This is a genomic window from Paraglaciecola arctica, from assembly GCF_018861065.1.
Taxonomy (GTDB): Bacteria; Pseudomonadota; Gammaproteobacteria; order Enterobacterales; family Alteromonadaceae; genus Paraglaciecola; species Paraglaciecola arctica_B.
In genome coordinates this window covers 203,207-664,579 of the sequence record NZ_JAHKQO010000036.1, presented here as the reverse complement: position 1 = coordinate 664,579, position 461,373 = coordinate 203,207, and the positions used below count along the sequence as shown (strand labels likewise).

The window sequence follows — 461,373 nt, the reverse complement described above, 5'->3', positions numbered from 1 at the left end:
TCCACCTACTTCTACTAGGTAGTCATGAATATTATGTTTCTCTAATATGTCAGCCATCTGATCGACACCATATCCCTTGGCTATAGTAGATAAATCGACATATAAATTAGGGTGAGTTTTTCTTGCCGAATTTTCGCGTATTTCTAGGCGTTGCAAACCAACTCGTTGTCTGGCGGCCATAATTTCGGCTGCAGAAGGAATTTTATCAGGACGAGCTTTGGGGCCAAATCCCCATAGGTTAACCAATGGCCCGACTGTGACATCAAGTATGCCATCACTTAAGTCGCCTAGGCGTTTCGCTTCTCTCATAACGTAAATAGTTTGTGCTGATAAAGGAAATGGTTCCGTGCTATTCCATTGGTTGAAGCGACTTAACTCAGAGTCTTGAATATAGGTAGACATGAGCTGGTTAATGTTGATCAATTCTTGGTTTATCTCTGCCTGTAACTCGGACGGAGTTATGAGCTCGGTCGGTGCGTATTTTAGATTATAGGTGGTACCCATAGTCGGGCCAGAAAGGTGAACTTCTGCCGGTGGTTCGCCGCACGACACCAAAAACAATACGCTAAAAGTGATTAACAATAGAGGTTTTTCATAAACGTCTTTTAAATTCACAACATTTTTCCATAAGAAAAGGGGCATTAAGCCCCTTTTAAAGTTATATAAACGAACTTAGAGTTTAACCGCCGAAGTCATCCAACATAATGTTTTCGTCTTCTACACCAAGCTCTTTCAGCATATTAATGACTGCCGCATTCATCATAGGAGGACCACACATGTAGAACTCACAATCTTCAGGTGCTGGGTGATCTTTCAGGTAATTCTCTAACAATACGTTATGAATAAAGCCTGTATCACCTTCCCAGTTATCTTCAGGCTGGGGATCAGAAAGAGCAACATGCCAAGTAAAGTTGTCGTTCTCTTTTTGTAGCATATCGAAATCTTCTACATAGAACATCTCACGGAGTGAACGAGCACCATACCAGAAAGTCATCTTACGTTTTGATTTTAAGCGACGTAATTGGTCGAAGATGTGCGAACGCATTGGCGCCATACCTGCACCACCACCAACAAATACCATTTCTGCGTCAGTATCTTTAGCAAAGAACTCACCGAAAGGTCCAGATATGGTGGCTTTGTCACCTTCTTTAAGGCTCCAAATATATGAAGACATTTTACCTGCTGGCAAAGATAAGTTGTTCGGCGGCGGTGAAGCAACACGCACGTTCAACATAATAATGCCTTCTTCTTCTGGGTAGTTAGCCATTGAATAAGCACGGATAGTTTCTTCATCTACTTTTGACTCGATGTTGAAGAAACCAAAACGTTCCCAATCTCCACGATATTCTTCGGGGATATCAAAGTCTGAATATTTAACATGATGAGGTGGAGCTTCGATTTGAATATAACCACCGGCACGGAAAGGCACACTTTCACCATTAGGGATCTTAAGTTTAAGCTCTTTAATGAAGGTCGCTTTGTTATCGTTAGAGATAACTTCACAATCCCATTTTTTAATACCGAAAATTTCTTCTTCTAGTTCGATTTCCATATCTTGTTTGATAGACACCTGACAAGATAAACGACAACCGTGCTTCGCTTCTTTCTTGCTAATATGATCAAGTTCAGTAGGCAAAATCTCACCACCACCTGATTTAATATCAACACGACACTGGCCACAAGAACCACCGCCACCACAAGCAGAAGACACAAAGATACCAGCATTAGCAAGAGCGCCTAATAATTTGTCACCAGGCTGTGCAGTGATTGACTCTTCTGCTCCGCCGTTGATAGTAATAGTGACTTCGCCTTCTGGTACTAATTTAGATTTTGCAAACATGATAATAAACACTAACGCTAAAACAATAGCGATAAACATGCCTACACCAAGATAAATTTCATTTGGATTCATTAAAATACTCCCAGACCGCTTAAAGCGACACGCCAGTAAATGATTGGAAACCCAGAGCCATCAAGCCGGCGATCATAAATACTGATCCCAAGCCTCTGATGCCTTCTGGCATGTCAGCATATTTCAGCTTTTCACGCACTGCCGCTAGTAAGGTAATGGCAATTGCCCAACCTAAACCACTGCCAATACCGTAAACGATGCTTTCGCTAAAGTTGTATTCACGTTGTACCGCAAATGCTACCCCACCAAATATTGCACAGTTAACCGTAATCAAAGGTAAGAAAATACCTAGGGCGTTATACAAAGCAGGGAAAAACTTATCCAAGCTCATTTCTAAAATTTGCACTAACGCAGCGATGACACCAATAAAAGTTAAGAAACTTAAAAAGCTTAAATCGGCGTCAGGAAAACCAGCCCAGCCTAAAGCGCCTGGCGCTAAGATATTCACAAATATGACCTGATTTACAGGGACTGAGATACCTAACACCACAATCACTGCTACGCCCAAACCCATTGCTGTTTTTACTTTTTTAGATACGGCTAAAAAAGTACACATCCCTAGGAATAATGAAAGTGCCATGTTTTCAATGAAAACTGACTTTATAAATATACTTAAATAATGTTCCATGAATTACTCCTTCGGCTCTACTTGTTCAGGACGAATAGTACGAATTACCCAAATCAAGCCACCAATCAAAAAGAATGAGCTGAAAGGTAAAATCAATAGGCCATTACCTTGATACCAACCACCATTTTGAACGAGTTCAAATATAGGGAAACCTAAAATTGTACCGAAACCAAATAGCTCTTTTATAGTACCGATAATAATCAATACCATAGAGTAACCAAGACCATTACCAATGCCATCTAAGAAAGACATAAAAGGTGGGCTCTTCATTGCATATGCTTCGGCTCGACCCATTACGATACAGTTAGTAATAATTAAGCCGACAAACACCGATAGTTGTTTCGAAATTTCGTAAGAATATGCTTTCAATATCTGGTCAACTACTATTACCAAAGAAGCAATAATTGTCATTTGAATAATAATTCGAACGCTAGAAGGTATCTGAGTACGAATTAGCGAGATAAATAAACTAGCAAATGCTGTTACAGCAGTTAATGCCAAAGACATCACCAAAGCCGTTTCTAGTTTAGTTGTAATTGCAAGCGCTGAGCAAACGCCCAAAATTTGCAATGCAATAGGGTTATTGTCGAGAACGGGTCCGAACAATACCTTTTTCATTTCTTTAACGTCAGCCATTGTGTGAACCCCTTACGATTTCCAAGTCTGATTTTTAAGATACGGTCCAAAACCGTTCTTACCTAACCAATATGACAGTGTATTCTGCACACCATTGCTAGTTAACGTTGCACCAGAAAGTGCATCAACTGCATACGGGTCAGATGGGTTAGCGTTTTTCTTGATCTTAATAGCAACATCACCTTGATCAAATAATTGCTTGCCGTCCCACTTAGCCTTCCAGCTTGGGTTCTGAACTTCGCCACCTAATCCAGGGGTTTCTTTTTGCTGATAATAAACCAGCTCACGCACTGTGTTGCCGTCTGAGTCTATTGCTAAGAAACCATACATTAAGTCCCAAAGACCACTACCATGAACTGGTAAAATAATACGCGTCACTTTACCCGCATCATCTTTCACTTCATAAATACTGGCGATGCTTGCACGCTGTTGAAAACCAACATTACTGCCTTCAACTTTAACTGAGTATTCAGGCATTTTAGCGGCTTTATACATGTCGTAGTTGTCACTTGGCTTCTCAACATATTGACCTGTTGCTAAATCAATATACTTTTCATCTACGTACTTTTCGAACGTACCGGCGATATCGCCAGCGGCTTTATCAGCTAAACCAGCGGCTTCGATGATATTAGATTGTTTGTCTAATGCTGCGTTTGTTTCTTGCATAGAGCGCAGGCCAACAGCCGCACTGGATACAATGATCGAACAAACTAAACATACAGCAACAACAACACCTACTGTTTTTCCTAGCGTTTCTTTTTTAGCCGACACGAGCGATCCTCCGTTTAATATTGCTTTGGGCAACAAAATAATCGAATAAAGGCGCCCATAAGTTAGCGAATAAAATAGCTAACATCATACCCTCTGGGAAAGCTGGATTGATAACACGTACCATCACACACATTACACCAATTAAAATACCGTAGGCCCATTTACCTTGGTTGGTAAACGATGCTGAAACAGGGTCGGTAGCCATAAAGAACATACCAAAGGCAAATCCACCTGTGACTAAGTGCCAGTACCAAGGCATAGCAAACATGGCGTTAGTGTCACTGCCAACTAGGTTAAGTAGAGTACTTAGCGCAGCACCACCTAACAACACACCAAGCACGATGCGCCATGATGCGATTCGCATATAAATTAAGAATAAACCACCTAAAGCAATGGCTAAGGTTGACACTTCACCAACAGAACCTTGTAAGTTACCGAAGAAAGCGTTCCACCACTCAGCACTCATACTCCAATCTGAGATATTACCAGCAGCAGCTTGACTTAAAGCTGTAGCGCCAGAATAACCATCCGCAGCCACCCAAATTGAATCACCAGAGATTTGTGCAGGATAAGCAAAATAAAGGAAAGCACGACCAGATAAAGCTGGGTTTAAGAAGTTACGACCTGTACCACCAAATATTTCCTTCGCGATAACTACGCCAAAGGTAATACCTAACGCAGCTTGCCAAAGAGGGATAGTTGCCGGTAGTGTCAGTGCAAATAAAACCGAAGTAACAAAGAAGCCTTCGTTGATTTCGTGTTTACGTACAGAGGCAAACAATACTTCCCAAAATCCACCCACTATAAATACAGTGGCATAAATGGGTAAGAAGAAACATGCGCCGTATAACATCATACCAAGCCAAGTACTCTCAGCATTCAGCTGACCACCGAACATTTCGAACAAGCCTGCTTGCCAAAACGCTGTTGCGGTATCGGCCCAAACTGCACCACCTAAAATGGCTTCGTGAGCTTGTGCACCCACGTTATACATGCCGTAAAACATTGCTGGGAATGTTGCCATCCACACCATGATCATTATACGTTTTAAATCGATACTATCTTTAACATGAGTGGTCGATTTATTGACTGTACCTGGGGTATAAAAAATAGTTGCCGCAGCTTCATACAGGGCATACCACTTTTCGTACTTTCCACCGGCTTCAAAATCCGGCTCAATTTTTTCTAAAAATGCTTTTAAGCCCATGATTAACCCTCTTTCTCAATCTGCTCTAAACATTCACGTAAGACTGGACCATAGTTATATTTGCCTGGGCAAACATAAGTACATAAAGCCAAATCTTCTTCGTCTAGTTCCAAGCAACCTAAACTTTGCGCACCATCGGTATCACCAGAAAGTAAATCTCGAAGTAACAAAGTAGGTAAAATATCTAACGGCATAATGCGCTCATAGTTACCAATTGGTACCATTGAACGATCTGAACCATTAGTTGTAGTGGTCATATTAAACAACTTCTTAGGACTTAAATGCCCAAGGTAAGCTCGAGTGATAGAATGTTGGTTTACACCAGGCTTTATCCAACCAAAAAGTTCTTTTTCACGGCCTTCACGTAAAATAGTAATTTGGTTGTGGAAGCGACCTAAATAACCATGTACGCCATGTGCATTGGTACCCTGCAAAACAGAGCCCGAAATCACACGCATTTCACCGTCATTGTTTTCATTGGTCGTCAACTCAGTTAGATCGGCACCCAATAAAGTACGTACTAAACGAGGATTTTTCACTCCAGGACCTGCTAATGAAACCACTTTACGGTTGTCTAATTCACCAGTGGTGAACAAGCTACCAATAGCTAAAACATCTTGATATCCAACATGCCAAACTTTCTTATTGGCACCAGCTGAATCTAGAAAGTGAATATGGGTACCTACTAATCCAGCAGGATGTGAGCCAGCAAATTCATTCACTTCAACCTTTACGTTACCTACAGCAACGTCAGCGCTCGGCGCTTTGCTGACAAATACTTTACCTTCAGTTAAGCGGCTAAGAACTTGCAAACCATTGATGAAATCTTCGCTTCGCTCCGCGATCACAATTTGTGGATCCGCAGCCAGTGGATTGGTATCCATCACAGATACAAAAATTGAATTTGGTTTAGAGCCTAACTCAGGAGACTTGCTGAACGGTCGAGTTCTAATGGCCGTCCATAATCCTGAATTAACTAGGTTCTCTTCTACTTTAGCAGCGTCTAGAGATGCGAGTTCGGCACTGCTATATTTAGCAAACACTTCACTTTCATCACCTTCAAGTTGAATGACAACCGATTGCAAAACACGTTTTGCACCACGGTTAACTTCAACTACATTACCCGCAGCTGGAGCGGTGAATTTAACGCCAGGATTCTTTTTATCTTCAAAAAGAATTTGGCCCTTCTTCACTTTGTCTCCTTCTTGGACATGCATGGTAGGACGCATTCCTACATATTCTTCACCCAAAATAGCGACTCTGGTAACAGAGTTTCCATCTTGAATAGTCTGTTGTGGCGCTCCCTGAATAGGAAGATCTAACCCTTTCGTGATTTTTATCATACGCAATAGCACTACTCTAATTAATACACAGCACCATTAGGCTCTTAAATACAGCCTTCCATCTACTGTATGCAAGTCATCAAAAACCTAGTGGTGGTGAGTATCGTCAATCAAGACTGTTTAATAAGCTACAAGCTAATTTTGCAGCGTCCGATCTTCTTCAAAAATTACTGCTTTGAGTAAACCTTAACTATAAATCTACAAGACACCCAAGCTTAGCCTCGGAATTTTAGCATTAACCAGTGTATTTCTTCCATGCAAATTGTTGTTTAAACACATTTATTTTGTGGTTTTTATGGATTTTTCTGAATAAACCTATTAGAAAGGTAGACCAAATTTCTAAAATGAATAAACCGTCATTTTCAGCGGCTTTTTTTTAATCAAAATTTTAACAATGCAATTTATTGGGAAAAGTTGAGTTGGACTGTTGATATTTATGCGTGAAAGCAGGTTTCTTTGCCTTCTAAAATAACATTTCATCACTAAGGTTTGCCCCGACGAAAACGGTAATGAATGTTGGTTTCATTTTTTATCCGTTTTCCATAAATATTGGTTGGGACAATAAGTTTTTATTGTAGGAATTCAATACTTGGCATTTTTACACTGCTTAAAGGCGATCAACCTTCATGCTTTGAAGTTGTCTTAAATGGTAATAGACAAGCAGTGAAATCAGAAACACAAGGTCGTTGCAAATTTACAACAAAAAACCGCCAAATTTTCAGGCGGTTTCTTCGTTAAGCAATGTACTTTACCATTCAACTAAAGGGTTAACGTCAGCATCGTAGTCGACACCCGCGACATCAAAACCAAACAGTTTTAAAAACTCATGGTGATAACCTGCATAATCGCTCAGATCGTGGAAATTATCTTGAGTGACTTGATCCCATAATTGTTTGATTTTAGCTTGAGTTGCATCATTGGTTTCTTTAGTGTTCATATATAAACGACCCATTTCATCCACTTCAGGTTTGGATTGGGTTAATTTATCCGTAAACAAATCGTAAATTTGTTCAATACAACCTTGATGTGTGCCTTCTTGTTTCATCACTTTATAAATGAGTGAAATATATAAGGGCATAACCGGAATGGCAGAACTAGCCTGAGTCACTAATGCCTTTAAAGAAGAGACATAGGCCTGTACTTTTTTATCTGATTTAGTTTTGACAATAGAGGCGGCTGCTCTATCTAAATCTTCTTTAGCTTTGCCTATTGTTGCTTGCCCATAAATTGGCCAGGTTAATTCTTTGCCTACATAGGTATAGGCTGTGGTTTTGCAATTGTCTGCCAACAAGTCGGCTTCATCTAATGCATCTAACCACAATTCCCAGTCTTCACCACCCATTACTTTAATAGTTTGTTGAATTTCGTCTTGATTAGCTGGCTCAAGTTCAATCTCATGAACTTGGTCTTTGTCAGTATCGTATGTTTTAGTTTTGTATGCTTGTCCGACAGGCTTGAGAGTTGACTTATACACTTCGCCAGTTTCAGGATCGGTTCGTCTAGGCGAGGCTAGGCTATAGATAACCAAGTCCACTTTCCCCATATCGGCTTTTAACGTATCGATGACTTGTTGTTTGAGTTCTTTTGAGAAAGCGTCACCGTTTAAGGTCTTAGCATAGAGTCCAGCAGCAGAGGCTTCAGTATGAAATCCAGCAGTGTTGTACCAACCAGCGGTGCCAGTTTTCCTGTCTGTCGGAGGCTTCTCAAAACAAACCCCTAAGGTATTAGCACCGCCTGCAAATGCAGCTGTGATCCTAGAAGCCAATCCATAACCCGTAGAGCTGCCGATAACTAATACGTTTTTAGGAGCATTTTTTAATGCTCCTTGTGCTTTAACATACTCAATTTGTTGGCGAACACTAGCCGCACATCCAACTGGATGAGCGTTAGTACAGATAAAGCCGCGAATTTTGGGCTTAACAATCATAGTGACTTCCTATTTTTAAATTTCAGCGCATTGTAATGCTAGTCTTGGCATAAACACATCTGAACAGCTGATAAAAAATTAAAGGTTTAAGTGTGTTTAGTGCTATTTACTTATCAAACCCCACGTATTGCGCGAACAAACGCTCACTAAACGTTACAGTAAATTTTCATATTCTGCCGTTATTGCGGTTCAGTAGCGCGATTTTTATAGTATTCGAATTCTGATATTTGGTGATATTTCATGACATTGTTTTGAAAGTCAGAATAGGATTGATACACTTTTTTAAATAGAGGATCTGCTTCTGACTGTTGTTGCATAACTTCAGCTGAAGCATTTTTTAAGGCTAACATGACATCTGCGGGCAGAGGTCGCATATCTACGCCATGGGTCTCAACTAAAGCCTGCATGGAGGCGTTATTTGCGGCCGTATATTCATCCCACATATCTTGATTGACTGCTCGAGTCGCCACTTCAATGATAGCTTGTAGGTCTTTTGGTAAGGCTTCGAATGCTTGTTTGTTAACCATGAATTCTAAAGTCGCGCTAGGTTCATGCCACCCAGAATAATAGTAATACTTGGCTGCTTTGTGTAAACCAAAGGCTAAATCGTTATAAGGACCTACCCACTCGGTGGCGTCTATTGCGCCAGACTGAAGCGAAGTAAATAACTCGCCACCTGTAAGCGCTACCGGAATACCCCCTAACTTTTTAAGTACTTCACCACCTAATCCGGGTATTCGCATTTTTAAACCTTTAAGGTCTGCAACGCTGTTAATTTCGCGTTTAAACCAACCGGCCATTTGCACGCCTGAATTTCCTCCGGCAAAAGGGATTAGGTTAAAGGGGGCATAGACTTCTCGCCATAATTCCATGCCGCCACCGTAATGTAACCATGCATTCATTTCTGTTGCGTTCATGCCAAAAGGAATGGCAGTGAAAATTTGTGATGCAGGAGCTTTGCCTTTCCAATAATAAGAACCTGAGTGCCCCATTTGTGCGGCACCACTTGACACTGTATCAAATACTTCAAAGCCCGGCACCATTTGACCGGCGCCAAACACTTTTACTTTTAACCTACCATTGGACATACGTTCTACATACTTAGCAAAGGTTTCTGGTCCTTTACCCAATCCAGGAAAGTTCTTTGGCCAAGACGTCACCAGTTTCCATTCATAATTTTGTTGTTCAATTTTGGGGGCTGAGGTATCAGAAGGTTGCCCACCGCAGGACAAAAGAAATACACTAAACACCAGTAACAGCTGAGGTAATTTCATATAGAGACTCTCTAAAGCAAGGAAGGTAACCAAGTTACCAGATTTGGCCAAATCGCTAAACACGCTAATAAGACCAATTGAATGATAATAAAAGGGGTCACCCCACGGTAAATGTCAGATGTTTTAACTTCTGGTGGCGCGACGCCGCGTAAATAAAACAACGCAAAACCAAATGGTGGGGTTAAGAATGAAGTCTGTAAATTAACAGCTATCATAATTCCAAGCCATATAGGATCAACCCCCATTGCCAACAAAACTGGCGCTACTAAAGGTACCACTACAAAAGTGATTTCGATAAAATCCAAAATAAAACCGAGTAAAAATATCACGACCATCACTAATAAAACTGCAGAAAAAACACCCCCAGGTAAGTCAGCAAACAACTCCTCTATTAACTCTTCGCCACCAAAACCACGAAATACCAAAGAAAAAATTGAAGCGCCAATCAAAATCAGAAATACCATAGAGGTGACTCTTGTGGTAGACATCATGACGTCTCTTAATTTTTGCCAATCTAACTTTTTGTTAATAACCGCCAGAATTAATGAACCCACTGCACCGACCCCTGCAGCTTCTGTTGGAGTCGCAAATCCGGCCAATATTGAGCCAAGTACGGTGATGATAAGTACTAACGGAGGAAACAGCGCTGCAATTAATCCAATCTTAGAAATTGGCGTGTTATCAATTCGAGTATTGCGGGATAAATCGATTTGTTTGCTGGCAAAAATTAACACGTACAGCACATACATGAGGACCAACAACAACCCTGGCACTAATGCGCCTACAAATAAGTCGCCTACAGAGACTGACTTAGGTGAAAATATACCCATACTTAATTGAGCTTGTTGGAAAGAACTTGATAACACATCACCCAATAAAATTAACGCAATTGAAGGAGGGATAATTTGCCCTAAAGTGCCGGTTGCACATATTGCACCACTAGCAAAAGATGGTGAGTAACCTTGCTTTAGCATGGTTGGAAGAGAGAGTAGCGCCATAGTCACTACCGTCGCCCCTACTATTCCGGTGCTTGCCGCTAGCAACATACCCACCAAGACTACAGATATTGCTAACCCCGATTTTAATCTACCAAATACTTGCCCCATGGCAATCAGTAAATTTTCTGCCACTTGAGATTTTTCTAGCATTACGCCCATAAATACAAATAAAGGCACTGCAATAAGCGTTTGGTTTGAAACTATCCCAAATAGACGACTTGGCACGGCTTGCAGGTAGGATGTGTCGAATACGCCAAAAAGTGCACCAACAGCCGCAAAAATTAAAGCCGTACCCGCTAAAGAATAGGCTACGGGATAGCCAAATAGCAAAACCAAACACACCGCTAAAAACATCACAAGAGCGAGATATTCCATTATTGCACCTTCTCTTTGTCTATGTGTTTTTGCTGATTTATTCGCAGCAGGCTACTAATAATCTCTGCGATGCCTTGCAATACCATGGTAAATGAAAAGGCTAGCAGTAAACTTTTTAACAGAAATACCGCGGGGATCCCTCCTGCCGCTTGGGAATCTTCCAATATTTTCCAAGCTGAAACCACGTATTCGAAACTAATGAAAAAAATAAACAGGTTGACCGGCATTAACAACACTAATCCACCAACAATATCGACTTTTGCTTGTTTGGTAGGTGAGAAGCTTCGATAAAAAATATCGACTCGAACGTGCTCGTTGACCCGCAATGTGTGAGCGGCCCCTAATAAAAACACCATGCCATGAAGATACATGACCGATTCTTGCATCGCGACCCAGCCCATATTAAAGCCGTATCTGAGCACCACAATTAGAAAGGTCAGCAATACCATACATAGGGTAAACCAACTGACCAATTGACATAATAAAAGGTGAAATGAATCGATTTTTTTCTGCCATTTAGCAGCATGGTTTAACAGCATGAATATTTCTTATTGTTATTAGAGCTGATTAATTAAGGTTACCAGCATAAAGCCTATCAAAGTTATTGCTTCGAACCACCTAAACAATTGGGAGACTGCGGATATTCTCCAAATAAGTTTTTCCATTCTTCTTGAGTATAGGTATGTAGTGCAAGAGCATGAATATCGTTTGCAAGCTCATCTTCTAAAACCGAATTTACCGCTCTATGTCTTTTTATCAAGCGCTCACCACTGAAAGCTGGTGTGACAATTACCACTTTAAAGTGGCTCTCAGAGCCTGCAGGTACATTGTGTTGTGAACTTTCGTTGATCACCTGCAGATGTTCTGGTTTAAAGTGATTCATTAGCTTTTTTTCTATATTGCTTTGAATATTCATTTAGTTGTCCAAGTTCAATGCTTTAGCTTGTTTTATACTCTTAATTTTAGCTACTAAAACCAATAAATGACACAAAAAATTTACAAATTCCGAATCCAATTCCACTTCGTCATAGGTGACGAATACCTATTACTTGCAATGGAGTATCCCTATGGCTATTTGATTGTGGTTGCGATTATTCTTAATTTGAGCTGGAGTTACATTATTACGTTAGGTAAGGTTCTTTGTTTGCTTCAGACATATCGAGCCAAATGCCGTGTTATCATATTTCCATTCAAGCAATGATCGCTGTACGGCCCATTAAATTTGGACAAAAATGAACACGAGTTTAACCCTTCTTAATAGAAACTTGCAGTTGGTTAGATATCCACAACAGCTGCAACATCCTAGTTGGCAAGCGTGGGACGCGGCCGACGAATACTTAATTGAATATGTAGAGCAGAATATTACGAATCTCGAAACGCTATCGATTAGTATATACAACGATGATTTTGGCACCTTAGCTTGCTGGTTTGCCGCTTTACGTCCCCAATGGGTGACGGATTCATATGTTGCTAAACAATCTTGTTTGATTAATCTACAACAAAACAACATGCCAGCAGAGTCAGTAGAATTTTACGATTCAGTGACAGCAATTCCGGGGAAAACCGACCTAGTTTTGCTTAAAGTACCCAAAACTACCGCTTTGCTAGAGCAACAACTAATTGATTTGCAAAGCAGAGTATCAGCAACCACGACTGTTATCGCAGCAGGTAAAGCTTCGCTGATCCATAAGTCTACGTTGGCCTTATTCGAAAAGTTTTTAGGCACTACCTCCACCTCATTAGCCAAGAAAAAGGCACGTTTGATATTCTGTGAACCCACTGCTGATAAGTCTGCTTTGAGTCCCTATCCAACTATTTGGTTTACTGAAAAGCCAAAATTTGAAATCAGCAATCTAGCCAATGTTTTTGCGCGTCAGCAGCTGGATATTGGCGCAAGGTTTATGCTTGAGCATTTATCTAAATTACCCGAGCTGGATAATAAAACTGTGGTTGATTTAGGTTGCGGAAACGGCATTTTAGGACTTCATATCCTTAACCAGACGCGGCAGACCAAAGTGGTTTTTGTTGATGAATCTTATATGGCTATCGCTTCTGCTAAACAAAATATACAGACTAACTTGCCTCAGCAACTCAGTCAGTCTGAGTTTATGGTGAATAATTGTTTGGATGACTTTGCTAAAAAGTCTAGCGCTACCGAAATAGACCTGGTGATATGTAACCCGCCATTTCATCAACAAAATACTATTACTGACCACATAGCCTGGCAGATGTTTAAAGATACCAAAGCTGTACTCAAAAAAGGAGGGCAATTGATTGTGGTAGGTAATCGACATTTAGATTACCCGAGTAAATTAAAAAGGCTGTTTGGTAAGGCAACAACGGTTGCAACTAATCAAAAATTTAGTATTTTGTCAGCAACTAAACTCTAGGAATCTATCAATGTTAAAAACACTTTTAGTTAGCTGTCTCGTTATTGCCTCCACTTTAGTTTTAGCTAAGGTCAAAGACGATGGTTCACATATTCAACCCGATAATTATTACCCTAGAGTAAAAATGGTTACGAGTATGGGTGATATCATCGTTGAATTAGATCGCACAAGGGCGCCCATTACCGTTAATAACTTCTTACGCTACGTTGACAAACGTAGTTATGAGGATACGATTTTTCATCGCATTGTGCCCGATTTCGTAGTGCAAGGTGGTGGTTATGATACTAACTTTGTAGAAAAACCCTCATTTGGAAAAATAATTAACGAATCCGGGAATGGTTTAAAAAATAGTATGTACAACATTACTATGGCAAGACAGGATGATCCGCATTCTGCGACTCGGCAGTTCTTCTTCAATATGAATAACAATGATAGTTTGGATCCCGGACGGAACTGGGGTTACACAGTATTTGGCTCGGTAGTTGAAGGTTATGAAGTGTTAGATAAAATGGCCGAAGTGAAAACAGATTTTGATCCCAAGTACGGATGGTCAGATGTCCCAGTAGAGCAAGTGATATTGCGCAAAGTGATAGTATTGCCGCCTGTTTAACCATTAGCGCTTTCCCGCCACTTTAATATGTCGCAGTAGGGTAGTTTGTCATTTTCTATTGCGGTGTTATCTTGATTCTCATAAGTATGATTCAATACTTAGTGACAAAGTGGTAAATAAGCATGATTGTTTAGTCATTGCTTATCTAAACATAACCAATCTTGAATTGAATAAAAACTCTGCACCTTGCATGGTTTATCCTAGTATCTTGTCTGAGTGACAGTCTTTACCCAATCCTAATAAAAAAGTTTATACACACAGAAAATACATAAAAATAACGGAGCAAAAATGAGCAATACATTTACTAATTCGGTCTTTAAGCCGTCCTTTCGATTGGCTTTACTTGCTAGCGCAGTTTCAGTTGCGTTCAGCGGGTCACTTTATGCTCAAGAAGAATCTTCTGAAGTTGATGGTAATGAAAGAATTGAATCTATCACTGTTACCGCCACTAAACGTGCGCAGGTTATTTATGAGGTGCCAATTGCAATAAGTGCTTTTAGTGGGGAAGCCCTTGCTTCCCAAGGTATTAGTGACTTAACCGATGTAGGTAAATTTGTTCCAAATCTAAACGTGACGGGTTTTTCGGCTGGACACACTTCTTCAGCGAACCCTTTTATTCGCGGAATTGGTTTACAGGACCATCTTATCACCACAGATCCTGGGGTCAGTGTTTATGTAGACGGCGTCTATTTGGGACGCCAAGTGGGTCAGAATTGGAACCTAAATAATATTGAGCGTATCGAAGTGCTGCGTGGCCCACAAGGGACACTTTATGGAAGAAATTCTATAGGCGGTGCGATTAATATCATCACTAAACAACCTGACAATGAAGCCGTAACTAAAGTGGGAGTAGAAGCTGGGACCCGCGGCCGTATTAAAGGTGATGTGTTTGTAAACAGAGCGCTGAGTGATTCACTCTCATTTAACTTCAACGCTGGTTATAACGCTCGCGATGGATTAGGCGAATTTATCAACGTGCCGGACGCTGAATATGATGTAGGTGAAACCAAAGATTTATATACACGTCTGTCAGTCAAATATGCCCCAAACACTGATTTCAGTTTGGTGCTCACTGCAGACGCTAATGATGGTGAAGGCGGCTTACGTCCGTATACTACTTTAATAGATGAAGTGCCAACTGGCGCTTACTATACTGGTATGCGTTTTGGTGCGCCCACACCATCGGGTCCGCTACGCAATTCTGATTTGGCACCTGATATATACGACAACGCCACAGGCACTAAAGAAGTGACGACTGTAAGTAACGAAGCGAGTGGATTATCAATTACTGCGGATTGGAGTTTAACCGATACGCTAACCACTAAAACTGTCGTTAGTCATCGTACGTCAGAGTACAAAGCTGGATTAGATGACGATGCAACTATTTACGCTTTAGATCATTATCCTGAAAGAGGAGACGCTGATCAGACATCAATAGAGCTGCAGTTAAACGGCTATTACGATGAATTTGATTTTGTTTCAGGTATCTATTGGTTTAATGAAGAAGGTAGCAACCGTCAGGGTGAGGACTCTAGCTTTAATGGTGGAGGCAATTTATTAGAGTTAGATCAAGAAACTACCAGTCGCGCTGTGTTCGTTAACATGGGATATGGTGTCACAGACGACCTGCGTATTTCTGGTGGTTTGCGATACACTAAAGATGAAAAACATGCGACAGCAAACGTGGGAATTGGTCCATTTACTTCAGAAGATGACTGGAGCGAACTTAGTTATGAGTTGTCGGCCAGTTATACCTTAGAAAACGGTTTGAATGTTTACGGTACTGTGCAAAGTGGTTACCAATCAGGGCAGTTTCCCGCGCGTCCTTATTGTTTATTTGGCGATCCAGAATGTTTTGTCGCTTCAGAAAACATTACCGCTGTTAACTATGAAGTTGGCTTAAAAGGTCAAGTGACAGATAACTTTAGTATGAGTGTGGCGCTATTCAATACTGAGTTCGAAGACTTACCATACCAAGTCAGTACTACGTCTGAAGGTGGGTTTGATACCAGTAACCTAGTCGTTGAACAAACCTCTAGAGGCATCGAGTGGGAAAGCACCCTCTATTTTACTGATAATTTTAAGCTACACACTAGCTTAGGATATATGGATGTTGATGTATCTGAACAAGATGGAGTGAAACCTGTTGCGCCTTTGACGCCCGATTTGACTGCATCAATCAGCCCTTCATATGAGTTCGAATTATCTGGTGGTGCGACAATTAGTACTAGAGTGGATTATTCGTTCCGCAGTGAAATGTATGGGGAACCTAGTTCTGATCCCGGGCGATTGACTGAAATAGACAGCCGAGAGCTGGTTAATTTTAATATTGCTTACGCACCAGCTAAAGGTGATTGGACAGTATCCTTATACGGAACCAATATTTTTGACGAGCGGTATGACAATGCACGACTAAATACCGGAGATTATATCTTGCGTGTTTTAAGTAATGACGCCAGTGAATTTGGTGTGAGATTTAAAACCGAATTTTAGTTGATTAGCGACAAACACTAGATAAAAAAAAGTGACCAGCAAGTGGTCACTTTTTTTATCTATTGCTAGAGGAGGAGCCACACACAAAATGTGTGTGGCCTTACATGACGATTATATGATGCCTTGTTTAAACAACTTAACTGCGTGGTTAGCCGCCCTAGCTGATAAGGCCATATAGGTTAATGATGGATTTTGGCATCCACCGGATGGCATGCAGGCTCCGTCGGTGATAAACAGGTTTGGCACGTCATGGGCCTGACACCACTTGTTGAGTACCGACGTTTTAGGATCGCGCCCCATTCTTGCTGTTCCCATTTCGTGAATACGGTTACCTGGGAGAGACAAGTCCAATTCTGCATCTGGACCACGGCTAATATCCGTTGCTCCAGCTTCTTTAAGCATAGAATAGGCGTCTTTCTGCGCTTCTCGCATCATGATTTTTTCGTTCTCGCCCATTTCACAATCTATATAGGCTTGAGGTAATCCCCATTTATCGGATTTATCTTTCGACAAGGTCACGCGATTTTCGGGGTTGGGTAAAATTTCTCCAAAACTATAGATACTTATCCGCCAATTACCTGGCTTACGATTGGATTCTTTGAAGTCAGCACCTATACCAGCTTTGTTACCTGTCCAGCTTTCTCGCCAGCTTCCACCTTGAAAGCCAAAACCACGTAAATAAGGTTTGTTATCTTCTGTGATATTGGCATATCTAGGAATATAAATCCCACCGGGTCTGCGTCCGTAATAGTATTTGTCATCAAACCCAGAAATCACACCATTGGCACTAGCTGCACTGACATGGTCCATTAAATTGCGACCCACTTGATCCGATTTATTGGCTAAACCATTGGGGTAGGTTGGAGACTTTGATTGCAACAAAATCATTGCGCTAGCGATAGCAGAAGCGTTTAAAAATACAATACGAGAAGTATAAGTAGTCACTTCTTTACTCTTAGCATCGATAACTTTTACACCGGTGACACGTTTGGTCGTTGCATCATAGTCAAGTGAATGCACTATGGCGTTGTTAACTATCGTACAGTTTCCGGTGCGCATGGCAGCCGGAAGAGTCGCTGAATTGGCAGAAAAATAGGCGCCAAAACTACAGCCTTTATTACAATGATTTCGCGCTTGGCAAGGACCTCGACCCAGAGCCATCTGCTCTGCAGTCGGAGCAGTTAGGTGTGCTACCCGAGCTGGTATGACTTTTCTGCTCGCAAAAGCACTTTCCAAGTTTTTTTTAAACACTTTCTCAGCACAAGTTAATTCAAAAGCAGGTTGGAAAACGCCATCAGGCAATTGTGGCAATCCCTCGTGGCTGCCCGAAATACCCGCAAATTTTTCTACATAATCGTACCACGGGGCTAAATCATCATATCTTATAGGCCAGTCAGTGCCATGACCGTCTAGTTTATTTGCCTCGAAATCTTGGGGACCCAGTCGGTAGGATTGTCGCCCCCAAGTTAAAGACCGTCCACCAGTGTGATGACCTCTAAGCCAATCATAGGGTTTGTCTTTTGGGGTGTCGTAGGGATGTTCGCTGTCTTTTACCCAAAAATGTTTAGTACTTTCTTTTACCGCGTATCCCACGCCACGATGCTGAATGGCATAGTGCTGTTTGATTTCATCTTCAGCGATTTTATCAAAGTTGGGAGTGTCCCAAGGATTTAAAAAATCGGCATAGTCTTTTGCAGGTTCAATTTTTTGACCCCTTTCCAGCACTAATACCTTTAGACCTTTTTCAGCTAATTCTTTAGCGTTCCAGCCTCCACTCATTCCAGAGCCAATCACAATAGCGTCATAATGGGTCATTTTAAGGGTCTCCCGCTTCTAATTATTTTCTAGTTTGAATTAAGCAGCCCAAGAACGGCCAACTTTTTCAAAGGGAATGCAGGCCTCCCAGCGACCTGGTACTAATTCATAGCGCAATTCCTGACTTGCCCCTACTTCGGATAAATAATAAAAGCGCGCAATTAATTCTTTTATGGAGCGGTATGCACTTAAACGTTGATAATCACTAGAAAAAGCTAAGTTATCTAGTGTGCTTAAAGTGGCTAATTGAGCTTCAGAATTTTGCTTTAAAAAAGGAACACCAGAAATTGTGTCAAGCTCATCATTAACTAACTTTAGAGCATCACGATGGGCTGTTTGAGTTTGTATCGACGCCCAGTCTGTATGCAATTGGTCCATTAACCTAGGTACACCTACTGCCAATGCCCCTAGAGTTTGCGTGTCGGGAATTATCAGGTCTGACAACCGACTGACTAGTAGGAATTCCTTAGAAGTGTAAAACTCATAGTTAGAATTGTGTTGAGCGTTACTTTTTTCTAAGTCCACAATTGTAGTGTTGAGGCTGCGGGCACATCCAGCAGTACTTGCTGCGCCGACCGAAGCTAATATGCCCAGTAAAACATTTCGCCGTGATATCTCCTGATTATTGGGTATATTTGAGTCTTGTTGATCCGAATTGTTTTTCATTTTTTCTCCAAACCGCCTACAAATCGTATACAGCTAAGACATAGGTTTACGAGGTAAGCAAAAGGCATAACGTTCTAGAATAAATAAATCGCTTTCAAATGAAAAGTAGAAATTGTCTTTTGTTAAATATCATAAAAAGCGACGTTATTTTTTCATACTAAGCTCAAACAACCGAGTTTCATCAATACTACCGTCTAAGCGAATTATTGATTTAAAGCTGAACCCCAGTTTTTCCAGTAAATTGATTGATTTATGATTGTCTAGTGAAGTCAACGCAAGGATCTTTGAGTGAAGTTGCTGTTGATTAATATCGTGCAAAACCAATTTAGCAGCTTCAAAAGCCAATCCCTGTTTTCGGTACTGTGGCATAAATGCGAAGCCAAGGTCTGGATGAGTCAATCCAGTTCGCTTTAGTAAACCGCATAAGCCAAGGGGAACTTTGGGTGACAGAGATTCTACCAATAGTAATCCCATGCCGTGTTGTTGGTACATGGTTTGTGGGCCTTCTTTGATATAGGTAATAGCATCCTGTTTATTTCTAACACCTCTGTCACCAATATATCTAAGCCAATCTGGGTCGTTCATCAACTCAACAATAAAATCCGCATCTTCGATAGTTAACTGTCTCAATGTTAATCTGTTAGATTCAAGCGTTTTCATCAAACCTCTTCTCGACGATATTTCAATAATTGCATTTGTTTCAAGAGTTGGTCAATTTTCAATTGTTGTTGTTTTGTGACTTTTGCCGCTCTGGGGTAACCGGAACGACACCGGTCGTTTACCCAGCCATTCTGCCAAAAATAAGTATGGCGAATGAAGTCAGTTGCAAAATTATCTATGCCCATATCAAAACAACCCACAAGGCAAGTGTCTAAGTAGGTTTGATAAATAGGGTAGTCGGTACTGGCCTGCTTTTTGTGAATATTGGCACATATCCATATCTTGCACTTGTCTGGATTAGCGCGAATTTTAGATAGCTCATTCTCAAGTGCGGCAGATTTTTTGGCAGGCACTATAGTGGCAGGGTCAATTTCAATAAATTCATAGTCTTGTTCGCGACTGCGTAACTCAGGTGTTATTTGTTCAATGGGTAACAACACGCCATTCAAATGAGCTGACTCAACTCGGCTTACTCCCAAACAGGTTTGTAAGTCTTCCATACCTCTTGCCAACCATTCTCGTTGCCATCCTTGGGCTCGGATAGGCATATTATCGCAGAATATATTTGAATAGCGTGAACGACTATCGTGGCTGAGTAAACTGCCATATCCCACCAAGTAGTGTTGTTGACTAGTCAACATGTTACGCCACAACTATAAAGATAATTAAAACCACGTAAGGATAAGCAACGGTCGGCTTGAGTGATTGTTTGATATATTCGCTAAGCAAACCTAATACATTGGCTCTAGATTGACTCCAAACAAGATTAAATTGCATGCCTAACCGCGATGTTTGACCTTGATTAATCTCATCATGAATAGCTTGTTCGACAACTACAAGTCGCTGCGAAATACGATTTTGAAAGGTTTTCCAAATGCCGTCTTGTAGCCACAATATAGCAATTATCAACGAGCCTCCAATCCCAGCATTTACACTAAACACCAAAAAGCAGCAGACTAGAACACTCGTAAGTTTAATTGCTAGCGAACATTTCTCATAACTGTCAAATTGGTTTTGTAGAGTGATCCATTCACTTTGTAGGGCGTTTGCGTTTGTATGTACATTAGGATTAGGCAACTTTTGATCCTTTAGATTATTAAAAATACAAGGTTATAGGGTTCGCGGCCTTTGGCATCTATGCTCGGCTATTTTCAAAAGCGATAACTTGCTCAATTTTATTACATTTCAATGCTAGCATTAGTAGTCGATCAATTCCCAATGCAACACCTGCACACTCAGGTAAACCTGACTCTATCGCTGCTATAAAATTTTGATCGATAGGCATCCTATCTAAGCCCCGTTTTTGGCGTTGCTTATTATCGCGTTCGAAACGACTAAGTTGCTCGACACTGTCAGTTAGTTCATGGAATCCATTAGCCAATTCGATACCCTGAAAATACAATTCAAAGCGTTCCGCTACCAAAGGGTTAGTGGCACTTATTTGGGCTAACGCGGCTTGGCTAGCGGGAAAATCTGCCACAAAACACGGGCGGTCTTGGCCAATGTGGGGTTCTACTTGCTGGCTAAATAACAGCATTAGTAAAGTATCTCTATTGTTTTCTTCTGCAGCGAGTTCCCCATATCCGTGATGCTTGGCTAGTGTTTTTAGTTCATCTAATGTTGCAGTTAAGGGATCGCAATTTAGGTGTTGTTTGAATAGCGCTTGATAAGTTTTTTTTTCAGCCGGTTCACACTCCAAAACCATTTGAATTAGATCATCAATCTCCGACATCAGTTGTACGTGATTAAAACCCGGCCTATACCATTCGAGCATGGTAAATTCAGGATTATGAAAACGTCCTGTTTCTTCGTTTCTAAAAGATTTACATATTTGATAAATAGCTCCGCTTCCTGCACTTAATAGTCTTTTCATCGCAAATTCAGGAGAGGTTTGTAAATATAAAGTTTGCGATTGAGGTGCGAAGGGGTGCTGGAATTGGGTCGAAAACGAATGTAAATGTTCGTCAGTGACAGTGGCGTGACTTAAAGCAGGTGTGTCTACTTCAAGCACGTCACGTTCTGCAAAGAAGTGTCTAATTTTCCGCAAAACCAAGGCGCGTTGTTTTAACGCCGCAATTGATGCGCTAGGCCTCCAGTTGTTCGATTGCATTGAAATCCTATTTTAAACAATAAAAAAGCCCACCAAAGTGGGCTTTCTACTTTTTGACTACGTGAATTATTTTTGTGCTCTAGATACATACTCGCCGCTGCGGGTATCCACTTTAATGACTTCACCGGTTTGAACAAATAGTGGTACCCTGACTACTGCGCCAGAAGATAATGTGGCGGGTTTGCCACCCGTACCAGCTGTATCACCTTTAAGGCCAGGGTCTGTTTCAGTAATTTCTAGTTCAACAAAATTAGCTGGCTGGACAGCAATTGGTGCACCGTTCCATAGTGTGATGGTGCAAGTGTCATTCTCAACTAGCCACTTAACGTTTTCACCAACGGCAGCTTCATCTGCGGCTATCTGTTCAAACGTGTCGTTATTCATAAAGTGCCAGAATTCACCATCTGAATATAAATAAGCTAATTCGGTATCCAATACATCCGCACCTTCTACCGTATCACCTGATTTAAAGGTTTTTTCTATTACTTTTCCGGAAATAAGTTTGCGAATTTTAACCCGACTAAAGGCTTGGCCTTTACCTGGTTTAACAAATTCATTTTCAAGAATGTTGCAAGGTTCGCCATCGAGCATTATCTTAAGGCCCGATTTAAACTCATTTGTGCTGAAATTTGCCATGTGTCCCCATAATATAACTAAGCTGAGTCTGTAATTGACGCAAATAATACCTAAAAAATTGATGGCTGTAGAGAGTAACTGGCAAAAAGAACTGGCAATGTGCTTTTCTGACCCTGTTTCATTGCTTAATTACTTAGAATTGCCTGTAGAATGCTACAAAGAAGATGTCAAAGCGCGGCAACTGTTTCCGATGCGGGTGCCACGCCCGTTTGCAGCTAAAATGAAAAAGGGGGACCCACTCGACCCTTTATTTTTACAAGTGTTTACTAGCCAAAGAGAATTCCAATCTACTCCAGGTTTTTCTACCGATCCATTACAAGAGCAAAATAATCAACAGCCTGGTATTTTACATAAGTACCAAAATCGTTTGTTATTACTGGTAAGAGGCGGGTGCGCAGTAAACTGTCGTTATTGTTTTAGAAGGCACTTTCCATACAGCGACAATCACTTAAACAAACAAGAGTGGCAACAAGCACTAGAATATATTGCCTGTAACCCGCAGATTGATGAGGTGATATATTCAGGTGGTGATCCTCTAATGGCTAAGGATGATTTTTTGGCATGGCTCACCACTGAAATAGAGAATATGAGTCATGTTAAGCGCTTACGCATTCACACTCGCTTACCGGTAGTGATTCCTTCTAGAATTACACCCGAACTTATCTCTTGGTTTACACAGTCTCGTCTTAAACCTGTGATGGTGTTACATATCAATCACGCCAACGAAATAGATGAGACTTTGGCAGCGTCGCTGCGCAAATTAAAACAAGCGGGGGTAACATTACTCAATCAGGCGGTGTTGCTCAAAGGTATAAATGATAGCGCGGATAAACAAGTTGCTCTAAATGAAGCGCTATTCGAAATAGGTGTGATGCCCTATTACTTGCATGTTTTGGATAAGGTTCAAGGTGCAGAACACTTTGACCTACCGGAAGTCAACGCAATAAATTTGATAAAAGAATTGATAAAACGTCAGCCAGGTTATCTGGTGCCTAAACTCGTAAGAGAAATAGGCGGCCAGCCCGGCAAGACGCCACTTGATTTACAGCTTCATCCATAGCAAGTTCCAAAATGGCTATGCTTTTAGAATCAAGCAAAGGTGTCGATATTAGACCCAATTGCTGAATTAGCAGACGAAACTTTAGGTGCGGCAGCCGCCTCGATTAGATCTAGAGTCGCTTGACCTTCTACTTTTTGCTGTGATTTAGCAAGTTGTAGAGATTTGATTTCAAGCGTCGAACTAACCGACGAGTTACTTGCTCCTGAAATATCCATACAGTGCTCCTTATTACTTGTAGCAGCATACAAAAACGGGCAAAATCGCCCGCATCAAATCTGTATCGACAACCTTAAGTAAAACTTTAGTTATGCAAACAATTATTCAAAGCCTTAGCGAAAACGTACAAATTATATACCGAAAATCCATCGATGCCGATCACATCATCAGCCGTTTACAACAAGATGGAAAAGGTAAGTTCAGTGCGATTTTCGCAAAAGATGCGGGCTTCAAAACTAGTAGCCGATTATTCAAACCTTATGTTGAAGAACTAGCCAATGAAGTGCTGGCTTTAGATCAACAAGATCAAGAAACGCTAAAACAACAACTACCGCAAATAGTAAAAAAAATCGAGTTGATATTAAAAACCCTGAACCAATTCCAAAAGACTGCTCGTTAACTCAAAAAGTCGACCGTATTCAAGGTCCTTGATGAATCGCTAGATTGGCGATTCGCTGGTTAATACTTTGCACCATTTTTAGGTATTCAGGGCTGTCAACTGCGGTAAACTCTCGGTTGAATTCGGTTTTACTCAAACCTTCCGGTAAATCGTGAATATTGGGGAAAAACAAAAGTTCGTCGGCAGTTCCCGCTAACGTATTCTGCAATAAAATCGCCGTTGTGGGATGAGTGGCGGTTATTGCAAACTCTACTCCGGCAAAATCAGCCGCTAAGTCTACAAAGCTGAAACCACTTCCATCGTCACTTCTATCCATTAATTCTTTGAATTCGCCTATGGCAATACTTAGGCCTTGTTCTGATAATATTTTAATAGCGGCGGAAAAAATAAAATGCTGATTCAAATCTGTTCTACTAGCCAAAGTTGGTTTGGCGTTAGGCATTGCTACCTTGCCTTTTAGAGGTTGCACGTCACCCACTAAGTTAGCAAATCTATGGTGACCAGCATATATTGCCAGTGCCATAATGGCTGCCTCGTTTTCTTTAGGCGCGGTTTCATAGTTGGAGCGTGCTTTTGCGAAACTAAACATTGCTCCGATATACTCAGATAACGACTGTGGTGATAATCTTTTACCTACATTTAAAAGGGACAGTTGTTGCAAATAAAAGGCTGTTCTGAGACGCATAGCTTCGTCACTGGTACCTCCTACACCTTGTTTGACATCATTCAGTTCTCTGAGAAACTGTGCTAGAGGAAGCACTGTCAGTTGAATTTGACGTTTAGACATAGAGACAAATTCTACTTGCTTGACAAATTGACTGGCAATATCGCTACTGGTGTACCAATTTGCAAAGTGAATCAAGGTTTGTAAGGCCAAGTTGCCAGGTATTTTTACCGAACCAAACTTAATATATTCGACTCTAATCCCAGAGCCAGGCAATAATAAAACATCAATATTTAGGTATTGCCCAAAAGGATTATTAGGTAATTGATAGCTTGCTAAAATGCGGGTGGAGTCAGCCGCGATATGCACTTGGCCATTAATTTTTTCATGGGCTCGCTGAGCAAACCCCACTAAGCTGTTCAACTGATCTTGGCTAATATCGATAGTCTGCTTATGAGTTCTATTTTTTACGCTATCTCTAAGTTGAGTCATCAGCTCTTTGACTGATTCTGCTTGGTTGACTTGTTCACCGCTGTGCGTGACAACAGTGGGAGCGGATTCTATGGCGGTTACAAAGAGTCCGAAAACAACAAAAGCTAACAACAGCAATAAAAAACTTATATATTTAAATAGCTTAACCAATATAGGTACCCTTTAAGCCTAGTGACACAATCTGTACTAATTGAGAAAATATTACTACACGATTGCCATATTCCCTTTTGATTCAAGCCACTCTTTGCGATCCGGCGCACGCTTTTTGGCGAGTAACATATCCATGGTTTCTAACATTTGTTCTGCGTCTTCAACCATTAATTGTACTAACCTGCGAGTATTTGGATCCATGGTGGTTTCGCGTAATTGTAGCGGGTTCATTTCACCTAATCCTTTGAACCGTTGTACGTTGACTTTACCCCGTTTTTTCTCAGCAACTATACGGTCCAAAATACCATCTTTTTCACCTTCGTCTAAGGCATAATAAACTTCTTTGCCTATATCTATTCTAAACAACGGAGGCATAGCGACGTATACATGTCCGGTGTTGACTAGGGTTCTAAAATGTTTAACAAATAATGCGCACAATAAAGTCGCAATGTGAAGACCATCTGAATCGGCATCGGCTAAAATGCAAATTTTGTCATAACGTAGACCACTTAAATCCTCTGAGTCTGGATCAATACCTAAGGCTACTGAGATATCATGAATTTCTTGGGAAGCTAATACTTGAGAAGAATCAACTTCCCAACTGTTTAGGATTTTACCACGAAGCGGCATAATCGCTTGAAATTCGCGGTCTCTGGCTTGTTTTGCTGAGCCCCCAGCAGAATCACCCTCAACCAAAAATAATTCTGAACGGCTTGAATCTTGAGTTGAACAATCAGTTAATTTACCGGGTAAAGCTGGACCTTGAGTGATTTTTTTGCGCGCTACCTTTTTACTTTGACGTAGCCGGGATTGCGCATTGTTGATACACATTTCAGCTAATAACTCTGCCACATCGGTATGTTGATTAAGCCACAAGCTAAAGGCATCTTTTACCACCCCTGATACAAAAGCAGCGGCCTGACGAGATGACAAACGTTCTTTTATTTGCCCAGCAAATTGAGGATCTTGCATTTTGGTTGATAACACATAACTACAACGATCCCAGATATCCTCTGGGGTAAGCTTCACCCCTCGAGGTAACAAGTTTCGAAATTCACAAAATTCTCGCATCGACTCTAATAAGCCTTGGCGTAAACCATTGACGTGTGTACCACCTTGAGCGGTGGGAATAAGGTTTACGTAACTTTCGGTGACCATTTCACCGCCTTCTGGCAACCACATTACAGCCCAATCTGCAGCCTCTGTGTTTCCTGAAATAGCGCCTACAAAGGGGGCATCTTCAGGCAAGGTGACGAATTCTTTTACTGACTGATACAAATAGTCCCTGAGACCATCTTCGAAATACCATTCAGTGGTTTCACCGCTATTCTTATCATCAAAACGAATTCGCAACCCCGGACATAATACCGCCTTAGCTCGCAAAACATGTAACAGTTTAGATACCGAAAACTTAGCAGAATCGAAATATTTGGGATCTGGCCAAAAATGTACCTTAGTGCCAGTGTTACGTTTGCCACAAGTATCAACTATTTGTAATTCTTGGACTTTGTCACCATTTTCAAAGGCAATCTGGTGTACATTGCCATCACGACGGATTGTCACTTCTACTCGTTTAGATAAGGCATTGACCACAGATATGCCGACACCGTGTAAACCACCAGAAAACTGATAGTTTTTATTTGAGAACTTGCCGCCAGCGTGCAGTTTAGTCATGATCAGTTCTACGCCTGAGATACCTTCTTCAGGATGAATATCTACGGGCATTCCACGACCGTCATCCGTGACTTCAATAGATTGGTCAGGGTGTAATATCACTCGAATTGAGCTGGCGAAACCTCCAAGTGCTTCATCGACGCTATTATCAATAACTTCTTGACTTAAATGGTTGGGGCGCGTGGTATCAGTATACATACCTGGGCGGCGTTGCACTGGCTCAAGGCCGTTTAGTACTTCAATGGCGTCTGCGTTGTATTGATTTGACATAGTGGTTAATCAGCGCTCTTATTATTCGATTAGTGGATGTATGGGATTACCCATAACAAGTTATACCAAGCTTCAATTAGTCTTGCAGTAGAAACCTAAAAATATCTGGTAAGAATCGCTGAAAATCCTGAAAACTGTGATCTCCACCTTGCTCGATACTCAATTTGTAGTTGTGATATTTAGTTTCTGCTTGGCGATAGTCTAAAGTCTCGTCAGCTGTTTGTAATAGTACCCAATAGTCAGATGTTGGTTTTAATCGAGTTGTATCTAGTCGACGAAGTTCATCAATATGTTTATTCTGTAGTGTGAAATGTTGTTGGGTATAAGGATTTACGTGCTCTCCCAAAAAATCTTTCAGGAGGTCAAAGGGGCGTACTGCAGGATTAATTAACACGGCCTTTCCAGAATATTTTTCGACCATAAATGTGGATAAAAAACCACCTAAAGAACTCCCAATAAAACGCAGTTTTTTACCTTTGTGTTTAGCGATACAAACTTCTATATCTCGGAGTGCATCATTTGGATAATTAGAAAGCTGCGGTATTTCCATGGTTAAATCAGGATAGTTAGCCCTTACAAACTCACGTGTTTGAGTTGCTTTTTGAGACTCAGGAGAACTAAGGAATCCATGTAGATAAATAACAACATATTGCACGTTAGTGGTTACTCTTCAATGCGATGAATAGATGTTGTTATTTGACCATTTTCTAGAAGATTTATCACTCTAAATCCTGGCTTTAAATGACTAATAGCGAAAGATTTTTGGTTAGCAAATTGCCAACAAGTTGAAGGGCAGGCCATATATAAACAATGCTTTACTTGTTCTTCAAGCGCCGTATGAATATGCCCATATATCACTCCTTTGATAGACGGATTGTTGGCAACAACGGCATTAAATTGCTGTCTATTTGTCCATTCATGTTTATCCATCCATCCACCGCATGGAATAGGGTGGTGGTGGGCAGCTAATAAATGATAGTCGTTTGAATACCGATTGATATATTCAGATAAACCATTGAGGTCACCAATAGATAGTTTTCCAACAGATTGACTTGTTTGGGTGTTTAGTAAATGTATATGCCACTGCTTAGCTAAAACCAATTGTGAATGCTGCAACCATAAATATTCAGGATTTATATTGGCGCTTAATTGTTGTTGATTATCGTGATTGCCAGGAATGACGGCTATCCGACTGTTTATTTCCGCTTGTTGCAGTAAGTTAGAAAAGTGCTGATAACTTTGTGCAGTGCCGTCCCCGCTAATATCCCCTGTAACTAATACCACTTCTGGTTGATGTATTTTAACATTCGCCAACAGTTTTTTTAGGCTGTGAAAAGGGTTGATATTGTTGTACCCGACCTTAGTGATCTCCGCAAATAAATGGCAATCTGAAATTTGTATGATTTTCATCTAATACAATAAATTAGGCTTCGGAGGAATATAGCTGATTGCTTTGAGTCAAACAAAATTGCAACCATTCAGCTAAAAATATATTCACCATTTCTTTTTCGTTTTTTTGGTACATTTTCATATTTGGATATTGGTAGCTAGGTTGCAATGAGCCAATATTTTGCGCACTGATGACCTCAGCCATTTTTGCATCATGATACAATCTTACTTGCACCACTGGACGCAAAAAGTCGTACCCCATGTGGCTTTTTTGTGACATTTCTAAGGTACTTGTATAACGACTACATTCAATTATTTTGATGGTATAGAGTAAACTAGCATTGACTTCGAATTGATATTGTAAATCTTGTGTATCGCAATCAGGAAGCAGTCTCAATAAACGCCCGTAGTTAACCTCACACACCTTGTGCATGTTGGCGACCTTAGGCACATATTTACGACCTATCTCTCTAGTCATGTGACCAACTCTCCAAAACGAGTTGTTTATTCATAGCAAACCATTGTAGTGCAATCAGGGTGGCAGCGTTATCAATTTTGCCTTGGTTAATCCAATCGAGGGCAATAGAGCAAGGCACTCGGTGAACTAAAATATCCTCACTTTCATAATCCAAACCGTGCACCCCTTTGGCATCGCTGGCATCTATCAAACCGACATAAATATGTAGACGTTCCGTTGTACCTCCTGGGCTAGATAGATAACTTAGGGCTTTGTGTAACTTTTGAATATCCAAACCTGCTTCTTCTTTAGCCTCTCGGCGACAAACCGCTTCAGGTGTTTCACCTTCATCTATAATTCCAGCCACTACCTCAATTAACCAAGGTGAAGAGGATGTTGGTAGCGCACCAATTCGAACTTGCTCAATCATTACAAATTCGTCCAACACTGGATCGTAGGGTAATACCGCAATAGCATGACCTCGTTCAAAAATTTCACGTTGAACTACATCACTCCAGCCGCCAGCAAACAATTTATGTTTAAATGCGTACTTAACCATTTTAAAAAAACCTTGATATAAGGTTTCCTTACTTAAAATTTGTACATCGCTACCTGAAAACTGTTGGATAGTGTGTTGACCTCGTTTCAATTTTTCACCGCTGCTCAATATTTAATTTGTGTCAGTATTATAAGAGGTAAGATTAACATAACGAAGTTTCATATGTTGGTATGCCTAGGCTCAATTAATGTATAATATTCTGTTACACTTGAGACCTTGGTGTTACCACAAAGCATTGTTACTTAACGCTTGTTTTGCTTAGACTTTACCATCATACAAAAAGTATTCGACTAGACGTAGCCTAGTGGCATACAAAATTAGAACCAGATTAGGAACCACATAGGACTACCAATGAAAAAAACATTTTTGTCGTTATTGATCAGCATGGGGATTTCAACATCTGTATTAGCAGATGATCTCTACCAAGTTTATCAAATGGCTGTTGAGAAAGACCCAACCATCAACCGTGCTAAAGCTGACAGAGATGCTGCGTTTGAAGGGATATCAATTAGCAGAGCGAACTTATTACCTTCAGTGTCGGGCTCCCTTAGTTATTCCGATAGTACCTCAGAATCATTTAACTTTGACACCGATGCCAATGGACAGCCATTTGTAGGCATCATTGAGAGCGATTCAAAAAACCTAGGGTTAGATTTGAGTCTGAGTTTGTCAATTTACGACAGACAAAACTGGGTGGCTTTATCCCGTGCCGAGAAAGTGGCGCATCAAAGCGATACTAGTTACGCATTATCTAAACAGGACTTGATCGTAAGAACCACTGACGCTTACCTCGCTATACTGCGCGCTAAAGACAGTTTGATTTTTGTACAAGCAGAGAAACGCGCCATCGAGCGTCAACTAGAACAAACCAAACAACGTTTCAACGTTGGCTTAACTGCTATTACTGACGTGCATGAAGCACAAGCCAACTTCGATAATACTGTTGCTCAAGAAATCATAGCAGAAAATGTTGTAGAGTTACGTTTAGAAGAGTTGCGTGAAATTACTGGAAAATATCATGATAAATTAGCTGTTTTAAATACAGAGAATTTTAGTGCATCGCGCCCTTCGCCAGAAGGTGTCGAGAATTGGTTGAAAATAGCTGAAGAAAAAAACCTTGATTTAATGGTCAGAAATTTTTCTAAAGAAATCGCCAAAGACGACATATCATCCGCAAAAGCAGGGCACTATCCGACTCTATCTTTGAGTGGCAGCTATGGCAGAGACGATACCGAGATAAACGGCAACGGTGATTTTCCTGCTAGAGACAGTAACTCAATCAGTTTAACTTTAAGTGTTCCAATTTATTCTGGTGGCTCAGTTTCTGCTCAGACGGCACAAGCTAGATATCGTTTTGTTGCTGCAAGCGAAGATTTAGAGTTAACGCATCGTTCAACAGTGCGTTCAGTGCGTTCTGCATATAATGACGTTATTGCGGCGACATCAACTATACGAGCTTTACAACAAGCTGTTGTGTCTGCAGATAGCGCCTTAAAAGCTACAGAAGCTGGCTTTGATGTAGGTACCAGAACTATAGTCGACGTACTTAATAGCACTAGAAACCTATTTGATGCTAGACGTAATTTAGCCAGTGCTCGTTACGATTTTATTAGCGCAATTTTGGATCTTAAACGTGCATCGGGTAATTTATCAGAGCAAGATTTGATCGACATCAATCGTGGTCTAGTCGTTTCAAAAGCGGACTAAAAATCTAATAGAGGGTGGTGTTTGCCGTCCTCTTTTAGCTCTACAATGACAAGTCTATTACTTAATCAAATTTCATTATGGTTTTGAATAATTGATTGACAGCCAAACCTAATTGAATACCCTATCGCCGATTTTTTATTTTTCTGAGATCTACTTTCTAGCATGCAAGCTTCGACACTAAAAGCCAAATTCATTCAAATTCGCTCCAATAAATTATTCGAAATGTTTGTTGTCACAGTCATTATTTTTTCAGCGCTATTGGTAGGCGCAAAAACCTATGACATGTCAGAAAACGTGTACACAATAGCGAAATTTATGGACTGGTTTATCAGTGCTTTTTTTCTTACTGAAATTAGCATTCGATTTATTGCTGAACATCGCAAACGAGACTTCTTTAAAAGTTTCTGGAATTTATTCGACACCTTGATAGTTATTATTAGTTTGATCCCGGCTGATGATACAGAGTTAGCGCTGGTGGCAAGGTTAGTCCGTGTCTTTAGAGTACTCAGGATGATCTCAATTATCCCTGAGCTTAGAATTTTATTAGTTTCATTAATTAAAGCGTTACCACAACTCGGTTATGTAATGTTGCTGATGTTCATCATTTTTTACATATACGCAGCAGTTGGGAGTACATTATTCGAAGCTATCAATCCGGTTTTATGGGGAGATATCACAATATCACTGTTAACTTTGTTTAGAGTCATGACGTTTGAAGATTGGACAGATGTTATGTACGAAACAATGGAAGTTTATCCATCGAGTTGGCTGTTTTATTTAACCTTTATTTTCTTTACTGCTTTTGCATTTTTAAATATGGTGATTGGGATCGTGGTAAACGTCATGGAGCAAGAAAATGCCAATGCACGAGCTGAAGCTGTCGAACAAACTGGCGAACCAAGCCTTAAAGATATTTCTGAACAAATATCAAAATTACAGGGGCAGATTATCGCGATGCAGGATCGTAAAGGTTCCTAGGGGCAATTTATTTTTTAGCTTTTTGAGCAGCAAGCAATTCACAAAATTCGTCATAGGGAAGTGGTCGGCTAAACAAGTAACCTTGGGCAATATTACAGTTATGTTGTTTCAGAAAATCTCTTTGTAATTCGGTTTCAACACCTTCGGCAATGACTTCTAATTTCAAATTGTGGGCCATGGCGATCACCGCTAGTATAATAGCGCCATCACTATCTTGGCTATTTTCATTGATTTCATTAACAAATGATCTGTCTATTTTTAATTGGTCTATGGGTAACTTTTGTAAATATGCGAGTGAACTATAACCCGTACCAAAGTCATCAATTGAAATACTGATCCCTAACTTGCGCACTTCAGCGAGTAAAAAATGTACTCTATCGTAGTTGTCTATTAACACACCTTCAGTCAGCTCTATTTCTAACTGTTGTGGATTGACTTGAGATTCTATTAGGGTATCACTAATAAATTCGAACAATTGACGATCGCCAACTTGGCGAGGCGACAAGTTAATAGAAAGTTTAATTGGTTCACCTTGAGAGGTTAACCGTTTCAGTATTGCGCACGCCTCTTTTATCACCCATTTACCGATAGGAATGATTAATCCTGTTTGTTCGGACAATGGGATAAACTCGTCTGGTGATACCATATGACCATCAGGATGATGCCATCTAATCAAGGCTTCTGCTTTAATTATTTGACCATTAGATAGGTTCAATATTGGTTGTAAATATAATTCAAACTCTTGGTTTTGCAACGCATTACGTAGAGCATCTTCCATTTCAATACGCTTGCGAGACGCATCGACTAACTCTTTGGAATAAAATGAGATGCTACTGATACTTTTCTTTTTAGCGGCATAAACCGCTAAATCAGCATATTTCATCAGATCTTCAGCGCTACTGGAGTCTTTAGGAAAGGCTGCTACGCCAACATTTAACCCTACTTCACATTTAAGCCCTGAACTGAGGTAAAAAGGTAAACAACTTGTGCCAATCAACTTTTCTGCAAATGTGACCGCATAATCCTGATCCATCGAAGAAATTTGAGCATGGGAGTGTTTGAGTTCTAGAATCACTGCGAACTCAGTGCCACCTATTTTGGCTATCATGTCATCGGCATTTACCAAGTTATTGAGCCGAATCGACAGTTCTCTTATCACTTCGTCACCAATTAAATGACCATGTATTTCGTTGATGCGTTTGAATTGTTTAATATCAAGATATAGCAAATAGAACGGACGATTTTGCTGGATCTTTTTTTCAAGGTTTTGCCAAAAATACTGACGATTTGGAAGATTCGTCAGCGCATCGAAGTGGGTTAGCTTTTCGTTTCGTTTGAGCAAGTATTTGACTTGTGTTACATCACTTGCACTGAACAACCAATTCTGTACTTCTTGAGCGTCGTTCTTAATAGGTTGAATTGATAATTTCAGCCATTTGCCTTGTAATGGAGGGTTTAACCAAAAAATCTCGCCGATCCAAGAACTTGCGGTAGAGAAAATGCGTTCACATTCGGGGTACTGATTTCTAAATAGCTCCAACAACAATTTATCTGCAGGAAGATTCGTTTTAATATTCGTATCATCAAATATAGAGCGTAACGCTGGATTACTATTTAATAGAAGTAAATCGGTATCAAAAATTGCCACTCCTAAATCCGTTTGTGCTAACGCTTGTGTCACAGGCTGGTTTGCGGGAAAGGCTCGCTCAGTTTCGCTAAGCAACTCTTCTAATCTAGAGTGAAGGTAATCATGTTGAGCAGAAATTTTGTCAGCCGTTAGTAGCGATTCTCTGGCAATTTGAAGGGTTTCTTGTTTTTGTTTATATTTAGCGTTTAACTTGTTAACGATTAAATAATTCTTTTTGTCAGCGACTACGGCCGACGCTTCCAGACGAATTACTTGGTTAGACAATTGCTCGGACCACATTCCAGAGTCAATTCGTCCATTTTTATTTACCAGCCACAGGTTTTCAGCGTCAATTAAAAAGTCTTCGAGATAAGCTGAGTTATGCTCAAAACTAAATATTTTGCTGCCAACAGTTTCTGGTAGTAATTCATCTAGCCAATTTCCCGCTTTATACAATACTTCAAACTCATTGGGCGATAACCGCTGAAAAACAATGCAGTCTAGAAAACCTAAGGCTGCAAGTAGAGAAGCATCCACGAGAATTAGTTACGCTGTTAATACTTTGGCAATATGCGTGAACATGGGTTCGACACCATCCCCAGTTTTTGCACTAGTATTAAAAAATTGAACAAAGCCCTGTTTGATTTCTGCAAGTTCAGTTTCGCTCCAATGCCAGCTAGCAGGCAAATCCACTTTGTTTACAGCTAAAACTCCGGGAATGTCAGCCACTTCCTTCACCATTTTGAGTATATCTAATCCTTCCACCAATGATTGTGAGCGTGTGTGATCAGTGACAATAATAAAGGCCGATGCGCCACGTAAATATTTAGCTTGAAAACCACAGTAGCGATCAATACCTTCAATATCCCATATCATCAGTTGTACTGTTTGATTTTCCGTCTCTACTTGTTTTTTATCAATTTTCACACCGATAGAGGTCAGATATTTCTCAGAGAAAATACCTTCAACGTATTGTTTAACCAAACTAGTTTTACCTACGCCAGTGGCACCAAGTAGGCATATCTTCTTTTGGATCATGTTTGTCCTATTTGACCTAATTTTTATTATTATTTTCCTACGTATTTTTGACGCAGCCCCTAACCGCCTTCAAAATATACTACATTAAACATTACTTTCCGCGCTGCATCTTTGGCCGTTTCTAATTCGATAACGCCCAACCCAATTGCATTTAAGCGGCTATCAGCTATCCCTAGTTCTTGCAGTTTTAACTTTACATTATCTGCGCGCTTCTGACTCAATATTTTATTGAAAGATACCGTGCCAACTGTGTCGCTTGCGCCCATGATAATTAGGCCTAAGGATAACTCTTGCTGCTCTGCGACTTCAATTAAATTATTAAATTGCTGCTTAACCGAAATTAATTTTTCTATTGCCTGTTCAGATAAATCACTTTGCCCCGCTTCAAATGCGATAGAAACTCGGTCTATTTTGGCAATGTTTAAATCTAAAATTGCCCTCACTAATTCAGGGTCGTCGCTAGCGGTACTTTCTGTTCCCTCAATAATTAAGTCATCTAACCAGTTAGTTTGGAAATTTAATCCAATCAACTTTGTTAACTCACCTTGCAAAAGTAGTTTATCTAAATTGGTTACGTTACCACTAAATTTTGGAAAATCACCAACCCAGTCGACCTTGACATTCGGGTAGTCAGCAATAATTTTTTCAGTTTTATGTTTTATTAGGAGGGGATCCAGTGATAAGTAGGCTCTTTCTTTAAATATGACTAGGTTACTATCTATGCCATTTAGCTCAAGCCATTCTTGGATTGATACAGATGCAGGGTCACGTAACACTTCGAGCTGTATTTGTTCGAGCCCTGAAGTCTCTATGCTGGTGAGCAAAATACCAGGAGCGTTATCAATTAACCTCACTTGATTCATTAATTCATGAGAGTTCCAGCGTTTTACAAGCAAAAAGCCGCAACCTAATAGAATCAGTAAAACCACTGTCCATGCCATCCATGGTTTTTTACTGCTGTCATGTTCAGGTTTTAAGACTGTCATCAAACAGTCTCTTAATTGATGCTCACTATTATTAAAAGGTATCGAATCACCATCAAACTTATCTAACTCTTTGTCATAAAGCTTGTGAATTTCTTCTAACGTTGTTTGTAGTTGATTAGCTACGCCTTGAGGCATATTGCCTGTTATTGCCGCCACTACTGACGCTTTAGGGCCCTTTTTCAATAATAAGGTAAAATCGTCAGTTCGCACTACATCGAGATTTTGCTCTACTTTACCCGTATTAGTATTGAAAGAATCAGAAACGAAATCGTTTATAGCCGTTAACATGGAAGAGACCATGTCAGCATCTGCTTCCAGTTCCAAGCCTAAGGAAACTGAGTTCAATAATAATCCGGTTTCTCGATGGATTAAAAACACCTGCTCAACTCTAAAAGCAAAAGTTTGGCTCGCGGCATATTGGGAAAAGGTGACCCCAGATTGCCATGCTTTAAATCGCCACGTCAGGCCTTTAATTGTTAGGCTGTTTTCGATTAGGGTGTTGGTTTTTTCTAAAAGTTCAGTAATAAAAGCGGTAACTGATTTTCTAACTAGGCTACCTATCAGAGGGTATAAATAACTAACAAATCGGTCACTATTTGTGGCTATCGATTTTTCAACTGATTTCTCTACTATGGGCAATAGCACTTTGTTGACTGAACCATCTTGTGTTTCGCGGTCGTGCAAAGCTTCAGTAAATACTTCGCCTACCAATTCACGGGCATTGTCTTTTAGCGTTTGTCTGACATGCAGCCCGTCTTCTCCCAATACCAATTGACGTATTTGGCGCATTTGCGCAGTATCAGAATTGCTGCTGGATTGCTCGTTTAAATCTGCCATTTTTCAGGCTACTCACCTTCATCTGTTTCAAGGTTACTTGCTACTGTCGCCAGTAATTTGGCTAAGGTTTTGCGATCTGTCTTAGTTGAATTGAGGTCGCTAGACATTTGTGTGAGTTTTTCTAATGCTTGATTAAGTTGATTGGTAAATTTTACAGTTAATGCACTGATTTCTTTATCCAATCGATTGTGTAATTCGTCATTTTCTTGTTTGCTATTGGCTTCAGCCATCTCAAGTTCGGAAGATATTTTGTCGGCGTAACTATGTAATTCAGTGGCTTTTGCTTCTTGCCCTTGATCGGCAATTGCGAGTTTATCTTCTAATTGATTGAAACCATCACGCATCGCATTTTGCAAAGTTTGGGTATTTTGTTCCATGCTTTGCTGCATTTGGTTGAAGCTATCCTTAGTCTGCTGTTCTAATGCATCAATACGCTGTTCTATGTCTTTTTGAGCTGCACCAAAAACGATATGTCTTAAGCTTTCAAGTTCAGTTAACTCCTCTGAATCTGCGGATGAAGTGGATTGGTCATTGGTATTACCGGCACTTTTTTTATTAGCCATGTTGCAAATCCTCTGCTCGAATAATGCTTTTAATAAATGTGTACTAACCTTCAAACTCAATCATCATGCACAGATTTGCAGAATATTTAAACTGTTTTTCAGTGATCTAGGTGAAAACGTTACCAGAAGTGTTCATTCAACCACTAAAATATTGATTTTTGGTAGTACTAGTCCAAAATGGCGGTTGTAGCGTACATCACTGGTACTAAGTAGAAACCCATATCGAACTAACATCACCAAGAGTGTTTCATGAAATATCAAGGTAGTCCCGTATTTACCCATAAGCAAGAAGACAAGGTGGGAGTTTTAGTTACCAATTTGGGAACACCAGAAGCGCCTAAAAAGTCCGAGTTAAAGCGCTATTTAAAAGAATTTTTGTCTGACCCTAGGGTGGTAGAAATACCTAGACTACTATGGTGGATGATTTTAAATCTGGTTATATTGAATATTCGACCAAAGCGCTCGGCTAAAGCTTACGCCACAGTTTGGACTGAGCGTGGCTCACCGTTAATGTTTCATACTCAAGATCAAACCAATGCATTACGTGATGAATTACGGCAGCAATATGGTGAAAATATAGAGGTAGAGTTTGCGATGCGTTATGGTTCGCCCTCGATAGACTCTGTGATAGATAAAATGTTGCAGCAAGGCGTCCGTAAATTGGTCGTTTTACCTTTGTATCCTCAATACTGCGCTTCTACAACGGGCTCTACATTTGATGCGGTTGCCCAAAGTTTCAGTAAAAGACGCTGGATCCCCGAATTGCGTTTTATTACTCACTATCATGATAATCCTGACTACATAAAAGCGTTAGCCGATAAAATTCGTGCCCATTGGGAGCAACATGGTCAGGCTGATAAGTTAGTTTTTAGTTATCACGGTATACCCCACAGGTATTTGCTAAATGGTGACCCTTATCATTGTGAATGTCATAAAACTTCTCGGCTACTAGCTGCCGAGTTAGGCCTAGAGGAACACCAGCATTTTACGAGCTTTCAATCACGTTTTGGGCGAGAAGAATGGTTGAAACCCTATACTGATCATTCCCTTAAGGGATTTCCAGAACAAGGTGTTAAATCTGTACAAATAGTTTGTCCAGGTTTTTCTGCTGACTGTTTGGAAACAATCGAAGAAATTGCCGAGGAAAATAGGGAATATTTTATGGAAGCAGGCGGTGAACGATATGAATATATTGCAGCATTAAATGCTGAGCCTGACCATATTCAGGCCCTTACAAAGCTAATAGAAAGCCAGTTGCGAGGTTGGTCTATGACTTCAGAAAATACAGAGTTACGTAGTGAATTAGCAAAAGCCAGAGGTGCAGAGAACTAGAAAAATAAGGTATATTAGAGGGAGTGACAAATAAGATTGATAAGTCAGTTTGTGTTAACATAAATCTAACATTGCAATGTGGCTCCCCTTACTGACAATACAAAATTTAGTAGAGTACATAGTAAATAATAATCAAAAAAGCCGCTCAAACCCTTTTAAGGGTGGATAAGTCGGATGCAGAACAGGAACTTCCATGTCTACAGAAAATCTAGCAGACCAAGCCTTGGTCCATACTCCATTTTTTACCAACGACGCCTCTGTGATGGGGATTTTGGCTATTTTGTTGGGGTTGGTGTTTTACACCGCCAACAGCAAAACCCCGTTTTGGGGCAAATTTTACATGTTTGTTCCTTCTGTATTACTTTGTTATTTCTTGCCCTCGTTGCTGAATACTTTTGGTCTAATTGATGGAGAGAACTCGCAACTTTATTTTGTGGCTTCTCGTTATTTATTGCCTGCTTGTCTAGTTCTGTTAACTATCAGCGTTGATTTAAAGGCGATTGTTAAGCTAGGTAATAAAGCTATTATTTTATTTTTTACGGGTACTGTGGGTATTGTGATTGGAGGGCCAATTGCTCTGCTGATCGTCTCTATGGTTAATCCCGAGTTAATAGGTGTCGATGGCCCCAACGCGGTTTGGCGAGGTATGACAACTGTCGCGGGAAGTTGGATTGGTGGTAGTGCTAACCAAGCTGCAATGAAAGAAATTTACGGAGCGGGTGACCAAATGTTTTCTGCAATGGTCACTGTGGATATTATTGTCGCCAACTTATGGATGGCGGTGTTGTTAATCATGGCGGCAAATGCAAAAACAATTGATGCCAAAACTGGTGCCGATACGTCTGCCATTGATGAACTCAAGGACAAAGTTAAGAGTTTCGAGGCTAAACATTCTCGGATCCCAGATCTGACCGACATTATGTTGATTGTTGCGGTAGGACTGGGGGTAACCGGATTTGCACATATGTTTGCTGACACTATCACCCCATATTTTGTTGAAAATTTCCCAGGGCTTGCCAAGTTTAGTTTTCATAGCAAATTTTTCTGGATGATTATTTTTGCGAGTACAGTAGGCATTGCCTTGTCATTTACCAAGGTTCGCCAATTAGAAGGAGCAGGGGCCTCAAAGATTGGTTCGGCTTTTTTGTATATTTTAATTGCAACAATTGGCATGAAAATGGATATCACTATGATCGCCGATCAGCCTCTATTTTTTGTGATTGGCGCGATTTGGATGTTGATTCATGCCTTACTTATGTTGATTGTAGCTAAACTGATCAAAGCGCCCTTGTTCTATATGGCCGTTGGCAGCCAAGCGAATGTAGGGGGAGCTGCATCGGCGCCTGTAGTCGCCTCAGCTTTCCACCCATCATTAGCACCTGTGGCGGTAATGTTAGCTGTATTGGGTTATACAGTGGGAACATACATGGCTTGGTTTTGTGGGCAAATATTGCAAAGTATTAACTGAGAAATCAATCTATGAGTGAGAATTACCAGGCTCCGGCTGCCTTGCTCAGAGCGCAGCAACTAGCTAATTTGACCGATACCAAGTTACGAATCCCAGTAATTGGAATACGAGTAGGCTTGGATTTTTTAGTGGGGCTTATTCCTGTGGTTGGGGATCTTATTATGGTGGGGGTATCTTTGAGTATTGTTGCAATGGCAAAAAGTATTCATGTGCCTCGTGCTCTTAGAATAGCGATGTTGCGGAACATTGGAATTGATTTTTTGCTTGGTCTAATTCCATTTGTAGGTGATGTAGTAGATCTTTTTTATAAATCTAATCAAAAGAATGTACGCATTATGGAAAAATGGTGGGTAAGCCAAAATCAACATAAGATTCAAGCGAATAGCCAGCAAGCACTTGAAGATTGGCAAAAGTCCCAAGGTCAGCAGTAATGGATTTTGAAAGCTTTTGTCGTTTAACTCTAAGTCTTTTAATTTACTGATATTGAAAATATGGCTAGCTTGAAGTTCGATATAGATTTGCGAGAGGACAGTAGTGGCTCAATTATTTAGGATTACTTTACGATCAAGTACGCTATATTATTGATTATGAAGGTAACAACATCTTTGATTTCAGCATTAATCTTATGTTTAGCGACAGTATTGCTAAACATTTCCACTATTCATGCTAAACCGGTACAGCTATCGGTTGCGGTATTAGCCATAAATAAACAACAAATTTCCCTTTTTGCCGAGCAGTTTTACCGTTTCAATAATTTACAATCTGAAGTGGTGATCGATGTTGATTTTTACAGTGATCAAGGGCTTAAAAGTAAGCTGTTAGGTTGGCTCGAAACGGGTAAATACGACCTAATTCACTGGCAAGCGGGGAGACGCCTTGACGATTTAGTTGTTCAAGAGTTGTTGTTACCAATTGATAGGTTGATAGATAAAAAAACACTGAATAAAAATGTCAGTTCGCAGTTGTTGGATTCTGTTGAATACAGCGGTTCCTATCTGGCTTTGCCTTTTGCTTATTATCCGTGGGGATTTTATTACAGTAAAACAGTCTTCGCCAAACATGGGATTTTACCGCCAAAGTCGTGGGCAGAGTTCTTGGCCATATGTGATAAATTAAAGAAACTAGGCATTGCCCCACTTGTCCAAGCCAATCAAGAGGGGTGGCCCCTGCTTGGCTGGATAGATTTTTTGGCATTAGATAATGGTGGCATTGAAACCCGCCAAGAAATGACAGAATTTGCCAGTGTTGGTCGTGACAGTATTGCTAGGGTAGTAGAGCAGTTTTCAATATTATTAGATTATGGCTATTTTTTCGCGCCAGACCACAGTTGGCGATGGGAGCAAGCCATTACCTTATTGTTACGCCAACAAGCAGCCATGAGCTTAATAGGACAATTTGCTGAAAGTGAAATTCAACCAGAACATAACTCGCAGATTGGTTACTTTCCTTTCCCTCATTCTCAATCTAACCTAGTGTATCCAGAAGTCGCACCTATCGATTTGTTTATGGTGCCATTAGCTTCAAATAACCATGAACATTTGCCGATTCTCTTAAATTTTTTAGCGCAACCAGAGACTAACAAAGCATTGGCCAGTGGTATTGGTTTTTTACCTGTATACCCAGAGTATGATGGTGAAGGATTAAGTGAGCGAGCCCTAATTGGATTGCGAAGTCTACAGAAAAGTACTGAATTAGTGCCGTTTTTTGATAGAGATTCCGAGGAAAAATACGCCACTAATTTGGCCAATAGCATCGCTCACTCAATTTTAAATGGCGAGGCCTCAGCCTTTGAAGGTGCATTATCAGGCCACGATTTCGTCAACTCAACTAACCAAACTTTAGATTATGTATTACCTGAAAAACTACTTAATTTTACCTCGTTCACTGGCTCTAGAGGGACCTTCTTTGTGTCAAACGTGCTCAGTGAAGTATACAAAAAATTGGGTTATAACCTATCAGTGACGCGTTATAGAAATTTGCCAGACTCTTTAAATTCTTATAAATACGGAGCGGACGGTGAACTAGTCAGGGCGGCGGTGTTTAACGGTCTTTCAGAGGACCTGATTCAAGTGCCAGAACCTTTGGCTGAATCATCCATCTATTTGCTATGCCACACAAAAGTTGCCTGCACTGGAGAATTGAGTCCCCAAGTAGAAGTAGGAACCAGTATTGAAATACTCAGCATTGAAGACTGGTGGAAAACTGAAAAAGCGATTAAACAGGATTATACAACGACGTCGTTGATGTTACAGGCGTTTATGACAGGTCAGTTAAACTATATGATTCTAACCGCGGCAGACATGGCGGCCTATAGCGAACAACTGAGTAACAGTAGTTTCAGAACTATTTTGACAATCCCTTTCTATCATTTTATTCATGAAAAACATCGAACTATGTTGCGTGATGTTAATCAGGGTATAAAAGATTTTAAGCAGACATCCGCGTACCAAGATTTTAAGAAACGTTACTGGCTAAATTAAATGATTAACGCATTGGATTTGACCTAGTAGTAGGATAAAACAACTCAGAAGAAAATCTATGAAAATATACGATACTAAAACTGCCCCTTCACCTAGAAGAGTAAGAATTTTTCTGGCCGAGAAAAATATTCCTATGGAATATGTGCAAGTGGATTTGCAAAAGGGCGAAAATATATCTCCAAAAATGCGGGCTAAAAACCCGGTGGGGAAAATTCCTGTTCTTGAACTAGACGACGGCACTTGTATCAGTGAAGGTGCATCCATTTGTTTATATTTTGAAGAGTTGTATCCAGAAATTAATCTATTGGGTAAAGATCCATTGGAGAAAGCTACCATTGATATGTGGCATAGACAGGTTGAACTGTATTTTTTTGGTCAAGTAGGTATGTGTTTTCAACATACCACTGGGTATTTTAAAGATCGAATGACACCCGTAAAAGAGTACGGAGAAGTCGCTGGCAAAAACGCCGCTGGTTTTTTAAATGTATTAGAAAAACGCTTAGGTGAGTCTGAATATATTGCCGCTAACCGATTCACAATAGCCGATATAACCGCTATGTGTACCGTTGATTTTGCAAGAGTAGTTGATATTAAAATTACTGATAAATATCCTAATTTGCAACGTTGGTATGCCGCAGTGAGCAGTCGCGCTAGTGCCAAAGCTTAAAAATGTGATTGTAATCGTGCAGTCAATCACCTTAAATTGATATAAATTCGCCATTTTCTAGTGGCGTTTATTCAAGCTCAATCCCGCCATCTCTTGGTGATGTCATCATAAGCATCGATTCTGCGATCTCTAAAATATGGCCATATCCGTTTAATTTGTTCACTGCGATCAAGATCTATTTCGACGACTAAGTTTTCTTCTTTGTCACTGCTAGCTTGCGCTAGAATTTCACCTTGTGGACCAGCAATAAAACTTTGCCCCCAAAATTGAATACCCGGATCGCCAGCCACTGGTGACGTTTCAAATCCTGTGCGGTTGGCTACTACTACTGGCAATGAATTGGCGACTGCATGAGAACGTTGTATTGTTTGCCAAGCATCGTGCTGGCGACTTTGTTCTGCTGCGGAGTCGTTCTTATCCCAACCTATGGCAGTGGGATAAAATAAGATTTCTGCACCAGCCATAGCCATAAGTCTCGCCGCTTCTGGATACCATTGATCCCAACAAACCAACACTCCCAGTTTCCCCACGCTTGTTTGAATGGGTTCAAAGCCCATATCACCAGGTGTGAAATAGAATTTTTCATAAAACCCAGGATCATCTGGGATATGCATTTTACGATATTTACCGACCAAACCCTGTTGGCGATCAAAGACTACCGCAGTATTGTGGTACAAGCCGGAACCGCGTTTTTCAAATAATGAGGTGATAAGCACTATGTTTAATTTTGCTGCCAAGTCTGCAAAATAATCGGTGGCAGCTCCGGGTATAGGTTCCGCTAAATCAAAATAATCGGTGTTTTCTTGCTGACAAAAATACAAGGTACTGTGCAACTCTTGTAACATTACGAGTTCGCACCCTTCGGCGGCAAGTACCGACAATTGTTCTGCGCTACGCGCCCAGTTTTCTTCTTTGTTGTTACTGGCAACGGCTTGTTGAACCAAGCCCACCTTTAGATTACGTGTTTGCATAAACATGGACTCCGTTGACGAAAGACTGCAGTATTGCTGGTTTAAGTATGCCACAAGGTATTTGCATACTTATACAGTGCAAACTCCCAAATTGTTGTATTAAGGGCAGGCAGTTAATCGGCACAATGGTAAATTCAGGAAAAGCTTTTTGCATAATCTGCATGGCTAATTCATCTTCTGCTTGTTGATAAATCGGACATAAAATGTGTTGGTTGGAAATCAAAAAATTGGCGTAAGAAGCAGGGAGCCTGTCTCCTTGTGAATTCACTACATAAGGTAACGGCAATTCAAAAATTTGATGTGTAGGTAAAGCTTGTTGGCATTCTGTGACTAGGGCCGCTAACCCCGAGTAATGTTTATCGGCAGGGCGATTAGAAGCCGACTGGATCACTAACCCATTGTTTGGCGTAAAACGCACTAATGTGTCTATGTGCCCATCGGTATCATCACCCTCTAAGTGTCCATTTTGTAATATCAGGCTGTGTTTAGCGCCGAGAAAATCCTTAAAATCTTGTTGGTAGGCCGCCAGGGATTTATTGCCATTACGTTTAGGATTCGTAAGACATAATTCAGTAGATAACAGGTTACCATGTTGGTCAATCTCTAATGCTCCACCTTCAAGGACTAAATCGACAGATTTGATCCCTTTGTCACACAGTTGGCTTAGAACAAGCCGATTTATTTGGTTGTCTTTGGATGCATCGAATTTATGCCCCCAACCATTAAACTCAAATTCGATAGGCTGCAATCCTGACTCATTTGCGCAACTTAAAAAACCGTAATCTCTTATCCATGTATCATTGTAATCAGCTTTGACTATCAATACTTGTGCCGCTTTATGCAACTTTGCTAGACAATTTCTAACCTCGTTATCACGCACTAACAATACTACTTGGGTATTTGCCTGGTTAAGGGACTTTATGATGTTTAGATAAACGTTTTGTACTTCTTCTAGCCATGGTTGCCAATCGGTATTGTGATCAGGCCAAACTAGCAATACGGCTTCTTGTTGAGCCCACTCGGGTATTAGTTGGTAAGTTTCAGTCATGGCATGATTTGTCGAAAAATTTTGAGGATTATAATACCTACATACCTTGCCGTCTTGTTTTGTGGGATGTTGATAGCAAAAAATTTATTCAGAGCGCTAATAAGCAATGAGTTGTAAGAGGGAAAAACTAGCGTTGAGCAATTTTGTTGGTTTGAATACTGTTAACGAGCCTTAACAAACAAAGAATAGCAAGGTAATTTGGTGCTCCAACCACACCATTTTTATATTAATTGTTATTAAAATAATGCTTTTAATTCCGTAATGGAATAATTAATTTTGAAATTGCCATCGTTTTCAAGTAGTTATAGATGCAACATAAAATTAACTCTATGTTTTACATCAGTTTTACTAGTTCAATACAATAAAAAAACAGAAATTTATTTCTCGATCAGTCATAAATACACTGCGGTTTGTGGCCGTTTTTTGAACTAATTGGAGAATACAAATGAAAAAACTAATCGCGCTATCAATGGTGTTATGTACACTGAATGCAACTGCAAAATTGGGTTCAACCGACAAGGTGAAGTATGCAGGGGACTTGGCATACGCAAATTTTTGCGAAGCTGTAGTGAAAGATGACGTCAATATGCTTAAGAAAAGTGTTAGGAGTAAAATCGGTGTGGTGGCGAGAAGTAACCAGTCTGTTTTGAAAAAACTAACGGCAGAAAATGGTATGTCTTGTAACGGAGTTGATCTTCTATCCTTTTCAGAACAACGTAATGCGTCAAAGGTATTTGATTACCTGACTAGCACCAAGTGATTACTGTTAAAAAAGAACAATTACCAGCCCATAACTCAAACAACTGGGTCATGGGCTGATTTAAAGCAGTTTCGTTATTTATTTTTTTGGCAGGCGGCTGAGACTATTTGATTAAAAGTCGCGGCGTACTGGTATAGTTTTTTGCGTAAATCTAATTCACTTGGTGATCTCAGTGCGTCACTACTATTGGCTAATAACCGATAACCACACTGCTGTTGCAGGCTAGATGATGCGTCGTCGAGCCCCGGAAAAGTGGTGACTCTTCCAGCAAACGCCAACAAAGTAAAATCCTGTTTATCTATGGCTAAATTCGCATCCGCTTTAGGATCCGCATACCGCAGCCAACTAAGGTCGTTCGACTGATTAGTCGCGTTTTTTGTACTTTGATTAACTATGGTTGCCTCCGTTTCTTGTGATTGTGAAGAGGTAGTGGTTTGACTGCAACCTAAGGACAAACAAGCTACGGAAGCGACAATTGTTAAACAAAATTTTTGATTATTCATAACGTCCCTTATTAAATGTTTGATAAAACTTCATAACAAACCCTAGAACAAGCAGTAGGTTCAAAAGTGCTATAGTTCCCCCTCCTGAGTCTCCGGAGTTGTTAGAAATCACTGGCGCAGAATTAACTTGAATAGTTAGGTTCGCTTCATCTGTTAACACTCCGTCTGATACAACATAGACTATTGATTCGCTACCTGTAAATCCCGATGCTGGGGTATAGGTGAGTTGTTGATCCACTATGGCCACTTCAGCCGCACCAGAATAGGTAAATGATGTGATGCTGAGTGTATCTTGGTCGACATCTAGATCGTTGCTTAGTAGGTCAACACTTGTAGTTTCGCTGTTTTGTTGAATCGAAATAGTATCGTCATTTGCAACAGGCGCGTCATTTACCGCCACTACTTCAATTTGAAAGGTCAATACGTTGCTGTCTAATTCGCCATCGTTAACCAGTAATTGTGCGGTTAAGATGCCATTAAAGTCGGCATCGGGTGTGAGGATTTGTTGGTCACTACTATAATTATCACCTGCTTGAATTATCAAGGTGAAGTCATCTGGATAGTTTGAATCAGGATCGATAATGGCTAGATCATTAAAATCGAATAACCATGGGGAGTCTTCGTCAATGCTAATATCATCCAAATTATTGGAGCTTGCGATGGGAGCGTCGTTCACCGCCACTACTTGTATTTGAAATATCAGGGTGTTGCTGTCTGATTCACCATCATTAACCAATACCGGTACAGCTAATAGGCCGCTAAAGTCTGGATCGGGAGTTATCGTGTCTTGAACAACAGTGTAATTATCGCCACCTTCGATAGTTAAAGTGAAATCATCTGGAAAGATAGAGTCCGGATCAACCACGGTTAAATCGCTCAAATTAATTTGCAACTCTGTGTCTTCATCGATGCTAATGGAGCTCTGATTTTCAGAGGTGGCAACGGGAACGTCATTGATTGCTAAGACTTGTACTTGCACTGTGTATTGATTGCTATCTAATCCGCCATCATTTATTACTACAGGGACCAGTAAGGTACCCTGAAAGTCGGCGTCAGGGATCACAGTTTGTTGGTTAATACTGTAGTTTTCTCCTTCTTGAAGCGTAACAGAGAAATCATCTGGGTACTGTGAATCAGGATCGGTTACGTTTAAATCCGCAAAGTCGATTTGACGCTGCGAGTCTTCATTGATGGTGATGCTATTTTGACTATCAATTGAGGGGGCAACCGGATCTAAGCCTATAATCGCGAATTCGCTATTGCTGACTGAATAAAATACGTTGTCGCTGCATTTCAATACTAATCTTGCCGCTGTGCTAGTAATATCAGGGGCCCGTACTATTTGCTGTCCATCATTTGGGGTCGCTAATTGTACTGTCGTTTCAACAGGGTTATTGGTATTGGCGATGAGTAAAATATCAACATTCGTACAATTGATGGGGGCTGTTGAAGTATCACCTATATTCCAAGTTACGTTTTGTTCGAACTGGGCTTGCCATTCATCTGGGGTATCAATGCTGAAAGCTTGACTACTACTATCCACTGTAATAACCACATCCTGTTGGTTTACACCGCCTTTATTATCTCGAGTTGTTAACCGAAAACGCATGTCTCTATCGGTGGTTGCATAGGTCTCGCCGAGCGTGGTTTGATTTGCAAGCACATCACCTAATTCAGGAAAGTAGCGGTATGAATAAGCCACTGGGCTATAAGATCGAAACAGTGGATTATTACCATTGTCGCTATTTAATTCATTTAAACTTGCTGTGGCGCCTGAGCTGCCACCATTATCAAATTGCTCCCAGCTGTAGGTGAGTACATCATTGTTTTCGTCAGTGGCCGTACCATCTAAAACAAAAGGAGTACTAGGGGGAATGGTAAATGCATTTTGTTGTAATTGAATTTGTGGAATGGCGTTATCAATAGAGGTCTCAACACCACACCGTCTGCCCGAAAAACTGTCAACATAGCTACGAATCTCTTGAATGGATATGGAATGAAAATAAGGGTCACTGTTATTTTGTAAGTTTTGTGAATTACAAATACCCGCATAAGACATAATGGTAGAACCACTGCCGGGTTCGTACGCCGAACCAGCAGAGCGCGAACTTTGGTCACAGCTGGCGGAGTTAGTTGCGTTAAAAGAATGTCCAGCGCCTAGTTGATGTCCCAATTCATGGGCAACTAAATCAATATAAAAACGTTCTCCTTGAGGATTATTTAAGCCAGTATAACCTTGGGCTTTATATTCACTATTACATACCACTCCTACGTAAGCTAAGCCTCCACCATTGGTTCCAAGAACATGGCCTATGTCATAGTTTTGTTCACCGATCGCTTGATCTATAACTTCTTGATTGGCTTCAATATCCGTTGCTGCATCGGAATTCGTAAAGGGATCACTTGCGGCATCAAAAAAGATAATATTTTGGTTATCAACCAATTCAAATTGTAATGCTAAATCAACCAATAAAACCTGATTGATGCGGTTAACCAAAGTCATCAGTTCCGCTACGACATTTTGAGTAGTTCCTCCCAATGTTTGGGTATATTCTGCTGTGGTACTAATTGCCAGTGAATAAGTCCGCACTGTATCTCCCGTGGTGACTGCCTTTTGGGATATGACTGGCTCTTGTAAATACTGTTCGCTTAGCAAAAAATCAGCAGTACGTGTCGCTTCATCGGGATTCGAGGGGGCATCTTTGTACCAATAACTGGCATAGTCTAACGTTTCACCTTGATATTTAGGTGATAACAACATCCATTTATCGTTGTACCTAAAAAATCCAAACAAGCCCAGATGAGAAATACTAAATCGCCCAACGTTTTGGGGCTGATCAAGTTGTTGAGCTTGGTATGTCATAAACTCTGGAAATTGTTTGGCTAAATCGTCACTCAAAATAGGTGATGGGCTTAGTTTAACAACTATGTTTAAACCGTTTGGAAGAGGAACGTTTAGTTCAGTTTCTAAGTCAACATCTGCAAAGGTCGTTGCCAACAGCGACTTATTTATTTGTAATAATCTAGATTGCGCGGCTACTACTCGTAAAGGGGTGACGTTTTTTGCACTAGTTTGCGGAGACTTATCGATCCATAAGGTATCAGCTTGAGTGAAAAAAGTAATAAAACTGAGAATTAATAATAGAAACTGTCGAATATTTATATCCATGATTGAATCACTGAACTTTGCATACATACCTCTATGACTAATTAAAACTTATAAAGTGCCAAGTTATATTGGCCACTACATCTATAAAGCTAGCGTACTTCGGATGCCAGTAAATGTTCAATTTGTCGAGCGGCAACTTCAACCAGTGCTACTTGCTGTGACTCAGACAGCGCAAAGTTTAACCCTAAAATACTCTTGATGTGAAACTCACTTTTAAGCAGGTTAAAGAAAATAACCGCATTTTTATGAGCTAATTCCTCGGTCATTGAGTGTTCACCATAATTCAGAAAACACTTTGCCAAATATTCTACTGTGTGTTTTGGACCTGCTTGGTAGAACAATTCTGCCACTCTAGGGTTACTGTTGACTTCACCTATTATGACTCTATAAATGGCGATCACCTTGTGATCATGCAGCAACTTAACTATCTGCAAACCTCTTTCGCGCAATACTTGCGACAAATCATGGTTCCCGTTGTCTAGGAGTTTCACATCGAGCTGGTATTCAGCACATTTGTCCTCAATCACAGCTAAAAACAATGCTTCTTTATTATCAAAGTGTGAATAAACGGTTTGTTTAGATACACCCGATTGTTTTGCCACCATTTCCATCGAGCAGCCGCTAAAACCAAATTCCAAAAATAGGTCGCTGGCAGCCTCAAGAATTTGCTTACGCTTTTGCACACTTTTTGGCCTTCCTGATGGCCTTCCCGATTTATTTATTTGGTTATTTAACAATGTGAAACCTCTACAGACATTAAAAAACAATTGGCAACTGAAATATTAAATACTATTATATATCAAACTAGACAGTCTAGTATTTAAATCTTCAATAGCATTCTAACCTAATCCAGCAGGAAATTCATGACAAGCTCTAATCAGTTGCCTCAACAGCCAAGTTTTAAAAAATACTGGATCTGGTTAATCCCATTCACTGCCTTGCTCGCACTAATATTGCTAATGAAGGCTTCTGGTAGCGGCCAGACACAACTAGCTCCGACAGATATAAAGAAGCCGTTAGTAAATGTTATGCCAGTACAGTGGCATGAGCAATATGTTCAAAAACATTTGATTGTTGGTCGAGTTGAAGCTCCACAGACCGCAGCAGTGGGATTTGATTTAACGGGTTCAGTGGTGAATATAGTTGTTGATGAAGGCCAAAGTGTAAAACAAGGGCAAATCTTAGCTGAGCTGGATACATTAAGGTTAGATGCTCAAATGACTGAATTAACCGCCATTTTGAATCGAGCGAAATCAGATGCTAACCTCGCAAAGTTATCGCTTAAACGAGTGATTGAACTGGTTGATAAGAAGCTTGAATCGGCTCAACGCCTAGATGAAGCGACAGAGTCAGTGAACGCCGCCAATGCTTTTATCGACGAAGTGTTAGCACGCATTCAAAGTCTACAAGTAGAGATAAGTAAAACTAAATTGCGGGCGCCTTTTGATGGCAGTGTAGTTAGTCGTTTAGTCGACAAGGGAGCAGTGGTTGCGACGGGGCAAACCCTATTTACCTTGCAGCAAAACACTCAATTAGAGGCGAGATTTGCGCTCTCTGCAGCCTATGCAAATAAACTGGTAGTAGACCAAGTTGTCGAAGTATTTTCTCCGTCCAGTCGGTTGTTAGGTAAAATTAAGTCAATCGCTCAACAGCGCAGAGTAGATACTCGCACCGTCGATGTGATTATCAGTTTGACACAACAAAATCTCACTATTTTACCCGGAGATTTATTAAATTTTGTAATGAATACCGCAATCAATGGGGAAGGGTTTTGGGTGCCACGAAAAGCGCTAGTAAGCGGTGTTAGGGGGCTATGGAGTGTATTCGTTATTGAATCCATAGACAGCGAGTTGCATTTGCAGGCTAAACTTGTGGAAATGTTACACGTGGATGAGGAGCAGGCGTTTGTTCGAGGCCCTTTAAAAGAGAACGACTTGTTAGTGTCGGGTGGTGTACACCGTTTAGTTCCGGGTCAAAAAGTATTGCTGGCTGACGGGAACACCGCTAACTCTGTTTCTGGATCGCTATAATGTTACAACCTATGCAACCAAATAGTTTGCACCTCCCTTGGTATAGCTTGTTTTTCCGCAATGGGCACTTGTTAGTGTTAAGTATTTTAGTACTAGTGGTAGCCGGTGTGTCGGCTATAAACAATATTCCGCGTTTAGAAGATCCTAGAATCGATAACCGCAACGTGTTGGTTATTACACCTTATCCTGGTGCTTCATCAGAACGAGTTGAAGCTCTTGTCACAGATGTAATTGAAGATGAACTTCGACAACTACATGAAATTAAAGAAATTAAATCAACTTCCCGCTCAGGAACCTCCATCGTTTCTCTTGAGTTACAAGCATGGGTAGACAACAACACTAACGAACAAATTTTCTCTAAAATTCGTGATGGAATAAGTAACGCCAAGCTTAAATTTCCTCAGGGCGCAGGTGATCCTTTGCTTGATGAACGTAGAGGAGCAACAGCGTTTACTCTTTTGATTGGTCTGCAACCAGCAAAAGGTTACCGGACCTCTATGTCCATTGTTAGCCGAATGGCAGATCAATTATCCGACCAACTGCGCAATGTGCCAGGTACTGAGTTGGTTCGAGTCTATGGTGAAATAGATGAAGAAATTCGAGTCACTATAGATCCTCAACAGCTAACAAGCACAGGAATAAGCATCAGCCAAGCAAGTGATTTGGTTGCAAGTGCAGACCCTAAAGTTCCTGCTGGAACGATGTATTCAAAACAACAAAATATGCGTATGCAAGTGGCACATGAGCTGGACAGTGTTTCTGTCATTAGAGACTTGCCACTTCAAGCAAATGAGCAAGGTGGCTATTTACGTTTGGGAGACATAGCAAAAGTAGAAAAAGGGGCTCGTTCGCCGGTTGCAGATTTGGGCTTGGTAGATGGAAGTCAGGTTGTTTTTGTCGCATCTCGAATGCAAACCACATTAAGGGTTGATACATGGACAGACAATGCTAAAGAGGTTGTCAAAAACTTTAATGAACAATTTGGTGGGACGGTAACGGCCAATATTGTGTTTGAACAGAATACTTACACGCAAACGCGTTTGAGCGATTTAACCAAGAATTTGCTTCTTGGTAGTTTAGTTGTAATGGCTGTAGTGCTTGTTTTCATGGGCATGAGGGCGTCTTTGATAGTCGGTTTGGCATTGCCACTTTGTGCTGCGTTTGCGATTTTTTCATTGAGCTTTTTTGATGAACAAATTCATCAAATGTCAATTTTTGGCATCATTATCGCTATCGGTCTGTTGATTGATAATGCGATTGTTATAACAGATGAAATTAGAAGTAAGTTAGTGGACTCTGATATTAGTCGTGTCGAGGCTTTAACCCAAAGTATCAGTCACTTATTTGTACCGCTGCTAGCTTCGACATTGACGACTATTTTAGGCTTTATGCCAATCTTTTTATTACCTGGGAATATTGGTGATTTTATTGGTTCTATTGCTATTAGTGTGGTGATGGCGTTGATTGGTTCGCTATTTATTTCCCTTACTATCATAGCAGCACTAGCGGCGCGTTTTTTGTCCAGAAAATCAAAAGCGTCATCTGCTTGGTATTCTATTGGAATTAAGGCTCCCGCTATTAGTTTAGGCTACAGAACCGCATTGGAAACATCGCTAAAGCGCCCCGCATTCGGCATCTTGGCCTGTATTGCCATTTCTATTTCTGGGTTTCTGTTAGCTGGACAACTCGGCAACGTGTTTTTCCCAAGCGCTGACAGGGATCAGTTTGAAATTTACTTGTGGATGCCAGAGGGTACTGCAATCGAAGAGACTCAAAACACGGTAGTAAAAGTGGATAAGCTAATCCGTAGTAAACCACAAGTGGCGCAACTAAGTTGGTTAGTAGGGGGCTCGTATCCTTCAGTGTATTACAACCAAGTCATGAATAAGGATAACTCTTCACATTACGCCAATGCGGTGGTCACAGTAAATAGTGTCTCAGCTGCCAAAGCCCTTATAGGTGGATTGCAAGCTGAATTAGATCAAGTTTTTCCCGCTACCAAAATTGTGGTGCGAGCATTTGGTCAAGGTCCACCTGTATCGGCACCAGTTGGGCTAAATATATTTGGTCCAGATATTAATATTTTAAATGATTTAGGTGAGCAGGTGAGATTAGCGATGTCACAAACACCAGGTATATCTCATTCTATAGCGTCTGTTACTTTTGGAGAGCCTGAGTGGGTACTTGAAGCGACACAAGAGGCTAGTCAAATCGCTGGTATGTCCTTAGTCGAAATCTCGCAGCAGCTTCAATATGCATTGGAAGGAAAAGTAGGTGGCTCTATATTGGAAGGAACCGAAGAAATTCCTATCAGAATTCGAGTGGGTAGTGATATAGGGGGAGAGCTAGCGCAGATACAGAGCTTGCCTTTATTGAGTGAAAAACTGGCGAGGCAAGGGATATGGATGCCCGTATCTGCTTTAGGTGATTTTGTATTAAAACCAACGGTTGCAGGCATTACTAGACAAAATGGCGAACGAGTGAATAACGTCGAAGCTTTTCTGCTGCCAGGAGCTACCGCCATAGATGTAAGTGAACAGGTGCTAAAAACCTTAGACGATATGAACTTTACTATGCCTAAAGGGTATCGTTTTAAATTGGCTGGCGATGCGGATAAACAGCAAGAAGCTTTGGGGCAATTAGCGACGTATGCGCCGGTTTTATTAGTGTTGATGATTACCACGCTGATTTTATCTTTTCGTAGTTTGCGATTGGCTTTAGTCATTGGCTCGGTGGCAATATTGTCGGTAGGATTGGGCATGTTTAGTCTTTGGCTTTCAGGTATTCCTATTGGCTTTAATCCTCTACTGGGTTGTGCTGGGCTGATTGGTGTGGCTATTAATGGATCGATTGTTGTTATTGCAGCGATAAACGCGAATCCACACGCAAAGGCAGGAAATATCAAACATATCGTTGAAGAAACTATGGGTTGTAGTAGGCATATTTTGTCAACAACCTTCACAACTGTGGGTGGGTTTATTCCTATGTTGTTATTTAGCGAAGGAACGTTTTGGCCTCCACTTGCCGTTGTGTTGGCGGGAGGAGTGGGTTTTTCTGTTATTTTATCGTTAGTGTTTACTCCTTTGGTTGTGTCTAAGTTAAACAGAGTCGCACTTAAAGGTTAGATAGAGCTTAGAAAGAATTTCGATTGTGCTGTAAATCTAAATAACCATTTCTATTGCTTGATATCTTCATTGCGAGGTAGGATAAAATCCTTGTTGTGTTTAAACCATTAACTTTATGCAATGAATAATAGACTGAATGAAATCTGCTAAAAACAGCCTACTAAGTTGGTGGCGCACTGATTGTGTGAGGTGTAAGCGGATCAGAGCCTTAGTCATTTGGGCAGTAATTTGCTGTTTCCTGTATCTTTGGTTTTTGGGATGAACAACAATACATTGCAACAGGTAAGTGCTGGCGACTATGCAAGATCTTATTGAAATCAGAAGCCAAGCTAAACGCAATATACTTGTGAGCGCATTGCTGGGAGTGGTAGGTCTGTGTTTGGGCAGCATTAGTTTTTCAATCCTTCCTAAATCACTATTCTTAGTTGGGATCTTCATAACATGTGGATCACTTGTCACCTTGCTGATTGCTTGGGTTAAATATCGGGAGCCCGCATTTAGTTTTCTTATTTCCAGAACATCTATTCTTTACCAGCATCGACACGGTAAATGGCAGCTAGATTGGCATAATATCCAACGAATTGATGTACCAACAGTGACCCAAGGATTAGAGCGTGCTCCGCTCGATATGGTAGGTATTAGAATTAAAGACTATTCAGTCTTTTTAAAAAATGTCTCACCTAGATTGATGACCAATATATTAATGGAGCAGCGTTCCTTATTATTTCACGAATTACCTAAGTCCAAGGATTGTTCTAGTGGTAACTGTTATAGCGATGACATGTTAGAGGGAGACTATTTCAAGGATGATAAAGGTATAGAGTACAAGGGGATCCAAGCAATGTTTGCCAATCGCATGCTTAAATTAAGGCAACGCTTAGGCTACGATCTTTTTGTAGCTGGTTCTGAGCTAGATCGCCCCGAACAGGAGTTTGTTGATTTGTTGCGGCAATGTCAGTATCGAGTATTTAGGACTGCCACTAAGTAAGGCCTAAATACTCTCTAAATTTAGGTTAAACAATATTTGCGTTTTTTACGGCAATCAAAAGATCAATTGACTCACGTTTTAGTTTGCCCATCCTTAATTTTGCGAGTTCAAATTGTTTTCTTTTTAATGCGCCTTCCATATCAGCACAGATCGTTAACATAGCCGGCACTCCTGTATAACAGCAAACGCCGTGTAATTGATGCACTTTGGCTTGCATTTTGTCATAGTTTTCGAGCTGGCTGGCTTGTTCAATTGACTCCACTAAACCCGAAAGTTGTTGCACAAATTGCTGCAAAATATCCTTTGCAGCTTCCTCGTTTTGATTGGCACGTTTAAGTGCTAGGGACCAGTCAAAACTAAGTTGCTCTTCGTTTATCGGATCAGCTATCTGACACCAGCGTTTGATTAAGTCAATTAAATCAGACAAGTTGATAGGTTTAGGTAAGTAATCATCCATACCTGAAGCGAGCAGTCGATCTTGCTCTTCTTTAAAAGCATGAGCAGTGACCGCAATAATTGGTGTGCCTAAGTTTAAATCTGTTTGTCTTATAAGTTTGGTCGCTTCGAGTCCGTCCATGTTTGGCATTTGTACGTCCATTAAAATCACGTCAAATTCGTGTTCCTTACATTGTGCGACAGCATCTGCGCCACTGTAAGCCAAGGTAAGTTGCAAGTTGGTGTTTTTTAACCAAGTTGTGAGTAAGCGTAAGTTAATTTCCATATCGTCGACTGCCAAGACATTGGCTGCCGGTAATGCAGCCAAACGCTGCTGTAGCTTATCGGTGGGACTTTCTGATGGTTCATGTAATAGGCTATTGAGTTTACCTAAGGTTAAAGGAAGACGTATTTTATGTGCAAAGTATTGTGAAAGATCATTACGATTTGATAACGAGTCTATGCCTGAATATAGCAATACTGAATCATCTGTATCTATGTGCCGCGTGGCTTCTAAAATTCCGGGTAAATTATTCTCTTTGTTTTTTGGCACACATATGAGCGCTAAATCATAATGTTGTTTTAGTTCTTTTAGGTAGGCTAGTGATTCAACTCCAGTTACACTTGCGCCTAAATAGGTGAGTATTTTTACACCACAATGACGGGATTGAGGAAAAGGATCAAAATACACGATTTTCTTGTTTTGCCATTCACTATCCGGGCTTAAGCTAAGGTTGGTATTAAGCAAGTTACATCTGATTGTTACTGTGAAAGTACTACCAGAGTTTGGGACACTTTGAAGGCTCAGTTCACCGCGCATCAGTTTCACTAATTCTTGGCAGATTACCAATCCTAAACCTGTGCCTTGATATGAACGACTCAATGCGTCATCTACTTGAGAAAATGCCGTAAAAAGTTTTCTTTGGTCTTCGCGACTTATACCGATCCCAGAATCTTCAATTTTAAGAACAAGTTCGTATATGCCGTGATTACGTACTCTTCCGTTGGCAGAAAGACTAACAAAACCTTGGTCCGTAAACTTAAGCGCATTCCCTAAAAGATTGTTCAACACTTGTTTTATGCGGTAACTGTCTCCTATTAGCTTTTCTGGAAGCGGCTCTAAATTGTAAATAAACTCAAGATTTTTTAAGTGAGCCGACTTGGCCATAACGCTGACCATGTCTTCCAGCATGTCGTTAGGCGAAAACGGATGATTGTTGATTTTTAACTTACCCGCTTCAATTTTCGAAAAATCCAACACATCATTAACAATGCTTAATAAATTATCTGCAGCTGCATTAATAATACTGACTTGCTCTTGTTTTTCGGGTGGCAACGAATTGGAATTTAACTCTTTACTAAAGCCTAATATAGCGTTCAAAGGAGTGCGTATTTCATGACTCATGTTCGCCAGAAACTGTGATTTGACATTACTTGCCGCAATTGCGTCTTTACGTGCAATATCTAAGCGCACATTTTGTTCTTCTACTAATTCAATATTGTTTCTTAAGTCTTCGGTGGTTTGTTCTACTTCTTTTTCTAGTTGGTGACGGCTTTTCTCTACCAACGCAAGCGAAAATAATACAGCTTCAATAAAAATACCAAATTGAAAACAATAAGTTGTGAAAAAATTAGAAGGTAATATTCCTGCTTGCCCCAACATCCCTATAAGTGTAAACGCGGAAAAAATACTCCATCCAAAAATAAAATATCGAGCGACATAAAATTGGTTACTAAAACTTTCAAAACCTGAATAAGTGAAACAGGTAATAGCTAAAAAAGTGGTTAAATAAACTAAACCACTTTGCCAAACGGGCGGCAGAATATTGAAAATCGATAAAACCCCTAAGGCTATTAACGCGCCGATTAGTATTTTTATGTATCCCAAAGAAGCTGGATGGTTTTTAATCATTTCTAAAAAAGAAACAGTAAACAGTCCCGAAAAAATACCAATGAGCACATAAATTAAATCAGTGTGGGAACTAACCCAAACTGTGATTGAACTGGGCATCAATAAATGTAAATGCCCCCCCCAAACAAACTGCCAAATCAGCACAGATAAAACGTAACCGATGTATGTTGGTAAACTATCTTGGCGTAATCCTAAATACAAAATAAGATTGTATAGGGCCAGCATAACAAGCCCACCGTAGAATAAACCCCATATCAGATTGTCATAGAACTTAATTTGTTGATGACGAAGTTGCGTTTGGATATCAATCGGTGCAATTAGTGCCGAGCGCTGGCTCTCTATACGCACAAACAAATCAATTGTTTGTGCGTAGGGCATATCAATTTTTAACGTTGGAAAACGATATTCTGGGTGGGGGCGGATATTACCCTGACTAACATGACTCAACACTTCGTCATCTAGTAATACAAATATGTCTACTTTTTCTAATTGCGTATAGGCTACATCAATGACCCATTCAGTATTGTCAGTTACATTACTAATAGTGGTATGTAACCAAACCCCCTTGTCTGAAAATCCATAGTTAGGATTGTCGCCAGGTTGCCAAACAAATTCATCAAGTTTCTGTTTGACCTCGAAAACGCCTATTGGATTATCTGTTTCTCGATATACCTTTAATTGCGATGAAAGCCGCAGTGCGTCAAAGGTAGATATAAGTTGCACATTGCCTTGTGCTGATACCAGCATAGGTAGCGACAACAAAATCAAAAGTGAAAATCTGCACAGGTAAAGCAATATTTAATTCAGTCAGTATGGTAGCTATGGATAACATTAAACCATCCGAATTATGCTTCTGGCAATCTTTAGGATGTGTTAATCATGGATAGTAGGTTGTATATCGAGATGATTTTTCACAAATTATATTTGATTGAGAATAATTTAGAGGCCTTCTACCCTCAATTTTGAATACAGGGTATTGGTTAAACCATCGAGATTGGAGGTATATATCTAAGACTTTGTGTTGTACATCTGTTCTCGTAAAATTATGGTCTGCTTGGGAGCGACATTGTAGTTTGCACTTTAAGAAGGCTTATGTGAGTAGCGACAACAACACCAATTGCTCTTCATGTCGTTTTAGCAGATAAAGATAAACTTAGTTGATGTAATCAGCGCCATTTATGAGGTAATCTATTCATCAGAATAGTGAGATCTTAGGTATTATTCGCTTGTAACCAACAATTTAAAACAAGAAGAAGTGGTAAAAAGTCAAACATGAGTCAAGAAACCATTATCAATAAAGACGGCATCGAACAGTTAACGATGCGAAGGTTCACTGAAGAATCTTACTTAAATTATTCCATGTACGTCATTATGGACAGGGCATTGCCGCATATTGGTGATGGATTGAAACCGGTACAAAGACGAATAGTCTATGCAATGTCTGAACTGGGTTTGAATAACGCTGCTAAGTACAAAAAGTCAGCAAGAACAGTGGGTGACGTACTGGGTAAGTTTCATCCTCATGGTGACTCTGCATGTTATGAAGCTATGGTGCTAATGGCACAGCCGTTTTCTTATCGATACCCGTTAGTTGATGGACAAGGTAACTGGGGCGCGCCAGATGATCCTAAGTCATTTGCTGCGATGCGTTATACAGAATCACGTTTGTCAAAGTTTAGTGAAGTGTTGTTAACTGAATTAGGCCAAGGCACTGTAGATTGGCAGCCCAATTTTGACGGTACCTTAGACGAGCCCAAAGTGTTACCCGCTCGCCTACCGCATATTTTGCTAAATGGTATTACAGGTATTGCCGTGGGCATGGCGACTGATATTCCGCCTCATAACGTCCGTGAAGTTGCCAATGCGTGTGCCCATTTATTAGATAATAGCAAAGCTGAGCTAACTGAATTATTAGAATTTGTTCAAGGGCCCGATTACCCGACAGATGCAGAAATAATTACACCAAAGGCTGATATCGCTAAAATATACGCGACCGGTCGCGGTTCAATCAAAATGCGTGCGGTCTATACCGAAGATAACGGTGACATTATTATCTCTGCTTTGCCTCATCAAGCATCTGGCGGAAAAATTCTAGAACAAATTGCTGCACAAATGCAGGCCAAAAAATTACCTATGGTCAGTGACTTACGTGATGAGTCAGATCATGAAAGTCCAACCCGTTTGCTGATAACCCCGCGCTCTAATCGAGTTGATGTAGAACAATTGATGCAGCATTTGTTTGCCACTACCGATTTAGAAAAAAGTTATCGAGTCAATATCAATATGATTGGCTTAGACGGACGACCTCAGGTTAAAGATTTACGAAAGATCCTAACAGAGTGGCTAAGTTTCAGAAAAGACACAGTAATACGTAGACTGCAGTTTCGATTAGACAAAGTACTTGCCAGACTACATATTCTTGAAGCATTAATGATAGCTTTTTTGAATATTGATGAAGTTATTCGCATTATCCGCTACGAAGAAAAACCTAAACAACAACTGATGGAACAGTTCAAATTAACGGATATTCAAGCCGAAGCTATTCTTGATTTGAAATTACGTCATCTTGCTAAACTCGAAGAAGTGAAAATCATCGGTGAGCAAGAAGAACTCGCTAAAGAAAGAGACGCGCTGCAATTATTATTAGGCTCTGACAAACGTTTAAAAACCCTACTTAAGAAAGAAATATTACAAGCTGCTGAGTTGTATGGCGATGATAGACGCTCGCCTATCGTTGCTCGGGGTGAATCTAAAGCTTTGTCTGAGAAAGAGTTAATCCCATCAGAAGCGGTGACGGTAGTGTTGTCTGAAAAAGGCTGGGCTCGGTGTGCAAAAGGCCATGATGTCGATGTAGAAGGGTTAAGTTATAAAGCCGGAGACAGTTATCAAGCTAGCGCTAAGGGGCGCAGCAACCAACAAGTTGTTTTTCTTGACTCGTCAGGCAGGGCGTTTTCTTGTGATGCCCACGGGTTGCCATCAGCGCGCAGTCAAGGAGAACCATTAACAGGCCGCTTTAATATAGTCAGTGGTGAAAAAGTTGAACACCTAGTAATGGGCAGTGATGAACAACAATATCTAATGGCGTCTGATGCGGGTTATGGGTTTGTTGGTAAATTTAGCGATATGGTGAGTAAAAACAAAGCAGGTAAGGCTTATTTATCACTGTCAACAGCGTCTAAGATGATTAGCCCTCAGCCTGTTTTTGACCTTAAAACAGACTGGTGTTTAGCTATTTCGAACGAAGGGCGAATGTTAATGTTTCCGTTGCGTGACTTACCAAGTCTAGGCAAAGGAAAGGGAAATAAATTATTAAGTATTCCGTCAGCAAAAGTGCAGTCTAGAGAAGAGTATGTCAGCGTTTTAGCAGTCGTACCACAAGGTGCCAATGTTAAAATTTTAGCTGGCAAGAGAGGCATGACGTTAACAGCGGCAGATCTTGCTCATTATCAGGGCGAACGGGGAAGGCGAGGGAATAAATTACCTAGAGGATTACAGCGGGTTGATGGAGTTGAAGTTGAAAAAACTGATATGCCACAAAGCGTAACTGGTGAATCAGACTCGTCCGATGGAAATGCTACAGATTTACCGCTGCAATAAAACTGTTATTTGGTCTGCGGATGGAATGATTTCATCCGCTTCTATGGACGTATTAAAGGGTTTAATATAAATGTCGAACGTCTGCTATAGATGTTTATTAGTGTTTTTTTTATTTATATCAGTCGATTCAGCATTCAGTTCCGAAGACTCAACAGTGATTATGATTGGAGTGGATGGAATGAGGGCTGATACATTAGAACGTATGCCCGCACCCAACTTGCAGTTGTTAGCAGACTCTGGAGTTGTCGCCAATATGACCCCTGCGATGCCCACAAAAACATTTGTGAATTTTTATTCTTTAGCTACTGGCTTACATCCCAAAAACCATGGAATGGTATCTAATTACCCTTATGATCGAAAACTGGGGCGCAAATTTAATCGTGAATCTGATGTTGCAGATCCAAAGTGGTGGAGTGGTGAACCGATTTGGATTACAGCCGAAAAACAAGGAGTCATATCTGCTACATATTTCTGGGTTGGTTCAGAAGTTGAAATTGATCACATTCGCCCGTCTTTTTGGAAACCTTATAACAAGCATAAGGACTACTCAGAGCGTATCGATGAAATATTGCAGTGGCTTACGCTTCCTAAGGGCCAACGGCCACGCTTAGTCTTGTTATATTTTTCAGCAGTTGACAGCGCAGCACATGAATTTGGAGTGGGGTCAAAGGAGGAACAAAAAGCGGTTGCTAGGGTTGATAAACATATTGGCGATTTGTTATTGGGTTTGAATAAATTAGGACTTAGAAGTCAGTCAAATATTGTGGTTGTTGCCGATCATGGCATGGTTAATCTATCAGATGAAAGAGTGATTAATCTTGATCCACACATAGATTTGTCAAAGTTTATTGTTGCAGACTGGGCAGACAACAGTAATTCAGTATTTGCGCCCTTCTTAAATTTATATATTGAGCCACATTTGGTGGATGCAGCCTACAACAAATTACATGAAATACATCCTAACATGCGAGTGCTGAAGCGTGGTGCTTTCCCAGTAAATTATTATTTCGACCACCCGCAAAGAGAGCCAGATCTTATGTTATTAGCCGATACAGGTTGGAGCCTGTATGCGAGTCGAAATAACAGTCATCCCCAATCAATGCAAAAATCGGGACGCTCAATAGCAACCCATGGTTATGATAATCAAGATCCTTTGATGCAAGCTATATTTATCGCCAACGGACCCGCATTTAAGAAAAAACTTAAGGCTGAGGCTTTTGATAACATAGAAATATACGGCTTATTGGCGTGCGCTTTAGGCATTAGTCCGGCCAGCACAGATGGAAATATTAGTTCTCTTCAGTATTTAATGGCAAAAGAATGTTTGCCGTAGATTACTTATCCCGAGCTCAGGTTACTTAGGCTCAATTTCTCGTACATGTCGTCTGACTGACAATAGCGATCCCGTCAAACCGAGAAATATTGACAGCCCCAACATCCACAAAAAGGTGCTTAGGTCAGCGCCGGTTAAATTGAAACTCTTTTGATATAGTTCGCTTACTAGGCTGATACTGCTGCTCATCCACCACAACAGTAAAATAACCGCAAACCAAGCCAGTAAACCACCTAAAAAGCCATACCAAAATCCCGTATACATAAAAGGCCTTTGGATAAAGGCATCCGTAGCCCCTACCAACTTCATCACTAAAATTTCATCTTTCTTACTAAGAATATTTAGTCTTATCGTATTGCCAATAATGAGTACCACGGCTAAAAACAACAATAAAGCAATAACAGTGACTAAATCTTTGACAACATTAAGCAAGGCGTGGAGGCGTTCAAGCCATTCGACATCGAGTTTACCAATATCTACTTCTCGTTCATTACGTAACTTGTCTAACAATAGACGCGCCGCTACGGGGCTGGCATGACGAGTTGTTGGGGTGACTAATATTACATTGGGTAACGGGTTTTTATCTAGATACGCAATCGCATCACCAAATCCCGATAATTGTTTAAATTCATCTAGCGCTTGGTCTGCAGAAATATAATTTATCGAATCGATTTCTGGCCAAAGTTGAATACGCTTTAGCAATTGATCGACATCACCTTGACTGGAATTTTCTTTTAGAAATAATGAAATTTGTGAAGCCTGTTCCCAACCAGAACTAATATTCTCGGCATTTTTAACCATTACATAAAGTGTACTAGGCAAGGTAATACTTAGCCCTAACACACCAATTGTCATAAAAGATGCAGCCTTGGAGCGCCATAATTCACCTAAACTACCTAATGCTTGGCGAAAATGACTGACAAAAAACATGATAAAGCGTTGGTAACTTGAAATTTGCGAGATTTGCGCACCTTGCACTCTACCTTGAAACAAAATACTCATACATTTAACCTCACTAATGAATATGTTAAATATAATATAATCAATAGCTTAAACATAAAGTTCATCATTTTGGTAGTCGTCGGTTAAACCATCGGTAATCATCTGTCCTTTTTTGAGTGTCAGAGTCCGATATTTCATTCGCGCAATTAAACCAAGGTCATGTGTTGCGATAAAAACAGATACGCCAGCCTGATTAAAATCTTCAAATAAGCGAATAATTTCCATCGACAATTTAGGATCTAAATTTCCAGTTGGCTCATCTGCTAGTAATAAAGGGGGTTTATTGACGACAGCACGCGCTATCCCCACTCTTTGCTGTTCACCACCTGATAACATAATGGGTAAATTTTTGACTTTGTCACTTAAGTTAACCATTTCTAAAGCCGCATGTACGCGTTTTGCCGTTTCTTTATGGGAATAACCTTCAATAATCAACGGCAAAGCGACATTGTCGAAGACACTTTTATCCATCAACAATTGATGGCTTTGAAAAATCATACCTATGTCACGGCGTATATAGGCAATTTGTTTTCGTTGGATACTACTTAGGTCATGGCCATTGATAAAGACTTTACCTACAGTAGGTCGTTCCATAATGGATATCAGTTTGAGTAAGGTGCTTTTTCCGGCGCCAGAGTGACCGGTTAAAAATGCCATCTCCCCGGGCTCAATATGGAAATCGACCTTACGCAACGCTTGTTGCCCGCCTGGGTAGGTTTTACTGACTTGTTCAAACTTAATCATAAAGTTTCTTAGTTAGTTAAATGCTCTGTTCTGGCTGATTGTCAGACTCTGTAAACAATGCATTTACAAAATCCTGGCTATTAAATGGTCTTAGATCATCAATGCCTTCGCCAATACCAACATAGCGAATAGGAATATCAAATTGATCGGCAATCGCAAAAATCACTCCGCCTTTTGCAGTACCATCGAGTTTAGTTAAGCTTATTCCTGTTAAACCAACTGCCTTATTGAATAATTGAGCCTGGCTAACTGCATTTTGGCCTGTGCCGGCATCTAAGGTAAGCATAATTTCGTGAGGCGCCTCTGGGGCTATCTTCTTCATTACTCTGACTACTTTTTTAAGCTCTTCCATTAGATGATCTTTGTTTTGCAAACGACCCGCTGTATCGGCAATTAAAACATCAATATTTTTTGCTTTGGCTGATTGAAATGCGTCGAAAATTACTGAAGCACTGTCTGAACCGGTTTGTTGAGCAACCACTGGAATATTATTTCGCTCACCCCAAACCTGAAGTTGTTCAACAGCAGCAGCTCTAAATGTGTCTCCAGCAGCTAACATGACTTTTTTGCCTTGTTGCTGGAATTGTTTAGCCATTTTTCCAATAGTAGTCGTTTTACCTACGCCATTTACACCTACCATCAAAATAACGAATGGGCCAGATTCTGCATTCAAGGTCAAGGGGGACTCGACTTTTTTGAGAATGTCTGACATTTGATCTTTCAGCAATTGATATAAAGCGTCGCCATCTTTTAGTTGTTTGCGGTCTGAGCTTTCCGTTAAATGGTTTATGATTTTGACTGTGGTAACCATACCCACATCGGCTACTAATAACTGAGTTTCTAATTCTTCAAATAAATCCTCATCAATGGACTTACCGCGAAATAAACTAACAAATCCGCTACCGATACTTTCTTTGGTGCGCGACAAACCTCGCTTTAACTTACTGAAAAAACCAAGTTGCTGCGACTCTTGTTGTTCACTAGGTAATTCAGTAGTTGATTCGTTATTAGCAATGGGTAAAGAAATATCGGGGTCTTCAAGCGTTTCAGTCGCTTTGTTTTCCGATGTAGCAACAACAGGGGCAAGTTGTGGTTCAGGGTTAATATCAGAATTTTGGGATGGGGAATTCGAATCACTTTCATTATAAGAATGAATGTTTTCTAATTCACTAGAATCTTGCTCTATAGCGGTTTGCTGCTCGCTATCAGTTTCAGAAGTGTGTTGTACTTTAACTTCTTCTTGGGTTGCAAGATCAGCAGTTGCTGAAGTTACAATCGTATTTTCAGAACTATCATTCTTTAATGATTCTGGTTGTAAAGCTGTCTCGTGGTCTTCTTTTGGCTGAGAGGTATCAACAGAGGGATCAAGAGGGGGATCAATAACAACAGGAGAGGCTTCTGGTTGTTTATCTTTTTTAAGCCATTTGAAAAACTTTGACATTCCGGTGAGAAATCCTAGGTAATTGGGTAAACTATTCGCATGATTTCATAATAATAGCATTTCTATACCAAATGAAGCGAGGCGAAAAACGATCCTTAAAAGGTCATAAGTTAAATGGCAGCAAACCAAGTGGTTCCGTGAGAATAATTAGTGGACGTTTTCGAGGTCGAAAGTTGCCTGTTGTTGATGTGCAAGGTTTACGACCAACTACAGATAAAAATCGTGAAATGTTGTTTAGCTGGTTAATGGCATATACCACTGATGCTGTTTGTTTAGATGCATATGCGGGCAGCGGTGGTTTGGGGTTTGAAGCTTTATCTCGCTATGCCGAAAAATGCACTTTTATCGAGTTAGATAGAATGGCAGCAAAAAAACTGGCGGATAATATTCAGTTGTTAGGTTTGTCTTCTCAACAGGCTGAAGTCGTTCAAGGTAATACCTTACAGGTATTAAATACGCTAAATCAGCCCTACGATTTAATTTTTCTAGATCCGCCCTTCAATCAAAATCTGCTTCCGGCAACTATTGAACGAATTAATGAACAATCCTTGCTCGCCATTAATGGTGTTATCTACATCGAATGTGAAGGCAGTCAGTACGTTGTACCTGAAAGCTGGCGATTAATTAAGGAAAAGCGCACCGCCCAAGTTTTGGCTAGAGTTTATCAACGCACTAGTTAATTTTTATATTTCTAAGCCTATGTTAGTCATACCTTCTGAGGTTGCTAATTGCTTTAATTGTTTACAACTAGCCGCGCTTTTCGGACATTTTGATAAGAAGATTAATAGTTCTTGCTGAGTTTCAATTTCCCATTGCATCAGTGGGTGTTGTTTAATTTGCATATCGCTAATATTTTCGTCTTCGCTTGCTTCAATAAATGCTTCTACTCCGCCTTGTGATAATTTACTGACCACAACCGCACCTTGCGGATCTTCACCTTGTATTAATAACATACAAGCAGACATAGACATGGCGACATCTATGGCTGGATAAACGCCGTAGTTGTCAAAATCGCTTGCGTCGGGCACCAACTCTTCAATTTTTTCTAATTGGACTGTAAAATTTATCTTTGCTTTGGGGACAGCTAACCACTCCCAAATTGCGTTTAGACTGTTGCGATATTGAGCTGGGTCGGCAAATTCAGTGGCGTCACAAAAAAGTACATAGTTTGGCAACATTCGTTCTAATAATGTGGCAGAAAAAGCGACGGCGTGCCAGCCTTCTAAATCTCTAACTTGCTGAAATATATTTAACTTTTTATTCAAAATTATTCTCGTTGTAATAGTGCTAACTTAAAAACAAGTGATTAAAGTCTAGTTATTCATGCTTGGTTATCCAAGTGAATAATACTTGCCAATACCGTCTAATAACATTTGGATAGAAATCATTATTAAGATCATACCCATTAACCTTTCAATAGCGGTTAATCCTCTTTCACCTAATAGTTTATGTAGATTGCTAGAGAGCATTAAAATGGTTGCTGAAGCTAACCATGCTGCTCCCAGCGCCATGGACCAATCAAACATACGGCTATGGTCTTGATTGGCTAATAATATAAGTGCCGCAAGTACCGAAGGTCCGGCTACCATAGGTATGGCCAAAGGCACAATAAAAGGCTCTTCGCCTGGGGTTAATCCTGTTACGCCACCTGGTTGTGGGAAAATCATTTTAATACCGATTAAGAACAGAATAATCCCTCCAGCAATACTGACGCTTTCCTGACGAACGTTTAAAAAGTCTAATACAACTTGGCCGCTAAATAAAAAAGTGAACATGATTATTAATGAGAATACTAGTTCTCTTGCCAGTACCAACCTTCTTCGCTTAGGTTCAATGGTCTTTAGAACAGACATAAATACAGGCAAATTACCGAGAGGATCCATTATCAAAAATAAGGTGATAGCCGCTGACCAAGTGTCCATAGGATTTCTCTAAAATTTTGTGGTTTTTCGGTAGTTTATAACATCTTACACTTTTGGCCTAAAAATAGTTTTAATTTCAATAACTTGATGATTTAATAGCCGAGTGTGAAAAGTGTTCAAACAACTTGTACACATTTTAATAGATGGCGACTTTAACTAGCAATATTTAAGCTTTGCGCTTTACTAATAGTCATCAAAATGAAAATAAAAGATAAGAGGTATATCCGATGAGCCTGATGACTGTAGAGCAAGTAGCCGAGTTTCTAGGTGTTCAGAATGTGCGTATAGAAAGACTAGAAAGAGAAAGTTTACTACCTGCTGCAGAAAAAGATGCTGATGGAAACCCATTGTTTGAAAAAGAGGCGGTAGAAAAATATAAGGTACTTGCTGAGCGATTAGGAGGCTTGTAAGTTACTTTAAAATCGAAAAGGCGACTTTGACAACAGATTTCGCCTTTTCGATACTATGTTTTACCTTAAGGTTACTCTTCTAACAATGCTCGAGCTATGGTTCTAATTCCTTGAGCTGTCGCACCTACTGGCATTTGTGCTGTTCCACTAGCATTGTATGCCGCTGCTAAATCAATATGTACCCAACCGCTGCCTTGTTCATTTACAAACCTAGATAAGAAACCTGCCGCATTGGATGCGCCGCCTCCGCCGCCTCCTTTTTGAGCTTTACTATTTGCAGTATCTGCAAATGCAGATGGGCATTTATATTGATGCCATTTTTCTAATGGTAAACACCAAGAAGGTTCGAATTCTTGCTCTGAATAGTCCAATACTCTTTGTTGTAGTGCTTTATCTAGTGCGAACAAGGCGTTGTAATCTTCTCCTAATGCAACACAAGCTGCACCCGTAAGAGTCGCGGCGTCGATAATAAGCTTAGCACCTGTCTCGGTTGCGGCCATTAAGCCATCGGCTAATACTAATCGTCCTTCAGCATCGGTATTCACTACCTCAACTGTTGTGCCGTTTTTGTAGGTGATTACATCACCCAATTTATATGCATGCCCACTAATCAGATTTTCAGCGCAACACAAAAATAACTTCACTCGTTTATTAAGTCCGCGCATCATGGCAAGGCCAAGAGCACCAGTGACGGTGGCCGCTCCACCCATATCACACTTCATACTTAACATGCCTTCACTACTTTTAATACTATAGCCACCACTATCAAAGGTAATACCTTTTCCTACAAGGCAGGCTGAAACAGGGGCGCTGTCATCACCAGTGGGGTTATAGTCAATTTCAATTAATACTGGCGGACGAGTGCTTCCACGACCTACATGATAAATGCCCATCCAATTTTGGTTTTTGAGTTCTTCACCAACCCATCTTTTGCTGCTGATATGTTTGTCGTCAATTGAAGTGAGCCATTCTTCACAAGTATCTGCAAGTAATACTGGTGATAAATCTTCAGGAGTGGCATTGGTAACATTGCGAGTAAAAATCATGGCCTGATAGCGATGTGATAACTCGACTGCGTTATCATCGTTACACCATTGAATATGGTACTGTTTGGTCGTTGTGGTAAAGCTTTGAGCGAACGCCCATTGCTGCTCAATTTGCCATTCTCCTACTAATTCAACGCTCACTACACCTAAGCCTTCTAAACTACGGGCTGCTTTTTGGATGCTACTTAAATTGTTTTCAGGTGAGACTAGGTGAATTTGTGCAGTTTGGCCATTAACAGACAATAAAGTACCAGCTGAATAATAATCCGCCGGCGCTTGTGTGGTAATAGAAACAGATAAACGAGACATAACTACTCCATCTAAAGAAAGGTGGTTAGAATAGCATGACGTCTTTAACCGAACATCTTTTTAAGTGGTAACTATGCAGTTCTCTTCGACTTTAATTCAAGGCACTTTGGTCAAGCGATATAAACGATTTCTAGCAGATGTGCAATTACCAGACGGTTCAATCGTAATAGCACATTGTCCAAATACAGGTGCAATGACGGGGTGTGCTGAATCCGGTTGGAAAGTCTGGCTGTCGCCCAGCAATAACCCAAAACGTAAATTATTATATACTTGGGAGGTAGTATTAACAGACCGAGATCATTGGATCGGAATTAACACCCTTAAGGCCAATTCTGTAGTAAAAGAAGCGTTATTAGAGAGCAAAATTTCTGAATTGAGTGAATATAAATCCTTACAAGCTGAAGTGAAGTTTGGTGAGGAAAACAGTCGTATTGATTTTTTGCTTACGGATCCTGAAAAAGAAGAGTGTTTTGTTGAAGTTAAATCTGTCACTTTGTTAGAAAACGATAGGGGCTACTTTCCTGATGCAAAAACTCAGCGTGGTCAAAAACACTTGCGTGAACTTAGTCTGATTGCCAAGGAAGGTAAACGAGCGGTACTACTTTTCTGTGTGCAACATACTGGTATTCAGTCAGTACAAGTAGCAAGTCACATTGACCCTGACTACGCTAAGGAGTTAAAGCAAGCAATGCTTAGTGGAGTGCAAATTTTATGTTACGGTTGTGAGATTAGTCCAGAAAAAATCTATATAAATCAACCTTTGCCGTTTATTTCATGAAATAGATATTGATTTTTTCTTGAAGACCTCCATATTGCCTAGCTACAAAATTGTTTTTCACTGTAACGGAGAATGTTAAGAGCAAGTAATTGCCAGTGTTACGGCTTTCTGATATACATAGCCGCCGGCACAAACAGCTCATGCCGTAGTTTAGGAGAATTGGCAAATGCCAACAGCAAAAACGAATAAAACACTTGGATTATTAGCACTAGCGGGTTTGACTCCTTATGAGGAGAAAAAATCTGAAGAGTACATGAACGAAAATCAACTGGAGCATTTTCGTTTGTTATTGAAAGCTTGGCGTGATCAGCTTCGTGAAGAAGTAGACCGTACTGTGCATCATATGCAAGATGAAGCGGCTAATTTTCCGGATCCCGTCGATCGTGCGGCTCAAGAAGAAGAATTTAGTCTTGAGTTACGTACTCGCGATAGAGAACGTAAATTAATCAAAAAGATCGAAAAAACTCTGAAACGTATTGATGAAGACGATTTTGGTTTTTGTGACGCATGTGGCATTGAAATTGGTGTGCGCCGCTTAGAAGCTAGACCTACAGCTGACATGTGTATTGATTGTAAGACCATGGCAGAAATTAAGGAAAAACAGCTTCAGGGCTAAGTTTACCAGCTATCCCAAGTGGCGCTTTTTAATTAGCTACTTGGGATGATACCTTTGGTTTTCTGACCATTGTACTCGTATATCCTCATATGAAGATTACTTCAGCAAACACTGGCTATATTGGCCGATTCGCACCTTCGCCATCTGGCCCTTTGCATTTTGGTTCTTTGGTTACGGCGCTAGGTAGCTTTTTACAAGCAAAAAGCAATAAGGGGCAGTGGCTACTTAGAATTGAAGATATTGATCCACCTCGTGAAATGGTCGGTGCCAGTGATTCAATTATGCGTTGTCTTGAAAGCCACAATTTGTTTTGGGACGGAGAAGTAGTTTTCCAAAGTGAAAGGAGCGACTTATACGACCACAAAATCCAATATTTAGCAGAGCAAGGTTTTACATTTCGTTGTCATTGCACGCGCGCTCAGTTAGCTGGCCTAAAACTTGGTCAAATATGTGCTTGCGCCCAACAGAATCTCAGCTCAGAAGATGCCGCAATACGTTTTAATCATCACAGAGTTCATCAACACTTTTATGATGAGTTATTGGGAAATGTTGAATTTCCAATGCAAAATATAGCGTCACAATTCACCATAAAACGTAAAGATGCACTATTTGCCTATCAATTAGCTGTGGTGGTTGATGACATCCATCAAGGGATTACCGAAGTGGCAAGAGGGGCGGATTTACTCGAAGCGACGTTCATGCAACTTGCCTTATATGATGCATTTGCTAGCCTAGCTCCGAAGTTTTTACATTTTCCGGTTGTGGTTACAGAGCCTGGTAAAAAACTCAGCAAACAAAATCATGCGGCTGAAGTAGATAACAACAAAGTTGGAGTCAACTTAACTCATGCTCTAGGGTTTCTTGGCTTACCTGTTACTAATGAGCTGCAACGGGAATCTGCCAACAATATCTTGAATTGGGCAATTGATGAATGGAATTTGGACAAAATACCCGCTAAAACAGAGTGTATTGACAATAGAATTGGGCAAGCAGACAGTATATGATTAGCGCCGAATTTTTCTGCCTAAATAGGCGATGTATAAAAGTATCTCAAGTCCAAACAAGGAGCACAGCATATTATTTCTCGCGTAATTGACAAAGTCAGGAGCGCTCTGCGCACTAAATCCTCAGACAAGCCCGCTACACTTGTTGCGACTGTCATTCCCCGTGCGGAGCATTCTGTCTCTCGAAATTCAATGAGTGAAAACGCGCTCAAGGTTCTTTATCGGCTGCACAATAGTGGATATCAAGCCTATTTAGTAGGTGGCTGTGTACGCGATGCACTGTTGGGCAAAGAGCCTAAAGACTTTGATGTGACTACTGACGCGACTCCAGAACAAATTAAGGGGCTATTTCGTAACTGCCGTTTGATTGGTCGCAGATTTAGGTTAGCGCATATTGTGTTTGGACGAGAAATTATTGAAGTCGCCACCTTTCGTGGCCATCACGACAGCAGTGATGAAGGTGAGTCAAAAATTAGTAAACAAAGTGACCATGGACAATTATTGCGCGATAACGTTTTCGGAACAATCGAAGAAGATGCGCAGCGCCGAGATTTTACGATCAACGCTATGTATTACAATATTGCTGACCATTCAATCAGTGATTTCGCTGGTGGTATGCAAGCGATTAAAGATAAAAGTATTACCTTAATCGGCGATCCTGAAACCCGTTATCGAGAAGATCCTGTCAGAATGCTAAGAGCCGTAAGGTTTGCGGCCAAACTTAATATGCACATCAGTGACGAAAGTGCTGAGCCTATCAAACGTTTAGCGCCATTAATGGCAAATATTCCTCCGGCGAGATTGTTTGAAGAAATACTGAAGTTGTTATTGTCTGGACAAGGCTTAGCGACTTATAAGTTGCTACAAGAATTTCATCTATTTGAACAGTTGTTCCCACAATTAGCTCCTCTGCTATTACAATCCGGCAACCGTGAAAATCAATTTGTAGAGCAAGTACTTACAAACACGGATAATCGTATTAATACTGGGCAACGAGTCACTCCAGCTTTTATTTTTGCTGCTTTCATGTGGTATCCGTTAGAGGAACGTTGCCAACAATTAATGGTTGAGGGTGGTCTGAACCATTTTGACGCCTTTAACCTTGCTTTAAATGATGTGATGCATCGCCAAATTCAACGCATCATGATCCCCAAACGTTTTAGCGGTCCTATTCGAGAAATTTGGCAACTACAAAATCGCTTACCAAAACGTTATGGCCGCAGAGCCTATCAAATGCTTGAGCATCCAAAATTTAGAGCCGCATATGATTTCTTGTTATTGCGTGGTGAAATTGAGGGCGGAGATTTATTAGAGTTAGCACAGTGGTGGACAACTTTCCAAGAGGCAAGTGAAGGGCAACGTAAAAAAATGTTAGAAGCCCTGCGAGAAAAGGAAGGTGCGCCTGCTCGACGCCCTAGACGTCATCGTAAGAAACCAAAACCCAAAGCATGATCCCCGTTTATATCGGCTTAGGGAGTAACCTAGGCCAGTCACAAAAACAAATTCAAGCTGCCTGTAAGGACTTGACTGAGCTATCAGAAACTAAGTTAATTAAATGCTCTAGTTTGTTTCAAAGCCTACCAATGGGGCCCCAAAATCAACCCAATTACGTGAATGCAGTGGTGTTAATTGAAACCAAACTGTCTGCGGATCGCCTATTGCTACAAACTCAAAAAATAGAGACTCAACACGGGCGTATTCGAAAGTCTGATAGATGGGGACCGAGAACCTTAGATTTGGATATTCTATTGTATGGGCAACAACAGCTTAATGAAGTCAACCTCACCATTCCTCACATAGGTATGAAGCAAAGAGAATTTGTGCTTTACCCACTTTTCGAGATTGCACCAGAATTAATTTTACCCTGTGGTGAAAAATTATCCGATTTGGTCCGTGCATGCCCCAAAAATGGGTTACAAATAATGTCAGAACCAGTACTAATCTAGAAATTAAGAAAAATTCCAGTATAGTGCGCCTACCATGGGCATGGCGCCTAAGCAGTAAATAGTATTTTTGTTGGCAACAAAAATTTGGAGCATATCTAATGAAAAAAGTAACGACTTCAACCTTGCTAAAAATGAAGCAAGAGAATACTAAAATCACTGCTTTAACTGCATACGATGCGAGTTTTGCAAAATTGTTTGACGAACAAGGTATCGAGGTATTGTTGATTGGTGATTCACTTGGAATGGTTTTAAAAGGAGATGACGACACATTGAGTGTTACCCTTGAAGAAGTTTCCTATCACACCCGATCTGTTAAAAAGGGGGTCGAACGAGCCTTTGTTGTAGCAGATATGCCTTTTATGTCTTATTCAACTCCTGAAGAGGCCTATTTGAACGCTGCGCAGCTTATGCGAGCAGGTGCGAGTATGGTTAAGCTTGAGGGAGGCAGTTGGTTATTGGATACCATCAAAGGATTAACCGAACGCAGTGTCCCAGTGTGTGGTCATTTAGGCCTCACCCCACAATCAGTGCATGTTTTTGGTGGATTTAAGGTGCAAGGGCGCGATGATCTGCAAGCTGAGAATATTCTAGAGCAAGCAAAGCAACTTGAACAAGCCGGCATACAATTATTGGTGCTAGAGTGTATTCCCTCTGACTTGGCCGATAAGATATCTCAAAGTCTTAGTATCCCAGTAATAGGTATCGGTGCTGGAGCACAAACTGACGGTCAAATTCTAGTCATGCATGATATGTTTGGAATAAGTGCTAACTATATGCCCAAGTTTTCCAAAAATTATCTGCAGCATAGCAATGACATGCGCGAAGCCGTGAGTCAGTATATTCAGGAAGTGCAAGACGGGAGATTCCCTTCTGATGAGCACAGTTTCAACTAGCGCGTCACTTTGGATTATCGCTAGCAATTAAATATCAAAGTAAACAAATAACTATGCAATTAATTAAAGAAATTACACAGCTACGTGAAATAAGAAGAACTTGGCAAAATAGTTCTAAGGTGATTGCTTTTGTCCCTACTATGGGAAATTTGCATAAAGGGCATTTAAATCTTGTACGCGAAGCCAAAAAGAAAGCGGATATAGTTGTGGTATCTATTTTCGTGAATCCTTTGCAATTTGGTCCAGATGAAGATTTAGATGCTTATCCTAGAACCTTAGAAAACGATAAATACTTATTGGAAGACTTAGGGGTAGACGCACTTTTTATGCCCACTACTGATGACATTTATGCGAGAGGATTAGAGCAACAGACTTTTGTTGAAGTGCCAGGTTTGTCTTATATGATTTGTGGTGCAAGTCGACCAGGTCATTTTCGCGGCGTAGCAACTATAGTCTGTAAACTATTTAATATGGTACAGCCCAACTTGGCGTTTTTTGGTGAAAAGGACTTTCAGCAATTACAAGTGATCAAAGCCATGGTTACGGATTTATCTATGAACCTTAAGGTGTTTGGCGTGACTACCACCCGTGAGGATGATGGTTTAGCCATGAGTTCTCGGAATCACTATTTGACTGATAAAGAACGTAAGTTAGCGCCCACTCTCTTTGCTAAAATGAATGAGCTTGCCGATGAAATTCAAGCTGGCCGTCGAGATTTTTCTAAGTTAACTTATGATTATAAAATACAATTGGCGGATGCTGGGTTTAACCCCGACTACTTAGAAATTCGCAATACTGAAAACTTGCTACAACCTGGCCATGAAGATCAGCATTTAGTGTTGTTGGCCGCGGCGTTTTTAGGTAAAACTCGGTTAATTGATAACTTACAAATTAAGTTATGACACCCGTTCAATGAGTTAATTTATTGAACTGCTACAAGCCAACCTAGTTGGCTTTTTTGTGTGTTGAACAAAGTGTTTTCCAAGTGTCCGTGTTATTGGCGATGGTTATTTGCTCGTCTAAGATCTTTTGTAAGTCGGTTTCTGTGGTGAGAGGATTTGCCAATACTACCCTAAATACTGTTATCGCTTGTTCAGGATATTTTTCAGTCTGTAATCGCGTTCTCGAAACAAAAGATTTACCTGCTTCCCTTTGTTGTTTTTGCACAGCCACAGTTAAATTGTCCAGCTGAATATTGATGGCGTGGGTAAGTTGTGGCTGTGATTTCATTTTTGTCTGAACTTCTTGAGGGTTTAACCTGTAAGTCAGCAAAGCTAAGGTAGGAGAGGTAACAAGTTCAAAATCAGGGTGGGATTGGATCATACGCGCATAAATTTTAGCTTTTTCTATACTTTGATTGATAAGCAGTTCGTAACCTTGACGACCGAATATATGCAACGAAGCATATACCATCATCGCCATACCATTTCTTGAGCCTTCTAAGGTAGTCGCGCCTAAATCTTTTGAACCCGCGCGCAATATGTATTGAGCGTGGTGACGCACTGCGTTGCTGTCATTGGGATCTTTGAACAATACCATGCCTGCTCCCATTGGCACGTACATCTGTTTATGGGCATCTAAGGTAACAGAATCGGCCTTTTCTATGCCTTTAAGTAAGCGGTGATATTCACGAGAAAATAACGTTGCGCCACCCCATGCGGCATCTACATGAAAGTGGCAACCGAGTTCTGTTGCTACATCGGCTAATTCATCTAGAGGGTCTATGTGCCCAGTTTCTGTTGTTCCGGCTATACCTACAATGGCTAACACTTTGTTGTTATCCTGCTGATATTGTTTTCCCATTGCTAAGGCTTTTTCAGGTGACAAACGTTGCGATGGGCAGTCGATTGTCAGCATGTTTTGCCGGCCTAAACCTATTAAATCAACTGCTTTTGACAAGGAATAGTGGCCACGCTTAGAAGAAATAATCGCCATATTTTTGTAGCCATAGTGCATCATTCCCGCCACTAAGCCTTCTTGGGCTACGCCTTTAAATTCAGCGCTAGCAGGTAGCGCCTTGTTTCTCGCTACCCACAACGCCGTGATATTCGCTATTGTCCCACCAGAGCAAAACGCTCCCAAAGCGTGGTTTGCATTGTGCAAATAGGTCCGATAAAAATCTGGGGATTCTTTATAGACCAATTCATGCATCATTCCTAAGACCTGACGTTCCAATGGTGTAAAGGCTTTAGATGTCTCGATTTTTACTAAATTCTGGTTTAGCCCTACTAGTAGTTTTGCTAGTGGCAGATGGAAATAAGGGAGCGCCGAGGTCATATGACCAATAAAGCTAGGAGAATAGGTGTTGACCGAGTTAGCAACCAACTTATCTAGAAGGTCTTCTGCATGTTTAGAGACAAACTCTGGCGATTCAGGAACCGAATACTCTGCGAAACTTTTTTCAATTTGCTCTAAAGAATTTACCTTTGCCACCACATGCTGTGACAGAAAATCTGATAGGTTGTCAGACAGGTGTTGTTCAATCTGCGCGAGTTTAGAATCTTTGCCTTCAGGCATAGTAAATACCCGATACAAATGCTCTAAACTGACTTCGGCTCCACTCACTATTGTAACCTTAACTGAAAACTTCGAAGTCGCGCACTTTACCTTAATTAATGCTTTAGACCAATAGCCTAACCCTGCATTTTAGTGCGCTAAATGGGTATTATCTGGCAATTGTTAATTTGTTGTTATATTGTCAGTAGTAATAGACATAAAGGTGTGCTTTTGTATGCAAGTTACTGAAGTAACAGATAGTTTTAACCTCGACAATGTAGTGCCGTTTTTTCAGCCAATTATGGATTTAAACAATAATGTGGTCTGGAGTTATGAATGTTTGGCTCGTTTGTTAACTATTGACCACAATCCGTATTTGCCCACCGAGTTTTTATTTTTGGTTGAAAGGCAGCAATCAGTCGCCCAACTCACGCAAACAGTGTTTAGTCGCAGTGCCAGTTATTTTAGAGATATCAACATGGCATGGAACATCAATCTAAGTTTGTCAGATATGACCGACACAAATACCTTGAGTTTTCTTCAGTCCCAATTAACAGACTACCCAAACCCAAAACGTATTTCGATAGAAATAACCGCGCAAAATGCGTTATTAGAAAACGCGAAGTTTAGTCGTTTTTGTGAAATTTGCGACGCCTTGGGTGTTAACATTGTTATTGATAACTTTGAGCAACAAGAGTGTGACTTACAGGCAATTTTAACTTTGCCTATCTCCGCCATAAAAGTATCGGCCGAACTATTTGATAAAACTGGTAGTGATATAGTGATAGCAGATTTTGTTAAAAGCTTAATCAGTGCTGCAACCGCTAATAATATAGCCGTGATTGCGGAGCGAGTTGAACAGAAAACAACACTCGAAATCGTCAAAAATTTGGGGGTTAAATATGCGCAAGGGTTTTATTTTAGTCAACCTAAAGCAAACACTAATTAGACACTCTAGGTTCTTAGACTTATAAATCGGCTAGTAATCGCCAACTTTTTTGACCACTTTGCCAATATTTACGCTCAAATGGTGTCATGGCGCTGTCGCTTTCATATTGTTCAAGGAGGCTGTTGATTTTGGCAATATTCAAAGCTTCAGAAAACTCTTGGATATAAAGTTGCCAGTTACTTCTTACTTCAAGTCTTCCTCCTAAACTCACTATATCTTTTAAGGCTGAAGTGGCGTACCAACGACGTTGCAAATGTGCTGATTTAGGGTAAGGATTGGGATATAGCAAATAATGTTTACTAAGCTTTTTTTTATGGGTTACTAACAATCTTAAAAAGTCATTAAGATCTGCTCGTAAAATAAGATAGTTTTTTAAATCACTCGCGTAGGCCTGATGTTTGTCGGTACGCAACGCTGATTTATCAATGCCGATCACTTTAGAATTTGGATGTGTTTTAGCAATATTTACAGTGCTTTCACCCACACCACAACAAGAGTCTAAAATCAGATCTCCGTGCCAATCCCCAAGCCAATCAATGGCGAGTTGAAAAGCCTGTTGAGTATGCTCAGATAAAGGTTTTTGACTGACACTAGTTAGTTGCCGAGACACAACTTTATGCAAGTTCTGATGAAGACCTAACTGGTTAGTACTAATAGTACGAGATTTCTGCTGCATAGTGTTAACTGCGAATACCTACACCACGGTTAATCAACGAATAAGCCCATGCGAGCAACACCGCGTTAAAACCTACCAATATACTTAGAGATAAGTAAAAACTAATATCTGATACTCCAAGAAACCCATACCTAAAACCACTGACCATATAAATAATGGGATTAATTTTACTTACCCATTGCCAAAACTCTGGTAATAGACTTAGCGAATAGAACACACCACCCAAGTAGGTTAAAGGCGTTAAAATAAAAGTAGGTACAATACTCACATCGTCAAAAGAATTAGCGAGAATCCCATTAATAAGGCCAGCGGTAGAGAATAAAATCGCGGTTAACAGTAGGGTGATTAGAATGATCAGCACATTGTGGATATGTATATCAACAAAAAACAATGAAACTATGGTTACGATAATGCCAACCAACATGCCTCTAGCAACGCCTCCACCTACGTAACCGGCAATAATGATCCAGTTAGACACGGGAGCTACCAACACTTCTTCTATGTTTCGTTGATATTTAGCACTGTAGAAGGAAGAAGATACATTGGCATACGCATTGGTGATCACCGCCATCATTATTAAGCCAGGGACTATAAACTCCATATAACTGAAGCCGCCCATATTGCCTATTCTACTGCCAATTAAATTACCAAAAATGACAAAATACAATGACATAGTAATAGCTGGAGGAAGCAGTGTTTGGATCCAAATTCTTATAAATCGTAGGCATTCTTTGCGCCACATAGTGGTAAGAGCCACCATAGCGAGGTTATTCATGAGTGTCTCCTGTCACTTTGTCAGTGGTTGTATTATCACTGGTTGAAGCTCTTCCAGATTCGACCATTCTCACGAATAGCTCTTCCAATCGATTAGATTTATTGCGCATACTCAACACTTGTATCTCTTTTTTCGTTAATTGCTCAAATACCGAATTGAGCCCTGCCTCTTTGGGCACATCAACCTCTAGGGTATGCTCATCGATTAAACGACTTTCAAAACCATCTAAGCTAATGGCACTGACGTTTCTAGATAAATCCAATACAAAGGTTTCAATATTTAATGTGGCCAGCAGTGCTTTCATGCTGGTATTTCTGACAATGACCCCTTTATCAATTATCGCAATATTACGACACAACATTTCAGCCTCTTCAAGATAATGAGTGGTCAAAATAATGGTTACGCCTTGCTGGTTTATTTCTTGTAAAAACGACCACATAGAGCGGCGAATTTCTATGTCTACCCCTGCAGTTGGCTCGTCGAGGATAAGCATTCGAGGTTCATGCATAAGCGCTCTTGCTATCATCAGCCTTCTTTTCATACCTCCAGAAAGTTGTCTAGCAGGTGTGTCGCGCTTGTCCCAAAGATCAAGTTGCTTGAGGTATTTTTCGGCTCTGGGCTTTGCCACTTTTTTAGGGACCCCGTAATAGCCTGCTTGATTCAGCATAATCTGGATGAGAGGTTCGAATTGATTAAAATTAAACTCTTGTGGTACTAGCCCAATACAGGATTTTGCCTCAACTGGCTGGGTGGCTAAGGAGTATTCAAATATATTAACATCGCCATGGGTCTTATTTACCAGTGAACTGACAATCCCAATAGTCGTTGATTTACCCGCACCATTTGGACCAAGTAAAGCAAAAAAATCTCCTTGTTTTACTTCTAAATCAATACCTCTCAGGGCTTGAGTGCCCCCTTGATAGGTTTTAGTTAATCCTTTGATACTCAGTGCGTTCATATTGGCTGCCAGCTTATGTTTGAATCGAAATGCGATATATCTATGCATGTTAAAAATCGAGTGTATTCATACCGAATACTGGGGACTAACGTTCGCAAACGTTGGTTTATGTAAACCAGAAAAGAGTCACCAGGGAGCCCATGATATTGTGTCTACTGCTGTTAATTCAAGGTTATGTGTGAATTGTTTTGATGTAGTTCGTTGAATAGAGCGACTGCAGAAGCCCAGTGATATGCATTGCAGCTAGTGGTATTTACGAAATGGGGGGCAATATATGGGGATTGAAAATACAAAAGGGCAAAATGCCCTTTTGTAGCAAATTACAGACTATCCTACTCACATTCGTCAGGATCTTGATCTAACTTCTTCTTACTGGCTCGACATGCTTCTTCCAATTTTTTAGCTGCATCAGTTTTCAATTCAGCGGCTTTCTCCTTAGAAGTATCCATAGCATCAGAGGCTTTTTCTGCTGCTGCATCGTAAGCATCACCTGCTTTTTCTTTGGCTTCATCATAAGCCTCGATTGTGCTCTCTTTGGCGTCTTCAGCCATATCTGCTGCGCTATCAGCGAGTTCAGACGCTTCCTTTTTCGTTTTTTCGTATAACTCAGCGGATTTTTCTTTTGCTTGAGTAACCATTTCTTTGGCTTCTGATTCAGCTTCGTCAACTGATTCTTTTTGCGTATCTGTACATGCTATTAGTCCCAAGCTCATTAACGCAAATGCCATTGTTTGGGTAGTTTTTAATATTGTCATCTTGATTCCTTGTTTTATTTGTAATAAATAGTTTTTGTTTAATGCACGCCTAGCGAATTTCGTTCCACATTTTTAATTCGTTGATAATTAGGGCGTTTCTACAGGTTACTCTATTTGACGTAAAAAGAGTCGCTAAATATGTCTTTTATTAACGACAGTTTGCCACTAAATTGCTGTAGCTTTAACAATATACCTGTGAGTGGGGTTAGGTAACAAGCTATCAAATGGGTAACAAGTGATCAGCGTTAAGCTCGGTTGTTCATCATCAAATGTGTCGTTGCTAATGTTGCTGTGCAAATATTCCAACTGTGTTTGCAAGGCAACTCGCAACATAGTGACTTGGTATCTTTGACTTGAGTGTTTATTTTTCACCTCGATCACATCCCCTTTCTGTAGCATTTTTAGACTACTAAATTGGGTATCGCGATGACCCACGATTACACTGTTTCCTTTTTCTCCTGGTTCAGGGGTCGAACTAACGTGGGCGGGAGCAAAAGCTAAATTCCTACCACTCGCTCCGGCTAAGACATACCATTTTTGATCCTTAATGGTGAGTTCGGCGACAGGGGAAGTATCTGCCCATGGCCAAGGTTTGTGCTCCTGCGATGAGAGAAGATTTTTGTGCCACGCGTTAGCGATCAAATATTGTGCTAACTCTGCCTTGGCAAAAATATATAACCCTCCAGAGAATTGATATATGCCTAGTAACAAAAACACAGTTATCCATTTATGTGTTGAAACTAGGAAAAATAACCTAGTAATAAGGCTTTTCTTTTTGTAAGTAAGTGCATACATATTGTTAATCCTATTAAAAATAACCCTATTAGTATTTTAAGTTGCGCTGGAGTCGCCGTTTGTGGAAGGTGTCCAAGTACCTGAACATGCTGATTGGACGTGCCTTTTGGGATAGAGTTAGCCATTCTAAGACTGGTCGACTTTGTGTCAGAGGGGCGCGTGGGCGTGATATCCACCGCTATTAAACTTGTGTATTGACTGACTAAATGGTGAGTGAGCGCAGTGCGAGTAATTTCATTTTTGTATTCCAGCTGTTCAGCCTCAGAGTCATTTATTCCCATGCTAGCGCGGCGTTTCTCTCTGGTTAGTTGGCGTATTTTCTCTCTAGCCCACAAAACGTTGAGTCCGGATTGTCTGGTTTGTGCATTGAGTTCTAAATTATTAACCCAAGATTTTTGTTGATATTGAGCAGATAAGTTAATTTTTGATAAGGAGTTGTTATGGTCAGCGGTGTGCTTGGTTGCATCGCTTAGGCGGTAACTTATGATTAAAGGTTCATCTCGGTATAAGTCACTTATAACGTTGGGGTAAAACTCTAGCTGTTGATTGGTGTTTAAAGTTTTATCAGCAAAATGTAACTCGATGTCAGTAATAGCAGGATGTTGTAACTTAGTTAACAGGCTAAGCATTTTTTGCTGTACCTGATTTACAGAACCTATATAGGTAAAGGTACCCCTTCCCATTTTAGCGGCTTCGGTCATAAAGTAACTGTTAGGCGCACTGCCAATTCCAACTGTAAATAGCCTAAAGTCTGCGAGTTCGTTTTCAATTAACTGCATTAGCGACTCTTCGTTTCCTACACTGCCGTCTGTGATAAAAATAACCTGTCGCAAAGTGGTCGATTCGTTAACCTTGGGTTGAGATAGCGCGAGTTTTAAAGCACTTCGCATTTCAGTACCACCATTGGCTGATAGACTATTTACAAAGCGTTTAGCCTCTAATTTGTTATTTAAAGCGGCGGGTTTTGGAATTTTCCACAAGTTTTCGGCATAACTATTAAATTCGATAATATTAAAAGTATCAGTTTCCTTGAGCTGATCTATGGCAATTAACAATGCGGATTTGGCTTGCTTAATGGAGTCTCCTTCCATCGAACCAGACGTATCAAGTACGAATATTACTTCGCGCGATTGGACCGGCTCTGCTGATCCCGTCTTAATTGGAGCTAACAACATCACTAAGCCGTATTCATCACCGTTAACCAGTTGCGTAAAATGTGCAGACTGGGGCATTGCTCCTAGTTCAGGTCGCCAGTTCAACACAAAGTCTTGGTTAGCATCGCTATCTTTATTGAGCTGGATATTATGACTACCGTCAGAGAGGCGCTTAACAGTGATGGGATGAAACTCGCTATTGATATCTTGCACCTCAAAGCCAGGCCGTAAGTTGACCCTTAAATCAATAGTGTTGTTAGGAGAATTTTGCGTGAAATTGGGTGGTATTAAAGGGGCTTGTGTTGGGCTGTTTGGTACATACCTTGGGGTAATGGTCATCGGAAAACGTAAACTATATTGTTGTTGCTCAAAATGTAACTTTTGTTGGTACTCAATCGTCACCTCAATCGTTTCTCCTGGACCGATATTGGCGATAGAATTCGAAAACATATTCGGACGTTGTTGCGCTATTAAACTCGCTTTTTTCCCCTGTGCTTGCGCTTGTAAATAAATCCTTTTGGCTTCGAGTTTTTGTTTGATGACTCCCTCTATTTTGCGTTCACCCACTGACATTAACAGGTGGTCTACAGCTGCATTTTCGGGCAAAGGAAATACGTACAGAGCGTCGACCCAGTCTTTACCGGCATTTTTAAATGTTTGGGTTAGTTTCGTTCGCGCGATTATACCCGTTACTTTGATATCAACTTTAGTGCCTAGTACTGGGCTTATTGAGTGTTGATAGCTTGTTTCATCTTGTGTGTTAAGTTCTTTTGTTAAATACAAAGTGCCGCTAAGTGGATTTTGAATGTCACTTATAGGTTGATTGACTAGAGGGCTATTTTTTGGTTGGTTTGGTGTTTTTATAGTATTTGAATTAACAGTAAGGTTTTGTTTACTGGTAAAAGCAGGCACTGCAAATTGCAGTGCCCCTATGGCGATAACTACCAAACTAACAACGGCAAACTTAGGTAGTGAAAACATGTTTGATTTCCTTGTTAGTAAGCAAGTGTGAGCAAGCTGTGAAAATTATTGATTTGCGGCGGTCATTTCTGTTGGGTCATCAGATAGCCTCAACATTACTCGGCGGTCAAAAAAGTCATCTTCAAAATGCTCTCCGGCACTTACGAGTGACGATTCACCAAATGAGTTAGTAATTACTTGCTCTTTTTCTATGCCCTTATTTATAAGATAGTGTTTTACACTTAAGGCACGCTGTTCTGAGAGAGCTTGATTAAATGTACTGTCTCCTCGTTTATCAGCGAAACCAGATAAGGTCACTCTCAATTTCGGATTGTTTTGCAGGGTTTGGGCAATCAAGTCTAGTTGTGATTTATAATGATTCTCTAAAACATATGAAGCAGTCTTAAACTGGATATTGCTTTCAATTTTTGGAACGCTCTGTTCCAAGGCACTATCCATTGAAGCAATTTGCATCATTGTGCGTTCTTTTGCTTGTTCAAAATTTTGCTGCATTACGAATAATTCTTGATCTTTTTGTTGCAGTAAATCATTCGCTGCTTCGAGTTTTTTATCTGAGTTAATGTCTTCTGCGATTAGTACTCCAAAAATTCCCGCTACCACTCCACCTAGTGGTCCTGCTAGCGCGCTGCCAATTAAAACTCCAGAACTTAGGCCTATTACTTCGTTGGCTTTTTCTTGGGTATTAGATTGTTCGGCTGCAGCGTTACAAGACATTAAGCAGATGAGAGTGATACTTGTGGCAATTTTGATTGTTTTGAGTTTCATGGTTTTCTCCAAGAGTTGGGTTGTTTGATTCCTCTCTAGTAAACAAAGTCTGTGTGGCGAGGTTAGGGAGAAAAAATGGCAATCTTGAGGTCAATTGTGGCGGAAAAATGGAAATTGCTGCTTTGCGCTATTTATGGAATAAATCCTGCGAACTTTTACGATATAGTTCACGCTTCCAGTATGAGGCACCTGTTATGTCAAAACGAATCGCTTTGGTTGAAGATGACCAAGCACTTAGAGAAAACTATATTGCGGCGCTTACTAAGCAAGGCTACGAAGTTCAACCCTATGCTAATCGCGGTAGTGCTGAACTTGCTTTTTCAAAAAGGCTGCCAGACTTGGCAATTATTGATATTGGTTTAGAGGATGAAATTGACGGCGGCTTTGCTGTTTGTCAGCAGCTAAGAAGTTTATCTAAGACCCTGCCAATTATTTTTTTTACTGCTCGAGATAATGATTACGACACTATTTGTGGCTTGCGCATGGGGGCAGATGACTACCTCACTAAAGATATCAGCTTACAACATTTATTAGCAAGAATAGCTGCATTGTTTAGGCGAACTGAACTATTAAACCGACCACAAATTCAAACTGATCTCATACAAACTGGTGATTTGTTAATGGATAGCAAAAGGATGACTGTTAGTTGGAAGGGGCAAAACATTGACCTAACTGTCACTGAATTTTGGATGTTGCACGCCATTGCTAAATTCTCTGGGCATGTCAAAAGTCGTCAACAATTAATGGATGAATCAAAAATGGTGGTGGATGACACGACCATTACATCCCATATAAAACGGATCCGAAAGAAATTTATGCTAGTAGATAAAGAATTTGACTGTGTCGAAACTGTTTACGGTATGGGTTATCGATGGAAAAGTAACTAAACATGTTTGTATCGACAGTCGTTAAAAATGGGGATCAAGTTGATGAGTAAACTGCGTTTTGGACTGCGTCTTAAGTTACTTTTTTTCTCATCATTTTTATTGGCTATTCCGTGGCTGGGTTATCAATATGTGTGGGAAATGGAGACGTATCTGCGAATCGGCCAAGAACAAACCATGGTAGGTACTGCCCGTGCGGTAGCGACAGCCTTACATGAACGACCTGCCTTATTTGATAGTCAATCAGCCTACTTAACCGACGTCAAACCGGGTACTGACTTGTACGCACATAAAATTGCCAATCCGATCCAGCTAGATGGAAAATTGGAAGATTGGCAAGAATACCAACATTTAAGTATTGCCTACGGACAACAAAACTTGATTGATCCTATTCAAGACTATGACCTCGATAGTCTGCACTTTAAACATATGGTTGGGCAGTACAATCAATTCTTATATGCGATGTTTGATGTAACGGATGATAACGTCCTACTTAGGCCCAAAAATAGTTTAAGAGTCGATAAAAATGATCATTTGCAAATAGCGATGACAGATCAAACCGGGTTGTTTCAACGTTATATTATCGCACCATCGCAACCAGGGTGGGTAAACGCTTACTTACTCGAAGATGATTTGGACTCCTTACAACCTGCAAGATTAGAAACTAAAATCCAAGGGCAGTGGAGGAATACATCTAAGGGTTACCAACTGGAGTTACGTTTTCCATTGGCCATGATGTCGAGCAAAATTGCTTTTGCCATTGTTGATGTTGACGACCCACGCACTAGAGCGGTAGAACATATAATGGGAACGGCCAATCCATCACAAGTGGATTCTCTGGGGACAGTGTTAGTGCCTTCTCCCGAAATAGAAAAAATACTCAAAGGGCTCAAGTATTCCAATGCTAGAGTGTGGGTGGTAGATAAACATAGGCGTGTGCTGGCGCGCTCTGGCAATATTCAACGAGCAACGGGTGTGCAGAGTGAATCGAAGCTTGGGATAGGCAACAATGCACAGACGCAAAGCGCAAATAACTGGTGGAAATATATAGAACAAAACTGGTTGTTACCGCTGTATTATCAAATACTGACTAAACCTCCCGCAGATTTTGTAGATGATTTGCGAGATGCTTTTGCCCTACAAGGTCAAGACATAAGCCAAGCCTTAAGTGGTACTCCTAGTTCATTGTGGCGTCTAAGTTCGGACAATAAAGCGGTGATAATGTCGGCCGCTCATCCAATCTACATTGATGAAACGGTTATGGGAGCAGTAGTCGTTGAACAAACTACCAATGGTATTCGCACCCTCAGAAACAAAGCCCTTGAACGTCAATTCCACTATATTTTGTTGGTTATCTTGATTAGCACTTTGGCGTTGTTTTTAATTGCGTCACGCATTTCTTGGCGCATTCGCAAACTTAGAAACGAAACTGAAGATGCCATAGACCAACAGGGGAAAATTATTGGTAACATTTTACCCTCCAATACGCGAGACGAAATAGGTGACTTATCTCGTACTTTTACTCATGTATTGAGCAGACTCAGTCAATACAACACTTATCTTGAGAATATGGCGTCTCGCTTGTCCCATGAGTTGCGTACACCTGTCGCCATAGTGAATTCCTCATTAGACAATTTGTTATTAGAAGAACAAAGTTCAGAGAGTAAACAATACGTAGATCGAGCCAAACATGGCATCACTCGGCTAAGTAAAATTCTCTCAAATATGAGTGAAGCAACACGATTAGAACAAGCAATTCAAAGTAACGATCGTGAAACCTTTGATTTAGAGGAATTATTGAGAGGTTGTGTGGCGGGTTACCGTATCGCATACGCAAACAGGCAATTTGATGTGCAAATTGCGGTATCTAGTTCGACTTTCCATGGCTCACCTGAATTGTTTGCGCAAATGTTAGATAAAATTATTGCCAATGCTGTCGAGTTTAGTGACCAAAGCGGTGCAATTGAGCTTCAGATGGTCAACAGTGACAGTGGATATGTAGTGACCATAGCTAATCAAGGACCCCCTTTACCCGAAAATATGCAGCATCAGTTATTTGATTCTATGGTTTCGGTGCGAAAACAACAAAACACTGTGCAACCCCATCTAGGTTTAGGCTTGTATATAGCTAAAATTATTGCACAGTATCACCAAGGAACAATCAGAATTGATAACCTTAAAGATAAAGCAGGAGTAGTAGTGAAGTTAGAGTTTAAGGTCAAAACGTAACAAAAAACTAGTTTCTCTTATGTTTACGGGCCATTCCCCAACCTATCATTCCGGCGCCAATAATTGCGCCAATCCAAGCGTAGGGTAGTACTTGAGGTGCTAACTCTTTGGCAAATATGATAGTGAGCATTGAAAAAATGCATAATCCCCAACCAATAATTTCAACTTTATTTAAATATTTAAACAGAAAAGAGCGTGATTCTTTTTCAGGGTTTTGCATGTTTACTCACTAAGGTCTTTGGAATCAAAATTGTTATAAGATGAAAAAAGTCTAAATCTAGGCGCAGATTAACAACTCAACAAAAAAGAAGCGAGGGTTTATCGACTATATAACTCAGGGTGAACAAAAGGAGCTAAAGCAAGTAAAGTGGCTTGTTGGTATACACTTTCTCTTGTGGCTAAGCCTTTAGTTAATAAGCCAATTGCCCCTCCTTTTTGTTTTATATTGTCGGTATTAAATAACCTGTCCATTACTATGCCTAGTTCTTCGCCTTGCTCCAAAGCACGGTAAATAACTGGTGGTAAGGGCAAGTGACAACTACGACCGATAGACATTTTGGATTGGTTAGCGATAGCCACAAAAGCAAAGGTGGCAGGTCCGTATTCGAATCGGTCGACACCGCCCTCAAATGCAATGTAGTAATCTGCTTCGGTGTGTTGTTGGCAATATTTGACCCTATTGATGGCTCCAAGTCGTGTTTCTTCGGAGTTCATGGGTTGCTCCGGTACACCAGATGGTGCGTTGATAGCAACACAATCCAAATCGGTCAAGGCAAACATTTCAGTTATGGCGGTTTTTGCTGCACTGACTTTTACGGGGTTTTTCGAGCCGACTACAATTTTTATCATTTTGTACCTTGTTTATTCATGGCTGGTTAATGGCTGATGTTTCGGTAAATTATCTAAACCAAAGGCGCGAAAATGCTCATATTAAGGCACTAATTGACGTAAACACTACTCGATTACCTTGATTTAGCACGATATAATGCCGCTCGATTTTCATCAATAAGAAAAAGAGACATACAAGCTATTATGCAAAATATTCCCCCAGAATCTTTGATCCGCACTTGGGTGTGGATGATGTCTGAAAACAACGATCCAGAGCTAATGAACAAAGGAAGAAAAAACTTGATCAATGCTTTTGGTAGTTTGCAGAATGCAATCAAATATATAGAGGAACAAGTAGAAGTCGGCGAAAAAAACTAGTCGTAATTTCTCTCTAATGAAAATTCACAGGTTCCAAGGGTATATCCAATCAATTTATTTGGTGGAGTATCCCGATAGACTATTATTATTGGACGGATGCTGCCGCGCCGATATCAGTCTTATTCAAAATATCATTACCGTTCAACTTAATCGGCCATTGACTGACTTAAAGTTAATCGTGGTCACACATATGCATCCCGATCATGCGGGTGCTGCTCACAAGTTACGAGTCTTAACCGGTTGCAAAATTGCTTCCGCTAAAATGCCGAACCAGTGGTATCGTGGCATCAGAGGAAGATGTCTGCATTTAATTGATATCAGTTTAGCGGCATGGGTGGCGCATCGAATGAAACGGCCCAAGAAAAACTTATGGTATTCACCTTATTTAAAGGTTGATTATCATTTAGTGGATCAAGATAAGTTGCCAGGATTTGATGATTGGAGCGTAATTTCCACAACAGGACATACAGATCGGGATTTATCCGTGTGGCATCAAGCATCAAAACGCATTTATGTAGCGGATTTAATGGTGAAAGTGAAAAATCGTTTTATCCCCCCGATTCCGGTTAATTATCCAATTGAATATCGCGCCTCTTTAGATAAATTGCATAAGTTGCAACCTAATTCGATAATGTTGGCGCACGGAGCAGAAGTAGAGTTGACTGCCAAAGATTATGAGCATTTGCTTACCGTCGCACCTACTAAGCCAATTACTATGTGGACGCCTGCAAAAAATAAATTCAAGCGACTATTACTTAGAAAGTCGGGTTAATTTCATAGGGAAATTTGGCTACTAGGAAAGTGAAATCCTAGTAGCCAAGGACAAACTTATATTCTTCTCGCTTTCATCTCACTCACGCAATAATCCACTGCTCTGGCCGTTAACGCCATAAAAGTAAGAGAGGGGTTTTGTACTGCAGTAGAACAAAAACTTGAGCCATCGGTCACAAACAAGTTGGCGACATCGTGACATTGATTAAAGCCATTTAATACAGACTCTTTAGGATCATGCCCCATTCTTGCGGTACCTACTTCGTGGATCGCCAGACCTGGGTTGTTCTTTTCTATAGAGTTATAACTCTGAATATCTTTAAGTCCTGCTTTAGTTAACATGTCAAAAGCAGTTTGTTCGGCATCTGCCATCATTAATTTTTCATTTTCTGACCAAGTGCAATCAATGTGGATCAGTGGGATCCCCCACTTATCAGTTTTGGTCGGGTGCAGAGCCATATAGTTATCGAAACGAGGTAACATTTCTCCTTGGGCATGTAGACCTAATTTCCATTTACCAGGTTTAGTTAAATGGGTTTTAAAATCTGCGCCAATGCCGTTTTGATAGCCTAAACCCTGCCAACTATCTCGATGGCTGCCCCCAGCTAATCCATATCCACGAACATAACCTTTTTTATAGAGAGAAGGTTTGTATTGAAAATTAGGGACCAGTATGCCCGAAGGTCTTCTACCTGAGTAATAAACATCGTCAAAACCTTCAACAGTACCAGTGGCACCTGCATTGTAGTTGTGATCCATTAAATAGTGACCAAGCACACCTGAACTGTTCGCAATGCCATTGGGGAAAGTTTTGGTTTTAGTGTTAAGCATAATTTGTGCTGAGCCTAAGGTGGATGCACACAAGAAAACCACTTTAGCGAAGTATTCGCGAGTCGATAGGTTGTCGTTATCAACTACTCTGACACCTTTCACTCTTTGAGTTTTTTCATCATAAATAAGACTATGCACAACACTATTCGGCGCGATAGACAAATTGCCTGTTTTTGCGGCTGCTGGCAATGTCGAGCTTTGAGTCGAAAAATAAGCTCCAAAAGAGCAACCTTTTTGGCATTCGTTCCTAGCTTGGCAGGTCACACGCCCTTGTTCTATATGTAACTGTGTTGGCTCAGTTAAGTGAGCTGTGCGGCCCATAATTAATTGTCGGCCTGGAAAATGTTCGGCAATTTTGTCTTTCACATGTAATTCAGGAGCCGTCATTTCAAAGGGCGGTAGAAATTCACTATTGGGCAATTGCTCAAGGTTTTCCTGGCTTCCACTGATACCTGCAAATTTCTCAACATGGCTGTACCATGATTCGATATCTTTGTAACGAATAGGCCAGTCGTTTCCGTGTCCATCCGCTTTGTTAGCAGAAAAGTCAAAATCGCTTAATCGATAGGATTGGCGGTGCCAAAGTAACGACTTGCCTCCTAATTGATTCGCTCTGATCCAGTCAAATCCAGTGCCTTCTTTTGTCGTGTAAGGTAGGTCTTTATCATTACCAAAGAAATGCTTAGTCATATCACTAAAGGCGTAGCATTTTTTTTGTACTGAGTGTTTTTCTTCTACGAGTAAATTGTCAACCTTAGTCCTGTTGGCAAACTCCCAAGGGCCCTTACCCTCGGTGACATAGTCTTTTCTATGCTCAACTACTCGGCCACGTTCAATCATTAAGGTTTGCATGCCTCGTTCACAAAATTCTTTGGCAGCCCAACCTCCAGAGATCCCTGAGCCCACGACTATGGCGTCGTAGACTTGATCACTTTTATGAATATATAAATCTGTTGTCATTTGTTTACTCGTCATTCTAATTAGTTTTGTAGGTTTTCCGTTTTGCTGGCTTTAATAATAAGCCTGCGAACCCCAAGATTTAGTGTTTGCGTCTGCTGGTATAGAACCAACAAAACCACCGGGAACAGCTTGGAAATTCAAGGCTTGAGTGGCACCTGCTTCAGACGTGAAATAACCAAAAACTATGAGTGCTTTTAGAAATTTAAAGTGTTCTTTATGAGTCTTAATCGCGCTTTGGTTGTTCTCAATTTCTAGCAGAATTTGCTGTTGCTGCTGCGGCTGTAACAGAGGGAAGGTCATAGAAAAGGTTTCTTTTGCCACTCTATCAACTGAATTAATAATCTGAATACAGTCATTCTGTTGTTGCTGCGAATGACAGTGTTGCAACTGATTCGGGACAAATTCATGGCAACCCACTTCAACCGCACTCGGGGTATCGGTCTTAGGTAATATAGTTTCGCAGATGCTATATAAAACCGTCATTTGATGCTCTGACAATAACTTACCGTTTTTCGGTGCTGTATCAGTTTGTGTTGCAAGCTGATTGGTTGCAGAAACACTGCACCCCGACAACACCGCCGACGCGGTAGTAGCACCAAATAAAGCGACCATCTTTTTCATAAACACACGGCGATTTTCTTCGTCCAATGTATGGTTGGCTAATTCGCTCTTATTTGAATTAGTTGGCATATTAAGCTCCTCAATACTCGCTCTATATCAATACTGCTATTTGTTTACATCACACTGCTAATCTGGCTTGGATGCTGCATTTTTATTACGCATTACCCAATAAAACCCACCAAAGGTGATGATTAAAACCAGGGGGAAAACTATAAGGTTATTTAACGCAGCATGTCCTGACTCCAACAATAACTCGTTGCCAGTTAGACCCGCAGCCTCGGCTTTTGTTGTGGCAGAGTCTATCCAACCACCAATAATAGGGTTCCATATACCCATAGCAAACATGCCTGCACCGCCCATTAAAGACATACCTAAGGCACCGGTTTTAGGCGTATATTCACTGGTACAGCCAATCATGGTTGGCCAAAAGTAAGTGATACCCAAAGCATAAATTACCGCAGCAAAATAAACGGCACTACCTTGTAATTGAGTCATTAGGAATAACCCTAAACTAGCCAGAATCGCCGAGAAAAATAACACGCCTGGAGGGCTTAACTTATGTACCAGCGGGCCAGCGTAGAAACGTCCAAGGGCCATAATTCCGGTGATCAGCGCTAAAATCAGCATTGGGTGTGCGCCTGACGCGCTCAATATTTGGTTAATCCATTGACCTGGTCCAAATTCACTGACGGCTGTCATTGTCATACATACAATCAGAAACAAATAGATAGGATTAAACAGTGCTTTGATATTGGTGCTAGTGGAGTTCACCTCTTGGTCAAATTTCGGAAATTCGAAACCTAACATCATAACGCCATAAATAGCGGTGGGTATTAACATAGTGGCCACTTGCGCTTCCCAGCCTAAGCCGATTTGATTCATACCAGCAGAAACCAGAGAGCCAATTACAATACCGCCTGGAAACCAAACGTGAAATTTGTTCAACATAGTGGTTTTGTTGTCAGGGAACAATTGCGCAATAATCGGGTTACAACCTGCTTCTACTAATCCGTTTGCAAAGCCTACTAGGAAGGTTGAAATCATTAACCCCCAAAAACCATCCGCAATAATGGTTAAAATAAGACCTAAAGCATGGCCAATAAAAGCCAACCAAACAATTAATTTAGCGCCAATTGCGTTGTACAGTATGCCGCCAAACATCATTGCAAGAGGGAAACCTAAAAACGCCATACTGGCTATCCAACCGAGCTCTTTCCCGCTCAATCCATATTGCTGACCTAAGTCTCCTAATATCCCTGCTCGAATAGCAAAGGTCATAGCCGTTACTATAAGGGCTATACAACTGATACGAAAAATTCGTATGGCGTCTTTATCTGAGATGCTGGATGTCGCATTCATATTTTTTACCTTATTTAATTCCCAAAATTTTATTATTCATTTCGACGTCTTTCTCTACACCAGCAAAGTCATCAAAGGCTTTTTCGGTTGGTCTAATTAAATGTTCGCTAATAAATTTAGCGCCTTCTGCTGCACCATCTAGCGGGTGTTTAATGCAACATTCCCATTCCATCACTGCCCAACCGTCAAAATCGTGTTGAGTCATTTTGCTGAAGATGGCTTTAAAGTCGATTTGCCCATCTCCTAGTGAACGGAAGCGTCCTGGTCGGTCAATCCACGCCTGGTAGCCGCCATACACACCACAGCGACCATTAGGTGTGAATTCCGCATCCTTAACGTGAAACGCTTTTATCCGCTCGTGGTATATGTCGATGAAGGCTAGATAGTCGAGCTGCTGCAATACAAAATGGCTCGGATCATAAAGGATATTGGCTCGCGGATGATTATCCACCGCTTCTAAGAACCGTTCAAAAGTAACGCCGTCATGCAAATCTTCACCAGGGTGAAGCTCATAACAAACGTCTACCCCAGACTCATCAAAGGCATTCAAAATGGGCAGCCAACGTTTAGCCAGTTCGGCAAACCCTTGCTCGACTAAACCGGCTGGACGCTGTGGCCACGGATACATGGTTTGCCACAGTAGCGCGCCTGAAAAACTAGCGTGGCCAGTTAATCCCAGTCGTTGACTTGCCTTAGCTGCATACATCATTTGTTGAATTGCCCAATCGGTACGCGCTTTAGGATTATTATGAACTTGGCTTGGCGCGAATCCATCAAACATTTGATCATACGCGGGATTCACTGCTACCAGTTGACCTTGTAAATGAGTAGACAACTCAGTGATTTCTAGTCCTGCTTGACCGGCAATTCCTTTAATTTCATCGCAATAAGTCTGGCTAGTGGCCGCCAGTTCCAAATTAAATAAGCGGCCATCCCATGAAGGAATTTGAATGCCTTTGAATCCTAAGCTTGCAGCCCAATTGCAAATTTCAGGAAAAGAATTAAATGGGCTGGCATCGTCGGCAAATTGCGCTAAAAATATGCCTGGACCTTTGATTTGTTTCATTGAGTGACTCCTGAATTCGATACAAGGGGTAAGTCGAAGTTAAGTTGTTTTAGTTTTGACTGGCTACAAATCATTGTGGTTTTGTTAGGCCCTAAAACATAGAGTGGTTTGGATAATATTCGATAGCTCAAATATTTATGATTACGCATAAAGCCCAAAAACGCCTGCAGCTTGGTAAGGATGAAATACTCAGTACCCAAAAGCGTGTTTTGGCAGTCAATAAACGTTCCTATTGTTATTCCATTAGATTGTTGCACGGTATTACCAACGATTGATTTTTAGATTGCCACATCAATCTAAAGGTTAACAATATGTTAATTATGTTAGCGCATTTATAGCAGAAAAAGCTAAGATAAATTCGGCAAATAAATGCAATAAATTCGGCGTATTAAGATTTCTTGGTTTGTAAAAATCGCAGACATTTAGAAATTACTTGTTTCAATCCAGATAGCGCGGACTGCGCTTATATTGACTAATAAGCAATTTAAGAATACAACTTTTGTGACTTCTATTAACACTTTCACAGCCTCGTCTTAAACAGACTTGTATTCTCAAACAATTAGAAAGCAAATTACATTTAACAGATTGCGATTTATAGAGCGTGCTATAGGTTTGATTCAATTTAGGTGTACTTATAATTAGAAAAGTTATTTAAAAAGTAAGTGTTTACATTTATTTTTGATTTGTAAAATTGGGCGGCTTTACCGGCAGGTGTTGATTAAGTTATAGCACTTATTTTTGCCCTATTATTTGCTACTGACTTAGGTTGTGTATTTGTGGCTCTCTCGTTAACACTATTTGTATGTGCCAAGCGGCGATCGTTTGGCCAGGTGTTGCGATGCTGGTAAAGGTCAATACAGTGTATTTTAAGGATGCAGATCTGCATGATGACTCACTTTGTAATTCGTTTTGTAATTTTTGTTCTATTGTTAAAGAGTCTCAGAGAGCCACTAACAATTTGGAGTCATTATGTTTAAAGTTGCGACCTTTAATCTTGAAAACTTGGATACCTCTAGTAGTGAGTACTCACCTTCTCTAATTGAAAGAATCCCCGTGTTGCGGGGTAATTTGACTAGGCTAAATGCTGATATTTTATGTTTGCAAGAAGTGCATGCTCAAGAGTTGCCGGAACATTCACCCAATAATCCAATGCGTGAATTGTCAGCATTGGGTATGTTAATTTCTGACACTCAGTATGCCAACTATTACTTAGTGCATACTGTTACTTCAGATGCGCAAGCCTACGACAAGCGGAACTTGGTGATACTATCACGGTGGCCAATCAACTTTTTTAAGCAATATAAACACCATCACTTAGACAAATTGCAATATCGTAAGGCTACAGCATTACCAGCTGAAACCGCTAAAGATGTCAGTTGGGAAAGACCTATTTTATATGCCCAGATTAATGTGCCCAGCTTTGGGCTAGTGCATGTTGTGAATTTACACTTGAAGTCGCGGATTGCTTCGAATGTAAAAGGGCAGAAGGTAAACAATTACACTTGGAAAAGTGCCGCGGGATGGGCAGAGGGGTATTTTTTGTCATCGATAAAGCGCGTGGGGCAAGCGCTTGAAACCAGATTGCTGGTGGATGAAATATTTAACAACGAGCCAAACGCGAAGGTTATCGTATGCGGCGACTTTAATGCCGAGCCGGGGGAAGTACCGGTAGAGGCAATATGCGGTAGAGTGGAGAACACTGGAAATCCAGATTTGCGTTCAAGTGTTTTGCTTCCGTGTAGCTCTGCCATTGCTGAATCAATTAAATTTAGCCATTTACACCATGGCAAAGGAAACCTGCTAGATCACATGTTGATTTCCCAGGCTATGTATCATTTATTTGATAAAGCCGACATCTTTAACGAAAACTTGCATGACGAAAGTTTACCTTTTGCCAGTGACATTAAATATCCGGAGTCTGACCACGCCCCGTTTTTAGCAACTTTTGGGCTTCAAAATTGATTTATCACTGCAACTGCGATGGAGAATAACTAATCAGCTGAGTAAAATTCGACGCGACCGCGCCCCTGTTCTTTTACTTTGTACATAGTATTATCTGCATTAACCAATAATTCATGGAGAACCTTGCCGTGTTGTGGAGCAATCACTAAACCAATACTGGCTCCTACGGTACAGCGCAAATCAGGTTGTATTTGGATTGGTTGTTGTATTCGTTCTAATAACTTCTCTGCCTTGTCTTTGATGGCATCCTTGTTGTCGGCATTGTCATTAAAGGCGATAACAAATTCATCGCCGCCCCAGCGAATACAAACATCGGAATCGGCGCTAAACATGGTAATAATACGTTCGGACAATTCTTTTAAGACCTTATCTCCTGCTTCATGGCCATAGGTATCGTTAATGGGTTTGAATTTATCCAAATCAATCATCATTAATACAAAGGGTTGCTGATTTTTGATACTAAAAAACAGCATTTTGTTGAGTTTCTTCTCGCCAGAACGTCTATTCAATAAGTGTGTTAACAGGTCGTGGTCAGCCTCGAAACGAGTTTGTAACTCTCTTTCGGCTCTTTCGGTTACATCATATAGAATGACTTCAACAATGGGGCTATGTGAATCACGCTGCTGAGCCCGTTGGTCAGTGACTTTTGCAAATAAACAATGCATCCATTTTTGTTTCTGGCCAACATTACACTCTATGTCCAAGGCAACCTGAGCAACCTGAGGCTTGTTGCGAATTTCGCGTAGCAGTTGTTGTAGCTTATCTGGGTTTGTTAGCAACGTTGGGAAATGTAACGTAGTTAATTCGTCGTTACCTTGTTCTGTAAAATAAGATTCAAATGCGGGATTAAAAGTGGTGATTGTATCTTTATCATCAATTAAACAAATCCCAGCACTGGCTTGTTCAAATATCAGCCTGAATTTACGTTCAAGAATTTGGGTCTGAACTCGCAAATCTTTCTCGACACTAAACGAGTTATGCAATTCATGCATCAAAGCATTAATGCCAGTGACTAACTTGGCAATTTCATCTTTACGTTTGTAGGGCAGCATTCGCATGGTATTTGGGCTATGAGGATCAATCAGACCAAAGCTATCAATTAGTTTTTGCATTGGTTTAGTGAGTCTTCGGTGGACCAAAACGGACACAAAAAATGCCAGTATTAGTGAAACGGCCAATAAAATAAAAATCTCTTTTAGGGTGCTGTTTTGGGTTTGCTGCTGAATAAATTCGTCGTCTAAGTAAATTTGCAACATACCTATTTGTTCATTCATTATAAAGGGATGGTTTAATGGCAAAGAGATTTCTTCTGAATTGCTGGATAACTCGCCCGAAATAGCTTCTAACCCTTCGTTATTACTAAGTTTTACGCTTTTTATAGAAGGGTTGATGGCCAGCCCATTCACAATTTCTTGGGCCAGTTCGGTGTCACTAACATAGGCTGCAATTACGGCAATTTGTTCTACCGTTTTTGATAGTTGTTCGGCGAGTAAATAACTAGATTTTTGTCGCGATTCCAGACCAAAATAATAAGACAATGCTGAAGCAAAAGTCGATACCACTATTGCCACCATCGCAATGGCAAGAGCAACTCTAACATACAACTTTTGACTAATTCGAATCAAATCTAGGTACCACTTCTGGGGAAACTAAAACATATATTGGTGAATATAGGCCAATTTTGCCTTAGATTCTGTTAATTGTTTTGTAATCATACATAAATTTTTTGAGGGGTAGTCTGCACTACATTTTGCTGTACTTTTGATTACACTTTTTACTGTACTGGTTAGTTTGTAATAAAACGAGTCACAATAAAACTTGTTGATGAAATAATTTGCGTCAGATCAACGTATTGCCAAATAGAGTTTGTGAACAAAGTAAAGTTTGCTAAAAACGCCAAAGGTTACCTTTTACTTAATTCTATAGCTGTTTTCACAAGCTCTCAACGTCACAGTAATATTTTTTAGCATTAGTGTTTTTTAAGCGAATAATCTCAACGCTGAAATGTTTGCAGAACCGTCCGAATAATTCATATTTATCATAGTATCGCGCTATTATACTGAGCAACATCATATTAACAATTAGGTGAGTAAATGAGTGAATTTAACAATAAAGTACGCATGGGAATGGTCGGCGGTGGCCAAGGCGCATTCATTGGAGCAGTCCATAGAGCGGCAGCTTCGATTGATGGAGAAATAGAATTAGTATGCGGCGCTTTCAGTTCATCTCATGAGAACTGCTTAGCAACAGGCAAGGCTCTGCATTTAAATCCCAATCGCTGTTATGCCAATTTTAATGAAATGTTTGAAAAAGAAGCGGCGCTACCCAAAAATGAACGAATGCAATTTGTGGCTATTGTTACTCCCAACCATTTACATTTTCCTGTTGCAAAAGCGGCAATTGAATCAGGTTTTCACGTTATGTCTGATAAGCCTGCTACTTTTACGTTAGACGAAGCTATAGCACTAAAAGCTGTGTTGGATAATCATAATGTGTTGTATGGACTTACGCATACCTACACGGGTTATCCTCTCGTAAGAGAAGCTCGGCAACGAATTGCAGCGGGTGAACTAGGTGAAATTACCAAGGTCGTTGTCGAATATTCACAAGGGTGGTTATCTGACGCCCCTGGCCCAGACAATAAACAGGCTAGCTGGAGACTCGATCCACAGCGTGCAGGAGTCAGTTGTTGCATGGGAGATATAGGCGTTCATGCAGCTAATCTCGCTGAGTTTATTAGTGGGCTGGCCATTACCAAGCTTTGTGCTGATTTGGCACCTGTAGTACCTGGCCGAGAGCTAGATGATGACGGTAATGTATTGTTGCGTTTTGACAATGGCGCTAAAGGCGTATTGATAGCTAGCCAAATTAGTGTAGGGGAAGAAAACAACCTCAATATTCGTGTTTACGGCACTCAAGCAAGCATTGAATGGCATCAAATGGAGCCAAACTCCCTAATCCTAAAATACAATGACAAACCTTCGCAACTCGTGCGCACTGGAGTAGGAAGTTTTCATCCTGCTGCCACTAATTCAATGCGCACCCCCGCTGGACACCCCGAAGGGTATTTGGAGGCTTTTGCGAACTTATATTTGGATTTTGCGAAGCAAATTCGAGTTTTTAATGATGTCGAGGCAACGGCAAAATTAGATAGTCAAGCGCCTGGCATTGATGAAGCTATTAGAGGTATGGCTTTTATCGAAAATTGTGTTGCGGCAACACGTTCAGAACAAAAGTGGGTAGACTTTAAACTAGAGAATGTACTGTGAGAATTAGGTGTGAGGGTGACAAGTGTTGGAAAATTGAAGTGAATTTGACCTAAACAGCCATTCCAATTCGTCAACTAGTCACCTTAATTTACTACCTAAAAGCCGAAGATAGAATGATTCGGCTTTTTTATTGATACTCTGATCTGCTATGGCAATGCGGCTAGATTTTCACAGAAAAACAAGATGAAAACTAAGAAGTCGGATAATGTGGCTCGTTATCAAAATTTTTATCTAAAATTGCCATCACTAAGGCTAGACTCAAAGGATTTTTTCCTCACTTGTGAGGGTAACTCGCCAAAAAAAGCCTTAAATTGTTTACTAAAATAGCTGTGTTCAGAAAAACCGCATTGGTAAGCAATTTCCATAATGGGTTGTTGCGTTTCAACTAATAATCGACGGGCATTTTCAAGGCGGATTTCGTTTAAAAAGCGTTTTGGTGTTTTTGAAAGATATTTTTTAAAACGCCGTTCAAGGGCGCTAATCGACAAAAATGCGAGCTTAGCTAGTTCCTCAATACTAATATCTTGGTGATAGTTTTTGCGAATATACTCGACTGGTGCTTTGATGGCACTGATAGAAGAAATCTCAGTGGGCGACCTTTCAAGATGACTGGTGAAACCATAAGAGCCAACTATTTGGTTACGACTATTAATAAGTGGCCTTTTGGTGGTTGAAAACCACGAAAACTCTCCGTTAGGCCGCAAATTGAGTTCAACTCTGTTGGTCACTAACTCACCCGACATCACTTTTTTGTCGTCCATCATAAATTGTTTTGCAATATGCGGAGGCGACAATGAATCATCATCTTTACCCACTAGTTTTGCTAAGTCGCTAAAACCGTAAGTATCTAAAAATGCCTGATTGGCATATATAATTTGACTGTTGCGGTTTTTTATCCAAAACAAAGTATTAGGCAATAGATCAAACATATGCACAATTTGTTGTATTCCAATTTCTTCCAAAAACTCAGTATCTATTAATTCTTGCATGCTATCTGGGTACCTTTTGGGAGTCGTCACTTAATATGCAAACATGATAGCGCCGAATATGTTGCATGCATAATTGAATTTTTAAGTTAGCTAAGCGGTGCCTTGTAACGGTCAAAACACATTCTTAGGAATATGGGTCAGGTTTGCTTTTTTTCATTCTAGACATTTCCGGTTTATAAGGATTGGCAAGACAGCTATTTAAAAAGGGTTGGGTATCTAAACTAGCTGATACTGTGTTATTTTAGATTTGTGCCGACTAGTAGCTAGAATTTTTGCTGTATTCGATATGACACTGGTGCGGTTACCTTTAGTAAGATAACGATCAGTACTTGGTACCCTACTGAAAAATACTATATTTGCGCATCAACATAAAAAGGAAGTATTAGATGATATCTCTGGAATTTCTACTCACTTCGCTGGTGGTTGTTTTAATTCCTGGAACAGGGGTTATTTACACTGTGGCCACTGGGTTGTTTGTTGGCAAACGCGCTAGCCTTTTTGCTGCATTGGGTTGTACTTTAGGTATTATTCCCGCGTTACTCGCTAGTGCATTTGGACTTGCTGCTATTTTTCACACCAGCGCTATGGCTTTTCAAGTCGTAAAATACCTTGGTGCCGCTTATTTGCTTTATTTGGCTTGGCAAATGTGGCGTGCTGCTTCTCCGTTGTCTGTTTCTGAGCAGCAATCAAATAGCAAATATTCGAGTCTTATTACTAAGGGATTTCTGCTCAATATTCTCAATCCTAAACTGTCTATTTTCTTTTTGGCATTTTTACCTCAGTTTATTCCGAATGCATCACAAAACGTGTTAGCTAATATGTTATTGCTTGGTGTGGTATTTATGCTGATGACATTTGCAGTGTTTATAGTTTACGGCTTTTTATCAGGCACATTTAGTGCAGTTATTGTGAAGTCTCAGAAGGCAAGCATTATGATTCAGAAAATCTTTGCGACCAGTTTTGCGGGCCTTGGGTTAAAGCTGGCTTTTACTGAACAAGGGTAACAATTCCCACAGCTCATTCTGATTTCCGAAAGGGCAAAACATCATCTAGATCGAATACCTATGAGTGGTGGTTTTGCCCTGCTAGTTTTAGGGCGATTTAAGGTGTTGTTATTTACTCAATGCTTTCTGCCAAAAAACAGCACCACCTGCATTCGGGTCTAATTCGTAATGACTAAACCCAAATTTTTCATAGGCAGACTTCGCTACATTATTATTACTCAATACTTCTAAGGTGATTTTGCAACAGCCCAAATTGTTCGCGATCGACTCAACTTTTTCGAGAAGTTTTTGGCTTAGTCCCATTCCTCGGTACTTTTTAAGCACACATAGATCGTGAATATTAATACGTACATGTTAAATCCTATTAATTCTAAAATGAAGGTCTTGGTGCCAAAGGCCAAACATCCTATACCTCTATAGTCCGGCTTCAGCGCCAAAATGTGTATTTACGGCCTGATACCAATCTTGCTTTTTGCCCCAATCAAGTTGTGACCGCAAGGCGGGGTAATCTGAGATATCGATACCAACCGTATCGACGGGATCTAATGCGGAAATAAGAGAAATATCTGCAATAGTCAGGTTACTGCCATTTAGAAAATTAGAGTTGGCCAATTGACTGTTTAATACTGGCAGGCTTCGCTCGAGACGAGACATAGCCACTTTAACAAGCCCCTTATTAACAGGGTTTCCCAACTGTTGAGCGATCCAACGATAGACTTCGATATCAAGAACCGGTGTGCGTACTTCGTGAACTGCAAGATTTAGCCATCGATTTACAACAGCTTGATCAGGCAAGTTTCGTGGGTACAGGTCGGTCTACGATTTGCGTGCCATATATATTTGAATGGCGACACTTTCTGTCAACAAAAGATCGTCGTCTACCATGGTCGGAACCTTACCCATAAGGTCCAGCGCCAAATAATCGGGATCTCGTTGTTCGCCTTTACGTAAATCTATGTACTGCTTTTTATATGGCGCGCCAATGGCTTCAGCGACCATCAGTGTTGCAAGGGCTGGCGTTGAAAAAGCAAAATAGTAAAGCTTTATTCTGGTGGCTCCATTAAATTTTTATTCCGCATTTTGCCAACTACAATTAAATTGGCCCAACGAAAAACGACTTAGCCCATTAGGGCACCGTTTTGACTAGTGAGTTACTTATATTGGCAGTGAGGGGCTGCTTTCACAATTGTCTGAATGGACACGTGATGTGCGAATAAGGTCACAATAAGGAATGTATGAATATTTTACGCTGCGGGTGTCAAAACACCCGCTTTGCATAAACCCGCAACGCTCGGCGAATGCCTTGTATCGATAGTCGCTAAGACTTAGAAAAGAGTGGCAATGATTCGAGCATCTGGAAATATTTTATTTAGTATTTCTGCACCAAAATAATAGTCAGGATCTGCTTGGCTAATAAAGATAGAGGTCAATTTTTTACCTGGATTTAGCACATTAGCCGCTATTTTTAACGCATCTTTCTATTAGAATTAATACCAAACAGTAAAAGCCAATAACGGATTATTGGCTTTTAAAACATCGTGAATAACCGACCTAAATAGCATCATTGGTCAAAATAACTTAAACGCGGTTTAGAATATTTAAAGCGTCTTAGTCATCATTGCATTAACTACTGGCACGCTATCGACAAATTGCTCAAAACTGATGATTTTATGGTTTTTTAGTGTCCATAAATGCGCGACTCTTGCGCTAAATACTTTCCCTGTTTTGTTAAAAACACCATGGTAAGTGCCATAAGCAAATACATGGTCACCATCAGCGACATAGCCATCAACAATAAAACGGTAATCAGTCCATTGCGTCGCTAATTGGCTAAAGACTTTCTGCTCTATTTCTTTAAAGCCAATATAAGTGCCTGATAACGGAAAACCGTCGGCTTCTTTCCATTTAATATCGTCAGCGATATGCTTTTGTAAGTTACGTCCATTTTCTTCAGAGCTAGAGCCTTCGTACGTACTTTTTATAATCTCAAGATTAGTCATCCGGTTATTCCCTTGGTTAATCATTTTATTTGAAGAGGTTTCTGATTGGATTGGCTGTGTTGAGCACGCCACCAAAAATCCACTTAATAAGATTATAAGACTAGGTATTAGTAAAGTTTTCATTGTTAATAAACGCCTGCCAGCTGGCAGGGTCTCCGTAATAGTGTGAATGAGGTAATACACTAATCTCTCCTTTATTTTCGACAACAAATGTAGGAAAACCATTCACGCCCCATTGCGCCATTAACAGCCTGTTTTTTTCGATTTCACTACAACTATTTTCTGCTTCGCTTGCCATTTTCTGTTGCCATGCGCTACCATCAATACCTAATTTCTTGGCCAATTCAGTCAGTATTATTAGGTTACTTACATCAATCGCATCGACATAATGCGCCTGCTGAATCACTTTTAGCATGGCGAGACCTTTGCCAAATGCTTGTTCAGCAACTAAAACCGCTTGGCCGGTAATATATGAATCAAGCGTAATAGTTTCATCACTGCCTAACTTGTTATGATATTTTTGTGAAAATTTTTGTCCGGTCAAAGCCTCAATCTTTTTGTCATGGTGCTGGGCCATGGCTCTAAAGTCGCTGTTCATTTCTCGTCTTTGGATCATACCGCCAGGGTGTAAAGCTATTTTGATATTATCTGACGATAGCGCCGTATTTTTAACTATTTCTGTCAGTGACGTTGCGCCAAAGCACCAGCCACACATTGGATCAAAAAAGTAATGCACGGTTACCATTTCATTTCACCTTTATGTACTTTTGCACCAATATTTAAAGCTACAGATAATTGCGCTTGAGGATATGCTGTAGTCATCGTTTCAATTAGTTCAGCCGCATTTTTGCTGTCAGCTTTAGCTTCTTCAAATGTACTAATATACGTTGCCGTGTAAGCAATATTGCTTGCATCGAGTACTGTGCCTACTTTCATGTGCCCTGGTACGACTATTTCAGGTGAGAGGTTTTTCATTTCAGTCAATTGTGTTTGCCATGCCGATAATTGTTCTGGTGTTTTTGTATCTGCGGTCCAGACATGTACTCCACCAAATACGCCAATATTACCCACTAACGCTTTTTTTGATGGGATCCATACATAAGGTCTGTGTGCAAGTAAGCCTGAAGTTCCTTTTATTTCAACTTTATAACCGTCAATCGTGAATGATGATTGCTTAAACTCGGCTGGCAATATCGGCTTTGTTGGCGCGTTAGTCCCCATTTTGGGACCCCAAAATGCGACTTTACCTGCCATTTTTTTCTCGATAACTTGACGTACTGCTGGAGTGGTGATTATTCGTGCATCAGGAAATATTTTCTTTAGTGTTTCTGCACCAAAATAATAGTCAGGATCTGCTTGGCTAATAAAAATGGTGGTCAGTTTTTTTCCTGAATCTAGCACATTAGCCGCTATTTTTAAGGCATCGGCTTTAGTAAAACCGGTATCGATAACCGCAGCTTCAGTGTCGCCATATAACAAAGTAGAATTTACATGGAAACTGCTATCACCAGCGTTATAAACTTTTAAGGTTAATGGTGATTTTTCTGCCGCATAAGTAGCGGTAGCTGTAAATAATAACGATGTGAGTAGTAGATTTAATTTTTTCATTGGTGTTCCTAATGTCTGTTTATTGTTTCGATGCGTAATAATAGATAATTGATTTGAATGGATATATAGCCAATAATGAGCATCATTATTTCTTATTTCGAACAGATAAAGTGAGCTGACCAATGGATAGGGTAACCGCTGCACAAGTTTTTATTGATATCGCCCATTCAGGCAGCTTTACCGCAACAGCAGAAAGATTAGCGATGTCTCGCCCTATGGTGACGCGCTACTTAGAAGCGATGGAAAGCTGGGTTGGTGTGCGTTTATTGCATCGAACTACACGAAAAATTTCATTAACCAGCCATGGCGAGCAATGCTTAAAAGACATGGAGCTTTGGCTCGATACCGCACAGCAGTTAGTTTCAAATATTCAATCTGTAGATGGTTTGTCAGGATCAATAAAAATTGCCACCAGTATGTCGTTTGGTCACGCGCAATTAATGCCCGCTTTAAAAGAGTTTATGCTGTTACATCCCAACTTAAGCATCAACGTAGATTTACAAGACAGCACCACAGATTTAATAAAAAGTAGAATTGATCTCGCGATTAGAATTGCGTCGAATCCTGACGAGTCGCTTATTGGCAAACCCATTGCCCTGTGTCGCTCTGTTATTGTGGCCGATAAAAACTATTTAGCAGACACACCAGCTATTAACAGCCCTGAAGATCTTAAGCTGCATCAGTGTTTAAGTTATACCAATTTTGAACGACAAGTGTGGCATTTGTCACGTGGTGTAGAACATCAATCAATTCAGGTGAGTAGTAGGCTAAGCGCTAATGAAGCCACCTCATTACTACAAGCTACTTTGTCTGGCGCGGGGTTGTCAATGCAACCCACTTATATGGCAAATAAACTGATAAAAAGTGGTGAGCTAACCGCGGTATTACCCGATTGGCAACCGATCGACATGAACATTTATGCGCTGTATTCATCACGTAAATTTCAACCGCCGGCGGTAAGGGCATTAATTGATTTTCTTGAAGCTTATTTTAAACGGAACGCTTGGGATTAAAATTTTAGCTAATAAAAAAGAGACATTAATAATCACTTAATGACTCGCCCTTGGGAGCTCATTAACAAGCTGATATCTGCGCCAAATTAATGAAACATAGAGTGACTCTGTTTAAATAATTTGGCTTATCCTTAGCTCGCTAATGCAACTCTGAGTTGGGAATAAATTTAATGGAATTGGTATTACTGACTATGTTGGATATTGAGAACACTATTATCACATTATTTATTGAGTCTCATCATTCGACCGTCACTGATTTAGCCAAATTACGTGGTTGGTCGACATCGGTACCTTTTATGACAGCAACGTAATAGGAAAGCAGTTGAAGTGGCAAGGTATAAACTATCGGTGCAGTGGCTGCGTCGCAGTGAGGCACATTGATGACGCGCATAGTCTCGTCACTTTTGAAGTTGGCTTGTTTATCGGCAAATACATACATAATACCGCCTCGGGCGCGGACTTCTTCTACGTTGGATTTAAGTTTTTCTAACAACTCATTATTAGGCGCTACCACTATGACCGGCATTTCGTCGTCGATTAAGGCGAGTGGGCCGTGTTTCAGCTCTCCAGACGCATAGGCTTCAGCGTGAATATAGGAAATTTCTTTGAGTTTTAAGGCTCCTTCCATGGCAATAGGGTATTGGTCACCCCTACCTAAAAATAAGCTGTGATGTTTATCGGCAAATTCTTTAGCGAGCTCTTTGATTCCAGCTGTGAGGGTTAGGGTTTCTTCTAACTTTGCGGGTAAGTTTTGTAGTGCATTGACTATCTCAGCATGGTCAGTCTGTGCCATGTTGTTATGTTGTCCAAGTGCTAGGGTCAACATTAACAAACCTGTTAGCTGTGTGGTGAATGCTTTAGTAGAGGCTACACCAATTTCGGCACCAGCTAAGGTCATAAAGGCAAGGTCAGATTCTCTAACCAAAGACGAGCCGGGCACGTTACAAATAGTTAAACTTGCAGAGTAACCTTGCTCTTTGGCAAGCCTAAGAGCGGCTAAAGTGTCAGCTGTTTCCCCTGACTGTGAGATAGTGACAATTAAACTATTGGGGTGTACAAAAGACTTTCGGTAACGAAATTCAGAGGCAATTTCTACATTACAAGAAACATTGGCGTATTGTTCTAACCAATATCTAGCTGTCATACCTGAATGATAACTGGTGCCGCAGGCGATAATCTGCACATGTTTAATACCAGCTAATATCTTGTCGGCATCTTGCCCAAATATATTCGGACTAATGCCAGTGTTACTTAAACGCCCTTGCAATGTACTGCGGATCACATTGGGTTGTTCGTGAATTTCTTTAAGCATGTAGTGGCGATAACCACCTTTGTCACCGGCATCGTGCTCTATGTCTGATTCTACAATCTCTCTTTGTACTGGTTCACCCGCGCTGTTATACACTTTAATGCTGGTACGGGTGATTTCGGCTACGTCGCCTTCTTCTAAAAACATAAAGCGCCGTGTAACAGGCAATAAAGCCATTTGGTCCGAGGCGATGAAGTTTTCTCCTATGCCTAAACCAATCACTAATGGGCTACCAGAGCGGGCAACAATAATACGCTGGGGATCTTGTTTATCCATGATCACTGTACCGTAAGCACCATGGAATTTAGTGACAGAATTTTGTACCGCTGTCAGTAAGTCACCACCTTTATCCAATTCTAGGTGCACTTGGTGTGCGATTGTTTCGGTGTCTGTGTCTGAGCTAAAACCGTACCCTGCTTGGGTGAGTTCTTCACGTAAAGTTTGGTAGTTCTCGATGATACCGTTGTGTACCACTGCAATACGTTCAGACGAAAAGTGTGGATGGGCATTGGCTTCAGTGACGCCACCGTGAGTCGCCCAGCGGGTATGTGCAATACCTGTAGAGCCCTTAACTGGTTCTACGTGTAACGCATCTGCGAGTTCTTTGACCTTACCAATACGTCTGGTGCGGGTGAGGTTACCTTGGGTATCTAGTAGTGCAACACCGGCCGAGTCGTATCCTCGATATTCTAAGCGTCGTAAACCTTCTAATAATATTTCAACTACGTTTCGTTCGGCAATTGCCCCTACAATCCCACACATATTAAGCTCCAATCTTTGTTGTGTTAGCGCAAATAACCTCTACGCCATATTGTTCAATTTGTTGTTTTACGTTTTCTGGTATTTGGTCGTCGGTCACTAGCACCGAAATAACTTCCCAGGGTAACTCTACATTAGGTATCTTACGTTGTAATTTTTCAGATTCAGCCATCACTACTACTTGATTTGATACCCTTGCCATGGCTTGGCTTAACTGGGTTAGCTCGTTAAAAGTAGTGGTACCCTTTTTAGGATCTAAACCCGCTGCACCTATAAAAGCTTGGTCAAAGTTATATTCTTGCAATACTAACTCTGCCATTTTTCCTTGGAATGAAAAGGATTGCGTATCCCAAGTACCACCGGTCATCAGCACCTTAGGTTCGTTTTCTTGCTCTAATAAATAATTAGCCACCTGCAGTGAGTTAGTCATAACCAATAAACCGGTGTGGTGTTTTAGTTCAGGTAACAAAGCCGCTGTGGTGCTGCCGCTGTCTATGATTATACGGTTATGGTCTTTGATTAAAGACGCAGCGGTGGCGGCTATGGCTTTTTTTCGAGGGGAAACTTTTTCGTCACTTAATTCAGAAGAACTTGTGGGTAGCAAAATCGCGCCACCAAATTTTCTGAGTAACAAGCCGTTGCTTTCGAGTTCGATTAAATCTTTTCGAATGGTTACTTCAGACGTACTAAAAAGTTTAGCCAGTTCATCAACTGCTACCTCGCCAGCGAGGTTAAGCTGTTCAACTATTGCACGTCTTCTTTGTTGGGTATTTCGCTTTTGCATAGATTACAATAAGTTTCGATTTGAAACTTATTGTAATAAAAAACTTTTGAAATGCAAGTTTGTTGAAGGGTGTGTATTAAAAACTTGCCAATCCTAAAATGTTTAGTGTTCATAACCTCTATGTGAATTGACTAAGCGGTAGAAGGTCGCCTGAGCATAATCTTCGGCAACACCGGTACTATTCTGATTATATACACCGGCCTTAAAATACATGTATTGGTCTCGTTTGTGATAACCACTATTTTGCATATCTACTGTATGAGTAATGTCATCTTTGCCTTGTCTACTTAAGGTGACAGTTAAAGTATCGCCCTGTACGTCAATGATATAACTGAATTTTTCATCGAGTGCTATCCCATCCTCGGGATCTTTTGCATTGCTGGAACGGGAGCCTACAAACTCATAATATTGATCATCTCCACCACGTGGTTCATGAGCTAAGTAGAGTGAACCTTTAGTATTATTTGGTAATTTTCGGTAATAGATTCTTGCTGGTTCGTCGTCTTTGGCATGTATTTGCCCAACAATTACTCTACCTAATTGTTTAGGATCACCAGTTACTGTGACATTGTTGACTGCCAAGGTGGCTTCTAAGCGTCCATCTACGCCGCCCGCTTTGCGTTGTGTCTTGCCCCTAACACTACTAAATACCCAGTTGTTTTCAGTAACCCCTTGGGTTTTGATGCGTGTGTTACCACGGCGCAACATTTCTCGCAATTCTGAACGAGTATATTTGGTATTTTTTGATGTTTTCGGACCTTTTACAAAAGCAGTGAATACGATGCCACCATCTGCAGCAGTATAGAAATACGGTTTTAGCTGAAATCCTTTTTCTAAGAATGTTTCGGGAATGGTATCCACTTTTTTGTCGTTGTTGGTATCCAAAGGTAGGCTCAAATTCCAGTCCAACAAGTCGAAGTTCAAACCTGGAGGGACTTTAGGGTTAAGTGTCGGCACGTCTTCTGCAATCACCAATGGACAACAGAGTACGGCAACGAATAGCAATGAAATTTTTTGGTAATACGAATGCATAATTGAGGGGCCCTATTTTTGGATGAGTGAGACAACAGTTAAATCACAATTAATTTGTAAATATACCTGCATTTATTTGTGATTAAAAGTAGTGGTAATACTTCTGATAATGCATCTATTTGCAATTGGTAATAATCAAAAATTAAATTGGTAATAACTCCGAATCTGGCTTCTTTAAAGGCTTTTGTGGGTGTCTGGCGTTGTGTTAGGTTGTTTGGTAGATTTGTTTTTGTAAAATATTTGTAATTTTACGTTAAAATTGGCTAGAAAGATCCATCTCTTTGTGGTCTCATGTCATACTAAGGAAACAGTGTTTTTTGTTTTGGTTATAATATTTTGCTTGTATTTGGTTATGTCGTTATTTGATATTGGTAATACCTTATTTAGTCAAAAGTGCCAAACATAACAAACTTCAATTCAAAGAGAGATGAACAATGAAGAAGTTGAAAGTATTTACTCTATGTGCGTTAAGTGCTGCTTTAATGACCGCATGTGGCGATGATAACTCTACATTAAATGGGGCAAATAATAGCCAAGGTAGCGTGTCAATTTCTGCTGATTCGGCCAATTTGGTTGATGGCGTCACCATGACTGCAACTATGAGTGATTCAGATGGAATTAATGACTCAAGTACTTTATATCAGTGGAATGCCAACGGTTTTCCTATTTCAGGTGCCACCAATGCCTCTTACGTTATTTCTGACGATTACGCGGGGTCGACGCTCTCTGTCTCTGCTGTTTACACCGATGGCGCGGGTTTTATAGAAACTGTCGTTTCGGCCTCTTCTGAGGTAATAATAGCGAATGAAGTAGGGCAGTTAACTATTGTTGGTGATGCTGCGGATAAAGATTCGATTCTAAATGCATCTCTTGTAGATGGTAACGGCGTACCTGGTGAGTTGTCTTATGTTTGGTCAGCAGATGGAGTCGCTATCGAAGGCGAGACTGGAGCCTCGTTACAACTCACTCCTGCTGTTGATGGTCAAGTTATTACAGTCGCGGTAAGTTATACCGATGATGATGGTTTTACTGAAAGTTTGACGTCCGCGGCAACGGGTCCTGTCGGCGTGGCAAATACCCCCGCAACCTTTGATGGACTGGCAATAACAGTAACCAATGCTATTAGTACTCAAGCAGGCTCAATAACCGTAATCGATGTAGATGCGGGCGATGATGCTTTGGTCAGTCAAACTGACACTACAACGAGTTATGGTACTTTTTCAATAGATGAAGAGGGTGAGTGGTCGTACTCCCTTAATACCTCTGATGCCACCATAGCAGCGTTAGCGGATTCGAGTGACTCAGTTGACGATACCATTGTTATTGAATCAGTTGACGGGACTGTCGCAAGTTTAGTTATTTCGATTACAGGTGTAGATATCAACGAAAAAATCGCCGCTATTCGTGATACTGATTCTGGTGATACAGGCGAGCTGCGATATAAATTTGATGCACCTTTGCTGTCAGGAAAATTAGTGGCGTCATTCAATAAACCCGCTGATGCCGTTGAAATTAACGACGAATTTGCGGCTAAAGATGCCTACATAACCTTTTATAACGAAGCCGCTAGCACTAGTGGCGGTCGAGCCATCGCTGATTTACGGATCCAGACTGACAAATTCGTGCTAAGAGACCAAGACGATATTGTTGTTAATAATCCATTTACTCCAGGTGAATGGCAAGATGTAGAGGTGACTTGGGAAGCCGCTAATGATGTGACACCACCTATGGTGACTGTGACTATCGACGGTGTGAGTGTTACCACTGAAGCATTTTCGTCGCCAGACGCTGCTGTGGGAGGTGTGGCTGCTATTGCATTTAGAATTGCAGACAATACAGCGATTCTTCCAGATGACAAGAGCTTCAAAGTAGATGATATCTCGATTTATTCTGACGCTGCAGGCGCTACGTTAGTACATGAAGATGACTTTGAAAGTTATAGCGATGGATACGATCTTGATCCTGATAACAATGGCTCTTCAGTGTATAACTCAAGTACTTTTCAAGCGATAGTTGAGCCAATAAACGGTGTGGTTGATACGCCAACTGACGCAGATAATCAGTTTGCGGCCATTACCGATACCGACTCTGGCGATTCTGGTGAACTTAGGTATCGATTTGAATCACCTATGCTTGCAGGTAAGTTGGTCGCGTCTTTTAATAAACCCGCCGATGCCATAGAAATCAATGATGAGTTAGCAGCCAAAGATGCCTATATCACTTTATTTAACAGTGCACATAGTACTTCTAGCGGCAGAGCTATCGCAGATTTACGTATTCAAACCGATCAATTTGTGTTGCGAGATCAAGACGATATCGTGGTTAGTAATGCCTTTACGCCAGGTGAATGGCAAGATGTTGAGATCACTTGGGAAGCCGGTAACGATGTTACACCGCCTATGGTAACTGTTACAATTGATGGTGTGAGTGTGACTACAGAAGCCTTTTCCTCTCCAGATGCCGCAGTAGGTGGGGTGTCTGCAGTAGCATTTAGATTTGCAGATAACACAGCAATACTTCCTGATGATATTAGTTTTAAAGTCGACGATATAGCGATTTACTCAGACGTTGCAGGTACAACCTTAGTGCACCAAGACGACTTTGAAAGTTATAGCAATGGCACAGACCTCGACCCTGATAACAATGGCAATTCTGTATACAACTCTAGTTCATTCCAAGCTGTGGTTACGTCTAACTCCGGTAGCACGGATGGCGGTGCAGATGGTGGTACGGACGGAAGTTCTGATGGCGGCTCTGACGGTGGCAGCGATGGAGGCGCAGGTAGCTTTGATGGTAACTTGATTGCAGCCATTACCGACACTGACTCTGGTGACTCAGGAGAACTTAGATATCGATTTGAATCGCCTATGTTAGCGGGTAAGTTAGTGGCATCTTTTAATAAGCCATCAAACGCTATTGAAACCAATGACGAGCTTGCAGCCAAAGACGCCTATATTACTTTGTTTAACAGTTCTCACAGTACATCTAGTGGTCGCGCAATTGCAGACTTACGCATTCAAACCGATCAATTTGTATTGCGAGATCAAGATGACATAGTAGTGAATAATCCCTTTACTCCAGACGAATGGCAGAATGTTGAAATCACCTGGGAAGCGGGCAATGACGTAACACCGCCTATGGTAACAGTGACTATCGATGGTATTAGTGTTACCGCCGAAGCATTTTCATCGCCAGATGCCGCAGTAGGTGGGGTGTCAGCCATTGCGTTTAGATTTGCTGATAATACAGCGATACTGCCAGATGACATCAGTTTTAAAGTGGATGACGTGTCTATTTACTCAGACGTTGCTGGCACAACCTTAGTCTTTGAAGATGATTTCCAAGAGTACAGTGACGGAACCGATTTAGATCCTGACAATAACGGAAATTCGGTTTACAACTCTAGTACGTTCCAAGCAGTGGTCAAAGCTGAACAGTAAAATTGAATCTATTTGCTGTTAGCGTGACACCGCAATAGTTAACAGCCTTTAGCTACTCTTAAACACAAAGCCCCGCTAGTCTAGCGGGGCTTTTTATTAACTATTAATTACTGGGTTTTATTTCCAATTCTATCTCTAGTTCGTTTTTCAATAACAAAAATATACTATTTTTTAACCGGGCGTTGCCATGACTCTAAGTTACGCTGCTTACCTCGGGCAATAGATAATTCATTGTCTCGCACTTCTTTTGTAATAGTAGAGCCTGCACCAACAGTGGCATTCACTCCAATTACAGTCGGAGCAACAAGAGAACTGTTAGAGCCAATAAAAGCGCCGTCTTTAATGATGGTTTTGAACTTATTGACCCCGTCGTAATTACAGGTAATGGTGCCCGCACCAATGTTGGCGCCTACTCCAACTTCGGTGTCACCAAGGTAGCTAAGATGATTGGCTTTTGAGCCTTTTCCTAAGGTGGTTTTTTTCATCTCCACAAAATTACCGACCTTAGATTGTTCCATCATTACCGAGCCTGGTCGTAATCGAGCATAAGGGCCCACACTGCAATATTCCCCTACCACAGCTTGTTCAATAATGGAGTTAGCATGAATTACAGCGTTTGCGGCAATTTCGCAATCGCTCAGTATACAATTTGCGCCAATGGAGGCATTTGAGCCAATTTTAACCTTGCCTGTAATGATCACATTTACGTCTATATTAATATCTTGTCCAACCTCTAGTTCACCTCTTAAGTCAAAACGTGATGGGTCGAACAACGAGACACCTTGCATCATTAAAGCGTTCGCTTGTTCTAACTGGTAGGCTCGTTCAATGGCCGCTAATTGAACTCTATTATTGATGCCTTCTACTTCAATAGCAGAAGAGGGTTGCGATGCTTGAATTGATTTGCCTTCTTTGGCCGCCATTTCTATGATGTCGGTTAAATAAAACTCACCTTGTGCATTGTTATTGTTCAGGTTAGACAACCAACGCTTTAAGTCTTTCCCTCCCATAATCATCATGCCTGTGTTGGTTTCTTTAATCTGGCGTTGTTGCGGTGAGGCGTCTTTATGTTCAACTATGGCTGTAACCTGATCCCCTTTCCTGATGATTCTGCCCATTCCAGTTGGGTCGTCCAACTCTACGGTAAGCAATGCGAGGTCGGCATTTTTTTTAACGGCTATTAACTGCTCTAAGGTGGTTTCTTTTATCAGTGGCGCGTCACCAACTAAAATCAGCACGTCCTCGTCATCTTTAATGTGTGGAACAGCTTGTTGCACTGCGTGTCCGGTACCTAATTGTTTATCTTGTAAACACCAAGACAACTCATTGTGGCTTAGACTATCTTGCAGTTGCTCTCGTCCGTGGCCATATACCAGATGAATATTGTTGGCGTTCAACTTGTTCACTGTATCTATAATATGTTGAACCATTGGTTTGCCGCCAATAGAATGTAACACCTTAGGGAGGGTAGATTTCATTCTAGTACCTTTGCCAGCAGCTAAAACTACAACAGAAAAAGCCATTTAGTTTCCTTTATATTTGAAGTGTAGTCGCCAAAATGCGCTTCACTTTGAGACATATTTATTCATTCTACTTTTTTGCTAATCTACTGTCAGTAGCTCAATACTAGTTTTAAACCAACCAAAACATGTGTTTCACAATAGTTTGGAATGCTGAAAAATATCAGAATAGCCATTCTATAGGATGATTGTGATCGTTTTTCTATTAAGAATAGTAAAAATAATCGCTATCCTGATGACTCTGAGGACAATTCTCCGCTATGATGGTGTAGTTGCCTAAAAGGCATTGGGCGTGACTAATCAGTTTAGGTGAAATTAAGAGCAAGGTTGCCAGTGAATATTTTCCGTACATTACATCGAAGTATTTTAATATTGTTTGCTGTGGTTGTAATTTCTATTGTCACCTTAATCCATATAAGTGTGTCTAAGATTGTTGCCGAACAAAGCAGAGCGCAGCAGCAGTCACATTCTCCCGCTTTACAATTGATTGTTGAGCAACTTATGCAACCTTTGCATATTTCTCAGACATTGGCTAAAGCAAAAGAGCTTAAAGAATTAATGTTGAATCCGGCAGTTAATGAGGAGCAAATTTTCGCTACCTTACGCCGCTTGAATCAGGAATTTTCCTTAAATTTTTTTATTGCAAGCGAACTCAATCGTACTCAATATGATTCTGAGGGAAAAAAAATTGAATTAACAGAAGGTAAAGTTGATTGGTATTTCAGTTATAAAGCACAACCCGAAAATGCCATGGCTGATATTGGCCAGTGGCAAAACCCTCAATTTTACATTGACTTAAAGATTTATGATGACGAAAACAATTTTCTAGGTGTATTTGGTGTAGGTAAAAGTCTTCATGAATTTACGCAAATATTCAACGAATACAAAAAAACCTACGGATATGATTTTATCTTCGTTGACCAGAACAAAGATATTACACTGACATCCGATCCTGAGTTGCTGATTAAAGGTGTTACCTTCAAAAATCTTGCTGACTTACCTTGGTTTCAAAGTTTAAAACCAGAGCAAAAACAGAAGTCATTGAATAATTTATTGCTGCAAATCAACGGCCAAGAGGCGCTAATTGCAGAACTCAATATTCAACCATTTGACTGGACTTTGTACATTATAACCCCTCTCCAATCTCGACAAACTGAAATAAGCCGCGCTTTTATTCTGAGTGTAGTGACCTTACTAGCAGTGATATTTGGGTTGTTTTTATTGATTTACAATTTGTTGTATTACTTCAAAAAGGATATCCAAAAAATTAAGCAAATTGATATCCTTACTGAATTAGCCAACCGAAATAACATTAGTTTGAAGTTTGAGGAGCTGATGTATGAGAAACAATCGGTTAGTTTAGTTTTAATTGATTTGGATAATTTTAAGCCCATCAACGACACTCACGGAAGGAAAGCAGGAGACATAGTATTGCGTCAAGTTGCGCAAATGTTGCAAAGCAACATACGCGAAACTGATATTTTAGGCCGCTGGGGTGGCGAGGAATTTATCTTATTGATGCCCGACACTGGACCTCACGAGGCTGCGGAAATATGTCAGGAGTTATGTAAAAAGTTAGGTGCAATGACAATCACCACCGGTACTACTTCTATTCAACTAACGGCTAGTTTTGGGGTGTCGTTTACCGCTACCCCGCGGACCATGTCAGAAGTTATTTCTGCGGCCGATGATGCGCTTTTTGCAGCGAAACGAGATGGTAGAAACATGGTTAAAATGCAGTTAATTGATTCTGACTAGTCATTCCCTGCGGGTCTAGCTATACAGTTTTTTGTTCAAGTGCTAACAGTCCGGCTTTGATTGCTGTACCCCAAGCATAACCGGTTAACTTCCCATTGCTGCCAATGACTCTGTGACAAGGCACTACAATAGTCAATGGATTACGTCCATTGGCAGCACCTACTGCTCTAACAGCTTTTGGGTTATTGATTCCTTTTGCAATGTCGGCATAACTGCAGGTTTGCCCGTATTCTATGGTACGCAACTGCTGCCAAACCTGATGTTGAAATTCAGTGCCCTTAGGGTTCAATGGCAAATCAAACAGGGATCGCGTGCCGGCTAAATATTCTTGTAATTGTGTTACTGCTTGTTTGGTAACTTCACCGCTTTTGGTTGTTTTGGGTTTTTCTTTCACAAAACCTATAGAGGTAATACCTTTTTGGTCAGCACATATTTGCAAAGTGCCAAATTCCGAATCTAGATATTCAATAAATTGACTAATTGTTGTCATGACATGCTCCAAAGTTGTAACGTTAAGTAGCTTCGCCAAGGGCGGGCCAAATCGGGCTCTATATTCATTTCCGCTAGTTGTTTTTTTATGATCAGATCGGTATTAAGCCAGATGTCGGGGTTGGATTGACCGCGCATTTGTCCATAGGCTACTGTCCATGGCCCTATGCCTTTTATTTCTAACCAGTGATCAACAGATGCATCTGGGTTATCCAGTCTATATTGCGCAAACGACTGTAAGGTTTGTCTGCGGCTGCTAGGTATTTTTAAGAAGGCGAGGTCACTTGTCGCTATAGCTGCGGCAGTTGGGAAATAGTAAAACTCTTGCTCTTTTTCACCTAGTTCATGGGTCAATTGTGATAACAGGGTAATGGCTGCTTTGACTGATATTTGTTGTCCTAGTATTGCTCTGCAACCTGCTTCAAACGTATCCCACACGCCGGGTATTCTTAAGCCTGTTAATAAGCTGGTTTCTGGTACTCCACAATTTAGTAATTGTTTTTGGATTGTTTCAGTATCAGCATTGAGATCAAACATTCTTTCAATATTGCTCAAAACACTGTTCAGTTTTTCAACTTTGGAAAGCCTGATTTGTATCATTAAACAATGTTTTACCTCATCAACTGACACTCTAAACCAACCTTTGTCTGCTCCTATCATAAAGGTTCTAGAATACTCATTTTCAGTGACTCTTTCGATTCCTTGAATTGCTCTAATTCTCAGAAACGTTAACATGTGTGCACTATTAAATGGCGGCCTAAATGCCAATTTAAGATTAATGAGTTGGTCTTGTTGATGTTTACCTTGTTTTATTTGTTGCGGGGTGAAACCTGTCACGTTTTTGAAGTTCTGTTGTAATCGTCTGGCGCTGGAAAAACCACTGGCATGGGCAACATGCTCAATTGATAAACAGTTTTGGTGAAGCAGTTGTTTCGCAAATAACACCTTATCAAATAATTGGTATTGTTTTGGACTTAAGCCTAAATGTTGCTGAAAAAGCTGACGAAAGTAACGGGTAGTTATGCCTAACTTTTCCGCTACTTCTTGAACGTTCAATTCTCTGTTTTGTCTGAGTAAACGCATTGCCCTGTTAACTGTAGTATTCACTCCACCCCAAGCGAAAGAATGCGGTGCACTGTCAGGTCGACAGCGCAGGCATGGACGATACCCAGCATGCATGGCTTGCTGTGCCAACTTAAAGTACTCGACATTTTTTTCAAGTGGCGTATTGGCAGGACATATTGGACGGCAAAAAATATTAGTGGTTTTTACAGCAATAAAAAATGTGCCGTCAAATCGTGGATCTCTAGTCAGTCGCGCTTGTTGATAATCTGGATTCATTATTTTTTGCTTCGATACTTTTGTTATTGTTATTCTAACGACTTCTACTAATTTAGTGCGACAAAAGCGGCAGTCAATCTAAGTTGATAGGTTGATGCCGAAGACACTGAAGACATAGCAGTTGTTCCAAGCACCAACACATAGGATAATAACCACAGTTAAGTTAAATACTGTTTGGTTCATTCAAACTAAATTAGGAATGATGTGACTTATTTGTTTTATATAGTTATGGCTCTAGTGGACATGTTAGTCCATGTATCAGTATTTCGAGTTGGGTATGTTTAAGTTTCTCATAGGGACGCTACTGCTAGTATTTGTCTGCAGTAGCAGGAGTATTGCTGCAGATCAATGGCTCACTAAATTTGCAGAAGATATTCAGAAAAAAGCTCAAAAAAAGAATTTACCAGGGTATACCTTCGCTTATATTGAAAAAGGTAAACCCGCCTCGGTAGTGGTGTACGGTAAAGAAAGTAAATCAGGGCAACCCATAGCCTTAGATACAGTATTTCGCTTGGCGTCAGTTTCTAAAACTTTTACTTCAATGCTGATGGCTAAATATGTAGCTCAAAACCAGTTAGATTGGCAAATTCCAGTTTCGCAGTTAATACCTGAGTTTTCTACTGCAAAAAGTAAAAGTGGTGAATTGGTATTGCAACATATTATTGGACAATCTAGCGGCTACACCCCCAATGCGTATGATAATTTAATTGAAGCCAATTATGCCGTAGACCGCGTATTAACAATGCTTTCTGAGCTGGAACCGCTTTGCCAGCCAGGGCAATGTTACACCTATCAAAATGCACTATTTGCTGTAGTAGACAGTTATTTTCAACAGCATCATTCATCTTATTCACAAGCGCTTACACAAACGTTGATCCAACCGTTAAAGATGCCTCATGCAAGCATAGGCAAAAGCGCGTTGCAGGCCTCATCTAAGTGGGCTAAGCCCCATGTGGCAATTTCGAAAAGTCGCTGGCGTTTATCAACTGTTAGAGATGATTATTATCGATATTCTCCCGCCGCAGGAGTCAATGCGAGTATGCATGATATGGTAATTTGGATGCGCGCATTGCTTGGCGAGTCACCACAGGTAGTGTCACCGGAGTTGATAAGTCAAGTGACTACTCCATTGACCAAAAGTAAAAAGGAAACCTACAGACGTCAATGGCGAGAATTTTTATCGGACGCTCATTATGGATTGGGATGGCGTATTTATGATTTTGCTGGCCACAAACTGAATTATCATGGTGGCTGGGTGCAAGGATATCGCGCCGATATCGCGTTTTCACCAGAATATGGTGTGGGCTATGTGATGCTAATGAATGCAGAATCTAATTTGATCAACGAATTTACCCCTGATTTTTGGGCGAGATGTTTTCAACACTTAGAACAAGCCAACATGGTTGCTGGCTCGTTAAAAGTGACGCCTTAGGTTTTTAGATAGGTATATCCTTTTAGGCAATCCTCATAGAAGTCGGTCCATTTTACGCCTTCTCTAGGTTTCATTTGCCCCAATGCTACATGTCCATCGATCATTTTTTTGACACTTTTGGCCATGGAGCTTGGGTGATATTGCATGATCGAAAGCACATCTTCAACTGACGAACCGTTGACCACTTCTTCAATATAAAAATCTTGCGGATCATCGTCGTGACTGAAAATATGTACTTCGTTTAAGCGTCCAAACAAGTTATGCATATCGCCCATTACATCTTGGTAGGCGCCAGTTAAAAACAAACCCAAATAATAATCTTCATCCGCTTTTAGCGTATGCATGGGAACAATGTCTGAAATGCCTTGTTCACTTATAAACTGATCTAATTTACCGTCACTGTCACAAGTAATATCGACTAAAGAACAGTTAATGTTGGGTTTTTCGTTCATTCTAGTTAAGGGGACAACGGGCAGCACCTGATCGATGGCCCAAGTATCTGCCGCCGATTGGAAAACCGAAAAGTTACATAGGTATTGCGAAGACAGAGCAAAATCTAACTCTTGCATTTCTTCTGGCACAAACTCAGCGTCTTTGATGCGCAGTTGCACTTCCCCCATAATTTTCCAATATAAGGTTTCGATTTTGGCAAGCTCTTCAAGGGATATTACCCGTAATTTAAAGGCATTTAATGCCTGTTCTTTAAATTGTGAAGCGTCGTTAAATATTTCCTGCAAATTGTTTTGTTGACCAATAATTTCTGATAGTTCTCGTATATCACTTACTAATACATGTTCATCATCTACAGGATCCGTTTCGATACCGGCACCGTGAGCTTTTATTTCACCCACAACTTGAGTAACCACACAGCTATGGTGTGCAGTAATGGCGCGTCCGCTTTCGCTTACAAGAGTAGGGTGGGGAACATTTTCTAAGTCACAGACTTGTTTCATGCCATAAACAATATCGGCAACGTACTCTTTCATACTGTAGTTTCGTGACGAGTCATTCGTTGACTGACTGCCGTCATAGTCGATTCCTAAGCCGCCACCTACATCAACGTATTCAAGTTTAAAGCCCATGCGGTGCAATTCTGAGTAAATCATAGCACCCTCTGCTATGGATTCCTTTACTGCGCGGATGTCGGTTAATTGACTGCCAATATGGAAATGCAATAGTTTTAAGCTATCAGCCATACCGTGTTTTTCAAGGTAACGGGCCGCATTGATCATTTCACTTATGGTTAAACCAAATTTTGCTCTGTCGCCACCTGAGCTTGCCCATTTTCCTCGACCTTTAACGGTCATCTTAGAGCGTATGCCGACTATTGGCTCAATTCCTAGCTCTTTGGCAATTTTAACTAAAAGAATTAACTCAGAAAACTTTTCAATGACTACTATCGTTTTACGACCCAACTTACGACTTAACAATGCTAAGCGCATAAATTCTTCGTCTTTATAGCCATTTAATACAGTCAGTGAGTCTGTGTTTGTATTAAGGGCCATAACAGTTAGTAGTTCTGCTTTAGAACCTGCCTCTAAGCCATAATTAAAAGGTGCGCCTGCGTCGACTATTTCTTCCACTACCTCGCGCATCTGGTTGACTTTTACTGGGTATACGCCCATATAGCCACCGTCATATTGGGCTTCTTTGAGGATGTCTTGAAAGGTTTGATTCAGCAACGCCACCTGAGAACGCAGGATATCGTGGAACCTAACTACCAGAGGAAATTGAATGCCTTCTTGTTTGATTTCATCTATAACCGCTTTGAAATCGATTCGCATACTGGTATTTGAGGGATCTGGGGTAATCTGCAAATTGCCATTTTGACCGATTTCAAAATAGCCATCTCCCCAACGTTTTACACGGTAGATATTTTCCGAGTCGTCAATGGTCCACTTTTTAGTTCTTGGCATAGTCGTTTCTGTCTAACAAAAGGATGTGGATTATAAAGAACAACAATTGCAGTGGCTAGCAAGTTTAATCACTATTAGACCAACAACAATGAGGCTGCTCCTAAAAACACAAAAAAGCCGATAACATCAGTGACCGTTGTTAAAATCACCGAGCCAGCAAGCGCAGGATCAATACCCATCTTATCAAGTAAGACAGGTATCACTATCCCAGAAATCGCGGCAATCAGCATATTAATCACTAGTGCTACCGCAATAATGGCTGACAGCCAAGGGTTATCAAACCACAACGAGGTAATAGCCGACACCACCAAAGCCCAAAGCAGGCCGTTAAAAAAGGCTACCAACACCTCTTTGTTACCCAGCGCCCTTAGGTTTGAGGTCGCTAACTGTCCTGTTGCTAACCCCCTGATTGTCAGTGTCAAAGTTTGGCTACCTGTTATGCCACCCATGCTGGCTACTATAGGCATGAGTACGGCTAAGGCCACGACTTGGGCCACGACTTCATCAAAAATTCCAATAACAATTGACGCAGCAAAAGCGGTTAAAAGGTTGATCCCTAACCATACTGCGCGGCGCCTTGCGCTGGTAAATACTGGCGCAAATAAATCTTCGTCACTTACACGGCCCATATGTGACAATTGGGCTTCATAATACTCTTGGTAGACGTCAATCGCGTCTTTTACGGAGAATCGACCCAAGAGTCGGCCCTCCTTAGTAATGACAGGTAACATTGAACGGCCACTGCTTTTTACTGCTTCAGAGGCATCGAATAAGTCGAGATCTGCGGCCAACACTCGGTCAGAAAATTCGGCAACCTGGATCAGTTGTGCGTCAGCATCACTATTGAATAACTGATTGATGTCTAACTGACCTAAATAGTGATCAGTATCATCTACCACTAAAATACTATCGGTATAGGGAGGAAGGGTTTCTATCTTTAAAGCGTCCAACAACTCACCTACAGTAACACTTTTGTTCACAGTGTAGACGTCATGATTAACATAACGACCTAGTTGTTCATCGGAGTAGTTTAATGCTTCTTCTATTAAACCTGATTCTTGGGCGTTTAATTTCTTAATTAACCCTTTGGCGACGCGATTAGGCAGTGCATCAAGAATTTCGACCAAGTGTTCTGTGGTACTAGCAAGTGCAAGGTCTTCAATGTTTTGATTCGACAACAAAGACATAAGCTGCTCGCGAGAGTCATCTCGCATCGCTGCTAATATAGGAGATTTTTTATCTTCGGTGAGTGTTTGCCACAATTCAAAACGTAGGTCTTTAGGCAGCCCTTCAAATACAAACGCCCAGTCTTCCGCAGTAAAATCCCTGGCGATAAGTGGTACCGCGACTTGATCTTCTTTAAGTCGGTCAAGTAGCCATAAAAAGGCACTCTCTCGTTGTTCTTGGCTGACCATTTTAACCCCCTTACATACTCGCCCCTATGGTATCGATAAAAGATAAGTAGCCCATAGTCATTTATTTAGATTTTTTTGTGTATCTTATAATCTGCAATTCATGCTAAAACAAATATCCATTCCTTGTAGTCCTAATTCCACTCAAGAAAATGTTTTGAACAATTAACAAGAGATTTTGATATGCAAGACAGAGAAACCAATCCACCGCCAAGCACAGACGACCCTACGCATATTTTAGAGTTGCGATATCTTACGCTTGATGATTATGCCGATGTGAAAGAGTTAATGGACGTTGTCTATGTTCAAGTCGGCGGCGCATGGCCATTAAAAAACTATCAGGCACAGCTTAATACATTTCCCGAAGGGCAAATTTGTATTGAAGATAAAGGAAAAGTTATCGCGGCCGCAATATCTGTCATAGTCGATTACGAAAAGTTTGGAGACAAACATACCTATGACGAAATTACAGGCGATGCCTATTTAGGTACACATGATCCAAAAGGAGATGTGTTATATGGCGTCGATGTGTTTGTATCACCCGATTATCGAGGACTCAGATTAGGACGTCGTTTGTATGAAGCAAGAAAGGAATTATGTAAGAACCTCAATCTCAAATCGATAATGGCTGGAGGACGGATCCCTAATTATGCGAAACACGCAGATACCATGACTCCTTATGAATACATCGAAGCTGTTAAATCAAAGGATTTATTCGACCCTATTTTAACCTTCCAAATTTCAAATGGGTTTGAGGTTAAACAAATACTCAAGGCATACCTTCCAGAAGATGAAGCTTCAAAGGGATATGCTACCTTGTTGCAGTGGCACAACATCTATTACAACGCAGAATCCCCTAAACTTTTTGGTGGCCATAGAAATACCGCTCGAATTGGTTGTGTGCAATGGCAGATGCGCTATTTTCATGACGTAGCAGAATTACTACAACAAGCTGAATATTTTATAGACGCGCTTTCGGACTACAAATGTGATGTGGCATTGTTCCCGGAATTTTTTAATGCGCCGCTTATGGGAATTAAACCTGCTGATACATCTATAGATGCGATTTGGAACTTAGCGACTTACAGTGACGAAATATTGACTGAAATGTCGCGTTTAGCTGTGTCATATAATATTAATGTAATAGTGGGGTCGATGCCGGTTGTTCAAGACGATGAGTTATTTAACGTGAGTTATCTATGTCATCGAGATGGGCAAATTGATAGTCAATATAAATTGCATCCAACACCTCATGAAAAGAAAGATTGGATCATGCAAGGTGGCGACAAACTTCAGGCCTTCGATACTGACTTTGGTAAGATTGGTATTTTGATTTGTTACGATGTTGAGTTCCCCGAGCTGGGTAGAATACTGGCGGAACAAGAAATTCAGATACTCTTTATTCCGTTTTGGACTGACACCAAAAATGGCTACCTAAGAGTGCGAATATGTGCTCAAGCAAGGGCGATTGAAAACGAATGTTATGTGGCGATCGCCGGTAGTGTAGGTAATCTACCTAAGGTTGATAACGTAGATATTCAGTATGGACAGTCTGCTGTTTTCTCGCCTTCAGACTTCGCTTTTCCACATGACGCAATAGTATCAGAAACGACTCCAAATACAGAAATGACACTCATAGTTGACTTGGACTTAGATCGATTAACTCAGCTTAGAAATGAAGGTTCCGTGAGAAACTATCTTGATAGAAGGCGAGATCTCTACAAGGTTGATTGGACTGGAAGCTAAGTAAGTATTCACTTATTTATATTGAAACAAAAAAATGCCGTATTTTATACGGCATTTTTTTAGTCAAACAATGATATTGTTGCGCTGCAATTGAGCACACACAAAAGTGCATTTTTGTGTGTGTTTAGGACGATTCATATTGGAACACCTCATCGATAGATTGCCCAAATACCTCTGCAATTTTAAAGGCAACTTCGAGAGTTGGTGAGTATTTACTTTTTTCAATTGCCATGATTGTTTGTCGTGTCACACCAACCAATTCTGCGAGCTCTTGTTGGGTCATTTCTTCGGCAAAAAAGCGTAACTCGCGGATCTTATTTTTGATAGGAAGTGCGCTCATGTTAGTGACCACTTCTGTAGTAATATAGTTGTGCTGAAAATCTAACAACTTCCGAAAATATAAAACTGAATAATAAAATGTGTGCAGTCAAAAGAGGAATGTTAAATGTATTTGATTGCTCAAAAAACTCTGGGTTTAGTTCGAGAAAAACAACTCGTCCTAATGTAACAAATACCCCGATCACCAAGATGACATAACCCAAACTATTAGCTTTATATTCGAATAACTTGTCCCTTTCATCAGCGCCCAGATCAGCTTCCTTACGATTACTTATGGCCAACATTCCTTGAAATACAATTTCAACAATGATGATAAGTACCAAAGCTCGCAAAAATAATCCGAGTGTGGCAGATTGTGACACCTCTGCCGAAACACCGCCTAAAGAAAGTATATTTAAAAAATAGCCACCAAAAATAAGTAACGTACTTATTAACGAAATCCAAATACTCTTCTCTCTAAAAGACATATCCATAAATTCCCCTCATTTTCTAAGAGTAATAAAGTAATCTATAATATGCTTCATGTAAAATATATTTAACTTTAAGTTGAATTTATTTTTCTTTTGGTTCGGTTTGTTTGTCTTTTATTCGCCTATATCTTCATTCCAAAGTTGAGGTTTTGAGTCGATAAAACCCTGCATTAAATCGATGCATTGTTGGTTTTGTAATACTTTTACTGAAATGCCTTTGGATTGAAGTAAGGCTTCTTCTCCCATAAATGTGTGATTTTCTCCAATTACAACCTTGGGTATACCATATAAAATTATCGCCCCTGTACACATAGCACAGGGAGACAAGGTAGTGTACATAATCGATTCTTTATAGGTTTGCGCAGATTGACGTCCAGCATCTTCAAATGCATCCATCTCACCGTGCAATATAGGGCTGCCATTTTGAACTCGCCTGTTATGCCCGCGACCTATAATTTTGTTGTTATGCACGATAACTGAACCGATAGGGATCCCACCTTCGGCCAATCCTTGCTGAGCCTCTTTAATTGCTTCTTGCATGAATTTATCCATTTGATCACCTTTAATGTTGGTTTAGTTATGTTTATTCGACTCGTCACTTAGTATTCTAAGCCTTACTTCTTCTAAGGATTTTTGAGTATATTCGATGTTTAGATTGACCATAAATGCGTCGATGAGAGGCATGATTTGATCACCGTAAATCTTTTTGCTATCACGGTCAAAAAACTGGGTTATACCCTCAGCCCCAACAATAGTTTCATAGGCTTCTTGTGCAAGACTTGAATTGTTTTGTTGAGCACCTCTATGAGGCGACATTATGCCTAGATTATTGTTGAATTGTTCTTGGTTATTACTGAGTGCCGCAAACTTAATGAAGGATTGGGTTAATTCTTTTTTGTTATTTGTTACGGGCATAACTAACACATCAAGTGGTACTTCTTCGTAATAAGTAGATTGTCCTTCAAAAACGGGGAATTTGAAAAAGCCAATGTCATTTTTAACCGTTTCGGGAAATCCCTGCACTGCGTAATTACCGAGCATTGACATACCAATCAGGTTCCTAAATAGTAATGGGAGACCTTGCTTCCATTCTAAGTCTTGATGATTTTCAATAAAGTAGCCGGCCGTAGTAATTTCTTGGATTTTTTTGAGGACGTTTGTAATTCTCACATCTAAATAAGAGATATGCCCGCGCATTAATTCTTTGTGAAATGTTATGCCGTTAAGACGTAAATTCAAATAGTCAAACCAAGCTGTGGCAGGCCAATTGCTTTTACTACCTATATAGATAGGAGGAACATTATTTTTCTTAAGAATTTCACAAACCTCAAGAAATTGCTGCCAACTTTGTGGTTCGGACAACTTTAACCTTGAGAACAAAGGTTTAGGATAATAAAAGCCAATTTGATAGTAGGATATTGGCAACGCGTAGCTTTTTTCTTTAAACGAAACAGCATCAATAACGGCTTGATCATATAACTGCTCCATTTCAGTAGTCGTTATTATATGGTCTATTGCAGCAATTTTGTTTTGTTCAATATACTCAAATAAACGTTCGCCAGCATGCCAATACAAAATGTCATATTGGTTTGATACCAACATTTGTGGGAATTTAGTTTTATATATCTCGCTCGTGTAGGAGGTTATATTGATTTGTATATTTGGATTGGCGTCTTCGTATGCTCGGGCTAAATTATAATAGGCGGCGCGTTGCGAACTGTTTGAAATAGACGCGGCTATTTTGAGCTCTTGTTTAGCGAACCCTGGAAAGGTTACAACCGCGATAAGTGCAACTACTAAAATGCGAATATTATGCTCCTTTTCTCCCAAGTGTAATTTAATACGTTAATCGTACCAGTTCAACAAATTGCAATGATGTAGCGGTAAATTAACGAGTGATATTCAAATTCGTTACACTTTGTTGGGGAAGGTCTGAGAAATTCACATATTAAATATGACATAAGCACCCAAAACAGCCGCATTTAAAAAGAATATTTATCTAAAATATCTTGATAATGCTCAGTTTTTTTAACTTTTTGAAGTTGCTCATTAAAAGTGTCTCGCTGTTCTAGCGAGACACTTTTTTGACTAAACATCACATAAGCGTCGCCTGTATGGATGGTGAGGCCATGAGCAACAATGTAGTCTTGTAATGCTTTGCGTCGTAATAAAGTCGCACCCACAAAACTATCTTCTAGGAATCCATCAATATCACCATCCAATAACCTAGCGACATTGAGTTCACCCATAATGGCGTTCACAAAATATTTGGACGTATCTGCACCATCTAATAAAATTGATACCTCTGGTCCATATACATAGTCACCGACTATGCCTATTTTACTGTCATTGCTAATGAAGTCGGTTAATGTCTTATACTCAGCTTTGTCAGTATCTTCCTTACGAATATATAAAGAAAACTCTTCCATTCGGTATGGGTCGCTAAAAAACGCAAATTGTTCTCTACTTTCGGTCTTTGATGCGCCAAGAAGAATGTCAACTTCACCTTCCTTTAAGGCCATCAATAAATCAACCCAAGTACCTTGTTGATAGGTTAATTCGCATCCCATTTGTTCAGCGACTGCTGCAACTAATTCAATATCCAAACCCGCAACCCTGCCTCCTACATCAACATATTGATAGGGTTCCCACGCGTCAAACCCTAGTACGAATTGACAATTCACAGTCGTAGCGTTTTCATCGTGAAGGGATGGGACTGCGTTTGCTATTACTGGGGAGACTTTGACTTGTTCGTTAGTGGGTTCTGGTTTACAAGCGTTAATAGTAAAACATAAAAGTATCATTAAAAGGATGTGGCCAATTTTCATAATATTATGCCTCTTAAAATTTCTACTAAGTGTAATTTAGTATTGATATTTTGCGAGGTTATTAACAACTTATTAACAATGGTTTGTTCTAAATCAACTCACCCAATTCTTCTGCCTAATTAAGATTATGGGAAATCACTAAGAAATATATTTACGTCTAAGGTCCAATCGTTACTTGACCTTAGATGCTACTCTAAGGATTATCATAGAGTTATTGATTGTGGAGGCGGCATGAAAATAGGCGATTTAGCGGCGCGTTCAGGAATTAGCGCCCATACCTTGAGATATTACGACAAAACAGGACTATTCAGTGCATCTAGGCGCAGCGACAAAAACTATCGTATCTATTCACAGGACGATTTGATTACGGCTAAGTTTATCAAACGTAGTAAAGAGTGTGGTTTTAGTTTAGCTGAAACCTCTGCATTGTTAGCAATAAAACATAACAAAGATCAGCATGTCTGTGCAGAAGCCAAGCAGATTACAGTAACTAAAATTACGGAAATAGAGCAACAAATTGCGAAACTCAAACAAATGCAAAATACTTTACAACAACTCGAGTATTTTTGTTGTGGCGGCCAAGAAAGCGCCGAATTTTGTTCGATCATTTCAGCCTTAGAACAGGAATAACTTTATGGAATTTATTTCAAATTTTGTGCTGCTTTTTACTGAATCAGCTCCTTTTTTACTTTTGGGAATGTTAATTGCTGGAATAATTAACCAGTGGGTACCTCGTTCTTTGGTAGAAAAAACCTTAGGACGCAAAAGTTCTGTTGTATCCGCTGCTCTAATTGGCGCGCCATTACCGCTATGCTCATGTTCGGTCATTCCAGTAGCTATGGGGATCAGACGCAGCGGGGCGAATAAGGCTAGCACTGCAAGCTTCTTAGTCGCCACACCAGAAACCGGAGTTGACTCAATCGGAATTACCTACGCACTAATGGGTCCAATTATGGCAATCGCTCGACCGATAGCTGCAATAATGTCTGCTATTTTTACCGGTCTATTGGTCTTATGGTTTGGAAAGCCAGACAATATCACCGAGCAACCCGCGGCTAAAGTAAACAGTTGTTGTCACGCTGCTAAAGCTGCATCTTCTTCCAAGAACGCGTCAATAAGTGAAAAAATTCAGGCGGTATTTGTATTCGGTTTTGGTCAACTGCTTCGGGATTTCATGCTGTGGTTTTTGATTGGAATATTTTTTGCCGCTTTGGTCACGACTTTAGTGCCAGAAGGTTTCTTAAGTCAGTATTCAAACTCCATAGTCGCCATGTTGCTAGTAGTGTTGATCTCTATCCCTATGTACGTATGTGCTACAGCTTCAACTCCTATTGCTGTAGGTTTATTGTTGTCGGGGATAACGCCAGGTGCGGCATTAGTATTTATGCTAACCGGACCTGCGACTAATATTGCTACTTTAATGGTAATTAAGAACGAGCTAGGTAAACGCGAACTGGTGTTATATCTGATGGCAATAACAAGCAGCGCATTAACTGCTGGTTTAATTTTGAATTTCCTTTTTGAACGCTTCAACTGGCAAATGCAGTTATCCCATGGTGGACACTCAGAAATGATGGGAATGCTTTACCAAAGTAGCGCGATAGCGCTAGCGGCGATGATCTTGTATCAACTACAAAAGATACTCATTCCTAAGTTAGTTCGTGCCAACTCTATCTAAATTGTTGTGTTATGCAGTTGTGTATAGAATTGCAACCGCACAACAGCAGTTCAACTAAATAACAATTTCTTACAAAGTGACTTTGACCTAGGTTTACATTTGGTGTGTTGGTGATGTATAACACTACTATGTAGCGATCTAGGAGTAACAAATGACAATTCATTGGGATGGGGATGCTCCCATCTACATTCAGCTTTATGAGCAAATCATCAAGCGTATTCTAGACGGCAATATTAAAGAAGGTGAAGCACTTCCTTCAGTAAGAAAAGTGGCGGCAGAATATCAGCTCAATCCCATTACTATTTCTAAGGCTTATCAAATGTTGCAAGACGAAGACTATGTTGAAAAACAACGTGGTAAAGGTTTGTTCGTTAAAACAGGTGCAGCCCACATTATATTGGATAAGGAACGTGAATATTTTCTAAGCACTGAGTGGCCACAAATTTTGCAGAAAATTTCACGACTTAAGCTTTCCGTTTCGGAACTTTCACAACCATCTAAGGAGAGTCAATAATGTCAGCGATGATCTCGATTTCAGGATTGCATAAGTCTTATAAAAATAAGCAGGTACTAAAGGATGTTCATCTAAATCTAGAGGCAGGGCAAATCTTAGGTTTAGTAGGGCCAAATGGAGCTGGCAAAACAACCTGTTTGCAGGCATTACTAGGGTTAATTCGCTACGATGGGGAGATTGACGTTTTAGGTTATAACCCAAGTAAGAATCGCGAAAAAATGCTTAATGATGTGGCTTATATTGCTGATGTAGCCGTATTGCCAAAGTGGATAAAAGTGAATCAAGTTTTAACTTATATGCAGGGGGTGCACCCTAATTTTGATCGACAAAAAGCTGAAATGTTTTTGGCTAAAACCAATATTGCCGCTACTGCAAAAGTAAAAACCTTATCTAAGGGCATGGTTACCCAGTTACATCTAGCATTAATTTTGGCAGTTAACGCAAAAATACTTATTTTAGATGAGCCTACTCTAGGATTAGATATCCTGACCCGAAGGCAGTTTTACACACATCTCTTAGAAGATTTTTACGATGAAAATAAATGTATCTTAGTCACGACTCATCAAATAGAAGAAATTGAACATATCCTTACCGATGTCGCGTTTATTCGTGATGGCCAAATTGTTTTGGCTCAAAGTGTCGATGACATTCGAAATAGGTTTAAATTGTTGGCCGTCGACAACGAACACCTCGAACAAGCAAAGCTTCACCAGCCACTTTTTACTAATAGCATGATGGGCATAACTAGCATGTTATTCGACAATGTTGATCCCGTGACATTGGCTTCTCTAGGTAAGATTAGCTCCCCTACTTTGGCGGATATTTTTGTGGGAGTAATGACACAGGAGAACAACTCATGATTGTTTCACAACTTGTCACCAGTTTTAGAAAAGAAATATGGGAGTTCAAAAAAACACTATTTTGGGCCCCCTTCATTATTGCTGTTTTTATGATACTCGCGCCTATATTGCAGTTGCTTATTATACAAGATTATCAATTATCGAGACTGTTCGAAAACCTAACGGATGGTAACAATTTGGTAAACGTAAAAGGATTTGCTCGCTTTTTTCTGGGCACAGTTATGAGCGTGTTTTTCCCTTTTATTATTGCGTCGCTGGTCATTCAGTTGAATTACTTCACTAGCTGTTTGTTTGACGAGAGACGAGATTTATCAGTTTATTTTTGGCGTTCATTACCGGTATCGGATGCGTTAACAGTTGGGGTTAAGTTGATTACGGGTGCTCTTGTTGTTCCCGCTGTCTTTATGTTGGCGGCGACATCTGTTGTGATTGTTTTTTTACTAGTCGCCTTTATTTTCTGTTGCGTTTTATCCTTAGGCTATGACATATCGTTGTGGGAATTATGGAGCAGTGCAGAAATACTTGGAAACCTTATAGCTATTTGGTTGCACTTATTCCCATATGCGTTGTGGATGTTTCCGGTTTTTGCTTGGTTAATGCTGGCGTCAATGTTTGCCAATAAAGCACCTTTTTTATGGGCAGTATTACCCGTAGCAGCGTTACTTTTGGTCGAATCATTTGTTGCTAAGTATTGGCAGTTGGATGCACGTTTCTTCCTAGATACCTTGCGAGAGTATTTTACTTTTGGGCAAACTATATTGCCTAGTCACATGTCAGCAGGTGAATCTCCCAAGTTTCTATTATTTTCGGTCTTATCGACTAAATTTAGCCTTGTTGCGACTCTATTAGGAATCGGGTTGTTGTATCTCACCTATTGGTTAAGGGTAAATAAAAGTGACATCTAGCCGCATAAATACACATACTGTTGAGGGCAATAGAGCCATTGCTCTCGCTCTATGTGTTAATTATTTGTTGCCATTGAAACTTAATTGCATAAAAGATGTAAACACTTGCTCTTAATCCACATATTTCAGCGAGTTGTACTACTATAATTTTCATAATCCGATACTATGCGCGTCGAAATTTTTTGACAGGGTAGAGAACCTTCTACCCAATGTATATGAGTGAGATATTGACTATGAAATTAACCCCGTCTATTTTGACTGTTTGTATTGGTGTATTGCCATTAAATGTTTTTGCCGCAGCTTTTCAGCTTGCTGAGCATAGCGCAACAGGTTTAGGTCGGGCCTTCGCTGGAGAAGCTGCGATTGCAGATAGTGCAGCTGTTGTGGCCCGTAACCCCGCACTAATGTCACTTTTTAAGAACGCTGAGTTATCTATTTCTGGTACATACATTTCACCTGATGTGAGTGTGGTTGGTGAAAGCGCTCCTGCTTATTCTAGTGCCGCTGCACTAGACCAAGATAGTATTGCCCCTGAAGCCTTCATTCCTGCAATCTATTACGTCACACCTATTAACGAAAAAGTGGCACTAGGATTTGGAGTATTCTCTAACTTTGGTTTAGCGACAGAGTTTTCAGACGATTATGCGGCAGGGCAACTTGCTGGTACGTCTGAGATCACCACTGTTAATTTTAATGCGAGTGTGTCGTATCAACTAAACGCAAACTGGTCGGCTGGTTTAGGGTTGAATTACATTTATGCAGACGCGAATTTGGTTCGTCATTTTGGTGATAACCCGCTAGGTTTGCCAGCGCAAACAGAAGCAGTGAATTTAGAAGGGGACGACAGCGGTTATGGCTGGAACGTTGGGGTTGCTTACGAAATAGCTAAAGGTTCACGCCTAGGGTTGCAATATCGTAGCAAAACAACAATAAACTTCGACGGTGACTACAGCAACCAGCTACCAGCAGCGTTAGGTGGTCTAGAAGGTACAGTTTTACCAGGTACCTTGGAGCTTGAATTACCTGCTACTGCGGAGTTTTCAGGCGTTCACCTTATTGATGAACAATGGACATTCAACTATAGCGTAGTTTGGACCCAGTGGAGTAGTTTTGAGTCGTTGGAAGCTTATGTTTCATCAAGTGAAACCCCAGCGTTTACAAAACAAGAAAATTTCTCAAATAGCTTTCGTTACGCCATTGGTGGTAGCTACCAGTTAGACAAAAACACTATTTTACGTGCTGGAGTTGCTTATGATACTACGCCTACAGACGACGGCCATTTATCTATCTCTATCCCAGACTCTAACCGTAAATGGCTAAGTGTTGGTGCCAGCTATATCCTTGATGAAACTTCTTCAGTTGATATGGGTTTCAGTGTAATTAAAGGTTCTGAACAAACTTTTAGTGAAGCAGACAACCTTGGTAGTCAATGGGGCTTCAGAACGAGTGGTGATGCAACGATATTTTCTGCGCAGTACAATCATAAATTCTAAATTTTTAATTTAAAAAGATTGGTTATCAACCTCCTCTTTATTATTGCAATTAAAAGGAGGTTGACTTGAGTCAATTGAGTTGCATTATATCGACTCAATGTGCCAAAGTTGAAATGTGTGGTACGAGTCATTTAGCAAGGTTAAAACGCTAATGGATGGGATTTTGAAGAGTGATTATGCAACAACAATTACAAATTGAAGATTTGATTCAAGGTACGGGCAAAACCGCGCAACGTGGTGCATTGATTACCGCTCATTATGTGGGTTGGTTAGAAGACGGTACAGAGTTCGACTCATCTTACAAAAAGGGAGAACCTTTTCAAACCGTGCTTAGCAATAAGCGAGTCATTCAAGGTTGGATTTTAGGTTTGAAAGATATGCAAGTAGGAGGCAAACGTCGATTAAGAGTTCCTGCAGATTTGGCCTATGGAGAACGTCAAATTGGTACTATGATACCGGCCAACTCTAATCTCATATTCGAGATTGAATTGTTAGAAGTGCTTACTAGAGACTAAATTTTAAATCGCAATTGTAGTCTTTAGGAAACTTGTTTTTTCATTACACCAGCAAACTCCAAACCACCCTCTAACTCACGAAAATCAACGTTTACGAGCTCCCATCCTTGAGCTCCAAGTGAGCTTAAATAGTCTTCAACATCTTCACGTTTTCTACCTTTGAATAGTCCAGCAGATTCGACGTCTCGGGTATCGATAATTTTGTAAATAAACTTGTTCATAGAGGTTCCGTTCTAAGTCGATTATTGTTTTTATTGACTGACATACATTAGCGCATTTGTGCTGTTTCCATCAGAAATAATAAAGTCACTTTTTCCGTCTTGGTTAAAGTCTTCCATCATCACTGCCCAAGGGTTAGGAATATTCAAATGTTCAAAGCTGATGGTTTCAAGTTTAGTCTTGCTGCCTAGAATGATAAGCAATTTACCAGACCAACTGCTAACCAGGCTATCTTTAATACCGTCGCCATTAATATCACCTATCGCTATTTGTTTAGCGCCCGATGAAGTTTTGATTGAGGTTTTTTGTTTTTCTAGGAAATTGCCTGTACCGTCACCTGGAATGATAGTGATGTTATCGCCGTTAGATGCCACTATTAGGTCGTTGTGACCATCTCCATTTAAATCAGCCAACTCCACTGAAAATGGACGAGTGGATTCGACTGACTCATGTAAGGTGAACGAGAGTTTTTCAGAACTACTCGCATTGAGAATTGTGGCAACTTCCTGCTGATTTGGTGTCACAATATCCAAGCGCCCATCGGTGTTAAGATCCGCAATAGCAAAGCCACGATAGGGATCTCCTGCAACGTTAATTAGTTCCCCAGGAGTCTGAAAGCTACCATCATCTAACCCCCTTAGAACCAGTAATCCCTGATTGGCTCTATTATCTACTATCAGATCTACTTTATTGTCGTTATCAAGGTCATGTAATTGAACTTCATGTAAGTGAGGTTTAACCTCGATGCCGAAAGGTGAATAAGCAGCAGGGATGAAGTTTCCTTTTCCATCTCCAAGCAGCACTGTCATATAGGAAGTTTCGTGATTGGCTATAGCGATATCAAAGGCACCATCACCATTGATATCAGCGGTTGCAATATCAGTAGGGTTGATGCCTGCAGATGTTCGTTTTATTTCGGTTAAGTTACCTTTACCGTTACCCCTGTAAATGACTATATTGTTATCGGCGTAATTCGAGACGACTAGATCTTTATGACCGTCGGAATTGAAATCAAAAACAGCAAGTGAAGACTCGCCTTTTCCAAGCTCCATAAGAGTAGGCGTAAAGATAGTACCACCTAAGTTGAGTGTATTAGCATGGCAAATACCACAACACGAAGTAATGAACAAAAATAGGAAATGTTGGATTCCTTTATACTTTTCCATTTTGACTCCCGTATATGATTGGCGGCGTAGCCATTAAACATCAGTAAAGCACAATTTAAGCATGCACAAAAACTAGCATAGTTTCTATTGGTTTAGATACTCTCGTCGAGTTTACTGAAGTTGCGCATTAAGGAGAACCTAGGTTAGCGAATAGTGTCAAAGCAATTACTTAACAGGTGATCGAGCAACAGGTGCTCGTGCAAATGTAGGTTGCAACTCAGGCTCTAGATTAGAGCTAAAAACAATAGAATAAAAAATAGGCTTAGGTCATCACCCCATTTACTATTGGTTCAAACGCGGTAAGGCTGTCAATTAGCAGCGCATTTCCAAGGCCATTTTCTGGGAAAATATTAGCAAAGTTACCTTGTTCCCCATGCAAGGCCATATAATTCAAAATCACGGTTTCGACTAATAAATTTACATTGTTGGCAGCTGGCGTGGCTGCGGTTTCCACCGATGCATCACTGCGCATGTAACCAATTTGTTGATGTTGGGCTTGTAAATCCGGTGTCGCACCTATTAGTTGTGGTGTACCGCCAGGGTTATAGACTAAAAAGAATGAGGCGGCTGTTGAGGAATTATCACCTGTCCACACACCTTTTCCTCGACCATTTATAGAATCGTCAATCATGCCATTGCTGGCCACTGAGCCGTCACTGCAAACATACATCATAAGAGGTACACCCACTCTTGCCGCGTATTCTAAACAGGCTCCCATACACCGACCGGCGCGTAAATCTCGAATTTCACCGGTTGATCTGTCTCCGGTATGGTAATCAAATCCACCCATAGTAATAGTGCCAGCTCCCGCAAATCCATTGATTACAAGTTTCATTGTTGAAGCCGTTTTTCTAAATTCTCCATCGCTATCGAATTCCTCTTGAGTGAAAATGCCATTATCGCCTACTATATTTGCGTCAAGTTCAGGGTTTAAAGAAGAGGGATCACCAAACCTATCGGTGATGTCGGCACTTTTCACATAGCCACAATTGACCAAGTCTTTTAACACCTCATCAGTGGTAATTTGGGTATCCACTTTGCCTAATTTCATAGCACTAATACGTTGAATTGATTCCATTACTGCCACTGAGTCTTGCTGGCTTAACAACCCCACTAAATCCCCAGTATCGACTAAACCTGTTACATCAGATGGCCTATCAATTTTTGTGGGGCGTTTTGAGGTATCAATCATAGCGGCAGGCGCCATGGAGTTTCCTCCCGAGTCTGAATTGCGGGAGCCTATGAGTGTCAGTAACGAACCATCAGAGCCCACTTTATTGACGCCATACATAGGATTATGGGGATTATTGCCAGTGTCGTTTTCAGAGCGAGCAGGGATAACAGCTCCGTTTACATTAGCGCGATTGGTGACACTGAGTTTATCTTGTATGCCCCGCAAAAAAGCGCTGTCTGAATGAAAAGCTAATCCTAATTCGGTGTTAATAAAGTCACTTAGACCGGTATCGGGATTTGCGATAGAAGGTACGCTGTCTCCTGGTAATCCCAGTTTGCTATAGCCGGCTGTACTGAGGAAATCTAACTGTCCACCGCGACCACCTACTAACACGTTCGATCCTGAAATATTGGCACCGCCTGCCAAATCAAACACTATAAACGGGATCTTGCCGGCTCCTTGAGTGGCAATACCGCAGCTACTTTTCAGGGTTTCCAAATCAGCAGATAAGGTACCCTGCGCTTTACCCGGATTGGCAAATAAACTCAATACTGAGCCACTGAGCACTGTGCCCAAACCAGCCATAAACCCTTGAGAAATAAACTCACGTCGAGTCACGGGTCTAGCGTGGCAGGCATGATAAAGAGGAGTATTTAAGCCAATAGATTTGTTGTTTTTCATCTTTATCTACCTTTTATTGCAACGTAATGACGGCACTGCCAAGCGCCGCGGCGCATACCGCTTTTACGACAGTTTTGGTGTATGTAGCGTCACATACTTTGTCGCCGCTGCAATCTGTTAATCGGGTAATGAGATTATCTAGTTCATTGATTACATCAGCATTATTAGGCTGATCGCTAAGACCAGAATTCAATATGTTACTTGTTAATGGCAGCAAAACTGCGCTCCTGCCCTGAACGGTAAACGCGGTTACGGCACTTTGGTCAAAATTAAAATCACTAAAATAGCCGTCTCTCAGACTAGTTGTTTCAACTAATTGGTCGCAGTATTTTATTGCCAATTGGGTGACGGCCATTTGATTGGAAGCCAAAAAACTGTCCATATTGGTGACCGATGGCAGTTGTTGTTTTAACTGCTCAAATGAGTCTTTTACAGACGAGTTATCCATAGGAACACTAGTTACAGCCGACATACTGGCATTTATTTCAGCAAAATTGCGAATGCCGATTTCGGCTTGGGTGGCTAAATCTATAGCGACTGCAGGGGCGGGAGGATCCGCTTCTACCACCACATTGGTTTGCTCTGCCAATACTTCAAAAGTGAGGAAGAACTCGTCTGTAGAAGCGCCTTTTTCAATAGGTATAATAGTACCTAAGGAGGATAGTAGTTGCCCTTTTGCTGGAACGTAATCACTTTGAGTTAGCAAAGTGTCTATGTTTTGGAATACTTGGCCTACATTGGCCTCGCGTCCATTAACACCGATTCGTATTCCTTGTAGTGGAATGTCTGGAATACTAACGCTGTCATCTAAGGTGTAAAAAAATGGTTCACTAAATAAATAGCTATAGCTATCAAATTGACTGACTTCTATTACAATGTAGCTTTGAGGTGTTTGAGTGATTTCGCTGACTTCGAATAGTAAGAAAAACTTCTGGCCAATACCGACATCAAAATTTTGCGCCACTTGTTCAGCGCTTAGAGTACGATTGTGGATTGCTACCATTCTAATGGAGCCCGCCCATGGAATATCCCCCGACACTTCATTTCCTAACACAAAGGCATAAGTATCATTCCAGTCTGCAAAATTACCCACTTCTGTAGCGTCTGTATCTCCTGTAAAACGACCGTTTACAAATATTTGTCGTCCATTTACAGAGTCATAATTTACCACCACATGTTGTAAGCTAGCTTGCAACACTTCTGCAGCATCGGCGGTAGATAACGCAGGTTGACCGTTTACATTGGTTTTATCGGTACGAAGTAGAAAGTCGTAGTTATATAGGGTTTGGCCTAAGGTAAAATTGCGGGTATTAGCACCACCAGAATAACTGATTATCCTAGCTGGACCTTCTTGACTCACATTCGCAGGCACCACCCAAGCTTCGATGGAAAATTCACCGGTGGCGGTAATTAGATTGTGTAACTTTTTACTGTTAGTGGTTGAGCCTTGAGCTTTTCCGTTTGTTAACTGAATTCCCCAGCCACCAATCCAGCTAGCATCTCCATTTAAGGTAAGGTCTATAGCGGGTTCAACACCACTGGTATCAAATGCGGTTGTGCCTGAACCGGTTTTAAATTCCCATTTTGCGATAACGTTGTTTTCAAAACGCCCGCCGCCAGATGCCAGAGTGCCATCAAACAGGGTTAACGCTTTACTGTTAATCAGCTGCTCATCTAGTTCTGTTAATTCAATGGCATCAGCCATGTCTTGAATCCCATTGATTAGGTCATTGGCATTGCTCGCACAATCACTCCAACAATTGTGAAATTCGTCGCGGATCCTTGCTACAAATCGCGAATTTTCTGGGGTGTCGAGTGAAATTCTGGCTTTTGATGCTGCATATGCTTCGTCAATATCACTCGATGCAAAATAAGGTGAAATAGGAATGGTTGCGGAACCAGTATGACAATTGGCACAGTAGGTCTGTAACAAAGGATAAACGTTATCTTCAAAAAGTAGTGAGCTATCTGGAAAGTTCTTATTCGCTCCAGGATCTTTTGCAATGGGGGCCTCTAGTTGTATGTCGTTAACTGTATTTTCTATGGCTCCCCAGTTTCCAATCCAGGTCGCTAAAATTTCACCGCAGGCAGCGTCACTTGATAACCAACAATTATGTCCAGTGGCTACTTTAGTTACTAGGGTTGAATCCTCGGGTGTACCGAAGTTCACCAATTGACTGGCTGCGTTGTAGGCTAAGTTTATGTCATCATTACGAGCAAACTCGGGTGACTGATTGTCTTGTACGTGGCACGCACCACAACGCTGCGGTGAACTTATATTGTCCCACAATTCAAGCTTAAATTGGGTGACGTCAGAAGTGGCGGCTACAGGCCCTGAATAGGTAACAGGTGTGTCTTCTTGAGGCGCAGGTGCAGGCGTTTTAACGACTTCGACCGAACTACCCCCACACCCAGTAAAAAACAAAATAACACCAAAGATCCCGGAACCAGTGACTAGGCGTTGTAGTTTTGAAAAGCATAAAGAGGTGATATAAACCATTGTTATTATTCCCCTTTACAGTAATCAGCGGAGTCAGCAAACACTTGTTTGATGTTGTAACCTGTGCTGGTAAATGTGTTAGTGATATTGGTAATTTTCGCTCTGTCTGCAGCGTCTTGAGGTGAGCGTAAGCAAACGTTTTTAAATACTTTGGTCACTTGGCAGTTGGCAAATCGCTGACTATTGGCGAGTTCTTGTCCCATAGATTTAGCCCCACTACCACTGCCAGGTAACGATGTATCCCAACCTAGGTTTTTATTCAGGCCTTGTCTCCAATAGTTGCTCCAGTCGTCGTTATTGGTAAAAAAGCCATAAGGAAAGTTGTTGCCGTTGATATGATATTTAGCCTGTACTTGAGAGCCTGTATCTGGGTCGACTTGGCCTACATGATTGTATTGCAAAGTGCCTTGTTCACCTTGTGGATCGCTCTCAACGTTATATTCGTAGTTGTAATAAGCAAATGCCTGAGCCAATGGGTCCATACCAGCGTGACAACCCACACATGAATTATTAAATATACGACTGTCACCACCGGGACTGCGACTCACGTCCTGTCGAATACGATCTGGACTTCGACTGGTATCCTTTAAGCCTTCAAGGTCAGTACACAGGTGGTTAATCAAAGTAAAACGAAACATGGCGCGATTGGTGCCGTCTTTAAAAAAGGATTTAGCCGCTGCTCTTGTGGTCATTACACCAGCCGTGGCTTGTTCAGGTAATCCCGTCTCTTCTGATTGAGTGGTGCGTTGTAAGATGTCTTGTAAATCGGCGCTTTGTTCCTCTAACGCTTGGTAATGGGCGTTGCTTGTCATTGAGTAAGCGGGTATGCCTGAGTTGCTGTTAGCAACGTATAAAATATCGCCGCTTAGAATTTGCCTAAAATCAATATCATCACGAACCATGCCGATGATAGTTGCGGTGTAGTCGTTTAAAGGGGCAAATACATCGGCCTCTTCGTTGGTCCAAGGAGTGATCCAGTTTTTTAGGGTGATTGAATAAAACGCTGGGTTTTGCATTGCGATAGCGGCGGCTTCTTGTATTTTACCTTCACTAATTAGACTTTCCATTTCATCTAATACTTGAATACTGGGTGGTATGCCTGTTAAGCGATCATGTATACGTTTGGCCTGCTCTCTTGGACCTGCGTAGGTGAGGGGGAGGGTACTAATAGCCAAGATAAGTAAGGTCCAATTCAATGGGATTTTATATCTGCCAATTTGCCTAACTAAATGTTTCAAATTGGAACTCCTCTTTGGGTCTGTAACAACGCGCCGGTAACGACTCGTTTGGTTTATGTTGTAGTCAAGAAACCCAATTCTGACAATACCGCTGATGCAAGTTAGGTTTGCTATTTCATACCTAAATAGTTGATTGGTTGGCTTAATTATCGAAGCACTGTATGAGTGACTAGAAAGCGGAAAAGATAAGCGGCTATTAACAGCACACTACCCCAACATCATTGCAATACCGTTGGGTTACACAAATTGTGCCATCAAGGTCAATGCTTTGAATTTCATGAGGTTTATAGAAAATATTTTGAATAAATCATCATCTTATTGATTCGAAGTGTCACTAATAACCGTCTTTTTTTCCAAACAAAAACAGGGGCCTCTAATAAAAATAGGGTTCAAAAATAGGTTAAATTTATAGTTATCAAAGAGTTAGGTTGTCACGTCGATGTCATCATTGGTGTCGTTAATTTCATACACCTATACTTAACTCAATTACACCTAAAATTATTTTGGATAGCGACTAGACTAAAAAGGCATTGATTACGCGAGTTTAGGGGGAAGGTATTGAAAACCATTCCTAATAATAGAAACACAAATTGTTGCCCAATGCCGTTAGTGCAAGTATCTAAGGCATATTTACAGGCAAAAGGTTGCTGCCTGTAGACAGTTTTTGGGTAAAACAGAAGCTGATATTCTATTGGCCTAATATTAACCATAGCGAAAATACCTTGAAGCATCTGCGACGATCACCATTTAAGCATTTAAAGCGGACGCTATTCGTTATGTATTTGTTATGCATGACACTAATTGGATGCGGGGGCGATCAAATATTAACCTCAGAGCAAGAGCCCGACCCGGTAGTGGTAGATGTCCCGATTGCCTATATTAAAAGGCCTGCACCGTTTAATGAAGATATGCTTTTAGCCTCTGAAGATCTGCGCTCGCCGAATGATTTTTTGCCTGGGGCGCAGTTGTTTATTAAACCAAGAGCCTCGGTTAATGCCCTCGAAACAAACCTTAGTGACAGAGCTTTTTATTCTGAACAGGAAATTTTAGACGCCACAGAAACATCCCCTTTATCTGGGTACGATATCAAAGATTTGTTTGTGTCTTATGATGGCACACGTTTACTGTTTGCTATGCGTGCGCCAGAAATTGAAGACGCCGATGATGACGAACAGCCAACTTGGAATATTTGGGAATATGAGATCACCACAGACTCTTTGAATCGTGTCATTACATCTGACCTAGAAGCAGAGTTTGGCCAAGACACTGCTCCTACTTATTTGCCAGATGGTCGGATTGTGTTTAGTTCTACTAGGCAACAGGCCAATCAGGCGCTGTTGTTGGATGAAGGAAAACCACAGTATCAAGCATTAGATGAAAACCTCAACAACATCGCCTCGGTGTTACATGTAATGGACGGTAACGGTAGTAATATCCAACAGATTTCTTTCAATCAAAGTCACGATCTCGATCCTATGGTGCTCAGCTCCGGCAAAATTTTATTTAGTCGCTGGGACAATGTGGCAAACAATAACAGTATTAGTATTTATCAAATAAACCCTGATGGCAGTCAATTAGAACTGGTATATGGTCATCATAGTCATAACACTGAACTCAGTGATGAAGCGTTGCAATTTACGCAGCTGTCTGATCAACCTAGTGGTCAACTATTAGTGGCTCTAAGACCTATAGTTAGCGATAGCTGGGGAGGGGAATATGTCAATATTGATATCCTCAACTATATCGATAACCTTATGCCAGTTGCTTCACAGAGCGGACTAACTGGGCCCGCACAACAGCCGGCTATATTTGATAATATCGTGATAGACGGTAGTCTTTCACCTGGAGGTATTTTCTCTGCTGTTTATCCACTTTGGGACGGTAGTCAAAGAATGTTGTTTAGTTGGAGTCAATGCCGAGTATACGACCCGCAGCAAGATTTGAATGAGGGTGATCCCCGGACTGTTTTACCTTGTGATCCTGAATTGATAGCTGATCCACAGGTGCAAGCTGCACCTAAGTTATTTGGATTGTGGATGTATGATCCCCTAGAAAATACGCAGCTAGTGATTAATGTGCCAGAAGAAGACCAGTTTTATACCGAAGTAGTGGCCATGCAAGCTCGCGCCTTTCCAACCGACCCACAACAAGCAGCCGTTTTTAATCAAGACCTAGCTAACAGCAACTTAGGGCGCGTACATATCAAAAGTGTCTATGATTTTGCTGGTGAAGATGTCACAGAACAAGGTATCGCTATATTGGCGGATCCAACACAAACACCAGTAGCAGATAGGCCCGTGCGATTTCTGCGGGTAGTCAAGGCCGTATCTATTCCGACTAGAGCAGTGCGAAACTTTGATAATTCTGCATTTGGACGTAGCCGCAATCAATTAATGCGGGAAATCATTGGTTACGTGCCAGTAGAGCCCGATGGCTCAGTGTTATTTGACGTACCTGCAAATGTTCCATTAGCCTTTAGCTTACTTGATGCAAACGGCAAACGAGTAAGTGACAGGCATCAAAACTGGTTGCAGTTTGCCCCTGGTGAAGTGCGTACTTGCAATGGCTGTCATAGCGACGATAGTCTGGCACCCCATGGTCGGTCTGACGCGGAAGCAGATAGCATTAATCTTGGCGCTATCAGTACAGGTAGCCCTTTTGTCAATACTAATCCAGCATTGTTTGCCGATTTAGGCGATACCATGGCGCAAACATCAGGCAGAATTAACGGTATCCACTATCCTTCAGCTGATATCAACTTTGAAGATATTTGGACAGATTCTGCGATGCAATCCCCTGCAAACAGCTTTTATTATCGCTATGCTGATTTACAAACCCCTTTGCCGATTACCGCTTCTTGCGCCCTTAACTGGACAAGTTTGTGCCGAATTCAGATTCATTTTCCAGAGCATATTCAACCAATATTATCACTAGATAGAAAAGTGTTGGCTGAAGACGGTGTCACCATACTCGAAGACCACAGTTGTTTGAATTGTCACACGCCTCAAGGTGACGATGGTATAGCACAAATACCCGCTGCTCAGTTAGATCTGAGGGCGACTGCATCAACTGATAACCCAGATTTCTTAACTAGTTTTCGAGAGTTAATGTTCTCAGATAATGAACAAGAGTTACGTGCAGGGGTGCTACAAGACCGGTTAGTGATAGTTACTGATGACGAAGGTAATACAGTGTTTGAACTTGATGAAGAAGGTGAACTAATACTAGATGCTGAAGGAAATGGGATCCCTGTAACAGAAACGGTAAACGTAAGAAATGTTATGTCAGTTAATGGTGCCCGTTCTAGCCAACTATTTTTTACCCCTTTTAATTCTGGTGGTAGCCATGAAGGGTGGCTATCTGCGGCTGAGTTAAGATTGTTAGCTGAATGGTTAGATATTGGCGCGCAATATTACAATAATCCTTTTGTGGCCCCCCTTAACTGATGTTACTTAGTGGCAAGCAAGGGCTTTTCGAAGTTAACAGTCTAGGAGCCCTAGTCGTTGGTTTTTTAGTTTTCATCAGCTTTCAGGTTTTAGCTGAAGGTGAAGCGCAAGTGCAAGTTATTGAGCCTTTTATCGAAATGCATTCGGGCCCAGCTGGTGGCTTTCCTGTTATTCATGTGGCGGCAAAAAACGAATGGATAACCGTATTAAAGCGCAGAACTAATTGGTTCAAAGTCGAAACTAATAAGGGTGTACAAGGCTGGATAAAACAAGATACGTTGCATAAAACCGTAAGCATTAGTGGTGATCCTGTTAGTTTAGCTGATGGGTCATTCGACTCATTTTCGCAGCGAAATTTCGAATTTGGCGCCTTGGGTGGGTCCTTTGAAGGTGTGCCATCAATGACAGTATTTGCTGATTGGGTGGCAACTGAAAACCTCATGGCAGGAATCACCTTAACTCAAGCTTTAGGCGATTTATCTGAAAACCAATTATTCTTAGTTCGGGTTCAGCATACGACTTTTCCAGATTGGTTGTTATCACCTTATGTGACACTAGGTGCCGGGAAAATTCGAACTAAACCTAGAGCCAACCTAGTGCAAAGCGGCGATGAAACTCGCACTAGTGACTTATTGGCTGCAGGATTAGGACTTCGTTATTACGTGGCCCAAAATTTTATACTTAAGCTTGAATATCAACACCTTCAGGCGCTAACCAATAGAGATGAAAACGAGGAATTAGAACAATGGACATTGGGATTCGCAGTTTTTTTCTAGCGTTATCGATCACTATAATGAGTTTTTCGTTGTTTGCAGAACAACAGACACAACGAGGATCGGGACAAGAAGCGCCAAATAAAACGCAACAAAGTGTTATCGAGCCAACCGTTGAACGCAGGGATATCAACGAAGCTAACATAGATTCTGAAAATTTTGAGTTTGGTGTCCTAGTAGGCGTGCTAAGTGTAGAAGATTTTTCGTCTAGCATGGTGTTAGGGGTTCGCGCCGCTTATCACGTTAATGAAAATTTTTTTGTGGAAGCGACCTATGGACAAGCTGATGCAGGTGAAACCAGTTTTGAAGTATTGAGCGGCGGGGCTCCGTTTTTAACCGATGATGAACGCAATTATCGTTATTACAACCTGTCTTTAGGTTACAACCTCAATGGCGAAACCTTTTTTACGGACCGATTGGTGTTTAATTCCGCCACATATTTCACAGTTGGCGCCGGCAGCACTGAATTTGGAGGCGATGAAAGGTTTACTCTAAGCTTAGGTGCAGGTTACCGATTATTGTTGACTGATTATTTCGCGTTACACGTAAATTTGAAAGACCACTTGTTTAACTCAGAGTTAATTGGTGAAGAAAAAACCACTCATAATATTGAATATGGCCTAGGCGCCACATTCTTTTTTTAGACCGCTATTTACGTATTAAGAGGTTAATTTATGCAGTCATCAGTTAAAGAAATTCATGCATCCAGCCATGTGAAAGTGCGTGGTTATTTGGGGCAGGTATTGCTGTATTTCAGTTTGTTGTTCACCAATTTTAATCTTTTTGCAGCAGATGCAAAAGTCGCAGCAGCAGACTTTACTTTGGCAAGTAAACACCACGGTAACCTGCGTTTGCAAGAACAGCTTGGAAACGTAGTCTTAATTAATTTTTGGGCATCTTGGTGTGCTCCGTGTCGTGAAGAACTGCCATACCTAGAAGAGTTACAGCAACAATATGCGGATTTGGGTTTTACTATATTCGCTGTCAATGTAGACGAAGACCCTTCCAAAGCAGAGAATTTGCTAAAAGATATTAGGGTTTCTTTTCCGGTGTTATTTGATGTAAATGACCAAGTTAGCAAATTATATGATGTCCAAGCTATGCCAACTACAGTGATCGTCGACCGCGACGGCAATCAACGTTTATTGCATAAAGGTTACAAAAGTGGCGACGAAGTCAAATATCAACAAGCTGTTAAAGCATTACTTCGGGAGTAACTAATGACAGTCAGTAAATTACAGCGATATAACTGGATACTTGTTGTTTTAGGCTTAACAAGTGGTTGCAGTAGCACTTTCGAGCCCTGGGTAAAACCCTATGAGCGCGATAACCTCGCAGATCCCATTATGAGTATGAATCGTAATCCTGTTTCCTCGTCTTATACCAATCATGTTTATCAAGCACGAGAAGGAGCTAGAGGCGCCGAGGGTGGAGCTGGGGGCGGATGTGGCTGTAATTAGACAAAAAATGAAAAGCCCTCAAGGTACGGTGCGAAGATTAATTATTCGATTAGTTTTCGCTTGTATCATATTGGGACTATTCGTTTGGCAAGCTAGTGCCGCAGTGTTGCCACAAGACCGTTCTGACGCTATGTATCATTCCTATGAAGGAGGAGGAATTTCAATCGATGGACCTTCAATATTGTTGCGCAAAAAAATTGGAAACAAGGTTTCTGTTTCTGCCAACTATTATGTTGATACGATTTCTGGAGCCTCCATTGACGTGTTAGCAACGGCTAGCCCCTATTCAGAAGAACGCACCGAAAATAGTGTAGGTGTTGATTTTCTTCATAATAAAACTCTGATGAGTGTGAACTACACATCTAGTTCAGAAAATGATTTTGAAGCCGAATCGTTTCATCTTGGTGTTAGCCAAGACTTTTTTGGCGACCTCACCACTTTAACCTTAGGATATTCCAAAGGAAATGATGAAGTGGGTAAAACTGGAGACGATAGTTTTCTAGAATTAGCTGAGCGACACAATTATCAAATCGGGATCACTCAGGTTATTACCAAAAATATGATACTAGGGCTAAGTGTCGAAAATATATCTGACCAAGGATTTTTGAATAATCCTTATCGTTCAGTGCGATTTTTGGATCCAAATACCGAGCGTGGATATAGTTTTGAATCAGAACTCTATCCTAATACTCGCAAAAGCAATGCGGCAGCAATTACAGCTAATTACTACTTGCCCTATAGAGCCTCTGTATATGGCGAAGCCAAAATCTTTTCAGACTCGTGGGGTATTCAAGCCAATACCTATAAATTGGGTTACATTCATACCTTTGGTGATGACTGGATTGTGGAGTTAAGAGCACGCCATTACCAACAAGACAAAGCAGACTTTTATCAAGACTTATATACGCGCAGCGCTGAATTTAACTTTCGTGCTCGGGACAAAGAAATGAGCACTTTCAACAATTTATCCCTTGGTTTGAGTGTGAGTTATGAATTTCAATTTTCAACTGACAGTTTATTGAAAAAAAGCACCCTGAATCTAGATTTTGAGCACGTGAATTTTGATTATGATGATTTTAGAAACGTATTAAGCAACGCATCAACCGAAGTTGTCCCGGTTGGAACTGAGCCGCTTTATCAGTTTTCTGCCAATATTACCCGTTTGTACCTGTCCATATTTTACTAATGAACCTTGATTATGCGCAGGTTATAGGAAACCCAATACTATGAAACTTAATTATCCACAGTTAGCAAAATCTACACTTTTTGATAGCTTGTCTTTGCTACTCGTTATCTTGCTTTTGGTTTTCAGTTTGCAGCTCAATGCGCAACAGAATAAGGCGGCAGATCAAAGCGTCATAGCACAACAACTGCAGCAATTAAAAAAGGAAGTGGTTGCCTTAAATCGAGATTTATTCGTTTTAGAAGAGGATTTATTGTTCCCATCAAGTACTCAAGTGGTTGTGTATCTTTCGATGGACGTGGGCACTTATTTCAACTTAGATGCAGTTGAATTGCGAATTGACGACAAAGTGGTGAGTTATCATCTATATACCGAAAAACAAATTCAAGCTTTGTTTAAAGGTGGTGTGCAAAAATTACATATCGATAATTTGGCTCAAGGCGAACATCAACTTAGTGCTTTTTTTATCGGCAAAGGGCCACAAGATAGAGAATATAAACGTGCTACTAGTCTCACTTTCTCTAAGACTGCTGAAGCCAAATCTTTGGAAATAAGCATTATTGATTCGAGCGTAAAACAGCAACCTATTTTTGAGGCGGTTGAATTATAATATGCTGAACTGGATTGGCGTCTTAATTTGTTGTGTTGCTTTGCTAGTCAGTAATCAAGCTAGTGGGCAACTAAACGGCGCTGTTAATCCTCCTAGCCCTATACAGTTACAAAAAGCCTACCAACAGGTTTTGTATGAATATTATCAGGGGAATTTTGGCCTCGCCTTAACTCAAATGGCGATTTTAGAACAAAAATTTCCCAACGGTTTGACCCAGCTCCCATCGTTTTTGAGTGCTAATCAAGTAGAGCCAGAGCTTCTCAAAGGGGGAATGAGTTTAGCTTACGGGTTAGATAACCAAGCAGCCGACATTTTTCAACGTTTATTACAAAACAATACCGCCCCCAAAATCACCGCTTTTGCTTGGTTATTGTTAGGTAAAACCTATTATCAAAAAAATCAATTTGCAGCAGCAGCTCAAGCTTTACAAAACATACCTCAACAAGATGCAGTCACACATTTTGAGGTATCTGTGCGTGATAATTGGCTCTACATGCAATCGCAACTCCACGATTTCTTGTTAGATCAAGAAACAACCAGTACTAATACACAGTGGTTAGAGCAGTTATCTTCAGATTCAATATATCGACACTACGTGCAATACAACCAAGCCTTAGGACTATTGCAAGCGGGTAAAACACAACAGGCCATAAGTCGATTAACTGCCCTAGTGAATAACAACAACAGTTTTGTGCGTCGCTGGATGGGGTGGGCGGATCCAATATTTAATCATGATAGCGATCCCAATTTGACTGCTGAGCGCGATGCTATTGGCGACCGAGCAAACTTAACACTAGGTTATACTCTGTTGCAAAACGACGAACCCCATGAAGCCTTTAGGGTGTTCCAAAAAATTCGCACCCAAGGCTTAGACACTCAGGCTGCGTTACTTGGATACGGCTGGGCTGCTGCTAAAAAGGATGAATTACAATCGGCTTTAGCTGTGTGGCAACGACTGATTTTGTTGCCACAAAATAATGAATACACCTTGGAGGCCTTTTTAGCTAGTGCCTATGCTTATGAAAAAGCCTTTGCTCCTCAGCAATCACTGCAAGTATTACGATTAGGAATCAATCGCTTCGAACAGGCTTTAACCGACCTTAATCATGCGGAGCAACAGGTACAACAACAGTTATTTATCTTGGGTTTATTACCCGATGCTAAAAGTCGTTCTGAACAGACTGATGTTGTAAGCCAATCCCTCATAGACAAAGGCCGACAATTTAACACCGTAGAACTGTTTAACTCTGTTGCGGTTAGTCGCGAGTTTAGGGCTGGGCTATCGGCACTTGAAGATAACAAAGGCATACAAAAACAATTGTACGATTGGCAACAACGTATGCAGCAATATCACTTGATGCTTAACGAAAGGCAAGCAGAGCGGTCTAAACGAGCTCAACAAACGTTACAAAACCGTACATTGGAACAATTGACTGAATTACAAACTCAGCGTGAAGCGCTAGCACAGCAAGTGGCATCGGCAAAGGATCAGAAAAATGCCCACATTTTGATGAATCAGCAAAGCCAACAATGGTTATTTAGAGTGGGAAGAGCCCAAAAAAGTATAGAAAAAATTGCTCAGCTAAAGCAACAACTAGGACAGAAACCTCTGGATGATAGTTATCATAAACGGGTCAAACGTGTAGCAGGTAGAATAACTTGGCAAACGAGTGAAGCCCATGCAGCTAATCTATGGCAAGCCCAAAAAGCCTTGAATCAACTCGATGATGAAATTGCTAAAGCCCAAATACGTCAACAGCAACTATTACAACAACTCGCATTGCAACCAGAGTTTACTCAACAAAGACAAAGAGTCAGCGGCCTGGCACAACGTATCAGTGCTGAAGTCACTAAAAGTACACAGTTACAAAATGTACTAGTTAGCCAATTGTCAGATACTTTTGTACGGGCGATACAAGAGCATAAACAAAAGATCGCTGATTATATTTTGCAAGCGCAATTGGCTATGGTGAGATTGAGAGATCAGGCCTTACAAAAAGACAACAACAGCTCGACTAAAACAGATGAAGCGACCTCTGTTGAGGAGGAGCAATTATGAGCTTAGGACTATATTCTTTGAGTTTGTTAGGTCTGGTGCTATTTTTGTGCGGTTGCGGAACGTTGTCTGATAAAGATACACCACAACAGCAGCCTACCGCCAATCAAACAATTGCAGACCTATATTTCGCACCATTACCCTTAGATCACACACCTTTAGAACAACCTGAAACAAAATCTATGCGTGATGCTTACAAAGTATTGCTTGAAATGGTGGGTGATCCGCAAACTAAACAAATAGTGCAATATAGATTGGCCGATTTAGAGGTTTTACTAGCGGAACAAATACAAGAAAACGGAATACCCATTGAGCCGTCATTAGATGGTGGTGAACAACCTAAACAAAACCCTCAAAAATTGTTTGAGGCTGCCATAGAACAATACCAGCACTTGTTGCAACAACATCCACACAATTCTGACAATGTAGAGGTTTTTTACCAACTCGCCAAAGCCTATGAACAACAGGGGCAAATGCAAGCTAGCTTGAATACATTACAGCAATTACTTCAACAATTTCCTGACAATGAATATCTTGCAGAAATTCACTTTAGACTCGGGGAGTTGGCATTTAATCGTGCTAACTATGAATTGGCAATTCATGAATACAATAAAGTATTGATTCAAGGGGAGCAAAATCCTTATTACGCTACTGCAGCTTATATGTTGGGATGGAGTTTTTTCAAAAATGAACAGCAAACAGACGCATTAAAAGCCTTTACAACTTTGCTTGATCATCAGTTGCCTAACGAAATTGTGGCACAGTCCATGTTGTCTCAGGTCGACAGCCAAAAACAAATCGACAGTTTAGCTGTAGGACAAAAACGCTTGGTCAAGGATACGATCCGTATTATGAGTTTGTTGTTTTCTTATCAAGATAACGAATACTCGACCCCAGCCGACAGTATTGCCGCACATTTTGCGAGAGTAAAAAGTAGGCACTATGAGTACGTGCTCTACGATGCATTAGCACAACATTATCTCAATCAAGATAGATACCTCGATAGCGCTAAAACCTTTAAAGCCTTTACTGAAGTTCATGGGGAGCATTTTCAGGCACCAATTTTTGCAGTGAAGCAAATTGACTCTTATATCTTAGGAGAATTCCCAAGCTTAGTGCTGCCTGCTAAACAACAATTTGTAACTCACTATGGAATTTCTGGAGAATACTGGCCTAAGTGGCCCCTCGTTTTGCAAGAACAAGTTGCACCTTTTTTAAACGAATACCTCCAAGAGTTGGCGCAATATGAGCATAGCCTTGGACAGGTGTTAGCCAGTAAGAGTCAAAAACAATCAGTCAACCCAAATAAAAAAGGAGTCTCTAAACCACAAGAGTTACAAGCACAGTCCACTCAAGCTTTATTGCGGGCTTCACAATGGTACCAAGAGTTTATATCGACGTTCCCCAAAGATCCGCAAACTCCAGAAGTAACTTACAGGTTAGGAGAAGCTTTATTTGAAGCGCAGCATTATGGCGAATCAATCAAAGCATTTGAAGACTATGCTTACCAGCATTTGCAGCCAAGTACTCATCAAAGTGATGTTCATCCCAAAGCGGCTGAAGCGGCTTACGCTGCTATTTTGGCTTATCAGAAAATACAATTACAAACACAAGGCGACCAATCTTGGTTAGATAAGCAGCTTATTGCTCAAGAAAAATTTGTGAGTACGTTTGCTGACGATCCTAGAGCAAGGGATATCCTGTATAACAGCATGCAACAACTCTTTGGTTTAAAGCGTTATGATTCAGCGATACATGCCGCACAAAAGTGGTTGGAGCGGCAACCTAATATTACTTCTGAAAAAAGTTTAGCCAGTTATTTAGTGATAGCACACAGTCAATTTGCACTACAACAATATGAATTAGGGGAAAGTAGCTACGAAAAAATCATTCAAATGTTGCCAAATAAAGATCCCCGCCTTGCAGATATCCGCGAGCGATTAGCCGCGAGTATTTACAAGCAAGGAGAGCAGAATGTAAAAAACAATTATTTGCCTCTAGCGGTGAATGATTTTTTAAGAGTCATAGCCAAAACACCTAACTCTAGCATTCGTGTCAGTGCACAATACGATGCCGCCAGTTATTTATTACAGATGCAACAATGGCAACAAGGCATAGATTTATTTGTCGACTTTAGACGACGTTTTCCTCACAACGATTTAACCAAAAATATTCAGTCACAACTAATATTGGCATATCAGCAAAATGAAAACTGGCAGCTGGCAGCGGATGAATTGTTGCTATTACATAAAACTAAACCACAAACTGAAGTAGGTAGGCAAGCTCTGTATGTAGCCGCTCAGTATTTGCACAAAATAGGGAATAGACAACAAGCTTTGGATGCGTATCGAACTTACGCTCATAGTTATGCACACCCTTTCGCCGAAGCGAATCAAGCCCGGTTTATTATGAGTGAGTTTTACCTTGAAAGTAATGAATACAGTAAACGTCGTTTTTGGCTCAAAAAGTTAATACAAGCTGATATTCAAGCGCAACAATCTACCGATATTGAAAGAGATACTCGTACTCGCTATTTAGCAGCAATGGCCTCAAGTGTTTTTGCTGACGACAAGTTGCGTGCCTTCAGAAAAATAAAACTCACTCAACCTCTAAAAGCCAGTTTAGCTAAGAAAAAAGCGGCGTTAAATGCCGCCCTTGAGGCTTACAACAAAACTTTGGGATACAAAGTTGAAGAGTTCAGCACCTTAGCTAATTTTAGTATTGCTGATATTTATCATCAACTTGCCAAAGACCTAATGGCTTCCAGTAAACCTAAAAATCTTAACTCCTTGGAGTTGGAGCAATATGAGTTATTGCTTGAGGAACAGGCTTATCCATTTGAAGAAAAGGCCATCAATATTCACGAAACCAACATCAAGCGTAGCTGGCAAGGTAGCTACGATGTTTGGGTCCAAAAGAGTTTTAGCGCCTTGCAAAAATTGCTCCCTGGGCGCTACAACAAACAAGAAAGAAACGCGGAGTTTATTGATGAGATTTACTAGTGTTGCGGTACTTGTATTGTTGGGGGGAGCCATATTGAGTAGCTGCAGTAGTTTGTCTCCGCAAAATCAAGCTGAGTCAATGGTCGAAACCACTCAAGCTGAGCCTGAATCTGAACCGCTAACAGCGTTGCAAACAAAGGTTAATGCTTTGCAACAACAAGTCAATTTATATAAAGAGCAGTCAAGTATCGATAACATTGATGCTCGGGTATTGACGCAATTTCAAGCCGCTGTAGCACTAAAACAGCAAGGTCACTTTATCCAAGCGCAACAACAACTTATTGCCTTGTCTGAACAACATCCAAATTATTCGGGCATATGGTTGCAACTGGCATTAATAAGCGGAGAACTCAACAAAGATAACGTCGAGGGTAAGCTTGGCGCAATGTCTAGCTACCTAAACAAAGCGACAACTGCTAACCCACTCAACTATCAAGCTCACAATGAATTAGCCTTAGTATTGCGGCAACAAGGTCAGTTTAACGAGGCCCTAAGGCACTATGAATTGGCGCTTAAAAGTTGGCCTGCATTTAGTACCGCCTATTTTAATCGAGGCATATTATACGACCTCTACTTAGGAGAAAAAACTTTAGCCTTGGCTGATTTTGAAGTTTATCAGGCGTTAACTAAAGACGAATCACGGCAATTGCAAGGTTGGATAATTGATTTGCAAAGGCAGATAAAACGCGCCGAACAAAATGAACAATCTGGAGCGACCTTATGAAACCGTCAAAAGGTTATACAAATGTTATGCGCCTAATACTATTAGTAGGGTTTATGGTTCAAAGTGTTGATGCACAAGAACCTGAAGTGATTAAGCTGCAAGAGACTATTCGTGGTAACCAAGAGCAACCAAAAGTATTAACCATAGTCCCATGGCAATCGCCCAAACCCAAAGAGGCTTTACCTAGTCAAATTATTGAACGCATCAATAAAAAGTTTATGCCACTACAACGGGGTGAACTAACGCGACAAATTCAAATTTTAAACATTAAAAGCATACCCCAACCTAAAGGTTAATACCTTTAGGTTGGGGGCGAAAATATATAGTGAATAGCACTTATAGTAGGAGTCAGTGATGAATTTTTTTGAAGTAGTAGTTCGGTTTTTTCAGGAAGGCGGGGCGTTCATGTTCCCCATAGCAATCGTTTTGGCGATTGGGTTAGCTATCGCTATTGAGCGTTATTTGTTTTTGAGTTTTTCAAAACGGGTGAATAAGAAAGCCTTCAAACAAATGGAGCCGCTACTCAATAATCATGACTACACGGGTGTATTAAGTTTTGCGAGTACCGATACTTCACCTATTAGCAGGATCATCGGGGCGGGAATGGCGCGTTTAAGTCATAGTCAAAGGCGCGAAGATATTGAGTACGCCATGGAAGAAGGCTTGATGGAAACTACGCCAAGGCTAGAAAGACGTACTGCTTATTTAGCCACCTTAGCCAATATCTCTACTTTGTTAGGATTGCTGGGCACTATTATTGGTTTGATTGCTGCATTTTCAGCTGTGGCTACCGCAGACCCTTCCGAAAAGGCCAGTTTGTTGTCGCAGAGTATTTCAGTGGCAATGAATACTACCGCTTTCGGTTTGATTGCGGCTATCCCATTGTTGGCGTTTCATTCTGTGCTGCAAACTAAAACCACTGAAATAATCGACAGTATGGAAATGGCTGGGGTGAAATGTTTGAACGCACTAATTGCACGCCAAGATTTAAGCAGTCATTCCCGCTCTACAGACACTAATCCGTAAATTTAAGTAACAGATGATTCTAGGTTTAGACGTAGGAATAAAATATGGCGACTAGAACAAAATTCGGTCGAAGTAGTCGAAAAATCAAAAAAGAAGCTGAGTTAGATATCACTTCTTTTATGAATTTGATGATAGTACTGGTGCCGGTGCTGCTAATGATGATGGTGTTTTCGCGGATTACCGTTTTAGAGCTAGCTTTGCCTCAGCTCAGTGAAGCAAGTCAATCGGAGATACCTGAAAAGGAGCAACGCTTAGAGCTGATTGTAAGGGCCAACAGTATTGCTGTTTATTATCCACAAGGTTATTTAGTTGAAAATATAGCAGTTACCGAAAATGGTTATGATTATGCTGCTTTACAGTTAGTGCTTAGGCGAATAAAACAGACTCTGATCAATAAAAACATAGATAAAAAAGCAGCCACGTTATTGTTAGAAGAAAATACTCCATATCAAGTCATAGTTGCACTTATGGATACCACACGTTCTTATCAAGATGTGTTAATTGCATCGGTAGTGGATGCAGAGCTTTTCCCTGAAATTTCGCTAGGTGATGCGCCAATTGTTGTTAACGATGCCGATTCCACTGACGCTGCTGGGGGCTTAAAATGAAACAATCAGCTAGGTCTCTACGCATGGCTCGCCACCATAAACGCATGGCAAAAGATTCAAAGCTCAGCTTAGTGTCATTAATGGATATCTTTACTATCTTGGTGTTTTTTTTAATGGTTAACGCATCCGACGTACAGGTTTTACACAATAGTAAAAGTGTTGAATTACCTGAATCGACAGCACAACAAGCAGCTAAAGAAACCTTGATTTTAATGGTTAACAATAATGATTTAATTCTTCAAGGACAAAAATTAGCCGATGTAACACAGATTCTAAATCAAAGTGAAGATGTCATCCCCGCTCTGGCTACTGAACTAGCCTATCAAGTTAATCGCGCTGCGAGCACCGGTGGAAAAACTGCCGATAGCGAGAATATGGAACGCGCTATTACCATTATGGGCGACAAGAACATTCCTTATGTGTTGTTAAAACGCATTATGCAGACCTGCGCGCAAGCTGGTTTTAGCAACATCTCTTTAGCTGTGGAAGGCCAAGAGTCCGCTGCTTCACTTCGCGAAAACGCGCCGCCTGATAACTCAAGTATGCAAGGGCAACCGCTATGAATAATATTGCCAGCATAAATGTCAGTACTGCTGTCAGCAAGATTCCGGCTCCCAGTGCATTTATAACCGTATTGCCATGGTCTTCCAGTGAAACAGAAAATCTACGATTTAAACGCATCACCGCTGTCGTGTTGTGCTTTACCTTGGCCTTTGCGGCGATAGTGAAATGGCAAGAATTGCCGGAACGTCCTCGAGCTGAAAAAGAAAAAGTCCCGGCACAATTGACACGTTTAATGACGCCTAGAAAAGTTGAACCACCTAAACCTATTCCTAAACCCAAACCAGAAATCACCCAACCTTTGCCGGAAAAACCAATAGTCGAAAAAGTAAAAGTGGTGCCGCCTAAACCAGAAGCGCCAAAACCACCCAAACAAGCGACACCTAAACCCGTGAAAGTCAAAGTGCCGACAAAAGCGGAAATTACTGAGAAGGCTAAAACCAAAGCTAAACAATCCGGCTTGTTAGCGTTTCAAGATGACCTTGCAAGCATGCGCGACAATTCAAGTTTAAATAACTTAGCTGATACCGACACCATAAAAGGAGCCGGAGCCAGTAATCAAACTCAACGCAAATTTATTGGTGCAAAGGTGGCAAGCAGCAGTGGTGGCGTCGACACCAGTAAATTAACCACTGACATAGGTTCTCGGGGCGAATTAGCCGGTCGCAAGAACACAGAATATGTGGCTCCCAATGAGGGGCTTGCTTCATTAGCTGCAAAACAAACTGTGACTGAGGATAGCGTGTTAGGCAGTCGAGAAACACAGTCAATTCGTAAAGTATTAGATGCAAATAAGGGGGCTATTTATGCAATTTATCGTAAAGCTTTACGCTCAGATCCAAGTTTGCAAGGCAAGTTAACGGTTAAATTACAAATAGATCCAGACGGTTCAGTTTCTAAAGTGGAGTTGGTTTTCAGTGAATTAGATTCGCTAGATGTGGAGAAAAAACTAATGAATAGAATACGCTTAATTAATTTTGGTGAGCAAGCCGTGACACAAACCATACTCGACTATTCATTTAATTTTTTGCCCTTCTAGAAGCATTTTTAAAGGTATGGCTAAGGCTTAAATTTGCTAATACTTAAATTAAATGCCAGATAGTTAAGCTAAATTGTGCGCCTTGTGCAAATGCCATAGTCGTAATATATTGTAATTTACAAGTTATTTACTTTTTCAGGAACCACAGTGCAATTAATACTTACTCCATTAATAAGTTGTCATTTGTGTTTTTCGTAATAAAGAAATTATCTATTAAGCTGGGCTGTGTTCTGGTGATGTCATTATTCATAACGACTAGCAACGCGTCCATTGAAATTATTAAACATGTCAGTTCCAAACAGTATCGTGACCAACAAAAAACCTACTATGTTGCATTACTTCAACTAGCCATAGATAAAGCCGAACATAAATTTGGCCCTGCTAGTTTGCAACATTTGGGGACCTCTATGGTGTATCAACGAAAACTAATGAGCCTAAACAACGGAGAGCTTGATGTGATGTGGACAGTCACATCAAAACAAAGGGAACAAGAATTATTGCCGATTATGATCCCAATATTAAAGGGGCTTATTGGTTATCGCGTGATGGTGATTCAAGATAATAAACAACAGGAATTCACCCGCACACAGAGTATTCAGAAAATCAAAGATATGGTCGCAATACAAGGCACAGACTGGGCGGATACCGATGTATTGCGAGCAAACGGTTTCCAGGTAGAAACTTCAAATTGGTCCAATAGTTTTTACACTAGCCTAAGTAAAGGGCACTATGATTATTTTCCTAGGTCTATTTTAGAGCCTTGGGCTGAGTTGAAAAAACTTCAATTCAAAAATCTAGTGGTTGAAAGTAACCATCTACTTTATTACCCCGCAGCCATGTATTTTTTTGTTCAAAAAGATAATAAATCCTTAGCCCAGCGCTTAGAGTATGGTTTGAACCAAGCCATTGAAGACGGTAGTTTTGACCAGCTTTTTTATAACTATCCAGCACATAAAGTAGCCTTGTCGAGGGGGAAAATTGGCTCTAGGGTCATTCATACACTTTCAAATCCGTTTCTACCACAATCAGCGCCTTTGGCTGATACACGTTTATGGCATCAGATTCATTAATACCAGCAGTTCCCCAGCAGCGATAATTGTTTCAGAATTGTGATTGTATCTAATCTACAACCTGCGTAAAATCCGCCGCGGAGTTGGCCAGACAATCGCCGTTTAGTTTTCATTCGTGAATTTCTAAAGGGAGGAAAGTCCGGGCTCCATAGGGCAGGGTGCCAGGTAACGCCTGGGCGGCGTGAGCCGACGACAAGTGCAGCAGAGAGAAGACCGCCATTTTGTTATTCGTAACAATTCGGTAAGGGTGAAAGGGTGCGGTAAGAGCGCACCGCGTTGCTGGCAACAGTATACGGCAAGGTAAACTCCACCCGGAGCAAGACCAAATAGGATCTCATATGGCGTGGCCCACGTTGAGATCGGGTGTGTTGCTGGAGCCAGTGAGCGATTGCTGGCCTAGATGAATGATTGTCGCGGTTTGTTTTCGAACAAGCTTCACAGAACCCGGCTTATAGGGCAGCTCCGTCTCACCCAATAAAATCTTTTTTTATCAATGAGTTAGAGATTTTATTTGGGTGGGTTTTTAAGCCAAGACTTGTATTTGGTACACATTTTGGCACACACAAAGCCTATTAAGGTTCCTTATACGATCGTAAGAAAGGGTTGTTACTATTTAAATATTCGTAATAAATCCTCGTTAATTCGCATATCTCTCAAAGTAAAGTGTGTGTATACAGCACTTAAGATAATCAATATATTATTACCTTCATTTAACGCTAGGGAAAATCTATCAAAAATGGGCAATGATGAGATCACACAAAGGATTGTAAATATAAAAAGAGATATCTTGAACAGTGGTATTGCTATTTTGGATTTAGAAAGTACAGAAGCTAAGACTCTTTCAAGAGAATATGAAAGTTATTATCTATCGTCGTTATTTGAACACCAGAATTATACGCAGTTACCTAGCAATATTCAGGGAGTTAAGGAGCCACCAGCAACTAAGCCGATTTTAGAATATAAACTAGATCGATTGTACGGTTCAAAAATTAATCCTCCTCAACAAGCTAAATTGTTTTGCGATAGGCTTGCTAGAGCCATTATGGAAAAAACAGATGATGAGGATTGGGAGCCATTAGACGTAGGTCTTGAGTTGGCTAAAGCTGAGGAAAAATTAACGGGTATATACTCGCAAGCGTTTAGACTAAGGAAGCTAATAGAGTCTGGCTCAATAGAAGAAGCAAAGGAGTTGCTGGATTCAATCCAAGGTAAGCCCAAACAACGAGTTGATAAAGTCTTTGAGGAACCTGATTTAAACCCTCTATCTGATTACATGGAAGGATTTTTAGAAGCTGGGAAACAAGGGAAATTGAGTCCAGTTAAAGGCGAAAAAAGAGCTGCATGGACGTCAAAGATACTTAGAGATAATGAGTATATAGGCAAGGTAGTGTCCCTTCATCTAGGTTCAATCCCGTTAAATAAAATTACTGGTAAGGAGTTGGATGACTTCTTTCGGGATGTTGTGGAAAATATGCCCCTTGGAAATATCAAACCTTTCAATGTAATGATTATCGAGGAAAGGTACAACGCAGCTATAGACGGTAATGTTAATGATGATTTAAGCATATCCGGCACAGCTATTAAGAACTATAAGAAACTATTACAGTCATTTTTTCGGTACGTTATGGACGAACATATTTTAGATGTCAGTCCTCTGACTAAAATGCGACGTGAAATTAGTGGCAAGAAGGGAGTTAGGGGAGCTTTTACGCTAAAGCAAGTGAAGCAGATAGTAGCGTACTGTAAAGAACAAAGTGATGTTAACAAGAAGTGGCCAGTCCTAGTAATGTCACATACAGGTATGCGTAATGGTGAGATTATGCAGCTTCGGAAAACTGATATTCGTGAAGAGGATGGCTATTGGTACATTATGGTTACTGATGAGAATGGTCAAGTTAAGACGAAAGATTCGGTTAGGAGGGTACCCATACATAGCGAGCTAATTTCAATGGGCTTCATTGAGTTTGTGAAAGAGTCAGGAGATAAACTGTTTTCTGAAAATAGTAAGTTCCTAACCAGATTCTACTCCAATAATATCAAGCCTAACTTAAGCATTGCAGACGAAACCGATTCGAATAAATCTCTATCACTTTACAGTTTAAGGCACTTTGTAGCGACTGAACTTACAACACAAGGGACAAATGAGACCACCACTCAACAAATTATCGGACATAGTAAGAGGCAAAACACGTTGAACAAATACTATATGGATGCAATAGCTCTACCCGCTTTGAGTAAGGCCATTGAGCGAATAAAATTAGACTAGGGGATTTATTTATCTGGCTCTTTTACAATTTAGATTTCATTGGTATTCTTTTCTTTGCTCTGTAATTATCATTTTAGAAGTGATAAGTAACTTTATAAGCAGGTAAGTTATTAAACATCCGTTTTAAGGTGCTTGAGAGGCTCTGTGAGAGGATATCTCCCTATGACCCTAGCTACCCTATTGCTTCTGTCTGGTGGCTCTTAAAGTGCCGATTAGGAGTTATTTTCAATTTAAGTCTTAAATAATTTATTCTTATTCTTATTCTTATATGTTTCTTTGAATAACCTCGCTAAGTCTAAAGCATCTTTGGCATATTCTTCGAGATAACTGTTCTCTTTCTTTTTTCTCTCGACAAGTAGTTCAGGAAATTTAAATTCATAGTTTGCCTCCTTTTCAAATGATTTAATCAGCACTTTCTTGAGCTCATCACCATACTGTTCTTGAATAACAAAACTATCGTGTACAGGTAACACAGGAATATTTTTATTTGCAAAATGCGAGATAACATCAACACAGACGTTTGACTCCAGCATACTTAATTCCTTCCATGCACAATTATAGAACCAGTCTTGTAAGTTTTTGTGTTTATTCTCAAGCTCTTCAACTATCGTTCTTGCTTTAACTCCTTCGGGAAGTATATATTTTAAGCGTTTTTTACTTATTTCCCGTGCAATAGCTTTGACTGCACTGTCTTGAGATTCACCGTTGAGCATGCAAAGAAAAGCAAGTTTTACTAGATCTCGTAATTTTTTAATTTTAGTGTCTAGACAATTAACATCATATGCTTTTCTTTTTTGTTCTGCTGATTTGGTAACATCCCATCCACTCTGAGCATAAGCAAGAGCAGGAAACGCAGAGCAAATATCATATTCAACGGTATTATCTCCGTTTATTCTTATGAATTGTCTATACTCTCTCTTGACTGATTGCCAAATTGGACCATGTATCCTGCCATAATGCTCCGTAGCTGTTTCGGCTTCACTTTTGAAGAGCCTAACTAACCTTTTCTCAAATATGTAAATGTTATTGCTGCCAATTTGAATCGAACTAGCGGCAAGTAATGTATTCATCTTGTTAAGAGTTTCTAATCCATACCCCTTTGCTTTTTCTTCATCCATATCCTCGTACCAGCCATATTGATTTTCAATACGAATTGGCCAGACCTTAGCTCCAATCTTATCAATGCTTATATGATGCTCTTTGAGGAAAGTAATTAGCTTTGGTTTTGCTCTTAATTTAGTTGAGTGTCCGAGAAACCCTTTCTGCTTTTCTAATAATTCGTGATTTTGAAGCTCATTAACGATCTCACCTAAAATGCTACCGTTGACTTTCAATAAATGATACTGCTCTCTTTTTGTATTACCTGCTCCAGTCCTACTAAGAAAAATACCTATACTTCCTTCTCCATTAGTAAGTTTGTATCTAACTAATAAATCTATTAACAAAACTTTAATAGCATAGGTTCTACGATTATTTGTTAATTCTTTAAGTGAATACTCTCTTACTAGGTTCTTGACGGCTAAATTTAGCTCTTCACTTTCCTTGTAATTGTGCTTATACAGAGACCTAGATAGCTCTTCATCAATCCACTTGTGTTTTAGTAAAATAGCCAAAGTAGAAGGTGGCATAGAGGGTTTAAAAACCATTAGCTAATTCCTTAAAGATAAACAATAGTTAAGTAAGATAACTACCAAAGAATGTCTCATTCAATACTATTATATTGTATTATTATTCTCATATGTGGACGTTTTTCTATATATCATTGAAAAATAAGGATTTAACTAGACCTTGTTTGTTTAACAAATGAATAAAGTAACGTATCTAAATTGCTAAATAAAAAAAAGAACTTAATAATAACGTAAGTAATTGATTATAAACGACTTTGCTTTTGTTTTAATGGATTAACCTGTATAGTTTTAGTAATAGTTTGTTGTTATAACTCTATATGATGATATCCACCTATGACCAAGTACCCGCTGCTTAAGTGTTAAAGTCTCTTAGGGTTTGTTGTAGACGCTTTTATGGTGTTAGTTATATTAGAAATAAAATATCTCCCCCCCAATAGTGCTACTTGAATAAGAACTACAATACGAACCTCAGATAGTCTTTACAAAGGCTTTAATAGAAAACACACCTATTTTAGAAAAACTCCTCTGTAGCCCTTTAAAAATCACTTCGTGTATGATTAACAACAACATGGTAAATCAACATGTAATAAAAGAAGATAAAAAGATTAAAAAGAAGTACTACTTAAGTATACTACTAGAGTAGTTACTAATAGGGTTCTATTTCTCAAGAAAAGAAAAACAAAGAGAAATAGGATTAACTACAGTAGTTACTACTAGAATATTATCCACTTGAGTATAAATATTAAGCACTTCTTTTCTTTCTTGTGCTTGCCTTGGCTGCTCAAGTTGATAAAAAAGAATACACCAAGAGTCATTAAAGCTCTGATTGGCTGTATTGCTTAACAAGTCCCTCCCCAAACAAATAAATACCTAAAATATAGATTATTACATGAAAATACCTAACCTACATCTGTAGCAGGCAACTAAATGCCCTCAGAGTCTCTGTATGGCTTCTCACTGGACTATCTCCCTACAACCTAAGCTAACCTACAAGTTAACAATGGAGTCTCTTATAATGCCATACAGGAGCTTATGTGGTATTCAGTGTAGTCGAATAAAGTATTCCCCCAAAGAGTACAAGTTCGAATAAGTAACTACAAATGTAATTTTCTATTTAGGGCACTCCCTAAAAGAAGGGTTACTTATATGCCTCTAAAGATTGCTATAGCACCCTAAAGAGAGTATTATCTTTTACTCTAGACTCTAAAGAGAATTAAATCAGCCAATGACCACTTACATTTATTCACGAACCAGTACTAATGAACAGAACGTAGCACAGCAAGCTGAGTACCTAGCTGGCAAACACACACATGACTTCTCAGTGACTGAGCAGTTCACAGGCACCACTACAGATAGACCTAAATTTCAAAAGCTGATTAATCAATTAGTTAATGGGGATAGATTAATAGTTAGAGAGGTAAGTAGGATTGGAAGAAACACCTCCGAAGTGCTAGAGGTTGCTACCCAGTTAAAATCTAAAGGCGTTAGGTTAGTTATAGATAATTTGGGAGTTGATCTGGATACGCCTGCTGGTGAACTGGTATTCACAATATTAGCTGCTACTGCAAAGATGGAAAAAGACCTACTACTGGAACGTCAGGCAATAGGAATAGCTCGTGCCAAAGCAGAAGGCAAATATACTGGCAGGAAAGCGCTAGATCCTACTGTAATCAAAACAGCTAAAGATCTTATCGCTGGTGGAATGTCTAAGTCGGCTACAGCCCACCAACTCAAGATAGGGGAGTCTACTCTGTATCGATACTTAAAAGCTTAGCTATCTAAATCTAACGAGTGGAGTGCAACAGTCTATAGATACCGCTGAACAAAGGAACATTCAAAAAGATTTTAATTTTAACTTTGGTCGTCTATAGTCTGAAAACAATATATACAGGGAAATAGTGTAATGTTTAGTCTACTGAATTTTTTATTTAAAGATCCTCGGGTTCAAAGGGTTGAAGACAATATAAAGCGTATCCACAAAATGAGGGTTGAACCGGAATTGAATATTCTAATGCTCAAATACAAATATAGGCGTTGTCCGGAGATACTAAAAGAGATGATTGCAATCGCTACCGAACATGAATTTGAACATCATATGTATAATGGATTAACCTTAACACTTGATGAGAATAATAATTACATAGTGATTGATTAATAACAAAAAGGTGTTGGAACAAAGCTGAGATTTCGGTGCTTGTGTATAGCCAAATACTTGTACCGTCATGGTTTAATATTATGACTCGGATAGATATTTTAGAAAAATACAGAAGTCCTCTAAAGGCTAGCCACCAGCTGTTAAACACCGGTCTTGTAAAATAGGTGGTTTTAACTATCAATTTTATTTTTCTGGTGTATTTTTTGCTGTACAGTAATCACTCGGTGTTTTAACGGATGCCTTCCTAAATTATTAGTGAAGGGTTAATAAGGAAATTAAAATGAAATTGAAAGTTTTACAGGTTGTCCTTTTAAGTTGTGTATTGATCGTTAGTAGATTCGCTAATGCAGGCTTAATAGTTATGGGCGATGTTAATATAATCTCTAGCTCCAATGTGATAAGCCAAAGTGGGAACCAATCGTTATTCTCTAACATATTAGGGGGTGACACGCAGGTTTTATTCAATACTCGAAATACCCCTGACCGCTCTTTCCCTTACAGCACTAATCTTCGAACGTATTATGATGGTATTGCCGGTGTTAACACATCATCAACAGGCAGTTCGATAACTTCTGCTTTGATATCCACATATGGCTTACTTGTTTTAGATTTTGGTTTTGGCGATTCTCCACCACCACTCTCTACACAGGAGGCGGCAGCAGTATTGAGCTTTATTAACGCAGGCAATAACGTTCTCTTTTTTGGTGAAAATCTCGCCAGCGCAGGGGTAGCTAATTATAACAACATCCTAAACAGCATAGGGAGCTCAATACGATTCGCTGATGCCAAGACACCGGGGGGGTTCGAGATTTCGACGGAGGTTGCCCCCCATCATTTGACTTCCGGTGTTTCAAGCCTTAATTTCGGTTGGGCATCATACGTCACAGGGGGAACAGCCCTCGTAAAATATGATGGTCGTTCAATTGTGGCTTCGGAAGGTTCTTTTGAAAATATCGCCGCTTCCGTACCAGAGCCATCAACCCTTGCCATCTTCGCATTAGGCCTAATTGGTTTAGCAATACGTAGATTTAAGGTGTGAGTAACGGAACTACCTAACCTAAACCATTGCGCCGTAAACACAAACCCAACGCGAAGCCAAAAATGACAAGCGTTGGGAATTACTCTTAAATGTTTGTATGAAGTTAATAGGTTACTCCAGCCAAACCAATAATTTGCTTATCCATAAGCTCAGTAACACGGCCTTCCCACTTTTTGTATTCACCACTTTTAACCTGAAACACACCATAGCACTGCGTTGTTCCATTCTGAGTTTGTAAGCGAGATTTGTTTACGGATACAATTTTACCTTTTTCACCATCGCCCGAATCAATCCAACCTTGGAAGCTAGACACTTGCTTCTTACAATCAGGTCCATAATGAGCATATTGCTGATAAAAAGACTTACCCACTAAGAATGAGGCAAGTAATACACCTATACCCACTAATTTGATGATTATGCTTAACCATGTGTTTACTTGGTCTAAACTTGAGCTTTTGTCATTAGATTTTAACTCACTGACTTCGCTCTCTTGTTTCTGTATATCTTCCATTTATGTACTCCGTTAATCCCTAATAATATAGAAGTCTTAGTAACACACTCACTTCTACATACATTTGATTACAGCAATCTGCCATACAAACAGAATTAAAACACAAATCCAATTAAATGAATATTAGGGAAATGCTACTTTCTGGCCCTGCTTGCTGTGGGGGGCGGGTCAATAGCTGGTACACAAATGGTACACAAACTGGTACACAGTTCCTCTGAAATGCCCTACAATAAAGGCCTAAACCACTATTACAGCAACTAAAGGGTACTAGTCTCGGCTTATAGGCCAACTCCAACTAATTGTTTTAAAAGTGTTTATCTCTATTTTTGAGATTAAGTGCTACAAAAATTGCTACAGTAGAATAAGGGATCTTATTCTAGTTGTAGCTATTTTTCGTATCTATATTGTCGTAACGATTGTCGCGACAAATTAAAGGTTTTCCTATTTGTGTTCAGGTCACATCATAATTAATTTATCTGCCGTTATTCGCTAGCGTGCTTGCTGAGTATTTCTTGCATGACATTAACTAACTCACGGTTTTTGGCTTCGCTAAGCGCATCAGGATGTGGAGCAGCCCAATTACCTATATCGTTATCAAAATACTTACCGGTTTTACCTTCGAATTCATCGCTAAGTGCTGCTCGGGTTAATATATCTGCCCCAATTCCTAAGTCTTTTCCGTCTGAGCCGTAGGCTTCCTTGACCATTTTGCTACCGAGAAATGATGCTGGATTGATTGCAATAATAGAGGGCGCTTCCGCTCCTAGAGTCGCAGCTAGATGTACGGTCCACATGGTGATCGCCAATTTACTTTGGGCATAGGCGGCATTATCTGACAACATCTGTAAGCCCTTTAAGGCATCTAAACTAACGGGCGCTTGTGCAGCAGAAGATAAATTGATAACTCGTCCTGTTGAGTTGAAAAGTGGCATAAGTTGTTGTGTTAACACGAATGGCGCTAAAGTATTGACCACAAACCTAATATCAAGACCGGTATCAGTTATTGGATGAGGTATTTTAAATACACCAGCGTTGTTAATTAACACGTCAATTTTTGTATGTTGCTTTTTGACCGCCTCGGCAAAAGCTTGAACATCAGCCAATTTAGAAAAATCTGCAATATAGGTTTCGATATTGGCCTGACTATATAATTGCGAGAGACTGTGTTTGACTTGTTCTAATTTTTCTTGGTTGCGGCCATGTATCAACAAAGTGTGGCCCTTTGATATTAATTTTTTAGCCGCTTCAAAACCAATTCCGTCAGTGGCTCCTGTCAGTAAAATTGTTTTTTTCATCTTCTTAGTCCTATTCATTGAGATTGGGAAGCCGGCTTTTGGCAACTGTTGTACACGCTGCTTTTATGTCGACGCTGTGTGTTTAAATCGTTGTTTATAAACTGGCGTTTGCACTAGTACATACAGCATAGCTATATCGAAATGAGGAATAAATGCTCTTTGAATGGAATCAGAATTCCGATTTTGTAGATAATCAACTTTGGCAGAGCTGCTTTTTTGTTGGCCTTAGATCTAAGGCTGTCGAACAAAAATGTTAAAATTAACGGAGTGATGCAGCCCTTAGAGACCTAAAGGCTGCCAATTTATCGCTGAGTTATTTGATTACCCCTGAGTCCATGACAATTTGTGCCATCTCTTTAACTTTAGGGCTGGCTAATAAGCCAAACACATCACCTTTGTTTAACATGCGCGACAGTTCCGCGTCATTTGAAAGCTGCTTAAAGCGAGGATTTTGTTTGACTAGTTCAACACGTGCAAGTGTTGTCATAACTTCTTGAGTAACTCGCATTTTCACGGCGGTTTTGTCGGTTACATCAACATCACCTAAAACATTGGTTCCATCTAGAATACGCTGTACTGCTTGTTTATCGAGTACGGCGTTGATTTCTGGAGCAACCATTAATCCAAGTACATCCTTGTTATTTACCATACGTTTAATTTTACTACTGTTGACCAGTCGTTGCACATCTGGGTCATTCGAAAGGTCGATACCATCTTTGATACTACTAGCTGGATTCTTCAAGGCATAAGACGCTACCCCAACTAATTGTGGTGCCTCGGGGAATTGTTGGCTCAGCACTGTATCGATTGTGCCGCCCACTAGTTTTTGTGACCAATTGTTAACGAGGTTGTCTGCTGGTAATTCGCCTTGGGTTAACGCAGTGCTTGCCATATTGGCGATCCAGACCAAGCCCAATCCCACAAATACCCCCACTACACCATTGGTTATCGCACCGGGTATAGCCATTTTAGAGTCTTCATCAGTCCCCTTTCCTAGGATATGGAGTAGAATTCTTAATATGATAGAAATAACAATGGCGCTGACAATAAATATTGCAAAGGCTGCGATAAAATAGGCTGCAAGTCCTTCAAGTGGCGTTTTTTCACTGACTAAGGTTGCGCCTTTTGCTGCAAATTTGATGGCGATAAAATAGGCACCTATTAGGCTCGCAAAACGAGTCAATACTAAACCTAAACCAAGTCGGTAACCGCGGTAGATGAAATAAAGTAACACTATTGAGAAAATCGCAATGCCGATCATGTATTTTTCCTTTTAGGGCGAAAGTCGTATACTGGTAGTTTTTCAACACTATACTGGCAGATACCCCAAGACTAAAGCGCCTAATACAAATTATATCAATCAAAGTGCTTGATTAATCCTCATTAAATAGTATTTTATTTCACCTCTTTAAATTATTGTCGAATATTTTATTCTCAAGATAGTGATAAACATTTTTCTAGGTAAAAATACTACATGTATCTGAATCACCCACAGTTAACCCAACCTAATCCGTCTTTCTTTTTCAAACACAGTTCTATGATAAATAACATGTTTTTGGGAGCCTTAACAATAACCTTAGTTGCTTGTAGCGGTGATGATTCCAATAAGGGCGTAATCACCCCTCCTACTGATCAAACTAATTCGATTTTAGATTCAGAACTTAGAGCTATTATTGTTAAAAATGAGCTCACAGGTGACCCTAGTACTGATAGAGCAATACCTGACGTAGAGGAGCCTATGGCTCAGTTGGGAATGAAATTGTTTTTTACTAAGAGTTTAGGAGGGGATTTCGATTCCGCTTGTGTCACCTGTCATCATCCTATGTTAGGTGGTGGCGATGACTTGGCTTTGCCAATTGGAGTTGATGCAGAAGTAGTGGATTTATTAGGCCCTGGTCGTTTGCATAGAGTTGATGGTGATCACTTTGATGGTGGGCCAACGGTGCCTAGAAATTCGCCGACAACCTTTAATGTTGCTCTATGGGATGATTATTTGTTTCACGATGGCCGTGTTGAGAGTTTAGGGAAAACCCCAAAAATGGGTGGTAAAGATGGCTTAGGGATCCGTACTCCTGATGTTCCTTTTGCTAAAAATGATGATTACGCAGGCGACAATTTGGTGGTGGCTCAAGCCAGGTTTCCGGTCACTTCAGATGAAGAAATGAAAAATTTCAGTAATTTTGGAGGTACGGATAATCACCAAGTGAGAGAAAACTTAGAACAACGTTTGGGGGATTATGGTGATCCTTTAGGTGGTAAGTTGGCGGTTAATAACTGGTTAGCAGAATTTAGAGAAGGCTTTGCTAATCCTGATGCAAGTGCAGAAGAACTAATTACATTCGACAATATTGCAAAAGCCATTGGTGAATACGAAAGTTCACAGGTGTTTGTGGAAACGCCTTGGAAGGCGTATGTGCAAGGTGATGATTCGGCGATTAGCGATGTTGCGAAACGTGGTGCTAAGTTGTTTTTTGGTAATTATGTAGATGGCGGTGCAAATTGCAGCGCTTGTCATTTCGGCGACTTTTTTACTGACGAAGAATTTCATGTAATCGGTATGGCGCAGGTTGGTCGTGGCAAAGGTGATGGCGAACACGGTACTGAGGACTTTGGTCGATATAGGGAGTCAGGAGATGAAAAAGATAAATACGCATTTAGAACTCCCTCGTTAATCAATGTCACTGCAACAGGGCCATGGGGACATGCCGGAGCATCTGCAACATTAGAGCAAGCGATTCGCACTCATTTAGATCCCCAAGCAGAATTAAACAATTATGATTTTTCTCAATTACCTGCCGATGTTCAAGTCTACGATATGTTGGTTAATACCCAAAATGCAATTGACAAACTGGAGGCTAATAGAGCGCAAGGTATCACTAGCATTGAGCACTTTAGTTTAACCGATACTGAAATATCAGAGTTAGTGGCTTTTCTTGAAGCGCTCACGGATCCTTGTGTTGAAAACAGAGAATGTTTGAGTAAGTGGATCCCTGATGCAAGTGATAGTAATCCTGATTCTATGCGTCTTGATGCTATTGATAGCGATGGTAATTATTTATAGTCCATGTACAGAGCGTTTGATTCTTAAAAACTGAATCCTCTTTAGAGGTATTAGTAATTAAGACCAAAGGTTTTGGTGTTTGTTGATACTAAAATAACGATAGGGATTCCAAAAGCCTTGTTCATGATTCGGTAATTTTAGATCGTTAATTTCAGCCACGTGGACTTGATGTGTTTTTTCAAGGGTTTCTTTGGACACGCTTTCCAATTTTGATTGTACCTTGGCATAAAACAAATTGTTTTCTGGTAACAATCTGAAGTCTTTTGACTCAGTGCCGCTCTCACTCATATCTGTAACTTTTCGACACGTTGGGGTATCAGGCTGTTGTGGATTTAAGCGAGTGACTATTGCGAACGAATAGACAGGCATTTGGTCACTTGCCTGCTGACTTTTCACATATATAACGCCAAACCCCAAAGGAAAAGCCCCTACTAAGTTAACGAAACACAGGTTGGCATTGCCGCAGATAGCGCTGTGTATAGCGGAGTTATTCAAAATAGTTATTACTTTTGGTAGATCTTGAAAATCGTAGTCTGGCTTAGTAGACAAAACAAATGAGGAATAAATCTGAGGGATTTTGATTATATTTCCAATACTGTTTTTAGAGGGTTTGACTGCATCCGACAGCAAACCTAAGACAAATTTTAAACGATTATTCTGCTTTTTTTCAAAGCGTAATTTTTTATTGGGATCTTCTCCCTCATACACTGATATACCGATGCCATTAGAGATAAAATCCTGAGTCTGCTCGTGATTCATGATAAGCAATGGTATGCGAGTCTCCTTGTCCAACACTCTAAATTCGTCAATTGAACCGTCAGCGCCTTTTAATAATCGCTGTATTTCAACATGCTGCATACCTATGTCTTGGGTTATGGCTGCGATGATTACAGGCACTGCGACATCTAGCTGAAACTGCGTGTATTTATTAGGAACAGAGGAAAAACGGGTCTCGGGCTGATATCGAGCAACAATATAAGTATTAGATAATTTTTTTTCTAACAGCATTTTGTCTAACAAACGCAATGCCAATACTGCCTTATAAAGTGGTTTGTACAACTGGTGCATTTGCTTTCTGTTTTTGCCTTCTGAACTCGATAACATAAAAAGCGTGGCTAATAATTTGGCACTTTTGGTGTTGGTTTGTTGTTGATTGTTACCTTCCGCCAATTTTAAAATATTAATACAAATATTCGCGATACTCTTATAGCAATGTTGTCGTTTAAGTAGCTGTCTTTGTTTTTCGTCATTCAGTTCTTTTTGAAGTTTTTTAACTTGATTATGAGCTGCTGCACGTTTGGATTCAGGGGCGGCTTTTAGGTAATCCTGAGTACTTTGTAGGTTTTCTTGGCAAGCACGCAATACTCTCGCATTGGCATCAGATGATGTGAAATAAAGAGAGGCAAGTTCGAACAGTGAGTTCTTTTTTTCTGAATTATTTTGTATTTGCTTAACCAGTGTTTGAACTGAAGTGGTGTACTGCGAATCACTCAAAGTTGAAGGCATAATTCGATATCCGTAAAATAATGCTCGGTTTAGCCCTATCTACTTCACCTGAAGTAGCTCCTTAAAATGTACATAGTAGTAATATAGGATTGGTTTAGACATAACGCAATTGTTGTTAAATGTAGCCAAATTATACACTTGTGGTGTAGCGATGAGACTTATACTTTAGTTGAAGGAAGCTAAGTAAAATTTACAAAACGATTGTAAATAATGTCCTATGGATACAATCTCAAATTAAGATATTCAAAATCTCCTCGATTTAAAGATTCTAAGTTATTGATTATGAAGAAAAATGCAAACTCAATCCCTTGCTTCTGTTTTTGGAATGTTTTGTGCTTCCTAGTGGATGAGTTAATGATTGTTATTGAGGAGTAAACATGAAAAACACAATAATCGCAGTGGCATTATCAAGCGTTATAATTTCTGGATGTGCATCTAATGCTAACAACGCCCAAAAAGGTGCTGGAATCGGCGCTGTACTTGGAGCGTTAGCTGGTAAAGGTACCGGTGATAACGATAAGAGCCGTTATGTATGGGGCGCTGCTTTAGGGGCATTAGCAGGTGGCGCAATTGGTAACTACATGGACAAACAAGAGCAGGAGTTTCGCGAAGAATTAGCAGACAGTGGTGTTGAAGTGTATCGGGAAGGAGACAATATACGCTTATCGATTCCAGGTAATATCACTTTTGCTAATGACAGTGCCTCTCTGGTAACCGGATTTTATCCGGTACTAGAGGACGTCGCGAAAGTGCTCAACCGTTACGATAAAACCAAGTTAAGCATTGAAGGTCATACCGATTCTGTGGGAGACAAAAACTACAATACTCAACTTTCAATGCAACGAGCTAATAGTGTCGCAAATTATTTGCAGGGTACAAACGTAGATACCAGCCGATTACAAACCCTTGGCATGGGCGAGAGTCAACCCATAGCAAGTAACGATAGCGCACAAGGGCGACAAGAAAATAGACGAGTAGAGCTAAGGGTTATTCCTTTACAAGGTTAATTAGTCACTAAAAAAATCAAGAAAGCTGTCCTAGGACAGCTTTCTTGATTGAGATAACACATTATTATTCGGAAACTTTATGCGGTACCCGCCCCATTTCGTCAAGCTGTTGTCCTTTTACCCACATCGACAATTTTCTGCATAACACATAAAAAATAGGTGTAAATACTAATCCAAAAAACGTCACGCCCAACATGCCACTAAATACTGTAACCCCCAACGCTTGGCGCATTTCAGCTCCCGCGCCAGTAGCAATAGCAAGAGGAATAACACCGAGAATAAAGGCAAAAGAGGTCATAAGAATAGGGCGAAGCCTTAGTTTAGCTGCTTCAACCGCTGCCTCGTGTAAGGGTTTACCTTGTTGTTCTAAATGCCGGGCAAACTCAACAATCAAAATTGCGTTTTTACTGGCAAGTCCGACTAAAACAATTAAACCGACTTGGGTTAGGATGTTGTTATCCATGCCCATTATCCATACCCCAGTTATTGCACTGAGCAAACACATAGGCACAATTAGAATGACCGACAAAGGTAAAGTCCAGCTTTCGTACAAGGCTACAAGTAGCAGATACACAAAAATAACCGCCATGATAAAGGCAATGATCGCTGAGTTACCGGCAATTTGTTGTTGGTAGGCGAGTTCTGTCCATTCGAAACCAATGCCATCAGGTAATATTTCTGCAGCAAGTTGTTCCATACTCGCAATGGCTTCACCCGAGCTAAACCCAGGTGACGTGTTACCTAACAGGTCTGCCGCTGGATACAAATTGTATCTAGGAACCCGAGAAGGACCAGATTGATATTTGAATGTCACCACTGAACTGAGTGGCACCATATCTCCAGAAAAGTTTTTAACTTTAATCCGGCCGATATCTTCTGGTGTCATTCTAAAAGGAGAATCAGCTTGTGCCGTTACTCTAAAGGTTCTACCTAAGTAGCTGAAATCATTTACAAAGGAACTGCCTAAATATATTTCTAAGGCGCTAAATACCTCTGATACTGGCACCCCTAAACGTTCAACCCGTTCTCTGTCTATATCAACATATAGTTGCGGAGTATTGGTTTCGAATAAGCTAAACACAGCTTGAGTAGCAGGAGCTTGATTCGCAGCCCCCGCTAACTGCCACATTGCCTGCTCTAAAACCGGTAGGCCGCGTCCGGCCCTGTCTTCTATCATCATTTTAAAGCCACCGCCATTACCAATACCACGTACTGATGGTGGGGGGATCACTACCACAAACGCTTCTTTTATTTGTGCCATTTGAGCACGTACGTCTGCTAATATTTGCTCGAAAGTCAAACCCTTTGCGGAGCGATCTTCAAAATGGTCCATCATAGTGAATATAGCCGCGGAATTTGACGCATTGGTAAAAGTCGCACCGGAAAAGCCTGCAAAACCTACAGAAGTGCGAATACCGTCAATTTTTAACAATCTACTTACTGCATCTTTTACCACATCGTCAGTTCTCGACAAAGAGGCGCCAGCAGGCAATTGCACGCTAACAATTAAGTATCCCTGATCTTGAGCAGGGATAAAACCTTGGGGAACAGAAGTAAATACATAGCCTGCCATTACCATTAACCCGATATAGGCCAATGACATGAGTGCTCCTAAACGTATGAGTCGTTTTGTTAACCTTCCGTATAGTTCTGATGTTTTATCCATTGTACGGTTAAAAACATCGCCTAAACGAGTTAACACACCTTTTTTGCCTTGGTTTTCTTGGTGTGGTTTGAGCAATACCGCTGACAACGCTGGGCTAAGAATTAAAGAAACTGATACGGAAATAAGGGTAGCTACGGCTATGGTAATCCCAAACTGACTATAAAACTGTCCAGAAATACCCCCTACAAAAGCGGTAGGTAAAAATACGGCTACCAATACCAAACCAATCGCCATAACAGCGCCGCCTACTTCTCGCATGGTTTCGCGAGCTGCTTGTATGGGTTTTTGGCCTGCTGCCAACAACCGTTCCATGTTTTCTACTACAACTATGGCGTCATCTACTACTATGCCAATGGCTAACACTAACCCGAATAGAGTGAGGTTATTTAGCGAAAATCCTAACGCACTCATTATTGCAAAAGTACCTATCAAAGACACCGGAATCGCAATAATTGGTATAATCGCAGCTCGCCAATTTTGTAAAAAGACTAATATCACTAACACCACTAACCCTATGGCTTCGTAGATAGTAATTTCGACTGCATCGATAGATTGACTAATGAATTCAGTAGGATTGTAAGCAATGTCGTAGGCTAAATCTGGTGGGAAGTTGCTTGATAATTCTTCCATGATGCTACGAATCGTTGCTGCTGTTTCTAAGGCATTAGTGCCAGGGCGTTGAAAAATCGGCATAGCCACAGCTTTTTTATCACCTAAATAGCCTCTAGTGGCATAACTTTCAGCGCCTAGCTCAACTCTGCCTATGTCTTTAAAACGTACAATTCTGCCATTGGTATTTTTAATAATGACGTTATTAAATTGTTCTGGCTCAATAAGCCTTCCTTTAGTTTGCACACTTAATTCAAACGCGGTCTGGCCTTGAGTAACAGGAGATTTGTTAAGTGTACCGCTGGCAACTTGAATATTTTGAGCTTGTAAAGCACTGACAACCTCTGCTGCGGTCATGCCTATTGAGGCGACACGGTCAGGATCAAGCCAAACCCGCATAGAATATTGGCTTGCACCAAAAACCAATATATTACCTACACCCTGAACTCGCGCCAATTGGTCACGCACCTGTAAAGTGACATAGTTGGCAATATATGTTTGGTCGTAAGTGCCATTAGGCGAAAACATATTAACGACTAGCATCAAATCAGGTGAGTTTTTAATAGTAGTAACACCAATGCGCCGCACCGGCTCTGGTAGGCGCGGTTCAGCAATAGCCACTCGGTTTTGGACCTGTACTTGAGCAGTGTCTAAATCGGTGCCTAGTTTAAAGGTTACCGTGATACTGACGTTGCCATCTGCGGTGGATTGCGACGAGATATACAGCATGTTTTCCACACCATTTATCTGTTGCTCCAATGGCGTGGCAACGGTTTGCGCCGCTATTTCGGCGTTAGCACCAGGATAGGAAGCCGTTACTTGTATAGTTGGCGGCGCGACTTGAGGGTATTGTTCTATAGGCAATGTTTGATAGGCAAGGCTACCAATAATCAACACAATAATGGCCAAAACTGAGGCAAATTTGGGTCGTGAAATAAAAAACTGAGAAAAGTTCATTTGGCTATTCCCGGTTTAGTAGCTGTAAAGGCTAGTGAGATCGACTTGCTTTGGTGACACTGTTACGCCAGGTCTGGCACGCATCATGCCGTTGACCACTATATTGTCGTCAGCATTAAGACCTTCGGTGATGACGCGTAACTCCTGGGTATGCAACTCACCTAATGTGACAAATTTTCGTTGAATCTTATTTTCACTTGTTACCACGTAAACAAATTTACGAGACTGGTCTGTATTGACACTGGTATCTGGTATTAAAATAACCGAGACATTTTCTTGAGACAACAAACGCATACGGCCAAAAAAACCAGGCAAAATAAAACCACCAGGGTTATCCAAAATAGCTCTACCCTGTATCGTACCTGTGCCAGAATCTATTTGATTATCAACAAAATCCATTACACCAAAATGACTAAATTCTTGTTCATCTTGCAAGCGTATTTGTACTGGGTTGGATTTAGTACGTGAGCTCTCACGTTTGTCTGATTGGCTCAGGCGAATATATTTTAAAAGGTCTCTTTCACCTGCATCAAAATAAAAGTGGATGGGATCAACCGAGACTACAGTTGTCAGCAGTGTTGCCCCAGAAGCCCCCCCTGTAACAAGATTACCTACATTCACATAATCTCTTGAGACTACTCCATCTATAGGTGATTTCACCTCGGTGAATTCCATTTCGAGTTTAGCATTTTCGAGTGCAGCTTCGGCAAGATCAAATTCATTGGTACGGCGGTCTACTTCTTCTTGAGACAATGAATTTTTGCTACGTAAGTCTTTGCCTCGTTCTAGTTCTTTCTTAGCTAATTCGAACCTAGACTCAGCACTTTTAAGGGCTATTTTGAATGAGCGTTGGTCTATTACAAATAATACGTCACCTTTTTTAACTGACTGACCGTCATTAAAATTGGCTTTTTGCAAATAACCGCTGACTCTCGCGCGTATTTCCACCTGGTTAACTGCGGCAAACCTACCCGTATATTCATCCCACTGGGTGATGACTGCTTGAATAGGATGACTGACATCTACTTCTGGCGCAGGCATTTGTTGAGTTGCTGTGTTTTGTTCAGAACATCCCGCCAAAATTAAAAATGATAAACACAATAAATGGTTAAGCGTAACTAAGCGCATAACATGAGGTCCTTAAATTGATTATATAAGCGGAAAGAAAAATTGGTGTTGCTAAGAATTACAAGCAACGAATTATAGACCCTATTGTAGCCACAAATCTTTCGGTAAACACGGTATATTGATTATAACTTATTATTTAAGCGTCGCCGAAAGGGACTGTTTTAGAGGCCAGTTGATAAAAGTGATAAAAACGTGAACATTTATTGTTTCAAGAAATTTACTATCGAATCTAAAATGCCTAAATACGTATCATCGCTAAAACGTGTTAGCCTCGATTGTGGTTTTTATTGAATCATTGGTTCGGCGTTAGCCGTTTCGTAACTCGTGAGTTAACACTTGTCTCGATACATGGGAATAGAATGTGAAATCGCACATGCAAAAAAGTAAGCAACTTATTTGGACACCTTTGCAAAGGAAGGTTTTTTTGCTGGTGGTGAGTTTGTTTACTTTGGTGTTTACCCTGACGTTAGTGAGTATTTACCAAGCGGCTTATAACCAAGCTGAGAGGGAGTTTGTTACTCGCTTAAACGTGGGTAAAAACGTGTTTATGAACGAAATAGTTATTGCTAAACAACATCTGGATTCAAGTGTAGAAACCATAGCTAAAGATTGGGCACTACGCAGTGCGATTGGTCAAGGCGAGGATACCGAATCAATCAAAAGTGTACTGTTTAATCACGGTAAGCGTATCGATGCAGACATTGCTTTGGTCTTGGATAAAAGTTTTATGCTAATTGCGCAATATGGTGGAGAGGACCTCACTGTAGGCCAATTTTTAGCTCAAGATTTAAATGATAAACAGCAAAATAAAGCCTGGATTGCCATGGTAGGTAGTGAACCTTTTATTATGTCAGCAGAGCCTATCAAGGCGCCGGCTACTATTGGTTGGTTATTGATGGGTAAAAGGTTGAACCTTGCATTTTTAAATCGAGTTAAAAATTTGATTTCATTGGATATTAATTTGTTGGTTGTAGGTGATAACCAAAACAGTTTGCTGTTATCTACTCAGCAAAATAATGAATCGGTTCAGCGTGAACTGCAACAAATTACGGGGCAATTTGTTGCGCAAGGAGCCACAATTGATATGCATGTGATGGGGACACAGGATTGGGCTGTCTTACCTTTTAGTATTTTTAACAACCAAAAACAATATTTTATTGTGTTGTTGCAAGATTCAATCAGCGGTTGGTTAAAAACTCGCAACGCTTTTATGTTGGAGTTGTTACCGTTTTTCATAGTTGGCGTATTGCTGGCTTTGTTGGGGTCATTTTTCATTGCTCGCAGTATCACTAGGCCTGTTGGTCGATTATTACAAGCAGCTAAATTAGTGGCTGGTGGCAGTTACACCGAACAAATCAATATTTCTGAAAAAAGTGAGTTGGGAGAGTTGGCCCGAGAATTCAGTAATATGCAAAGTGCGGTCATGGAGCGAGAGCAGAAAATTAAAGATCAAGCTGAAGAAATTCGCCAAACCAACACTATTAAATATCAGGTGGAAATTGCTCAAAAAGAACAACAACTAGCAGCATCGGCCACTGAAGCAAAAAGTCGCTTTTTGGCCAATGTGAGCCACGAGATTCGCACTCCTCTGAATTCGATAATTGGATACTCAGAAATACTTAGTGACAAAAATGCCAGCGAAGTAGACAAAACTAAAGCGACATTAGCGGTGCATAATGGCGGACAATATTTGCTGAATATAGTTAACGACGTTTTAGACTTATCGAAAATTGAAGCGGGCAAAATTCAACTCGATACAGCCGACATCTGCTTGATTGGCTTGCTACAAGAAGTCAGTGCTTACATGTATGGTTTTGCTAAAGAAAAACACCTCGACTTTAATCTCAAACTTAATTTCCCGTTACCCTACAAATTCAAGTCAGACCCAACACGTCTCAAACAGATTTTGCTGAATTTATGCAATAACGCGATTAAATTCACTCATCAAGGGCAGGTGGATTTGCATGTACATTGGGATACCTTTAGGCAGCGTTTTATTTTTGTGGTGTCAGATACAGGGCCGGGTATGAGTGATGAGCAACAGCTGCGTTTATTTACTGCGTTTTCACAGGGTAATCAATCGATTAGTCGCAAATATGGTGGTACTGGATTAGGTTTGTACATTAGTAAGCAATTGACTGAAATACTCGGAGGGCATATCAAAGTTACCAGTCAAGAAGGTCAAGGGAGTCAGTTTGCGGTTTATATGCCCTATGTGGCAGCGGCAAATAAGCAGGTTATGATTAATCAAAGCCAAGCTGATGCGGTGTTGAGTCAACGCACTGAGCCTACTTTAGAAATTCCTCATTTAACCGGGCATATTTTGTGTGCCGATGATAATGAGGATAATCGTCAACTAGTTGCGTATTTAGTGGCCAAAACAGGCGCAAAACTTAGTTTGGTAGAAGATGGTCAACAAGCTTTAGATATGGCGGCAAACACTGATTTCGATTTGGTTTTAATGGATATGCAAATGCCTGAGATGGATGGTTTACAAGCCACTACACTTTTAAAACAAAGAAACTTTCAAGCACCAATTATTATGTTGACGGCCAACGTTGACCTAAACAGCAAAAACAGGATGCTGGCAGCTGGAATTACCGCACATTTCCCTAAACCCATTGATAGCAAGCGTTTTTATCTTATGCTCTCGAAGTATCTAGGTAACGACCAAGATTTTGAAACTAATTTCGGAGCAGGTAACGGCAATGTTCCAATTGCTGACAAACCTAATACAACGCCTGAGTTTGCACAATTAATCGAAAATTACCGATTAAGCTTTAAGGACAAACAAGTTGTCATAAAAGAGGCTATTGAACAAAAAAACTGGGCCCAAGTTGGCTCTCTTATGCACAAATTAAAAGGTTCAGCGGGGAGTTATGGATTTCAAGAACTCAGCGATTTAGCCATTTTAGTGGAACAGTACATCAACTCAGGTAAATCGCATGAAGCCAAAGAAATCCTCAATTCTTTGCAGCAGCGTATGCAGCAGTTGTATAACGAAACTAAGCCGCAGGACACGCAGCCAGTTTAGAAGGTTAATGGTACTGAAACAGCTAGTTGCCAATTCAGACCACTTACAGATTAATATTTTTGTTTATTTAAAGCATGATGTGAATATTTCATATTCTTATTTTTAACTTTGTTAGGTAGTCTAGTGGTCTCAAAAAACGGTAGGACATTAATATGAAGTCACTTTTTCTGGCTGTTTTAGTTATATTTTCAGTCGGTTGCAGTGCGACAGAGAAAAAACAAGCTAAATCTGAACCTTACGCTGGCGCGATTTCCGCTAGCCAATTATTTGCGCAATATCCACAATTTCGCGCGGCTTATGAGCAGTATCAACCTAGCTCAGAAGAAATCTCTGCAGTCAAAGCTTTATCAGGAAAGTCACTGGTGGTGTTGTTTGGCACTTGGTGTCACGACAGTGAGCGAGAGGTGCCAAGACTACTAAAATTGTTGGATTTGTCTGGCGTTGAGTTACAAAGCCTATCTTTGCATGGGGTAAATTACAACAAACATGAGCCTACTAACCTGCATAAAAAATATGACTTAAAATATTCACCCACCATTGTTTTGATGCAAGGTGAAAACGAGTTGGGCCGCGTCGTTGAAATGCCAACGCTTAGCTTAGGTGAGGACCTAGCTGGTTTTGTTACCGAGTAAATAAGCTCTTTTTTTGTATTTAGCCTAGCGGTAAGTTTATCTCGCAATCACTATTAGGAATTGACTATTCAATCAATCAGCCCCAGCGAAAAAGACCTCTGGTTTCTACCTTTGGGAGGAACTGGCGAAATCGGTATGAATATGAATTTATACGGTCATGCTGGGCAGTGGTTGATGGTGGACTGTGGAATAACATTTCATAGTCCATTGTGTACCCAAGCAGAAGCCAAAACATCTGCACTTCATAAACATGATGTTGTGGCTGCAGACCCTTGGTTTATTAGTCAGCGTAAAGAACAATTGGCTGGGATCGTGATCACTCATGCCCATGAGGACCATTTAGGAGCCTTGCCTTATTTGTGGCGGCGCTTTAAATGTCCTGTTTATACCACTAAGTACACCGCAGAAATATTACGCCGCAAACTCACTCGTGACGGTCAAGGTGACAACATTCCAATTATCGAAATAGCCAGTGGGGAGCGCGTTGATATTGGTGTATTTAACGTTGAGTGGATGTTGATTACCCATTCACTTCCGGAGCCTCACGCTTTTGTGATTAGAACCCTAGCAGGTAATGTGTTTCATACTGCAGACTGGAAGATAGACTTAGCTCCAGTGACAGATAAACCTTTTAATCCTCAAGTATTTAAACAACTGGCTAAGGAAAACATCTTAGCTATGGTGTGCGACTCAACTAATGCTAATCGTGAAGGACATTCAGTATCTGAGCAACAATGTTATGCCGGTTTAAAACAAGCCGTTGCAAATGCAAAAGGGCGGGTGGTGATAGGCTGTTTTAGCAGTAATATTGCTCGATTGATAAGTATTGCAAAAATCGCCCAAGAGACAGGTCGTTATTTTGCGTTATTTGGTCGTTCCTTACAAAATACTGTAGGTGCGGCCAAAGCTACGGGTCATTGGCCTGATGATTTGCCGGTGCTTGATGCGTTTCATACTGGGTATCTATTGCCTGAAGAAGTATTAGCGGTTGCGACGGGTAGCCAAGGAGAGCCAAGGGCTGCATTAAATCAACTGGCCAAAGACACCTATCGTAACGTTTCACTAGATGAAGGGGACCTAGTGATTTTTAGCTCTATAGTGATCCCCGGAAATGAAGAACCTATTGAGAACCTGCTCAAAGCATACAAAGGCCGAAAAATACTCACTTTGATGGCTGATGATTCACCTCTGCCTATCCACGCATCAGGGCACCCTTGTCAGCAAGAGTTGCAACAAATGTATCAATGGGTCTGTCCACAAATTGCAGTGCCCACTCACGGCGAATTGGAGCATTTAGAAGCCAATGCAGAAATAGCGCGATTAAGTCATGTCCCAGTCAGTTTGACTGGACTTAATGGTGATTTATTCAAGCTAGCACCGCATGGAACCCTAGTTAAACAGGTAGTGAAAACAGGTAGGATTGCGCTGCAGCAGTCGTAATTATTTCAAGGTATATCGAGGCACAGCGCTGATTGGGATTAGCTGAGCTAATATGCCGACGAGCGACTCATAATTTAAATTTGTTTGTATAAAAATTCATGAAGGCAGTGATTCTGGATGTGGCGGCGGAGTTTTTATAGTAAACGGCATGCACTTCTTCTCTTGGGTTTGGGCTAACCACTGAGTTCGGTAGTACTTCAACTAGCGCGTTATTGTCTAAATCTTTTCTCACCATAAAGTTTGATAACAATGCAATCCCATTGCCGTTTAATGCTAGTTGACGAATGGATTCGCCGTTGCTTGCGGTGATAGTGGGTGTGAGCGGCATATCTTCTTTTAAAAACCAATTATTCAACTTTGGTGAGTCAGCAAAACCTATCAATTTATGGGTTCTTAATTCAGCAATAGTTGCAGGCTTTTTAAATTTGGCGAAATACCGCGGACTGGCAACAATGTGCAATTTACTGATACCTATATTTTTTGCGTAGAGATTTGAATCCGACAACTTACCAATTCTGATGGCTAAATCAGTCTTTTTCTCAATCAAGTCAACAATGTTCTCATTCGATATTAAGTTAAGCTGTATATCTGGATAGGCCAATTGAAAATCTTCGATATAAGGGATGATTTGATGAAATAAAAACGGGCTTGCGGCATCAATTCTGAGTTTACCTTTTGGCGCACCCTGTAGAGTATTTAAAGCTTCTTCTCCACGATTGATTATTTCTAAACCATCTCTGGCAAAGCTGAGAAATATTAGCCCTGCTTCGGTTAATTCTACGCGCCTAGTGCTTCTAGTAAACAAAGTGGTACCTAGGTTACGTTCAAGTCGAGAAACCGCTCGTGATATTTTGGCAACCTGCGTATCCAATAAATTTGCAGCACCCGTAAAGCTGCCGCAATCTACCACAGTAACAAAAATTTCAAGATCTTCGGTTTTTGACTTAATCATCATAATTATTTAACGGCATAGTGATTGGTTAACCTAGGGTTAATCCTAAGCTAAAAATTCTCTTATTATTACATTATTCGCAAAATTATTTTGTTATTAATGCTGTTTTTGTAAGTTGTGTTTTTAATGAGAATAGCCTCACTTTAATTATGTGAGGAAGTTCAAATGCCATTAGCTCTTTGGGCGCTTACCTTAAGCGCATTCGCAATTGGAACAACAGAATTTGTAATTGTTGGGTTAGTGCCAACTATTGCAACAGATTTAGATGTTTCTTTACCTTCGGCCGGCTTGTTGGTGAGTCTATACGCATTGGGCGTCGCTATTGGCGCACCTGTGTTGACTGCCTTGATGGGGCGGTGGAATAGGAAATCTGTACTCTTAACTTTAATGGCTATTTTTGTAGCCGGAAACATTTTAGCTTGGCAGTCGCCTAGCTATGAAACACTTATACTGGCGCGAATTTTCACGGGGTTAGCCCATGGTGTGTTTTTCTCTATCGGATCGACAATAGCAACTAGTTTGGTGCCAAAAGAGAAAGAAGCCAGTGCAATTGCTATTATGTTTACTGGGTTAACCGTAGCCTTAGTCACGGGTGTGCCACTAGGCACATGGATTGGACAAGAGTTAGGCTGGAGAGCAACATTCTTAGTGGTTTCAATTCTTGGTTTAATTGCGTTACTTGGCAGCGCTATTTTAGTGCCTTCAAATCTAAAACAAGCCCCGCCCGCCAAGTTTTCGGAGCAAATGAAAGTCCTGACCCAGCCTAGATTATTACTAGTTTATGCAATGACTGCTGTGGGGTATGGGGGAACATTTGTAGCCTTCACTTACCTTGCACCTATTCTCGAACAAGTATCGGGATTTGAATCGAGTCTAATAGGACTGATCATGCTTGTTTACGGTGTTTCTGTTGCTGTGGGTAATATTTGGGGCGGTAAATTAGCCGACAAAATGGGGCCCGTAAAAGCGCTAAATATTATTTTTACTGCGTTAGCTGCGGTGTTGCTAGCGTTTACCTTTACCGCTGGCAACCAAATTGCGGCTGTTATTACTGTGCTTTTATGGGGAGCATTTGCATTTGGTAACGTGCCAGGGTTACAGGTTTACGTAGTGCAACTTGCCGAAAAATATACTCCAAATGCAGTCGATGTTGCCTCTGGCTTGAATATTGCTGCTTTCAATGTAGGTATAGCGCTGGGTTCAATTATTGGCGGTGTGGTAGTTGAAAAAATGGAATTAACCGACACCTCTTGGATTGGTGCCTTAATCGTTGTTTTAGCTATCATTCTTACAAAATTGTCTGGCTTTCTTGATTCTCGAGAACAAGCTAAACCTGCGTAGATCCATGGTTTCGATTCGAGGCATAGAATATTGGTGTGATAGGGCTATGCCCCATCACACCAAAGTTAAATAGTTAGTACCATTATTACACTCAAAGAGACTATGTACTTTATTTAAAAGAACCTGGCCATTCAGCAGCAATATAAGCAAACACAGACCATGCAGCTACATTTTGGCGCATATGCTTTGGATTTACCTTATCAAAGGTATCGTCTGGGGTGTGATGTAAGTCAAAGTAATCAGTACCGTCTTGCATCAGATTCACCGCGGGTACGCCCAACACTGCTAGCGGGATCATATCTGGTCCACCACTGGTGTTCCCGCTGCGACGGGTGACACCGAGTTCACCCATGATTCCAGCCATAGTGTCGATTACGTGAATTGCATTTGTAGAAATGTTATCTGATGATTGCAACCCATAAACTGGGCCAGCGCCAAAGTCTGATTCTGAACCAATAATATGTTTTGCTATAGTGCCATCAGCTTTTCTGGCTTTGGCATAAGCTCTCGCGCCGATTAAGCCTAGTTCTTCTGCTCCCCAAAGGATGACACGAATGGTTCGCCTAGGGCGCATTTTAGTGTTGTTTTTGATCAATGCCCCAGTAGCCATTGCAATGGTGACTCCGGCACCATCGTCTACTGCCCCTGTACCTAAGTCCCAGCTATCTAAATGTCCACCAATCACCACTATTTCTTCAGGTAACTCACGTCCAGTAATCTCTCCAATGACGTTTTTGGTGACTATGGCACCTAAATCTTTAGTTTGAATATTTAGGCGGATTTTAGGGTGGTGACCATAAGCGATTAATCGTACTAACTGATCTGCGTCAGGGTTAGATAATGCCACTGCTGGCACCTTCGTATAACCCATTGCCACGTTGGTTGCTCCTGTATGCGGGTTACGGTGGTCGTCAGTGCCAATCGATCGGATAAGTAACGCTTCTGCTCCTTTTTGGGCCGCCAACTCATGACCTTTGGAGCGAGCAATATTAGCAGGGCCATAACCCCCGCCGTTTTTAAGTCGTTCCATACGATTACTGATAAACGCTATTTTTCCTTTTAAACTTCCGTCAGCGGTTTTTTCGAGATCAGCGTAGCTTTCGAAATGCACTATCTGTGCTTCTAGGCCTCCTTCGGGTGTTGATTTTGAACGGCCAAGTGCAGTGATAATCATCTTTTGATAGGAAGGTACAAGAATCTCTGCGGTTTCAACAAGGCGAATCCAGCCGTTCATTTTTACATCTTCGGTATATACTTTATCGAATCCCAATGCTTGCAGTTGTTTAACACCCCATTCGATACCCGCTTTTTCACCTGGGGTGCCGGGATGACGTGCGCCGACTTCAGTAGTCAGTGATTTCAATAATTCGTATGCGTTGTCATCTTTGATAGCTATATCACGTAAACTTGCTGCCATCTCTTTAGTTTCTTTCGAAACGGGGATAATCTCACTGCTGGCAATTGTTGGTGCAGTGAATAAAAATGCGGCCACAGCCATTATTTTTGTTATTTTCATCGGAACTCCGTTTTAGTATTTTTGTTTTGATGATACGCAATCACTTCCAGTCCGTCACTCAATTATAGCGAGTCTGACTTGGTGGTTTGTATAAGTGTTATATTAATCTGGCTTTAACATCCCGTACTTTTGTCCGCCCCAAAGGCAAGCGGACTCCGCTTGTTAAGGTTAGCCAGTATTTACTTCCTTCTTCAGCTTCAATAGATTGAATCGCAGCCACTGATACCGCATAAGAACGATGAATACGGATGAAATCGTCGGGTAGTAGATTGAGTAGTTTATCTAAACTTTTGTCGTGTAAAAAGCTTTGTTGGTTTTGCTGGTAAACTTCACAATAATGGCCGTCAGCTTTAAGATATAAAACTTCGCTAATGGCCAATAATTGTATTTTTCCTAAACGTTTGTAGGTTAGATATTTGCTCTGCCCTTGCTGTTGTTGCAGTCTATCTGCGGCTTTTTGAATACGCTCTTGGGTGAAAGGTTTAGCTACAAAATCTAGCACTCCAATCTCAAACGCTTCGATCGCGCGATCTGAGTTGGCAGATACTACTATGGTATGAAAACTTTGACTGAGTTGTTGTTTGAGGAGTGTAAAACCATCTTGTCCTTGTAGGTTTAAATCTAAGAATAACAAGTCTATTGGGTGCTCAGCTAAATAATCGGCGGCATCATCCAGTGAATGACAGGTCTTGATCTTAATTGGTTGTTGACTAAAGGCTTGCTCTACAAAACGTTTGAGACGTTTGGCAACCATATATTCATCTTCGACAATCACGATACTTTTCATATGTGGTTGACCTCCAATGAAACCAGTTCATTAGGAGGGACCTTTGAAAGCGGAAAGGTGAGTGTGACTTGCCAATTATTATTACCAAGCTGACTTTTCATTTTCCAGTTGTTCGCAAAACTTTCTGCTAAACGTGCTTCGATATACTTGCTGCCAATACCCAGATTAATCCCTTTTTCTGATGACTTTTGGGTAATAGGAGCAATGAATGTAAGCTGTTGCATTGACTTGTCGGCAATAATATTTTGCTGCAAACTAAAAACAACTTCGCCTTGTTGATAAAGGTTATGAGATAGCGCATTTTCAAGCAAAGTGAGCACCACTCCTGGAGGTACGCTGGCCTCTTTTTGTTGGATTCTGCAAGTCATTGAAAATTGTATGTTGGTGCGATATCCCATAACTTTAAGGTGAGATTGACATAAAGCTATCTCGTCTTTGATTTGAATTATTGGCTTTGCCGACATATGTGCCATAAATCGGAATTCGTCAGCCAATGCTTGAATAAATTTAACTGCGGTTTTAGGGGAGTCTTCAATCCATTCTTCAATTGCCGTTAAGGTATTTAAGATAAAGTGCGGTTGTAGGTTGCGCTTGATCAGTTCAAGTTCTAAACGGCTTGCGTTTATCTGGCTTCGTATTAGTAGTTGTTGTTTGCTGTGCATCGTTTTCGCTAATGTGTATAACATTAAGCTTATTAAGGCGGCAAATGATACGAAAAAATACTGATCCATATATGAATACGTATTGATTGTAATAGGCGCGATAAAAAGTAGCATGCCACCTAACATCAATAGTGCGTTTTCTTGCTTTTGTAAGAGCGCATGTAAACAAATGCCACTACTAGTCATTACACCAATTAAAAACACGTAAAGACTGCGGTTATCATAGCCGTCGAGCCACAACAAGATTATCAATTGAGATACCCAAGTAATACTAATCCAGGCAGCTCGAGTCATTGACTTGAACTGAAAAAACCACGCGAAAAACAAACTGAGTAATAGCGATATTAACCAAGACATTCCCAACACTACTATTAAGCGTGGAATCTGCCAATCGTAAGTGTAGGGCCATAAACCCCGCCATGATTCAGCAAAGGTTAGTGCCAAAATAGATAAACATAACAAGCTAAAAATGGCATAGCTGGGTTGCTTAAACGATTTGCAATAAACAAATAATGAATAAAGTGCGATTAATAATAAAGCACCAGACATGACCATAGGCCGACTCGCTTGCTTGTAAGGTAATTGTACTAGACTTTCGTATTCGCTCACCAAACTCCAAAAGGATCCATGCAAAAGCGTTTTTGGATTGTGATGAGCAGATATTCTTAAGCTAAGTGTGTGGGTGCCCACTTCAGTTAAATGAGTTGGTAATAATATGATTTTGTCTATTAGGCCTGGAGTTTCACTCTGCTTATCTTGACCTACAACACCATTGCTAGCGATAAACTCTCCGTCCCAATAGGCGTCAAAAGCGCCTAATATACTCACTAGCAAACCCAGCGGCTGTTTGGCAACAGTGTCTATTTTGAAATCGACTTGTACCCACATGTTTCTTTCAGATAACGGAATACCGTTAAAATGATTGCTTTGCCACTGGCTACGATCAATTTCTGGTTTTGAATGATCAATCTGGTCATCAATTAATAAATAATAAGTGTCACTGACGATTATCTCAGGCTCTTTGGCACAGGCCACCTGAATAAAAACGCAAGATATCAGTATGGAAATAAATAACGGTAAACGCACGGTGATTCTCCCTTTTAGATATCATACCAAGGTGCAAAGGTGACGTCAGAGTCGTTCACGTATTAGACGAGCAGTTGATGCAAAACTCGCTGCAAAGCAGTCTAACTTTTCGCAGTATAAAGGCACTTTATATACTGCGGGAAAAATTCTATGAAGATTATTAGTTCAAGAAAAAGATTGTTACAGCTATGCAGTTTGGGTTTGTTTTTTGGTTTATCCAACTTATTGTATGCCGCTAACTTAGGTCAAGACTATAGCGCTCTATTGTCAAAAGTTAGCGGACCAAATAATACTACTTTCGATTACGACAGTTTTATTCAACAGGCAAAGGTGACAGGTTTAAGCATGGCCGTTGTCGATGATTATCAAGTGGTATTCAGCCAAGTTGCGGGCTTAAAAGAAAACGGTACTCAGCATAAAATTGATAAACAAACGGCTTTTTCAACTGCGTCTATATCCAAACCCGTCACTGCTACCTTAGTTATGATGTTGGCGCAGCAGGGCAAACTTGACCTGGACGCACCTGTTAATACCTATCTTAAACGTTGGAAAATAGCAGCGTCTGATTTGACTAAAAACCAATCCGTCACCTTTCGAAATTTGCTGTCTCACACTGCAGGTATGACCCAAGGTGGATTTGCTGATTTTCACTTAGGTGACGATATCCCTACTCTAATCGAAAGTTTAAATGGCATTAAACTACCTCGATACAAGTCGCCAATCTCTATAGATTTTGAGCCTGAAACAAATTGGAATTACAGCGGCGGCGGATATGTCATCGTGCAAGTCGCCTTGGAAGACTTAACGGGTAAGCCACTGGCGCAACTGGCAGAGGAAATGTTATTTGCTCCTTTGAATATGCAGCACACTACTATGTATCAAAACGGGCAAGATAAGTTTTTAACTAACCTTGCCAAGGTCCACGATATAGACCAAAAGGTGATCCGCGACGGTATTCCTATTTGTCCACAAATTGCACCTTCAGGCATGTGGAGCACCCCTTTGGATATGGCTAAGTTGACTATTGAGTATCAAAAAGCATTGGCCGGCAAACCTACCAAGGTCATATCAAACTGGGTGGCGACACAAACCACAGAAATTCAAACTATTAAAGTAACCGGGGGATGGAGTGCAGGTTGGATGCGCTTTGAGGCTCAAGGCAATTTAGACTGGTTTTCTCATGGTGGCTCTAATACCGGAACCGGTGGCCATGTTATGGCCACCATGGAGGGCGGAAAAGGTATTATGATATTTATTAATGCAACGACTCGTACCCGCAACCCAGCTATCAACATGTTGATTGAAAGTGTGGTTAAAAATCTACACTGGACTCAACCCATTACGCCTAGTGAACAGTCAGTATCTAAGGTGTTAGCTGAAAAAATGACTGGTAGATACCTATCACCAGCGGATCAAATTGTGACTATAAGCCAACAACAAGATAAATTGATTTACCACAATCCACTACAAATTGGTGGTGGGCAATTTACCGGTGAAATGTATTACAAAGAAAACAATAAGTTCGCGTTAGATGCGCACCCAAACATTGTTGGCCTTGAAATTAATCCCGCTGACCAACAAGCCTATTTAACTGTGTTTCGACCAGGAACAAGTTTGCAAGACTATGCGATGCGGAAACTACGTGACGGTGAACAACTTCCTTTCGAAGTGGCTGAAAATCAAGATGTAGAGCAAAGTATCAAAGCCTATAAAGAGTGGCAAAAGCTGTATCCCAATTCTAGGATGCTGTCGTCTAATACTCTAAATAATGCTGGGTACACGGCCCTTGCTAAAAAGGATGTTAAAGCAGCGATAAATTATTTTAGTGTGTATGTTGCCTTATACCCAAATGATGCCAATGCCTTTGATAGTTTAGCTGAAGGTTATATGACCAAAGGAAATACCCAGTTGGCAATCGAGAACTACAATAAGTCCCTAACTATCAATGGGGATAATCAAAACGCCAAAGATATGTTGAAAAAACTGTCTGCTGCAAAAGCCTTGTAATAAAAGAAATCTGAACTCGAAATATAGCGAGCGGAAAATGCTTGGCTTGTTTTGAGTTCAGATTTTATGACACGAACGTTTCAGAGTGAAAATATCACTAGATGCGTATGGTAATGATTTCAATAGACCGTATTGTTTATCAATCTACATCCACAATAAATATCTCTTCAACAGTCAAATTAAATAGTCGCGCTATTTTGATTGCCAAAGGTAAACTGGGATCGAACTTACCTTTTTCGATAGCATTGGCGGTTTGTCTCGATACAGCCAATGCATTTGCTAAGTCAGCTTGGGTCCAGTCGCGTTCAGCTCTGAGAACCTTTAAGCGATTTTTCATTGATACTTCCTATTACCAAACACAATACTAATGATATAAGTCACTGCCATGAGCATAATGAGGTGATTGATTTCTGGTTCGAAGGTGATGAGTTTAATATCTTCTAATTGCTCATAGGCGATACCTGCAATCAATCCTACTCCCAAGGTGATACCCAGCGCATCCATGGTGACTTTACGCTGTAACTCGTCAAGGTTGGCTAAGTGTTTCACATTCACCAAAATCATCATGATTCCTATCGCTAGATGCGTCATTAAAGCAATAGCAGAATAAGCCAGTTGATAGTCCCAAATATATTCAGCTCCAAATCTCAAAAATGCTGTGCTCAGTACCCAAGCAAGGGTCCAAATTGCTAGATGTTTAACCCCAGTTTTTTGTTGTGAGCAGTGTAATTCGTTGTGTTTAATCTCATTCATAAGTCAAACTCCTAAGTCATAAAGTAAAATAAGCTTTACTTTTGAGGTGAGTATCAACCTAAGAAGCTCTTATGTCAAGCCTGTTTTACAAAAAGAGTGGTTTTGACGACATTTAAGAGAGTTTGTTCTTAAAGTCTTGGTATGCAAACTTTCGCACCAATTCAAATTGGCCATCTTTACGGATTAACCCGATGGAAGGATGCTCAACACCATTAAAGAAGGTGGTTTTGACCATAGTGTAATGGATCATATCTTCAAATATTATTCGTTCACCAATTTGTAGTTCATGATCAAAACTATATAAATCAATGGCGTCGCCAGTTAAACAAGAGTTGCCGCCAAATCTGTAAGTAAAGGCCTTTTCGCCGGCTTTGCCGGCCCCTGTGACTTCGGGACGATAGGGCATTTCTAAAACATCAGGCATGTGGGCCGTGGCAGACATATCCACTATCGCAATCTTATCGCGATTCTCGACTATATCAATGACTTCACAGACCAAAGAACCTGTTTGCCAAGCCACAGCTGAGCCCGGCTCTAAAATCACGTTAAGGTGGGGGTGGCGTTGTTTAAATGCTTTTAGTGTCGCGATAAGGTGTTCAAGATCATAACCTTGTTTGGTCATAAGATGCCCGCCGCCAAAGTTGATCCACTTGAGCTGTGCAAAGTATTGGCTGAATTTTTTTTCTGCAGCCAGAATAGTTCGCTCGGTGGCATAGGAGTCACATTCACATAAATTATGAATATGAAAACCTTCTATACCGCTTAAATCGGCATCTGCTAAATCTTTGGCCAGAATACCAAAACGTGACCCCGGGGCACTGGGGTCGTACAGCTCAGTTTCGGCTTCGCGATGCTCTACATTAAGACGTATACCGGGCGAAACGTTAGAGCTTAAAATCTGTTGTTTATAACGTTGCCACTGACCAAGACTATTAAACGAAATATGATCCACTAAATCGACTAATTGATCTATATCGGTGGGTTTAAATGCCGGTGAAAAAGCATGTACCTGTTTGCCTATTTCTTCTTTTCCTAGTCTAGCTTCCCATACAGCACTCGCGGTTGAGCCTTGTAAATACTTGCCGACTAAATCAAAGGTAGACCACATAGAGAAACCTTTGAGTGCCAGAATAATCTCCACACCACTTTCTTGTTGCACACGTTGCATAAGTTGTAAGTTAGCTTCGAGTTTGGCTTCTTCACAAACATAACAGGGTGAAGGTATAGCAGGGTTTAGCATTGGGTTTGTCATAGTTGGTGTAATCTAATCAACGTAAATGAATAAAGACTTTGAAGATTACTCCCAAGTCTCTCTAATATTCTAGCGACGAGCTAGTGATCACAGAGCACAGAGGAAGAAAAGATGCTTATTTCTTTTCTCTCTCCGTGCTCTGTGGATCAATTTCTTTACTTCTAGCTATTACTTCTTAAATGGACTCGAATCACACTCGATCACATGCCAAGGCAAGCCATGGATGTTGAGCATATCCATAAATGGGTCTGGGTCAAATTGCTCCATGTTCCAAACACCGGGCTTTTTCCAGGTACCATTTAACATCAAAGATGCACCTATCATGGCAGGTACGCCTGTAGTGTATGATACTGCTTGAGCGCCAACTTCTTCATGACACTTAGCGTGTTCACAGTTGTTATAAATAAAGATGGTTTTTTCTTTGCCATCTTTTACGCCTGTTATATAAGTACCGATACAAGTTTGCCCAGTGTATCCATCAGCCAACGAGCCTGGATCGGGCAATACGGCTTTTAAGAATTCCAGAGGGACTATTTGTTGACCTTGGAAGTTAATCGGCTCGATACTGGTCATGCCGATCCCTTCTAGAACTTTTAGATGAGTCAGGTAAGCATCGCCAAATGTCATCCAAAAACGCGCGCGTTTAAGAGACGGGAAGTGTTTAACTATGGATTCCAATTCTTCGTGGAACATTAAATATGAAGCACGTATACCTATATTCTGGTAATCAAGGTCTTCACGCACACTTAACGGATCGGTTTCTTTCCATTCGCCATCTTCGAAAAAACGACCACGTTGGGTGATTTCACGAATATTGATTTCTGGATTGAAGTTAGTCGCAAAAGCTTGACCATGGTCGCCGCCGTTACAGTCAACTATATCGAGATAGTGAATTTCGTCGAAGTAATGTTTGGCCGCATAAGCCGTGTAAACATTAGTAACGCCTGGATCAAATCCACTGCCTAGTAGTGCCATCAAGCCCGCTTTTTCAAATTTGTCTTGATAAGCCCATTGCCAAGAGTATTCAAATTTAGCCACATCTTTGGGTTCGTAATTGGCAGTATCCAAATAGTCGACACCTGTTTCTAAGCAGGCATCCATTATGGCTAAATCTTGATAAGGTAGTGCCAAATTAACAACTAAATCAGGTTTTACCTGATTGATGACTGCAACCACTTCACTGGCATGATCGGCATCAACTGCGAAAACACCTTTGACTCTATCTATTCCTACTTCTTTCTGTAGTGCTTCACACTTAGCTACAGTGCGACTTGCTAGATAAATTTCATCGAATAACTCGGGTAAACGAGCACACTTTTTTATGGTCACTGCGGCTACTCCGCCGGCACCAATTATCAAAACTCGGGACATAGAGTGTTCCTAGTATTAAGGTTATGTAATAAAGGGTGAATGCTAGCAGTAATTTATTGAGGTGCAAGTTGAAAATTGAAGAGTGCTAGCAATTAAAAACATAATTCCTTTGGGGTTAAGCCTAGTGCAGTCAGCACTTGTTGTTTCCTCTGGGAGAGACTCCCGGAAACAACTAGGTGTTTAATTTCGTGGCTTTTTAAGTATTGCTGATTAAACACCTGAAATTCGTGGCGGTTTGCGTCACCGGAACGCTCCCATGTATCGTCATAAGGAATATCGTCGTCACATAACACGACTAGATCATAGCGTTGCCAACAGTCCTTCGCGAGTTGCTCTAACTCAAGTAAAGCCTTCTGGTGATAATGGATCGCAAAATGCCAAGTAGTAAATGCACTGGTATCGCAGAATAAGTATAGGTTAGCGCGAGACGCGGCTTGGTCTTCCCACTGGTTTTGCATCTTCGCAATATGTAATAATTGCTGCGGGGTTAAACGCCTGTCAACTTGATGGGTAATCCAATATTCACGTCCATATTCTGGAACAGTAATCGTATGCAAATCTTTAGCTAGAGCTTCACACAAGGTGGTTTTACCGGTAGACGGGCCCCCTAAAAATACAATTTTCTTAATCACTAACTATGCTCGCCTTTATTTGTGGTACTCGAACTAGAGTTTAGGTGTGTATACCATTGCCACTGACCGATAATAGCCATTATCAAGAAGCAGGCATACAGTGCCGACGTGGGAAATAACCCTTTTTGCCAGTAAATGGCGATAGCGACAATGTCTACAGCAATCCAAACTGTCCAGTTCAATAATTTTTTATGTGACAATAACCACTGGGCTACCAGACTGGCACAAGTGGTAAAAGCGTCAGGGTAGGGGAAACTCGCGTCAGTGTTATTTTGCATTATGTTACCTAGAACTAGGGTGCAAATGACAATAGCCATTAACCATAAAGTATATTCTTTTGTGGTGCCGCGCTTAACTACCACATGGCCTGTAGAGTCTTGGGAATTTTTCCAAAGCAGCCAGCCATAGATTTGAAATCCAATATAAAAGATATGTAGACCCATATCCGAATACAGTTTCACATCATAAAAAATCCAGGTGTAAATGCTTACTTGCACAAATCCAAAAGCGAAACACCATATATTGCGTTTAATAACCAAATAAACACACACAAAGCCACAGACAGTCGCTACCCATTCGAGTGGGGAAGCACCCGCGAAACCACTTAACCAATCAAGCCAGTTCATAAAAATTTGAATTTTGTCAAAAACAGCAGAGATTGCGGTAACAAAAATAGGATGTGTTTATACAAAAAATGACCTTATAACAATAGGGGTAGAGGACTAAGCCATTGGCAATTTACCGCAGTTTTGCTGGTGAATGCAATAATGACTTATCTTGCGCCCTGCAGACCGCCAGTGTGCAGCGCTAAGATGCGACTATTTTGAGGAAAATATCCGGCCTTGAGTAGTGCTCTGAGCCCCCAAAATAGTTTTCCACTGTAAACCGGCTCAATAGGGATAGTCGTTTGTTGGTAAAAGACTTGGCAGAATTGTCTAAGCTCATTAGTAGATTTAGCGTACCCACCAAAATGAAAATCATGGTTAATCTGCCAGTTCGCCTGGGATGAATCTACTTCTAATAAATCATCAACCAATTGTTCAAGGTAACCTTCGCCTTTTAAAACGCCAATTCCTAGAATCTGGCAGTTTGAAAATGCTTTTTTTTTGCCGATCGCGCTGCTCAATCCTGCCAATGTTCCGCCACTGGCCACAGGCGCAACGATATAATCGTATGTATCGTTTAACTCGTCAATAATTTCGCTTACGCCTTGAACGGCAAGTAATTGCGAACCACCTTCAGGGATAATTGATGCCCCCGGATATTGTTGCTGCAATGACTGCAAATAATCGAGTTCACTTCGTTGTTGGTAGATTTTTCGATCTACATATTGAATATTAGTTTGCCAAGTCATTAGGTCTAACAACATTGGCGTTGGCTTGAGCGAATAATCCCCTCTGACAATTGCAGTCAATTGTATACCTAGATGGTGGCAGCAATATCCCAATGCGTGTAAATGATTTGAAAATCCTCCACCAAAACTGACGATATGTTGGACTTTGGCTTTTGACGCAGCCTTTAATGCATATTTAAGTTTTCGCCATTTGTTGCCTGATATGACAGGGTGCAACAAATCATCTCGTTTAACAGTGAGCGTTATGCCATTTTGATTGGCCCAATCAGATTGAATTGTTGATTCAGCTGATGGTGTGGCTATATTCAACTGCGCTGTTATAGATTGTAAATTCAAAGTTTTGTATACACTCATTTGGCTAAGATTATTGCTTGCAGCTATATTAATCGATTCTGGTTTAAGCACATAAACCTTTGTTGTGATAACTTTTTGCGCCAATAGGACTTAGGCCATCGTTTCATTATTTAAAATACATCGTGCCATTGTAGATACTTAGGCATTTTTCAATAATGTTTTTAAAGTCTTTTTTGAAGGTTAGTTTCAGTTTTTTCATAATCGCTGCCCTGTTTTAATATAGATATTGTTGATGATGGCAGTATCATAAAACCTCAGGTTAACTTGAGGTAAAGTGCTTTTTTCTCTATATTTGATGTAGTAGTTAATTAGGGACTAAGCAATGGAAGACGCAAATTTGTCAGTGGGTTATGTGGCTAAGCGCACCGGGGTGAAGGTGTCTACTTTGCACTTTTATGAGCAAAAAGGTTTGATTCGTAGTTGGCGTAATCAAGGCAATCAAAGGCGTTACAAACGTGACGTGTTACGCAGAATATCAGTGATTAAAGCCGCTCAAAAGTTAGGTATCAGCCTGCAAAGCATTCACCAAACTTTTTTAGGGCTGCCAAATGAACGTACACCGGATAAAAATGACTGGGCGCAATTATCAAAACGTTGGCAAAAACAGCTCGATCAGCAAATCAATTCGTTAACTAAGCTTCGAGATTCATTGGATGGTTGTATTGGTTGCGGGTGTTTATCAATGCAAAGCTGCCCTATCTATAATCCAGATGATGTCTTGGAAGAAGAAGGCCCAGGGCCGGTTATTTTAGGTAGAAACGAGTCAGCCGATTAAATGTCACGTTTGACAATAACAGCCTTTTGCGTCTGTAATTAGTATGCTGTTTTCGATGGCGGGGCTATTCAATTTGGGAATAATCGCATCTACCAATCCGGTTCCACTTAAACAACCATAACCCTCGGCGTAAGGGCCAAAGTATATTAGTTCTTGAAGCGCACCAATAATTGCAACCGCTGGAGTGGAAGGAACAAAACTAGCAAACTCAGGATGAGCGCTAATGTTGATATGTATATTTTGAAATCCGTTGTCGATCATGTTCTGGGATAAGCGGGCAATATGGGGTTGCGCTATGGTTTCACAGAAACAATTAGTGTCTGAAAAATGGACAAGTGATTGCCCTGCCAATTTGTGTTGTTGCTGTAATTGAGAGATAAATTTTTGCTCAAATTCGACATCAGTTAACGCTATGGCGAGTTTTGATTGAGGGTCAAACTCGTCTAGCTGGCTCACAGACAGAGTCAATAAACCAGCCAGACACATCACACCCCATAGAGCGACAACCCACTTTACTGACAAAGTTTACACCGAAAATTGTCGTAACTGTTGTTCGAGCTTGTTGCATAACTGGGTCAATTCTATCGCTTCGTTTTTAACAAGGTTAACGTTACTTTGTTCATCGGCTGATAATTCACGTAACAACTGTGTTGATTCGTTTATAGATTTGACATTTTTTGATTGTCTGTCGGCAGAGGTCGCCACTGTAGTAATATTGTCGGATACTAATTGAAAGCTATTCACTACACTATCCATCTGTTGCATAGCAGCGCTAGAAGAGTTAACCGCTTCGTCAACCATTACCACACAGTCATTCATTTGTGAGACTGAAGAATTTGCGCTAGTTATTAAACCTACTGTAATTTGTTCTATTTCTTCTGCACTTTCTTTAGACTTAATTGCAAGGTTTCTGACTTCGTCTGCTACTACGGCAAAACCTCTGCCGTGTTCTCCTGCTCTAGCTGATTCAATAGCGGCATTGAGTGCCAATAAATTAGTTTGTTCGGCTACAGATTTAATAGATTGCATCACTTCTGAAATGTTATTGCATTTGTCACTCAATGCTTGGATGGCAGTTGATGCAACAGTTAAGGTTTGCCTCAAACGAGAAACATTGTCACTAGAGCCTGCAATCGATTCTTTGGTTTCTACTGTGCTAGTTTTAGCTTTTTCAGCATGAATATGAGTCTCTTGTGAACGCGTGGCAACATCTTGTATGGTATGACTAATTTCTTCAATTGAGTCTGAAATGAGCTTAACTTGTTCCGCGCTCAGAGTGACAGAGGTATTGAGTGTACCTGACGAAGTATTGACTTTTTGTGCTACAGCGGAAACATTGCTACTAAGGTTATTCGACTCTTCAATTAAGGATTTAAAGGCATCAATTAACGACTTAAACTCTTGTATACTTTGCACGTCTCGAGGTATGTCAACTTTAAGGTTTAACACCCCTTTTTGACGCATAATGCCTGATACTGTGTGGTTCAGTATCACGGCTCCTCTGGCTTCAACGAAACTATTTTTGGACATTAATCCGAGAATCACGCCTTCTGCCACAGCAAAAGCTGCATGAATCGCTAAAATATAAAACGTGACTCTGCCTTCTTCAAATATGACTAAGCTGCCACCATTGCTTTGAACGAAGTAAAAAAGGATATGATGAATAGCAACAGTGACGGTGCCAATTGCAATTGCTTTCCAGTCACGAAAATAAGATAAAAACGCTAACATCACAAACACTTCAAAATGCAGCTCTGTCATGCCATATGCTTGTTGAATATGAAGTGCGGCGAAAAGTTGTACTGCTATCGCAAACGCATATCGATTAATTGCCTTGTCGGGGTGGGTGTAGCTTAAAATGATAGGTAACGCTAAAATTGGTAAACCGAGTAAAAATGGTTCTATCCAACTGGACGTCATAAAAGCAATAAATAACGATATTAGCCATTGTATAACCACAACAACTCTGAATAGTTGATTGGCACTTTGCAGCCAAGGATATTTCATAGGGTTTCCTTTTAGTCTACCTCTTAACATATTATCGACAATTATGCAGATTTTGTAACAAATAGTTGTTTTTAATTGGGACTGTAGTTACTAATTCGATTGATATTTAGATCAACGCTTATTGCTGTAAAATATTTCAAAATACTAACGACCAGAATATTGACTCCGTAATAAGCTGCATAATCGATGACGGCGGCACGATATTGATAGCCGTCAATATTGTGCCTTATGACAAAGCGGCTATATCAAATAACAAAACATCGTTAACAGCTGGTTGACATATAGACGTCTATACGGCAAATTGAACCTATGAAAAAAATAATAACAATCACCACCGGCATGATGATTATCACCTTTAAGAGGGTGGTCGCTGGCTAGTGCATAATAATTACACATAAAAAGCCCGCAACCACAGCGGGCTTTTTTGTAGCTCTAAGAAATATGTAATAGCGAATACGTGATTAAGATAGTGTTGAAACGTTTAAGGAATCAAAAAATGAAGGTATTGAAGTTTGGGGGCTCGTCTCTTGCTGATGCAGAACGTTACTTAAGAGTAAAAGACATTAGTTTTGCATGTCATACCGAAAGCGGTGCGGCAGTTGTTTTGTCTGCTCCAAAGGGCGTCACCAATGCCTTATCATTGTTATGTGATGAAGCGGCTGAGGGTAATGATTACGGCGAGTTATTTGCCAAATTAAATATGGTGCTTTTTGGAATTTTGGATGATTTGCAATCTAACTTACCTAACTTTTCTCAAGCTAAATTAGCCGACTATATTCAATATACCTTAAATGATCTCAATCAGCATTTAGAGGGTTTTGCTTTGTTACGCTGCGCTCCAGAGCAGGTAGTTGCCAAAGTATTGAGTATAGGCGAATACGTCAGTGTTAATATTTTTAGTGAAATTTTAACGGCATTGGGACATAACAATAGCATTATAGATCCGGTTAACTATGTTATTGCCGAAGGCGATTATTTAGATAGTATTGCTGATGTATCTGCAAGTAAGGCACGCTTTAGTGATGTAAACACATCTGGCGAGCAAATTTTAATCATGCCAGGTTTTGTTGCCGTGAATGAAAGCGGGGAAAAAGTCACCTTAGGTCGAAATGGTTCAGATTACTCAGCTGCTATTTTGGCTGCCTGTATTGACGCAGAATGTTGTGAAATTTGGACTGATGTAGACGGCGTTTATAATGCCGATCCTAACCAAGTAGAAGGTGCAGTATTGCTTGATAAGCTGACTTATCAAGAAGCCATGGAGCTATCTTACTTTGGTGCTAAAGTTTTACATCCAAAAACCATTGGCCCTATCGCCCAGCACCATATCCCTTGTTTAATTCGCAATACCCTTAACCCTGCTGCCCCGGGAACCTTAATCAGTAATGAAGCGAGTACCAAATGGACTAGCGTAAAAGGTATCTCTCACTTAGATGATATGACCATGTTTAACGTGGCAGGTCCGGGCATGAAAGGCATGGTGGGCATGGCTAGCCGTGTATTTGAAATCATGTCTAATGCGAATATTTCCATTAGTTTAATTACTCAGTCATCTTCTGAGTACAGCATCAGTTTTTGTATTCATAGTAAAGATGCCAGTCGTGCCCAAGATTTATTAGAAGATTCATTTGCTCTAGAGCTAAGTAATCAATTACTTGACCCTATTGAAGTACGTCACGAATTGGCCATTGTTACCTTAGTAGGAGATGGAATGCGACACTCTCAAGGTTTGGCTGCTAAATTTTTTAGTTCTCTTGCTCAAGCCAGAGTCAATAATGTTGCTATTGCACAAGGGTCGTCAGAACGCTCAATTTCTACCGTAATTGAATCACGTAAAGCTAAAAAAGCAGTCAAAGTAGTGCATCAGAATTTTTTCTCTAACTTACACGCCATTGATGCGTTTTTAGTAGGCAGCGGTAGTGTAGGTAAAGAGTTACTGGCGCAAATAGCGCGTCAACAAGCGTCATTGCTCGAAAAAAATATCAGTTTAAAAGTATACGGTATTGCCAACAGCAAAAAGTTACTGCTGCAGTCAAATGGCATAGACTTGAATTCGGATTGGCAACAATCACTAGCGCAAAGCGAAAAACAGTTTTCTATCGAAAATTTGATGAATTTTGTACATGACAATAGTTTGATTAACCCAGTTATTATTGATTGCACCAGTAGTTCACAGGTTGCTGAACAATATCCGCAAATGATGCTGGATGGTTTTCATGTAGTCACACCTAATAAAAAGGCTAATACCGCGAGTACTGAATTTTATGATTTATTGCGAGAAACAGCACAACAAACCAATCGTCAATTTTTGTATGAAACTACAGTAGGTGCGGGTCTACCGGTTATCGACAATTTACAAAACTTGTTCTACGCCGGGGATGAATTGGTCCGTTTTGAAGGGATTTTGTCTGGGTCGTTGTCTTTTGTATTTGGTAAGTTAGACGAAGGGCTGAGTCTTTCTGAAGCAACTGAAATAGCTAAAAAGAATGGCTTTACAGAACCTGATCCTCGCGATGATTTGAGTGGTATGGATGTCGCAAGAAAACTGTTGATTATGGCTCGTGAGTCTGGTTTAACGCTAGAGTTATCTGATATTACCATAGAGCCAATTTTACCACCTTCGTTTGATGCCAGTGGCAGCATTGAAGACTTCATGTCGCGATTACCTGAATTAGACGCTCACTATGCAGAAAAAGTAGCGGTTGCTAAAGAAGAAGGCAAAGTATTACGGTATGTGGGGTCGATTGAGCATGGTAAATGTGTGGTAAGTATCGAAGCTGTTAACGAAGCGCACCCATTATATATGGTTAAAGAGGGCGAAAACGCTTTGGCCATCCATAGTCATTATTACCAACCTATACCTTACGTTATTAGAGGATACGGTGCCGGCGCTGCAGTAACAGCCGCAGGTGTCTTTGCTGATGTGATGCGCACTATGCCTTGGAAACAATCACTATAATGTCAAACGATAAAATGAAAAATACTATTTTAAAGGCCTATGCGCCTGCTTCTATCGGCAATGTAAGTTTAGGGTTTGATTTACTTGGTGCGGCATTAAAACCAATAGACGGTAGTTTATTGGGAGACGAAGTAGAGATTGAAATAGCAGAGCAGTTTAGTTTAGTGGTCAAAGGCCGTTTTGCAGACAAGCTGCCGCCCGACGCCAACAGTAATATAGTGACACGTTGTTACCAGCACTTCATCGCTGAGTTGCAAAACCAAGGTCATTCCAAAAGTACTTTGCCGGCGCTGAAAATGACCTTGCATAAACATTTGCCGATTGGCAGTGGATTAGGCTCAAGTGCCAGTTCAATTGTCGCGGCGTTGTATGCTTTGAATCAGTTTTTTACTGAGTATTTGGGTAAGGCTCCGTTTGATAATAATGAGTTGTTATTAGTAATGGGCGAACTCGAAGGGCAAATAAGTGGCAGTGTACATTACGATAATGTTGCCCCATGCTTCCTTGGTGGACTAACCTTAATGGCCGAACATCAAGAACAGGTAGCATTGCAATTGCCTGTGTTTGATAACTGGTATTGGGTGTCGTGTTATTCTGGGATTAGCGTATCTACGGCTGCAGCACGGGATATTCTACCCAAACAGGTTTCAATGGCTGATACCATACAGTTTGGTCGCCAATTAGCTGTGTTTGTTGATGCGTTGTACCGTAACGACGAAAAACTCGCTGCTGCTATGATGTTTGATGTGATTGCCGAACCTTACCGTAAGTCTCTGTTGCCAAAATTTGACGAATCGCGTAGCTTCGCAGAACAACATGGGGCTCTAGCTTTTGGAATTTCTGGCTCTGGTCCAACGGTATTTGCGGTATGTGACAATTTAGAAAACGCTAAAATAATTAATCAATGGCTAGCTGATAACTATATTCAAAATGACACGGGTTTTAGTCATATCTGCCAGCTAGACACGAGTGGAGCATCCGTTAGCCACTCTTGAAAGCATAGGCTTTCTTACGAGCCAGTTACATTGGGCTAAACAGCACGGTAACTAGCGCAATATTATAAGTATTTAAAAGGTAGTAAAGTGGAACTTGTTAATTTAAAAGACGCCTCAGAGCAAGTAACGTTCGCAGAAGCGGTTAAGAAAGGTTTAGGCAATAACCAAGGTTTATTTTTTCCTAAACAATTGCCTAAATTTGATGATATAGAGTCATTATTGGCCATGCCTTTTGTTGAGCGAAGCGTAGAGATACTAAGCGCTTTAATTGGTGATGAGTTACCCCGAGAAACGGTTGCCGGCATAGTAGAACGCGCATTTGTGTTTGACGCTCCTTTGGCTAAAGTCACTGATAATGTGTATACCTTGGAATTGTTTCATGGTCCTACACTGGCATTTAAGGATTTCGGTGGTCGTTTTATGGCTCAGTGTTTGGTTGAAATTTCCGATGGGCAACCCATCACAATTTTAACCGCCACCTCCGGTGATACCGGTGCAGCAGTAGCACATGCGTTTCATGGCATAGACAATATCAATGTAGTGATTCTGTACCCTAAAGGTAAGATCAGCCAGCTCCAAGAGAAGTTATTTACAACACTCGGTGACAATATTCACACTGTGGCAATTGAAGATGATTTTGACGCCTGTCAGCAACTAGTTAAAAGTGCCTTTGATGATCCTGATGTTCGAGATGGATTACACCTCAACTCTGCAAACTCTATTAATATTAGTCGTTTAGCAGCACAGGTGTGCTATTACTTTGAAGCCGTTTCACAGCTTACGGCAGCTGAGCGCGAAGACTTAGTCATTTCAGTCCCTAGCGGTAACTTTGGTAATTTGACTGCCGGCTTAATCGCAAAAGTGATGGGGCTTCCGGTCAAACATTTTGTGGCCGCTACTAATCTTAACGATACGGTGCCTCGTTATTTAAAAACTGGGGAATGGCAGCCAAAAGATACAGTTGCGACTTTGTCTAATGCAATGGATGTTAGTCAGCCCAACAACTGGCCGCGTATTGAAGCCTTAATTGAGCTAGGCATGGTGGATAAGTCGGCTATTTCTGGCGACACAGTAGACGAAGACTATACCCAAGTCGCAATGCGACAACTTGCCCAGTTAGGTTATGTCAGCGAACCCCATGCAGCCATCGCGTACAAAGCGTTGAGTAGAAAGATGGAAGAAGGGCAAACCGGTATTTTCTTAGGCACCGCGCATCCTGCTAAATTTCGCGAAACAGTTGAAAATGTTTTGGGTCAACCTATCAGTTTACCTAAACCACTGGCTGACTGCGCAGGAAGAGAAGGTTTGTCAGCCGAATTGCCTAGTGACTATCAGGCGTTAAAAGCGCACTTGTTTAATATTTTAAGCTAAAGAGCTTAGATGAGCACTTGGGAAGATATTTTAGGTCAAGAAAAACGGCAAGCTTACTTTCAACAAATGATGCAATTTGTTGAAAGTGAGAGGGCTGCTGGCAAGATAATTTATCCTCCTAAACAAGATGTGTTTAATGCTTTTAGCTTAACTAAGCTGGATAACGTAAAGGTAGTGATATTAGGGCAAGACCCTTATCACGGACCTAATCAAGCCCACGGTTTAAGTTTCTCGGTATTGCCCAACGTAAAAACACCCCCTTCATTGGTTAACATCTATAAAGAGTTAGCCACCGATATCCCCGATTTTAGTATCCCACAACATGGCTTTTTACAAAGCTGGGCAGAGCAAGGAGTATTGCTTCTTAATGCTGTGCTCACTGTTGAACAAGGCCAAGCACACTCCCATGCAAAAATTGGCTGGGAACAATTTACCGATGCGGTTATTCAACAATTGAGTGACCAATGTAGTGGGTTGGTATTTTTGCTGTGGGGTAGCCATGCACAGAAAAAAGGTGCAGTGATTGATACACAAAAACATCATGTGCTAACTGCACCACACCCTTCACCATTATCAGCTTATCGTGGCTTTTTTGGTTGTAAACACTTTTCTAAAGCCAATCAACTACTCCAACATCAAGGTAAAACTGCTATCAATTGGCAGGTTTAGAGTGATTTTTCTTGATTGACTAAGTTGTTGATTAGCGACAATGAAGTTTCACAATTGAAAACCTAAAGTGTGAAGTGTTTGAAGTAAAACACCTAATATCTATTAGTCAGATATTTTTATCGTTTACAGATTTTAATCTAGTCATGCTAATTTTTGTTGAAAGACAAAGGTGGCTATGTTGTTCTTATACAATCAAACAAATCTCTTGTCTAAAGGTCGTAAAATGAGAAGTATTTTTGTCATCGCTACAGTTACTGCTTGGGTACTGATGTTAGTACTCGGTATTAAATGGCCAAGCATGCTTTGGGGGAGTTTATTACTTATACCGATTTCCCTGGTCGGCTTGTACGACATGTATCAGACCAAACATGCTATTAGACGAAATTTTCCTTTTGTTGGTCGTGGTCGTTGGGTCATGGAGTTCTTTAGACCTTTTCTACGTCAGTATTTTTTCGAGTCTGAAACTGATGGCGTACCCATCAGTCGAATGTTTAGGTCGGTGATTTATCAACGAGCTAAAGGCGCACAGGACTCTGTACCATATGGCACTAAGCTTGATACTCAGGCCGTAGGGTACGAATGGATTGGTCATTCATTGGCCGCAATTCATGCAGATAAAGAGACATTAAGTCAGCGAATCGTGGTTGGCGGAGAGGATTGTCTGAAACCCTATTCTGCAAGTGTTTTTAACATTTCTGCCATGAGTTATGGGGCCCTAAGCGGCAATGCCATAGAAGCGTTGAATAAAGGCGCAAAAAAGGGCGGTTTTTACCACAACACAGGCGAAGGTAGCGTTAGTGCATCTCATTTAAAACACGGTGGTGATTTGGTCTGGCAAATAGGAACCGGATATTTTGGTTGTCGAACACCAGAGGGCGGATTTGATGCGGATAGTTTCGCTAAAACTGCTGTAAAAGATAACATCAAAATGATTGAAATTAAATTATCTCAAGGTGCTAAGCCAGGGCACGGGGGAATTCTACCCGCACATAAAAATACCATAGAGATAGCTCAAATTCGACAGGTAGAGCCGGGCACTATGGTCGAATCACCACCAGTGCATTCGGCGTTTTCTACACCTCTGGAAATGATGCATTTTATCAAGCAACTTAGAGACTTGTCTGGTGGTAAACCCATAGGTTTCAAATTATGCATAGGTCGTAAAAGTGAATTTATCGCACTATGTAAAGCGATGGTTCAAACAAAAATTCAACCTGACTTTATTACTGTTGATGGCGGAGAAGGCGGCACAGGCGCAGCGCCTTTAGAATATTCAAATTCAGTTGGCATGCCGTTGCGTGAAGCGCTAGTTTTTGTGGTAGATGTATTGGTTGGTTTTGGTTTAAAAAAACACATTCGAGTCATTGCTAGTGGTAAAACCTTTACGGGGTTCCATTTAGTTAAAAATTTAGCATTAGGTGCTGATATGTGTAATAGCGCCAGAGGTATGATGATAGCGCTTGGGTGTGTTCAGTCTTTAATTTGCCATACTAACGAGTGCCCAACAGGTATTGCTACCCAAGACCCAACTTTAGCATCTGGATTAGTTGTAGGTGACAAGGCCACAAGGATCGCTCGTTTTCATAAAGGAACCGTAAACGCCACATTTGATCTTGTCTCTTCTGCTGGTTTATCGAATCCAAATCAATTAAATCGCTCTCACATTTATCGAAGAGTCAGTCAATCTGAAATAAAGCGCTTTGATGAAATTTACCCGAATTTAGCAGAAGGTTGCTTGTTGCAAGAAGACTGTAATCCCGAGCTGTTTACGCTAGAAATGAAAGAGGCAACAGTTGATTGTTTTATGCCTAAACATTATGTAGTAGAAGGGCATGCTGGAACGGAAAAGGTTGCCAGTTAATCCAAAATAAAAGTCGCAGCAGCCTGATACCGCAAGGCTTCAGACAGAGCTTGCTTTAAAAGTAGATGAACAAAAAAAGCCCTGACAATTCAGGGCTTAAAGTATTACAAAAATTCTAATTCGTCTTCTGGTGACATTCCTAACTCTCTTAATTCTAGCTTGAGTCGGTGTCTGTCGTGTATGGCTTCAATTTCCCGCCATTTTCGCTTACTTGTTTTGCTTTTGGATGACTTGGTTTCTGAATCTAAGGTAGACAATAATTCGGACTTATCCATTTTGATCTCCTTTATTATTTTCGCGCACTTATTATTAGGATACTCTTTAAGCTATTGTGATTAACAACTAAAACAAAAGCTTAATGACTATGTACCACAGGGACAGTTAAAATAGAATAAGTATTTGTACTTTTTATTAACAAAACGTGAAGGTTTAGTGACAGGGAGTTAGCGTAAAATAGGGGGTAAATAAAGAGACAACTGAAAACAACGAAAGGGTGCCAATGATGTAATTGGCACCCTTTAAATTGACTAAATCACTAGGTCTATGGGCAAACCTACTGGATCGGTTATTAACCGTTTGCTTTTCTAAACTTGCTGATCAACTGGTTGGTTGATGCATCAAAGCTTAGACTGGAGTCTGAATTAACAAGTTTATCCAGTACTTGATTTCCCAGTTCTTTACCTAGCTCTACTCCCCATTGGTCAAATGAATTCACTCCCCAAATTGCACCTTGTACAAAAACTTTATGTTCATACATGGCAACGAGTGAGCCTAAGGTTTTAGGATCGACTTGATTGAAGAGTAGGGTGTTACTGGGTTTGTTGCCAGGCATCGTTTTGTGGATGGCAAGTGATTCAAGGGTGTCTTCATCTAAACCTTTTGAAGCTAAATCGGCCTTACATTCAGCAAATGTTTTACCTTGCATTAACGCTTGGGTTTGACCAAAACAGTTAGACGCTAACATGGCGTGATGAGTATCGTCTTGATTAGGTACCTTTAATGGAAACATAAAGTCTGCGGGTACTAATACTGTACCTTGATGAATAAGCTGGTGGAATGAGTGTTGCCCGTTGGTACCTTCACTGCCCCAAATAATCGGCCCAGTGGCGTAATCGGTGGTGCTATCAGCGCCAGCAATACGCTTACCGTTACTTTCCATGTCCAGCTGTTGAACATAAGCTGGAAAACCGCGTAAATAGTGATAATAGGGCAATAACACATGACTTTGTGCGCCAAAGAAGTTTACATACCAAACACCTAACAACGCCAATATCATAGGTAAATTTTGCTCAATGGGAGCCGTTTGAAAATGTTCATCCATCTCAAATGCCCCTTGCAATAACTCGCGATAGTTGTCGTAACCTATGGTTAATGCGATAGGTAAACCAATTGCTGACCACAGTGAATAACGACCACCTACCCAGTCCCACATCGGGAAAATATTGTCTTCTGCCATACCAAATTCGGTAGCGGCTTTAATATTTGACGATACCGCTATAAAGTGCTTTGCGATATCTTGCTGCGATCCGCCCGCTCCTAAAAACCATGCTTTAGCAGTAAGGGTGTTTTGTAAGGTCTCTTGAGTCGTAAAGGATTTAGATGACATTACCACTAGGGTTTCTTCGTGGTCGACAGTGGCCAATACGTCTTGAATATGACAGCCGTCAACATTGGCCACATAATGTACTTTAACCCCTTCGAACCAATAAGGTTTCAGGGCTTCTGACATGATTTTCGGCCCAAGAAAAGAACCACCAATGCCGATGGCAACAATTTGTTTTAAAGGTTTACCAGTATAACCTTTGCGTTCTCCGCTATGTATACTGGCTACAAAGTCTTGGATTTTTTTCTGACAAGCTAAGACTTCTGGCATCACATCTTCACCGTCTACCAAAACGGGCTTGCCTGAAAAATTACGCAATGCGGTATGTAAAACGGCGCGTTTTTCAGTGTGGTTAATGATGTCACCGGCAAACATGGCCTGACTTTTTTCAGTGACTTGAGAGTCGCTTGCCAAAACATGTAATGCTTGCATGACTTCGTCAGTGATGAGGTTTTTCGAAAAATCCAACTCAATTCCACAGGCTGCTTGAGTAAATTTTTCAGCACGATTAGGGTCTGCAGCAAACCAGTCACGCATGTGCTGAGTTTTTATGTGTGTCGCTAAGTTTTCAAGGTTTTTCCAAGCGGGGGATGCCGTTAGTGCAGTCATAATATGTTCTCGATTTGGGGTAAAGATTAAGTCTGGCCCTTAAAGGTTGACTAAAAACAAAAAAGCGCCGATTTCGACGCTTTAAAGTTAAATGAGCAAGTTTACAAGTAGCTTCTTAACATGGCTTCCAATTTAACTTGGTCTGCTGCAAAGTTACGAATGCCTTCAGATAACTTTTCAGTTGCCATAGCATCTTGGTTCATTTCCCAGCGGAATTTAGTTTCGGTTAATGGCGCGCCAGGAGTTTTGGTGGCACCCTTATCTTGCAACTTAATTGGCAGAGGGGCATCAGTTTGCGATAACTCTTCCAACAAGCCCGGTCCAATGGTTAATCGGTCACAGCCTGCTAATTCAGTTATTTCACCTGTATTGCGGAAACTAGCGCCCATCACAACTGTCTTGTAGCCATGATCTTTGTAATAGTTATAAATTTTAGTGACTGAAATTACGCCCGGATCTTCAGATGAACTGTAGTCAGTTTTGCCAGTACTTTTCTTGTACCAATCCAATATACGCCCAACAAAAGGTGAAATTAAGAAAGCGCCAGCTTCTGCACATGCTTGTGCCTGAGCAAAGCCAAACAACAATGTAAGATTACAGTTAATGCCTTCTTTTTCTAAAACCTCAGCTGCGCGAATGCCTTCCCAAGTAGACGCCAACTTAATTAAGATACGACTTTTGTCGATGCCTGCTTCTTTGTACAGAGCAATCAATTTATGAGCTTTTTCGATACTAGCAGCAGTGTCAAAAGATAAACGGGCATCTACTTCCGTAGAAATACGACCCGGTACTATATTTACAATGTCGGTACCAATAGTGACCGATAGTTTGTCACCAGCATCAATAATTTGTTGTTCAGGATCGGAAGATTGTTGTTTTGCCCATTCCACAGCACTTTCTAAATGAGACTTATATTGCGGCATTTCTGCTGCTTTAAGTAACAAAGATGGGTTAGTCGTTGCATCTACCGGTTGGTATTTTTTGATGGCTTCAATGTCACCGGTATCGGCAACAACTGTGGTAAGTTCTCTTAATGCTTGTAATTGATCTGACATAGTATCCTCTAATAAGTTGTGACGCTTTGTGGGCTATCACATGGCAATGTGCATAGCTTGGCAAATTTGTTTAGGAATTCAAAGAAGTAAGCTGACTATCATATGTCTTATTGCTTACTGTATCGCGTTAAATAACAATAGCTACAGGGTATAACCGTTGCCTGATAGACGCCAGTAAAACGCTATATTTGCTAACAAAAATAAAGACTTTGTGAAATCACATAAGCATTAATCGATATTCGTTGGTTATTAATTTAATACTGAGAAAACTCACGCTTGGCTTGCTCATAGGCTAACGACGCGTTTTCGAATTCCTGTTTTAATTCGTGAAGCACAGAATATAGAAAACGTTGTTGTTCTTGGTGCTCTGAAATTTCATCTCTAACGACTATTCGTTGGTCTCGATTTAGACCATCAGCAATCATCACTTCACTTTTTTCTGCAATAGTGTGTTCAAGCCAGTCTAATTCTTTATAGGCGTCTTCAAGTTCATTTGCTCTTTGATTAAGTACCTTCTTTAAGGAATACAAGTGTTGGCCATCGGTGAATCCAGATAAAAATGCCTCTTCAAATTGTTGAGGGCAATTGCGCTTATATTCTTTTCCTTTTAGGCCGCGATTGAAGCCATTAGTTGTTGTGCAAAACTGTTTGGAACCCTCAAAATGGCCTTGGCGATACAGCGCTAAGTCCGGTGTCACGCCATGTTCAGAACAGTCTTTTCGATGTTGAGCAACATGACTTTCATTTTCCCCTAGGCTGCCGTCTTCAAAACCAATTAGTTGCCAATCAGCGGTTAAACAATCCGACTTATTCATATTGGCACAATTTGATAATAAAACAGTAACGCTAACGAGTGCCAAAAACCTTAGGTACATGTTTATCCTTAATTTCACTTGAGTTTCACTATATCTGAGCCCAATTCTGTCTCAAGCATATTTGAAATACAAAGAAATTTGAAATCCAACTTGTAATTGGCAACGTATCCCACATATCACTGCAGTAGTTTTTACAAATTTTAATCATCACAGGATCTTATTGAATGTTAGTTGTTATTTCGCCCGCCAAAAATCTCGATTACGACACCCCCGCAATAACAAACACATTCACCCAACCAGAAATGCTGGATGATTCTCAACGATTAATCAAACACTGTCGCAAATTGAGCCCCGCCAAAATTGGCTCCTTAATGAAAATCAGCGATAAATTAGCGGGTTTAAATGCAGATCGCTACGCCGGTTGGCATACTCCTTTTGACAGAAACAATGCAAAACAAGCACTGTTGGCCTTTAACGGCGATGTATATTCAGGACTAGATGCCAATACGTTTTGCCAAGATGACTTCGATTATGCGCAACAGCACCTTCGAATATTGTCAGGTTTGTATGGTGTATTACGGCCCTTAGATTTGATGCAAGCCTACCGCTTGGAAATGGGCACTAAGTTAGACACAGGTAAAAACAAAAACCTGTATCAGTTTTGGGATGATCGCATCAGTAAAAAACTAAACGAGGCCATTGATACCCAAGGCGACAATGTGTTGATAAACCTTGCGTCAAACGAATACTTTAAAGCGGTTAAACCTAAGGTGCTCAACGCGGAAATTTATACTCCTGTGTTTCAAGATTGTAAAAACGGGCAATACAAAGTAATCAGCTTCTTTGCTAAAAAAGCCAGAGGCATGATGGCAAGGTATATTATCCAGAATCGCTTAACTGATGTGAGTGAACTGAAAAACTTTGATACCGCTGGATATCAGTTCTCACAAGAGAAGAGCAAAGGCAATGAACTAGTATTCACGCGTCAGGAGCAGTAAATTTCTAGAAAAACAACGGCTAATCGCCCTATAAATTATTGATTTCAAAAACTTATAGGGCTGAACTAACAGATACAGGTTTTTTTCATACTCATCAAAGAGCGGCATAAATTAGTACTGCCGCAATGCGCTCTAAACTGTACCAACTTCCTCTTTTAACGACAAAATAACCAAGTAAATTAGGGCAACAGGGGGAACAAAAGAGACCAAAAAACCAACCACTCCCGCGGCCATTGGATTGTCAGTTTTGGTTCGCCCTAGGTAATAACTTAACCAAGTAACAGTTGCGATAAATAATAAACTGGTTATTGCAATGATGATTGTCCACATATTTTTCTCCTTAAATTGAAGTCAATTCAATATACCTATCAATATATCGAATAGCAATGCTTTTTTATCGATAAACGATATGTTATGATGCGAATTCATACAGTCAAGACAAATGCGACAATGGTGAATGCAATAAGGAGTAAAGGATAAAATGAAACTAAAAATAAACCTTGATTTGTTGCTTGTTCAGCGAAAGATGACCTTAACTGAACTGTCTTCTCAGGTTGACGTGACTATCGCAAATCTATCTAAACTTAAGTGCGGAAGAGCTAAGGCGATTAGGTTTTCAACATTACTAAAAATATGTGAGGCCCTTAATTGCACACCCGGAGAGATATTGGAATTAGAAGAAGACCTGTAAAGCGAGATGCAAAAAAATGACAAGAAGATCGGGCGATCGTTTTTGTGGAAAGAAGCACACTACATCGAATATGGTCGTTCGCGGCAATGATTCATAAACAATGCTGTTTTCTGTAAATCGCCATAACAAACGCAACCAAAACCATCATTAAACTTGCAGGAGCGTCAACTTCGTTCACTCCTTCCTCAATTGCGGCCAAATTAGAATACCTCACGAGGTGTGTCATATTGATTTCTTCGCCAGGTTGTAAGGTAATACCTAAAACATATGCCATGGAACTACCGCCAAAGGCTTGTTGAGATCCTCCTCCAAGAAAACCAGATGCGCTTGCCACGCCCGTTAAGCTTAAATGCCCTGTGTCTACAACATTCGTTTCTCTAACCAGTGAAATGTTTCCATTGTCACCTGATTCAGTCTGGTTGTTGATATAGGGAGAGATATCCGCAAATTGAATATCGAGTATATTGCTCGAAGTGAAAAACATATCTAAGGTGGCGAATGCTTCGGCAAGACTATTTTCACCATCAGCAATGGCGAATAAATCTATTTCAAACACTCCTTGGATCCCAAACGTCATTTCAGTTGCACTTTGATTAGAAAAAGTAAAATTGCGCTCAAAAGATACTTCAGAAGTTGCTCTAGTATCATAAACCGTGGTGCTAAGGGAGGCCTGTGCGAGGCCATTTCCCCAAATACCTCTTTCGGATACATCATTGCTTCCATCGGGAATAATTTCAAGATTGCTGACTGTATATAATTGAGTATTGTTGCTCGCCACCGAACCTTCGGTTCCTGCATTTCTAGTGCTGGAGCTGATTGAAGAAAGTACCGAAGGATTGTCCCTATCAAGGCCGCCAATCACTGTATCACTACCATCATAATTAGCCGTGTCAGGGGCGTATAAATTACTATTGGATAACAAAGAATAAGTAGGTGGGCCCATTTGCGATTCGAGCCAAAAGGGAAGCTGCCCACCAGTTGAGATCACCATGTCATTGTTAAAAGACACGCCGCTATTTGCGATTATTGGAATAGCGGTAGCAGTATTTAACCAAAAAAGTGCGATTAAACTAATAAACCTAGAGTAAGTAACTTGCATAGTCGTTCCTTGTTCTTTTTTGATGCAGACGTTGATAAGGTGCTATGACTCAAAGATTAGAAAAGTTTTACTCACTGCGAATGAGTGTGAGTACTCAGTTTTTACGTTCAAGGCACCTAATTTTCAGAATACTTCTGCAAATTGAAAATATTCGGTTTAAATTACCTTACAGAAACATGTTTAAAGGCCAGTAGATTTAATGCTTTTGGAACGAGAAGTCGCAATAGAAAAAATCAACGACAGCATATCCTTGATATCTCAGTCGGGAAAAATACTACTGCTAAGCGGAGAGGCGGGGATCGGTAAGACCTCTTTACTAGAACATATTCGCATGCATGCAGATACCTCTATTGATATATTTTGGTGTGGATGTGATCCATTATTCACTCCTAGACCTTACGCTCCTATCTACGATTTTGCGGCAGTTTTATCACCTAATTTACTGAGTCACTTAGAAAATGGCGCTATTCCTAACATCATATTCAGTAGTTTCTATCAGGCCATTAGCCAACTTAAAAAACCGTTAATTTTAGTTATAGAGGATGTGCATTGGGCTGATCATTCCACTCTCGACTTATTAAAATATGTCGCCAGAAGGATTTCTTTTATACCTTGTTTGTTGTGCTTGAGTTATCGCGATGATGAAGTGGCCCAAGAGCATCCATTGAGTTCCGTGCTTACCTTAATGCCGTCAGCACATACACTTCGTTTACATCTCGAGCAATTGAGTCAGGCAGGGGTAACAAAACTTAGTAAAAAAAGTAGTTACGACCCCGAAATTCTTTATAAAATCACGAGTGGTAACCCCTTTTTTATCGCTGAGTTATTAGCCAACAATGACCACAGCCAGCAGGTTATTCCTGCTTCGATTAGAGAAGCGGTTAGCAGTCGAGTCCTGAACCTAACACACAGTGAACGTGACCTACTGCAAGTGTTGAGTCATATACCTTTCAGCATTCCCGTTACCTTGATTCATAGGCTTTTCAATGAAGTTGGAGAGTCTTTTGCTATGGCATGTGTTGCTAGAAAACTGTTGCAGTGCGACCAACATAGAGTGTTTAAATTTAGACACGAACTCGTTAGGCGAACTATTTTAGAAGAGCAACCGGCTCATCAACAAAAAGTAGCTCACAAACGGATTCTTGAGTGTTTAGAACAATTATCTCCAGACATAAATGTCGCTTGGCTGGTTCATCATAGTGAGGGGGCATTAGATCCAGAAAAGGTGCTTAAATATGCGCCTTCAGCTGCGGAAAATGCTGCGTCATTGGGAGCACACAAAGAAGCGGCCTCTTTTTATGCTAAAGCTTTAAGTTATGTTGAATATGCTGATACGGAACTTGCCGCTAGTCTCCACGAAAGTTGGGCGTATGAAGTGGGACTAACTACTCATATGAAACAATCTGTAATAGATGCGAGACGCCATGCTATTAGCCTTTGGCGGGCGCTAGGTCGCAACGATAAAGTGGGCGAAAACTTGCGTTTTTTGTCGCGTCTTTTTTGGTACCAAGGACATGCGGAAAAAGCTGAAGAATATGCAAACCAAGCAATCAATACATTTGAAGCTATTCCTGCTTCGAATGAATTAGCTATGGCCTATTCAATGCGGTCACAATTGGACATGCTCAATGACAGGTTTGATGAAGCTGTAGATTGGGGCAACAAAGCGTTGTTGTTAGCCGAACGATTCTCTAGTCCTATCGTTAAAGCACATGCGTTAAATAACATCGGCACCGCTTTGGTGATCCAAGGTAACGAAGCGGGCGAAGCAATGCTTAATCAAAGCCTCACCATTGCGAGGCAACATGGTTTACATGAAGATGCGGCTCGGGTTTATACTAATTTTTCAGATTATTGCATTCGATTCAAAAAACTTAAAATGGCTGAGGAATTGACAGCCAAAGGCATTCAATATGACATTGCTCATGACTTAGATTCGTGGACCTACTATTTGGTCGGACTGCAAGCGCAGTTGCGCCAAGAACAGGGTCGTTTGCTCGACGCTCAAACTATTGCATCGGGTGTGCAAGGAATTGATAATCAAACTCTCCTAATGAAGCTACCGGCCTTAATAGTGCTTGCTAGAGTCAATTCTCGACTCGCCACTGAAGGCAGTTTTAGTTTACTTTGTGATGCCCTGGAAGACGCGCAATCTACAAACGAATGTCAGTATATGATCCCAGCAAGACTAGGTTTAATTGAGCATTTTTGGTTGGTTGCAGCCAATGTTGCTGTGAACAACTTGCAGCAAGACGAAATCAAAAGGCATATTCACTGGTTAGATGAATTACCTAAAGGTATTTTAAACAAATGGCAATTGGGTGAATTGACCATCTGGAAAAAACGCTTAGGTATTGAAATTAATGAAAGTCACATAAATTTGATAGCACAACCTTACCAATTCGAATTAATGGGCGAAATTGAAGCTGCACATCAAGCCTGGATAACCCTTGGAATGCCTTTTAATGCAGGAATGAGTTTATTACATAACATTCCTAGCAAAGAAAAATTATCGAAAACTAATGTTCTTAAAGCTTGGCAACTATTTGAATCAATATCGGCAAAAGCAGCGCTGCAATGGATACGCAATGTCGCAATAGTTCAAGGATTTACCGATATTCTCCCCAAAGCCCGAAGAGGGCCTTATGCCAAAGCCCGCCAGCATCCGATTGGACTAACAAATAAGGAACAGCAAGTACTTAAACTTTTGGTGACGGGGGCAAGCAACCAACAAATAGCGGTGTCGTTGTCACGCTCAAATCGCACCATCGAAAATCATGTATCGTCAATTTTAAGTAAACTCAATGTCGAAAATCGAGTTGAAGCCATGCTTAGAGTTCAAAACGAACCTTGGCTGTCTGAATGAATTGTGTTTAATTAACAGTGATTTTTTTGCTGTCAACTAGTTGTATGCATGTGAGTCAGGTTTCTTTGTTGATTAGCTTATTCATGAAGTTTTCGAAGCGTTTCTGCCTTGTTTCAGGTTTTTTCGCACTATCTAATCCATAGGCAATAGCGTTTCGATTCGATTTGCTTAACGTTTCAAAAAATTGTTTGGCTACTGGCTGGTGCTCCACGGCGGCCAAAAAGTCTGCGGGAACTTGCATCTCACTTACTCTGTAGGCGTTTTCCCAGCGACCATCGGCTTTGGCTGCAGCAACATGAACGAGTCCGGGTTCTTTCATCCGACCTTCGGTTATGAGGCGTTCAACGTGTTGAGTATTTCTTTTCGACCAAATACTCTTGGGTCGTCTTGGGGTAATTCGTTGCAGGTAGGCTAGATCATTGAGGGACTTTTTTACGCCGTCAATCCAACCCCAACAGAGAGACTCAATCACAACTTGCTCCCAACTCACGCTGGAGATACCTGAACCTTTTTTATATATTTTTACCCAGAGTTCGTGTTGGCGAGCATGGTTTTTTTGTAACCAGTTGTGCAAGTCTATGGGTAACTTAAAGGCTAAAGTTTTATGTGTTTGCGGGTTAGGCATTAAGTCATATTCTCTAGGTAAAACACTGTTCGATTATTTGATATTTAGCCGAGCTAGCTAGTTGGTTCTGAAACCGTACAATTATACATCATTGTAAATCACCGGCATTTTACCTTTCCAGGTCGCCCACAATTGAGGATCCGTCGCCAAATTTGCCATAAAGTTTGCGACGTTTTCTCGACTAGTAGGCGCAGAATCAAAAATCGCATTTCTGGTTGGGGATGTATGGACGCTATAGGCCGTTACCTTGGATTCATTTGTAAGGCTATCTGGCCTTACCGCTGTCCATTCAATTGAAGGGTGTTGTTGTCCTATCGTTGTCCGCAGAAAGTCAGCTGCTTGTTCGTTATCTACGTGGGGGGGAAGCAAATAACGCAATATAGTTACAACGATTCGCTGTGATAGCGGCGGCTTCTCTGGAATATCTCTATTACTGTTTCCTGTGGTATTCATTAAGATAATCTTTATTTTTTGTAGTGGTGCCAGTAGCTGTATAGCTTCAGTCACTGTTTTGATGGTATCGGTAACTAGGCGTCTAGGTTTTCCGAACATTCCTTTGAACGTCAGGTTATGCCCTAAACAGGATACAACCGCGCAGCAGTCATTTAGATGGGGTATAAGTTCTTCAGCGCTAAGATTGGCAACATCAGCTTGGATTTCACTATAATTGGGGTGATTAGCAATGGTATCTAACAAAGAACTAGAAGCGCGCACGATAGACACAACCTCAACATTTCTTTGCAGTAACTCTGATACAACCAGTTTACCGGTCGCACCACTTGCGCCTACAACTAACACTTTGTTCATCTTATTTGTATCCTTGATACTTAAATACGTTATTGAATTCAAAAAATCACTTATCAGATATTGGCTTTTATAAAGTTAATAATATCTTTGTGGATCTTGTACGTTGTGACTTTGCCAGCACCACTATTTACACCGCCCTGCAAGGCTATTGAGGAGTACCCTAACCTCAATCAGTAGCGAATCAAATTTGAAATTGTTACAAAATACGAGGATTGAAATGTTTATAAAACGACACTCTTAGCTGATATTGCAGTTAGGAGCCTTTACGTAACTATCCCTTAACTGTTTATTGCTTCGAGAGCGTCGACGGCAACAACTTACTGCCTCTATTTACCACAATTAAAAATTACATTTGGCCGCAGTATCAAAAATCGCTACAGTTGTTCTCTTCATTTAGTTTTTATAGATATTTTCTAGATGCCCGATGGCTTAAACCGCGCAGCTATAGCTCAATCTCCCCTTGCTGCGTATCAATCACTATTAGGGAGTAAGCTTGTTGAAGATCCTTATCAATTAGAGGCCATCAAGGCTTTAGACGTGCTTTTTTCCCAACTAACTTCGCAAAAAGCACCTTCACCTGAGAGCATTCACGGGCTTTACATGTGGGGTGACGTGGGCCGAGGCAAAACATTTTTAATGGACTTGTTTTATGAGTGTTTGCCGAACGAAGGCAAGTTGAGGTTACATTTTCATCGTTTTATGGCGCGTATTCATCAAGCTCTCATCGAACACGCTGGGCAAGAAGATCCTTTGATACTTGTTGCCAATGACTTAGCTAAAGAATGTCGTATCTTGTGTTTCGATGAGTTTTTTGTTTCTGATATTGGCGATGCTATGATTTTAGCGGGACTATTTGAACGTTTATTTAAACAAGGTGTGGTTTTGGTTGCTACTTCAAATACTCCTATCGAACGCTTGTATGAAAACGGCTTAGCCAGACATAAGTTTTTGCCTTGTATCGCCTTATTGCAACAGTTTACGCAGAGTGTCCATCTTGATGGGGCGCAAGATCATCGCTTAGCTCAATCAATAACAGAACACAATCAAATACAGAATTTTGCGGGTTCCAAGTACATTGGGAAATCCACTGAAATGGATTTTAATGCGGTTTTTGCGAAACTCACGAGATTAATTAGCCCAGCAAAAATTCGAAATACATCCATAGAAATTTGTCGAAGAAATATCAAGGTGATTAAGGCTACAGACACAACAGTTTCAAATCCTGTTGTGTGGTTTGACTTCTTTGATTTGTGTGAAGGGCCTCGTTCGCAATTGGATTACATGAAAATTGCCTCACAATTTAAAACAGTGTTGTTAAGTGGCGTGCCTAATTTAGGCGGCCAAATACGTGGTTGGATAAAGGCCCGAGGCACTGAAGATGGTATAGGTGACAATCAAGCGGCGGTTACTGGTGAGCGCATGGTGTCCTATTCCGAAAATGATAATATGGCTCGTCGGTTTATTAGCCTAATAGATGAGTTGTATGATCAAAAAGTGCGGCTTTATCTTGGCACCGACGTGCCGCTGGCAGAATTGTACCAAGAAGGCGCATTGCTATTTGAGTTTCGTCGTACGTATAGTCGTTTAATAGAAATGAGTCGAAACTGAGTCGACTTCACCAAAAAATAACCCCCTAACGGTGAATAGGTTGGCTATCGAACGTAAGAGTCAGAGCACTATAGTGAAGAGTTTTTACAACCCAATCCAACATCGCTTTAAACACTAAAGGTTAATGTATAGCGGGGTTTCTTGACTCGAAATAGCCGGTGAGAAAGGGTTAGGTATTTCAATGAGTGTGCGCTTATCGAGTTTTGCTCGTTCAATGAAGTCTGCATGGTGTTTTTCAAATAATGCATCAAAACTTCCATTGTTGATCGCAACTTTAAAGCCGTTTTCAAGAATTTGAATCAACTCGTCGTGGTCCTTTCTCACAAAGTAAAACAGAGACATTGGATAGTGCAACACCACATGAGGCTCAATAACAATATCTCGTTTTGAAAATATCTGCTCTTCATTCCAAATTTCCAAGACTGACCTTGGAAAAAGGTCAAAGCGTTTTTTACTCAGCATTTCAAATAGGCGATCATAATGCCTACTAGTATTTACAACGAAGCCACTCTCAGAAAATATTTTCGTTTCTTGCCACTGGCTCCCTTGGCCTACAGTAAACTTTCTTAAATCATCGATACCCTTAACGTTAGCCAAAATATCGCGGTTATCTTTTCTCACTAGTACTAGTCGATACCCCATTAAACCTCTGAAAATTGGATAACGAATAGCGTGGTACTTTTTTTCGACTTCTTTATCAGTAGCACTAGCGAATACATCTACAGCACGATTATCTAGCAAACTAAGGTGTTGTTGTTCGTTTGGAAAGGTAACCCACTCAATCTTAACGTCTGAGCCTGAAGACGACAGAATTAGTTTTTGCAATTGTTGCGAATATTGATGACGAAGATCGTCTGCTGAATTGATAGACGGCAGTTTAACAGTGACGGGAGTTACAGCGACAACCGACATGGCAAACAAACTACATATAATTAAAATCGTTAACTTCATGGATAAACTCAGACTGTCTTACTAGTCAACATTTTGCACTGGATTACCTGTGGAGTTAATAGTAGTCGAAGTTGCTTTCGTTTTTAACCTTTACTCATTGTAGTTTTCTGTCCGTTTTCTCTCGCTAAATTTTGAATGAACAAAAAGTGGAAACATCATTGATACAGTGAGAGCTCGACAACAACCGTACCTTTTTAGAAGGTAAATGATAAATAGTTATCGGACTTCATACCTAAGTATCGTATTGGATGTTTTTTAGGCAGCGAAATTGCTGTCTAATTCATGCCAGAACCACAGAAGGGTTCACAATTTATTTATCTATAATTTTTGAGGATTTACCCGTGTTGAGATTGACCAAAACGACTCTTGCTATCGCTACTATTGCTTTTTTCAATGTAAGCAGTGCGCAAGCTAATGTAAGCGAAGCGCTACAAAATATTTGTACTATCGTTAAAGCCGACGATAAAGGTGAATTACGTAAAAAAATGAAACGTGTTGAATCTGACTTTAAACTCAAATTAAAGGATTATTACACGGGTATCTCTTGTAGTGGCAATAGTCTTATCCGCACAGCTATGCTTAGCAACGCTGTTGAAACCGGTACGCTAATGGTAAAAAAAATGCCTAAAGGTGATTTAAGCACCCCAGAGCAAGACGGCAAAACGGTTATTGCATGGGCTTCAGAAAATGGCTTAGAAGCTTCACCTATAGTGACTGCGCTGAAAGATAGAATTTAATTTCGCGCTAGTTTGCTTAACAGTCATTAAGCCTAAGTAAACGTACGTTTAATATATTGTTCAAATAGCAGTTATTAAGAAAAATTATGCATTTAAAAATGGTCTCAACAGAGGCCATTTTTTATGGGTGAATACAAAGTATGTCTCTAAGATTATGGGGTTTTATCGCTTATTTATTGCTAAATCGGTGCCAGTTGTTTATTTTTGTGAAAACGTTTGCATTAAAACAAAAATAAGGGCCATATTCGTGCCGAAGATAAATCAAAAATTTAAACAAAAGCTCAGTTCGCTAGTGGTATTTTCTACGCTGCTGGCAACGTTAGCAGCATGTTCTAATGGCAGTTCTGAACATACAACTGAAAAACCTCAACCATTATTAGCTGAAAAAATTACTGCTATTACTGTTACGCCAGAGAATTGGCCGAAACAACAGTCTCCTATCAAACGCATTCCAGAACAAGAAGCGAAAATCGCAGCGCTTTTAGCGAAGATGACCCTAGAAGAAAAAGTGGGACAAGTCATTCAAGCAGATATTGCCTCGATTACGCCACAAGAGGCTGGGAAATATAATTTAGGCTCTGTCTTAAACGGGGGGAGCAGTGCGCCTAACGGAGATATTCATGCGCCACCACAGGAATGGTTAAAATTAGCAGACCAGTTTTACCAAGCGTCGACTGACACCAGTGATGGTGGTGTAGGCATTCCTTTGCTATGGGGCATAGATGCAGTGCATGGCAACAACAATGTAGTAGGCGCAACGCTTTTCCCCCATAACATTGGTTTGGGCGCAGCGAACGACCCAGATTTAATGCGGAAGATTGGTGAAATTACCGCTAAAGAAATTTTAGTGGTTGGCATAGATTGGACTTTCGCCCCTACTTTAGCCGTAGTACAAAACGACAAATGGGGACGTACCTATGAAAGTTACTCTGAAAACCCAGCAATAGTAGCCAGTTTCGCGGGACCGCTAGTTGAGGGCATTCAAGGTAAAGTCAACACCGATAAGTTTCTAAGCCAAGAACATCTATTAGCTAACGTTAAGCACTTTTTGGGAGACGGTGGTACCCAAAATGGCAAAGACCAAGGCGACTCAATTGTAAGTGAAGCCGCTATGCGTGATATTCATGGCGCAGGATATCCTCCAGCCATTCAACATGGAGCGCAGGTAGTCATGGCTTCGTTTAATAGTTGGCATGGCAGGAAAATGCACGGTAGCCGCGAAATGTTAAATGACATTTTGGTGGAGCGATTAGGTTTTGATGGTTTAGTGGTTGGAGATTGGAATGGTCATGGACAAGTGGCCGGATGCAGCAATGTGTCGTGTCCACAGGCGTTTAATGCGGGTTTAGATATGTTTATGGCACCCGATAGCTGGAAAGGACTGTATCAAAACACCTTGAAGCAAGTGAAGTCGGGCGAAATCAGTATGGCGCGACTAGATGAGGCAGTATCGCGTGTATTACGAGTTAAACTTCGCGCTGGTTTATTTGACGCTAAGTTGCCATCCAAACGATCCTACGCCGGTAAGTTCGAATTGTTGAGTTCTAAAGAACATAAAGCCGTTGCCAGAGAGGCAGTCAGAAAGTCACTGGTATTACTCAAGAACAACAATCAATTATTGCCACTTTCAGCTAATTCTAAAGTATTAGTAGCGGGTGGAGGCGCACACAATATTGGCCAACAATCTGGTGGCTGGACCTTAAGTTGGCAAGGTACAGGCAACAAGAACTCGCATTTTCCTAAGGGCGAATCGATTTATCAAGGCATACAAAAAGCGGTTCATGCTGCTGGTGGTCAAGTCGAGTTAAGCGAAAGTGGAGAGTTCGAAACACAACCCGATGTAGCCATAGTGGTTTTTGGGGAACAACCCTATGCTGAATTTCAAGGTGACGTGGCAGATCTAGACTACAAACCAACAGCAGATTTAGCATTACTAACCTCTCTTAAACAGCAAGGTATTCCAACAGTAACTGTATTTTTGTCAGGACGCGGCATGTGGGTCAATCCAGAACTTAATGCATCAGATGCTTTTGTTGCGGCCTGGTTACCCGGATCTGAGGGGGGCGGGGTAGCGGATTTATTGTTTAAAGACGCACAAGATAATGTGCAATATGACTTTAGCGGGCGCTTGTCGTTTTCATGGCCTGCTAGCCCTTTAGACGTCGAGCTGAATATAGGTGATGAAAACTATCAACCCTTGTTTGCATATGGTTATGGACTGTCGGTAAAAGATCAGCAAAACCTAGAGTTATTAAGTGAAGCAGTTGACCCTGCTGTTAGCCAAGTCAATGACCAGCGTTTTTTATTTGCAGGTGATCCGGTACAACCTTGGCGTTTAGTACTTAACGATTCTGGTGGCAATACTCAAGTCAGTGCAAGTTCACAAGCCAGTTCTTTGTCAAAATTGCTTGTTCAAGCGACCGACCACCAAGCGCAAGAAGACGTCATTGAAGCGACTTGGCAAGGCGTAGCCAATTTATTGATACAGGGTAATCCTATTGATTTGACCGCGAAAACGCAGTCTGGCATGGCATTGGCGTTTAATTATAAAGTACTGAAGCAACAAGCTACAAAGGTGACTTTGAGTATGGGGTGTGGTGCAGATTGTATAGGTGAATTAGACATCACAAGTGCACTAAAGTCCAAATTAAGCCAAGGTTGGCAACAGGCTAACCTTGCTTTGAATTGTTTTGCCAAGGCCGGAAGTAACATGGAAAAGGTAGATATTCCATTTATGCTAGCGGCAGATTCGGGGTTAACCATTCAGTTAAGCGAAGTAAAAATCGTCGAGCCTGAAAACACTGAGAGCTGCGAACTCTAATTCAGTCGGTTTCTAGATAATCAGCGCATAGACTTTCGGTATCACTGCGAGTCTATGTGCCCGTTTACAATGAAGTCGCCTCTTCTGTTCCAATTAAATAAAACTAGCCGGTTCCATTTTGTTTTCCTTAAAATCGCCAAGTCTTTAATTTAACAATGGAAAATATTTTACACATGGCTTTTAATAAGAAACAGAAAAGTCGCGTTAAAGTCTGGTCTCCTTTTACTTCTGGGAATTGTGCTACTTAGCCCCAAGTTAAGGTAATAAATAGTGAATAAAATCAAAAGGCAACCGCTAAAAGTGGTTGAAGTTTATATTAATTCGAGAAGCTACAAATACCATGTGCTTGTTAACAAGCGTTAGGTGCTACCGAAACAGTTCACTATGAGAGCCAATTCTAGCTAATTTAAGAGTCTCACTTTCAATCTTGTAAATTAAAACTAAGTCTGGTTTCACGTGACAATCTCGATAGTTCGACCAATTTCCAGCCAGCGCATGATCAACGTATTTTTCCGCCAATGATTTACCTTGTTGCAGAGTCGTAATAACATGACCAACTTCAATCACATCAGGTATTGATAGTTTAGTTATTTTCTTAAAATCCTTCTTGAACTGGGTCGAATATTCTAATACATACATTTAAGTATTATTGGCTCCCAATTCTTTAAATAGTTGTTCGACATCGTCGACGCTCTTTCCATTTCCACCTTCCAACTCTTGAATTGCTTCGAGTGTTTTAGAGTTAGGAGCTTTCGAGCGTAATTCAAATGGTATACCACCATAGTTAATTACTGCTTTCGCAAATAACTTTATTGCCTGTGACGGGCTTAAACCTACTTCATCACAAACATGTATAAAAGCCAATTTGGTATCATGATCAATGCGTGTGCTTAGCATCTCAGTCTTCATTATGTTACCCTTTGTAGTACATAGTAATGCAATGATAACAAATAGCAGCTAACAAGCAAATCAACTAGGAGTAAAATGCTCACTGAGTTCGCTAGTATAGCTAAGCGGTTTTAGCCTGTTATTTGAAGCATTAGCTGCTTAAACATTTGCCAAGGTTGAATAGTTTCAATAGAAACAATTTATGCCTATTATGCCTACAGTTTTAGAAATTGGTCCTATTCGTTTCTTCTTTTATAGCAACGAAAATTGTGAACCAGCACATATCCACATTCAACGAGACAATATGCTCCATAAATTTTGCTTAAGGCCAGTAACTTTAGCTAGTTCAACACGATTTTCTCGAATAGAATGACGTTAACTTCAGCAATTAGTTGATGAAAACAAAGACGTATTTTTAGAGGTTTGGAATGAGAATTTTAGCGATTGAGCTGCACCACAAGCTCATATTATCAAATGCACTGATTCTGATTTAATTGTTGAATTAATCGATGATCGTATAATTTCAACCCCATTAGTTTGCTTTCCTCTCTTATCGAAAGGCACTCTTGAGCAACTTGCTAACTGGGAATTACTCGGAGATGGTGACGGTATACACTGACCCGAAATCGATGAGGATTTGAATGTCGCTGTTTTGTTGTCAGGCACTCATTAAATTAGCAGCAAACGAAACAATAAGCCGCATTCACTTCGCTCATTGGGAAAAGCCACTTTGTCGCGCTGCTTTTTCCGTTATTGTAAGTGTTATCTATTAACAAAATCTAAGGAGATAATATGTCTAAATGGGGAGTAACTGGAACATGGTTAATGTTAGTTATTGCTGTGGTAGTTTTTATTGCTGCTTTATTTATACTCGGTTCAACAATTGGTAGGATGTTTGTAACGGGTTCCGTTGAGCTATCTATCCCTCAAATCGGAATTATTTGTGGTGGAATCACATCGATTTCTGTTTTTGTACGCTGCGTTAAACAATTAAAAAATAGATCTAAATTCGCACGTGCATAATAAAAGCTCAAACAGAAACCCACTCGCTGGCTTCGCCAAAACGCCCGCTTTTTCTGTTTAGCTTAAGCGTTTTGTAAATCAAGGAAGGATATGAAAAAAACACTATCAATTATCATTGCTGCTGTTTTTTCAATTAGTGTTTTAGCATCAAAACCTGAAAAGACTTATCAGATCAAATGGAATGAGGATTCAGGAAAAATTATTCATAGTTCAGTTTGCTACAACTATAAATCTGGCTCGATAGACTTCAGAAGGTGCAGGTCACAGGCAAAAAAGCATTTCAAAACCCAATGTAAATACTATCAGTCAAATCCTAACGATTCTCAAGGTAACAGAGTCAAATTTTGTGGTGCGGCACATTCGTTCAACCCTATTGTTTCTTAGATATAATTCACGCAGCAAAACAATACATAACATTTTCTTTGCTGATCCACGCCATTAATACAGAAGCAACTGCATAACTCATAGTTTACATTTTTTTGTATTTGTATTTGTATTTGTACTGCACTGTGTACAATGAAACGTAGTTAAACTTAACAAACAGATTATCGAAGACCCAAAATGTTTGGCTCACTATATTTGGTTCATAGGTTTAACTAAATATTTTTAGCGCGTTGTTTGGTGCACTATATTGTAATGTCGTGGTGCTGTCGGGGTGAAGTCGTTGCCGACAGGTCCCTGTTTAATTGAATATGGCCTCACAGAGTGATGAGGAATTATTATGATTATAAAAAAGCTTAGAGTTAAAAACGATTGGTCTCAGGAACAACTTGCTGAATATTCGGGTTTAAATGTTCGTACTATCCAGCGTGTTGAAAGTGGTCAAAAAGCGAGTATTGAAACATTAAAATGCCTTGCCTCTGTATTTGAAGTCAATATTTCTAAATTAACAGAGGAGATTACCGTGATAGATAAAGAAGCTGAGAAGTGGAAAAGTTTACCTTGGTGGTTCAAAGCAAATATGTTTGGGGTTAGTTCAAGGCGTCATGTGCAAATTATTGAGTTTGTATTGTTAACGCTTGCGTTCGGTTCATGGTTTTTAAAACCTGACATAATGTCGACCCCACTTTGCTTTTTATCCGCTTACCTAACAGGTTGGATTATTAGGTTTGGTGACAAAAACGATGTTTGGTAAAGCAAAATACTGAGGGACTATGGCGTCAAAAGTAAGTTGATAGTTTTTGGCGCTTTTCACATTGCAGGGTATCCTTGAGACAAGTTAAACTTTCTAAAGCACATAACTTACCTATTCAAAAGTAACAACATAACCAGCCAATTATACCAAATTCAATTTGCTGCTGTTTTTTGGTGGGCATATTGTGGCATTACACCTTATCGATAGAATGGAGCATAAATGAAGTCAATCATATAGATAATTTCAGTTGTTATTAGCTTTAGTGCACTGGGTTCAGAGCAAGAGTTACTAACCACAAAGTCAGGGTTATATGATGCTGGTGGGTTTAAGTTATATCTAGAGTGTTATGAAAACGCCAAACCACAACTAATACATGAGCAAGGCTTCGGTCGTCCGAGTTCAGATGGTGTTTGGTTAGACAAGTATAAAGGAGCTTGTGGGTAAATGAGGCTTAACAAGCGGGGCAAATTCGATGCGAAAAATACACGGGCATCATACTTAAATCGTTATTTACTATTTTAAATTATGAAATTTTATTGTTTAGTTGTTGGCATTTTTTTTCTAATCGGCGCGCTCACGCTATTAGTTTCTAGAGTTAAATTTATTAGGGCCTCAAAAACTGTCAAAGCCGTTGTCGTTGCAAAAGTGTATCGCAATAAAAGTACCGAAACTCGCTCTAGTAAAACAAAAGTACTGAAGTTGCGTTTTGATAATCCGTTTGCTGGCACAAATGAATACGTTTGTGATACCAATATTCTTACGCCATTTTATAAGGTAAATGACAACATCAACTTAGCCGTCTCAGAAAATAGAATCCTGATTAAAAACGGGTTTTATGTCATGCTGACTCCAGTAGCACTAGCATTGATGGGAGGCATTTGCGTTTACGTATTTTATCAACTGTAGCCGAACAGATATCCATCCGCTCTCGGTGGTATTTTGAATTTTACAAACAAGAACACAACGTCTCAAATTAGCTCAATGAATCCATTCAGGCTAGCTAAAACAATCGACAACTCGATTAAACCCTCTAGGGTTGGCACTTAACTAAATCAAAGGGTCGATGCGTTTTGGATCGCAATATTATTGTTTATCAATACTATGCCTTGGCTTGATTTCTTGTGACATTACCCTTACCTTGCGGTCAATTGAATTTTTAGAACCTCGATTTATGAACGTCTCCTTAGAGGGATTTATTCTTACTGCTCACACTATAGAGCGTCACGGCAAGACCTTTATTGAATTTTGGTTTATGACTGAAAATGGAGCAATACAAGGCATATCAACGGCGCAGCAAGTGTTGTTTTTTATTGAACAGAAAGATCACGCTCAAGTATCTAATCTCCTGCAGCAAAGTGGTATTGAACATAACTACAAACCTTTACAGTTAAAAACCTTCGCCCATCAAGCTGTGGGAGCCGTGTATTTTGATAAGAACAGTTTATTGTTTAAAGCTAGAGCGTTACTGCAGCAACATCAGATTAGTTGTTTTGAGGATGACATACGATTAACAGAGCGTTATTTAATGGAACGTTTTGTATATGGCAGCGCGTTATTTACGGGTAAACAAGAGAGATCTCGAGTAACCCGTCTTGCAGATATTCAATGTAAACCCAGCCAATATGTCCCTCAATTTAAGTTGTTATCCATAGATCTCGAATGCAGTGCAAAGGGAGAGTTGTTTTCTATTGGTTTAGCCAATGACAACTACAAGTGTGTGCTAATGATTGGTCAATCACAGCAGGCTCCAGAATGGATCCACTGGGTAGAAAATGAAAAGGCCTTGCTGCAACAATTTGTGTTATTGGTTTCACAAATCGATCCGGATGTCATTATTGGCTGGAATGTAGTCAACTTTGATTTTCGGCTGTTAATTAAACGCGCGGCTTTACACCGAGTAAAACTATTACTGGGACGTAACAGCCAGCCGCTGTTTTGGAGAGATGCTAGAAACGAGGTAAATCAAGGTTTTGCTTCTATGCCCGGCAGGATCATTGTAGATGGAATTGATGCGTTAAAAACCGCCACTTACCAGTTTGATAGTTTTAGTCTCGAAAATGTTGCGCAAACACTGTTAAAAAAAGGAAAAAAGACCGAAGACGTTGATGACAGGCTTGCTGAGATTGAGCAAAATTTTCAGCACAATAAAGTTAAGTTAGCTGAATATAATCTGCAAGATTGCCAATTGGTGCTAGATATTTTCGAGCACACTAAAGTCTTAGATTTTCTAACCCTACGTAGCCAACTTACCGGTCTTGAATTAGATCGAATGGGTGGTTCGGTGGCAGCATTTGTAAACTTGTACTTACCCAAATTACATCGTGCAGGCTACATTGCACCTAATCGCCCCAAAGATGGTGGTTTGGCTAGCCCTGGTGGTTATGTGATGAGTTCTAAACCTGGGTTATATAAAAACGTTTTAGTGTTAGATTTTAAAAGTTTGTATCCGTCCATTATGCGTACTTTTAAAATTGACCCATTGGGTTTAGTTGAAGGGTTAGCCAAGCCAGATGATGCCATTGAAGGTTATCGAGGAGCTAAATTTAGCCGTGATAAACACTTCTTACCAGCCATTATTACGTCCTTGTGGAAACAGCGTGATGAAGCCAAAAGAAACCAAGATGCGGCGCGAAGTCAGGCCATAAAAATTCTGATGAATTCGTTTTACGGTGTATTAGGTTCGGGTGGTTGCCCTTTTTACGATACACGATTAGCCAGCTCTATTACTATGCGCGGCCACGATATCATGCAAACTACCGCGACCTGGATTGAAGCGGCAGGTTATCAAGTGATTTATGGCGATACCGACTCAACTTTTGTGTGGCTGCAAGGTGAATATTCGACTGAGCAAGCCAACCAAGTGGGGCAATCCTTGGCGACAGATATTAACCAAAAATGGCAAGACTACATTCAAGAAAATCATCAACTAGAATGCGAACTCGAAATCGAATTCGAAACCCATTTTAGCCAATTTTTAATGCCCACTATTAGAGGTTCTGAACTCGGCAGTAAAAAACGATACGCAGGACTAAAAACAACTAAGAATGGAGAGGAATTGGTATTTAAGGGATTAGAGACAGTACGCTCAGATTGGACCGCCCTAGCAAAGGGCTTTCAACTCAAGTTATATCAAATGGTATTTGCAGGCAAAAATGTGCATGAATATTTGCTGCAAACCATCGAAGATACTCGCGCAGGGTTGCTAGATGAACAACTGGTTTATCGCAAACGCATTCGCCGTCGGTTAGATCAGTACGTGAAAAATGTGCCACCTCATGTGAAAGCGGCACGATTGGCTGATCAACAAAATATGGCGCTTGGCAAACCCCTTAAATACCAGCATAAGGGCTGGATTTCGTATGTGCTTACCGTTAACGGGCCAGAGCCAGTCGAATACTTGAATAGTCAAATAGATTATGAGCAGTATGTAGAAAAACAGATTAAACCTATAGCTGAAGGGATATTGCCCTTTATAGGTTTGTCGTTTGAGGATATGACTAGCCAACAAATGGGACTTTTTTAGTCATCAAAAACGAAAAAGCCAGTTGATATACAACTGGCTTATAAACTTATCGTGTTTGTGAATCTCGAATCTCGAATCTCGAATCTCGAATCTCGAATCTCGAATCTCGAATCTCGAATCTCGAATCTCGAATCTCAGCTTACTTTTTATTCGATAAATAAACGATTAAATCAATCATGTCTTCTTGGTTCATATCGCGAGTAAATGTCGCTTGGTACTTACCGTTCACAATAAAGGTAGGCACGCTTCTGACATGTTTGCGGTATGCTTGAATTTCCTTGTTGTTCATTTTCAAGCGGCTATTTACACCAAAGCTAGACATCATTTTGTCAAAGTCTTTTGGCTCTACACCATTGACAACAAAAATATTTTTTAAGTCATTAATGCCCGAAACAGATGAACGGGATACATGAATGTATTTAAAAATTGCCGCATTGAGTTCATCACTTCTTTTTAACTCTCTAGCGACCATCATGGCTTTTGTTGCGTCGTCTTGTATGGCGGCACTAGTAAAGCCCATAAAGTTTACATGAACCTTTTTGAACTCAACGTCATCAGCCAATTTGGTTTTAATGGTCTTAACTAGAGGTTCAAAGTTAAAGCAGTGAGGACACCAAAACGAAAAGAATTCTAAGACCTCTTTCTTTTCAGTGGCTTGTTCAGCTATTACTTTGAAGTGGGTACCTTCGCGCCATTTTTCTTGTGCGCAGGCTTGAAGAGGCAGTAATAACATCACACTCAGGAACAACAATATCTTTTTCATAAGATCTCACAATTAAATTCAAAACTTGATGGCAGATTAGCATAGCGATAAAAAAAAATCCGTCAGGACTTTGTAAAGTGATGTAAATAATGGCATTTTACATTCGACAAGACAAAAAAAGCCGCATAAAAAGCGGCTTCGTTAGTTACTCTAAAATACGTAGTTAACTGCAAATCTAACTAAAGTGGCATCAGCTGACTCATCAATATCATCGTCGTATTTGCTAACGTCTGCCTTCAAAGCAACATTGGTGCTCATATCGTAACGAACCCCTATTGTCGATAAACTATATTTAGTAGAGAACAACTGTTGGATAGTGGTCACTGCAGCGCCAACTGGAGCACTAAGGTCTTCAGGTAAAGCGGCGACTTGGTCAAGAAAACGAATTTCTGCTTCGCCATCAAACACTTCATGAGTGATTGATGGCGTGAATTTCCCAGTGCGCACCCCCGCTGTTAAGTAATAGGCTGTATCTTTAGGAGAGAATGATTCTTCAATATCGATCGAAGTAATTTCACCACTAACAAACCAATCGAAATTATCGACTTCAAAACCTAATCCGTAGAAATTAGCTGTGTCTTCATCCATTCGTAATGAATCTGCGATATTAGTAGGTAATAATTCAAGAGATGGTTCCAATGATCCTGGTAAGAAAGTCGTAGTACCTCGCCCCGCAACTGCACGAATTTTGAACCACTCATAGGTCGCTTCAGCTGTAAATACCACCGAATTATTTGATTCAAGCTCTACTGGCTGAGGATTGCCTTGGAGGTCGGTCACATCAATACTACTGTTAATGGTTCCTCCTGTTAACTGAAACGCATATTCCCAGTCACCAGCATAATTGCTGTAGTCAAAACGGAAACCTTCAATGTTGTTAAATGCTACACCATATACAGATTGTGGCGTATTTACCCAATGATATGAATAGCCCACATCTTTTGAAGATGAATAACGGAATAAAGGTAACCTTAAACGTCCGGCTGAAATGCTAAGGTTGTCAGTTGCTTGATAAGTTAGATACGCCCATTCAAATTCAGGGTCGTAATCGTTTGTACCTTTAGCAACGATTTGTCCTGTAGCAGTCATTTTGTCATTGACGTCGCCACTTATTTGGATGGCAAACAAACTTTCTTCTGAAAAGCTCAAGCTATCATCATAGCCATACAAGCTATCTTCTGAGCTTGTCATGCCACCTACAAAGTTTGCAAACCCGTTAATACGCACTTCTGCTTGGGTAGAGAATACACAGCTTGTTAGTGCGGCGATAGTGAGTAATTTTTTCATAATATGGCTCCTAATTAGTTCAACGAAATGACTTTAACTGCATCAGAAACTGATGCGCTGTCTACATAACCAATCGCATGTTGGTTGTCTGCAACAATCGCTAATACTGCTGCATCGTTGTCTAGTTCTTTTGGTGGTATACCTTTGCCGGTAAATACTAGTTTCGACCAGTAAGCCGCAATTTGGGTTGAACTTCGGCCTAGGGTGTCAGTATCAAATGAGCCGCGAGTACTTGAAGAAGGCACTTGGTTGACCGGCAATGCTTCATTGCCATTAGAGAATTTTTTCTCTTTTCCTAGAAATATTCTCTGAACATCCTTTTGACTCAATGTTGAATCGTTACTCGGATGAACAATCACTACAACCTCTGCAAAAGAGCAGAGTGAAATAGCGCAGCCAAGTGTTATGCCTATCAGAGATTTTAACGAAGACTTTATGTGCATATCATTTACCTATGTTAAGGTTAGTTAAGTATTAAAATTTATAGCCTTTAAATGCTAGTAACCAAATCTTACCTATTTACGATTTTCTATAAAATCTTATTAAATTCCTATAAAAACAAGAGGTTACGCAAAATGTGCTGTAGTGCCGCTGATTTGGAGGCGCATATTATGAGCTAAAAAATGCAAGAATACAGTGTTTTATGGTATGTTAAATCATACATGCATATGTAAAATGTATACTTTCATCATCAATCACTATCTTTTAAATACCCCTGAATTACCCAATAAAATTAGTATTGTTGTGGCTAATACTAATTCAAAATATTTGCTAACTCGTTGAGGTACCTTGTAAAAATAGTCGATAAATAGCGACAAAACAATGTGGCTTTGCAAGCGCGAGCAATTAACGAGTTAAACGCGAAATTAGGGAAATTAGGGAAAGTGAGGGATTTTTATAATAGATAGTAAATAGGAGAAAGCAACTAGAGCGTTAGCGGGGGTTCTTGTAATGCAGAGAGCTGTTCTTTTAGCCCTAATATTTGTTGCTCCCAATATTTTCCATCAGCAAACCAAGGAAAGGCTTGAGGAAAGGCGGGATCTTGCCATCGTTTTGCTAGCCAAGCCATGTAGTGCACCATACGCATGGCTCGCAAAGGTTCAATCAACGCTAACTGCGCAACGTCAAAGTCACAAAATTCTTGGTAGGCTTCTATCAAGGTATCCATTTGAATAAATTGCTGTTGTCTGTCTCCTGATAACATCATCCACAAGTCCTGGATTGCCGGCCCGCCTCTACAATCGTCTAAATCGACAAAGGTTGGTCCGTCGCGCCAAAGAATGTTACCTGGATGACAATCGCCATGGAGCCTGATGTTAGATTTACTCGAATAAAGCGACAAAGTTAGATCCACCACTTGCTGTAGAATAGCAAAAAAGGGTTGTTGTAGACTTGAGGGTATTAGCGGGCTTTGCAGCAATTCTTGCAATGGTTTAACCAAAAAATCATTCACATTAATTGTTGGTTTATGGACGAAGCTGGTACTTTTGGCCACACCATGAATCCTACCAATAAATCGTCCCATCCATTCGAGCTGATCTAAGTTGTCGACTTCAAATTGTCTGCCACCCACAGACGGAAATAATGCAAAGTAGTAGTCGTTATAACGTTGTAGGCTGCGATTTTTGATAATCATCGGTGCTACAACAGGGATTTCATGGGATGCTAATTCAATCGAAAAGTCATGTTCTTCTTGAATCTGTGCTTGGCTCCAGCGTTGGGGTCGATAAAACTTAGCGACATATCGTTTGTTGTCTTGCGCAACAAACTGATAAACGCGATTCTCATAACTGTTGAGCGCCAGTAGACCCGACTCAACAAGAATACCTTGTGATTCGATCGCGTCTAATATCAGGTCAGGCGTGAGTCCTGAAAAATCAAAAGTACTCACAAATCAGGATACAAAAATTTGCTGATTTCTTGCACTCTAACTGGGTTGTTTTCATCGTCCACTGATTCAACTCTAAAGTTAAACTCAGTGGATTCTTGGGTTAATTTATTTGGATTGATGGCAATACTGAAAGGTAAATTAAACACCTCTCCTCCGGAAACTATTGCTTCGTTTTCGCCAATAAATGTATGACCCTCGAGATTATCAACGTAGACCCGGTAACGTTGTGTGAGTTGCGATTTATTGAGAATTTTTATGGTAAATACATTTTCAATTAGTCCGTTCCCTGTTTCTCGGTACATAGGAACTCTGTCTTTTATTATGTCGATTTCTAATGGTTTTCTAGAGGCTATTTCGAAAACCAGTAATCCTGACATTAATACTAATACTATGGCGTAACCGATGAGTTTGGGTCTAAATATTTTTGTGCTTCCGCCCGCTAGTTCAGTTTCTGAGGTAAAGCTAATCAGTCCCTTGGGATAATTCATCTTTTCCATTACGCCATTACATGCATCAACGCAGGCCCCGCAATTGATACATTCGTACTGTAAACCGTTACGTATATCGATACCTGTTGGGCAAACCTGCACACATAAATGACAATCGATACAGTCACCTAAGCCCTTTTGTTGGTTTTCTTCGCGGCTTACTTTTCTGGCTCTTGGGCCACGTTGTTCCCCTCGGGCCGCGTTATAGGCAACGGTGTAAGTGTCTTTATCAAACATGGCGGATTGAAAGCGGGCATAAGGGCAAATGTGGGTGCACATGATTTCTCGCATCCAACCAGCATTGCCATAAGTACAAAACGTAAAAAACAACACCCAAAACACTATCCAAAAACTGCTGGAGAAAGTGAAAAACTCCACAAATAAATGATCAATGGGGGTGAAATAACCCACAAAAGTTAAAGAGGTTAATAAAGCGATGGTGACCCAAGCAAAGTGTTTAAGTGACTTTCGCCAAAACTTATCAAAATCCATTTTCCTTTGATCTAGTTTCATGCGTTTATTGCGACTACCTTCAATGGCTTCTTCAAACCATATAAAAATGAAGGTCCAAGTTGTTTGTGGGCACATAAATCCGCACCAAACACGACCCGCAAAGGTGGTCACAAAAAACAGAGCGAATGCGGCAACTATCAAAATCCATGCGAGTAAGGTCAAATCTTGCGGCCAAAGTGTTAAGCCAAATATATTGAAGCGCTGCGCACCAATATCAAACAATATAGCTTGTGAACCATTAAACTGAATCCAAGGTAATACCGCAAAACTTCCTAAAAAAAACAGCCCGAAAAATCGGCGAATGTTCTCCAACATGCCAGATACTGCTCTTACGTATATTCTGCTTCGAGGTGTATAGTCATTGTCATGTTTAGATTTATCGGGGCGGTGTACTTTTACTGGTGAGATGTTTTTTACAGGAATGCGCTCACTCATTGGGGGTCCTTGGTATATCAAAAAGGCAAATACAACAAATACGAAGAGCCGTATAGACTCTTATAACTTTACAAGTATACCAGCTTGTTAATCGCCTTGCTTGATCTCGGTCAGGCTTTTTATTGTTTCAGCAACTGTTATTCGTAGTTATAGAAATTCATAACTAACGAGTGTATTTTAATGCCGCGTTCTCGGGTAGCATGGCCAGTCTTCTAACAATTGTAACTATTTTGAGTGGCAAGCTATGTTGCGTTTTGTCGTAGTGACGTTTGAAATTTTGGCTTTGATAATGATTCTGCGCAGTGCATTTGTGCAATTTTGGCTGTCTGATGTGCAATCCACGACCTCTGAATGGATGCACGGCATATCTACAACTATTGATAATCAACAGTTAGCTAAGTTTAGAAATGAAATTTCTGAAAACGTGGAGAACTTAAGTGAACCTCAAGAAAAATATTTACTAAGAATCACCAGTACCAAAAACGAATTGAACAACTTTAATTTACATTATTGCCAAGCTCGCGACAAAAACCCTTTTATTTACGGTTCTAATTTACAATATGTCTGTGGCGAGATTAGTCGCAAAGGGATCCTCAAAGTCTAACTAAAAAGGGTTAGGTAAGCTGATGACAAATTTCGCGCCACCTAATTCGCTATCGGTTACGTAACAATCGCCTTGATGCCAATCCACAATTCTCTTAACAATAGCTAAACCAAGACCTGCGCCACCTTGCTGTCTATCTCGACTTTCATCGGGTCGAAAAAACGCTGAAAAAATCTTTTTACGCATATCTTGAGAAACACCTATCCCGTCATCCTCGATGCATATCTGAATTTCATCTTTTTGTTTGATGACATGGATTTCAAGGTTTTTTGTCGCATAACGAGAGCCGTTTAAAACTAAATTTTCAATCGCTCTTTCAATAAAGTGTTCATCTGCCAATACATGAGGATCGTCACCATAAACCCGAGTGTTTAAGTTCGATAAATGGCTTTCTTTGAGCCGATGCAGCAACTGGTGACACAGTTGCTTGATTGGGATCTCAGCCAAGTTCATTTCGGGTATGCGGGCATCTGTGCTGGCGTAGTCCAACATCTCTTGCACAAGGTTTTCTAGTTCATTGACATCTTCTTGCATATCTCGCCATGTATTACTTTGGGCTGTGGGTTTCATTGCTAGAGCAAACTTTAATCGTGCGAGAGGCGTTCGAAATTCATGGGTAACAGCTCCACTAAGTTCTCTTTGTGCCTGCATTAATTGAGTGATTTGGTTTCCCATGTTGTTGAGGGACTTTGCAATGGGATAAATCAGAGATGACTTATTAATATTATTTTGTTCAATACTGCCGTCGGGCTTAACGTTTGAAACCGTTTTTTCTAGACTTGATAAGTCTCGCCACAATGGCCAAATCCAAAAGGCGATGACGCCACCTAATAATAAAAAGAACAATACACTATATAGTAAAAATTGACCGGAGTTGGCGGTGCTAATAGGTAAGGTTATTTCTAACAACTGTGATTGATTGTCCAGAATGTATATTTGTTCGGTTACGTCAGTGTCTGTTAGAGCGATAATTTGACCATTACGTAATTTTGCTAAATTATCGTCTGACCAAGCTATGTCGCCTAGTTCACGTATTTCGAGGGTGCCACCTAAGCTTTGAACGAAAGCCGGCATATCGATATCTTGTTCCATAGCCGCTGCAAAAACAGGTTCTAGAAATTGCGCGTTAGATGTTTCCGACTGAGTGAAAAATATACGCTCAAGCCCAGCGCTAAGACCTATTAAAGATACCGCAATAAAAAAATACAAACTAATGAAAAGGCGCGCCATAAAGGGTTAATCGTCCCAAGCGTCAGCAACAAAGAAGAATCCCTTGCCCCAGATCGTTTTTATCTTATAGGGGTGTTGAGTGTTGTCTTGTAGTTTTTTGCGAAGCCGCGAAATTCGTACGTCGGCACTACGGTCAAGGCCATCATATTCACGACCAATGACGTCTCTATACAAAGTGGTTCTGTCAACCAAGGTTGATGGACTTTCTGCCAATTTCCATAACATATCAAATTCGTGACTGGTTAATTGCACGTCTACACCTTTTAGACATGCAGAGCGAGTTGAGCGATCAATCGTGAGGTGCCCGTATTGTAGTTTTTGATGGGAATTTACCGGTAAACTAGGCTCTTTATTACGCCGCAACAAGGCATTAATCCGTGCCAACAACACCCTTGGCTCGACTGGTTTTATAACGTAATCGTCCGCTCCAATTTCTAATCCAAAGACCTGATCAAAGTCATCGTTTTTTGCGGTCATAAATAACAAAGGACCTGAGTAATAAGGCCTAACTTTGTTGCATAGAGCAAATCCATTCTCACCCGGTAACATCACGTCTAATACTAAAATGTCTGGTGGAGAGGATTGCACCAGTTGCAATAAATTTTCGCCGCTGGCTAAACGCCTTACTTCAAAATTGTGTTCTGTTAGATATTGGCTAATTAGGCTACTAAGCCTATCGTCATCTTCGACTAATATAACCTGTTTCATCAGAAAAGGCTCCATGGTGGGCGGACTCGCCTGCGTTGTTGTGGGTCAAGGTATTTAATCAATAACTTCTTAGAAAGAATCGTTTCTTGGGCCTTGTTTTTTAATTCAATCAGGGCATTTTTCTTAATTAAGACCGATGTTGCATTATAGAAATATGCTCGTTGAGAACAGTTCAATAACTTTCCATCAAGGTAAAGACAGAGTTTTTCTGAGGGCATGTTTTGAGTTTCAATACTAATTGTTAACTGGCACTCATCACCCACTCTCTGAGCAACACATATGTTGGGTTGAATAGTCCATGCAGGCGTTTCAGCAGATAGATTTCTGCAAAAAATAATACCTGCAATTATAACGATTGTTCTCAATTCCATTGCTTACTTAAATCGATACGCTACACCTAGAAATATGTTACGAATATTATCCTGTTCTATAAGAGGACTATTTGTTAAGGATTCGGGTAACTTTCGATAACCAATATTTGCCAACCATAACCAATTTTCGTTAATAGGTTTCTGAGCATTGATAGACAAGTAAGATTGCCATCCAGCTTTTCCCTCAAAATAAAATTCACTGAGTTTAGTGTCTTTTTCTGAAACACCGTAATAATAATCAAGTAAATCGGTGCTTTTCCAGTCGGTACCTAAGCGCAACCCTAATCTAAGATCATGCCATAACCACTTGTGGCTATATTCCAGCCCCAACTGTTGACCTTGATGCACATTGCTAACATCCTGTTGTAATGTAAGCTGCCATTCGCTATTAGACGAAAAATAATGGCCCCGAATGCCTGCATTGAGTGCCCAACTTCTGCTTCCTATGTCGTCTATAGACAAACTGCGTTGATTATTTTGGATTTCACCCTCTTCTGGTCCCGGAATACCTGGGGATACTGACGCGTCAGACGTATCCATGTCAGGCGAGCTAGGAGAAAACCCTTCTGTAGGGGTTAGTAGAATATTTGCCGGGTGTAAGAAACTAAAAAAGGCTCTTTCTCTGTCAACTTGCAGAAAGGTTTCAAATGCAAATTGAGGCTGGCTTAGCCATTGATATCCTAACTCGCCGTTATCAAAATAGGCTTTTTCACCGTACCAAGCGATGTCAGGTAATATAACCAATGGAATATCGTCACCATCCACTAACGGGTTGGTCTTAATGCCCACTCCAACCGCTAAACCAAGGTGCCAGCTGCTTTCTTCGATGCATGTTTCATCTTCTGGGCACGCGAGTATAGTGCCAGAGACAAACATAGACAACAGAATTAGCATACGAAAAAACGACAACAGGGTGTACAAAAACGGAATCCTCACATCAATAATATGCGTAGCCTAGCAGAGTTTTTATGCCGCTTGTTTGGCGGATTACAATTATTCACAAATAGATCCAATTTAACCCATATATAGTTTGTTAGATTCACTACACTAGCTTACATCATTTAAACAAAAAGGTATTTGACTATGTATCTATCCAAGTTTCTACCCAAAAAGAATAACTTTGGTGATCTACTGAACTTAGCAATCATTGCAATGGTCGTTTTCGTTTTAGCGGCGTGTTCTGATGATGTAAAGGTAATTGACGAGACGGTAATCGAACGTCCCACTGAAGCACCGAAACTTAATACTGCAACAAGTTTTGAAGGGCCGCTGGTTAAGGCTGGTCAAGTACCTGTGAGTCGTTTTATTAAAAATGGTATTTATTCTGCTGCGTTTGACTATGCCAATGGTAATAGAGTGGAGGCCCCCGAATATTCAGTGACACAAGATAGCGCTAGCGCAGCCAATGGTGATTTCTCTACTACTAATACCCAAGAATCTGGGGTCGATGAAGCTGACCGAATTGAGTACGATGGCAACATACTTTACTTAGCTGCTTATCCCCAATGGTACGATGAAGAAATATACCAATCAAAGGTAAGAATATTAGAAAGGCAAAATGATTTTTCATTAAATTCAGTCGCAGAATTACCCTTAGTGGATGAAGCTGCAAATATAGAAGGTATGTATCAACATAGCGATCGATTAGCCGTGTTGAGTACCAATTTCCGATTTTACACTATGGATTATATCTCCTTTGCTCCAGAACCTTGGTTGCCTAGCGAGCAAAAACTAGCGCTGGATATATATGACACCTCTGTACCTAGCAGTCCTAGCACAGTCAGTAATATTAAGATTGATGGCACTATGTTGTCGAGTCGCCGAATAGATGATGAATTATACATAGTAACCAGCTATACCGCTTATGTAGAAGGGCTCGATGCAACTGCCACTACTGAAGAAGAGTTATTAGAAAACTACTTAACAATTTTAGATACGCCAGACGCTGAACTGATGCCTAAAATCTATGTAAATGGTGATGAAGGTACACCACTTAATTTGCCCGAAGATTGTGTTATCCCCTCTCAAGCGACAGAAAAAGATGGCTATGCCAAACTTATAACGGTCAGCAGAATTAACCTAAGCGACCCTAATGACATCCAGTCGAGTTGTATTAGTTCGGTCGCCAACATGTTGTATATGTCTGAAGCAAATTTGTATCTAGGTTCGACTGTGGATAATCAAACTGTATTGCATAAAGTGTCGCTAGATACCAATTTGACCTATCAAGCGACGGGTAAAGTTGAAGGTATTATCGGTTGGAATGGCGCACCTAACTTACGTTTAAGTGAACAAAATGAATTTCTACGTATTGTGACTACGGATTACTCTAAAGATGAGCCGGAGCATAAATTATCAGTCCTGAATCAGCAAGGCAATGAGTTGTCTGCAGTCGCGACTCTTCCAAACGAGGCGTCACCTGAACCTATTGGTAAACCCGGTGAAGATATATTCGCAGTGCGATTTTTAGGAGACCGAGGTTATATAGTGACGTTTGAAAGAATTGATCCGCTCTATGTCATTGATTTGGCGAACCCAAATAATCCGCAGGTATTAGGTGCATTGGAAATACCCGGGTTTTCCAGTTATTTACACCCGCTAGATAATGGGTATCTGCTTGGCGTTGGTCAGCAGGTTAGTGTTACTGATATCCCAGAAAATGGTGAAGTGACTATACAGCCAGTATCTGAAGAAGGGATGAAGATCAGCTTGTTTGATGTAACCGATCCTAGTAATCCTCTTGAGGTAAATAGTATCGTTAAGACTAGTGCTTATACCCCTGTTGAATATGACTATCGTGCCTTGTCTGTGTTAAATACTGAGGGTAGCTACCAATTCGCTTTACCTGTAGAAAGCTGGAATCAAGGTCGCGATGAACTGACACGTATTTGGGCTCCTACTAATAGCTTGTTGTTACTTGAAGTGGATACAACCGCAACTACGCCAGAGCTAATTCAAAGGAGTGTAGTAAGTCCCAAAATGAGCGACTCTTACTCTAGTGGGTGGGATGACAGAAGCGTTATCCATGGTGACAACGTTTATTACATTCACGGAAATCAAGTTTGGCAGACAACCTGGGCGGAAGATGCTGCTATTTTTGGACCTTTTTAGATTAGCTTAACAGGTGTTGTTTTGGTGTTTGTTTACGACTTGACCCAAGTCGTAAAGGTCGGTGTAAGCCGGCCTTTTTTTTATCGTTTATTTGAGGTGAAACTGATTAGAACACTCCCATCTAGGGAACTTTTTGGCGTTTTATTCAGACTATATTCATGTGTTATGGTGATACTCACAAGTACCTAAACTTAGGGGATTTATTATGAAAACTTTAACCAGATTGATTGTTTGTGGTTTGGCATTTGGGTTGTCGAGTCACGTTATGGCCCAAGGGAAAGTTGAAATTGAATGGGATAAACCAGAAAAGTACCGTGACGTCAGACCCAGTAATGAGTCCCGCAAAAGATTTAGAGAAGCAACTTTTAAACGCATAGATGAATATATGAATAAGTTAGCCTCTGAATTACCACATAACAGCAAATTGCTAATGACAGTGAATGATCTTGATCTTGCCGGTGAGGTTTTTCCAGCGTCATTTGTAGGTCTAGGGCATAGTACCTCTGACGTTCGTGTCATTAAGAATATTGATATTCCAAGAATGAAGTTCAGTTACCAACTATTAGATGAATTAGGGCAAGTTATACAACAGTCTGAAGTCAACCTTAAGGACATGTCGTTTCTCGATCGCAGCAACAGTTCATTTAGAAATGAACCTTTGCGATATGAGAAAAATATGTTGAAACGTTGGTTTGAAGAAGAATTTGAATCTCAATTAGCTCAAAAAGAGACTAAAGAAGACCCAGTTATTTCAAAGCTATAGAGGTGAGTTGCAAAGGATATCTCTTCAATAGTGATATCCTTTGCAGCACTGTTATTACAGGGATTCAATGCTGCTGCGTTGTTCACGCAACTTACCCATTTGCATAGTAAAGTCAGCCAATTTAGCTTTCTCTTTCTCAATAACCGCATCCGGGGCATTACTCACGAACTTTTCGTTAGAAAGTTTTCCTTGTGTGCGAGCAAAGTCTTTTTCTAATTTATCTAAGGCTTTGGAAATCCTCGCTAATTCAGCATCTTTATCAATCAAACCTGCCATAGGGATCATGATTTCCAGCGAGCCTAACAAAGACGTGGCACAAACTGGTGCTTGCTCGTCTGCGCTAAGTACTGTGACAGATTCTAATTTAGCGATGGCGTTTAAAAACATAGTGTTTTCTTCAAGCCTTCTAATGTCTTGAGATGACGCATTGCGCAACAACACTAGCAAAGGTTTACTAGGCGCGATATCCATTTCACCACGTATGGTACGTACGCTTAACACAAACCCTTTTACCCATTCCAAATCTTGCATGGCTGTAGCATCAACTTTAGATGCATCGTATTCAGGGTAAGCCTGATTCATTATGGTGGCAGAATGACAATGAGCCAATGGCGATACATCTTGCCAAATGGTCTCTGTAATAAAGGGCATAATTGGATGCATTAATCTCAGCAAAGACTCTAAGACTGTCACCAAGGTGTGTCGAGTGGCTCTTTGCTGGGCTTCACTGCCTTGTGTCATTACGGGTTTAGTTAGCTCTATATACCAACCACAAAATTGATCCCAAGTGAACTCGTATAATGTGTGGGCTGCGATGTCAAAGCGATAGGTATCCATAGCACTGCGGTAAGCTTTGATAGTGTTTTGGTACTGACCCATTATCCACTTATCAGCCAGTGAAAACGTCATGTCTGCATCTGCATCAAATCCACAATCAAAGTCTTGGGTGTTCATTAGTACAAAGTTGCTGGCATTCCATAACTTGTTGCAGAAATTTCGATAGCCTTCTAGGCGTTTCATATCCCAATTGATATCTCTACCAGTAGAGGCCAGTGCCGCTAGGGTAAAGCGCAGAGCATCAGTACCGTGAGGCTCTATACCATTTGGGAATTGTTTGGCGGTTTGTTTCTTGATTTTTTCAGCCATTTTCGGCTGCATCATATTACCAGTACGTTTTTCAAGTAAATCTTCAAGAGATATACCATCAATCATATCTAAGGGGTCGATAACGTTGCCTTTAGATTTCGACATTTTATTGCCATCGTCATCACGAATAAGACCCGTTACGTAAACGGTTTTGAATGGCACTTGTGGCTTGTTATTTTCATCTTTAAGAAAATGCATAGTCATCATTATCATTCTGGCTACCCAGAAGAAAATGATGTCAAAACCTGTTACTAATACATTACTTGGATGGAAGGTTTTTAAGTCTTCAGTATTTTCAGGCCAGCCCAAAGTAGAAAACGTCCAAAGAGCAGATGAGAACCAAGTGTCTAATACATCGTCATCTTGTCTTAGCTTGATATCAGCAGCCAAACCATTTTGGGCGCGTACTTCAGCTTCGTCACGACCTACATATACCTTACCTTGTTCGTCGTACCAAGCTGGGATTCTATGTCCCCACCACAATTGTCGTGAAATACACCAATCTTGAATATCATTCATCCAAGAAAAGTACATGTTTTCATATTGTTTAGGTACAAATTCAATCTCACCGTTAGTGACAGCGTCAGCAGCGACTTTGGCCAAAGGTGCTGCTCGCACGTACCATTGGTCGGTCAGCATGGGCTCAATGACCACTCCACCTCTGTCACCGTATGGCACGGTAAGGTCATGATCTTTGATTTCAGCTAATAACCCTAACTCATCAAATTTATTGACTACAGCTTTGCGGGCTGCAAAACGTTCTAAATATTGAAACTCTTCTGGAATGGCCGAATCAAGAAAATCACTGGCTTCACCGTTGGTATCAAATATTTCAGCTTGCTGGCGAATGTGTCCAGAAAAAGTCAGAATATTGATCATCGGTAGTTTATGACGTTTACCCACTTCATAATCGTTAAAATCATGAGCAGGCGTAATTTTTACGCAACCTGTGCCTTTTTCCATATCAGCATGTTCATCGCCCACAATAGGAATGCGTCGATTGACTAGCGGCAAATCTACAAATTTTCCAATCAAGTCCTTGTACCTGGGATCTTCTGGATTGACGGCTACCCCTGTATCACCTAATACAGTTTCTGGTCTAGTGGTGGCTACTTCTAGATAATCTTTGCCTTCAGACGTTTTAACGCCGTCAGCTAAGGGATAACGGAAGTGCCACATATGGCCCTTTTTATCTTTATTTTCTACTTCTAGGTCAGATATGGCTGTCAGTAACTTGGGATCCCAGTTTACTAATCGTTTGCCGCGATAGATTAAATCTTCTGAATGCAGGCGTACAAATACTTCGTTAACGGCATTTGAAAGCCCCTCGTCCATAGTAAAACGTTCACGATCCCAATCAACAGATGTGCCTAGACGGCGCATTTGGTTGGTAATAGTGTTACCTGACTCGGCCTTCCATTCCCATATTTTGTCGATAAAAGCTTCTCGTCCTAATTCTTTACGAGTGGGGCCATTTTCAGAAGCCAACTTACGTTCCACCACCATTTGTGTCGCGATTCCGGCATGGTCGGTACCCACTTGCCACAAGGTGTTATTGCCCGACATACGTTTATAACGTGTCAAAGTATCCATAATGGTTTGTTGGAACGCATGGCCCATGTGTAAGCTGCCGGTCACGTTGGGTGGAGGGATCATTATGCTATAGGGTTCACCTTCTCCAGACGGTTTAAACTGCCCGCTTTCTTCCCATCTTTGATAAATATCGCGTTCTATATTTTGTGGATTAAATGTTTTATCCATTGTTTTGTATCTCGTTAATGCTTGAGGCGGGTAGGGTATCTAATTGATTTCCTGCCGCTCTATATTGTTTATATCGTTCTCTGGCCTGGGGTTTGAGTTGTTCTTTTGCAGGCACAAAATCAATGATTTGTCTAAATCGTTGATGAAAATCGGGGATGGTATCAGCCAAATTTATGAGAATTGGGCGATTAAATTGTTTAGGGGCTTGCCAACTTATTTCTACAGGAGCACCACCCATTGGACCTTCTCCGGCCAAGTTGTGTGGAACAAATGCGTCATTGGGCAATTGCCATAATAACTCATCAAATTGCTCTGCCTGTTTTTGGTCTTGGCAATACACTAAACATTTTTGTTTTTGGCGATAACTGCGCGTCGCCAACAAACAAGCCAGCGCAAAGTGCGCTGGCTGTTGGTGTGTGTCATTTGTTTCATCAAGTAGATAAAACGTTACATTAGACATAGTTGAAGTGGTTCCTAAAGGCGTAATTAATCTTCTGTTTCAATACCAGCTCGATTCATTAAGAACTGAGATAACATAGGTACAGGACGACCAGTCGAACCTTTATCTTTACCACCAACCCATGCAGTACCGGCAATATCCATATGGGCCCAGTTATATTTGCGTGTATAACGCGATAGGAAACAGGCTGCGGTGATTGCGCCAGCAGGGCGTCCACCAAGGTTAGTCATATCTGCAAAGGGGCTTTCAATTTGATCTTGGTATTCGTCCCAAAGAGGTAAACGCCAAGCTTTGTCACCACTTTGTTCAGATGCATTAATCAATTCGTGGGCCAGTGGATTATGGTTACTAAATACGGCGCTGGCATGTTTACCTAAGGCGACGACACAAGCACCAGTTAAAGTCGCGAGATCCACAACTAACTCTGGGTCAAAACGTTCTACATAAGTCAGCGCATCACATAACACCAAGCGCCCTTCGGCGTCGGTGTTGAGTACTTCAACAGTTTGCCCTGACATGGTCGTTAAAATATCACCTGGGCGGTACGCATTTGCATCAGGCATATTTTCACAACCGGCAAGCACACCTACTATATTGATTGGAAGATTAAGGGCACAAATCGTATGCATGGCACCTAAAACCCCAGCTGCACCACCCATGTCATATTTCATTTCATCCATGGCTTCACCAGGTTTGATAGAAATACCACCAGAATCAAAGGTAAGGCCTTTACCTACCAACACTATTGGAGCCTGCCCAGATGGGCCTCCCTTATGTTCCATGATGGTCATGATGGATTCATTGACCGAGCCCCTGCCAACAGCTAAGTAACAATGCATACCCAATTCTGACATTTGTTGCTCATTGACAGAGCTCACATGTAAATTGTCATAAGTGACACCTAACTCTTGAGCTTGTTCGAGTAGGTATTTAGGATTACAAATGTTGGGTGGCATGTTGGCCACATCTTTGGCGGTCTTAACACCTTGCGCAACGGCTAAGCCATGCTCAAGAGCGCGTTCGCCAATTGACAACTCACGACGTGTGGGAACATTAAAAACAATTTTACGTAATGGTCGGCGTAATTCGCCTTTTTTAGTTTTTAACTGTAAGAAGGTATAAAGTGAATCTTGTGTCGCTTCAACGGCTTGGCGCACTTTCCAATAGGTATCGCGACCTTTAACATGTAATTCTGTTAAGAAACTGACAGCTTCCATAGAACCCGTCTCATTCAGGGTCTTTATGGTTTTGGAAATAATCTGTTTGTATTGACGTTCGTCTAGTTCTCGCTCTTTACCACATCCGACCAACAATACTCGTTCACTCAAAACGTTAGGAACGTGGTGTAGCAGCAACATTTGACCTGCTTGGCCCTCTAAATCGCCTCTTCTAAGCAGATTGCTGATATAACCGTCACTGATAATGTCGAGCTGTTCGGCTACAGATGTTAGACGTCTAGGTTCAAATACACCAACCACAATACAAGCACTACGCTGTTTTTCTGGACTGCCACTTTTTACGCTAAATTCCACTTTGACCCCTCGTCATTATGATGAGTATTACTGCAACCCGCCGCCCTTTTAATGAATAATCGCAAGGTGTTATTGGGTAATACCGCTATATTATTGTAAGATTAACTTCAGCCGGACATAATCTGTAAATAAGATAGAGGCTGAGTGCTTTAAATTCGCACACTTTATAAATTAAACTTGTGAAAACGTTAAGTTTACTTAAAATTTCCCATAGTGCCACTAAAATACTACTTTTTCCCTTGGATGTGTTGTGCTGATTTTTCGCTATTTAATGAAAGAAACTTTGAAGTCTCAAGTCGCTATATTTTTGCTGCTGATGGCTATTTTTATCACACAAAAGTTTGTTAGGGTTTTGGCCGAAGCATCAGAGGGGGAAATCCCTGCTGGATTGGTGCTCGGATTTTTAGCTTTGCACATACCGGTGTTGGCGTCATTGGTGTTACCTCTAAGCTTATTTTTGGGGATAATGTTGGCTCATGGTCGTTTGTATGTTGATAGTGAAATGAGCGTAATGCGCGCCTGTGGTGTGAGCGAGTGGTATGTCACTCGCGTTATGTTAGTTTTAGCTTTGATTATGTCGTTATTAACAGCGTGCCTCACTATGTGGTTGACACCTTTGTCGGTGGAAAGTACTTACCAGCTAGAAGAAAAGGTGGGGGCGCAAAGTGGTTTAGCTAGCCTTATTCCTGGCCGTTTTCAGCAAACCGTTAATCAGCAAGCAGTCATATTTGTACACGACATCGATAATGGTCCTAACCCCTTGAGAAAAGTATTTTTAGCGCAAAGAGACACTGACTCGGATTCTGAAAATGTGCGCATTGTGTATGCAACCAGTGGCGGCATTCAAGAACAAACAAATGGCGCGCAAAAGCTAATTCTTAATCAAGGTAAACAATATGAAGGTGAGGTAGGCCGCCAGGATTATAGTGTGGTTGAATTCGAAGAATATCAGATTCAAATCGCGGAACAACAAGCTGAAAAAAAGCGCAGAAAATTAAGCGCATATTCGACCAAAGTGTTAATGGATGACCCATCTATCTTAGCGTTAGCAGAGTTGCATTGGCGTATCGCTATCCCACTGTCTTTGCCGTTTTTAGTCCTGATTGCGGTGCCCCTAAGTGCTGCTGACCCAAGGCAAGGGCGCTTTGGGAAAATGTTCCCTGCATTGATGTTATATCTTGGCTACTTTATGTTATTGATGGCTGGTCGCAAGGCCTTAGAAGACGGCAATATACCCCAACAGTTCGGTCTATGGTGGGTCCATGGTGTGCTGTTTTCAATCGGTATTGCACTGTTACTTAAAGGCAGGCCTATAGGTGTGAAAATGCGGGCTCGATTTAAAGGGGATGCCCGTGCTTAAAATATTAGATGTCTATATCGCTAAAACACTACTAGCGACAACTGCAATGAGCTTGAGTGTTTTGGTTGGTTTAAGTGCCTTGATAAAATTTATTGAGCAGATGAAACAAGTCGGTCGTGGTAGTTACGACATGACCGTTGCAGCAGTGTATGTTGTGCTGAGCTTACCCCGAGAGTTGGAGCAGTTTTTCCCTATGGCTACGTTGATCGGTGGCTTGATAGGTATGGGGGTTTTGGCAAGTAACAGTGAATTGGTAGTCATGCAGTCTGCAGGGCAAAGCCGCTGGAATATCATTATTTCGGCAATGAAGTCAGCGCTGCTAATGGTGTTATTTGTGATGTTTGTTGGTGAGTGGATTGCGCCTGTTACCGAAACTAAAGCGAAAGAAATTCGTACCCAAGCTATCTCAGGTGGCAGCTTATTTGCTTCTGACAGAATAACCTGGGCAAAGGACGGTGATAACTTCGTGAGTATTGGAGAGGTAGTCGATACCAACACTTTACGTAGAGTAAACGTATATGAATTTGACGAAAGTTTAGTGCTAAGGCAAATCACTTCTGCTCTAGAGGCAAATTATAGCGCCGACGGTTGGCAGCTAAAGCAAGTTAAATATACGTTTATAGGTGATCAGCGGATCCGTTACCAACAACTTGAAAAAGGCGTGTGGTCGTCAACACTCACACCAGACAAGTTAGGCGTGGTGACAGTTAAGCCCGAAGCTCTATCAATCCGTGGTTTGGCTGAATATGTGAATTATCGCAATAATAACAGCTTAGATCCTAGCCGATACGAATTGGCTCTGTGGCGTAAAGTTCTGCAACCTTTGTCAGTCGGCGTGATGCTATTGATGGCATTGTCTTTTATTTTTGGTCCTTTGCGCAGTGTAACTATGGGAGCTAGAGTAATTTTAGGGGTGTTAACTGGGTTTGGCTTTTTTGTCAGTAATGAGGTGTTCGGGGCGTTGAGTTTGGTTTATCAGTTTCCACCATTCTTAGGGGCTGCCTTACCAAGTTGTGTTTTTGCCGCCTTTTCAATATTTTTGTTAAAAAGGCAAGGTTAAACGGCAAACCATTGGCATCGACTCAAAACCAGTTCCTTGTATACAACACGCGGTTTGCCAAAGCCGCGTATAGTCAAATTCCTGAGTTCTGCTTTCTCCCACGAAAGTAAGCATTTGCTTAGATGAAAGCGAACAATTGTCTAGAGGAATTATTCCTGAATCTTTTTCCATGCTTGGTGGTGGTTATCTTCTTTACTCAGTACCAATATTTCAGTAGCGGCTATCCTATCTTGCAACGACAGTTTTGATTTAAAATCGAACAGCACTAACAAAGTACCTAAACCACCAAAGGAGCACAACAAACGCAAAAATGCGCGGCCATATCCAAATGGCTTGTCGTTTGTGCTAAACAATCGTAGACGCCACGCCCGCATGCCTATGGTTTGACCACCATTACGCCAAAACCATAGAAAAAATCCCACAATCCACAACATGACCCAAATTTGAATCGTAAGTTGGTAGCCAAACGAATGTTGAATCAGATCACTAAAATGCGCATAACCTTGATTATCTAGAATATTATTTTCTACTAATAACATCATTGTTACCAAAATAATCATTGCAGCGCACATACCGACAGCGACAGCGACTAATAGGTCGTAAACCATTGCCGCAAGTCTGCGAAAGAAACTTGCTCGAGAGTGTGTGGGGGTTGTAGATGTCACAAATAAGCCTTGAAAAATAAACCAGATGGTATCAGTAAACTAGCGCCAGTATAAACTTTGAGATAAATAATATTGGTAATAAAATGAGGTCTAGTCAGTGCTATTTGGAATGTTAACAAAGGTAGCCTTCAAGTTTAACGAAGATAGATCAGGATAGTTTTTAAAGTACATAAGGCTAAAAACGTAACTCAAAAATAGCTGCCGGGCTTTGGTTTATTGGTATTACCAAAACTTATTGATTGGTTGACAAAAGTGTCTAGATTGGTTATTTTTGTAACATAGACCTGATACTTAGCCATCTCAATAAGCTCAATTCAATAAGGCTGTGGTCTTTGTTTGTTGGCGGCTAGTGGTAGGTTAAATAATAATTATCTAAGTGGATTGAGTGGAGTGCTTTATGACAATGAAAGGCAAAGTGGCTATTGTTGCTGGTGGCGGTAGAGATATAGGTCGTGCTTGTGCAATCGAATTAGCACAGCGTGGTGCTAAGGTAGTGATTACTTATCACTCAAGCGAAACGACCGCCCAAAGCGCCGTTGCAGAAATTGAAGCCTTTGGCGGGAGTGCAATAGCACTGCAGGCAGATCTAACGGATCAGTCGAGTGTTAACGCAGTAGTTAAGGCGACACTCGATACCTTTGGAAAAATTGACTGTCTTGTTCATGTGTCTGGTGGTTTAGTGGCGCGAGTCAAAATTGCAGATATGAGTATCGAGCATTGGAACAATGTAATGAACTTGAACATGACATCTTTGTTTATGATGTGTAAAGCCTGTATTCCTCATTTAGCGCCGGGTAGTTCAATCGTTACACTTGCCTCTCAGGCCGGTCGAGATGGCGGCGGTGGTGGTGCCGTTGCATACGCTACGTCCAAAGGCGCGGTAATGACTTATACCCGTGGTTTAGCTAAAGAGCTTGGCCCTGATATTCGAGTAAACGGCGTGTGTCCGGGCATGATCAGCACTGGATTCCACGATACGTTTACGGCTGGTGATGTACGTGAAAAAGTGGCCGGCATGACCTGCGCAAAACGCGAAGGAACATCCCAAGAAGTAGCGAAGTTAGTAGGATTTTTAGCTTCTGATGAGTCTTCATATATGACAGGAAACAATATCGATATAAATGGTGGCATGCTTTTCTCTTAGGCAGTCCCAAACGAACAGATTAATAATAAAAGTAGAATATAAGCTACTGTACCCTGCAAGGCCATGTTGATACATGGCCTTTTTTATTTTCTAAGAATAGGCGTAAAGTGATTTAACTAGTGGTGGCGAGTAGAACGCTAATCCCAATAACGAAACGAAGGTTTCTCTATTGGGATTCAAAGAGGGCGTTGTTGAACCTTGAAAAAATCTGGCGCTAAGAAACTAAATGACTAAGGGAATATAAATCACGAGTTTGACTCGTTTGTCTTCTCACTTCTTCTAATGCCTTGGCTTCACTTGCTTCAAATAAAGCATTGATGAGTCGATTAAAATGAAGGTGCATGGCGGCTCTTGCAGCTTGAGAGTCACGATTGACCAAAGCATTATAAATGGCTTTGTGTTCGTCTAACCTTTTAGAGTCACTTTGGCTACACACACCTTTATAAGCCATTTTGACGGTAGGGCTTGTTTCACGCATTGCCCACAAGCTGCTTACTGCCATTAAAACTGCACTGTTGCGTGTAGCGGTGGATATAATCAAATGAAATTCTTTATCGGCAGTTTCAGGGTGCTCGCCTTTTTCCATTTCAACCAAAGTGTGATTTAAGCGCTCAAGCTCTTCTTCTGAAATAGTCGTGGCCGCAAGTGCTGCTGCTTCACCTTCAATTAACGCTCTAGCCTGAGTTAATTCGAAAGCGCTTATATTATGCTGTACGTTTTGTTTTTTGGTATTTTCTAATACATAAACACCAGAGCCAGTTTTTACTTCTACTTTTTCAAGTACTTCTAGTGCGATTATAGCTTCACGAATAGTCGGACGACTCACTTCAAAATTTTCAGCAAGCTCTCTTTCAGGTGGAAGCCTGCTGCCGGCAGGGAATTGTCCAGAATCAATAAGTGATTCTATCTTTTCGACAATAGTCCAAAACAGTCGCCTATTTTTCATCCTCTATACCTCTGGTTATTTAAATACATACGCCTATAAGCGTATGATATATCGAACTGATACATCACTGCAGCTTTTTTCACGTTATACCATAATGTTAACAAAAAACCAAATTGGTAACATTAAATAAACCATAAAAGTTATTACCAATAAAATCTATATTGGTAATAAAGTGAATGTAAAATTGGTTAATATTTGTTTGACATTGTATTTAACTATTGGTTACATTGTGCTGTCTGTACACAAAAAAGTATAATGCGAGAGCACACATGATGAAATTAAATAAAATCAGTTGCGCAATAAAAGCGGGCACGACTAGTCGCTTTCTGAGCAAATCAGTCTATGCGTCAACTTTAGCTTGTATGTTGGGAATGCCAGCAATGGCACAACAAAGCGACGACGCAGCAGCCGTTGATGATACAACCGAAGTGATTGCGGTTACTGGTGTACGCAAAACCATCCAAGACTCCATTAGTATTAAAAAATTATCCACAAGTATTGTTGATGGTTTGTCGGCTGAAGATATTGGAGACCTTCCGGCTCTTTCAATCGGTGAAGCACTAGAGACGCTAACTGGTGCTTCGTCTCACCGTGAGCAAGGTGGCGCAACCGAGATTTCAATTCGTGGCTTAGGTCCATTTTTAGGTAGCACAGTATTCAACGGTCGCGAAGCCGCCAATGGTAGTGGTGACCGTTCGGTTAATTTCTCGCAATTTCCATCAGAACTTTTTAATAAAATAGCAATATACAAAACCCAAGAAGCCAGTTTGATTGAAGGTGGGGTGTCAGGTCAGATTTCGTTGGAAACGATGAAACCGTTAGACTACGGCAAACGTCGTTTCCAAGCGGAAGTTAAAGGTAACTGGAATCCCGCAGAGAGTGACATTGATAACAGCGCTCGAGACTTTGGATCACGCATTACCTTAAGTTTTGTGGACCAAATTGAGACTGATAAATTAGGCGACATTGGTTTTTCAATTGGTGCGCAAAAGAATCTAGCCACTAACCCAGAACAAGAAGCTCGAACTACAAGTGGCTGGAGAGATTGTCGCGTCGACCCTACTACTTCAAATGGTGTGTATGACGACGGTGGCGATTGTGACAATGGTGGCATCAATAACCAAGTTGATCCCGCTACAGGTGTTTCACCAGATGCAGGCGTTCCTTATGTGTTTGTTCCTAGTTCTTACTCTTATCGCCAAAATACCACCGACGACGACAGACAGTCTATTTTTGGTGCGATTCAGTGGCGACCAAACGAACAGTTTGAAGTAAACATCGATGCTGAATACTCCAATCGAGACTTCAATGAAATTAGAAATGATTTAGTTTTTGCAAGTAGCAGAAGATTAGACGACCCAACGGTATCACGTGATGGACAATTGCCAGTAGATCTTGTCATTACAGAGGATGGTTCATTGATTTCTGGCACTTACCGACAACGAATTGAAACTCTAAGCACTTATTTAGAACGTTTAGAAGAGTACAAAGGTGGCGGAATATCATTTATCTATGATGCCAGCGACGTACTCTCGATTAGCGCTGATTTATCTATTTCTGAAACGCAACGTGAAGAAAACCTCTATCACACGCGTTTGCAGTCTGAGCCAACTGACATTTTAGGTAATCCTGTAGCTGGTGCTGCGGACGAAGGTTATATTAATACCGCGGTTGAAATTGGTCAAAATGGTTCATTAATACCCATTATGACCGTCAGAGATTTTGATGTAACCAATCCTAATAATTTCGCTGACTCAGCGCGAACACGTGTTGATCTAAACCAATTCCGCAACAACAAAATAACGGCTCTTAGAACTGACTTTGAATATTTAACTGATAGTGAAGTGATTAGTCAGTTGAAAGGTGGATTGCGATTTTCTAAATTGGAATTTGATAGTGCCCCTAGAGCACGAGATGAATACACTAATAACGACGACAGTGTGATGTATGAAGCCATCGCCAATTGCCAAAACAGTAGTTTTCCTGAAAGTGGGTTTTTATCTGCGGTTACCGGTGGCCAACCATTGATCACTAATGTCGATGCAGATGGTAATGTTATCGCGCAAGGAACAGGTAATGCTTTTGCCTCATTTGACCCGCTGTGTATCGCTACCGCAGTGATTGGTGGTGCACCGGTCATTCCTGAGCCAGAACAGACTGTTGCCAATGTTGATGTGCAAGAAGAAACCTTTGCAGCCTATATACAGGCTGACTACGACACGCTAATTGGTGATTATCCAGTGCGTGGTAACTTCGGCATACGTTACGTTAAAACAGACGTCACCTCTATTGGTCTAAGAGGGCCGTTAGAAGCCACCATAACCGAAATCGATGGTATTCCCAGCATAACCAGCATTGATTTAGTGAGTGGCGCAGACCTAATTGCGGTAAAAGGTGGTAGTAGTTATTCAGAATTGTTACCTAGCTTTAATATGGTCATGGAGTTGAATGACGAAGTGTTATTGAGAGGGGCGTTATTCAGAGCGTTATCTCGACCTTCTCCATCAGATATGGGCTTTGGACGTGTTTTTACAGGGTTAACTGATGAAAGCGAAGGCGTTGAATCAATTGATGTGGCTATAGGTACGGCCATCGCAAATGGTAACCCAAACATCAAACCTTTCACTTCTTGGAACGCTGATTTGGCAGTTGAATGGTATCCCAACGACGATACTATCTTGGCCTTTGGTGGTTACTACAAAACCTTCGAAGGTGGTTTTGAAAACGTTTCTACCAATGAAACATTTACCGTAGACGGTCAAGCATTAGATACCTTAGTCACGGTTCAACAAACCACTGACGATACTAGCACCATATATGGTGTTGAAATGACAGCTACACACGCCTTTACTTATCTACCAAACTTCTGGAGTAACTTTGGGGTTAAATTAAGTTACAACTGGGCTGATTCTGATTTCGAAGTTGAAGACGCTAACTTTGGGGCATCTAATATTGTTGCTGCCGATGGAACAGTAACTGAACGAATTGGACTGGTAGATTCCGCTGAGATTTTTGGCTTCTCTGAAAACGTCATGTCTGGCCAGCTTTATTACCAAGATGGTGGATTTAACGTACAACTAATATACAAGTACCGTAGCGAATATTTCCAACAATATGTCTCAACGCCAGGTAACTTAAGGTATGTTGGTGATACAGGTGTTTATGAAGCGCGTGCTAGCTATAAGTTGAATAAAAATATCAAATTATCTCTAGCTGCGATTAACTTGTTTGATGAACCTAAAAGACAATTTATCCCATCTCGTGAAAATTTTGGTGAGATCAATGTTTACGGACCTCGCATATTTGCTGGGATCCAATACAAGCTATAACTAATTGGCTAGTCACTTTCCTCGAATTAGGAAGTGATTAGCCACGTTATGTAACAAAATGAGCTAGCTGTAGTTTATTTACTGAGAGCTCTTTTCTATTTTTTACACTATCTAATTTCAACTAATTAGTAACAAGAGCAATATTATGTCACGCAGCTTTTTCTATATCATTTTTACCTATGTAGTTATTGTCTTATTCAGCCAAAACACAATCGCTAAAGAATACTTAGTCAAAACGCCTGATGAATATAAAAAAGCTTCATCAGACTTAAGCCCAGGTGATGAAGTTGTGCTCGCCAATGGTGTGTGGACCGATTTTGAAATTTTGTTCAAAGCCAAAGGTACTGAACAAGCACTTATCACTTTACGCGCTGAAACCGCCGGTAAAGTTTTTTTAAGCGGATTGTCAAATTTGCGTTTAGCGGGTGAGTATCTTTTGGTGTCGGGTCTCGTATTTAAAGACGGTTACACGCCAACCGGCGAAGTGATTTCTTTTAAACAAAATGATGACAACTTGGCTAATCATAGTCGGGTAACGCAAGTAGTGATTGATAACTTTAGTAACCCAGAAAAATTTGAACAAGACAAGTGGGTGGTCATGTATGGTAAACACAACCGATTTGACCACAGCAACTTAGTAGGAAAACGTAATGGTGGCGTCACCATGGCAGTACGTTTACAAAATGAAAAAAGTCAGCAGAATTATCATCGAATTGATCACAACTACTTTGGACCTCGACCCATATTGGGCTCGAATGGTGGTGAGACTTTACGAATTGGTACTAGTCATTATTCGTTGACTGACTCTTTTACTACCATAGAAAACAACTACTTCGACCGTTGTAATGGTGAAGTAGAAATCATTTCTAACAAATCCGGTAAAAACCGCATATTGAATAATGTGTTCTTTGAGTCTCGTGGCACTCTGACACTGCGTCATGGCAATGGTAATTTAGTTGAAGGTAACGTGTTTTTTGGTAACGGTGTCGACCATACTGGCGGAATTCGCGTTATTAACCGCGATCAAATCATTCGCAATAACTATATGGAAGGCTTAACTGGATACAGATTTGGTAGTGGTTTTACTATTATGAATGGTGTCCCTAATTCAAAAATTAATCGCTATCACCAAGTTGATAATGCTTTGATTGAAAACAATACTTTAGTTGATGTTGAGCATGTGCATTTTGCAGCAGGTAGCGACGCTGAGCGAACCGCAGCTCCTATCAACAGTCAATTTCAGAACAACCTAATTTTTAACAACAAAAACACCGATGGGATCAGCATTTTTGATGATATCAGCGGTGTGAAATTTACTAACAATTTGCTATCTGAAGGCATCGAACCGACCATTAAAGAAGGCTTCGAAGTTGCTGCAGTAACAATGCAAAGAGCGGAAAACGGTTTGTTGTACCCGGTGGGAAAAAACCAAACTGTAGGCACCTCAAAGTCTTTACAACCGATACAAAAACAACAAGTGGGTGCGAGCTATTACCCTAAGTCAGAACCTGATGTTGCCTTTGATTCTGGAAAAGTTATTCAAGTTAAACCTGCTGAAAACGCAATATTTAATGCCATCAAAAATGCCAGTTCAGGTGATGTACTGATGTTAGAAAACGGAGATTACAATATTGGTAAAGTCATTAAACTAACTAAAACTATTACTATAAAAGCGAAGCATAGAAAACACGTTACGCTGTACCCTGAACGCTCTACTTTTGTTGATATTAATAATTCTGGAAGTTTGAAGTTAGTTAACTTAATCATTAGTGGCAAACGTGCCCCAGATTCAGCAGGCAACACTCTTATACGAACTTCAAGAATTCCAATGCAACGGAATTACCGTTTAGAAATTGAAGGCAGTATTATTAAGGACTTGAATGTTAATCATTCATACCACCTTTTTGACGCTGGAAATAGAAGCTTCGCGGACAGCATGAAAATTGCGAACAGCACTATAACTAATGTTACGGGTGATATATTTCGCCTCAATAAAGAAACGGATGATTTAGGGATTTACAACGCCGAGTACATTTATTTCAACAACAACTTAGTTGAAAATGTAGAAGGAGCGGTAGCTAAAGTATACCGAGGTGGCACAGACGAAAGCACCTTTGGACCACATTTTATTATGCAAGGCAATGTGCTTAAAAACATAGGTAAGGGAAAACGCAATAAAAATGCTGCGTCGGTATATCTGCATGGTGTGCAAGTTGCGCAAATCAGTGACAATAAGTGGATTGATTCAGCATCGGTAGATATCGAACATACAGTAGGTGAACCAGTAACCGCAGTGACTAATAATGAATTTACCAATACTGTGGCACCAAAAGTGGTTGAGCTTAGGGTCAAAGGCCCACACACCGCCAACCTAAGCAATAATAAAATTAATATGAAAAAATAAACTTAGTTGCTAAATAACACGACACGAGTAGTGTGGTGTGAAGTCGTTTATTTAGTCAATTTAAGTTACTTGTTTTCGTCAAAAATCACTTGGATTTCATTGATTTTTTTATTGATAGGGTTTTGCGAAATACAAATAGATATTGAGTATTAGTCGTTAGGAGCAGAAGTTTTTTCTACTTATTTAATGCTCAACGATAAGATTTTTTAGCCGAGTAAAACGAGAAGATGTATATGAAAATGAAAAATTTACGCTGGTGGGTGATCGCGTTAATCGCTCTGGCTACCGTTATAAACTATATTGACAGGCAAGCGCTGAGTGTACTTTGGCCCTATATGGGCAGTGAAATCTATCCCGAAAAAAATGCTGACCAACTCAAACAAGTGTTGGGAACGGTAAGCGTGGTATTTTTATTCTCCTATGCGATCGGCCAGGCAGTGTTCGGCAAAATTTTTGACTGGATTGGCACACGTTTAGGTTTCGTTTTATCCATAGGTGTCTGGTCTTTAGCAACCGCGTTACATGCATTTGCTCAAGGCATTTTAACCTTTAGTATTTTCCGCGCACTTCTAGGTATCTCAGAAGCAGGAAACTGGCCGGGTGCAGCAAAAGCTAACGCTGAGTGGTTTCCAAGTAAAGAACGTGCTTTAGCTCAGGGCATTTTTAATTCGGGCGCAGCAATCGGTGGTATTATTTCGGTGCCACTTATTGCGTATTTAGCGTTATTTTTTAGTTGGAAAGTTATTTTTGTCTTAATAGGCATAGTGGGGCTTTTATGGTTAATCCCATGGTTAGTACTAGTTAAAGCGCCACCCATTAAACATCCTTGGATTACCGACGAAGAACGTGAATACATCTTATCGGGTCAGAAAGCTGTTTCTGCTGATGGAAGTGAAGATAAAATTAATGAATATGTACCTAGCTATGGTGAGATGTTAGGCCGTAAAGAAAGTTGGGGAGTAATAATCGCGACAGCCGCTATTGATCCCATTTGGTGGTTATTTATTGTTTGGATACCCACCTACCTTGTAGAAGTTTACAATATGGATGTGAAAGGCTTAGCCATTATTGGTTGGGTTCCGTATGTAGGTGCGATGTTTGGTGCTTGGTTTGGTGGTCTTTTATCTCAAAATCGAATTAAAGCCGGTTGGAGTGTTAACAAAACTCGGAAAGCGGTCATTGTGCTGGGCTGTTTAATTATGCTGCCTTCACTGTTACTGTTGTCTAATCCAGGGAGCGCTAACGCTGCGGTGCTTATTATGGCTGCGATACTATTTGGTTTCCAAACATCTATTGGTAGTATTCAAACCTTACCAAGTGATATGTTAGGTAAAGACAGTGTTGGTTCGTTAGCTGGTTTCGCTGGAATGGCCGCGAAATTCTCAGCAGCAGGTCTAACTGCCATGGTGCCAATTTTGACTGCTGGCGCAAACTACCAAAATGTATTCATTCTTGGCGCGGCGTTGGCTTCAATCGTAATGGTAAGTATCTTATTCCTTTGCCCTAAGATAGAGCCACTAAAAAGTAAAAGATAATTCTAATTAAGGTTCGCAAGTTTTGGCTTGCGAACAATATCCAAGGTGTAATATGCAAAAAGTAGTGTTGTTTGGCGAATGTATGCTTGAACTTCGTCAAGCAAAAGATGGTGTAATGAAGCAGTCTTTTGCGGGTGATACCTTTAATTCAGCAGTCTATATGAAACGCATTTTTGCACAGCAAGATATTGCTTTTATGACTGCCGTTGGGCAAGACACCATTAGCCAGCAAATGGTGGATGCATGTACTGCAGAAGCATTAAATAACCAGCATATATTTGCTGAAAGCGAGCGGAACCCTGGCATTTATTTGGTGCAAACCGATGATCAAGGGGAACGTTCGTTTTTGTATTGGCGTGATAGTTCTGCGGCTAAACAAGTTATGCAATATGTCGATCAGCAGGCTATCGACGAACTTTGTAAAGCTGACCTGTTTTTCTTTTCGGGCATTTCTTTAGCAATACTAGAGTCACAAGACAGAGATGCGTTTTGGTCGATGATAGCGCAGCTAAAAGAAGCGGGTGTGAAGATTGGATTTGATCCAAACTATCGTCCTCGTTTATGGAATAGCCCCGATGAAGCAAAAGCAGAGTTCGCTAAAGCGTATGCCGCAAGCGATATTATGTTGCCGGGGGTTGACGATTTTAAACAGCTCTACAATATTGAAACCCTCGAGGATATCTTAGCGTTTTGTGAGCCATTTACTATCAATGAAATGGTGCTTAAAAATGGTCCAGAGAGCGTTTATTGTCAGATAGATGGTCAACTCACCCATGTTGCCATTACGCCGGTTTCCAACGTTGTGGATACGACCTCTGCAGGTGACTCCTTTAATGGTGTGTATTTAGGTGCCAGATTAGCGGGCCGAGATGTCACATCCTCTGTTGAGCTAGCAGCCGCATCGGCGGCCATAGTTATCCAACATCCAGGTGCCATCGCGCCAAGTAATGCATTCGATAATATTCATTTAGCTGTCAAATAACTACAGTTATCTTCCACAAGCCACCATGCATTAAATACTGCTGGTGGCTTTTTTTATGCCCTACCAAAACACTTCAATATCATATTGAACATAAACACTGTGAATTTACATTCCATTCTTAAATAAGACATATTTATTACATTGCATTAAAATTTGAGGTGTTTATGACGATTCTGGTGTTCCCAGCTGAGCTAAAATCACAGGAAAAGCGTTGCGCTGTGTTACCTGTTAACGTTAAAGCGTACAAATTATTAGGGGCCACAGTGCAGGTGCAAGCTGGTGTTGGCGCGGCTATACATGTAACTGATGAAGAATATGCTGAAGCTGGCGCAGACGTTGTAGCGAGTCGCAGCGAACTATTAAGCAACGCTGATATTATATTAAGTTTGCATAAATTAAATGTTGACGATTTAGTTAGTGTAAAACCAAACACAATGATTGTGAGTTACTTAGACCCTTTCAACGAAAAGGACTTTGTAACTAGTTTATGTGATAAAAACATCACTAGTATCAGCATGGAAATGATCCCGCGTATTAGTCGCTGTCAAAAAATGGATGCACTGAGTTCTCAAGGCAGTTTGGCCGGCTACGTTATGGTGATGCAAGCAGTGAGTCAATTGAATAGCGTTTTACCTATGATGATGACTCCGGCAGGTACCCTTAAGCCTGCCAAGGTATTTGTTATTGGCGCTGGTGTCGCCGGTTTGCAAGCTATTGCAACAGCAAAACGGTTAGGAGCCAGTGTTACCGCATTCGACACACGCACTGTGGTAGCTGAACAAGTACAATCTTTAGGCGCTAAATTTTTGGATATCGATTTAGGCGAAACCGGCGAAACCGGGCAGGGTTATGCCCAGGCTTTAACGCCGGAGCAAATGCAAATTCAGCAACGTGAACAAGCTAAATGTATCGCCGATTCAGACATAGTGATCACCACAGCGCAATTATTCGGGCGCAAACCACCTCAACTTATTGATCTGCCAACAGTAGAGTCGATGCAACCTGGCAGTGTGATAGTGGATATGGCTGCCGAAAATGGCGGTAACGTCGAAGGTTCGATAGCTGGTGAGGTGGTTAAGCATAATGGTATCACCATTATTGGCACCGGGAGTTGGGCTAACGGTGTAGCTAAACATGCGACTCAAATGTACGCCAACAATCTGTTTAATCTTGTCAGTGAATTTTGGCACAAAGAAGACAATATTTTTGCCTTGGACATTGAAGACGAAGTGCAATCTGGCTGCATCATCACGTATCAGGGGCAAGTAGTGAATGCCATGCTCCAATCTATCTATGCCGCTAATAATTCATCAACAAACGAAAAAGAGGAAGCCTAATGGACGCCGTTTATTTACTGTTTATTTTACTACTGTCGATTTTTGTTGGTTTTGAGCTTATTCAAAAAGTCCCGGCAACCTTACATACACCTTTAATGTCTGGCGCCAATGCCATTTCTGGTATTACCGTTGTAGGCGCATTGGCGTTAGCGGGCAGCGACACCATGGGAGAATATGCTGCTTATCTAGGTGCATTTGCAGTCTTTCTGGCAACCATAAATGTTGTGGGTGGATATTTGGTGACAGACCGAATGCTCGCAATGTTTAAGAAAAAGCAGTAGAGAATTATGATGATAGAAACAACCACAACCGATCTTATAATCAACTTCAGTTATGTGCTTGCCGCAGCATTATTTATTTTTGGCCTTAAGTTATTAGGGCATCCTTCATCGGCGCGAAAAGGCAACTTTTTGTCTGCTGTAGCCATGCTGATTGCCATTGTTGTGACTATGTTCGACAACAATATTGTTAGTTTTCAAATAATAGCCATTGCGATGTTAGCAGGCAGCATTTTGGGCGTGTTTGCCGCCAGAATGGTCGCCATGACAGCCATGCCCGAAATGGTATCCTTACTAAATGGCATAGGTGGGCTTGCTAGTTTGTTCGTTGCTTGGGCAACGGTTGCGGGGACTAGCGACTACGGTGTTTTCACTATGGTTGTTACCTTTCTAGCCTTACTAATAGGTGGTGTGACCTTTTCTGGCAGCCTTATCGCATGGGCAAAACTCAGTGAACGTATTACTGGGCGCTCGGTCACCTTTTCTGGGCAAGTGGTATTCAACAGTGTATTAGTCTTGGTAATTATTTTTGCCGCCTACCTATTTGTAGCGCAACCGGCGATGGTGGCTGGTATAAATATTGATTTTAATGTGGTGTTATATACCGCTATGGCTTTGGCGCTGTTGTTTGGCATCATGTTGGTATTACCCATTGGCGGCGCCGACATGCCAGTGGTTATTTCGCTGCTCAATTCCTACTCCGGACTCGCCGCCTGTGCTGCTGGATTTGCACTACACAACAACATCTTGATCGTTGCGGGTTCGTTAGTTGGCGCAAGTGGTATTATCTTGACCAACATCATGTGTAAAGCAATGAACCGTTCTTTAAGCAACGTGTTATTCAGTGGTTTTATGCCTGCAACTAAAACCGACATGGTGATAGAAGGGGAAGTGAAACCGCTATCTGCCGATGATGCCTACTACGTGCTTGAAGCCGCACAATCTGTAGTGGTTATTCCAGGTTACGGAATGGCTGTCGCCCAAGCGCAGCACGCCATGAAAGAACTGCAACAACTGCTAGAAGAAAATGGCGCAGAAGTGGCCTACGCGATTCATCCAGTCGCAGGCAGAATGCCGGGGCACATGAATGTATTACTAGCCGAAGCCGACGTTTCATATGAACAACTGTTCGAAATGGACGAAATCAACAAACGAATCCAAAACTTCGATGTGGCTATGGTCATTGGTGCCAACGACGTAGTGAACCCAGCGGCGCGAGAAATGAAAGGTAGCCCGATTTACGGTATGCCAGTCATTAACGCTGACCTTGCGAAAAATGTCTTTGTACTAAAACGCGGCATGGCCTCGGGTTTTGCAGGCATCGATAACCCTCTGTTTTTTAAACCCAACTGTCGAATGATATTTGGTGACGCAAAAGAAACGTTAGGTTCGATGATCAGACAATTTTCTGATTAACACCGAAGTAAATGCTTGCTGACAACAAGGCTGATTAAAAACTCAGCAATGAGTCATGATAATGTCACAAAAAACTTGCAAGCAAGGCGTTGCTCGCTATAATGCTCGCCTCTTGAAGATTGCTTGATGTAACCTTTAAGCCCATGCGAAGCCAGTGTGATGGAATTGGTAGACATGACGGATTCAAAATCCGTTGCAGCAATGCGTGGCGGTTCGAGTCCGCCCACTGGTACCAATCGCAATAACGATGAACCGACTTTTAGTCGGTTTTTTTGTATCTGAGGTTTGGAAGTTGGGGTTTGCGGTTACTTTTGAGCGAGTCATGTGCACATCCCTGACCCCAGATTCTGTTTGGTTGCAATTACCCATATGATAATGAATGATGAGCTTCTCCATGAGAATGCTGAAAAAGTAGGCCTCAATCCATTTAAAGGTTAGAATTTCGAACAACTGCCTCTCTCACAGGTTAGCGAAAAACTGAGTTACCGTTGGCATACCAAAACAAGATGGGAAGTTTAATAAGGCACTCTATGTTTGTAAGTTTACTCAAAAAGTTATTTGGACGTAATGCTAGTGCAGAGTCAACTGAGACCACAACTAACAATCAAGCAACGTCATCTCCCATAGATTCAAAGCGGTCTGTTAAATCAGATGCACAGGAAACCGCGGCATTAGAGCATAAAAATAATCAAGCACGTGAAGAGGCATTAGCTGAGATTGAAAATTCTCAGATTGAGTTACGCCGCGCAGATGTATTGTTTTACGATTACTTACTAAGCACTCCCTCAGAGGGTTTCGTATCTAAGCTAGAACAAGAGCTATTGGTGAACATTAACCAAATTCTGAGCAGCCCTTCGAATGTCGTAAGTTCACTACCTAAGTTGCCTCACTCAGTAAATAAATTGATGGGCCTTCTGGAATCAGATGAGTTTGATTTATCAGCATTTTGCAGTGTGGTAGAAAAAGACCCAACGGTAGCCACACAGTTGATTGCGGTTGCTAATAGCGCACATTACAACCCCAGTGGTTCGGATGTTTCTGATATAAGACGTGCCTTTGCTTTGTTAGGTAGTCAAGGGGTTAAAGAACATGTGTTGTTAGCCTATGTTAAAGACTTGGCCAATGTGCCAAAAGTCTACTACAAAACATTCGGAGAAAAGATTTGGGTACATAGTGACGAAACCGCAGTTATTTGTCGTGAACTCGCCAAGCAGCGTGGATTAGATCCCGATACCGGATTTCTTATTGGTCTGGTGCACGACATTGGGAAAATATTTATATTCAAATTGATAGTAGAAGCATTCAGAAAGTCACACCCAGATGAACAGTTAGGTTCTATGGTGATTAAAAAGTTATTACATCAAAAATCGCTGCAATTGAGCATACTGATCACCGATCAATGGCAAATGCCCTCGGTTATCGTTAATGCGATCCGCGATTTAGCTCAACAAGCGAATAATCCAAATGCAACGCCTTATGGGAGTTTACTGATTGATGCTAATTTCATTAATGAATGGCAGTTGTTAATTGCAGCAGGTTTGGTGTCAAACGACGAGTTTGAGTTGGCCAAATTGCGCAAGCCTCTGTCAGCAGACGCTTGTAATTATATTGCTCAATCGGAATAGGCTTAGGCGGTTAGGTTCTTAAAAACTAACCTTTAATTCCGCGAATTAGTGTGGACGAAACTAGTACTAACTTTGTAGATAGGGCTTAACATTGATTCTTCATTTTCAAAAAATCACCCTGTTATTTTCGGCTTGTTGGTGGTGTTAAATCTCTCCTAGTATTAACCGCGTTTGTTGCCTGCAGGACTGCAATATATTTTCTACTGAACGCCTATCATCTATTGTTCGTGAGATTGCTACTGCCCCGATAATCATAGAAGTTAAGGAAATTATATTCTCTTCTTTGCAGGTAGCGTCAACGCCAGCATAATCCATAATTATTTCATTCATTTTCTTGTAGGCTTCTGCATAGGCGTCTTTCGCGGCTTTATCTCGTGACACTATATCGGTTGCCAAAAAAGCCAAAGGGCAGGGTTCTTCGCCCCTTACGTGTTCTACGCTAAGGTAAGCATCTAGTAATTGACTCAGCCACTGTTTTGAAGAAATATTCTTAGGTTTCTTTTTGGTTAGTTCACTATTCATCGCAGAGTATTTTAGCGCTTCGCTATATAAGTTAGATTTGCCACTGAAGTGAGTATAAAAGGCTCCCCTAGTGAGTGAGCAAGCTTCCATTATCTCGTTCACAGTTACTGAATCAAATCCCCTTTTGGAAAAAAGTTCCCGAGCACTATTAAGTATTTTTTTTCTGGTTTTCTCTTTATGTTCTTGTGAGTAAGGCATTACATATCTCAATACTTTATATATGATCTTTATCATATAAAGAATGTTGTTAGGATCAAGCCTTACTTTCTAGACCAAGGGTCTCAAATGTGATTTATGCAATGTTTTTTCTTTCTATGCTTACGATAGTTGTCGGCTTGATAGCCGTTAGAGCGCGGTTTATTAGTATTAAAAGTGGCCAAATGTCTATTGAATATTTAAAGTTGATGCAAGGACAGGACGTACCCGAGATGGTGACAAGAACGACACGCTGCTTTAATAATTTGTTCGAAGTTCCAGTTCTTTTTTATGTTGTTTGTACACTGTATATCGCCTTGGGGATTGAGAGTTTTGTGGCGACTGTTATTGCTTGGCTGTTTGCGGTCTTCAGGCTCTCTCAAGCATTTATACACATAAACTGCAATTCTGTTAGGCATCGAATGGTTGTATTTGGATTGTCTGTTTTGTGCGTATTATTGCTCTGGGTTAATCTCGTTGTAGTAAAAATATAACAAGTTAAATGACGACCTCAAAATTTAAGAGAGCAGTTTGGCTTTGTCCTAAAGGGGGATTATTAGTCGTGAACGTCACGTACTCTGTATTGCTCTCAGGTTCAAAGAGAATGTCTTCATGGTACCTACAGTGAATGCTTTCAACTAAATGGTGAGTTAGCTTGTGATTCTTCTGGCACTTAACTTTCTCTAGCAAACCAGGTTAGTAAAGTATTTGTTCGCTAGACTTTGGAAAAAACACTCACAAAATTCCATGCTTGGAGCGATAGTTGTTTAAATTACCTATGAATCAATTTCTGAAAGATGAAACAAGTTACGCTGCGTAAAGCAGTCTCCACAGAGTTGCAAAGCCTTATTAAGATTGATGAGGAATCTAGTCGACTTTATGAGACGTCTGGAATTAAATTTGATTTAGATAATGAGCATCCATTTGTGGTGGCTGAATCTAAGAGGTGGGCAAATGCAATTAGTCAAGGCCTTGCCTATGTCGCGTTAGATCATAATGGGATAGCGGTAGGCTTTGCTACATTCTGCTTAGTTGACGCTCAACCTTATTTAGATCAACTATCGGTGCACCCAAATAATATGCGTTTAGGAATAGGTACAAAGCTACTCAATAAAGTCATCTCTTGGAGCGGCAATAGACCGCTTTGGCTAACAACCTACGCAAACGTACCGTGGAATAGACCTTATTATGAAAAACGCGGATTCAAACAGGTGCCTGAAGGAGCTTGTGGACTAGCGCTCCGAGAAATTCTTCACAAACAGCGCTTAGCACTTCCAAGCCCAGACGAAAGAATAGCAATGGTACGCCACGGACGATAGTACTTCACATTTCACGTAAAATAACATGCGCCAGTAAACTAGCAGAAGCGCCACTATATCCTTGTTTTGTGCTTAAATAGAACAAAATCAATCGACTAGGTTATGGCCTGCTATTGCGGGGGCGATAGGTGCTGGTGGTAGTTTTAATTTACAGAGAATATTAATGATTATTAGATATGCTACTTTTAAGGATTCCGCTAAAATCGCCGAAATCTACAACTTTTATGTTGTTAATACAGCGGCCACTTTTGAAGAAACTCCAGTCTCAAGCGAAGAAATATCTTCTCGGATAACAAAAGTTCAAGACGCTAATTTACCATGGATTGTTGCCCTCAAAGACGATGCAATCGTAGGTTATGCTTACGCAACTAAATGGAAAGAGAGAAGTGCGTATCGCTTTTCTGTTGAGTCAACTATTTATCTTTCTAGCCAAGCTCAGGGAAAAGGTTTGGGCACGCAGTTATACAAAGCACTTTTGGTTAAACTCAAATCCCACGGTATTAACAATGTAATTGGTGGTATCACTTTGCCTAACCCTGCGAGTGTTGCTTTACATGAAAAACTGCAAATGCGAAAAGTTGCGCATTTTCCTCAGGTAGGTTTCAAGTTTGGTAAATGGTTAGATGTTGGGTATTGGCAACTCAATCTTAGGGATTGACAAAACCCTGTTGTCGCTCACTTACAGCACAACCATCTTAATGTTTAAAGCCCGTTTACATCGGGTGAATTGATTGTTATTTCAAGGCTCAAACGCCGCGCTTAGCCAAAAAATCACACAGATGCTCTCTTTTGGCTGGCCGACTTAGATTGTTCGATTTTGATATTTTAAATAGAGCAACTAATTGATTTTAGAGGCGTGAAACGCTTTAGAAATAGCAAAGCTGTCTTCCATCCAATTCCAACTTTTTACTTTGCCATCCACTACATGTACACGCACTGCCCAAGTGAATTTTCCGGTATCCACACCAGTATTATTAGCAATGGCACTCATGGTGCCCATGAAAACTGCCTGCTCTCCATTTTCAAAACTAAAGTCGGTTGTCCAGCTAGTGACTGTTAACCCTGCGCCAAATGCAGGCATAAAGGTTTTGAAAACCACATCTTTACCTTGCCAAGGACCTATCCAAGGAATAGATTTGTCGCCTTCGTTGTGCCACACAAAATCATCTGTCATCAACTGGTTTAGTACTTCTCCATTACCTGATCCCGCCGCTTCTAAGAATGCTTGAGCAGTAGCCAGTGTGCCTTGTTCTGTATCTTTAGCCTGTACTAAAGAAGTTACTAAGCTGCCGATTACTACTAAGGTTAAAATTAATTTATTTTTCATTTTGAATCTCTCTTTGTTTATTTAAGAATTAAGGTTTTGATACTCGTTGTATCGATTTTTGTTGTTGCTCATATAACGGCGACATTAATTGTGCCCAGCTAAACCATGGGCAATAAACACTTAGCTGAGCGACTGACTTTGTTGGGCATCTTGTTGCTTAAGTACTTTATGTCCATCTTCTGTCACGCCGTTTTTCCAATAACTACTGATGTAGATAAGTTGGCGATCGACTTGTTTATCATCTTGAAAATAACTCCTTAGTTCGCGCATGGCATCAAATTCACAGGCTGTCCAAATAGAGGTAATACCGTCTAACCAAGCCAGTGATTTCACTTTAGTTGCTAATGATTCTTGCTGAGTTAGCCAAATGAGTTGCACATTTTGTGGTGCTTCAATTGGTTGAATATCGCTTTTGCTCGTGACCTGTATGACTGCATAACCTCTGGCGGTAACAGGTAACTGACGAATTTTGGCTGACAGTGCCGGTAGTGCTGTCATATCGGCCACCAGCAAGAACCAATTTGCTTGTGTATTGATTGCTTTGATACTGCCCGGACCGGCAACGTTTATTGTGTCACCCATTTGCGCAGTGATAGCCCAGCGTGTGGCAAAACTACTGCTTAAGTCGTTGCTAAGGTGACGAACAAAGTCCACTTCAATGGTGCACTTTGCCCTTGAAAAACGTCTTATGGTATAGGTTCGCATCACTGGCCGTTGGCCTTGCTCCACTAGATTTAGATCCGTGCCGCCTGCTTGATTGAATAGAAACTTGATGTAACTGCCTTCACAATCTTCAGGAAAGTTAGCAAGCTCCTCGCCCTTCAGTACCAAGCGCTGCATATTTGGAGTGACCTGTACTGAGGTGACAACGGTTAACTGTACTGGCGCTGGTTTTTTCATAAAGTTCTCCCAATAATATGAATGAATAGATCGTTGAGGTAAGCACGGGTACTTAAATCATGTTTTCAAGAATCTAAAAGTTGACACGAATACCCACAGACACTTCATTAGTGGATAGGTCTTCTATCGTGAAACCATCAGTAAACGAGTCTTGACCAGTTTGCACATCGCCGAATGAGGCATATTGGTACTCTGCATAAACAGAGGTCGTTTCGTTTACTTGGTAATGACCACCAAAGCCAACATTCCATGAAAACTCAGTAGAATCATCGTCTGTGTAAGCGTCGTAAAAACCATCAGTGGCGCCATCAAAGGCATCAAATGCAGCCACACCGGTGCCGCCTAATTTGGCAGAATAGCTGTTATCTGAAATCCCTACACCCGCTTTGATGTAGGGTGTAAAAGCGGTGCTATTCTGAAAGTCATAAAAACCTTCAAGAGTAAGTGTGGTGCTTTGTATTTCACCATCGAGGATATATTCTTCGCCGTCTCGTGCTCCGGTTCCTAACAAGGTTTCATCAAAGCTACTTTCGCGATAACCAAGGCGAGCTTCTACACGAAATTGTGGGTTAATCACGTAACCCAAACCTATGCTACCCACTGTGCCGTCACCTGCATCAAATTCAGCGGGAAAATCAGCATCAACTGCAATGTTATTGCCTATGGCTTGTGAATCATTGATTTGTTGACTAACTCCTAGTTGGGCGCTGCCGTAAAACCCTTCTGCTTGGGCCAAAGAAGGCGCGGTGAGTACTAAGGCGATACTTAAAGATAATGTGTTTTTAATGTTGTTCATGATTGGTCCTGTTGTGTTTTTTTACTGGGTTTTGTTGAGTTCGCAGTGATCATATCTCTTCACTATTAATCTGAATATATGCAATAATTTGATTTTATAAATCCGAAAAACAGAACAATGATTAATCACTTACGGCATATGGCAGTGTTTGCACGGGTAGTAGATGAAGGTTCTTTTCGCCGAGCAGCGAAAACCTTAGACATAGCGCCATCTCGCACTAGCCAGACTGTGGCAGATCTTGAACAGTATTTAGGGGTGACCTTGTTATACAGAACCACCCGCAAACTGGTGCTGACTAATGAGGGGCGCAAGTTTTATGCTCATGCCTTAGAAATAGTCAGAAATGCAGAAGCGGGAGTAAATGAGTTAAATGCCTTGTCGCAACAACATATTGGTGCGTTGCGGGTGTCGCTGCCGGTATTTCTTACCTCCTCTAATATTTCAAGTGCCATTGCTGAGTTTGCCAAGCAATACCCTAAAGTCTCGTTATCTTTGACCTTTTCCGATCACATAGTCGATATTTTGAATGAAGGCATAGACATGAGTATTAGGGTGGGCTGGCTGCAAGACAGCACTATGATGGCCCGAAAGTTATACGAAGGTCAGCGACTACTGGTGGCTAGCAAAACATACATGGCCACCAGAGACACACCTACCCATCCTACTGATTTACTGGATTGGGATTGGATAAAGTTTGATATACGTTCTAATTCAGTGGAGTTTGAGTCATCTAGCGGTGAAAAAATTTCAATCACTGAAAATTCGAATCTGACTGTGAATAGTGCCGATGCGTTGTCGCACTTTGCTAAGCAAGGCATGGGCTTAGCCTATGTGCCTGAACATATTGTTGCTGATGATATTAAAACCGGTGACTTAGTTCATGTGTTACCAGATTGGAAATTAAAACCTTTAGGCTACTACGCTGTTTGGCCTAATAAGTCACGACGGGAAAACCTGACGTTACTTTTGGTGAGGTTTTTAGCGGAGCGATGTGCTAGTTAAACGGTGGTTTAAACATGGTGCTGATTGCCTTGTTTATAGAAATAGCTTTGTGTAGGTTAGTTAGCGAGCTTTCTTCGCCAAATGGCCTTAGGATTAAATACCTCTATCAACAAACAAGGCAAAAAGCTCAAGGTCAGTAACATCGAGGCCAATAAACCAAACAATACCACTATGCCTATTCCGCGATATAGCTCTGTACCGGCTCCGGGTATAAATACTAAAGGTGCCAAGCCTAAAATGGTGGTAGCAGTCGACATTAAAATAGGCCGTAAGCGTGTGGCAACGGCTTCTTGTACGGCATGCAAAATCGGTAAATTGTGTACATGTAAGTTTCGTCTTGTTTGCTCCACTATCAAAATCGGGTTGTTCACCACCGTACCCAGTAAAATCACAAAACCTAACATAGTGATCATATCTAAGGCTTGATGGCCGGTATCAAAACCTATAACAGCCAATAATGCTCCCACATTGTTACTCGCCACTAAGCCCACTAATCCACCCGCAATACCTAGCGGCACTGTGGTTAAAATTAGTAATGGATAACCCCAGTGGGAAAATATCATCACTAACAACAGGTATATTAGGATCAAGGCCACCATAAAGTTACTCAACAGTGCGCTGCGAGTGGCTGCCAAATCATCTGCTGCACCTGTGATATTAATCGCCACGCGGGTAGGTAACTCGCCGTTCGCTTTAAGTGCAGGGATCAACTCCATGCGCACTTTATCCACAGCGGTTTCTAGGGCAATATCGTCAGCCGGAATAATATACACAGACACAGTACGTTGACCATTAACTCGGCGTAGCTCTTCGCTATCGACAGTTTCGCGCAGTTCAGCTAATGCCGACAAAGGTAACACTTGGCCGCTAGGCGCACGAATAGGCACTTGAGCTAAACTGTTAAGTTGTTGGTTGTTACCTGCGGTGCTAAACAAAAACATATCTACCTTGTCGTCACCATCGATAAACTCGCCAACAAAGGCCCCGTCGCTATAAGCTGCTACGGTAAAACCAAAATCAGCAGGGTCAAATCCTAGTTCGGCTAACCGCTCCCATTTAGGGTGAATTTCAATTAAAGGTTGATCTAATGACAGTGTAGCCGGTGAAGAATCAATTCTCGGCTCTACAAATACAGTCTTGGCGCGACTCATTACATGGCGTGCGGTATTGTATAAATCGGCTAAATCAGGCCCGGTAATGCTTAGCTCCACAGCCCGCGTACCACCTTGATTACTGGATATAATTGAGCCTCGTGAAGAAAAGGCGCGCATGCCAGGATATTGTTCGAACAAATTAACAATGGCCGCCATCATTAAATCAATATTTTGGTTATTAGTGGGTTCGCTCATTACCCATACTTGCCCAGCGCTAACGCGCAACAAATAGTACTTTAAGGGCGGTAATAAATGTTCGCTAGGGTCATATTCGTCATCGCTTAGTGCTTTAGCACGGTCTAACTCTAAGCGCACTTCATCGCCGATACGCTGCATTTCTTCAATGTTATAACCAGGCGGTGCCACCATTTTACTAAAAGCCTTTGGCTCTTCCCCTTCGGGCAAGTATTCTGCGGCAGGCATTAATATTATGGCTAAACCTAAGCTCACAAATAAGCTGACCAACATAGTTACATAACGCCGTTTAGCCGTGTGACAAATCCAACGGGTTAAACCTAAAATGCCGGCCTTGTTATTGGTTTTTTCTCGCTTAACCACTCGGCCACCAATGGCTGCACTGGCCGCCGGTACAATAAACAAAGCGAACAACATAGAAGCAATAATCGACGCAGAAATAGCCAAGGCGATATCTGAATAAAGCTGCCCTGCTTCTTCATCGATAAACAACACAGGAGAAAATACCAATACAGTGGTTGAGCTAGAAGCCAGTACCGCGCTCCACACATCACGCACCCCAGCCACTGCGGCTTTGTAGCGTTCGAGGCCACGACGCTTGGCCTGTTCGATACTTTCTAACACCACTATGCTGTTATCAACCGTCATGCCAATAGCAAAGGCAATACCTGCCAAAGAGATCACATTAATAGTGCGATCAAAAGTCGCGAGTCCAATAAATGAGGCAATAGTACAAACCGGAATACCCATCAAACAAATTAAGGTGGCGCGTCCAGAGCGTAAAAACAAATACATCACTATGGTGGCCAGTAATGCACCTAAACATAAGTTAGTAAACACATTGCTTACCGACGACTCAACATAGCGCACATCGTCGCCAATCATATAAATACGCATGCCATTAGGCTCTAACAAATCGACTTTTATTTTTTCGATTTCTGCCAGCATAGCGCGCTTAATATCGATAACATTAGAGCCTTGTTCACGTTTTACCGACATTGTAAAAGCCGGTTCACCATTCACATAAGCCACACCACGTTTTTCATAGTGATCTAGACGAATTTCCGCCACATCCCCGAGGCGAATATTACTGCCATTTCGGTGGGCAAGTATCAGCGTTTTTAAGTCGTCGACTTCTGCAAAACGCCCTTTGGTACGCAATAAATAACGGCGTTTGCCATCGTTAATGTCGCCAGCGGATATGTCACGGTTACGGGCCCGAATAGCGGTATTTACGTCATTAATACTAATATTTCGTTGGGCTAAACGGGCGGGATCAACATGGATTTGAATTTGCCTTAGGGTGCCATTCATGTTCACTTGCGACACACCTGCCACTCGCTCCATCCGTGGCCGCACATTGTCATCAATAAAGTCGCTGATCATGTCCATGTCGAGTTGGTGTGGATTACCCAACTTAGGAAACACCGCAAAATACATAAAGGCATTTTCTGAAAAGGACTCACTAAATAAGCGAGGTTGGTCGACGTTTTCTGGGTAATTAGGCACTTGGCTTAAGGCATTTGAAACTCGAATCAGCGCTTCGTTAGCATCCACCCCAAAAGGGAATTCAAGCTCAATCACCGCTTCGCCCATTTTCGCGAAAGACTCCATACGGCTTAGATTGGGTAACGAACGTAAATAGCGCTCTTGCTCAAGTAAGATTTCTTTTTCAATATCTTGTGGTGTGGCCCCAGGCCAACCGGTTTCAATACTGATTATGCGTGTTTCAAGGTTGGGGATCATTTGTACTGGCATGCGCTGGGCGGCCACTATGCCCAAAATACAAATAATGAGTACGACTACACTTAACAGTCGCCCCTGACTGACTGCTTTATCGATCATGGTGTTAGGCTCGACTTGTTGGTGATAGTGACCGCACTGCCTTCGCTTAATAATTCATTACCGCGGATCACCACTTGCTCTCCAGGCTCTAACCCTTCTTCAACTAAATAACCGTCTTGGCCGGCGGGCCCTAGGGTGACTCTGCGCCGTTTTGCGATGCCGTCTTTTACGATAAATGCCGTGTAGTTGCCATCGGCATTGCGAAGTAGCGCGTCACGAGGAAGGACCACCGCGATTTTAGAATGTTCAAATACGAAGTGGGCTTGGGCCGATGTACCGGGCAATAGAGCCGACGAACTTTGCTGGCTTGCCAAGCGCAATAAGAAACTCCGTGACCCATCCCCTACTGGTACTAAAGTATCGATGCGCCCTGCAATTTTAAGCGTAGGTTGGGTATCGGGTTGTATCTGCACCGACTGTATATTTTCAATATTAGCTAACTGCTCTTGGGGTAAACGCACATCTAGGCGCACATTATCTAGTGACACTAAAGTAAACACTTGATCTCCCTCTGATAGCCATTGGCCAAGATCTGTCCAGCGAGCACTTACCACCCCAGCAAAGGGCGCGTAAAGTTTATGATAGGCTAATCGTGTTTTAGCAATTTGCGCATCGGCCTTGGCCTGTTCTAATTGTGCTTTAGCGATAGTGAGGTTGCTTTCTCGTAAACTGATTTCACTTTGGGTTACATGTTTTTGCTGCTTTAAACGCAAGCCCTCATTTAACACTCGTTGCGCTTCTTTAACGGTAACTTGTGCTGCCGCTACCTGAGCGAGAGCACCTAAGTGCAGCTGTTTAGCCAGCACATCATCTAGCTCAAGTAATAAATCACCTGCTTTTACTTGGCTGCCCACATCCACATGTAGCTTAGTCACTAAGGCCTCGGTGGCCACCGACAATTCGGCTTGGTGTAGTGGATTGATGGTGCCACTGAGTACCAACTCAGTAGTTAACGCAGTACTTTTTAGTTTTTGGGTGACCACCCGAATATCAGGCGATTGAGCGTGTAATTGCAGTGAGACTATACACGTCACTACACATAGATAAAATTGCCGTTGAATAGTCAAGATCGTTTCCCTACCGCACATAAAGTTAAAAAATGATTATCATTTATATACGATTGAGAATCAATTTCATTACTAGGGTGTTGTGTAAAAATTAGTGCAAACGCGCCTAACTAGTTATGTCATCCCTGGAACAGATATAGAGCGGGATTTGTCTGGGCGTTCTTTTGCCGATTCGCCAGAATGGACTGGAAACATCGCCCTAGAGTATGAGTTTGATTCTGGACTATTTGCTAATCTCAATGCTAATTACCAAAATTCTTCGATAGCTTATTTGGATAATGAACGTTCGTCAGGTAGAGCGGATTTTGATCCAAAGAATGACGGTAGACTGCTTATTAACGCCCAAGTAGGCTACGATTTTGGTTCGTATTTAGTTAGATTTGACGTACGAAACTTATTGGATGAACAATACATTAACCGCTACTTGTTAGATATTGAAAACCCAACCAGTTCCTATGGTCAACATCAATTAGACCGTTCACGCCAAATTAGTTTGTCTTTGCAAGCTCATTTTTAAGATGCAAACAAACGAGTGCCGATTTAGGTCGGCTCTTGTTATTTCGAATCTGGCTAAGAGAATTGCTAATTGAATTGGCTTAGTAAGCTAATTAATCAATGTGAAATATTTATTGATAATCATTATCGTTTGCGTTAACTTGGTTTTGTCAAGTTAATTGGTCTTTTCTTGACGTCGCTCTAGGGTAGGTATTCTCCGAGGGGTACCTACCCAATTCTATCACTCCACAGATTAAGTTCACTTAATTCAAATCAACGCTAACAAAAAAACTCAGCTAGGTTCAAACTGGCACAGCAGCTGGAGAGTCTGAACTTAAATACTTTAAAGCTTAAACTCATCGCTACCCAAATAACAATTTCGCTGACGGTCAGCTTTGCCATCGGCAATGTTAAATTTAGCGAGAGTTTTAGCTTGTTCGCTCGTATAGGTTTTAGGGAGCCGTAAATGTAACAATTGTAAAAGTACTATTTTTTTCAATGAATATAAATGAGAATTGTTCTCATTAACGAGTTGAAAAATTATAGGAGCTTTTCTTGAAAAAACGAGTCTTTATTGGTGCAGTTTGTACTTTCGCAAGCGCACTGTCATATGCCGATACCCAAACAGCAGACGATACTTCGACAGTAGAGAAAATTACTGTGGTAGGCGCTGCCACTAATTTAAGTATTACAGCTGAAGATATTGAACAATACCAAGCAAACGATCTTGCAGATATTTTTAGACATTCTCCATCGGTGAGTGTGGGTGGTTCGGTAGGCGTTGCGCAAAAAATATATGTGCGTGGTTTAGAAGATTCATTTTTAAATGTAACAGTTGATGGCGCCCAGCAAACCTCTACGCTGTTTCATCATATCGGTCGTGTGACCATTGATCCTGATTTGTTACAACAAATTGATGTTCAAGCCGGTGCGGGTGAAGCAACAAGTGGTCCGGGTGCGATAGGAGGTTCGATTCGATTTAAAACCAAAGATGCTGAAGATTTGCTACAACAAGACGAACGTTTTGGTGGAAGTGTTAAAGCAAACTATTTTTCAAATGACGCCACTCGTTTTAGTGGCAGCCTCTACGGCAAATTGAGTGACACTTGGGGTGTTTTAGGTTACTTCAGCACAATTGATCGTGACAACATGGAAGATGGCGATGGCAATGAAATCTACGGTACTGCTGCCGACCAAGACATGTTATTTGTGAAAGCCAGTGGCGAAATTGCCACTAATCATTTTTTATCATTAAGTGTTGAGCAGCGTGAAGAAGAGGGTGAGTTTTCGGCGCGACCTAATTGGGTGGTGCTCGAAGGTGCTGCACTTTATCCAAGCGAAGCACAGCGTGATACTTACGTTGCAAATTATCGTTTTGCCCACAGTGCCTTTGTGGATATTGAAGCTACCGCTTATCAAACCACATCATCGTTTCGAGGTGGACGTTTCGATTGGTTGGCCGACATAGATACCTTTGGTTTTGACTTGCGTAACACCAGTGAAACGGCGCAACACAAATTCGTTTACGGTGTTGATTACCGCAGTGACGAAGTGATTAGTGGTCCTGCTGCGGGTGTAACTGAAAATGCCGAAGAAGGCAGCGTAATGGGTATTTATGCTCAAGGATACAGCGACCTGACCGCTGATTTATTATTAAGTTATGGGGTGCGTTATGACGACTACGATTTTCAACAAAGAATCTTGCTTGAGGAGTATTACGGTGAGCCTGTCACTGATGTTGCCTCGTCGTTACAGGATTCAGAAGTTAGCTTAAATCTAGGTCTTGCCTATGACTTAAGTGACGCATGGACTCTGAGTTTAGGATACGCAGAAGCAGCCAGAGGCAAACAAATTGGCGACGGTTTTACTATCGATGGTTACCTTTATGATGGCTCTGATATTCCTGTTGTGGCAGAAGATCTAGTACCAGAAACCGTTCAAAATATTGAAGCGTCGATTGAATACAATGCTAACAACCTAAATGCCAGATTAAGTGTTTATGATTCCTCCCTTGAAGATGTGATTTTTGAAGGGTACGAGGGCAACTCAGTCTTTAATAATATCGGATCCCTTGATACCAGTGGTATTGAATTTGACTTAGCTTACAGCTGGAAAGCGTTAGATTTATTCTTAGGTTTTTCAAATGCAGATACAGAGTTAAAACCAAGAGATGGCCTGTATAGCGTTGACTATTCAAGTATCGATATTAATGGTTATGAATTTGTTGGCTTAGGCAATAGCCGAGGAAATACATGGGTAGTTGGTGCGGATTATGCGATTCACACTGACGCCAATATAGGAATAAGTGTGACTAAAGTCGACGCTATTGATATTGATACATTGCATCAAGCGGTGGATTTAGGCTGGACCGATGGGTTATACCGTTTAAATAAGCCCAGTTACACCACAGTTGATATTTATGGTGAATGGCAAGTCAGTAACAGTATTCTCGCTAACTTAGCTATCACTAATGTATTGAATGAGCAGTACATAGACCATTCTAGTGTGGGCGATTATAGCGAAGTGTTTGCCACTGTGGTTGGCCCGCAAGAAGCGGGTAGAGATATTAGGTTGTCTGTGTCGTATCAATTTTAACGCTGGATAGTTAATATCTATGAGTGTTCAATTGTTTAAAAAGTGGGTCTTTTGGGCCCACCTTGTTATCGGCCTAATCGCGGGTGTATTTGTATTTTTTATGTCTTTTAGCGGGGTGTTACTCACTTATGAAAGGCAAATAAAAGAACTCAGTGAAATGCGCTATTCGGTGCAGCCTAAGCCGTCATCGCAGCGTATTACTACTGATCGAGTTGTTGACATCCTCCAGCAGCTAAAACCTGATGAGCATCATATCTATGTGCGCTGGGTTAATCGTGAGGGAGCGGCTGTGCCTGCTTGGGCCGGCAGATATAGTTATTTATTACACCCTTACACCGGTGAGGTGCTGCGGGAAGGGGAGGGTATGGCAGCTGAATTTTTTCATGTTGTAACGGATTTTCATCGCTACTTGCTGCTAGAAGGTGGCAACCGCTCCATAGGAAAAAACATTACAGCCTACGCCAATCTTGTTTTTATCTTCTTGTTAGTCAGTGGTTTATATTTATGGTTACCTAGGCGTTTTAGCTTAAAAGCATTCAAACAATACTTAACCTTTCCAAGTCGCTATATCAATGTTCATCATCGCAATAGACAATGGCACTTAGTGTTTGGGGTTTGGTGTTTGCCGGTGTTATTTGTGATTGCTATCACTGCGACCATTTTTCATTTTTCTTGGGCTAATGTTGCCTTGTATGGCGCATTTGGCGAAAGTGTACCCAAGCCAGAAAAACATGAAGAAGTGCTAAATCTAAACGCTGATATTATCCCCTACGAAACCTTATTCAAACAGGCTAAGTTGCAGGCTAACAACAATGGCTATGAAGATTGGTATTCGATGTGGTTAGAAATTGGAGAGCATAAGAATGAAGCGCGTTTTTATATCGACAAAAGTATCGGGCGTAGACAAGAATTAGCTTACTCGTTATTTTTTGATACTCACACTGGTAAGCAGACTAAAGTGTTGCGCAAATCTGACTGGTCCAAAGGAGGACAAGCATGGGGAACTGCTCGGTTCTTACATACAGGTGAATACTTTGGATTCGTTGGGCAAACCATTGCAGGTTTAGCTTCATTGTTAGCTTGTATCTTAGTGTATACCGGTGTTGTGCTTGCGTGGCGGCGCTTGGTTTTTCTGCCTTTGCAGCAAAGAGCGGAAAATAACGGGTGATTTTCCGCTTTGTCTAACGCCAGGGTTCAATTACAGCGGAAGTTCAATGACTACTTGTAACCCTGATACGTGGCCCGTTTCAGTGTAATAGTTGTTCGCTATGATCGTGCCACCTACAGCAGCGATTTGCCTATGTGCTAGAGCTAAGCCTAGGCCAAAACCGCTATTGATTGGGTTACTGGTATGGTTTTTACTAGCGGTTCTTGCCTTATCAACACGAAAGAACGGTTTGAATATATCAATAAGCATACCTTCTGGCACACCAGGCCCTTGGTCACAAATCAGCAGGCGGTAGACCTTATCATCGCAGTTGAGTGATACTTCTACTTGTCCATCAATAGGTGTGAACCGCAGAGCATTTCGAACAATATTTTCTATTGCTTGCCCAAGAGCCTGTTGACTGCTGTCGACCATTACTTCTTGTTCTGGAAGCTGAGCTTTGAGGGTACGTTCAGGATATTCAAAACGCGCGTCTTCGCAAATGACTTGGATTAATTCGACCAAATCAAAATGCTCACTTTTCAGATTTGGAGATTCGGTAGTGAGCCAGGCTAATGTCAAGGTATCTTCAACTAGGTTGCGCATTGTGGTGGCTTCATAACGCAGTCGTTGTAACGCTTGTTTGGGGTTGATTTGTTGCTCAACAAAGTCTACCGCCATGTCAATACGGGTTAAGGGAGTTCGAAGTTCATGAGACAAATCAGCAAGCATTTGTCTTTGATTATAGATAAGCTGACTGATGCGTTCTGCCATCCGATCAAAGGTAATCGCTAGGCGTGTTAATTCGTCATTTCGATCCTGTAAAGAGGGGGTAACCCTTACATCAAGTTTACCTTCGCTAAATGATTTAGTGGCATTTTCGAGTCTACGTAATGGGGTCATCACATGCTGATAAATGACAAAGCTTAAGATACATAACAACACAAAGGGTAAGGCGATTTGTAGCAGAACCTTTGCATAAATAAGCAATGCTCCTGGGCGCATGCGTTGTGGTAACTGAATGATTAAATGGGTAGACCGGTCAGAAAAGGGGATTTCCATGGTAGGGTTGGTTTCAAAATATAGGTGAATTTTCCATTCAACACTTCTTCCTAAAAGGAATTTTTCAAGATAGTCATTGGGAAGCGTTGTGCCAGCAAAAGGAGTGAGTTGTGAAGTGACCACTGCAGCCCATGTATTCTCCTTGCGCTGAAGTTGTTGTAACCAAGTTGCTAGTGCGGCTTCACCATGCTGATGTAATATTTGTTCTGCCTGTTCACCATAACCAAGTAGCTGTTGTTGATGTTCTTTAGAGATAAAACTCATGCTAGTTTCGGTGTGATCCGTTAACCAACTCAAGGCCCAAAATAGTAAAACCGTGCCGCACGCTATAAATACACACAGGCGCAAAAATAGTTTGTTTTTCATATAAACCGGTAACCCTTACCATGGATAGTTGCTAAGCGTTCTGGTGGCATTCCTGAATCCACCAACTTTTTGCGTACCCGGCTCATATGCATATCTAAACTGCGGTCATATCGGCTAAAAGGCCTATCCAATACACTTTGATATAAAAAAGCTTTGCTCAAAATATCTTGCTGATTTTCGAGCATTATCCATAACAACCTAAATTGAATAGGGGTGAGCTCTACTTCGTTTTTATTGAAAAAGACTTGCTGATTTCTGCGATTGAGTTGCAGTTTATCGACTGTAAGTTGATTTGCGGGGGTATGTGGCTTTGCGTGATGCTGAGTACGCCGCAACAGTGCTTCGACACGTAACATCATTTCAGTGAAGTTAAAGGGCTTAGGTAAATAATCATCAGCGCCTTTACGGTATCCTTCGATACGTTCCCGCTCTGCGCCGCTAGCTGTAATCATCATTACAGGAGTATTTTTAACTTTCCTTAATTGATTCAGAACCGAAAAACCATTTATTGATGGTAACAGTAAATCTAACAAAATAAGGTCAAAGCGTTGTTGTATAGCGGTGAGCAGTCCCTTTTGTCCATCAAGACACTGCTGTGTCTTAAAACCATTTTTTTGAAGAAGTTGAGCGACTTGATCACTTAGGACAGTATCATCTTCAATAATTAAAATACGAGCGTGAGACATAAGCTAAGTGGTGAGATAAGAATGACTATCAATGTTATTGATAATCATTCTTATTTGCAAGTTAATTGACTACACATTCAAGCAACGGACTGATCTACATTATCCCTAGTTTTTTGCTTTGTCTCCCTAACTACTGATTTCCTTAACGTATTCGAGAGTGTTGCGTAATGGTCTAATTATTCGAATCTGATTAAATAGGTTAAGGGTTAGTTTGAAACAGACTTAATTTCCTGCAGTTTTGGCTGAGAACTTCTTTGCAATAAAATACCTATAGTTAAAATAGCTAAACCACAAAGAATAAATGTCACACGTCCCCATAATGGGTTAGGGATCAAGCACATAAGTATCACACCAGAGCCCATTATTTTCACCATCATACCCAGCTTTTGGCGTTGTTGACTGTCAACTTCACTTTGTTGATCATCCGCAATATAGGGGGTTTCTAAATCCTTGAAAAAACGTTCCCTTTCAGCTTTGTTTTTGTCTTTAGCTTCGTTGTAAAACAATGAGGTTGCACAGAAGAAACCAGCGGTAAATATCAAGTGGCAGCCGATTAGTAAAATGATATTCATATCGATGCTTTCACGTTTAGTCAGAGACTCGATCCCAAACAATGCTCCAAAATCACTTGCAGTGAACACATTCATTACAAACCAGGATACAAACAAGCCAACAGCCATAGTCGCCCAAGGTGCCCAACCTGGTGTTCTTCTCACAAAAATACCAAACAAAAGTGGGATCATCATGGGTACTTGTATCATGCTGGAAACAGACATCATAAGTTCAAATAAACTCAGTTCTTTCAGTGACGAGAACCACAACCCAGCGGCGATAACACCAATACCACTTATTAAACTAATTAGTTGGCTAACACGCAGTAACTTATGGTCTTCAATGGTTTTGTTTCTTTTAGCCAAATAAGGTTGATAAATACTGCGTACAAAGATGCCGGCATTCTTGTTCAGCGCAGAATCCATTGAAGACATAGAGGCAGCAAATAGCGCTGCCATCAACAAACCAACGGTTCCAACAGGCATCGCATTTTTAGCAAATTCCAAATATACCGCGTCGCCAGCTTTTGCTCCTAGCTCTGCATAATTGGCAGTGAAATCAGGGTATAAGGTAGCCGCAGCCCAAGGAGGAATAAACCAAATAATGGTGCCTAGTCCCATCAATGTCATCGCCAATAACGCGGCTTTTCTGGCATTAATGGAATCTTTGGCAGTGAGGAAACGAAATGAATCATGTAGGTTCATCATAGTGATGATCTGTTTTGGTAAAAATATTAGAAAAGTACCTACCAGAATTAATGGATAGTTCATGTTTGGCCCGACTAGAAAGCCTCCTGGAAAATCACTGACTAAATTAACGGGTCCGCCTATTTTGACTAACGCAACGACAGCACAAGCAACAGACACTACTGCTACCACTAAGGTTTGCACAAAGTCCGATGCGACAACACCCCAGGCTCCAGAAAGTACTGATACAAATAGTACCGTTAAACCTATAGCGACAATTGTGATGTTGATATCGACCCCAAACACAGCACTGGTAAATACACCGAGTGCGTTGAGCCAAACCCCCGCATTTAGAAAGCTAAAGGCAATTAACGCCCAAGACAGAAATAGTTCATTTGAATGACCGAACCGCCTTCTAATACCTTCGGTTGGAGTGTCTACTCGCATTTGTCTAAAGCGATGTGAAAAGAAAGCCCAACCACAAAAGAAAGCAAAGGAATTACCTAGATACACTAGACTAATGGCAAAACCATCGGCATAGGCTTTACCTGCTGCCCCGGTGAATGTAACAGCCGAAAATTGTGCCATAAAAGCTGTGGATCCTACCATCCACCACAACATTCTACCGCCGCCTCGAAAATAGTCGCTGGTGGATTTTTCGGCCATGCGAGAAAACACCGCACCAATTGCGAGAATTAATAAGAAGTACAGGGCAATAACAACGTAATCATAAAACATGCTCAGCTCCCTGATTGCAAATGGCGTACATCTGTCCAGTTGTCATTTTTTCTAATGATGTCTATGAGTTGTTGATACACACTTCCTTCTTTAAAAGACTGGTAGGGTTCAACTGTTTCACCGCTAATATCTTTCACAAATTCTCTCGCCAGATAATGCCAATTTCGTTCAGTATCACCTTCAATATCAGGTTGATTGTCTGAGATATCTTTGGGTAGAGGCAATGCTGTCCATTGGTTGTCTTTATCGTGAACATAAAGCGGCCCCATGGCATAGTGACCTTCAATAAAAATGGCGCCTTTTGTGCCGTAAAATACTAGGTGGTTTTCTTGAAATTTGGGTGTCAATCCGCCGTGTTTAAAAAGCACAGAAACAGGTTTAGTGGCTATGGGGCTTTCTAATTGCGCTAGAACGGTATAAGACCATTCAACATTACTTTCTCCCCATTTTAGAGAAGGATCATTTAGATCTTTGGGGATAAAGTCTCTTCTTGTTTTGAAGTTGTGCACACCTTCAACAATAGGTGCCTTGCCTAGGTCATCGCGCACATCACCGATTATCGATAGGATTTTTTCGCCTATTACGCTGGTTACAATCGACATCATGTGTGTGAAGTTGTTGTTGAGACGCCCCCCTCCGTCTTCTTTACGATGTGACCAACCAAAGGGAATATCTCGTTCTAAATTGAAATGAGAGATACATTCCACTTCAACCGGTTCGCCAATTGCGCCGGCTGCAACTAGCTGTTTCGCTTGTTGAACACGGGGCATATAGCGGAAACTAGACGCAAACGCGGTTTTAACATTTTTCTGTTTAGCCAGTTCGTATAATTCTAAAGCTGACTCTCCAGTATCTGTTAATGGTTTATCGCTGAATACGTGACAGCCAAACTCGATAGCTTGTTTTATTGGATCAAAGTGCGCGCCTCCAGGTGTTGCAATAGATACTATGTCTGGCTTACAGTCTTTTAATGCTTGTAGCCAATCTGTGCCTGTGTAGGGGATATGCATTTTTTGGGCAACGTCGTTGACTACTTTGGGTGTTCTTCCTACTATCCCTACTACCTCGGCACCGGCTGCCCGAAACGCGTCTGCATGACCTTGCCCTGCAAATCCACTTCCTGAAATTAATACTTTTAACTTGTTACTCATTGTTTCACCTGTAATCAAACGATTATCTAATAATTTATTTGTTACCAATTCCAAACAGTGCCGTCTTCGAGGCGGCAGACTGGCAAATATGAACGCTTATACGGAAACGCTTTTGCTGCCTCTTCGTCGAATTCAATGCCTAGACCTGGTGCCTCGCTAACATGGGCCATGCCATCAACAACCTTGTAGTCGTGCTTAAATAATTGCTTTAATTCATCGTTACCAAACCCAACAAATTCTTGGATACCAAAGTTGGGTGCCCAAATGTTTAAGTGCATATGGGCTGCCATGCAGACGGGTGATAAATCCGGTGCACCGTGGGGCGCTAACTTAACGTTATAGATACTAGCGAAATCTGTAATACGTCTTAATGCCGTGATACCGCCGGCATGTGTAGCGGCCACGCGGATAAAGTCAATTAGCTGATTTTGTATTAAATCTTTGCAATCCCAGATGGTGTTATAGGTTTCACCTATAGCAAGTGGGGTGGTGGTGTGATGTCTAATTAGCTTATAATTTTCTTGATTTTCGGCCATTGAGGCGTCTTCCAAGAACATAAGATTATAGGGTTCAAGTAGTTTTCCGAGTTTAGCTGACTCAATTGGAGTCAGTCTGCTATGCACATCATGTAATAGATGAATATCGTTGCCCAATCGTTTTCGCGCTGCGATAAATAATTCCTCAATCATGGCGAAATACTTAGGTGTGGACCAGTCTTCCTCTGGTGGTAATGGTCTATTTCCTTGCTGTTCGTAGTAATCTTTCTTGTCGCCTAGCACACCGTAAGTAACCTTTAAACCAGGAACCGCTGATTGTAGTCGTATTGCTTTGAAGCCGTTGTTTACGTGTTGAGCGGCATTGTCTAATGTTTGCTCAATGGACTTACCGTTGGCGTGTGCATACAAAGTCACTGCGTTGCGACTTTTTCCACCTAAAAGCTGATATACCGGCAGCCCAGCGACTTTGCCTTTAATATCCCACAGTGCCATATCAATAGAGGCAACCGCTGCCATATTTATAGGCCCTTTACGCCAGTAAACACCTTTGTATAAATATTGCCAAATATCTTCTATGGCATGAGCATCACGTCCTATCAGACATGGCACTACATGTTCTTCCAAATAGCTCACAACTGCCATTTCACGACCGTTTACAGTTGCATCTCCCAATCCATAAGTGCCATCGGATGTCGTCACTTTTACGGTGACAAAGTTCCTTCCTGGGCAACTTACGAATACCTCAATTTTATCAATAACCACCTAAATCCCCTCGCTCATTTATTTATATAACGTGACATAAATGCTGCACGATATAGCAACAGTAAAATTGATATTTACTTTCAGACTTCAAACTTTCTTTGCTGTTTTTACAAAATGGTAAACAGATTGACATAGTAAAATTTAATGTTAGCATAATTGGCTAAACCGGTTTAGTAAAACGTTTTATTACTTAGTATTAGTGTTATTGGCAACGACCCTATCGAGTGATTTTTCAAAGTAAGAATGAAATCTAATTTGTTTTAGGACTGTTTGTATTTTGTTCGACAAAAGAGATAAGTCATAGATGGTTTTTGGCAGGATACGAAAGTCGCTACAAGCATTATTCACGTAGAAATCGTTTTAATTGGAGAATAGACAGGCATGGTATCAAGATTGAAAACAATGGTTTGGTTGATGGGGTTTATCTTTTTTATTCAAGGATGTGGCGTCGGATCTCAACAGCAAAAACAAGAAGTACAGCTCACTCATGGGGTCGATGATTCTGCTGGTGGAGTGTCTACATACATCATTTCCACAAGTCAGGCTACTTACTACCTTGAAAAGTTAGGTGGTGGATTGTCTAGCATGATAGATAAAGATGGTGTGGATTGGTTGGGCTTTCACAATGAAAAAGGATCGGCTCATAAGGGAGAATATCGAGGTTTTCCCAATGCTATTCATAAACAAGATGGCAGTTATTTTCATGCGCTAAATGCGGGTACTGCCTTATCGACTTCTGTGGTTGCGAAAGAATCGGACGATCACATTCGTATTGTATTTACTTCAGGTAATGGTGCATGGCAAGGCCAGTGGGATTTTTATCCTGAACGTTGTGATTTCACTATGACGCAAATTAGTGCCGGATTTAAGTATTGGGTGTTATATGAAGGCGTACCTGGTGGTGAAATGAATGACGATGATTTTTGGTATTCGTCGGCAGACTCTCAAACCCACCTTATTGATGAGCCGTTTATTGGAGACTTTCCGTCTCCTGAGTGGATAGCTTTCGGCGATGTAAAAAGCCCACGTATGCTGTATATGCTGCATCATGAAGATGATTCTCATCCTGATGATTACCTTAGAAGGCCAGATATGACGGTTTTTGGTTTTGGCCGAGGGAACATAAATGAAACGAGAACTGCCACCACAAAATATCTAGATACACAGCAAACATTTTCAATTGGTTTTGTTGAATCATCAGAATACGCGGAAATTGAAAATTCGATCAAGACAATTCTAAGGTAATAATTAATATCGATTACAGCCTAATCCCAGCGACAAATGAACATTGTTACTGGGGTAGTTAGTTGCATAGATGCTCTTTAACAATCTCTATTTCAACAACCACTTCCGCAATATGATAAGCCATGGCTTCTTCAACTGCTATTGGCTCTCGGTTTACTATGGCGTCGACAACGCTATGATGTTCAGAAATTGCATCACAACTTATTCGAATGCCAATTCTCTTTTCCAAATGCCACACTCGTTCCATTTCAGCTTAAGAGCATATGCCAAGCACCTAATAAACCCGCATATTCAAATAATGTTCGGTGAAACAATTCACTTATTACAAAGGTAGGAAAATGTCCGAGCTCGCTATCATCGACAGTGGTACTTTCTAATATCTGCTGCTCTTCGGTAATTAAAAACTTTACTTTTACTTGCTGAACAAGGCTGTCATCGGTCTGTAGTTACTTATTTGCTAATAGAATCTAAAAGACTTACAGCAGAAATTTCAGGCGAGCCCTGGTGCTGTTTTTCTGCTTTTTTGACCAGTTCAACAATGGCGCTATTGACCGGTACTTTGATGGATTTTTTATTGGCTAGGTGGAGTATTTCACCGTTAAGAAAGTCAATTTCAGTTTTTCTATTACGAACAAAATCCTCATACATTGAAGAGCGCGCCAAAGGGTCAATTTTCAAACTCGCTGCCGCCACCTTTTTATAAAGCCAATTCGGTAAGTTAAGGATCACCGGTAATAATTTAGGAGGAATATTATTCGCCGGTTGCACGACTATATTATTTAAAGACAATACCTTAAGTGTTTCTTTGATGCTTTTTGCTAAAACCTTTCTGTAGTTTCGATTGCCTAATTGCTCGACTAACGGCAAGCCCGAAAGGGCATTAATGGCATTGTTAAGGTTCATTAGCAATTTTCCCCACTGGATAGGCAGCAAATCTTCATAAGTAGTGATCGCCATGTTAGATTTTTCGGCAACGGCAAGTAAGTCTGAAAATTCACCTTGTTTCGCTTCAATTGCCAAATTGCCTTCAGTGCCGCGATGAAAATGTCCTGAACCCTTATTAATAACGTTAAAGGGCACCATGCCTCGGATCACTCTATTTTGATTGAGAATGTCTGACAGCTCATCAAAATTCCGTATGCCATTTTGAAAACTGATTACAACAGCCGTGTCTTTGATAAGTGCTTTAATCTGCTTAGCTGTAGCCGTTGTATCGCCACTTTTAACCGCTACCAATACATAATCTGCGTCCCGTAAACATTCTTGGTCTGTCACATAAGCGACATCACTCGCCTCTATATGCGAGTCGAGACCATCTAGGTCAGTAAGTCTTAATCCATGCAGCTTAACTTCTGACTGTATTTTTTCTCGACCAATAAATGTGACATTTGCTCCACCATTAATGAATCTGCCACCTAAATAACAACCAATGCTGCCCGCGCCCAACACGACTATTTTGGGCGTACCACTTTGTAAGACAATTGACATATTTACTACTCAACTAAAAAATAAAAATTAACAAAAAGCTGATTAGTGCTTTTTAACTAAAAAAATAAGCGAATCAAGCATATGAGAAGCTAATCCTTCAGGCGTATCAAATATTAAGGTATCCATGTTTACAGGCAATGCGAGCGCTCCATGGATGCCAGCCCAGAGGGTTTTTGCCATGTCGGAGATATCGAAATCACGAAAATCACCACTTTGTTGTCCGTCTTCTAAGGCTTGGCATAGGAGTATAAAAAAAGGTTCATCTTGCACTTTACTCCGCGTTGGCGTAGCAAACTTTTCGGGTCTTACAAACAAAAACGCGCCTCTAAATACACGTCTGTAATCGTTGGAAAATCGCACATAGTGTTCAAGTAATAATCGAACTTTAAGGGCTGGATCGTCGCAGTTGTCAAAATCCCTTTTCATTTTGGCGTTTAATTCTTCAACCGGTTCAGACCACATTGACTTGGCCAATTCAGATACACTGTCAAAGTATTTGTAAAAAGTACCTATAGAGATACCGGCTTCTTTTGCTATTTTACGTACAGAAAAGTCCTTCTTACTTTGGGTGTCTTCAAAGGTTAAGCTCATGTCTTCAGCTAACTTTGATGCCGCTTGCTTAATCGTCTCTCGAACTTGTTGTTTTTCTTCTGTGGTGAGCGCTCGTCTCGACATTGTTTTTATTCCGGTTTAGGTTAACTGAGTTGTATTAAACACCCCATGGTTTGGTCAATTGCAATTTTTCATTCTAGGTACAAGTAACATACCAACCATGTATCTGCTGCTTCATTAAAACCAAATCTTCTAGATATTGCTAATTAAATCAAAATATTACTGTTGCAAGCTATGTTCGACAGCGCAGAAAATGTGTTCCTAGCACTGCGCCTATCAGTAATTCATCATTTAACATGGCCCCTACACTGGAGCCTGATAATTCCTTACCAGCATTCATATAAATAGTTTCAAAACTCATTGGAGTCGCGTCTACGTTAATACGTAACACATGTGAAGGCGACAAGTTACTAGGGTCTTTAATGTGAGCAACAAAATCAAAGAGTTTAGGATGCGCACCTGTAAGTAATCTACCTTGTTCATCCCATTCTAAGTTATCTACTGCGCTGTCTACGAAAATCCTATCTTGAAATTCCCACTTTGCAGCGGTGTTATCTCTTGTAAATCTTGAAATGCGCCTTGCTGTTGCTTCGGCAACGTATAAGGTGTGTTGGTCTTGGGACATGGCGATACCATTGGCGCTTCTGATCCCGGTAATAACCAACTCACCTTTGTTACCATCAAAATAAGAAACCGATGCTCTACTTAGCCCTAAATAGTCTTCAGCATTATGCATTACAGAAGAGCGCGGACTGCCATGATCGTTAGTTACTAGGAATTGGTCAATACTGATAGCCTTGATATCGTTTGGCGAAATTAACTCGGGGTAGCGCACACGTTTACGTAACTTGAGTTGATGGTCATCTGAAACGGTAAAAATAAGGATTTCATGAGAATCTAAGTTAGGATGGTTGATAACGTATAGTTCACGCCCTCCGTTTTTAAGATGCAACAAATCGATACCGTGGGGGTGAAAGCCACCTTCAATGTCCACATTTAATTGTTGCGCAGTGGAGTCAGCAGTTGTCATATCTAATAACCAGATATCACCGTCTGAGGCATTGGAACCGTCTCCTCCGGCCCGGTAATCATCAAATACTTCTTGTCCATTTCCAGCTGAAATAAACGCCACTTTATGGATTTTATCTATAGTAATGTCTTCAGAGCCTTTAGGACCAACAACCTTGTGACACTGGCCATAAGCGACGGGTTCAATTTCAAGCCATACCCCAGCGTCGCGACATATACGATATCCTTGGTAGACTATGAAAAGAACAACCAATAACCCTAGTATTTTCAATATGCGCATTGTTGTTATTCCTTTTTATTGTTGTTTGTTATTTTCACTTCACTCTAGAGCAGCAATAATCGCCGCTCCTAAATCGCTGTTCGTTTTCCGCTTCAAGTTGGCGCAACAATATCGGTGTTTTGATCAAGGCCTTTAGGCGATTTGCCAAGTTGTGAGGTCTGCGGTTGCTGCTTTAATTGTTGCAATTCTTTGACTATTTGGGCGTGTTTCTCTTTGGTCAAAGAATATTTAGAAATGAGAAACAATGTGGCTCCAAGAGAAATTGAAACCAACAAAACATTGGCAATTCCTAGTGATGTTAGGGCTTGTGGCGAGATTGCTTCAATAGACACTTCTTTTGGAAAACTGATGAGGTCTAAAGTAACGCCACCTATAAACCCACCTAAGCCAGTCGTCGCTTTAGCCGAAAAGGCAAACGCTGAATAGTGCAAACCTTCTTGACGCTGTCCTGTTTCTAAATACTGCAAGTCAATGGTATCGGCCAGCATAGAGCCAGCTAGTACTATTGCGCCTACACCCGACAAAACCGTGAACAAAGACGAGCCCATAATTAAAAACAGAATAAATGGCGTACCATTTTCTGGCACCAATCCAAGCAGCCTAAAAGCAACAGGTATAGGACCAAAAACAATCGCCATTACCACAAAGGCCATGAACATGTGCTTTTTATCAAATTTGCGTCCTAAAAATTTTATTCCTACAAAGGCAATAATCGCCCCAAGTGCGCTTCCAATGAGTAGCTTTGATAAATCTTGACTGGAAAAGCCCCAAAAATAGGTGTTGATATATAAGGTAAATACATCGAGCACTCCAGAAGAAATAGAGGCTACCAACACGGATACGAACAAAATGACAAAGGTTTTATTTTTCAACATCACAGCAAAATCTTGGAAAAAGTGTTTGAATGAGAAACCCTTTTGAGAACCTTTTTGTAGTTGTGGGATCAAGCGGTGAGTGCCCAAAGTACTTATCAGTATGCTTAGTAAAATCGCAATAGCGCCTACCAAGCCATAAATTTTGTAGGCGTTGATATCAAACCTGCCATCTTCAAACTCTGCAGAGGGAATAAATAGCCAGCTATAAGCCAGATAAGAAATCAGAATCGCTCCAACCCACGAAAAAATCACTCTTATCGAAGTAAGTTGTGTACGTTCGTTATAGTCAGTAGTCATCTCGGGCATCATGGAAGACGAAGGAATAACGTAAAAGGTAATTGACAAACGGATCCCAACTGCAAATACCACCATCCACAAAAAGGTTAAACCCTGAGACATGTCAGTTGGTGGACTAAATAGGCAGTAAAAACATAGGGCGACAGGAATAACTGAGGCGTACATGAATGGGTGACGTCTACCCCATTTTGAGCTGAAATTGTCTGACCAATGGCCAACAAGTGGGTCGCTGATTGCATCAAAAATCAACGCGCACAAAACTGCCGCTCCCGCCAATGAACCGGAAAGCCCTACTACCTGAGTGTAAAAAAATATCAGAAAAACCCCGAAGGCATTTTCTTTGATCCCGGCGGCCAGTGATCCTAGACCAAAGAAGGCTTTGGTGCTGTTGCTGACTTGTTTTTTCATCATTTTAGCTTTCCACGTTATCGCAGTTGAGTGCTGTTTTTGTACCTAGGTTGGCTATTTAACTAATTGAATTAATTAGCTTTAATAGCCATGTTGGCAACATCATTGGACCTTGCCATTAACTTAAATTAATGACTCAAGGGCCTTCAAATAAATTTTCAATAAAATTAATTGACAATCAAATTGTTTGTACTCATATTAAAAATGAACGTGTTCACCTTAACATTAAAAAAACATTGTTTGCAAAAGTTTTAACAAGTTTTTAACGAATTTTTTGAACTGAAATGGAGTACAAATTTATGAAAGCAATATCTGCCGATTCTCATGTTGTTGAGGCCCCAGAAGTTTTTGCGGGGCTGGTGGAAAAGTTTGGAGACGAAGCGCCGCGCTACGTTTCTATCCCTGGAGGCGGTGACTCAATAATGATTCCCAGTATAGGCGACGCCGGCTCAAATATCGCATTTATGTCAATTGCCGGTGCGCGACTGGATAGAAAAGAACCCCTTGAGCGCCGCAGAGGTCACAAACCCAAAGCAGGAAAGTTGACTGATCCTGAAATCATCAATTACATCAAAGGTGGCTATGACGTCATTCGCGACGGTCTAAAAGACGGTTCAAAGCGAGGAGAATGCCAAGATGCTGATGGAGTGGTGGCAGAGTTTTTATATCCTGGATTCTTTTCCATGTTCAAAACACCTAACTTAGACTTATTGGTCGCTTTGGAACGCAATTATAACGACTGGTTGAAGGATTATTGTAACAACTCAAACGGCAGGTTATACGGACTTGCTGCGTTACCGATACAAAACCCTGCCGCCGCAGTTGAAGAGTTTAAACGGGTGCTTAAATTGGGTTATAAAGGTGTGATCATTCCTTCGAATGCGCCGTCTGGTACCCATTACTACGATAAAATTTACGATCCAATTTGGGCGCTTGCTGAAGAATCTGGCACTCCAATTTCAATGCATGTAGCGTGCTTTTCTGAAACTCCACCTTGGGTTATTCAGGCGTCGCAGCGCGACAAACTCGCTATATATGGCAATTCCGCATCACTGATTCACGAAACCCTGATCGACCTGATGGTGCGCGGTGTGTGTAAGCGTTTCCCTAACCTTAAATTTGTTCTGGCCGAATTTAACGCTGGCTGGATAGCGCATTTTCTTGACCGTGTTGACCAAGCTTGGCAGCGCGAGTACGGAGTGAATCCACTGAGCATTGAATATGAAGATGTGGTGTTTGACACTTGGCGTCGCCAGTTTTACGCCACCATTGAAGACGACCAACCAGCGTTGAGTACACGCAACATTATTGGTGAAGACAACCTACTTTGGGGGTCGGACTATCCCCATGCCGATTCAACATTCCCATGTTCTGCGAAAGTGCTAGATGAAATGTTTGAAAATTATTCACCTGAACTACGTCAGAAAATTACTCACGACAACGTTAAAAAATTATATGGCATCTAGCCACGTTTTGGCCGCGCATTGATGTGTAGCTACAACAATGCGTGCCCATTAGGTGGCAGCACCATTGGATTTTAATTGATTAATATCGGAGATGAAGTTTGCCGTGAGAACTCATGATAGAAAACTTGAAGGTCAGGTTGTACTTGTAACCGGTGCTGCGGATGGCATCGGTATGCATGTTGCCATAGAGGCCGCGAAACAAGGTGCCACACTGGTTCTGTGCGACACAAATAGCGAAAAGGGCAATGCACTTGCCCAACAACTTAGCTCGCAATTTGATGTTCAATGCAGATTTATGGAGGTTGATGTGACTGATTCGGAGCAAGTTCAAGCCTTGATTAGCAGTATCCAGTCTTCAGAGGGACGTCTTGATTGTGCCGTCAATAATGCTGGGGTAGCGCAACCACTTTGTAGTACCGCTGATTGTGAAGAGACCTGGGCAAAACAGTGTTTTGATACCAATCTCAACGGTGTGTTTCTATGCATGAAATATCAGCTTCAAGTTATGCAGCAACAAAACAAAGGCAACATCATTAACGTTTCTTCGGTTGCAGGTTTGAAAGCATCTGCTTCGGTATCCGCTTATAGCGCCAGCAAACACGGTGTTATTGGGCTTACCAAATCTGCGGCCAAGGAATATGCGGCAAAAAATATACGAGTTAACGCGGTCTGCCCTGGCATGACAGACACTCAAATGGTCAGGACAGTGACAGACGCCGCGCCACAAAACACTGCAAATTTACTGCGCAAAATTCCCATGAATAGATTCGGTAAACCGCAAGAAATAGCAAAAGCAATTGTTTGGCTTAGTAGTGATGAATGTGAATTTATCACAGGTCATGCCCTTGTTATCGATGGCGGCGAATCTTGTAATTGAGAAAGATGAGAATTGTGTACTAAAAATTAAAACCAACATGTTGGCATGTACTCAGGTGGTGAACATGCTGTGGCTGGAGTAACCCTATTTCGGACTAGCATGTTAATAATAAGAGGACATACCATGAAAACACCCATACATCGTTTGAATACTATATCGCGTTCTGTGATTGTGGCTTTGGTCGCATGTAGCGCTCAGTTAGCCTTGGCTCAAGAAACAGTAAGCACTAACACTGGTTCTGTTGATGAGGATAAAGAAGATATTGAAACCATTTTGGTGACTGCTAATAAACGTCTACAAAGTTTAAAAGATACACCTATAGCAGTAACAGTGACCAACCAGCAAACTATCGAGCAAAGTAAAGTGCTGGACATCAAAGATTTGCAAGCGGTGGTGCCGTCATTGCGAGTCAGTCAGCTTAACTTCGCAGCCAATACTAACTTCTCAATTCGGGGCTTTGGCAACGGTTCCAATAATGTAGGTATCGAACCTTCAGTTGGCGTGTTCATTGACGGAGTTTACCGCTCAAGAGCAGGCTCTCAAATCAGTGATTTACCTAAACTAGAACGGGTAGAAGTGTTACGCGGACCCCAAAGTACTTTATTTGGCAAAAATGCCTCAGCCGGTGTTATTAGTATTATTACCGGTAAACCTTCTTTCGACCCTGAAGCAAAAGTAGAGCTTGCTGTTGGCAATTACAATCAACGTTTGATTAACGGTTACTACTCCGCTGGCCTTTCAGATACCGTTGCTGTGGCCGTGTCAGGTGGGGTAAATAAGCGCGATGGTTATACCGACAGCTTGAGTGGCCTTAGTGCAGTTAATGACAAAGATAGATGGAATGTAAGGGCTCAGGCTATTTACGAACCTTCCGACGATTTACGTTTTCGTTTCATTGCGGATTACAACGAAATTGACGAGATTTGTTGTACTACAACCAATATTGTTAATGGACCAACGTCTTTGATCATTCAAGCCTTAGGTGGGCAGACTCTAGATGATCAGACCCCGTTTTCCTATGAATCAGCGTTAAATCAAGATTCACTAACAAAGATAGAAGATGGCGGCTTGTCGTTGCAAGTTGACAAGGAATTTGACGGGTTTTCTCTCACATCTATCAGCGCTTATCGCGTATCCGATTTGGAAACCTCTTCGGACGATGATCATACGAGTTTGGACATTATACTAGGATCAGGGATCTTCGGTACTGAAACCTTTACTCAAGAAATACGTTTAACCTCCGACAATTCAGATAAATTTGAATGGATGTTAGGTGCTTTTTATTTTGACGAGGAAGTCACTCGAACTGGCGACCTAATTTTTGGTGAGTTTCTACGGCCTTATTTTGATACACAAATTGCCGCGGTTTTAGGCGCTGCTGGAGTGGTTATTCCGGGGGGATTGTTAGGTACAGTTGAGGCCTTAACAGGTAATGCACCAGGCAGTTTTTTCGGCCCTAATACCTATATCACCACGGATTACATTCAAGACAACCAAGCCTACTCATTATTTGCTACCTTTGACTATCACATTTCCGAGAATCTAACTGCCACAGTAGGGTTAAATTACACTGATGACGAAAAAGATCTGCAAATAACCCAATTACTTAACGATGATGTGATGTCTAGTTTTGACGCTGCAACGGTCAATGGAGGCATTATCAATACTGTGCTGCCAGGCACTGTACCACTAATACAAGCATTTCAATTTGTGCCGCCATTTTTGGACTTTCCTAATTCTGTTGAATCAGGTCGTTCTTCTGATTCAGATACCACTTGGACTGCACGCTTAGCCTACAAATTGAATGATAGTTGGAATATTTATGGTTCTGCAGCGACCGGCTTTAAAGCTACGTCTTGGAACTTATCTCGAGATTCCAGACCTTTTGCAACTGATCAGGCGGCACTGGAAGCGGCTGGATTAACTCAAGTTAATCAAAATTACGGCACCCGATACGCAGGACCGGAACAATCAAAGGTATATGAATTAGGAATAAAGGGTGGTTTTAAAGAGGGCTCGTTAAACATCGCCTTATTTGATCAAACCATTGAAGGCTTTCAATCTAGTATCTTTGTTGGAACGGGCTTTGTATTAGCGAACGCAGGGAAACAATCTACAACAGGTCTTGAAGTGGAAGGGAGTTATTTTGCAACTGACGACCTCACTTTATCTTTTGCGGGTACTTTTTTAGATCCAAAGTTTGATTCGTTTGTGGGAGGGCTGGGTGTAGATGGACCAGAGGATTTATCTGGTAGTAAGCCAGCGGGCGTGCATGAACAAAGTGTCAATGTTTCTGCCACTTACTATTTTGAACCTATGAGCGATATCTTGGGATATATGCGTGTTGGTTATCTATGGGAAAGTCCAACTCGTATTGCCAACAACGTACCAGAAAGTATCGAAAGGGAGGTCAGCACCTTCAACGCCAGCCTTGGCTTAGAAATGGAGAACGGATTAACTATTCAGGTTTGGGCCAGAAACCTTACCAATGACGAATATTTTGTGGGGGCTTATCCGGCCTTAATTCAAGGTGGGACTTTTAGCGGCTATCCCAGTCAACCAAGAACGTTTGGTATTTCTTTCAGCTATGCCTGGGCGGAATAACTATTTTATAAGATTTATTACAGGAGAATGTTAAGGCCTGCATAGCTCTATGTGCAGGCCTTACCGGAAATATATGTCAAAAATAGAATTTGAAGGCTTTGGTGGAGTAACACTGCGAGGTGACACCTATGGTGATAAAGAGCACCCTGGAGTGTTACTTTTGCCTGGCGCCATGCAAACACGTCAGGTGTGGAAACAAGCCGCTAAAGAGCTCGCGAATGCCGGTCGTTATGTGGTCACTATAGACTTACGGGGTCACGGTGATAGTGATAAAGCGGCGGATGGCAATTACGGTATTGATACTTTTATTAATGACTTAGTGGCTGTTTTGTCGCAGTTTTCCTCCAGACCCACAATTGTGGGATCCAACTTAGGAGGGTGGGCAGCAATTACCGCTATTGGTGAAGCCGACAATCAGCTGGCAACAGGTTTAGTCTTGACTAACCCACCGGGGCCCATTCAACCCCACAACATCCAATACCTGACCGACGCTATCAACTTAAATTCAAGTGAGTTTCGCAACAACAAAGACGTCGACCCTAATGTTATGCAGCTGGTTTTTGACCTAAAAAGTTTTGAGAAACGGCTTAGATCTGCGGCTGCGACTATTAGTATTCCCACTTTGATTGTGCGAGGTGCCGATAGCGAAATTAGTTCTAAGGATAGTGCTAAAGAATTCAGTGACATGATTCGTGATGCGGAAGTCAGCGAAATTCATGGTGCAGGGCACTACGTAGCATTTGATAAAGCTGATGAATTTAATGCGACATTGTTAGAGTTTTTAGAACGCCGACTGCCACACAAAGCCCCTGAATATGTAACTGGATCTGATCCGCGAACCCTTAGGGATGCCATGGGATGTTTTGCTACTGGGATCACTGTTGTCACAACCAAGGACCCATCGGGAATGCCGGTAGGGTTAACTGCCAACTCTTTTACATCCGTTTCTTTAGATCCGCCCCTAGTACTGATTTGTCTAGGAAAAAACGTCGGAAGTTTGCAGGCATTTTTAAAAGCGAAGGTTTTCGCTGTGAATATTCTGCATATGGGGCAGCAGCCTGTGTCTAACCTTTTTGCATCTAAGGGGGTGGACCGATTTAACAATACGGATTGGGAAACCTGGGAGCACGATGTGCCTATTATTAAACACTCACTTGCGAGCTTTGAATGTATCAAACACTCGGAGATTGAACAGGGAGACCACGTGATTGTTATAGGTGAGGTGGTGCGCGCTAAGTATGAATCTAGACGGGATCCACTACTGTATTTTGGTGGTAAATATCGCCGTTTGCATTTTACCTAAGGGTTATGAGAAATAGTGTTGATGTTGATTTAGCATATTGTGCTTAGTCAACATCGATTAACTTAGGCGAATTGAAACGCCGTTAGGTTAATAGCACTAAATTTCAACCGCGACAAAACGCTACAAAAACGCGATAAAAATCTCAATCTTTTAGTGTTTTGTTTCGCTGAGAAACTCTTTAACAAAACCTAAAAGTTGCAGTAAAAAAATAACTAGAAATGGGATGGCACCTATAATGGCTATGCTTCGATTTAATGGTTCGTTGTTTTGCACCAACAAAACATAGCCACATAAACCTAGGGCGATTGACCAGCCGTATAGACTCCATGACTTCGCCCGACTAGCGCCACTCAACTGGCGTATCACTAATATGGCAGAATCGGCGGAAGTGGCCACAAAAATTAATAAAAGTAATAAGCTCGCCCACACTAATACAGCCCCTTGCCATCCTAGTTGTTCAAAAAACACAAATAAACCTTGGGTGTAGTCGGATTGAATTGCCTCTAAAATGCCACTGTGATGCGCGGCATCCCATGCGATGGCAGAGCCTGAAAATACACTAAACCATAAAATGGTCACTAAAGTTGGTACCAAAACCACGCCTAAAATATATTGCCACACAGGACGACCTTGGCTAATTTTGGCTAAAAATACCCCTACAAATGGCCCCCAAGCTAACCACCAAAAATAATAATTATAGGTCCAACCGTTGGCCCATTCTGGGTTGTTAAGTTGGTTGCCAAAGTCCCAAGTACCACTTGTGATTAATTGTATATAGTCCCAAGTCCCTCCCATCGCGGTATCGATAATGGGTTGGATAGGGACAAAGATTAACAGCCAAACAATCAATGAAAATGCGATAAATACGTTGAGTTTGCTGAGAGCTTGAATACCTTTTTTAAGTCCTAATTTGGCCGACAAAGTGTATAAAATTACAATCAAACTGATGATGATTAATCCTGAAAATAGCGCAGATTCTACGCCTAGTTTGATCTCTAAACCCTTGCGCAATAACAAGGTTGAATTCGCTAGTGTGCCCACCACACCAAAAAAGATCGCAAAAATAGCCACTAACCTAATGATAAAACTTAACTTAACTTGCCCATTTTCGGTCAATAACCCTTGGCTGATACTTAACACTGGGGCACTAATATCTCCAGATTGGCCACTTCTACTCGTTAGCCCTCCAAGTACCAGCCCAAATACCGCGTACAGCGCCCAAGCATGTGCGCCCCAATTAACTAAGGTTAAGGCCAAACCACTGCTTTGTGGATCGCTAAACAATTCAGTTTTTAAAGGGGAGTTAACGCTATGTAATGCGGGTTCTGCGATGCCCCAAAAAATCAGTCCAGAGCCCATGCCAGCCGCAAACAACATAGACAACCATCCAAAAAGTTTAAATTCCACAGTTGCCTGTTCACCACCCATTTTTCGTCGCCCGAGTGGACTCACAGCTATTACTAAAACCGCTACAAGTAAGACGTTAACTAAAACAAAAAACGGCGCTCCCAATAGATTAAGTAATTGATTAATAATAGGTTGTAGCTTAAGAGTCAGGGTGTCAGGGAATAAGAATGCCATTACCGACAAAACGATACATAAAAAAAGCGCGGTTTTTTCGAGTAGGTTGGTGTTGTTAAAAAGCAAAGTGATGACTACCTGTGTGATGAAAGCCTAGGTTAATGTGGTTCATCAGGGATAGCAAATCGGCGAATCACACACTGACCACAGCCAAGGAGGTTCAATTGCGATTCAATAAATAATCGGCAAAGTAGTTTTTCTTGTCGGTAAATTTCGCGCTGATACTAAAGTCTGTTTTGGCCAAAATTTTCGCCAATACTTGATCGTCGTACTTACGTGATATCTCAGTGTGAATTTTCTCACCCGCTTGAAAGTTATAGGTTTTGCCAGTAGCCGCAATTTCCACTGACTGGACTTTGTTACTTAATAAGTAACTTTTTGCGATACCTTCATTTTCATTATATTCCGGGGCATGAACAAAACCATCAGGGTCAAAAGTGGCACCTAATTCGGCATTCATTCTATGTAATAAATTAATATTAAATGAAGAGGTGATGCCACTATCATCGTTGTAAGCAGGCAGAACAACATCGGCGGGTTTTATTAAATCTGTGCCCAATAATAACTTATCACCTTTGCTTAAATTAGCCCCCAATTGGTACAGAAATTCGCTGGCTTCGGGGTCTGTCATATTGCCGATATTTGAACCTAGAAAAAGTACAATTTTAGGGTGATGGCTATCTTTAACCGAACCCAACATATCAAAATAATCACCATGTTTAGGTACCACTGAAACTTGTGGCAAATGCCGCTGCAATGATTGCTGTAATTGATCCAGTGCATTTTGAGAGATATCTACTGGTAGGTAATCGAATTGATAGTCTTTTTTACTGAGTGCTTCAAGCAGTGTGCGGGTTTTACTGCCATCTCCCGCACCTAGTTCAATTAATTCAAAATAGTCATTTTTGTGAGCTTGAAATGATGCAATTAACTCGTCAGTTTGTGTCGTAAAAATCTCCATTTCACAACGAGTTAAGTAGTATTCTGGCATTTTCATAATTTCTACAAACAGCTCATCGCCATTTTTGTCGTAGAAATATTTTGAAGGTAAGGTTTTCTCAGCTTTGCTTAAACCTGCATCTACATTTTTGGCAAATTGTTCAATCATAGTGTTTATGTATCCCTCAATTAGAGTACTGCTAGGTTATTTAACTAAACGAATACCAGAAAACTGCCATTGGTGGTGTGGTTGAAAAAAGTTTCGATAAGTCGAGCGGGAATGATTCTTTGAAGTTGCAACAGAAGCCCCTCTCAATACCATCTGATTAACCATAAATTTGCCGTTATATTCACCCACTGCATCTTTACTTATCGCAAAGCCTGGGTAGGGAAGGTAAGCAGACGAGGTCCATTCCCAACGTTGTCCCCAATTAAATTGAGTTGACGCCACTTCCCATTCAAATTCGCTAGGGAGACGCATGTTCTTCCAGCTGGCAAAGGCATTGGCTTCGTAATAAGAAATATGCGACACACTGGCTTCATCATCTATTGGTTGTAAACCCGCGAGGGTGAAATTAAACCACTGTCCATCAATTCTTTGCCAATACAAGGGACTACGGACTTGGTTGGTAGTTAACCATGCCCAGCCGTCATCTAACCAATGACTAAAAGTTTGATAGCCATCATCTTCGATAAATTCAATATATTCCCTGTTAGTGATTAGTGCGCTGGCAATATCAAACTTTTGCAGCAATACCTTATGCTGACAACGTTCATTATCAAAACAGAAACCATCGCCGCTATGATCGCCACCATGATCGCTACTATGGCCTATGTCATATACGCCTTCTCCAACACTAAGCCATTCACTCTCTTGCGCTTTTGTATTAGGCAATTGGGCTACAAGATTAAAATCTTGATGGTAAACGGGCTGGATAGGGTTGAGTGAAAATGTATATTTAAGATCCGTTAGCAGTAATTCTTGATGCTGTTGCTCATGATTGATGCCTAAAGTGATCAGTGCTTTTATGTCATCTGTTAGGTGATTTTCTATGCCAGTTTTTGTGTCTTCGTTAAGGAAACGCTGCATATGTTCATCTACATAATGACGATATTGATAGACTTGTTCCACACTAGGACGAGTCATAATTCCACGCTGTGCTCGCAGCGCTTTTTCACCCACAGTTTGGTAATAACTATTAAATAAAAATCCAAAGTGGCTATCAAACACTGCGTAATCCTTGACGAATTTAGTCAGGATCATTTCTTCGAAAAACCAAGTGGTATGCGCCAAATGCCATTTAGGTGGGCTAGCAAAATCAGCGGCTTGGGGAACGTAATCTTCGATGTTTAGTGGTTTGCAAAGCCACTCAGTATATTGGCGTGTTTTTTGATACAGGGTAAATAGTTGTGATAATAACAAAGTGCAAAACCTTTTAATTATGCATTAGCTTTAATACGCGCAAAGTAGGTTTGCCAGCTTTCGTGCTCACGCCCTGCAGCAGTTAAATAATGGCTAACATTGTCAGATTTACCCTCGCGAATTCCTTGATAAATTCCTGCGATGATAGTTCCTATAAAATCACCTAACTCGGCTTTACGTTCTTCGCGGTAGGCTTCTACAGTCATCGACTTGTAAATCAAATTAGTGCCAAAGGCGCTATTAAAATACTCAGCAAGTTGTCGTTGGGTGATGGCTTCACCATGCAAATTGTAGGTGTGCCCGTTGTGCTTGTCTTCAGTGAGCATTCTTGCATAGGCGTAAGCTAGTTCGTTTCTTGAGGTATAACCACAACGGCCATCACCCGCACAATTGAATATGCCACCGGCCTTTCTATAATTTTCGATGTATTCAATATCTGGCTCGATATAAATTCCGTTGCGCCCCACGACCCAATCCAAGCCACTGCTAATGACATCTTTTTCAGTTTGACGGTTACTTTGCACCACGGGTGAAAACGCGGTGTTTTCTTCAGCTCCTTGCACACTGGTATACACAATTTTCTTCACACCGGCTTTTTTGGCAGCTTCAATAACGTTTCTATGTTGACCAATGCGTTTGTCCGGTGCATCCATCCCTGACACTAATAAAAGGGTGTCGACAGACTGTAAGGAGTGTTCTAGTTGCTTTTGATCGTTGTAATCTCCGGGTCGAACTTCAACACCCAAGTGTTTAGCTTTGTCTGGGGTACGCGCTAAACCAATGACATTTTCTTGTGATATTAAAGCAACCGTGGCCTTAACTATGGCAGAGCCTAATTTTCCGCTGGCCGCTGTGATGGCTATTTTCAATATATTACACCTCAATTTTTAATTGTGAGCTGATTGCCATATTGGGCACTATAGCGTTTAAAGGTTGCGTTTTTATTGCGCGATAAATCTAAAATTGGTTAATCTAATATTATTAGATATGTAGCAGTAAGTACTGCTTTGAACCATGTTAACTAACAGAAGGTTTATTTCCGTACCAGTTAACTATCTTTAAACGAACTACATTACCAGCCTATGACCTAAGTCTCTTCAAAAAAATTTCACTCGTCGTTTTATATCGCCTAGGCCAATTCTTTAGACATAATGAAGATAGCTATGACCAAAGTAAAAATAGCGAAAAATTTTTGTAACACGGCATCATTCAACTTACTGGCAATTTTTGTTGATACAGCCATACCGACAAAGGTAGCGAGCAACATTAATGGTAATAAAGGCAGTGCCAATTCAATACCAGACTGTAAATCACCGGTGAAACCAATAAGTGATTTAAGGGCAATAATGAAGAGCGAAGCGCCTACTGCTTTTTTCATGGGCATTCCCATAAATAAAACTAAGGCAGGAATAATCAAAAAGCCACCACCCGCTCCTAATATCCCAGTAATCACTCCTACCAAGGCGCCCTCAACAACAATAAGCGGCACATTAGGGGATTTTGCCGCTTTAATTTCTAAGTCGACCGCACTTGTTTTCGCATAAGCTTTTTTCAACATCATAATCGCCGACGCCAACATGAGAATAGCGAACAACACCATAATGGCTAGGTTTTTGCTCACTTCGAAGGGAGAGGAAATAATCACTTCAGGAATGCTGGGCATTAAAAAGGCGCGAGACAAATACACGGCAATAATCGAAGGAATCGCAAAAATAATGGATGCCCTTACGTCAACCAAGCCTTGTCGAAAATAATGTACGGCACCAAATGCTGCTGTGGCTCCAACTATTAGTAGTGAATAACCCGTAGCAATGTCCGGCGCGATTCCCATCAAATATACTAAAATTGGCACTGTGAGTATTGAACCACCACCACCAATAACGCCCAATACTAACCCCATAAAAACCGCTGCTATGTAACCTAAAATAATCATTGCCCTTTTTCCTTATATCAATTTTCATATATGATATTCCAAAATCCGTTTAAATGCACATTTTAAATACCTGTTAAATTGGTGGTAGAATAGAAAACACATAAATAATGCTTTACAAAGTTGCTGATTAGCCTGATGAAAATAAATACATTTACCAACTTAACTTATCGCGTATTAATTTATATGGCCCTTAAAGAGGGGCAACTTGTGAAAACCAATGAGATAGCAGAAGCCTACGACATCTCTTTTAATCACTTAAAAAAAGTGATGGCTAAATTAGCTGAGTTTAATTATATAAAAAGTACTAAAGGTCGAAGTGGGGGATTTCAACTCGCTCGACCCAAAGATGCCATTAATCTAGGTGCAGTTTTTAGAATGACTATCGAAGACGTAGCTATCGCTGAGTGTTTTGCTTCACCTACAAATCGTTGTGTTATCTCGCCAGACTGCAAGTTGCGAAGTATATTGCAGGATGCTACCTCTCGTTTCATTGGAGAATTAGACAACTACACTTTAGTTGATTTGGTTAAAGGTAGAGAAGGCGCACTTGCTTATCATTTAGATATAGAATTAGTTAATCTAACGTAATTTTGACATTCTTCTATTACCCTCTTTAACCTGCGAATCATTACTTGTAACAAGTTCTGACTTACTATTGTGTGATCGCATTTCGCTAATTACCCTCCTAATTTTTCAGTGAACCCCTCAAAATAAAAATTTCAAAACTATGATTACTGCTGCATCAATCCACTATCAAATAACTAATCTAAAAAAACGATTATTACAATCGATCCAAATAACTTTAAATGTGTATATTAAATACCTATTATATTAATTGTCGATTTGACATACCTATTTGAATGTAATTTTGGAGAATACCATGACTAACGAAATTCAAAACCCAGTGACTTTTCCACAACTAAACCAAGCAGCTCCTGACTTTAATTCTAAAACTACTCATGGCCAACGTACACTGGCTGATTATAAGGGTAAATGGTTGGTACTTTTTTCACATCCGGCAGACTTTACGCCAGTTTGTACAACAGAATTTATCGGCTTTGCTAATGCAGCAGAGCGATTTGCTGAAATGAATACCGAATTGCTAGGATTATCAATTGATAGTATTCACTCGCACATTGCTTGGGTACGTAATATTAAAGAAAAGTTTGGTGTGACTATTCCTTTTCCAATCATTGCCGACCTTTCTATGGAAGTCGCCAAGTCATACGGTATGGTGCAACCAGGCGCAAGTGATACATCCGCAGTACGTGCCACTTTCATCATTGATCCACAAGGCATATTGCGCGCAATGGTTTATTACCCAATGAGCAATGGCCGTGCAGTTAATGAGTTTGTTCGCTTAGTTGATGCACTGCAAGCCAGTGACGAAAATAGTATTGCAACACCAGAAAACTGGAAACGTGGTGAAGAAGTGATTGTTCCACCTCCACACACTGTAGAAGATGCCGATGCCCGTGAAGGCCAAGGTAATAACTACGTAGATTGGTATTTCAGTAAAAGAGCGCTATAAACAATTTCTTAATTGACTTGAAATCGCAACCTTGGCGGCACTTCGGTGCCGCACCTACTCAACCGTAAATTTAGGAGATTGATCATGTCTACTCCATTCCATGTAGAGTCATTTTTAGATAATGATAGTGAAACTTTCACTTATGTTGTGAGCGATCCAGCTACCAACAAAGCGGTGATCATCGATCCTGTTCTTGATTTTGATTACAGCTCAGGGCGAGTTCACAACGCTAGTGCACAAATTATTGCTAAATATATTGATGAGTCAGCCTTAACCCTTGAATGGGTGTTAGAAACTCATGCTCATGCTGATCATTTATCCGCGGCACCTTTTTTCAAAGAAAGATACAAAGCGAAAATAGGCATAGGAAAACATATCACACAGGTACAAAAAACATTTAAAGCCTTATTCAATCTTGAAAAAGAATTTTTACCTAATGGCACTCAATTCGACAAACTTTTTGAAGAAGGTGACCAACTCAATGTGGGTAACATCACATTTGAAATTATGCATGTTCCCGGCCATACACCTGCTGATCTCGCGTATCTTGTGAATAATCAAGCTATTTTTGTGGGGGATACTTTGTTTATGCCTGATATAGGCACGGCTCGATGCGACTTCCCTGGAGGTGATGCAGCAACCTTATTTAACTCAATTCAGCGAATCTTGGCACTGCCTGACGACACCATAATTTATGTTTGTCATGACTACCCAACCGAGCACAGAACCCATGAATGTGCGGTAACTGTCGCTGAACAAAGAGAGTTCAACATTCATGTAAAAGAACGTACATCAAAAAGTACTTTTATTGAAATGCGCGAAACCCGTGATGCCACTCTCAGTATGCCGAGACTTATTTTGCCAGCTATTCAGATAAATATTAGAGCTGGCGAGTTACCTCCTGCGGAAGAAAATAACACTCGATACCTAAAAGTGCCCATTAACCAACTGTGAGGCTTATGATGAAATCATCTCAGGAATATATAACAGAGTTACGTCACAATATTCAAGAAGTGACGGTTGACGACCTACAAGTAGCGTTAATGCAACCAGAGGTCGTATTAATCGACGTAAGGGAGCATGAAGAGTTCACTAAGGGGCATATTGCCACAGCCGTTAATTTTCCTAGGGGTGTTTTGGAAATGAAGTTAACAGAACACCCATTAGTATCCCATCATTGCGATCCACAACTTGCACTGGATGATTTAGCCAGTCGAGATATTTATTTGATATGCCGTTCAGGAGGGCGTTCAGCACTCGCTGCACGTTCATTGGAAAACATGGGGCATAAAAATGTCTATTCTGTTGCTGGCGGAATGGCGGCTTGGGAAAGTCATCAATACGACATAGTTTCCTAACCAAGCTTAGCATTGAATCGCTAACTAAATTTGTTGGTTAGCTTAATACATAGGATTGCCATTTTTAGTTTCAGCTGGGATGGTTTGGATTGAATCCCAGTGCTCTACTATTTTACCTTGCTCATCAAAACGGAAGAAATCCATGGTCACGTATTCATCACCGTCTGGCCATGTTTGATGGGTATGTAAAGCGACCAAATCACCCTCAGCAATAGTGCGTACAAATTCAATACTTTTGTTTGGGTAGTCTCGGTGCATTTCACTGAAGTAGTCAATAAATGCTTGCTTACCATCGGCTACAACCGGGTTATGCTGAATATACTCTGCACCCACATATAACTCGACGGCTTTTACTGGATCGCCTAAATAAGCAGTTTCATAGAAAGCGATGGCATTGTGTTTGTTTGAATTTAAATCTTGTTCCATAGTTTGTCTCAAAAATTTGCCCAAAAAAACCAGTAAAATCGAATTATTTAGCCGACAACTGACTATGCAGTGCTTTTTTATACGCTTCTACACCAGGAACTAAAGCGGTGACAGCGGTAGCTCCAAGTATAATAAGGGACAAATTCAGCGAATCTTGGGTGAATACATTCTGATTGAGAAACAAGCCATACTCGGCGGTTAACCAACCTTCTAATCCCATCAGTAAAAAGGTCACTACGATGAACGCCGTGAGCAAAGCCATAAAACTAATCACTAAGGCTTCTAAGATTACCAATGAAAGAATAAATATCGGTGAAGCGCCTAAGATGCGAAACACGGCAATTTCTTTTTGGCGTTCGTTCATGGTCGCCAGTAACATAGTGGCTAAGCCAAACAAAGACGCCAATAACACTAAAAAACCTATCACTTGCAGTATGGTTTCAATATTGCCCATTAAGCTCCAAAGTTGTGTCATCGCCACGCCAGGTAATACTGCCATTAATCTGTCGTCTTGGTAGGTATTAATGTGTCGCTGTAAAGTGAAAGTAGCAAATCTGTTATTCAGCCCTAACAAAACCGCGGTGATTTTTTCAGTTGGGTGGTGATGTGAGTGGGGATCTTGAACTAGCTCTTTTAATTGTGCTGGTGGCAGGTGAATAGCTTCTATCGCAGCTAGATTAACATGCACGGTTTTATCTACCGGAGTGCCTGTTGCCGCGATAATTCCCGAAACCGTAAATGGCGCTTGTTCGTGATGCACAAAACTAGTGCTGCCTATCCCATGGGAAAGTACTATTTTGTCACCTAACTGGTAACCTAATTTTTTAACTACATCTGCGCCAATCACTGCTTCAAACGGTCCGTGAAAAACTTCACCAGCGGCTAATTCCAGTCTTTGTTTATTGGCGTATTTAAAGAATTCAAAGTAGTCGGCATTGGTTCCCATCACTCGAAAACCATGATGTGAATCACCCAACGAAATTGGGATGGCCCAGGCCACAGATTTATTAGCCTTGAGCATAGTAAAACTGTCATAGTGGATATTATTGGTAGGGCTGCCCATTCTAAAAATAGAATACAACAGCAAGTTTAATTCACCACTAGGTGCTCCTACTATTAGGTCGACACCAGAAATAGTTCGATTAAAACTTTCTTTAGCTTGCGAGCGAATGTGATCAACACTTATCAATACACTAATACTCACTACCAAAGATAAAAAAGTCAGCACTACGGTTTTGCGACGACTTATTAAACTGCGCCATATAATAGAAGTAAGCATTAATTAACTGTCTCTATAGTGTGTCCACTGCAAAAGGATGTAATAGGGGTACGTATTGAGAAAAAAGGTTCTAAGGCAGTGTCGTGACTGACAAACACCATAGTTGTGTTATTGGCTTGGCACATCTCAATTAGCAAGCTCATAAACGCATGTTTTGCCGTATTATCGAGAGCAGAAGTAGGCTCATCAATCAGCAGTAATTTAGGGGAGTTGATAAAGGCCCGCATGATCGCCACTCGTTGTTGTTGTCCTACGCTTAAACTTGAAACTGGCGTGTGCAAAATACTATTGGGTAACTTAAGTGCTGCCATCAAATGCTGTATAGATGTTGATAACTGTTGTTTAGAAGACCTAGCAAGGTATACCGCTAGTTCTATGTTTTTCTCGACACTTAAGTAAGGAATAAGATTGAACTGCTGAAAAACGACGCCAATATTTTCTGCTCTAAAGCGGTCTCTTTGACTATTAGATAAATTTGTCATTTCAGTACCAAATAACTTAATGCTACCTTTTTGCGGCGCTAAAATGCCTGAAAGTATATTCAACAATGTAGACTTACCTGAACCTGAATCGCCGTAAAGAAATACCTGCTGACCTACCTCTACTGTCCAGTTGCTGAAACATAGAGGAGAATCTTTTGAGTAGGAGTGAACAACCTTATTTAACTCGATTGCAGGTGTTGGTTGAGCCTGTGAATCTATTGGATTTTTATCTTTTATAGTCATAAATCAGATGAAGCTAGTACAGAATGTGTTTGTTATGATATAACGTAATTATTATATAGCCGCTCACAATTGACAATCAATAATGAACACCAAAAAAGTATGTCGTCTACAACACTTTATCATTGTTCCTTTAGCAATGCTTTGGTTTGCCTCTGTTAACTTAGTCGCTGCAGAATCAAAAAATTATCAAGAAGTAGAATGGATCCAATTAATGCCTCGAGACGATTTGGATGCCTTGCTTAATCTACCGGAATATTTGGCAAATGTGGTTGACGGCAGTGAACAAGATTCGGTTGATGCTTTGTCAGCTATAGAGGCTCAAGACGATACAACACGACGCTTTCAACAGGCACTCACATCACAAAGAGTGATTCAAGATTTTGACAAAAAAGCGGTGAAAATACCTGGTTTTGTGGTGCCCTTAAGGTCTGACGAAAATCAACGAGTTACTGAATTTTTTATTGTTCCGTATTTTGGTGCTTGCTTACATATGCCTCCCCCTCCTCCTAATCAAATGATTTATGGCAAAGTTGAAACAGGATTTGAATTGGCGCAACTCACTGAACCATTCTGGTTTAAAGGGGTGATCCACATTGAAACTACCAGTAACACAACTGGCACATCAGCTTACGGCATGAGCCTAGACAAAATGTATCCTTACGAATAATAAGAATGGCCTTATGAAAACCAAATTTACAACCTTAATGTTGTTGCTCGCCTTTGTGACGTCTAGTATTGCCTGTGATTTGCATGGAGAAAACAATTTCGGCGTATTTGGACAATTTCATCCTTTGGCTAACCAGCATCGATTTGTTCCTCAATTGGCTGAATTAAACTTAAATCACGCCAAAGAGGTGAATATAAAGTCTAATATTGATGAACGAGTTAAAATTAGTTATTCCATTCCAGACCATTATAACGAAGCGCGTGTTTCCTACGCAGCCAGTGAAAATATCGTCATACACAACGAGCCATCGCACACTCTTTCACTGTCAGGAAACTACAATTTGTCGTTCCGTGCTACTGAACCTGGGGAACATTTTATATTCGTCAATATTGATGCTATTCAAAGTACAGTGCCTTATATAAAAACTCAGCGGATACTGATTGTTTCCGATTGATTCCGTTGCAAGTTTTATAGGCATATGAAATTTTTGACTGCTAAAAAAACTAAAATAATGTGCGGGCTTGTTCTGTGTATTGGTTTAGGGGCGTTGTTTGCCCGTTTGGGTTTGTATCTTTGGCCGGGTGTTAAACAAGTGCTGCAAGACAAACCTTTACTGTATTTTACTAGCGATGCAGCACTCGAGGCGATATATACTCAATCAGCGGTTTTGCCTCTTGATTGGGCTATGTTATTGCCTCCCCAAGAACAAGCAATCATTACGCATTATCAAGTTCAAAATGCACAAACAGTAAAAGAATTAAGTGCCCAAATACTGCGCTCTATTGAAGCATCTACGGACCCCAAATATCACGAGGCGTTAATATCAACGAATACGGTAAATGTGTTTGAAAATCAGATGGTGTCGTTATCTGGCTTCGTTGTTCCAGTAGATTTTTACGCTAACAACAACATTAAAAGCCTATTTTTTGTGCCTTACTTTGGCGCCTGTTTACATTATCCACCGCCGCCGCCGAATCAAATGTTATTTGCTCAATTGGAGCAGGGGTTTAGTCAGTTCGATATTACACAAGCCTATACGATTACGGGGAAAATCAGCACGGGTTTATTCGAAGATCCAATGGGGACATCAGCTTACATACTTGAAGTGGTTTCAATACAGCCCTATTTCGGGCAACCTGATGATATTCGGCGGCATTAAGGCAAAGGTTCTCTTAAGATTTTTTACTTGCTGCTTGCGCTACTATACCACTCAAAATAACTCAAAGTGTATTTTAGGCTGCGCTCGCTAGACAGGCATCACAAATACATTGGAGTTCCATCTGCGAATTTGTGAGTGTATATCCAGCATTAGAAACTTGCTCTTCGAGCTCTTCTACTATGCGTTTTGCAATGGCTATCTCTTTAACACTTTGGCATTTTCCACAAATTAAAAACTGGGGTATTTCATGGGCATGGTTGCAAGCTATATGTGAACAAGCCACATATTTGTTGGCTGAACTGAGCTTGTGTACAAGTTGTTCGGATTCTAAAAAGTCCAAAATTCGATAGACTGACATCGGCTGAATAGTTTTGTCGGCGTTTTTATTATAGGCATCGGCTACCTCATAGGCGGATAAAGGGGTGCCCGATACAATAAGAAGTTCTAAAATGCGACTTCGTTTTTCTGTCAGGCGACCACCTGAGCGCGAGCATATGTCTTGCGCTTTGCCCATAATTGTATTCAATTGCTGCGATTTCATTGGTTTAACTCCAACACTTAATAACTTAATGTTTGCACTTTTTGTGTATATTTACTCGTATCGATCCATTTATCTACTTAAAACCTATGAAGCGCCCGTATAGTAACAGTTGCTAGGTCGTGGAAATTTTCAGCAAAACCATGGATATATTATCCCATGTTAGCATTCAATTTGATCAATGACTGTATCAGCGAGTTGTTTTGTACGGCCTTTTTTGAGAATTAATGAGAAGCGCCCTTAATCTAGTAACTAAATTAAGGGCGCTTCTAGAAGAGTTGCTATGACATCGCGCTGAATTCACTTAAACAAAATCCAGAGTCAGTACCAAGCGCGGCGTGTCTGCTGTGATGGCTGGTGAACGGTGCACTAAACCTCGGCCCTCATTGCCGTCCCATGCTTCCCCTTTTAACAGTACTACATCAAATGGCGCAACATTCTGAATATTGTTTTCATCGGCATATAGACCAGATAGGTCATCAGGTTTCCCCTCATTGCCCAAGCCTAATTTTTGGCGCTTAACTATATGATTGGGAAGCCATTGAGTACCCTGTGCACCGTGCAATGTACTGACTAATCGACACGGCACTCGGTCAACATGAAAGCGCGGGCACATGGCATGTTCAAGCTTAGTGAGTCGCAATCCAACTTGGGATAAGTCAAATAAACAACAAAACATATCAACTAACTCTGTGATATGAAGTGCTAGTGCTGCCGAATCTTCGAAAGGTGCTAAAAAACTATTAATGTCATCTGACGCAGAATCAGCATCCACTTTTTTAATTATATTGATAACCCCATTATTGCCCAAAACACTTTGTATGTTGGCTAGTAAGGTGTCGGTAACAGGCGGCTTCCAAATCACTATATTGTTTTGCTCAGCATAAATATCGGTTAATACACTAGGGCATTGCGACGGCAATGGTGCGTTGATTTCTTCATCCTTGGCTAATGGCATGGTTTGTATCGAACTGGGTATATTCATGTTTCTTGCTCCCAAATGGGGAACGGGTCTACTAAGGTTTGCCAGTACTTTTTACCTTGGCGATTGTTTAATATGTGACTGAGTACTGTGGTTTTTCCTGCTCCAAGAAAACCTGATAACACAGTGACCGGTAATTTTTCGTTTTTCATAGTTGATTTAATCCAAGTTGTGAGGTTTGGGACATTTTTCTTGGCGTCGCAATTGGTAGTTACGTATATGTCCAAAAGCGATGATGCTTGAACCGAGCACAGTCAAAAGCACTTCACCAGTTTCTCCAAGTAATTCATGGCCCCAAAATGCGGTGAAAATAAGCAGTAGTAATCCCACTGCACCAATCAAAAACACGCGGCGAATTTTATGGTGGATATAACCCATAAGCAGCGCAATAAGGCTAATAGGTACCACTGCGTATAACAGCCATCTGTGAAACAACTCATCATTCAAGGCAAATAAGCCAGATAGAGGAGGAATAAAAATCAATAATATTGGGAGTAAAAGGCAGTGAATAACGCATAGAAACGAAAGACCGATCGCTGCTTTGTCACTGATTTGTTGGAACTTAGTCATGGATATCTCCAGGGGAGTTAGGCTCTAAACTTTGCTGGCAGTTTTTACATAAACTACTCAGCTCCATTTGAGAACCAACAGATAAAAAACCGGCTTCTTCTACTTGCTGCAAAAATGCCGTTACAAATTCTGTAGCGATTTCAAGGTCTTTTATGCAGTGGCAGGATTTACACACCAGAAAAAAAGGCGTTTTGTGATGACATGCGCCTACGCTGTGATGGCAAACAATGTATTTGTTAATCGAGCGAAGACGATGGACTAATCGAATGGATTCTAAAAAATCCAATATCCGGTAGATTGACATCGTTTTGATTGGCGAGTCAATTAAGAGGTTATAATGCTCGGTCAGCTCATAGGCTGACACAGGTGTATCTAATTCAAATAATACTTCTAAAACATGTTGCCGAGTTTCGGTGAGACGGTTGCCCGTTTTATCGCAGATATTCCTAGCTACCTTGACCATATCCTTCGCTGCTACAGTGCTCATCATAACCACGCTACAACTGAGGTATCACGGTTTAATACAGTTAAACCTTGACCCTTATCGATAACCCATTGCGCTTCAACACTCGTTAGCGAATTTATCCACGCAAATAAAGTCAGCGACACTTGGGTTACCTTTGATTGGCATGAATAAAGGTATTCCACTTCAATATCGCCATGTTGATGACTCGAATGTTCCTCTTCACCGTGGTGTTCAACCTCGATATCGTGTTCATTCTCATCATGGGACTCATGTTCTGTTAATGAGTTTTCGATGTGCTCTAAAGTACAATTTCCATTCAGTTCGAGCATAGATGTATGGTTCTTAAATTTTGTGATGACTTCACTCACCAAGTTTCGCTGCTGTTGAGACTCTGGCGCGTGCTCAAACCCGAGAACATCTGCTGCCGGCAAAATAAACTGTATGTGCCAGCTTTTGTTTTGTTGTGCTATTAGCATTTTTCCTTGTCCATGCACATGAGCCGATTCTTGCGCAACTGCTGAAAACGCAAAAACGACGAATGTCATCAATAACACAGTGCATTTATTCATAAATTAAGCTCCTATTTACTGCCACTCTGGATTGTCATGCAAATCAATATGATATAACATAACTTAAAACGACTAATGATACAATATAACATAACACTGGAGATTGGAATGTATAAGATATCAAGAGTAGCAGCACTTATTGGTGCACTCTTACCGGCTAGCGTGATAGCCCAATCAATTGAAGGGACCGTCAACAATAGTGACGGAGAAGCAATTATTGGTGCGCTAATTCGAGTTGAAGGTAGCACCAGTAAAACCGTTACTGATCAAGCTGGGCGCTTTGTGATTGATAATTTAAACGCCGGTAAAAATGAAATCCACCTTGCTGTTTCTGGTTATGCCCATCTTCACCAAGACATTGAATTAGCTGAGGATGACGTAAAAACTGTCAATCTGACCTTATCTCGTTCGCCGATTGAAGTGATTGATATTGTATCTACACCTATTCACATGTCGGTTATGGAATCGGCAGCGCCTGTTAACGTAATCGCAGGCGAAACATTACGTCGACAACAAGCCGCAACATTAGGGGATACCCTAGAAAAACTTCCCGGCGTACAAACAAACTTCCATGGCAACGTGGCCAGCACTCCAATTATTCGTGGCTTAAGCGGTCCTAGAGTACTCATTGCCCAAAATGGCTTAGATGTGAGTGACGTATCTAGAGTAGGCCCTGACCATTCTGTTGCTGCTGAGTCTTCAACTTCTCAACAAATTGAAGTACTGCGCGGTCCAGCAACGTTATTTTATGGTAGCGGCGCAATAGGTGGCGTGGTCAATGTGGTTGATGGTCGTGTACCAACTGATAGCACTACTCGAGGTGAGTGGCTAATTGAAAACAGTTCGGTTAATGATCAAAAGTTGGGTTCATTTAATCTGACTACCGGTTCTGATTCATTCGGATTCTATGCAGATGGTTATTGGCGTGAGTCGGATGATTATGAAGTGCCAGTGTCTCCCGAGTCAGACCACGACGACCACGACGACCACGACGACCACGACGACCACGATGAAGATCATGAAGAACATGACTTTGTGGTTGAAAACAGCGCTGAAGAATCAAGCGGTTTTACCCTTGGCGGAAGTTATTTGTTTGATAAAGGTTATGTGGGTGTTTCTGTTGAACAATTTAATCGTGAATACGGTATTCCCGGGCACACTCATGGTGAGGAAGAAGATGACCACGACCATGAAGACGAAGCAGCTGAAGAAAATGTATTCGCTGACCTAGAACAAACTAAAGTTCAAATACTCGCTGAATATAATCTTGATAATGACTGGGTAAAACAAATTAATTTACGCAGTGGTTTTACCGACTATGAACACGCGGAAATTGAAGCGGGTGAAACGGGGACATTATTCGAAAACGAAACCCAAGAACTTAAGCTCGATATTATTCATAGTACTTTCTCAGATTGGAACGGTGGTGTTAGCCTTCATTACAAAAACAGTGAAGTGGCTGCCCAAGGTGAAGAAGCGTTTACCCCTCCTTCTAAAGCGCAAACGATCGCGTTGGCGCTTATGGAAGAAAAACACATGGGCGACCTTTTATTGCAATTTGGTTTGCGAGTCGAGCGAGTCACCTTAGAAGCCAGCGATGTGTTATTGCCAACGTTAGAAGCTCATGATCATGAAGAAGAAACAGATGATCATGATCACGACCATGAAGATGAGCATGACCACGACGAAGAAACTAACATCACCCGAGTATTTGCGGCAGATCACGAATTTACCCCTGTCAGTGTATCAGCTGGATTAGTTTGGGAATTTACTGAAGGTTATAACCTTGGGCTTTCAATCTCACGCTCACAGCGAGCTCCTTCTGCCTCAGAGTTATTGTCATTTGGTCCTCATATTGGAACAGGCAGTTATGAGGTGGGTGCCTTGTTTGCACTACATCAAGAAGAAGACGAGACCCATATAGGTCTAACAGAACAAAATATAGATCTAGAAACCGCGAATAATATTGATTTGACCTTACGTAAAAGCCAAGGCGATTTAGCTTTCGTTTTTAACGTCTTTTACAATCAAGTTGATAACTATTACTACCAAGCAGACACGGGGTTATTTGCCGAAAGTGGCCATGATCACGACCACGGTGCTGAAGAAGAAGCTGATGAGCACAGTGATGAGTTACCTGTTTATATTTTTCAAACCGATGACGTGATTTTACATGGTTTTGAAGCCCAGTTAGCTTGGCAAGCAACCAATGAATTCAAGGCGACTGTATTCTCTGATATGGTTCGCGCGCGACTCAAAGATGGTGGCAATTTACCGCGTACACCTCCTATGCGTTTTGGTACGCAATTGAGTTACGAAAATCAAAACCTAAGTGCCCACTTAGATATCACTCGTTATCAAGAGCAAGACAAAATCACAGCGGCTGAAACCGTGACTGATGGTTACACCATGGTTGATGCCAGTATTTCCTATGACATTCCTATGTTCAATCAAGACATAGCCGTCTATCTCGAAGGTAATAATATAACTGACACTGAAGCCCGAGTGCATACCTCATTTATTAAAGATGTTGCACCTCGACCTGGACGCAATATTTCGTTAGGCGTACGCGGCTACTTTTAGTTTGGCATCGCAAATATAGAACAATATTTTCTGAATAAAGGAACACACAATGAAAAAATCATTTCAGCTTAATTTATTAACAGTCACTATCAGTAGTTTACTACTTTACGGTTGTGGTGATGCCGAAACTACCATTATTGAAAAAGACCCAATAATAGTAATTGATGAAGACGATGATCATGACGACCATGACCACGACGATGATGATCATGCTGATGACGAGTACACCATTGAATCTATGGGGCGTCTTGCCATATTGTCAGGTGATAGTAACGAAGCTGCAATTGTGGATTTAGATGACAATGAACTTCTGGATACATTCTCATTAATTCATGATTCAAACTCACTGACAGCGTCTGCGGATTTTCGTTTTGCCATAGTGGCGAGTCGTAGTAATGACTATGTGGGTTTTATTGATGGTGGTATGTGGCGTGAAGATCATGTTGCGCATCTACACGATTACGAGCAAGCACCGGAAATGAATCACCTTGAATTAACGGGTAGTCGTCCGACTCATATCGTTAAGCACGATGGCCACACAGCGGTATTTTATGATGGAGATGCAGATACGAGCACTCCGGCTGCTGTGCAAGTACTTAGTGACACGGATATCAGCACTGAAATTACTGATATACCTACTTTGAACTACACAACTAACATGCATGGTGTCGCTGAGCCGATGGGTGAGTATTTGTTGTCTACAGTAAGACGAGATGATGCAGAAAGTACCTCAGCAGCAAAAATCTTGCCTGACCAAGTAGCCGTTTATCATTTACATGATGACGAATATGAACAAGAGCAAGTATTAGATGTGTTGTGTCCTGACTTGCATGGTGCAGCGCAAAACGGGCATTACGTCATGTTTGGTTGCGCAGATGGAATATTAGCTGCCCATGCGCACGATGACGAATACGAAGCTGAAAAAATACTAAACATCGCAAGCTTAGATGGCTTACGAATAGGCAGTATTTATGGACATGAAGAAAGTGAAACCTTTATTGGCGTTGCTTCTGGTCATGAAGCGGGTGAAGCAATACTGATTAAGATCGATCCAGAAAACTCTGAGATGGAAGCACTAGAATGGCAACCAGAAATTGATGCAAGCCCAGTATCTTATGCATTCGCATACGAAGGTGAAGCCTTCCTAGTGCTAGACAGTAAAGGGTTTTTAAATATCTTAACTGCCCACGATCACGATGGTGAAGTGCATTGGGAATTAGCGGGAAGTGTCGATATATCTGAAGAAGACGTTTCTACTATGCCAGAAGGCATGTCATTTAGCATGACAGTCGCGCAAAATGATCACTATGTTTATGTCTCTGATCCAATAGCTCAACATGTTTTGCAAGTCCATGTAGACGACATGGAGATTGAAGGCGATATTGAGCTGGACTTTGCACCTGCAAGTATTACCTGGTTAGGTATAGCTGAAGAAGGGCACGAAGAAGATCACGATCACTAATCTGCCCGACACTATTGGAATTGCACTGAATGGGTCAATGAACCAGCCTCAAGGGCATAGACATACTTAATAATTAGGATGATTGTGAGCGGTCTACAAAGGTACAATTCCAAGAATAAAAAAGGTATAACACTGGAATAATCGTGGATACGTAAAGTATCCGCGATCTTTTAATAGTTGGGTTTTCACTAGGTAAAAAGTAATGATAAAAAACGCAAAATTTTTCGCACTTTTTCTGTGTGCAAATTTATTACTAGGGTGCACAACAACAGCCACTTCAAACAGTGATAACTTGAGACTGACTCCGTTACTATCGGATCAAGCAACAATTCAACCATCTGCTCAGCGCCAACAATTAATTCAACCCACGACCGGCTTTTTAAAAGTCGCGACTTGGAATGTAGAGCACTTAGCCTTTCCAATAAATACTGGTTGCAGACCAAGAACTCCTGAAGAAGTTGAAAAGCTCAAAACCTATGCACAATCTTTAAATGCTGACATTATCGGATTACAGGAAGTCGCCTCTGCCGAGGCAGTATCTGAAATATTCCCAACTGACGATTGGCAAGTAATCATGTCGCCTCGTCAGGACAGTCGCTCATATAACTGCCGGGAGTCGGGCTACCAATCGACTCAACAAAAAGTCGCCTTTGTGGTGAAAAAGCCAATACAAGTCGAAAATGTTCAAGCCATCGAAGACCTTGGGTTAGATTCGCCAGGGTTACGTTATGGGCTAGAAATACAAGTGGTGACTGACCTAGGTGTAGTTTCATTGCTGAATGTGCATTTAAAAAGTGGCTGTTTTGTTGATAATTACCGCCGTGGCGAAAAAGACGCTTGTAGCGTTTTAGCCAAACAGGCACCTATTCTTGATAATTGGGTAGAACAAAAAGAACAGCTAGGTTTGCCCTACCTCGTACTAGGTGATTTTAACCATAGATTAACCGCACCTTATAATCAGCTGACTCAAGAACTGATGAGCAGTGATGATGGTAAACAACGTTCAATTGTTAATACCGGTGCCAACCTCATTGGATGTCACCCTTATTATCCTGCGCCTATAGACCAGATTTTTGTTGGTCAGGTTGAAAATTCATCTATTGAATACCAAGCAAAAGTCCATCATTTTGAAGACATGCGGGTAGATTCGATGTTAAGTGACCATTGTGCCTTGTCAGCCACATTATCCAAAAAACAGTTACCTGTAACGAACTCTGTGAAATGGCTCACCAAAAGTAAAGAATACCCATTGATCACGCGCAGCATATACAAACTAGCTGAAGCGCGTTTGTCAGAATTAACCCTACCCAATACTCCATGGGCAGTAGTCATGGATGTTGATGAGACTGTGTTAGATAACAGCCCGTATCAAGTTATGTTGGATCAATCGGGTAACGCTTATACCCAGAAAACATGGACATCTTGGATTGAATTACGGCAGGCGTCGCTTGTGCCGGGCGCTGAAAAGTTTATTAAAAAGGTATTTTCGTTGGGAGGAAAAGTCGCACTTATCACCAATAGAGATAAAAGCCGCGATGAGGCTACTTGGAATAATCTATCAAAGTTACTCCCTATTACTCCAACCAATACTTGCCTTACAGGTAGGACCTTGATCGATAAAGAGTCTGTAAATGGTCAAGACTTAGTTAATGACAAAGATCTACGCCGCCAACAACTTGTAGATGGCAGCATCGATTGTTTTTCGGATCATAACGATTCAAACATATGGCAATCCGGTCATATTATTATCATGCAAATCGGTGACAATATTGAAGATGTAGGTGGTGTTACACAACACAGTGCCGGCATCGATGAATTAATCGAGCGTGCAAACAGCAATATATTTATTTTACCCAATCCTATGTATGGATCTTGGTAAAACTGATTGGAGAAAAGTGAATATGGTGACTCGTAGACAGTTTAATCAGGGATTAATCTCAATAGCGCTTAGCGGACTTGCTACACATTTAAAGGCGGCGAATGTATTAACTAGTTCGGCCGCAAATAACAACGGAATATCACTCGGCCCGTTGGTACCTGATATCAAGGGTGTACTCGATTTACCTCAAGGCTTTAGTTATCAAATAATCTCAAAACTAGGCGATCTTATGAATGATGGCTTAGCTGTGCCTGATCGAGCTGACGGAATGGGCTGTTTTGCTTTAGACGATGAACGTGTCGTATTAGTTAGAAACCATGAGATATCACCTTCGAAACATTCAATCTTGAACGAAGAACTTGCTGACAAACAAGCCGCACTAATCGCCAAAGCCTATGATACCGATAGTTCAGGCCAAGCATTGCCTGGTGGCACCACTAGTATCGTGTACAACTTAAACACTAAGCAGATCGAACATCAATGTATGACCTTACTTGGTACAATTCGAAATTGTTCTGGGGGCGTAACCCCTTGGGGGAGTTGGTTATCCTGTGAAGAGTCAGTGGCAAAAGCGTCGGATAAATTAAACAATGACCACGGTTATATATTTGAGGTACCCGCTCACGCAAGAGATTTAGTTGAACCGATTCCTATAAAAGCGATGGGTAGGTTTAATCATGAAGCGGCCTGTGTAGACCCAGCTACAGGTACAGTGTATTTAACCGAAGATAGGCAAGACAGTTTGTTGTACCGCTTTATCCCTAACAAAAAGGAAGACCTTCACGCTGGTGGAAAGTTACAAGCATTGATGGTTGTAGACAAACCACAATTCGACACACGAAACTTTGGGGCGCCTTTTATGCAACAAGAGCAGAATTACCTCTGTGAGTGGCTTGATTTAGATGATGTTGACAGCCCAGTAGATGATTTACGCCTACGAGGTTTTGCAAAAGGTGCGGCGCTGTTTGCTCGTGGAGAAGGTATCCATTTTGGTATCAACGAAATGTATTTTTGTTGCACTAGTGGTGGCAAAAAACAATTTGGTCAAATAATGAAATACACTCCTACGCCGCTCAATAGTCAGCAAAAAGCCGCTGAACAACAAGGTGTGTTAACTCTCTTTGTAGAAAGCAAGGATAAAGCTAGTTTTAACTACGGTGATAATGTTGCCTTCGCACCTAATGGTCACCTACTAGTGTGTGAAGACCAATACACTAATACCGTGAATAACCATCTTAGAGGTGTGACGCCACAGGGCGAAATTTATGACTTTGCGAAAGTGCATTGGCAAACTGAACCCGCGGGAGCGTGTTTCTCACCCGATGGTAAAGTGTTATTTGTTAACTTATATTCTCCAACCGCAACCTTAGCCATTACTGGCCCCTGGGACCATCTCTATGCATAAAATTGAACAAGTGCCTACCAATATCATTACTGGCGCTTTAGGGGTAGGTAAAACCACTTTGATTCAATCGCTGCTAAAGCAAAAACCGAGTAATGAAAGATGGGCTATTTTAGTCAATGAATTTGGAGAAATTGGCGTAGATGGTGCCTTGTTAACTGCGCCAGATGAGGACGGAATATATATTAAAGAAGTGCCAGGCGGATGTATGTGCTGTACTTCGGGTTTACCCATGCAGATAGCTTTAAACTTTTTATTGGCAAGAGCTAAACCCCATAGATTGTTAATCGAGCCTACTGGGCTAGGCCACCCTAAGGAAGTATTGCAAACCTTAAGTGAAGAACATTACAAAGAAGTGTTAGATATTCGCGCTACTTTGACGTTAATTGATATCCGCAAGCTTTCAGACAAACGCTGGCGAGCCCATCAACCTTTTCAAGAACAATTAGCAATAGCAGACCATATAGTGGTGACTAAGTCGGACTTATATCAAGAGGACTTAAACCCACAACTTACGGATTATTTAGATGAACTTGGTATCACAGAATTACCAATCAGTTATGCACAAACCGGCAAAGTTGATCCACAAATTTTACTTGAAAAATCAAAATACCAACAGCCGAGCAATCATCACACTCACTCCCATTCAGCCACCGCTGACCCAATGCAAACTATTAATCCACCTGCTACTGGCTCGATTAAAGTAGAAAATAGCGCCGAAGGTTTTTATTCCTATGGCTGGATATGTGCACCCACAAAAATTTTCGACTTTAAATCTGTTATGGATACATTTACACCACTTTCCATAGAACGTTTGAAAGCAGTATTGATAACGGAACAAGGTGTACTGGCCTGTAATTTAAGTGACGGTTGTTTATCAGTGAGTATGACAGGATTAGAAGAGGCCGCGGATTCTCGCTTAGAGATTATTAGCCAAGATAAAAATCTTGCTGAACAAAGCTGTAAGATCATTGAAGCCGCGTTTGATATAGTCTCGCAGTGAATCAACCGAATACATTAACCTTTAGCAGATGTTGTTCACATCTTATCTGCAATTTTAAATTGATAGATGTCAGCTTATTCGGTCAATCTATTTATGTGTTATGAGCTAATCCTTATTTCTGAGATTCTCATGCCGGTTTATCTGACATGAAAGCGGATTTACCAAGCCACCCATTGTAAGTATTTAGAGCAAATTGCAGAACTTATCTTTATATAGCGAAATTGTATCAGGCGGTGAGTTGGCGTCAGAAATACCCCAACCCCCTAACTCAAGTGATGATGTATATTTAACATTGTGCATATGAGATTATGTTCCAATAATTAGTAATAGAAGAGCTCAAACTTTCTCTACTATTGAAATTTGAAAATTAAGTCCAGCAATAGCATTGTGAAAAACATGTGCGCCAACAAAACTTAGAATGACATAAACAATGCGTAAAACCTGCTTACTTTTTGATAACGACGGCACCTTAGTCGACAGTGAATATTTATGTAATTTGGCGATTAAACAACAGTTTGCTGAATTAGGTGTCAATCTTGACGTTGACCATTTAGTAGAACATTACCGCGGTAAAAAAATGGCTAATATTTTATCAATATTGAGCTCTAAACATAAGGTACCAATTCCTGATAACTTTTTACCGGACTATCGCGAACGTGTAGCTAAATTATTCGAAAAGCAATTAAAACCGATCAAAAATGTTGAGCTTGCGTTGTCAAAATTACCCCAACAAAAAGCGGTAGTATCAAATGGCCCTAAATTTAAAATTGAGCATGCGTTAAGGTTATGTGGTTTAGGGCAGTATTTTGGTGAACGTATTTTCAGCGCTTATGATTTAGATAAATATAAACCCGACCCTGAAATTTACCTAAAAGTAGCAAAAATATTAGGCACAAAACCACAAGAATGTGTTGTCATAGAAGATAGTATCACAGGCGTAATGGCCGGTAGTCAGGCGGGTATTAGCACTTTATTTTACAATAAAACTCATGAGAAACATCAACTTACTAATGTAACTGATTTTGAAGACATGGCTGATTTACCGCAATTAATTGCTAATTTGCCTTCTGCCACCTAGGCGTATTTGATATTCCGGAAAGCCAGTAATAACCACTAATATGACTTTATTGATTATCGCTTATGGGGTATAAGTTGTTTAACCCTATGGGCTCGGATGCTTGGAGGCAAACATAAAGCTACTGCAACGTATGACTGAATGGGCGGGGTTCGGTGCAAAAACTGAACAGCTGATTTTTGCCCAGTTTAATGAGTTACTCACCAAAGTACCGCTATTATATTTTGTTTTGTTGGTCAGCTCACTGGCCTTAACTTATACCTACTATGGCGTTGCCCCAGACTATTTAACGGTTTATGTGGCAGCTTTTTTAAGCGTTGCCTGTATCCTAAGGGCGTTCAAGTGGTATCGCTTTAGATTTCAACAATTTACTCAACAACAAGCATTACACCAAATACGAATGACTGTGGTGTTCTCTATCATTATGGGGATTGGTTTTTCCATTTGGGGATTTGCGCTATACGACTATGGCGACATTAGTTTAAGAGTACATGTAGCCTATTACATGTCAGTTACAGTAATTGGCATTATTGTGTGTTTACTTCATTTGCCTGCTGCGGTTTGGTCAACCACTCTCACTGTAGGTGCGCCTTTTGTGGTGTTTTTTGTTAATACTGGTGAATTGATTTTTGTTGCCATTGCCGTCAACTTCTTACTGGTAGCGGCGGTTTTAGTGTTGATTACCTTGAGTTATTATCGGGCCTTTTCGAACGTTATAGCAGCTAAAGAAGAGTTGCAGACACAACATCAACATACTCAACAACTTAACATTCAAAATGAATTACTGGCGAATCTAGACGGCTTAACCGAATTAGCTAATCGACGCAGTTTTTCCAAACACCTTAGTAAAAAGTTAAGGGATAATATCGATAGACAAAGCTTTGTTGTGGCTTTGATTGATTTAGATGGTTTTAAACCAGTAAATGATATCCATGGCCACGCCGCAGGAGACCGAGTCCTAAAAGAGGTGAGTCAGCGTTTAATTAAGGTATTAAAAGGTAAAGGCTTTTTGGCGCGTATAGGCGGTGACGAATTTGCTTTGGTCATGGACCATGATAATAACCATGAGGCCATACAAGGCCTAGGCAATAACATCACCAAAGAGATACAAAAACCGTTTGAGATGCGTACTGGGCTAGTCCAAATTTCCGGGTCATGTGGATTCGCTATTTATCCCGAAGGCGGCGAAAGTGTTGATGAATTGATGGACAGTGCCGATTTTGCACTGTATGAAGCCAAGACTGCCGCCAGAGGTAGTTCCATCATTTTTTCTGGTGAACATAAACGTTTAATTAAGCAAAAATCAAAATTAGAATTGGCGCTGAATCAAAGCATCAAAAATAGTGAATTGAGTTTAAATTATCAGCCCATTGTTGACGGCAAAACGGGTAAAACCATAGCCTTAGAAGCGCTCGCAAGATGGAGTAACCCACAGCTTGGCATGGTACCGCCAGACGAATTTATCATGATTGCAGAAAAAAGCGGTATGGTAACTGAGATCACTTTATACCTATTTGAAAAAGCAGTTCGAGATCTTAAAAATTGGCCCGAGCATTTATTCTTGTCGTTTAACCTTTCTGTACATGACGTAATGAACAAGCAAACTTTGCAAAGGTTATCTGCAATACTTCAAGAACAAAGTGTATCTGCGCAGCGTGTCCAGCTAGAAATCACAGAGACAATCATGATGAGTGATCTCGAACATTGTTCGAGTACCACCAAAATGTTGCAACAAAAAGGTTTTATGATTGCTTTGGATGATTTTGGTTCTGGCTATTCAAGTTTGAGTTACCTCCATAAATTAGCGTTCGACAATCTCAAAATTGATCGCGGTTTCGTGAAAAATTTACTTGAGGATCCTCGTAGTCAAGGTGTGGTCAAAACCATTGTCGAGTTATGCAGCAGCTTTAATGTAAGTTGCACAGTAGAAGGCGTTGAAACCGCAGAGCAAAGAGACTTATTGCTTACTTTGGGATGTCAGCAGATGCAGGGGTATTATTTTTGTCGGCCAGCCAAGATTGAAGATCTCACCCTATGATTTACAAACAAGGGCAGAGTATAGTGGCAGCGCGGCGACCTTAACTCCTGCTTGCGTCTAACCAATTAAAGGTATACCTGTAAAACTGCCGTGAAAACTCATAAGTAGTCCATAAAGCACCAGACCAAGCAAAATAACCGCAATGTCCCATAAAAAACTGACTGGTTGTTTAGGCTTGTAACGCCCTCCTTTAGAAACTAAATACACATCTACAAGGGCAAATACACCAAAACTTAGGAATAGTATGCTACTGGCCAGATCGCCGTTAGCTGCCAAATGAGGGCCGCTCCAAAGTATCAATCCAATTAACATAGGGTGACGTACAAATCGCCTTATATTATTCGGTATATCAGCAGCACACATCATAATGACTGCAAATGGCATGGACACAAAAGCCAGAGTTCGTCCCCAAGGTAAGGGGTCCCAAAGAGGCACAAAGTCTGAAAGACTGAAACCATAAATAATTGACCCTAATCCAATTAAAGAAATTAGACTAAATAGCATTTTATATTTCTTCTCTCCCAAACCTGTTACTAACCGAGGTTTGAAAGGCGTTGATGGCACCAAATGAATTCCAAAGAAAACTATTGTTCCAACAATCAGTAACATCATAACTATGCCCCTTGCTGTGCCTGCAAATTATCGATAATTTTGCTTAGTACCTGCGCTGTAACTTGCAGATCCTGTTTAGGTATTCCCCGCGTAATATCTGCCTCTACCGCGTTTAGAATATCGTCAACCTTAGATATCTTTTTATTGGGAACTACCTGTAGATAATTGACTCGTTTGTCTGTTTTACTTTGAACCCGATTGACCAAGCCTTGGGCTTCGAGTTTGGAAATAGCAACAGATAGTGTAGCTGCTCTTACACAGAGTTTTTCGGCTAACGCTTTTTGAGTCATATTGTGCTCGCCCATCAATAAACCGGCAATACGCATTTCTTGGTATGTCATTCCAATTGATGACAACCTGCTTTCAAGGGTTTTTGCCATCACACGATGGATTTTTCCAAAATGACTGAGTAATGACTGATGAGTCTTCGTAAGTATTTTAACCATAAAATAGATATCGCTAGTTATTATATAGTTAGTCTAACTAACTAGTTTTACAAAATCAATATCTAGCTCGATTAAGCAAGAAGGCAGTTACTAAATCAATCATTCAAGGATTAAACTATTGTGATGTAAATTGGGGGCAGGCCCTTAAGTTACAGATTGAGCGCCCGAGCATTAGGTGTCAATGGACTGAAAATTCAAGTAACTGCTGTGCAGGTAAAGCTTTACTGTAGTAATAGCCTTGTACAAAATTACATTTAAGCGCTTTTAACATTTTTAATTGCTCCTCAGTTTCAACACCTTCGGCAACAACTGTGAGTCCTAAACTGTGCGACATAGCAATGGTCGCTTTGACTAAATCACTATCAGCCTTGTTATCAGCGATACCTTGAATAAAACTGCGATCTATTTTCAGTTCGTCAAAAGGATACTGCCGTAAATAACTGATAGATGAATAGCCAGTACCAAAATCATCCATTGCTAACTTTATGCCTAAATTGTTGATTTCAACTAAGGCTTCTTGGATATAAGACTGCGCCCTCATCAATACCCCTTCGGTTATTTCTAAATCTAAACTTTCGGGGCGAACATTTGCGGTAACAAGTGCTTGTTTAATAAAGCTAATAAATTGTTTGTCTCTAAATTGTCGAGGAGACAAGTTGACTGAAATTGTATAGTTTTGCTGATGGCTAGTTTGCCAAGTGTTTAAAAAACTCAGCGCCTGTTCGATAACATATTTGCCAATTGGCACAATGAGTCCAGTGTGCTCCGCAATTGGAATAAACTCATCTGGGGTGATATTTCCGAGTACTGAATTATGCCACCGCAGTAACGCTTCAGCACCAATGACTGTTTTGCTTTTAGTATCCAATTGCGGTTGGTAATGAATTTCAAATTCGTTACGCTCAAGTGCGCCACGCATTTGTTCTTCAATTTCAAGACGGCGCTGCATGATTAAATTCATTTCAGTGGTAAAAAATGAAAAAGTGTTTCTTCCTAATGCTTTAGCTTGATACATAGCGGTATCAGCATTGCGTAATATGTCGGAAGCACTGTTACCATTTTCTGGGTACATAGCAATACCGATACTGGTTGTGAGTATTAATTCTCTACCGTCAATTTTAAAGGGATCTCTAAAGGTATTCAGTAAATTTTCTGCTACGGCAAGGGCACTATTTTCCGCGTTGAGACCTCGTAACAAAACAATAAACTCATCTCCTCCTAAACGACCCACAGTATCTTCTTTACGTAACACTTTCTGCAATCTTGCGGCAGCTTTGATCAGCAGTTTATCTCCGACTTCATGACCTAGGGTGTCGTTAACTTTCTTAAAATCATCAATATCTAGAAAAAACACTGCGGCTTGTTGATTGTTTCTTTCTGCTTCAATCAACATTTGTGACAAACGCTCTAGGGCTAAAAACCGATTGGGAAGTGAGGTTAGGGTGTCGAAGTAAGCTTGATGACGGATTACCTCGGCAGATTGATATTGTTCGGTAATATCTCGAATAATTGCAACTACTTGATTATACTGAGGTAAGTGATTGATTCTTGCTTCAAAATAAACCGACCCGTGGGGTAAATCGAGCGAGTACTCAAAGGTTATGATCCCTTTTTGTTGCGATAATTTTACGATATTGGTTCTAAATTTATCCGCGACTTCTTCTGGTAATAAGTGAGCGATATTTTGACCAATTAATTGGCTGGGAGGTACGTAAAGGTTTTTAGGATTACTGGCATGGTAATCGAGGATCTTGCCACTTTCATCCATCAAAAAATATAAATCAGGAATCGCCTCAAATATAGTTTCAAGCATGTTGTCTTTAAGTAAAGCATGGGCTTGAGCTTGTCTAACATCTGTTAAGTCCACATCAATACAATACATTTGTTTAGTATTATATTGATTGGTAAACATCACATGACTTGAAAAAACAGTTACATCTTCATTAGTTTTATTACGTAAGGTAATTTCACCTGCAGGAATTTCTACTCCGTTTTTTATCCAGTCGCTATGTGCAGCGATGACGTGGTGCTGTATCGGTTTAGGGATAATCAGGTCTTCTATTTTTTGCCCCGTTGCCTCTTCTTTACTATAGCCATAGAGTAATTCACTCGCTTTGTTCCAATAGATGACACGTCTTTGTTCATCGTATCCTTGCACAGAAATAGCAGAAACTGCATCAAACAACTGGTGAAGTGGGTCATTGATAACATACTGGTGGGTCAACATACTTTGAACTTTGTTTGATTTCATAGGCGAGTTCCAAATATTCCATGTCTTTTGGTAATCAATAATAGGCCTAATTAACGAGATTGGCTGTATTATAAGAACTAGGCCTCAGTTCCTAATATATCCTTTTTGTGTAACTTTGCATTTTTTTGATTTGAATTTTCTAGTTGAGCGATAGCCAATTTTTGCCATGAACTACTTCATGGCGTTGCAACTATCTACAAAAATGGCAGGTTTTAGAATCGACCAACAGGACTTAATCTTAGTCAATCTTCTACTTTTAACCTGCCATTTTGCCCTTTAAAAAGTATGACTAAGCTGATTTACTTAGGGTAAATTTAGTATCCTCAGTTCGTAGTAAATACAGCGCTAAACATGCGGCCCACATTGGCCATGCTGCAAAAAACAGTAAGTTATTAAAAGGGTCTAAATATTGCCCCATTGCAGAAAGAGTAGAACCACCGTGAAGTAAAAAGATCAGTCCGTATGTGAGACGTTTTTGTAATCCGGCTAAAAACGCAAGGATCAATATAAGTTGTAGTGCCCCTAAAGCGTAAGCAATGGATTCGCCTAAGCCAGAAATCGCATAGAATTTTTCAAAAATTTTAATGCTGTGTCCAGGATTAAAAAATTTGTCTAATGTCCATACAAACATCACTATAAACACGCCGAGTCTTAAGGCCAATAAAGACCACTGTAATCTACCTCGAACTTCACTCGGTATCGCTTCACTCATCTTAAATCCTCATTTTTTATTAGTTGTTGTCTAGTAAATTAGACTGGTTAACTGAGACTTGATGATTTGTGACCATGTCGAAAATTAATCACAACGGAGAAATGAAATTTCGATTTGTACATGGCCTATCATCACGCAATGTAACAGACCGCCAAACTAGAAATTGATTTCAGCATAATATTGATCAAGGGTTATCTCTATGATTACAAAGATATTTGTGAGCAGAATGAAAGCAGAAAGTACCGATTAAAAGGAAGACCTAAGAAAATCGAAAAACAAGAGTTTATTCAAACTACAGTATGTGGCTAGGTAAAATAACTTTTCTGTAATGGGATATAGCAAGCAAAGTTTACTTTTGACATGGCCCACACATTCCGGGATTGTTTTCGCATAGACTATCGAATGCTTGAGTTGTTTGAAGATCTACATTACGACTAATTATCCGTTTTAAATGGTCTCGTAACCATATCAACCCTTGGTCGCTGTCTTGTCGTTTGTGCCATATAGCAGAGACTTGTTGAGGCATTAATTCTATTGGTGGCTTAGTGGCTGCAATATCTCCAGCGATTATCTCTTCGGCGACCGCGGAAATGGGGATAACACATATTAGATCACTGCGTTTTATCAAACTAGCAACGGAAGAAAAATGATTAACAGTGACGGCGACTCTTCTAGACAAACCGTGTTGTAGTAATACTTGATCGGTATATCCGGTTATATCTCCGGATAGTGACACCAACAAATGGTCGGCCGCTGCAAACTCTTCAACACTGAGATCTGCTTTTGCTAATGGATGGTCATTATTCATAATGCAAACAAAAATAGGTGAAAACAAATACTCAGCTCTAAATGTGTTTGATATGACGCCAGTAGCACCTATTACCATGTCGACTTCTGCATCCTCTAACACTTGTTCTGCATTAACTATGGTGTAGGGAACTGCATGGATATTGACACCTGGTGCTTCTTTTTCAAAAATGCATCGCAACTCTGCCCATGCCATATCAACTACTATATCGTTCACAGCCACTCGGAATGTACGTTTTGCCGTTGCCGGGTCAAAACTTTTAGGATCAACAGCCTCCGAGAGAGAGCTAAGGGGGTCACGAACTTGATTCCATAAATTCTGGGCGTGTAAAGTGGGTTGAATATTGCGCCCGTCCTTAACAAATAACTCATCTTTCCATGCCACACGCATCCTGCTAACCGCATTCGAAACCGCTGGTTGTGTCATGGATAATCGATTAGCGGCCCGAGTAATCGAACGCTCGGTCATGATGGCGTCAAACACCATTAATAGGTTTAGCTCTTGTGGGCGCATAAGTTGTCCTAATGAAAATAATCACATAATAATACATCACATAAAAAAATGTGTCACATATAAATATATAATTATATTTATATTAAAACGAGGTCCATAATTACACCATTCCCGTAAACTAGTTAAATAAGTAACACTCATGAATACAAAATTTTCAAAAATGATAAGTCACGCCAGTCGCACTGGATTGCTTTTTTTAGCAACGGTGTTTGCTAGCGTAAGTCTCGCTGAGACAGTTAACCCTCAGGTATTATTAGAAAAAGTCACTAATACAACATTTGAACGAATTGAGTCAGAGCAAGCAAGCATTCAATCCAACCCTGATCAGCTACGAGCGATTATAGAGCAAGAACTAATGCCTCATATCGATCATAAATTCGCAGCGTTTAAAGTGTTAGGCAGCCAATTTAGATCAGTACCTAAAGACAGAATTCCTGAATACGTCGAAGAGTTTAGACAATATTTAGTGTCAAACTTTGCCGTCGCGTTATCGAGTTATGGTGGCCAACAACTGGTGTTTGAGCCTGTTAAAAACACTGAAGACAAAAATGACATGACGGTTAAAGCGATTATAAGGAAGGCAGGCAATCCCGACATTCACGTTAACTTCAAGCTGCGTAAAAACAAAAAAACGCAGGAATGGAAAACCTACGATTTAGTTGCTGAAGGGATCAGTTTGTTATCAAGCAAACGTAATGAATTTGCATCTATAATTCGCCAACAAGGCATTGACGCAGTGATTGATGTAATGAAAAGCAAAAATAACCAACCTTTGAATATTGCCTCAAATATTCACTAATTGGTTTTATTTAAAGGGGTTGTCTTGCTTTTTTTGATACATTCAACTCGTGTCACTGTGCAAGTCATTGTTGCTATTAACGCGGAGTAGTTCACTACCCGCGTTTTTTAATCTCAAAATATTCATTGAGTAGTTTTCAATGAAACATACCGTTAATTAGCACTGGCATTCAGTGTGGTTTAATCGGTTAGTTTTATCTATATATCTTCCTCTTTAGCACGTTCTGTTATTAGCGCATTATACTTTAGTTCTAATTTTAGCCTTTACTCTTGTTTTATTACCCAAATCCAATACAGTCCTTTTCATTAGTTTGCTAAACGTTTTTACCTTGTAAATTAAATTGTATATGGATAGAGAAATTAGAGTCTTAAGGAGCGTTGCCTAATGCGCAGCTTGAAGTGAATTTATGATAGATGTTCAGGGTAAAATCCAGCGCAGGGATCATGAATTACGCGCGGCCATAGATAGGCTAAAACAAAATTCAATGCTACATTTTGATGCGAAGCAATTATTGGTAGAAATGTTGCGTGAAGTGGGGGATTTAACTCAATCAAGTTTTACCACAGTGCTAAAACAAAGCTTGATGGATAATGAGCAACCACGACATATCTGCGTTGCAGCACAGAAACAAAGTTCGGATGGTCAATGGACCGGTTTGGAAGTAAATGGTTTACTGCATCTCGAGCAAAGTAGTAAGCCTTTCTTTGATGTATTACTCCAATGTAGAGCTCTCGTCTTAGGTCGTCCTAGTTTACGCAGCCTCAATAAATTTAACAGTCATTGGCCAAATATTGAACGGGCAATGCTTATTCCTTTGAGTGTGGATAAAAATAACCAGTATTTAATCTGTATCTGCAATTCTGATAAAAGTTACCAAACAAAAGAAATGCAAAGGCTTTGGCCGTTAATTATTCATGTTTCTACTCAGTTGAAATTGGTGGTTAGTCATACAAATAAGCCGGTGGTGCAATCAAAAAATGACGAGTCAACTGATAATCCAATCGCGCAAGAAGATAATGTGTGGCGCAAAATATTTTATCGATTAGAGAGGATCAACCCATTAGCGATGATAACGCTGAATTCGGATAGGTTAATTTGTCGTGTAAATGAAGCTACCGAAAATTTATTGTCAATCAACGGATCAGAGCTGTTACAAAAGCCAATTGACAATTATTTACTTAACCATGCCATCATTCTGCAATCATTAAAAAATACTAGCGCCACCAATGTAGCCAGTCGCATACGCAAAGGTATGGGAGATATACTTGATATACAGTTAAACCTTGTTCACTACGAAGAACAAGGTCTCCAATATGATTTGCTATTGATAGAAAAAGTTGAGTCTCGTTCTGTTAATCAAAATGCGGTCGCACTGGCTTTGGAACGTTTTCAAGTATTAGCATCGATGTTACCAATGGGGATTTTACAAACAGATGCCGATTGGCAAACAGAGTATGTTAACCAACGTTGGTTAGAAATTATTGATTGTAACGTTGGTGATGTGTATGGATTAGATTGGATGCAATTGTTTCATCCCGAAGAAGCAGAAGACCTGTTAATCCAATTGCATGAGAGTATTACTGCGGGGCATGAGTTTATCCGCGAGTGTCAAATGAAATTTCAGCAAACCTACAAATGGGTTATGTTGCATGCCACACCAATTGTTGATCACAAAGGGGAAGGGAAAGGTCTAATCGCCACTGTGAGTGATTTTACTAAGCAACATGAAGCTGAGCAGCAACTGCGAGATATGGCTGAAAAAGACCCTCTTACGGGCTTATCAAACAGAGCGAGTTTCTTCGACCGTCTTGATCATGCGCTACAAAGAGTTGAACGCCATGGCTCTTTGGCACTTCTGGCGTTAGATCTAGACGGGTTTAAACATATCAATGACACTTTAGGTCATGATGTGGGCGATTTTATACTGACTGAAGTGGCCAACAGGCTACGAAATAGCGTGCGTAGAGAAGATACCGTTTGTCGTGTCGGTGGTGATGAGTTTTTGATCATAATTGAAGGTTTGGAAGATGCCTCTATTGTGGCATATTTGGCTGAGAAAATACTTAATACGCTAAGGGAACCCTGTCAATTAGGCTCAAAAGAAATTTTTATTTCTACTAGCATTGGCATCAGTTTTTCGGTATCTGGGCGTAACACCAACAGCAAAAATTTATTGAAGCAAGCGGATCTCGCGTTATACCGAGCAAAAGATTCTGGACGCAATAATTATCAGTACTATTCCCCAGAACTTGAGCAAGTGTCTAGGAAAAAGCTGGAACTGACCAACGATTTGCACCGAGCACTCGCTCGACAGGAGTTTGAAGTTTTTTATCAAGCCCAATTGGACATTGACTCCAATAAAATCAGAGGCTTTGAGGCGCTGCTACGTTGGAACCATCCAACAAATGGCCTTATATCTCCGACTGAGTTTATACCTCTTTTGGAAGAATCAGGATTGATTTCAACTGTCAGCCTTTGGATGTGTCAGCAAAGTTTTAATCAATTGAGAGAATGGATAATAGGTGGCTTACTGGACGAAAATGCGGTGGTCTCTGTGAATATTAGTCCTAGACAATTTTATGATGAACATTTAGTAAAACAGTTGCACGATGCCATTATCAATGCCAACTTGAGTTGCGCTAATGTGGTGGTTGAAATAACAGAAACCTTATTACTTAAAGAACACAACCTCACTATTAGTCACCTCAATCATTTGCATAAGCTGGGCATAAAAATAGCGTTAGATGACTTTGGTACAGGTTTTTCATCATTAAGTTATTTGAAAAAATTTCCTATCGATATCATCAAAATCGACAGGAGTTTCATTAAGGATATTACCACTGATGAAAATGACTCATTGATTACCAAAGCGGTAATTAGGTTAGGCGAATCTCTTGGTTTAACTGTACTGGCTGAAGGGGTGGATACTAGCCAGATATTGGCATTATTGAAAAGTTGGCATTGTGCCAAATATCAAGGTTTTCTTATTAACCAACCACTTCCAGCCAATAAAGTAAAAGCGCTGTGTAATCAGCATTCCAATTTAATCAATGAATTACAAAACAATTAGTCGGTACATAAATGCGGTAAATAATGCTACCGGAATGGTGCAAGAAATAATTCTACTGAATTAGGTAGATTGAAGGATAATATGTCGAATACTAATAGCACAGAGAATGAATCGAGTAGCAATAAAACTAAGCCTTTATTTTACGTTGCAGTAGGGGCGTCTGCTGGTGGTTTAGAGGCGTTAAACGAGTTTGTTTCGGTATTGCCCAAGCATGCCCCCATGGCTTATATGATTGTGCAACATTTATCACCTGATTTTGACAGCCTGATGGATCAGTTATTACAGCGTCGCACCGATCTAAAAATATGCACAGCGACTGATGGTTTAGAAATAGAAGCCAATACAATTTATCTAATGCCACCTAGAACCAATATGTTGATGGCAGAAGGAAAATTAATATTAGTCGATCAAGTACCCCATCAAGGTAGCAACTTCCCCATCGATGTTTTTTTTCGTTCAGTTGCCGCCGCTGCCCAACATCGCAGTGTAGCGGTTATCTTGTCTGGTACCGGAAGCGATGGTAGTCGGGGTATTAAAGATGTGAAAGAAGCGGGGGGCCTCACTGTTGTACAAGATCCTGAAGAAGCTCAGTTTGATGGCATGCCAAATTGCGCCATTCAAACACAGTTAATCGACGCCGTTATGTTAGCTGCTGAAATTCCCGATTATTTAGTTAAGGTATTAGATTTAGAGAGAAAACCTAAAAAAATTGGTGACCCTATAATCAGTCAATTTAGTGACGGAATATTGTCCAAAATATATACCCACTTGTTTGAGCAACATGATATCGATTTTAGTTTGTACAAGCCCAATACAGTCAAACGTCGTATTGAGCGACGCATGAGAATTCATGATATTGAGGACTTGCAAGAATACGCAGATATGCTGGTTGAGCATCCGCAAGAGGCGAAAACGCTAACTAAAGAAATGCTCATAGGAGTTACTCATTTTTTTAGGGATGTTGAAGCATTTGATTGTTTGCAACATCATGTCATTCCCAAAATATTTGATAAAACACCGAGCAATGAAACGATCCGAGTGTGGACTGCCGGCTGTTCTAGTGGTGAAGAAGCATTTTCTATTGCTATGTTATTTGATGAAGAACGTCAACGTCGAAATAGCGCTCATGAAATTAAAATTTTTGCTTCCGATGTAGATGCTAACGCCATTAAAGAAGCAAGCTCAGGTGTTTTTTCAATTAATATTGCCACCGATGTTAATGCAGAAAGACTAGATCGATATTTTGTTCGAAGCAAAGCAGGATTCACCGTATCTTCAAAGTTGCGTAATCTTGTTGTTTTCGCTAATCATAATTTACTTAAAGATCCTCCGTTTTCTAATTGCCAATTAGTGGTCTGTCGTAATTTAATGATTTATTTTCAGGCCAAAGCACAACAAAATGTGTTGGCTATGATGCAATTTTCTCTGCGCAAAGATGGCTATTTATTCTTAGGTAGCTCTGAAACCTTGGGGGATTTTCAAAAGAATTTCAAACCGATTAACGAACGTTATCGTATTTACCAAAAAGACCAAATTATCCATAGAGTGAATGATTTGTTTACGTTGCCAGCGAATAGAAATGTTAAAGAACGTAAAAGTTCGCCAAGTATTGAACGAATTCTAAATCATTATCAGCAGCCAAAAGAAATTAACCATATGTCGGCTTTGGAGGCATTGATTAATGACTTTATTCCAGCCAGCGTCATAATGAGCGAACAATTAGAAGTTATTCATTTATACGGAGATTTACAGCCTTTTACTAAGCCAATTCAACAAGGGAGATTTAGTGCCAAAATAGGTGACTATTTGTTAGAAGGTTTAGCAATGGCTGTGACTACGGCCATACATAAAGTAGTCAAGCTAAAAGAAGCTGTGCGTTTTAAAGACATACAATATCAATCACTAGATGGCACAGATGCAATAGTTGATATCGTTGCTTTATACGTCCCAAGTACTAAAAACAGTAATACCTATGTTGCCATTGGTTTTAGTCCTTCCAAAGTTGAGACCCCAGTAAAACATGTCAGTGTTCCTTACGATGGACTGGTAGAGCCACAGCAGCGAATTGATGATTTAGAAGAAGCACTTCGTCATAACCAATATCATTTAAGTGCCACCATTGAAGAACTGGAAACTACCAACGAAGAGTTGCAAAGTACAAACGAAGAATTGATGGCTTCAAATGAAGAATTGCAAAGTACTAATGAGGAACTGCAATCAGTTAACGAAGAATTGTATAGTGTGAATAGCGAGTATCAAGAACAAATCGAAGAGACCACTAAAGTCAATTTAGACATCGAAAATATCATTAAGTCAGCTGATATAGGCTTCATCTTTCTAGACGATGCCATGGTGATACGTCGATTCTCACCGATAGCTAAGCAGCATATTAATTTGATCGAATCTGATATTGGACGGCCCTTTCACCATATTTCCCATAGCTTAAAATATGAAGGTTTGTTAAAAGAAATTTCAACGGTTATTAACGACGAAATTACGGTTGAGAAGGAAGTGGAAACACAAGACAACACACAGATGTTAGTTAAATTGTCGCCTTATTTAGATAAGTCAAATACCGCTCAAGGCTGCGTCATTTCGTTAACTGATATTAATCAAACCCAACTATTAAAAACAAAATTGGCCAGTAGTTATGTTGAACTTAAAGCGATGATGGCAGTAAACTTTACCTTAAATAAGGATCTTGTTGATGTACTAATCGTTGATGACAATGACGTCGATTTGATGGCGATACGCGCCGCCCTAACTACATTAAATGCTGACGATAAGAAATATCAAATACATAATGTTGGCAGTTTTTCTGAAGGAAAAGATTTTATTCGGCAGAACAATGTAGATTTATGTTTGGTTGATTACAAACTGGGGGGACATTCTGGACTAGAGTTGGTGAAAGAGTGCAACGACCAACCCATCAAACCGGCATTTATTTTACTTTCTGGTGAGGTGAGTGACGAACTGACAAACAGCGCGATTGATTTGGGGATTTATGATGTGATTGATAAGAAAGATATTACCTCAGCATTATTAGACCGCAGCATAAAATATTCTCTTAGGCATAGAAAAACTGAAATATATCTCAATAGTTTAGGTTGACGTTCACGCCACTAGTGCTTTTAAGTTTTGCGGGCTAGATAAAAGTTAGAGAAAAACAACTTCCTTTTCCTAGCTCGCTGGTAACTGACACCTCACCATTATGGTTATTCATTATGCGTTGTACAACACTTAAGCCTAATCCTGATCCTGGATATTCTGATTCGCTGTGTAAGCGATGAAATGGTTTGAAAATACTCTCAACAAAACTATTTTCGATACCGATGCCGTTATCACAAATATTTATTTGATGACGCACTTCATTTTTACCAGCACTTGATTGTTTTATTTCTAGGGCTGTTACCGTGACAATTGGACTTGTATTGCAGTATTTAAGCGCATTTTGTAGGATATTTTGCAGCAGTATATATATTTGCGCGCGGTTACCTTGAATAGTGGGTAACTTTTCGAATGTTATAGACGCATTGTTATACAAGTCGCTGGTTAATAGTAACCTGAGTTCAAACATTATAAGGTTGAGATCGACTTGTTCACTGATTGTAGATACTTGTTCAACTTGCAGATAGTTATTTAAACCATCTACTAGGTGCGTCATAGCAAGTAATCGATGTTCTATTTTGTCGAACATCGATAGGTCTTCGCCGAGCAAAACTTGGCGTTGTGATAACTGCTCCTTCAGGATTGTATTCAAATAGTCCAAATTACGCAGTGGAGCTTTAAAATCATGGGATAGGCTTCGGCAAAAAGCCTGCTGATTAGCGGCGTTATCTATCAGTTGTACCTGATGGCGTTTACGTTCAATGGCATATAGAGTCATTCGCTGCAATAGTGTTTTTTGCAAGCTATCTTTAGGTAAGTAGTCTTGTACTCCGTCTTTGACCAATTGTCGGCCAATTTCTTCGTCTTGCAAAGAGGTAAGAACAATTATCGGAATCGATGACTCTAAGTCTCTTAACACCTTGGTGGTAGCGTCGATATCAGAATCTGGGAAACTGAGGTCAATTAAAGCGATATCAAAAGTACCACTTTGCAGTGCAGCTACACCATCGGCAAGTGTGTTGTATGTTGATATGTTGCAGTTTGTTGTAAAAGCACTATGACAACATTCTTCGATTAATTCGATATGGTCTGGATTGTCCTCAATTAGCAGTATCTTCATGCTTTAGGTAGTTCGCTGATATCAGCCCAAAAGCGATTCACATCACATATTTTTTGTGCAAATTCAGTGAAATCAAAAGGTTTGACTATGTAGCTATTTGCACCATTTTTGTAACTTTGTTCAATATCTAAAGCGTTTTCAGAGGTGCTCACCATCATCACTGGTATATGTTTAAATGTGACATTCTGTTTAATTAATTGCAGTGCCTCTAAACCATCCATGATCGGCATTTTTATGTCTAACAATATCAAGTTTGGCAACAGGTGTTTTTCAATATTTTGTCGTTGCAGCGTTTCAAGGTGTGCAATAAGTTGCTCGCCATTACTAAAACGGTTTATTGTATTTTCGGGGTTGTAGACTTCTAATGCCTCAACAATCATTTCAGCATGATCGTCATTGTCTTCAGCCACTAATATCTTTAACGGTTTCATCTATCATCCTTTATTGATTTAGTTGGGGAATGCACAACGTAAAGGTGCTACCTTGTCCTTTTGCGGATTTTAGTTCTACCCATCCTTGGTGTTTTTCCATGATAGTTTTTACAATCGCTAGTCCTACGCCACTACCATTACCTACATCGAGTCGTTCGAATATTTTGAAAATTTTATCATGATGTTTCGGGTCAATACCCATGCCGTTGTCCGCTATCTCAATACACAGTAAATCGTCTTTTTGAAAACAGTTTATTTTAATAATAGGAGGTGTGTTTACTACAGCATAATTGATTGCGTTAGAAAATAAGTTTTGAAGGCATTGTACTAACAGTTGTGAATTAACTTGTATCTGTTGGTCGCCATTTGTAATTTCAAAGCTGGCTTTGGAATCTACTATAGATTGATTTAACGATTGTTGGGCTTTTTCGATACAAGTTTTTAATTGGCATGTATCAGTCTTTAATTTTTGCTTAACAATACGAGCTAAATCAAGCAGTTCCCCCAATAATTTTGCCATATGATCTACGTTGATTCTTATACGATCTAATCGATGCTTATTTTTTTCATCAAGTTTGTCACCTGCTGAATCTAGAATTCGATCGGCAAACCCGCCTATGGTGACGAGTGGCGACTTAAGATCATGGGAAACGGTATACACAAACGCCTGCATTTCATCATTACGTGATTCTAGTTTTTTATTGCTGTCCAGTAGAGACTGCCTAAGTAGGCTCGCATCAGTGACATCACGAAATATCGCGGACACCGATGCAACAGTCGAACTACCCATATAGACTGGTGCAAAGGCGATAGACATGACCCGAGTTGTTTGGTGATTTGAACTAAGGTGTACTTCTAACGATTCCGAACTGTGCTGACTAAATATGGTGGAGATCTGCTGTTTAATTGCAGTCAGTGCTTGCGGATGCTGAACAAGTTGGTCGATATTTGCATTTTCCATTGTGTCCTCACTCACCGAAAAGAAGGTTAAAGCTGCGTGATTCCATGAATGTATTTTGCCGTGTGTATCTAAACTGATAATTACATCATTTGAGCCTTGAAAAATAGCTTCAAATTCAGCCTGCACTTTCAAGCGCAAAAATGTAGCGTGGCTGTAAAGGCGGTAAAGCGTCAGTAACACTAGCGCTAATAGTATTAGGCCGACGTTAAACACAACTGATGTGCCATAACGTTGGCGTATTTGTTGGTTCATTTGTTGATGATTTATAGCGGTAATAACGGTTAAAGGTGGTACATGTGATGTGACTGTCATATTGACAAGGTGTTGACTGATATTAAAAACCGTGTTCGTTGCTTTAAATTTTATAGTATGGCTTTTGGCGTTGTCCACTTGGGACGAAACAATAGCTTGAGTATCGTCATGCCAATTACTGGTATCACCATATTCAAATGAAAAAGACTGTTGTTTGTTGGGACTAATTAAGTATTGGCCTTGATTGTTTAACAGAAATAATTCTAAGAATGTATCAGTGTGCTGAGTGAGTTTATCCAGCAGTAATTGCGCATTAAAGTTAATTATTACTAAACCAAAAAATTGTTGTTGGGCATCAAAAACGGGCTGTGCAATACGATAAGTGGGCCAGGGGGGTTGTTCTATTTCTCCGTATTCTCGGTTGAGCGAAATTTCGGATATATACAATTGATCTGCTGGCAGTGACTGTACGTTCTGGAAATAGTCACGTTGATTTTTTTGTTGAAGTTTATCATCTGGTACCACTTCAATTTTATCGCCATGTCTATGGACTCGGACTAATTCTCGACCATTGTTTGCTTTACCTATAAAGCGAATTTGTACAATGTCAGGGGTGTTTTTTACATAGGCCAAAAAAATAGTTTTTAATCGTTTAACCCATAAAGCGTATTCAATGCCCTCAATTGGATCGATATCTTTATGTTGTAGCGCTCGCACTATGCCGTCTACAGGTGGAGTCGCGTAGATAAAGCGCGTATGGCGAATACTGCTAAGTAAGGTTTGTTCTATGGTTGCGCCTTTAAGCTTTGATTGCAACGCTAATGAGGTGTTGGTTTCATTTTCAACTTGCTTGGAAACAACAAGATAACTATACCAAAGGGTGCCTAATCCTAATGTTAAAATAAGCAGACATCCAACAATATAACCTAATTTACTTAAGTGAAATCTATTCATAAAATACTTAGTAATGACAACTATTTAGTACAATCCATGTTTGAAAAAATAGCCAGTTCCCATCACTATAAACTAACATCTCTGTTCTATTAACCCAAACTTAATAAATCTAGCGTAATTTACGGGAAGGTGTCTAGATCGCGGGAAAAGCAATTATCTAAGGTGCAATGACAATCCTAGCTCGAAGGCTTAAAAACGATCCAAAATACAGTTTGCTTCGTATACATTCTTGAGGTTTAGAAACTTTGACAGGACAAGGAGTTGGTATTAGTGATTAATCCTTGTAATTCAGGCGTATTAGTTGCCCTCTTTTGGTAAACTTAATCGGCAGATGGCAACAACGGTGTACTTCAAACGGTACTAAAAACTAACAGGTCAGCAGTATTACAATTAACGACCTATCATTGGACTAGCCTCCCCAGAATGAATTTAGTTTTGCGGTCGGCAGAACGGCTTCATCGGTTCGACTGACAAAATAAGATTTTAATTGGTATATGAAAAATATAATAAAAACAAAAATAAAAAGTTTGATATTTAGTAGAACCCAATATTACCCGTGGATAGTATTGGTTGTTGGTACTCTGTGCTCGGTACTCATGTATTTATCGGGGTTAGCTAAAGAAAGAAATGCCACCTTAGATACCTATCAACACCGAGCAAAAATATTTGCAAAAGATATTGAATCGGAATTTAATCGTTCTTTCTTACAAGTGTCTTCTGTGACAAATCTTTTCGCTTCTTCCAATTGGGTCAATTCCGTAGAGTTTTCTGAGTTTGTAACGCGAGTTTTCCAAGAGTTTCCAGAAGGTAGGCGAATATCCACCATATTTCGAATACCTGAAGATAAAATCAACAACATCATAACTAAATTCAGAGAGGATCCAGCTCCGCGATATAGCGAATTTGATATTTTTGATTATTCGGCTGCAAACCAGTTGTCTCAGGCAACGCCAGTAGATGGGCATTATTCAATTTTGAGTTACACCTATCCTGAGTTTAAAGGCGAAAACTTTATTGGCAGAAATCTAGTACCAAAATCGCCTGTGGGTCCGCTAATCTATCCTGTAATGGAAAATCAACAACCTGTAATTTCGAACTTTGCTAAACCAATACCAGGTATTATTGCCGAGCCATTTATTCTTTATATACATCCCATTTTAACCAAAAAAACACAAGACGTAGACACAGTAAAAACCACTGGTTTAATTGTATCCAGTCAATATATTTCAACTTTGTTTAGGAAAATTATCACTGACACACAAGTCGATAATTTTAGCTTTTTGTTGAAAGATCAACGTAATAAATTCTATCGTTACCCGCAGAATCATTTGCGAGACTCGGTGGGTATCAGTCTTTCCACAATCAGTTTCACTTTTCCTATTCAATTAATAAACAATCGTTTTGAACTCACCATTTCCCCACTTGACCAAAACCTAGAAAATCCAGACAGTTTGTTACTCCCACTTTTTGTTGCCGGGCTTTTACTAACCTTGGCGTTAACCTTTATCACTTATTCGTTATTGTCGATTCATAGCAATTTGACTAAAGAGGTGACTCGTAAAACGTTTGAATTGGTCAAACAAAAAAATCAGTTGATAAGTAAAAACAAACAGCTAGCTAAAGCAGTGCAAGAAGCGAAGGTATCTGAAAACGCTAAATCTGAATTTTTGGCAAATATGAGTCATGAGATACGCACTCCCTTAAATGGAGTGATTGGTTTAGCCGGATTATTAAAACAAACTAAGTTGGATAACCAGCAGCGGGAATATTTAGGAAAACTAACCTTTTCTGGTAAACATCTGTTAACGGTAATCAACGATATTCTAAATTTCTCCAAGATTGACTCTGGCAATATCACCTTAGAGCAAAAAGCGTTTTCTATTTATAGTGTGATAGATAATCTTAAAGTGTCTTTTGATGAACAAGCTAAAGCTAGTGGGATTAGCTTTAATATCAGGGTTGACGGTGAGTTTTATCCGGATTTAATGGGTGACGTTTTTCGAATCAATCAAGTATTAATTAATCTATGCGGTAACGCCTTCAAGTTTACAGAATCGGGTGAGGTAGAAGTTGTTATTTCAATGGTAAAGGAAGGAGGTTCCGAACGAGAAGTTGAGGTGCAGTTTAAAGTAACTGATACTGGTGTGGGCATGGAAGACACTGATCTCAAAAATTTATTTAGCAAATTTAGCCAAGCCGATACTTCTACTACCCGTAAATATGGAGGCACAGGTTTAGGTCTGGCCATCAGTCAAAAGCTTTGTCATACCATGGGTGGTGATATTAAGGTGACCAGTCGTAAAGATGTGGGCAGTACTTTTACTGCTTCCATGCATTTGCGCTTGAATAAAAATGTACTGACGACTATTGGCAAACAAGATTATATCCCAGGTAATGTTGATATTCTTATTGTTGATGACAATCCTATTGCCTTAGAAGTGCTGTCTGATTTTTTCATTAAAATTGGAGTAAGGCCTATTGCTGTGCTCACTGCTGAGGAAGGGTTACTAGCCTTACAAAATAAAAACTATGATATAAAAGTTCTAGTGACAGACTGGACTATGCCAATTATGGACGGCGCTAGTTTTCTAAAAGCAGTAAAAAAGCTAGAGTTACTCGCACCACCTAAAATTATCATTATTTCGGCATACGAAACCTCAATAATTGAAAACTCCAAAGCACAGCTAAATGTAGATTATGTATTGAGTAAACCTTGCCCCTCTGACAAATTGTACGAGACTATCCAGTTATGTATTCAACAACCACAGGTGTTAAAACCGGCTGTCCAGCAAGATGTCAATTTAACAAATGTGCAGGTGTTGGTCGTTGAAGATAATGAAATCAATCAAGTGGTTATCAGTCATTTACTGGAAGAAAAAGGGGCTAAGGTCACTATTGCACACCATGGTAAAGAAGCCGTTGATTTACTAAATCAACCCAATGACTTCCACATCATATTGATGGACATTCATATGCCTGAAATGGACGGAATACAGGCAACCAAAATTATTCGGGCTCACGATAATCCAAAAATTTCACAACTTCCTATCATTGCTTTATCAGCCAACGTACTTGAAAAAGATGTAACCAGTTACTTAGCAGTTGGAATGAACGCCCATAGTGGCAAACCAGTCGATATTGACGCTTTGTTGGCAACTATGGCGCCCTTTATTGATTAGTTGTGGCTTCAGCCTCTTTTTCAGAAAGGGGCGCGGCGAAGGTTTTTTCACTTATAGCGAGCAATTCTTGCAGTGCATCTTTCATATGTTGCGCTAACTCGTGTATATCTGGCATCAATTTTTGACAAGAAATTAAACCAAAGTCGAGCCAACCGTTGTAACTCTGCAAAGTGATGTTCAATCCCATTCCATGATACGGAATGGAAACTGGGTAGGTACTAATTTGTTTCGCACCTGCAAAATATAGCGTTATGTTTGGACCAGGCACATTGGATATTAGAACGTTAGCAAAAGGTGGTACAGCATTGACAACTCGTGTTCTTGTCAGTGTTGAAGCGAGACTGCTCATTAACCAAGGCGCACCAATTGATGGGAAATCCGTTGGCATGATAGCCTTTACATCAGACATCAGTGACTTAGTATGATTTGATGAGGCTTTGATTGCCTGAAGCCTCTCAAGCGGATCTTCAATATTAGTGGCTAGGCTCATACGCGCTATCGAAACTTGGTTACTCAACTCGGTATTGCCTTCGGGTCTGACACTGACCGGAATTGCGGCTAATAAAGGTTCAATTGGAACAAAAACCTCGTCCGCAAAATAACGCAACATGCCTTCTCCCGAAATAGACATAACGACATCGTTTAAGCTAACACCGTTGAGTTTAGCGACTTTCTTAACGTCGGCGTAAGGAATGGAAAAACGCGCGAAACTACGTTGATTGGTAATAGTTGCATTAAGTGGGGTTTTTGGAGCAAACCAGTTTAAACGTTCACTGCTATCTCCATCTGGGGCTTTTGCAGGTTTCAACATATCAAAAGCTTTAAGAGTTAGCTTAGGTAGATTTTTGGTTAACTTGATAGATTGACTAACATTGTGCATAACTCCTGACGCAGTGAGCTCGGCAATGCCATAGTGGTCGCCGCGAATCGATTCTCTGCGGCGTTTGCGTTTATTCGCGGCACGAGGTACCGCTGACACGTCCATTATGGCTTCCATTAACACTTGGCCTCCCATACCATCGAGTGCGGCATGGTGCATTTTGGAATAGAGACCCACATAACGAGTGCCCTTAGGTAATTCTTCAGGCACGGGCAAACCATCAAGAATATGCATTTCCCACAAAGGTCGACTGCGATCTAAGAGGCTAGAGTGTAATCGAGCCACTAGTTTATCCACGTTAACCCGTGTTGCTGGTGGCGGAACTATCACGTGACGAATGTGGTAATCAATATCAATAGACTCATCCATCACCCAAATTGGATTGGCGATATCAAATGGCATATTGATTAGTTTTCGTTGAAAAATAGGGGCCATGTGCATTCTGTTTTGAATATGATTACGCACATCATCCATAAAATCACCCGTATACTCTGGAGGTAATTCCATAATGCTTAGGCCGCCAATATGCATCGGGGTTTCTGGTGATTCCAAGTGTAAAAAGGCTGCATCTAAGCCGCTGAGGTGATCCATTGCATTTCCTTAAAGAAGTTAAAAACTCGATTATCGCAACTTAACTTCACCATAACCTATTTTTGTCTGGCTGCATAAAAGATAATTTTATACAGAGGTTAATTATTTTTATCTGGGTAATATTGATTTTTAATTTTATCTGGGTATTATTGTCCGGTAAGTTATGTAATTAGGTTGTGTAAAGAATAGGAAAATGCAATGAACAATCAATATTTGGCTATTTATGATAAAGCGGTGGTGGCTCGAGGTACCCTTGAAGAAATTGTAAAACAAGTAAAAATAGTGGGTAACAATCTCGAACCCATAGTGTTCGAAGAAAAAAGCTGTAAGAGAATCGACTTCAGTTGGCATGGTGACGCTCAAACTGTGCTCGCCAATATGACTACTGACAATTCCACTAGCCAAAAGCGTGGACGCCCAAAGCTGGGTGTTAAGGCTAAAGAAGTCACTTTATTGCCGCGTCACTGGGAATGGCTATCTACTCAAAAAGGAGGGGCTTCGGCGGCGATACGGCGCTTGGTTGATGAGGCCCAAAAGAATCCATCAACTGAAGACTTAATCTGTGCTAAACAACAGCAATTGGATAAGTTTACTCTGGCCTTTTTAGGGGATGAACCGGGTTTTGAAGAAGCAAGTAGAGCGTTATATCGCAATAGTAAGGTGAGCTTTGAGGCGGCGATTGAATCTTGGCCGGCTGACATTAAAGATTTTGTCATGGCTAAATTTATGGAAATATCAGATTTACACAGTGGTGTGACTTCCTCATGACAGCTGCCTCCGAAACTAATGCGTATTTGAGTGCGCCTTTACCTTTAGTGTTTTTGAAAACGGCTGCACCTATTATTCTCATTATGTTGGTTAATGGTTCGTTTTCGCTGGTGGATGCCTACTTTCTTGGGGTGTTTGTGGGGGCAGATGCATTAACCGCGGTCACCTCAATGTTCCCTGCATTTATTATGATTGTTGCTATGTCTACTTTAGTCTCAAACGGCTTCGCTAGTTTGATGGCTAGGCAACTAGGGGCAGGCGATCGCTCTGAATCGGTGCAAACCTTTTCGCAGGCAATTACTTTGTCTTTAGTGGTGTGTTTGTTATTGATCGTGATGTTTGTGCTGGGAGGACACGCATTAGTGGCGTCGGTCAGTAATGGTTCAAGCCTGATTGCGCAAATGAGCTACAGCTATATTTCCATTTTGGTGTTTTTTTCTCCTTTGGTTTTTATATTGGCAATAAATAGCGACAGCCTACGTTGTGAAGGTAACGTGTCTTTCATGGCGTTTATTTCTCTTTTATCGGTAGTTCTAAACGGGATTTTTAACTATCTGCTGATTGTGAATTTAAATTGGGGAGTGCAAGGCTCGGCATACGGCACAGTATTGGCGCAAGGCAGTTCGTTGTTGATTATTTTTGTGTATCGTAAATACAGCAACAGTGATCTTGGGCTTCAGGTACTACGTTTTTCTAAATCGCGGAGGCACTGGTTAAGCTTTTTGTCATTGGGGGCGCCCTCGAGTTTAAACTATATTGGTCTCGCTTTGTCCTCAGGTGCCATCTTGTATAACTTACAAACTTGGGACGCCGCAAATTACAACACTACTGTTGGCGCTTATGGCATTGTCACTCGATTGATGACCTTTATCTATTTGCCGTTGTTAGGTTTGAGTATGGCGTTTCAGGCTATTGTGGGTAACAACTTTGGAGCCAACGCATTAGGTCGAGTCAACGAGAGCATTAAAATTGCTTTGGGTAGTTCTTTTATATACTGCATTACATTTCAGCTTATTGCCTTTGTGTTTAAGGAAGAATTAGGTGCATTGTTTGTGAGTGACCAAAGGGTCATTAACGAAGTAGAGCGCATTTTACCTTTTATAACGCTAGCGCTTTTTGTGGTTGGCCCGCAGATGATGGTAGGTATGTTTTTTCAAGCTATAGGTGATGCTAAGCGTGCGGGAGTTTTGGGTATTATGAAAACTTACGCGTTTTCTTTGCCATTGATTTTTATACTGCCGTTTTTCTTTGCCGAATGGGGAATTTGGTATGCCGCAGCAAGTACAGAATTTCTGGCCTTGTTATTAACCGTCTTAGTGTTAAGTCTCAGAAGCAAAAGCCACAATACTTGGTTGGGGTTGTTTTTCAAAGAAAGCCAACCGATTAATCTAAACCACTAAGCCTTATATTTATTGATGCACATTCTGTATGATTTGTTGAAAATATTATAACGCTTAAAATAAAAAGGGCGAAAAATGCCTACAGTAGGTTCCAATAAACCCAATGTATTAGTGGTTGATGACAGAGTTGACGTTCGCATTAGTGCGCGCTTCGTTCTTGAGGATAACCATTATCAAGTCACAGAAGCAGAAAGTCCTGCTATGGCAAAAGAGTTAATCAAACAACAGCAGATTGACTTAGTGCTACTCGATATGAATTATTCTCGCGATACTACATCGGGAGAGGAAGGGTTGGAGTTGTTGGCGTGGCTTAATAAGGCTGACTTGGGAATTCCTGCCGTCGCGATGACCGCTTGGTCTAATGTTGAGCTTGCGGTCAAAGCAATGCAATTGGGGGCGGGAGACTTTCTCGAAAAGCCTTGGAAAAACCAAAGGTTGTTACAAGTGGTCGCACAACAAATCAAAGTAAGTGGCCTCAAAAAACAAAATCAAAAGCTGCAACAACGACTTGATAATACCGAAATAGAAAAGGGTGATTACCAGTGGCGCTCTCCTTGTATGCATGAATTGATGCAACAAATTAGTAGTGTCGCGAGCGCCAATGTGGCGATATTGCTTACTGGTGATAACGGTACCGGAAAAAGCCAGTTGGCCAGTTATATTCATCAACAATCTCAGGTGAGTAATGGGCCTTTTATTGCGGTAAACATGGGGGCTATTTCAGAGACACTATTTGAAAGTGAAATGTTCGGGCATACCAAAGGAGCGTTTACTGATGCGAAGTCTAACCGCATTGGTCGTTTCGAGTTAGCCAAAAATGGCACATTATTTCTAGATGAAATTGCCAATATTCCTCTGACCCAACAGTCAAAGTTACTCAGGGTATTGGAAACCGGTGAATATGAAGTGTTAGGTGCCAGTCAAACTCAGTTCACGTCAATTCGTTTGATTAGTGCGACCAACGGCAATTTTAAAGAGTTAATAGACAACGAGTTATTTCGTGAAGATTTATTCTATCGAATCAACACTATTGAATTTAGGGTGCCATCACTTAAAGAGCGAACGTTAGATATTGCGCCTTTGTCTGAATATTTCATAAAGCTGTACTGTAAAAAGTACGCTAAACCCAATATCACACTTAGCGACGACGCTAAGGCCGCGCTACAGGATTACCACTGGCCCGGAAATATACGTGAGCTCAGTCATTTGATGGAGCGTGCGGTATTGTTATGTCGAAATGAGCGGTTGACTGTAAGAGATCTCAATCTTAAACCGAGTCAAGAAGAGGCATCAGCAGATAGCCAATTACCTATGATGACCTTAGAAGACGCCGAAAAACAACTTATTTCCCAAGCACTAAACCTTGAAGATCAACATGTGCCTAAGGCCGCGAAGTTGCTGGGTTTAACAAAATCGTCACTGTACCGAAGATTGGAAAAATATGCCGATCTTCAAAAGTAAAAGTTTAAGTGCCTATATACTCTGGGTTTCGGGCTGTTTTTCAATACTGTTTATATTGGCACTTGCGTGGATTTTAGTTGCTGCAGATTGGCAGGCGTGGAATATCGGTTTGTCCTTAGTTGTTGCCTGTTTGTTTTTTTTGGTGGTGGTAATACGTTTTAAGAATAGAGTGATGTCGTCTTTTGAACGTGCCTTATTGCATATCGAAGCGGTAAAAGTCGAAGACTATAATCAGTATGCTAAATCCGAATTTAACGAAGGTGTCACCGCGCAATTACACAATGAGTTAACGCTACTAAGCGAACAAATGCAGACTCACAAATCACAGTATGATCAACATGCGTTACTCTTGTATCAATTGATTGACCAACTTGATACACCTATGTTGGTGTTTAATCAAAAACAGAAACTGTCCTATGCCAATGCTGCGTTTTCGAGCCTATTTGGTCAGCCTTGGCAAATGTATCGTCTTGCTTCCCCTAAATTATTGGGCTTAACCTACACCGATAAAGGTTGGCGTTTGGCGGGTAAAGAACAGCAATGGCATGTGAGTCAAAGTGAGTTTATCGACAGCGGTGAACGTCATCAATTATTGGTATTTAGTAATATCGATTCTGCAATTCGCGCCAGCCAATTGAACGCATGGCAGCAAATTATTCGTGTTATGGGGCACGAAATTCGTAACTCTCTTACCCCAGTGTCGTCCTTAGCAGAAAGTCTAGGCAGTAAATCTAATTCACCTCGAGAGAAACAAGCTTTGGATGTAATTGCTGAGCGCTGCCACCATTTGCAAGACTTTGTGAGTCGTTACTCCTCGTTATCACAAAATCTCAATTTGGACTTACAGACCATTAACCTCGCTACCTTTGCTGAGCGTCTGCAAGGCTTGTTTTCGAAGCAAGATGTGACATTTGTATCTAAACCGCAATGGTTGTGGGCCGATCCTACTTTTATCGAACAGGTTTTTATTAACTTGCTTAAAAACGCGTTTGAAGCTGAAGCCACAAAAGTTACGATTAAAATAACCGAGAAAAACCAATACTCAATAATCAAAATTACTGATAACGGTCACGGTTTGGCCAACACAGACAATCTATTTGTCCCTTTGTTTACCACTAAACAGCAAGGGCAGGGTATCGGCCTGACTTTTTGCCGCAATATTATTGAACAACATGGTGGCAGCATAGAAATTAAAAATAATCCCTCGTCACAAAAAGGGATGACTGTCAGTATTCTCTTGCCAGTTGAGGTCAAACCAAAGCAATCCCCTATAGATTCAGCGAAGGCTTAACTAAGTTGATTTTAGGGACAAGGTCAGAGTCATTTTCAGAGCCATTTCGGAAATATGACTCATTCAGTTGCGTTTAGTGGTTGTTAATTTGAGTGTCCGCTAGATTAATGCATCGAACAAAAAATAGACATTTATTGAAGGGCAGGTACAGTAGTTAAGTTATAGTGATATCAAGCGTTACTTTGATAACTCCTACTCTACAATCAAGGACAGACCATGAAAACATTTTCTTGTTGTATTAAAACCAACCCATTCGCCTGTGGGGCCTTGTTAATTGCCTTATTCACGAATTTTTCGTTACTTGCCAATACCAAAGTATTACATATTGGCCGATTACTGGCAGAGCCAGGTCAAGCGACTAAATCTGAACAAACTGTAGTATTAAAAGATGACCTGATAACTCATATTGTGGATGGCTATCAAGACCCCGCAACCTACGGTCCAGATAGTGAATTGATTGATCTCAAAGAACGTTTTGTGATGCCTGGGTTAATGGATATGCATGTTCATTTGCAATTTGAATTGGGTCCAAAGAACGACAGTGACACCCTGAAGGTGTCTGATCAATTGGTACAGATGCGTTCAATCATGTTTGCGATGCGAACCTTAAAGGCGGGTTTTACCACCGTTAGAGATGTGGGCTCTATTCCTCAAGAAATGTATGCTTTGCGTGACGCAGTTAATAATGGCTGGATAGACGGGCCACGTATTATTGCCGCCGGTGGTGTAGGCATAACCGGTGGCCACGCTGATATTAGCGGAGTAAAGCCAGAATTAATGGAGTTTTATACCGGTTCAAGCATATGTGATGGACCTTTTGATTGTCGCCGTGCCGCTCGTCATGCCATTAAGTATGGTGCGGATCTAATCAAGATCACCTCAACTGGTGGCGTGTTGACTGATCGTGCTACAGGTACAGGGCAGCAAATGGAAATGGACGAACTAAAAGAAGTGGTTCTGGCTGCTAAACGTATGGGTCGCAAAGTGGCTAGCCATGCCCACCAAGAAGACGGCATCATTGCTGCACTTGAAGCGGGAGTAGACAGTATCGAACACGGTAGTTATGCGGGTGAAGCCGCGATTAAACTATTTAAGAAAACCGGCGCTTACTTAGTTCCCACTTTGCTTGCAGGACATACAGTGTTAGAAATGGCCGAAAACTCGGATTTTATGAGTGACGCTATAAAAGATAAAGCCCGAACTGTTGGCAAAGAAATGCAAGGTAATGTGGAGCGTGCCTACAAGGCGGGTGTCAAAATCGCTTTTGGCACTGATAGCGGTGTATCAAAGCATGGCATTAATGCTTATGAAGCCGTACTTATGGTTAAAGCGGGTATGAGCAATATGGATGTGATTAAATCAGCCACGGTCAATAGTGCTGATTTATTAGGTATGACCGAACAAATTGGTACCTTAGCGGTTGGTAAACAAGCTGACATTATTGCCACAGACGGTTCGCCTCTGGAAGACATTCAACAATTACTGGATGTAGATTTTGTGATGAAAGGTGGAAAAATCTTTGTTCACAAGTGAATGGCAACGAGTCACTTTTTAGATCTGCAATACGTACTCTGACCTCCTGTATCTTGAACTTTGAGTTTTAGATACAGGGCACATATAAGACGAGCTACTCAGATATTTACCTGCAACGCATATAATCTCCTATCTCCTATCTCCTATCTCCTATTTTCGATTTCGGACTCGTTCGGTCCGGTATCGGACCCATTCCTTATTTTTTTAGAATTGGATTTCTATAAACTACTGAAAAGTATGGGTTTTATAGTTTGGCATAACTCTTGATATGACAGGGATATTGAAGTTAAAAATACTGAGTGTGAATAAAAATGGACGTAGTTAAAACGAAAAAGTCATCTCCCTTTAAAGCGACCAAAGGTAACTTATTGATAGGGTTAACTGCGGTGATTGGTGTGTTGATTTATTTTGTAATCAGCAACAACTCAGCTGTGTCTGTGGATAGAGAAAACCTCATCATTGAGTCTGTTGTGCAAGGAGACTTAGAAGTCATTATAGAAGGTTACGGCACCTTGACTTCAGACAAACAACAACTGATTACCTCTTTCTCAGCCGCCACAGTGAAAGAAATAGTATTAAAGCCCGGTGCTCAAGTGAGTGCCAACAGTGTAATAGTGCGCTTAGAAAACCCAGAGCTTGCATTAGAAGTTGAAAACGCGGCGCAGGAGTTAATTCAAGTAAAGGCAAACCTGCGCCAATTAAAGCTCAACAATCAACGAGAAATTCTTAACGAATCAGCCAATTTAGCTGAAATTACCGCGCGCTTTGATACCGCTTCGCTTAAGCGTGTTGCCGAAGAAAAATTAGTAAAACAGGGCATAGTGTCTCAGCTAACGTTTCAGCAGTCTGCCTTAGACGAAAAACAACTTAAACAACGAATTGCGATTTTAAAACAACGTATCGAGCAGCTGAAATTGGTTCACGATGAATCAGTCAATATTCAGCTTGAACGGGTAAAGCAACAGCAAGGCCGTTTAAGTATCGCCCAGTCTCGTTTAGATAAATTAACGGTAAGAGCGGGATTTGATGGGGTGTTACAACGTTTATCAGTGGAGCTTGGGCAAAGCTTAGCGGCTGGGCAAGAAGTTGCTTTGATTGGTAGCGTCACAGATTTGATTGCACTAATACGTGTGCCCCAAAGCCAAGCTCAGTTAATTACAGTAGGCAAAGCAGCAGTCATCGATACCCGTCGCGACAAAATTGAAGGTGTGGTCAGTCGTATCGACCCGATCGTTGACAACAATACAGTCGAAATCGAAATTGCCTTACCCGCTACCTTGCCCGCTAGCGCTAGGCCACAACTTAGTGTGGATGGGGTTATTATTGCCGACACTTTGCAAAATGTGGTTTACATCAAACGCCCAGCAGGTGCGAAATCAGACAGCAAAACTTCTTTATACCGACTCAATAATCAAGACAACGCCTCGTCGCAAGACATACGATTTGGGGTGCAGGCAGGGCAGTTTATGCAGATCTTGTCAGGGGCTTCAGTCGGTGAACAGTTCATTATTTCAGACTTGTCGAATCTCCAAGGGGCCAGTCAAACCATTAGCATTAATTAAAAAATATTTAACGTTAAAAGTTAAACGCATTAAAAATTAATAACTTACATACAATGAAAGGACAGTAATTATGAGCGATATTAAAATTCAAATGAAAGGCATTTCTAAAATTTTTGAAACAGATGAACTTGAAACCCATGCTTTAAAAAACATCGATATCACTATTAATTCTGGTGATTATGTATCGATTTCAGGCCCTTCGGGTTGTGGTAAGTCCACCTTATTGTCCATCTTAGGCTTGTTGGATATGCCATCAGGCGGCGAATATTACATTGAAGGCACTAACGTAACCGATCTGTCACTTGATCAAGCTGCAGAAATTAGAAATAGCAAAATAGGCTTTATCTTTCAGTCATTTAACTTGATAGATGAGTTGTCAGTATTCGATAACGTAGCGTTGCCACTACGCTATAAAAATAAGGTTCCCAGTGATAAAGATATTGCAGACAGAGTACATGAATGTCTTGAACTAGTGGGCATGAGCCACCGCACAAGTCACAAACCCAATCAACTCTCTGGTGGACAACAACAACGTATCGCTATTGCCAGAGCACTTGTTGCTAACCCTGCGATTTTGCTAGTAGACGAGCCAACGGGTAACTTAGACTCTAAAAGTGGCGATCAAGTCATGGATGTCCTACAAAAGCTTAACGACTGTGGCACTACTATTTGTATGGTGACCCATGATCCGCGTTATGCAGATATGGCCAATATCCAACTTAAATTATTAGACGGCTCAATTTTGACTACACCTGAGTTACAGGAGGCCGTATGAGCCAGTTCATTTACCAGCTAAAACAAGCATGGGTAAGCCTCAAGAAAAAAGTCGGCTTTGTGGCCACAGTAGTAACAACTATGGGGACAACATTAGGCGCATTGCTTTGTGTTTTAACCTTAGGGTACTTATTAATCATTGAGCCTTTGCCTTATCCTGAACAAGACAAGCTCTATAAAGTGATACACGCCATTGGTGACAAAACAGGTGAGACCAATGCGCAATCTTTTACCTATCCTGGCATTATCCATCTTTACAAGAATCAAGATGTGTTTGAAAAGGTAGCATTAATTCAATACGGACAAGATGTACTCACTTCTTTACCTACACAACCCACCTTAAATACCGCCTATGCGACTCCCGAATGGTTTGAACTTTTAGGGGCTAACATGCAGATGGGTCGCACTTTTGAAACTTCAGAAGGGTTAGATACTTTCACTCCTGTTGCAGTGATAAGTTATAAAACTTGGCAACAAGAGTTTGCCTCTGCAGCAGATATGTTAGACAAAAAAGTCTCCTTTAGTGGTGTTAGCTTTCGAGTGATAGGTGTATTGGGTGAAGATTTTATTGAGCCGCAAATTAAAGGTGCCGGTCGTGATGTAGGCATGTGGTTTCCATGGGACTACAACCTAGATGTTCGCATGAAGGAGCGTTGGGGCAACATTAGCGGCGCGTTGACTTTTGTGGGTAAGTTAAAAGACACAGTAACGGCTTCACAGGCAGAGCAGACCCTTACACCACTAGTCAACGATGCTTGGGTAGAAAATGTAGCGTCAATTCCGTTTTTTAATGGATGGTCAGTTCGTGTCGAACTAGAGTCATTCCAAACCGCTATTGTGGGAGACAGTCAAAATACTGTGTATAAATTGCTAGCAGGGGTGATTGGTTTAGTCTTAATTGCTTTTGCCAACATCGCCAATCTGTTTATGTCACGCACCGCCGAGCAGCAAAGACACTTGGCCATTTACGCCGCACTTGGTGCTAAGAAGTCGCATCTATTTCGAGGGCTTTTGGCAGAATCAGGGCTGTTGATGGGGCTGTCTCTGTTACTGGCATTAGTCGTCGCATCCTTAGGTTTTTCGTTGTTGCAATCGAATCTAGCGTCTCAGTTACCGCGCATTAGCGAACTTGGCGTCAGTCATATTACGCTTTTAGCTTCGGTACTTTTAGCTGTTTTCTTCGCTCTGCTGTTTGCGTTTTTAAGCAGTAATATGATCAATTATCGTGCATTAAATTCTATGCTTCAATCTAGTGGTAAGGGCACGGGAATACAGGTTTCTAAGCGTTTTAGACAAGGACTAATAGTCAGTCAGGTCGCCATCGCAACTTTGCTGGTTTTTGCGAATATCACCCTGTTCAAAGAGGCTATGGATTCCATCAACCTAGAGCCCGGTTATAGTGTAGACAACATGCAGCAAATGAGCCTCTCAGTTTCCGCGCCAGAATTTCCCCCTGAAGAGGAAGTCGCGGCAGTGATGACTGAGCTTAAACAAAAACTGTTGCAGATGCCTGAGGTAGAGAGCCTTTCGCAATCAAGCTCGGTTTTGAACGGTTTTGGTTTATGGGCGTTGACAGCCATAGCTTCAGGTGAAAATTTTACGCCAGAAAGTAAGAGGGTGAGTCACAATTATTTTACGCTATTTGGCCAAGAGTTACTTGAAGGCGACTATTTCAGCGAAGCTGACATCAAAGATGGCAATCTAGCGATGATAGTGAATGATGTGTTCGCACAACGCCTTAACCCAACTGGCAGCGCATTGGGTATGCAGATTTCAGGTGGTGGACCGGACAATATTTTCACTATAGTTGGCGTAGTAAAAGGGGTGATTATGCCCGCGCAAACTGAGATGCCAATGCGTGTCTACACACCGTCGAATTCAGGGACGTCACAAATCACCTTAAAATTAAAGCAAGGACAAACCGTCAATCGAGAACAAGTGGCAACTGCCATTGGTGAGGTAAGTAACTTGTATGCACTGTTTAGTTTGGATACTTTAGAAGGCGAAAAGAAGCGTCGCCTGTTTACGCAATACACCACCGCCATCACCACCTCAGTACTTGCCATCATCACCTTGTTTCTGGCGAGTGTCGGTCTGTACGGTATTTTAAGTTATGGTACCCAAATGCGTAGGTTTGAACTGGGCACCCGTATGGCTATTGGGGCCAAACGTAAAGATTTAGTGAATCTAATTGTTAAAGATAATGCCTGGGTCATTGTGCTCGGAGTGGCCTTTAGCATAGTGATATTGCTAGGTGTGTATTTAGCTTACAACGAAGTACTGTCAGCTTATATGAGTGCAGATTTGTTACCTATGTTTGTGTCTACCGTGTTATCTATCACTGTCTTGTCGATATTTGCATGTTATTGGCCTTTACGTCAGTACATTAATCATCCCGCTATACGTTCATTGCGTGGCAGTGATTAAGGGCATAGAGATGAGTCAATCCCTATATTTACTGAAACAAGCCTGGGCTAGTTTAAAAACTACCCCCGGGTTTGTGACAGCGGTCGTGACGACTATTAGCGTGACTTTTGGGGCGTTATTGTGTGTGTTGACTTTAGCGTATTTGTTATTGGTGTCGCCTCTTTCTTACCCTGAAAGTGATAATTTATACACAGTTGAGCATAACCTTGTTGATAACAATGCTGGCATCGACGGCACAGCATTTACTTATCCTAACTTGATGCAACTGTATGCTAAGCAAACTGCTTTTAGTGATTTAGCATTGATGTACTACGATGCCGATGTACTGATTTCGCAGCCTTCTCATCCTACTCTGTCTATTTCATTTGTGACGCCTGAGTGGTTTTTATTATTAGGTGCAGAAATGGCATTAGGTCGAAGTTTTACAGCGACTGAAGCGCTGAATAGTTACAACCTTGTGGCCATATTGAGCTACCAAACGTGGAAAAATGATTTTTCACTGGACTCAGATATTTTGTCTAAGAAGGTGCAATTCGGCGACGTAAGCTATCGAGTTGTAGGAGTGCTGGACGAAAAATTTGTTGAGCCCCAAATCTATGGGGTGGGTTACAAATCCCAAGTGTTTTTACCTTGGGATTATAATTCCATTAGCGCCAGCGAACGTAAAAAGTGGGGTAATGATGACAGTGGTTTGATGACGTTAGGCAGATTAAAACCCGGTAATTCAATAGCGCAAACAGAACAACAACTCACTAGTTTGGTGAGCGATAACTGGCAACAGCAGGTGGCTGGACATCAGTTTTTTAATGGTTGGAGTATTGGTATTAAACTGCACACATTGAAATCCGTCATTTTAGCAAATAGCCAACAAACGGTATATTTGCTGATTGCTGCGGTCATTGGGTTAGTACTAATAGCCACGACTAATATTGCTAACTTGTTTATGTCGCGCACTGTCGAGCGCAGCCGTCAAATTGCTATTCGTGCTGCTATTGGCGCGTCCCGTCGTCAGGTTTTTCATATGTTGTTGGCTGAAGCTGCGTTACTAGTAGGAGTAGCGACCGTTATCGCCATGTATATTGCCTCGTTAGGATTTAAAGGCATGCAGATGTTTCTAAATCAGTATTTACCAAGAATTGACGAGTTGTCGTTGCATTTCAATACTATTGTTTACGCATTGATATTGATTGTGGGGTTTGCATGGTTTTTTGCTTATATCTGCATGAGAATGATTGATTTTCAAAGTTTGAATCAATCCATGCAAACTGGCGGTAAAGGTATCGGCAAACAAGTGTCTAAAAAAGTTCGCCAGGGCTTAGTGTTTGCGCAAATATCCATAGTAACCTTGTTAGTCTTCATCAATATCGTGTTGTTCAGTGAGGCAATGACTACAATCAACCGCCCTTCTGGCTTTGCTACCAAGAATATTTCTTTCCTAGTGCTTTCGTTGCCAAGGGTTGATGAGTCTGAACGCGATGGCTTAGTGGCAAATATGGCTGAAGTTCGCGATAAATTAGCAGCGCTACCTCAGGTAGATAACGTCAGTCAGTCTATGGCACCTATGCCGTTTTTTTCTCTGGCCTTGAGCCGGCTTGGTGGCGATGAGCGCTATTCAATACGAGCCAAAGACGTGGACCACAGCTATTTTCAATTGATAGAACAACCTTTGCTTGCAGGGAATTATTTTAGTGAAGCAGATATCAAAGATAGCAATAACGTGATGATAGTTAATGATGTGTTTGCTAAAGAATTAGCGCCAAACGGCAACGCACTGGGTTTGACCTTTGATAATGGTGCAAAAATAGTGGGGGTAGTTAAAGGTATACTTATTCCTGGAGATACAACAATCGAACCACGTTTTTATTTCCCAGCATCACCCACCAGAAACATGTTCTTAATTAACACCCAAGAAGGCCAAAGTGTCACTCGCGAGCAGGTAGTGCAGGTGTTATCACAAGTGTCGAAAGAGCTAAAACTTTTCAGTTTGTCTACTTTAGAAGGCCGTCGTGTTGAGCGTTTATTTTCACAATACACTACAGCCGTTACCAGCGGAGCTTTAGCTATTTTAACATTTTTGTTAGCGGGTATTGGACTCTATGGGATATTGAGTTACAGCACCCAAATGCGCCGTTTTGAAATAGGTACAAGGTTAGCGATAGGTGCCAAACGCAGTGATGTGATTAAACTCATTATTAAAGACAATAGCTCGATGATCTTGCTGGGAATGTTAAGCGGTGTATTAGTATTGTTGGCGTTGTATTTAGGTTTTAACCAAGTATTAACTGTCTATCTAAGTGAAAATTTAATACTCGCATTTGTACTGACAGTCACACCTATTTTGTTCTTGTCGATTTTTGCTTGTTATTGGCCGTTACGAAGATTCATTAATCAACCGGCGGTTAATTCCCTTCGAGGCAGTGATTAGCAGAAAATTTTAGATATTAGCAAAGACGTTTTTTAGAAAATCTATAAGAAATAATTGGTCATACCAATTATTTCTTATACTAATGCGTTATTTATTTATGCATTTATGAAGTGTTAAGTTTCAGTTTAGTGGTTAGTATAGAGGGACTGCGCGTCCTAACATCATGTTTTGCTTGGTTCGATTAGCCCTGCATCTTTGGACTATGCATCATCGTTTGACGTATAATGTGAAATGGTTAAGCAAGCATTATTAATTAAAATAAACATTGGAATTTTATGAAAACACTATCTGATATTGGCTTGATCGGCCTTGCTGTAATGGGTGAAAACCTTATTTTAAACATGGCAAGTAAAGGCTATACCGTCACGGCATACAATCGCTCAACCGATAAAGTCGAAAACTTTATTAACGGTCGCGCAAAAGGCGAAAGTATTCGTGGTGCTTATTCAGTAGAAGAGTTGGTTCAATCCCTAGCCACACCCCGTAAAATCATGATTATGGTGAAGTCAGGCGCCCCTGTGGACGCCACTATTGAACAACTTTTACCTTTGTTAGACAAAGGCGACATCATCATCGATGGTGGTAATACCCATTTCCCAGATACTATCCGCCGTGAAAAATACTGCGCTGAAAAAGGTATCAACTTTGTGGGTGCAGGTGTGTCTGGTGGTGAAGAGGGTGCCCTTAAAGGTCCTTCAATCATGCCCGGTGGTTCGGCTGAAGCATGGCAGGCAGTGAAGCCTATTTTTCAAGACATCTCAGCTAAAGTTGACGATGGTTCACCCTGTTGTGATTATGTAGGTGAAAACGGTGCCGGTCACTTTGTCAAAATGGTACATAACGGTATCGAATACGGTGATATGCAGCTATTGTGTGAAGCTTACCAAATCATGAAAGAAGTGCTGGGTATGTCTGCAGATGAAATGCATGAAGTATTCAAAGAATGGAACACCACTGAGTTAGATAGTTATTTAGTAGAAATCACCCGCGATATTTTGGCTTATAAAGATGAAGATGGTGGACCGCTAGTTGAAAAAATTCTCGATACTGCAGGCCAAAAAGGCACTGGAAAATGGACAGGTATTGTCGCGCTAGATTTAGGGGTACCTTTAACCCTAATTGCTGAATCGGTATTTGCACGTTGTATCTCTGCACTTAAAGAAGAGCGGGTTGAAGCGTCTAAAGTGATGACTGGTCCAGCAAAAACATTCGATGGTGATAAAGCTGCATTTATTGAAGATTTACGCCAAGCAGTGCTGGCAGCTAAAATTGTTTCTTACGCGCAGGGTTACACTTTAATGCGTGAAGCGGCTAAAGAGTACAACTGGAACTTAAACTACGGCGGCATCGCATTGATGTGGCGTGGTGGTTGTATTATCCGCTCTGCTTTCTTAGGTAAAATTAAAGAAGCCTATGATAAAAATCCTGAGTTAAATAATCTGTTATTAGATGATTACTTCAGAGACACAGTGGTAGGTGCTCAAGATGGCTGGAGACGTGTTGCTGTAAATGCTATTACTAATGGTGTACCAGCACCATGTTTAACCGCCGCCCTTAACTATTTTGACGGCTACCGCACCGCGCGTTTACCGGCTAACTTGTTACAAGCGCAACGTGATTATTTTGGTGCCCATACCTATGAGCGCACAGACAAGCCTAGAGGTGAATTCTTCCATACCAATTGGACTGGCCGAGGCGGAAATACCTCTTCGTCTACCTACAACGCTTAGGTAGTCCTCATAGATAAAAAAAGGCTGTAACTTGTGAAAGAGTTGCGGCCTTTTTATTTTTAATGGGTTGAGCTTATCTAGAAACGATAACCCGCTGTAATAGAATATACAAAAGGGTCAATATCCACATCGACACTGCCAGCAGAGCCGTTTAGATCAAAGTTCGCTTCAGTATCTATATCTATCCATCTAATCGATGCATTGAGCAGCCAGTTTTGATTAAGCATATAGTCAACCCCAACCTGTGCGGCTAAACCTAGCGAGTTGTCTAGTTCAAGCTCGCTAAAACCTGCGTCAGAATTGGCGCTGGTGAATTCTTCGTCAAAAAATACCGTGTAGTTAATACCTGCGCCTACATAGGGTTGCAGCTTGGCGCTGGGATCTGCAAAATAGTAATTGGCACTTATAGTGGGTGGTAAGTGTTTGGTGCTACCCAAGGCACCTACTGTATCTAAACCTATGTCGTGGCTAAAGGGAGTCGCGGCCAAAACTTCAATGGCTAGTCGTGGCTTAAAGAAATAAACAAAATTTAATCCGAGTTGAGTATTGTTATCAACACTCACTCCAATGCCCAAGTCTGTGCCACCAACAACCACGTTGCTACTTGAATCGTCAGGCGCCACGCTAGTCATTCCCACCCGGACTACCCAATCTCCCTTTTCGTAAGCACAAACTGGCGTGATTGTAGCGAGTAGCGCACTAGTTACTGCTAGTGACAAAAGTAATTTTTTCATAGATTTCTCTGCTCTTTTCTCTGTGTGTTTATATTGAATAAACTAATTTTAAATTACGCGAATTGCCCATGACTGATCTAAAACAAGGTTTGTCGTGATTGTGTGTAGGTTTGAGAAACAAATAATTTGCCCAAAGGTGAGTTGGCAGTTTTTTGAACGAAAAATTGATACTTGTGGATTGCCGTGTGATTATGGGTGTTTATTATTTGCACAACTTCCAATTCGCATCAGGATATACAACAGGAAAATAAGGAGCATTTATGTTGGCCAATATTCAAGGGGGGTATATAAATCTGCCAAGTTTTTCCCAGATTAGGCGCTTTGTTGAATGGAATGGTGAAAATTTCGAGTGGGTCCTTGTAGTTGTATTATTGGTGGGATTGATGCTGTCGTCTTGGCATGACAACCGAGTCACTAAAATGGTGGTAGAGCAACCACTGCGTAATGATTTTTTCTTTGTCGATTATTTTGCGATTGATGATAATTCTGACGCAAAGTATCGCTATATCCCGATGCGAGTGATGGAAGTGAAAGAAAATTCGTTAGTATTTAAAGTAGGAAATGTAGGACAAAGTAAAAAGTTGTCACCCTCAAAACATGTGAAGTCTGATAGAGCGATGCATCCGAACTATTATCGTAAAGAATCATTGGAATTGACCCTAAAGCAGATCTCAGAACTATTCGAGTCCCATGCCATTTATGCGGCAGTTAGGCCTAGGAATATTTATATAAATGGCTGGATAGTGATGAAACCCAACGAGCTCTAAAAAACTGAACGTTGGCTTAAAACAAAAAGCGCCGACTCATATTACTACGGTCCGGCGCCTCTGTTTTTTGAGTGGAGCTGTCTTCTGCCTTTATAACTATTAGCTGTTATTTTCGGCAACCAATGTGTTGTCTGTACACTTTGGTTAGTCCCTACCTCTCGAAGACAGATCCCTCATTGCCCGTATAAAGCAGTTATCAGGCCATAATTATTTATATAACTAAAACAAAGGCTTAGGTTTTTTGTGTGTGGAAATATTATCGAGACTGCACGTTTACCGTGAGAAAAAATTCAAAAGTCACCAAAATAGTGCGCTAGACTGTTTGGTCAACAAAACCCTGCCAGGCCCTAAGAAGTAACTTAAAATCTGCTAAACCGCAACCCGATTGAATATGCAAATCGGATAATTCTTGGCTTTCATCATCATCCGTTGTCGACATTTCTTGGATAAGGTTATTATTTAGCACCAGTTCAACTTCGTCTTTATCAAACAGCAAGTGGTACTCTTTGCCGTTATGTTGGTAATCGACCAGTTGTTTGTTTTGTAATTTTTCGACAATGTTAAGCAACAGGTTTATTTGTGAGGTGTCTTGGGCGATATCTTGGCTTAACCAATCGCCAAACGCTTCACATTCGAGTTCACATGTTGCGACGGGGTTGCCTAAAAAATCACGGGAAAATTGGTAGTCCATTTGGTGTCACCACTTATTAAATACTAGCTTGGTATTATAGGTTATTTTAATTGTGCCTTACGCATCACTCCCTTAAATAATCGTATTGAATGACTAGGACGGCTCTTTAAATACCCAACCTGAGCGTTCTAACTCGGTTAAATACACGCGCACATCAAATTCAATTTGATGATAGTCAGGTAACATATGCTGGCATAACTGATAAAAAGCTTTGTTGTGTTGTTTTTCTTTTAGGTGGGCGAGTTCGTGTACCACTATCATGTTCAAAAATGCCTCAGGGGTGTGTTTAAACAATGTGCTGACTCGTAGTTCATTTTTACTTTTTAACTTACCGCCTTGCACTCTCGACACATAACTGTGTAACCCCAATGCATGATTGACTATATGAATTTTACCGTCGTAAATCACCTTGCTGAGTGGCTGGGTCTTTTTCATATATTGGCTTTTTAAGGCTGACGCATAATCTCGTAGATCATTATCGTTGGCTACTTTGTGAGTGTTTGGGTAACGGCCACGCAACCAATTCCCTAGTTTATTATTTTCAATTAAACGACTGATTTCATTCTGCAAATGAACGGGGTAGTGGGCCAAGTAGGGTAAATTTTGCGACATACAACGGACCTTAAAAAAACACTTCCCTATACTAACAGTTTTGCTGGGAAGTCACTTGCCTCGTCTAGCAAATTTTAACTTCAACGCAACGAATCATTTTATAATTTTATTGACATGCGAAATTCCACATATATGATATTTCGTATGTATTAAGTTGGACGTAGCCTAAACTTTGATGAATCCTGTTTCTTTTTATAAATGTCTATCAGATGACACTCGATTGAAGTGTTTGTTATTGATTACCCTTAAAGGTGAGATGTGCGTGTGTGATTTGATTAGTGCATTAAAGTTAAGTCAGCCTAAAGTGTCGCGGCATTTAGCTGAGTTACGTAAGTGTGAGATTTTGGCTGATGACAGGCGCGGAAAATGGGTGTTTTATCAACTTAATCAAGCTTTACCTCAATGGGCTCTAGAGGTGCTTAGGGTGACCACAAAAGATAACTCTGCCTATTTGGAAGAGAGTTTAAAAAATCTAGATTTAGCGAACCAACAAGTTAGTTGTTGTTAACCTCATTAATGAAATGGAATGTGTCTACATGAAAATTTTATACATCTGTACCCATAATCGTTGTCGCAGTATTTTGTCGGAAGCTATTACTAATCATTTTTCTGACGGCAAACTCATCGCAAAAAGTGCTGGCAGTCAACCTGCTGGTGAGGTGCATCCTTTGTCGATTAAATATTTACAAGAAGCGGGGATTGCAACTGATGGTTTGCGTAGCCAGTCTTGGGATGATTTTGAAGCATTCGACGCGGATTTAGTGGTAACTGTTTGTGATTCAGCTGCCGGCGAAAGTTGCCCTTTGTGGTTTGGTAAGAGTTTAAAAGTACATTGGGGTTTAGCAGATCCCTCTAAGTTGCAAGGAACGGAGGAACAACTTGCCGAAGCCTTTAGAGGCACAATTGAGCAGATAAAACAAAGAGTGCAACAGTTGGTCAATCTTGATGTTGATGTAACAGACAAAGACGCATTTAAAGCCGCGCTTGCAGAATTAGGAGCCGCATAATGCCGAAACTTGATGCAACTATGCCTAACCTAGATGTGACACAATTTAATGTGCCCCATAACCAAAGTTTTGCGAAGGCCAGTTCACAGCATAAACCTAAAATACTGTTACTTTATGGCTCACTTCGGGCGCGTTCATTTAGTCGCTTAGTGATAGAAGAATCGGCTCGTTTATTAAATGCCATGGGAGCAGAGACCCGAATTTTTGATCCAACGGGATTACCTTTGCCAGATGGCGATGACGCAAGCCATGTCAAAGTGGTGGAATTGCGAGAGTTAATGATGTGGTCCGAAGGCCAAGTCTGGTGCTCTCCTGAGCGTCACGGTGCCATGACTGGCATCCTTAAAAGTCAAATTGATTGGGTGCCACTTAGTATAGGTGCAGTACGCCCCACTCAAGGCAAAACCTTAGCGGTAATGCAGGTTTCCGGAGGCTCACAGTCGTTTAATGCCGTGAATCAGATGCGAGTGTTAGGGCGATGGATGCGAATGTTGACTATTCCTAACCAATCGTCAGTTGCCAAAGCATTTATGGAATTTGATGACAATGACCGCATGAAACCCTCGCCTTACTACAACCGCATAGTGGATGTTTTAGAAGAGTTGATGAAGTTCACGCTATTAACTCGAGACAACAGTGATTACTTAGTTGACCGTTATTCAGAGCGAGTAGAAACCGCTGAGCAAGTTTCTGCGCGCGTTAATCAGCGTTCAATCTAAAGGAGTTAAGAGATGGGATTATTTGAACGTTATTTATCTGTATGGGTCGGCATCAGCATTGTAGCCGGTGTCATCCTAGGAATACTTATTCCTGGTACTTTCGCTTCGGTAGCGGGTCTGGAATATGCCCACGTAAATATAGTGGTGGCAGTACTCATCTGGTTAATGGTTTACCCGATGATGATCCAAATAGACTTTTCATCCATTAAAGATGTGGGTAAAAAACCTAAAGGCCTAGCATTAACATTGGCGATTAATTGGTTGATAAAACCTTTTACTATGGCTGCGTTAGGTTGGCTGTTTTTTAAAGGCTTTTTTGCTGACTGGGTCGATCCGCAATCGGCAAACGAATATATAGCCGGTATGATTTTGTTGGGTGTTGCGCCTTGTACTGCTATGGTTTTTGTTTGGAGTCAAATGACCAAAGGCGACGCCAATTATACCTTGGTTCAAGTGTCGATTAACGACATAATTATGATCTTTGCTTTTGCTCCTATCACCGCTTTGTTGTTAGGTGTGAGTGATATTCAAGTGCCTTGGAATACCTTGCTTATATCTGTAGTGCTATACGTTTTATTGCCTTTAGTGGCTGGGGCGTTGACTCGCTCACTGTTAGATAAAAAGGTTGATGGACATCACGATCAACAAAATATTGATAGTTTTGTTGGCAAACTTAAACCTTGGTCGATTGTGGGGTTACTAGGAACAGTAGTACTGCTGTTCGGGTTTCAAGCACAAACTATTTTAGATAAACCACAAGCGATTTTGTTGATTGCGATACCATTAATTATTCAAACCTATGGTATTTTTGCCATCGCTTACTTCATCGCTAAGCGCCTTAAACTACCTCACAATGTAGCAGGGCCTGCCAGTATGATTGGTACCTCTAACTTTTTTGAATTAGCGGTAGCTGTAGCAATATCGCTGTTTGGGTTACATTCAGGTGCCGCCTTAGCCACTGTGGTTGGTGTATTGGTAGAAGTGCCAGTGATGTTGTCATTGGTATATTTTGTTAATAGAACTCAGCATTGGTTTGATTAGAGGTTATCAAAAACTTAAAAAGGATAGAAAATAACAGAAAAGTAGGAGATTGTTTGCATTCGTCAACTGGGCTGTCAGAATACGCGGTGTTAGAGGTTACTATAAGTTTTTGGGAATAGTTTAGTAATGAAAATCGCTGTATTGGTTTTATTAGCAGGTATTGGTGTAACGACTATTAATACGGCAACAGCAGCCGAACCTGTTGATCACAACGCTTTTGACGAATGTGTATTAGTTGCCCTTAAACAAGCAGCGCCTGAGCAAACTGTGGCTGAGTTACGACAAAGTTGTGAAAAAACATCACCTACGTTGCTTAAACACCGTGTCGATTTAGAAAAGCAAGCCTCGAAAAACCGATTTGCAATAGTACCCCACAAACCTAATTTTGTGTTGCCCGCGAGTATCACTAGTATCAACCAAGAACCTTATGTTGATACTCCAGTCGATTCTCAACTGGATGACGTTGAAGTTAAGTTTCAAGTTTCGTTGAAATATTTAGCGGTGCAAGACTTGGTATTTAAAGATCTTGATTTAGCGGTTGCTTTCACCACCACTAGCTGGTGGCAAGCCTACAATAGTGAGATTTCAGCGCCTTTTCGAGAAACAAATTACGAACCAGAATTAATATTTAATTATCATCATTCTTGGTCATTGTTAGGCTTACCTATCGAGCAAACTTCATTGTCATTTAACCACCAGTCAAATGGACAAACCGGGCTGTTGTCGAGAAGTTGGAATAGAATTATTTTATCCTTTGCCTTTGCACCTGCAGACAATGTGTTATGGGGATTTAGAACTTGGTACCGGTTACCCGAAGATGAAAAAGTCGACCCTCTCGACCCTTCAGGTGACGACAATCCTGATATCGAAAAGTACATGGGGTACGGTGAATTAGGCGGTTTGTGGCGTATTTCAGAAAATAACTCGCTAGAATTTATGTTTCGCAACAACCTACGTTCAGATAAGAACAGAGGGGCGATCCAATTAGGTTGGTCGTTCCCGATTAATGGCCGCCTTCAAGGGTATGTTGAATATTTTAACGGCTATGGAGAAAGCCTAATTTATTACAACCGTCATTCCCAACGGTTAGGTATTGGATTTAAGTTAACAAATTGGTTTTAGCACATCTCTGACTTTTTCAAAAAATTGGGTTGTGTTGCGGCCACTTTCTTTCGCTTGATAAAGGGCAATATCTGCTTGTCTCGTTAGTTCATGAAGGGTTTTATTTCCATCGCTCAAAGTAATGCCTATGCTAACTGTTATAGGGGAGTTAGCAATTTCTACTTGTGATACTAATTTGTGCAAGCGCTCAGCAAATAAATTTGCCTCTTCAATACCAGTGTCAGGCAATAACATAATAAATTCTTCACCACCAAAACGTGCAATTAAGTCCGTTTCACGACCAAAGGTTTGCAGCCAGTGACCTAACTCTTCCAATATTCGGTCTCCTTCTAAATGCCCATATGAATCGTTAATATTCTTAAAATGGTCGATATCTATCATTAATAACGCGATTGTATGGCTATATCGTTTTGCTTGATTGATAAGTTCAGGGGCGCGTAGATTCATTTCTCGGCGATTCATAAGCCCAGTTAACTCATCAGTAGATGACTTGGATTGCAGTATTTTAGCTTGTTGTTCTAACTTAGTTCGGGTGTCTAACAATTCTTCATATAATTTATCGCGCTTAGAAGCGTTGAAAAAACTCCAATAAATATATCCTCTCTCGTCCATTCTAGCGTTGACTATAATGGGTAAACGTTTTGATTTACCGTCCAACATAGTTAACTGGATTTCTTCACATTTTTTTTCATGCAATAGCAAAGGCATTAAATAACTCTCGTAAAATATTTTCGACGAGTGGGTAAATAAGTCTTCCGAATTTTTTCCAATTAACGAATCAAGGTTCCAGCTTAATTCATCAGAAAAATACTCATTAGCGTAAATTATGATACGTTTTTCATTTGTTATTAACGCGCCAAATTGGAATTCATCAGGCGTTAAAAACTCTAACTCCGAACTAACTAGTTTGCTGTGCAAGGTATTCACTTAAGCATTGGTTGACTGTGTCAGGATGAGTCATATGTAAACAATGCCCTTTTGCTTCTATTAGCTTTAATTTTGCATCCGGCAATTGTTTAACCATAAAATCGCCAATAGCTATCGAAGCTAATGCATCTTGGCTACTTTGAAAAATTAGCACAGGGTGTTTTGCGTCTTTTAATAGGTGGCGATAATCAGAGAAAAAAGTGGCTCTAGCAAATGTTTTTGCAACCACAGGGTCAGTAGAGCAAAAGCTTCCAGACAACTCTGCAACAAGTTCTTCAGAGTTGTTAGCGCCCATAACTAAAGGAGCTAGATAGTTGGCCCATCCAATATAATTCTTATCCATTAAATCAATAAGTTCTTCTAAATCTGCTTGTTCAAATCCTCCGATATAATCGGGTTCAAAATTTAAGAAACAAGGAGAAGGGCAAATCATTGTTAACTGGCTGAAAAGCTCTGGCTGTTTTATTGACGCAATAAGGCCAATCATGCTGCTAACTGAATGACCGATAAAAACAACATCCTGTAAATCTAATGCTTGGCAGATATCCAGAACGTCTTGCGCGTAACCTTCCAGTGAACTGTAACGAGTTTGGTCGTAATGGGAAATATCCGAATTACCCGAACCTACATAGTCAAACAAAACCACTTTATAGTGAGGAACAAGAGCCGGTAACATCAAGCGCCACATATTCTGATCACAGCCAAAACCATGGGCTAATAGTAAAGTTTTGTCGCCTGAACCTTCGATTGTGACATGGTTTCTCTTAATCACTTCATCAGCAAATGGCATTGACTTTCCTCCGGTTAACGCACCGCGCGTTGACATATTTACGCAAATTATTGATAAATCATCTGCTCTCTAGTGTGTATCATAGTTGCTAGTACTTTGTTTTGAATAGGATGTGGGATTTCGGCCTTAGTCATTGCATTGATAAACAAGTCTACGCCATGATTATAGCTAGACTCGCTGATATTCATACCTGCATGTACTTGTTCCATAGAATCACCGGTATACTGGCATGGCCCACCTGTAAGTAAACAGAGGTGTTCGATAAGTTTTTCTCTAAAACGATTGATATCGGAATCTTTGAAAAACTCGAACAGAACCGGGTCAAATTCAATTTCATAAATAAAATTATCAACTATTTCTTCGATTTTGGCTTGTCCGCCCAATTGTTGATAAGTGTTGCCGTTTTGCGTGGCGCAGCTACTTAACAATAAACACACTGTAAATAGTAAAATTAAGGTTTTCATAGGGTTACCAAAGTTGTCCGTTTAGCGACAGGTACAATCCTTTTTGATCCTTTGCGCCGGCAATACTGCCGAGTTCAGCCCAGGCGAGGGTAACGCTTAAATTTTTGCTGGGAATATAACTAATAAATAGGTCAAACCAATCTTCTTCACCTAGCCCTAAATTATCAGGTTTTTGGCGATATTCTGCACCAACAGCGAGATGTCGACTCAATAACACAGCAACTGAAGCTTCTGCCATAATTTGGTAGCTATCATTTTTAATTCCACCAAAACCAAGCAATCCTAGTTGATTAGCCTTGGTTGCTCTAGCCGTTACACTCCACAGGGCGTTAAAGCCAGCAATAGCTCCTAAATGTACTTTGGTCGCCGCTAAGTACAGATCGGTTCCACTAGAGTCATCTGTTGCTCCTACTGCACTCGCAATGCTGCCGTCATCTAATGTTTTGTGTTGTATACCTAGACTAAGTTGTGGCCAAGTTGAGTACACCACGTCACCATAGATTCGGTACTTAGCAGCGTAGATATTTTGTTTAATATCACCCCCTAGGGTTTTTAAATCAAAACGCTGTTGGGCTAGACTTATTTCGACTCTATCGTAAAAAGAAGCACTGACGCCCAATACGTTTAAACGATAGTCATCTAGATTAACTTGAGTGCCAAAAGCGTTCACCGATATTTGATCTCTAGAATCATAACCTGCCAATGTGGCCCAAGCCACAATACCGCCACCACCGCTACCTTCAAGTTGATTTAGCCCTGCGGTGCCTATTAATTTGCCGTCACTCGCCTTGGCAATAGGCGAAAGTAAACCTAGAAAAATGATTAAGGATTTGCTCCAACACAAGCACCATTTGTTTGTTTTTGCTATAGCCATTTTGTAGTTAGATTATCCTTGTACCATGAGATGAGCTTATCTGCAGATGTTGGCTTACAAATATAATAACCTTGGGCTAACTCGCAGCCCCATTGGGCTAGAAGTGTTAAGGCTTGAATGTTTTCTATGCCTTCTGCCACTACATTCATATCAAAACTATGAGCAAGGCTGATGACAGTTTTAACAATTTTTTGGTCACCTTGGTTTTCATGTAAATTAAGCACAAAGCTCTTGTCTACTTTTAAGGTATTAACAGGTAAATTTTGTAAGTAGGCCATGGATGAATATCCGGTACCAAAGTCATCGATGGCTATTTCAAATCCATTATCTCGAAATGCTTGTAGATGGGTGATGGCTTTGTTGTGGTCTTTCACTAAGTCACCCTCGGTTATTTCAAATGATAAACATTGGGTGTTGAGGTTATTTGCCTTAAGTAATTCTAGAACCCTAGGTAATAGTGTGGGATTCATAATATCTTTTGCTGAAAGATTAATTGCTATCGACACATCTACTTCGGCATCTCGGAATATCGCTGCATCTTTGATTGCACGATTGATGACCCAGTGGGTAATGGCTTCAATAAACCCGGCTTGTTCGGCCACAGCGATAAAGTCTTCAGGTGAGACAAAACCCAAGCTGGTATTGGTCCAGCGTATCAAGGCTTCAACATGAGTGACTTTGCCCTCTTGTATGTCGAGTTTGGGTTGATAGTTAAGACTTAATTCTTCTTGGCGGTGATCTAGGGTGTTTTTTAATTCGGTAATAATAGACAAGCGCCGCGAATAGCGTTCTTCTAGTCTAGAATCAAAAGCCAATACAAACCGGCGAGTGATTTGTGCTTCATCCAATACTATATTGAGCCGCTTAAACACTTGTTCTGCATTGTTGGCATCTTTAGGACAATATATTAAGCCAAGAGCAACCTTTATATTGATTATTACATCGATGGCATTGATTGGTGCTTCCAATGTTGACTTTATTGATTCAATCGATTCTTGAGATGGTTGTTGTGAGGGTATCCACAATAGTTCACCACCAGTTAGTCTTGCGGCAATACCATCAAATTTTGAGAGGCGTTGTGCGAGTTCCTCAAGACAACGATCTCCATTGTGATAACCAAATACATCGTTAATGCCCCGAAAGCCAAAAATGTTAATGCCAATGGCAACAAAATTGTCGTTGTCATTAAACTTTTGTTCTAGCAAGGTTTCGACATGCTGCCGGTTATATAGCGAAGTTAAAACATCGTGTCTTGCTTGAAATATTATTTTTTCTTCACGGGTTTGCACGTTACTTTGCATTTTGCTGAAGGCTTTAGACAATAAACTGACTTCTGTAGTTTTAGTTTCTACTACTGCATCTTTAGTGTAATCACCCACAGCTATTCGTTTGGCAATATCGGCCAGTACCACTAAAGGTTTGGATATTCTTCGTGAAAATAACGCTGCTAAAAACGTCGCTAGCAAAATAACGATTATGCCTAATGCAGTAATACTAAATTGCAGTGAATTAAAGTCCGCAAATAACAACTGTGCGTCTTCAGATAAGGTAATGATTGTTTGGTGCTCGAGGGCATCGCTTAAAGTAAATTGTTGAGAAACGTAGGGTGTGTCCTGAGTTATGGTAATAGACAACCAGGATGGGCGCTCATTGATTTGTGCTAAGGCCTGTTCTACCAAAGGTGCCGGTAAAGTACTAATTTTAAATATTTCGTTTTGCCGGCTATATACTTGTAAGGTTGTTTCGAGTTTAGTTATATCTTTCAACTGGGCTAAAATCGGGTCGCCTAGCTTGAAGCCAACTAACGCAATGGCAATTGGTGTTGGTGCGTCTACAGTTAACATGATGACTTGGTAAAGTTGTTTGTTCAGCATCATCAGCGAGGTGTAGCCGCCATTTTTAATCACACTTTCTATAGCTTGTGGATAAGGAAATTCTTGATCCATTTTTAATGCTGCTGGCACACTGGTGATGGAACTGCCAGTTAAGGATACAAGCGCCATTAGATCGGCATTAATGCGTTGCCCATGATTAAATAAGGCGCTATCGATTGTGCCTTTATCTGAGGATGCAACTGCTTGTTTAAAACCAAAGTCAGCGGTGAGCACCGAGGCTGAAATATAAAGCAAATCTTCGCGACTTTGTAATACCCGCTGTAATACGTTTTCGGCAATCGATAAGTCTCGCTCTAACTTTTCTCGAGTTTGTTCATCGGTGGCTATCCAAACATTGATAAAGGTTGTGAGCGCCGTGAGTATCACTAAGCCTGCAACTAGCCTGAAAATACTCTGATTAAGTGGAGTTTGGGTCAATTAGTTATTTCCTCTGTCAAATTTCTTCGATTTAAAGGTACGTTGAGTGGGAATGACTGTCTCTTCAAGCAAATTCAAAACAATAGGAAAGGCGGCTTCACTCGATGTTTCAGGAAGTTGAAAGTCTTTTCTGAGAATTTTATTGGTAGATAAATTGGGGTGCCATAACTTCAATTTTAATCCGTTTTCGGGGACTTCCGCTACACCATCTTCATTAGTCACAACGGTTTGCTCATTATCGGCGACATAAATGTAGCCTACCATCTGATCATGTATATTACAGCCAAGCACCACTATGCCCGCTTGATCAAAAACCAGCTCTTTAGTATCGCCTCCTTTGAACATTCTAAATTCAAAAGGCTTAGGCTTAGAAAAACTATAAAGATGGTGGCGAATGTTGTCGCTATTTGGAAAAGAAACCCTCTGATTTTTTTGGACTACTAACAGGCGAGGTGCAAATTGTTTATCGATTTGATCCATTACCAAAAGTTTTGCATTATCAGTTTGAGTTGACTCAGTTGTAGCAAAACTCACCACTACATTTTCAATAGGCTTGTTAAATTGGTCTGTAATATGAAGGGTTTTTGCCATAGTAACCGGACCGAATAGGGTTACGACAATAAAAGTACAACAAAATAAAGTGTTTATCGTCTTTAGCAATACAAGGCCAAATTTTCTAGTCGTCATACTGCTCAACTCTTGTAGTTGTCTAAATAAAATAAACTAAATGTGTTAACACTGGTAACTTAGCAGAAAATGGCAAGCCATTCTTTAACTATTGAATACAAATGTTTAGCGACAGATTAGCTTGTCTAAATGGCTATTCTAATACCATATAAATCGTAGTTGTCCGGTCGAAATTTCAATCTTGTCAGCTTTACGTTTAGGAACAAACGCGTTTAATTCTGTAAGGTTAAATAACTCAATATCTTTGAAGTCGTTAATTAGACTTTGTTTGATTGCTTTTACAGTGGGTTGGGAGTCAACGTAAGAATCTTGTTCGACTATAAAACTGTCCAATAGCAGGTCTTCAAATAAGTATGACTCTAAAAACTGATCAAATTCCATTGTTCCAATAAACACCAATTTCGCAGAAAACTCTTGTTTATTGTTATTAGCTGACACCAGCATTTGTAATTTAATTGATTGATCTAGAGTATCTATGAGTATTTGCGCGTCAGAGAAAGTGGCTTGGATACCTTGGAATGATTTTTTAATGGGAAATTGCAACGCCAGATTACGGTTGATCTTTTTGGCTTTTACAATTTCAAATGACTTTTCCACTTGGGAATAGGCTGCAGAGCTGCTGAGAATAAACAGGCTCAGAACTAAAACAAGATGTTTCATCACCGGTTTTGCTCCTAATAAAATGTTTAAAACCACTTTTTCCATAACATACCTACTAGCAATGCTACGGCCAATATAACCATAGTTGCGGTTAAATATACAAAAGCTTTAGGCTCTTGTGTTCCTGGTAAACCAGCCACATTCATTCCAAATATACCTGTTAGAAAGGATAAAGGTAAAAATATTGCCGTAACTAACGATAACACATACATGCGCATACCTTGCTGTTCAGCAATGCGATTCCGTAATTCATCTTGCAATACCATAGCCCGCTCTTTAGCCAGATCTAGGTCTTCAACGTAGCGAGTCATGCGGTCAGTTTGATCTCGCAATTCAAATGCTTGCTGTTGATTCAAGGATTTATTGAAGCGATACATGGCATCAAGTGCATCTCGTTGCGGCGCTAAATAACGGCGAATAGCTGCGGCTTGGCGGCGGATCATCGACAGTTTTATTCTATCTCGTTTGGCAGATTTATCTAACGCCTCGAATTCAGTGAGATCTTCATCTAACACATCCACAGTCTCGCTGATCCTGTCGGCAATCTTGGTAATAATTCTTAGTGCTAAGTCCAATGGCGACTCGGGAATATGGCCCTTTTCAAGTTCTTCTTTAGCATCTTGTACTGATAGTAGTTGCCGGTCTTTACGTCTAGCAGAAATCAATATGTTTTCTCCAATCCATAAGCGTAACGACACCATATCTTCAGGGTCTGCATCAGGATTGCGGTTAATTCCTCGTAAGTACAGCAACATTCCGTCACCTAACTGTATCGCTTTAGGGCGAGTTTCAGCGGTGCAAAGTGCATCTATTATTTCGTTTGGTAACCCTAAGCCCTGTAAACATTGTTTCGAGTCTTTAGTATCAGATTGAATATGAAACCAATCAAAACCTAAAGAAGAGGCTTCATCAGTGGTATGTTCAACGGCTGTGGATAGGGTGGAGTGGGGCTTACCAATGTTATTGATTGCCCACAACATAGCCTGAGTTTTTGGATGGGTATTGGACATTTAGTTGTCTAGTTACTTATCAGTTTTTGAGGATTGAGTACTTTTCATACGCATAAAATCGATCACCGCATCAATACCCTGCTGGCGAACAATAGGGGCGAACTCTGCTCGTTTGGATTGCACCATACTTATCCCTTCGGCTATAAGGTCAAAGGCTTTCCACTCGCCTTCTTTGTTGCGGCGCACTTGAAAGGTGATGCTGATATCTGGTTTTCCAGATTCCTTAATGATGGCTTTAACTGGCACCGTCTTTTTGTTTTCGGTAGGTCGAGAAGGCTCGAACTCTACAATTTGATTTTTATAGCTACTTAACGCATTAGAATAGGTAGATAACAAATACACTCTAAATTCCTCAAAATATACAATCAGCTTTTCACGAGGTATATCTTTTGCCTGTGTACCTAACACGCTCAAAGCCGCATATACGTGATCTACATGTGGCAATAACTGTTGTTCTACAATTTTTTTCAACGCGTCAGGATTACCCTCAATTAGCATTTGATCTTGCTTCATCTTAGCGAAAGTCGCAGTCGCTACCTCTTTAACAAAGATATAGGGGTCTTCTGACGGCTTTCCTAAAGCGTTAAAACTCATCGCCAGGACAAAGATAGCCAGCTTTATTGATTTGAACATTGGGTAGGTCTCCAAGGGTAATCCCCAGTATGTATATAGCTTTGCATTGTACTATCGGTTGCTAATGACTGATATCAAAAAAGGGAAACATTTCACCCTTGCACTTAGAAGAATTGTAATCGTGTGTAACCGTCATAACTAAAAAATTATCAGCTTTGGATAATAGATCCTCGCCTTAGTGTGGTTTGTATTAACTTCTAAACTAAGTAAATAGCTCAATTGCGCAATAAATGCTTGTTCTAATGCCACGTTATTGTTTGCAAAAAGGTATTTAAGAAAGTGCCTCACAAATAATGAAACTTGTTCCTAGTTGGTGTGTAAAATTTTCACAATCCTATATTTAGAATTTCAAGTGGAAATCACAACCTTAAAATAAACCCTTATAAAACAGTGTGTTGGCGTGTCGTGTTTGCTTGGCATAGATGTCGCATAGTTAAGTGTGTCAAATCTTAAAACATAACAAACGGGAGAAAATTATTATGTTGGGCTGGGCATTAACATTTTTTATTATCGCCATCGTCGCTGCAGTTTTTGGTTTTGGTGGTATAGCAGGCGCTGCAACAGGTATTGCTAAAATTATATTCTTTATTTTTATAGTGTTGTTGGTGTTGTCACTTATTTCCAATGCGCTAAGAGGAAAGTCCCCGAAAATTTAGGGATGCAAGTTTTAACTTTTAATTTTAACTATTGATTTAAACGGAGAGAACCATGAAAACTTTAAAATATTTTACTACCACTTTACTTGCTTTAACTGCTGTATTTGCTTTATCTGCTTGTGATGGTGAAGCGGAAGATGCAGGTGAAAAACTAGATGAAATCGCAACAGACGCGGGCAACGCAGTTGAAGATGCTTGTGAAGATCTAAAAGAAGCGGCAAAGGCTGAAAACGACAACTGTTAGGCAGCAACACTTTGCAGAAGAAAGGGCTTTTTGGCCCTTTTTTTATGGCTGAATTTAAACACAGAAACTGTCAAATAAATTGGAATTAGGAGGGTAGCAAGATGTTATTAAAAGTATTGGCAATTGCCGTGATTATCACAGTAGGTTTTTTGCTTAGTGTGACAAGTCTGGTTAACGGTGGATTTATCACCACCTTTTTAGTTGCATTTGGACTTTTGAGTGTGATTGCAGTCGTTGGAATGATGATGTTTGCTAAGAAAACTAAACCAAAACGTTAACTAGAATAGAAGCTAGAGAGAAACAAAATGGCAATCACATATTACTACATAGTCGCCGCATGTTTAGCAATTTTGGCGGGCATCTACTCGCCAAACGTCTATTTTAGCTTGGTATGGTTTTGGATTGGGGGATCACTTTCTGCCGTTTCTGTTGCCTACGTTTTTGAGCGACCTGAAATTTTTAGGAAAAAACACGACGGTTCCATACCTTTTTATATCAGGTGGTTGTTTGTCCCTTTTCTTTTTGGCGCGCAACTTTACAACGCTTGGGCACGTAACAATGATTCAGTGCCAGCGATTCAAAAAATCGCTGATAACTTGTTTTTAGCGTGTAGGTTATTTCCTTCAGATATAGATGAACTCAAACGTAATGATATTCGGGCTATTCTCGATGTGACGGCTGAATTTGATGGCCTAGATTGGTCCGCAACAGAGGCTAATCTCCATTATTTAAATTTGCCTGTGCTCGATCATCAAAATCCGTCTACTGAGCAATTAATACATGCAGTTAACTGGGTAGACATGCAAACTCGTGAGCACTCAGTTGTGATTCACTGCGCGTTGGGTCGGGGCAGATCGGTGTTCGTGATGGCTGCGTATTTACTCAGTAAAAATCCAGATTGGGATATTGGAACTGCGCTGGAAACTATTCAAGGTGTGCGCAGCACTGCGGGTTTGAATCGAAAACAGCTAAAAGCGCTCAGAAAAATTCAGACCTCTGGGGTCCTCACAAAGAAACAACCCTTAGCAATCATTGCTAATCCCGTTTCCGGCGGTGGCAAGTGGCAAGACAATAAAGATGAAATCATACAACGTTTGTCCCTTAAATATTCGCTGTCAGTTTTTGAAACTAAAGTTGATCTAACTGCCCAAAGTCTTACTAAAAAAGCCATGGAAAATGGTTTTAAGGTAATTGTGGCCTGTGGTGGTGACGGCACTATTTCAGAAGTCGCCTCGGTTGTTGTGAATACTGAATGCATTTTAGGAGTGATGCCTATGGGCACCACTAACGCGTTTAGTCATGTTTTACATGGCACTGGCTCAAAAGTGTATCCCATTGATTTATGCTGTGACGTTATTGTTGCTGGTAAGTCTAGAACTATAGATACGGCTATATGCAACGACGAGCTGGTATTACTGATGGCTAGCATTGGTTTTGGGCAGAAAATGATTGAATCAGCAGATCGCAAAGAGAAAGATCTGGGTGGGCAGTTTGCCTACCTCAAAGGATTGTGGGATGCAGTGCAACTTCAGCAAAGCTATCAGCTGCAACTAGTGATTGACGATAATCCTGAAATGTCCATAGAAACCACAAGTTTGGTGGTTGCCAATGCTGCCCCCTTTTCTACAGTGCTTGCGCAAGGAGGAGGGGGACCTAAAGTAACAGACGGTTTATTAGATATGACTTGGTTGCCTGCTAACAACACTGTGTCTGAACAAATGTTTAATTTGGCTGACTTGGCTTTTAGTGGTTTGGCTGGTGAGGTGGCAAACCCTGATATTCAATTCAGGCAATGTAGTCAGGTTCGAATATCTGGTAATGGGGGTCTAAAATACATGATAGATGGTGAAAACCGTGAAGCAGCTGAACTTTTAATAAGGGTGCAACCTAGTTCTTTAACTGTCTTAGTTTAAGAGCTAACTCTAAACTAAAAAAAGTCCATAGCTCTGTTATGGCTGAGCGAACAAGAATTAGGAGATGTGATGTCATTAAATGTTGTCAAATATGCACCCATAATAGAAAAAGCGCGTACTAGTTTTTGGTTTGTGCCCAGCGTTATGGTGTTTTCTTCTATCATTTTAGCGGTCGCTTCGGTGTATTTCGATGCGTCGTATATGAATAATTCTGAGCTTGATATTCCCCTTATTTACGGGATTGATGTTGACGCTATTAGGTCGTTATTAGGGACGATTGCAGGTGCCATGATTACGGTAACGAGTATTGCGTTTTCCATCACTATTGTTGCGTTAACGTTAGCCTCGTCACAATTTGGGCCACGGTTATTGCGAAATTTCATGATGGATCCTGGTACACAAGTGGTACTGGGGGCATTTATCTCTAATTTTCTTTATTGTATCTTAGTGTTTTGCGCTATTAGCTTTGAAGCCCCTTACACCTTTAAGCCCGGTTTAACTGTTGTTATCGCCGTGATCATGACCTGCATTAGCGTGGGGGTGTTAATTTACTTTATTCACCATGTGGCTAAGTCAATTCAGGCAGATGTGGTGATTGATGATGTTTATCAAGAGCTTCAAAACGCTATCCAAAATCTGTTTCCTACACATTCAAAGCAACAAACTTCTACGGATAATAGTGCATTCACAGCCACCGATATTTCGCAGCGAAATACACAACTAAAGGTAGTAGCAAAGTGTAGTGGTTATGTTCAAACCATAGATCAAAAAGCCTTAGTTATCTTAGCCACCAAAAATAATATTTTGATTGAGTGTTGTTTTCGACCAGGGGATTTTATTGTTAAAGATGCCGTGATAGCTGTGGTTTATTCAAACACGGCAGTGCCTGATACCTTGAACAATGACACCGCAGATATGCTAATATTAGGTGCTTGTAGAACCCCGGTTCAAGATCCAGAATTTGCTATACATCAGTTGGTGGAAATTGCGTTACGTGCACTTTCACCCGGTATTAGTGACCCCTATACAGCCATCACTTGTATCGATAAATTAAATGCGGTGTTGTGTGGACTCACAAAAAGAAACTTTCCCTCACCCGAGCACTTTGACCAAGCCGGTATGCTGCGATTAAGCTGCAAAGTGTTAACGTTTCGAGATATTGCCAACGCTGCATTTGAACAAATAAGGCAACAAGCGAATCGTGATGTTGCGGTGACTATTAGGCTACTTGATTCGTTACATAATTTGATAATGGAAGCCCAAAATGACGAGCACAAACATTTCGTTTTTAATCAAACTAAGATGATTGAAGAGCAACAAAATAAACTGTCGTTAGCTGAAGATGACTTAAAGACTATTAATAAGAGAGTGGCTTCGATTTATTCAGACTCTCAATAGAGGTTACTTTACTTGGAAAAAACTACGGTTCTGTTAGGCAAGGAGGGGCGGTGATAGTTTGCTAGGTGGTTCTAAAATGGTCTTATTGCCTAAAGATATTAAATAAAAAAGATGAAACAGACTCTTCAATCTGCTCCATCTTATTGCAATGGATTATTTTAAGTGTTCTTCAAAAAAATCCTTCATCAATTTCATGGCATTGATACGATTTGTGGCATCGTCCAAGTAATGAGTACCGTATTCAAATTCTCTATAGGTAACGTCAACGTCCTCTGATTTTAACTGGTCGTACATCGAACTAGACTGACGGTAACTAACCCGAGTGTCTTTTTTGCCGTGTATAAGTAGTACAGGTTTCTTAAATTTGTCAGCGTGGTAGTAGGGTGAAACCGCCTTAATATCGGTGTCATCATCACTTACGGCATTATCAATATAATCAAAAAAGCCTAATCTTCGCCACATGGTCATTTGATTATTTAAGTCTGATACACCTGCAATACTTACAATACAGTCAAACAATTCCGGTGTTTGGTAACCGGCCACTAACGCCGCGTAGCCACCATAACTGGCACCGGCTATACAGGCTTTGTCTTTATGCACTAATTCCGTTGCTAATAACCAGTCGTAAGCATCTAACAGGTCAGTTTGCATGGCTTTGCCCCACTGATGGTAGCCACTTGTCATGTATTTATTACCGTAACCAGTTGAGCCGCGGAAGTTAACTTGCAACACTGCGTACCCTTCATTTGCCATCATTTGAACGTAGGGATCAAAATATTGATAATCTCTGGCAAATGGCCCTCCATGAGGAAATAGAATCACCGGAGGTTTTTCAACACCAACCGGTAAAGTGATGTAGCCATAAATTTCCATACCATCTCTAGCATTAAAAGTGATGGGAGTAACATTAGCTAGAGATTTGCCTTCAAGGTAAGGAAATTGACTAAACCAAAGGCCCAAACTTTTCTTAGTTTTATCAAATAAGTAATATTTTACGGGGCTAGTGTCACTTAAGGCAGAAATGATGTAGCGGTTTTCGTCTAGGCTATAGTCATAAATGTTACTTTGCAGGCCACTTTTAGACAGTAATTGTGCTAACTGGTCACCGATGTTTTTTTGTTCCGAATCCCAATAAACACGTCGAACAAAATTATCTACGTAGGTATACCCAATGACTTTCATCTCAGTATGACTGGGTTTAAAAATGACGTTAGTAATATCAAACTTTCCAGGTGCCTCTGCTACCAGTTCAGAAAATTGATTCTTGTCGATATCGAAACGCCATAGTGCCGTTTTATTCAACTTATGATCAGATAATAGCAGCAAAGAATTCGATTCTTTTTCGTACATGATTGGGTCAAAGGTTTCGGATTCAAAAGGGGTATAAGTTTTAATTAATTTCCAATCAGCATCTTGGTTTTCTCTGAGGTAGACGTATTTAGTTTCATTTCGTGCTCTATCGCTGCCCCCAACTGCGAGCAAGATTTCCCCATTTTTGTCAGTTATCCAATCGGTGATCCTATTGCTGTTGGCAATATGTTTCTCAAACTTTCCATCATTTACGTTCACTTTGTAGACGGAAGCGTAGTTGCCATCCCTCGAGTCTCTGGTGGTAACTAAAATGTGATCTGCGTCATTAGGCAAAATATTGAGTAAATTGGGACTGTTATAATAAAAGTCTAATTCGGTAGTTTTGGTGCTAACTCGGGCGTTGGTTGAACGACGCATTTCAAATACGTTTTTACCCTCAATATCTGCAGAATATAAATGGGTTGTTCTTAATTTTAAGCCTTTAAATTCATAAGGTTGGCTTACATTAATAAGTAACCTCTTATCATTTGCCCAATCAATACTCTCGATTCGATATTTTTCACCACCCAAAGTCACTAAAGCTTTGAGGTCTTGCGAACCAAAAGGCATGACTACGACTTGAGTGTTGCTATTACTATTATAAATCCCTGCCAGATGTTCACCGCTTGGCGAAATAATCGGTTGTTGTAGCATTGGCATTTGATTGAAATATTCTAATGGTAACGATTCAGCTTGTAAGTAGCTGATTGGCAGTAGAAAACATAATGCGATGATAATTTTTTTGTACATATCCCTTAAACATCTCCGTGTAGTTGTCTTTATCTAGGTGTTTTTTTTACACATTCTATTGATAATGAAAATATAATCAAGCTTGTGGGTAGACCATGATACCAACAACAGCCAATAGAAATTTTTCTAGGTCTGTACCTAAAAAAAACTTAAAAATTGCCGTGACTTTCTAGCTTCTTTTGGCCGTTGCCGGCGAAATATAGCGGGTCAGCAAAGCAGGTAACAAAGTTAGGTCTGTGATGAGTGCCGCTATCATGGCTAACGCGGTTAGTAACCCAAACAGCATGCTGGGAACAAAATCAGAAAATGCTAATAAGGCAAAACCCACACAGATAATCATAGTGGTAAATAACATGGCGTAACCAACACTAAAATATGCCTGTTTAACAGCCTTGGTTGGAGTTGAATTGCCATTGAGATAGTGATGCACAAAATGTATGGTGTCGTCCACTGCAATGCCCATAGCTATGGCCGCAATAGTGATAGTCATCAGGTCAAGGGGGATATTTGCGTAGCCCATTACCGCTAAAATCACTAGGGTACAAATCACGTTGGGTATTAACGCAATTAACGCCACAGATAATCTTTTAAACAGCACCCACATCACTAATAATAAGGCGATGTAGACTATTCCTAGGGTTAGGATTTGTGAGTTAAATAAGCGTTGTAATATGTCCTGATACAACACAAAAAGATTAGTAAACTGATATTGGTCTTCTGCGATACCATTTTTTTCTAGGTCAATACGCAAGTTTTCGAGATATTCTTTGCGGTTAAAACCTGCAGTACTGTCTTTGACTCTGCTACTTAGGCGCAATTGTTGGTTCTCTAGTGAAAAATAACTTCCCAATAAAGATTCTCGTAAATTTTCATCGACTAAGTGGTAGATGGCGGTGAGTTCGTATTCAGTCAGCGGACGCCCTTGGTTTAACTTCATGGCCAATTCACTAAAGTTAACCACTGAGGTGGTGTTACCACTAGCAGGATATTGTTTAAGTATGGTTTGAATTATTTGCAACTGTTGTATGCTTTTTGCACTTAAGGCTAAGTCTGTTTTTTGCATGTTTTCTGGTATATCGATAATAATATCAAAAGGTGTAGAGCCGCCAAATTGTTGGTCAATAAAGGTTAATTCTTGATGCACTTTGGTGTCTTTTGCAAAGTAATTCAAAAAGCTGTTTTCTACGCTGAGCCGAAAAACTCCTAAAATAGCAATGGCGGTTAACACCACAAACACAACAATCACCTTAGCAGAATGCTTTAAGGTGACAACTGAGATCCATTGAATGAAGTTTTGACTAAGTTTGTTAGGTGCTGTTGCTTGACTGCGAGGAAATAAACTCAGTAACGCCGGCAAAAATATCAATGAAAGTCCAATTGAAACCAACATAGCAATGATCATCATCCAGCCAAAACTCACTACCGGCTGAATACCGCTAAAAATAAGAGATCCAAAGCCTACCGAAGTGGTGATGCCAGCATAAAAACATGGTTTGATTTTTTGTCTCAGGGTTTGAGAGACTAATTGTGCTTGGGTGGCTTTATCGTTGTCATTCGCTAGTTGCCGATATTGCACGATCAAATGCACACATATCGCCAGCGTAAGAATAAGTTGAAGTGCGATAAAATTCGAAGAAATAACAGTCGTGCGTAAGTCAAAAATGCCAAACAATCCCATAGTCATGATCACACTAGTGACACAGCAGGCAATGGGGATAACCACCCAGCGCCAACTTCTAAATAAAATGAGCAACATAATACAAATGGCGAGACCAATTGCACTGCCAAATAATTTTAGGTCGGCGCGGATAATGTTGATTAATTGATGACCTAAAACGTAAGAACCACCTAAATAAACATTGGCATTCGTTTTGACAGAGTCGGCAAAGGCATAGATTTGTTGTATTTCTTGCTCTCGTTGTTTATTAACCTCTTGTCGAATCGGATCGGCTTGTGCCTTAAGTTGTTGTACTTTTTCTTCATCCTCGGGGGTAAATTCTTGAGTTAAACGTTTTTTATCAAGGTTAATTATTTCGCTTTCGATTTCAGATAGTTTAGGGTGTTTTTTAAAGATTACTTGAATCGATGTTGCCGACATTTTTTGATTCACTAACAAGTCGGTAAAAATTGGATGTTGCTCGAAGGTTTGGCGCATTGTCTGGTGGCTAAACTGTTTACTTTGCCAAGTCCAGTCTGATGCAACAAGATTGGGATCAAGTGCACTCATTTGTGAAAGTAAAGGCACATTGAGTATATGAGTGACACTTTTCACCCTTGGTAGGGTTTTTAATTTTGCAGACAGGACCTGAATGTCTTCAAAGGTTTGATCACTAAAAAGGTCATGATTTTTAGGTTCGTAAGCCAACAATATAAATTCATCAGGTGAAAATCTTTCATTCATTACCTGACTTTGTATATAAAGCCTATTGTCTTTTACGAGCAATGTTTCGGCTGAAGCATCTATTTTAAAATATTGTACAAACCAACCAAGGCATAGGGTTATCAGTAGCACAGAGATAACGGTTAGCAGTGGCTTTTTTGTAAGCCAGATGTTGCTTTGTTCAATCATGAGTGTTGGCCTCAACAGTTACTGCTTTTGTCTCAGGTTCTTGCTTTTGTTTATCTTGATATTCTTTATCTCTCAACAGGGTTTGCATATACATATTTCGAAAAAAAACGTAAGGGTCGTCGCTTTCTTGATATAAGGTTTCATAACTGGTTGCTCTTGGAGCAAACTCATGAAATCCATCATAGGCTTGGATGTATTGAGTTTGCGGAGGTTCGGATACAAAAGTGACAGGAGCAAACGCCGATTCGGTTAAAGTCGACAGGCCATTTCTAACATCGCTTTGCCCAAGAATAGGTAACACCACATAAGCGCCATAACCTAGATCCCAAGATGATAATGTATCGTTCAACGTCGCTTTTTTCGGTTCAATTTCAAACCAGGCTTGTGCCGGATCAAACAGTCCAAAGATACCTATGGTGCTGTTGATTAAGAAACGTCCCAAACTACTACCCATATCACTACCGTTAGCTTGTAAAAGGTGATTAACGGCGTTTAAAGGCTCCCGTAAATTACTGAAAAATTGGCTAACGGCTGCCTCAACAGGATCGGGCATGACAGTGGTATAACCCTTGGCTAGCGGATTGAGCACCCAAGTATAAACCACATGATTTACGGCAAACACTGGGCGATTAATGGATTCAAAAGGGTCATCAAACTGTGAGTCTGTATAACCCACTACTGTAGGAGTAATGGCAACTACACCATTAGAGGTTTCAACCTCAACTAGATCGTTACTTTCAATCGAGGCTTGGGGTTGACCTAATCCACTTTGAAACAATTGGCCTTGACCTTGATTTTGCTCAAGTGCGTTTTTAGATGCGCAACCCGCCAAACAACTCAAGATAACAAGCAACACTAGGGACGAAAATTTACCGCGACTGTAATCCATCTATTACTCCATTATTTGATATTGTGACGCATATTGTTGGCAATCTTGCTGCCCTGTACATAGCCCATTTGATTAATACGTAATTCAGTCGTAAAACGATTACTTCGAATTTGGTTCAATTCGAGTCACTAACATTTGGGTTATCATTGTTACTTTTATCGCTGTTCACAGCAGTTACCTTAGATTGGATCATTGTGTCCAAATTGACGCCGCCTTTCGCTCCAAAATCTAAGGTGCGGATTGGGAATGGGATTAAAATATCAGCCTTCTCTAGTGCTTTCTTAATGCCTACTACTGCTTGATGGCGTGCCTGCATAAAACCAATCTCACCAGGATAATCAATCCAAAACCACAATAATAAATTGACGCTGCTGTCACCAAAGTCTTTAGCAAATACGGCGGTTTCTTCCTTCCTAATGACAAAATCATATTGATTAATAAATTCTTTAATTACTTCTGCCGCTTGTTCAGGATCATCTGCATAGGAAATTCCCACAGGCACTTCTATTCTTCTCACCCCATTAATTGAGTAATTGGTTAGAATGTTTCTAAATAGGATTTTGTTGGGTATGACTTCTAGTTGACCAAAAAATGTTTCTACTAGGGTGTTACGTAAATTAATAGTTTTAACTGTGCCAAATACTTTATCTGCTGCAACTACGTCGCCAATTTGGAAGGGTTTGCGGATCCCCATGGCTATACCCGCTATTAGGTTTTCGGTCATGTCTTGGAAAGCAAATCCTATGGCCAAACCCACTATACCAGCACCAGCTAATAAAGATGTCACAGTACCCGTTAGCCCAAGGAAGTCTAAGGCGACAAACACTCCAGCAATTAAAATACACATCTTAAAAATAGAAGCCAACAAGCTAGCGATCTGCGGTGATTCGAGGGTTTTCAACAATACTTTTTTTAATGTCTTACCAGCGATATTGGCTATGACCGAAAAAATAATGGCAATTAAAATAGCGACTACAAAATTGGGAAGGTGTTTTATACCTGCTTCGAGCCAACTTTCTAATTTGTCGTTAATTAAACTCCAAAACTTTTCGATTTTTAGCAATTCCATAATACTTTCCAGATAATTGATAGGGGGCAGTGCTAAGCAGGCTTAGCACTGTATTTCATTTTGATTAAGCGTGGCTTTTGTTGAAGACTTTCTCTGCTTCTTCTTTGGCCATTCCATACTTCTCTTGCATCTTGCCTTGAAACTTCTCTAAGTTGCCGTCGATTTCCTGTAGGTCATCGTCTGTGAGTTTGCCCCAATTTGCTTTAAGAGAGCCTGAAGCTTGTTTCCACTTACCTTTCACTGTGTCTTTATTCATTTTTTTCTCCTGATCATTTAAATCGTTCATTCATCAACAATTAATTAAAAGGTGACTCAGGTTTTAACTGAATCAGTGATTTACAGTTCAACTACAATCAAACCTTATGCCAATAAGCTAAATTGTTGAAAATAATAGGAAAAGGTTTTATTTGAGTGGCTGCTTAAGGTGACCGATGTGTAAGATTTACAGTGTTAAATGTTAGTTTTTCACTTTGGATGTTATTGAGAATTTGAGATCAGTGGAAAGACCCACAATTTGGCTGCGATTATTTGATTAAGACGGTATTGACCTTAAGTAAAAATTACAAAAAGTTTGAAAAATTTTAGCGGTTTCTAGGTTGTCATGTTTTTGGATCAGAGCTAATGCTATTGGTTTAATTCTAATAAAGTTTTTTAATATCAGGTGGTTAGCTTTCTTTTTGATTGATGTTGTACACACTGGTACAGGAGCTGCTGTACCAGTGTAGGTAGGACGAAACACTCAATCTGTTTTCGTTGTTACTACTTACATTCATAAACATTATTCCCAAGGAGAAAACCATGGATCTGCTACGTATTATCATTGCTATTTTGGTACCACCTGTTGGCGTATTTTTGCGGGTTGGTTTATCTATGACTCTGTTGCTAAACATCCTACTTACTCTATTAGGTTATCTGCCGGGTATCATTCACGCTATTTGGGTAATAACCAAAAAGTAGCAATTAATTGTCATAAACAAAGGTAGATACACATGAGTTGGCTGAAGTCTTTTAAGGTATCGACCGTTATCGCGGTTTGTGGATTGCTTACGGTGACCCTGTTGCGGGTGGCTGCACCAAGTATCATCACTTGGTATGCAAACCGCACAATCCAACAAACTGATGGCATAAGCGGTTCAGTAGCGGATGTGGATTTGCATGTGATTGCAGGTTCATACAGTATTTTTCAAACTAATATTCGACAAACTGGGGATAGCCAAGATCTTCCTTTATTTGTTGTTGAAAGAATAGATATATCCATTTTATGGAGTGCTTTATTAAAGGGCGAATGGGTAGCAGAAGTAAACATTATTAGGCCCCTAGTTAGCTTATATGACAGACCGCAAGACAAAGTATTTGAGTCTGAAGCGGTAACCAATGAAAAAACTTGGTTGGGATTAGCGCGAAATTTGAGTCCATTTGCCATAGACAAACTGACTGTAGAAAATGGTACGTTTAGCATGGATGCCCAATCACAGTTGAAACGTTCAAAATTTACTGTGCAGAATATTCAACTTGCCGCTACTGATATTTCTAATTCTAAAAGTGCTACGACTATTGCTAGTGCTAAATTAACGGGTGATATTCAGGATCACGCCAAGATTTTGGTAAACGCTAGTTTCGACCCTAACACCGCCAAACCTACTTTTGATATTAATCTTGAGATGGAAAAACTGCCGGTTTCTTACATTGATTCTTTAATTAAATTCTATGCCCCTTTTGATTTTGAAGCCGGACAGCTTGATTTGGCCAGTGAACTGAAGGCTGTGGAGGGCCAAGTGACCGGCTACCTGCAAGCAGGTATCTATGAACTCGATGTTTTTTCGTGGCACGAAGATGTGGTAGAAGATGGTGATAATCCTGCTCTATTAATCGTTGAGATGATTGGCGGGGCATTAGCTACATTGTTTGCAAATAATGATAAAGACTTAGTCGCAACACGTGTACCGATTGAAGGGGCACTGGATGATCCTAACGTATCTACTTTTGATGCGCTTTCAGGAATACTCAGAAACGCATTCATAGAGGCATATAGCCTAAAAGTAGAGAATTCTGTTAGTGGCCTGGATGAGCCTGATAGCGCACATAAAAATATTTCTGATGCCAAGGATGAAGTTGACTCATAACGTTAGTTTTCCTGGTAGACGAGTTCACTCAATAACGGAAAATGATCAGAATTAATAGAAGGCATCCTCTGAATTGTTTCCAAGGCAAAATGCTCACTATGGAAAATATGGTCTAGTGGCCAACGTAAAAAAGGATAGTCTGCATGGAAAGTATTAAACATGCCACGGCCAATCCTGGGGTCCTTTAAACCACTGATGCGTCTGAAAGCTCGGGTCGTGGGGGACCAAGCAACATCGTTTAAATCTCCAGTGACAATAGTGGGTTCAGTTTTATCCGCTACCTCACGAGCTATTAATAGTAACTCTCTATCTCTGGGCGTTGAGCGTTTATTTTCAGTTGGGCTCGGTGGGGCTGGGTGCAGAAAGTGGCACTTTATCTTAAGTTCATTTCCCAACAATAAATAACAATGAATCGATGGCACGTCATCTTCAATTAGATTTCTTACCTCCACGTCTTCTAATGCATATTTACTGTAAAGGTGCATGCCATACAAGTTGTCCAAAGGCTGATTAACTCTGTGGGGGTAATCAGGGTGGATTGGTTGCATGGCTTCTTGCCACCAATTATCTGTTTCAAGGGTAACAATAACATCAGGTTGATGCAGCGAAACCAAAGTGATTAATTTCTCAGCACTATGATTTGGCATCAATACGTTACTGGTTAATATTTTAATCGAATGGGTTTGACTCGATTTCTGTGCTTTAGGCACCTGTATAGGGTAAAGGCGAGTGTAAGGGAATATCCAAGCGAGTTGATAAATAGTGATTAAGCCATTTGTTATCACCAAGACTATTTGCGTAATGGATGACGTAAGGTAGAAACTTGCTAACAATAGACAAATTGCAATGACGGCTATTTGTACTCTAGGAAACTCCCATACCCGGCAAAGCCAGTGGTTTGATGGTAGCAAAGGTACCAATGTTACGCCTAGCATGGTTATGGTGAGAATTATTATCAAAGCTTCCAATATTTTTACCCTTTGTGAGTTTAATAGCGAACAATGTGTCTACTTACCATTGAGAAGCGGACAGTCATTTAGAGCCACTTACGGCATTAAATTTGCTTTTACTGTAAACATAAGGCTTAAGTAAGTAATCAAATAAAACACACCGCCAATACAATTAAAAGGTCAACATTATGCAAACCCAATTGGTACTCGATGATTTGAGTCAGTTTACCCAACTCGTTGTAGAAAAGTTACCTTCTATTTTTTTAGGGGTCTTAATATTCGCCATATTTTTCTGGCTATCAAGACCAATTGCTAATTTATTAACCAAACCGTTAGCAAAAGCGACCACCAGTAAACTGATACAGATGGTAGTACGCAGAATTATGAGTATGTTGGTTGTGCTTGTAGGGCTTTACATTTTATTACGCTTAGTTGGACTCACTCAATTTGCTGTTGCACTACTAAGCGGCACCGGTGTGCTTGGTTTAATTATAGGGTTTGCCTTTAAAGATATAGCTGAAAACTTCTTATCTAGTTTACTGTTAAGTGTGCAACGTCCTTTTAACTTAGGCGATATTATAGAGGTCGAAGGCTATTTAGGTGTTGTGAAAAAAATGACTTCGAGAGCCACCACTTTGGTTGATTTTAATGGTGATCATGTGCAACTTCCTAACGCCACAATATATAAAAATGCCATTCGTAATCTGACAGCCAACCCCTATATGCGTAGCACAGTTGATATTGGGGTAGGGTACGATTCTAACTTTGACCATGCTCAATCTTTGGCCATGGATATCATGCTTTCTCATCCAGCAATATTAGACGATCCAGCGCCTCAAGCACTGGTAGACTCTTTGGGCGCATCGACCTGTAACTTGCGCTTATACTTTTGGGTTAATAGCGAAGTGAATAGTCCGTTAAAGGTATCGTCGGTTTTAATGAAACGAGTGGTTGAAAGGTTTTTGGCCGAAAATATTGCCATGCCTGATGATGCTCGTGAGCGGATTATCTTGAACCCTGAAACATTGGCGACTCCTTCAGTTTCTAATATCAAATCAGGCCAAGTAAATTCAGAAGAAAAAGTTAACAATGTGCCGAACGAGTCAGCCAATGACGATACAAGCAGCGATCATGATGAAATAAGGGAACAGGCTGCTCAAGCCAGAGATCCCGAAGAAGGCGACAATATTTTATAGTGAGTTTTATTGAGATGAGGTAATTCTTGCAGGTGACTAGGAATTATTTACATTGTTTTAAACAATACTCAATTTCGTGGTTTCGGTTTTGTTTTTAAGTATCTGATTTTATTGAAGTTAATTTCTTGTTGTGGTCTGGCATAGAGGTTGCTCCTACTGAAGTACTAATGCGCAATACATCGCACTAGATTCACTTAATTTAACAGGAGCGAATTATGAGCACGTCAACAAAGACAAAAGCCGCAGTAACCAACTCAGGTACCCCTATTGCAGATAAAGTCACTGAAACGCTGCATCAATCAGTCGATACATTATCTGAGCACGCTGCGACTGCAGAAGAAAAACTACGTCACACTGCATCAGCATCGGCTGAAACCATGGGTGAAAAACAGCAACAGGTGAAACAATATTGGGATCAATCTGCTGTGGGTAAATACACCAAAGAAAACCCGGTTGCCACTGCAGGTATAGCGTTTGCTGCAGGTATGTTACTGACCACCTTACTTAGAAGAAAATAGTTTACCTATCATGACCACAACAGAGCAAAACATAGCCAACGAGCAAGCGTCAGCATCCAATGCTGACGCTAGCATTTCTGATGTCATATCTGCTTGGGATAAAGTATTTCAAGGAGTCAAGGCTCGGATGAGAACTAACGCATCAGTTGTTGCGGCGGACATTAGGCTGTCTATCAAGGCGGTTGTTGTCACTTTGACCTGTATCCTAGTGTTAGTTGCTTTAGCGGTTGTGATTTGGGTTAGTTTATTGGCGGGTATGTCCTATGGTTTGATGGCATTCGGTTTCCATTGGTTTTGGAGTTTACTGTTAGTGCTGGTAATTAATCTAGTGGCGTGGCACGTCACCCAGCGAATTCTGCGTAACGCCCTCAAATCGGTCAATATGAGTGCATCTGCTGACCTGCTGTTTGACTCTAAAAGCGAGTAACTTGGAGAAGATAATATGTTTGATCCGTTGAAAAAACATAAAGCGAAATTGCAGCAAGCTAAGACCAATGCTGAACTAGCGAATAAGTATTCAAGACGACAACTTGCAATAGCCAGATCTAAAAGTGAGTCGTTTATCTCATCCCCTGTAGGGATCACTAGTATGTTTGTAGCGGGATCAATTAAAGGGGCCACTGCCGAGGTACCTAAACCGCCTGCATCGATATTTCTGTCAATGTTTCTCAAGCTTTTCTAGCGTAATAGTTTTTAGCGCAGTAATAAGTGACTTTACCCGAATTAACCCGAGTTAAGATTCACTTAGTTTTGGCTCAGCTCTGGAGCTCCTTTTCTAGGAGTATCTTTTCCAGAGTTGAGCTTTTTTCTTGGTGTGAGTTTTTTAACGCGAGCTTGTGTAGGATTTACTCAAGGCCTCTGAAAAAATTACTGTAAATAGTTCCCTGTGAACGTTCTTCTTCACAAAAATATTCTCCTTAACTAGCTGTATCACTATTTCGCAATTTGGCTTAGCCCAGTGAATTCGGTCTATCCAGAATTTTATCAGTGGTGATACGACTTTCTTCCTAGATTGGTATCCTTTCTGCAATAGCTACGACAAGTCATTATAATTTTCGTACCTAGGAGCTTTACCGTGAAATTTTTAACTCTTGTTGCCGCTATCATATTAACCATTGTCAGTTCTGCAATGGCTGTGTCACAAACTGTTGAATCTAAACAAGTAGAGCCGATGCCAGCCAGCATTCATCAGCTAAAAGTAGCATTGGCTAAAGTCGACCGTAGAAAAACAGATAGAAACAGTGTGCTGCGGTTAGAGCGAGCTGAATTTTACTATTCGAGTGCTGTTGAATATTTCAAAGCAAACTGGCGAACCAAAGCAATTGATTATGCTCATAGGGGAAGACTGCTAGTAGAGCTACATCAACGTTCAGTTAATATGCCAGGATTTTATAGACCTGAGCTTGCTAAAGCCCAGCGAGCCAGTTTCTCAGTGGAATAGTGTTTATTGCCAAAGCAACTAAGGCATCGAATAACTTGGCCAATCAAGATATGCCTAAGTTGCTTGGTTATATTTCTATTCCAATATTTTTGGTGGTAAATAAATAGTAAATTCATTAATAGGTTCAACAAGTACACTATGTGCAACTTGTTGCTCTTCTTGGGTGACTAACCCCAAGCGTGACAATAACCCAAAGCGCGCCGATTTGAGATTTGCAGAAGAAACGTCTAGTGGTTTATGCCACACGCGATAGGTACCTAATTTGCCATCGCGGCGATGATAGAAACCTGCTAGTGGATGAGTTAAATATACAAGTCCAGTTTCGGTATCAGGAAAGCCAGACAACTCAATTTTGGCATGGTTAGTTTGGGTTAATTCAACACTGGCAGGAGCCCAAGTTGCATCAGTGGTCATCTTGTATTTCAAGTATATTTGTTGTGATTCATCAAAATCGCAATCGAATTTAACTTCGCCACTATACCAAGGCAAATTCCATAAAAACCTAGGTACAGCGAGTGTCCATGAATCCAAAGTGGTACCGAGAAACCAAACACAACGTTCGTTTGTTTGATTATCGATAATGTAAATTCGATAGTTGGTTTGGCCCATAGTGAACTTTGGAAATGGATAAACAGCAGAAGTAAAATCTACATCGATAAAAGGCACCACTGAAATGAGAGCTTTTTGTTCTCCTTCTATTTCAACGGTATCTAATTTAAATCGGTTAGGGAAAAGCCCAACGAATCTAGCAGGATCTACTGCGTAAGTGATTATGGCAAAGTGCTGCAACTTGCATAGCACATCAATTCCTTTAGGTGATGGCCTAGGATGCAGGAAATTGTTTAACTCTAGTGATTCCAACGCAATACCTTCTTTGAAATAACGCTCTGTTAACTAGCGAGCGTATAGAAACTGGCTGTTAAAACAAGTTACTTAGAAAATATTCAATCCAAAGATATCTTTAACATCAAACAGTACTTTTTCTGTTTTTTCTCTAGAGATTTGACTTCCCTTGACTAAAATATCCACTAGTTGTGCCTTATCATTTAAAAACTCGTCTCTTCTTTCTCTTATTGGTCGAAGCATGTCCTGCAAACACCCTTCTAGTACTTTTTTTGTTGTGCCGTCACCAAGACCTCCACGTCGATAGTGATCTTTTAACTGGCAGATATAGTCCTCATCAGGGTGGAAGGCATCGAGATAGGTAAAAACAACATTTCCATCGACTTTACCGGGATCTTCAACCCGCAAGTGGTTAGGGTCGGTATACATAGATTTTACCGCTGTGGAGATTTCTTTTTCAGTCGCTCCAAGGTTAATGGCGTTGCCCATAGACTTAGACATTTTACTTTTTCCATCTGTACTAGGAAGCCGCGGTGCATTACTGAGTAAAGGCCGACACTCACTTAAAACAATACGTCCTGCTAGTGAGTTAACCCTTCTCACTATTTCATTAGTTTGTTCAAGCATGGGTAACTGGTCATCTCCAACAGGCACTAAAGATGCATTAAACCCTGTTATATCAGCTGCTTGCGATATAGGGTAGGTTAGAAAGCCAGCTGGGATGGAGCGTTCAAATCCTTTGTTTTGGATTTCACTTTTCACTGTCGGGTTTCGCTCTAAGCGACTGATGGTGACGAGGTTGCTGTAATACATAGTCAACTCAGCAAGGGCCGGCAGTTGTGATTGAAGGCAAATAATTGTTTTAGAAGGTTCGATACCAACAGCTAGGTAATCTGCTACGACATTTAGAATGTTGGATGATACTTTTTGCGGATTGTGAGCATTGTCAGTCAGACCTTGCATATCAGCAACAAGAATCGTTTGCTCATGAATTTCCTGTAAAACAACGCGTTGCTTTAACGAACCAACATAATGACCGAGATGTAACGGGCCTGTCGCTCTATCTCCGGTTAAAATAATTTCTGGTTTATCAGTATTTTGTTTTGTGTTCATGGGGGTATCTCCTAGCTAAAATAGTTCGCTACTGGAGATATAAAACAAATGACAGTCTTAGCTACCTTCCAGCAGCTTAAGAATGTAAGAATTCTGTGCCGCTCTAAATAGAGCGCCACCAGAAAAAGAATGAGGTAGGTGTTGAAATGTATTTCATGCGGGCAATTTAACGATAATCCTTTCGAAATGCAACTCCGGACAGTGGATTAGTAATATAAAAACACAGTTGTTAGACAAGATAATCAATAGGCTTTAAATCATAAGTGGGCAAAATCGAGTTATGCCTAAGTCCGCTTTAGACTAGCTGACAGGCAGAATAAACCGAAACTTATCATCTCAAACTGTAGATGTGGGGTACTGCTAATAAGGGGGCAACTAAGAGTTGGAAACAGCAAAACTCAATTCAAAAGTTAGTTATCGATTTTCTAATCGATTAAAGTCTAGAACACCAAATTCTAAAGGATTGAGCTGTTTAAAATACTGATGCATAGCATCAGCAAACTCCCAAAAATCTGCTGAAGTTCTATATACCGCATATTTTTTTCTGAGTGCCTGGTAATCTTGCTCGGAACTTAACCCTTCAATGCCATTAGCAAAATCTGCGAGTTCCGTTGTTGTCACTGTAAAAAAAGCATTGGGATGTGAAGTCATTAATCCTGGAGCAATGGTCATGGTGTCTTCTTCAGGCAATCGTCTGTCATCTTCGCCAAATAAATGGGAAATATTGTTATAGGCGTTATGGCGTAACAAAGTATAAAAATGAGTGTTTTGATTCTCGACGTCTACCACTCGCACAATTGATGATTGTGGGATCAGTGCAGCACTTATTCCTTGTACCTTGTTAATTTGTTGCAGTGGTTCTAAGACGGATTTGTGTTTTGAACCACGTTCTAGATGGTGTTGTTGATTGCTAACGTCGGTAAAATGACTTTGTAATTTTTGGTACAACTCGATTAATGGCTGTTCGGTTTTGTAATTAAGATCGGTTTCAACTGACGTCTGATTCGCATCATATACATACTTTTCTACTTCACTGACCGAGCCGCGATACCATTTTTCTCTTACTTCTTGTCTGTTCTTTTTAGGCAAAAAGCTCAGAAAATTGAACTCACCTTCCATACGCAGAAAATCCATATACATCCTGCTGTTTAACTGATGCCCAACATTACCGTATACATCAAATCCAGCGACCAACAGGTAGTGAATCCTTTCGAATAGTGGATAGGTTAGTACCCAAGCCGTTTGAGGTTGCTTACCAACCAGACCTTTTACAACGGTTGCTGCATCGTTATGGCGAAAGATAGTTAAAGTTGCGTTGTCATTTTTTCCACTATTATCTCCACCGTTACTTCCACTTCCATCCCACAAAAGGTCAAGGGTTACCTCAACTTTGTCTTTCAAGTGTTGTTCAATAAATTCGGATTTGGCTTTTAAGTATTGTTTTTCCTTTGCTGCATAAGTTAACCAAGACGTAGGCAATGCATTACTTTGGGCTTCTGCTGGTAAAGATATTTGTTGTCTAGCCTGTTGCATAAACTCATCATTATTCTCAACCACATCCAAATCGGGAGACGCAAAGAATACCCAGAAATGGTCATTAATTACATTTAGCGCCAACTGACCTCGGCAAACTGGCCCTTTGATAAATTGCATTATGGTATTTTGGGCTTCGTCTAACATGTATTTGTATCGAGTTTTGACCGGTATCTGCGCAAAACTAATAAAGGGATTCGATGCTTCTTCAGGCTGATAAGAGGGAAGTGTGTCAACGGTATAATCTGCTTCTAAGAACCATTTTGACCAACGCTCCATCCTTGCGGTGTTTAGTGTAATTGGCATATGAGACTTATGAACTATGGTTTCCAACACGGGTTGCATTCGATAATAAACGCGAGGAACTTTAGGGTCGTCGAATGGGCGTCGGGTAAAAATCCCCTTTATTGGTTGACCGGGTTGGCTGTTGGATCTAACCAGTTTGAAAAACTGTTTATTTTCGGAATCACTAAACTGAAGGTTTACCAAAAATAAGTGTTCAAACAAATAACGACTCATTAATTGAGCTTTTTTACTGTTTTGGTTTAAGAATGACTCCCAGCTATCAATAAGGTTTTGGGTCTCTGAACTAATTGGCTGAGGCTGTGGTTGTGTTGCGCCATGGGCTACCCAATCAATAAGGCGTTGATGTGCTACGTTATCAATCGCGGGTAATCCGTAGGGCATGCCCCAAAGAGGATAGTCCTGTGCATAATCCGCAAACTCTTGGTCGGTTGGGCATTGATAGTCGCGGTTTAAGTCCAGATCAAATTCTTTAGACAGTAACTTTTGAGTTGGCAGTGGGTTAGCTTCCTTTAGCAATAACATTTTTGCTAGTAGACTGTTTTCAATATTCTGTTTTTTGGTTCCCGCTTGATCAGAGACGACTGGGAAAAAGTCTTTTTCACGCCACTGATCTACAGAATGACCGTCTTCAAAAAGCCTGGAGAGGTTGGCTTCAAGTAGGCGCTCTCCATCGTAAACACGTTCCTTATTGGCGCCTCTTGTTAGACCTTCAATAGAGCCAAGTTTTAACTGACACGGGGCGTCGTAACAGGCATGACAAACCACACATCTTTTCTCAAGGATTGGTCGAACATCATCGGTGTAATTTGTATGTAAGTTGTTTTGAGGGACCACGATTACCGTGTCACTTTCAGTCATAAAGCTTTGTGTAGCAATAATAATGGCGGCAACAGAGACTAAGGCTAAAATAACTGCGAGCAATCGTGAATTCATAATTTGTCGATAAACCTAAAAGATAATCTGTTTAAAATAACCCATAAATAATTGAGTCGGCTGGTGCTGCGCAACGCTGCCTAGAAAACTTACTTTACCGTGTTTTCACGCCAGTGTGTCAATTACCTATATCAAAATAGCTAACAAGGGATAGCCTTTATCCAAGTTTGTAGGGGCATAACTGGGTTGTTAACGAGTCTGATACACACAGTTTCCAATTATTGTCACTTTTGGTGTTGTGAAATATTTACATAGTACTAAGCAACAGTTACAAGCTTCTTTCTGGTACCCAATTCCACAAATTAAAAAATATTCAATTATATCAGTTGCTTACAGTTTGGCATCGAACTGGCATTAGTTAATGTGAACTTTTAACAGGAGAAAAATTATGAAACGTACAACTATTTCAATTCTTATCGCAACTGCTATTAGTACCGCTTCTTTAAACGTAAATGCAGCAAACACATGGAAAGATGGTGCTAAAGACGCATGGATAGATGGAAAAGCCGAATCAACATTACTTTTTAACGGCAACCTAAATTCGTTTGACATTAATACTGATGTTAAAAACGGTACGGTAGTGTTAACAGGTAAAGTCGACAACTCAGTAGATAAGGCTTTGGCCGAAGAGCTAGTGGCTTCTCTTGAAGGTGTAACTGACGTTGACAATAAACTATCTATAGTTTCACAGGAAGACGTAAAACAAGATGATGAGATGATGCAAACGCTCAAAGATTCTAAAGTTGAAACTGTGGTTAAAACTAGATTGTTGTTTGAATCACAAGTGAGTGGCCTAGACATCGAAGTAGAGGTTAACGCTGGCGAGGTAACACTTACAGGTAGTGTTGATACTGACTCAGAACGAGATCTAGCGGTTGCCATTGCCAAAAACACAGATGATGTGACAAATGTCATCGATAAACTTGAACTTAAAGAACTTGTAGCACGTAACTAAGCTATATCATTTAGAATCTACCGCGCCTTTTGGCGCGGTTCTTCAGTTTCAGGAGTAGTGGTTATTAAATTTTTCAATCTCAATCCCACCAAACTTTTTCGTTCTTCGACTCCCAGTGTGGTTAACACATCCGTTTGTAAATCTGTCAGCCATTATAATTGGTTTGCCCGCTATGATAAGGCAGCAGAAATAGGCTCAGTGCATCATTCTGGTAACGTCACTGGTGTAATCAAACCCTAATTTAAGTCACCATTAGATAAACAAAGGTCATAATAATTGCGCCACAGTAATACTAAGACTTAAAGTGTTAATTCTAGTAGTTTCTCTTTATTAAGCGGTTTCAAAATGGCGCGACTAGCGCCATGACTAGTAATCGCAGCATTTTCTATTTCAGCACCACTGACTATGACTATTTCTTTGGACCGGTTTTGAGTAGACAGGTACTTTGCCAATTCTAATCCGTTTTCGTCTGGTAGATGTACGTCGACTAAAATTTTATCCCAGTTTTTACGGCTAGTTAGTTTCTCTCTACAAGCTTGAGCTGTATGCACCACTTCGACTTTCACCCCCAGTGATTCGAGTAGTATTTGGGTAATTTGGGCAGCATCAATGTCATCTTCAACTAGCATAAAATATTGTGGTTGTTTTTCTATCTGCTGAAGATTGACTTGTTCTTGGGGGGCGCATTTTGTTGTAGTCTTAGCGTTAATAACCAAGGATAGATGTTTATATAACAGCATTTTATCAATGGGTTTTGACACTAAATTGTCGAACCCTAAGGTTTGTAAGTTTTCCTTAACGCCTTTCATATTGGCAGCGGTTAGCGCTAATATAGGTTGTTTGACACCGCGTTTTCTGATTTCAACTACCGCTTCTTTTCCATCCATTTCGGGCATATGAATGTCCATTAAGATCGCAACATACGGATGACCTTTTTCAATGCTGGATAGGGTTTTTTCTACCGCCTGTTTGCCGTTTTCAGCAAAGTCTACATTAAGGCCAAATGTTTTTACTGTGTGACCAATAAGCATCCTGATATCAGCTACATCGTCTACCACTAAGACCCGACCTGAAAGGGGGGTAATCGCGGCAATTTTTTCTCCAGTCACTTTTCTATGTAACGACAAATAACACAATTTAGTACCAGCTAGATTGGGGCATGAAATACTTAAAGTAAAACAGCTACCTTTTCCTTCGGTGGATTTTACTGCTATTCCTCCCCCTAGTTTGTTAGCAAGTTCTGAAGAAATGGCCAGACCTAATCCTGTGCCAGTTTCCTTTCGGGATATGGTGTCTTCTACTTGTTCGAATGGTTGGAAAATTTTGTCAATGGCCTCTGTTGGAATGCCTTTACCGGTATCGACTACTTCAAAAAATAAGGTGTATTGGTTATTCTCTAATTTGGCACTAACAGACACGCTCACTTTGCCACTGTCGGTAAACTTTATACCGTTGTGGATTAGATTGATTAACACTTGTCTCAGGCGGGTGGGGTCACAGTGAATTTCTTCAGGAAGCGCGGTAGTTGACACTAAGGTTAGTTCGATGCCTTTGTCATTTGCTGCCACTTGCATCAGCGTATATATATCAGCCATGAAACTATTTAAGTTAAAAGTCGTGGGGGTTAACTCAAGTTTTTTAGCGGCTATTTTCGACAAGTCTAAAACATCATTGAGTAAGCTCAATAGATGTTTACCGTTGTTGAGAATGATATTGAGTTCGTGACAAACAGGTTGCGCTTTGTCGCTGTCTAGGAGTAATTCTGTATAACCGAGAATCGAGGTTAAAGGGGTGCGCAATTCATGGCTAAGGTGCGCTAAAAATCTATCTTTAGAGCGAATTTGGGTTTCGACATTAATTCTTTCTAGACGCTCTTTTTGTACTTCTTGACGGGCGATGGCGTAACGAATTGCTCGAGCAAATCTTGGCCCGTCTAATTCACTTTTAACAATAAAGTCTACGGCACCCGCATCTAAAGCGGCTTTGTCTAGAACTTTGTCTGATTGGCCTGTCAACATGATGATGGGTACGCGGCATTGCATTTCTGTCGCTTTTTGCAAAACCGTTAAGCCATTGTGGGCACCCAATTGATAATCTAATAAGCAGATATCATGTTGATTTAGCTCGAGTTTTTTAAGTGCCTCATTTGGGGTCGCCACCCAGTCAATTGTAAATTTATATTCGTCGAGTTCTTCTAGATAATCTTTAGCAATGACATAGTCATCTTCATCATCTTCAACAATTAGAATCCGTGCTTTTTTTTCTAACATAGTGATCTCAGAATAGACTTAGTTATCATTAATCGTGGTTAGGCAATTCTACAAATTCGATCCAGTATTTCCCCAAGGCTTTCATTAATTCAACTAAGCCTTCGAAATTAACTGGTTTAGTGATAAAAGATGCCGCACCTAATCCATAACCTTTGGCCATGTCTTCTTCTTGTTGAGAGGTGGTGAGGATAACCACTGGGATGGCTTTTAGTTCTGGATCTGACTTTAATTCTTTTAGCGCTTCTCTGCCGTCTTTTCGCGGCATATTAAGGTCGAGTAGAATTATGCCCGGCCAAGGGTAAGCTTCAACATCAGCATATTTACCTTGGCGTTTCAGATAGCTGATGAGTTCCACTCCATCTTCTACACAAAGTAGATTATTGAGTACTTTGCTTTCCTCTAAGGCTTCTTTGGTAAGCAACCTGTCATCTTCGTCGTCATCCGCCATTAATATGGTGATAGGTTTTTTAATTAATGTGTTCATGTATTTATCCGTTATTTTTAAATAGTGTGGCCGCAACAGGGAGATTGATTGTAAATACAGAACCTTTAGTTAATTCACTTTTGGCTGATATTGTGCCGCCATGCCGTTCAACTATCCGTCTACAAACGGCTAATCCTATACCTGTTCCCTTATATTCAGTTCTACCATGCAAGCGTTGAAATGGTACAAATATCTTGTCAGCGAACTCTTGCTCAAAACCAATGCCATTATCGCTCACTGTAATCACATACCATTGTACAGAGCGTTCGGTTAGTTCATCGTAGGATTCACTTTGAGTGTAACTAATGGATATTTGCGGAGAAACATCAACTTTACGAAACTTGATCGCATTGGATAACAAATTTAAAAACAGCTGATACATTTGCCCTTTGTCACCTTTAACAACAGGTAATGTGTCAACGGTTATTTGGCTGTCGCTTTCTTCGATCGCTATTTCCAAATCACTCAAAATATCATCAATAAGTGCTCCCATGTCTACGTCGCTGAATTCTTTGCCTCGAGTAGTAATACGTGAGAACTCTAACAAATCGTTAATTAAATTCGACATGCGCTCAGCGGCCATTTTCATTCGAGTAATGTAGTCGATACCTTTGCCTTCGAGTTCTTCACCGTAGGTTGTCATCAGCCTGTCACCGAATGCACGGATTTTTCGGAGTGGTTCTTGTAGGTCGTGTGAAGCGACAAAAGCAAAATCTTCCAGTTCGCGGTTGCTACGCGTCAATTCTTCTGAATACACGGTTAATTCTTTGGTTCTAATTTTAACTTGTTCGGCTAGTTTATCGTTTTGTTGTTCTAAAGATTTGCGAAGTTTGCCTTCATTACCAATATTGATCCTTGCAAGCACTAACATGCCAAGTAGCAGCAAAGCACTAATGCTACCTGAAATGATAAAGGTAATTTTGGCTTCTTTTTGAATCTTAAGAAGCTTGTCATATTGGCTATCTCTGAAGGCAATTTCAGCCTGTTGTAATTCGTTGATAAGTGACAAAATTTCTGTGTACCAATTTCTGCCACGGCCCGTCATGATTAAGCCAATTGCGCGTTTTTCGTTGTTAACTAGTGCCAGTCCAACCGTTGTTTCCAACTCACTTATTTTTTTGGCGCTGATCTCCAACAAATCATTTATTTTTGATTGGGCCTGCTTATGTTGAAAGGTCTGTTTTTTGACAATATCCATCTGCGCGGATACCTCTTCGAGCGCTCTTCTGTATGGTTTTAAGTAGTCATCAATTTCCGTTAACAAATAGCCACGCTGCCCGGTTTCTGCTGAGAGTACTGATATATGCAAATTGTTAAGGGCCATAACTGACTCAGAGGTCTGAAATAGCTGATGTTGTGTTGTGGATAAAGCGCTGATTGTTCTGATAGCCAAATAAGCATTTCCAGCAATTAAACACAGCACTATGAGCGCAATCAGTAACCAAGTAGGCAAAGAGTTATCGAGTAGTCTTTTTTTTCTTAACTGCTCAACCATCTTATTGGTTACCGTGTTGTGCGCTTAGCACTTGCAGCGTATCGCTACATTCTTGACAGGCGTTGATGATTTTATCGATAGCCTGTATCCCTTTTTCTTTTGGCATATCGTTTTCCAAAATGAGTTTAATGAGTTCTGCATTCATAGAAATACGATTCAGTGGTGACCTTGCATCATGCACTAATTGGTTAACTGACTGGTCTTCATCAGATGACATAGTTTCCTCCATACAGATTGAGAGACAATTAAATTCGCAAATGTTACGGCATGTCTATTCCGCAAAGTCACCATAGGCATGTAAGCGGTTGTAGAGTGTTTTAGTACTAATGCCTAACATTTCTGCGGCAGCAGTCTTATTACCCTCTACTTTTTCTAAGGTGATACGGATCAATTCTTTTTCTACATTTTCTATTGTTTGACCAGCCGTGACGTTATTGTTTTGTTTTTTTGTCAGTGAAAAAGGTGACTCAAATGTATGCGGTAACTGAATTTCTTTACCCTTTGGATCGCTCATAATGAATGCACGATGTACACTATGTCTGAGTTCTCGTACATTGCCCGGCCAGTCAAAATTACTTAACCGCTCTAGTTGAGCATCGGTCCACACATATTCACAGCCATTTTCTGTGTTGAGTTCTTCTAAAAATGCTTTTGCCAAAAGGGGGATATCTTCCTTACGCTCTCGTAACGAAGGTATGTGAATCGGAAATACTGCTAATCTAAAATAAATGTCCTCACGCAACACTTTGTCTGTGGCGATTGACTCCATAGTGCGGTTGCTGGCTGATACCACTCTACAATTAACCGGTATTTCTTTAGTTCCACCTACTTTTATGACTTTTTTACTTTCTAACACTCGCAGCAAGTTAGGCTGCATATCAATCGGCATTTCGGTCACTTCATCTAAAAATAGAGTGCCATCCTCCGCTCGTTCAAATACCCCTTCTTTCTTGGCTACAGCTCCGGTAAACGCCCCTTTTTCATGGCCAAATAATTCACTACCAATCAACTCCTTGGACAACGCGCCGCAGTTAGTTGTTACTAGTTGGCCTTTGACTTGGCTAGCTTTATGAATAGCGGTGGCGACCACTTCTTTACCCACGCCACTACTGCCCATCAGCATGACATTGGCAGAAGTTTTAGCAACCCGCTCGATCATCAAATACAATTCTTGCATGGGCGCAGATTCGCCAATTAAACATCCAAAGTGACGCTTTATCGATGAGGTTTTGGCTTGAGGTTTGATTTTGGGTTGCTTAGATAATACCCCTTCAATGTCTTCACGCTGTAAAGGTTTCACTAAATAGTCCATTTGCGGACCACTTATCTCGGCAAGAATCCCTTTAACTGACGGGTGACCTGTAATAAAAGTAACCTGTGCCTTTGATTGTATTTTTTTGAGGTGGTCGACTAAATGTAATCCGCTGCCATCGGGTAGCATAAAGTCCAACAATATATGCTCAAAAGGTTGGCTATCAAGCCACTCATACGCTTCTTTTAAATTAGCGGCAACCGATACATGGTGTCCTAAAAATTCAATAATGTTAGCTGCTACATCAGTAAATTCGTTGTCATCATCGACTAGTAATACGTTTAACAATGGTTATCCTCATGTAGAGTTAGGTCATCGAGTTGATCGATTTTAGGGTGAAAGATAGTTTAGGCAAGTTCATTATTATAGTGATTTGACTAGGCCCTAACTATTTCTTATTCAAGGTAATGGTAAACAAACTGACACATTAAAAAGTAGATTAATCATTTTATCAACTTAGGTTGTAGACCGATTTGTAAAATATTCACGATTTCTTGTAAATCGTTCATAACGACTAAAACGAATATCATTCAACAAATAAAAAATATCTTTATTTATCATTGGTTTAGTTTGATTTTAATAATGGAATGTCAGTTGCTTATTGTATCATAAGCTAGCAATGGCTAGTGGTACAATCAAAACAGGAGTTAATATGTTAAATCAGACAACAAGTGTAGAGAAAGTAACAGACGTCATTCAAGTTATGAAAGCAGGCGTTGAGTTTTACAATGACGCAATAGAACAAGTGAATGATACATTTGTCAAAAACACCTTCAGAAAAATGGCAACAAACAAAGAAGCTGCGATACAGGCTTTGCAACCACTAGCTATAGACGAGCAAGGTGAGATTGAGGACGGCACATCTTTAGCTGTCGATTCACGTAAAATGTATACCAAATTTGCAGCGTTGTTTGCAAGCGACGAGGATTACACCTATGTCAAACAACTTGAAGAAGTCGAAGATAAGGTGCTTGAAGTATTAGACGATGCCTTAAACCAAGAGCAGCCCGTTCAAGCCTTGAATACCCTGACTTACATTAGAGCGGATGCACAATTGTTGCATGATGAAATGAAAGCGCTTCAAGAACAAACAAAACACTAAACTCATTGAGTCAAATATATAACAAAGCCCAGTCGTGCTAAGCGCTACTGGGCTTTGTTTTTTGTCACCCGACTTTAGTTTATCTCGCCAATGCTGGGCATTACCCTTTGCACGGAACGGCCATTCACTCCGCTTACTTTTGAAAACATCATTATGAGTGCACAAGACATTACTAAGTAAAATATTACTAAGTAGAGAGTAAATTTTACAAACTAATTTTCTCATATCCACATTTTCACACAATCTAATGACGTTAACCTTTTGTTTTAAATAGGTATTTTTGTGGCTTTTGTGGCTGGTCTGTTCTTTGCTACATATGATTCATTAATCATATTTGAGTGACGTTAGGTTTAAAGGTCGCTCATTCATTCAATCAAGGAAAACCATGAAAAGTAGTAAAAATAATAGCGGGACTATCGATAAATCAATATTTCACACCATCATCTCAGTTAAACCAGTGTTGTTGTTCACTATTGTATTATTAAGTTTCCAAGTTGCAGCCGCTCAACTACCCGATAAAGACAAACAAGTCGTGGCAGTTGAATATATGACTGGTACTGGTGATATGCATGGTATGCGCATCGCCTATAGACCGAATTTTAACTACGACCTTGAGATCCCTCTCATTGGTGCAACTCGTTTATCTTGGGAAACCAGTCTTAATCTTTTTGATTTGCACGGTAGTGCGCGTAATGAAGCGACTTATGGGATTTCTGTTTCACCTGTTTTTTCAAAAGCCTTGCCTAATTTATCCGATGATTATCCACTTACCCTTGAATTCGGTATAGGTGTTGCGTATGTGCATGAGGAAAAATTTGGCGGTGTTGATATTGGTAGTTTTTATCAGTTTGAAGATCGTTTGGGGTTGCTTATTGGTTTAGACAAAAGCCAAAACTCTGAGATAGCGGTTCGCTACATTCATTATTCAAATGGTGGACTCAACACCAAAAATCCAGGTTTAGACTTTTTGAGTGTGGCTTATCTGTACCGGTTTTAAGGCCTGAAATTTTTTGGTAACCCTCTGAGTGATAGGTATATACGTGGGTCGACTTAGTCACCCTAAGGAAAAATTTTGTCTACCAATACAAAACCGAAAATTGCGATTACTGGGCCAAATAAATCTGGCTCTACCGCTTGGTTTTTTACTGCTCTCAACATACGGCTTGCTGGTGGAAAACCCATTCGCGTCACGCCTAATTCTTTCGACGGTACACTTGATTATGATGGGGTTATTATCGGTGGCGGTTCAGATATTCACCCTGATAATTACATAAAGGAAGAGACACCAATGGTGAAGCGCACTTTCTGGATAAGGTTAAAAGAGTGTGTGTTGTATCCCATGGAGTTGTTGAACCGTTTAGGCTCATCTGAATACGACAAAGACCGAGACGATATGGAGATAAAGTTCATTCATTTTGCGCTGGATAATAACTTGCCATTGTTAGGAATTTGTCGAGGTCATCAGTTACTCAATGCAGAGCTAGGTGGTTCAATGTACGAATCGACTTTACCGCTTTTAAAAAACGATATGAGGATCCGTAGCCCATTTCCTAGAAAAACGGTGCTTTATACGACTAGCGATTCTTTAATTGCTGAAATAGCCGGTGATGATCCTTTAAAAGTGAACGCAATACACTCCCAAGCAGTTGCAGAGCCGGCCGACGCTTTAACAGTAACGGCTAGAGAAAATGCAGGCATTAACCAGGTTATTGAAAGTAACAACGGCGATAAAGTACTAGGAGTACAGTGGCACCCTGAATATCTCTTTTACATGAAGGCACATAGAAAAATCTTTAGTTGGTTAATTCGCGAGGCAAAAAAATGAAGAAGGAAAACATCATCAAGTTAGGCATATTCATTTGTGTGGTATTGGCTATTGTTGCCTTGTATTTTTTCACACCTCTTAGCGAGTATCTTGAAATAGATAAACTCACCGAGTTAGCTAGTGATATACCCGACACCACATTTACCGCTTTAATATTTTTAGTTGTTTTCCTTATTGGAGGCTCAATTCTGATCCCCGTTCCGCTAATGGCATTTACTGTTAGCTTAGTGTTTAACCTTTGGATTAGTGTATTAATTTGTATCTTTGGTTTCCTTCTAGCTAGTTTAAGCGGATATGGTATTGGCCGTGTGATAGGTGCAGACTTCTTCGGAGAAGGAGTCAAAAAACACACTGAAACCATTAAGAAAAAAATGGATGACAAAGGCGCTTGGGCTATTTTAGCGTTGCGATTAGCACCCACCCCGCCTTTTACCGCAACCAGTATTTTGGCTGGATCCCTTAAAATTAATATTTTCAGGTTTATGTTGGGTTCAACTATAGGCATTGCACCCTTGGGTTTAGGTGCGGTATTTTTTGGGCAAGGGGCGCTAGAGCTAATGAAAGAACCGTCTGGGTTGGCAGTATCTTCAATCGTTGCCGCCACAATTCTGTTTGTTGTTTATTATGTTATCAAGAAACAACAAACAGATTAAAAACGACTAAATTCAATATACGTAAAGAAAAACTACCTTAGCAAAAGGCCTGTAGGGTCAAAAGGAGAGCCAAATGACAGCATCAAATAAACATATTTCTATCTTAAATGTGCGCGGAAAAGAGTATCAATATTTTGATTTAAGCACGGTGAAAACTGAAATCAAACGGCTACCACTGACCGCAAAAATTTTATTAGAAAACTTATTACGCCATAGCGATGAGATGTATGTTCAGCCAGAGGATATTCAAACCCTAGCGAAATGGGATACTGCCACCTCTTTTGATACCGAGATTGCATTTGTTCCTTCTAGGGTAATACTGCAAGATTTTACAGGAGTGCCCGCTGTTGTTGACTTAGCGGCTATGCGCAACGCTATGTTGGATCTCGGTGGTGACCCTAATAAAATTAATCCACTTAAACCTGTGGATTTAGTGATTGACCATTCCATTATGGTAGATGAATTCGGTAAGGCTGATTCCTTCGAACATAATACTGCAGTTGAGGTAAAGCGTAATAAAGAGCGCTATCAGTTTTTGAAATGGGGTCAAAGTGCGTTTGATAACTTCAAAGTTGTGCCCCCAGGTAAAGGAATAGTGCACCAAGTCAATTTAGAATATTTGGCGCGAGTTACCTTTGTTGATGAGCAGCAAGACCTCCCAATGCTTTACCCCGACACCCTAGTTGGCACAGATTCACATACCACAATGATTAATGGCCTAGGAGTTCTGGGCTGGGGAGTAGGAGGTATCGAAGCTGAAGCGGCAATGTTAGGCCAGCCTGTCACTATGCTAATACCTGAAGTGATTGGAATGGAATTAAAAGGCCAGTTGCCACCAGGTGCCACCGCCACGGACTTAGTCTTAGCGGTGACCGAACAATTGCGAGCATTTGGCGTTGTAGGCAAGTTCGTAGAGTTTTATGGCGCTGGGGTACAACACCTAACGGTGGCTGATCGTGCAACACTTGCCAATATGTCTCCAGAGTATGGGGCAACCTGTGGACTGTTTCCAATTGATGAGCAAACGAGTCAGTATCTGGCGCTTACAGGCCGTAGTGAACTACAAATTGAAATTATTGAAGCTTATGCAAAAGCTCAAGGTATGTGGGGCAGTGAAGCTCAAACACATGCAGAATATCACGCCACACTTTCCCTGAATTTGGACTCTGTTGTTCCTGCTATCGCTGGTCCGAAACGACCTCAAGATAGAATTAATTTAGATCAAGCCGCCACTTCATTTGAGAATTGGTTGACAGAGCAAAACGAATTGGCGATTTCGCCCCAAGGCAAACACGAACAACGTTTTGATAGTGAAGGTGGGGTAGAAAATATAGGGGCTAAAACCACAGTTTCATATCGTCATAATCAACAAGATCTCGCGCTTCACGAGGGAGCCGTAGTGATTGCTGCGATCACAAGTTGCACCAATACTTCGAATCCATCGGTGCTGGTTGCTGCTGCTTTGTTGGCACAAAAAGCCAATGAGTTAGGATTGACAGTGAAACCATGGGTAAAAACCAGTTTTGCCCCGGGATCACAAGTGGTAACCGAATACCTCAACAAGGCTGGATTATCTAAAGAATTGGATAAACTGGGGTTTAACTTAGTAGGGTACGGTTGCACCACTTGTATAGGTAATTCAGGACCACTGCCAGAGGCCATTTCTGAGGCGATTAGAAAAGCTGATTTAACGGTGACATCAGTCTTATCAGGTAACCGAAACTTTGAAGGCAGAATACATTCTGATGTAAAAGCTAACTATTTGGCATCGCCTCCTCTAGTGGTTGCCTATGCGTTGGCCGGTAATATGAAAATAGACATTACTAAAGATCCTCTTGGCATCAGCAGCGCTGGACACCCCGTTTATTTGAAAGATCTATGGCCAAGCCAGCAAGAAATTCAAGAGATAGTGACACGGGTCGTTAATAAATCGATGTTCACAGAAAAATATGGTGCCGTATATGACGGCGGCGATATTTGGGAAAAATTGGAAACAGTTGATTCAGATATTTATGACTGGCCTGACAGTACTTATGTGAAAAAGCCGACATTTTTTGACAATATGCCAGCACAACCCGAGCCAACCAAAGCTATCCAAGAAGCGCGCTGTTTACTCAAGTTAGCAGATAGTGTGACCACTGACCATATTTCCCCAGCGGGTTCGATTGGCAAAGATACGCCTGCAGCTGATTATCTGCGTGAGAATCATGTTGAGCAAAAATCCTTTAATTCTTATGGCTCTAGGCGCGGTAATCATGATGTCATGATGCGCGGTACTTTTGCCAATGTTAGGCTTAAAAATCAACTGGCTCCTGGTACAGAAGGCGGTTTTACCTGTAAACAACCTAGTGGTGAACAAACCACAGTATTTGCGGCCGCTCAGCAGTATATTGCTGACAAAATACCCACAATTGTTATTGCTGGTAAAGAATACGGCACTGGGAGTTCCCGTGATTGGGCTGCCAAAGGGCCATTGTTATTGGGCGTTAAAGCGGTAATTGCTGAAACATATGAGCGAATACATCGCTCTAATCTTATCGGAATGGGTATATTACCATTGCAATTTAAGCAAGGTGAAACAGCGCATACTTATGAGTTAGATGGCACAGAGCAGTATTCAATTGAGGCGATTGAGGCTGGCCAGAAACAAGTAAAAGTAGAAGTTAAAAAGTCAGACGGTAGTAGCATTGATTTTGAAACAGAGATCCGTATCGATACTCCTAATGAGTTTGAGTATTTCCGCCACGGAGGTATTTTGCAATACGTAATTAGGTCCCTACTATAGTGGGGACGTGTTAAAATCTGGAGGCCGCCGCTAAGCGGGTGCTCTGTCTGACTAACGGATAGTCAATTAAGGGCTAAACAACCACTTTAGTTACAAGGGAAAAAATGAGCATTAGTTTTTATTATGCGCCTATGTCTACATCTAGTATTACAGAGGCTGTGTTAGCAGAGTTAAGTGTAGATTACCAAGGTGTTGAATTAGATATCGATGCGGGTGATACACGAACAGAAGCTTTCTTAAAACTCAATCCAAATGGCAGAGTTCCCGTGATAGTGCATGAGGGCGTCATTATTTGGGAATCGGTTGCCATAACTTTGTATCTAGGTGAGACATTTGGAACTGAGAAGGCTTTGTTTCCAGAGTCTGGCCCCAGTCGTGGCGAGGCTATGAAATGGGTTGTATGGTCAAATATTAATTTGGCCGATGCTGCAGGTAAACTGGCAGCTGAGTTACCACCCGATGCTCCAGGTGCCGTACAACAAGGCTCACAAGATTTTGTAGAGATAGAACAACGTCGACCACAAGCATTGTTAAAGGCGCGGCAGACTTTGCATCACTGTTTCGAAATTTTAAATGGCGCGCTAGCCGACCGCCATTTTTTGTTGAATGATTACTCTTTAGTCGATACACATGTGTTTGTTTTGGTTGCTTGGGCTTTGTCTATGGAGCTGGAGTTGTCAGCCTTTCCAAATATAGACGCTTGGTTTGCACGTTGCGCCCAGCGCCCTGTTTTAGCGGCAATGATGAGTGATGGGCAATAACGTGAAGACTTTACATTACTGCGGTAGTTGAGAATTCATTTACTGCTAAGCCTTATGGCGATTTTAGCCAGACGTTGAGACACTAACGAAGCATGGCGTCTAGTTCATCTACGATTTCTGCCCAATCGGCATCTTCATTGGTCATTTGTTGTAAAAATGCGCCTTGTGAGCTATTCCAAAAATCAGCTTGGTGTAACTTTATGTTGGCAGCAAGTGGACCATGTTTGCTGATAAACTCATTGATTCCTTGTTCTGAACTATCTAGGCCCAATTGATCAAACAAAGCGTGAATTGAGTGTGTTGGGGGATACATATATTTCTCCTATTACGTTTGTTTCTTAATTTTTTCTAGGTTTTGCAACTTGATAAGGTTAGTACAAATCTAAAGCCGCGTGGCTTGTTTCTTTTGGCCACAACGTTTCGAACAATACCTTACCTCATTCCAACACCTTTGCCATTTTTTGCGCCAGTTAAAAGGGCGATGGCATATAGGGCAAAGTTTACTGGGTAAGTCAGACTTTTTCATCTTGTTCTAAGGCTTTAAAAAAGACCTGACTATCTCGTTGAATAGTTTGACGTTTTTCATCCGACATATTGTTAAGGGTGCGGTAGGGCATTCCTAGACGCGGGTTATTGCCTAACTTTTCTTTGTTGCGGTCCAAAAAATCCCAGTATAAGTAATTGAAGGGGCAGGCTTGTGCGCCGTTCTTTTCTTTTACACTGTAGTGACAGTTTTGGCAGTAATTAGACATCTTGTTAATGTAACTACCACTAGCCGCATAGGGTTTACTGGCAAGAAGGCCGCCATCTGCAAACAGTATCATGCCCGTAACGTTGGGCATTTCTACCCATTCGTAAGCGTCGGCATAAACGATTAAATACCATTCGTTAACTTCATCTGGGTGTAACCCTGCAAGCAGTGCAAAGTTACCTATTATCATTAATCGCTGAATATGATGAGCGTAAGCATTTTCTGAGGTTTCTTTAATACACTGATGTAAGCAGTTCATTTGGGTATGGGTATCCCAAAAAAACTTGGGCAATGAACCTTTAGCTTCTAAGAAGTTCTCATCTTTGTAACCAGGCATCTTCAGCCAATACAAACCTCGCACATACTCTCGCCAGCCTAGCACCTGACGTATAAAACCCTCGGTTGCGTTTAGTGGAGCATCGCCTTTACGGTAGGCATACTCAGCTTGTTCAATCACTTCTTTTGGAGTTAGCAATCCGCAGTTTAGATAAAAACTAATATGAGAGTGGTACATCCAAGGTTCGCCCTCAACCATGGCATCTTGATAATCACCAAAGTTGATTAAGCGCTGCTCTATAAATTCTTGCAGCACCACTAAAGCTTGCTCTCGGGTGACTGCAAAGTGAAACTTATCAAGTTCCCCAAAGTGATCAGCAAACTCTGTAGAGACTAACTTGATAACATCTTGGGTAATAGAGTCAGGCTCAAACATAGTTGGTTTCGGAGGAGACATGTCCTTAGGTAAGGCTTTTCGGTTGGCGCTGTCGTAATTCCACTTGTCGCCAACGGGTTTATCGCCATCCATCAAAAAATGCCACGCTTTGCGCATTTCTCTATAGAAAAACTCCATTCGAAGTTGTTTGCGATCTTTCGCCCAGTCGGCAAACTCACTAAGGCTTGCTAAGAAGCGGTCGTCCTCGCGGATCTCAACTTCAATTCCTAGATTATCTTGCCAAGTCTTCATATCAGCTAACACTCGATATTCACCGGGGTGGGTGAGTACTATTCTATCTATACTTTGTTTTTTACAGAGAAGCTCTACTTCGGCCTTTAAACTACCTTGGTTGTGTTTATCATCGTATTGTCGATAAACGAGTTTATGCCCGTGGTCTGTTAGCTCTTTTGCAAAGTGACGCATGGCTGAAAATAAAAAGGCAATTTTCTTTTTATGATGTTTAACGTAACTGGCTTCTGTTCTTACCTCAGCCATTAATACCCAGTCGTTCTCTAGGTCATAGTCTTGTAAGCTGGCAAGGCTATGGCTAAGTTGGTCAGCTAAAATTAATCTTAAGGTGGCCATCGGTCGGCTTATTCTTCGTTAGGTTGTTGTTTGGATTGGGCTAGAGCATCTAGCGCTCTTTGCCGTGAAGCTTTTAAATCCACTAAGGGCTTAGGATAATTTTTACCTAGTTTTACGCCTGCATAATCCAAAATATTTTGCGGGGCTTCCCAAGGGTTATGTATGTATTTCTCAGGCATTTTGCTAAGTTCAGGACAAAAGCGTTTTACGTAATCGCCCTTTGAATCAAATCGCTGACCTTGTGTGACTGGGTTAAATATTCTGAAGTAGGGCGCAGCATCAGCACCAGTGCCAGCTACCCATTGCCAGCTTGCGCTGTTGGCGGCTAAATCTGCATCAAGTAAACAATCCCAAAACCAGCGTTCACCTTCACCCCAATGAATTAATAGGTTTTTGACTAAGAATGAAGCCACCACCATACGCACTCGATTGTGCATAGTGCCGGTTTGCCATAATTCACGCATTCCTGCGTCTACTATGGGAATGCCTGTTTGCCCTTGTTGCCAAGCTTTTAGTGAGTCAGGGTCGTTACGCCACGGAAAGTGTTGGAATTTAGGACTGAAGTTTTCCTGAGGGATATGCGGGAAATGAAACAATAAGTAGTACGAAAACTCTCGCCAACCTAATTCGCTAAGGTAACAATCTAAACCTGCATCTTCGGTGTTACCATTTAAGGCATGAATCGCGCTGTACCAAATTTGGTTTGGGGATATCTCACCAAAATGTAGGTGTGGCGATAACTTAGAAGTAGCACCTAGATCAGGAAAGTCGCGTTTTTGTTTGTATGCTTTAGCGCCATCAGGTAAAAATTCGCTAAGGTGTTTTGCCGCACCCTGTTCACCTGGTGTCCACATTTTTTCAATTGTGTTATGCCAGTTAATAGTTGGCAACAGCTCCAGTGCATCAAGCCCTTGGTCAAACTGCGGTAGATATTCTACTTGGATGTTTTCAGGTATTGCTATTGGCATTCTAGGGGCAGTGTTAGACAAGCAACCGCGTCGATAATAAGGCGTAAATACTTTGTATGGCGTTTGGTCCTTTTTTAATACTTGCCATGGCTCCCACAATAAATGGCTATTAAAACTTTTGACCTCTACACCCGCTGCTAACAATGTTTGTTTAAGCTGCGAGTCGCGTTTGATTTGCCATGGTTCGTAACAGCGATTCCACACTACACTTTTAATATTATGTTTTTCAACCAACTCAATTAAAATCTTGCTGGCATCACCCTTTGAAAAATGAAGTTGATTGCCTAAGGAATCATTTAAGGCACTTAGTGACTGATGCAGCCACCACTTGCTGGCACTGCCAGGAATAAAATGTTGCTCGCATTCATTATCAAAAATGTAGAGTGGAATAATCGCACCTTTCTCGCAGGCATAATCAAGAGCTGGATTGTCTCTTAATCGCAAATCCTGGCGAAACCACATAAGAGTAGAGGCGATCATAAAAAACCTGTAAATGTCATAAGTTGAACTAAGTATTACTGATAAAGTGATTTTCTAGATCTAAAAATTTAATATTTTTATTGCTAATAACCATAACGTGCATGAGACAGTTTGAAAGTATTCAACACACTAGCCAAACTGCTTACAAGCGTATTACTATTTGCTGCAAAGATGTATAAACCACTGGATAGTAGTTTTGAGTATAAAAATTGTAGTTGCGGGAGCAGGTATTGGTGGTTTATGTGCTGCTTTAGCATTGGCTAAGCGTGGCTTTGAAGTGGCGGTTTATGAACAAAGCTCACAAGTTGCTGAAGTTGGTGCTGGATTACAGCTTAGTCCTAATGCCATGCATGTTCTTAAAGCGTTAGGAATTGCAGAACAAGTTAAGGCTAAAGGATTTCGCCCCAAATCAGCGGTAATGCGCCATTTTCAAAGCGGAAAAACCTATTTTACGGTTCCATTGGGTGACACAGCGTTACATAAATTTGCCGCTGATTATCTGCATATTCACCGCGCGGATCTACTCTCAGTATTATATGCTGAATGTAAGCAAGCGAATGTTAGTATTCATTTAGGGCAGCAGTTGCAAAGTTATCACCATCGCACGGATAAACTCAGCATAAAATTTGAAAACGATCAAAATCTAGAAGCTGATTTACTCATTGGTGCGGATGGCATCAAATCAAAAGTTCAAGCTTGTATGTTGGGCCAGACTCCTGCTCAGTTTACTGGGCAAGTCGCATGGCGAGGTGTGGTAGCTGCTGATAAATTGCCTCAAGGATTAATTAAACCCAATGCCAACTTATGGGTAGGGCCGGGCAAACATTTTGTGAGTTATTACCTCAGAGGCGGGGAGTTGGTCAATTTTGTTGCTGTACAGGAGCGTTCTGATTGGCAAAAAGAGTCATGGCATGAGGCAGGCGATATTCAGGAATTGAGAAATACTTTTGTTGACTGGCATCCTGAAGTAACGGAGTTATTGGCTGCAACTGAGCAGTGTTTTCTTTGGGCATTATTTGACAGGCAACCTTTGAGTCATTGGACCGATAAAAATGTGGCGCTGCTGGGAGATGCTTGTCATCCGATGTTGCCATTTTTGGCTCAAGGCGCTGCCATGGCGATTGAAGACAGTTATGCGCTTGCGCACTGTTTGGTGGAGCAAACAGTGGCGGATCAAAGCTCACTCAATCAAAATCATATTCAAAACGCTTTGCTTAAATACCAGCAAATACGTTTGTCCCGAGCTAGTAGTATTCAAGGTGGTGCACGCAAAAATGCGGGGTTGTATCATATGAATAGCGCATTCGACAAAACAAAACTGGCCGTGCTGTCGGGACTAGCCAGTCTAGGTCTAAGCGATACAGTTGCTGCCAATAAACTCGATGTTATATATAGCTACAATATTACTGAAGAACTATCTTAATGGACTTTAATAATTCGGAAATCACGCAGGTATTTGATCAGTACCAGACGCAAACTCAACACGTTTTGCTGACGATCCGCCAATGGATCTTTGAAGTGGCCGCAAACACAGAACAAATAGGTCAAGTCGAAGAATGCCTCAAGTGGGGTGAGCCTAGTTACGTGACGCATACACCTAAGTCAGGGACAACTTTAAGACTGTCACAACTTAAAGCTAACCCATATGAATTTGGTTTGTTCGTGCATTGCCAAACATCAATAATCGAAGAGTTTAGGCTGGTTTACCCTGATTTACGCTATGATAAAAATCGTGGTGTGTTGTTTGATAGTCGCGAGCCAATCCAAACACAAGTGATCAAACAATTTATCTATTTAGCAATGAGTTATCACAGTAGAAAAAATGCTACTGATTAGTTTTTGGAGAGTATTTTTCTAAAATAGCCTTAACTAAGCCATTGGCTTTTAATTTATTTAGTGTTTTATCAAAGTTCTCCACGAATTCTTGTTTGACTGATTTCTTTGAAAAAATAAAGTGCGAGGCTTGGTTAGTAATAACTAGATTACTGGGCACAATAATTGAACTTAAATTCAGTTTTTTTACTTCCTCCTGACCAGAGCGAGCGTCAGCAATCACTCCATCAAGTCGGCCTAAACCTAACATACCCCACAAGGCTTTACGGCTAGTATTAGGGTAAATCAATCGAGAAAAATCAGGGCTTAACTTTAAGGTATCGAAAGCTTCGCCATAATAAACATCTATTTGTACACCTACTTTAAGTTGATTCTTTTGGATGTCACTTAGGGTGTGCAAAGCAACATTATTGGAAATATCGGTTCGAATAAAAAGCACGTTTTCGAAATAAAAGTTTATCTTTGAATACCTAGCATATTGTTGTCGTTCTTGATTGGGGTAGGCACCGCCAATAATATCTATTCGTCCTTGTGACAATTCTACTAGTGCTCTTGCCCAAGGCATTTTCAAAAAGCGTAATTGGCAGTTAGATTCTGCCAACACTGCCATGGCCAATTCGATATTTAAACCACTAGGTTGTATATCCTCTGGACTTAGTTGAAATGCATAGGGGTAGTCGTCATCCCATGCCATAGTTTTAAGACATTTACTTTGTACCTGAGCAGCAATAAATAGACTGAAAAAACCAAAACTTAGGAATATGCACAGTCTACTCATCGGGTTTTACCCCACGACTAAACTTTATCGGTAATAGTTTAGCCCAATAAACATTAGTGTTTATGATGAACAAAATCGAGTTTCCTATTAGCCAAACAAAAATTTAAATTAGTGGGGAAACTTTACTAATCGATTGTTTTGACTAAATAAATTGTTTTTTTGAATTTACACTCGACATTACTAAGCAGAGTCACTAGGGTCAACTACTAGTTGTTACTTTTTAACATTAGTATAAAATTTTACTCAAAGTTAATGGCAGCAATGACGGTTAGACTCTCTGTTTTCAGGAATAATTCATCTAGGGGCATTATGTTTCGGTTATCTTGTTTTATCTCTTTAATTTTTCTATCACTACAAGTTTTTTGTGCCAATGTCGCGACATTTAAGGTCTACAGTCAATCCATGCACAAAGATATCTCTAATACTATTATTTTGCCCAAAGAATACAGTGCAAATGGAAGGGCTTTACCCGTTTTGTATGCTTTGCACGGTGCAACAGACGATCATAGCTTTTGGCCAACAATCATTCCTAAAATTAAAAACTTAGCAGACCAATATAGCATTATTATAGTGTGTCCCGACGGCGCAAAAACCAGTTGGTATATTGACAGCCCTATCGATGCAAATTTTCAGTATGAAACTTATATCAGTCAGGAATTAGTTAACTTTGTCGATCGCAAGTTTAATTCTAAAACTCATAAGGCCGATCGAGCAATCATGGGATTGAGTATGGGGGGATTTGGCGCGTTTTATCTAGCCATTCGCCATAGCGATGTTTTTAGTGCAGCAATCAGTACCAGCGGCGCTTTTGACTTAAGGCCCTTTCCAGATAGTTGGGATATTGCCAAACGTATAGGTAGTCAAACTGAACATCCAGATAATTGGCAGCGGTACTCTGTAGTCAACATGGCAGACTTGCTGCAAGGAAAAAAACTAGCGTTATTTTTTGATATTGGTGTGGATGATTTTTTTTACGATAGTAACAAGCAGTTCCACGAAATTTTAGTTTCCGAAAATATCCCCCATAGTTACCTTGAAATGCCCGGAGGCCACACATTAGAGTATTGGCAGAAATCCATTAACTATCATTTCAATTTTCTTGATGAGCATTTCAAATCAAACTAACAGTTAGTCTTAAGGTTAGCTGTTAAGGCTAACGATTGCGGAAATTTAACTTTCAGGTGTGTCTGAGGTTTGATTGATGCGACTAAAATATTGCTGAATTTTCTCTTTGCCGGCCTTGGTCAACTTGCCATCTACTCGTTGCTCCTTTACTACAGTTTCAATTTTTGAAAACCAATAATCAACATTGTTGTCATCCGCTTGGGGATTATCTTTGGCGTCCTTGTCGAGTGGCTCAACAGCAAATAAATTTATCCAATGATCACTTTTTTTACCTAGTCCCATTAACTTCATAAAATAACTTTGTTGCTGATTGTTTGCCATAACTACATCAATTATGACCAGCACAATTGAAACCGGACTCATTAATATATCTCGCAGAGCGTCTAAGCCTAACTTTAATTGGAAAACTATGCCTTGCCGAATAAGGGGCCAACGCGCGGCTTTATTGGGAGTTGTTTGCATGGGTTAGATCCTAGTTTTATGAGTAAACAAAGAATAAGCGCTATCTCTAGCCTTTACAATATCTCAAAATTCGCAATTTTATAGCGGATTGCAGGGTGTGGATTCAGCAGTACGAGCAATGTCAGGACCTAAATTCTATCAATACACTTGGTATTTACTCAGTAGGTTTTTTGTTGTTTACGGGTTGCTCGGGAAGTGATTTAAAATTGAATTCGCTGTTATCTTTTGTAGCTTTGATACTAGCAAGAATCATCGCCACAGTTAAATCTTCGATTGTTTGTTTATCGGTAACTTTGCGGTTTAAACAATGTCCTGCAGCTTCTGGGAGACCAAAAGAGATATCTGTCGCGGGAATGGCTATCGCCATAGGGATATCGCAGGCTTCGGATATTGTTTTGGCTAGATGATTAATGGCGCTTTGCCTCGCATAATCGGTGGGGCCGCCAAATGAAATCAAACTTGGTTCTGCTTGTAGACGACTGATTAACAACCCTTTTTCATCAATGTAATTTAAATACGCATGGGTAATACCTCTTACAAGCTGTTCAATAGTCTTAGCTTTTTCGATTGCGGCATTTTGTTTGGCTCGCAGCGATCTCATTTCCTGTAGAAATAGCTTTTGAAGCAACTCAGTGGTACTTGGGAAATATGAATACACAGTGGATTTGCTAATATTTAGGGCTTTGCCTATTTTCTCAATGCTCACCGCGAATACACCTTCTTGTGCCACTATTTCGGCGGTGTATTTTAGGATCTCCTTTTCCCGTTCCTCGGGTGATAAACGTATTCTTGTTTTTCCGGATGTTTTCATAAACCTGTCAGATTTTCGCTGCTTTTGTCGCCACATTCTGCGGCATGTTATATTAAAGCTTGCATCGAGTAAATGTGGCTCGATTGAGCATTAACTCGATGATTTAAGCCATTGGTTGCGTCTTGGCTATTGTTGTCTTTCTATTTATTTATAAAGTCAGACATATAACTGAATACTTCTTCAAAATGATCAAGAAAGGGCACATGACTGCTGGTATCGATTACTTTAATGGTCAAATCGTCAACATACTCAGGAATAATCTCGAAAGCATCTTGAGTAAACGCTGGATCATCTTTCGACCAGATTAATAGACTTGGCACAGTAACGCGTGCATCTTTACTAGGCCAATAGTCTTTATCTTGAATGTTATCAAACTCGGGGAAATTGGCTGTATACCAATTGATTGCGGATTGAGCAGCGTCTGGTTGCTCCCAAGCCTCCAGAAAAGCCTGTTTAAAATTATCATCTACGTCGCCGCTTTCATGCAATCTCGACACGCCTTGCCAAATCATATCTGGTCCCTTGATCGCGAACATCAACTTAGCTAGCCAACCATCAAGTTTGCCAATGTAATCAGAACGTTCTCTTTGTAACAGGCTTCGATCAAGTACCTTGAGAAACGCATTGGGAGGTACCCCATTGATTATTATAAGTTTTTTAATCAATTCCGGTCGGGTTTGAGCTGTAGCCCATGCTAACCCTGCGCCCCAGTCGTGGCCAACTAAAATCACTGGCTTTTCAGGGGAAAGCTTGGAAATAAGCGAGATTACATCCGAGACTAAAACTTCGAGACGATAGTCAGCTATTTCCGTTGGTTTTTCTGTATAGCCATAACCGCGGTTATCGGGAGCAACACTATGATATTGGTCTCCAAAGCCATGTAAAAGTTTGTACCAGGACTCACTAAAATAGGGAAACCCGTGCAAAAACAACATTAATTCACCACTTCCCTTTTCTACATATCGAAACTGCAAACCATTCACAGTGACGGTTTTTGAGTTAAAGCCCATATGGCTTTTAGCAATGATAGCGTCGTTAGGATCATTTAGATCAGAGCACCCCAAAAGTGCTATCGATGCCATTATCCAAAAAAGTAAAACGCGCATAATTGAACCTTAATGTATTAGTGATTATTAATACTTGCAACTGGTGCTCAAAATGTCAATAAAGGATGAAAATAATCTAAATTGTAAATTTATTAGACCTACATAAAATTTCATGTATCAATAAATGTTTGAGTATGTATTTATATTTATCATTAAATTGATACTTGTAAGATGCTGAATTAAAAGAGTTTTAATGGTCTGGCGATAGGTTGTGTAAATTCTCTAATCGATATTATTGTTTAAATTTTGTTAAAGTATTGTTGACTAATGAATGTTTGTGCAATAACTTTTGTTTGCAAGCGGTGGACGGGTCATCGCTGATGACTAAAATTCCGGGCTCAAAACGCCATGAGCGGATACGAGCAGATTGGATATTCACATTTTGGAGGGCTATGCATGTTTTACAGCACACACCAAGGTTTAAGGCGTACTGTTATTTCGAGTGTTATCGCGAGTGTTTTATGTCTGCCTATTGCAAGCGCACAACAAGCGGATACATCTGAACCAGATAAAGATATTGAACGCATTTTTGTCACTGCATCTAAACGACCATTAACCTTACAAGACACACCGATAGCAGTGTCAGTAACCAGTGCGCAAGATATAGAGCAAGCTAAGGTGGTAGACGTATTAGATATGCAAACTTTGGTTCCTTCTTTAAAAGTGTTGCAAACTAGTCTGACTACAGTTTCAAGCTTTAGTATTCGTGGTTTTGGTAGTTCCTCTAATAACATAGGCACAGAACCTTCTGTGGGCGTGTTTATCGACGGCGTTTTTCGTTCTAGGGCAAGTGGAGCCATCACTGATTTGCCTAAGTTAGAACGAGTGGAAGTGTTAAGTGGTCCGCAAAGTACCCTGTTTGGGAAAAATGCGTCAGCAGGGGTAGTTAGTGTGGTTACCTCCGCACCTTCGTTTGTGACTGAAGGGCGAGTCGAGGCAACCTTAGGAAATTACAATCAACGTCTCTTAAAAGGTTATGTAACAGGTGGTGTAAGTGACGAACTTGCGTTGAGTTTTGCTGCAGGTATTAACAAACGCGATGGTTACACCAAGGCACTGTACCAAGGGGTGACGGACCCAGATAATCGAGATCGTTGGAATCTTCGTGGACAAGCGCTTTGGGAGCCTTCTGCAGATGTGACCTTTCGAGCTATTGTTGACTACAGCGAAATAGATGAAATTTGTTGCTCGAGCCCAAATGTTATCAGTGGTCCGGTAGATAACGTTGTGTTGGCATTAGGAGGAAGTGTATTAGACGCCTCAGACCCATTCGCTCGTGAATCTGTGTTAATTGAATCATCTACCAATGAGGTGGAAGACGGAGGCTTATCTCTACATCTAGATGTGGACTATGACGATTTTACTCTAACTTCTATTTCGGCTTATCGTTTGAATACCCTTGTTGCGTCTAATCCAGTGGGAAGCAGTTCGATTGAAACCTCTAGGTCAGTACGAGATATTGAAATCACTGCGTTTAGTCAAGAAATACGACTCACTTCGTCAAGTGAGGGGCCCTTTAATTGGATTTTAGGTGGGTTCTTATACGATGAAGATATCGTTTCCACTGATGCATTGGAGTACGGTCCCGATTTACGCAATTTTGTAAACTATTTAACTGGGGGAGGTTTGGTAGCTGTTGAATCAGCGCTGGGATTCCCGCAAGGTACGTTTTACCCAGATGGTATAGCCGTCGCTTACGCCGAAGGACAGGATAACCGAGATTTTTCGGTTTTTGCATCCACTGATTACGAGTTTACCGACGCTTTGACTGGGACTGTTGGTCTCAATTATACCAATGATAAAAAGGAAGCCTATGTAACAGAAGTGTCTAACGAGGATGTATTTTCGTCGATTAACTTTAATACTCTAGCAGGTGGCGCTTTTGCAGGTTTAGCAGCGGCGCAATTTAGGCCTCCTATCGTGAGTTATCCGAATTCTCTTGAAGACGGTAAGTCTGATGATAGTGATACGACTTATTTGGTTCGCTTAGCATACAAACACAACGAAAATTTCAATTTTTACATCAGCCAAGCAACGGGGTTTAAATCTTCTGCTTGGGATCTCACAAATTTCTCGCGTCCAGATCGTGCTATTGCCGATGCCTTAGATGCATCGGGAGAAAACTCAAGCAATCCAATTTATGGCTCACGTTTATCAACACCAGAATATGCCACAGTGACAGAAATAGGTATGAAGGTGTGGTACCGAAACTTTCAAGCAAATGTTGCCATATTTGACCAGTCAATTGAAGATTTTCAAGTAAGAAGTTTTGACGGTGTGGATTTCTTTCAGGCTAACGCAGGCAAAACTTCGGTAGATGGCATGGAGTTCGATTTACGTTACTCGGTCACAGACAATTTAGCCGTTACCTTTGCAGGGACCTTATTAGACCCGGTATATGATGACTTTAGTAATGCACCTCCTGGTCCGAATTCCCCCCGCGATGCTGACGGGAACTATCTACCCCAAGATTTATCTGGCACCCGCCCCTTGAATATTCATGAAAAAAGCCTAGTGGCAGGTGTAGTTTACACCGCATCCTTCGACACCGCAGACCTGTATATACGTGCTGATTATAGTTATGAAAGCTCTCTGGTTTTTGCACCTGCAGGCACAATTACCACAGACAACCCTGACTTTACGAGACAAGTGAATAATTTAGGCGCAAGTGCTGGCGTGAACTTTGGCAATGGTATGAGTATGCAATTGTGGGGGCGCAATTTAACCGATGATGAAAACTTATTAGGGGTCTTTGGGCAACCAGGTCAAACCGGAACGGTTGGAGCGTTTATTAATCAACCTCGCACCTATGGCGTGAGTGTCGCCTACGAATTTTAAGTCGCTCATAATGAGTGAAATCACTGACGTATATGAGTCAATAATACTTTGAGCCAATTCGTGGCGTTGTACTGGCACGATAGGCTCAATTGAAAACAGGAAAGCACAATGAATTTAAATATGAAAGGCCTAAAAGGAATGGTGACTGGTGGCAGTCGAGGTATAGGTAAGGCCGTTATTGAAAATTTCATTGCTGAAAATATGCAATTGGCCACTGGCGCAAGAGATGAAGAAACCCTCAACTCAGTGGCGAAAAATTGGGTAAACAGTAGTTATCCGGTGTTTGTTAAGCCACTAGATGTAACCGATGAAACAAGCTACCAAGAGTGGTTTGACGCCTCAATAAGTGCGTTGGGTGGTTTGGATGTATTGGTCAGTAATGTGAGTACCTTAACAGCCGCGTCGGGGGAAGACCGTTGGGCAAGTCGAGTAGACGTTGATTTAATGCAACACATTCGTTTGACGGAGATGGCATTGCCTTACTTAAAGAAAAGTAAAAATCCTTCCATTGTCTATGTGGCATCTATTGCCTCGGTGATGGCTAACAACTCGTCTACTGAGCTGGAATACGGCGCTATAAAAGCAGCGTTAACTGCTTATGCTATGAAGATGGCGCATATGTTGGGGCAATACGGAATTAGGGTCAATGTTGTATCACCAGGACCTATTGTGCATAAAGACGGACATTGGGAGATGATGAAAAAAGACCAGCCTGATATTTACAATTATGTGGCGTCTTTATCTTTGTTTAATCGCTTGGGTACTCCTCTTGAAGTGGCCAATGCCATTACGTTTTTATCTAGCCCAGCAGCATCAAATATTACTGCCACTAACCAAAGAGTCGACGGCGGCACAGTGAAAACCGTTAATTTCTAATCGCAATCACACAGCGGAGTTGTCTCTGTGTATATCAATATTCCTTAGGAGGAAGCCATGCGTCAATACATCTTATTCATTTCAGTTGCTTCATTATTGGGAGCTTGTTCTTGGTTGGTCACTCCGCCTAGCCGAGTGGCTAACCCTATAGTTGCAGGAGTGCATTATGTGGGGGTGACCGTAGAAAACCTCGATAAAACTCAAGCTCTGTATGCCGAATCTACCGATATCCAAGTAGTGCAGGAGGGCGAATTTGCTGATCATCCACTACTGAATCAGTTGGCTGGACGTGAGGGAGTCACCGCAAAAACACGGTTGATGAAGGGGGTGAATGCGCAGTTGTTATTTATGCAGTTTAACAACCCGTCAGACGCAGCTAAGAATTATCCGAGTATGCAAGCCAATGGTCCAGGTATTGCCCACCTTGCGTTTCAAGTGGATAAAAAAACACAAACCTATCAAGCGTTTTTAACCGCTGGAGCGACTCATATTGGCTCAAAAGAGATGATGACCAATCCAAAAACACATGTGTCTTACGCTTATGTGTACGATAAAGATAATATTATTGTTGAAATAGAACACGTTGATATTGATGCACTCGACTTGCCTAAGCCACCCAAAAATGACAGGCGTATTCGACATATTTCTTTAGCCACTCTTGATATGGATAGAGCAATTGATTTCTATTCTGAATTGCTTGAAACCCAAAACCCGCGCCGAGTTGGACATTATTTACATAACGAAGGCGAATTTATTGATAATGTCTCAGGCCTGCCTGGAAGTGAAACAGAAATGGCGTGGTTTCAGGTAAGAAATCTTGAGTTAGAGCTTATCCAATATTATCACCCTGAGCCCAAAATACCGGCTATTCCAAAGCCAGTTGATGCCACTGGCTACAACATGATTGTATTCGACGTGACCGATGTTGATGCGGCTAAACAACTTTTCAGCGATGCTGGTGGCAAGCTAGTCACTGACATTCAGCAATTTAACGATGGACTAGGTTTTTTTGGTCGAGATCCAGATGGCAACCTATTGGGCTTTCAAACCATACCAAATAGTTCACCATTTTCTGCCAAAAACTTTAAGAACAATGGGATTGAATAAGCGTCATTAATCGAATGCTGAATAACTTTACCCATCCAACTACTGTCTGTACTACTGCCTCATGGGGAACATGGGTGAGTAGCGGTTTACGGAGCCAATGATTTTATGATTTCACGAATTGTCCACTGGACATTAATTGTCATTTTTTGTGTGTTAGGGCTGATTTTGAGCCTTCTAGGTGGTTACTTGGCCTACCTAGGTGGAAGTCCTTACTACGTGTTTACAGGGGTAGCGCTGGTTGCCACTGGGATTTATATGATTAAGGGTAATTCGAAGGCTTACAAGCTGTTTGGTGGATTACTCGGTGTCACGTTGATTTGGGCAGTTTACGAATCGGACATGTATTGGCTGGCTTTATTACCCCGAGTCGCGACTTGGGTTGTACTCGGTTTGTGGTTTATCACCCCTTGGTATCTTGCAACGTTAAAGCCAATCGAAAGCGACGCATCGGTGAATAAACGCTGGATTGCCATTCCCGGTGTTTTGTCGGCAGTGGCAGTGTTGCTATCGTTTTTTCAAGGTTACGAACAAAATGGGACTGGCACTGACCGACAGGTATCAGCCTCTTCAGAAATTACCGATTGGCGCAATTATGGTAATACTGACGGTGGTACACGTTTCGCAGAAATAGATCAAATTAACACCGAAACAGTAGGGCAGTTAAAAGAGGTCTGGCGTTATCGCACTGGTGTAGAACAAGATTTCAAAATGACACCTCTTCAAGTTGATAACCATCTTTATTTATGTGGCGCGGCCAATGTCCTGATGGCTATTGATAGCGATACCGGAAAAGAAGTGTGGCGTTACGACCCTCAAGCAATACCTTCAGGTTCAAACCAGTACGCAAGAACTTGTCGCGGTATCAGCTACCATGAAGCCGAAGCAGACTATAGCGGCCAATGCCCAAAACGTATTTTAGTGGGTACGGTAGATGCGCGATTGATAGCGATAAATGCCATGACTGGCCAAGTTTGTAGCGACTTTGGAGACGCAGGTTCAGTAGACTTAACTAAGGACTTGGGGTTATTTGACTTAGGTGAGTACTATGTTACGTCACCACCACTTATAGCGGACGATGTCGCTGTGATAGGTGGACTAGTGGCTGATTCACAAGATCTTGGATTACCTTCTGGTGTAGTCCGTGCCTTTAATGCCACCACAGGCGAGTTTGCTTGGGCTTGGGATGTGGGCAAACCTGGTTATCATGGCGAACCCCCAGAGGGTGAAATCTACACACCAGGTACGCCTAATGTTTGGAGTATCATGAGTTATGATCCTGAACTAGATTTAATTTATGCGCCAACTGGTAATGCGTCACCGGATTATTGGGGGGGCGTTAGACGTGAGTTTGATGATGAGTGGTCTTCTGCGATTGTTGCATTAGATGGGGAGACAGGCGCACCTCGCTGGAAGTATCAAACGGTTCACCATGATGTATGGGATTATGACTTACCGGCGCAACCAGTTTTAGTGGATGTTGAACGTGACGGTGAAATGGTGCCTTCGGTGGCGGTACCCACCAAAATGGGAGATATATTTCTACTTGATAGACGAGATGGCACACCAGTGCATCCAATTGAAGAGCGCCCTGTGCCTCAAAGTGAACTTTATGGTGAACTTTTATCGCCTACGCAACCGTTTTCACCGCTACCTAACTTTCATCCATTTCGCCATGAAAAGGACATGTGGGGTTTAACGCCACTTGATCAACTGGTGTGTAGACTTGAATACAAAATCATGAATTATGAGGGAATGTTCACACCACCTTCAGCCGATGGACCTTTATTGATAGGGGGCACATTGCTGGCTCCAGGGAATTTTGGAGGCTTTAATTGGGGCAGTGTTTCGGTGGATGCCGACAATGGTTTACTGATTGCTGCGCCGCAAATGCTGGCACATCGTTTAAATATGGTCACCCCCGAGCAAATTGCTAAGGCAGGACCAATAGCGCAATATTTACTGGGGCCAAATCACCCAGCCGTTAGGATGGATCCCGAGGCCCCCATGCCAAAACCTCGCGAGCCAAACGCCGATGATCCTTATGACCATGTGCGTATTAAATTCTACGGCTGGCCAGAACCCTTTATGTCTAAGTTAGGAACCCGGGTACCTTGTTTTGAGCCACCATGGGCAAAGATTGCTGTTATGGATCTAAATACTAAAGAGTTACTTTGGAGTCGTGCATTGGGTGATATGAAAAACTCGGGGCCCTTTGGTTGGCGTTCGGGGTTACCCATAGACGTGGGTGTGGCAGTAAGGGCCGGCACCCTGACTACTCGTGGCGGTTTAACTTTCGTAAGCTCAACTATGGATGCCACGGTGCGGGCATTTGATATACGCAGTGGCGAAGAGAAGTGGTCGCAAGACTTGCCCGGAAATGGTCAATCTACTCCTATGACTTATATGTCAGCAAAAACAGGTAAGCAGCATTTAATTGTCACTGTTCCCAACCCTAGTTGGACCTATCCCAGAGACCCTGATACTAATAACTACACTGACTCTAAAAGTGTAAGAGATGGTAAAGGTGGTTACGTTATTGCCTATGCTCTTGAGTAACTAATAAGTTGTGAAAGAGCCAATAATCTTAAAATAATGTTGGTTATTGCTACGGATATGCTTGTTGATAATGCTGTAAATAAAGGTGCACTAGAGTGGCTTTAGCGCACCTTTTTATTGAATTTGAGGGGAGTAGGTTGCCTTTTGAACTGTAACCTAACATAACTTACTCTATCACCTGATGTTTCGAATTCCATAAAGGTGACCCACTCGTTGTTGGATAACAATATTTACTGTTTGTTATGAGTTACATTGGTGTCATTTTCAGTGTCTACCACAACTTCTATTTGTTGTCGTACCTCTATTACATCGTCTTCTTGCAAATCTTTCATAAAGGCGCTGGGTAATACATTTACTCCTATTTTTTCACCTAATTTGACAACAAAAGGCAAAGTGATTGGTGCAAAAGGCAAAATTGCGAGTACACCTAAACCTAGCCCGCGAATAACATCAACAAATTGTTGATTAGCTTGCTGCATTTCGAGTTTACTGGCTTGGCCGCGGGTAAACCGTTTGTAGGTAATTAGCATGACTTTTGTTTCACGGCTCTCCTGCGCCAAACCACGCTTAACCGCCAACAAACCGAGTTTTAGCGGAATGAGCGCCTTACGTTTGATCACAGTATTTTGGCGCTTTATGGATTGAGTTACCCTAACAATGTAGCGCTTCAAATCTAGTTACCTTTAAGATTGAGATGTTTGAACAAAGGGGACAATATCACCAATATTGTTTATTACTGATTGCGACTAATAAGTTTTCTTTGCGATGCAGGCACTTTTTCTTTGGAACAAAATTGCTGTTAGAAAAATACGATCGAGCGATAATGCGCTCTGGCAATTCTCACAATATCGTCAAGCCATACGTTAACACGCAAAATAAGCTTTAAATCGCAAGCTGGCAAGTAGCTTTTGCCACTTTGTCATCGATAGGGTTGAAATTTTAGAACGGGCTTTGCTCATCGCGTTTTATAAATAGTTATTCCCGATTGTTTATTACCGAGGTATGTGATCCAAATAAGGGCGGAAAATAGGAAATAGTTGGCTAGTTTGCGTATTTGAACTAGCCCTTTAATTTAGTTGATTAGTCTAACAGAAGTGACATGCTCAATATTTGCAATTGCATCAATCACATGACCATTTTCCATTTTTTCAACGTCGAGTATGTTGTAGGCTAAATCACCACGACTCTTGTTCATCATATCGAGTACATTAACATTGTGGTCCGCCAAAACAGATAACACGCTGCCAAGTACTTTAGGCACGTTTTCATTTGCAAAAATAATACGCTGGCCTTCACACCTTGACATGCTCACTTCTGGAAAATTAACCGAGTTTCTTATATTTCCGTTTTCGAGGAAGTCCATAATTTGTTCCGCAGCCATGATGGCGCAGTTTTCTTCAGCCTCGGCTGTAGAAGCGCCGATATGTGGCATGGCAATCACATCACTGCGTCCATAAAAAACAGGTTCCGGGAAGTCACATACGTAACCTTTTAACTTGCCGCTATCGAGTGCCTCAACAATTGCTTGTGGATCGACTATAGATTCCCTAGCAAAATTGACCAAAACCATACCAGCTTTGGCTTGAGTCAGTGCATCTTGATTAATCATATGCTGTGTTGGTTTGATAGCCGGCACATGTAGGCTGACATAATCACAGCGAGCCAGCAGGGCATGCATGTTTTCAGCCCTTTGCACCTCGCTTGATAAACGCCATGCCGCTTCAATAGATAATGCAGGGTCGAAACCTACTACATTCATACCTAGTGCCAGTGCCATATCGGCAACTAAGGAGCCAATAGCGCCTAATCCAATTATGCCTAAGGTTTTTCCTTTGAGTTCATTGCCAGCAAATTGCTTTTTCTGTGTTTCTAAGGTTTTATGTAATTCAGTTGCATCATGGACGTCGTGCAAAGTAGTGACATGATCGATACCTGACTTAATGCCTCGAGAGCCTAAAAGTAGTCCGGCTAACACCAGTTCTTTTACCGCATTCGCATTGGCTCCGGGAGTGTTAAATACCACTATGCCTTTGTTGCTGTAGTCTTCGACCGGCACATTGTTTACGCCAGCTCCAGCTCTTGCTACCGCTAAAACTGAATCTGCGAGTACTTCATTGTGTAGTTTGTGACTGCGCAATAATACCGCGTCAGGGCGACCTATATCCGAGCTCACTTCGTATTTTTCACGGCTAAACCGATCTAGCCCTTTGACTGATATTTGATTGAAGGTTTTAATTTTAAACATCTTGCTCCTAATCTATTTTGCGGCGTATATTTACAAGGTAAATTGTTTAAAGAATTTGTTTTTTGACACTATGGTAAGCCCATTCTAGCCAAGGCAATAGTGACTCTAAATTACTGTTTTCGATGGTAGCGCCGCACCAAATTCTTAATCCAGCTGGGGCATCTCGATAGGCTCCAATGTCATAGGCGACTTGGTGTTCTTCAAGCAGTTTGATGACGGATTTAACTTGCTCAGGGGACATGTCTAGGGTTAAACATACACTTGTATTGGAACGAATATGACTGTCTTGTGCCAAAAACTCTATCCAAGGTTGTTGTGCTACAAACGCTTCAATGGTGGCCAAGTTTTCATTAGCACGAGCGATAGTTGCCGCTACGCCACCTAATGATTCAACCCAATTTAGCGCGTCTAAATAATCCACCACACACAACATGGAAGGGGTATTGATTGTGGCTCCTGTAAATAGATCTTCAATTAATTTACCGCCTTTAGTCATTCTAAAAATTTTAGGTAATGGACGAGGGGGCACATAACTCTCAAGGCGCTCTACTGCGCGAGGGCTAAGTATTAACATGCCATGACCACCTTCTCCCCCCAGCACTTTTTGCCAGCTGTAGGTAATCACGTCAAGTTTGTTCCAGTCTACTTCTTGGGCGAATACAGCCGAAGTGGCGTCACAAAACGTTAAGCCCTTGCGGTTCTCATCTATCCAATCAGCATTCGGCACTTTTACACCTGAAGTGGTGCCATTCCAGGTAAAGACTACATCGTGGTCACAGTTAACCTCTTCCAATGCGGGAATTTGTCCGTAGTCTGCACTTAAAATACGAGTGTCTTCTAAATCTAACTGTTTAGTAATGTCGGTAGCCCAGCCTTGCCCAAAAGACTCCCAATACACTACATCTACTGGGCGTTCACCTAACATTGACCACATAGCCATTTCCATCGCACCAGTATCGGAAGCGGGAACCACCGCTACTCTATATCCTTGCGGCAATCCCAAAATTTTTGCTGTATCAACACAGGCACTTTTGAGGGCTTTTTTACCAATGGTTGCCCGGTGAGATCTTCCCAATACAGATAAATCCAGTTTACTGACATCGTAACCGGGCCTTTTAGCACATGGGCCAGATGAAAAGTTAGGGTTGCTAGGTTTAAGGTTAGGATGCATGCTTGTCTCGAGGTTAAAGTTAGTGAAATGGGATAAGTAAAAATTACAACGACCGAGAATACAAGTGATTGATACTAATCACCAATATTCAAGCGTCATGATTTATATCGATTGTGTTATATGAATGTTAAATGTCCTAGTGTCGCATCTGCTGTATATAAACTGCGTTAATTGTTAAAACACTATTCGCTAATGTGAGATTAGCATATTAGCTGGTCATATTAATATCTACATAACCAGTATCGACACGCCTATTTTCCTAGTTCAATCACAACACTATATCCGACCAAAATTAGAATAGAGTTGATGTTGGAGTTAGGCCGAAAGTTACCCTGAGCAAGCTCTCTGAATACAAAAAACAATAACACAAAAAATTAACATGATAATATGCAAACGTTTACATTAAAACGCTATTAGTTCACCATAGCCTCCAGAAAAATGGGCTAATTGCACAAGAGGATATAATTTTGGCGCAGAATAACGAGAATATGCTGTTTATTGTTTTAATCAGCTGTGTTGCCACTATCGGTGGGTTTTTATTTGGCTTTGATAGTGGTGTGATAAATGGCACGGTTGATGGATTAAGGATTGCATTTAACTCACAAGATATAGGTACAGGTTTTAATGTATCTAGTATGTTGCTAGGTTGTGCTGTAGGCGCGTTTACCGCAGGTCGACTAGCCGATAAATATGGGCGTAAATCTTTATTATTGGCTACAGCCGTTTTTTTTATTATCAGTGCTTGGGGCTCAGGGGTATCTGAGTCTTCAGCAGAGTTCATTATATATCGGTTTTTAGGAGGCTTAGCGGTAGGTGCTGCATCGGTTATGGCTCCGGCTTACATAAGTGAAATTGCCCCCGCTAGGTTACGTGGTCGTTTAGCGTCGATTCAACAAGTTGCCATTGTAATTGGGTTATTCACGGCTTTTGTGAGTAATTATTTGATCGTTAATTTTGCTGGAGCGTCTACCGCGACATTTTGGATGGAGTTTGAGGCGTGGCGATGGATGTTTTGGATAGAATTGCTGCCAGCATCACTGTTTCTGGTCACTTTGATATTTATCCCCGAAAGTCCACGGTTTTTAGTATTAGATACTAGAAACGAAGAAGCGCAAGTTGTGCTTGGAAAATTATATGGTGATGTCGCTGGTCAGCAAAAACTTGTTGAAATTCAACAGTCGTTGTCGACTGAAATTCAGCAACCTAAACTAGCTGACTTAAAAGAAAAAACCACCGGAAAGATACGCACTATTGTTTGGGTTGGTATTGGTTTAGCGACCTTTCAGCAACTAGTGGGTATCAACGTAGTGTTTTACTACGGTGCAGTGTTATGGCAAGCAGTAGGCTTTTCAGAAGGTGACGCACTGCTTATTAATATTATCAGTGGCGCGGTGAGCATAGCGGCAGTTGTGTTAACTATGTATCTAATCGATAAAGTAGGCCGTAAACCCTTCTTGACCCTTGGTTCAATTGGCATGGCAGTGACTTTAGGTTTATTGGTTTACGCGTTTGGCAATGCGGTGGTAGACACAAATGGCAACCTAGATCTAGGTGAGCTGGGTACATTAGCCTTAGTGGCAGCTAACGCTTATGTGTTTTTCTTCAATTTATCATGGGGACCTGTGATGTGGGTCATGTTGGGAGAGATGTTCCCTAATCAAATCCGAGGTTCAGGACTAGCGGTTGCGGGTTTAGCTCAATGGCTAGCAAATTTTGCGATTACCATGACTTTCCCTATTATGCTCGCAAGTATTGGATTGGCTGGAGCTTACGGCTTTTATACTTTATGTGCTGCGCTTTCAATCTTCTTTGTGATTAAGTTTGTGTATGAAACCAAAGGAAAAGAGTTGGAAGAAATGCAAGGTTAGTCGAATCCGATATTAATGTTTTGAGCTCATCCAGAGCTTTCTAAAGAAATGAGTGGCAAGTTGGTTTAGGCGTGGGTATTGGTTTACTGCTCTAAGCCAACAATGTCACTCTCTATCATGGATTTTTTGGGTAAGTACTTGGCGACTAGGTCTTCTAGAACGAGTTGTTTTATTGGTTTGACTATATAATCGTCCATCCCAGCTTCTTTGGCTTTAGCATAATCTTGCTTCATAGCGTTTGCGGATAAACCACAAATAATCAGATCGTTGTGGCCTCGTTGTCTTAATGTACGTGTTGCTTCATAACCATCCATGACAGGCATTTGTATATCCATTAAGACTAGATCGTATTGTGGCGAATTGACTATTTTAGTGACGGCTTGGTAACCATTTTCGGCAATGTCGTAGGTGAGGCCCATTAATTTCAGCATTTCGCTGGCAACAGCTTGATTAATACTATTATCTTCAACTAATAATATGTGTCCCTCATATTGAGAGAGGGTAGTCTGATGGTTATGATTGGAAATAATGTCAGCAGGCTCAGCGTTTAAATTAGTATCTACTAAATGTTTTAAGAAGGTACTGGCTTGTTGCGGTGTAAAAGGGTGTGATAAACACTTAGCTGGCCATGTGGCTAATAATTGCTTGGGTAAGTTACTGGGTTGGGAGTCAGTAACAAAGCCTACCTTTATTGATTGGCTGAAAAGTTTGTCGATTATTTCATGGTTGCTTCTAAATACGGCTTGATCTTCAATGTCGAGTAAAACCGTGTCGTTGCAACTTATGTCTTTAAGCATCGCAGACATCTGTCTCTGCGGGAAATGGTGGTAGTTTAATCCTGACTTTTCGATATATTCAGTGTTAAAGAACCCTTTACGGCCTGCGCTAAAATAATATAACTTGCCATTTTGTGCGGGTAGCCTTGCCATGACTTGGTCTAGGCTTTGTGACCTATTCAGTAATAAGTTAACTTTGAAGGTGCTGCCTTTGTTCTCTTCAGAATTAACGGTGACACTGCCACCCATCAATTCGACTAGCTGGGTCACTATTGAAAGCCCTAGTCCACTACCTCCAAATTTTCTACTAGTAGAGCCATCAGCTTGAGTAAATGAATCGAATATTGTACTGACTTGTTCTTGAGTCATTCCAATGCCGCTATCAGTTACTTCAATAAACAAACTAACGAGTTGTGTATCATCATGTAATTGGAAATCGACGTTAATGGAAATATGCCCATTTCGAGTAAACTTAACAGCGTTACTGCATAGATTCAGCAAAACTTGACTGATCCTCAACGGGTCTCCAATTAATTTTGCGGGCATATTGGGATTGGCGTTAAAGCGTACATTGAGATTTTTTTCTTGAGCTCGATTACCAATATTGGCTAATACGTTTGCAAACAGTGATTCCACTGAAAATTCGGTACTTTCAATGTCTAACTTACCGGCCTCAATTTTAGAAAAATCAAGAATGTCGTTAATTAAACTCATTAATATTTGACCAGAGTGCGCTGCTTTAGTCAGTTGTTCTCTTTGGGACTCGGTTAATTTTGAACGTAATACAATCTCTAACATTCCAATAATGCCATTCATTGGTGTACGAATTTCATGGCTCATATTAGCTAAAAACATACTCTTAGATGCAGTCGCTTGTTCGACTTTTTGTTTGGACGCCACTAATTCAGAATTTAGTGCTTCTTGTTGCGCATTTAAAGATTGTGATTGTTGCAACAAAGTAGCAGTTTGTTGGTTTTTTTTACGGAAAACGTCCGCTGCTTTTGCTAGTTGACCTATTTCATCCCTGCGATGCAGGCTAGGAATACTTTTAACATCTTTTCCCAAGGCTAAGCGCTGGAAAACACTAGTGATCGTATTGATTGGTAGCATTATTTTGTAGGCTAAAAACAATGCGGTGGCAATGGCTAAAATAATACCTATTGCCGAAAACAGGTTGCTACTTAAGCTTGTATTGTCGAGGGTCAGTTTAACCCCCATATTGGTTGCGACTAATTGCTCAGTCACCAGTTTGTCTAACTCTCTGGCTAGAAACAAAAATTCATTTGCTGTACCAGCCATTACTACGTTGACTAAAAATAAATAACCGCGGGTGATTTGAGTCAATTGCAGAAAGTTATTTTCTAATAGACTAAGTCTATCAATAACCGCTTGATACTGTCCATTTATGCTTAACTGTTTATTAATCTGTAATTTGGCCTGCATAATTTCTTGCTGAAATGGCTCAACCAATTGTTGGTCTGGGGTCTGCAAATACTGCAGCAGAAGAATTTCTGCTCGCGCTATATGGTACTTGGCATTTTCAAGAATATCCAAGCCTGAATGTGCCTGGTATTGACTATCTTTAATGCTATTAAATAAGGTTTCAAGCTCACTGGATAGTCCCGAATTATAAAGTGTTTGTTGTTCGCTTCTACCAGCCACCACACTGCTAAAATTTTCCTTGTAATCATATAGGTGAGAACGCATTCGAGTGATATAGTCGAAAAAAACTTCATTATTTTCTTCTTTAGAAATGAGACTTTCCAAGCGTTTTAAGTTGTCTTGGCTTTGTTCGATTAGTAAGTCAAAACGGCGAATGGCGGAACCACTGGCAGATTCTTTATAGATGAGTACGTTACGCTGTAAATCGATAACATCTCTTTCTAGCTCTCGTACCAAACCCACCTTAACTACAGCTTGTTGGGTTAAATCAAGAACGTCGACGAAAGTGGATTGGCTGTTTCTAGATAAAAATACTTGTGATAACAACAACAATACTAGGGTAACTAATATCAGTAGTATTTGGACTTTTATGGTTCTGAACACGTGATCCCCTGAGCTGACTAAGAGCTAATAAATTCATACCATTTTTGCACGCTGTAATCGTAGGTAGGCATAGCGGTATTCCAAACAGCAACATTACTAAAACGTTTGATGTAACTTCCCCCGTTACGTATATCACCTTGTCTCACTGAAATTTTGTTGTCTGTTCCTCTTAAGTCTTGAGAGGCTCTTTTTCCTTGATACCAATAGTCCCATTCTGCGGAACTCAAATATGGAGCTGAACGTTGAGGGTTAGAGATATAGTATCCTTGTTTGGCGACAAAGGCGCCGGGCCAGCCAGATAACCACCAATTCATATAGTCATAGGCCGCGTCCTTATTTTTTCCCTTAGAAGCGGCAGATAAACACATTACCCCATGCCAACCGCGGTAACCTTCTTTAGGTGCTGCAAATCTGACGGGTATATTTTGTCCGTTTAATGCGGATACCGCGGGCGAAAACATGCTTTCAATTACCACACGATTAGTGCGCATATAATCTACAGATTCAGGTACCGAATTCCAAAAACCGCCAAAATGATTCTGGCGCTTAAAATCAATGAGCACATCAAAAAGGCGATCTAAATCTATTTTGGTTAAATTACCAATGTCTTCAAATTTAACTAATCCTTGTGCTTGTGTGGCAAGGACTAAATCAAATAAACCTATGGTAGGCGCATTCACTATACCTACTTTGCCTGTATATCTTGGGTCAAGTAACCAACCCCAGCTTTCTGTTTTATAGGCTTCCCCTGGTTCAATTACATTGGTGTTATAACCAAATGAATCAACATTGTGAACATAGGGTAAAAAACTAATTTGCTCGGTATGTTCGCTGCCTAACTTTCCATCGGGTTGCACATGTAACATTTTGTATGGAGCGTCACCGGCGCCAAAGCTTGCATTGGCAGCGACTTGCCCAGTTTTACATAAGGGGTTAATTTCGTCCCAATATTGTAGTCGCTTCTTGTCAATCGATTGTATTGAACGACTTGTCCAAAGCGGCTTAATGCTATTGGACCACTGCTCATAAAGATCAAACGAACTAGGGTTCATCAATGCTTTTTGCAAAACTGCAGCGCTGCCTCTAGGCTCAAAAATCAAGTCTATACCCAAGTCTTCCATGGCTTTTTTACGTATCTCTGCTTGCAATGTAACATGGGTACCCAAAACTTTGAGTTGGGTGCGTTGTTTAGCAAATACATAAGGGGCTTGGGTAATTACGGTTGCACCCACGACAGCTTGACCGATAGACTTAAGAGCTTGGCGGCGACTCACTTTTATAGACTGTTTTTTAGGCAAGTTGTTAGTGGCCATATCTCAAAAAGTTTCGAAAGATTAAAATTAGCTCTTAACTTTAAAACATCAATGATTTATTCGCTATTAGCCATAAGTCTAAAGTGCGAGATTTAATCAGCATAAAATTTATGTTGGAATTTTAAAGTTTTTAATTCGAGCCCGTTATTAATATCAACTGATATGCGATATTGCTCTTGGTCACTAAACGGCAATGTGGCCAAGTAATAGATAGCTTTGCCTTCAGTTACTTGTTTAAACTTTAACTCTTTAACTACGCCAAGCAAATTTTTGGCTTGGCCTGTTAATACCACAGATTGCGCAGATTGGTCCTCGGTGTTTAGTACCGAAATGTTTATCAGTCCGTTATATTTGCTACGCACAATGCCATATTCCTTGGCTACTTGGGGTGTTAAAAAGGTACTATTTAACGCCATATAGTGCACATCCCAGCTACCCAGTTGTTGCTTTTGTTCGGCGTTGGCAGAGTTTAAAAAAAGCAAACCCAAAGTTAAGCAAAGAATTGCCGAGAGGCTTTTGTTATTTTTCATTTTAAAAAATTCCAAATAAATCACCGAGTAGCTTCTGAATAAACAGTAATAACACAATCACCACCATGACAGACAAATCTAATCCTCCCATATCAGGCATCCTTCGACGTATCGGTGCCAGCATAGGTTCAGTGAGTTGAGCGAGTACCATTTCCATTGGATTTCTTCCTTGGCTTACCCAGCTCATAATGGCGCGTAATATCAATACATACATCACTAGGGTGAGTGATTCTTTTAGTACAATAACAAATGACACTATGACTAAAGACAATAGGTTTAATCCTGTCCCTCCTAGTACTAAGTTCAGAACCACAATTTTTAGTCCTGCTACCAGTAACGCTAGTATTAAGGTTGCGGTATCTAAACGTCCAATTGCAGGTATCAATCTGCGCATTGGAGCCACAATTGGTTGTGTGGCTTTGACCACAAACTGGCTGAAAGGGTTGTAAAAGTCGGCCCTGGCAAATTGTAACCACAGTCGCAATAACACCACCATCAAATAAATGTTAAAAACAAAATCAATTAAAAACTGTACTGAACTCATATTCTCGACTTTCCTCGGTTTTATCTAAGATGTCTAACTTTACCGACTAAAACTGTTGCGCCATTTCTTCAGCTCTTGTGACGGCCGCTTGCATGGCGTTGGCGACTATTTTCTCTAAATCTTGTTGTTGAAACGATTCGATGGCCTTAGCAGTAGTGCCTCCTTTAGAGGTAACTTGGGTGCGTAACTCACTTAATTCAATGTGAGGATTGTGACAAACCATTTCCGCAGCGCCCAACATTGCTTGTTGCACCATTAATCGCGCAGTTTGCTGATCAAATCCTTGGCGCTGTGATTCTTTTTGCATGGCTTCTAAAAATAAGAAAAAGTAAGCGGGACTGCTGCCAGCTGCGGCGATAACCCCATCTATCATTGATTCACTCTCAACCCATGCAATTTCACCTACCTGAGCCATTAAGTCTGCGGCATAGGTTTTATCTAATGACTCGACTCGGTTATCTGCAAACAAACCTGTCATACCTTTACCTAAAGCGCTTGGCGTATTTGGCATAGTTCGCACCAATGCAAAGTCTCCACCAAGCATCTGCTGTAGCCTACTCGTTGTGATACCTGCTGCAATAGAGACAAAAAGCTTGTTGTTTAGATCTTGCTGCTGCAATTTTTTACAGACTTGTTCCATCAATTGTGGCTTGACTGCGAGCACAATTACCTCAGCTGCTTCTGCGGCTTCCGAGTTTTGCTGGGTGATGTTAATCCCAAAGTCAGATTGAAGCGCAGTTAGCTTACCGAGAGATGGGTTACTAGCTGTTATTAATTGTGCAGGGTAAGCATTATTGACTAAGCCACTGATAATACTTCTTGTCATATTACCAGCCCCAATAAAGGCTATTTTTCTATGTTGCATAGTTGTCCTTGTGTTAATTACTGGTTACGTGCACCAAAAATTGCTGTACCTACCCTGACCATCGTACTACCGTTTGATATGGCGTTATGCATATCTCCCGACATACCCATCGATAATGTATCCACAGTTGGGTAGTGTTTTTGCATATTTCTAAAAAGAGCACTCATCTTAGCAAAGCTAGCCGCTTGTTTTTCCGATGTTTGATTCGCCATAGGTATGGTCATTAGGCCGCGCAATCTAAGGTTAGGCAGTTCTGAAATAGCTTGGGCTAGTTCATTGAGTTGCTCTGGTTGTATCCCTGCTTTATTGTCCTCATTGTCAATATTTACCTGGATACAAACATTTAGTTTTTTCAATGAGAGGGTTTGGTCATTAAGTCGTTGTGCTATTTTGAGTCTGTCGATTGTTTGCACCCAGTCAAAATGTTCCGCCACTAAACGGGTTTTATTTGATTGCATTGGGCCAATAAAATGCCACTCAATTTTGTTAAGTGCCCGTAAATTTTGGATTTTCTCTACCCCTTCTTGCACATAGTTTTCACCAAAGCAATATTGTCCCGCTTCATACGCTTGCACAATATTAGATACGGGTTTGGTTTTACTCACCGCTAGCAATTTTACCGAATTTGATGGACGATGGGCATCTAAGGTAGATTGCTCGACAGTATTTTGTACGCTTTTGAGTCGTTCTGCTATGGTTTCCATATTGCAACTTGATATACGGAGAATATTGCTTGGATATTACCGAACTTTTAGCCTTTAGTGTTAAAAATAAAGCCTCTGATTTACACCTTTCTGCTGGTTTACCCCCAATTATAAGGGTTGACGGAGAAATGCGAAAATTAAACATACCTGCTCTCGACCATAAAGAAGTACATGCTTTGATATTCGAAATTATGAACGATCAGCAGCGTAAGGAATACGAAGAAAACCTTGAAACTGATTTTTCATTTGAAGTAAAAGATTTATCTCGTTTCAGGGTGAATGCTTTTGTGCAAAATCGCGGTGCGGCTGCAGTGTTGAGAACCATTCCAAGTGACATCCTAAGTCTAGACGATCTAGGTGCACCACAAATATTCAAAGATATTATCAATCAGCCTACTGGTATTGTGTTAGTCACAGGCGCAACGGGTTCCGGTAAAAGTACCACCCTAGCTGCGATGATTGACCATATAAATTCGACAAAGCGTGAGCATATTTTAACCATCGAAGACCCCATCGAATTTGTCCATGAAAACAAACTTTGTGTGCTCAATCAGCGTGAAGTACATAGGGATACCCATAGTTTCAATAATGCACTTCGTTCAGCATTGCGTGAAGATCCTGATATTATTTTGGTGGGTGAGTTACGTGACTTAGAAACTATCCGCTTAGCTATCTCGGCCGCTGAAACAGGGCACTTAGTATTTGGCACCTTACACACCAACTCGGCGCCTAAAACCATTGATAGGTTAATTGATGTATTTCCTGCGGCTGAAAAATCCATGATACGTTCAATGTTATCTGAATCCTTACGTGCGGTTATTTCTCAAACCTTGTTGAAGAAAGTGGGCGGGGGAAGGGTCGCTGCACATGAAATTATGTTAGGTATCCCAGCGATCCGAAATCTTATTCGAGAGGATAAGGTACCGCAAATGTATTCGGTAATACAAACGGGTCAAGCTCATGGAATGCAGACTATGGATCAATGCCTGCAAAGGTTAGTGGCTCAGGGGTTAATTACCGCACAAGACGCAGCTGCTAAGTCAACCGACAAAAAACCGACCTCTAGTTTTTAGGAATTTATTATGGAACTCACCCCTTACTTGGAAGAGATGGAAGATTTGGGCGCATCGGATTTGTTTGTCACTGTTGGTTTTCCTGTTAGTGCTAAAGTGAACGGTCAGATGACCCCCATTGGTGGCAGTAGTCTCACAGAAGAAGATGCGTTAGCGTTAGTGCATGACGCAATGAGTGATAAACAAAGAGATGAATTTGAACAAAGTAAGGAGTGCAACTTTGCAATAGCGCGCGAGGGAATAGGGCGATTTCGTTGTAGCGCCTTTTGGCAGCGAGATATGGCCGGTATGGTTGTCAGACGAATTGTGACGCAAATTCCCCAAGTCGCAGAGCTAGGATTACCTGAAATATTAAAAGATGTGATTATGTCAAAACGAGGATTACTGTTATTTGTCGGCGCGACAGGTACAGGTAAATCAACGTCGTTGGCAGCTTTGATGGGACATCGAAATCAAAATTCGAAAGGGCATATTTTAACCATTGAAGATCCAATAGAATTTGTACATGAACATGGAAACTGTGTGGTGACCCAAAGAGAAGTGGGTATAGATACTAAGTCTTTCGATGACGCATTAAAAAGTTCATTGCGCCAGGCTCCTGACGTGATTTTAATTGGGGAAATTCGTTCTATGGAGACCATGGAATACGCTATGTCTTTTGCCGATACTGGACATTTATGTGTGGCGACCTTACATGCTAACAATGCCAACCAAGCCATTGAACGTATCATGCATTTAGCTCCCCCTGATCAACATGAAAAATTACGATTTGATTTAAGTTTGAATATGCGAGCCATAGTTGCTCAGCAATTGGTGCCTACTCCAGATGGCTCAGGGCGAGTCGCTGCGATTGAAATTTTGCTTAATTCGCCTTTAGTAACAGATCTTATCCAAAGAAACGAAATTGGTGGGTTAAAAGAGGCGATGAAAAAAGGTAAAGAAATCGGTATGCAGAGTTTTGACATGGCTTTATATGATTTGTACAAAGCAGGAAAAGTCACATTGGAACATGCTATTCATCATGCTGATTCGCCTAATGATCTACGTTTGATGATCAAATTAGACTCTGATGAGGGTAATCAACTAGGTTCCTTGTCTAATGTTTCGATTGATATGGATTAACCACTGTTTTGGAAAAAGTTTTTAGTCACTTTGACAGGTTTATGGTTTTTCAAGTCAAACAATTGTTAGATGGCAAGGGTATACCGTGTTTTGTAAAAAACGAATTTGCTATAGGTGCCATGGGAGAATTGTCTCCCATGGATGTATTGCCCGAAGTCTGGATTAGCGATCCCCAATGGTTGCCTAAAGCACGGCTTTTTGTAAAACAGTTTGTACAAGAATTCGAGTCCCAATCTTCAAATCAAACGCCTTGGGTTTGTGTTAAATGTCACGAAACCAACTTGGCTAATTTTGAGTTGTGTTGGCAATGCGGGACAGAAAATGCCTCGTAGACTTCATCCAATAAGTTTTACTAAAGCAAAGGTCTATGACGCTAAAAAATAGCAACCTTAGCCAAATTGAAGAATTTGTTGAGGCTATGTGGTTAGAAAAAGGATTGAGTGAAAACACCCTAAGTGCCTATCGTTCAGATTTATCCAAGTTTGCAGGTTATCTAGCTCTGCAAAAAGACGAAAAACGGTCGGTGTTGTTGCGTGATTTTAGCCAAGACGACCTTCATCAATATTTGGCTACACGATATGACGCTGGATTATCGGAGCGCAGTACATCACGCTTTTTAAGTAGTTTACGTAGTTTGTGCCAATATATGTTGCGGCAAAAAATTCGCAGTGATGACCCGCTTAGTTTGCTGCAAAACCCCAAACTGCCGCAGTCTCTACCTAAAACATTGACCGAATCTGAAGTTATTGACCTACTCAATGCCCCTAATACAGAAGACCCGATTCAATTACGTGATAAAGCGATGTTGGAGGTTCTGTATGCAACAGGTTTGCGGGTGACAGAATTAATCAGTCTGCGATTAGATCAATTGAGTATTCAGCAAGGCGTAGTGAGAGTTACCGGTAAGGGAAATAAAGAAAGATTAGTGCCCTTAGGCGAAGAGGCTATTGATTGGGTGGCAAGATTTCTTAAACAAGGTCGTGGGGCAATACTTAAATCTGAGAGTGATATAGTTTTTCCCAGTAAACGTGGAGTGGCGATGACTCGGCAAACATTCTGGTATCGTATTAAGATCTATAGCCAAATGGCTAATATTCAAACTGAATTGTCGCCGCATACTTTGCGCCACGCATTTGCAACGCACCTACTTAATCATGGGGCGGACTTACGTGTGGTGCAAATGTTGTTAGGACACAGTGACTTGTCTACTACCCAAATATACACCCATGTAGCCACTGAACGACTACAAAAATTGGTGGCAGAACATCATCCAAGAGGGTAACGTGTTAATAAATGCAATAATAAACCTATGGTGTGGGTATACATCCTTAAAGGCCATTGGTTTCCGTTTTTGATTCAGATAAACTAACCTCGATATATATTTGAAATTATTTCCCAGATTTAGGGTCATATTAGAATCGTAATTAATTGGAAAACACTATGAAAAAGTGGACAAAAATAAGCACTGTTTTGAATGGATTCTTGTTAATCCTTAGTTTTAACCTATCTGCTTCAGTTGAAACAGATAACTATGACCAAGTAAAAGCCAAGCTGCAGGCGGGTCTAGGTATGTATATTAGTGCGATCGGTGATGCACCAGTACCTGGAATATTGCAAGTGATAACAGAGAAAGGTTTATTTTACGCTAGCCAAGATGGTAAATATTTATTCCGCGCCAGTATTTACAATATTGATGAAGGTATGCGTAACGTCACTGAAGATACCTTAGGTAGTATGCGTTTAGACGGTTTAAAAAAGTTTAAAGATGGAGTGATTGAATATAAAGCGGATAACGAAAAATATGTCGTTAATATTTTCACCGATATCACCTGTGGTTATTGTCGTAAGTTGCACAATGAAATGGATCAGTACAATGAACTTGGTATTACTGTGCGGTACTTAGCTTTTCCTAGAGGTGGCTTAAAGAGTCGCACTTATTCCGATATGGTTTCAGTTTGGTGTGCAGATAACAAACAGGAAGCCATGGATAATGCTAAAGCGGGGGGCTCAGTACCTTCTAAAAACTGTCAGACACAAGTGGCAGAAGAGTACGCTTTTGGCCAAAAAATAGGGGTAAACGGCACACCTAATATCATCATGCCTAATGGTTCAGTGATTCCTGGATATCAACCACCCAAACAACTTGAACAAGCATTGAAAGCGCTTTTATAATTTATTTAGAAAACCCTTCATTAGCCTGTATTTGGATAATTCGCATCTAATACAGGCTTTTTTATTTTCATTTCCCAAAGGGTAAATAGTTAAGTGCAAATCAGTCGCAGACCCACAAAAGACAGCCAACATCTTCCCCAACAGTTGCATCCTAGATTAAAACAAATATATGCCGATAGAGGCGTAGAGAGTGCAGAACAACTTAATCGCAGCGCAAAAGCACTATTACATTACCAGCAGTTGCAAGGTGTCGATAAAGCTGTTTCCCTTTTGGTAGATGCGATCGCTAACAACAAAAAAATTATTATTGTTGGGGATTTTGATGCTGATGGTGCTACTAGTACTGCGTTAAGCATTATGGCGCTTCGATTGATGGGCTCCAACAATCACGATTATCTGGTTCCGAATCGTTTTGATTTTGGTTATGGATTAAGCCCGGAAATAGTCGAAGTAGCGGCGCAGCAAAATGCGCAAGTGATCATGACAGTAGACAATGGTATTGCTTGTTTTGCAGGAGTGGAAAAAGCTAAATCCTTGGGGATCACTGTCATAGTGACCGACCATCATTTAGCAGCAGAGACATTACCTATTGCCGATGCAATAGTGAATCCCAACCAACCAGGATGCCACTTTTTGTCAAAAAACTTGGCGGGTGTGGGAGTGGCTTTTTATTTAATGTTGGCACTACGTGCTCAACTTAAAAACAATGGTTGGTTTGAACAGCAGGGTTTACCTGTCCCTAACTTGGCGGATTTGTTGGATGTGGTGGCTTTAGGTACAGTCGCTGATGTGGTGCCGTTAGATGAAAACAATAGAATCTTAGTACATCAAGGTGTACAACGGATCAGAAGCGATAAATGCCGCCCAGGCATTCAAGCAATAATAGATGTGGCAGGCAGAGACAAAAGTCGCTTGGTCGCCTCTGATTTGGGTTTCGTAGTGGGACCGCGCTTAAATGCAGCAGGTAGATTAGATGACATGTCATTGGGCATTGAATGTCTGATTACAGACGACCCAGCGCGCGCTAGGCAAATCGCTGTGCAACTTGATAGTTTGAATAAAGAAAGGCGTGAAATAGAAGGTTCGATGCAGCAGGAAGCTGTAAATGCCTTAGAAAACCTAAATATTCAAGCCAATAAATTGCCCTATGGCATTGTGTTGTACCAAGCCGATTATCATCAAGGCGTGATAGGGATTTTAGCGGGGCGTATCAAAGATAAATATTTTCGTCCAACTATCGCTTTTGCTCACCAAGATGACGACACCTTAAAAGGCTCAGCTCGATCAATTCCAGGCTTACATATTCGCGATTTGTTGGAAGAAATAAACAATCGTTACCCTGATGTGATTGATAAATTTGGTGGACACGCGATGGCTGCTGGGCTGAGTTTGCCGTTAAAAAATTTAACCGCCTTTGAACAGGTTTTTCAGCAAATAGCCGAAGAGAACCTTAAAGATAAACCTTTAGCAGGTGAGTTGATTTCTGACGGAGAGTTACGAGGCGAAGACTTCACAGTGGCATTTGCCCAGTGTTTGCAAGACGCAGGCCCTTGGGGGCAAGGTTTCCCGGAACCTCTTTTTGATGGAGAGTTTCAATTAGTGGAGCAACGTATAGTAGGCAGTAAACATCTCAAGATTATGGTGAAACATGAAAGTGGAGTGTTAATTGACGCCATTGCCTTTAATATCGATTTAGGGCTGTGGCCCAACGCACAATGTTCTCATGTGAATCTAGCCTACAAATTAAATATTAACGAATTTCGCGGCAGAACTAGCTTACAGTTACTGGTGGAAGGCATGAGCGCTCTATAAATAATATTAAAAATATGATTTAGTTGTGTGTTTTTTGTTCTGTTCTGGCATTATATTAGACCTTACGAATCTGATATGTCTTCAAGGAACAGAACATGTTTGCGCATAAATTCCTCGTAATCCCCCTCTTGTTGAGCGCCTTTTTATGCAGTTTGAGGGTTCATGCTACTATCACACTTTCCTCAGGTACAAACGATTATCGACCGATCAAATTAAGTAGTTATAAAGGTTTGCCACGAATGGGGGAGCTCAGTAGTAGCGAGTCAGTCGAGGCAGTTGAACTGCACAACTATTCCATTGGATTAAGTAGTAAGTTGCAATATATGCAGCAATTTTCTGATTGTTACAATAATTTAAAAGGTTATAAGGTTCGGGTCGAGCAATGCCAAGATACCTTTATTGAACACAACCAACAAACCCAATTCTGGTCACAACATATAGAAATGATGGCGTTTTCGATGCGCCCTAAAACCCATCAGGATACTTTTTGCAAAAATATGGACTCACCTTGTGCGGCCAAAAGTGTCGAAAACATTATGGTGAAAGATACTACTAACCGAGGTGCGCAATATCGACGTCCCGATGAGTTTGAGGTGAGGGATATAACAGATAGTTTGATGAATGCGCACTATCAGAACTTTGTTAATTATCGTAAAAATGTCAGTACCATTAAACAAGCTTGGTTAGTGACTAAAGTTAATTTAGGCAATTACCAATTTAACGAGGAGAGTTTCTCTTTTCGTTATAATTTGCCATCCAACTTCTTTTCACCATTCAATGACACTAAAGCTTACAGTGAAAGTGGTTTGCAGCGGCTGGCTTTTCAGTCGAGGAAACTTCAACATTCGGCAAGGTACGCACCCCAAGGCACAGCAGAAGAATTTAATAGAACCCAATATCCTAGAAGTTATCAAGTCACTTTAGCGATGGGGCGTCAGCAAGCCAAAGACTTAGTAACAGGTGGAAAAAACAGACAACTCTATGCTGTTGTTAAATTAGACTTTTTTCCATTTGCTTTGAAATCTCAAAGACAACACTTCAACTCTGGTGAGTGGGCGTACAAGTTCGCGAGCCCGAAAATAGAAATATTCTCGGATTTGCAGTTAACACAAAAAATTGCCGAAACGAGTTTACCCCTAGAAAACTATGCACAAAAACAAGACACATTAGATGGCGTTGTATCTAAACCAAAATATCAAACTGTTAAAAATACTAAAACCTTAGATGGGCGTATTATTCCTTTGATGTTTCTGCAAAATAATGACCTTAAAGAGCACTATTTCGAGACCATGTGGCGCAATGTACCGGTTACCGAGCGTAAATTTTGGCAAGATCATATAAGACGTAAAGATAACATTGAGCGCGCCAAAGAAAATGCAGCGTCACTATCGAGTAGCCCGACTAAGAAAGATTTAGTGTCTCAAGTCAAACAAGCTGAAGACCGCGCAAATCTATCGGTATTTAGTTGGCAAGATAAACAGCAAATGAACGCCCAACAACTACAAGCTTTTTACGACTATATCCTTGGCTACGGAGAAATAAAAGATTCTCAGCCTGTTTGGCCTGAGATTCTGCCAAGCGTACCTTGGGGGCTAAATCTGGCCACCGTTTTTAGGCCAGGTCATTTGCAAGTCAGCCAAGAAGCCATGCATTTAGTTGCTGAAGGAGAGGACAAGTCGCTCATTCAAGAATTTGCCATGGACTTAGCAAACTCCCAAAAAATAGAGCATTTAACCCTCACTATACAATTGAAAGATTTACGTTATCAACAAGATACACAAACCTTTGAATTTAATAAAAGGTCTAGTATGCATCCAGTTACAACGACTGATTTAGCGCCAGAATTCATAGGCAATAATGTCCTATACTACTTACGTAATTCCGAGTCCGAAGTCGGTGATTTGGCTAACAATCCCAAAGGAGGTTGCTTTAACAATAATAAACGTAAATCACAGGACTGTGCCATTCACTGGGGCAATGTGTTGAGTTTGGCGTATACACAAAGACTCCAATATTTAGGGTTAAATAAACAGATTAATATTCCTTCGAGTTTAGATGTGTCATCGTTGACATCTGAACAAGCGGTTGCATTGGTAAGAGCCAGCGCACATCCAGGGTGGAGAGTGGTGATTGAACTACAAACACCCAAGTTACGAACCCATAATCATGTAGAAACAACGCGGGGACAAACCAAAGAATTTGTAGATGTTTTATTAGAAGCAAAAGTTAACAAAGTTTCTATTATCGATAAAGACGACAATATTTGGTGGAGCGAAAGCGCAGAACAAATGCAGGGAGCAGCCAGCTATACACAAATTAAGGCATTGCAGCCTCCAGCAATTCATCAGTTTAATTCGCCAGCGCAGCTTAATCCTTTTGTTGAAGATATCTTGTTAGTCAAATTCGCCCCCGAAAAGTTAACTGACCGTACCTTAGACGCCATGTTGAGTGCGCGCTGGAGTTATGAGAAATATTCCGAGAACCCCTACGCGGGGAGATTTTTTAATGTTGAACGCAGGGCGCCGAGTTATGCCGAATTAGCAGCTTTACGAATCGACTACAAAGACTGGCTATTACAATTAGCGCAACAGTTGCCTTCGCAGTTTACGATCCCACTTGAGCTTAAATACCAATCTGACACCCTTAAGTTTGGAAACCGTTGTTTCATTCCTGAAATGCCTAAAGATGCGCCAGTGCGTAATATCAATATGGCTAAAAATGCAGCTAAGCAGAGAGTCAGGCAATGTGAATCCCATAATCGAAATGCCCAGAGCCAAGTCGATCGTTGTGACGGCTATGCACAAGACATTAAGAAGGCGAGATCTGAACTTGAACGGGCGCAAGCCAATAGTTGTGGGCTTGCTGAAGAAACGGTTGTGGAGACCGAGCCAACAGTTGAGCCTAAATGCACCCTAGCACAACCCTTAAACATGGCAACTATCGCTCAGGATATGCAAAAATGTATTGTGGAAACTTGCGGTACCATGGGAGCAGATACGGATATGAAAACCTACCAAGCTTGCATGCAGCAAACCTCGGCGTACTTACAAACGGCTATGTCAGAAGCCATGGGAATGGGTAAAAAACCACGAAAACCTTCAAAACCCAAGAACACCTGTAAACCCGCCGAGCGCAAATTAAAACAAGCTGAATCACGCTACGAGAGCAAACAGTGTGAAGAGACCTACGCAACACTAGATTTAGAAGATTGTAAACTCGCGGAACAGTTTGAATTGCCTAGTGTCATGCCAATTGAACGGATACGTGTGAGCAACAGTGGCTACTGTTCCGACAACAAATTACTTTACATGGCTCGAGACAACCGTGATGGTGCACAACTGCTGCCCCAAGCCAGGCCGTTTAGTGATACCGATCTAGAAGTGCATTTTTATCCGCAAGATCTTGAATTCAGTTACGAGGCTGCTGTAACGAATCCAAATGGGATAACTAATATGACTTCTAATTTAGTCCTAGACGTGACGAGCCGTATGTCGATAGATGATGAAAAAGTACTTGGTTTAAAGGCAAAAGTGGTTTCTCAAACTAGCGAACCTTCGAATTAACTGTCGAATCAAGTATTCTAGGTGTTAACCTTCTTTAGTGAAATTAGGAAAAGTGCTAGACTTACTTTTTTAGCAACTAACTAGTGATCATGGCAAAAAAATCCGACGTAGAAAAATTACTGGATAAACACGAAAACCTAACTCATTCTGAAGAGTTAGTTGTGGTTTCTCATGTTCAACGTAAAGACGATGATTGGTTTTTGAATACATTGATGGTTGAAGGGACTGACGTACCTTTTAAATTCCGTCGTAGGAAAGTATATAAAAATCTGACCAATGCTAGAGTAAATTTAACTTATTACCCCATGACCGAAGAAATAGCCGGTATGGAGTTTGAAGCCATGAAAGTTGTGCGCATCAAAGTAAGTTAGCATTTAGTTCCTTTATAAGGTTTGTGCTGATGCTTCCAGAGCAACTGACTGGCTTTTTGCTGCACCGGCGCGCATATCGAGAAACCAGTTACTTAACAGATTTATTCACACTTGAACTAGGTAAGGTTAGTGCCGTTGCCAAAGGTGTCAGAGGGAATAAAGGCGATAAAAAAAGTTTATTGCAATCATTTCAGCCCTTATTGTTATCGCTTTCAGGTAAACACGAGTTACGCAATCTCAATCAATTTGAATCAGCAGGTTCGATGCTGAAACTTGTTGGTTATCAACTATTTTCAGCCATGTATTTAAACGAGTTGTTAAATCGGTTATTACCCAAAGAAGTGCCGCACCCTGAGTTGTTTCATTCCTATCAACAAAGTCTACAATGGTTAGCGAATGATGGTGAAATTGAGCCATGTTTACGCCAGTTTGAACTGTTACTACTGGGTGATATGGGATACGGTTTTGATTTAACACAAGACTACGAAAATGGTCAGTTGGTAGAGGCCGGTATAGATTACTGTTTGGTACTAGAAAATGGCATTAAACGCGCAGAATATTCAGCACAAGGCTCCAACCGGTTCGACGGGGAAGCGTTGTTACAAGTGAGCAATAATGTGTGGACGCCTAACAGTCTGCAATGCGCAAAACGCATAACGAGAATGGCACTTTCGCCGCTACTGGGACACAAACCCTTAAAGAGTCGTGAGTTGTTTCAACAAACTTGGTCGACTACTAAAGTAAACAATATTGGAAACGTGAAATGAAAGAAGTGTTACTTGGTGTGAATATCGATCACATCGCTACCTTACGCAATGCCAGAGGTACATCTTATCCGGATCCTGTGCACGCAGCTGAAGTAGCAGAGCGAGCAGGTGCCGATGGTATTACCGTGCATTTACGAGAAGACAGACGCCATATTACAGATCGCGATGTGCGTATTCTTAGAGAAACGATTCAAACACGTATGAATCTAGAAATGGCGGTGACAGAAGAAATGTTGCTAATTGCAGAACAAATACGTCCACAGTTTTGTTGTTTGGTTCCCGAAAAACGAGAAGAGTTAACCACAGAAGGTGGCTTAGATGTGGCGGGTAATCAGTCACGTATGAATGCGGCTTGCGCTCGTTTGGCAGCGCAAGGTATTTTGGTGTCCTTGTTTATTGACGCCGATAAAAAACAAATTGATGCAGCAGTAGCAGCAAATGCGCCTTACATTGAAATTCATACTGGGCAATATGCTGAAGCTAAAAATGAAATTGAGCAGCAAAAAGAATTAGCGATCCTGATAGAAGGGATTCAATATGCCCATTCTAAAGGCCTTAAAGTGAATGCTGGCCACGGTTTGCATTATCACAATGTAAAAGCCATTGCCGCCATTCCTGAATTGTATGAACTCAACATTGGTCATGCCATTATTGCCCGCGCAGCCTTTGATGGTTTGCACCAAGCCGTGAGTGATATGCGTCAATTAATGCAACAAGCTAGAGCATAATCCGATGGCGATTAGGGGGCTAGGTACGGATGTGGTGGAAATCGCGAGGATTGCGAGTCAACTAAACAAGTCACTACGTCTAGCACAGCGAGTATTAACCACTACTGAGTTAGCGATTTTTACTACCCATAAATTTCCAGAGCGCTTTTTGGCAAAACGTTTCGCTGCTAAAGAAGCGGCTGTAAAGGCGTTGGGCACGGGCATTGGAAACGGAGTAAGTTTTCAAGATGTAGAAGTGGTGAATTTGAACTCTGGGCAACCGACACTGGTTTTTTCAGGGAAATTTGCTGAACTTTGTGAAGAACAGGCTATCAATAACAGTTTTATATCGATTTCAGATGAACAGCATTATGCGATGGCGACTGTTGTTCTAGAGTCTTGTTGAATAAACGCTGTAATCAAAAGCATCAAATATAGAAGTAAAATAGTTTTAGATAGGTACGCACTAAGTTGGTGCCACTAAGCGCTAGCTTGATGCAGCAGTCGTCAGCTAAGCCATGAAAGCCTTTTAGTTAGGGCGCAGTGTAGCAAAAATGTTGGCGCGTAATATGATTGTAAAATTGAAGATAAAAGATGGAAAATTCAATACTAACGTCAAAGTAACCTGCAAAAATGGACTTAGCTTATGTTGCCGCACTTAATTATTGCTGTACCCAATTCATCTAATTTCGGTGAAGTAGGATAGATTTATATGGTTTCAATTCGAACAGTACATGAAGATCACCGCCCTCCGTTTGATAAATGGTTGGCAGGCTTAAACCTGCCCGAAACAAGCAAACAAAAACTCAGAGATGTATCTGACACCCCTGAAATCCTGCTAATTGGGCAGGAAATGGTGGAGATTCTGCACGAATTACACATGGACGATGAGACCTTGCAGGCGGCGCTAATTTATCCCTACTGTGAAGTTCATAAGCTAGATGAAGAGCAAATAAAAGAACTCTTTGGTGAAGGTATTCAAAAGCTAATTGTCGGCGTGAGACGTATGGACGCAATCAAGTCTTTGCATTCTCGGGCTAACAGTAAAAAGAAAAACGATGAAGAGCAAATCGATAACGTACGCCGCATGTTACTGGCCATGGTTGAAGATGTTCGCGCCGTCGTACTTAAACTTGCTGAACGTATTTGCGCCTTACAAAAAGTTAAACATGAGGATGAAGAAACCCGAGTATTGGTGGCGCGAGAATGCTCGACTATCTATGCCCCGTTGGCAAATCGACTAGGCATAGGCCAGTTAAAATGGGAGCTAGAAGATCACTCCTTTCGATATCTGCATCCTACCACTTATAAACAAATTGCCGGACTACTCGATGAACGTCGCACCGACCGTGAGCAATATATCGAAGATTTTGTTGAGGAATTACAAGGGGTCCTCGATAGTCAAAATATTAAAGCTAAGGTGTACGGTAGGCCCAAACATATTTATAGCATTTGGAAAAAGATGCAAAAGAAGCATCTTAGTTTCGAACAGCTGTATGACATTCGAGCGGTGCGCATCATAGCCGAACGTTTACAAGACTGTTACGCCGCGTTAGGAGTAGTGCATGCTCACTGGAAACATATCCCGAATGAATTCGATGATTATATAGCTACGCCTAAACCTAATGGATATCAATCCATTCATACGGTGACCTTGGGTAAACAAGGTAAAACCATTGAAATTCAAATTCGCACTGCAAAAATGCATGAAGATGCCGAGCTAGGTGTGGCTGCGCATTGGCGCTATAAAGAAGGAACAACTTCGAGTCGTTCGGCCTACGAAGAAAGAATCAATTGGTTGCGGAAAATTTTACTGTGGCAAGAAGAAGTGGCCGACAGTGGCGATTTAGTTGAAGAACTTCGTAGTCAGGTATTCGATGATAGGGTTTATGTTTTTACTCCCAAAGGTGATGTGGTTGATTTACCTCTAGGTTCAACTCCACTGGATTTTGCCTATTACATCCACAGTAATGTAGGGCACAGATGTAATGGTGCCAAAATAGCCGGCAGAATTGTTCCTTTTACTTACCAATTACAAACTGGAGATCAGGTTGAAATTCTGACGGGTAAACGTTCAAACCCTAGTCGCGACTGGATGCACCCAGGGTTAGGTTATGTGTATTCATCCCGTGCTCGTGCCAAAATCCAAACATACTTTAAAAAACAAGATAAAGATAAAAACCAACAAGCGGGTAAAGAGTTACTTGATAGAGAGCTAGTCAAAGCCAATATTGAGCCGAAACTGGCGGGCGAAGCCATTTCGCGATTTAACATGCAAAGTATCGATGACCTCTATGCCGGTGTAGGTGGTGGTGATGTTCGCATAATGCAAGTGGTGCATTTTTTACAGCAAAAATATGCGCCAGAGCCGGAATTAAAAATCAGGTCTAAAAAACCACAATCGGCGAAACTCAAAAAAGACAGCATAGTTGTAGAAGGGGTCGGCAATCTACTCAGCCAAATCGCCGGTTGTTGCCAACCATTACCGGGCGAAGAAATTATGGGCTATATCACCCAAGGTCGCGGTGTCAGTGTACACAGAGAAGATTGTGAACAACTTGCGAGTTTGTTGGATCAACACCCTGAAAGGCAAATAGACGTTAATTGGGCTAATAATTTACAAGCGGCATTTCAGACTAAATTGCAAGTCATATGTGAAGACAGAGACGGCATTTTACGAGATGTAACCACTGTTATCGCTAACGAACAAGTGACCCTTTTGGGAGTCAACAGTAAAAGCGATACTAAGCTTAATACCGCCATAATTGAATTAAGTTTAGAAGTGAAAAATCTCGGTCTTTTGTCCAAAGCCAGGAGTCGCTTGCAAGTCATTAAAGGGGTAACTGAAGTGATTAAGGTTGATAAATAAGTGTCTGAAGTAGAAAAGTCTAATCAGCAAATTTCCCGTTTGATAAAAATAATGCAGCAATTAAGAGATCCAAAAACCGGTTGCCCTTGGGATCAGAAACAAAGTTTTACGAGCATAGTGCCCCATACAATAGAAGAAACCTATGAAGTAGTAGAGGCCATTTTGAGCGGTAATATGCTTGATGTTAAGGACGAGTTAGGCGACTTGTTATTCCAGATAGTGTTTTATGCGCAACTTGCCCAGGAACAACAGCAATTCGATTTTGAGGATATTGCACAAACTATCAGTGATAAGTTAGTCAGGCGTCATCCCCACGTTTTTCAACGTGACGTCAAAGGTGAGGTTAAAGGCGCGGTCAAAGCAGTAGCCATAAAGAGTGAAGAACAACTCAATCAGCAATGGGAAAACATCAAACAGCAAGAGCGTCAAGCATCGGGTAAACCTATAGATGACAGCACCTTGGCGAATATCCCCAAAGGCATGACACCTTTATTGCGAGCGCAAAAAATCCAGAAAAAATGCGCCAATGTTGGTTTTGACTGGACTGAGTTGCCGCCAGTTGTTGATAAAATTCACGAAGAGATACAAGAAGTACTGGCCGAAATTAACGCCCCCGAACCTAATCAATTGGCAATTGAAGAAGAAGTTGGTGACCTATTATTTGCCGTAGTTAATTTAGCCAGACATAGCTCAGTCAATGCTGAAACCGCATTAATCAAAGCCAATCGTAAATTTGAGAAACGTTTTCGAAAGGTCGAACAAGAGATTGATAGTCAAGGCATGAATATGCACGACGCTAGCCTGCAACAGATGGAAGCCGCCTGGCAAAAGATTAAGAAAGACTAATCAAGCAGCGGAACACTGTCATTCTATTTTATTTTCAACATTTATAAACTTTTTCGAATTGCCCATCGACTTACTAGTATGTCGATAACAAACACTCTGGGTGTGTTTGATGAAAAAAGCACTGATAGGTTTATGGTTTTGTGGATTAATGTTGCTAGTAAGTTGCATTGCAATTCTGTCTAACGAAACTCGGCACATCGCGACTTGTGATCAAGATACAAATGAATCGTTTATTAGCACCTTTGATACCGCTGACTCTAAAGGGCCTTATGCAAAACGATTTCCGGTTCTTTGAAAGTTTTCTAGATACAAAAAAAGGCAGGGTAGTTTTCACATACCCTGCCTTAGTAACCTTATTGACGACAACTAGTGTTGGTTTCTCAATCTAAAGGTAAGTCCAAATAAGCACAGTATCATCCATCCTAAACTACCGCCTCCTGAAGAACCCGATGAATCGGAGGGAACTGGAAGTGGTGTCGGCTCTTCCACTACTGTTGGCGTAAATACCAAGTTACGTATGAAACCCTTGTCTTCACCTTCTGATACTGCAGGATCTTTACTATAGGTCCAATTGATAACATTGGTACCTGCAGCTAAATCAATACTCATCTCGGTATAATCCACTTCTCCTGAAATGAATTCAATTAATTCACCGTTAAGGTACAAATACAGTGCATCGTAGGGTTCGAAATCTGGATCAGTGACTTCTAAGTCAGTGTTCTCTTCAGAAGAAACTGACCAATCGAAAGTTAATACACCTTCACCTTCAATTTGAACTGCCAGTACGCTGTCCTGTAAATCATTATTAGTGCCACTCTCAAGTCCTTCGGTCTCATTGGCTGTCCAGCCTGATGCTCCATTTGAGCCACCACTAAATATAGTGACTGCATCAGAAGTTGTACCTGCGGCAGCTGATAAATCACTTGCAGACCCCAAGGTCGTACCAAGAATGTAGGTCTTACTGGCTGGTACTTGATCGTTGTCAGTGGTGATAATCAATTGGGCAGTGACAGCATCTAAAGTAGTGGGAAGGTAACTGACGCTAACTTGACAACTTGCACCTGCATCTAAGGTAGCGCAACTACTGGCATCTAAACTAAAGTCAGTA

403 protein-coding genes, 1 tRNA gene, 1 other RNA gene and 1 pseudogene (2 of these 406 only partly in view) are annotated in these 461,373 nt (G+C 40.8%); 195 read left to right on the top strand and 211 right to left on the bottom strand.

What is annotated here, in order from left to right; translation table 11 throughout:
- From KO534_RS16190 to bolA, 12 genes are all read right to left on the bottom strand, one after another.
- Positions 1–615: the 5' portion of an FAD:protein FMN transferase gene (locus KO534_RS16190; RefSeq protein WP_436836588.1), read on the bottom strand. 411 nt of this gene lie to the left of the window's left edge; 615 of the gene's 1,026 nt are visible here — the first part of the coding sequence; its start codon is at positions 613–615; the stop codon falls past the left edge of the window.
- A gap of 64 nt (positions 616–679) precedes the next feature.
- A complete protein-coding gene (gene nqrF / locus KO534_RS16185; protein WP_215930882.1) occupies positions 680–1,912 on the bottom strand; it encodes an NADH:ubiquinone reductase (Na(+)-transporting) subunit F in 1,233 nt (410 codons plus the stop codon).
- Positions 1,913–1,931: 19 nt separating this feature from the next.
- Positions 1,932–2,540 carry an NADH:ubiquinone reductase (Na(+)-transporting) subunit E gene (gene nqrE, locus KO534_RS16180; RefSeq protein ID WP_215930880.1) on the bottom strand — a complete coding sequence of 203 codons (609 nt, stop codon included), beginning with the start codon at positions 2,538–2,540 and terminating at the stop codon, positions 1,932–1,934.
- A 3-nt stretch (positions 2,541–2,543) separates the two neighbouring features.
- Positions 2,544–3,176, bottom strand: coding sequence for an NADH:ubiquinone reductase (Na(+)-transporting) subunit D (locus KO534_RS16175; RefSeq protein ID WP_215930878.1), 633 nt, complete (start codon positions 3,174–3,176; stop codon positions 2,544–2,546).
- A gap of 12 nt (positions 3,177–3,188) precedes the next feature.
- Positions 3,189–3,947 carry a Na(+)-translocating NADH-quinone reductase subunit C gene (locus KO534_RS16170; protein WP_215930876.1) on the bottom strand — a complete coding sequence of 253 codons (759 nt, stop codon included), beginning with the start codon at positions 3,945–3,947 and terminating at the stop codon, positions 3,189–3,191.
- Complete coding sequence (locus KO534_RS16165; RefSeq protein WP_215930874.1) at positions 3,937–5,154, bottom strand: NADH:ubiquinone reductase (Na(+)-transporting) subunit B; 1,218 nt, start codon at positions 5,152–5,154, stop codon at positions 3,937–3,939. Before KO534_RS16165 ends, KO534_RS16170 begins: the two co-directional genes overlap by 11 nt.
- Positions 5,155–5,156: 2 nt before the next feature.
- Positions 5,157–6,497 carry a Na(+)-translocating NADH-quinone reductase subunit A gene (locus KO534_RS16160; RefSeq protein ID WP_215930872.1) on the bottom strand — a complete coding sequence of 447 codons (1,341 nt, stop codon included), beginning with the start codon at positions 6,495–6,497 and terminating at the stop codon, positions 5,157–5,159.
- A gap of 748 nt (positions 6,498–7,245) precedes the next feature.
- A complete protein-coding gene (gene fabV / locus KO534_RS16155; protein ID WP_215930869.1) occupies positions 7,246–8,424 on the bottom strand; it encodes an enoyl-ACP reductase FabV in 1,179 nt (392 codons plus the stop codon).
- Between the two features lie 179 nt (positions 8,425–8,603).
- Positions 8,604–9,698, bottom strand: coding sequence for a TRAP transporter substrate-binding protein (locus KO534_RS16150; protein WP_215930867.1), 1,095 nt, complete (start codon positions 9,696–9,698; stop codon positions 8,604–8,606).
- Positions 9,699–9,709: 11 nt separating this feature from the next.
- A complete protein-coding gene (locus KO534_RS16145) occupies positions 9,710–11,071 on the bottom strand; it encodes a TRAP transporter large permease (RefSeq protein ID WP_215930865.1) in 1,362 nt (453 codons plus the stop codon).
- On the bottom strand, positions 11,071–11,610 hold the full coding sequence (locus KO534_RS16140) for a TRAP transporter small permease subunit (RefSeq protein WP_215930863.1): 540 nt from the start codon (positions 11,608–11,610) through the stop codon (positions 11,071–11,073). Before KO534_RS16140 ends, KO534_RS16145 begins: the two co-directional genes overlap by 1 nt.
- 62 nt (positions 11,611–11,672) lie before the next feature.
- On the bottom strand, positions 11,673–11,987 hold the full coding sequence (gene bolA / locus KO534_RS16135; RefSeq protein WP_215930861.1) for a transcriptional regulator BolA: 315 nt from the start codon (positions 11,985–11,987) through the stop codon (positions 11,673–11,675).
- Between the two features lie 316 nt (positions 11,988–12,303).
- On the opposite strand from bolA, the gene KO534_RS16130 reads away from it, so the two are divergent.
- The 3 genes from KO534_RS16130 (at position 12,304) to KO534_RS16120 (ending at position 16,564) form a co-directional block, all read left to right on the top strand.
- Positions 12,304–13,461, top strand: a complete 1,158-nt coding sequence (locus KO534_RS16130; protein ID WP_215930859.1) for a methyltransferase — start codon at positions 12,304–12,306, stop codon at positions 13,459–13,461.
- 10 nt (positions 13,462–13,471) lie between these two features.
- The gene (locus tag KO534_RS16125) at positions 13,472–14,071 is read left to right on the top strand and encodes a peptidylprolyl isomerase (protein WP_215930857.1); all 600 of its coding nucleotides are present in this window, start codon (positions 13,472–13,474) and stop codon (positions 14,069–14,071) included.
- A 288-nt stretch (positions 14,072–14,359) separates the two neighbouring features.
- Complete coding sequence (locus KO534_RS16120; protein WP_215930855.1) at positions 14,360–16,564, top strand: TonB-dependent receptor; 2,205 nt, start codon at positions 14,360–14,362, stop codon at positions 16,562–16,564.
- A 111-nt stretch (positions 16,565–16,675) separates the two neighbouring features.
- On the opposite strand, the gene KO534_RS16115 is transcribed toward KO534_RS16120, so the two are convergent.
- The 7 genes from KO534_RS16115 to efp all read right to left on the bottom strand — a co-directional run bounded on the left by KO534_RS16115 (position 16,676) and on the right by efp (position 22,451).
- Positions 16,676–18,379: a GMC oxidoreductase gene (locus tag KO534_RS16115; RefSeq protein ID WP_215930853.1), complete on the bottom strand. Its 1,704-nt coding sequence runs from the start codon at positions 18,377–18,379 to the stop codon at positions 16,676–16,678.
- 39 nt (positions 18,380–18,418) lie between these two features.
- Positions 18,419–19,045, bottom strand: a complete 627-nt coding sequence (locus KO534_RS16110; RefSeq protein WP_215930851.1) for a gluconate 2-dehydrogenase subunit 3 family protein — start codon at positions 19,043–19,045, stop codon at positions 18,419–18,421.
- Between the two features lie 144 nt (positions 19,046–19,189).
- On the bottom strand, positions 19,190–19,705 hold the full coding sequence (locus KO534_RS16105; RefSeq protein WP_215930849.1) for a GNAT family N-acetyltransferase: 516 nt from the start codon (positions 19,703–19,705) through the stop codon (positions 19,190–19,192).
- Complete coding sequence (locus tag KO534_RS16100) at positions 19,705–20,346, bottom strand: hypothetical protein (protein ID WP_215930847.1); 642 nt, start codon at positions 20,344–20,346, stop codon at positions 19,705–19,707. The genes KO534_RS16105 and KO534_RS16100 overlap by 1 nt, the downstream gene beginning before the upstream one ends.
- A 1-nt stretch (position 20,347) precedes the next feature.
- Complete coding sequence (locus KO534_RS16095; RefSeq protein WP_215930845.1) at positions 20,348–20,782, bottom strand: hypothetical protein; 435 nt, start codon at positions 20,780–20,782, stop codon at positions 20,348–20,350.
- Between the two features lie 58 nt (positions 20,783–20,840).
- Positions 20,841–21,815 (bottom strand): elongation factor P--(R)-beta-lysine ligase, encoded by a 975-nt coding sequence (gene epmA / locus KO534_RS16090; protein ID WP_215930843.1) that lies wholly within the window; start codon positions 21,813–21,815, stop codon positions 20,841–20,843.
- Between the two features lie 66 nt (positions 21,816–21,881).
- Positions 21,882–22,451 (bottom strand): elongation factor P, encoded by a 570-nt coding sequence (gene efp / locus KO534_RS16085; RefSeq protein ID WP_215930841.1) that lies wholly within the window; start codon positions 22,449–22,451, stop codon positions 21,882–21,884.
- 34 nt (positions 22,452–22,485) lie between these two features.
- Here efp and epmB point away from each other — a divergent pair, with 34 nt between their 5' ends.
- A complete protein-coding gene (epmB, locus tag KO534_RS16080) occupies positions 22,486–23,511 on the top strand; it encodes an EF-P beta-lysylation protein EpmB (protein WP_215930839.1) in 1,026 nt (341 codons plus the stop codon).
- A gap of 29 nt (positions 23,512–23,540) precedes the next feature.
- On the opposite strand, the gene KO534_RS16075 is transcribed toward epmB, so the two are convergent.
- The gene (locus KO534_RS16075) at positions 23,541–23,726 is read right to left on the bottom strand and encodes a hypothetical protein (RefSeq protein WP_215930837.1); all 186 of its coding nucleotides are present in this window, start codon (positions 23,724–23,726) and stop codon (positions 23,541–23,543) included.
- Positions 23,727–23,818: 92 nt separating this feature from the next.
- On the opposite strand from KO534_RS16075, the gene KO534_RS16070 reads away from it, so the two are divergent.
- Entirely contained in the window at positions 23,819–24,127 is a 309-nt protein-coding gene (locus KO534_RS16070; protein WP_215930835.1) for a hypothetical protein, read from the top strand.
- A 19-nt stretch (positions 24,128–24,146) separates the two neighbouring features.
- Here the strand turns inward: KO534_RS16070 and KO534_RS16065 are convergent, their stop codons facing one another.
- The 6 genes from KO534_RS16065 to nudF form a co-directional block, all read right to left on the bottom strand.
- A complete protein-coding gene (locus KO534_RS16065; RefSeq protein WP_215930833.1) occupies positions 24,147–25,433 on the bottom strand; it encodes a hypothetical protein in 1,287 nt (428 codons plus the stop codon).
- Positions 25,434–25,487: 54 nt separating this feature from the next.
- Positions 25,488–27,377: a DNA topoisomerase IV subunit B gene (gene parE, locus KO534_RS16060; protein WP_215930831.1), complete on the bottom strand. Its 1,890-nt coding sequence runs from the start codon at positions 27,375–27,377 to the stop codon at positions 25,488–25,490.
- 76 nt (positions 27,378–27,453) lie between these two features.
- Positions 27,454–28,032, bottom strand: coding sequence for a YqiA/YcfP family alpha/beta fold hydrolase (locus KO534_RS16055; protein WP_215930829.1), 579 nt, complete (start codon positions 28,030–28,032; stop codon positions 27,454–27,456).
- A gap of 8 nt (positions 28,033–28,040) precedes the next feature.
- Complete coding sequence (locus tag KO534_RS16050; protein ID WP_215930827.1) at positions 28,041–28,787, bottom strand: metallophosphoesterase; 747 nt, start codon at positions 28,785–28,787, stop codon at positions 28,041–28,043.
- A gap of 13 nt (positions 28,788–28,800) precedes the next feature.
- A complete protein-coding gene (locus tag KO534_RS16045; RefSeq protein ID WP_215930825.1) occupies positions 28,801–29,244 on the bottom strand; it encodes a DUF1249 domain-containing protein in 444 nt (147 codons plus the stop codon).
- Positions 29,237–29,872: an ADP-ribose diphosphatase gene (nudF, locus tag KO534_RS16040; RefSeq protein WP_215930823.1), complete on the bottom strand. Its 636-nt coding sequence runs from the start codon at positions 29,870–29,872 to the stop codon at positions 29,237–29,239. The genes KO534_RS16045 and nudF overlap by 8 nt, the downstream gene beginning before the upstream one ends.
- 261 nt (positions 29,873–30,133) lie before the next feature.
- On the opposite strand from nudF, the gene tolC reads away from it, so the two are divergent.
- Positions 30,134–31,489 (top strand): outer membrane channel protein TolC, encoded by a 1,356-nt coding sequence (gene tolC / locus KO534_RS16035; protein ID WP_215930821.1) that lies wholly within the window; start codon positions 30,134–30,136, stop codon positions 31,487–31,489.
- A 162-nt stretch (positions 31,490–31,651) separates the two neighbouring features.
- On the top strand, positions 31,652–32,467 hold the full coding sequence (locus KO534_RS16030; protein ID WP_215930819.1) for an ion transporter: 816 nt from the start codon (positions 31,652–31,654) through the stop codon (positions 32,465–32,467).
- A 7-nt stretch (positions 32,468–32,474) separates the two neighbouring features.
- Here the strand turns inward: KO534_RS16030 and KO534_RS16025 are convergent, their stop codons facing one another.
- Genes KO534_RS16025 through KO534_RS16010 form a run of 4 tightly spaced genes read right to left on the bottom strand, consistent with a single transcriptional unit; the run spans position 32,475 to position 37,518 of the window.
- Positions 32,475–34,631, bottom strand: coding sequence for a putative bifunctional diguanylate cyclase/phosphodiesterase (locus tag KO534_RS16025; RefSeq protein ID WP_215930817.1), 2,157 nt, complete (start codon positions 34,629–34,631; stop codon positions 32,475–32,477).
- Between the two features lie 9 nt (positions 34,632–34,640).
- The gene (locus KO534_RS16020) at positions 34,641–35,132 is read right to left on the bottom strand and encodes a Rab family GTPase (RefSeq protein WP_215930815.1); all 492 of its coding nucleotides are present in this window, start codon (positions 35,130–35,132) and stop codon (positions 34,641–34,643) included.
- A 59-nt stretch (positions 35,133–35,191) separates the two neighbouring features.
- On the bottom strand, positions 35,192–36,955 hold the full coding sequence (locus KO534_RS16015) for an OmpA family protein (RefSeq protein ID WP_215930812.1): 1,764 nt from the start codon (positions 36,953–36,955) through the stop codon (positions 35,192–35,194).
- A gap of 8 nt (positions 36,956–36,963) precedes the next feature.
- Positions 36,964–37,518 (bottom strand): hypothetical protein, encoded by a 555-nt coding sequence (locus tag KO534_RS16010; protein ID WP_215930809.1) that lies wholly within the window; start codon positions 37,516–37,518, stop codon positions 36,964–36,966.
- 249 nt (positions 37,519–37,767) lie between these two features.
- Between KO534_RS16010 and hemH the strand changes: the two genes are divergently transcribed.
- From hemH to KO534_RS15985, 5 genes are all read left to right on the top strand, one after another.
- The gene (gene hemH, locus KO534_RS16005; RefSeq protein ID WP_215930806.1) at positions 37,768–38,850 is read left to right on the top strand and encodes a ferrochelatase; all 1,083 of its coding nucleotides are present in this window, start codon (positions 37,768–37,770) and stop codon (positions 38,848–38,850) included.
- A gap of 193 nt (positions 38,851–39,043) precedes the next feature.
- A complete protein-coding gene (locus KO534_RS16000; protein WP_215930803.1) occupies positions 39,044–40,318 on the top strand; it encodes a DUF819 family protein in 1,275 nt (424 codons plus the stop codon).
- A gap of 11 nt (positions 40,319–40,329) precedes the next feature.
- Positions 40,330–40,749, top strand: coding sequence for a DUF4112 domain-containing protein (locus KO534_RS15995; RefSeq protein ID WP_215930801.1), 420 nt, complete (start codon positions 40,330–40,332; stop codon positions 40,747–40,749).
- Positions 40,750–40,923: 174 nt separating this feature from the next.
- Positions 40,924–42,798 (top strand): ABC transporter substrate-binding protein, encoded by a 1,875-nt coding sequence (locus KO534_RS15990; protein ID WP_215930799.1) that lies wholly within the window; start codon positions 40,924–40,926, stop codon positions 42,796–42,798.
- A 58-nt stretch (positions 42,799–42,856) separates the two neighbouring features.
- Positions 42,857–43,465: a glutathione S-transferase family protein gene (locus tag KO534_RS15985; RefSeq protein ID WP_215930796.1), complete on the top strand. Its 609-nt coding sequence runs from the start codon at positions 42,857–42,859 to the stop codon at positions 43,463–43,465.
- A 77-nt stretch (positions 43,466–43,542) separates the two neighbouring features.
- Here KO534_RS15985 and KO534_RS15980 read toward each other — a convergent pair whose 3' ends face one another.
- Both KO534_RS15980 and KO534_RS15975 read right to left on the bottom strand, forming a co-directional pair.
- A complete protein-coding gene (locus tag KO534_RS15980) occupies positions 43,543–44,436 on the bottom strand; it encodes a carbon-nitrogen hydrolase (protein ID WP_215930794.1) in 894 nt (297 codons plus the stop codon).
- Positions 44,423–45,484, bottom strand: a complete 1,062-nt coding sequence (locus KO534_RS15975) for an agmatine deiminase family protein (protein WP_215930792.1) — start codon at positions 45,482–45,484, stop codon at positions 44,423–44,425. The genes KO534_RS15980 and KO534_RS15975 overlap by 14 nt, the downstream gene beginning before the upstream one ends.
- A 445-nt stretch (positions 45,485–45,929) precedes the next feature.
- On the opposite strand from KO534_RS15975, the gene KO534_RS15970 reads away from it, so the two are divergent.
- Entirely contained in the window at positions 45,930–46,244 is a 315-nt protein-coding gene (locus KO534_RS15970; protein WP_215930790.1) for a DUF3718 domain-containing protein, read from the top strand.
- Between the two features lie 74 nt (positions 46,245–46,318).
- Here KO534_RS15970 and KO534_RS15965 read toward each other — a convergent pair whose 3' ends face one another.
- From KO534_RS15965 to KO534_RS15955, 3 genes are all read right to left on the bottom strand, one after another.
- A complete protein-coding gene (locus KO534_RS15965) occupies positions 46,319–46,747 on the bottom strand; it encodes a hypothetical protein (protein ID WP_215930788.1) in 429 nt (142 codons plus the stop codon).
- Entirely contained in the window at positions 46,740–49,916 is a 3,177-nt protein-coding gene (locus KO534_RS15960; protein WP_252732183.1) for a reprolysin-like metallopeptidase, read from the bottom strand. Before KO534_RS15960 ends, KO534_RS15965 begins: the two co-directional genes overlap by 8 nt.
- 89 nt (positions 49,917–50,005) lie before the next feature.
- Positions 50,006–50,599: a TetR/AcrR family transcriptional regulator gene (locus KO534_RS15955; RefSeq protein ID WP_354667947.1), complete on the bottom strand. Its 594-nt coding sequence runs from the start codon at positions 50,597–50,599 to the stop codon at positions 50,006–50,008.
- Positions 50,600–50,779: 180 nt separating this feature from the next.
- Between KO534_RS15955 and KO534_RS15950 the strand changes: the two genes are divergently transcribed.
- The 3 genes from KO534_RS15950 to KO534_RS15940 all read left to right on the top strand — a co-directional run bounded on the left by KO534_RS15950 (position 50,780) and on the right by KO534_RS15940 (position 56,059).
- A complete protein-coding gene (locus KO534_RS15950; protein WP_215930782.1) occupies positions 50,780–51,946 on the top strand; it encodes an efflux RND transporter periplasmic adaptor subunit in 1,167 nt (388 codons plus the stop codon).
- Entirely contained in the window at positions 51,946–55,071 is a 3,126-nt protein-coding gene (locus KO534_RS15945) for an efflux RND transporter permease subunit (RefSeq protein ID WP_215930780.1), read from the top strand. The genes KO534_RS15950 and KO534_RS15945 overlap by 1 nt, the downstream gene beginning before the upstream one ends.
- 298 nt (positions 55,072–55,369) lie before the next feature.
- The gene (locus KO534_RS15940; RefSeq protein ID WP_215930778.1) at positions 55,370–56,059 is read left to right on the top strand and encodes a DUF2982 domain-containing protein; all 690 of its coding nucleotides are present in this window, start codon (positions 55,370–55,372) and stop codon (positions 56,057–56,059) included.
- A gap of 25 nt (positions 56,060–56,084) precedes the next feature.
- Here KO534_RS15940 and KO534_RS15935 read toward each other — a convergent pair whose 3' ends face one another.
- On the bottom strand, positions 56,085–59,153 hold the full coding sequence (locus tag KO534_RS15935; protein ID WP_252732182.1) for a hybrid sensor histidine kinase/response regulator: 3,069 nt from the start codon (positions 59,151–59,153) through the stop codon (positions 56,085–56,087).
- A gap of 525 nt (positions 59,154–59,678) precedes the next feature.
- On the opposite strand from KO534_RS15935, the gene parC reads away from it, so the two are divergent.
- Both parC and KO534_RS15925 read left to right on the top strand, forming a co-directional pair.
- Positions 59,679–62,003: a DNA topoisomerase IV subunit A gene (gene parC / locus KO534_RS15930; protein WP_215930776.1), complete on the top strand. Its 2,325-nt coding sequence runs from the start codon at positions 59,679–59,681 to the stop codon at positions 62,001–62,003.
- Positions 62,004–62,073: 70 nt separating this feature from the next.
- Positions 62,074–63,336: an ectonucleotide pyrophosphatase/phosphodiesterase gene (locus tag KO534_RS15925; protein ID WP_215930774.1), complete on the top strand. Its 1,263-nt coding sequence runs from the start codon at positions 62,074–62,076 to the stop codon at positions 63,334–63,336.
- 21 nt (positions 63,337–63,357) lie between these two features.
- Here KO534_RS15925 and ftsX read toward each other — a convergent pair whose 3' ends face one another.
- From ftsX to ftsY, 3 genes are read right to left on the bottom strand one after another with little or no spacing between them, the layout of a single operon-like run.
- A complete protein-coding gene (ftsX, locus tag KO534_RS15920; RefSeq protein ID WP_215930772.1) occupies positions 63,358–64,338 on the bottom strand; it encodes a permease-like cell division protein FtsX in 981 nt (326 codons plus the stop codon).
- A 48-nt stretch (positions 64,339–64,386) separates the two neighbouring features.
- Positions 64,387–65,082 carry a cell division ATP-binding protein FtsE gene (gene ftsE, locus KO534_RS15915; RefSeq protein ID WP_215930770.1) on the bottom strand — a complete coding sequence of 232 codons (696 nt, stop codon included), beginning with the start codon at positions 65,080–65,082 and terminating at the stop codon, positions 64,387–64,389.
- A 16-nt stretch (positions 65,083–65,098) separates the two neighbouring features.
- Positions 65,099–66,523: a signal recognition particle-docking protein FtsY gene (gene ftsY, locus KO534_RS15910; RefSeq protein WP_215930768.1), complete on the bottom strand. Its 1,425-nt coding sequence runs from the start codon at positions 66,521–66,523 to the stop codon at positions 65,099–65,101.
- A 71-nt stretch (positions 66,524–66,594) separates the two neighbouring features.
- Here ftsY and rsmD point away from each other — a divergent pair, with 71 nt between their 5' ends.
- Positions 66,595–67,203, top strand: coding sequence for a 16S rRNA (guanine(966)-N(2))-methyltransferase RsmD (gene rsmD, locus KO534_RS15905; protein ID WP_215930766.1), 609 nt, complete (start codon positions 66,595–66,597; stop codon positions 67,201–67,203).
- Between the two features lie 3 nt (positions 67,204–67,206).
- Here rsmD and KO534_RS15900 read toward each other — a convergent pair whose 3' ends face one another.
- Both KO534_RS15900 and KO534_RS15895 read right to left on the bottom strand, forming a co-directional pair.
- Positions 67,207–67,791 (bottom strand): YjaG family protein, encoded by a 585-nt coding sequence (locus KO534_RS15900; RefSeq protein ID WP_215931246.1) that lies wholly within the window; start codon positions 67,789–67,791, stop codon positions 67,207–67,209.
- Positions 67,792–67,854: 63 nt separating this feature from the next.
- Positions 67,855–68,445: a YhgN family NAAT transporter gene (locus KO534_RS15895; protein ID WP_215930764.1), complete on the bottom strand. Its 591-nt coding sequence runs from the start codon at positions 68,443–68,445 to the stop codon at positions 67,855–67,857.
- Positions 68,446–68,672: 227 nt separating this feature from the next.
- Between KO534_RS15895 and KO534_RS15890 the strand changes: the two genes are divergently transcribed.
- On the top strand, positions 68,673–68,855 hold the full coding sequence (locus tag KO534_RS15890; RefSeq protein ID WP_215930762.1) for a helix-turn-helix domain-containing protein: 183 nt from the start codon (positions 68,673–68,675) through the stop codon (positions 68,853–68,855).
- A 71-nt stretch (positions 68,856–68,926) separates the two neighbouring features.
- Here KO534_RS15890 and pepB read toward each other — a convergent pair whose 3' ends face one another.
- The gene (gene pepB / locus KO534_RS15885; protein WP_215930760.1) at positions 68,927–70,210 is read right to left on the bottom strand and encodes an aminopeptidase PepB; all 1,284 of its coding nucleotides are present in this window, start codon (positions 70,208–70,210) and stop codon (positions 68,927–68,929) included.
- A 73-nt stretch (positions 70,211–70,283) separates the two neighbouring features.
- On the opposite strand from pepB, the gene sfsA reads away from it, so the two are divergent.
- From sfsA to panC, 7 genes are all read left to right on the top strand, one after another.
- Positions 70,284–70,988, top strand: a complete 705-nt coding sequence (sfsA, locus tag KO534_RS15880; protein WP_215930758.1) for a DNA/RNA nuclease SfsA — start codon at positions 70,284–70,286, stop codon at positions 70,986–70,988.
- Positions 70,989–71,154: 166 nt separating this feature from the next.
- The gene (gene dksA / locus KO534_RS15875) at positions 71,155–71,604 is read left to right on the top strand and encodes an RNA polymerase-binding protein DksA (RefSeq protein WP_215930756.1); all 450 of its coding nucleotides are present in this window, start codon (positions 71,155–71,157) and stop codon (positions 71,602–71,604) included.
- Positions 71,605–71,693: 89 nt separating this feature from the next.
- Complete coding sequence (gene gluQRS / locus KO534_RS15870) at positions 71,694–72,608, top strand: tRNA glutamyl-Q(34) synthetase GluQRS (protein WP_215930754.1); 915 nt, start codon at positions 71,694–71,696, stop codon at positions 72,606–72,608.
- 156 nt (positions 72,609–72,764) lie between these two features.
- Entirely contained in the window at positions 72,765–74,060 is a 1,296-nt protein-coding gene (gene pcnB / locus KO534_RS15865) for a polynucleotide adenylyltransferase PcnB (protein WP_215931244.1), read from the top strand.
- Positions 74,057–74,554 (top strand): 2-amino-4-hydroxy-6-hydroxymethyldihydropteridine diphosphokinase, encoded by a 498-nt coding sequence (gene folK, locus KO534_RS15860; protein ID WP_215930752.1) that lies wholly within the window; start codon positions 74,057–74,059, stop codon positions 74,552–74,554. Before pcnB ends, folK begins: the two co-directional genes overlap by 4 nt.
- Positions 74,555–74,652: 98 nt before the next feature.
- Positions 74,653–75,447 carry a 3-methyl-2-oxobutanoate hydroxymethyltransferase gene (gene panB, locus KO534_RS15855; protein WP_215930750.1) on the top strand — a complete coding sequence of 265 codons (795 nt, stop codon included), beginning with the start codon at positions 74,653–74,655 and terminating at the stop codon, positions 75,445–75,447.
- Between the two features lie 53 nt (positions 75,448–75,500).
- Positions 75,501–76,349 carry a pantoate--beta-alanine ligase gene (panC, locus tag KO534_RS15850; protein ID WP_215930748.1) on the top strand — a complete coding sequence of 283 codons (849 nt, stop codon included), beginning with the start codon at positions 75,501–75,503 and terminating at the stop codon, positions 76,347–76,349.
- 43 nt (positions 76,350–76,392) lie between these two features.
- Here panC and panP read toward each other — a convergent pair whose 3' ends face one another.
- Positions 76,393–78,012: a pyridoxal-dependent aspartate 1-decarboxylase PanP gene (gene panP / locus KO534_RS15845; RefSeq protein ID WP_215930746.1), complete on the bottom strand. Its 1,620-nt coding sequence runs from the start codon at positions 78,010–78,012 to the stop codon at positions 76,393–76,395.
- Positions 78,013–78,178: 166 nt separating this feature from the next.
- Here panP and KO534_RS15840 point away from each other — a divergent pair, with 166 nt between their 5' ends.
- On the top strand, positions 78,179–78,892 hold the full coding sequence (locus KO534_RS15840) for an EAL domain-containing protein (protein ID WP_215930744.1): 714 nt from the start codon (positions 78,179–78,181) through the stop codon (positions 78,890–78,892).
- A gap of 19 nt (positions 78,893–78,911) precedes the next feature.
- Here KO534_RS15840 and trmB read toward each other — a convergent pair whose 3' ends face one another.
- From trmB to pdsO, 7 genes are all read right to left on the bottom strand, one after another.
- The gene (trmB, locus tag KO534_RS15835) at positions 78,912–79,568 is read right to left on the bottom strand and encodes a tRNA (guanine(46)-N(7))-methyltransferase TrmB (RefSeq protein WP_215930742.1); all 657 of its coding nucleotides are present in this window, start codon (positions 79,566–79,568) and stop codon (positions 78,912–78,914) included.
- A 4-nt stretch (positions 79,569–79,572) separates the two neighbouring features.
- Positions 79,573–80,343 carry an ABC transporter permease gene (locus KO534_RS15830; protein WP_215930740.1) on the bottom strand — a complete coding sequence of 257 codons (771 nt, stop codon included), beginning with the start codon at positions 80,341–80,343 and terminating at the stop codon, positions 79,573–79,575.
- Complete coding sequence (locus KO534_RS15825; RefSeq protein WP_215930738.1) at positions 80,336–81,301, bottom strand: ABC transporter ATP-binding protein; 966 nt, start codon at positions 81,299–81,301, stop codon at positions 80,336–80,338. The genes KO534_RS15830 and KO534_RS15825 overlap by 8 nt, the downstream gene beginning before the upstream one ends.
- A 332-nt stretch (positions 81,302–81,633) precedes the next feature.
- Positions 81,634–82,056, bottom strand: a complete 423-nt coding sequence (locus KO534_RS15820; RefSeq protein ID WP_215930736.1) for a hypothetical protein — start codon at positions 82,054–82,056, stop codon at positions 81,634–81,636.
- A 165-nt stretch (positions 82,057–82,221) separates the two neighbouring features.
- The gene (locus KO534_RS15815; RefSeq protein ID WP_215930734.1) at positions 82,222–82,773 is read right to left on the bottom strand and encodes a class GN sortase; all 552 of its coding nucleotides are present in this window, start codon (positions 82,771–82,773) and stop codon (positions 82,222–82,224) included.
- Positions 82,774–82,796: 23 nt separating this feature from the next.
- Entirely contained in the window at positions 82,797–84,986 is a 2,190-nt protein-coding gene (locus KO534_RS15810; RefSeq protein ID WP_215930732.1) for a VIT domain-containing protein, read from the bottom strand.
- A 45-nt stretch (positions 84,987–85,031) separates the two neighbouring features.
- Positions 85,032–85,751, bottom strand: a complete 720-nt coding sequence (pdsO, locus tag KO534_RS15805; RefSeq protein ID WP_215930730.1) for a sortase-associated OmpA-like protein PdsO — start codon at positions 85,749–85,751, stop codon at positions 85,032–85,034.
- A 194-nt stretch (positions 85,752–85,945) separates the two neighbouring features.
- On the opposite strand from pdsO, the gene pdsR reads away from it, so the two are divergent.
- On the top strand, positions 85,946–86,638 hold the full coding sequence (gene pdsR, locus KO534_RS15800) for a proteobacterial dedicated sortase system response regulator (protein ID WP_215930727.1): 693 nt from the start codon (positions 85,946–85,948) through the stop codon (positions 86,636–86,638).
- 42 nt (positions 86,639–86,680) lie between these two features.
- Complete coding sequence (pdsS, locus tag KO534_RS15795) at positions 86,681–88,864, top strand: proteobacterial dedicated sortase system histidine kinase (protein WP_215930725.1); 2,184 nt, start codon at positions 86,681–86,683, stop codon at positions 88,862–88,864.
- Positions 88,865–88,871: 7 nt separating this feature from the next.
- Here the strand turns inward: pdsS and KO534_RS15790 are convergent, their stop codons facing one another.
- Positions 88,872–89,084 carry a hypothetical protein gene (locus KO534_RS15790; RefSeq protein ID WP_215930723.1) on the bottom strand — a complete coding sequence of 71 codons (213 nt, stop codon included), beginning with the start codon at positions 89,082–89,084 and terminating at the stop codon, positions 88,872–88,874.
- A 98-nt stretch (positions 89,085–89,182) separates the two neighbouring features.
- On the bottom strand, positions 89,183–89,713 hold the full coding sequence (gene yjjX, locus KO534_RS15785) for an inosine/xanthosine triphosphatase (protein ID WP_215930721.1): 531 nt from the start codon (positions 89,711–89,713) through the stop codon (positions 89,183–89,185).
- A 183-nt stretch (positions 89,714–89,896) separates the two neighbouring features.
- Here yjjX and KO534_RS15780 point away from each other — a divergent pair, with 183 nt between their 5' ends.
- Both KO534_RS15780 and KO534_RS15775 read left to right on the top strand, forming a co-directional pair.
- Entirely contained in the window at positions 89,897–90,070 is a 174-nt protein-coding gene (locus KO534_RS15780) for a hypothetical protein (protein ID WP_215930718.1), read from the top strand.
- A 16-nt stretch (positions 90,071–90,086) separates the two neighbouring features.
- Entirely contained in the window at positions 90,087–90,842 is a 756-nt protein-coding gene (locus KO534_RS15775) for an MBL fold metallo-hydrolase (RefSeq protein WP_215930716.1), read from the top strand.
- A gap of 56 nt (positions 90,843–90,898) precedes the next feature.
- Here KO534_RS15775 and KO534_RS15770 read toward each other — a convergent pair whose 3' ends face one another.
- The 4 genes from KO534_RS15770 to KO534_RS15755 are packed head-to-tail and all read right to left on the bottom strand — an operon-like array spanning position 90,899 to position 95,678.
- Complete coding sequence (locus tag KO534_RS15770) at positions 90,899–92,632, bottom strand: GMC oxidoreductase (RefSeq protein WP_215930714.1); 1,734 nt, start codon at positions 92,630–92,632, stop codon at positions 90,899–90,901.
- Between the two features lie 51 nt (positions 92,633–92,683).
- On the bottom strand, positions 92,684–93,322 hold the full coding sequence (locus KO534_RS15765) for a gluconate 2-dehydrogenase subunit 3 family protein (RefSeq protein WP_215930712.1): 639 nt from the start codon (positions 93,320–93,322) through the stop codon (positions 92,684–92,686).
- Between the two features lie 57 nt (positions 93,323–93,379).
- Positions 93,380–94,612: an MFS transporter gene (locus tag KO534_RS15760; RefSeq protein ID WP_215930710.1), complete on the bottom strand. Its 1,233-nt coding sequence runs from the start codon at positions 94,610–94,612 to the stop codon at positions 93,380–93,382.
- A 10-nt stretch (positions 94,613–94,622) separates the two neighbouring features.
- Positions 94,623–95,678 (bottom strand): sugar phosphate isomerase/epimerase family protein, encoded by a 1,056-nt coding sequence (locus KO534_RS15755; protein ID WP_215930708.1) that lies wholly within the window; start codon positions 95,676–95,678, stop codon positions 94,623–94,625.
- 969 nt (positions 95,679–96,647) lie between these two features.
- Here KO534_RS15755 and KO534_RS15750 point away from each other — a divergent pair.
- Positions 96,648–97,640: an endonuclease/exonuclease/phosphatase family protein gene (locus tag KO534_RS15750; RefSeq protein ID WP_215930706.1), complete on the top strand. Its 993-nt coding sequence runs from the start codon at positions 96,648–96,650 to the stop codon at positions 97,638–97,640.
- 29 nt (positions 97,641–97,669) lie between these two features.
- On the opposite strand, the gene KO534_RS15745 is transcribed toward KO534_RS15750, so the two are convergent.
- The gene (locus KO534_RS15745) at positions 97,670–99,265 is read right to left on the bottom strand and encodes a diguanylate cyclase domain-containing protein (protein WP_215930704.1); all 1,596 of its coding nucleotides are present in this window, start codon (positions 99,263–99,265) and stop codon (positions 97,670–97,672) included.
- Between the two features lie 468 nt (positions 99,266–99,733).
- Here KO534_RS15745 and KO534_RS15740 point away from each other — a divergent pair, with 468 nt between their 5' ends.
- Positions 99,734–100,909, top strand: a complete 1,176-nt coding sequence (locus KO534_RS15740; RefSeq protein ID WP_252732179.1) for a Gfo/Idh/MocA family protein — start codon at positions 99,734–99,736, stop codon at positions 100,907–100,909.
- A 227-nt stretch (positions 100,910–101,136) separates the two neighbouring features.
- Here the strand turns inward: KO534_RS15740 and KO534_RS15735 are convergent, their stop codons facing one another.
- Positions 101,137–101,898, bottom strand: coding sequence for an AraC family transcriptional regulator (locus KO534_RS15735; RefSeq protein ID WP_215930702.1), 762 nt, complete (start codon positions 101,896–101,898; stop codon positions 101,137–101,139).
- Positions 101,899–102,284: 386 nt separating this feature from the next.
- Between KO534_RS15735 and KO534_RS15730 the strand changes: the two genes are divergently transcribed.
- On the top strand, positions 102,285–102,902 hold the full coding sequence (locus tag KO534_RS15730) for a LysE family translocator (protein WP_215930700.1): 618 nt from the start codon (positions 102,285–102,287) through the stop codon (positions 102,900–102,902).
- A 108-nt stretch (positions 102,903–103,010) separates the two neighbouring features.
- On the opposite strand, the gene KO534_RS15725 is transcribed toward KO534_RS15730, so the two are convergent.
- The 6 genes from KO534_RS15725 to KO534_RS15700 all read right to left on the bottom strand — a co-directional run bounded on the left by KO534_RS15725 (position 103,011) and on the right by KO534_RS15700 (position 106,510).
- Positions 103,011–103,241: a GNAT family N-acetyltransferase gene (locus KO534_RS15725; protein WP_354667953.1), complete on the bottom strand. Its 231-nt coding sequence runs from the start codon at positions 103,239–103,241 to the stop codon at positions 103,011–103,013.
- A gap of 75 nt (positions 103,242–103,316) precedes the next feature.
- Positions 103,317–103,697, bottom strand: coding sequence for a glutathione S-transferase family protein (locus tag KO534_RS15720; protein ID WP_215930697.1), 381 nt, complete (start codon positions 103,695–103,697; stop codon positions 103,317–103,319).
- A gap of 21 nt (positions 103,698–103,718) precedes the next feature.
- Positions 103,719–103,949 carry a glutathione S-transferase family protein gene (locus KO534_RS15715; protein WP_215931238.1) on the bottom strand — a complete coding sequence of 77 codons (231 nt, stop codon included), beginning with the start codon at positions 103,947–103,949 and terminating at the stop codon, positions 103,719–103,721.
- A 551-nt stretch (positions 103,950–104,500) separates the two neighbouring features.
- Entirely contained in the window at positions 104,501–104,902 is a 402-nt protein-coding gene (locus KO534_RS15710; protein ID WP_215930694.1) for a nuclear transport factor 2 family protein, read from the bottom strand.
- Positions 104,903–105,002: 100 nt separating this feature from the next.
- The gene (locus tag KO534_RS15705; RefSeq protein ID WP_215930692.1) at positions 105,003–105,647 is read right to left on the bottom strand and encodes a DsbA family protein; all 645 of its coding nucleotides are present in this window, start codon (positions 105,645–105,647) and stop codon (positions 105,003–105,005) included.
- A complete protein-coding gene (locus KO534_RS15700) occupies positions 105,641–106,510 on the bottom strand; it encodes an MBL fold metallo-hydrolase (RefSeq protein WP_215930690.1) in 870 nt (289 codons plus the stop codon). The genes KO534_RS15705 and KO534_RS15700 overlap by 7 nt, the downstream gene beginning before the upstream one ends.
- Positions 106,511–106,632: 122 nt before the next feature.
- On the opposite strand from KO534_RS15700, the gene KO534_RS15695 reads away from it, so the two are divergent.
- Positions 106,633–107,523 carry a LysR family transcriptional regulator gene (locus KO534_RS15695; RefSeq protein WP_215930688.1) on the top strand — a complete coding sequence of 297 codons (891 nt, stop codon included), beginning with the start codon at positions 106,633–106,635 and terminating at the stop codon, positions 107,521–107,523.
- A gap of 238 nt (positions 107,524–107,761) precedes the next feature.
- On the opposite strand, the gene glmS is transcribed toward KO534_RS15695, so the two are convergent.
- The 3 genes from glmS to KO534_RS15680 all read right to left on the bottom strand — a co-directional run bounded on the left by glmS (position 107,762) and on the right by KO534_RS15680 (position 111,407).
- Positions 107,762–109,594, bottom strand: a complete 1,833-nt coding sequence (glmS, locus tag KO534_RS15690; RefSeq protein WP_215930686.1) for a glutamine--fructose-6-phosphate transaminase (isomerizing) — start codon at positions 109,592–109,594, stop codon at positions 107,762–107,764.
- Position 109,595: 1 nt separating this feature from the next.
- Positions 109,596–110,375, bottom strand: coding sequence for a DeoR/GlpR family DNA-binding transcription regulator (locus KO534_RS15685; protein WP_215930684.1), 780 nt, complete (start codon positions 110,373–110,375; stop codon positions 109,596–109,598).
- Positions 110,376–110,477: 102 nt separating this feature from the next.
- Positions 110,478–111,407, bottom strand: a complete 930-nt coding sequence (locus tag KO534_RS15680) for a polysaccharide lyase family 7 protein (protein WP_215930682.1) — start codon at positions 111,405–111,407, stop codon at positions 110,478–110,480.
- A 434-nt stretch (positions 111,408–111,841) separates the two neighbouring features.
- On the opposite strand from KO534_RS15680, the gene KO534_RS15675 reads away from it, so the two are divergent.
- A complete protein-coding gene (locus tag KO534_RS15675) occupies positions 111,842–114,847 on the top strand; it encodes a VCBS domain-containing protein (protein ID WP_215930680.1) in 3,006 nt (1,001 codons plus the stop codon).
- 164 nt (positions 114,848–115,011) lie between these two features.
- Here the strand turns inward: KO534_RS15675 and glmU are convergent, their stop codons facing one another.
- On the bottom strand, positions 115,012–116,370 hold the full coding sequence (gene glmU, locus KO534_RS15670) for a bifunctional UDP-N-acetylglucosamine diphosphorylase/glucosamine-1-phosphate N-acetyltransferase GlmU (RefSeq protein ID WP_215930678.1): 1,359 nt from the start codon (positions 116,368–116,370) through the stop codon (positions 115,012–115,014).
- Positions 116,371–116,700: 330 nt separating this feature from the next.
- Between glmU and KO534_RS15665 the strand changes: the two genes are divergently transcribed.
- Positions 116,701–118,125: a sensor domain-containing diguanylate cyclase gene (locus tag KO534_RS15665; protein ID WP_215930676.1), complete on the top strand. Its 1,425-nt coding sequence runs from the start codon at positions 116,701–116,703 to the stop codon at positions 118,123–118,125.
- A 19-nt stretch (positions 118,126–118,144) separates the two neighbouring features.
- On the opposite strand, the gene KO534_RS15660 is transcribed toward KO534_RS15665, so the two are convergent.
- The gene (locus KO534_RS15660; RefSeq protein ID WP_215930674.1) at positions 118,145–118,615 is read right to left on the bottom strand and encodes a methylated-DNA--[protein]-cysteine S-methyltransferase; all 471 of its coding nucleotides are present in this window, start codon (positions 118,613–118,615) and stop codon (positions 118,145–118,147) included.
- Positions 118,612–119,955, bottom strand: a complete 1,344-nt coding sequence (locus KO534_RS15655; protein WP_215930672.1) for an AlkA N-terminal domain-containing protein — start codon at positions 119,953–119,955, stop codon at positions 118,612–118,614. The genes KO534_RS15660 and KO534_RS15655 overlap by 4 nt, the downstream gene beginning before the upstream one ends.
- 277 nt (positions 119,956–120,232) lie before the next feature.
- Here KO534_RS15655 and KO534_RS15650 point away from each other — a divergent pair, with 277 nt between their 5' ends.
- Positions 120,233–121,387, top strand: a complete 1,155-nt coding sequence (locus tag KO534_RS15650) for a serine hydrolase domain-containing protein (protein WP_215931236.1) — start codon at positions 120,233–120,235, stop codon at positions 121,385–121,387.
- Here the strand turns inward: KO534_RS15650 and speA are convergent.
- Together speA and KO534_RS15640 are read right to left on the bottom strand one after the other, a co-directional pair.
- Positions 121,384–123,303 carry a biosynthetic arginine decarboxylase gene (speA, locus tag KO534_RS15645; protein ID WP_215930670.1) on the bottom strand — a complete coding sequence of 640 codons (1,920 nt, stop codon included), beginning with the start codon at positions 123,301–123,303 and terminating at the stop codon, positions 121,384–121,386. The genes KO534_RS15650 and speA overlap by 4 nt on opposite strands.
- A gap of 74 nt (positions 123,304–123,377) precedes the next feature.
- Positions 123,378–124,718: a magnesium transporter gene (locus KO534_RS15640; protein WP_215930668.1), complete on the bottom strand. Its 1,341-nt coding sequence runs from the start codon at positions 124,716–124,718 to the stop codon at positions 123,378–123,380.
- A 180-nt stretch (positions 124,719–124,898) separates the two neighbouring features.
- Here KO534_RS15640 and KO534_RS15635 point away from each other — a divergent pair, with 180 nt between their 5' ends.
- Entirely contained in the window at positions 124,899–126,461 is a 1,563-nt protein-coding gene (locus tag KO534_RS15635; RefSeq protein WP_215930666.1) for a bifunctional GNAT family N-acetyltransferase/carbon-nitrogen hydrolase family protein, read from the top strand.
- A gap of 124 nt (positions 126,462–126,585) precedes the next feature.
- Here KO534_RS15635 and KO534_RS15630 read toward each other — a convergent pair whose 3' ends face one another.
- The 5 genes from KO534_RS15630 to KO534_RS15610 form a co-directional block, all read right to left on the bottom strand.
- Entirely contained in the window at positions 126,586–126,801 is a 216-nt protein-coding gene (locus tag KO534_RS15630) for a helix-turn-helix transcriptional regulator (protein ID WP_215930664.1), read from the bottom strand.
- A gap of 1 nt (position 126,802) precedes the next feature.
- On the bottom strand, positions 126,803–127,273 hold the full coding sequence (locus tag KO534_RS23495) for a hypothetical protein (RefSeq protein ID WP_252732176.1): 471 nt from the start codon (positions 127,271–127,273) through the stop codon (positions 126,803–126,805).
- Positions 127,274–127,384: 111 nt separating this feature from the next.
- Complete coding sequence (locus KO534_RS15620; RefSeq protein ID WP_215930662.1) at positions 127,385–127,822, bottom strand: nucleoside deaminase; 438 nt, start codon at positions 127,820–127,822, stop codon at positions 127,385–127,387.
- A gap of 21 nt (positions 127,823–127,843) precedes the next feature.
- Positions 127,844–129,100, bottom strand: a complete 1,257-nt coding sequence (locus tag KO534_RS15615) for an ABC transporter substrate-binding protein (RefSeq protein WP_252732175.1) — start codon at positions 129,098–129,100, stop codon at positions 127,844–127,846.
- Positions 129,101–129,252: 152 nt separating this feature from the next.
- Complete coding sequence (locus KO534_RS15610) at positions 129,253–130,098, bottom strand: substrate-binding periplasmic protein (RefSeq protein WP_215930660.1); 846 nt, start codon at positions 130,096–130,098, stop codon at positions 129,253–129,255.
- Positions 130,099–130,329: 231 nt separating this feature from the next.
- Between KO534_RS15610 and zntR the strand changes: the two genes are divergently transcribed.
- From zntR to KO534_RS15575, 7 genes are all read left to right on the top strand, one after another.
- Complete coding sequence (gene zntR, locus KO534_RS15605) at positions 130,330–130,728, top strand: Zn(2+)-responsive transcriptional regulator (RefSeq protein ID WP_215930658.1); 399 nt, start codon at positions 130,330–130,332, stop codon at positions 130,726–130,728.
- Positions 130,729–130,732: 4 nt separating this feature from the next.
- Complete coding sequence (locus KO534_RS15600) at positions 130,733–131,776, top strand: SO_0444 family Cu/Zn efflux transporter (RefSeq protein WP_215930656.1); 1,044 nt, start codon at positions 130,733–130,735, stop codon at positions 131,774–131,776.
- Positions 131,777–131,927: 151 nt separating this feature from the next.
- Positions 131,928–132,290 (top strand): GntR family transcriptional regulator, encoded by a 363-nt coding sequence (locus KO534_RS15595; protein WP_215930653.1) that lies wholly within the window; start codon positions 131,928–131,930, stop codon positions 132,288–132,290.
- Positions 132,290–133,150 carry an ABC transporter ATP-binding protein gene (locus tag KO534_RS15590; protein ID WP_215930651.1) on the top strand — a complete coding sequence of 287 codons (861 nt, stop codon included), beginning with the start codon at positions 132,290–132,292 and terminating at the stop codon, positions 133,148–133,150. Before KO534_RS15595 ends, KO534_RS15590 begins: the two co-directional genes overlap by 1 nt.
- Positions 133,147–134,055 (top strand): hypothetical protein, encoded by a 909-nt coding sequence (locus KO534_RS15585; RefSeq protein WP_215930649.1) that lies wholly within the window; start codon positions 133,147–133,149, stop codon positions 134,053–134,055. The genes KO534_RS15590 and KO534_RS15585 overlap by 4 nt, the downstream gene beginning before the upstream one ends.
- A 233-nt stretch (positions 134,056–134,288) precedes the next feature.
- A complete protein-coding gene (locus KO534_RS15580) occupies positions 134,289–135,548 on the top strand; it encodes an outer membrane protein transport protein (RefSeq protein ID WP_215930647.1) in 1,260 nt (419 codons plus the stop codon).
- A 176-nt stretch (positions 135,549–135,724) separates the two neighbouring features.
- On the top strand, positions 135,725–136,063 hold the full coding sequence (locus KO534_RS15575) for an FKBP-type peptidyl-prolyl cis-trans isomerase (RefSeq protein ID WP_215930644.1): 339 nt from the start codon (positions 135,725–135,727) through the stop codon (positions 136,061–136,063).
- 23 nt (positions 136,064–136,086) lie between these two features.
- Here the strand turns inward: KO534_RS15575 and KO534_RS15570 are convergent, their stop codons facing one another.
- From KO534_RS15570 to KO534_RS15550, 5 genes are all read right to left on the bottom strand, one after another.
- A complete protein-coding gene (locus tag KO534_RS15570; RefSeq protein WP_215930642.1) occupies positions 136,087–136,284 on the bottom strand; it encodes a DUF4177 domain-containing protein in 198 nt (65 codons plus the stop codon).
- A 30-nt stretch (positions 136,285–136,314) separates the two neighbouring features.
- A complete protein-coding gene (locus tag KO534_RS15565) occupies positions 136,315–137,448 on the bottom strand; it encodes an FG-GAP repeat domain-containing protein (protein WP_215930640.1) in 1,134 nt (377 codons plus the stop codon).
- Positions 137,449–137,710: 262 nt separating this feature from the next.
- Positions 137,711–139,303, bottom strand: a complete 1,593-nt coding sequence (locus tag KO534_RS15560) for a general secretion pathway protein GspF (RefSeq protein ID WP_215930638.1) — start codon at positions 139,301–139,303, stop codon at positions 137,711–137,713.
- A gap of 13 nt (positions 139,304–139,316) precedes the next feature.
- Positions 139,317–141,803 (bottom strand): LamG domain-containing protein, encoded by a 2,487-nt coding sequence (locus tag KO534_RS15555; protein ID WP_215930636.1) that lies wholly within the window; start codon positions 141,801–141,803, stop codon positions 139,317–139,319.
- A gap of 5 nt (positions 141,804–141,808) precedes the next feature.
- Positions 141,809–143,041, bottom strand: coding sequence for a hypothetical protein (locus KO534_RS15550; protein WP_215930634.1), 1,233 nt, complete (start codon positions 143,039–143,041; stop codon positions 141,809–141,811).
- A gap of 791 nt (positions 143,042–143,832) precedes the next feature.
- Between KO534_RS15550 and KO534_RS15545 the strand changes: the two genes are divergently transcribed.
- From KO534_RS15545 to KO534_RS23770, 18 genes are all read left to right on the top strand, one after another.
- Positions 143,833–146,487 (top strand): hypothetical protein, encoded by a 2,655-nt coding sequence (locus KO534_RS15545; protein WP_252732174.1) that lies wholly within the window; start codon positions 143,833–143,835, stop codon positions 146,485–146,487.
- On the top strand, positions 146,487–147,263 hold the full coding sequence (locus tag KO534_RS15540) for an SH3 domain-containing protein (RefSeq protein ID WP_215930632.1): 777 nt from the start codon (positions 146,487–146,489) through the stop codon (positions 147,261–147,263). Before KO534_RS15545 ends, KO534_RS15540 begins: the two co-directional genes overlap by 1 nt.
- Positions 147,233–147,904 (top strand): outer membrane beta-barrel domain-containing protein, encoded by a 672-nt coding sequence (locus KO534_RS15535; protein WP_215930630.1) that lies wholly within the window; start codon positions 147,233–147,235, stop codon positions 147,902–147,904. The genes KO534_RS15540 and KO534_RS15535 overlap by 31 nt, the downstream gene beginning before the upstream one ends.
- Positions 147,905–147,934: 30 nt before the next feature.
- Positions 147,935–148,477: a TlpA family protein disulfide reductase gene (locus tag KO534_RS15530; RefSeq protein ID WP_215930628.1), complete on the top strand. Its 543-nt coding sequence runs from the start codon at positions 147,935–147,937 to the stop codon at positions 148,475–148,477.
- 3 nt (positions 148,478–148,480) lie between these two features.
- Positions 148,481–148,720 (top strand): DUF4266 domain-containing protein, encoded by a 240-nt coding sequence (locus KO534_RS15525; protein ID WP_215930626.1) that lies wholly within the window; start codon positions 148,481–148,483, stop codon positions 148,718–148,720.
- Positions 148,707–149,906 carry a DUF3570 domain-containing protein gene (locus tag KO534_RS15520; protein WP_354667946.1) on the top strand — a complete coding sequence of 400 codons (1,200 nt, stop codon included), beginning with the start codon at positions 148,707–148,709 and terminating at the stop codon, positions 149,904–149,906. Before KO534_RS15525 ends, KO534_RS15520 begins: the two co-directional genes overlap by 14 nt.
- Positions 149,907–149,946: 40 nt before the next feature.
- Positions 149,947–150,513 (top strand): hypothetical protein, encoded by a 567-nt coding sequence (locus KO534_RS15515; protein ID WP_215930624.1) that lies wholly within the window; start codon positions 149,947–149,949, stop codon positions 150,511–150,513.
- A 1-nt stretch (position 150,514) separates the two neighbouring features.
- The gene (locus KO534_RS15510) at positions 150,515–152,572 is read left to right on the top strand and encodes a tetratricopeptide repeat protein (protein WP_215930622.1); all 2,058 of its coding nucleotides are present in this window, start codon (positions 150,515–150,517) and stop codon (positions 152,570–152,572) included.
- A complete protein-coding gene (locus tag KO534_RS15505) occupies positions 152,569–155,571 on the top strand; it encodes a tetratricopeptide repeat protein (protein ID WP_215930620.1) in 3,003 nt (1,000 codons plus the stop codon). The genes KO534_RS15510 and KO534_RS15505 overlap by 4 nt, the downstream gene beginning before the upstream one ends.
- The gene (locus KO534_RS15500) at positions 155,558–156,295 is read left to right on the top strand and encodes a tetratricopeptide repeat protein (protein WP_215930618.1); all 738 of its coding nucleotides are present in this window, start codon (positions 155,558–155,560) and stop codon (positions 156,293–156,295) included. The genes KO534_RS15505 and KO534_RS15500 overlap by 14 nt, the downstream gene beginning before the upstream one ends.
- The gene (locus KO534_RS15495) at positions 156,292–156,591 is read left to right on the top strand and encodes a hypothetical protein (protein WP_252732173.1); all 300 of its coding nucleotides are present in this window, start codon (positions 156,292–156,294) and stop codon (positions 156,589–156,591) included. Before KO534_RS15500 ends, KO534_RS15495 begins: the two co-directional genes overlap by 4 nt.
- 58 nt (positions 156,592–156,649) lie before the next feature.
- Positions 156,650–157,321 carry a MotA/TolQ/ExbB proton channel family protein gene (locus KO534_RS15490; protein WP_215930616.1) on the top strand — a complete coding sequence of 224 codons (672 nt, stop codon included), beginning with the start codon at positions 156,650–156,652 and terminating at the stop codon, positions 157,319–157,321.
- Positions 157,322–157,365: 44 nt separating this feature from the next.
- Positions 157,366–157,929: an ExbD/TolR family protein gene (locus tag KO534_RS15485; RefSeq protein WP_215930614.1), complete on the top strand. Its 564-nt coding sequence runs from the start codon at positions 157,366–157,368 to the stop codon at positions 157,927–157,929.
- Positions 157,926–158,492, top strand: coding sequence for an ExbD/TolR family protein (locus KO534_RS15480; protein WP_215930612.1), 567 nt, complete (start codon positions 157,926–157,928; stop codon positions 158,490–158,492). Before KO534_RS15485 ends, KO534_RS15480 begins: the two co-directional genes overlap by 4 nt.
- Positions 158,489–159,529 carry an AgmX/PglI C-terminal domain-containing protein gene (locus KO534_RS15475; RefSeq protein ID WP_215930610.1) on the top strand — a complete coding sequence of 347 codons (1,041 nt, stop codon included), beginning with the start codon at positions 158,489–158,491 and terminating at the stop codon, positions 159,527–159,529. The genes KO534_RS15480 and KO534_RS15475 overlap by 4 nt, the downstream gene beginning before the upstream one ends.
- A gap of 236 nt (positions 159,530–159,765) precedes the next feature.
- Positions 159,766–160,599, top strand: coding sequence for a transporter substrate-binding domain-containing protein (locus tag KO534_RS15470; RefSeq protein ID WP_215930608.1), 834 nt, complete (start codon positions 159,766–159,768; stop codon positions 160,597–160,599).
- Positions 160,600–160,678: 79 nt separating this feature from the next.
- Positions 160,679–161,067: RNase P RNA component class A (rnpB, locus tag KO534_RS15465), an RNA gene on the top strand.
- 199 nt (positions 161,068–161,266) lie between these two features.
- Positions 161,267–162,865: a tyrosine-type recombinase/integrase gene (locus KO534_RS23770; protein WP_215930606.1), complete on the top strand. Its 1,599-nt coding sequence runs from the start codon at positions 161,267–161,269 to the stop codon at positions 162,863–162,865.
- 230 nt (positions 162,866–163,095) lie between these two features.
- Here the strand turns inward: KO534_RS23770 and KO534_RS15455 are convergent, their stop codons facing one another.
- Positions 163,096–164,511: a hypothetical protein gene (locus KO534_RS15455; protein ID WP_215930604.1), complete on the bottom strand. Its 1,416-nt coding sequence runs from the start codon at positions 164,509–164,511 to the stop codon at positions 163,096–163,098.
- Between the two features lie 639 nt (positions 164,512–165,150).
- A complete protein-coding gene (locus KO534_RS15450; protein ID WP_215930602.1) occupies positions 165,151–165,339 on the bottom strand; it encodes a hypothetical protein in 189 nt (62 codons plus the stop codon).
- Positions 165,340–165,718: 379 nt separating this feature from the next.
- Between KO534_RS15450 and KO534_RS15445 the strand changes: the two genes are divergently transcribed.
- Together KO534_RS15445 and KO534_RS23485 are read left to right on the top strand one after the other, a co-directional pair.
- Positions 165,719–166,267, top strand: coding sequence for a recombinase family protein (locus tag KO534_RS15445; protein ID WP_215930600.1), 549 nt, complete (start codon positions 165,719–165,721; stop codon positions 166,265–166,267).
- 661 nt (positions 166,268–166,928) lie between these two features.
- Positions 166,929–167,687 carry a PEP-CTERM sorting domain-containing protein gene (locus tag KO534_RS23485; protein ID WP_252732172.1) on the top strand — a complete coding sequence of 253 codons (759 nt, stop codon included), beginning with the start codon at positions 166,929–166,931 and terminating at the stop codon, positions 167,685–167,687.
- 103 nt (positions 167,688–167,790) lie between these two features.
- On the opposite strand, the gene KO534_RS15435 is transcribed toward KO534_RS23485, so the two are convergent.
- The 3 genes from KO534_RS15435 to KO534_RS15425 form a co-directional block, all read right to left on the bottom strand.
- On the bottom strand, positions 167,791–168,198 hold the full coding sequence (locus KO534_RS15435; protein WP_215930598.1) for a hypothetical protein: 408 nt from the start codon (positions 168,196–168,198) through the stop codon (positions 167,791–167,793).
- A gap of 482 nt (positions 168,199–168,680) precedes the next feature.
- Positions 168,681–169,493, bottom strand: coding sequence for an SDR family NAD(P)-dependent oxidoreductase (locus KO534_RS15430; RefSeq protein ID WP_215930596.1), 813 nt, complete (start codon positions 169,491–169,493; stop codon positions 168,681–168,683).
- 313 nt (positions 169,494–169,806) lie between these two features.
- Positions 169,807–170,754 (bottom strand): CvpA family protein, encoded by a 948-nt coding sequence (locus KO534_RS15425; RefSeq protein WP_215930593.1) that lies wholly within the window; start codon positions 170,752–170,754, stop codon positions 169,807–169,809.
- 213 nt (positions 170,755–170,967) lie between these two features.
- Between KO534_RS15425 and KO534_RS15420 the strand changes: the two genes are divergently transcribed.
- Positions 170,968–172,554, top strand: coding sequence for a cytochrome-c peroxidase (locus KO534_RS15420; protein ID WP_215930591.1), 1,587 nt, complete (start codon positions 170,968–170,970; stop codon positions 172,552–172,554).
- 57 nt (positions 172,555–172,611) lie between these two features.
- On the opposite strand, the gene KO534_RS15415 is transcribed toward KO534_RS15420, so the two are convergent.
- The gene (locus KO534_RS15415; protein WP_215930589.1) at positions 172,612–174,060 is read right to left on the bottom strand and encodes a hypothetical protein; all 1,449 of its coding nucleotides are present in this window, start codon (positions 174,058–174,060) and stop codon (positions 172,612–172,614) included.
- A gap of 377 nt (positions 174,061–174,437) precedes the next feature.
- Here KO534_RS15415 and KO534_RS15410 point away from each other — a divergent pair, with 377 nt between their 5' ends.
- Positions 174,438–175,067, top strand: a complete 630-nt coding sequence (locus tag KO534_RS15410; protein WP_215930587.1) for an OmpA family protein — start codon at positions 174,438–174,440, stop codon at positions 175,065–175,067.
- 64 nt (positions 175,068–175,131) lie between these two features.
- On the opposite strand, the gene KO534_RS15405 is transcribed toward KO534_RS15410, so the two are convergent.
- Entirely contained in the window at positions 175,132–178,299 is a 3,168-nt protein-coding gene (locus KO534_RS15405; RefSeq protein ID WP_215930585.1) for an efflux RND transporter permease subunit, read from the bottom strand.
- Between the two features lie 15 nt (positions 178,300–178,314).
- Positions 178,315–179,427, bottom strand: coding sequence for an efflux RND transporter periplasmic adaptor subunit (locus KO534_RS15400; protein ID WP_215930583.1), 1,113 nt, complete (start codon positions 179,425–179,427; stop codon positions 178,315–178,317).
- Positions 179,428–179,788: 361 nt separating this feature from the next.
- Here KO534_RS15400 and KO534_RS15395 point away from each other — a divergent pair, with 361 nt between their 5' ends.
- From KO534_RS15395 to KO534_RS15385, 3 genes are all read left to right on the top strand, one after another.
- Positions 179,789–182,461, top strand: coding sequence for an ATP-binding protein (locus tag KO534_RS15395; RefSeq protein ID WP_215930581.1), 2,673 nt, complete (start codon positions 179,789–179,791; stop codon positions 182,459–182,461).
- A 152-nt stretch (positions 182,462–182,613) separates the two neighbouring features.
- A complete protein-coding gene (locus KO534_RS15390; protein WP_215930579.1) occupies positions 182,614–183,093 on the top strand; it encodes a thioredoxin in 480 nt (159 codons plus the stop codon).
- 141 nt (positions 183,094–183,234) lie between these two features.
- Positions 183,235–184,533: a ribonuclease J gene (locus tag KO534_RS15385; protein ID WP_215931226.1), complete on the top strand. Its 1,299-nt coding sequence runs from the start codon at positions 183,235–183,237 to the stop codon at positions 184,531–184,533.
- Positions 184,534–184,600: 67 nt separating this feature from the next.
- Here KO534_RS15385 and KO534_RS15380 read toward each other — a convergent pair whose 3' ends face one another.
- Positions 184,601–185,488, bottom strand: coding sequence for a LysR family transcriptional regulator (locus KO534_RS15380; protein WP_215930577.1), 888 nt, complete (start codon positions 185,486–185,488; stop codon positions 184,601–184,603).
- Between the two features lie 162 nt (positions 185,489–185,650).
- Here KO534_RS15380 and KO534_RS15375 point away from each other — a divergent pair, with 162 nt between their 5' ends.
- On the top strand, positions 185,651–186,826 hold the full coding sequence (locus KO534_RS15375) for an MFS transporter (RefSeq protein WP_215930575.1): 1,176 nt from the start codon (positions 185,651–185,653) through the stop codon (positions 186,824–186,826).
- 109 nt (positions 186,827–186,935) lie between these two features.
- On the opposite strand, the gene KO534_RS15370 is transcribed toward KO534_RS15375, so the two are convergent.
- The 3 genes from KO534_RS15370 to KO534_RS15360 all read right to left on the bottom strand — a co-directional run bounded on the left by KO534_RS15370 (position 186,936) and on the right by KO534_RS15360 (position 190,877).
- Positions 186,936–188,342, bottom strand: coding sequence for a M20/M25/M40 family metallo-hydrolase (locus tag KO534_RS15370; protein WP_215930573.1), 1,407 nt, complete (start codon positions 188,340–188,342; stop codon positions 186,936–186,938).
- Positions 188,343–188,439: 97 nt separating this feature from the next.
- Entirely contained in the window at positions 188,440–189,129 is a 690-nt protein-coding gene (locus KO534_RS15365; RefSeq protein ID WP_215930571.1) for a LytR/AlgR family response regulator transcription factor, read from the bottom strand.
- Entirely contained in the window at positions 189,126–190,877 is a 1,752-nt protein-coding gene (locus KO534_RS15360) for a histidine kinase (protein ID WP_215930569.1), read from the bottom strand. Before KO534_RS15360 ends, KO534_RS15365 begins: the two co-directional genes overlap by 4 nt.
- Positions 190,878–191,027: 150 nt before the next feature.
- Here KO534_RS15360 and KO534_RS15355 point away from each other — a divergent pair, with 150 nt between their 5' ends.
- A complete protein-coding gene (locus KO534_RS15355; RefSeq protein WP_215930567.1) occupies positions 191,028–192,884 on the top strand; it encodes a serine hydrolase in 1,857 nt (618 codons plus the stop codon).
- Positions 192,885–193,023: 139 nt separating this feature from the next.
- On the opposite strand, the gene KO534_RS15350 is transcribed toward KO534_RS15355, so the two are convergent.
- From KO534_RS15350 to KO534_RS15320, 7 genes are all read right to left on the bottom strand, one after another.
- Positions 193,024–193,221: a helix-turn-helix transcriptional regulator gene (locus KO534_RS15350; protein ID WP_215930565.1), complete on the bottom strand. Its 198-nt coding sequence runs from the start codon at positions 193,219–193,221 to the stop codon at positions 193,024–193,026.
- A complete protein-coding gene (locus KO534_RS15345; RefSeq protein WP_215930563.1) occupies positions 193,218–193,637 on the bottom strand; it encodes a hypothetical protein in 420 nt (139 codons plus the stop codon). Before KO534_RS15345 ends, KO534_RS15350 begins: the two co-directional genes overlap by 4 nt.
- A 112-nt stretch (positions 193,638–193,749) precedes the next feature.
- On the bottom strand, positions 193,750–194,889 hold the full coding sequence (gene nspC / locus KO534_RS15340) for a carboxynorspermidine decarboxylase (protein ID WP_215930561.1): 1,140 nt from the start codon (positions 194,887–194,889) through the stop codon (positions 193,750–193,752).
- Between the two features lie 168 nt (positions 194,890–195,057).
- Positions 195,058–196,260: a saccharopine dehydrogenase family protein gene (locus tag KO534_RS15335; protein ID WP_215930559.1), complete on the bottom strand. Its 1,203-nt coding sequence runs from the start codon at positions 196,258–196,260 to the stop codon at positions 195,058–195,060.
- Between the two features lie 92 nt (positions 196,261–196,352).
- Positions 196,353–196,892 (bottom strand): AAA family ATPase, encoded by a 540-nt coding sequence (locus tag KO534_RS15330; protein WP_215930557.1) that lies wholly within the window; start codon positions 196,890–196,892, stop codon positions 196,353–196,355.
- The gene (gene pnuC, locus KO534_RS15325) at positions 196,892–197,518 is read right to left on the bottom strand and encodes a nicotinamide riboside transporter PnuC (RefSeq protein ID WP_215930555.1); all 627 of its coding nucleotides are present in this window, start codon (positions 197,516–197,518) and stop codon (positions 196,892–196,894) included. The genes KO534_RS15330 and pnuC overlap by 1 nt, the downstream gene beginning before the upstream one ends.
- A 146-nt stretch (positions 197,519–197,664) precedes the next feature.
- Positions 197,665–198,600 (bottom strand): pyridoxal-phosphate dependent enzyme, encoded by a 936-nt coding sequence (locus KO534_RS15320; protein ID WP_215931224.1) that lies wholly within the window; start codon positions 198,598–198,600, stop codon positions 197,665–197,667.
- A 322-nt stretch (positions 198,601–198,922) separates the two neighbouring features.
- Here KO534_RS15320 and soxR point away from each other — a divergent pair, with 322 nt between their 5' ends.
- On the top strand, positions 198,923–199,375 hold the full coding sequence (soxR, locus tag KO534_RS15315; protein WP_215930553.1) for a redox-sensitive transcriptional activator SoxR: 453 nt from the start codon (positions 198,923–198,925) through the stop codon (positions 199,373–199,375).
- A 3-nt stretch (positions 199,376–199,378) separates the two neighbouring features.
- On the opposite strand, the gene KO534_RS15310 is transcribed toward soxR, so the two are convergent.
- Together KO534_RS15310 and KO534_RS15305 are read right to left on the bottom strand one after the other, a co-directional pair.
- The gene (locus tag KO534_RS15310; RefSeq protein WP_215930551.1) at positions 199,379–199,897 is read right to left on the bottom strand and encodes a DUF6436 domain-containing protein; all 519 of its coding nucleotides are present in this window, start codon (positions 199,895–199,897) and stop codon (positions 199,379–199,381) included.
- Between the two features lie 3 nt (positions 199,898–199,900).
- Positions 199,901–201,382 carry a methyl-accepting chemotaxis protein gene (locus KO534_RS15305; RefSeq protein WP_215930549.1) on the bottom strand — a complete coding sequence of 494 codons (1,482 nt, stop codon included), beginning with the start codon at positions 201,380–201,382 and terminating at the stop codon, positions 199,901–199,903.
- 496 nt (positions 201,383–201,878) lie between these two features.
- Between KO534_RS15305 and thrA the strand changes: the two genes are divergently transcribed.
- From thrA to KO534_RS15280, 5 genes are all read left to right on the top strand, one after another.
- Positions 201,879–204,341 (top strand): bifunctional aspartate kinase/homoserine dehydrogenase I, encoded by a 2,463-nt coding sequence (gene thrA, locus KO534_RS15300; protein ID WP_215930547.1) that lies wholly within the window; start codon positions 201,879–201,881, stop codon positions 204,339–204,341.
- Positions 204,341–205,336 carry a homoserine kinase gene (gene thrB, locus KO534_RS15295; protein WP_252732171.1) on the top strand — a complete coding sequence of 332 codons (996 nt, stop codon included), beginning with the start codon at positions 204,341–204,343 and terminating at the stop codon, positions 205,334–205,336. The genes thrA and thrB overlap by 1 nt, the downstream gene beginning before the upstream one ends.
- Positions 205,337–205,423: 87 nt before the next feature.
- A complete protein-coding gene (gene thrC / locus KO534_RS15290) occupies positions 205,424–206,707 on the top strand; it encodes a threonine synthase (RefSeq protein WP_215930545.1) in 1,284 nt (427 codons plus the stop codon).
- Between the two features lie 9 nt (positions 206,708–206,716).
- Positions 206,717–207,376 (top strand): uracil-DNA glycosylase, encoded by a 660-nt coding sequence (gene ung / locus KO534_RS15285; protein WP_215930543.1) that lies wholly within the window; start codon positions 206,717–206,719, stop codon positions 207,374–207,376.
- A 223-nt stretch (positions 207,377–207,599) separates the two neighbouring features.
- Positions 207,600–209,237 (top strand): FMN-binding glutamate synthase family protein, encoded by a 1,638-nt coding sequence (locus KO534_RS15280; protein WP_215930541.1) that lies wholly within the window; start codon positions 207,600–207,602, stop codon positions 209,235–209,237.
- A 104-nt stretch (positions 209,238–209,341) separates the two neighbouring features.
- On the opposite strand, the gene KO534_RS15275 is transcribed toward KO534_RS15280, so the two are convergent.
- The 4 genes from KO534_RS15275 to KO534_RS15260 all read right to left on the bottom strand — a co-directional run bounded on the left by KO534_RS15275 (position 209,342) and on the right by KO534_RS15260 (position 213,319).
- On the bottom strand, positions 209,342–209,512 hold the full coding sequence (locus tag KO534_RS15275) for a DUF3545 family protein (protein ID WP_215930539.1): 171 nt from the start codon (positions 209,510–209,512) through the stop codon (positions 209,342–209,344).
- A 293-nt stretch (positions 209,513–209,805) separates the two neighbouring features.
- Positions 209,806–211,449 (bottom strand): glucose-6-phosphate isomerase, encoded by a 1,644-nt coding sequence (gene pgi / locus KO534_RS15270; RefSeq protein ID WP_215930537.1) that lies wholly within the window; start codon positions 211,447–211,449, stop codon positions 209,806–209,808.
- A gap of 101 nt (positions 211,450–211,550) precedes the next feature.
- Complete coding sequence (tal, locus tag KO534_RS15265; RefSeq protein WP_215930535.1) at positions 211,551–212,504, bottom strand: transaldolase; 954 nt, start codon at positions 212,502–212,504, stop codon at positions 211,551–211,553.
- A gap of 254 nt (positions 212,505–212,758) precedes the next feature.
- A complete protein-coding gene (locus tag KO534_RS15260) occupies positions 212,759–213,319 on the bottom strand; it encodes a DUF2799 domain-containing protein (protein WP_252732170.1) in 561 nt (186 codons plus the stop codon).
- A 224-nt stretch (positions 213,320–213,543) separates the two neighbouring features.
- Between KO534_RS15260 and yaaA the strand changes: the two genes are divergently transcribed.
- Positions 213,544–214,317 (top strand): peroxide stress protein YaaA, encoded by a 774-nt coding sequence (gene yaaA, locus KO534_RS15255; RefSeq protein WP_215930531.1) that lies wholly within the window; start codon positions 213,544–213,546, stop codon positions 214,315–214,317.
- Positions 214,318–214,449: 132 nt separating this feature from the next.
- Here yaaA and KO534_RS15250 read toward each other — a convergent pair whose 3' ends face one another.
- Positions 214,450–214,647: a hypothetical protein gene (locus tag KO534_RS15250; protein WP_215930529.1), complete on the bottom strand. Its 198-nt coding sequence runs from the start codon at positions 214,645–214,647 to the stop codon at positions 214,450–214,452.
- A gap of 151 nt (positions 214,648–214,798) precedes the next feature.
- Here KO534_RS15250 and KO534_RS15245 point away from each other — a divergent pair, with 151 nt between their 5' ends.
- A complete protein-coding gene (locus tag KO534_RS15245) occupies positions 214,799–215,008 on the top strand; it encodes a helix-turn-helix domain-containing protein (RefSeq protein ID WP_215930527.1) in 210 nt (69 codons plus the stop codon).
- Positions 215,009–215,099: 91 nt separating this feature from the next.
- Here the strand turns inward: KO534_RS15245 and KO534_RS15240 are convergent, their stop codons facing one another.
- Positions 215,100–216,107: a hypothetical protein gene (locus tag KO534_RS15240; protein ID WP_215930525.1), complete on the bottom strand. Its 1,008-nt coding sequence runs from the start codon at positions 216,105–216,107 to the stop codon at positions 215,100–215,102.
- A 199-nt stretch (positions 216,108–216,306) separates the two neighbouring features.
- On the opposite strand from KO534_RS15240, the gene KO534_RS15235 reads away from it, so the two are divergent.
- Positions 216,307–218,973: a helix-turn-helix transcriptional regulator gene (locus KO534_RS15235; RefSeq protein ID WP_215930523.1), complete on the top strand. Its 2,667-nt coding sequence runs from the start codon at positions 216,307–216,309 to the stop codon at positions 218,971–218,973.
- A gap of 55 nt (positions 218,974–219,028) precedes the next feature.
- Here KO534_RS15235 and KO534_RS15230 read toward each other — a convergent pair whose 3' ends face one another.
- Together KO534_RS15230 and KO534_RS15225 are read right to left on the bottom strand one after the other, a co-directional pair.
- Positions 219,029–219,598 carry a YdeI/OmpD-associated family protein gene (locus KO534_RS15230; protein WP_215930520.1) on the bottom strand — a complete coding sequence of 190 codons (570 nt, stop codon included), beginning with the start codon at positions 219,596–219,598 and terminating at the stop codon, positions 219,029–219,031.
- 81 nt (positions 219,599–219,679) lie between these two features.
- Positions 219,680–220,405, bottom strand: coding sequence for an NAD(P)-dependent oxidoreductase (locus KO534_RS15225; RefSeq protein WP_215930518.1), 726 nt, complete (start codon positions 220,403–220,405; stop codon positions 219,680–219,682).
- A 417-nt stretch (positions 220,406–220,822) separates the two neighbouring features.
- Here KO534_RS15225 and zapE point away from each other — a divergent pair, with 417 nt between their 5' ends.
- On the top strand, positions 220,823–222,013 hold the full coding sequence (gene zapE / locus KO534_RS15220) for a cell division protein ZapE (RefSeq protein WP_215930516.1): 1,191 nt from the start codon (positions 220,823–220,825) through the stop codon (positions 222,011–222,013).
- A gap of 114 nt (positions 222,014–222,127) precedes the next feature.
- Here the strand turns inward: zapE and KO534_RS15215 are convergent, their stop codons facing one another.
- Complete coding sequence (locus KO534_RS15215; protein WP_215930514.1) at positions 222,128–222,964, bottom strand: substrate-binding periplasmic protein; 837 nt, start codon at positions 222,962–222,964, stop codon at positions 222,128–222,130.
- A 341-nt stretch (positions 222,965–223,305) separates the two neighbouring features.
- On the opposite strand from KO534_RS15215, the gene KO534_RS15210 reads away from it, so the two are divergent.
- On the top strand, positions 223,306–223,701 hold the full coding sequence (locus KO534_RS15210) for a DUF3718 domain-containing protein (protein WP_215930512.1): 396 nt from the start codon (positions 223,306–223,308) through the stop codon (positions 223,699–223,701).
- Between the two features lie 247 nt (positions 223,702–223,948).
- Positions 223,949–226,522, top strand: coding sequence for a glycoside hydrolase family 3 protein (locus KO534_RS15205; protein WP_354667945.1), 2,574 nt, complete (start codon positions 223,949–223,951; stop codon positions 226,520–226,522).
- A gap of 366 nt (positions 226,523–226,888) precedes the next feature.
- On the opposite strand, the gene KO534_RS15200 is transcribed toward KO534_RS15205, so the two are convergent.
- Together KO534_RS15200 and KO534_RS15195 are read right to left on the bottom strand one after the other, a co-directional pair.
- The gene (locus KO534_RS15200) at positions 226,889–227,161 is read right to left on the bottom strand and encodes a type II toxin-antitoxin system RelE/ParE family toxin (protein ID WP_215930510.1); all 273 of its coding nucleotides are present in this window, start codon (positions 227,159–227,161) and stop codon (positions 226,889–226,891) included.
- The gene (locus tag KO534_RS15195) at positions 227,162–227,431 is read right to left on the bottom strand and encodes a type II toxin-antitoxin system RelB/DinJ family antitoxin (protein ID WP_215930508.1); all 270 of its coding nucleotides are present in this window, start codon (positions 227,429–227,431) and stop codon (positions 227,162–227,164) included.
- A gap of 181 nt (positions 227,432–227,612) precedes the next feature.
- Here KO534_RS15195 and KO534_RS15190 point away from each other — a divergent pair, with 181 nt between their 5' ends.
- From KO534_RS15190 to KO534_RS15160, 7 genes are all read left to right on the top strand, one after another.
- Positions 227,613–227,783 (top strand): DUF4160 domain-containing protein, encoded by a 171-nt coding sequence (locus tag KO534_RS15190; protein ID WP_354667944.1) that lies wholly within the window; start codon positions 227,613–227,615, stop codon positions 227,781–227,783.
- Positions 227,784–227,876: 93 nt separating this feature from the next.
- Positions 227,877–228,029, top strand: a complete 153-nt coding sequence (locus KO534_RS23765; protein ID WP_215931217.1) for a DUF2442 domain-containing protein — start codon at positions 227,877–227,879, stop codon at positions 228,027–228,029.
- Between the two features lie 173 nt (positions 228,030–228,202).
- Positions 228,203–228,433 (top strand): hypothetical protein, encoded by a 231-nt coding sequence (locus tag KO534_RS15180; RefSeq protein WP_215930506.1) that lies wholly within the window; start codon positions 228,203–228,205, stop codon positions 228,431–228,433.
- Between the two features lie 90 nt (positions 228,434–228,523).
- On the top strand, positions 228,524–228,817 hold the full coding sequence (locus KO534_RS15175; RefSeq protein WP_215930504.1) for a hypothetical protein: 294 nt from the start codon (positions 228,524–228,526) through the stop codon (positions 228,815–228,817).
- A gap of 337 nt (positions 228,818–229,154) precedes the next feature.
- Positions 229,155–229,568 carry a helix-turn-helix domain-containing protein gene (locus KO534_RS15170; protein ID WP_252732169.1) on the top strand — a complete coding sequence of 138 codons (414 nt, stop codon included), beginning with the start codon at positions 229,155–229,157 and terminating at the stop codon, positions 229,566–229,568.
- 645 nt (positions 229,569–230,213) lie between these two features.
- Entirely contained in the window at positions 230,214–230,474 is a 261-nt protein-coding gene (locus KO534_RS15165; protein ID WP_215930502.1) for a hypothetical protein, read from the top strand.
- A 265-nt stretch (positions 230,475–230,739) separates the two neighbouring features.
- Positions 230,740–233,091 carry a DNA polymerase II gene (locus tag KO534_RS15160; RefSeq protein WP_215930500.1) on the top strand — a complete coding sequence of 784 codons (2,352 nt, stop codon included), beginning with the start codon at positions 230,740–230,742 and terminating at the stop codon, positions 233,089–233,091.
- A 139-nt stretch (positions 233,092–233,230) separates the two neighbouring features.
- On the opposite strand, the gene KO534_RS15155 is transcribed toward KO534_RS15160, so the two are convergent.
- The 5 genes from KO534_RS15155 to ccoG form a co-directional block, all read right to left on the bottom strand.
- On the bottom strand, positions 233,231–233,854 hold the full coding sequence (locus KO534_RS15155; RefSeq protein ID WP_215930498.1) for a thiol:disulfide interchange protein DsbA/DsbL: 624 nt from the start codon (positions 233,852–233,854) through the stop codon (positions 233,231–233,233).
- Between the two features lie 150 nt (positions 233,855–234,004).
- Positions 234,005–235,141: a topoisomerase IV gene (locus KO534_RS15150; RefSeq protein ID WP_215930497.1), complete on the bottom strand. Its 1,137-nt coding sequence runs from the start codon at positions 235,139–235,141 to the stop codon at positions 234,005–234,007.
- Positions 235,142–235,155: 14 nt separating this feature from the next.
- Entirely contained in the window at positions 235,156–235,584 is a 429-nt protein-coding gene (locus tag KO534_RS15145; RefSeq protein WP_215930496.1) for a phosphate ABC transporter substrate-binding protein, read from the bottom strand.
- A 482-nt stretch (positions 235,585–236,066) separates the two neighbouring features.
- Positions 236,067–237,032 (bottom strand): serine/threonine protein kinase, encoded by a 966-nt coding sequence (locus KO534_RS15140; RefSeq protein WP_215930495.1) that lies wholly within the window; start codon positions 237,030–237,032, stop codon positions 236,067–236,069.
- Positions 237,029–238,468 (bottom strand): cytochrome c oxidase accessory protein CcoG, encoded by a 1,440-nt coding sequence (gene ccoG / locus KO534_RS15135; protein WP_215930494.1) that lies wholly within the window; start codon positions 238,466–238,468, stop codon positions 237,029–237,031. Before ccoG ends, KO534_RS15140 begins: the two co-directional genes overlap by 4 nt.
- Before the next feature lie 244 nt (positions 238,469–238,712).
- Here ccoG and KO534_RS15130 point away from each other — a divergent pair, with 244 nt between their 5' ends.
- Positions 238,713–239,072, top strand: coding sequence for a hypothetical protein (locus tag KO534_RS15130; protein ID WP_215930493.1), 360 nt, complete (start codon positions 238,713–238,715; stop codon positions 239,070–239,072).
- Here KO534_RS15130 and KO534_RS15125 read toward each other — a convergent pair whose 3' ends face one another.
- The 4 genes from KO534_RS15125 to KO534_RS15110 are packed head-to-tail and all read right to left on the bottom strand — an operon-like array spanning position 239,073 to position 242,302.
- The gene (locus tag KO534_RS15125; RefSeq protein WP_252732168.1) at positions 239,073–240,302 is read right to left on the bottom strand and encodes an ATP-binding protein; all 1,230 of its coding nucleotides are present in this window, start codon (positions 240,300–240,302) and stop codon (positions 239,073–239,075) included.
- A gap of 6 nt (positions 240,303–240,308) precedes the next feature.
- Entirely contained in the window at positions 240,309–241,010 is a 702-nt protein-coding gene (locus KO534_RS15120; protein ID WP_215930492.1) for a response regulator, read from the bottom strand.
- Positions 241,010–241,381: a DUF3019 domain-containing protein gene (locus tag KO534_RS15115; RefSeq protein WP_215930491.1), complete on the bottom strand. Its 372-nt coding sequence runs from the start codon at positions 241,379–241,381 to the stop codon at positions 241,010–241,012. Before KO534_RS15115 ends, KO534_RS15120 begins: the two co-directional genes overlap by 1 nt.
- A 3-nt stretch (positions 241,382–241,384) precedes the next feature.
- Entirely contained in the window at positions 241,385–242,302 is a 918-nt protein-coding gene (locus KO534_RS15110) for a MipA/OmpV family protein (protein WP_215930490.1), read from the bottom strand.
- Between the two features lie 162 nt (positions 242,303–242,464).
- On the opposite strand from KO534_RS15110, the gene KO534_RS15105 reads away from it, so the two are divergent.
- Both KO534_RS15105 and KO534_RS15100 read left to right on the top strand, forming a co-directional pair.
- Positions 242,465–244,492: a beta-propeller domain-containing protein gene (locus tag KO534_RS15105; RefSeq protein WP_215930489.1), complete on the top strand. Its 2,028-nt coding sequence runs from the start codon at positions 242,465–242,467 to the stop codon at positions 244,490–244,492.
- Between the two features lie 205 nt (positions 244,493–244,697).
- A complete protein-coding gene (locus tag KO534_RS15100; RefSeq protein WP_215930488.1) occupies positions 244,698–245,255 on the top strand; it encodes a DUF3016 domain-containing protein in 558 nt (185 codons plus the stop codon).
- 54 nt (positions 245,256–245,309) lie between these two features.
- Here KO534_RS15100 and KO534_RS15095 read toward each other — a convergent pair whose 3' ends face one another.
- From KO534_RS15095 to pepA, 3 genes are read right to left on the bottom strand one after another with little or no spacing between them, the layout of a single operon-like run.
- On the bottom strand, positions 245,310–248,162 hold the full coding sequence (locus KO534_RS15095; RefSeq protein ID WP_215930487.1) for a valine--tRNA ligase: 2,853 nt from the start codon (positions 248,160–248,162) through the stop codon (positions 245,310–245,312).
- A complete protein-coding gene (locus KO534_RS15090; RefSeq protein ID WP_215930486.1) occupies positions 248,155–248,622 on the bottom strand; it encodes a DNA polymerase III subunit chi in 468 nt (155 codons plus the stop codon). The genes KO534_RS15095 and KO534_RS15090 overlap by 8 nt, the downstream gene beginning before the upstream one ends.
- A gap of 26 nt (positions 248,623–248,648) precedes the next feature.
- Positions 248,649–250,154 (bottom strand): leucyl aminopeptidase, encoded by a 1,506-nt coding sequence (gene pepA / locus KO534_RS15085; protein WP_215930485.1) that lies wholly within the window; start codon positions 250,152–250,154, stop codon positions 248,649–248,651.
- Between the two features lie 250 nt (positions 250,155–250,404).
- Here pepA and lptF point away from each other — a divergent pair, with 250 nt between their 5' ends.
- A complete protein-coding gene (lptF, locus tag KO534_RS15080) occupies positions 250,405–251,514 on the top strand; it encodes an LPS export ABC transporter permease LptF (protein ID WP_215930484.1) in 1,110 nt (369 codons plus the stop codon).
- A complete protein-coding gene (gene lptG, locus KO534_RS15075; protein ID WP_215930483.1) occupies positions 251,507–252,574 on the top strand; it encodes an LPS export ABC transporter permease LptG in 1,068 nt (355 codons plus the stop codon). Before lptF ends, lptG begins: the two co-directional genes overlap by 8 nt.
- 149 nt (positions 252,575–252,723) lie before the next feature.
- Here the strand turns inward: lptG and KO534_RS15070 are convergent, their stop codons facing one another.
- Complete coding sequence (locus KO534_RS15070) at positions 252,724–253,239, bottom strand: RDD family protein (protein WP_354667943.1); 516 nt, start codon at positions 253,237–253,239, stop codon at positions 252,724–252,726.
- A gap of 397 nt (positions 253,240–253,636) precedes the next feature.
- Between KO534_RS15070 and KO534_RS15065 the strand changes: the two genes are divergently transcribed.
- A complete protein-coding gene (locus tag KO534_RS15065) occupies positions 253,637–254,383 on the top strand; it encodes an SDR family NAD(P)-dependent oxidoreductase (protein ID WP_215930482.1) in 747 nt (248 codons plus the stop codon).
- A gap of 214 nt (positions 254,384–254,597) precedes the next feature.
- Here the strand turns inward: KO534_RS15065 and KO534_RS15060 are convergent, their stop codons facing one another.
- Positions 254,598–255,329 carry a FadR/GntR family transcriptional regulator gene (locus KO534_RS15060; RefSeq protein ID WP_215930481.1) on the bottom strand — a complete coding sequence of 244 codons (732 nt, stop codon included), beginning with the start codon at positions 255,327–255,329 and terminating at the stop codon, positions 254,598–254,600.
- A 269-nt stretch (positions 255,330–255,598) separates the two neighbouring features.
- Here KO534_RS15060 and KO534_RS15055 point away from each other — a divergent pair, with 269 nt between their 5' ends.
- From KO534_RS15055 to KO534_RS15015, 9 genes are all read left to right on the top strand, one after another.
- Entirely contained in the window at positions 255,599–258,658 is a 3,060-nt protein-coding gene (locus tag KO534_RS15055; protein ID WP_215930480.1) for a TonB-dependent receptor, read from the top strand.
- Positions 258,659–258,803: 145 nt separating this feature from the next.
- Positions 258,804–261,062, top strand: a complete 2,259-nt coding sequence (locus tag KO534_RS15050) for a polysaccharide lyase 6 family protein (protein ID WP_215930479.1) — start codon at positions 258,804–258,806, stop codon at positions 261,060–261,062.
- A gap of 233 nt (positions 261,063–261,295) precedes the next feature.
- Positions 261,296–262,597 carry an MFS transporter gene (locus tag KO534_RS15045; protein ID WP_215930478.1) on the top strand — a complete coding sequence of 434 codons (1,302 nt, stop codon included), beginning with the start codon at positions 261,296–261,298 and terminating at the stop codon, positions 262,595–262,597.
- A 52-nt stretch (positions 262,598–262,649) separates the two neighbouring features.
- Positions 262,650–263,579: a sugar kinase gene (locus tag KO534_RS15040; RefSeq protein WP_215930477.1), complete on the top strand. Its 930-nt coding sequence runs from the start codon at positions 262,650–262,652 to the stop codon at positions 263,577–263,579.
- Between the two features lie 164 nt (positions 263,580–263,743).
- On the top strand, positions 263,744–264,916 hold the full coding sequence (locus KO534_RS15035) for an NAD(P) transhydrogenase subunit alpha (protein WP_215930476.1): 1,173 nt from the start codon (positions 263,744–263,746) through the stop codon (positions 264,914–264,916).
- Entirely contained in the window at positions 264,916–265,197 is a 282-nt protein-coding gene (locus tag KO534_RS15030; protein ID WP_215930475.1) for an NAD(P) transhydrogenase subunit alpha, read from the top strand. The genes KO534_RS15035 and KO534_RS15030 overlap by 1 nt, the downstream gene beginning before the upstream one ends.
- Positions 265,198–265,206: 9 nt before the next feature.
- A complete protein-coding gene (locus KO534_RS15025; RefSeq protein WP_215931209.1) occupies positions 265,207–266,610 on the top strand; it encodes an NAD(P)(+) transhydrogenase (Re/Si-specific) subunit beta in 1,404 nt (467 codons plus the stop codon).
- Between the two features lie 150 nt (positions 266,611–266,760).
- Positions 266,761–266,845: transfer RNA gene (locus tag KO534_RS15020), tRNA-Leu, on the top strand.
- Between the two features lie 295 nt (positions 266,846–267,140).
- On the top strand, positions 267,141–268,235 hold the full coding sequence (locus KO534_RS15015; protein WP_215930474.1) for an HDOD domain-containing protein: 1,095 nt from the start codon (positions 267,141–267,143) through the stop codon (positions 268,233–268,235).
- 144 nt (positions 268,236–268,379) lie between these two features.
- Here the strand turns inward: KO534_RS15015 and KO534_RS15010 are convergent, their stop codons facing one another.
- A complete protein-coding gene (locus KO534_RS15010; RefSeq protein WP_215930473.1) occupies positions 268,380–268,955 on the bottom strand; it encodes a TetR/AcrR family transcriptional regulator in 576 nt (191 codons plus the stop codon).
- A 101-nt stretch (positions 268,956–269,056) separates the two neighbouring features.
- Between KO534_RS15010 and KO534_RS15005 the strand changes: the two genes are divergently transcribed.
- The 3 genes from KO534_RS15005 to KO534_RS14995 all read left to right on the top strand — a co-directional run bounded on the left by KO534_RS15005 (position 269,057) and on the right by KO534_RS14995 (position 270,929).
- Positions 269,057–269,446, top strand: coding sequence for an MAPEG family protein (locus KO534_RS15005; RefSeq protein ID WP_289849118.1), 390 nt, complete (start codon positions 269,057–269,059; stop codon positions 269,444–269,446).
- A 303-nt stretch (positions 269,447–269,749) separates the two neighbouring features.
- A complete protein-coding gene (locus tag KO534_RS15000; protein ID WP_215930471.1) occupies positions 269,750–270,271 on the top strand; it encodes a GNAT family N-acetyltransferase in 522 nt (173 codons plus the stop codon).
- Between the two features lie 163 nt (positions 270,272–270,434).
- The gene (locus KO534_RS14995) at positions 270,435–270,929 is read left to right on the top strand and encodes an arsinothricin resistance N-acetyltransferase ArsN1 family B (RefSeq protein ID WP_252732167.1); all 495 of its coding nucleotides are present in this window, start codon (positions 270,435–270,437) and stop codon (positions 270,927–270,929) included.
- A 180-nt stretch (positions 270,930–271,109) separates the two neighbouring features.
- On the opposite strand, the gene KO534_RS14990 is transcribed toward KO534_RS14995, so the two are convergent.
- From KO534_RS14990 to KO534_RS14980, 3 genes are all read right to left on the bottom strand, one after another.
- On the bottom strand, positions 271,110–271,598 hold the full coding sequence (locus KO534_RS14990) for a nuclear transport factor 2 family protein (protein WP_215930470.1): 489 nt from the start codon (positions 271,596–271,598) through the stop codon (positions 271,110–271,112).
- 120 nt (positions 271,599–271,718) lie between these two features.
- Positions 271,719–272,498 carry a siderophore-interacting protein gene (locus tag KO534_RS14985; protein ID WP_215930469.1) on the bottom strand — a complete coding sequence of 260 codons (780 nt, stop codon included), beginning with the start codon at positions 272,496–272,498 and terminating at the stop codon, positions 271,719–271,721.
- A 73-nt stretch (positions 272,499–272,571) separates the two neighbouring features.
- Positions 272,572–273,294 carry an outer membrane protein gene (locus KO534_RS14980; RefSeq protein ID WP_215930468.1) on the bottom strand — a complete coding sequence of 241 codons (723 nt, stop codon included), beginning with the start codon at positions 273,292–273,294 and terminating at the stop codon, positions 272,572–272,574.
- 117 nt (positions 273,295–273,411) lie between these two features.
- Here KO534_RS14980 and KO534_RS14975 point away from each other — a divergent pair, with 117 nt between their 5' ends.
- Positions 273,412–274,296 (top strand): LysR family transcriptional regulator, encoded by an 885-nt coding sequence (locus KO534_RS14975; RefSeq protein ID WP_215930467.1) that lies wholly within the window; start codon positions 273,412–273,414, stop codon positions 274,294–274,296.
- A 56-nt stretch (positions 274,297–274,352) separates the two neighbouring features.
- On the opposite strand, the gene KO534_RS14970 is transcribed toward KO534_RS14975, so the two are convergent.
- On the bottom strand, positions 274,353–277,490 hold the full coding sequence (locus KO534_RS14970; protein ID WP_215930466.1) for an efflux RND transporter permease subunit: 3,138 nt from the start codon (positions 277,488–277,490) through the stop codon (positions 274,353–274,355).
- Positions 277,487–278,557 carry an efflux RND transporter periplasmic adaptor subunit gene (locus KO534_RS14965; protein WP_215930465.1) on the bottom strand — a complete coding sequence of 357 codons (1,071 nt, stop codon included), beginning with the start codon at positions 278,555–278,557 and terminating at the stop codon, positions 277,487–277,489. Before KO534_RS14965 ends, KO534_RS14970 begins: the two co-directional genes overlap by 4 nt.
- 94 nt (positions 278,558–278,651) lie before the next feature.
- Here KO534_RS14965 and KO534_RS14960 point away from each other — a divergent pair, with 94 nt between their 5' ends.
- From KO534_RS14960 to KO534_RS14950, 3 genes are all read left to right on the top strand, one after another.
- Positions 278,652–279,074, top strand: coding sequence for a TonB-dependent receptor domain-containing protein (locus KO534_RS14960; RefSeq protein WP_215930464.1), 423 nt, complete (start codon positions 278,652–278,654; stop codon positions 279,072–279,074).
- Positions 279,075–279,607: 533 nt separating this feature from the next.
- Positions 279,608–281,647 carry a TonB-dependent receptor plug domain-containing protein gene (locus tag KO534_RS14955; protein WP_215930463.1) on the top strand — a complete coding sequence of 680 codons (2,040 nt, stop codon included), beginning with the start codon at positions 279,608–279,610 and terminating at the stop codon, positions 281,645–281,647.
- 19 nt (positions 281,648–281,666) lie between these two features.
- Entirely contained in the window at positions 281,667–282,815 is a 1,149-nt protein-coding gene (locus KO534_RS14950) for a PepSY-associated TM helix domain-containing protein (protein ID WP_215930462.1), read from the top strand.
- Positions 282,816–282,845: 30 nt separating this feature from the next.
- Here KO534_RS14950 and KO534_RS14945 read toward each other — a convergent pair whose 3' ends face one another.
- The 5 genes from KO534_RS14945 to manD form a co-directional block, all read right to left on the bottom strand.
- Positions 282,846–284,222: a sensor histidine kinase gene (locus tag KO534_RS14945; protein ID WP_215930461.1), complete on the bottom strand. Its 1,377-nt coding sequence runs from the start codon at positions 284,220–284,222 to the stop codon at positions 282,846–282,848.
- Positions 284,219–284,908, bottom strand: coding sequence for a response regulator transcription factor (locus KO534_RS14940; RefSeq protein WP_215930460.1), 690 nt, complete (start codon positions 284,906–284,908; stop codon positions 284,219–284,221). Before KO534_RS14940 ends, KO534_RS14945 begins: the two co-directional genes overlap by 4 nt.
- A gap of 206 nt (positions 284,909–285,114) precedes the next feature.
- On the bottom strand, positions 285,115–286,884 hold the full coding sequence (locus KO534_RS14935; RefSeq protein ID WP_215930459.1) for a sodium:solute symporter family transporter: 1,770 nt from the start codon (positions 286,882–286,884) through the stop codon (positions 285,115–285,117).
- Positions 286,885–286,886: 2 nt separating this feature from the next.
- The gene (locus KO534_RS14930) at positions 286,887–288,035 is read right to left on the bottom strand and encodes a Gfo/Idh/MocA family protein (protein ID WP_215930458.1); all 1,149 of its coding nucleotides are present in this window, start codon (positions 288,033–288,035) and stop codon (positions 286,887–286,889) included.
- 41 nt (positions 288,036–288,076) lie between these two features.
- Complete coding sequence (gene manD / locus KO534_RS14925) at positions 288,077–289,294, bottom strand: D-mannonate dehydratase ManD (RefSeq protein WP_215930457.1); 1,218 nt, start codon at positions 289,292–289,294, stop codon at positions 288,077–288,079.
- 402 nt (positions 289,295–289,696) lie between these two features.
- Here manD and KO534_RS14920 point away from each other — a divergent pair, with 402 nt between their 5' ends.
- Positions 289,697–290,539 carry a hypothetical protein gene (locus KO534_RS14920; protein ID WP_436836591.1) on the top strand — a complete coding sequence of 281 codons (843 nt, stop codon included), beginning with the start codon at positions 289,697–289,699 and terminating at the stop codon, positions 290,537–290,539.
- Between the two features lie 58 nt (positions 290,540–290,597).
- On the opposite strand, the gene KO534_RS14915 is transcribed toward KO534_RS14920, so the two are convergent.
- The 5 genes from KO534_RS14915 to KO534_RS14895 form a co-directional block, all read right to left on the bottom strand.
- Complete coding sequence (locus KO534_RS14915; RefSeq protein WP_215930455.1) at positions 290,598–290,768, bottom strand: hypothetical protein; 171 nt, start codon at positions 290,766–290,768, stop codon at positions 290,598–290,600.
- A gap of 221 nt (positions 290,769–290,989) precedes the next feature.
- Positions 290,990–292,027 carry a 2-dehydropantoate 2-reductase gene (locus KO534_RS14910; protein ID WP_215930454.1) on the bottom strand — a complete coding sequence of 346 codons (1,038 nt, stop codon included), beginning with the start codon at positions 292,025–292,027 and terminating at the stop codon, positions 290,990–290,992.
- 42 nt (positions 292,028–292,069) lie between these two features.
- Positions 292,070–292,702 carry a TetR/AcrR family transcriptional regulator gene (locus KO534_RS14905; RefSeq protein WP_215930453.1) on the bottom strand — a complete coding sequence of 211 codons (633 nt, stop codon included), beginning with the start codon at positions 292,700–292,702 and terminating at the stop codon, positions 292,070–292,072.
- A 169-nt stretch (positions 292,703–292,871) separates the two neighbouring features.
- Positions 292,872–293,948: an SMP-30/gluconolactonase/LRE family protein gene (locus tag KO534_RS14900; protein WP_215930452.1), complete on the bottom strand. Its 1,077-nt coding sequence runs from the start codon at positions 293,946–293,948 to the stop codon at positions 292,872–292,874.
- Positions 293,949–294,040: 92 nt separating this feature from the next.
- Positions 294,041–295,531: an MFS transporter gene (locus tag KO534_RS14895; RefSeq protein ID WP_215930451.1), complete on the bottom strand. Its 1,491-nt coding sequence runs from the start codon at positions 295,529–295,531 to the stop codon at positions 294,041–294,043.
- 296 nt (positions 295,532–295,827) lie between these two features.
- Here KO534_RS14895 and KO534_RS14890 point away from each other — a divergent pair, with 296 nt between their 5' ends.
- The 4 genes from KO534_RS14890 to KO534_RS14875 all read left to right on the top strand — a co-directional run bounded on the left by KO534_RS14890 (position 295,828) and on the right by KO534_RS14875 (position 301,778).
- A complete protein-coding gene (locus KO534_RS14890; protein ID WP_215930450.1) occupies positions 295,828–296,994 on the top strand; it encodes an amidohydrolase family protein in 1,167 nt (388 codons plus the stop codon).
- Between the two features lie 103 nt (positions 296,995–297,097).
- A complete protein-coding gene (locus KO534_RS14885; RefSeq protein WP_215930449.1) occupies positions 297,098–297,871 on the top strand; it encodes an SDR family NAD(P)-dependent oxidoreductase in 774 nt (257 codons plus the stop codon).
- Between the two features lie 123 nt (positions 297,872–297,994).
- The gene (locus tag KO534_RS14880) at positions 297,995–300,475 is read left to right on the top strand and encodes a TonB-dependent receptor (RefSeq protein WP_215930448.1); all 2,481 of its coding nucleotides are present in this window, start codon (positions 297,995–297,997) and stop codon (positions 300,473–300,475) included.
- A 73-nt stretch (positions 300,476–300,548) separates the two neighbouring features.
- On the top strand, positions 300,549–301,778 hold the full coding sequence (locus KO534_RS14875) for an alpha/beta fold hydrolase (RefSeq protein ID WP_215930447.1): 1,230 nt from the start codon (positions 300,549–300,551) through the stop codon (positions 301,776–301,778).
- A gap of 150 nt (positions 301,779–301,928) precedes the next feature.
- Here KO534_RS14875 and KO534_RS14870 read toward each other — a convergent pair whose 3' ends face one another.
- The 5 genes from KO534_RS14870 to KO534_RS14850 all read right to left on the bottom strand — a co-directional run bounded on the left by KO534_RS14870 (position 301,929) and on the right by KO534_RS14850 (position 307,654).
- Positions 301,929–303,425: a BCCT family transporter gene (locus tag KO534_RS14870; RefSeq protein ID WP_252732166.1), complete on the bottom strand. Its 1,497-nt coding sequence runs from the start codon at positions 303,423–303,425 to the stop codon at positions 301,929–301,931.
- Positions 303,426–303,519: 94 nt separating this feature from the next.
- On the bottom strand, positions 303,520–304,467 hold the full coding sequence (gene egtD / locus KO534_RS14865) for an L-histidine N(alpha)-methyltransferase (protein WP_215930446.1): 948 nt from the start codon (positions 304,465–304,467) through the stop codon (positions 303,520–303,522).
- 36 nt (positions 304,468–304,503) lie between these two features.
- A complete protein-coding gene (gene egtB, locus KO534_RS14860; protein WP_252732165.1) occupies positions 304,504–305,721 on the bottom strand; it encodes an ergothioneine biosynthesis protein EgtB in 1,218 nt (405 codons plus the stop codon).
- 17 nt (positions 305,722–305,738) lie between these two features.
- Complete coding sequence (locus KO534_RS14855) at positions 305,739–306,590, bottom strand: SDR family oxidoreductase (RefSeq protein ID WP_215930445.1); 852 nt, start codon at positions 306,588–306,590, stop codon at positions 305,739–305,741.
- Between the two features lie 260 nt (positions 306,591–306,850).
- Positions 306,851–307,654 carry a sulfite exporter TauE/SafE family protein gene (locus KO534_RS14850; RefSeq protein WP_215930444.1) on the bottom strand — a complete coding sequence of 268 codons (804 nt, stop codon included), beginning with the start codon at positions 307,652–307,654 and terminating at the stop codon, positions 306,851–306,853.
- 135 nt (positions 307,655–307,789) lie between these two features.
- Between KO534_RS14850 and KO534_RS14845 the strand changes: the two genes are divergently transcribed.
- The 4 genes from KO534_RS14845 to KO534_RS14830 all read left to right on the top strand — a co-directional run bounded on the left by KO534_RS14845 (position 307,790) and on the right by KO534_RS14830 (position 310,543).
- Complete coding sequence (locus KO534_RS14845; protein WP_215930443.1) at positions 307,790–308,242, top strand: RrF2 family transcriptional regulator; 453 nt, start codon at positions 307,790–307,792, stop codon at positions 308,240–308,242.
- A gap of 292 nt (positions 308,243–308,534) precedes the next feature.
- Positions 308,535–309,185, top strand: a complete 651-nt coding sequence (locus KO534_RS14840) for a peroxiredoxin (protein WP_215930442.1) — start codon at positions 308,535–308,537, stop codon at positions 309,183–309,185.
- Between the two features lie 84 nt (positions 309,186–309,269).
- Complete coding sequence (locus tag KO534_RS14835; protein ID WP_215930441.1) at positions 309,270–310,139, top strand: MBL fold metallo-hydrolase; 870 nt, start codon at positions 309,270–309,272, stop codon at positions 310,137–310,139.
- Between the two features lie 5 nt (positions 310,140–310,144).
- Entirely contained in the window at positions 310,145–310,543 is a 399-nt protein-coding gene (locus KO534_RS14830; protein WP_436836587.1) for a rhodanese-like domain-containing protein, read from the top strand.
- A gap of 42 nt (positions 310,544–310,585) precedes the next feature.
- Here KO534_RS14830 and KO534_RS14825 read toward each other — a convergent pair whose 3' ends face one another.
- The 3 genes from KO534_RS14825 to KO534_RS14815 are packed head-to-tail and all read right to left on the bottom strand — an operon-like array spanning position 310,586 to position 312,973.
- Positions 310,586–310,969 carry a nuclear transport factor 2 family protein gene (locus KO534_RS14825; protein WP_215930440.1) on the bottom strand — a complete coding sequence of 128 codons (384 nt, stop codon included), beginning with the start codon at positions 310,967–310,969 and terminating at the stop codon, positions 310,586–310,588.
- A 43-nt stretch (positions 310,970–311,012) separates the two neighbouring features.
- Positions 311,013–312,248, bottom strand: coding sequence for an ABC transporter permease (locus KO534_RS14820; protein WP_215930439.1), 1,236 nt, complete (start codon positions 312,246–312,248; stop codon positions 311,013–311,015).
- Positions 312,248–312,973: an ABC transporter ATP-binding protein gene (locus KO534_RS14815; RefSeq protein WP_215930438.1), complete on the bottom strand. Its 726-nt coding sequence runs from the start codon at positions 312,971–312,973 to the stop codon at positions 312,248–312,250. The genes KO534_RS14820 and KO534_RS14815 overlap by 1 nt, the downstream gene beginning before the upstream one ends.
- 82 nt (positions 312,974–313,055) lie before the next feature.
- Here KO534_RS14815 and KO534_RS14810 point away from each other — a divergent pair, with 82 nt between their 5' ends.
- From KO534_RS14810 to KO534_RS14800, 3 genes are read left to right on the top strand one after another with little or no spacing between them, the layout of a single operon-like run.
- Entirely contained in the window at positions 313,056–313,640 is a 585-nt protein-coding gene (locus tag KO534_RS14810) for a DUF3299 domain-containing protein (protein ID WP_252732164.1), read from the top strand.
- Between the two features lie 13 nt (positions 313,641–313,653).
- Positions 313,654–314,094, top strand: a complete 441-nt coding sequence (locus KO534_RS14805; protein ID WP_215930437.1) for a hypothetical protein — start codon at positions 313,654–313,656, stop codon at positions 314,092–314,094.
- Between the two features lie 33 nt (positions 314,095–314,127).
- On the top strand, positions 314,128–314,799 hold the full coding sequence (locus KO534_RS14800) for a DUF3299 domain-containing protein (RefSeq protein WP_215930436.1): 672 nt from the start codon (positions 314,128–314,130) through the stop codon (positions 314,797–314,799).
- A gap of 73 nt (positions 314,800–314,872) precedes the next feature.
- On the opposite strand, the gene KO534_RS14795 is transcribed toward KO534_RS14800, so the two are convergent.
- From KO534_RS14795 to KO534_RS14770, 6 genes and pseudogenes are all read right to left on the bottom strand, one after another.
- Positions 314,873–315,340: a Fur family transcriptional regulator gene (locus KO534_RS14795; protein ID WP_215930435.1), complete on the bottom strand. Its 468-nt coding sequence runs from the start codon at positions 315,338–315,340 to the stop codon at positions 314,873–314,875.
- Between the two features lie 301 nt (positions 315,341–315,641).
- Positions 315,642–316,322 carry a DUF1826 domain-containing protein gene (locus KO534_RS14790; protein ID WP_252732163.1) on the bottom strand — a complete coding sequence of 227 codons (681 nt, stop codon included), beginning with the start codon at positions 316,320–316,322 and terminating at the stop codon, positions 315,642–315,644.
- Between the two features lie 47 nt (positions 316,323–316,369).
- Positions 316,370–316,471 (bottom strand): annotated as a pseudogene (locus KO534_RS14785) (GTP-binding protein); the annotation flags it as partial.
- Positions 316,472–316,478: 7 nt separating this feature from the next.
- Complete coding sequence (locus KO534_RS14780; RefSeq protein WP_215930434.1) at positions 316,479–316,889, bottom strand: MerC domain-containing protein; 411 nt, start codon at positions 316,887–316,889, stop codon at positions 316,479–316,481.
- Entirely contained in the window at positions 316,882–317,379 is a 498-nt protein-coding gene (locus KO534_RS14775) for a Fur family transcriptional regulator (protein ID WP_252732162.1), read from the bottom strand. Before KO534_RS14775 ends, KO534_RS14780 begins: the two co-directional genes overlap by 8 nt.
- The gene (locus KO534_RS14770) at positions 317,376–317,924 is read right to left on the bottom strand and encodes a ZrgA family zinc uptake protein (RefSeq protein ID WP_215930433.1); all 549 of its coding nucleotides are present in this window, start codon (positions 317,922–317,924) and stop codon (positions 317,376–317,378) included. The genes KO534_RS14775 and KO534_RS14770 overlap by 4 nt, the downstream gene beginning before the upstream one ends.
- A gap of 108 nt (positions 317,925–318,032) precedes the next feature.
- Here KO534_RS14770 and KO534_RS14765 point away from each other — a divergent pair, with 108 nt between their 5' ends.
- The 7 genes from KO534_RS14765 to KO534_RS14735 all read left to right on the top strand — a co-directional run bounded on the left by KO534_RS14765 (position 318,033) and on the right by KO534_RS14735 (position 329,366).
- Positions 318,033–320,507 carry a TonB-dependent receptor gene (locus KO534_RS14765; protein WP_215930432.1) on the top strand — a complete coding sequence of 825 codons (2,475 nt, stop codon included), beginning with the start codon at positions 318,033–318,035 and terminating at the stop codon, positions 320,505–320,507.
- Between the two features lie 49 nt (positions 320,508–320,556).
- The gene (locus KO534_RS14760; RefSeq protein ID WP_215930431.1) at positions 320,557–321,969 is read left to right on the top strand and encodes a 5-methyltetrahydrofolate--homocysteine methyltransferase; all 1,413 of its coding nucleotides are present in this window, start codon (positions 320,557–320,559) and stop codon (positions 321,967–321,969) included.
- A 202-nt stretch (positions 321,970–322,171) separates the two neighbouring features.
- Positions 322,172–323,848, top strand: coding sequence for an HAD family acid phosphatase (locus KO534_RS14755; RefSeq protein WP_215930430.1), 1,677 nt, complete (start codon positions 322,172–322,174; stop codon positions 323,846–323,848).
- Positions 323,849–323,870: 22 nt separating this feature from the next.
- Positions 323,871–325,253, top strand: coding sequence for an alkaline phosphatase PhoX (locus tag KO534_RS14750; RefSeq protein ID WP_215931193.1), 1,383 nt, complete (start codon positions 323,871–323,873; stop codon positions 325,251–325,253).
- A complete protein-coding gene (locus KO534_RS14745) occupies positions 325,246–326,253 on the top strand; it encodes a CobW family GTP-binding protein (RefSeq protein ID WP_215930429.1) in 1,008 nt (335 codons plus the stop codon). Before KO534_RS14750 ends, KO534_RS14745 begins: the two co-directional genes overlap by 8 nt.
- Positions 326,254–326,683: 430 nt before the next feature.
- Positions 326,684–327,331, top strand: a complete 648-nt coding sequence (locus KO534_RS14740) for an HAD-IA family hydrolase (protein ID WP_215930428.1) — start codon at positions 326,684–326,686, stop codon at positions 327,329–327,331.
- A gap of 100 nt (positions 327,332–327,431) precedes the next feature.
- The gene (locus KO534_RS14735) at positions 327,432–329,366 is read left to right on the top strand and encodes a putative bifunctional diguanylate cyclase/phosphodiesterase (protein ID WP_215930427.1); all 1,935 of its coding nucleotides are present in this window, start codon (positions 327,432–327,434) and stop codon (positions 329,364–329,366) included.
- Positions 329,367–329,423: 57 nt separating this feature from the next.
- Here KO534_RS14735 and KO534_RS14730 read toward each other — a convergent pair whose 3' ends face one another.
- The 5 genes from KO534_RS14730 to KO534_RS14710 all read right to left on the bottom strand — a co-directional run bounded on the left by KO534_RS14730 (position 329,424) and on the right by KO534_RS14710 (position 334,708).
- Positions 329,424–329,978 (bottom strand): NnrU family protein, encoded by a 555-nt coding sequence (locus KO534_RS14730; RefSeq protein WP_215930426.1) that lies wholly within the window; start codon positions 329,976–329,978, stop codon positions 329,424–329,426.
- A 2-nt stretch (positions 329,979–329,980) separates the two neighbouring features.
- Complete coding sequence (locus KO534_RS14725; RefSeq protein ID WP_215930425.1) at positions 329,981–330,358, bottom strand: MarR family winged helix-turn-helix transcriptional regulator; 378 nt, start codon at positions 330,356–330,358, stop codon at positions 329,981–329,983.
- A gap of 244 nt (positions 330,359–330,602) precedes the next feature.
- Positions 330,603–332,675, bottom strand: a complete 2,073-nt coding sequence (locus KO534_RS14720) for a bifunctional diguanylate cyclase/phosphodiesterase (RefSeq protein WP_215930424.1) — start codon at positions 332,673–332,675, stop codon at positions 330,603–330,605.
- 289 nt (positions 332,676–332,964) lie between these two features.
- The gene (locus KO534_RS14715; protein WP_215930423.1) at positions 332,965–333,387 is read right to left on the bottom strand and encodes a hypothetical protein; all 423 of its coding nucleotides are present in this window, start codon (positions 333,385–333,387) and stop codon (positions 332,965–332,967) included.
- A 349-nt stretch (positions 333,388–333,736) separates the two neighbouring features.
- Complete coding sequence (locus KO534_RS14710; RefSeq protein WP_252732161.1) at positions 333,737–334,708, bottom strand: LysR family transcriptional regulator; 972 nt, start codon at positions 334,706–334,708, stop codon at positions 333,737–333,739.
- A 139-nt stretch (positions 334,709–334,847) separates the two neighbouring features.
- On the opposite strand from KO534_RS14710, the gene KO534_RS14705 reads away from it, so the two are divergent.
- The 3 genes from KO534_RS14705 to KO534_RS14695 all read left to right on the top strand — a co-directional run bounded on the left by KO534_RS14705 (position 334,848) and on the right by KO534_RS14695 (position 341,688).
- The gene (locus KO534_RS14705) at positions 334,848–335,507 is read left to right on the top strand and encodes an MlaC/ttg2D family ABC transporter substrate-binding protein (protein WP_215930422.1); all 660 of its coding nucleotides are present in this window, start codon (positions 334,848–334,850) and stop codon (positions 335,505–335,507) included.
- Between the two features lie 406 nt (positions 335,508–335,913).
- Positions 335,914–338,577 (top strand): sensor domain-containing protein, encoded by a 2,664-nt coding sequence (locus tag KO534_RS23645; RefSeq protein WP_215930421.1) that lies wholly within the window; start codon positions 335,914–335,916, stop codon positions 338,575–338,577.
- 81 nt (positions 338,578–338,658) lie between these two features.
- Positions 338,659–341,688, top strand: coding sequence for a chemotaxis protein CheB (locus KO534_RS14695; protein WP_215930420.1), 3,030 nt, complete (start codon positions 338,659–338,661; stop codon positions 341,686–341,688).
- Between the two features lie 34 nt (positions 341,689–341,722).
- Here KO534_RS14695 and KO534_RS14690 read toward each other — a convergent pair whose 3' ends face one another.
- From KO534_RS14690 to KO534_RS14680, 3 genes are read right to left on the bottom strand one after another with little or no spacing between them, the layout of a single operon-like run.
- Positions 341,723–342,805: an ATP-binding protein gene (locus tag KO534_RS14690; RefSeq protein WP_215930419.1), complete on the bottom strand. Its 1,083-nt coding sequence runs from the start codon at positions 342,803–342,805 to the stop codon at positions 341,723–341,725.
- Complete coding sequence (locus KO534_RS14685; RefSeq protein WP_215930418.1) at positions 342,802–343,236, bottom strand: response regulator; 435 nt, start codon at positions 343,234–343,236, stop codon at positions 342,802–342,804. Before KO534_RS14685 ends, KO534_RS14690 begins: the two co-directional genes overlap by 4 nt.
- Positions 343,237–343,246: 10 nt before the next feature.
- Positions 343,247–345,403 (bottom strand): ATP-binding protein, encoded by a 2,157-nt coding sequence (locus KO534_RS14680; RefSeq protein WP_215930417.1) that lies wholly within the window; start codon positions 345,401–345,403, stop codon positions 343,247–343,249.
- A gap of 494 nt (positions 345,404–345,897) precedes the next feature.
- Here KO534_RS14680 and KO534_RS14675 point away from each other — a divergent pair, with 494 nt between their 5' ends.
- Complete coding sequence (locus KO534_RS14675; RefSeq protein WP_215930416.1) at positions 345,898–348,582, top strand: response regulator; 2,685 nt, start codon at positions 345,898–345,900, stop codon at positions 348,580–348,582.
- Here the strand turns inward: KO534_RS14675 and KO534_RS14670 are convergent.
- Positions 348,572–350,053 (bottom strand): WS/DGAT/MGAT family O-acyltransferase, encoded by a 1,482-nt coding sequence (locus KO534_RS14670; protein ID WP_215930415.1) that lies wholly within the window; start codon positions 350,051–350,053, stop codon positions 348,572–348,574. The genes KO534_RS14675 and KO534_RS14670 overlap by 11 nt on opposite strands.
- 198 nt (positions 350,054–350,251) lie before the next feature.
- Between KO534_RS14670 and KO534_RS14665 the strand changes: the two genes are divergently transcribed.
- From KO534_RS14665 to gnd, 10 genes are all read left to right on the top strand, one after another.
- Complete coding sequence (locus tag KO534_RS14665) at positions 350,252–350,821, top strand: DUF2239 family protein (RefSeq protein ID WP_215930414.1); 570 nt, start codon at positions 350,252–350,254, stop codon at positions 350,819–350,821.
- A complete protein-coding gene (locus KO534_RS14660; protein ID WP_215930413.1) occupies positions 350,818–352,221 on the top strand; it encodes an MATE family efflux transporter in 1,404 nt (467 codons plus the stop codon). The genes KO534_RS14665 and KO534_RS14660 overlap by 4 nt, the downstream gene beginning before the upstream one ends.
- Positions 352,222–352,296: 75 nt before the next feature.
- Positions 352,297–353,682 carry a sigma-54-dependent transcriptional regulator gene (locus KO534_RS14655; RefSeq protein ID WP_215930412.1) on the top strand — a complete coding sequence of 462 codons (1,386 nt, stop codon included), beginning with the start codon at positions 352,297–352,299 and terminating at the stop codon, positions 353,680–353,682.
- A complete protein-coding gene (locus KO534_RS14650) occupies positions 353,663–354,973 on the top strand; it encodes a sensor histidine kinase (protein ID WP_215930411.1) in 1,311 nt (436 codons plus the stop codon). The genes KO534_RS14655 and KO534_RS14650 overlap by 20 nt, the downstream gene beginning before the upstream one ends.
- A 216-nt stretch (positions 354,974–355,189) precedes the next feature.
- Positions 355,190–356,506 (top strand): metal-dependent hydrolase family protein, encoded by a 1,317-nt coding sequence (locus KO534_RS14645; protein ID WP_215930410.1) that lies wholly within the window; start codon positions 355,190–355,192, stop codon positions 356,504–356,506.
- A 311-nt stretch (positions 356,507–356,817) separates the two neighbouring features.
- Positions 356,818–358,068 (top strand): efflux RND transporter periplasmic adaptor subunit, encoded by a 1,251-nt coding sequence (locus KO534_RS14640; protein WP_215930409.1) that lies wholly within the window; start codon positions 356,818–356,820, stop codon positions 358,066–358,068.
- A gap of 70 nt (positions 358,069–358,138) precedes the next feature.
- On the top strand, positions 358,139–358,843 hold the full coding sequence (locus tag KO534_RS14635; protein WP_215930408.1) for an ABC transporter ATP-binding protein: 705 nt from the start codon (positions 358,139–358,141) through the stop codon (positions 358,841–358,843).
- The gene (locus tag KO534_RS14630) at positions 358,840–361,269 is read left to right on the top strand and encodes an ABC transporter permease (RefSeq protein ID WP_215930407.1); all 2,430 of its coding nucleotides are present in this window, start codon (positions 358,840–358,842) and stop codon (positions 361,267–361,269) included. Before KO534_RS14635 ends, KO534_RS14630 begins: the two co-directional genes overlap by 4 nt.
- A 10-nt stretch (positions 361,270–361,279) precedes the next feature.
- Positions 361,280–363,694, top strand: a complete 2,415-nt coding sequence (locus tag KO534_RS14625) for an ABC transporter permease (RefSeq protein WP_215930406.1) — start codon at positions 361,280–361,282, stop codon at positions 363,692–363,694.
- Between the two features lie 275 nt (positions 363,695–363,969).
- Positions 363,970–365,424 (top strand): decarboxylating NADP(+)-dependent phosphogluconate dehydrogenase, encoded by a 1,455-nt coding sequence (gnd, locus tag KO534_RS14620; RefSeq protein ID WP_215930405.1) that lies wholly within the window; start codon positions 363,970–363,972, stop codon positions 365,422–365,424.
- 77 nt (positions 365,425–365,501) lie between these two features.
- Here gnd and KO534_RS14615 read toward each other — a convergent pair whose 3' ends face one another.
- Positions 365,502–366,158, bottom strand: coding sequence for an OmpW family outer membrane protein (locus KO534_RS14615; RefSeq protein ID WP_215930404.1), 657 nt, complete (start codon positions 366,156–366,158; stop codon positions 365,502–365,504).
- Positions 366,159–366,418: 260 nt separating this feature from the next.
- Here KO534_RS14615 and KO534_RS14610 point away from each other — a divergent pair, with 260 nt between their 5' ends.
- Positions 366,419–366,925 (top strand): hypothetical protein, encoded by a 507-nt coding sequence (locus KO534_RS14610; RefSeq protein WP_215930403.1) that lies wholly within the window; start codon positions 366,419–366,421, stop codon positions 366,923–366,925.
- A gap of 313 nt (positions 366,926–367,238) precedes the next feature.
- Here KO534_RS14610 and KO534_RS14605 read toward each other — a convergent pair whose 3' ends face one another.
- Both KO534_RS14605 and KO534_RS14600 read right to left on the bottom strand, forming a co-directional pair.
- Positions 367,239–367,616, bottom strand: coding sequence for a YacL family protein (locus tag KO534_RS14605; RefSeq protein WP_215930402.1), 378 nt, complete (start codon positions 367,614–367,616; stop codon positions 367,239–367,241).
- A gap of 93 nt (positions 367,617–367,709) precedes the next feature.
- Positions 367,710–368,228: a YgjP-like metallopeptidase domain-containing protein gene (locus tag KO534_RS14600; RefSeq protein WP_215930401.1), complete on the bottom strand. Its 519-nt coding sequence runs from the start codon at positions 368,226–368,228 to the stop codon at positions 367,710–367,712.
- A gap of 175 nt (positions 368,229–368,403) precedes the next feature.
- Here KO534_RS14600 and KO534_RS14595 point away from each other — a divergent pair, with 175 nt between their 5' ends.
- The 5 genes from KO534_RS14595 to KO534_RS14575 all read left to right on the top strand — a co-directional run bounded on the left by KO534_RS14595 (position 368,404) and on the right by KO534_RS14575 (position 372,117).
- On the top strand, positions 368,404–368,736 hold the full coding sequence (locus tag KO534_RS14595) for a metalloregulator ArsR/SmtB family transcription factor (protein ID WP_215931189.1): 333 nt from the start codon (positions 368,404–368,406) through the stop codon (positions 368,734–368,736).
- A gap of 28 nt (positions 368,737–368,764) precedes the next feature.
- Entirely contained in the window at positions 368,765–369,235 is a 471-nt protein-coding gene (locus KO534_RS14590; RefSeq protein ID WP_215930400.1) for an arsenate reductase ArsC, read from the top strand.
- Positions 369,236–369,255: 20 nt separating this feature from the next.
- The gene (arsH, locus tag KO534_RS14585; RefSeq protein ID WP_252732204.1) at positions 369,256–369,954 is read left to right on the top strand and encodes an arsenical resistance protein ArsH; all 699 of its coding nucleotides are present in this window, start codon (positions 369,256–369,258) and stop codon (positions 369,952–369,954) included.
- A 12-nt stretch (positions 369,955–369,966) separates the two neighbouring features.
- On the top strand, positions 369,967–370,995 hold the full coding sequence (gene arsB / locus KO534_RS14580) for an ACR3 family arsenite efflux transporter (protein ID WP_215930398.1): 1,029 nt from the start codon (positions 369,967–369,969) through the stop codon (positions 370,993–370,995).
- Between the two features lie 126 nt (positions 370,996–371,121).
- A complete protein-coding gene (locus KO534_RS14575) occupies positions 371,122–372,117 on the top strand; it encodes a phospholipase A (RefSeq protein ID WP_215930397.1) in 996 nt (331 codons plus the stop codon).
- On the opposite strand, the gene KO534_RS14570 is transcribed toward KO534_RS14575, so the two are convergent.
- The 9 genes from KO534_RS14570 to KO534_RS14530 all read right to left on the bottom strand — a co-directional run bounded on the left by KO534_RS14570 (position 372,100) and on the right by KO534_RS14530 (position 380,474).
- The gene (locus KO534_RS14570) at positions 372,100–373,035 is read right to left on the bottom strand and encodes a sensor domain-containing diguanylate cyclase (protein WP_215930396.1); all 936 of its coding nucleotides are present in this window, start codon (positions 373,033–373,035) and stop codon (positions 372,100–372,102) included. The two genes, KO534_RS14575 and KO534_RS14570, sit on opposite strands and share 18 nt — an antisense overlap.
- Positions 373,016–373,834, bottom strand: coding sequence for an alpha/beta fold hydrolase (locus KO534_RS14565; RefSeq protein ID WP_215930395.1), 819 nt, complete (start codon positions 373,832–373,834; stop codon positions 373,016–373,018). The genes KO534_RS14570 and KO534_RS14565 overlap by 20 nt, the downstream gene beginning before the upstream one ends.
- Before the next feature lie 47 nt (positions 373,835–373,881).
- Complete coding sequence (locus KO534_RS14560; RefSeq protein WP_215930394.1) at positions 373,882–374,298, bottom strand: group I truncated hemoglobin; 417 nt, start codon at positions 374,296–374,298, stop codon at positions 373,882–373,884.
- A 4-nt stretch (positions 374,299–374,302) separates the two neighbouring features.
- Entirely contained in the window at positions 374,303–375,172 is an 870-nt protein-coding gene (locus KO534_RS14555; protein ID WP_215930393.1) for a DUF3034 family protein, read from the bottom strand.
- The gene (locus tag KO534_RS14550; RefSeq protein ID WP_215930392.1) at positions 375,163–377,484 is read right to left on the bottom strand and encodes a GGDEF domain-containing phosphodiesterase; all 2,322 of its coding nucleotides are present in this window, start codon (positions 377,482–377,484) and stop codon (positions 375,163–375,165) included. The genes KO534_RS14555 and KO534_RS14550 overlap by 10 nt, the downstream gene beginning before the upstream one ends.
- On the bottom strand, positions 377,485–378,075 hold the full coding sequence (locus KO534_RS14545; RefSeq protein ID WP_252732160.1) for a methylamine utilization protein: 591 nt from the start codon (positions 378,073–378,075) through the stop codon (positions 377,485–377,487). It lies immediately after the preceding gene.
- 234 nt (positions 378,076–378,309) lie between these two features.
- The gene (locus KO534_RS14540) at positions 378,310–378,831 is read right to left on the bottom strand and encodes a hypothetical protein (RefSeq protein WP_252732159.1); all 522 of its coding nucleotides are present in this window, start codon (positions 378,829–378,831) and stop codon (positions 378,310–378,312) included.
- 26 nt (positions 378,832–378,857) lie between these two features.
- Entirely contained in the window at positions 378,858–379,841 is a 984-nt protein-coding gene (locus KO534_RS14535) for a zinc transporter ZntB (RefSeq protein ID WP_215930389.1), read from the bottom strand.
- Between the two features lie 12 nt (positions 379,842–379,853).
- The gene (locus KO534_RS14530) at positions 379,854–380,474 is read right to left on the bottom strand and encodes an MlaC/ttg2D family ABC transporter substrate-binding protein (protein WP_215930388.1); all 621 of its coding nucleotides are present in this window, start codon (positions 380,472–380,474) and stop codon (positions 379,854–379,856) included.
- Positions 380,475–380,953: 479 nt separating this feature from the next.
- Between KO534_RS14530 and KO534_RS14525 the strand changes: the two genes are divergently transcribed.
- The 5 genes from KO534_RS14525 (at position 380,954) to KO534_RS14505 (ending at position 384,685) form a co-directional block, all read left to right on the top strand.
- Complete coding sequence (locus KO534_RS14525) at positions 380,954–381,130, top strand: DUF1328 domain-containing protein (RefSeq protein WP_215930387.1); 177 nt, start codon at positions 380,954–380,956, stop codon at positions 381,128–381,130.
- A gap of 52 nt (positions 381,131–381,182) precedes the next feature.
- Positions 381,183–381,374 (top strand): hypothetical protein, encoded by a 192-nt coding sequence (locus tag KO534_RS14520; RefSeq protein ID WP_215930386.1) that lies wholly within the window; start codon positions 381,183–381,185, stop codon positions 381,372–381,374.
- Positions 381,375–381,475: 101 nt separating this feature from the next.
- Complete coding sequence (locus tag KO534_RS14515; RefSeq protein WP_215930385.1) at positions 381,476–381,652, top strand: hypothetical protein; 177 nt, start codon at positions 381,476–381,478, stop codon at positions 381,650–381,652.
- A gap of 27 nt (positions 381,653–381,679) precedes the next feature.
- The gene (locus tag KO534_RS14510) at positions 381,680–383,287 is read left to right on the top strand and encodes a diacylglycerol kinase family protein (protein ID WP_215930384.1); all 1,608 of its coding nucleotides are present in this window, start codon (positions 381,680–381,682) and stop codon (positions 383,285–383,287) included.
- A gap of 69 nt (positions 383,288–383,356) precedes the next feature.
- A complete protein-coding gene (locus KO534_RS14505) occupies positions 383,357–384,685 on the top strand; it encodes a DUF2254 domain-containing protein (protein WP_215930383.1) in 1,329 nt (442 codons plus the stop codon).
- A gap of 153 nt (positions 384,686–384,838) precedes the next feature.
- Here the strand turns inward: KO534_RS14505 and KO534_RS14500 are convergent, their stop codons facing one another.
- The 5 genes from KO534_RS14500 to KO534_RS14480 all read right to left on the bottom strand — a co-directional run bounded on the left by KO534_RS14500 (position 384,839) and on the right by KO534_RS14480 (position 391,568).
- A complete protein-coding gene (locus KO534_RS14500; protein WP_215930382.1) occupies positions 384,839–386,785 on the bottom strand; it encodes an alpha/beta hydrolase family protein in 1,947 nt (648 codons plus the stop codon).
- A gap of 169 nt (positions 386,786–386,954) precedes the next feature.
- A complete protein-coding gene (locus KO534_RS14495) occupies positions 386,955–389,354 on the bottom strand; it encodes an efflux RND transporter permease subunit (protein WP_215930381.1) in 2,400 nt (799 codons plus the stop codon).
- The gene (locus tag KO534_RS14490) at positions 389,347–390,243 is read right to left on the bottom strand and encodes an MlaA family lipoprotein (RefSeq protein ID WP_215930380.1); all 897 of its coding nucleotides are present in this window, start codon (positions 390,241–390,243) and stop codon (positions 389,347–389,349) included. Before KO534_RS14490 ends, KO534_RS14495 begins: the two co-directional genes overlap by 8 nt.
- Positions 390,244–390,358: 115 nt before the next feature.
- Positions 390,359–391,312, bottom strand: coding sequence for a mechanosensitive ion channel family protein (locus KO534_RS14485; protein WP_215930379.1), 954 nt, complete (start codon positions 391,310–391,312; stop codon positions 390,359–390,361).
- 64 nt (positions 391,313–391,376) lie between these two features.
- Positions 391,377–391,568: a CsbD family protein gene (locus KO534_RS14480; RefSeq protein WP_215930378.1), complete on the bottom strand. Its 192-nt coding sequence runs from the start codon at positions 391,566–391,568 to the stop codon at positions 391,377–391,379.
- 542 nt (positions 391,569–392,110) lie between these two features.
- Between KO534_RS14480 and KO534_RS14475 the strand changes: the two genes are divergently transcribed.
- Positions 392,111–392,269 carry a YqaE/Pmp3 family membrane protein gene (locus KO534_RS14475; RefSeq protein ID WP_215930377.1) on the top strand — a complete coding sequence of 53 codons (159 nt, stop codon included), beginning with the start codon at positions 392,111–392,113 and terminating at the stop codon, positions 392,267–392,269.
- A gap of 32 nt (positions 392,270–392,301) precedes the next feature.
- Positions 392,302–393,435 carry a DUF748 domain-containing protein gene (locus KO534_RS14470; protein ID WP_215930376.1) on the top strand — a complete coding sequence of 378 codons (1,134 nt, stop codon included), beginning with the start codon at positions 392,302–392,304 and terminating at the stop codon, positions 393,433–393,435.
- A gap of 2 nt (positions 393,436–393,437) precedes the next feature.
- On the opposite strand, the gene KO534_RS14465 is transcribed toward KO534_RS14470, so the two are convergent.
- A complete protein-coding gene (locus tag KO534_RS14465) occupies positions 393,438–394,403 on the bottom strand; it encodes an endonuclease/exonuclease/phosphatase family protein (protein WP_215930375.1) in 966 nt (321 codons plus the stop codon).
- Between the two features lie 170 nt (positions 394,404–394,573).
- Here KO534_RS14465 and KO534_RS14460 point away from each other — a divergent pair, with 170 nt between their 5' ends.
- The 5 genes from KO534_RS14460 (at position 394,574) to KO534_RS14440 (ending at position 397,540) form a co-directional block, all read left to right on the top strand.
- Positions 394,574–395,581 (top strand): mechanosensitive ion channel family protein, encoded by a 1,008-nt coding sequence (locus KO534_RS14460; protein WP_215930374.1) that lies wholly within the window; start codon positions 394,574–394,576, stop codon positions 395,579–395,581.
- Positions 395,582–395,796: 215 nt separating this feature from the next.
- Positions 395,797–396,099, top strand: a complete 303-nt coding sequence (locus tag KO534_RS14455; RefSeq protein WP_215930373.1) for a DUF883 domain-containing protein — start codon at positions 395,797–395,799, stop codon at positions 396,097–396,099.
- Between the two features lie 10 nt (positions 396,100–396,109).
- Positions 396,110–396,526, top strand: coding sequence for a hypothetical protein (locus KO534_RS14450; RefSeq protein ID WP_215930372.1), 417 nt, complete (start codon positions 396,110–396,112; stop codon positions 396,524–396,526).
- A gap of 15 nt (positions 396,527–396,541) precedes the next feature.
- Complete coding sequence (locus KO534_RS14445) at positions 396,542–396,781, top strand: hypothetical protein (protein WP_215930371.1); 240 nt, start codon at positions 396,542–396,544, stop codon at positions 396,779–396,781.
- A gap of 393 nt (positions 396,782–397,174) precedes the next feature.
- Complete coding sequence (locus KO534_RS14440; RefSeq protein WP_215930370.1) at positions 397,175–397,540, top strand: hypothetical protein; 366 nt, start codon at positions 397,175–397,177, stop codon at positions 397,538–397,540.
- A gap of 75 nt (positions 397,541–397,615) precedes the next feature.
- On the opposite strand, the gene KO534_RS14435 is transcribed toward KO534_RS14440, so the two are convergent.
- From KO534_RS14435 to KO534_RS14425, 3 genes are all read right to left on the bottom strand, one after another.
- The gene (locus KO534_RS14435) at positions 397,616–398,401 is read right to left on the bottom strand and encodes a DUF2071 domain-containing protein (protein WP_215930369.1); all 786 of its coding nucleotides are present in this window, start codon (positions 398,399–398,401) and stop codon (positions 397,616–397,618) included.
- 72 nt (positions 398,402–398,473) lie between these two features.
- Complete coding sequence (gene trpS / locus KO534_RS14430; protein ID WP_215930368.1) at positions 398,474–399,496, bottom strand: tryptophan--tRNA ligase; 1,023 nt, start codon at positions 399,494–399,496, stop codon at positions 398,474–398,476.
- 414 nt (positions 399,497–399,910) lie between these two features.
- On the bottom strand, positions 399,911–402,268 hold the full coding sequence (locus KO534_RS14425) for a fatty acid cis/trans isomerase (RefSeq protein ID WP_215930367.1): 2,358 nt from the start codon (positions 402,266–402,268) through the stop codon (positions 399,911–399,913).
- Positions 402,269–402,656: 388 nt separating this feature from the next.
- Between KO534_RS14425 and KO534_RS14420 the strand changes: the two genes are divergently transcribed.
- Positions 402,657–403,223, top strand: a complete 567-nt coding sequence (locus tag KO534_RS14420; RefSeq protein WP_215930366.1) for a BON domain-containing protein — start codon at positions 402,657–402,659, stop codon at positions 403,221–403,223.
- A 299-nt stretch (positions 403,224–403,522) separates the two neighbouring features.
- Here KO534_RS14420 and KO534_RS14415 read toward each other — a convergent pair whose 3' ends face one another.
- Genes KO534_RS14415 through KO534_RS14395 form a run of 5 tightly spaced genes read right to left on the bottom strand, consistent with a single transcriptional unit; the run spans position 403,523 to position 409,072 of the window.
- Positions 403,523–405,493 (bottom strand): response regulator, encoded by a 1,971-nt coding sequence (locus tag KO534_RS14415; protein ID WP_215930365.1) that lies wholly within the window; start codon positions 405,491–405,493, stop codon positions 403,523–403,525.
- Positions 405,494–405,521: 28 nt separating this feature from the next.
- Positions 405,522–405,977 carry a response regulator gene (locus tag KO534_RS14410; RefSeq protein ID WP_215930364.1) on the bottom strand — a complete coding sequence of 152 codons (456 nt, stop codon included), beginning with the start codon at positions 405,975–405,977 and terminating at the stop codon, positions 405,522–405,524.
- 4 nt (positions 405,978–405,981) lie between these two features.
- Positions 405,982–407,472 carry a sensor histidine kinase gene (locus KO534_RS14405; protein ID WP_215930363.1) on the bottom strand — a complete coding sequence of 497 codons (1,491 nt, stop codon included), beginning with the start codon at positions 407,470–407,472 and terminating at the stop codon, positions 405,982–405,984.
- Between the two features lies 1 nt (position 407,473).
- A complete protein-coding gene (locus KO534_RS14400) occupies positions 407,474–407,689 on the bottom strand; it encodes a histidine kinase (protein ID WP_215930362.1) in 216 nt (71 codons plus the stop codon).
- 54 nt (positions 407,690–407,743) lie between these two features.
- A complete protein-coding gene (locus KO534_RS14395) occupies positions 407,744–409,072 on the bottom strand; it encodes a sigma-54-dependent transcriptional regulator (protein ID WP_215930361.1) in 1,329 nt (442 codons plus the stop codon).
- A gap of 364 nt (positions 409,073–409,436) precedes the next feature.
- Between KO534_RS14395 and KO534_RS14390 the strand changes: the two genes are divergently transcribed.
- The 6 genes from KO534_RS14390 (at position 409,437) to KO534_RS14365 (ending at position 415,910) form a co-directional block, all read left to right on the top strand.
- Entirely contained in the window at positions 409,437–409,886 is a 450-nt protein-coding gene (locus tag KO534_RS14390; RefSeq protein ID WP_215930360.1) for a PA2169 family four-helix-bundle protein, read from the top strand.
- A gap of 385 nt (positions 409,887–410,271) precedes the next feature.
- Complete coding sequence (locus KO534_RS14385; RefSeq protein WP_215930359.1) at positions 410,272–410,883, top strand: acyloxyacyl hydrolase; 612 nt, start codon at positions 410,272–410,274, stop codon at positions 410,881–410,883.
- A gap of 75 nt (positions 410,884–410,958) precedes the next feature.
- Entirely contained in the window at positions 410,959–411,711 is a 753-nt protein-coding gene (locus tag KO534_RS14380; RefSeq protein WP_215930358.1) for a gamma-glutamyl-gamma-aminobutyrate hydrolase family protein, read from the top strand.
- Positions 411,708–412,364 carry a TVP38/TMEM64 family protein gene (locus tag KO534_RS14375; protein ID WP_215930357.1) on the top strand — a complete coding sequence of 219 codons (657 nt, stop codon included), beginning with the start codon at positions 411,708–411,710 and terminating at the stop codon, positions 412,362–412,364. The genes KO534_RS14380 and KO534_RS14375 overlap by 4 nt, the downstream gene beginning before the upstream one ends.
- 73 nt (positions 412,365–412,437) lie before the next feature.
- On the top strand, positions 412,438–415,149 hold the full coding sequence (gene acnA, locus KO534_RS14370; RefSeq protein ID WP_215930356.1) for an aconitate hydratase AcnA: 2,712 nt from the start codon (positions 412,438–412,440) through the stop codon (positions 415,147–415,149).
- A 104-nt stretch (positions 415,150–415,253) separates the two neighbouring features.
- The gene (locus tag KO534_RS14365; RefSeq protein WP_215930355.1) at positions 415,254–415,910 is read left to right on the top strand and encodes a glutathione S-transferase family protein; all 657 of its coding nucleotides are present in this window, start codon (positions 415,254–415,256) and stop codon (positions 415,908–415,910) included.
- An 82-nt stretch (positions 415,911–415,992) separates the two neighbouring features.
- Here the strand turns inward: KO534_RS14365 and KO534_RS14360 are convergent, their stop codons facing one another.
- From KO534_RS14360 to KO534_RS14345, 4 genes are all read right to left on the bottom strand, one after another.
- A complete protein-coding gene (locus tag KO534_RS14360; protein ID WP_215930354.1) occupies positions 415,993–416,223 on the bottom strand; it encodes a DUF2789 domain-containing protein in 231 nt (76 codons plus the stop codon).
- Between the two features lie 69 nt (positions 416,224–416,292).
- Positions 416,293–416,436 carry a DUF2256 domain-containing protein gene (locus KO534_RS14355; RefSeq protein WP_215930353.1) on the bottom strand — a complete coding sequence of 48 codons (144 nt, stop codon included), beginning with the start codon at positions 416,434–416,436 and terminating at the stop codon, positions 416,293–416,295.
- On the bottom strand, positions 416,423–417,961 hold the full coding sequence (locus KO534_RS14350) for a cryptochrome/photolyase family protein (RefSeq protein WP_215930352.1): 1,539 nt from the start codon (positions 417,959–417,961) through the stop codon (positions 416,423–416,425). Before KO534_RS14350 ends, KO534_RS14355 begins: the two co-directional genes overlap by 14 nt.
- An 8-nt stretch (positions 417,962–417,969) precedes the next feature.
- Entirely contained in the window at positions 417,970–419,409 is a 1,440-nt protein-coding gene (locus KO534_RS14345) for a cryptochrome/photolyase family protein (protein ID WP_252732158.1), read from the bottom strand.
- Between the two features lie 196 nt (positions 419,410–419,605).
- Here KO534_RS14345 and KO534_RS14340 point away from each other — a divergent pair, with 196 nt between their 5' ends.
- Positions 419,606–420,832, top strand: a complete 1,227-nt coding sequence (locus tag KO534_RS14340; protein WP_215930351.1) for an FAD-dependent monooxygenase — start codon at positions 419,606–419,608, stop codon at positions 420,830–420,832.
- Complete coding sequence (locus tag KO534_RS14335) at positions 420,832–421,245, top strand: DUF1801 domain-containing protein (protein WP_215930350.1); 414 nt, start codon at positions 420,832–420,834, stop codon at positions 421,243–421,245. Before KO534_RS14340 ends, KO534_RS14335 begins: the two co-directional genes overlap by 1 nt.
- Here KO534_RS14335 and KO534_RS14330 read toward each other — a convergent pair.
- Positions 421,235–422,020: a substrate-binding periplasmic protein gene (locus KO534_RS14330; RefSeq protein WP_215930349.1), complete on the bottom strand. Its 786-nt coding sequence runs from the start codon at positions 422,018–422,020 to the stop codon at positions 421,235–421,237. The genes KO534_RS14335 and KO534_RS14330 overlap by 11 nt on opposite strands.
- A 309-nt stretch (positions 422,021–422,329) precedes the next feature.
- Between KO534_RS14330 and KO534_RS14325 the strand changes: the two genes are divergently transcribed.
- On the top strand, positions 422,330–423,145 hold the full coding sequence (locus KO534_RS14325) for an alpha/beta hydrolase (RefSeq protein ID WP_215930348.1): 816 nt from the start codon (positions 422,330–422,332) through the stop codon (positions 423,143–423,145).
- A 45-nt stretch (positions 423,146–423,190) separates the two neighbouring features.
- Here the strand turns inward: KO534_RS14325 and KO534_RS14320 are convergent, their stop codons facing one another.
- From KO534_RS14320 to KO534_RS14310, 3 genes are all read right to left on the bottom strand, one after another.
- A complete protein-coding gene (locus KO534_RS14320; protein ID WP_215930347.1) occupies positions 423,191–423,607 on the bottom strand; it encodes a hypothetical protein in 417 nt (138 codons plus the stop codon).
- A gap of 154 nt (positions 423,608–423,761) precedes the next feature.
- Positions 423,762–424,418 carry a TetR/AcrR family transcriptional regulator gene (locus tag KO534_RS14315; protein ID WP_215930346.1) on the bottom strand — a complete coding sequence of 219 codons (657 nt, stop codon included), beginning with the start codon at positions 424,416–424,418 and terminating at the stop codon, positions 423,762–423,764.
- Between the two features lie 140 nt (positions 424,419–424,558).
- Positions 424,559–425,524: an alpha/beta fold hydrolase gene (locus tag KO534_RS14310; RefSeq protein WP_215930345.1), complete on the bottom strand. Its 966-nt coding sequence runs from the start codon at positions 425,522–425,524 to the stop codon at positions 424,559–424,561.
- Positions 425,525–425,920: 396 nt separating this feature from the next.
- On the opposite strand from KO534_RS14310, the gene KO534_RS14305 reads away from it, so the two are divergent.
- From KO534_RS14305 to KO534_RS14290, 4 genes are all read left to right on the top strand, one after another.
- Complete coding sequence (locus KO534_RS14305; RefSeq protein ID WP_215930344.1) at positions 425,921–428,362, top strand: TonB-dependent receptor; 2,442 nt, start codon at positions 425,921–425,923, stop codon at positions 428,360–428,362.
- A 108-nt stretch (positions 428,363–428,470) separates the two neighbouring features.
- Complete coding sequence (locus tag KO534_RS14300) at positions 428,471–429,238, top strand: SDR family NAD(P)-dependent oxidoreductase (RefSeq protein WP_215930343.1); 768 nt, start codon at positions 428,471–428,473, stop codon at positions 429,236–429,238.
- A 57-nt stretch (positions 429,239–429,295) separates the two neighbouring features.
- The gene (locus KO534_RS14295) at positions 429,296–430,345 is read left to right on the top strand and encodes a VOC family protein (RefSeq protein ID WP_215930342.1); all 1,050 of its coding nucleotides are present in this window, start codon (positions 429,296–429,298) and stop codon (positions 430,343–430,345) included.
- A 105-nt stretch (positions 430,346–430,450) separates the two neighbouring features.
- A complete protein-coding gene (locus KO534_RS14290; protein ID WP_215930341.1) occupies positions 430,451–432,901 on the top strand; it encodes an outer membrane protein assembly factor BamB family protein in 2,451 nt (816 codons plus the stop codon).
- A 230-nt stretch (positions 432,902–433,131) separates the two neighbouring features.
- Here KO534_RS14290 and KO534_RS14285 read toward each other — a convergent pair whose 3' ends face one another.
- The 3 genes from KO534_RS14285 to KO534_RS14275 form a co-directional block, all read right to left on the bottom strand.
- On the bottom strand, positions 433,132–433,521 hold the full coding sequence (locus KO534_RS14285; protein WP_436836590.1) for a hypothetical protein: 390 nt from the start codon (positions 433,519–433,521) through the stop codon (positions 433,132–433,134).
- Between the two features lie 452 nt (positions 433,522–433,973).
- Positions 433,974–435,146, bottom strand: coding sequence for a phosphoglycerate dehydrogenase (locus KO534_RS14280; RefSeq protein ID WP_215930340.1), 1,173 nt, complete (start codon positions 435,144–435,146; stop codon positions 433,974–433,976).
- A 46-nt stretch (positions 435,147–435,192) separates the two neighbouring features.
- Positions 435,193–436,317 (bottom strand): phosphoserine transaminase, encoded by a 1,125-nt coding sequence (locus KO534_RS14275; RefSeq protein ID WP_215930339.1) that lies wholly within the window; start codon positions 436,315–436,317, stop codon positions 435,193–435,195.
- Positions 436,318–436,784: 467 nt separating this feature from the next.
- On the opposite strand from KO534_RS14275, the gene KO534_RS14270 reads away from it, so the two are divergent.
- Positions 436,785–438,185 carry a sugar porter family MFS transporter gene (locus KO534_RS14270; protein ID WP_215930338.1) on the top strand — a complete coding sequence of 467 codons (1,401 nt, stop codon included), beginning with the start codon at positions 436,785–436,787 and terminating at the stop codon, positions 438,183–438,185.
- Between the two features lie 83 nt (positions 438,186–438,268).
- On the opposite strand, the gene KO534_RS14265 is transcribed toward KO534_RS14270, so the two are convergent.
- The 6 genes from KO534_RS14265 to KO534_RS14240 all read right to left on the bottom strand — a co-directional run bounded on the left by KO534_RS14265 (position 438,269) and on the right by KO534_RS14240 (position 444,963).
- On the bottom strand, positions 438,269–441,007 hold the full coding sequence (locus tag KO534_RS14265) for an ATP-binding protein (protein WP_215930337.1): 2,739 nt from the start codon (positions 441,005–441,007) through the stop codon (positions 438,269–438,271).
- Positions 441,008–441,024: 17 nt separating this feature from the next.
- On the bottom strand, positions 441,025–442,320 hold the full coding sequence (locus KO534_RS14260) for an ABC transporter substrate-binding protein (protein WP_215930336.1): 1,296 nt from the start codon (positions 442,318–442,320) through the stop codon (positions 441,025–441,027).
- A 92-nt stretch (positions 442,321–442,412) separates the two neighbouring features.
- Positions 442,413–442,850 (bottom strand): DUF4426 domain-containing protein, encoded by a 438-nt coding sequence (locus tag KO534_RS14255; protein ID WP_215930335.1) that lies wholly within the window; start codon positions 442,848–442,850, stop codon positions 442,413–442,415.
- Position 442,851: 1 nt separating this feature from the next.
- Complete coding sequence (locus KO534_RS14250) at positions 442,852–443,394, bottom strand: YggT family protein (protein WP_215930334.1); 543 nt, start codon at positions 443,392–443,394, stop codon at positions 442,852–442,854.
- Between the two features lie 46 nt (positions 443,395–443,440).
- Positions 443,441–444,259, bottom strand: coding sequence for a pyrroline-5-carboxylate reductase (gene proC, locus KO534_RS14245; RefSeq protein WP_215930333.1), 819 nt, complete (start codon positions 444,257–444,259; stop codon positions 443,441–443,443).
- Positions 444,260–444,276: 17 nt separating this feature from the next.
- Complete coding sequence (locus tag KO534_RS14240) at positions 444,277–444,963, bottom strand: YggS family pyridoxal phosphate-dependent enzyme (protein ID WP_215930332.1); 687 nt, start codon at positions 444,961–444,963, stop codon at positions 444,277–444,279.
- 29 nt (positions 444,964–444,992) lie between these two features.
- On the opposite strand from KO534_RS14240, the gene KO534_RS14235 reads away from it, so the two are divergent.
- From KO534_RS14235 to KO534_RS14170, 14 genes are all read left to right on the top strand, one after another.
- Positions 444,993–446,036, top strand: a complete 1,044-nt coding sequence (locus KO534_RS14235; protein WP_215930331.1) for a type IV pilus twitching motility protein PilT — start codon at positions 444,993–444,995, stop codon at positions 446,034–446,036.
- Between the two features lie 9 nt (positions 446,037–446,045).
- A complete protein-coding gene (locus KO534_RS14230; RefSeq protein WP_215930330.1) occupies positions 446,046–447,158 on the top strand; it encodes a PilT/PilU family type 4a pilus ATPase in 1,113 nt (370 codons plus the stop codon).
- Positions 447,159–447,166: 8 nt separating this feature from the next.
- Positions 447,167–447,490, top strand: coding sequence for a putative signal transducing protein (locus KO534_RS14225; protein ID WP_215930329.1), 324 nt, complete (start codon positions 447,167–447,169; stop codon positions 447,488–447,490).
- Positions 447,491–447,525: 35 nt separating this feature from the next.
- On the top strand, positions 447,526–448,440 hold the full coding sequence (gene xerD / locus KO534_RS14220; RefSeq protein ID WP_215930328.1) for a site-specific tyrosine recombinase XerD: 915 nt from the start codon (positions 447,526–447,528) through the stop codon (positions 448,438–448,440).
- A gap of 158 nt (positions 448,441–448,598) precedes the next feature.
- The gene (dsbC, locus tag KO534_RS14215; protein ID WP_215930327.1) at positions 448,599–449,330 is read left to right on the top strand and encodes a bifunctional protein-disulfide isomerase/oxidoreductase DsbC; all 732 of its coding nucleotides are present in this window, start codon (positions 448,599–448,601) and stop codon (positions 449,328–449,330) included.
- A 93-nt stretch (positions 449,331–449,423) separates the two neighbouring features.
- Positions 449,424–451,142, top strand: a complete 1,719-nt coding sequence (gene recJ / locus KO534_RS14210) for a single-stranded-DNA-specific exonuclease RecJ (protein WP_215930326.1) — start codon at positions 449,424–449,426, stop codon at positions 451,140–451,142.
- A gap of 95 nt (positions 451,143–451,237) precedes the next feature.
- The gene (locus tag KO534_RS14205) at positions 451,238–454,705 is read left to right on the top strand and encodes a hypothetical protein (RefSeq protein ID WP_215930325.1); all 3,468 of its coding nucleotides are present in this window, start codon (positions 451,238–451,240) and stop codon (positions 454,703–454,705) included.
- An 89-nt stretch (positions 454,706–454,794) separates the two neighbouring features.
- Positions 454,795–455,076: a hypothetical protein gene (locus tag KO534_RS14200; RefSeq protein ID WP_215930324.1), complete on the top strand. Its 282-nt coding sequence runs from the start codon at positions 454,795–454,797 to the stop codon at positions 455,074–455,076.
- A 29-nt stretch (positions 455,077–455,105) separates the two neighbouring features.
- Positions 455,106–455,843 carry a DNA repair protein RecO gene (recO, locus tag KO534_RS14195; protein ID WP_215930323.1) on the top strand — a complete coding sequence of 246 codons (738 nt, stop codon included), beginning with the start codon at positions 455,106–455,108 and terminating at the stop codon, positions 455,841–455,843.
- The gene (gene pdxJ, locus KO534_RS14190) at positions 455,840–456,571 is read left to right on the top strand and encodes a pyridoxine 5'-phosphate synthase (protein WP_215930322.1); all 732 of its coding nucleotides are present in this window, start codon (positions 455,840–455,842) and stop codon (positions 456,569–456,571) included. The genes recO and pdxJ overlap by 4 nt, the downstream gene beginning before the upstream one ends.
- Before the next feature lie 4 nt (positions 456,572–456,575).
- Positions 456,576–456,956, top strand: a complete 381-nt coding sequence (gene acpS / locus KO534_RS14185) for a holo-ACP synthase (protein WP_215930321.1) — start codon at positions 456,576–456,578, stop codon at positions 456,954–456,956.
- Positions 456,957–457,262: 306 nt separating this feature from the next.
- Complete coding sequence (relA, locus tag KO534_RS14180; protein WP_215930320.1) at positions 457,263–459,419, top strand: GTP diphosphokinase; 2,157 nt, start codon at positions 457,263–457,265, stop codon at positions 459,417–459,419.
- Positions 459,420–460,265, top strand: a complete 846-nt coding sequence (gene mazG / locus KO534_RS14175) for a nucleoside triphosphate pyrophosphohydrolase (RefSeq protein ID WP_215930319.1) — start codon at positions 459,420–459,422, stop codon at positions 460,263–460,265.
- Between the two features lie 109 nt (positions 460,266–460,374).
- Positions 460,375–460,560, top strand: coding sequence for a hypothetical protein (locus tag KO534_RS14170; RefSeq protein WP_215930318.1), 186 nt, complete (start codon positions 460,375–460,377; stop codon positions 460,558–460,560).
- A gap of 71 nt (positions 460,561–460,631) precedes the next feature.
- Here KO534_RS14170 and KO534_RS14165 read toward each other — a convergent pair whose 3' ends face one another.
- Positions 460,632–461,373, bottom strand: partial view of a trypsin-like serine protease gene (locus KO534_RS14165; protein ID WP_215930317.1) — the 3' end only. Its footprint extends 1,373 nt past the window's final position; 742 of the gene's 2,115 nt are visible here — the last part of the coding sequence; its start codon lies beyond the right edge, outside the window; the stop codon is at positions 460,632–460,634.

What these genes read in the sequence shown, in the direction of transcription:
- KO534_RS15535 (WP_215930630.1), top strand. Translation starts at nt 147,233, where the DNA reads ATGGACATTGGGATTCGCAGTTTTTTTCTAGCGTTATCGATCACTATA.
- KO534_RS15770 (WP_215930714.1), bottom strand. Translation starts at nt 92,632, where the DNA reads ATGACAACAGATTTATATATTCATAAAAGTGATCAAGTCTACGACGCC.
- KO534_RS16140 (WP_215930863.1), bottom strand. Translation starts at nt 11,610, where the DNA reads ATGCTGTTAAACCATGCTGCTAAATGGCAGAAAAAAATCGATTCATTT.
- glmU (WP_215930678.1), bottom strand. Translation starts at nt 116,370, where the DNA reads ATGGCTTTTTCTGTTGTAGTTTTAGCTGCTGGCAAAGGTACTAGAATG.
- KO534_RS14255 (WP_215930335.1), bottom strand. Translation starts at nt 442,850, where the DNA reads ATGAAAAATAACAAAAGCCTCTCGGCAATTCTTTGCTTAACTTTGGGT.
- KO534_RS15045 (WP_215930478.1), top strand. Translation starts at nt 261,296, where the DNA reads ATGAAAATGAAAAATTTACGCTGGTGGGTGATCGCGTTAATCGCTCTG.
- KO534_RS15380 (WP_215930577.1), bottom strand. Translation starts at nt 185,488, where the DNA reads ATGATGATTAAGTCAAAAACCGAAGATCTTGAAATTTTTGTTACTGTG.
- KO534_RS15570 (WP_215930642.1), bottom strand. Translation starts at nt 136,284, where the DNA reads ATGAACAAGTTTATTTACAAAATTATCGATACCCGAGACGTCGAATCT.
- KO534_RS15090 (WP_215930486.1), bottom strand. Translation starts at nt 248,622, where the DNA reads ATGTCTAATGTAACGTTTTATCTACTTGATGAAACAAATGACACACAC.
- ung (WP_215930543.1), top strand. Translation starts at nt 206,717, where the DNA reads ATGAGCACTTGGGAAGATATTTTAGGTCAAGAAAAACGGCAAGCTTAC.
- KO534_RS14295 (WP_215930342.1), top strand. Translation starts at nt 429,296, where the DNA reads ATGCGTCAATACATCTTATTCATTTCAGTTGCTTCATTATTGGGAGCT.
- KO534_RS14810 (WP_252732164.1), top strand. Translation starts at nt 313,056, where the DNA reads ATGAACACCAAAAAAGTATGTCGTCTACAACACTTTATCATTGTTCCT.
- KO534_RS14415 (WP_215930365.1), bottom strand. Translation starts at nt 405,493, where the DNA reads ATGTTAGAAAAAAAAGCACGGATTCTAATTGTTGAAGATGATGAAGAT.
- KO534_RS14610 (WP_215930403.1), top strand. Translation starts at nt 366,419, where the DNA reads ATGTTGGCCAATATTCAAGGGGGGTATATAAATCTGCCAAGTTTTTCC.
- KO534_RS15610 (WP_215930660.1), bottom strand. Translation starts at nt 130,098, where the DNA reads ATGAAAATTGGCCACATCCTTTTAATGATACTTTTATGTTTTACTATT.
- KO534_RS16010 (WP_215930809.1), bottom strand. Translation starts at nt 37,518, where the DNA reads ATGGCTAATAAAAAAAGTGCCGGTAATACCAATGACCAATCCACTTCA.
- KO534_RS14535 (WP_215930389.1), bottom strand. Translation starts at nt 379,841, where the DNA reads ATGTCCAATACCCATCCAAAAACTCAGGCTATGTTGTGGGCAATCAAT.
- KO534_RS15495 (WP_252732173.1), top strand. Translation starts at nt 156,292, where the DNA reads ATGAAACCGTCAAAAGGTTATACAAATGTTATGCGCCTAATACTATTA.
- KO534_RS15530 (WP_215930628.1), top strand. Translation starts at nt 147,935, where the DNA reads ATGCAGTCATCAGTTAAAGAAATTCATGCATCCAGCCATGTGAAAGTG.
- KO534_RS15765 (WP_215930712.1), bottom strand. Translation starts at nt 93,322, where the DNA reads ATGCCAACTAATTCAAATAAGAGCGAATTAGCCAACCATACATTGGAC.
- efp (WP_215930841.1), bottom strand. Translation starts at nt 22,451, where the DNA reads ATGGCAAATTTCAGCACAAATGAGTTTAAATCGGGCCTTAAGATAATG.
- KO534_RS14565 (WP_215930395.1), bottom strand. Translation starts at nt 373,834, where the DNA reads ATGCCATTTGCTGATGAAGTGATTAAGAGAAACCATGTCACAATCGAA.
- KO534_RS14725 (WP_215930425.1), bottom strand. Translation starts at nt 330,358, where the DNA reads ATGGCAAAAACCCTTGAAAGCAGGTTGTCATCAATTGGAATGACATAC.
- KO534_RS14275 (WP_215930339.1), bottom strand. Translation starts at nt 436,317, where the DNA reads ATGCATCCTAACCTTAAACCTAGCAACCCTAACTTTTCATCTGGCCCA.
- KO534_RS15385 (WP_215931226.1), top strand. Translation starts at nt 183,235, where the DNA reads ATGAATTTATACGGTCATGCTGGGCAGTGGTTGATGGTGGACTGTGGA.
- KO534_RS14250 (WP_215930334.1), bottom strand. Translation starts at nt 443,394, where the DNA reads ATGAGTTCAGTACAGTTTTTAATTGATTTTGTTTTTAACATTTATTTG.
- KO534_RS14315 (WP_215930346.1), bottom strand. Translation starts at nt 424,418, where the DNA reads ATGAAAACATCCGGAAAAACAAGAATACGTTTATCACCCGAGGAACGG.
- panC (WP_215930748.1), top strand. Translation starts at nt 75,501, where the DNA reads ATGCAATTAATTAAAGAAATTACACAGCTACGTGAAATAAGAAGAACT.
- KO534_RS16160 (WP_215930872.1), bottom strand. Translation starts at nt 6,497, where the DNA reads ATGATAAAAATCACGAAAGGGTTAGATCTTCCTATTCAGGGAGCGCCA.
- KO534_RS15225 (WP_215930518.1), bottom strand. Translation starts at nt 220,405, where the DNA reads ATGAACAAAGTGTTAGTTGTAGGCGCAAGTGGTGCGACCGGTAAACTG.
- KO534_RS15125 (WP_252732168.1), bottom strand. Translation starts at nt 240,302, where the DNA reads ATGGCGCGCCTTTTCATTAGTTTGTATTTTTTTATTGCGGTATCTTTA.
- pdsO (WP_215930730.1), bottom strand. Translation starts at nt 85,751, where the DNA reads ATGAAACTCAAAACAATCAAAATTGCCACAAGTATCACTCTCATCTGC.
- KO534_RS15345 (WP_215930563.1), bottom strand. Translation starts at nt 193,637, where the DNA reads ATGAATGAGATTAAACACAACGAATTACACTGCTCACAACAAAAAACT.
- KO534_RS14405 (WP_215930363.1), bottom strand. Translation starts at nt 407,472, where the DNA reads ATGGTTGAGCAGTTAAGAAAAAAAAGACTACTCGATAACTCTTTGCCT.
- KO534_RS14365 (WP_215930355.1), top strand. Translation starts at nt 415,254, where the DNA reads ATGAGCATTAGTTTTTATTATGCGCCTATGTCTACATCTAGTATTACA.
- KO534_RS16070 (WP_215930835.1), top strand. Translation starts at nt 23,819, where the DNA reads ATGCAAACAATTATTCAAAGCCTTAGCGAAAACGTACAAATTATATAC.
- KO534_RS15150 (WP_215930497.1), bottom strand. Translation starts at nt 235,141, where the DNA reads ATGAAAAAATTACTCACTATCGCCGCACTAACAAGCTGTGTATTCTCT.
- KO534_RS15040 (WP_215930477.1), top strand. Translation starts at nt 262,650, where the DNA reads ATGCAAAAAGTAGTGTTGTTTGGCGAATGTATGCTTGAACTTCGTCAA.
- KO534_RS16150 (WP_215930867.1), bottom strand. Translation starts at nt 9,698, where the DNA reads ATGAAATTACCTCAGCTGTTACTGGTGTTTAGTGTATTTCTTTTGTCC.
- KO534_RS15730 (WP_215930700.1), top strand. Translation starts at nt 102,285, where the DNA reads ATGATATCTCTGGAATTTCTACTCACTTCGCTGGTGGTTGTTTTAATT.
- KO534_RS15370 (WP_215930573.1), bottom strand. Translation starts at nt 188,342, where the DNA reads ATGAAAATAACAAAAATAATGGCTGTGGCCGCATTTTTATTCACTGCA.
- KO534_RS14590 (WP_215930400.1), top strand. Translation starts at nt 368,765, where the DNA reads ATGAAAATTTTATACATCTGTACCCATAATCGTTGTCGCAGTATTTTG.
- gnd (WP_215930405.1), top strand. Translation starts at nt 363,970, where the DNA reads ATGAAAACACTATCTGATATTGGCTTGATCGGCCTTGCTGTAATGGGT.
- KO534_RS15115 (WP_215930491.1), bottom strand. Translation starts at nt 241,381, where the DNA reads ATGGAATTGAGAACAATCGTTATAATTGCAGGTATTATTTTTTGCAGA.
- KO534_RS15840 (WP_215930744.1), top strand. Translation starts at nt 78,179, where the DNA reads ATGCAAGTTACTGAAGTAACAGATAGTTTTAACCTCGACAATGTAGTG.
- KO534_RS14205 (WP_215930325.1), top strand. Translation starts at nt 451,238, where the DNA reads ATGTTTGCGCATAAATTCCTCGTAATCCCCCTCTTGTTGAGCGCCTTT.
- KO534_RS14825 (WP_215930440.1), bottom strand. Translation starts at nt 310,969, where the DNA reads ATGGAACAAGATTTAAATTCAAACAAACACAATGCCATCGCTTTCTAT.
- KO534_RS15445 (WP_215930600.1), top strand. Translation starts at nt 165,719, where the DNA reads ATGACCACTTACATTTATTCACGAACCAGTACTAATGAACAGAACGTA.
- KO534_RS15540 (WP_215930632.1), top strand. Translation starts at nt 146,487, where the DNA reads ATGTTACTTAGTGGCAAGCAAGGGCTTTTCGAAGTTAACAGTCTAGGA.
- KO534_RS14320 (WP_215930347.1), bottom strand. Translation starts at nt 423,607, where the DNA reads ATGCAAACAACTCCCAATAAAGCCGCGCGTTGGCCCCTTATTCGGCAA.
- KO534_RS14845 (WP_215930443.1), top strand. Translation starts at nt 307,790, where the DNA reads ATGAAAATAAATACATTTACCAACTTAACTTATCGCGTATTAATTTAT.
- KO534_RS15575 (WP_215930644.1), top strand. Translation starts at nt 135,725, where the DNA reads ATGCAACAACAATTACAAATTGAAGATTTGATTCAAGGTACGGGCAAA.
- acnA (WP_215930356.1), top strand. Translation starts at nt 412,438, where the DNA reads ATGACAGCATCAAATAAACATATTTCTATCTTAAATGTGCGCGGAAAA.
- KO534_RS16165 (WP_215930874.1), bottom strand. Translation starts at nt 5,154, where the DNA reads ATGGGCTTAAAAGCATTTTTAGAAAAAATTGAGCCGGATTTTGAAGCC.
- KO534_RS15740 (WP_252732179.1), top strand. Translation starts at nt 99,734, where the DNA reads ATGAGTGAATTTAACAATAAAGTACGCATGGGAATGGTCGGCGGTGGC.
- KO534_RS15260 (WP_252732170.1), bottom strand. Translation starts at nt 213,319, where the DNA reads ATGAATAAGTCGGATTGTTTAACCGCTGATTGGCAACTAATTGGTTTT.
- KO534_RS14305 (WP_215930344.1), top strand. Translation starts at nt 425,921, where the DNA reads ATGTTTTACAGCACACACCAAGGTTTAAGGCGTACTGTTATTTCGAGT.
- KO534_RS14835 (WP_215930441.1), top strand. Translation starts at nt 309,270, where the DNA reads ATGTCTACTCCATTCCATGTAGAGTCATTTTTAGATAATGATAGTGAA.
- KO534_RS15585 (WP_215930649.1), top strand. Translation starts at nt 133,147, where the DNA reads ATGATTGTTTCACAACTTGTCACCAGTTTTAGAAAAGAAATATGGGAG.
- KO534_RS14765 (WP_215930432.1), top strand. Translation starts at nt 318,033, where the DNA reads ATGTATAAGATATCAAGAGTAGCAGCACTTATTGGTGCACTCTTACCG.
- zntR (WP_215930658.1), top strand. Translation starts at nt 130,330, where the DNA reads ATGAAAATAGGCGATTTAGCGGCGCGTTCAGGAATTAGCGCCCATACC.
- KO534_RS14890 (WP_215930450.1), top strand. Translation starts at nt 295,828, where the DNA reads ATGAAAGCAATATCTGCCGATTCTCATGTTGTTGAGGCCCCAGAAGTT.
- KO534_RS15555 (WP_215930636.1), bottom strand. Translation starts at nt 141,803, where the DNA reads ATGGTTTATATCACCTCTTTATGCTTTTCAAAACTACAACGCCTAGTC.
- KO534_RS14410 (WP_215930364.1), bottom strand. Translation starts at nt 405,977, where the DNA reads ATGAACACATTAATTAAAAAACCTATCACCATATTAATGGCGGATGAC.
- KO534_RS15925 (WP_215930774.1), top strand. Translation starts at nt 62,074, where the DNA reads ATGTCGAACGTCTGCTATAGATGTTTATTAGTGTTTTTTTTATTTATA.
- KO534_RS15680 (WP_215930682.1), bottom strand. Translation starts at nt 111,407, where the DNA reads ATGCATTCGTATTACCAAAAAATTTCATTGCTATTCGTTGCCGTACTC.
- KO534_RS15960 (WP_252732183.1), bottom strand. Translation starts at nt 49,916, where the DNA reads ATGGATATAAATATTCGACAGTTTCTATTATTAATTCTCAGTTTTATT.
- ftsE (WP_215930770.1), bottom strand. Translation starts at nt 65,082, where the DNA reads ATGATTAAGTTTGAACAAGTCAGTAAAACCTACCCAGGCGGGCAACAA.
- KO534_RS14475 (WP_215930377.1), top strand. Translation starts at nt 392,111, where the DNA reads ATGGATCTGCTACGTATTATCATTGCTATTTTGGTACCACCTGTTGGC.
- KO534_RS14310 (WP_215930345.1), bottom strand. Translation starts at nt 425,524, where the DNA reads ATGCGCGTTTTACTTTTTTGGATAATGGCATCGATAGCACTTTTGGGG.
- tolC (WP_215930821.1), top strand. Translation starts at nt 30,134, where the DNA reads ATGAAAAAAACATTTTTGTCGTTATTGATCAGCATGGGGATTTCAACA.
- KO534_RS14470 (WP_215930376.1), top strand. Translation starts at nt 392,302, where the DNA reads ATGAGTTGGCTGAAGTCTTTTAAGGTATCGACCGTTATCGCGGTTTGT.
- epmA (WP_215930843.1), bottom strand. Translation starts at nt 21,815, where the DNA reads ATGCAATCGAACAACTGGAGGCCTAGCGCATCAATTGCGGCGTTAAAA.
- KO534_RS14525 (WP_215930387.1), top strand. Translation starts at nt 380,954, where the DNA reads ATGTTGGGCTGGGCATTAACATTTTTTATTATCGCCATCGTCGCTGCA.
- KO534_RS16000 (WP_215930803.1), top strand. Translation starts at nt 39,044, where the DNA reads ATGTCTACAGAAAATCTAGCAGACCAAGCCTTGGTCCATACTCCATTT.
- KO534_RS15890 (WP_215930762.1), top strand. Translation starts at nt 68,673, where the DNA reads ATGAGCCTGATGACTGTAGAGCAAGTAGCCGAGTTTCTAGGTGTTCAG.
- KO534_RS15475 (WP_215930610.1), top strand. Translation starts at nt 158,489, where the DNA reads ATGAATAATATTGCCAGCATAAATGTCAGTACTGCTGTCAGCAAGATT.
- KO534_RS23485 (WP_252732172.1), top strand. Translation starts at nt 166,929, where the DNA reads ATGAAATTGAAAGTTTTACAGGTTGTCCTTTTAAGTTGTGTATTGATC.
- KO534_RS14740 (WP_215930428.1), top strand. Translation starts at nt 326,684, where the DNA reads ATGCGTAAAACCTGCTTACTTTTTGATAACGACGGCACCTTAGTCGAC.
- KO534_RS14975 (WP_215930467.1), top strand. Translation starts at nt 273,412, where the DNA reads ATGATTAATCACTTACGGCATATGGCAGTGTTTGCACGGGTAGTAGAT.
- KO534_RS16145 (WP_215930865.1), bottom strand. Translation starts at nt 11,071, where the DNA reads ATGGAATATCTCGCTCTTGTGATGTTTTTAGCGGTGTGTTTGGTTTTG.
- KO534_RS14330 (WP_215930349.1), bottom strand. Translation starts at nt 422,020, where the DNA reads ATGAGTAGACTGTGCATATTCCTAAGTTTTGGTTTTTTCAGTCTATTT.
- KO534_RS14540 (WP_252732159.1), bottom strand. Translation starts at nt 378,831, where the DNA reads ATGAAACATCTTGTTTTAGTTCTGAGCCTGTTTATTCTCAGCAGCTCT.
- KO534_RS14695 (WP_215930420.1), top strand. Translation starts at nt 338,659, where the DNA reads ATGTCGAATACTAATAGCACAGAGAATGAATCGAGTAGCAATAAAACT.
- KO534_RS14705 (WP_215930422.1), top strand. Translation starts at nt 334,848, where the DNA reads ATGAATACAAAATTTTCAAAAATGATAAGTCACGCCAGTCGCACTGGA.
- KO534_RS15630 (WP_215930664.1), bottom strand. Translation starts at nt 126,801, where the DNA reads ATGAGCGCACTTCCTATCAAAAATAAGATCCGCGAGTTACGCTTTTTT.
- KO534_RS14505 (WP_215930383.1), top strand. Translation starts at nt 383,357, where the DNA reads ATGTCATTAAATGTTGTCAAATATGCACCCATAATAGAAAAAGCGCGT.
- KO534_RS15005 (WP_289849118.1), top strand. Translation starts at nt 269,057, where the DNA reads ATGTTTTTTCTTTCTATGCTTACGATAGTTGTCGGCTTGATAGCCGTT.
- KO534_RS15675 (WP_215930680.1), top strand. Translation starts at nt 111,842, where the DNA reads ATGAAGAAGTTGAAAGTATTTACTCTATGTGCGTTAAGTGCTGCTTTA.
- KO534_RS14485 (WP_215930379.1), bottom strand. Translation starts at nt 391,312, where the DNA reads ATGGAATTGCTAAAAATCGAAAAGTTTTGGAGTTTAATTAACGACAAA.
- KO534_RS15640 (WP_215930668.1), bottom strand. Translation starts at nt 124,718, where the DNA reads ATGGTCAGCCAAGAACAACGAGAGAGTGCCTTTTTATGGCTACTTGAC.
- KO534_RS15705 (WP_215930692.1), bottom strand. Translation starts at nt 105,647, where the DNA reads ATGGTAACCGTGCATTACTTTTTTGATCCAATGTGTGGCTGGTGCTTT.
- KO534_RS15000 (WP_215930471.1), top strand. Translation starts at nt 269,750, where the DNA reads ATGAAACAAGTTACGCTGCGTAAAGCAGTCTCCACAGAGTTGCAAAGC.
- KO534_RS15510 (WP_215930622.1), top strand. Translation starts at nt 150,515, where the DNA reads ATGCTGAACTGGATTGGCGTCTTAATTTGTTGTGTTGCTTTGCTAGTC.
- KO534_RS16110 (WP_215930851.1), bottom strand. Translation starts at nt 19,045, where the DNA reads ATGAAAAACAATTCGGATCAACAAGACTCAAATATACCCAATAATCAG.
- KO534_RS14630 (WP_215930407.1), top strand. Translation starts at nt 358,840, where the DNA reads ATGAGCCAGTTCATTTACCAGCTAAAACAAGCATGGGTAAGCCTCAAG.
- KO534_RS15195 (WP_215930508.1), bottom strand. Translation starts at nt 227,431, where the DNA reads ATGAAGACTGAGATGCTAAGCACACGCATTGATCATGATACCAAATTG.
- nqrE (WP_215930880.1), bottom strand. Translation starts at nt 2,540, where the DNA reads ATGGAACATTATTTAAGTATATTTATAAAGTCAGTTTTCATTGAAAAC.
- KO534_RS14385 (WP_215930359.1), top strand. Translation starts at nt 410,272, where the DNA reads ATGAAAAGTAGTAAAAATAATAGCGGGACTATCGATAAATCAATATTT.
- KO534_RS15190 (WP_354667944.1), top strand. Translation starts at nt 227,613, where the DNA reads ATGCCTATTATGCCTACAGTTTTAGAAATTGGTCCTATTCGTTTCTTC.
- KO534_RS15035 (WP_215930476.1), top strand. Translation starts at nt 263,744, where the DNA reads ATGACGATTCTGGTGTTCCCAGCTGAGCTAAAATCACAGGAAAAGCGT.
- nspC (WP_215930561.1), bottom strand. Translation starts at nt 194,889, where the DNA reads ATGACAAACCCAATGCTAAACCCTGCTATACCTTCACCCTGTTATGTT.
- KO534_RS16050 (WP_215930827.1), bottom strand. Translation starts at nt 28,787, where the DNA reads ATGAAAATCATACAAATTTCAGATTGCCATTTATTTGCGGAGATCACT.
- KO534_RS15490 (WP_215930616.1), top strand. Translation starts at nt 156,650, where the DNA reads ATGAATTTTTTTGAAGTAGTAGTTCGGTTTTTTCAGGAAGGCGGGGCG.
- KO534_RS15600 (WP_215930656.1), top strand. Translation starts at nt 130,733, where the DNA reads ATGGAATTTATTTCAAATTTTGTGCTGCTTTTTACTGAATCAGCTCCT.
- KO534_RS15790 (WP_215930723.1), bottom strand. Translation starts at nt 89,084, where the DNA reads ATGCAAAACCCTGAAAAAGAATCACGCTCTTTTCTGTTTAAATATTTA.
- KO534_RS14875 (WP_215930447.1), top strand. Translation starts at nt 300,549, where the DNA reads ATGTCAAAAATAGAATTTGAAGGCTTTGGTGGAGTAACACTGCGAGGT.
- KO534_RS16100 (WP_215930847.1), bottom strand. Translation starts at nt 20,346, where the DNA reads ATGTTGACTAGTCAACAACACTACTTGGTGGGATATGGCAGTTTACTC.
- KO534_RS14760 (WP_215930431.1), top strand. Translation starts at nt 320,557, where the DNA reads ATGAAAAAATCATTTCAGCTTAATTTATTAACAGTCACTATCAGTAGT.
- KO534_RS14445 (WP_215930371.1), top strand. Translation starts at nt 396,542, where the DNA reads ATGTTTGATCCGTTGAAAAAACATAAAGCGAAATTGCAGCAAGCTAAG.
- folK (WP_215930752.1), top strand. Translation starts at nt 74,057, where the DNA reads ATGATCCCCGTTTATATCGGCTTAGGGAGTAACCTAGGCCAGTCACAA.
- fabV (WP_215930869.1), bottom strand. Translation starts at nt 8,424, where the DNA reads ATGATTGTTAAGCCCAAAATTCGCGGCTTTATCTGTACTAACGCTCAT.
- trmB (WP_215930742.1), bottom strand. Translation starts at nt 79,568, where the DNA reads ATGCAGCAGAAATCTCGTACTATTAGTACTAACCAGTTAGGTCTTCAT.
- KO534_RS14675 (WP_215930416.1), top strand. Translation starts at nt 345,898, where the DNA reads ATGAAAAATATAATAAAAACAAAAATAAAAAGTTTGATATTTAGTAGA.
- proC (WP_215930333.1), bottom strand. Translation starts at nt 444,259, where the DNA reads ATGCAACATAGAAAAATAGCCTTTATTGGGGCTGGTAATATGACAAGA.
- KO534_RS15200 (WP_215930510.1), bottom strand. Translation starts at nt 227,161, where the DNA reads ATGTATGTATTAGAATATTCGACCCAGTTCAAGAAGGATTTTAAGAAA.
- KO534_RS15180 (WP_215930506.1), top strand. Translation starts at nt 228,203, where the DNA reads ATGTCTAAATGGGGAGTAACTGGAACATGGTTAATGTTAGTTATTGCT.
- KO534_RS15435 (WP_215930598.1), bottom strand. Translation starts at nt 168,198, where the DNA reads ATGGAAGATATACAGAAACAAGAGAGCGAAGTCAGTGAGTTAAAATCT.
- KO534_RS15695 (WP_215930688.1), top strand. Translation starts at nt 106,633, where the DNA reads ATGGATAGGGTAACCGCTGCACAAGTTTTTATTGATATCGCCCATTCA.
- panB (WP_215930750.1), top strand. Translation starts at nt 74,653, where the DNA reads ATGAAAAAAGTAACGACTTCAACCTTGCTAAAAATGAAGCAAGAGAAT.
- KO534_RS15650 (WP_215931236.1), top strand. Translation starts at nt 120,233, where the DNA reads ATGTTTAAGTTTCTCATAGGGACGCTACTGCTAGTATTTGTCTGCAGT.
- KO534_RS15655 (WP_215930672.1), bottom strand. Translation starts at nt 119,955, where the DNA reads ATGAATCCAGATTATCAACAAGCGCGACTGACTAGAGATCCACGATTT.
- KO534_RS14595 (WP_215931189.1), top strand. Translation starts at nt 368,404, where the DNA reads ATGAATCCTGTTTCTTTTTATAAATGTCTATCAGATGACACTCGATTG.
- KO534_RS15940 (WP_215930778.1), top strand. Translation starts at nt 55,370, where the DNA reads ATGCAAGATCTTATTGAAATCAGAAGCCAAGCTAAACGCAATATACTT.
- ftsX (WP_215930772.1), bottom strand. Translation starts at nt 64,338, where the DNA reads ATGAGTATTTTGTTTCAAGGTAGAGTGCAAGGTGCGCAAATCTCGCAA.
- KO534_RS14355 (WP_215930353.1), bottom strand. Translation starts at nt 416,436, where the DNA reads ATGAAAAAGTCTGACTTACCCAGTAAACTTTGCCCTATATGCCATCGC.
- KO534_RS15485 (WP_215930614.1), top strand. Translation starts at nt 157,366, where the DNA reads ATGGCGACTAGAACAAAATTCGGTCGAAGTAGTCGAAAAATCAAAAAA.
- KO534_RS14280 (WP_215930340.1), bottom strand. Translation starts at nt 435,146, where the DNA reads ATGTTTAAAATTAAAACCTTCAATCAAATATCAGTCAAAGGGCTAGAT.
- KO534_RS16075 (WP_215930837.1), bottom strand. Translation starts at nt 23,726, where the DNA reads ATGGATATTTCAGGAGCAAGTAACTCGTCGGTTAGTTCGACGCTTGAA.
- KO534_RS14710 (WP_252732161.1), bottom strand. Translation starts at nt 334,708, where the DNA reads ATGCGCCCACAAGAGCTAAACCTATTAATGGTGTTTGACGCCATCATG.
- KO534_RS14170 (WP_215930318.1), top strand. Translation starts at nt 460,375, where the DNA reads ATGAAAAAAGCACTGATAGGTTTATGGTTTTGTGGATTAATGTTGCTA.
- KO534_RS15975 (WP_215930792.1), bottom strand. Translation starts at nt 45,484, where the DNA reads ATGACTGAAACTTACCAACTAATACCCGAGTGGGCTCAACAAGAAGCC.
- KO534_RS14560 (WP_215930394.1), bottom strand. Translation starts at nt 374,298, where the DNA reads ATGAAAACCTTAATTTTACTATTTACAGTGTGTTTATTGTTAAGTAGC.
- KO534_RS15130 (WP_215930493.1), top strand. Translation starts at nt 238,713, where the DNA reads ATGTTGCGTTTTGTCGTAGTGACGTTTGAAATTTTGGCTTTGATAATG.
- KO534_RS14950 (WP_215930462.1), top strand. Translation starts at nt 281,667, where the DNA reads ATGAGTGTTCAATTGTTTAAAAAGTGGGTCTTTTGGGCCCACCTTGTT.
- KO534_RS15015 (WP_215930474.1), top strand. Translation starts at nt 267,141, where the DNA reads ATGTTTGTAAGTTTACTCAAAAAGTTATTTGGACGTAATGCTAGTGCA.
- KO534_RS15375 (WP_215930575.1), top strand. Translation starts at nt 185,651, where the DNA reads ATGCCATTAGCTCTTTGGGCGCTTACCTTAAGCGCATTCGCAATTGGA.
- parC (WP_215930776.1), top strand. Translation starts at nt 59,679, where the DNA reads ATGAGTCAAGAAACCATTATCAATAAAGACGGCATCGAACAGTTAACG.
- dsbC (WP_215930327.1), top strand. Translation starts at nt 448,599, where the DNA reads ATGAAAAAGTGGACAAAAATAAGCACTGTTTTGAATGGATTCTTGTTA.
- KO534_RS16175 (WP_215930878.1), bottom strand. Translation starts at nt 3,176, where the DNA reads ATGGCTGACGTTAAAGAAATGAAAAAGGTATTGTTCGGACCCGTTCTC.
- KO534_RS14805 (WP_215930437.1), top strand. Translation starts at nt 313,654, where the DNA reads ATGAAAACCAAATTTACAACCTTAATGTTGTTGCTCGCCTTTGTGACG.
- KO534_RS15590 (WP_215930651.1), top strand. Translation starts at nt 132,290, where the DNA reads ATGTCAGCGATGATCTCGATTTCAGGATTGCATAAGTCTTATAAAAAT.
- KO534_RS15410 (WP_215930587.1), top strand. Translation starts at nt 174,438, where the DNA reads ATGAAAAACACAATAATCGCAGTGGCATTATCAAGCGTTATAATTTCT.
- KO534_RS15830 (WP_215930740.1), bottom strand. Translation starts at nt 80,343, where the DNA reads ATGAATAACCTCGCTATGGTGGCTCTTACCACTATGTGGCGCAAAGAA.
- KO534_RS14375 (WP_215930357.1), top strand. Translation starts at nt 411,708, where the DNA reads ATGAAGAAGGAAAACATCATCAAGTTAGGCATATTCATTTGTGTGGTA.
- KO534_RS15230 (WP_215930520.1), bottom strand. Translation starts at nt 219,598, where the DNA reads ATGCCTAACCCGCAAACACATAAAACTTTAGCCTTTAAGTTACCCATA.
- KO534_RS15235 (WP_215930523.1), top strand. Translation starts at nt 216,307, where the DNA reads ATGCTTTTGGAACGAGAAGTCGCAATAGAAAAAATCAACGACAGCATA.
- KO534_RS14480 (WP_215930378.1), bottom strand. Translation starts at nt 391,568, where the DNA reads ATGAATAAAGACACAGTGAAAGGTAAGTGGAAACAAGCTTCAGGCTCT.
- KO534_RS15710 (WP_215930694.1), bottom strand. Translation starts at nt 104,902, where the DNA reads ATGACTAATCTTGAGATTATAAAAAGTACGTACGAAGGCTCTAGCTCT.
- KO534_RS15945 (WP_215930780.1), top strand. Translation starts at nt 51,946, where the DNA reads ATGTTACAACCTATGCAACCAAATAGTTTGCACCTCCCTTGGTATAGC.
- KO534_RS15175 (WP_215930504.1), top strand. Translation starts at nt 228,524, where the DNA reads ATGAAAAAAACACTATCAATTATCATTGCTGCTGTTTTTTCAATTAGT.
- KO534_RS23645 (WP_215930421.1), top strand. Translation starts at nt 335,914, where the DNA reads ATGATAGATGTTCAGGGTAAAATCCAGCGCAGGGATCATGAATTACGC.
- KO534_RS15620 (WP_215930662.1), bottom strand. Translation starts at nt 127,822, where the DNA reads ATGGATAAATTCATGCAAGAAGCAATTAAAGAGGCTCAGCAAGGATTG.
- KO534_RS15735 (WP_215930702.1), bottom strand. Translation starts at nt 101,898, where the DNA reads ATGCAAGAATTAATAGATACTGAGTTTTTGGAAGAAATTGGAATACAA.
- KO534_RS15320 (WP_215931224.1), bottom strand. Translation starts at nt 198,600, where the DNA reads ATGAGTGTATACAAAACTTTGAATTTACAATCTATAACAGCGCAGTTG.
- KO534_RS15050 (WP_215930479.1), top strand. Translation starts at nt 258,804, where the DNA reads ATGTCACGCAGCTTTTTCTATATCATTTTTACCTATGTAGTTATTGTC.
- KO534_RS15390 (WP_215930579.1), top strand. Translation starts at nt 182,614, where the DNA reads ATGAAGTCACTTTTTCTGGCTGTTTTAGTTATATTTTCAGTCGGTTGC.
- KO534_RS14755 (WP_215930430.1), top strand. Translation starts at nt 322,172, where the DNA reads ATGATAAAAAACGCAAAATTTTTCGCACTTTTTCTGTGTGCAAATTTA.
- KO534_RS15775 (WP_215930716.1), top strand. Translation starts at nt 90,087, where the DNA reads ATGAAAATTCACAGGTTCCAAGGGTATATCCAATCAATTTATTTGGTG.
- KO534_RS15145 (WP_215930496.1), bottom strand. Translation starts at nt 235,584, where the DNA reads ATGCACATAAAGTCTTCGTTAAAATCTCTGATAGGCATAACACTTGGC.
- KO534_RS15215 (WP_215930514.1), bottom strand. Translation starts at nt 222,964, where the DNA reads ATGAAGTTAACGATTTTAATTATATGTAGTTTGTTTGCCATGTCGGTT.
- KO534_RS14920 (WP_436836591.1), top strand. Translation starts at nt 289,697, where the DNA reads ATGGTTTGGTTGATGGGGTTTATCTTTTTTATTCAAGGATGTGGCGTC.
- KO534_RS15415 (WP_215930589.1), bottom strand. Translation starts at nt 174,060, where the DNA reads ATGCCTTCAACTTTGAGTGATTCGCAGTACACCACTTCAGTTCAAACA.
- bolA (WP_215930861.1), bottom strand. Translation starts at nt 11,987, where the DNA reads ATGAATATTCAAAGCAATATAGAAAAAAAGCTAATGAATCACTTTAAA.
- KO534_RS14555 (WP_215930393.1), bottom strand. Translation starts at nt 375,172, where the DNA reads ATGGCTATAGCAAAAACAAACAAATGGTGCTTGTGTTGGAGCAAATCC.
- KO534_RS14995 (WP_252732167.1), top strand. Translation starts at nt 270,435, where the DNA reads ATGATTATTAGATATGCTACTTTTAAGGATTCCGCTAAAATCGCCGAA.
- KO534_RS14655 (WP_215930412.1), top strand. Translation starts at nt 352,297, where the DNA reads ATGCCTACAGTAGGTTCCAATAAACCCAATGTATTAGTGGTTGATGAC.
- KO534_RS14615 (WP_215930404.1), bottom strand. Translation starts at nt 366,158, where the DNA reads ATGAAAAAATTACTTTTGTCACTAGCAGTAACTAGTGCGCTACTCGCT.
- KO534_RS14450 (WP_215930372.1), top strand. Translation starts at nt 396,110, where the DNA reads ATGACCACAACAGAGCAAAACATAGCCAACGAGCAAGCGTCAGCATCC.
- KO534_RS14900 (WP_215930452.1), bottom strand. Translation starts at nt 293,948, where the DNA reads ATGCGCATATTGAAAATACTAGGGTTATTGGTTGTTCTTTTCATAGTC.
- KO534_RS15160 (WP_215930500.1), top strand. Translation starts at nt 230,740, where the DNA reads ATGAACGTCTCCTTAGAGGGATTTATTCTTACTGCTCACACTATAGAG.
- pepB (WP_215930760.1), bottom strand. Translation starts at nt 70,210, where the DNA reads ATGTCTCGTTTATCTGTTTCTATTACCACACAAGCGCCGGCGGATTAT.
- egtD (WP_215930446.1), bottom strand. Translation starts at nt 304,467, where the DNA reads ATGATTGAACAATTTGCCAAAAATGTAGATGCAGGTTTAAGCAAAGCT.
- KO534_RS14200 (WP_215930324.1), top strand. Translation starts at nt 454,795, where the DNA reads ATGGCAAAAAAATCCGACGTAGAAAAATTACTGGATAAACACGAAAAC.
- yaaA (WP_215930531.1), top strand. Translation starts at nt 213,544, where the DNA reads ATGTTAGTTGTTATTTCGCCCGCCAAAAATCTCGATTACGACACCCCC.
- KO534_RS15565 (WP_215930640.1), bottom strand. Translation starts at nt 137,448, where the DNA reads ATGGAAAAGTATAAAGGAATCCAACATTTCCTATTTTTGTTCATTACT.
- KO534_RS14490 (WP_215930380.1), bottom strand. Translation starts at nt 390,243, where the DNA reads ATGGATTACAGTCGCGGTAAATTTTCGTCCCTAGTGTTGCTTGTTATC.
- KO534_RS14420 (WP_215930366.1), top strand. Translation starts at nt 402,657, where the DNA reads ATGAAACGTACAACTATTTCAATTCTTATCGCAACTGCTATTAGTACC.
- KO534_RS14680 (WP_215930417.1), bottom strand. Translation starts at nt 345,403, where the DNA reads ATGAATAGATTTCACTTAAGTAAATTAGGTTATATTGTTGGATGTCTG.
- relA (WP_215930320.1), top strand. Translation starts at nt 457,263, where the DNA reads ATGGTTTCAATTCGAACAGTACATGAAGATCACCGCCCTCCGTTTGAT.
- KO534_RS15810 (WP_215930732.1), bottom strand. Translation starts at nt 84,986, where the DNA reads ATGTTTTCACTACCTAAGTTTGCCGTTGTTAGTTTGGTAGTTATCGCC.
- KO534_RS14935 (WP_215930459.1), bottom strand. Translation starts at nt 286,884, where the DNA reads ATGTTTTATGATTACGTTGTTATTGCCCTGTACTTCTTATTAATTCTC.
- zapE (WP_215930516.1), top strand. Translation starts at nt 220,823, where the DNA reads ATGCCCGATGGCTTAAACCGCGCAGCTATAGCTCAATCTCCCCTTGCT.
- KO534_RS14990 (WP_215930470.1), bottom strand. Translation starts at nt 271,598, where the DNA reads ATGAAAAATAAATTAATTTTAACCTTAGTAGTAATCGGCAGCTTAGTA.
- KO534_RS14770 (WP_215930433.1), bottom strand. Translation starts at nt 317,924, where the DNA reads ATGAATAAATGCACTGTGTTATTGATGACATTCGTCGTTTTTGCGTTT.
- KO534_RS14665 (WP_215930414.1), top strand. Translation starts at nt 350,252, where the DNA reads ATGAACAATCAATATTTGGCTATTTATGATAAAGCGGTGGTGGCTCGA.
- KO534_RS15970 (WP_215930790.1), top strand. Translation starts at nt 45,930, where the DNA reads ATGAAAAAACTAATCGCGCTATCAATGGTGTTATGTACACTGAATGCA.
- KO534_RS14645 (WP_215930410.1), top strand. Translation starts at nt 355,190, where the DNA reads ATGAAAACATTTTCTTGTTGTATTAAAACCAACCCATTCGCCTGTGGG.
- KO534_RS15995 (WP_215930801.1), top strand. Translation starts at nt 40,330, where the DNA reads ATGAGTGAGAATTACCAGGCTCCGGCTGCCTTGCTCAGAGCGCAGCAA.
- KO534_RS15985 (WP_215930796.1), top strand. Translation starts at nt 42,857, where the DNA reads ATGAAAATATACGATACTAAAACTGCCCCTTCACCTAGAAGAGTAAGA.
- KO534_RS15025 (WP_215931209.1), top strand. Translation starts at nt 265,207, where the DNA reads ATGATAGAAACAACCACAACCGATCTTATAATCAACTTCAGTTATGTG.
- KO534_RS14545 (WP_252732160.1), bottom strand. Translation starts at nt 378,075, where the DNA reads ATGGCAAAAACCCTTCATATTACAGACCAATTTAACAAGCCTATTGAA.
- KO534_RS14985 (WP_215930469.1), bottom strand. Translation starts at nt 272,498, where the DNA reads ATGAAAAAACCAGCGCCAGTACAGTTAACCGTTGTCACCTCAGTACAG.
- KO534_RS14685 (WP_215930418.1), bottom strand. Translation starts at nt 343,236, where the DNA reads ATGAAACCGTTAAAGATATTAGTGGCTGAAGACAATGACGATCATGCT.
- KO534_RS15095 (WP_215930487.1), bottom strand. Translation starts at nt 248,162, where the DNA reads ATGGATAAAACATTTAATCCACAAAATATAGAACGCGATATTTATCAA.
- KO534_RS15120 (WP_215930492.1), bottom strand. Translation starts at nt 241,010, where the DNA reads ATGAAACAGGTTATATTAGTCGAAGATGACGATAGGCTTAGTAGCCTA.
- KO534_RS15480 (WP_215930612.1), top strand. Translation starts at nt 157,926, where the DNA reads ATGAAACAATCAGCTAGGTCTCTACGCATGGCTCGCCACCATAAACGC.
- KO534_RS15425 (WP_215930593.1), bottom strand. Translation starts at nt 170,754, where the DNA reads ATGATCGGCATTGCGATTTTCTCAATAGTGTTACTTTATTTCATCTAC.
- KO534_RS14715 (WP_215930423.1), bottom strand. Translation starts at nt 333,387, where the DNA reads ATGAGTGAAGCGATACCGAGTGAAGTTCGAGGTAGATTACAGTGGTCT.
- KO534_RS16105 (WP_215930849.1), bottom strand. Translation starts at nt 19,705, where the DNA reads ATGAAAACGCTTGAATCTAACAGATTAACATTGAGACAGTTAACTATC.
- KO534_RS15365 (WP_215930571.1), bottom strand. Translation starts at nt 189,129, where the DNA reads ATGAAAAGTATCGTGATTGTCGAAGATGAATATATGGTTGCCAAACGT.
- KO534_RS15950 (WP_215930782.1), top strand. Translation starts at nt 50,780, where the DNA reads ATGACAAGCTCTAATCAGTTGCCTCAACAGCCAAGTTTTAAAAAATAC.
- KO534_RS15820 (WP_215930736.1), bottom strand. Translation starts at nt 82,056, where the DNA reads ATGACAATATTAAAAACTACCCAAACAATGGCATTTGCGTTAATGAGC.
- xerD (WP_215930328.1), top strand. Translation starts at nt 447,526, where the DNA reads ATGACGCTAAAAAATAGCAACCTTAGCCAAATTGAAGAATTTGTTGAG.
- KO534_RS14690 (WP_215930419.1), bottom strand. Translation starts at nt 342,805, where the DNA reads ATGAAGATACTGCTAATTGAGGACAATCCAGACCATATCGAATTAATC.
- KO534_RS15010 (WP_215930473.1), bottom strand. Translation starts at nt 268,955, where the DNA reads ATGCCTTACTCACAAGAACATAAAGAGAAAACCAGAAAAAAAATACTT.
- KO534_RS14520 (WP_215930386.1), top strand. Translation starts at nt 381,183, where the DNA reads ATGAAAACTTTAAAATATTTTACTACCACTTTACTTGCTTTAACTGCT.
- KO534_RS15760 (WP_215930710.1), bottom strand. Translation starts at nt 94,612, where the DNA reads ATGAATGCGACATCCAGCATCTCAGATAAAGACGCCATACGAATTTTT.
- KO534_RS15755 (WP_215930708.1), bottom strand. Translation starts at nt 95,678, where the DNA reads ATGAAACAAATCAAAGGTCCAGGCATATTTTTAGCGCAATTTGCCGAC.
- KO534_RS14300 (WP_215930343.1), top strand. Translation starts at nt 428,471, where the DNA reads ATGAATTTAAATATGAAAGGCCTAAAAGGAATGGTGACTGGTGGCAGT.
- KO534_RS14970 (WP_215930466.1), bottom strand. Translation starts at nt 277,490, where the DNA reads ATGATCGATAAAGCAGTCAGTCAGGGGCGACTGTTAAGTGTAGTCGTA.
- KO534_RS15170 (WP_252732169.1), top strand. Translation starts at nt 229,155, where the DNA reads ATGATTATAAAAAAGCTTAGAGTTAAAAACGATTGGTCTCAGGAACAA.
- KO534_RS14335 (WP_215930350.1), top strand. Translation starts at nt 420,832, where the DNA reads ATGGACTTTAATAATTCGGAAATCACGCAGGTATTTGATCAGTACCAG.
- KO534_RS14290 (WP_215930341.1), top strand. Translation starts at nt 430,451, where the DNA reads ATGATTTCACGAATTGTCCACTGGACATTAATTGTCATTTTTTGTGTG.
- KO534_RS15505 (WP_215930620.1), top strand. Translation starts at nt 152,569, where the DNA reads ATGAGCTTAGGACTATATTCTTTGAGTTTGTTAGGTCTGGTGCTATTT.
- KO534_RS15700 (WP_215930690.1), bottom strand. Translation starts at nt 106,510, where the DNA reads ATGAAAAAATTAAATCTACTACTCACATCGTTATTATTTACAGCTACC.
- KO534_RS15455 (WP_215930604.1), bottom strand. Translation starts at nt 164,511, where the DNA reads ATGGTTTTTAAACCCTCTATGCCACCTTCTACTTTGGCTATTTTACTA.
- KO534_RS15355 (WP_215930567.1), top strand. Translation starts at nt 191,028, where the DNA reads ATGAAGATTATTAGTTCAAGAAAAAGATTGTTACAGCTATGCAGTTTG.
- dksA (WP_215930756.1), top strand. Translation starts at nt 71,155, where the DNA reads ATGCCAACAGCAAAAACGAATAAAACACTTGGATTATTAGCACTAGCG.
- KO534_RS15895 (WP_215930764.1), bottom strand. Translation starts at nt 68,445, where the DNA reads ATGGACACTTGGTCAGCGGCTATCACCTTATTTTTGATAATGGATCCT.
- KO534_RS14345 (WP_252732158.1), bottom strand. Translation starts at nt 419,409, where the DNA reads ATGATCGCCTCTACTCTTATGTGGTTTCGCCAGGATTTGCGATTAAGA.
- parE (WP_215930831.1), bottom strand. Translation starts at nt 27,377, where the DNA reads ATGTCAAATCAATACAACGCAGACGCCATTGAAGTACTAAACGGCCTT.
- KO534_RS16130 (WP_215930859.1), top strand. Translation starts at nt 12,304, where the DNA reads ATGAACACGAGTTTAACCCTTCTTAATAGAAACTTGCAGTTGGTTAGA.
- nqrF (WP_215930882.1), bottom strand. Translation starts at nt 1,912, where the DNA reads ATGAATCCAAATGAAATTTATCTTGGTGTAGGCATGTTTATCGCTATT.
- KO534_RS15060 (WP_215930481.1), bottom strand. Translation starts at nt 255,329, where the DNA reads ATGAAAAATAGGCGACTGTTTTGGACTATTGTCGAAAAGATAGAATCA.
- KO534_RS15335 (WP_215930559.1), bottom strand. Translation starts at nt 196,260, where the DNA reads ATGTCCCGAGTTTTGATAATTGGTGCCGGCGGAGTAGCCGCAGTGACC.
- arsB (WP_215930398.1), top strand. Translation starts at nt 369,967, where the DNA reads ATGGGATTATTTGAACGTTATTTATCTGTATGGGTCGGCATCAGCATT.
- KO534_RS15280 (WP_215930541.1), top strand. Translation starts at nt 207,600, where the DNA reads ATGAGAAGTATTTTTGTCATCGCTACAGTTACTGCTTGGGTACTGATG.
- KO534_RS14510 (WP_215930384.1), top strand. Translation starts at nt 381,680, where the DNA reads ATGGCAATCACATATTACTACATAGTCGCCGCATGTTTAGCAATTTTG.
- KO534_RS15560 (WP_215930638.1), bottom strand. Translation starts at nt 139,303, where the DNA reads ATGAAAAACAACAAATCTATTGGCTTAAATACTCCTCTTTATCATGCC.
- pdsR (WP_215930727.1), top strand. Translation starts at nt 85,946, where the DNA reads ATGTCAAAACGAATCGCTTTGGTTGAAGATGACCAAGCACTTAGAGAA.
- KO534_RS15420 (WP_215930591.1), top strand. Translation starts at nt 170,968, where the DNA reads ATGTATCTGAATCACCCACAGTTAACCCAACCTAATCCGTCTTTCTTT.
- KO534_RS14840 (WP_215930442.1), top strand. Translation starts at nt 308,535, where the DNA reads ATGACTAACGAAATTCAAAACCCAGTGACTTTTCCACAACTAAACCAA.
- KO534_RS15965 (WP_215930788.1), bottom strand. Translation starts at nt 46,747, where the DNA reads ATGAATAATCAAAAATTTTGTTTAACAATTGTCGCTTCCGTAGCTTGT.
- KO534_RS14745 (WP_215930429.1), top strand. Translation starts at nt 325,246, where the DNA reads ATGCATAAAATTGAACAAGTGCCTACCAATATCATTACTGGCGCTTTA.
- KO534_RS14230 (WP_215930330.1), top strand. Translation starts at nt 446,046, where the DNA reads ATGGAACTCACCCCTTACTTGGAAGAGATGGAAGATTTGGGCGCATCG.
- soxR (WP_215930553.1), top strand. Translation starts at nt 198,923, where the DNA reads ATGGAAGACGCAAATTTGTCAGTGGGTTATGTGGCTAAGCGCACCGGG.
- KO534_RS14425 (WP_215930367.1), bottom strand. Translation starts at nt 402,268, where the DNA reads ATGAATTCACGATTGCTCGCAGTTATTTTAGCCTTAGTCTCTGTTGCC.
- KO534_RS14940 (WP_215930460.1), bottom strand. Translation starts at nt 284,908, where the DNA reads ATGTCTCACGCTCGTATTTTAATTATTGAAGATGATACTGTCCTAAGT.
- KO534_RS15305 (WP_215930549.1), bottom strand. Translation starts at nt 201,382, where the DNA reads ATGAAATATCCTTGGCTGCAAAGTGCCAATCAACTATTCAGAGTTGTT.
- KO534_RS16045 (WP_215930825.1), bottom strand. Translation starts at nt 29,244, where the DNA reads ATGACTAGAGAGATAGGTCGTAAATATGTGCCTAAGGTCGCCAACATG.
- KO534_RS14240 (WP_215930332.1), bottom strand. Translation starts at nt 444,963, where the DNA reads ATGGAAACCATAGCAGAACGACTCAAAAGCGTACAAAATACTGTCGAG.
- gluQRS (WP_215930754.1), top strand. Translation starts at nt 71,694, where the DNA reads ATGAAGATTACTTCAGCAAACACTGGCTATATTGGCCGATTCGCACCT.
- thrA (WP_215930547.1), top strand. Translation starts at nt 201,879, where the DNA reads ATGAAGGTATTGAAGTTTGGGGGCTCGTCTCTTGCTGATGCAGAACGT.
- KO534_RS15105 (WP_215930489.1), top strand. Translation starts at nt 242,465, where the DNA reads ATGTATCTATCCAAGTTTCTACCCAAAAAGAATAACTTTGGTGATCTA.
- pnuC (WP_215930555.1), bottom strand. Translation starts at nt 197,518, where the DNA reads ATGAACTGGCTTGATTGGTTAAGTGGTTTCGCGGGTGCTTCCCCACTC.
- KO534_RS15580 (WP_215930647.1), top strand. Translation starts at nt 134,289, where the DNA reads ATGAAATTAACCCCGTCTATTTTGACTGTTTGTATTGGTGTATTGCCA.
- KO534_RS14720 (WP_215930424.1), bottom strand. Translation starts at nt 332,675, where the DNA reads ATGAAATCAAACAAAGTTCAAAGTATGTTGACCCACCAGTATGTTATC.
- KO534_RS14750 (WP_215931193.1), top strand. Translation starts at nt 323,871, where the DNA reads ATGGTGACTCGTAGACAGTTTAATCAGGGATTAATCTCAATAGCGCTT.
- KO534_RS14980 (WP_215930468.1), bottom strand. Translation starts at nt 273,294, where the DNA reads ATGAACAACATTAAAAACACATTATCTTTAAGTATCGCCTTAGTACTC.
- KO534_RS14795 (WP_215930435.1), bottom strand. Translation starts at nt 315,340, where the DNA reads ATGAAATCGCAGCAATTGAATACAATTATGGGCAAAGCGCAAGACATA.
- recO (WP_215930323.1), top strand. Translation starts at nt 455,106, where the DNA reads ATGCTTCCAGAGCAACTGACTGGCTTTTTGCTGCACCGGCGCGCATAT.
- KO534_RS14600 (WP_215930401.1), bottom strand. Translation starts at nt 368,228, where the DNA reads ATGTCGCAAAATTTACCCTACTTGGCCCACTACCCCGTTCATTTGCAG.
- ccoG (WP_215930494.1), bottom strand. Translation starts at nt 238,468, where the DNA reads ATGAGTGAGCGCATTCCTGTAAAAAACATCTCACCAGTAAAAGTACAC.
- KO534_RS14400 (WP_215930362.1), bottom strand. Translation starts at nt 407,689, where the DNA reads ATGTCATCTGATGAAGACCAGTCAGTTAACCAATTAGTGCATGATGCA.
- KO534_RS14820 (WP_215930439.1), bottom strand. Translation starts at nt 312,248, where the DNA reads ATGCTTACTTCTATTATATGGCGCAGTTTAATAAGTCGTCGCAAAACC.
- KO534_RS14815 (WP_215930438.1), bottom strand. Translation starts at nt 312,973, where the DNA reads ATGACTATAAAAGATAAAAATCCAATAGATTCACAGGCTCAACCAACA.
- KO534_RS14660 (WP_215930413.1), top strand. Translation starts at nt 350,818, where the DNA reads ATGACAGCTGCCTCCGAAACTAATGCGTATTTGAGTGCGCCTTTACCT.
- KO534_RS15240 (WP_215930525.1), bottom strand. Translation starts at nt 216,107, where the DNA reads ATGCAAGTTACTTACTCTAGGTTTATTAGTTTAATCGCACTTTTTTGG.
- KO534_RS16125 (WP_215930857.1), top strand. Translation starts at nt 13,472, where the DNA reads ATGTTAAAAACACTTTTAGTTAGCTGTCTCGTTATTGCCTCCACTTTA.
- yjjX (WP_215930721.1), bottom strand. Translation starts at nt 89,713, where the DNA reads ATGATAAAAATTGTAGTCGGCTCGAAAAACCCCGTAAAAGTCAGTGCA.
- thrB (WP_252732171.1), top strand. Translation starts at nt 204,341, where the DNA reads ATGTCAAACGATAAAATGAAAAATACTATTTTAAAGGCCTATGCGCCT.
- KO534_RS15250 (WP_215930529.1), bottom strand. Translation starts at nt 214,647, where the DNA reads ATGTGGACAATCATCATTGCAATAACCAGTTTATTATTTATCGCAACT.
- KO534_RS14850 (WP_215930444.1), bottom strand. Translation starts at nt 307,654, where the DNA reads ATGATTATTTTAGGTTACATAGCAGCGGTTTTTATGGGGTTAGTATTG.
- KO534_RS15470 (WP_215930608.1), top strand. Translation starts at nt 159,766, where the DNA reads ATGTCATTATTCATAACGACTAGCAACGCGTCCATTGAAATTATTAAA.
- KO534_RS14260 (WP_215930336.1), bottom strand. Translation starts at nt 442,320, where the DNA reads ATGGCCACTAACAACTTGCCTAAAAAACAGTCTATAAAAGTGAGTCGC.
- KO534_RS14575 (WP_215930397.1), top strand. Translation starts at nt 371,122, where the DNA reads ATGAAAATCGCTGTATTGGTTTTATTAGCAGGTATTGGTGTAACGACT.
- KO534_RS14495 (WP_215930381.1), bottom strand. Translation starts at nt 389,354, where the DNA reads ATGATTGAACAAAGCAACATCTGGCTTACAAAAAAGCCACTGCTAACC.
- KO534_RS14625 (WP_215930406.1), top strand. Translation starts at nt 361,280, where the DNA reads ATGAGTCAATCCCTATATTTACTGAAACAAGCCTGGGCTAGTTTAAAA.
- KO534_RS15685 (WP_215930684.1), bottom strand. Translation starts at nt 110,375, where the DNA reads ATGCAAAAGCGAAATACCCAACAAAGAAGACGTGCAATAGTTGAACAG.
- acpS (WP_215930321.1), top strand. Translation starts at nt 456,576, where the DNA reads ATGGCGATTAGGGGGCTAGGTACGGATGTGGTGGAAATCGCGAGGATT.
- KO534_RS15935 (WP_252732182.1), bottom strand. Translation starts at nt 59,153, where the DNA reads ATGCTGGTATCAGCACAAGGCAATGTGCAACTTATATCTACCTTTGAC.
- KO534_RS16020 (WP_215930815.1), bottom strand. Translation starts at nt 35,132, where the DNA reads ATGATCCAAAAGAAGATATGCCTACTTGGTGCCACTGGCGTAGGTAAA.
- KO534_RS14455 (WP_215930373.1), top strand. Translation starts at nt 395,797, where the DNA reads ATGAGCACGTCAACAAAGACAAAAGCCGCAGTAACCAACTCAGGTACC.
- KO534_RS14530 (WP_215930388.1), bottom strand. Translation starts at nt 380,474, where the DNA reads ATGTTCAAATCAATAAAGCTGGCTATCTTTGTCCTGGCGATGAGTTTT.
- KO534_RS14390 (WP_215930360.1), top strand. Translation starts at nt 409,437, where the DNA reads ATGTTAAATCAGACAACAAGTGTAGAGAAAGTAACAGACGTCATTCAA.
- KO534_RS14905 (WP_215930453.1), bottom strand. Translation starts at nt 292,702, where the DNA reads ATGTCGAGACGAGCGCTCACCACAGAAGAAAAACAACAAGTTCGAGAG.
- KO534_RS15525 (WP_215930626.1), top strand. Translation starts at nt 148,481, where the DNA reads ATGACAGTCAGTAAATTACAGCGATATAACTGGATACTTGTTGTTTTA.
- KO534_RS15500 (WP_215930618.1), top strand. Translation starts at nt 155,558, where the DNA reads ATGAGATTTACTAGTGTTGCGGTACTTGTATTGTTGGGGGGAGCCATA.
- KO534_RS14350 (WP_215930352.1), bottom strand. Translation starts at nt 417,961, where the DNA reads ATGGCCACCTTAAGATTAATTTTAGCTGACCAACTTAGCCATAGCCTT.
- pdxJ (WP_215930322.1), top strand. Translation starts at nt 455,840, where the DNA reads ATGAAAGAAGTGTTACTTGGTGTGAATATCGATCACATCGCTACCTTA.
- trpS (WP_215930368.1), bottom strand. Translation starts at nt 399,496, where the DNA reads ATGAACACAAAACAAAATACTGATAAACCAGAAATTATTTTAACCGGA.
- KO534_RS15825 (WP_215930738.1), bottom strand. Translation starts at nt 81,301, where the DNA reads ATGAACGCACTGAGTATCAAAGGATTAACTAAAACCTATCAAGGGGGC.
- KO534_RS15055 (WP_215930480.1), top strand. Translation starts at nt 255,599, where the DNA reads ATGATGAAATTAAATAAAATCAGTTGCGCAATAAAAGCGGGCACGACT.
- KO534_RS15430 (WP_215930596.1), bottom strand. Translation starts at nt 169,493, where the DNA reads ATGAAAAAAACAATTTTACTGACAGGAGCCACTGACGGAATTGGTTTT.
- KO534_RS14640 (WP_215930409.1), top strand. Translation starts at nt 356,818, where the DNA reads ATGGACGTAGTTAAAACGAAAAAGTCATCTCCCTTTAAAGCGACCAAA.
- KO534_RS14650 (WP_215930411.1), top strand. Translation starts at nt 353,663, where the DNA reads ATGCCGATCTTCAAAAGTAAAAGTTTAAGTGCCTATATACTCTGGGTT.
- KO534_RS15750 (WP_215930706.1), top strand. Translation starts at nt 96,648, where the DNA reads ATGTTTAAAGTTGCGACCTTTAATCTTGAAAACTTGGATACCTCTAGT.
- KO534_RS23495 (WP_252732176.1), bottom strand. Translation starts at nt 127,273, where the DNA reads ATGGATATGTCTTTTAGAGAGAAGAGTATTTGGATTTCGTTAATAAGT.
- tal (WP_215930535.1), bottom strand. Translation starts at nt 212,504, where the DNA reads ATGTCAGATCAATTACAAGCATTAAGAGAACTTACCACAGTTGTTGCC.
- pgi (WP_215930537.1), bottom strand. Translation starts at nt 211,449, where the DNA reads ATGACTGCACTAACGGCATCCCCCGCTTGGAAAAACCTTGAAAACTTA.
- KO534_RS14880 (WP_215930448.1), top strand. Translation starts at nt 297,995, where the DNA reads ATGAAAACACCCATACATCGTTTGAATACTATATCGCGTTCTGTGATT.
- KO534_RS14635 (WP_215930408.1), top strand. Translation starts at nt 358,139, where the DNA reads ATGAGCGATATTAAAATTCAAATGAAAGGCATTTCTAAAATTTTTGAA.
- KO534_RS15405 (WP_215930585.1), bottom strand. Translation starts at nt 178,299, where the DNA reads ATGAACTTTTCTCAGTTTTTTATTTCACGACCCAAATTTGCCTCAGTT.
- KO534_RS14670 (WP_215930415.1), bottom strand. Translation starts at nt 350,053, where the DNA reads ATGGATCACCTCAGCGGCTTAGATGCAGCCTTTTTACACTTGGAATCA.
- KO534_RS14930 (WP_215930458.1), bottom strand. Translation starts at nt 288,035, where the DNA reads ATGAGTAACAAGTTAAAAGTATTAATTTCAGGAAGTGGATTTGCAGGG.
- KO534_RS14775 (WP_252732162.1), bottom strand. Translation starts at nt 317,379, where the DNA reads ATGATGAGCACTGTAGCAGCGAAGGATATGGTCAAGGTAGCTAGGAAT.
- KO534_RS15980 (WP_215930794.1), bottom strand. Translation starts at nt 44,436, where the DNA reads ATGCAAACACGTAATCTAAAGGTGGGCTTGGTTCAACAAGCCGTTGCC.
- KO534_RS16120 (WP_215930855.1), top strand. Translation starts at nt 14,360, where the DNA reads ATGAGCAATACATTTACTAATTCGGTCTTTAAGCCGTCCTTTCGATTG.
- KO534_RS15030 (WP_215930475.1), top strand. Translation starts at nt 264,916, where the DNA reads ATGGACGCCGTTTATTTACTGTTTATTTTACTACTGTCGATTTTTGTT.
- KO534_RS14790 (WP_252732163.1), bottom strand. Translation starts at nt 316,322, where the DNA reads ATGAATATACCCAGTTCGATACAAACCATGCCATTAGCCAAGGATGAA.
- ftsY (WP_215930768.1), bottom strand. Translation starts at nt 66,523, where the DNA reads ATGTCAAAGTTTTTCAAATGGCTTAAAAAAGATAAACAACCAGAAGCC.
- KO534_RS14945 (WP_215930461.1), bottom strand. Translation starts at nt 284,222, where the DNA reads ATGAAAAACAAACTATTTTTGCGCCTGTGTGTATTTATAGCGTGCGGC.
- KO534_RS14460 (WP_215930374.1), top strand. Translation starts at nt 394,574, where the DNA reads ATGCAAACCCAATTGGTACTCGATGATTTGAGTCAGTTTACCCAACTC.
- KO534_RS14325 (WP_215930348.1), top strand. Translation starts at nt 422,330, where the DNA reads ATGTTTCGGTTATCTTGTTTTATCTCTTTAATTTTTCTATCACTACAA.
- KO534_RS15635 (WP_215930666.1), top strand. Translation starts at nt 124,899, where the DNA reads ATGCAAGACAGAGAAACCAATCCACCGCCAAGCACAGACGACCCTACG.
- rsmD (WP_215930766.1), top strand. Translation starts at nt 66,595, where the DNA reads ATGAAGCGAGGCGAAAAACGATCCTTAAAAGGTCATAAGTTAAATGGC.
- KO534_RS15400 (WP_215930583.1), bottom strand. Translation starts at nt 179,427, where the DNA reads ATGCGCTTAGTTACGCTTAACCATTTATTGTGTTTATCATTTTTAATT.
- KO534_RS14360 (WP_215930354.1), bottom strand. Translation starts at nt 416,223, where the DNA reads ATGTATCCCCCAACACACTCAATTCACGCTTTGTTTGATCAATTGGGC.
- KO534_RS14780 (WP_215930434.1), bottom strand. Translation starts at nt 316,889, where the DNA reads ATGACTAAGTTCCAACAAATCAGTGACAAAGCAGCGATCGGTCTTTCG.
- KO534_RS15065 (WP_215930482.1), top strand. Translation starts at nt 253,637, where the DNA reads ATGACAATGAAAGGCAAAGTGGCTATTGTTGCTGGTGGCGGTAGAGAT.
- hemH (WP_215930806.1), top strand. Translation starts at nt 37,768, where the DNA reads ATGAAATATCAAGGTAGTCCCGTATTTACCCATAAGCAAGAAGACAAG.
- KO534_RS15245 (WP_215930527.1), top strand. Translation starts at nt 214,799, where the DNA reads ATGAAACTAAAAATAAACCTTGATTTGTTGCTTGTTCAGCGAAAGATG.
- KO534_RS16030 (WP_215930819.1), top strand. Translation starts at nt 31,652, where the DNA reads ATGCAAGCTTCGACACTAAAAGCCAAATTCATTCAAATTCGCTCCAAT.
- KO534_RS15545 (WP_252732174.1), top strand. Translation starts at nt 143,833, where the DNA reads ATGACACTAATTGGATGCGGGGGCGATCAAATATTAACCTCAGAGCAA.
- pdsS (WP_215930725.1), top strand. Translation starts at nt 86,681, where the DNA reads ATGAGTAAACTGCGTTTTGGACTGCGTCTTAAGTTACTTTTTTTCTCA.
- KO534_RS14895 (WP_215930451.1), bottom strand. Translation starts at nt 295,531, where the DNA reads ATGATGAAAAAACAAGTCAGCAACAGCACCAAAGCCTTCTTTGGTCTA.
- KO534_RS16015 (WP_215930812.1), bottom strand. Translation starts at nt 36,955, where the DNA reads ATGGCAGATTTAAACGAGCAATCCAGCAGCAATTCTGATACTGCGCAA.
- arsH (WP_252732204.1), top strand. Translation starts at nt 369,256, where the DNA reads ATGCCTAACCTAGATGTGACACAATTTAATGTGCCCCATAACCAAAGT.
- KO534_RS15515 (WP_215930624.1), top strand. Translation starts at nt 149,947, where the DNA reads ATGAAACTTAATTATCCACAGTTAGCAAAATCTACACTTTTTGATAGC.
- KO534_RS15100 (WP_215930488.1), top strand. Translation starts at nt 244,698, where the DNA reads ATGAAAACTTTAACCAGATTGATTGTTTGTGGTTTGGCATTTGGGTTG.
- speA (WP_215930670.1), bottom strand. Translation starts at nt 123,303, where the DNA reads ATGCCAAGAACTAAAAAGTGGACCATTGACGACTCGGAAAATATCTAC.
- KO534_RS15595 (WP_215930653.1), top strand. Translation starts at nt 131,928, where the DNA reads ATGACAATTCATTGGGATGGGGATGCTCCCATCTACATTCAGCTTTAT.
- KO534_RS15155 (WP_215930498.1), bottom strand. Translation starts at nt 233,854, where the DNA reads ATGAAAAAGATATTGTTGTTCCTGAGTGTGATGTTATTACTGCCTCTT.
- KO534_RS14830 (WP_436836587.1), top strand. Translation starts at nt 310,145, where the DNA reads ATGATGAAATCATCTCAGGAATATATAACAGAGTTACGTCACAATATT.
- KO534_RS15275 (WP_215930539.1), bottom strand. Translation starts at nt 209,512, where the DNA reads ATGGATAAGTCCGAATTATTGTCTACCTTAGATTCAGAAACCAAGTCA.
- KO534_RS15350 (WP_215930565.1), bottom strand. Translation starts at nt 193,221, where the DNA reads ATGAAAAATCGCTTAAAGGTTCTCAGAGCTGAACGCGACTGGACCCAA.
- KO534_RS14605 (WP_215930402.1), bottom strand. Translation starts at nt 367,616, where the DNA reads ATGGACTACCAATTTTCCCGTGATTTTTTAGGCAACCCCGTCGCAACA.
- glmS (WP_215930686.1), bottom strand. Translation starts at nt 109,594, where the DNA reads ATGTGTGGGATTGTAGGGGCAATTGCCGAACGAAACGTAGTTGAAATA.
- KO534_RS16115 (WP_215930853.1), bottom strand. Translation starts at nt 18,379, where the DNA reads ATGACCCATTATGACGCTATTGTGATTGGCTCTGGAATGAGTGGAGGC.
- sfsA (WP_215930758.1), top strand. Translation starts at nt 70,284, where the DNA reads ATGCAGTTCTCTTCGACTTTAATTCAAGGCACTTTGGTCAAGCGATAT.
- KO534_RS14730 (WP_215930426.1), bottom strand. Translation starts at nt 329,978, where the DNA reads ATGATGTTACTGATTGTTGGAACAATAGTTTTCTTTGGAATTCATTTG.
- KO534_RS15660 (WP_215930674.1), bottom strand. Translation starts at nt 118,615, where the DNA reads ATGACAACAATTAGTCAATTTATTGAATATCTAGATTCGGAATTTGGC.
- KO534_RS14515 (WP_215930385.1), top strand. Translation starts at nt 381,476, where the DNA reads ATGTTATTAAAAGTATTGGCAATTGCCGTGATTATCACAGTAGGTTTT.
- KO534_RS15780 (WP_215930718.1), top strand. Translation starts at nt 89,897, where the DNA reads ATGCAAAATATTCCCCCAGAATCTTTGATCCGCACTTGGGTGTGGATG.
- KO534_RS14910 (WP_215930454.1), bottom strand. Translation starts at nt 292,027, where the DNA reads ATGTCAATTGTCTTACAAAGTGGTACGCCCAAAATAGTCGTGTTGGGC.
- KO534_RS14500 (WP_215930382.1), bottom strand. Translation starts at nt 386,785, where the DNA reads ATGTACAAAAAAATTATCATCGCATTATGTTTTCTACTGCCAATCAGC.